General features: G+C 58.8%; 402 protein-coding genes, 4 tRNA genes, 1 other RNA gene and 3 pseudogenes (2 of these 410 cut by a window edge). 202 read left to right on the forward strand and 208 right to left on the reverse strand.

The window, feature by feature from the left end:
• From H8B14_RS05250 to H8B14_RS05280, 7 genes are all read right to left on the reverse strand, one after another.
• Positions 1-203: the start of an AAA family ATPase gene (locus H8B14_RS05250; RefSeq protein WP_187314585.1), read on the reverse strand. 913 nt of this gene lie to the left of the window's left edge; only the first 203 of its 1,116 coding nucleotides appear in the window; its start codon is at positions 201-203; the stop codon falls past the left edge of the window.
• A 98-nt stretch (positions 204-301) separates the two neighbouring features.
• Entirely contained in the window at positions 302-1,597 is a 1,296-nt protein-coding gene (locus H8B14_RS05255) for a nucleoside permease (protein WP_187314586.1), read from the reverse strand.
• A gap of 202 nt (positions 1,598-1,799) precedes the next feature.
• Positions 1,800-2,909 (reverse strand): alkene reductase, encoded by a 1,110-nt coding sequence (locus tag H8B14_RS05260; RefSeq protein ID WP_187314587.1) that lies wholly within the window; start codon positions 2,907-2,909, stop codon positions 1,800-1,802.
• A 167-nt stretch (positions 2,910-3,076) separates the two neighbouring features.
• Positions 3,077-3,685, reverse strand: coding sequence for a superoxide dismutase (locus H8B14_RS05265; protein ID WP_187314588.1), 609 nt, complete (start codon positions 3,683-3,685; stop codon positions 3,077-3,079).
• Between the two features lie 244 nt (positions 3,686-3,929).
• Positions 3,930-4,376, reverse strand: coding sequence for a nucleoside deaminase (locus H8B14_RS05270; RefSeq protein WP_187314589.1), 447 nt, complete (start codon positions 4,374-4,376; stop codon positions 3,930-3,932).
• A gap of 186 nt (positions 4,377-4,562) precedes the next feature.
• Positions 4,563-5,129, reverse strand: coding sequence for a hypothetical protein (locus H8B14_RS05275; RefSeq protein WP_187314590.1), 567 nt, complete (start codon positions 5,127-5,129; stop codon positions 4,563-4,565).
• 190 nt (positions 5,130-5,319) lie between these two features.
• Positions 5,320-5,772, reverse strand: a complete 453-nt coding sequence (locus H8B14_RS05280) for a hypothetical protein (RefSeq protein WP_187314591.1) — start codon at positions 5,770-5,772, stop codon at positions 5,320-5,322.
• A gap of 318 nt (positions 5,773-6,090) precedes the next feature.
• On the opposite strand from H8B14_RS05280, the gene aspS reads away from it, so the two are divergent.
• From aspS to H8B14_RS05300, 4 genes are all read left to right on the forward strand, one after another.
• A complete protein-coding gene (gene aspS / locus H8B14_RS05285) occupies positions 6,091-7,854 on the forward strand; it encodes an aspartate--tRNA ligase (protein ID WP_187314592.1) in 1,764 nt (587 codons plus the stop codon).
• Between the two features lie 3 nt (positions 7,855-7,857).
• Positions 7,858-8,292, forward strand: coding sequence for a hypothetical protein (locus tag H8B14_RS05290; RefSeq protein ID WP_187314593.1), 435 nt, complete (start codon positions 7,858-7,860; stop codon positions 8,290-8,292).
• A gap of 130 nt (positions 8,293-8,422) precedes the next feature.
• Entirely contained in the window at positions 8,423-8,677 is a 255-nt protein-coding gene (locus H8B14_RS05295; protein ID WP_187314594.1) for an autorepressor SdpR family transcription factor, read from the forward strand.
• 30 nt (positions 8,678-8,707) lie between these two features.
• Positions 8,708-9,373 carry an SdpI family protein gene (locus tag H8B14_RS05300; RefSeq protein ID WP_187314595.1) on the forward strand — a complete coding sequence of 222 codons (666 nt, stop codon included), beginning with the start codon at positions 8,708-8,710 and terminating at the stop codon, positions 9,371-9,373.
• A 90-nt stretch (positions 9,374-9,463) separates the two neighbouring features.
• Here H8B14_RS05300 and H8B14_RS05305 read toward each other — a convergent pair whose 3' ends face one another.
• Positions 9,464-13,111 carry an ABC transporter permease/M1 family aminopeptidase gene (locus tag H8B14_RS05305; RefSeq protein ID WP_261989911.1) on the reverse strand — a complete coding sequence of 1,216 codons (3,648 nt, stop codon included), beginning with the start codon at positions 13,109-13,111 and terminating at the stop codon, positions 9,464-9,466.
• 88 nt (positions 13,112-13,199) lie between these two features.
• Positions 13,200-14,102 (reverse strand): ABC transporter ATP-binding protein, encoded by a 903-nt coding sequence (locus H8B14_RS05310; protein WP_187314597.1) that lies wholly within the window; start codon positions 14,100-14,102, stop codon positions 13,200-13,202.
• Between the two features lie 268 nt (positions 14,103-14,370).
• Here H8B14_RS05310 and H8B14_RS05315 point away from each other — a divergent pair, with 268 nt between their 5' ends.
• The 6 genes from H8B14_RS05315 (at position 14,371) to H8B14_RS05340 (ending at position 22,634) form a co-directional block, all read left to right on the forward strand.
• Entirely contained in the window at positions 14,371-15,465 is a 1,095-nt protein-coding gene (locus H8B14_RS05315; protein WP_187314598.1) for a sensor histidine kinase, read from the forward strand.
• Positions 15,466-15,556: 91 nt separating this feature from the next.
• Positions 15,557-16,315 carry a LytR/AlgR family response regulator transcription factor gene (locus H8B14_RS05320; RefSeq protein ID WP_187314599.1) on the forward strand — a complete coding sequence of 253 codons (759 nt, stop codon included), beginning with the start codon at positions 15,557-15,559 and terminating at the stop codon, positions 16,313-16,315.
• Positions 16,316-16,396: 81 nt separating this feature from the next.
• Positions 16,397-19,480, forward strand: a complete 3,084-nt coding sequence (locus tag H8B14_RS05325) for a sensor histidine kinase (RefSeq protein ID WP_187314600.1) — start codon at positions 16,397-16,399, stop codon at positions 19,478-19,480.
• A gap of 81 nt (positions 19,481-19,561) precedes the next feature.
• A complete protein-coding gene (locus H8B14_RS05330) occupies positions 19,562-20,254 on the forward strand; it encodes a response regulator (RefSeq protein WP_261989912.1) in 693 nt (230 codons plus the stop codon).
• A 118-nt stretch (positions 20,255-20,372) separates the two neighbouring features.
• A complete protein-coding gene (locus tag H8B14_RS05335; RefSeq protein ID WP_222840553.1) occupies positions 20,373-21,164 on the forward strand; it encodes a 3'-5' exonuclease in 792 nt (263 codons plus the stop codon).
• A 183-nt stretch (positions 21,165-21,347) separates the two neighbouring features.
• Positions 21,348-22,634, forward strand: a complete 1,287-nt coding sequence (locus tag H8B14_RS05340; RefSeq protein WP_187314601.1) for an OmpA family protein — start codon at positions 21,348-21,350, stop codon at positions 22,632-22,634.
• A gap of 72 nt (positions 22,635-22,706) precedes the next feature.
• Here H8B14_RS05340 and H8B14_RS05345 read toward each other — a convergent pair whose 3' ends face one another.
• The 5 genes from H8B14_RS05345 to nuoK all read right to left on the reverse strand — a co-directional run bounded on the left by H8B14_RS05345 (position 22,707) and on the right by nuoK (position 28,619).
• Complete coding sequence (locus tag H8B14_RS05345; protein ID WP_187314602.1) at positions 22,707-24,116, reverse strand: NADH-quinone oxidoreductase subunit N; 1,410 nt, start codon at positions 24,114-24,116, stop codon at positions 22,707-22,709.
• Positions 24,117-24,224: 108 nt separating this feature from the next.
• A complete protein-coding gene (locus tag H8B14_RS05350; protein ID WP_187314603.1) occupies positions 24,225-25,694 on the reverse strand; it encodes a complex I subunit 4 family protein in 1,470 nt (489 codons plus the stop codon).
• A gap of 67 nt (positions 25,695-25,761) precedes the next feature.
• Positions 25,762-26,166 (reverse strand): hypothetical protein, encoded by a 405-nt coding sequence (locus tag H8B14_RS05355; RefSeq protein ID WP_187314604.1) that lies wholly within the window; start codon positions 26,164-26,166, stop codon positions 25,762-25,764.
• A gap of 14 nt (positions 26,167-26,180) precedes the next feature.
• A complete protein-coding gene (gene nuoL, locus H8B14_RS05360; RefSeq protein WP_187314605.1) occupies positions 26,181-28,127 on the reverse strand; it encodes an NADH-quinone oxidoreductase subunit L in 1,947 nt (648 codons plus the stop codon).
• A gap of 159 nt (positions 28,128-28,286) precedes the next feature.
• On the reverse strand, positions 28,287-28,619 hold the full coding sequence (nuoK, locus tag H8B14_RS05365) for an NADH-quinone oxidoreductase subunit NuoK (protein ID WP_044004096.1): 333 nt from the start codon (positions 28,617-28,619) through the stop codon (positions 28,287-28,289).
• A gap of 245 nt (positions 28,620-28,864) precedes the next feature.
• Here nuoK and H8B14_RS05370 point away from each other — a divergent pair, with 245 nt between their 5' ends.
• From H8B14_RS05370 to H8B14_RS05380, 3 genes are all read left to right on the forward strand, one after another.
• The gene (locus H8B14_RS05370) at positions 28,865-29,326 is read left to right on the forward strand and encodes a MaoC family dehydratase (protein WP_187314606.1); all 462 of its coding nucleotides are present in this window, start codon (positions 28,865-28,867) and stop codon (positions 29,324-29,326) included.
• Positions 29,327-29,515: 189 nt separating this feature from the next.
• Positions 29,516-30,121 (forward strand): RNA polymerase sigma factor, encoded by a 606-nt coding sequence (locus tag H8B14_RS05375; RefSeq protein WP_261989913.1) that lies wholly within the window; start codon positions 29,516-29,518, stop codon positions 30,119-30,121.
• Positions 30,122-30,257: 136 nt separating this feature from the next.
• On the forward strand, positions 30,258-30,623 hold the full coding sequence (locus tag H8B14_RS05380; protein ID WP_187314607.1) for a hypothetical protein: 366 nt from the start codon (positions 30,258-30,260) through the stop codon (positions 30,621-30,623).
• Between the two features lie 70 nt (positions 30,624-30,693).
• Here the strand turns inward: H8B14_RS05380 and H8B14_RS05385 are convergent, their stop codons facing one another.
• The 11 genes from H8B14_RS05385 to H8B14_RS05435 form a co-directional block, all read right to left on the reverse strand.
• On the reverse strand, positions 30,694-31,170 hold the full coding sequence (locus tag H8B14_RS05385) for an STM3941 family protein (protein ID WP_187314608.1): 477 nt from the start codon (positions 31,168-31,170) through the stop codon (positions 30,694-30,696).
• Between the two features lie 112 nt (positions 31,171-31,282).
• The gene (locus H8B14_RS05390) at positions 31,283-31,795 is read right to left on the reverse strand and encodes an NADH-quinone oxidoreductase subunit J family protein (RefSeq protein WP_044000925.1); all 513 of its coding nucleotides are present in this window, start codon (positions 31,793-31,795) and stop codon (positions 31,283-31,285) included.
• A 101-nt stretch (positions 31,796-31,896) separates the two neighbouring features.
• A complete protein-coding gene (locus H8B14_RS05395; RefSeq protein WP_044000926.1) occupies positions 31,897-32,466 on the reverse strand; it encodes a NuoI/complex I 23 kDa subunit family protein in 570 nt (189 codons plus the stop codon).
• A 153-nt stretch (positions 32,467-32,619) separates the two neighbouring features.
• Complete coding sequence (gene nuoH / locus H8B14_RS05400) at positions 32,620-33,699, reverse strand: NADH-quinone oxidoreductase subunit NuoH (protein WP_187314609.1); 1,080 nt, start codon at positions 33,697-33,699, stop codon at positions 32,620-32,622.
• Positions 33,700-33,837: 138 nt separating this feature from the next.
• On the reverse strand, positions 33,838-34,839 hold the full coding sequence (locus H8B14_RS05405; protein ID WP_187314610.1) for a 2Fe-2S iron-sulfur cluster-binding protein: 1,002 nt from the start codon (positions 34,837-34,839) through the stop codon (positions 33,838-33,840).
• Between the two features lie 139 nt (positions 34,840-34,978).
• Positions 34,979-36,319 carry an NADH-quinone oxidoreductase subunit NuoF gene (gene nuoF / locus H8B14_RS05410; protein WP_187314611.1) on the reverse strand — a complete coding sequence of 447 codons (1,341 nt, stop codon included), beginning with the start codon at positions 36,317-36,319 and terminating at the stop codon, positions 34,979-34,981.
• A 20-nt stretch (positions 36,320-36,339) separates the two neighbouring features.
• Entirely contained in the window at positions 36,340-36,909 is a 570-nt protein-coding gene (locus H8B14_RS05415) for an NADH-quinone oxidoreductase subunit NuoE family protein (RefSeq protein ID WP_187314612.1), read from the reverse strand.
• A 22-nt stretch (positions 36,910-36,931) separates the two neighbouring features.
• A complete protein-coding gene (locus tag H8B14_RS05420) occupies positions 36,932-38,200 on the reverse strand; it encodes an NADH-quinone oxidoreductase subunit D (RefSeq protein WP_261989914.1) in 1,269 nt (422 codons plus the stop codon).
• Positions 38,201-38,302: 102 nt separating this feature from the next.
• Positions 38,303-38,866 (reverse strand): NADH-quinone oxidoreductase subunit C, encoded by a 564-nt coding sequence (locus H8B14_RS05425; RefSeq protein ID WP_187314613.1) that lies wholly within the window; start codon positions 38,864-38,866, stop codon positions 38,303-38,305.
• Between the two features lie 98 nt (positions 38,867-38,964).
• Complete coding sequence (locus H8B14_RS05430; RefSeq protein ID WP_222840554.1) at positions 38,965-39,519, reverse strand: NADH-quinone oxidoreductase subunit B; 555 nt, start codon at positions 39,517-39,519, stop codon at positions 38,965-38,967.
• 82 nt (positions 39,520-39,601) lie between these two features.
• Positions 39,602-39,994, reverse strand: a complete 393-nt coding sequence (locus H8B14_RS05435) for an NADH-quinone oxidoreductase subunit A (protein WP_044014256.1) — start codon at positions 39,992-39,994, stop codon at positions 39,602-39,604.
• 271 nt (positions 39,995-40,265) lie between these two features.
• Here H8B14_RS05435 and H8B14_RS05440 point away from each other — a divergent pair, with 271 nt between their 5' ends.
• Complete coding sequence (locus H8B14_RS05440) at positions 40,266-40,706, forward strand: hypothetical protein (protein ID WP_187314614.1); 441 nt, start codon at positions 40,266-40,268, stop codon at positions 40,704-40,706.
• 66 nt (positions 40,707-40,772) lie between these two features.
• On the opposite strand, the gene pruA is transcribed toward H8B14_RS05440, so the two are convergent.
• The 6 genes from pruA to H8B14_RS05470 form a co-directional block, all read right to left on the reverse strand.
• Positions 40,773-42,437 (reverse strand): L-glutamate gamma-semialdehyde dehydrogenase, encoded by a 1,665-nt coding sequence (pruA, locus tag H8B14_RS05445; protein WP_187314615.1) that lies wholly within the window; start codon positions 42,435-42,437, stop codon positions 40,773-40,775.
• Positions 42,438-42,514: 77 nt separating this feature from the next.
• On the reverse strand, positions 42,515-42,964 hold the full coding sequence (locus tag H8B14_RS05450; protein WP_187314616.1) for a DUF3592 domain-containing protein: 450 nt from the start codon (positions 42,962-42,964) through the stop codon (positions 42,515-42,517).
• A 15-nt stretch (positions 42,965-42,979) separates the two neighbouring features.
• Positions 42,980-43,528 carry a hypothetical protein gene (locus H8B14_RS05455; RefSeq protein WP_187314617.1) on the reverse strand — a complete coding sequence of 183 codons (549 nt, stop codon included), beginning with the start codon at positions 43,526-43,528 and terminating at the stop codon, positions 42,980-42,982.
• 103 nt (positions 43,529-43,631) lie between these two features.
• Positions 43,632-44,324, reverse strand: a complete 693-nt coding sequence (locus tag H8B14_RS05460) for a YjjG family noncanonical pyrimidine nucleotidase (RefSeq protein WP_187314618.1) — start codon at positions 44,322-44,324, stop codon at positions 43,632-43,634.
• 92 nt (positions 44,325-44,416) lie between these two features.
• Positions 44,417-44,743 (reverse strand): (2Fe-2S) ferredoxin domain-containing protein, encoded by a 327-nt coding sequence (locus tag H8B14_RS05465; protein WP_187314619.1) that lies wholly within the window; start codon positions 44,741-44,743, stop codon positions 44,417-44,419.
• A 25-nt stretch (positions 44,744-44,768) separates the two neighbouring features.
• A complete protein-coding gene (locus H8B14_RS05470) occupies positions 44,769-45,173 on the reverse strand; it encodes an ArsR/SmtB family transcription factor (RefSeq protein ID WP_187314620.1) in 405 nt (134 codons plus the stop codon).
• Positions 45,174-45,284: 111 nt separating this feature from the next.
• On the opposite strand from H8B14_RS05470, the gene H8B14_RS05475 reads away from it, so the two are divergent.
• A complete protein-coding gene (locus H8B14_RS05475; protein WP_187314621.1) occupies positions 45,285-45,971 on the forward strand; it encodes a carboxypeptidase-like regulatory domain-containing protein in 687 nt (228 codons plus the stop codon).
• Positions 45,972-46,089: 118 nt separating this feature from the next.
• Positions 46,090-47,472, forward strand: a complete 1,383-nt coding sequence (locus tag H8B14_RS05480) for an NAD(P)/FAD-dependent oxidoreductase (RefSeq protein WP_187314622.1) — start codon at positions 46,090-46,092, stop codon at positions 47,470-47,472.
• Positions 47,473-47,576: 104 nt separating this feature from the next.
• On the opposite strand, the gene H8B14_RS05485 is transcribed toward H8B14_RS05480, so the two are convergent.
• From H8B14_RS05485 to H8B14_RS05505, 5 genes are all read right to left on the reverse strand, one after another.
• The gene (locus H8B14_RS05485; RefSeq protein WP_187314623.1) at positions 47,577-48,227 is read right to left on the reverse strand and encodes a beta/alpha barrel domain-containing protein; all 651 of its coding nucleotides are present in this window, start codon (positions 48,225-48,227) and stop codon (positions 47,577-47,579) included.
• A 139-nt stretch (positions 48,228-48,366) separates the two neighbouring features.
• Positions 48,367-48,741, reverse strand: a complete 375-nt coding sequence (locus H8B14_RS05490) for a PH domain-containing protein (RefSeq protein WP_187314624.1) — start codon at positions 48,739-48,741, stop codon at positions 48,367-48,369.
• Positions 48,742-48,808: 67 nt separating this feature from the next.
• Positions 48,809-49,168 (reverse strand): DHCW motif cupin fold protein, encoded by a 360-nt coding sequence (locus tag H8B14_RS05495; RefSeq protein WP_187314625.1) that lies wholly within the window; start codon positions 49,166-49,168, stop codon positions 48,809-48,811.
• 170 nt (positions 49,169-49,338) lie between these two features.
• On the reverse strand, positions 49,339-51,699 hold the full coding sequence (locus tag H8B14_RS05500; RefSeq protein WP_187314626.1) for a M1 family metallopeptidase: 2,361 nt from the start codon (positions 51,697-51,699) through the stop codon (positions 49,339-49,341).
• A gap of 203 nt (positions 51,700-51,902) precedes the next feature.
• The gene (locus tag H8B14_RS05505) at positions 51,903-52,505 is read right to left on the reverse strand and encodes a HupE/UreJ family protein (protein WP_187314627.1); all 603 of its coding nucleotides are present in this window, start codon (positions 52,503-52,505) and stop codon (positions 51,903-51,905) included.
• A 569-nt stretch (positions 52,506-53,074) separates the two neighbouring features.
• Between H8B14_RS05505 and H8B14_RS05510 the strand changes: the two genes are divergently transcribed.
• The 3 genes from H8B14_RS05510 (at position 53,075) to H8B14_RS05520 (ending at position 54,688) form a co-directional block, all read left to right on the forward strand.
• Complete coding sequence (locus H8B14_RS05510) at positions 53,075-53,566, forward strand: hypothetical protein (protein ID WP_187314628.1); 492 nt, start codon at positions 53,075-53,077, stop codon at positions 53,564-53,566.
• A gap of 51 nt (positions 53,567-53,617) precedes the next feature.
• Complete coding sequence (locus H8B14_RS05515; RefSeq protein WP_187314629.1) at positions 53,618-54,172, forward strand: hypothetical protein; 555 nt, start codon at positions 53,618-53,620, stop codon at positions 54,170-54,172.
• A gap of 75 nt (positions 54,173-54,247) precedes the next feature.
• Entirely contained in the window at positions 54,248-54,688 is a 441-nt protein-coding gene (locus tag H8B14_RS05520; protein WP_187314630.1) for a hypothetical protein, read from the forward strand.
• A gap of 64 nt (positions 54,689-54,752) precedes the next feature.
• Here H8B14_RS05520 and clpB read toward each other — a convergent pair whose 3' ends face one another.
• The 4 genes from clpB to H8B14_RS05540 all read right to left on the reverse strand — a co-directional run bounded on the left by clpB (position 54,753) and on the right by H8B14_RS05540 (position 59,251).
• A complete protein-coding gene (gene clpB, locus H8B14_RS05525; RefSeq protein WP_187314631.1) occupies positions 54,753-57,371 on the reverse strand; it encodes an ATP-dependent chaperone ClpB in 2,619 nt (872 codons plus the stop codon).
• Between the two features lie 135 nt (positions 57,372-57,506).
• Positions 57,507-58,097 (reverse strand): hypothetical protein, encoded by a 591-nt coding sequence (locus tag H8B14_RS05530; protein ID WP_187314632.1) that lies wholly within the window; start codon positions 58,095-58,097, stop codon positions 57,507-57,509.
• Positions 58,075-58,239 (reverse strand): hypothetical protein, encoded by a 165-nt coding sequence (locus H8B14_RS05535; protein WP_187314633.1) that lies wholly within the window; start codon positions 58,237-58,239, stop codon positions 58,075-58,077. The genes H8B14_RS05530 and H8B14_RS05535 overlap by 23 nt, the downstream gene beginning before the upstream one ends.
• Positions 58,240-58,489: 250 nt before the next feature.
• Complete coding sequence (locus tag H8B14_RS05540; protein WP_187314634.1) at positions 58,490-59,251, reverse strand: hypothetical protein; 762 nt, start codon at positions 59,249-59,251, stop codon at positions 58,490-58,492.
• Between the two features lie 192 nt (positions 59,252-59,443).
• Here H8B14_RS05540 and H8B14_RS05545 point away from each other — a divergent pair.
• Both H8B14_RS05545 and H8B14_RS05550 read left to right on the forward strand, forming a co-directional pair.
• A pseudogene (locus tag H8B14_RS05545) lies at positions 59,444-60,175 on the forward strand (IS5 family transposase); the annotation flags it as partial.
• 49 nt (positions 60,176-60,224) lie between these two features.
• Positions 60,225-60,979: pseudogene (locus H8B14_RS05550) on the forward strand (IS5 family transposase).
• A gap of 131 nt (positions 60,980-61,110) precedes the next feature.
• Here H8B14_RS05550 and H8B14_RS05555 read toward each other — a convergent pair.
• From H8B14_RS05555 to H8B14_RS05570, 4 genes are all read right to left on the reverse strand, one after another.
• Complete coding sequence (locus H8B14_RS05555; RefSeq protein ID WP_187314636.1) at positions 61,111-61,575, reverse strand: hypothetical protein; 465 nt, start codon at positions 61,573-61,575, stop codon at positions 61,111-61,113.
• Between the two features lie 49 nt (positions 61,576-61,624).
• Positions 61,625-62,200 carry a hypothetical protein gene (locus H8B14_RS05560; RefSeq protein WP_187314637.1) on the reverse strand — a complete coding sequence of 192 codons (576 nt, stop codon included), beginning with the start codon at positions 62,198-62,200 and terminating at the stop codon, positions 61,625-61,627.
• 393 nt (positions 62,201-62,593) lie between these two features.
• Positions 62,594-62,995: an NUDIX hydrolase gene (locus H8B14_RS05565; protein ID WP_187314638.1), complete on the reverse strand. Its 402-nt coding sequence runs from the start codon at positions 62,993-62,995 to the stop codon at positions 62,594-62,596.
• Positions 62,996-63,051: 56 nt separating this feature from the next.
• Positions 63,052-63,999 (reverse strand): 1-phosphofructokinase family hexose kinase, encoded by a 948-nt coding sequence (locus H8B14_RS05570; protein ID WP_187314639.1) that lies wholly within the window; start codon positions 63,997-63,999, stop codon positions 63,052-63,054.
• Positions 64,000-64,272: 273 nt separating this feature from the next.
• On the opposite strand from H8B14_RS05570, the gene H8B14_RS21025 reads away from it, so the two are divergent.
• Together H8B14_RS21025 and H8B14_RS05575 are read left to right on the forward strand one after the other, a co-directional pair.
• Entirely contained in the window at positions 64,273-64,404 is a 132-nt protein-coding gene (locus H8B14_RS21025) for a hypothetical protein (protein ID WP_261989915.1), read from the forward strand.
• Positions 64,405-64,544: 140 nt separating this feature from the next.
• Positions 64,545-65,093: a GreA/GreB family elongation factor gene (locus tag H8B14_RS05575; protein ID WP_187314640.1), complete on the forward strand. Its 549-nt coding sequence runs from the start codon at positions 64,545-64,547 to the stop codon at positions 65,091-65,093.
• A 55-nt stretch (positions 65,094-65,148) separates the two neighbouring features.
• Here the strand turns inward: H8B14_RS05575 and H8B14_RS05580 are convergent, their stop codons facing one another.
• Complete coding sequence (locus H8B14_RS05580; RefSeq protein WP_187314641.1) at positions 65,149-66,081, reverse strand: D-2-hydroxyacid dehydrogenase; 933 nt, start codon at positions 66,079-66,081, stop codon at positions 65,149-65,151.
• A 162-nt stretch (positions 66,082-66,243) separates the two neighbouring features.
• Between H8B14_RS05580 and H8B14_RS05585 the strand changes: the two genes are divergently transcribed.
• Positions 66,244-67,293, forward strand: coding sequence for a methyltransferase domain-containing protein (locus H8B14_RS05585; protein WP_187314642.1), 1,050 nt, complete (start codon positions 66,244-66,246; stop codon positions 67,291-67,293).
• A 105-nt stretch (positions 67,294-67,398) separates the two neighbouring features.
• Here H8B14_RS05585 and H8B14_RS05590 read toward each other — a convergent pair whose 3' ends face one another.
• From H8B14_RS05590 to H8B14_RS05625, 8 genes are all read right to left on the reverse strand, one after another.
• Positions 67,399-67,692 (reverse strand): YMGG-like glycine zipper-containing protein, encoded by a 294-nt coding sequence (locus tag H8B14_RS05590; protein WP_261989916.1) that lies wholly within the window; start codon positions 67,690-67,692, stop codon positions 67,399-67,401.
• Positions 67,693-67,874: 182 nt separating this feature from the next.
• Entirely contained in the window at positions 67,875-70,328 is a 2,454-nt protein-coding gene (locus H8B14_RS05595; RefSeq protein ID WP_187314643.1) for a S9 family peptidase, read from the reverse strand.
• Positions 70,329-70,613: 285 nt separating this feature from the next.
• Positions 70,614-71,324 (reverse strand): pirin family protein, encoded by a 711-nt coding sequence (locus H8B14_RS05600; protein WP_187314644.1) that lies wholly within the window; start codon positions 71,322-71,324, stop codon positions 70,614-70,616.
• A 4-nt stretch (positions 71,325-71,328) separates the two neighbouring features.
• A complete protein-coding gene (locus H8B14_RS05605; protein WP_187314645.1) occupies positions 71,329-71,907 on the reverse strand; it encodes a nitroreductase family protein in 579 nt (192 codons plus the stop codon).
• Between the two features lie 156 nt (positions 71,908-72,063).
• Entirely contained in the window at positions 72,064-72,777 is a 714-nt protein-coding gene (locus tag H8B14_RS05610; protein WP_187314646.1) for a pirin family protein, read from the reverse strand.
• 514 nt (positions 72,778-73,291) lie between these two features.
• Positions 73,292-74,617: a serine hydrolase gene (locus tag H8B14_RS05615; RefSeq protein WP_187314647.1), complete on the reverse strand. Its 1,326-nt coding sequence runs from the start codon at positions 74,615-74,617 to the stop codon at positions 73,292-73,294.
• Positions 74,618-74,683: 66 nt separating this feature from the next.
• Complete coding sequence (locus tag H8B14_RS05620) at positions 74,684-75,181, reverse strand: hypothetical protein (protein ID WP_187314648.1); 498 nt, start codon at positions 75,179-75,181, stop codon at positions 74,684-74,686.
• 182 nt (positions 75,182-75,363) lie between these two features.
• Positions 75,364-75,906 (reverse strand): hypothetical protein, encoded by a 543-nt coding sequence (locus H8B14_RS05625; RefSeq protein ID WP_187314649.1) that lies wholly within the window; start codon positions 75,904-75,906, stop codon positions 75,364-75,366.
• 73 nt (positions 75,907-75,979) lie between these two features.
• On the opposite strand from H8B14_RS05625, the gene H8B14_RS05630 reads away from it, so the two are divergent.
• Positions 75,980-76,852: a glutamate--tRNA ligase family protein gene (locus tag H8B14_RS05630; protein WP_187314650.1), complete on the forward strand. Its 873-nt coding sequence runs from the start codon at positions 75,980-75,982 to the stop codon at positions 76,850-76,852.
• Between the two features lie 132 nt (positions 76,853-76,984).
• On the opposite strand, the gene nfi is transcribed toward H8B14_RS05630, so the two are convergent.
• Together nfi and H8B14_RS05640 are read right to left on the reverse strand one after the other, a co-directional pair.
• Entirely contained in the window at positions 76,985-77,671 is a 687-nt protein-coding gene (gene nfi, locus H8B14_RS05635; protein ID WP_187314651.1) for a deoxyribonuclease V, read from the reverse strand.
• Positions 77,672-77,816: 145 nt separating this feature from the next.
• Positions 77,817-78,989: a glycosyltransferase family 87 protein gene (locus H8B14_RS05640; protein ID WP_187314652.1), complete on the reverse strand. Its 1,173-nt coding sequence runs from the start codon at positions 78,987-78,989 to the stop codon at positions 77,817-77,819.
• Between the two features lie 256 nt (positions 78,990-79,245).
• On the opposite strand from H8B14_RS05640, the gene H8B14_RS05645 reads away from it, so the two are divergent.
• Both H8B14_RS05645 and H8B14_RS05650 read left to right on the forward strand, forming a co-directional pair.
• Positions 79,246-79,815: a hypothetical protein gene (locus H8B14_RS05645; protein WP_187314653.1), complete on the forward strand. Its 570-nt coding sequence runs from the start codon at positions 79,246-79,248 to the stop codon at positions 79,813-79,815.
• Positions 79,808-80,545 carry a DUF1990 domain-containing protein gene (locus tag H8B14_RS05650; RefSeq protein WP_187314654.1) on the forward strand — a complete coding sequence of 246 codons (738 nt, stop codon included), beginning with the start codon at positions 79,808-79,810 and terminating at the stop codon, positions 80,543-80,545. Before H8B14_RS05645 ends, H8B14_RS05650 begins: the two co-directional genes overlap by 8 nt.
• Positions 80,546-80,613: 68 nt before the next feature.
• Here the strand turns inward: H8B14_RS05650 and H8B14_RS05655 are convergent, their stop codons facing one another.
• On the reverse strand, positions 80,614-81,270 hold the full coding sequence (locus tag H8B14_RS05655; protein WP_187314655.1) for a cytochrome b/b6 domain-containing protein: 657 nt from the start codon (positions 81,268-81,270) through the stop codon (positions 80,614-80,616).
• A 228-nt stretch (positions 81,271-81,498) separates the two neighbouring features.
• Here H8B14_RS05655 and H8B14_RS05660 point away from each other — a divergent pair, with 228 nt between their 5' ends.
• Positions 81,499-82,539, forward strand: a complete 1,041-nt coding sequence (locus H8B14_RS05660) for an NAD(P)-dependent alcohol dehydrogenase (protein ID WP_187314656.1) — start codon at positions 81,499-81,501, stop codon at positions 82,537-82,539.
• A gap of 257 nt (positions 82,540-82,796) precedes the next feature.
• Here the strand turns inward: H8B14_RS05660 and H8B14_RS05665 are convergent, their stop codons facing one another.
• From H8B14_RS05665 to H8B14_RS05685, 5 genes are all read right to left on the reverse strand, one after another.
• Entirely contained in the window at positions 82,797-84,335 is a 1,539-nt protein-coding gene (locus H8B14_RS05665) for a serine hydrolase (RefSeq protein ID WP_187314657.1), read from the reverse strand.
• Positions 84,336-84,383: 48 nt separating this feature from the next.
• Positions 84,384-84,872 carry a hypothetical protein gene (locus H8B14_RS05670; RefSeq protein ID WP_187314658.1) on the reverse strand — a complete coding sequence of 163 codons (489 nt, stop codon included), beginning with the start codon at positions 84,870-84,872 and terminating at the stop codon, positions 84,384-84,386.
• A 264-nt stretch (positions 84,873-85,136) separates the two neighbouring features.
• The gene (locus H8B14_RS05675; protein ID WP_187314659.1) at positions 85,137-86,336 is read right to left on the reverse strand and encodes a pyridoxal phosphate-dependent aminotransferase; all 1,200 of its coding nucleotides are present in this window, start codon (positions 86,334-86,336) and stop codon (positions 85,137-85,139) included.
• A 42-nt stretch (positions 86,337-86,378) separates the two neighbouring features.
• On the reverse strand, positions 86,379-86,924 hold the full coding sequence (locus H8B14_RS05680; protein ID WP_187314660.1) for a hypothetical protein: 546 nt from the start codon (positions 86,922-86,924) through the stop codon (positions 86,379-86,381).
• Between the two features lie 59 nt (positions 86,925-86,983).
• A complete protein-coding gene (locus H8B14_RS05685) occupies positions 86,984-87,691 on the reverse strand; it encodes a hypothetical protein (RefSeq protein WP_187314661.1) in 708 nt (235 codons plus the stop codon).
• A 118-nt stretch (positions 87,692-87,809) separates the two neighbouring features.
• Here H8B14_RS05685 and H8B14_RS05690 point away from each other — a divergent pair, with 118 nt between their 5' ends.
• Positions 87,810-88,340 (forward strand): DinB family protein, encoded by a 531-nt coding sequence (locus H8B14_RS05690; protein WP_187314662.1) that lies wholly within the window; start codon positions 87,810-87,812, stop codon positions 88,338-88,340.
• A 62-nt stretch (positions 88,341-88,402) separates the two neighbouring features.
• On the opposite strand, the gene H8B14_RS05695 is transcribed toward H8B14_RS05690, so the two are convergent.
• Positions 88,403-89,263 carry a M12 family metallopeptidase gene (locus tag H8B14_RS05695; protein WP_187314663.1) on the reverse strand — a complete coding sequence of 287 codons (861 nt, stop codon included), beginning with the start codon at positions 89,261-89,263 and terminating at the stop codon, positions 88,403-88,405.
• 229 nt (positions 89,264-89,492) lie between these two features.
• Positions 89,493-89,867 (reverse strand): hypothetical protein, encoded by a 375-nt coding sequence (locus H8B14_RS05700; RefSeq protein ID WP_187314664.1) that lies wholly within the window; start codon positions 89,865-89,867, stop codon positions 89,493-89,495.
• A 174-nt stretch (positions 89,868-90,041) separates the two neighbouring features.
• Between H8B14_RS05700 and H8B14_RS21030 the strand changes: the two genes are divergently transcribed.
• Together H8B14_RS21030 and H8B14_RS05705 are read left to right on the forward strand one after the other, a co-directional pair.
• Entirely contained in the window at positions 90,042-90,173 is a 132-nt protein-coding gene (locus H8B14_RS21030) for a hypothetical protein (protein ID WP_261989917.1), read from the forward strand.
• Between the two features lie 452 nt (positions 90,174-90,625).
• The gene (locus H8B14_RS05705; protein ID WP_187314665.1) at positions 90,626-91,258 is read left to right on the forward strand and encodes a hypothetical protein; all 633 of its coding nucleotides are present in this window, start codon (positions 90,626-90,628) and stop codon (positions 91,256-91,258) included.
• Positions 91,259-91,364: 106 nt separating this feature from the next.
• Here H8B14_RS05705 and icd read toward each other — a convergent pair whose 3' ends face one another.
• The 3 genes from icd to dnaX form a co-directional block, all read right to left on the reverse strand.
• Complete coding sequence (gene icd, locus H8B14_RS05710; RefSeq protein ID WP_261989918.1) at positions 91,365-92,675, reverse strand: NADP-dependent isocitrate dehydrogenase; 1,311 nt, start codon at positions 92,673-92,675, stop codon at positions 91,365-91,367.
• A gap of 127 nt (positions 92,676-92,802) precedes the next feature.
• Positions 92,803-95,841 (reverse strand): M16 family metallopeptidase, encoded by a 3,039-nt coding sequence (locus tag H8B14_RS05715; protein ID WP_315984804.1) that lies wholly within the window; start codon positions 95,839-95,841, stop codon positions 92,803-92,805.
• 366 nt (positions 95,842-96,207) lie between these two features.
• The gene (gene dnaX / locus H8B14_RS05720; protein ID WP_187314667.1) at positions 96,208-98,388 is read right to left on the reverse strand and encodes a DNA polymerase III subunit gamma/tau; all 2,181 of its coding nucleotides are present in this window, start codon (positions 98,386-98,388) and stop codon (positions 96,208-96,210) included.
• Between the two features lie 257 nt (positions 98,389-98,645).
• Here dnaX and ssrA point away from each other — a divergent pair.
• The 3 genes from ssrA (at position 98,646) to H8B14_RS05735 (ending at position 100,385) form a co-directional block, all read left to right on the forward strand.
• Positions 98,646-99,014, forward strand: a transfer-messenger RNA (tmRNA) gene (gene ssrA / locus H8B14_RS05725).
• A gap of 162 nt (positions 99,015-99,176) precedes the next feature.
• Positions 99,177-99,701, forward strand: coding sequence for a hypothetical protein (locus H8B14_RS05730; protein WP_187314668.1), 525 nt, complete (start codon positions 99,177-99,179; stop codon positions 99,699-99,701).
• A gap of 294 nt (positions 99,702-99,995) precedes the next feature.
• Positions 99,996-100,385, forward strand: a complete 390-nt coding sequence (locus H8B14_RS05735) for a hypothetical protein (RefSeq protein ID WP_187314669.1) — start codon at positions 99,996-99,998, stop codon at positions 100,383-100,385.
• A gap of 86 nt (positions 100,386-100,471) precedes the next feature.
• Here H8B14_RS05735 and H8B14_RS05740 read toward each other — a convergent pair whose 3' ends face one another.
• From H8B14_RS05740 to H8B14_RS05765, 6 genes are all read right to left on the reverse strand, one after another.
• Positions 100,472-100,804 carry a hypothetical protein gene (locus H8B14_RS05740; protein ID WP_187314670.1) on the reverse strand — a complete coding sequence of 111 codons (333 nt, stop codon included), beginning with the start codon at positions 100,802-100,804 and terminating at the stop codon, positions 100,472-100,474.
• A gap of 55 nt (positions 100,805-100,859) precedes the next feature.
• Positions 100,860-101,858 carry a UV DNA damage repair endonuclease UvsE gene (gene uvsE, locus H8B14_RS05745; RefSeq protein WP_187314671.1) on the reverse strand — a complete coding sequence of 333 codons (999 nt, stop codon included), beginning with the start codon at positions 101,856-101,858 and terminating at the stop codon, positions 100,860-100,862.
• Positions 101,859-101,961: 103 nt separating this feature from the next.
• Positions 101,962-102,570, reverse strand: coding sequence for a carboxypeptidase-like regulatory domain-containing protein (locus H8B14_RS05750; protein WP_187314672.1), 609 nt, complete (start codon positions 102,568-102,570; stop codon positions 101,962-101,964).
• 287 nt (positions 102,571-102,857) lie between these two features.
• On the reverse strand, positions 102,858-103,520 hold the full coding sequence (locus H8B14_RS05755) for a hypothetical protein (protein WP_187314673.1): 663 nt from the start codon (positions 103,518-103,520) through the stop codon (positions 102,858-102,860).
• Positions 103,521-103,679: 159 nt separating this feature from the next.
• Positions 103,680-104,060, reverse strand: a complete 381-nt coding sequence (locus H8B14_RS05760) for a hypothetical protein (RefSeq protein WP_187314674.1) — start codon at positions 104,058-104,060, stop codon at positions 103,680-103,682.
• Positions 104,061-104,234: 174 nt separating this feature from the next.
• A complete protein-coding gene (locus tag H8B14_RS05765; protein ID WP_187314675.1) occupies positions 104,235-105,491 on the reverse strand; it encodes a metallophosphoesterase in 1,257 nt (418 codons plus the stop codon).
• 114 nt (positions 105,492-105,605) lie between these two features.
• Here H8B14_RS05765 and radC point away from each other — a divergent pair, with 114 nt between their 5' ends.
• From radC to H8B14_RS05800, 7 genes are all read left to right on the forward strand, one after another.
• On the forward strand, positions 105,606-106,361 hold the full coding sequence (radC, locus tag H8B14_RS05770) for a RadC family protein (protein ID WP_261989919.1): 756 nt from the start codon (positions 105,606-105,608) through the stop codon (positions 106,359-106,361).
• A 78-nt stretch (positions 106,362-106,439) separates the two neighbouring features.
• Positions 106,440-107,057, forward strand: a complete 618-nt coding sequence (locus tag H8B14_RS05775; RefSeq protein WP_187314676.1) for a DUF1684 domain-containing protein — start codon at positions 106,440-106,442, stop codon at positions 107,055-107,057.
• 320 nt (positions 107,058-107,377) lie between these two features.
• Positions 107,378-109,813, forward strand: a complete 2,436-nt coding sequence (gene pheT / locus H8B14_RS05780; protein WP_187314677.1) for a phenylalanine--tRNA ligase subunit beta — start codon at positions 107,378-107,380, stop codon at positions 109,811-109,813.
• Between the two features lie 153 nt (positions 109,814-109,966).
• Positions 109,967-110,263 (forward strand): hypothetical protein, encoded by a 297-nt coding sequence (locus tag H8B14_RS05785; RefSeq protein WP_185887557.1) that lies wholly within the window; start codon positions 109,967-109,969, stop codon positions 110,261-110,263.
• A 34-nt stretch (positions 110,264-110,297) separates the two neighbouring features.
• The gene (locus H8B14_RS05790; RefSeq protein WP_044014150.1) at positions 110,298-110,588 is read left to right on the forward strand and encodes a cell division protein ZapA; all 291 of its coding nucleotides are present in this window, start codon (positions 110,298-110,300) and stop codon (positions 110,586-110,588) included.
• 133 nt (positions 110,589-110,721) lie between these two features.
• The gene (gene rny, locus H8B14_RS05795) at positions 110,722-112,419 is read left to right on the forward strand and encodes a ribonuclease Y (RefSeq protein ID WP_187314678.1); all 1,698 of its coding nucleotides are present in this window, start codon (positions 110,722-110,724) and stop codon (positions 112,417-112,419) included.
• 133 nt (positions 112,420-112,552) lie between these two features.
• Positions 112,553-113,314 (forward strand): hypothetical protein, encoded by a 762-nt coding sequence (locus H8B14_RS05800; protein WP_187314679.1) that lies wholly within the window; start codon positions 112,553-112,555, stop codon positions 113,312-113,314.
• Positions 113,315-113,331: 17 nt separating this feature from the next.
• On the opposite strand, the gene H8B14_RS05805 is transcribed toward H8B14_RS05800, so the two are convergent.
• Positions 113,332-113,856 carry a GNAT family N-acetyltransferase gene (locus tag H8B14_RS05805; protein ID WP_187314680.1) on the reverse strand — a complete coding sequence of 175 codons (525 nt, stop codon included), beginning with the start codon at positions 113,854-113,856 and terminating at the stop codon, positions 113,332-113,334.
• Positions 113,857-113,963: 107 nt separating this feature from the next.
• Positions 113,964-115,358 carry a mercuric reductase gene (locus tag H8B14_RS05810; RefSeq protein ID WP_187314681.1) on the reverse strand — a complete coding sequence of 465 codons (1,395 nt, stop codon included), beginning with the start codon at positions 115,356-115,358 and terminating at the stop codon, positions 113,964-113,966.
• A gap of 139 nt (positions 115,359-115,497) precedes the next feature.
• Between H8B14_RS05810 and H8B14_RS05815 the strand changes: the two genes are divergently transcribed.
• The gene (locus H8B14_RS05815) at positions 115,498-116,262 is read left to right on the forward strand and encodes a hypothetical protein (RefSeq protein ID WP_187314682.1); all 765 of its coding nucleotides are present in this window, start codon (positions 115,498-115,500) and stop codon (positions 116,260-116,262) included.
• A 27-nt stretch (positions 116,263-116,289) separates the two neighbouring features.
• Here the strand turns inward: H8B14_RS05815 and H8B14_RS05820 are convergent, their stop codons facing one another.
• On the reverse strand, positions 116,290-117,423 hold the full coding sequence (locus H8B14_RS05820) for a hypothetical protein (protein ID WP_187314683.1): 1,134 nt from the start codon (positions 117,421-117,423) through the stop codon (positions 116,290-116,292).
• A 108-nt stretch (positions 117,424-117,531) separates the two neighbouring features.
• On the reverse strand, positions 117,532-118,413 hold the full coding sequence (sucD, locus tag H8B14_RS05825) for a succinate--CoA ligase subunit alpha (RefSeq protein ID WP_187314684.1): 882 nt from the start codon (positions 118,411-118,413) through the stop codon (positions 117,532-117,534).
• A 301-nt stretch (positions 118,414-118,714) separates the two neighbouring features.
• On the opposite strand from sucD, the pseudogene H8B14_RS05830 reads away from it, so the two are divergent.
• Together H8B14_RS05830 and H8B14_RS05835 are read left to right on the forward strand one after the other, a co-directional pair.
• Positions 118,715-119,689, forward strand: a pseudogene (locus tag H8B14_RS05830) (PLP-dependent cysteine synthase family protein); the annotation flags it as partial.
• Positions 119,690-119,759: 70 nt separating this feature from the next.
• A complete protein-coding gene (locus H8B14_RS05835) occupies positions 119,760-120,170 on the forward strand; it encodes a response regulator (RefSeq protein ID WP_187314686.1) in 411 nt (136 codons plus the stop codon).
• Positions 120,171-120,320: 150 nt separating this feature from the next.
• On the opposite strand, the gene ade is transcribed toward H8B14_RS05835, so the two are convergent.
• A complete protein-coding gene (ade, locus tag H8B14_RS05840) occupies positions 120,321-121,988 on the reverse strand; it encodes an adenine deaminase (protein ID WP_187314687.1) in 1,668 nt (555 codons plus the stop codon).
• A gap of 333 nt (positions 121,989-122,321) precedes the next feature.
• Here ade and H8B14_RS05845 point away from each other — a divergent pair, with 333 nt between their 5' ends.
• From H8B14_RS05845 to H8B14_RS05860, 4 genes are all read left to right on the forward strand, one after another.
• Positions 122,322-122,723: a hypothetical protein gene (locus H8B14_RS05845; RefSeq protein ID WP_187314688.1), complete on the forward strand. Its 402-nt coding sequence runs from the start codon at positions 122,322-122,324 to the stop codon at positions 122,721-122,723.
• Positions 122,724-122,761: 38 nt separating this feature from the next.
• Positions 122,762-123,490, forward strand: coding sequence for a (d)CMP kinase (cmk, locus tag H8B14_RS05850; RefSeq protein ID WP_187314689.1), 729 nt, complete (start codon positions 122,762-122,764; stop codon positions 123,488-123,490).
• 125 nt (positions 123,491-123,615) lie between these two features.
• A complete protein-coding gene (locus tag H8B14_RS05855; protein WP_187314690.1) occupies positions 123,616-124,500 on the forward strand; it encodes a 4-hydroxy-3-methylbut-2-enyl diphosphate reductase in 885 nt (294 codons plus the stop codon).
• Between the two features lie 197 nt (positions 124,501-124,697).
• Positions 124,698-125,252, forward strand: a complete 555-nt coding sequence (locus H8B14_RS05860) for a DUF502 domain-containing protein (RefSeq protein ID WP_187314691.1) — start codon at positions 124,698-124,700, stop codon at positions 125,250-125,252.
• Between the two features lie 2 nt (positions 125,253-125,254).
• Here the strand turns inward: H8B14_RS05860 and H8B14_RS05865 are convergent, their stop codons facing one another.
• The gene (locus H8B14_RS05865) at positions 125,255-125,701 is read right to left on the reverse strand and encodes a DoxX family protein (RefSeq protein WP_187314692.1); all 447 of its coding nucleotides are present in this window, start codon (positions 125,699-125,701) and stop codon (positions 125,255-125,257) included.
• Between the two features lie 361 nt (positions 125,702-126,062).
• On the opposite strand from H8B14_RS05865, the gene H8B14_RS05870 reads away from it, so the two are divergent.
• From H8B14_RS05870 to H8B14_RS05925, 12 genes are all read left to right on the forward strand, one after another.
• Positions 126,063-126,353 (forward strand): 2TM domain-containing protein, encoded by a 291-nt coding sequence (locus tag H8B14_RS05870; RefSeq protein ID WP_187314693.1) that lies wholly within the window; start codon positions 126,063-126,065, stop codon positions 126,351-126,353.
• 292 nt (positions 126,354-126,645) lie between these two features.
• On the forward strand, positions 126,646-127,779 hold the full coding sequence (locus H8B14_RS05875) for a PQQ-dependent sugar dehydrogenase (protein ID WP_187314694.1): 1,134 nt from the start codon (positions 126,646-126,648) through the stop codon (positions 127,777-127,779).
• Between the two features lie 157 nt (positions 127,780-127,936).
• Positions 127,937-128,413 (forward strand): ATP-dependent zinc protease family protein, encoded by a 477-nt coding sequence (locus tag H8B14_RS05880; RefSeq protein ID WP_187314695.1) that lies wholly within the window; start codon positions 127,937-127,939, stop codon positions 128,411-128,413.
• Positions 128,414-128,468: 55 nt separating this feature from the next.
• Positions 128,469-129,413: a 30S ribosomal protein S6--L-glutamate ligase gene (rimK, locus tag H8B14_RS05885; protein ID WP_187314696.1), complete on the forward strand. Its 945-nt coding sequence runs from the start codon at positions 128,469-128,471 to the stop codon at positions 129,411-129,413.
• A gap of 198 nt (positions 129,414-129,611) precedes the next feature.
• A complete protein-coding gene (locus H8B14_RS05890) occupies positions 129,612-130,682 on the forward strand; it encodes a succinylglutamate desuccinylase/aspartoacylase family protein (protein ID WP_187314697.1) in 1,071 nt (356 codons plus the stop codon).
• Positions 130,683-130,875: 193 nt separating this feature from the next.
• Complete coding sequence (locus tag H8B14_RS05895; RefSeq protein ID WP_187314698.1) at positions 130,876-131,526, forward strand: OmpH/Skp family outer membrane protein; 651 nt, start codon at positions 130,876-130,878, stop codon at positions 131,524-131,526.
• A gap of 164 nt (positions 131,527-131,690) precedes the next feature.
• A complete protein-coding gene (locus H8B14_RS05900; protein ID WP_315984805.1) occupies positions 131,691-132,245 on the forward strand; it encodes an RNA polymerase sigma factor in 555 nt (184 codons plus the stop codon).
• Complete coding sequence (locus H8B14_RS05905; protein ID WP_187314699.1) at positions 132,242-132,973, forward strand: hypothetical protein; 732 nt, start codon at positions 132,242-132,244, stop codon at positions 132,971-132,973. Before H8B14_RS05900 ends, H8B14_RS05905 begins: the two co-directional genes overlap by 4 nt.
• The gene (locus H8B14_RS05910) at positions 132,970-133,905 is read left to right on the forward strand and encodes a hypothetical protein (protein WP_187314700.1); all 936 of its coding nucleotides are present in this window, start codon (positions 132,970-132,972) and stop codon (positions 133,903-133,905) included. The genes H8B14_RS05905 and H8B14_RS05910 overlap by 4 nt, the downstream gene beginning before the upstream one ends.
• An 18-nt stretch (positions 133,906-133,923) precedes the next feature.
• Complete coding sequence (locus tag H8B14_RS05915; protein WP_187314701.1) at positions 133,924-134,697, forward strand: hypothetical protein; 774 nt, start codon at positions 133,924-133,926, stop codon at positions 134,695-134,697.
• Positions 134,698-134,736: 39 nt separating this feature from the next.
• The gene (locus tag H8B14_RS05920; RefSeq protein ID WP_187314702.1) at positions 134,737-135,456 is read left to right on the forward strand and encodes an outer membrane beta-barrel protein; all 720 of its coding nucleotides are present in this window, start codon (positions 134,737-134,739) and stop codon (positions 135,454-135,456) included.
• Between the two features lie 98 nt (positions 135,457-135,554).
• Positions 135,555-135,818 (forward strand): hypothetical protein, encoded by a 264-nt coding sequence (locus tag H8B14_RS05925; RefSeq protein ID WP_187314703.1) that lies wholly within the window; start codon positions 135,555-135,557, stop codon positions 135,816-135,818.
• A 116-nt stretch (positions 135,819-135,934) separates the two neighbouring features.
• On the opposite strand, the gene H8B14_RS05930 is transcribed toward H8B14_RS05925, so the two are convergent.
• The 6 genes from H8B14_RS05930 to H8B14_RS05955 all read right to left on the reverse strand — a co-directional run bounded on the left by H8B14_RS05930 (position 135,935) and on the right by H8B14_RS05955 (position 141,636).
• Positions 135,935-136,504 (reverse strand): hypothetical protein, encoded by a 570-nt coding sequence (locus H8B14_RS05930; RefSeq protein ID WP_187314704.1) that lies wholly within the window; start codon positions 136,502-136,504, stop codon positions 135,935-135,937.
• A 145-nt stretch (positions 136,505-136,649) separates the two neighbouring features.
• Positions 136,650-137,315, reverse strand: coding sequence for a Rossmann-fold NAD(P)-binding domain-containing protein (locus tag H8B14_RS05935; protein ID WP_187314705.1), 666 nt, complete (start codon positions 137,313-137,315; stop codon positions 136,650-136,652).
• A 99-nt stretch (positions 137,316-137,414) separates the two neighbouring features.
• A complete protein-coding gene (locus H8B14_RS05940; protein ID WP_187314706.1) occupies positions 137,415-137,924 on the reverse strand; it encodes a hypothetical protein in 510 nt (169 codons plus the stop codon).
• 4 nt (positions 137,925-137,928) lie between these two features.
• Positions 137,929-138,768, reverse strand: a complete 840-nt coding sequence (locus tag H8B14_RS05945; RefSeq protein ID WP_187314707.1) for a CvfB family protein — start codon at positions 138,766-138,768, stop codon at positions 137,929-137,931.
• A gap of 124 nt (positions 138,769-138,892) precedes the next feature.
• Positions 138,893-139,450, reverse strand: a complete 558-nt coding sequence (locus tag H8B14_RS05950) for a DUF6252 family protein (protein ID WP_187314708.1) — start codon at positions 139,448-139,450, stop codon at positions 138,893-138,895.
• Between the two features lie 266 nt (positions 139,451-139,716).
• Positions 139,717-141,636 (reverse strand): BamA/TamA family outer membrane protein, encoded by a 1,920-nt coding sequence (locus H8B14_RS05955; protein ID WP_187314709.1) that lies wholly within the window; start codon positions 141,634-141,636, stop codon positions 139,717-139,719.
• A 231-nt stretch (positions 141,637-141,867) separates the two neighbouring features.
• On the opposite strand from H8B14_RS05955, the gene H8B14_RS05960 reads away from it, so the two are divergent.
• The 5 genes from H8B14_RS05960 (at position 141,868) to H8B14_RS05980 (ending at position 146,073) form a co-directional block, all read left to right on the forward strand.
• Positions 141,868-143,136 carry a putative DNA modification/repair radical SAM protein gene (locus H8B14_RS05960; RefSeq protein WP_187314710.1) on the forward strand — a complete coding sequence of 423 codons (1,269 nt, stop codon included), beginning with the start codon at positions 141,868-141,870 and terminating at the stop codon, positions 143,134-143,136.
• Between the two features lie 83 nt (positions 143,137-143,219).
• On the forward strand, positions 143,220-143,393 hold the full coding sequence (locus H8B14_RS05965) for a hypothetical protein (protein WP_187314711.1): 174 nt from the start codon (positions 143,220-143,222) through the stop codon (positions 143,391-143,393).
• 157 nt (positions 143,394-143,550) lie between these two features.
• Positions 143,551-144,504 carry a TIGR03915 family putative DNA repair protein gene (locus tag H8B14_RS05970; protein WP_187314712.1) on the forward strand — a complete coding sequence of 318 codons (954 nt, stop codon included), beginning with the start codon at positions 143,551-143,553 and terminating at the stop codon, positions 144,502-144,504.
• A 56-nt stretch (positions 144,505-144,560) separates the two neighbouring features.
• Entirely contained in the window at positions 144,561-145,412 is an 852-nt protein-coding gene (gene rfbD, locus H8B14_RS05975; protein ID WP_187314713.1) for a dTDP-4-dehydrorhamnose reductase, read from the forward strand.
• A 199-nt stretch (positions 145,413-145,611) separates the two neighbouring features.
• Complete coding sequence (locus H8B14_RS05980) at positions 145,612-146,073, forward strand: hypothetical protein (protein ID WP_187314714.1); 462 nt, start codon at positions 145,612-145,614, stop codon at positions 146,071-146,073.
• Here the strand turns inward: H8B14_RS05980 and H8B14_RS05985 are convergent.
• Together H8B14_RS05985 and H8B14_RS05990 are read right to left on the reverse strand one after the other, a co-directional pair.
• Positions 146,063-147,271: an MFS transporter gene (locus tag H8B14_RS05985; protein ID WP_261989920.1), complete on the reverse strand. Its 1,209-nt coding sequence runs from the start codon at positions 147,269-147,271 to the stop codon at positions 146,063-146,065. The two genes, H8B14_RS05980 and H8B14_RS05985, sit on opposite strands and share 11 nt — an antisense overlap.
• A 153-nt stretch (positions 147,272-147,424) precedes the next feature.
• On the reverse strand, positions 147,425-148,348 hold the full coding sequence (locus H8B14_RS05990) for an AraC family transcriptional regulator (RefSeq protein ID WP_187314715.1): 924 nt from the start codon (positions 148,346-148,348) through the stop codon (positions 147,425-147,427).
• A 289-nt stretch (positions 148,349-148,637) separates the two neighbouring features.
• Here H8B14_RS05990 and H8B14_RS05995 point away from each other — a divergent pair, with 289 nt between their 5' ends.
• From H8B14_RS05995 to H8B14_RS06005, 3 genes are all read left to right on the forward strand, one after another.
• The gene (locus H8B14_RS05995) at positions 148,638-150,167 is read left to right on the forward strand and encodes an aldehyde dehydrogenase family protein (protein WP_187314716.1); all 1,530 of its coding nucleotides are present in this window, start codon (positions 148,638-148,640) and stop codon (positions 150,165-150,167) included.
• Between the two features lie 184 nt (positions 150,168-150,351).
• Positions 150,352-150,708 (forward strand): hypothetical protein, encoded by a 357-nt coding sequence (locus H8B14_RS06000; RefSeq protein ID WP_187314717.1) that lies wholly within the window; start codon positions 150,352-150,354, stop codon positions 150,706-150,708.
• 54 nt (positions 150,709-150,762) lie between these two features.
• A complete protein-coding gene (locus H8B14_RS06005) occupies positions 150,763-151,173 on the forward strand; it encodes a DUF779 domain-containing protein (protein ID WP_187314718.1) in 411 nt (136 codons plus the stop codon).
• A gap of 257 nt (positions 151,174-151,430) precedes the next feature.
• On the opposite strand, the gene H8B14_RS06010 is transcribed toward H8B14_RS06005, so the two are convergent.
• The 3 genes from H8B14_RS06010 to H8B14_RS06020 all read right to left on the reverse strand — a co-directional run bounded on the left by H8B14_RS06010 (position 151,431) and on the right by H8B14_RS06020 (position 154,754).
• The gene (locus H8B14_RS06010; RefSeq protein WP_187314719.1) at positions 151,431-153,473 is read right to left on the reverse strand and encodes a S9 family peptidase; all 2,043 of its coding nucleotides are present in this window, start codon (positions 153,471-153,473) and stop codon (positions 151,431-151,433) included.
• Positions 153,474-153,641: 168 nt separating this feature from the next.
• The gene (locus H8B14_RS06015) at positions 153,642-154,106 is read right to left on the reverse strand and encodes a DUF4440 domain-containing protein (protein ID WP_187314720.1); all 465 of its coding nucleotides are present in this window, start codon (positions 154,104-154,106) and stop codon (positions 153,642-153,644) included.
• Positions 154,107-154,226: 120 nt separating this feature from the next.
• Positions 154,227-154,754, reverse strand: a complete 528-nt coding sequence (locus tag H8B14_RS06020; RefSeq protein ID WP_187314721.1) for a glycine zipper 2TM domain-containing protein — start codon at positions 154,752-154,754, stop codon at positions 154,227-154,229.
• A gap of 252 nt (positions 154,755-155,006) precedes the next feature.
• Between H8B14_RS06020 and H8B14_RS06025 the strand changes: the two genes are divergently transcribed.
• Positions 155,007-155,249 carry a hypothetical protein gene (locus tag H8B14_RS06025; protein WP_187314722.1) on the forward strand — a complete coding sequence of 81 codons (243 nt, stop codon included), beginning with the start codon at positions 155,007-155,009 and terminating at the stop codon, positions 155,247-155,249.
• A 19-nt stretch (positions 155,250-155,268) separates the two neighbouring features.
• Here H8B14_RS06025 and H8B14_RS06030 read toward each other — a convergent pair whose 3' ends face one another.
• From H8B14_RS06030 to pbpC, 7 genes are all read right to left on the reverse strand, one after another.
• Entirely contained in the window at positions 155,269-156,144 is an 876-nt protein-coding gene (locus H8B14_RS06030) for an alpha/beta hydrolase (RefSeq protein WP_261989921.1), read from the reverse strand.
• Positions 156,145-156,245: 101 nt separating this feature from the next.
• Positions 156,246-159,320 carry a DUF6493 family protein gene (locus tag H8B14_RS06035; RefSeq protein WP_187314724.1) on the reverse strand — a complete coding sequence of 1,025 codons (3,075 nt, stop codon included), beginning with the start codon at positions 159,318-159,320 and terminating at the stop codon, positions 156,246-156,248.
• A gap of 57 nt (positions 159,321-159,377) precedes the next feature.
• Complete coding sequence (locus H8B14_RS06040; RefSeq protein WP_187314725.1) at positions 159,378-160,727, reverse strand: SWIM zinc finger family protein; 1,350 nt, start codon at positions 160,725-160,727, stop codon at positions 159,378-159,380.
• Between the two features lie 375 nt (positions 160,728-161,102).
• The gene (locus H8B14_RS06045; RefSeq protein ID WP_187314726.1) at positions 161,103-164,330 is read right to left on the reverse strand and encodes an efflux RND transporter permease subunit; all 3,228 of its coding nucleotides are present in this window, start codon (positions 164,328-164,330) and stop codon (positions 161,103-161,105) included.
• A gap of 201 nt (positions 164,331-164,531) precedes the next feature.
• Positions 164,532-165,686, reverse strand: coding sequence for an efflux RND transporter periplasmic adaptor subunit (locus H8B14_RS06050; protein WP_187314727.1), 1,155 nt, complete (start codon positions 165,684-165,686; stop codon positions 164,532-164,534).
• A gap of 239 nt (positions 165,687-165,925) precedes the next feature.
• Positions 165,926-167,284, reverse strand: a complete 1,359-nt coding sequence (locus H8B14_RS06055; protein ID WP_187314728.1) for a TolC family protein — start codon at positions 167,282-167,284, stop codon at positions 165,926-165,928.
• 370 nt (positions 167,285-167,654) lie between these two features.
• Positions 167,655-170,063, reverse strand: coding sequence for a penicillin-binding protein 1C (pbpC, locus tag H8B14_RS06060; protein WP_187314729.1), 2,409 nt, complete (start codon positions 170,061-170,063; stop codon positions 167,655-167,657).
• 540 nt (positions 170,064-170,603) lie between these two features.
• Here pbpC and H8B14_RS06065 point away from each other — a divergent pair.
• Both H8B14_RS06065 and H8B14_RS06070 read left to right on the forward strand, forming a co-directional pair.
• Positions 170,604-173,354: a S8/S53 family peptidase gene (locus H8B14_RS06065; protein ID WP_187314730.1), complete on the forward strand. Its 2,751-nt coding sequence runs from the start codon at positions 170,604-170,606 to the stop codon at positions 173,352-173,354.
• Positions 173,355-173,570: 216 nt separating this feature from the next.
• Positions 173,571-174,161, forward strand: a complete 591-nt coding sequence (locus H8B14_RS06070) for a Uma2 family endonuclease (RefSeq protein WP_187314731.1) — start codon at positions 173,571-173,573, stop codon at positions 174,159-174,161.
• An 89-nt stretch (positions 174,162-174,250) separates the two neighbouring features.
• Here the strand turns inward: H8B14_RS06070 and H8B14_RS06075 are convergent, their stop codons facing one another.
• A complete protein-coding gene (locus tag H8B14_RS06075; protein WP_187314732.1) occupies positions 174,251-179,785 on the reverse strand; it encodes an alpha-2-macroglobulin family protein in 5,535 nt (1,844 codons plus the stop codon).
• 275 nt (positions 179,786-180,060) lie between these two features.
• Here H8B14_RS06075 and H8B14_RS06080 point away from each other — a divergent pair, with 275 nt between their 5' ends.
• Entirely contained in the window at positions 180,061-180,375 is a 315-nt protein-coding gene (locus H8B14_RS06080) for a hypothetical protein (protein WP_187314733.1), read from the forward strand.
• 6 nt (positions 180,376-180,381) lie between these two features.
• Here the strand turns inward: H8B14_RS06080 and H8B14_RS06085 are convergent, their stop codons facing one another.
• A complete protein-coding gene (locus H8B14_RS06085) occupies positions 180,382-180,978 on the reverse strand; it encodes a Uma2 family endonuclease (RefSeq protein WP_187314734.1) in 597 nt (198 codons plus the stop codon).
• Between the two features lie 308 nt (positions 180,979-181,286).
• Here H8B14_RS06085 and H8B14_RS06090 point away from each other — a divergent pair, with 308 nt between their 5' ends.
• Positions 181,287-182,195: a LysR substrate-binding domain-containing protein gene (locus tag H8B14_RS06090; RefSeq protein WP_187314735.1), complete on the forward strand. Its 909-nt coding sequence runs from the start codon at positions 181,287-181,289 to the stop codon at positions 182,193-182,195.
• Positions 182,196-182,475: 280 nt separating this feature from the next.
• The gene (locus tag H8B14_RS06095; protein WP_187314736.1) at positions 182,476-183,681 is read left to right on the forward strand and encodes a threonine synthase; all 1,206 of its coding nucleotides are present in this window, start codon (positions 182,476-182,478) and stop codon (positions 183,679-183,681) included.
• Between the two features lie 243 nt (positions 183,682-183,924).
• Here the strand turns inward: H8B14_RS06095 and H8B14_RS06100 are convergent, their stop codons facing one another.
• Genes H8B14_RS06100 through H8B14_RS06115 form a run of 4 tightly spaced genes read right to left on the reverse strand, consistent with a single transcriptional unit; the run spans position 183,925 to position 189,097 of the window.
• Entirely contained in the window at positions 183,925-185,127 is a 1,203-nt protein-coding gene (locus H8B14_RS06100; protein WP_187314737.1) for a tetratricopeptide repeat protein, read from the reverse strand.
• A 27-nt stretch (positions 185,128-185,154) separates the two neighbouring features.
• Positions 185,155-186,411, reverse strand: a complete 1,257-nt coding sequence (locus H8B14_RS06105) for a tetratricopeptide repeat protein (protein WP_187314738.1) — start codon at positions 186,409-186,411, stop codon at positions 185,155-185,157.
• A gap of 32 nt (positions 186,412-186,443) precedes the next feature.
• Positions 186,444-187,712, reverse strand: coding sequence for a tetratricopeptide repeat protein (locus H8B14_RS06110; protein ID WP_187314739.1), 1,269 nt, complete (start codon positions 187,710-187,712; stop codon positions 186,444-186,446).
• Between the two features lie 8 nt (positions 187,713-187,720).
• Positions 187,721-189,097, reverse strand: coding sequence for an ATP-binding protein (locus H8B14_RS06115; protein ID WP_187314740.1), 1,377 nt, complete (start codon positions 189,095-189,097; stop codon positions 187,721-187,723).
• Between the two features lie 655 nt (positions 189,098-189,752).
• Between H8B14_RS06115 and H8B14_RS06120 the strand changes: the two genes are divergently transcribed.
• Positions 189,753-191,132, forward strand: coding sequence for an ammonium transporter (locus H8B14_RS06120; protein ID WP_261989922.1), 1,380 nt, complete (start codon positions 189,753-189,755; stop codon positions 191,130-191,132).
• Between the two features lie 164 nt (positions 191,133-191,296).
• Here the strand turns inward: H8B14_RS06120 and H8B14_RS06125 are convergent, their stop codons facing one another.
• The 7 genes from H8B14_RS06125 to H8B14_RS06155 all read right to left on the reverse strand — a co-directional run bounded on the left by H8B14_RS06125 (position 191,297) and on the right by H8B14_RS06155 (position 196,747).
• On the reverse strand, positions 191,297-192,091 hold the full coding sequence (locus H8B14_RS06125) for a ZIP family metal transporter (protein WP_187314741.1): 795 nt from the start codon (positions 192,089-192,091) through the stop codon (positions 191,297-191,299).
• Positions 192,092-192,123: 32 nt separating this feature from the next.
• Positions 192,124-192,390, reverse strand: coding sequence for a DUF167 domain-containing protein (locus H8B14_RS06130; RefSeq protein ID WP_187314742.1), 267 nt, complete (start codon positions 192,388-192,390; stop codon positions 192,124-192,126).
• A gap of 10 nt (positions 192,391-192,400) precedes the next feature.
• The gene (locus tag H8B14_RS06135) at positions 192,401-192,601 is read right to left on the reverse strand and encodes a DUF5683 domain-containing protein (RefSeq protein WP_044014034.1); all 201 of its coding nucleotides are present in this window, start codon (positions 192,599-192,601) and stop codon (positions 192,401-192,403) included.
• A 101-nt stretch (positions 192,602-192,702) separates the two neighbouring features.
• Positions 192,703-193,434, reverse strand: a complete 732-nt coding sequence (locus tag H8B14_RS06140) for an endonuclease III domain-containing protein (RefSeq protein WP_315984806.1) — start codon at positions 193,432-193,434, stop codon at positions 192,703-192,705.
• A gap of 171 nt (positions 193,435-193,605) precedes the next feature.
• Positions 193,606-194,550: a hypothetical protein gene (locus H8B14_RS20860; RefSeq protein WP_222840556.1), complete on the reverse strand. Its 945-nt coding sequence runs from the start codon at positions 194,548-194,550 to the stop codon at positions 193,606-193,608.
• A gap of 172 nt (positions 194,551-194,722) precedes the next feature.
• The gene (locus tag H8B14_RS06150) at positions 194,723-195,133 is read right to left on the reverse strand and encodes a response regulator (protein ID WP_187314743.1); all 411 of its coding nucleotides are present in this window, start codon (positions 195,131-195,133) and stop codon (positions 194,723-194,725) included.
• A 126-nt stretch (positions 195,134-195,259) separates the two neighbouring features.
• Entirely contained in the window at positions 195,260-196,747 is a 1,488-nt protein-coding gene (locus tag H8B14_RS06155) for a sensor histidine kinase (RefSeq protein ID WP_187314744.1), read from the reverse strand.
• Positions 196,748-196,891: 144 nt separating this feature from the next.
• Here H8B14_RS06155 and H8B14_RS06160 point away from each other — a divergent pair, with 144 nt between their 5' ends.
• Complete coding sequence (locus H8B14_RS06160) at positions 196,892-197,695, forward strand: TrmH family RNA methyltransferase (protein WP_187314745.1); 804 nt, start codon at positions 196,892-196,894, stop codon at positions 197,693-197,695.
• Positions 197,696-197,827: 132 nt separating this feature from the next.
• Here the strand turns inward: H8B14_RS06160 and nagA are convergent, their stop codons facing one another.
• A complete protein-coding gene (gene nagA, locus H8B14_RS06165; RefSeq protein ID WP_187314746.1) occupies positions 197,828-198,949 on the reverse strand; it encodes an N-acetylglucosamine-6-phosphate deacetylase in 1,122 nt (373 codons plus the stop codon).
• A gap of 153 nt (positions 198,950-199,102) precedes the next feature.
• On the opposite strand from nagA, the gene H8B14_RS06170 reads away from it, so the two are divergent.
• Positions 199,103-199,378, forward strand: coding sequence for an acylphosphatase (locus H8B14_RS06170; protein WP_187314747.1), 276 nt, complete (start codon positions 199,103-199,105; stop codon positions 199,376-199,378).
• Between the two features lie 318 nt (positions 199,379-199,696).
• On the opposite strand, the gene H8B14_RS06175 is transcribed toward H8B14_RS06170, so the two are convergent.
• The 3 genes from H8B14_RS06175 to typA all read right to left on the reverse strand — a co-directional run bounded on the left by H8B14_RS06175 (position 199,697) and on the right by typA (position 205,770).
• Positions 199,697-202,777 carry a DUF7948 domain-containing protein gene (locus tag H8B14_RS06175; RefSeq protein WP_187314748.1) on the reverse strand — a complete coding sequence of 1,027 codons (3,081 nt, stop codon included), beginning with the start codon at positions 202,775-202,777 and terminating at the stop codon, positions 199,697-199,699.
• A 309-nt stretch (positions 202,778-203,086) separates the two neighbouring features.
• On the reverse strand, positions 203,087-203,836 hold the full coding sequence (locus H8B14_RS06180; protein WP_187314749.1) for a YqjF family protein: 750 nt from the start codon (positions 203,834-203,836) through the stop codon (positions 203,087-203,089).
• A 125-nt stretch (positions 203,837-203,961) separates the two neighbouring features.
• Entirely contained in the window at positions 203,962-205,770 is a 1,809-nt protein-coding gene (typA, locus tag H8B14_RS06185) for a translational GTPase TypA (protein WP_187314750.1), read from the reverse strand.
• Between the two features lie 252 nt (positions 205,771-206,022).
• On the opposite strand from typA, the gene msrB reads away from it, so the two are divergent.
• The 3 genes from msrB (at position 206,023) to H8B14_RS06200 (ending at position 208,044) form a co-directional block, all read left to right on the forward strand.
• Positions 206,023-206,598, forward strand: coding sequence for a peptide-methionine (R)-S-oxide reductase MsrB (gene msrB, locus H8B14_RS06190; RefSeq protein WP_187314751.1), 576 nt, complete (start codon positions 206,023-206,025; stop codon positions 206,596-206,598).
• Between the two features lie 205 nt (positions 206,599-206,803).
• The gene (locus H8B14_RS06195; protein ID WP_187314752.1) at positions 206,804-207,601 is read left to right on the forward strand and encodes a DUF3050 domain-containing protein; all 798 of its coding nucleotides are present in this window, start codon (positions 206,804-206,806) and stop codon (positions 207,599-207,601) included.
• An 86-nt stretch (positions 207,602-207,687) separates the two neighbouring features.
• Positions 207,688-208,044 (forward strand): hypothetical protein, encoded by a 357-nt coding sequence (locus tag H8B14_RS06200; protein ID WP_187314753.1) that lies wholly within the window; start codon positions 207,688-207,690, stop codon positions 208,042-208,044.
• 85 nt (positions 208,045-208,129) lie between these two features.
• Here H8B14_RS06200 and H8B14_RS06205 read toward each other — a convergent pair whose 3' ends face one another.
• Positions 208,130-208,771, reverse strand: a complete 642-nt coding sequence (locus H8B14_RS06205) for a hypothetical protein (protein ID WP_187314754.1) — start codon at positions 208,769-208,771, stop codon at positions 208,130-208,132.
• A 260-nt stretch (positions 208,772-209,031) separates the two neighbouring features.
• Here H8B14_RS06205 and metG point away from each other — a divergent pair, with 260 nt between their 5' ends.
• Complete coding sequence (gene metG / locus H8B14_RS06210) at positions 209,032-211,080, forward strand: methionine--tRNA ligase (RefSeq protein ID WP_187314755.1); 2,049 nt, start codon at positions 209,032-209,034, stop codon at positions 211,078-211,080.
• 258 nt (positions 211,081-211,338) lie between these two features.
• On the opposite strand, the gene pth is transcribed toward metG, so the two are convergent.
• The 4 genes from pth to H8B14_RS06230 form a co-directional block, all read right to left on the reverse strand.
• A complete protein-coding gene (pth, locus tag H8B14_RS06215; protein ID WP_187314756.1) occupies positions 211,339-211,908 on the reverse strand; it encodes an aminoacyl-tRNA hydrolase in 570 nt (189 codons plus the stop codon).
• A gap of 226 nt (positions 211,909-212,134) precedes the next feature.
• On the reverse strand, positions 212,135-212,707 hold the full coding sequence (locus tag H8B14_RS06220; protein WP_187314757.1) for a 50S ribosomal protein L25/general stress protein Ctc: 573 nt from the start codon (positions 212,705-212,707) through the stop codon (positions 212,135-212,137).
• 149 nt (positions 212,708-212,856) lie between these two features.
• Complete coding sequence (locus tag H8B14_RS06225) at positions 212,857-213,786, reverse strand: ribose-phosphate pyrophosphokinase (RefSeq protein ID WP_187314758.1); 930 nt, start codon at positions 213,784-213,786, stop codon at positions 212,857-212,859.
• A gap of 193 nt (positions 213,787-213,979) precedes the next feature.
• Positions 213,980-214,052, reverse strand: a tRNA-Gln gene (locus tag H8B14_RS06230).
• Between the two features lie 275 nt (positions 214,053-214,327).
• Here H8B14_RS06230 and atpD point away from each other — a divergent pair.
• The 4 genes from atpD (at position 214,328) to H8B14_RS06250 (ending at position 218,530) form a co-directional block, all read left to right on the forward strand.
• The gene (atpD, locus tag H8B14_RS06235; protein ID WP_187314759.1) at positions 214,328-215,833 is read left to right on the forward strand and encodes a F0F1 ATP synthase subunit beta; all 1,506 of its coding nucleotides are present in this window, start codon (positions 214,328-214,330) and stop codon (positions 215,831-215,833) included.
• An 85-nt stretch (positions 215,834-215,918) separates the two neighbouring features.
• The gene (gene atpC, locus H8B14_RS06240; RefSeq protein WP_044013995.1) at positions 215,919-216,158 is read left to right on the forward strand and encodes an ATP synthase F1 subunit epsilon; all 240 of its coding nucleotides are present in this window, start codon (positions 215,919-215,921) and stop codon (positions 216,156-216,158) included.
• A 270-nt stretch (positions 216,159-216,428) separates the two neighbouring features.
• Complete coding sequence (locus H8B14_RS06245) at positions 216,429-217,316, forward strand: hypothetical protein (protein ID WP_187314760.1); 888 nt, start codon at positions 216,429-216,431, stop codon at positions 217,314-217,316.
• Between the two features lie 74 nt (positions 217,317-217,390).
• Complete coding sequence (locus H8B14_RS06250) at positions 217,391-218,530, forward strand: trans-sulfuration enzyme family protein (RefSeq protein ID WP_187314761.1); 1,140 nt, start codon at positions 217,391-217,393, stop codon at positions 218,528-218,530.
• 99 nt (positions 218,531-218,629) lie between these two features.
• Here the strand turns inward: H8B14_RS06250 and H8B14_RS06255 are convergent, their stop codons facing one another.
• The 3 genes from H8B14_RS06255 to H8B14_RS06265 all read right to left on the reverse strand — a co-directional run bounded on the left by H8B14_RS06255 (position 218,630) and on the right by H8B14_RS06265 (position 221,242).
• Complete coding sequence (locus H8B14_RS06255; RefSeq protein ID WP_187314762.1) at positions 218,630-219,787, reverse strand: DegT/DnrJ/EryC1/StrS family aminotransferase; 1,158 nt, start codon at positions 219,785-219,787, stop codon at positions 218,630-218,632.
• Between the two features lie 130 nt (positions 219,788-219,917).
• Entirely contained in the window at positions 219,918-220,580 is a 663-nt protein-coding gene (locus tag H8B14_RS06260) for an acetyltransferase (protein WP_187314763.1), read from the reverse strand.
• A gap of 26 nt (positions 220,581-220,606) precedes the next feature.
• The gene (locus tag H8B14_RS06265; RefSeq protein ID WP_187314764.1) at positions 220,607-221,242 is read right to left on the reverse strand and encodes a sugar transferase; all 636 of its coding nucleotides are present in this window, start codon (positions 221,240-221,242) and stop codon (positions 220,607-220,609) included.
• Positions 221,243-221,390: 148 nt separating this feature from the next.
• Here H8B14_RS06265 and ispE point away from each other — a divergent pair, with 148 nt between their 5' ends.
• Positions 221,391-222,212 carry a 4-(cytidine 5'-diphospho)-2-C-methyl-D-erythritol kinase gene (gene ispE / locus H8B14_RS06270; protein ID WP_187314765.1) on the forward strand — a complete coding sequence of 274 codons (822 nt, stop codon included), beginning with the start codon at positions 221,391-221,393 and terminating at the stop codon, positions 222,210-222,212.
• Positions 222,213-222,345: 133 nt separating this feature from the next.
• On the opposite strand, the gene H8B14_RS06275 is transcribed toward ispE, so the two are convergent.
• The 3 genes from H8B14_RS06275 to tgt all read right to left on the reverse strand — a co-directional run bounded on the left by H8B14_RS06275 (position 222,346) and on the right by tgt (position 225,800).
• The gene (locus H8B14_RS06275; RefSeq protein WP_187314766.1) at positions 222,346-223,284 is read right to left on the reverse strand and encodes a DMT family transporter; all 939 of its coding nucleotides are present in this window, start codon (positions 223,282-223,284) and stop codon (positions 222,346-222,348) included.
• A 218-nt stretch (positions 223,285-223,502) separates the two neighbouring features.
• Entirely contained in the window at positions 223,503-224,579 is a 1,077-nt protein-coding gene (locus H8B14_RS06280) for an LptF/LptG family permease (protein ID WP_187314767.1), read from the reverse strand.
• A gap of 90 nt (positions 224,580-224,669) precedes the next feature.
• A complete protein-coding gene (gene tgt, locus H8B14_RS06285; protein ID WP_187314768.1) occupies positions 224,670-225,800 on the reverse strand; it encodes a tRNA guanosine(34) transglycosylase Tgt in 1,131 nt (376 codons plus the stop codon).
• A gap of 160 nt (positions 225,801-225,960) precedes the next feature.
• On the opposite strand from tgt, the gene H8B14_RS06290 reads away from it, so the two are divergent.
• The 4 genes from H8B14_RS06290 to H8B14_RS06305 all read left to right on the forward strand — a co-directional run bounded on the left by H8B14_RS06290 (position 225,961) and on the right by H8B14_RS06305 (position 229,080).
• Positions 225,961-227,097 (forward strand): glycosyltransferase, encoded by a 1,137-nt coding sequence (locus H8B14_RS06290; protein WP_187314769.1) that lies wholly within the window; start codon positions 225,961-225,963, stop codon positions 227,095-227,097.
• A complete protein-coding gene (locus H8B14_RS06295; RefSeq protein WP_187314770.1) occupies positions 227,088-227,705 on the forward strand; it encodes an RNA polymerase sigma factor in 618 nt (205 codons plus the stop codon). Before H8B14_RS06290 ends, H8B14_RS06295 begins: the two co-directional genes overlap by 10 nt.
• A 144-nt stretch (positions 227,706-227,849) precedes the next feature.
• Positions 227,850-228,488 (forward strand): 16S rRNA (guanine(527)-N(7))-methyltransferase RsmG, encoded by a 639-nt coding sequence (gene rsmG / locus H8B14_RS06300; protein WP_187314771.1) that lies wholly within the window; start codon positions 227,850-227,852, stop codon positions 228,486-228,488.
• A gap of 67 nt (positions 228,489-228,555) precedes the next feature.
• A complete protein-coding gene (locus H8B14_RS06305) occupies positions 228,556-229,080 on the forward strand; it encodes a hypothetical protein (protein ID WP_187314772.1) in 525 nt (174 codons plus the stop codon).
• Between the two features lie 67 nt (positions 229,081-229,147).
• Here H8B14_RS06305 and H8B14_RS06310 read toward each other — a convergent pair whose 3' ends face one another.
• From H8B14_RS06310 to H8B14_RS06325, 4 genes are all read right to left on the reverse strand, one after another.
• Positions 229,148-229,489: a hypothetical protein gene (locus tag H8B14_RS06310; protein ID WP_187314773.1), complete on the reverse strand. Its 342-nt coding sequence runs from the start codon at positions 229,487-229,489 to the stop codon at positions 229,148-229,150.
• A gap of 84 nt (positions 229,490-229,573) precedes the next feature.
• Complete coding sequence (locus H8B14_RS06315; RefSeq protein WP_187314774.1) at positions 229,574-230,221, reverse strand: SMI1/KNR4 family protein; 648 nt, start codon at positions 230,219-230,221, stop codon at positions 229,574-229,576.
• An 87-nt stretch (positions 230,222-230,308) separates the two neighbouring features.
• Positions 230,309-230,797 (reverse strand): hypothetical protein, encoded by a 489-nt coding sequence (locus H8B14_RS06320; protein ID WP_187314775.1) that lies wholly within the window; start codon positions 230,795-230,797, stop codon positions 230,309-230,311.
• Between the two features lie 299 nt (positions 230,798-231,096).
• Positions 231,097-232,080 (reverse strand): YheT family hydrolase, encoded by a 984-nt coding sequence (locus H8B14_RS06325; RefSeq protein WP_187314776.1) that lies wholly within the window; start codon positions 232,078-232,080, stop codon positions 231,097-231,099.
• A gap of 265 nt (positions 232,081-232,345) precedes the next feature.
• Between H8B14_RS06325 and rpsT the strand changes: the two genes are divergently transcribed.
• Both rpsT and H8B14_RS06335 read left to right on the forward strand, forming a co-directional pair.
• On the forward strand, positions 232,346-232,603 hold the full coding sequence (gene rpsT, locus H8B14_RS06330) for a 30S ribosomal protein S20 (protein WP_044013973.1): 258 nt from the start codon (positions 232,346-232,348) through the stop codon (positions 232,601-232,603).
• A gap of 125 nt (positions 232,604-232,728) precedes the next feature.
• Positions 232,729-234,228 carry a T9SS type A sorting domain-containing protein gene (locus H8B14_RS06335; protein WP_187314777.1) on the forward strand — a complete coding sequence of 500 codons (1,500 nt, stop codon included), beginning with the start codon at positions 232,729-232,731 and terminating at the stop codon, positions 234,226-234,228.
• A 130-nt stretch (positions 234,229-234,358) separates the two neighbouring features.
• On the opposite strand, the gene pyk is transcribed toward H8B14_RS06335, so the two are convergent.
• Both pyk and H8B14_RS06345 read right to left on the reverse strand, forming a co-directional pair.
• Positions 234,359-235,798 carry a pyruvate kinase gene (gene pyk / locus H8B14_RS06340; protein ID WP_187314778.1) on the reverse strand — a complete coding sequence of 480 codons (1,440 nt, stop codon included), beginning with the start codon at positions 235,796-235,798 and terminating at the stop codon, positions 234,359-234,361.
• 145 nt (positions 235,799-235,943) lie between these two features.
• Positions 235,944-236,372 carry an IPExxxVDY family protein gene (locus H8B14_RS06345; protein ID WP_187314779.1) on the reverse strand — a complete coding sequence of 143 codons (429 nt, stop codon included), beginning with the start codon at positions 236,370-236,372 and terminating at the stop codon, positions 235,944-235,946.
• Positions 236,373-236,533: 161 nt separating this feature from the next.
• On the opposite strand from H8B14_RS06345, the gene H8B14_RS06350 reads away from it, so the two are divergent.
• The 7 genes from H8B14_RS06350 (at position 236,534) to lgt (ending at position 243,197) form a co-directional block, all read left to right on the forward strand.
• Entirely contained in the window at positions 236,534-236,770 is a 237-nt protein-coding gene (locus tag H8B14_RS06350) for an acyl carrier protein (protein WP_019948606.1), read from the forward strand.
• A gap of 92 nt (positions 236,771-236,862) precedes the next feature.
• Positions 236,863-238,113 (forward strand): beta-ketoacyl-ACP synthase II, encoded by a 1,251-nt coding sequence (fabF, locus tag H8B14_RS06355; RefSeq protein ID WP_187314780.1) that lies wholly within the window; start codon positions 236,863-236,865, stop codon positions 238,111-238,113.
• Between the two features lie 5 nt (positions 238,114-238,118).
• On the forward strand, positions 238,119-238,859 hold the full coding sequence (gene rnc, locus H8B14_RS06360; RefSeq protein WP_187314781.1) for a ribonuclease III: 741 nt from the start codon (positions 238,119-238,121) through the stop codon (positions 238,857-238,859).
• A 141-nt stretch (positions 238,860-239,000) separates the two neighbouring features.
• The gene (nadE, locus tag H8B14_RS06365; protein WP_187314782.1) at positions 239,001-240,935 is read left to right on the forward strand and encodes an NAD(+) synthase; all 1,935 of its coding nucleotides are present in this window, start codon (positions 239,001-239,003) and stop codon (positions 240,933-240,935) included.
• 413 nt (positions 240,936-241,348) lie between these two features.
• Positions 241,349-241,975, forward strand: coding sequence for an RNA polymerase sigma factor (locus tag H8B14_RS06370; RefSeq protein ID WP_187314783.1), 627 nt, complete (start codon positions 241,349-241,351; stop codon positions 241,973-241,975).
• Positions 241,968-242,207: a hypothetical protein gene (locus H8B14_RS06375; protein ID WP_187314784.1), complete on the forward strand. Its 240-nt coding sequence runs from the start codon at positions 241,968-241,970 to the stop codon at positions 242,205-242,207. The genes H8B14_RS06370 and H8B14_RS06375 overlap by 8 nt, the downstream gene beginning before the upstream one ends.
• A 93-nt stretch (positions 242,208-242,300) precedes the next feature.
• Complete coding sequence (gene lgt, locus H8B14_RS06380) at positions 242,301-243,197, forward strand: prolipoprotein diacylglyceryl transferase (RefSeq protein WP_187314785.1); 897 nt, start codon at positions 242,301-242,303, stop codon at positions 243,195-243,197.
• 74 nt (positions 243,198-243,271) lie between these two features.
• Here the strand turns inward: lgt and H8B14_RS06385 are convergent, their stop codons facing one another.
• Both H8B14_RS06385 and yidD read right to left on the reverse strand, forming a co-directional pair.
• Complete coding sequence (locus H8B14_RS06385; protein ID WP_187314786.1) at positions 243,272-244,207, reverse strand: SdiA-regulated/phytase-like domain-containing protein; 936 nt, start codon at positions 244,205-244,207, stop codon at positions 243,272-243,274.
• Positions 244,208-244,362: 155 nt separating this feature from the next.
• The gene (gene yidD, locus H8B14_RS06390; protein WP_187314787.1) at positions 244,363-244,584 is read right to left on the reverse strand and encodes a membrane protein insertion efficiency factor YidD; all 222 of its coding nucleotides are present in this window, start codon (positions 244,582-244,584) and stop codon (positions 244,363-244,365) included.
• Positions 244,585-244,721: 137 nt separating this feature from the next.
• Here yidD and H8B14_RS06395 point away from each other — a divergent pair, with 137 nt between their 5' ends.
• A complete protein-coding gene (locus H8B14_RS06395) occupies positions 244,722-247,028 on the forward strand; it encodes a S46 family peptidase (protein WP_187314788.1) in 2,307 nt (768 codons plus the stop codon).
• Positions 247,029-247,140: 112 nt separating this feature from the next.
• On the opposite strand, the gene H8B14_RS06400 is transcribed toward H8B14_RS06395, so the two are convergent.
• Positions 247,141-247,404: a hypothetical protein gene (locus H8B14_RS06400; protein WP_187314789.1), complete on the reverse strand. Its 264-nt coding sequence runs from the start codon at positions 247,402-247,404 to the stop codon at positions 247,141-247,143.
• Positions 247,405-247,470: 66 nt separating this feature from the next.
• A complete protein-coding gene (locus H8B14_RS06405; protein ID WP_187314790.1) occupies positions 247,471-247,749 on the reverse strand; it encodes a peptidase associated/transthyretin-like domain-containing protein in 279 nt (92 codons plus the stop codon).
• A gap of 309 nt (positions 247,750-248,058) precedes the next feature.
• Here H8B14_RS06405 and H8B14_RS06410 point away from each other — a divergent pair, with 309 nt between their 5' ends.
• From H8B14_RS06410 to H8B14_RS06420, 3 genes are all read left to right on the forward strand, one after another.
• Entirely contained in the window at positions 248,059-250,782 is a 2,724-nt protein-coding gene (locus H8B14_RS06410; RefSeq protein ID WP_187314791.1) for an FG-GAP-like repeat-containing protein, read from the forward strand.
• Positions 250,783-250,961: 179 nt separating this feature from the next.
• Positions 250,962-251,816, forward strand: a complete 855-nt coding sequence (locus H8B14_RS06415) for a PorV/PorQ family protein (protein ID WP_187314792.1) — start codon at positions 250,962-250,964, stop codon at positions 251,814-251,816.
• The gene (locus tag H8B14_RS06420; RefSeq protein WP_187314793.1) at positions 251,813-254,020 is read left to right on the forward strand and encodes a ComEA family DNA-binding protein; all 2,208 of its coding nucleotides are present in this window, start codon (positions 251,813-251,815) and stop codon (positions 254,018-254,020) included. The genes H8B14_RS06415 and H8B14_RS06420 overlap by 4 nt, the downstream gene beginning before the upstream one ends.
• 278 nt (positions 254,021-254,298) lie before the next feature.
• Here the strand turns inward: H8B14_RS06420 and H8B14_RS06425 are convergent, their stop codons facing one another.
• From H8B14_RS06425 to H8B14_RS06450, 6 genes are all read right to left on the reverse strand, one after another.
• On the reverse strand, positions 254,299-257,922 hold the full coding sequence (locus H8B14_RS06425; protein ID WP_187314794.1) for a reprolysin-like metallopeptidase: 3,624 nt from the start codon (positions 257,920-257,922) through the stop codon (positions 254,299-254,301).
• Between the two features lie 272 nt (positions 257,923-258,194).
• On the reverse strand, positions 258,195-260,159 hold the full coding sequence (locus H8B14_RS06430; RefSeq protein ID WP_187314795.1) for a DUF3857 domain-containing transglutaminase family protein: 1,965 nt from the start codon (positions 260,157-260,159) through the stop codon (positions 258,195-258,197).
• On the reverse strand, positions 260,156-262,216 hold the full coding sequence (locus tag H8B14_RS06435) for a DUF3857 domain-containing protein (RefSeq protein ID WP_187314796.1): 2,061 nt from the start codon (positions 262,214-262,216) through the stop codon (positions 260,156-260,158). The genes H8B14_RS06430 and H8B14_RS06435 overlap by 4 nt, the downstream gene beginning before the upstream one ends.
• 297 nt (positions 262,217-262,513) lie before the next feature.
• Positions 262,514-262,702 (reverse strand): hypothetical protein, encoded by a 189-nt coding sequence (locus tag H8B14_RS06440; protein ID WP_187314797.1) that lies wholly within the window; start codon positions 262,700-262,702, stop codon positions 262,514-262,516.
• Positions 262,703-262,764: 62 nt separating this feature from the next.
• A complete protein-coding gene (locus H8B14_RS06445; RefSeq protein ID WP_187314798.1) occupies positions 262,765-264,792 on the reverse strand; it encodes a DUF3857 domain-containing protein in 2,028 nt (675 codons plus the stop codon).
• Between the two features lie 138 nt (positions 264,793-264,930).
• Complete coding sequence (locus H8B14_RS06450; RefSeq protein ID WP_187314799.1) at positions 264,931-266,124, reverse strand: MFS transporter; 1,194 nt, start codon at positions 266,122-266,124, stop codon at positions 264,931-264,933.
• 188 nt (positions 266,125-266,312) lie between these two features.
• Here H8B14_RS06450 and H8B14_RS06455 point away from each other — a divergent pair, with 188 nt between their 5' ends.
• Positions 266,313-268,016 carry a catalase gene (locus H8B14_RS06455; RefSeq protein WP_187314800.1) on the forward strand — a complete coding sequence of 568 codons (1,704 nt, stop codon included), beginning with the start codon at positions 266,313-266,315 and terminating at the stop codon, positions 268,014-268,016.
• Positions 268,017-268,230: 214 nt separating this feature from the next.
• Here H8B14_RS06455 and H8B14_RS06460 read toward each other — a convergent pair whose 3' ends face one another.
• Positions 268,231-269,757: a hypothetical protein gene (locus tag H8B14_RS06460; RefSeq protein WP_187314801.1), complete on the reverse strand. Its 1,527-nt coding sequence runs from the start codon at positions 269,755-269,757 to the stop codon at positions 268,231-268,233.
• Positions 269,758-269,912: 155 nt separating this feature from the next.
• On the opposite strand from H8B14_RS06460, the gene H8B14_RS06465 reads away from it, so the two are divergent.
• The 7 genes from H8B14_RS06465 (at position 269,913) to H8B14_RS06495 (ending at position 275,042) form a co-directional block, all read left to right on the forward strand.
• Positions 269,913-271,793, forward strand: coding sequence for an ABC transporter ATP-binding protein (locus H8B14_RS06465; protein WP_187314802.1), 1,881 nt, complete (start codon positions 269,913-269,915; stop codon positions 271,791-271,793).
• A gap of 150 nt (positions 271,794-271,943) precedes the next feature.
• Positions 271,944-272,210 (forward strand): hypothetical protein, encoded by a 267-nt coding sequence (locus H8B14_RS06470; RefSeq protein WP_187314803.1) that lies wholly within the window; start codon positions 271,944-271,946, stop codon positions 272,208-272,210.
• A 98-nt stretch (positions 272,211-272,308) separates the two neighbouring features.
• The gene (locus H8B14_RS06475) at positions 272,309-272,569 is read left to right on the forward strand and encodes a hypothetical protein (protein WP_187314804.1); all 261 of its coding nucleotides are present in this window, start codon (positions 272,309-272,311) and stop codon (positions 272,567-272,569) included.
• A gap of 44 nt (positions 272,570-272,613) precedes the next feature.
• Positions 272,614-273,063 carry a GNAT family N-acetyltransferase gene (locus H8B14_RS06480; protein ID WP_187314805.1) on the forward strand — a complete coding sequence of 150 codons (450 nt, stop codon included), beginning with the start codon at positions 272,614-272,616 and terminating at the stop codon, positions 273,061-273,063.
• A gap of 92 nt (positions 273,064-273,155) precedes the next feature.
• Positions 273,156-273,734 carry a hypothetical protein gene (locus H8B14_RS06485; protein WP_187314806.1) on the forward strand — a complete coding sequence of 193 codons (579 nt, stop codon included), beginning with the start codon at positions 273,156-273,158 and terminating at the stop codon, positions 273,732-273,734.
• A 10-nt stretch (positions 273,735-273,744) separates the two neighbouring features.
• Positions 273,745-274,338 (forward strand): hypothetical protein, encoded by a 594-nt coding sequence (locus H8B14_RS06490; protein WP_187314807.1) that lies wholly within the window; start codon positions 273,745-273,747, stop codon positions 274,336-274,338.
• 104 nt (positions 274,339-274,442) lie between these two features.
• Positions 274,443-275,042, forward strand: a complete 600-nt coding sequence (locus tag H8B14_RS06495) for a DUF4136 domain-containing protein (protein WP_187314808.1) — start codon at positions 274,443-274,445, stop codon at positions 275,040-275,042.
• 126 nt (positions 275,043-275,168) lie between these two features.
• Here the strand turns inward: H8B14_RS06495 and H8B14_RS06500 are convergent, their stop codons facing one another.
• From H8B14_RS06500 to H8B14_RS06515, 4 genes are all read right to left on the reverse strand, one after another.
• On the reverse strand, positions 275,169-276,170 hold the full coding sequence (locus H8B14_RS06500) for an XdhC family protein (protein WP_315984807.1): 1,002 nt from the start codon (positions 276,168-276,170) through the stop codon (positions 275,169-275,171).
• A 31-nt stretch (positions 276,171-276,201) separates the two neighbouring features.
• Positions 276,202-276,684, reverse strand: coding sequence for a hypothetical protein (locus H8B14_RS06505; RefSeq protein ID WP_187314809.1), 483 nt, complete (start codon positions 276,682-276,684; stop codon positions 276,202-276,204).
• Positions 276,645-278,951, reverse strand: a complete 2,307-nt coding sequence (locus H8B14_RS06510; RefSeq protein ID WP_187314810.1) for a xanthine dehydrogenase molybdopterin binding subunit — start codon at positions 278,949-278,951, stop codon at positions 276,645-276,647. The genes H8B14_RS06505 and H8B14_RS06510 overlap by 40 nt, the downstream gene beginning before the upstream one ends.
• A 142-nt stretch (positions 278,952-279,093) precedes the next feature.
• The gene (locus tag H8B14_RS06515; protein ID WP_187314811.1) at positions 279,094-280,626 is read right to left on the reverse strand and encodes an FAD binding domain-containing protein; all 1,533 of its coding nucleotides are present in this window, start codon (positions 280,624-280,626) and stop codon (positions 279,094-279,096) included.
• A gap of 215 nt (positions 280,627-280,841) precedes the next feature.
• On the opposite strand from H8B14_RS06515, the gene H8B14_RS06520 reads away from it, so the two are divergent.
• Entirely contained in the window at positions 280,842-281,603 is a 762-nt protein-coding gene (locus H8B14_RS06520; RefSeq protein ID WP_187314812.1) for a TerC family protein, read from the forward strand.
• A gap of 74 nt (positions 281,604-281,677) precedes the next feature.
• Here H8B14_RS06520 and H8B14_RS06525 read toward each other — a convergent pair whose 3' ends face one another.
• Positions 281,678-282,595: a hypothetical protein gene (locus tag H8B14_RS06525; protein WP_187314813.1), complete on the reverse strand. Its 918-nt coding sequence runs from the start codon at positions 282,593-282,595 to the stop codon at positions 281,678-281,680.
• Between the two features lie 241 nt (positions 282,596-282,836).
• Between H8B14_RS06525 and H8B14_RS06530 the strand changes: the two genes are divergently transcribed.
• From H8B14_RS06530 to H8B14_RS06540, 3 genes are all read left to right on the forward strand, one after another.
• Complete coding sequence (locus H8B14_RS06530; protein ID WP_187314814.1) at positions 282,837-283,364, forward strand: redoxin domain-containing protein; 528 nt, start codon at positions 282,837-282,839, stop codon at positions 283,362-283,364.
• A gap of 43 nt (positions 283,365-283,407) precedes the next feature.
• A complete protein-coding gene (locus H8B14_RS06535; protein WP_187314815.1) occupies positions 283,408-284,973 on the forward strand; it encodes a T9SS type A sorting domain-containing protein in 1,566 nt (521 codons plus the stop codon).
• 177 nt (positions 284,974-285,150) lie between these two features.
• On the forward strand, positions 285,151-286,212 hold the full coding sequence (locus tag H8B14_RS06540) for a glycosyltransferase family protein (protein WP_187314816.1): 1,062 nt from the start codon (positions 285,151-285,153) through the stop codon (positions 286,210-286,212).
• A gap of 173 nt (positions 286,213-286,385) precedes the next feature.
• Here the strand turns inward: H8B14_RS06540 and H8B14_RS06545 are convergent, their stop codons facing one another.
• Entirely contained in the window at positions 286,386-287,807 is a 1,422-nt protein-coding gene (locus tag H8B14_RS06545; RefSeq protein WP_187314817.1) for an FAD-binding oxidoreductase, read from the reverse strand.
• A 42-nt stretch (positions 287,808-287,849) separates the two neighbouring features.
• Here H8B14_RS06545 and H8B14_RS06550 point away from each other — a divergent pair, with 42 nt between their 5' ends.
• The 4 genes from H8B14_RS06550 (at position 287,850) to H8B14_RS06565 (ending at position 295,805) form a co-directional block, all read left to right on the forward strand.
• A complete protein-coding gene (locus H8B14_RS06550; RefSeq protein ID WP_261989923.1) occupies positions 287,850-288,521 on the forward strand; it encodes a C40 family peptidase in 672 nt (223 codons plus the stop codon).
• A gap of 146 nt (positions 288,522-288,667) precedes the next feature.
• Positions 288,668-291,856 (forward strand): TonB-dependent receptor, encoded by a 3,189-nt coding sequence (locus tag H8B14_RS06555; protein WP_187314818.1) that lies wholly within the window; start codon positions 288,668-288,670, stop codon positions 291,854-291,856.
• 218 nt (positions 291,857-292,074) lie between these two features.
• Positions 292,075-295,575, forward strand: coding sequence for a TonB-dependent receptor (locus H8B14_RS06560; RefSeq protein ID WP_261989924.1), 3,501 nt, complete (start codon positions 292,075-292,077; stop codon positions 295,573-295,575).
• Positions 295,576-295,731: 156 nt separating this feature from the next.
• Positions 295,732-295,805: transfer RNA gene (locus H8B14_RS06565), tRNA-Ala, on the forward strand.
• A gap of 134 nt (positions 295,806-295,939) precedes the next feature.
• Here H8B14_RS06565 and cysK read toward each other — a convergent pair.
• Both cysK and H8B14_RS06575 read right to left on the reverse strand, forming a co-directional pair.
• A complete protein-coding gene (gene cysK / locus H8B14_RS06570) occupies positions 295,940-296,860 on the reverse strand; it encodes a cysteine synthase A (RefSeq protein WP_187314819.1) in 921 nt (306 codons plus the stop codon).
• Positions 296,861-296,938: 78 nt separating this feature from the next.
• Positions 296,939-297,778, reverse strand: coding sequence for a serine O-acetyltransferase (locus tag H8B14_RS06575; RefSeq protein ID WP_187314820.1), 840 nt, complete (start codon positions 297,776-297,778; stop codon positions 296,939-296,941).
• Between the two features lie 193 nt (positions 297,779-297,971).
• Between H8B14_RS06575 and H8B14_RS06580 the strand changes: the two genes are divergently transcribed.
• Positions 297,972-298,310 (forward strand): cupin domain-containing protein, encoded by a 339-nt coding sequence (locus H8B14_RS06580; protein WP_187314821.1) that lies wholly within the window; start codon positions 297,972-297,974, stop codon positions 298,308-298,310.
• 92 nt (positions 298,311-298,402) lie between these two features.
• On the opposite strand, the gene H8B14_RS06585 is transcribed toward H8B14_RS06580, so the two are convergent.
• Both H8B14_RS06585 and H8B14_RS06590 read right to left on the reverse strand, forming a co-directional pair.
• A complete protein-coding gene (locus H8B14_RS06585; RefSeq protein WP_187314822.1) occupies positions 298,403-300,370 on the reverse strand; it encodes a peptidylprolyl isomerase in 1,968 nt (655 codons plus the stop codon).
• A 113-nt stretch (positions 300,371-300,483) separates the two neighbouring features.
• Positions 300,484-300,966, reverse strand: coding sequence for an acyl-CoA-binding protein (locus H8B14_RS06590; RefSeq protein ID WP_187314823.1), 483 nt, complete (start codon positions 300,964-300,966; stop codon positions 300,484-300,486).
• Between the two features lie 126 nt (positions 300,967-301,092).
• Here H8B14_RS06590 and asnB point away from each other — a divergent pair, with 126 nt between their 5' ends.
• From asnB to H8B14_RS06730, 28 genes are all read left to right on the forward strand, one after another.
• Entirely contained in the window at positions 301,093-303,033 is a 1,941-nt protein-coding gene (asnB, locus tag H8B14_RS06595) for an asparagine synthase (glutamine-hydrolyzing) (RefSeq protein WP_187314824.1), read from the forward strand.
• A 23-nt stretch (positions 303,034-303,056) separates the two neighbouring features.
• Positions 303,057-304,400: a UDP-glucose dehydrogenase family protein gene (locus tag H8B14_RS06600; protein ID WP_187314825.1), complete on the forward strand. Its 1,344-nt coding sequence runs from the start codon at positions 303,057-303,059 to the stop codon at positions 304,398-304,400.
• Positions 304,401-304,503: 103 nt separating this feature from the next.
• Positions 304,504-305,490: a UDP-glucuronic acid decarboxylase family protein gene (locus H8B14_RS06605; protein WP_187314826.1), complete on the forward strand. Its 987-nt coding sequence runs from the start codon at positions 304,504-304,506 to the stop codon at positions 305,488-305,490.
• 435 nt (positions 305,491-305,925) lie between these two features.
• Positions 305,926-306,366, forward strand: coding sequence for a sugar 3,4-ketoisomerase (locus H8B14_RS06610; RefSeq protein ID WP_187314827.1), 441 nt, complete (start codon positions 305,926-305,928; stop codon positions 306,364-306,366).
• A complete protein-coding gene (locus H8B14_RS06615; RefSeq protein WP_187314828.1) occupies positions 306,348-307,295 on the forward strand; it encodes a hypothetical protein in 948 nt (315 codons plus the stop codon). The genes H8B14_RS06610 and H8B14_RS06615 overlap by 19 nt, the downstream gene beginning before the upstream one ends.
• An 11-nt stretch (positions 307,296-307,306) precedes the next feature.
• Positions 307,307-308,422: a DegT/DnrJ/EryC1/StrS family aminotransferase gene (locus tag H8B14_RS06620; protein WP_187314829.1), complete on the forward strand. Its 1,116-nt coding sequence runs from the start codon at positions 307,307-307,309 to the stop codon at positions 308,420-308,422.
• A gap of 33 nt (positions 308,423-308,455) precedes the next feature.
• A complete protein-coding gene (locus H8B14_RS06625; RefSeq protein ID WP_187314830.1) occupies positions 308,456-309,388 on the forward strand; it encodes a glycosyltransferase family 2 protein in 933 nt (310 codons plus the stop codon).
• 4 nt (positions 309,389-309,392) lie between these two features.
• The gene (locus tag H8B14_RS06630; protein ID WP_187314831.1) at positions 309,393-310,817 is read left to right on the forward strand and encodes a glycosyltransferase family 39 protein; all 1,425 of its coding nucleotides are present in this window, start codon (positions 309,393-309,395) and stop codon (positions 310,815-310,817) included.
• A 135-nt stretch (positions 310,818-310,952) separates the two neighbouring features.
• Complete coding sequence (gene gmd, locus H8B14_RS06635; RefSeq protein ID WP_187314832.1) at positions 310,953-312,071, forward strand: GDP-mannose 4,6-dehydratase; 1,119 nt, start codon at positions 310,953-310,955, stop codon at positions 312,069-312,071.
• A 105-nt stretch (positions 312,072-312,176) separates the two neighbouring features.
• Positions 312,177-313,115, forward strand: coding sequence for a GDP-L-fucose synthase (gene fcl / locus H8B14_RS06640; protein ID WP_187314833.1), 939 nt, complete (start codon positions 312,177-312,179; stop codon positions 313,113-313,115).
• 519 nt (positions 313,116-313,634) lie between these two features.
• Positions 313,635-315,410: an ABC transporter ATP-binding protein gene (locus H8B14_RS06645; protein WP_187314834.1), complete on the forward strand. Its 1,776-nt coding sequence runs from the start codon at positions 313,635-313,637 to the stop codon at positions 315,408-315,410.
• A gap of 59 nt (positions 315,411-315,469) precedes the next feature.
• On the forward strand, positions 315,470-316,549 hold the full coding sequence (locus tag H8B14_RS06650) for a DegT/DnrJ/EryC1/StrS family aminotransferase (protein ID WP_187314835.1): 1,080 nt from the start codon (positions 315,470-315,472) through the stop codon (positions 316,547-316,549).
• A 92-nt stretch (positions 316,550-316,641) separates the two neighbouring features.
• Entirely contained in the window at positions 316,642-317,280 is a 639-nt protein-coding gene (locus H8B14_RS06655) for a NeuD/PglB/VioB family sugar acetyltransferase (protein ID WP_187314836.1), read from the forward strand.
• Positions 317,281-317,331: 51 nt separating this feature from the next.
• Positions 317,332-318,255 (forward strand): glycosyltransferase, encoded by a 924-nt coding sequence (locus H8B14_RS06660; protein WP_261989925.1) that lies wholly within the window; start codon positions 317,332-317,334, stop codon positions 318,253-318,255.
• Between the two features lie 79 nt (positions 318,256-318,334).
• Positions 318,335-319,387 (forward strand): glycosyltransferase, encoded by a 1,053-nt coding sequence (locus tag H8B14_RS06665; RefSeq protein WP_187314838.1) that lies wholly within the window; start codon positions 318,335-318,337, stop codon positions 319,385-319,387.
• Positions 319,388-319,483: 96 nt separating this feature from the next.
• Positions 319,484-320,512: a glycosyltransferase gene (locus H8B14_RS06670; RefSeq protein WP_187314839.1), complete on the forward strand. Its 1,029-nt coding sequence runs from the start codon at positions 319,484-319,486 to the stop codon at positions 320,510-320,512.
• Positions 320,513-320,574: 62 nt separating this feature from the next.
• Positions 320,575-321,480 (forward strand): glycosyltransferase family 8 protein, encoded by a 906-nt coding sequence (locus H8B14_RS06675; RefSeq protein WP_187314840.1) that lies wholly within the window; start codon positions 320,575-320,577, stop codon positions 321,478-321,480.
• Positions 321,481-321,562: 82 nt separating this feature from the next.
• A complete protein-coding gene (locus H8B14_RS06680; protein ID WP_187314841.1) occupies positions 321,563-322,249 on the forward strand; it encodes a DUF1919 domain-containing protein in 687 nt (228 codons plus the stop codon).
• Positions 322,250-322,365: 116 nt separating this feature from the next.
• Positions 322,366-323,400 carry a glycosyltransferase family 2 protein gene (locus tag H8B14_RS06685; protein ID WP_187314842.1) on the forward strand — a complete coding sequence of 345 codons (1,035 nt, stop codon included), beginning with the start codon at positions 322,366-322,368 and terminating at the stop codon, positions 323,398-323,400.
• A gap of 208 nt (positions 323,401-323,608) precedes the next feature.
• Positions 323,609-324,892, forward strand: a complete 1,284-nt coding sequence (locus H8B14_RS06690; protein ID WP_187314843.1) for a glycosyltransferase family protein — start codon at positions 323,609-323,611, stop codon at positions 324,890-324,892.
• Between the two features lie 221 nt (positions 324,893-325,113).
• Positions 325,114-326,352 (forward strand): glycosyltransferase, encoded by a 1,239-nt coding sequence (locus H8B14_RS06695; RefSeq protein ID WP_187314844.1) that lies wholly within the window; start codon positions 325,114-325,116, stop codon positions 326,350-326,352.
• Between the two features lie 12 nt (positions 326,353-326,364).
• The gene (locus tag H8B14_RS06700; RefSeq protein WP_187314845.1) at positions 326,365-327,582 is read left to right on the forward strand and encodes a glycosyltransferase; all 1,218 of its coding nucleotides are present in this window, start codon (positions 326,365-326,367) and stop codon (positions 327,580-327,582) included.
• Between the two features lie 170 nt (positions 327,583-327,752).
• On the forward strand, positions 327,753-328,535 hold the full coding sequence (locus H8B14_RS06705; RefSeq protein WP_187314846.1) for a 2OG-Fe(II) oxygenase: 783 nt from the start codon (positions 327,753-327,755) through the stop codon (positions 328,533-328,535).
• Positions 328,536-328,688: 153 nt separating this feature from the next.
• Positions 328,689-329,396: a WbqC family protein gene (locus tag H8B14_RS06710; protein WP_222840558.1), complete on the forward strand. Its 708-nt coding sequence runs from the start codon at positions 328,689-328,691 to the stop codon at positions 329,394-329,396.
• Positions 329,393-330,322 carry a glycosyltransferase family 2 protein gene (locus H8B14_RS06715; protein WP_187314847.1) on the forward strand — a complete coding sequence of 310 codons (930 nt, stop codon included), beginning with the start codon at positions 329,393-329,395 and terminating at the stop codon, positions 330,320-330,322. Before H8B14_RS06710 ends, H8B14_RS06715 begins: the two co-directional genes overlap by 4 nt.
• 61 nt (positions 330,323-330,383) lie before the next feature.
• On the forward strand, positions 330,384-331,022 hold the full coding sequence (locus H8B14_RS06720) for an acetyltransferase (RefSeq protein WP_187314848.1): 639 nt from the start codon (positions 330,384-330,386) through the stop codon (positions 331,020-331,022).
• Positions 331,023-331,102: 80 nt separating this feature from the next.
• The gene (gene rffA / locus H8B14_RS06725) at positions 331,103-332,233 is read left to right on the forward strand and encodes a dTDP-4-amino-4,6-dideoxygalactose transaminase (RefSeq protein ID WP_187314849.1); all 1,131 of its coding nucleotides are present in this window, start codon (positions 331,103-331,105) and stop codon (positions 332,231-332,233) included.
• 34 nt (positions 332,234-332,267) lie between these two features.
• Positions 332,268-333,335, forward strand: a complete 1,068-nt coding sequence (locus H8B14_RS06730) for a glycosyltransferase family 4 protein (RefSeq protein WP_187314850.1) — start codon at positions 332,268-332,270, stop codon at positions 333,333-333,335.
• Positions 333,336-333,351: 16 nt separating this feature from the next.
• Here H8B14_RS06730 and H8B14_RS06735 read toward each other — a convergent pair whose 3' ends face one another.
• Together H8B14_RS06735 and H8B14_RS06740 are read right to left on the reverse strand one after the other, a co-directional pair.
• Entirely contained in the window at positions 333,352-334,701 is a 1,350-nt protein-coding gene (locus H8B14_RS06735; RefSeq protein ID WP_187314851.1) for a hypothetical protein, read from the reverse strand.
• Between the two features lie 10 nt (positions 334,702-334,711).
• The gene (locus H8B14_RS06740; RefSeq protein ID WP_315984808.1) at positions 334,712-335,836 is read right to left on the reverse strand and encodes a tetratricopeptide repeat protein; all 1,125 of its coding nucleotides are present in this window, start codon (positions 335,834-335,836) and stop codon (positions 334,712-334,714) included.
• 422 nt (positions 335,837-336,258) lie between these two features.
• Here H8B14_RS06740 and H8B14_RS06745 point away from each other — a divergent pair, with 422 nt between their 5' ends.
• The 8 genes from H8B14_RS06745 (at position 336,259) to dnaJ (ending at position 345,391) form a co-directional block, all read left to right on the forward strand.
• A complete protein-coding gene (locus tag H8B14_RS06745) occupies positions 336,259-336,978 on the forward strand; it encodes a M20/M25/M40 family metallo-hydrolase (RefSeq protein WP_315984809.1) in 720 nt (239 codons plus the stop codon).
• A gap of 82 nt (positions 336,979-337,060) precedes the next feature.
• Positions 337,061-338,242 carry an acyltransferase family protein gene (locus H8B14_RS06750; RefSeq protein ID WP_187314854.1) on the forward strand — a complete coding sequence of 394 codons (1,182 nt, stop codon included), beginning with the start codon at positions 337,061-337,063 and terminating at the stop codon, positions 338,240-338,242.
• Between the two features lie 109 nt (positions 338,243-338,351).
• Positions 338,352-340,586, forward strand: a complete 2,235-nt coding sequence (locus H8B14_RS06755; protein WP_187314855.1) for a sodium-translocating pyrophosphatase — start codon at positions 338,352-338,354, stop codon at positions 340,584-340,586.
• Between the two features lie 210 nt (positions 340,587-340,796).
• Positions 340,797-341,342, forward strand: a complete 546-nt coding sequence (gene hpt / locus H8B14_RS06760) for a hypoxanthine phosphoribosyltransferase (RefSeq protein ID WP_187314856.1) — start codon at positions 340,797-340,799, stop codon at positions 341,340-341,342.
• A 122-nt stretch (positions 341,343-341,464) separates the two neighbouring features.
• Positions 341,465-342,088, forward strand: a complete 624-nt coding sequence (locus H8B14_RS06765; RefSeq protein WP_187314857.1) for an adenylate kinase — start codon at positions 341,465-341,467, stop codon at positions 342,086-342,088.
• Positions 342,089-342,259: 171 nt separating this feature from the next.
• Positions 342,260-343,351, forward strand: a complete 1,092-nt coding sequence (gene obgE / locus H8B14_RS06770) for a GTPase ObgE (protein WP_187314858.1) — start codon at positions 342,260-342,262, stop codon at positions 343,349-343,351.
• Between the two features lie 179 nt (positions 343,352-343,530).
• The gene (locus tag H8B14_RS06775) at positions 343,531-344,112 is read left to right on the forward strand and encodes a nucleotide exchange factor GrpE (protein WP_187314859.1); all 582 of its coding nucleotides are present in this window, start codon (positions 343,531-343,533) and stop codon (positions 344,110-344,112) included.
• A 136-nt stretch (positions 344,113-344,248) separates the two neighbouring features.
• On the forward strand, positions 344,249-345,391 hold the full coding sequence (gene dnaJ, locus H8B14_RS06780) for a molecular chaperone DnaJ (RefSeq protein ID WP_187314860.1): 1,143 nt from the start codon (positions 344,249-344,251) through the stop codon (positions 345,389-345,391).
• 114 nt (positions 345,392-345,505) lie between these two features.
• On the opposite strand, the gene H8B14_RS06785 is transcribed toward dnaJ, so the two are convergent.
• A complete protein-coding gene (locus H8B14_RS06785; protein WP_187314861.1) occupies positions 345,506-345,817 on the reverse strand; it encodes a hypothetical protein in 312 nt (103 codons plus the stop codon).
• 150 nt (positions 345,818-345,967) lie between these two features.
• Here H8B14_RS06785 and H8B14_RS06790 point away from each other — a divergent pair, with 150 nt between their 5' ends.
• From H8B14_RS06790 to H8B14_RS06830, 9 genes are all read left to right on the forward strand, one after another.
• Positions 345,968-346,480: an RNA polymerase sigma factor gene (locus tag H8B14_RS06790; protein WP_187314862.1), complete on the forward strand. Its 513-nt coding sequence runs from the start codon at positions 345,968-345,970 to the stop codon at positions 346,478-346,480.
• Positions 346,480-347,112 carry a hypothetical protein gene (locus tag H8B14_RS06795; RefSeq protein WP_187314863.1) on the forward strand — a complete coding sequence of 211 codons (633 nt, stop codon included), beginning with the start codon at positions 346,480-346,482 and terminating at the stop codon, positions 347,110-347,112. Before H8B14_RS06790 ends, H8B14_RS06795 begins: the two co-directional genes overlap by 1 nt.
• 116 nt (positions 347,113-347,228) lie before the next feature.
• A complete protein-coding gene (locus tag H8B14_RS06800) occupies positions 347,229-348,170 on the forward strand; it encodes an ABC transporter ATP-binding protein (protein WP_187314864.1) in 942 nt (313 codons plus the stop codon).
• Between the two features lie 124 nt (positions 348,171-348,294).
• A complete protein-coding gene (locus tag H8B14_RS06805; RefSeq protein WP_187314865.1) occupies positions 348,295-349,632 on the forward strand; it encodes an ABC transporter permease in 1,338 nt (445 codons plus the stop codon).
• 144 nt (positions 349,633-349,776) lie between these two features.
• The gene (locus H8B14_RS06810; RefSeq protein ID WP_187314866.1) at positions 349,777-350,658 is read left to right on the forward strand and encodes a ChaN family lipoprotein; all 882 of its coding nucleotides are present in this window, start codon (positions 349,777-349,779) and stop codon (positions 350,656-350,658) included.
• Between the two features lie 143 nt (positions 350,659-350,801).
• The gene (locus H8B14_RS06815; protein ID WP_222840560.1) at positions 350,802-351,455 is read left to right on the forward strand and encodes a hypothetical protein; all 654 of its coding nucleotides are present in this window, start codon (positions 350,802-350,804) and stop codon (positions 351,453-351,455) included.
• 13 nt (positions 351,456-351,468) lie between these two features.
• On the forward strand, positions 351,469-351,936 hold the full coding sequence (locus H8B14_RS06820; protein WP_187314867.1) for a GNAT family N-acetyltransferase: 468 nt from the start codon (positions 351,469-351,471) through the stop codon (positions 351,934-351,936).
• Positions 351,926-352,876 (forward strand): MBL fold metallo-hydrolase, encoded by a 951-nt coding sequence (locus H8B14_RS06825; protein ID WP_187314868.1) that lies wholly within the window; start codon positions 351,926-351,928, stop codon positions 352,874-352,876. The genes H8B14_RS06820 and H8B14_RS06825 overlap by 11 nt, the downstream gene beginning before the upstream one ends.
• Positions 352,877-352,951: 75 nt before the next feature.
• The gene (locus H8B14_RS06830) at positions 352,952-353,515 is read left to right on the forward strand and encodes a hypothetical protein (protein WP_187314869.1); all 564 of its coding nucleotides are present in this window, start codon (positions 352,952-352,954) and stop codon (positions 353,513-353,515) included.
• 60 nt (positions 353,516-353,575) lie between these two features.
• Here the strand turns inward: H8B14_RS06830 and H8B14_RS06835 are convergent, their stop codons facing one another.
• The gene (locus tag H8B14_RS06835) at positions 353,576-353,929 is read right to left on the reverse strand and encodes a HesB/IscA family protein (protein ID WP_187314870.1); all 354 of its coding nucleotides are present in this window, start codon (positions 353,927-353,929) and stop codon (positions 353,576-353,578) included.
• A 266-nt stretch (positions 353,930-354,195) separates the two neighbouring features.
• On the opposite strand from H8B14_RS06835, the gene H8B14_RS06840 reads away from it, so the two are divergent.
• The 3 genes from H8B14_RS06840 (at position 354,196) to H8B14_RS06850 (ending at position 355,841) form a co-directional block, all read left to right on the forward strand.
• Positions 354,196-354,732, forward strand: a complete 537-nt coding sequence (locus H8B14_RS06840; RefSeq protein ID WP_187314871.1) for a DUF7935 family protein — start codon at positions 354,196-354,198, stop codon at positions 354,730-354,732.
• Positions 354,733-354,740: 8 nt separating this feature from the next.
• Entirely contained in the window at positions 354,741-355,124 is a 384-nt protein-coding gene (locus H8B14_RS06845; protein WP_187314872.1) for a hypothetical protein, read from the forward strand.
• 186 nt (positions 355,125-355,310) lie between these two features.
• A complete protein-coding gene (locus H8B14_RS06850; RefSeq protein WP_187314873.1) occupies positions 355,311-355,841 on the forward strand; it encodes a 5' nucleotidase, NT5C type in 531 nt (176 codons plus the stop codon).
• Between the two features lie 215 nt (positions 355,842-356,056).
• Here the strand turns inward: H8B14_RS06850 and H8B14_RS06855 are convergent, their stop codons facing one another.
• The 3 genes from H8B14_RS06855 to H8B14_RS06865 all read right to left on the reverse strand — a co-directional run bounded on the left by H8B14_RS06855 (position 356,057) and on the right by H8B14_RS06865 (position 361,361).
• Positions 356,057-356,764 (reverse strand): hypothetical protein, encoded by a 708-nt coding sequence (locus H8B14_RS06855; RefSeq protein ID WP_187314874.1) that lies wholly within the window; start codon positions 356,762-356,764, stop codon positions 356,057-356,059.
• Positions 356,765-357,026: 262 nt separating this feature from the next.
• Positions 357,027-358,169 (reverse strand): N-acetyl-alpha-D-glucosaminyl L-malate synthase BshA, encoded by a 1,143-nt coding sequence (bshA, locus tag H8B14_RS06860; protein ID WP_187314875.1) that lies wholly within the window; start codon positions 358,167-358,169, stop codon positions 357,027-357,029.
• Positions 358,170-358,406: 237 nt separating this feature from the next.
• Positions 358,407-361,361 carry a glycoside hydrolase family 3 N-terminal domain-containing protein gene (locus H8B14_RS06865; RefSeq protein WP_187314876.1) on the reverse strand — a complete coding sequence of 985 codons (2,955 nt, stop codon included), beginning with the start codon at positions 361,359-361,361 and terminating at the stop codon, positions 358,407-358,409.
• A 317-nt stretch (positions 361,362-361,678) separates the two neighbouring features.
• On the opposite strand from H8B14_RS06865, the gene mutL reads away from it, so the two are divergent.
• The 3 genes from mutL (at position 361,679) to H8B14_RS06880 (ending at position 365,660) form a co-directional block, all read left to right on the forward strand.
• Complete coding sequence (gene mutL / locus H8B14_RS06870; protein WP_187314877.1) at positions 361,679-363,706, forward strand: DNA mismatch repair endonuclease MutL; 2,028 nt, start codon at positions 361,679-361,681, stop codon at positions 363,704-363,706.
• 199 nt (positions 363,707-363,905) lie between these two features.
• Positions 363,906-364,703: a rhomboid family intramembrane serine protease gene (locus H8B14_RS06875; RefSeq protein WP_187314878.1), complete on the forward strand. Its 798-nt coding sequence runs from the start codon at positions 363,906-363,908 to the stop codon at positions 364,701-364,703.
• A 63-nt stretch (positions 364,704-364,766) separates the two neighbouring features.
• Positions 364,767-365,660: a rhomboid family intramembrane serine protease gene (locus H8B14_RS06880; RefSeq protein WP_187314879.1), complete on the forward strand. Its 894-nt coding sequence runs from the start codon at positions 364,767-364,769 to the stop codon at positions 365,658-365,660.
• 193 nt (positions 365,661-365,853) lie between these two features.
• On the opposite strand, the gene H8B14_RS06885 is transcribed toward H8B14_RS06880, so the two are convergent.
• From H8B14_RS06885 to tilS, 4 genes are all read right to left on the reverse strand, one after another.
• Positions 365,854-367,104, reverse strand: coding sequence for a pepsin/retropepsin-like aspartic protease family protein (locus H8B14_RS06885; RefSeq protein WP_187314880.1), 1,251 nt, complete (start codon positions 367,102-367,104; stop codon positions 365,854-365,856).
• Between the two features lie 282 nt (positions 367,105-367,386).
• Positions 367,387-368,019, reverse strand: coding sequence for a macro domain-containing protein (locus H8B14_RS06890; protein WP_187314881.1), 633 nt, complete (start codon positions 368,017-368,019; stop codon positions 367,387-367,389).
• Positions 368,020-368,126: 107 nt separating this feature from the next.
• Complete coding sequence (gene mdh / locus H8B14_RS06895; protein WP_073286594.1) at positions 368,127-369,068, reverse strand: malate dehydrogenase; 942 nt, start codon at positions 369,066-369,068, stop codon at positions 368,127-368,129.
• A 163-nt stretch (positions 369,069-369,231) separates the two neighbouring features.
• Positions 369,232-370,563 (reverse strand): tRNA lysidine(34) synthetase TilS, encoded by a 1,332-nt coding sequence (gene tilS / locus H8B14_RS06900; protein ID WP_187314882.1) that lies wholly within the window; start codon positions 370,561-370,563, stop codon positions 369,232-369,234.
• A 107-nt stretch (positions 370,564-370,670) separates the two neighbouring features.
• Between tilS and H8B14_RS06905 the strand changes: the two genes are divergently transcribed.
• From H8B14_RS06905 to H8B14_RS06950, 10 genes are all read left to right on the forward strand, one after another.
• Positions 370,671-371,564, forward strand: a complete 894-nt coding sequence (locus H8B14_RS06905; RefSeq protein WP_187314883.1) for a glycerophosphodiester phosphodiesterase — start codon at positions 370,671-370,673, stop codon at positions 371,562-371,564.
• Positions 371,565-371,865: 301 nt separating this feature from the next.
• Complete coding sequence (locus H8B14_RS06910; RefSeq protein ID WP_187314884.1) at positions 371,866-373,578, forward strand: OstA-like protein; 1,713 nt, start codon at positions 371,866-371,868, stop codon at positions 373,576-373,578.
• Positions 373,579-373,676: 98 nt separating this feature from the next.
• Complete coding sequence (locus H8B14_RS06915; protein WP_187314885.1) at positions 373,677-374,504, forward strand: outer membrane protein assembly factor BamD; 828 nt, start codon at positions 373,677-373,679, stop codon at positions 374,502-374,504.
• 116 nt (positions 374,505-374,620) lie between these two features.
• Positions 374,621-374,974 carry a DNA-directed RNA polymerase subunit omega gene (locus H8B14_RS06920; RefSeq protein ID WP_187314886.1) on the forward strand — a complete coding sequence of 118 codons (354 nt, stop codon included), beginning with the start codon at positions 374,621-374,623 and terminating at the stop codon, positions 374,972-374,974.
• Between the two features lie 163 nt (positions 374,975-375,137).
• The gene (locus tag H8B14_RS06925; protein WP_187314887.1) at positions 375,138-375,686 is read left to right on the forward strand and encodes a flavoprotein; all 549 of its coding nucleotides are present in this window, start codon (positions 375,138-375,140) and stop codon (positions 375,684-375,686) included.
• A gap of 152 nt (positions 375,687-375,838) precedes the next feature.
• Positions 375,839-376,489: a phosphopantothenoylcysteine decarboxylase domain-containing protein gene (locus H8B14_RS06930; RefSeq protein ID WP_187314888.1), complete on the forward strand. Its 651-nt coding sequence runs from the start codon at positions 375,839-375,841 to the stop codon at positions 376,487-376,489.
• Positions 376,479-377,408, forward strand: a complete 930-nt coding sequence (porD, locus tag H8B14_RS06935; RefSeq protein ID WP_187314889.1) for a type IX secretion system protein PorD — start codon at positions 376,479-376,481, stop codon at positions 377,406-377,408. Before H8B14_RS06930 ends, porD begins: the two co-directional genes overlap by 11 nt.
• Before the next feature lie 233 nt (positions 377,409-377,641).
• Entirely contained in the window at positions 377,642-379,315 is a 1,674-nt protein-coding gene (gene recN / locus H8B14_RS06940; protein WP_187314890.1) for a DNA repair protein RecN, read from the forward strand.
• A 236-nt stretch (positions 379,316-379,551) separates the two neighbouring features.
• The gene (locus H8B14_RS06945) at positions 379,552-380,373 is read left to right on the forward strand and encodes an enoyl-ACP reductase FabI (protein ID WP_187314891.1); all 822 of its coding nucleotides are present in this window, start codon (positions 379,552-379,554) and stop codon (positions 380,371-380,373) included.
• A 183-nt stretch (positions 380,374-380,556) separates the two neighbouring features.
• Complete coding sequence (locus H8B14_RS06950) at positions 380,557-381,507, forward strand: pectinesterase family protein (protein ID WP_187314892.1); 951 nt, start codon at positions 380,557-380,559, stop codon at positions 381,505-381,507.
• Positions 381,508-381,656: 149 nt separating this feature from the next.
• On the opposite strand, the gene H8B14_RS06955 is transcribed toward H8B14_RS06950, so the two are convergent.
• The 9 genes from H8B14_RS06955 to H8B14_RS06995 all read right to left on the reverse strand — a co-directional run bounded on the left by H8B14_RS06955 (position 381,657) and on the right by H8B14_RS06995 (position 390,183).
• Entirely contained in the window at positions 381,657-382,865 is a 1,209-nt protein-coding gene (locus H8B14_RS06955) for a porin (RefSeq protein ID WP_187314893.1), read from the reverse strand.
• Between the two features lie 113 nt (positions 382,866-382,978).
• Positions 382,979-383,677: a hypothetical protein gene (locus tag H8B14_RS06960; protein WP_187314894.1), complete on the reverse strand. Its 699-nt coding sequence runs from the start codon at positions 383,675-383,677 to the stop codon at positions 382,979-382,981.
• 230 nt (positions 383,678-383,907) lie between these two features.
• Positions 383,908-384,978 carry an SDR family oxidoreductase gene (locus H8B14_RS06965; RefSeq protein ID WP_187314895.1) on the reverse strand — a complete coding sequence of 357 codons (1,071 nt, stop codon included), beginning with the start codon at positions 384,976-384,978 and terminating at the stop codon, positions 383,908-383,910.
• A 132-nt stretch (positions 384,979-385,110) separates the two neighbouring features.
• The gene (locus H8B14_RS06970; RefSeq protein ID WP_187314896.1) at positions 385,111-385,374 is read right to left on the reverse strand and encodes a barstar family protein; all 264 of its coding nucleotides are present in this window, start codon (positions 385,372-385,374) and stop codon (positions 385,111-385,113) included.
• Positions 385,375-385,430: 56 nt separating this feature from the next.
• Positions 385,431-387,242: an ABC transporter ATP-binding protein gene (locus tag H8B14_RS06975; RefSeq protein ID WP_187314897.1), complete on the reverse strand. Its 1,812-nt coding sequence runs from the start codon at positions 387,240-387,242 to the stop codon at positions 385,431-385,433.
• Positions 387,243-387,323: 81 nt separating this feature from the next.
• A complete protein-coding gene (locus tag H8B14_RS06980) occupies positions 387,324-387,974 on the reverse strand; it encodes a DUF6348 family protein (protein WP_187314898.1) in 651 nt (216 codons plus the stop codon).
• A gap of 24 nt (positions 387,975-387,998) precedes the next feature.
• On the reverse strand, positions 387,999-388,289 hold the full coding sequence (locus tag H8B14_RS06985; RefSeq protein ID WP_187314899.1) for an antibiotic biosynthesis monooxygenase family protein: 291 nt from the start codon (positions 388,287-388,289) through the stop codon (positions 387,999-388,001).
• 29 nt (positions 388,290-388,318) lie between these two features.
• Positions 388,319-389,293 (reverse strand): proline iminopeptidase-family hydrolase, encoded by a 975-nt coding sequence (locus H8B14_RS06990; RefSeq protein WP_187314900.1) that lies wholly within the window; start codon positions 389,291-389,293, stop codon positions 388,319-388,321.
• 92 nt (positions 389,294-389,385) lie between these two features.
• A complete protein-coding gene (locus H8B14_RS06995; protein WP_187314901.1) occupies positions 389,386-390,183 on the reverse strand; it encodes an alpha/beta fold hydrolase in 798 nt (265 codons plus the stop codon).
• A 415-nt stretch (positions 390,184-390,598) separates the two neighbouring features.
• Here H8B14_RS06995 and H8B14_RS07000 point away from each other — a divergent pair, with 415 nt between their 5' ends.
• Positions 390,599-392,176, forward strand: a complete 1,578-nt coding sequence (locus tag H8B14_RS07000; protein ID WP_187314902.1) for a M28 family metallopeptidase — start codon at positions 390,599-390,601, stop codon at positions 392,174-392,176.
• Positions 392,177-392,266: 90 nt separating this feature from the next.
• Here H8B14_RS07000 and H8B14_RS07005 read toward each other — a convergent pair whose 3' ends face one another.
• From H8B14_RS07005 to H8B14_RS07020, 4 genes are all read right to left on the reverse strand, one after another.
• Positions 392,267-393,127: a dienelactone hydrolase family protein gene (locus H8B14_RS07005; RefSeq protein WP_187314903.1), complete on the reverse strand. Its 861-nt coding sequence runs from the start codon at positions 393,125-393,127 to the stop codon at positions 392,267-392,269.
• 71 nt (positions 393,128-393,198) lie between these two features.
• Complete coding sequence (locus H8B14_RS07010; RefSeq protein ID WP_187314904.1) at positions 393,199-394,080, reverse strand: hypothetical protein; 882 nt, start codon at positions 394,078-394,080, stop codon at positions 393,199-393,201.
• Positions 394,081-394,088: 8 nt separating this feature from the next.
• Positions 394,089-394,460 (reverse strand): cupin domain-containing protein, encoded by a 372-nt coding sequence (locus H8B14_RS07015; protein WP_187314905.1) that lies wholly within the window; start codon positions 394,458-394,460, stop codon positions 394,089-394,091.
• An 8-nt stretch (positions 394,461-394,468) separates the two neighbouring features.
• On the reverse strand, positions 394,469-394,708 hold the full coding sequence (locus H8B14_RS07020) for a Kazal-type serine protease inhibitor domain-containing protein (RefSeq protein ID WP_187314906.1): 240 nt from the start codon (positions 394,706-394,708) through the stop codon (positions 394,469-394,471).
• A 267-nt stretch (positions 394,709-394,975) separates the two neighbouring features.
• Here H8B14_RS07020 and H8B14_RS21290 point away from each other — a divergent pair, with 267 nt between their 5' ends.
• Complete coding sequence (locus tag H8B14_RS21290) at positions 394,976-395,410, forward strand: YtxH domain-containing protein (protein WP_187314907.1); 435 nt, start codon at positions 394,976-394,978, stop codon at positions 395,408-395,410.
• 148 nt (positions 395,411-395,558) lie between these two features.
• Complete coding sequence (locus H8B14_RS07030; protein ID WP_187314908.1) at positions 395,559-395,921, forward strand: YtxH domain-containing protein; 363 nt, start codon at positions 395,559-395,561, stop codon at positions 395,919-395,921.
• A 417-nt stretch (positions 395,922-396,338) separates the two neighbouring features.
• Here H8B14_RS07030 and lysS read toward each other — a convergent pair whose 3' ends face one another.
• The 6 genes from lysS to H8B14_RS07060 all read right to left on the reverse strand — a co-directional run bounded on the left by lysS (position 396,339) and on the right by H8B14_RS07060 (position 404,494).
• A complete protein-coding gene (lysS, locus tag H8B14_RS07035; protein ID WP_187314909.1) occupies positions 396,339-397,889 on the reverse strand; it encodes a lysine--tRNA ligase in 1,551 nt (516 codons plus the stop codon).
• A gap of 184 nt (positions 397,890-398,073) precedes the next feature.
• Positions 398,074-399,105, reverse strand: a complete 1,032-nt coding sequence (locus tag H8B14_RS07040; RefSeq protein ID WP_187314910.1) for a hypothetical protein — start codon at positions 399,103-399,105, stop codon at positions 398,074-398,076.
• A 253-nt stretch (positions 399,106-399,358) separates the two neighbouring features.
• Positions 399,359-401,506 (reverse strand): carboxy terminal-processing peptidase, encoded by a 2,148-nt coding sequence (locus H8B14_RS07045; protein ID WP_187314911.1) that lies wholly within the window; start codon positions 401,504-401,506, stop codon positions 399,359-399,361.
• Positions 401,507-401,812: 306 nt separating this feature from the next.
• Positions 401,813-402,526: a hypothetical protein gene (locus tag H8B14_RS07050; RefSeq protein ID WP_315984810.1), complete on the reverse strand. Its 714-nt coding sequence runs from the start codon at positions 402,524-402,526 to the stop codon at positions 401,813-401,815.
• Between the two features lie 282 nt (positions 402,527-402,808).
• Positions 402,809-403,177 carry a hypothetical protein gene (locus H8B14_RS07055; protein WP_187314912.1) on the reverse strand — a complete coding sequence of 123 codons (369 nt, stop codon included), beginning with the start codon at positions 403,175-403,177 and terminating at the stop codon, positions 402,809-402,811.
• A 126-nt stretch (positions 403,178-403,303) separates the two neighbouring features.
• Complete coding sequence (locus H8B14_RS07060) at positions 403,304-404,494, reverse strand: proline dehydrogenase family protein (protein WP_187314913.1); 1,191 nt, start codon at positions 404,492-404,494, stop codon at positions 403,304-403,306.
• 161 nt (positions 404,495-404,655) lie between these two features.
• Between H8B14_RS07060 and H8B14_RS07065 the strand changes: the two genes are divergently transcribed.
• On the forward strand, positions 404,656-405,750 hold the full coding sequence (locus tag H8B14_RS07065; RefSeq protein WP_187314914.1) for a chorismate mutase: 1,095 nt from the start codon (positions 404,656-404,658) through the stop codon (positions 405,748-405,750).
• A gap of 91 nt (positions 405,751-405,841) precedes the next feature.
• On the opposite strand, the gene H8B14_RS07070 is transcribed toward H8B14_RS07065, so the two are convergent.
• From H8B14_RS07070 to H8B14_RS07080, 3 genes are all read right to left on the reverse strand, one after another.
• On the reverse strand, positions 405,842-406,318 hold the full coding sequence (locus H8B14_RS07070) for a hypothetical protein (protein WP_187314915.1): 477 nt from the start codon (positions 406,316-406,318) through the stop codon (positions 405,842-405,844).
• A gap of 10 nt (positions 406,319-406,328) precedes the next feature.
• On the reverse strand, positions 406,329-406,742 hold the full coding sequence (locus tag H8B14_RS07075; RefSeq protein WP_187314916.1) for a hypothetical protein: 414 nt from the start codon (positions 406,740-406,742) through the stop codon (positions 406,329-406,331).
• Between the two features lie 86 nt (positions 406,743-406,828).
• Positions 406,829-407,188, reverse strand: a complete 360-nt coding sequence (locus H8B14_RS07080) for a hypothetical protein (protein WP_187314917.1) — start codon at positions 407,186-407,188, stop codon at positions 406,829-406,831.
• A 207-nt stretch (positions 407,189-407,395) separates the two neighbouring features.
• Between H8B14_RS07080 and aroB the strand changes: the two genes are divergently transcribed.
• Both aroB and H8B14_RS07090 read left to right on the forward strand, forming a co-directional pair.
• Positions 407,396-408,436 carry a 3-dehydroquinate synthase gene (gene aroB, locus H8B14_RS07085; protein ID WP_187314918.1) on the forward strand — a complete coding sequence of 347 codons (1,041 nt, stop codon included), beginning with the start codon at positions 407,396-407,398 and terminating at the stop codon, positions 408,434-408,436.
• 81 nt (positions 408,437-408,517) lie between these two features.
• Entirely contained in the window at positions 408,518-409,861 is a 1,344-nt protein-coding gene (locus H8B14_RS07090) for a 3-phosphoshikimate 1-carboxyvinyltransferase (RefSeq protein ID WP_261989927.1), read from the forward strand.
• A gap of 94 nt (positions 409,862-409,955) precedes the next feature.
• Here the strand turns inward: H8B14_RS07090 and H8B14_RS07095 are convergent, their stop codons facing one another.
• The 7 genes from H8B14_RS07095 to H8B14_RS07125 form a co-directional block, all read right to left on the reverse strand.
• Entirely contained in the window at positions 409,956-410,762 is an 807-nt protein-coding gene (locus tag H8B14_RS07095; RefSeq protein ID WP_187314919.1) for an ABC transporter substrate-binding protein, read from the reverse strand.
• A 14-nt stretch (positions 410,763-410,776) separates the two neighbouring features.
• The gene (locus tag H8B14_RS07100; protein WP_187314920.1) at positions 410,777-411,655 is read right to left on the reverse strand and encodes a glycosyltransferase family protein; all 879 of its coding nucleotides are present in this window, start codon (positions 411,653-411,655) and stop codon (positions 410,777-410,779) included.
• 200 nt (positions 411,656-411,855) lie between these two features.
• Positions 411,856-412,926 (reverse strand): M42 family metallopeptidase, encoded by a 1,071-nt coding sequence (locus H8B14_RS07105; protein ID WP_187314921.1) that lies wholly within the window; start codon positions 412,924-412,926, stop codon positions 411,856-411,858.
• Positions 412,927-412,972: 46 nt separating this feature from the next.
• On the reverse strand, positions 412,973-413,494 hold the full coding sequence (locus tag H8B14_RS07110; RefSeq protein ID WP_187314922.1) for a GNAT family N-acetyltransferase: 522 nt from the start codon (positions 413,492-413,494) through the stop codon (positions 412,973-412,975).
• A gap of 9 nt (positions 413,495-413,503) precedes the next feature.
• Positions 413,504-415,072: an acyl-CoA carboxylase subunit beta gene (locus H8B14_RS07115; RefSeq protein ID WP_187314923.1), complete on the reverse strand. Its 1,569-nt coding sequence runs from the start codon at positions 415,070-415,072 to the stop codon at positions 413,504-413,506.
• A 176-nt stretch (positions 415,073-415,248) separates the two neighbouring features.
• The gene (locus H8B14_RS07120; RefSeq protein ID WP_187314924.1) at positions 415,249-417,870 is read right to left on the reverse strand and encodes an ATP-dependent Clp protease ATP-binding subunit; all 2,622 of its coding nucleotides are present in this window, start codon (positions 417,868-417,870) and stop codon (positions 415,249-415,251) included.
• A 121-nt stretch (positions 417,871-417,991) separates the two neighbouring features.
• Entirely contained in the window at positions 417,992-418,636 is a 645-nt protein-coding gene (locus H8B14_RS07125; RefSeq protein WP_187314925.1) for a WbqC family protein, read from the reverse strand.
• A 291-nt stretch (positions 418,637-418,927) separates the two neighbouring features.
• Here H8B14_RS07125 and H8B14_RS07130 point away from each other — a divergent pair, with 291 nt between their 5' ends.
• Together H8B14_RS07130 and H8B14_RS07135 are read left to right on the forward strand one after the other, a co-directional pair.
• The gene (locus H8B14_RS07130) at positions 418,928-419,803 is read left to right on the forward strand and encodes a hypothetical protein (RefSeq protein WP_187314926.1); all 876 of its coding nucleotides are present in this window, start codon (positions 418,928-418,930) and stop codon (positions 419,801-419,803) included.
• Positions 419,804-419,812: 9 nt separating this feature from the next.
• A complete protein-coding gene (locus H8B14_RS07135) occupies positions 419,813-420,715 on the forward strand; it encodes a lysophospholipid acyltransferase family protein (RefSeq protein ID WP_261989928.1) in 903 nt (300 codons plus the stop codon).
• A 76-nt stretch (positions 420,716-420,791) separates the two neighbouring features.
• Here the strand turns inward: H8B14_RS07135 and H8B14_RS07140 are convergent, their stop codons facing one another.
• Entirely contained in the window at positions 420,792-421,424 is a 633-nt protein-coding gene (locus H8B14_RS07140) for an L-threonylcarbamoyladenylate synthase (protein ID WP_187314927.1), read from the reverse strand.
• 271 nt (positions 421,425-421,695) lie between these two features.
• Positions 421,696-423,516, reverse strand: a complete 1,821-nt coding sequence (locus tag H8B14_RS07145) for a Calx-beta domain-containing protein (RefSeq protein ID WP_187314928.1) — start codon at positions 423,514-423,516, stop codon at positions 421,696-421,698.
• 218 nt (positions 423,517-423,734) lie between these two features.
• Here H8B14_RS07145 and mltG point away from each other — a divergent pair, with 218 nt between their 5' ends.
• The 7 genes from mltG to H8B14_RS07180 all read left to right on the forward strand — a co-directional run bounded on the left by mltG (position 423,735) and on the right by H8B14_RS07180 (position 431,828).
• Positions 423,735-424,805: an endolytic transglycosylase MltG gene (gene mltG / locus H8B14_RS07150; RefSeq protein ID WP_187314929.1), complete on the forward strand. Its 1,071-nt coding sequence runs from the start codon at positions 423,735-423,737 to the stop codon at positions 424,803-424,805.
• A 338-nt stretch (positions 424,806-425,143) separates the two neighbouring features.
• Positions 425,144-425,632: an acyl-CoA thioesterase gene (locus H8B14_RS07155; protein WP_187314930.1), complete on the forward strand. Its 489-nt coding sequence runs from the start codon at positions 425,144-425,146 to the stop codon at positions 425,630-425,632.
• A 144-nt stretch (positions 425,633-425,776) separates the two neighbouring features.
• Complete coding sequence (locus H8B14_RS07160; RefSeq protein ID WP_187314931.1) at positions 425,777-426,769, forward strand: YihY/virulence factor BrkB family protein; 993 nt, start codon at positions 425,777-425,779, stop codon at positions 426,767-426,769.
• A gap of 133 nt (positions 426,770-426,902) precedes the next feature.
• Positions 426,903-426,989 (forward strand) — tRNA-Ser (locus tag H8B14_RS07165).
• A gap of 41 nt (positions 426,990-427,030) precedes the next feature.
• Positions 427,031-427,115: transfer RNA gene (locus H8B14_RS07170), tRNA-Ser, on the forward strand.
• Between the two features lie 882 nt (positions 427,116-427,997).
• Entirely contained in the window at positions 427,998-430,343 is a 2,346-nt protein-coding gene (locus H8B14_RS07175) for a fibronectin type III domain-containing protein (protein ID WP_187314932.1), read from the forward strand.
• 216 nt (positions 430,344-430,559) lie between these two features.
• Entirely contained in the window at positions 430,560-431,828 is a 1,269-nt protein-coding gene (locus H8B14_RS07180; RefSeq protein ID WP_187314933.1) for a zinc dependent phospholipase C family protein, read from the forward strand.
• Positions 431,829-431,927: 99 nt separating this feature from the next.
• Here H8B14_RS07180 and H8B14_RS07185 read toward each other — a convergent pair whose 3' ends face one another.
• The 4 genes from H8B14_RS07185 to H8B14_RS07200 form a co-directional block, all read right to left on the reverse strand.
• A complete protein-coding gene (locus H8B14_RS07185) occupies positions 431,928-432,113 on the reverse strand; it encodes a hypothetical protein (RefSeq protein ID WP_187314934.1) in 186 nt (61 codons plus the stop codon).
• Between the two features lie 182 nt (positions 432,114-432,295).
• A complete protein-coding gene (locus tag H8B14_RS07190; RefSeq protein ID WP_187314935.1) occupies positions 432,296-433,699 on the reverse strand; it encodes a TolC family protein in 1,404 nt (467 codons plus the stop codon).
• A gap of 47 nt (positions 433,700-433,746) precedes the next feature.
• Positions 433,747-436,830: an efflux RND transporter permease subunit gene (locus H8B14_RS07195; protein WP_187314936.1), complete on the reverse strand. Its 3,084-nt coding sequence runs from the start codon at positions 436,828-436,830 to the stop codon at positions 433,747-433,749.
• 88 nt (positions 436,831-436,918) lie between these two features.
• Entirely contained in the window at positions 436,919-438,094 is a 1,176-nt protein-coding gene (locus H8B14_RS07200; protein ID WP_187314937.1) for an efflux RND transporter periplasmic adaptor subunit, read from the reverse strand.
• 265 nt (positions 438,095-438,359) lie between these two features.
• Here H8B14_RS07200 and H8B14_RS07205 point away from each other — a divergent pair, with 265 nt between their 5' ends.
• Positions 438,360-438,713 (forward strand): MGMT family protein, encoded by a 354-nt coding sequence (locus tag H8B14_RS07205; protein ID WP_187314938.1) that lies wholly within the window; start codon positions 438,360-438,362, stop codon positions 438,711-438,713.
• Positions 438,714-438,718: 5 nt separating this feature from the next.
• On the opposite strand, the gene H8B14_RS07210 is transcribed toward H8B14_RS07205, so the two are convergent.
• Positions 438,719-440,110 carry a hypothetical protein gene (locus H8B14_RS07210; protein ID WP_187314939.1) on the reverse strand — a complete coding sequence of 464 codons (1,392 nt, stop codon included), beginning with the start codon at positions 440,108-440,110 and terminating at the stop codon, positions 438,719-438,721.
• A gap of 204 nt (positions 440,111-440,314) precedes the next feature.
• Between H8B14_RS07210 and H8B14_RS07215 the strand changes: the two genes are divergently transcribed.
• Complete coding sequence (locus H8B14_RS07215) at positions 440,315-443,113, forward strand: TonB-dependent receptor (protein WP_187314940.1); 2,799 nt, start codon at positions 440,315-440,317, stop codon at positions 443,111-443,113.
• 203 nt (positions 443,114-443,316) lie between these two features.
• Here H8B14_RS07215 and H8B14_RS07220 read toward each other — a convergent pair whose 3' ends face one another.
• From H8B14_RS07220 to H8B14_RS07255, 8 genes are all read right to left on the reverse strand, one after another.
• Complete coding sequence (locus H8B14_RS07220; RefSeq protein WP_187314941.1) at positions 443,317-443,727, reverse strand: response regulator; 411 nt, start codon at positions 443,725-443,727, stop codon at positions 443,317-443,319.
• Complete coding sequence (locus H8B14_RS07225; RefSeq protein ID WP_187314942.1) at positions 443,724-444,539, reverse strand: sensor histidine kinase; 816 nt, start codon at positions 444,537-444,539, stop codon at positions 443,724-443,726. The genes H8B14_RS07220 and H8B14_RS07225 overlap by 4 nt, the downstream gene beginning before the upstream one ends.
• A gap of 281 nt (positions 444,540-444,820) precedes the next feature.
• Entirely contained in the window at positions 444,821-445,510 is a 690-nt protein-coding gene (locus H8B14_RS07230) for a hypothetical protein (protein WP_187314943.1), read from the reverse strand.
• 73 nt (positions 445,511-445,583) lie between these two features.
• Positions 445,584-446,060, reverse strand: a complete 477-nt coding sequence (locus H8B14_RS07235; protein ID WP_187314944.1) for a hypothetical protein — start codon at positions 446,058-446,060, stop codon at positions 445,584-445,586.
• Between the two features lie 262 nt (positions 446,061-446,322).
• Entirely contained in the window at positions 446,323-446,652 is a 330-nt protein-coding gene (locus H8B14_RS07240) for a hypothetical protein (RefSeq protein WP_187314945.1), read from the reverse strand.
• A gap of 144 nt (positions 446,653-446,796) precedes the next feature.
• Positions 446,797-447,084 carry an exodeoxyribonuclease VII small subunit gene (gene xseB / locus H8B14_RS07245; protein ID WP_187314946.1) on the reverse strand — a complete coding sequence of 96 codons (288 nt, stop codon included), beginning with the start codon at positions 447,082-447,084 and terminating at the stop codon, positions 446,797-446,799.
• Positions 447,085-447,241: 157 nt separating this feature from the next.
• Positions 447,242-448,585, reverse strand: a complete 1,344-nt coding sequence (gene xseA / locus H8B14_RS07250; protein ID WP_187314947.1) for an exodeoxyribonuclease VII large subunit — start codon at positions 448,583-448,585, stop codon at positions 447,242-447,244.
• Positions 448,586-448,641: 56 nt separating this feature from the next.
• Positions 448,642-449,256 carry a DUF3575 domain-containing protein gene (locus H8B14_RS07255; protein ID WP_187314948.1) on the reverse strand — a complete coding sequence of 205 codons (615 nt, stop codon included), beginning with the start codon at positions 449,254-449,256 and terminating at the stop codon, positions 448,642-448,644.
• Positions 449,257-449,420: 164 nt separating this feature from the next.
• Here H8B14_RS07255 and H8B14_RS07260 point away from each other — a divergent pair, with 164 nt between their 5' ends.
• Positions 449,421-450,185 (forward strand): glycosyltransferase, encoded by a 765-nt coding sequence (locus H8B14_RS07260; protein WP_187314949.1) that lies wholly within the window; start codon positions 449,421-449,423, stop codon positions 450,183-450,185.
• Positions 450,186-450,293: 108 nt separating this feature from the next.
• Positions 450,294-450,923, forward strand: a complete 630-nt coding sequence (locus tag H8B14_RS07265) for a lipid-A-disaccharide synthase N-terminal domain-containing protein (protein WP_187314950.1) — start codon at positions 450,294-450,296, stop codon at positions 450,921-450,923.
• A gap of 67 nt (positions 450,924-450,990) precedes the next feature.
• Here H8B14_RS07265 and H8B14_RS07270 read toward each other — a convergent pair whose 3' ends face one another.
• Both H8B14_RS07270 and H8B14_RS07275 read right to left on the reverse strand, forming a co-directional pair.
• The gene (locus tag H8B14_RS07270; RefSeq protein WP_187314951.1) at positions 450,991-452,688 is read right to left on the reverse strand and encodes a glycosyltransferase family 39 protein; all 1,698 of its coding nucleotides are present in this window, start codon (positions 452,686-452,688) and stop codon (positions 450,991-450,993) included.
• A gap of 6 nt (positions 452,689-452,694) precedes the next feature.
• The gene (locus tag H8B14_RS07275) at positions 452,695-453,708 is read right to left on the reverse strand and encodes a GDP-mannose 4,6-dehydratase (RefSeq protein WP_187314952.1); all 1,014 of its coding nucleotides are present in this window, start codon (positions 453,706-453,708) and stop codon (positions 452,695-452,697) included.
• 243 nt (positions 453,709-453,951) lie between these two features.
• On the opposite strand from H8B14_RS07275, the gene H8B14_RS07280 reads away from it, so the two are divergent.
• Both H8B14_RS07280 and H8B14_RS07285 read left to right on the forward strand, forming a co-directional pair.
• On the forward strand, positions 453,952-455,538 hold the full coding sequence (locus tag H8B14_RS07280; protein WP_187314953.1) for an ArnT family glycosyltransferase: 1,587 nt from the start codon (positions 453,952-453,954) through the stop codon (positions 455,536-455,538).
• A 147-nt stretch (positions 455,539-455,685) separates the two neighbouring features.
• A protein-coding gene (locus tag H8B14_RS07285; RefSeq protein WP_187314954.1) for a M13 family metallopeptidase crosses the window boundary here: on the forward strand, positions 455,686-457,021 show its 5' portion. Its footprint extends 776 nt past the window's final position; only the first 1,336 of its 2,112 coding nucleotides appear in the window; it begins with the start codon at positions 455,686-455,688; its stop codon lies beyond the right edge, outside the window.

Genomic DNA, 457,021 nt, shown 5'->3' on the forward strand with positions numbered 1-457,021 from the left:
GCTTGGTCCAGATCGTAGCGGGTAGCCAAGGCTTGCAGCGCTGCGGCGCGGGTATCGGCGCTGGCGAGTTGGAAGATAAGCTTGCGCGGCAACACCCCGAACGTCTGGTGAAACCAGGCTAAGGGCAAAAAGTAGTTTTCATTATCAAATACGTTGGCATAGCTAGGTGCCGGGGCCTGAGCAACGGGTACTTCGGAAGTCATAGAGAACTAAAAATAAGAAAAGAACTGCGCCGCCCGTTCCGCTCGAATGGCGGTGCGAACGACGCAGGAAAGTGTTGTTGCAGACGACAGCGGTAGGCCTACGCTTGTTCCACGCTCAGCAGCGGCTCTACGTGCTCAGCGTCAGCAGAGGCTTCCTGGGGCGTATGCTTATGCTTGAACAGCACCACGAACAGCACGGCAATAACGAGAGCGTAGGCGGCAAAGGCCAGCCATATGCCGTGCCAGTCCTTGGTCTGGTCGACGGGGTTGGTGAAGTACTTCTCGATGACGATACCGCTGACAGAGCTACCCAGCACTGCGCCGAAGCCGTTGGTCATCATCATGAACAAGCCCTGGGCACTGGCCCGGATGCTGGAAGCCGTCTGGGTTTCCACGAACAGGGAGCCGGAGATGTTGAAGAAGTCGAAAGCCATGCCGTACACAATGCAGGACAGCACAATCAGCCAGATGCCGGGCTGGCTGGGCGTGCCGTAGGCCAGCAGGCCGAAGCGCAGCACCCACGCAATCATGCTGAATAGCATCACCTGCTTGATGCCAAAGCGCCGCAAAAAGAACGGAATAGCCAGAATAAACAGCGTTTCAGATACCTGCGAGATGGACATAATAATGGCCGGATACTTCACGGCAAACGTGTCCTGATAGGCCGGCACCTTATCGAAATCGTGCAGAAAGGTGTCGCCGTAGGCGTTGGTGAGCTGCAGCGCGGCACCCAGCAGCAGCGCGAACAGGAAGAAGGTGAGCATCTTGGTGTCGCGCAGCAAGGCAAACGACTTCAGGCCCAGCACATCCACCAAGGAGCGGCTGGGAGTGTCTTTGGCTGTGGGCGGGCAGGCCGGCAGCGTGAACGAGTAGATACCCAGCGCAAACGCGGCGGCGGCCGCCACGTAAAACTGGTTGGCCGATTTCTCGAAGCCCAGCAGACTCACCGTCCACATGGCCACAATGAAGCCGATGGTGCCCCACACCCGGATGGGCGGGTAGTCTTTCACCACATCCAGGCCCTGCCGCTTCAGCACCGAGTACGATACTGCAATGCTGAGGGCCAGCGTGGGCATGTAGAAAATCATGTTCAGCAGAATCACCCAGAAGAAGGTGCCCGGATCTGCTACCAGGGGCACCGTGCACAGCACCGCCCCACCCAGAATATGCAGGATGCCGTAGAGTTTTTCGGCATTTACATACTTATCGGCAATGATGCCCATGATGGAGGGCATGAAGATGGAGGCAATGCCCATCGTGGAGAAGATGGCCCCGAATTGCGCCCCCGACCACTGCTTGGTTTGAAACCAGTACGCCCCGATGGTTATCAGCCACGAACCCCAGATAAAGAATTGTAGAAAGCTCAGAATAATGAGCCGCAACTTGGTACTCATGCCAATAGGATGGGGAAAAGTGGGGGGAACACAATTTTGAACCTAAAGATAGAAAAATCTATCCGGGGAAATAGGGCGTCAGCACCGGGTTATGCCGCAGTTCTACCAGCTACAGCGGCTTGCGGTGCCTACCATGGCAGCAAAAAGCCCTCCGGCCAAACTGACCGGAGGGCTTTAAAAAATACACAAGGGCGGTGGCGAACTAGGCTTGTGCCGGGGCTTCGGCCAGGGCCGGATAGTCGGTGTAGCCTTGGTGGAAGCCCTCGGGGCCAGGGGCGTAGAAGGTGCTTTGGTCACCTTTAGCGAGGGAAGCCTGCTGCTCGAAACGCTCGGCCAGGTCGGGGTTGCTGATGTAGTCGCGGCCGAAGGCTACGAGGTCGGCGCGGCCGCTTTGCAGTTCGGCTTCGGCACGCTCGGCATCATAGCCGCCGCACAGAATCAGGGTGTTGGTGAACTTGGCTCGGAGGCGGTCGATGGTCGCGGCGCACGAGGCGGCCACCTTCGAGTTTTCCTGGTTGATCAGGTGCAGGTACACCAGGTTGCGCTGCTGCAGCTCGGTGGCCAAGTACTCATACAGTGCGTCGATGTCGTCGGCGAGGGCCATGTCGTTGAACGTGCTCCAGGGCGAGAGGCGGATGCCGGTACGCTCGGCCCCGATGGCGGCAACCGTGGCGTCAACTACTTCCAGCACGAAGCGGGCCCGGTTTTCCAGGCTGCCACCGTACTCATCGGTGCGCTGGTTGCTGTGGGGGTTAAGGAACTGCTCGAGCAGGTAGCCGTTGGCAGCGTGCAGCTCCACGCCATCAAAACCGGCCTCAATAGCCAGCTTGGCCGCCTGCGCGAAATCCTGCACCAGTCCTTTTACTTCCTCGGTCGTGAGGGCGCGGGGCGTAGGCTGGGGCTGCATCTGCTGCTGGTCGGTCCACATGTCGCCGGCAGCGGCAATGGCCGAAGGGGCTACCATTTCGGTGCCTTCGGGCATGTTCAGGGGGTGCGATACCCGGCCGGTGTGCATGAACTGCACGAAAATCTTGCCGCCTTTCGCGTGTACGGCATCGGTGGTCAGCTTCCAGCCGGCTACCTGCTCTTGGTTGAACAGGCCGGGAATACGGGCATAGCCCAGGCCGTTGGCCGAGGGTGAGGTGCCTTCGGTGATGATGAGGCCGACGGTGGCACGCTGGGCGTAGTACTCGGCCACTAGCGGGCCGGGCACGTTGCCCAGCGAGCGGGCGCGCGTCATGGGCGCCATGGCGAGGTGGTTCTGGAGCGTAATCGGGCCCAGCTGGGCAGACGAAAGAAGTTTGGAAGCCATAAGGCGAAAAATCAATGTAGGTACATGAACTGCTCCTAAAGCGTAATGCTGCCTAAAAGGTTTTGCTTGAAGCAAAAGAAGTATAGGCTCCGGCCAGTTTTTACGTAAAAAAGCCCCCACCCAGGCGGGTAGAGGCTTTTTCAATGACTGTAAAAGCCGGAGATAAACTAAGCTGCCTCAGCGAAGCGCTTATTTACTTCGTCCCAGTTGATGGCGTTGTAGAAAGCGGCCACGTAGTCGGGGCGGCGGTTTTGGTACTTCAGGTAATAGGCGTGCTCCCACACGTCGAGGCCCAGGATGGGCGTGCCCTGGCAGCCGGCGTCGGGCATCAGCGGGTTGTCCTGGTTGGGCGTCGAGCAGATTTTCACGGAGCCGTCGGACTGCTTGCACAGCCAGGCCCAGCCCGAACCGAAGCGCGTGGTGGCGGCCTTCGTGAATTCTTCCTTGAACTTCTCGTAGCTGCCGAAGGCCTTGTTGATGGCTTCGCCTACGGCGCCGGTTGGCTCACCACCCGCGTTCGGGCCGAGGATCTGCCAGAAAAAGGAGTGGTTCCAGTGGCCACCGCCGTTGTTGCGCACCGCAGCTGGCGCCGAGGCAATGTTCTGCATCAAATCTTCGAGGCTCTTGCCTTCCAGCTCCGTGCCCGCTACCGCGTTGTTTAGGTTGGTAACATAAGCCTGATGGTGCTTGCTATGGTGGATTTCCATGGTCTGCGCATCAATGTGCGGCTCCAGGGCGGCGTAGTCGTAGGGCAGTTTGGGCAGTTCGAAAGCCATAATGCTAGGGTTTTGGGGTGAAAAGGAGAGGAAAAAGCGCTTTGTGGAAAAGAACGTCATGCTGAACGAAGGCGGAGCCGTAGTCGAAGCATCTCTACCGCTTTGTTGCACTAGCATCAATTAGTCAGAGGTAGAGATGCTTCGACTACGGCTCCGCCTTCGTTCAGCATGACGTTCTTTGGTACGCGTACGACACTAAAACCGCCGCAGCCCGCGTAGGGTTACGGCGGCAGCCAAAAGTAGCCTATTTCCGCTTTCGGGCGAAAAACTCGCGCATGACGTTACCGCACTCGTTGGCCAGCACGCCAGATACTACCTCGGCCTTGGGATGCAGCAGCTGGCCGTGGCGGCGGTACCCAAATTTGGGCTCGTCGGCGCCGTATACCACACGCCGCAGCTGGGCCCAGGCCGTGGCGCCGGCGCACATCACGCAGGGCTCCACGGTCACGTAGAGGGTGCAGTCGGTGAGGTACTTGTTGCCGAGGTGGTTGGCGGCGGCCGTCAGGGCCAGCATTTCGGCGTGGGCCGTTACGTCGCGCAGCTTCTCGGTCTGGTTGTAGGCCCGCGCAATAATCTGCCCGTCCAGCACTACCACCGCCCCAATCGGAATTTCCTCTTCCGCAAACGCATAGCGCGCCTGCTTGAGCGCCTCACGCATGTAGTGGTCGTCGGAATAGATGGAAAGGGGCATTCGGTAATTTACTGTCATTGCGAGGAGGCACGACGAAGCAATCCTTCCTTTAAAAGTTGTGAGCGTCAATTAAGCGACAATCCCTCCGGCGTTAGGTTACTAACCTACTGCTGGAGGGCTTGTCTCTAAGGGAAGTGTCTGCCACGAGAGGAAGGATTGCTTCGCTCCGCTCGCAATGACACGTAGTTACTTCATCACAATGCTGTTCATCACGGCGCGGGCAGTGGGCTGCCACTGGGGCTGCTCGTCGGCAGGGGCCACGAAGGTGAACACCGTTAGCTGGTCGCCAGTGATGGTGTACTGCACCATCTGGTAGCGCCGGATAGGGGCCAGGTTGCTGGTGCGGCGGGTGTCGGCCACCGTTGAGACGAACTCCAAAGCCACGAAGTCGCGCTTGTTGATGGTGCGAATATCCTCGGACAGGAATTCCACCTTGGAGTACATGTTCTGGATGCTGGCCTTGTAGATCTTGAGCAGCAGCGCGTAGTCGCGGCTGGTGAAGGTGCTCGGCTTCTGGGCCACGCTGAAATCGACGCGGCCGCTATTATTGCTAAACACCGCCAGCGGCTTGCGCGGCGACGGATATTTCGCGGCAATGCCATCGTCGGGCAGCGCCTGGAAGCCCTCGGGCACGCCCACCGTGAGACTTTTGGTGATGGCTGTTTTTTTGAGCTTGGGCGCAGCAAACGCGGCCAGCAGCAGCACAGCCAGCAGCAGCGGCGCCAGGCGCAGGAAACGAACAGAGGTTTTCATAGGGCAGCAAAGGTACGACGGAACCCCCGCCGACGGCCGGCGGGATACCAAAAGGCTCCGAAGCCACAACGACTCCGGAGCCAGAAAAGAGGTGCAAAACACTTGTCATTCCGACGTAGGAGGAATCTGAGTTAACGTCGTTGAGACGGAGCTGACCTAGATTCCTCCTGCATCGGAATGACAGCGCTTGCTAGCGGCGCTTCTTGGATACCGGCGCCGACGGATACTTGATGCGGACACTCTTCCAGTACACGTAGTTGCCGGTTTTGGCCTCGATGAGGTAGGTGCCGGCCGGAATGCGGCCTAGGTCTACCGGCTCGCCGGTGTTGTTCTGCGGGTCCAGCGCCATGGTGTATACGGGCTGCTTTTTGTAGTTGGTCATCACCAGCGTGCCGGGCTTGGTGAACTGCTGCGTGAAGCTGAGCATGATGCTCTGGCCGCTGGACGCCGGAAATACATCAATGCCCGACAGCGTTTCCACCCGCTTGATGGGGCCAGAAAGCGTGACCGGCTCCACATCCGACTTGGTTTTAACCTCAGTGCCATCGGCAGCCTTGGTTTTAGTTTTTACCTTAGTCTGGGCCTGCGCGGCCGAAAAGGAGAGGAGCGTGGCGGCCAGCGCGAGCAGTACGGGGCGTTTCATTGGAAGCGGAAAAAAGAAGAGTTGGAGCAGATGCAGAACGATTGTGGAGAGGCAGTTTGCATACTCCGTGCCGAACTTACTGCAACGGTACGCAAATGCCACTGCAAGAACTGAAATCAGCTGTTAACCCCAATTCAACCTGCCTTTTGTCACACTGCGGCCCACGAATTTCTCGTCTTCTCCTGATTTTACTGGTTACCTTCGCCTCTATAGTTTAGTGCTTGGTGCTTAGGGCTTGGTGCTTAGGCTGCGTTTAGAGCCCGAGCCCACCCCTGGTAGCCTAAGCACTAAGCACTAAGCACTAAGCACTAAGACAACATGCTCCGGACGCATACCTGCGGCGAACTTCGCCCCGAACACATTGGCCAAACCGTCACGCTCTGCGGCTGGGTGCAGCGCACCCGCGACAAAGGCGGCATTCTGTGGGTGGACTTGCGCGACCGGTACGGCCTCACGCAGCTGGCCCTGGAAGAAGGCGTGGAAACGGCTGAAGTGCGCGAGCAGGCCCGCCAGCTGGGCCGCGAGTTTGTGCTCAGCGTAACTGGCAAAGTGGCCGAGCGCCACTCCAAAAACGACAAAATGCCCACCGGCGGCATCGAAATCCGGGTGGAAAGCATCGAGGTGCTCAACCCCGCCAAGCTGCCGCCCTTCCTGATTGAGGACGACACCGACGGCGGCGACGACTTGCGCATGAAATTCCGCTACCTGGACCTGCGCCGCGCCCCCGTCCGCCAGAACCTGATGCTGCGCCACCGCGTGGCCCAGGCCACCCGCCGCTACCTCGATGGCCAGGAGTTCATTGAAGTAGAGACGCCCGTGCTCATCAAAAGCACGCCCGAAGGGGCCCGCGACTTCGTGGTGCCTTCCCGCATGAACCCCGGCGAGTTCTACGCCCTGCCCCAGAGCCCCCAGACTTTCAAGCAGTTGCTGATGGTGTCGGGCTTCGACCGGTACTTCCAGATTGTGAAGTGCTTCCGCGACGAGGACCTGCGCGCCGACCGCCAGCCTGAATTCACGCAGATTGACTGCGAAATGTCGTTTGTGGAGCAGGAAGACATCCTCAACACCTTCGAGGGGCTGGTGCAGTACCTGTTCCGGGAGGTGAAGAACCTGGAAATCGGGACGCTGCCGCGCATGACCTACCAGGATGCCATGCGCTTCTACGGCAACGATAAGCCCGACACGCGCTTTGAAATGAAGTTCGTGGAATTGAACGACGTAGCCAAGGGCCACGGATTCCCGGTATTTGAAGCCGCCGGCCTGGTGGTGGGCATCTGCGCTACCGGCGCGGCCAGCTACACCCGCAAGCAGCTCGACGAGCTGACCGAGTACGTGAAACGCCCCCAGATTGGCGCCACCGGCCTAATCTACGCCCGCGTGGAGGCTGATGGTAGCGTGAAATCTTCGGTAGATAAGTTCTACGGCCAGGAGCAGCTCCAGCAGTGGAAAGCCGCCTTCAACGCCCAACCCGGCGACCTGCTCCTGATCCTGGCCGGCGAGCCGAACAAAACCCGCAAGGCCCTTTCGGAGCTGCGCCTGGAAATGGGCCAGCGCCTCGGCCTGCGCGACAAGGATACCTTCTCGGCGCTATGGGTGGTGGATTTTCCGCTGCTCGAATACATCGAGGACGAAGGCCGCTACTTCGCCATGCACCACCCCTTTACCTCGCCCAAGCCCGAGGACGTGGCCCTGCTTGACTCGCCCGATACCATCGGGGAGGTGCGCGCCAACGCCTACGACATGGTAATCAACGGCGTGGAAGTGGGCGGCGGCTCCATCCGCATCCACGACCGCGCGGTGCAGGCCCGCATGTTCTCGTTACTCGGTTTCTCCGATGAAGAGGCCAAAGCGCAGTTCGGCTTCCTGCTCGACGCCTTCGAGTATGGCGCGCCCCCGCACGGCGGCATTGCTTTCGGCTTCGACCGACTCTGCAGCCTCTTCGGCGGCGCCGACTCCATCCGCGACTTCATCGCCTTCCCTAAAAACAACTCCGGCCGCGACGTCATGATTGACTCGCCTTCGCAGATTTCGGGGGCGCAGTTGAAGGAACTGAGCATTAAGACGGACGTGGTCGGGAAGTAGCAGATGGAGCCTAAGGAATATCCTTATGTCTTCTTCAATTCTCCTAGTGGCGGATACTTGGGTTTATTCGTTGGCTCAGTCAGCTTTGTGTTTGCTGCATCGGCTGGTATGCAAAGCTCACTCAAGTTAGCTCTCATGGCTGGCTCCGTGTTGGTGGGCGTTATTTCCTGGTCGATAGGCTTGAAGATTCTGATGACCACAAAGGCTCTCTTGAAACTCGGGCCCAACGGTATATGGACTGCCAAACTTGGGTTTCTTCCCTGGAAGCATATTCAGGTTGTGCTTGATTCATTCTCAAGTGGAAAAGCCGGTTCATTCGAGATTTTGATTATCAAAAACCGACAAAGCCAAGTTCGGCTTGAAGTAATCACTCTCGCAGGTTTGAGTGGTCCTACAGAGAAACTGAGTTATCTGTTGCAGCAGTACAAGCGTAGTTAACATACAAGCGCAAAAGCCAAAAGCGGCTCCTGATGCATCAGGAGCCGCTTTTGCTTTATGAAATAATTATCGCCAGCAATGTTGCCAATGTAATAAACAATTAGATATTTGTCTAAATACCTAACAGCACTTGAACGCACTCTTCAAAGCCCTCAACGACCCCACGCGGCGCGCCATTCTGGAGCTGCTGCGCGAGCAGCCGCGCACGGCCGGCGAAATAGCCGACCACTTCCAGTTCTCGAAGCCCACCATCAGCCACCACCTCGACCTGCTCCGCCAGGCCGACCTCGTGACCAGCGACAAGCAGGGACAGTTTGTGACCTACACGCTGAACATGACGGTAATGGACGAACTGCTGGGCTGGCTGCTGCAATTCAAATCCTGACGCATTATCTCGTTTTTAACTGCTATTACCATGAAACGCACTTTCTCTGTCTGGCATCTGCTTACGCTATTAGCGCTGATAGTGCCGCCGCTGTACTTGGCTTATACTTGGGACGCGCTGCCTTCCCAGATTCCTACGCACTTCGACAGCGCCGGCAGCCCCAACGGCTATACCCCTAAAAATCACATCTGGCTGCTGTGCATTGGCTTGCCAGTAGGTACCTATCTGCTGCTGGCACTGCTGCCCCGCTTCGACCCCAAGCGGCGGCTCGACGCTGGCAGCGCCAACTACCAGAAGCTGCTGTTGGCGCTGGTGGGGCTGACGAGTGCGCTCAGTATGTTTAGTCTGTACGCGGCTCTGCACCCGGGCGGGCAGTCGGGCCGGGGCCTAGCCCTGATTATGGGGGTGTTTTTCGCGCTGCTCGGCAATTACCTCACCACCGTGCAGCCCAACTATTTCGTGGGCTTCAAAACGCCGTGGGCGCTGGAGTTTCCGCTTATCTGGGCGCGGGTGCACCGGCTGGGCGGGCGGCTGTTCTTTGCTACCGGGCTGCTGTGCGCGGCGTTGGGGCTGCTGTGGTCGGCGGAAGCGGGCATGAGCGTGCTGCTAGTCGGTTTGCTGGCCTCGGTGGTGGTGATATATAGCTACTCGTACTGGCTCTATAAGCAGGAAACGAGCATGGCGGGCTCGCGCTGAAGCGGCCATTTATCCACAAAAAAAGAGCTGCTCCGTGAGGATGCAGCTCTTTTTTGTGGGCAGGCCTTAGGCAGGGCAGATAGTCTTGAATTACAGCTTCACGTCCTTGGTGTTGTCGTCCAGTCGCCGGTCGATGATCATATTGTACGGGTCTACGGCCACGGATGCGGGCTTTTGCTTCACTACAAAGCGCAGCTTGTTGTCGCCGGGGCGCAGGCGGCGCTTGACCAGCAAAAGCGGCGGCACGGGCTTTTTATCCTTGCCTAACTCGGGGAAGACGGCTACGGGCAGCGCGTCGCGGGTTTGGTCGGCGGGGCGCTGGTTGCCGAGGCTATCGGCGTAGAACTTGGCGCTCTTCACCGTGAAATCCACCTGGTACTGACCATTGGGGAGCTTCCTGCTGGTGGCTTCGGTTACGCGGTTGTCGAACAGGGTGATGCGCTCAAACTGGTCGGTGATGTAGGGTTGCAGGGAGTCGGGCGCGGCGCGGCGCAGATAGCCGATAAACTCGGGCGAGTTGGTGTAGGGCGGCTTCTGGTAGGCGGTAGCGGCCACATATTTTTTGAGGGCATCATTCAGCTTTTGCTCCCCCATGTAGTCCTGCAGCGCATACATCACCACCGAGCCCTTGCGGTAGTGGATGTACTGCTGGTTTTCCACCAGCGCCAGCGGCACCTCTTTTTTCTGCTCGAAGGCGCGGCCCTGCAGGTAGCGGTTCATATCGAACTTCAGGAAGCGCTGCATGGCGCTGGGGCCGTTGTGGTGGCTGAGCACCATCAGGGCCGAGTATTCGGCCAGGGCTTCCGACATGAGCGTGCTGCCCTGCACGGCGGCTCCCACTACCTGGTGTCCCCACCACTGGTGCGCCACCTCGTGGGCCGTCACGTAGTAGGGCATGTTCAGGTCCTGCGGGTCGTTGTCGTCCACGTCGGCCACAAAGCCAATGGCTTCCGAAAACGGAATGGTGTTGGCGAAGCTCTGGGCAAAAGCCGCGTACTGCGGAAACTCCAGGATGCGCAATTGCTGGTGCTGGTAGGGCGAGAAATTCCGGGAGCAATAGGCCAGCGCGTCTTTGGCGCCTTCTGCCATGCGCTTGAGGTTGTACTCGTGGCCCGGCTGGTAGTAGATAATAATCGGGATGGTGCGGCGGCCGGCCGTGTCCACCCACTCGGCTTTGTACTGCTTATAGCGGGCCGACAGGAAGGTGTAGAAGTTTTTCATAGGCCGGTCCATCACGTAGGTGAAGTAGCGGCGGCCGTCTTTCACCCACTCCTTTTTCAGGTAGCCGGGGGCCACGGCGGTTTGGTCGGCCTCGGTGCTGACGGTGGTTTGGAAGCGTATCCAGTCGGCATCGGTGCCGATGTAGGTGTTCTGGCGAGCCTTGAGGTCATCGACCTTGGCCATGCGGGGCTTGGGCTGGAGGCCGTAGTTTTTGCGGTCCTGGTCGCCGCTGATTTCAACTTCTTCGCGGTAGCCCAGGTGGGGCAGGTAGCCGTTGTTCACGAAGGTGCCATTGTACACGATATTGGTATTGGAACCCGCGTTGGGGAAGCCGCGCTCTTGGTAGAATAAGTCCAGATTCAGGGCCAGCGAGTCGCCGGGCGCCAGGGGCTGGGTGAGGTGGTAGATGCGGAAGCCCAGGGTGGTGTCGTTCAGGGCCAGCGTGGCCTGGCCGGGGGCACCCAGCGCCAGGCTCCGTACCCGCGGGTGCTGCTCCACGGGCAAACTTACAATCACCGAATCGAGTGGCTCGGCGTGCTTGTTTACCAGCGTAAACTGGCCGCGAAACCGCACGGCGCGAGTACTCGGGAAAATGTCGGTATCGAGGCTGACGGCCGTGACGCGGGGCTGCGGCACATCTTTGTAGCGGCGGTACTGCTGCTCGTAGGCTAGCTGTTGCTTTTCCTGCGCTTTCGGCGTCAGGTATTCATTTAGCACGTTGGTGTTGTAGAAAATATAAGCGCCGGCGCCCAGGCTGACAAGCAAACCCAGCGCCAGCGTGGCGCTGCTGCCGGTGCTCCAGCGGCGGCGGGCTTCGCGCAGGCGGCCGCTGGTGTCGGTGCCGCGCACCCAGAGCAGCGTGGCAGCCAGCACCATGAGCAGGGCCACGCCCACCCACAGCAGCTTGGTCCACCAGAAAGCAGGCAGGAAGTGGCCGTAGCCGTTCATGGCCGAATAGGGGCCAGGCGTGGTGCCACCCCCGAAATCAAACAGCCGATGACCCAGGCCGATTTGCGGCCGGAACTGGTCGGCCAGGTAGTACACCACGATGATGGCGAAGCCCAGGTACTTGTTGTTCACTACCACCTGCGTTACCATGGCCAGCACGCAGAGCAGCAGCAAATACGGCAGCTGGTAGAAGAATATCGCCTGGATGTACAGCCCGATTTCGTAGTTGAAGTAGCCTTTCGCGGTTTGGATGAGCAGGCCGCACACCATCACCACGGCCATCAGCACCACCTGCACCAGCCATAGCGCCGCCAGCTTGCTCAGAAACGGCACCCAGTTGGGTATCGGCACGGCGTCGGCAATCTGGGCTACGCCAGCCTGCCGCTCGCGCCACACCAACTCGCCACTGTAGAAGATGATGATGGCAAACAGAAACAGAAAGAACGGCCCGTTGGCAATGGTCAGGTATTGGTTGGTTACCGGGAATGTGGGCGTGTCAAACGTTTTGCCGGCCTGAGAGGCCGTGGCCAGCAGCACAATAACGCCGGCTCCGGCAATGGCCGCGAAGTAGCGGCTGCGTACGATGCCCCGAAACTCCAGCTTGGTAAGGCTCCACCACTGGCTCACACTCAGGCTGCCAGAGAAAACCTGCGTCACGCGGGGCAAATGCAGGCCGCCGGTTTGGCTGGGTTGCACCGCATCGGGGGCCACCAGTGCGCCCGCCGCAGCTGCCGACTCACGCCGCACTTTCTTCGATACCTTTTCCGAAGCCAGCGCCGAAAACCGGAACCGCGCGTAGCAAAACGCCAGCAGCGCCAGCCCGAAGCTCAGCCACACTGCGCGGTTGAGCAGCAGGTAGCTGGACAACGGTACCAGCAGCGAGTTTTTCTCGGGCGCGGTAAGGTAGCGGGTGGTGAAGTTCAGGGCCGCGAGGCCGAAGGCGTCCAGCGCCGCCACCAGGTGCTCGTTTTTCAGGTCGCGCAGGTAGGCGTTGGCCACCAGGTAGCCTACCAGCAGCAGCACTGCCCCGATGTAGGTGCTCAGAATGTTGCGCGTTAGGGTGGCCGTGGTGAAGAAAATGGCGCCCGTAAACAGCAGATTGGGCAGTACCATCGTGAGGTAGGGCCACACATAAGTGCCCAGCGGCGTGCTGGCCAGAAACCGGTCCTGCTCCATCCAGGGCATAATGCCCGCCAGCCCGGCCCCGAATCCCAGCCCGCTGAACACGAGCACCGCAATCAGGTAAGACCCCAGAAAGCGCCCGCCCAAATAGCCGATTTTGCTGATGGGCGTGGTGTAGAACAGTGGGTGGGTGCGGTGCTCAAAGTCGCGGTACACCGGGTTGCCCATGAGCGAGGAAGCAATGATGACGCCGAACACGCTCAGCACCGTAATGGTGATGGACACCGAGTACGGCGCGTTGATTTTCACGGCCTGCCCGTCGCCGCCGATGCTCACGTCGGTGCCCGGCCCGAAGCCGCCGCCCGCCGCCGTGACGAGCAGAAACGCCAGTACAAACAGAATAGCGAAGTATATCCAGGTAGCCGGCCGCTTGAGCCGGTATTTCAATTCGAAAAAAAGTATGGGTAGAAACATGGTGCCGATTAGCTATTAGGAGGTAGAAAAGAGCCCTTTGCAGTTCGTTTCAGTGGCTTGGTTAGGCTACAAGGGCCCCATTTTTACCTCGCAACTCATAGCTATTAATCTCCGAGAAGTACACGTCCTCCAAATCCGGGTTCACCGCTTCAAAGCCACTGTCCGGGGCCGTATCAGCCAGCACGTGCACCACCGTTTTTCCGGCAAACAGGCGCGAGCTAATCACCTGGGTGGCGGCCTGCAGCGCCGGCAGCTCAGTCTTTTCCACCAGCTTGCGCCAGATTCTGCCCTGCAGGTTGTTCATCACCGTGAGCGGGTCGCCGGTGAGCAGCACCTCGCCTTTGTTGATGATGGCCATGTGCCGGCACAGGTCGCTCACGTCGCTCACAATGTGCGTGCTGAGGATGACCACCAGGTTTTCGCCAATCTCGCTCAGCAGGTTGTGGAAGCGGTTGCGCTCCTGCGGGTCGAGGCCGGCCGTGGGCTCATCCACGATAATCAGGCGCGGGTTGCCGAGCAATGCCTGCGCAATGCCAAAACGCTGCTTCATGCCGCCCGAATAGCCGCCCACGTGCTTTTTGCGCACCTCATACAGGTTGGTTTGGTGCAGTAGCGCCGCCACCATCTCCTTGCGCTCTTTCCCGTTGCTGATGCCCTTGAGTACCGCAAAATGGTCGAGCAGCTCCTCAGCCGACACGCGCGGATACACGCCAAATTCCTGCGGTAGATAGCCCAGCACGCGGCGTACGGCCTCTTTGTCGCGCAGCACGTCAATGTCATCCAGCCAGATGCTGCCCGTATCGGCGTCCTGCAGCGTGGCAATGGTGCGCATCAAACTGGACTTGCCGGCGCCGTTGGGCCCGAGCAACCCGAACATGCCGGTAGGGATGGTGAGCGTGACGCCCTTCAGCGCCTGCGTGCCGTTGGGGTAGGTTTTGGTGAGGTTGCTGATGGTAAGCGCCATAAGTAGAGGAAATAGGGGGAGGAAGTTTCGGTAAATGAATCGGGAAAAAGCTGCCGGCATTACAGCCAATTGGTAGCCAGATACCAAACCGGCGGCAACGGTTGCCGAATTGCGGCAGCAATTGAGTCAAATATCTGCAGAACGCTATTGTTAGCCTGCTTTTAAATGACAACTACCGGCTAAGAATGACCAACGCCCATTTTTCGCCTGTCAACGCTGTTGGTCATCTTTATGCTGGCTGGCCGGGGTGGGGCCGTAGTTTTGCTGTATGACACTTTCTGGTTTTGCCCGCTCGCGGGTTATGCGGCACGGGCTGATATGGGTGCTGGTGCTGGCCCTGATTGGGTTGCTGGCCATTCTGGAGCCGGTTGGTGCGCCCGAGAAGCTGCGCCGCATGGCCGTGCTGCTGCCTGTAGCAGCTTTGGTGATTTATGCTCATTTCTGGCTGCTAGCCCACTTGCTGGAGCAGCGCCGCTACGGCCATTATGTGGTGGCAGCTAGTGTGCTGGTGCTGAGTGGGGCCTGGCTGCTGGTGCTGCTCAACCAGTTGGCGCACGTGGTACAGACCCGGCCCGGCGGCCACACTACTTTCGCGTATCTGCTGGGGCTGGCCGCAGGCAACCTGGTGCTGGCAACGGTGCTGGCCACACTGCCGCACTATGTGCGCCGCGGCGTGCTGAGCCACTACCAACTGCAGGAACTACACGCCCGGCAGCTGGAAACCGAGCTGAGCTTGCTGAAAGCCCAGGTCAACCAGCACTTCCTGTTCAACACGCTCAACAACCTCTACGGCCTAAGCCTGGCCGCGCCCGATCAGATGCCGGAAGCCCTGCTGCAGCTCGCGGGCCTCATGCGCTACCAGCTCGACAGCTCCCGCCAGCACCTCGTGACGGTAGGTACCGAGGCCGAATACCTGGCCAACTACATCGGGCTGGAAAAGCTGCGGCTGCGGGCCAATTCGCACGTGGAATTTACGGTTGAGCTGCCACACCCCGACCAGCCGGTGGCGCCGCTGCTGCTGTTGCCGCTCGTAGAAAACTGCTTCAAGCACGCCATAGGCCCCAGCGGCGACAACATTATCCGCATCACGCTTCGCCAAACCACCACCGGCCTCACCCTGCGCACCGACAACAGTATTCCGCCGCATTTCCGGCCTACTCCCTCGGGCCTGGGTTTGCCGAACCTGCGGGCGCGCCTGGAGCAGTTCTATCCCGGCCCGCGCCACCAGCTCGCCCTCAATGCTACCGCTACCTACTACACTGCGGAGTTGTGGCTGAGCGCGGAGAGCGTCATGCAGCGTGCAGCCGGCGGCGAAGCGAAGCATCTCGCTAGCGTAGTAAAGCCAAGACCACAGAACGATTGAGTTACCATTGCACGCAAGATGCTTCACTACGCCGCCGGCTGCACGCTGCATGACGTTCCCTTCCAATCGTTTTTACCATCCTGCCTAACCTATGAATCCTGCCGCTACTGCTGGTCCGCTCCGCTGCCTGCTGGTAGATGATGAGCCGCTGGCCCACACGGTGCTACACGCCTACCTCGACCGGCTGCCCGGGCTGGCCACCTGGGCCGGCAGCTGCTACGGCGCGGTAGAAGCCCTGACACTGCTGCGCACCACGCCCGTCGACGTGCTGTTTCTGGACGTGGACATGCCCGAGCTGACCGGCCTGGAGCTGTTGCGCGCCCTGCCGCAGTTGCCGCAGGTGGTGCTGTGCACGGCCCACGCCACCCACGCGCTGGACGCTTTCGAGCTGGGTGTGGTAGATTATTTGCTCAAGCCTATTCGGTTCGAGCGGTTTGTGAAAACCGTGACCCGCCTGCATACACTGCTGGCCGAACGCACTCCAACAACTGCTCCGGCAACCCCGGTATCTGCGCCGGCTGCGGCCTCACCAGCTGCCGACGCGTTGTTTCTGAAAACCGATGCCGGCACCGAGCGGGTACGGTTTGCAGAACTGCTGTATGTGGAAGGCTACGGCAACTTCGTGAAGTGCCACACCTCGGCGGGCCGTGTGCTGCTCACGGCCGAAACCATGAAACAGATGGAAAGCAGCCTGCCCGCCGCTCAGTTTCTGCGCGTGCACAAGTCATATCTGGTGAACATGGCGTGCGTGGAGCGCCTGAGCGGCAACGTGCTGTTAATAGGTGGCCGCGAGGTGCCGGTGGGCAGCACATTCCGCGCCGACGTACTGCGCCGTTTGCAACTGCGCTGAAGTAAGCACGAAAGCCGGAAAAGGAATATCGTCGGTTCGCAGTATTTCGGTACATTCAGCCCATCCGGCTCGTATCTATGTATGAAACGCCCTGCTGACTTCTGGTTTCTGCGCTCCGGGCTGTTGGGCGCGCTTCTGCTGTTCAGCTTTGGCAGCCTGGCGCAGCCCGCCTCACTGCGGTTTCGCTCTTTCACGGCTGCCGACGGCTTGGCTGAAAACAGCGTCTACAGCCTCGTGCAGGACCAGCGTGGCTTTCTGTGGGTGGGCACGCAGGATGGCCTCTGCCGCTACGATGGCGTCGGGTTTCGCACATTTCGGGCCGACGCCCGCCGCCCTACCAGCCTGGCCAGCAACTTCGTGCTTTCGCTGTGCCTCGATCCGCAGGGGCAAGTGTGGGTGGGTACCGGCGGGGGCCTGTCGTGCTACAACCCGCGTACCGAGCAGTTCCGCACCTACCGCGCCGAGCCCGGCGACTCCAGCGGCCTGACCAGCAACTTTATCCGGGTGGTATACTGCAACCGGCAAGGGCGGGTGTGGGTGGGTTCCGAGGACGGCTTGCACCAGATAAGCCCCGCGGCACGCCGCTTTCCGGTGTTCCGGCACGCAGCCGGCCCCGGCAGCAGTGTGCGCCGCAATTCCGTTCGCGCCATCGTTCAAGACCAAGCCGGCCAGTTGTGGGTAGGCACCGGCGAAGGAACCGTCAGCCGCCTCGATACTGTCCGGCGCCTGCTGCTGCCCGACCCACGCCTCCCGGCAGCCGGCGCCATCAGCAGCCTCTGCCCCGACCGCCGGGGCGGGCTGTGGGTAGGCACCGAGTCCGGGGCGTTGTGCTACCTGCCACCGGCCGCCGGTACGATGCGCGTTTTCGCGCCCGGCCTAAGCGCGGGCAGCTTGCCAGCGGGTGGCATCCGGAGCCTGCTAACCGACCAGCAAGGAACTCTGTGGGTAGGCACCAACGAAGGGCTGTGCCGCTACGAGCCTACCACCGGCACCTTTCGCCGGTTAGCGCACGAGCCACTCAACCCATTCAGCTTGCCCGAAAATACCGTGCAGGCGCTGCTGCAGGACCGCGCCGGGCTGCTGTGGGTGGGCACCGAAGGCGGCCTCAGCCAAGCCGACCTGCGCGCCCGCGACTTTCGGCGCGTGCCAGCACCCACCACACCCGCGCCCGTGTGGGCCGTTACGTCGGATGCGGCCGGGCGCCTCTGGGTTGGTACCGAGGACCAGGGGCTGCTGTGCTATGAGCCCACCACCGGCCGCTGCCGCAGCTTCCGCCACAACCCGGCGCAGCCCGGCAGCCTGGCCCAGGATTTTGTGCGCGCTCTGTGCCTTGATGCCGCCGGCCGTCTGTGGGTGGGCACCCAAAGCCAGGGCCTCGACTGCCTGGAGCCGGGCAGCACCACGTTCCGCCACTACCGCCACAATCCCGCCAACCCGGCCAGCCTTTCCGATGACTTTGTGCGCTCTGTGTATCAGGATCCGGCCGGACAGCTGTGGATAGGAACAGAAGGTGGCCTCAACCGCCTTGGCACTCCAACTGGCCGCTTCACCGTGTTCCGCCACAACCCCGCCAACCCCGCCAGCCTGCCCAACAACTTTGTGCGCGTGACGTTGCAGGACCGCCGCGGCCGCCTTTGGGTGGGCACCGGCGGCGGCGGGCTTAGCTGCTTCGACCCCGCCACCGGCCATTTACGCACCTTCCGGGCCGATGGCCGCAACCCGCGCAGCCTAAGCAGCAATTTCGTGCGCTGCCTGCTGCTGGATAAGGCCGGCACGCTCTGGGTGGGCACCGAAGGCGGCGGTTTCTGCCGCCTTGATGATGACGGGCAGGGGAGCTTCACCACCTTCCGCGAAGCCAATGGCCTGCCCAACGACGTGGTGTACGGCATGCAGCATGACCGCCAGGGCTACTTGTGGCTGTCCACAAACAAGGGAATAGCGCGCTTCAGCCCCCGCAACGGGCGGTTTCTCACATTTGATGAGCGCGACGGTCTGCCACAGGATGAGTTCAACGCCGGGGCCAGCCACCGCGGGGCCGATGGGCAGCTATACTTCGGCGGAGCCAACGGACTGGTGGCATTTCTGCCGGCCGCCGTGCGCACCAACCCAGTGCCCCCGGCGGTGGTGCTCACGGCGCTGCGCAAGTTCAACCGACCGGTAGAGCTGCCCGATACATCGATAACGGAGCGGCGCGTGCTGCGCCTGGCTCCACAGGACTACTTTTTCTCGCTGGAATTTGCCGCCCTCAACTTCCGCCAGCCCGATAAAAACCGCTATGCGTATTTGCTGGAAGGCTTCGATCAGGACTGGATAGAGGCCGGCCGCCGCCGCGAAGCCAACTACACCAACCTCGACCCCGGCACCTACACCTTCCGGGTGCGTGCCACCAACAACGCCGGTGTCTGGAGCCCACGTGGGGCCGCGCTGCGCATCATCGTGACGCCGCCCTGGTACCGGACCTGGTGGTTTCGGGTAGGGCTGGGGTGGCTGGTATTTGCGCTGCTGTTGGTGGCGTATCGGCTGCGGGTGGGGCATTTGCTCTCGCTGGAGCGGGTACGCCACAGTATTGCCCGCGACCTGCACGACGACATAGGCTCCACGCTCAGCAGCATTTCCATCCTGAGCCAGATTGCGCGCAACCACCAGCGCCAGCAGCGTCCCGAGCAAGCCGCAGCGCTGCTGGAGCAAATCGGCGAATCGTCACGCCGCATGCTCGATGCCATGGACGACATCGTGTGGGCCATCAATCCGGCCCACGACGGCCTCAATGACGTGACGGCCCGTATGCGCAGTTTTGCCTCGGAGGTGCTGGAGGCGCGGGGCATTGAATTCACGTTCCGGGCCGAGCCCTCAGTGCAGGGCCTCCGGCTGGATATGCGGGCCCGCCGCGAATTCTTTCTGCTTTTCAAAGAAGCCATAAACAACCTGGCCAAATATGCGCAGTGCCAGCACGCGCATATCCGGCTGGCGTATCAGCAGGGCCTGCTGCACCTCACGGTGCAGGACGATGGTGTAGGCTTCGACCCCACCATTCCGGCCCAGGGCAGCGGCAACGGCCTCACCAACATGCGTAGCCGTGCCGCCGCGCTGGCCGGGCACCTTACCATCGACACCGCTCCCGGCAAGGGTACCACGCTTCACCTGAAAGTGCCGCTGAATGATTGATTTTGGGTGAATGGATGATGGAATAAAAAAAACGTCATCACCTATTCACATTATCATGTAGGCGCATCTGGCGGCGGCAATATGTATATTACCTGTACTCTCACTACCAGCCGGCTCCGCGCCATGGAAAACAGCATCCGCGTCCTGATTTATGAAGACAATGCTGACCTGCGCACCAGCCTGGGCCAACTGCTGGCTGGCTCGCCGGGGCTAACACTGGCCGGCGCGCTCAGCAACTGTACCCAGGCCGAAGCCGACATAGAGCGCCTGCGCCCCGACGTGGTTCTGATGGACATTGACATGCCTGGCTGCACCGGCATCGAAGGGCTGCGCCGTATCAAAGCCATAGCGCCGGGCGTGCATGTGGTAATGCTCACTGTGTTCGAAGAAAATGACCGGGTATTTGCCGCTATCTGCGCCGGCGCCGACGGCTATCTGCTCAAGAAAACCCCGCCGTCCCGCCTCATCGACGCCATCAGCGAGGTGCGGGCGGGCGGCGCACCCATGACGCCCGCCATTGCCCGGCAGGTGCTGCAACTGTTCCCGAAAGTGCCCCCGCGCATCACCCCCGACGAGTCGCCGGCCAACCTGAGCGCCCGCGAGCAGGAAATCCTGGGGCTGCTGGTGGAGGGCTACAGCTACAAAATGATTGCCGCCGACCGCAGCATCAGTATCGACACGGTCCGCTCGCACATCAAAAAAATCTATGAAAAGCTGCATGTGCGCTCCATGACGGAAGCCGTCAGCAAAGCATTGCGCCAAGGACTTGCCTGACTTATTGCCGGTGGCGGGATTAGTTGTTGACGCTAGCGCGGCCAGTAGTACAGCTGCGCACTTATAGCGCAAGTCAGTATATTGACTTCCAACTGATTCCACTCCCTGACAACTGGCTATGCGTCTGCTCCGCGACCTGAAGCTCGATGAGGTATTTGTGCTCGACATTGAAACGGTGCCTTGTGTGGGTTGCCATGATGACCTGCACGACATGCTGAAGGAGTTGTGGGAACACAAATGCCACGCCCTGCGCCGCGAGAAAGGCTGGATTTCGCACCACGACCATATTGCGCCGCTGCCCGACACGCTGCATGCTGCCACGCTGTTCGAGCAGGCCGGCATCTACGCCGAGTTTGGGCGGGTGGTGTGTATTTCTGTGGGGCGCTTCCGCTACACGCCCGCCGGCGAGTTGCGCTTCAGCGTGAAATCATTCTATGGCCACGACGAAAAAGAGCTGCTGCGCGAGTTCAGTGATGTTATCAGCCATCGGCCGCATTTCCGCCTGTGCGGGCACAACAGCAAAGAATTCGACTTTCCATACCTGTCGCGGCGCATGCTCATCAATGGGCTGGTGCTGCCACCTCACCTTGATACCGCCGGCAAAAAGCCCTGGGAAATTAGTCACCTCGACACGATGGAACTTTGGCGATTCGGCGACCGGAAATCGTTTACCTCGCTGAGTTTACTGGCCGCTATGTTCGGCATTCCAACGCCCAAAGACGACATCCAGGGCAAAGATGTGGCCCGCGTGTACTACGAGGAAAACGACTTGCCCCGTATTGCCCGCTACTGCCAGAAGGATATCATCACTACGGCTCGCCTGCTACTCCGCTTTCGAGGCGACGAGCCCTTTCCGGATGAGGCTGTGCAGTATGCCGAAGACCTCACCACCGTACTGCGCCGCGTGTAGAAAGACTCCGTCAGGATGTGCATTGTATATAGTTTGCAAAAGCTATTTAAGGCAAACCATGCCCGGAACAGTCAGGTTAGCTATAAGATTGGCTGATAATTGTAAAATTAATTAAATAAATAATTGAAATATTATAATTAATGATTTATCTTTTGAGGAAGATGGACATAGCGTGTTGGAAAAATGGAACATACACTCAACCAGACGGTACTGGACACCTTCACGGACCAGGTAACCGACGACCTGGCTAGCCGCAACCAGGTAGCAGGGGCGGATATCCGAAATGGCCTTAGCCATACGGTGCCGTTTTCACTGTATACGCTGCTTAACCGGGTGGAAGGGCCCTATGGTCCGGAAATGCTGTGGCAGCTTAGCCGGGAGGCCGACAACGCCCATGTAACGGAGCATCTGCCTGCCCTCGACCAAACCGGGTGGCAGAAGCGCGGCGAAGATTTGCTCCATGACCTATTGGGCGATTCTTACCCTGGCATTTTGCAAGAGCAGGCTGCCGCCACCAATCTAACTCCTGGGGTGGCCGCGCAGCTGTTGAGTTGCAGCACGGTAGCGGTGCTGGGCGTGGCCGGCGAGCATGCCCGTGCCCATAGCCTCGACCCCGTGGCATTGGCTTTATGGCTGCGTCAGGAAAAAGACCCGCTTCGGCGCGCGCTGCTTTCCGTGCCCCAACCTGTTGCGTCGGGTAGTTCAGACCGGGCTCCGGCTTTGCTGCCCGACCAGTCGGTACCATCCTCGGCAGCGGCCTGGGCTGCCACCCCCGCCACCCCTGCAGCAGAAGCTCCTGCTGGCCGCTGGCAGTGGGGCTTGCTGCTGCTGCTGGCTGTGCTGCTAGGCTACTTGGTAGGGCACGACCGGCTTCGTGCACCCGCCACGCCGCTTGCCGCTCCGGTGGCCCTCACGGCGGCAACCCAGCCAGCTTCCTCTTCGGAAACCAAACAAACGGGCCGCTACGACGATGCCAGTGGCAACTACATCTATGATACCGGCCAGCCCATTATTCTGCGCCTGGCCGATGGTACAACCCAGAAGGTTGGGGCCAACTCCACTGAAAATCGTCTGTTCACCTTCCTCGCCGACCCCGCCATTCAGGTGGATTCCGTGAACCGCACCAAAGGCTGGATCAACTTCGACCGGGTGTACTTCGAGCCCGGCTCCACTTCGCTCACCGATGAGTCGTATCAGCAGTTGCGCAACGTGGCCAGCATCCTCAAGACGTTTCCAGCAGCCGTGGTGAAGATTGGCGGCTACACAGATAGCACTGGCACTCCACTAAAAAACTTCCAGCTCAGCGAGGAACGCGCCAAAACCGCTATGCTGTCGATTGCCAGCGTAGGTGTGGACCTCAATCGTCTGCAGGCAAAAGGCTACGGCGGCAAATACTTCATCACGCCCAATACCACGCCCGAAGGCCGCGCCCTCAACCGCCGCATCAGTATCCGCGTGATTAAAAAATAGCTAGGTAGTACAAGTAAAAAGAGCGGCCCATGGGCCGCTCTTTTTGCTTTATCCGCAGGTAAGCAAGCTTGCTTACAGCGCGCCAGCTACCAGACCGGGCAAGATGCCCAGCAGCACCGTGAGGGCCGCCAGCAACAGCAGCGCACCTGCCTGGAAGGTAGTTACGGGCACCGCCTCGGTGGTTTTGGCGTCGGTGTCACGCATGTACATGGCAATAATTGGGCGCAGGTAATAGTAGATGCTCACCATCGACATTAGCACGGCAAACACCACGAGGCCGATGTAGCCATTCTCCACGGCCGCCGAAAACACGAAGAACTTGCCGAAGAAGCCGCCCGTGAGCGGAATACCAGCCAGGCTTAGCATAGACACCGTGAGCGAAAACGCGAGCAGCGGGTTGGTTTTGGCCAGCCCGTTCAGGCCGTTATAATCCTCGCGCTGACGGGCATCCGCCACCAGTTTCACCACCCCGAAGGCGGCCACCGTGGCTACCGAGTAGGCCAGCGAATAGAACAGAATACCGTTGGCCGAAGCGCCTTCCAGCTGACCGTTGTAGGCCACCAACGCAATCAGTAGGTAGCCGGCGTGGGAGATGCTGGAGTAGGCCAGCATCCGCTTGATACTGGTCTGGGCCACGGCACCCACGTTGCCGATGAGCAGCGTGAGCACGCACATGGCAGTGAGCGTTGGCAGCCAGATGCCTTGGGCGTTGGCAGCCGGGAAGGCCTGCACCAACAGCTTCAGGAAGGCGGCGAAACCGGCGGTTTTCACCACCGTGCTCATGAAAGCGGCGAAGAACGTGGGTGTGCCTTCGTACACATCGGGCGTCCAGAAGTGGAACGGCGCGGCCGATACCTTGAAGCCAATGCCAATCAGCATCAGTAGCATGCCAATGTAGAGCATGGGCGTGAGCGAGGCATTCACCGGATTCTGCACCGCGAAGCTGATTTGGCTCAGCACGAACGTGCCAGTGGCCCCGTACACCAGTGCCATACCGAAGAGCAGGATGCCGGTGAAGAACGCGCCCATCAGGAAGTACTTGAGGGCGGCTTCGTTGGAGCGCAGGTTGCGCTTATCGGAGCCGGCCAGCACGTACATGGCCACGCTCAGGATTTCAATGCCCAAGAACAGCATCAGCAGGTGGTTGTAGCTCACCAGCATGATGGCGCCCACCAACGAGAACAGCAGCAGCGAGTAGTATTCGGCCAGGTTGGCCTCGCCGTCGAGCACGTATTTCTGGGAGAAGGGCACCAGCACCAGCGCCGTCAGCAGCACGATGCCCGTGAAAGCCACCGAGAAATTGTCGATGGTGAGCATGCCGTTGAAAAACGGTTGCGCGCCCTCGTTCCAGTCAATGAAGTTCACGGTCAGCACCAGCCCTAGGATGAGCATCATCACGGGCAGCAGCAGCCGGTTGGAGCGGCGGAAACCCAGGAACAGGTTGCCGAGGCCCAGAACGGAAAGGAGAATGATGGAATTCATGTTCGTCTCAATGTAGCGCGAACTTTGTAGTTCGCGCAGCTGCCGGATCGGTCGTGCGGCTAATATGCTAACGGCGCGGAGACGCGAACTACAAAGTTCGCGCTACTGCTACCGTTTTACTACTTCGTTCAGAATGTTCAGCACGCTGCCTTCCGACAGGTGCAGGAACGTGTTGGGGAACAGGCCAATCCAGAATACCAGCACGATGAGCGGCACCAGCAGGGCCAGCTCCGAGCCGGTGAGGTCGGTGAATGTTTCGGTGAACGAGGAATCGGGGCCGAGCATCACGCGCTGGAACATGCGCAGCAAGTACACCGCGCCCAGAATGATGGTCACGCCGGCGACGGCACCCATCCAGTGGTTGAACTGGTACACGCCGCCCAGCAGCAGGAACTCACCCACGAACCCGTTGGTGAGGGGCAGGGCCACCGTGCCCAGCAGTAGCACCAGGAAGCATACCGTCAGGACGGGGGCTTTGCGGGTGAGGCCGCCCAGGTCCGCAATGTTGCGGGTGCCGGTGCGGCGCTCAATGGCGTCGGCAATGAAGAACATACCTACCACGTTCACGCCGTGGGCCAGCATCTGAATGGCAGCGCCCTGCAAACCCATCTGGGTCAGCGAGAACACGCCGGCAATCATCAGGCCTACGTGCGAGAGGGAGGAGTAAGCAATCAGGCGCTTCACGTCCTGCTGGCGGATGGCAATGATGGCGCCGTAGATGATGCCGATGATGGCCAGAATCAGGATGAGGTTCTGCCAGTAGTCCACGCCCATCGGCACCACTGGCAGCAGCCAGCGCATGCAGCCGTAGATACCCATTTTCAGCATGATGCCCGAGAGCAGCATGGTAGCCGGGGCCGGGGCCTCGGTGTAGGTATCGGGCTGCCAGGTGTGGAAGGGGAAGATGGGCATCTTCACGGCGAAGGCCGCGAAAATCAGCCAGAATAACCACACCTGCGTTGCGGCAGTCAGGTTCAGGTTGTAGAACGAAGCCAGCGCCGAGTTGTGGGCCGAGAGGCCGTCGGGAGAGGGGCCAGTCTGGAAGTAGAGGTACACGAAGCCGGCCAGCATGAACAGCGAGCCGATGATGGTGTAGAGGAAGAACTTGAACGTGACGCGGGCCCGGTTTACACCGCCCCACACGCCGGCCAGGAAGTAAATCGGAATCAGGGCCACTTCCCACATGAAGTAGAACAGGAAGGCATCCTGAGCGGTGAACACGCCCACCAGCCCGGTTTGCATGAACAGCACCAGCGCGTAGAACACTGACTCGTTCTCGAAGTTGCGGCGGAAGGCGCTCAGCAGAATCACCGGTACCAGCACGGCCGTCAGCAGTACCAGCAGCAGGCTCAGCCCGTCCATGCCCACCGCAAACTGAATGCCGGCCGAGGGAATCCAGTTGAGGTTGTAGGAAAATTGGCCGCTGTTATTGGCGTTGAAGGTAAGAGCGGCATAAGCTGCCAGCGCAAATTCAACTAGGGCCGCGCCCAGCGCCGGAACCCGGGCCGCACGGCCTTTGAAGAAGTGCAGCAGCAGGGCGGCCGCCACGGGCCAGAGTAGAAGAAGGACAGTCAGCATGCTTTACTGTAAGGTGAGCGGCAAAATCAATGAAATTAGGTTGTATATCAGACTAAGTAGGTATAGATTAATTACTAGGCTGTCTATGATATTCTTGCCAATCCATCAAAGCTGTATCATCAGGAAAATACATTTGCTCTTTTACCAAGAGTAAATCATTAATCTCATCATACTTCAAATGATATGTTCTTTTCATAAACGTGTCATCATATTCTGGCTCCGGATTATGGTCACTAGAATCAACTATAGTTAGAAGGCGTTTATCACTGTTGTAATATGTGGGTCGATATGTTGCAGAACTCAGAGTGGGGGAAAAAACTAGAGAATCATTTTTCTTCCATATGTGAATCGGAGCTCTAATTCCTTCTCCCCTCCATTGCCAAACTCCAACAAACTTTTCAGGATCTTTATTTACACAAGAAACTTGCAGAATCATAACCACTAAGAGTGCTTTTAAAGCAAGTGGTTTCATTGGTGTATTGAGCCTTAAAACTTCCCGAAGTTCAGCGCCATGACCAGCACGATGCCCACTACCATCAGGATGAGGTAGGTTTCCACGGAGCCGGTTTGCACGTAGCGCAGGAGTTGGCCTCCGCCCATGGTCAGGCGGCCGAAGCCGTTCACGATGGGGTCGATGATGCCGTTTTCCACGTAGCGGAACAGGCCGCGCGAGAGCCACATGATGGGCCGCACGAACAGGGCGTTGTACAGCTCGTCGATGTAGTACTTGTGGTACACCAGGTTTTCGAGGAAGCCGCGCGACTCGCCATCTGCTACCGGGCGCACGCCGCGGCTCACGTACTGCACGTAGGCCACGGCAATACCCAGCACGCCCGCACCCACCGAGAGGCCGATGAGCATAAGCTCGGTGGCGTGGTCGGCGTGTACGCCGAAGGCGGCCGGGTTTAGCTGCTTGGAGTAGGTAAACAGCGGCGCGAGGTAGTTGGCGAGGTAGGCGTTTTCCTCACCGAGGAAGAAGGGCGCGTTCATGAAACCACCCACGGCGGCCAGAACGGCCAGCACGACAAGCGGCAGCGTCATGGAAGCCGGCGACTCGTGCAGGTGGTGCTTCTGCTCCTCGGTGCCGCGGAACTCGCCGAAGAAGGTGAGGAACAGCAGACGGAACATATAGAAGGCCGTCAGGAAGGCCGTGAACAAACCCACCGCGTACAGCACTTTGCTGTGCTCGAAGGCGTGCAGCAGGATTTCATCCTTGGAGAAGAAGCCCGAAAAGGGCGGGATGCCGGCAATGGCCAGGCAGCCTACCAGGAAGGTGATGAACGTAATGGGCAAGGCTTTGCGCAGGCCGCCCATGCGGCGCATGTCCTGCTCGTTGCTCATGGCGTGAATCACGGAGCCCGCCCCCAGGAACATCAGGGCCTTGAAGAAGGCGTGGGTGAGCACGTGGAACAGGGAAGTGCTGTAACCCATCACGCCCAGCGCCAGGAACATGTAGCCCAGCTGCGAAACGGTGGAGTAGGCCAGCACCTTCTTGATGTCGTTCTGAGCCAGGCCGATGGTGGCGGCAAACAGCGCGGTAGCCGCGCCGATGATGGCAATGACTTCGAGGGTATCGGGGGCCAGCGTGAACAGCACGTTGGCGCGCAGAATCATGTAGATACCGGCCGTTACCATGGTGGCGGCGTGAATCAGGGCCGAAACCGGGGTGGGGCCGGCCATAGCGTCGGGCAGCCAGGTGTAGAGCGGCAACTGGGCCGATTTACCGGTAGCGCCCACGAACAGCAGCAGCGTAATGGCCGTTACCACGCCCGTGCCAATCTGCATAGCGGAGGCTTTCTGGAATACCTCGGCGTACTGTACCGAGTCGAAGGTCAGGTAAATCAGGAAGATGCCCAGCAGGAAGCCCAGGTCACCTACGCGGTTGATGATGAAGGCTTTTTTGGCGGCGTTGTTGTAGGCGGTGTTCTTGTTCCAGAAGCCAATCAGCAGGTAGGAGCACAGCCCCACGCCTTCCCAGCCGATGAACAGAATCACGAAGTTGGCGCCCAGCACCAGCACCAGCATGCTGAACACGAACAAATTCAGAAAGCTGAAAAACTTGCCCACGTTCTCGTCGTGGTGCATGTAGCCGATGCTGTACACGTGAATCAGGAAGCCCACGCCCGTCACGAGCAGCAGCATAATCAGGCTGAGCTGGTCGATCTGGTAGGAGAAGGGAATCTGCATCGAGCCGACCGAAATCCAGTCGAACAGCGTGACGGTGTACTGGTACTGGAAGTTCAGGAACAGGAACACCGAAATGGCGAACGAGCCCAGCACCGCCAGGCTGCTGATGGCGCCGGCCACCGTGCCCGAAAGCTTCCGGTTGAGTAGCCCGTTGATCAGAAAGCCCAAAAACGGCAGCAGCGGGATAAGCACGTACAGAAACGTGGAGTACGGCGCGCCGGCAGCGGGAATTACAGTTTCTTGCATAAGCAGATGGGGGCCTCACCCCCTAGCCCCCTCTCCGGTAGAGAGGGGGGACTAGTTTTTAGTTTTTAGATCCAGACAAGGAAGCATCACCAAGGACTAGTTGCTAGCAGCTAGTTCCCCTTCTCCCCCTGGAGAGGGGGCTAGGGGGTGAGGCACTCGTTAGAACTTCAGGCGGTTGAGCAGATTAACGTCGGTGTTTTGCAGGTTGCGGTAGATCATCACGATGATGGCCAGCCCGACCGCCACTTCGGCAGCGGCCACGGCCATGATGAAGAACACGAATACCTGCCCGTTGGGGTCGGCGCGGTAGGCCGAGAAGGCCGTCAGCAGCACGTTTACGGCATTCAGCATCAGCTCCACGCACATGAAGATGATGATGGCATTGCGCCGCGTGAGGACGCCCAGCACCCCGATGGAAAATAGGGCGGCGGCGAAGAAAACGTAGTACTGAAGAGGAACCGTTTGGATAACCTGCGGTATGTTCTGGTCCATGCGGTAGCGTTGGCGGCGGAACGAAGCCCTATCGGCCGGGGCACGGCGGGGCAATTAGCTGGCAAAGGTATCCTGAAAATTGGAAAACGCCACCCTTTAAATTGGCCTGATTCGGACGTTTTCAAGGCGAAGATTCGCTGGAGAACCCGCTACCAGAACCCCGGCCTTACCTTTTTCGCAGCAGGTGCAGCCGCTCCCGTAGGCAAACCGTACTTTAGCACTTCCGCCACCGCAACCTATTCCGCATGAGTATCACGATTGGCAGCTTAGCCGAGCTGCAACAGTACGAGGGCCAGGACCTCGGCACGACGCCCTGGCACACCATCACCCAGGAGCAAATCAACCAGTTTGCCGCCGCCACCCTGGATTTCCAGTGGATCCACACCGACCCCGAGCGCGCCGCCGCCGAGTCGCCATTCGGCGGCACCATTGCCCACGGCTACCTCACGCTGTCGTTGCTGCCCTACTTCTGGAACCAGCTGGTGCAGGTAGAAAACCTGAAAATGCAGGTGAACTACGAAATCAGTGAGTTCCGCTTCAATCAGGCCGTGCTGGTGAACACGCCGGTGCGCCTGCATGCCAAGCTGCTAGCCGTGAAAGATTTGCGCGGCATTGCCAAAGCCAACATCGGCGTAACGATGGAAATCGAAGGCCAGAAGAAGCCCGCGTACACCGGCGTTATTACGTTCCTATATCACTTCTTGTAGGAGAAAACGATTCAAAACAGAACGTCATGCTGAGCGCAGCCGAAGCATCTCTACCTCTGGCTAAGTCCTGATATGAGGACGAAGCAGTAGAGATGCTTCGGCTGCGCTCAGCATGACGTTCTTGCGTCTCAACAAAATTTCTGCTCCCCGATAAAGTATCTTCCGGCGCTTCCCGTCTGTGTCAGCAGAATGGAACCCCTAGCTCTACCTCTCGACGCTGCACGCATGACGGCCGGCCACCAGGACCTGCAGATACAGGAAGCCGTGCGCACCCAACGGAAGCGGCTGCTGGCGTTTATCCGCCGGCGCATTCCCAACGAGGCCGAGGCCGAAGACGTGTTGCAGGACGTGTTTGCTGAGCTCGTGGAAAGCTACCGGCTGATGAAGCCCGTGGAGCAGGCCGCCGCCTGGCTGTTCCGGGTGGCCCGCAACAAAATCACCGACCTCTACCGCCGTAAAAAGCCCGTTTCGCTGGAAAACGAAATGGCCGCCTTTGCCGCCGACGGCGACGAAAACTCCCTGCTGCTGGCTGACATCCTGCCTGCCACCGACGACGCGCCCGAGAACCGGCTGCTGCGCGAAACTCTCATGGAAGCCCTCAGCGACGCCCTGGCCGAGTTGCCTGCCGCCCAGCGCCAGGTCTTCATCTGGCATGAGCTGGAAGACAAAACCTTCCGCGAAATGGAGGAGGAAACCGGTGTCCCGCTCAAAACCCTGATTTCGCGCAAGCACTACGCCGTGCAGCACCTGCGCAAACGCCTCCGCACTCTCTACACCGAACTGTTTAGGGATTAACCAGAACGTCATGCTGAGCTTGCCGAAGCATCTCGCGTGCTGACGTTGCCATACCATTCAGACATCAGCACGCGAGATGCTCGACTGCGGCTGCGCCTTCGCTCAGCATGACACGTTCTTTTAACGCCCAATTCCAATGAACCGCTCCTTCCGCCTATTACACGGCCTCAAAATACTCCTGCTGATTACGCTATTCCTGGCCGTGGCCGGCTACGTGACCATGCGCCTCTGGAACTGGCTGCTGCCCGACCTGTTCAACCTGCCTCTCATCAGCATCTGGCAGGCGCTGGGGCTGCTGGTGCTTTCGCGCATCCTGTTCGGGGGCTGGGGCGGCCGCGGCCACCGCGCCGGCTGGGCCCGCAAACGCCGCCAATGGAAGCAGCAGATGGAAAACCGCCTGGAATGCCTCACGCCCGAGGAAAAGGAGAAGTTCCGCCAGAAAATGGAAGGCGCCTGCACCGGCCCCGCCTGGATGCGCCGCCGCAGCGCGGAAACGGAATAGGCGGTTCTGGAGAAGTAGTAAGTCAACGGCGGCACCTGAGGAATCAGGTGCCGCTGCTGGTTATTGGGTGTTATCGTGTTAGCAACTGCGTACGGTCGGCGGGGCGCTCTGCCTGCGTCATGGCCAGCAGAAACTGGGTAAAGCGTAACTCGTCGATGCGAATCATGCCCAGCGAAATATTCAGCTCCTGAAACCCCAGCCCTTTGGAAAGCTGCGCCAGCGACTGACGCACCGCGCCCTGCGTGCGGGATGGCTCGAACTCTGCCGACACTACCAGACACAGAATTTTCTGGCCGTGTACGCGCACCAAGTAGGCGTTCTGAATAATGTCCCAGTTGATAAAGCTGTGGTAAGTGGTGCGGTCAAAGATGCCGACTTCGTTGATAATAATTTGAGGGCGGCGGTCCAGCAGCTGATATAGACCACCCGGTATTCCCAGTCCGAAAAAACCAATGCATGACCACGCCACCCATGATGGAGTGCCGGGCTGGCGCAACAGAAAAATACCTAACGCCACAAAGGCACCGCTACCCAACAATAGTTTCATGGCTCGCCAAGGTGATTTGTAGAGCTTGATTTCCATAGTACGAACATAAAAAAGCGCGGCGGCTGATGCATCAGCCGCCGCGCTTGGTTTCCACTGAAGCCAGCGGATAAAACTAGAAATTCCGCTCGCCTACTTCACGCTTGCCGAGCATTACAGCACCCACCATGGCTACCAGGAACAGCACGGAAGCCAGCTCAAAGGGCAGCAGGTAATCGGTGTAGAGCTTCATGCCCAGCTGGTCTACCATGCCGATCTGCGAGTTGAAGGCGGTGCCGGCTGGTACGCCGGTGGGCGTTACGTCTTTCAGGGCCGCCACGAGGATGAGCAGGAGGGAGCCACCGGCTACGGCCGCGGCAATTTTGGCCAGGGCCGGCTTGTGCGGCTCGGTGTCCACGTTCAGGTTCAGGAACATAATCACGAACAGGAACAGCACCATGATGGCACCGGCGTACACGATGATGTTCACGGCCGCCAGAAACTGCGCGTTCAGCAGCAGGTAGTGCCCCGACAGCGAGAAGAACGTCAGAATCAGGAACAGTACGCTGTGCACCGGGTTTTTGGCAAACACCACCCCCAGCGCGCTCAGCAGCGCCACGAAGGTCAGAAAGAGGAAGATTGGAGACATGGAGAAGTGTGTTTTGTCATTCCGAGCAAAGCGAGGAATCTGAGGGTTGTTAAATAGGATAATTCAGAACCCTCGTTTTGCTCGGAATGACACGAGAATCATTACGCCTGCTGCAGCTTGCCGCGCAGCGTGGTAGCCTGATCGGGCGTGAGCTGGATGCCGCGCACGGAACGCTCATCCGGCGAAACGGGCTCCACCAGGCGGTCCTTACCGTAGATGAACTCGTCCCGCTCGTAGCGTGGCGGAGCCATCTTGTCGGGCTGGAGGTAGACGGCGGCTTTGGGGCAGGCTTCCTCGCAGAGGCCGCAGAAGATGCACCGCAGCATGTTGATTTCGTAGCTGATGGCGTACTTCTCCTCGCGGTAGAGGCCTTCCTCGCCTTTCTTTCGCTCGCCGGCTACCATTGTAATGGCTTCGGCGGGGCAGGCTACGGCGCACAGGCCGCAGGCGGTGCACCGCTCCCGGCCCTGCTCGTCGCGCTTGAGCACGTGCAGGCCGCGGAACGTGTTGGAGAAGGGACGTACTTCCTCGGGGTAGCGCACGGTGGCCTTCTTCATGAAGAAGTGGCGCATCGTGATGCTCAGGCCCTGGAAGATGGCCGGCAGGTACGCCCGCTCGGCCAGCGTCATCGGCTTCTTTTCTAGCTTCTTGGCTCGGTTGGTGAGTTGCATATAGTCAGTTACGAAAACTGTCGAGTGTCATGCTGAGCGAAGGCGCAGCCGTAGTCGAAGTATCTCTACCGCAGTAGTAATCAAATTACTTTGGCGACGAAGCGGTAGAGATGCTTCGGCAAGCTCAGCATGACAACGGGTATTGAAAGGTACTTAAATCACGCCGGCCAGAATGAGGCCACCAGTGAGGACGATGTTGAAAACGGCCAGCGGGATGAGGATGGTCCAGCCCAGACGCATCAACTGGTCGTAGCGGAAGCGGGGCAGGGTCCAGCGGATCCACATGAAGAAGAAGATGAAGGCAAAAATCTTCAGGAACAGGCCCACGGTGCCCAGCAGCGTAATCAGGTTCTGGGCCGAAGCCAGCTCCCAGCCCTGGTTGCTCACGAACCAGTCGCGCAGCTCGTACTGGAAGGGGAAGTTGAAGCCGCCGAAGTACAGCACGCTCATCACGGCCGACACCACGAAGATGTTCACGTACTCCGAAAACAGGTACAAACCCAGCTTCATCGACGAATACTCGGTGTGGTAGCCGCCTACCAGCTCGGTTTCGCATTCGGGCAAGTCGAAGGGCGTGCGGTTGGTTTCGGCGAAGGCGCACACCAGGAAGATGATGAAGCCCAGCGGCTGTTTCACGATGTTCCAGACGTGCCACTCACCGGCTACCGACTGTTGCAGTGTGATATCACGCAAACTCAGGGTACCCGAAATCATGAGCACGGCAATCAGGGCCATGCCCATAGCCAGCTCGTAGCTGATGTTCTGCGAAGCGGCGCGGATGGCGCCCAGCAACGAGAACTTGTTGTTGGAAGCCCAGCCGCCAATCATCACGCCGTACACACCCAGCGACACCACGCCGAACACCCACAGCATGCCGATATTCACCTCAATTCCTTGCAGGAAGAACAGGTTGTTGCCGAAGTTCATGATGTTGCCGAACGGAATAACCGCCGACGACATCAGGGCCGTAATCATGGCCAGGCAGGGGCCGAACACGAACAGCGCCTTGTTGGCACCGCCGGGGAAGAATTCTTCCTTCGTGAACATCTTCACGGCATCGGCCAGCGGCTGCGCCAGACCGTAGGGGCCGGCGCGGTCGGGGCCTACGCGGTCCTGCAGGAATGCGGCAATTACGCGTTCCGCGTAGGTGCAATACGTCGCAATCAGCAGCGAAAGCGCGAATACGACGAAGATGACAATGGATTGCCAGCCTAGTGCGGGTAGTTCAATCATATTATTTTGAGCTGTTAGCCTTTAGGACGTCTGTCATGCTTTATCTGTCGTTCGCTTGCTGAAGCATCTCTACCGCAATAGTAACTGATTACTTTGGCGGTAGAGATGCTTCGGCAAGCTCAGCATGACGTGCTGGGGTTAGCTACCGAGTTTCAGCGGTGGGTTCTTCTGCAGGTCGCGCTGGGTGCTTTCGGGCAGGTCGGCTACTACCGATTGGTTGAGAACCGGCAGTTCGTAGTGGTTGGCCGAAATAACCGAAGAACGGTCGATGTGGGCAGGGCCCTCGATGGTCCAGTCGGAAGTTTCCTTTTTCTCGAAGCGGCACTCGTTGCAGATCCACTCCTTCACCTCGCCGTACTGGTCCTTGCGGGCGGTGGTGCGCAGCACGTCGTTGCCTTTGTACCAGAGCACCACGTTGCCGGAGCACTTGGGGCAGTCACGGTGCGCATTAACGGGTTTCGTGAACCACACCCGCGACTTGAAGCGGAACGTCTTGTCGGTGAGGGCGCCTACCGGGCACACGTCGATGACGTTGCCGGAGAAGTCGTTGTCGATGATGTTCTCGATGTAGGTGCCGATTTCGGCGGCGTCGCCGCGGCCCAGTACGCCGTGCACGCGGTTGTCGGTAATCTGGTTGGCCGTGTACACGCAGCGGTAGCACAGGATGCAGCGCGTCATGTGCAGCTGAATCAGCGGGCCAATGTCGATTTTCTCGAAGGTGCGGCGCTCTTCCTGGTAGCGGGTGGTGCTCACGCCGTGCTCGAAGGCGAAGTTCTGCAGATCACACTCACCGGCCTGGTCGCACACGGGGCAATCCAGGGGGTGGTTGATGAGCAGCATCTCCACGATGCCCTTGCGCACGTCCAGCACCTGCGGGTTGGTGGTATTTTCCACCACCATGCCATCCTGCACCGGCGTCACGCACGAGGCCACCAGCTTGGGCATAGGGCGCGGGTCTTTGGCCGAACCGGCCGCCACGCGAACGAGGCAGGCACGGCACTTACCGCCCGAGCCTTTCAGCGGGGTGTAGTAGCACATGGCCGGGGGCACGATGCTGCCGCCAATCTGGCGGGCCGCATTCAGGATGGTGGTTCCGTCCGGAACTTCCACCTCGATGCCGTCGAAAGTAATTTTAGCCATTGGTCAGTTTTGTCATCCTGAGCATGTCGCGAATCAAGCGAGGTCGAAGGACCTTGTCACGTCCGCACTGCTGTAAAAGTAAATCCTGAAGAACGCAGCGGTGATAAGATGCTTCGTTCCTCAGCATGACGTTCTAAAGTTACGCCAGCACGGCACCGGCCCGGTACACCGCGCCGGGTTGGGCGGCTTCCTTGGCGTGGGTCACGTGCCACTCAAACTCGTGGCGGAAGTGGCGCACGGCGGCGGCTACCGGCCAGGCGGCAGCTTCACCGAGCGGGCAGATGGTGTTGCCTTCGATTTGCTTCGCCACGCTTACCAGCAGGTCGATGTCCTCCATGTGGCCGTGGCCGTGCTCGAGGCGGTGCAGCACCTTCTCCATCCAGCCCGTACCCTCGCGGCAGGGCGAGCATTGCCCGCACGACTCGTGGTGGTAGAAGCGGCTGAAGTTCCAAGTGTTGCGCACGATGCAGGTCGTCTCGTCCATGGCAATAAAGCCACCCGAACCCAGCATGGTACCCGTCACGAAGCCCCCGTCGCTGAGCGACTCGTAGGTCATCAGGCGGTTTTCGCCGGCGGCGGTTTTCAGGATGAGTTCCTTGGGCAGAATCGGCACCGACGAACCACCGGCCACGACGGCCTTCAGGTCGCGGCCCTTCCAAATGCCGCCGCAGTACTCATCGGAGTAGATGAATTCCTCGACGGACAGACCCAGCTCAATTTCATAAATGCCGGGCTTGTTGAGGTGGCCGCAGGCCGAAATCAGCTTGGTGCCGGTGCTCCGGCCCACCCCGATTTTGGCGTACTCGTCGCCGCCCTCGTTCACAATCACCGGCACGGCGGCAATGGATTCCACGTTGTTCACCACCGTGGGGCGGGCGTAGAGGCCCTGCACGGCCGGGAATGGCGGCTTGTTGCGCGGGTTGCCGCGCTTGCCTTCCAATGATTCCAGCAGCGCGGTTTCCTCACCGCAGATGTACGCGCCGCCGCCAGGGTGCACGTGCAGATCCAGGTCGTAGCCCGAGCCCAGGATATTCTTGCCCAGGAAACCGGCCGCGTAAGCCTCGGCAATGGCTTTTTCTAGGATGCGCAGCACGTACAACAACTCGCCGCGGATGTAGATGTACGAGGTGTTGGCGCCCAGCGCGTACGAGCTCGTAATCATGCCCTCGATGAGCAGGTGGGGCAGCTTCGACATCAACTGGCGGTCCTTGAAGGTGCCCGGCTCCGATTCGTCGGCGTTGCAGACGAGGTAGCGCGGTACGCCCTCCGGCTTGGCCAGGAAGCTCCACTTCATGCCCGTGGGGAAGCCCGCGCCGCCGCGGCCCCGCAGGCCCGACTTCTTCACTTCTTCCACCACCTCATCGGGCGTCATCGTTTTCAGGGCCTTCTCCACCGAGCGGTAGCCGCCGTGTTTGCGGTACACCTCCAGGGTGTCGATGCCTTCAACGTTAATATGTTCGGTCAGCAGTTTGCGTCCCATAAGTTCAGAGCTGAAAGACGTTAGTTGTTGGCCACTGCGTTCGGGAGGCCGGTTTCTTCCCAGGGCAGGGCGGGGCGGTGCACCTGGTTGCGCAACTCCGTGAGCATGGCGTCCACGGCTTCCGGGGTATCAAGCTGCTCGTAGTATTTCTCGCGGACCTGCACGATGGGGGCGAAGCCGCAGGCGGCCAGGCACTCCACTTCCTTCAGGGTGAACAGGCCATCTTCGGAAGCCGGGCCGCCTACTTTGGCGCCCGTGATGCGCTCCAGGTGGGCCGTCAGTTCGTCGGAGCCGCGCAGCATGCAGGGGCCCGTGCGGCAGATTTCCAGCACGTGCTTGCCGACTGGCTTGAGGTTGAACATGGTGTAGAACGACGACACCTCGTAGACCTCAATCGGGGCCACGCCCAGCACTTCGGCCACCAGATCCTGCACTTCGGGGCTTACCCAGCCGCCAAATTCGGCCTGGGCAATGTGCAGCACCGGCAGCATGGCCGATTTGCGGCGCTCCTCCGGGTATTGCTTGCAGATGCGCGCAATTTCAGCCTTCGCGGCTTCGGAGAATTGCGGCTTGGTAGCAGTCGATTCCATATCAGTTGTATTCAGCAAAAAACTACGCGTCGAGCTCCCCGGCAATTACGTTCATCGACGACAGCGTCACGATGGCGTCGGAGAGGGTCTGGCCCACCACCATTTCGGTATAGGCCTGGTAGTAGATGAAGCAGGGCCGGCGGAAGTGCAGGCGGTAGGGCGTGCGGCCCCCATCGGACACGAGGTAGAAACCCAGCTCGCCGTTGCCGCCTTCCACCGAGTGGTAGACCTCGCCCACGGGAGCATCAATCTCGCCCATCACAATCTTGAAGTGATAGATGAGGGCTTCCATGTTCTGGTACACGGCCTGCTTGGGCGGCAGGTAGAAGTGGGGCGCATCGGCGTGGTAGGGGCCTGCAGGCAGGTTTTCCAGCGCCTGGTTGATGATGCGCAGGCTCTGCCAGATTTCCTCGTTGCGCACCATGAACCGGTCGTATGTGTCACCTTTGGTACCCACCGGAATTTCGAACTCGAAGTCCTGGTAGCTGGAGTAGGGGTTCATCACCCGCACGTCGTAATCGACGCCGGCGGCGCGCAGGTTGGGGCCGGTGAAGCCGTAGTTGAGGGCGCGCTCGGCCGAGATGCCGCCCACGTCCACCACGCGGTCCATGAAGATGCGGTTGCGGTTGAACATCTTCTCGAACTCCGCCATCACGGCCGGGAAGGTCTTCAGCCAGGCGCGCAGCTTGGCAATGGCCACGTCGGAGAAGTCGCGCTCCATTCCGCCCACGCGGCCCATGTTGGTGGTCAGGCGGGCGCCGCTTACTTCCTCGTAAATCTCGTACACCTTCTCCCGCTCATCCATGAGGTAGAGGAAGCCGGTGAAGGCACCCGTATCCACGCCCAGAATGCCGTTGCAGATCAGGTGGTCGGTGATGCGGGCCAGCTCCATTAGGATAACCCGGATGTACTGGGCGCGCTTGGGTACTTCCACGCCCAGCAGTTTCTCCACCGTCATGTGCCAGCCCATGTTGTTGATGGGCGACGAACAGTAGTTCATGCGGTCCGTCAGGGGCGTAATCTGGTAGAAGGGCCGGCGCTCGGCAATCTTCTCGAAGGCGCGGTGGATGTAGCCGATGGTGGGCACACCCGCCACAATCCGCTCGCCGTCCATCTGCAGAATGTTCTGGAAGATGCCGTGGGTAGCGGGGTGCGTGGGGCCCAGGTTCAGCGTGGTGAGCTCCTGGTTGAAGTCGTTGACGGTCGGGGCCAGCGGGTTCAGCCGCGGCTCCTGCTCCCGGGCCGAATCAATGATTTTATGGGTGCCTTCCAGCGTGTCGTTTACTGCCATTCTAGTAATGAGTAGGAAGTATTGAGTAGTGAGTAAGGGCGAAATGATGAAAAGCAGTTCGGAGTACTAAGTACTCAATACTCTCTACTCGGTACTAACAGGTTAGCGGCCAAAGAACAGGTCGGTTTTGTCTTCGCGGGTGCCGTCTTCCAGGGCATACTCCTTGCGCATCGGGTGGTAGTCCATGTCCTCCACGTTGAGGATGCGCATGAGGTTGGGGTGGCCGGGGAAGATGATGCCGTAGAAGTCGAAGGCCTCACGCTCCATCCAGTTGGCGGTAGCGTAGAGGTCGGTCAGGGTCGGGGCAACCGGGTCGGCAATCGGGAAGAAGATCTTCAGGCGCAACCGGATGTTCTGGGTGAGGCTGTGCAAGTGGTACACCATGCCGAGTTCCCGACCGGGCCGGTCGGGGAAGTGCATGCCGCACATCGTGGTCAGGAAGTTGAGCTGCAACTCCTCGTCCTTCTGCAGGCCTTCAATGATGTCGTGAATCCGCTCCCGGGTGGTGGTGGCGGTCAGCAGGCCGTAGGGCTCCTCCACGTCGGTGAAGGCGTCGGCCCCGAACAGGCGGTGCAGCAGAGCCAGCAGCTGCGCGTTTTTCTGTGCGGCCGGGTCCTGTGCGGCAGCCTGTTCCTGAGCCGGGATGGATTCGTTCTGGTCAGCCATTTTTTTGAGCTGTTAGCTATCGGCTGTTAGCTATTAGCTCTTTGTCAGGGCAAGCTCCTCGAAAGAAGCCAACAGCCAACAGCTAATAGCTAGCAGCTCTATTTAATGTTGTACGACGCCAGCAGGGCCTGATATTCAGGCGAGTTGCGGCGGCGGAAGGATTCGTTTTTGGCCAGGTCCTGGATGCGCATCAGGCCGTCGAGCACCTGCTCGGGGCGGGGTGGGCAACCGGGCACGTACACGTCTACCGGGATGATCCGGTCGATGCCCTGGAGCACGGAGTAGGTATCGAAAATACCGCCTGAGGAGGCGCAGGCACCCATGGACAGCACCCAGCGGGGCTCGGCCATCTGCTCGTACACCTGCTTCACGATGGGGGCCATCTTCTTGGCAATTGTGCCCATCACCATCAGCAAATCGGCCTGCCGGGGCGAGAAGGAGGGGCGCTCCGAGCCGAAGCGGGAAATATCGTAGCGGGAGCCCATGGTGGCCATGAACTCGATGCCGCAGCAGGAGGTAGCAAAGGGTAAGGGCCAGAGCGAGTTGGCGCGGGCAATGCCCACCACTTTCTCTAGGGAGGTAGCAAAGAAGCCGGCGCCTTCGAGGCCGTCGGGCGCGTCTACCGTTTTGATTTCAGGAACTCGAGTATCCATGGGAGCAAGTCAGGTTAACAGAAGCAGCTAGGCTTCAGAAAGGCAACATCCGGCCGGGGCCAAAGGTTGCCGCCGCGCCGTCTTAACGGGCTTCGTTCCAGCGCAGAACGCCTTTTTTAATCACGTAAGCGAAGCCGGCCATCAGCAAGGCCAGGAACACCAGCATCTGGTAGAAGCCAGTGGTGCCCAACTGGCGGAAGTTCACGGCCCAGGGGTACATGAAGATAACTTCCACGTCGAAGAGCACGAACAGGATGGCCGTGAGGAAGTATTTCACCGAAATCGGGGTGCGGGCGTTGCCCACCGACTCGATGCCGCACTCGAAGGCTTCATCCTTCACCACGCTCTTGCGGCGCGGGCCCAGCAGGTGAGACGTAATCATGGCGAAGGCCACGAAGGCCACGGCCAGCACAAACTGCACCACGATGGGCAGAAAATCCTGGGGCTGATATTGGGTCGGAACGGCGAGAAGCATAGGCTGCGACAAATAAACGCCGCGTAGAAACGGCATGGGAGGCAAAGGTAGGACCTAGCCGGTTGGGAACAAAGGTGAAATAGGAGGGTAGGGGAAAGGTGTATATTTGGCCTGTCGGCTGCTTCCGCGCCCCGAACTAGTCGCAATGGACTGGTTGTAGCAGAATTGGGCGCGGCGGCAATCCGCTCTACCGGATTGCGAGTACCTATACGGTAAAGCTGTTAGTGGCTATGAACAGCTACTTCGTTGTAATTGTCAGTTGCGTGTTTTTGTGCTGATTACTAGTATTCCTGATTTCTGTCTGCAATACCACAAACCCCTTGACTTGCTGCGTCTGGAGTGGGTTTCCAACGACAACACTGGAACGATGCAAGCCAGCGCGGCGCAACTGCTGCTGCTAGCCCGGCAGCTTGGCGTGCGAGTGCTGCTACTGGACATGAATACTGTGCCCGACATTGCCATTAAAGACGAGATATGGCTGGGTAAGCACTGGATGCCCGGTATCGTGCAGTTACCGCTGCAGCACCTGATTCTCACTATCGATGCGGAGCGCGTGCACAACCAACTGGTGGTAGATGCGCTGCACGACTTGGTCCAGCCCGACATTCGCTTTGCGTCACACTACTTTCCGCACCCCGATGCTGCATTGGAATGGCTGACTGATGGTACGGAGTACCTACCGACTCTGCAGGCCGAATGGCAAAGCCGGTGAATAACGAAAAGGCCGCCCCGGAATTCCGGAGCGGCCTTTTTATTTCTCAGAAAACTGAGCAGCGGCCTACAGGCCTTTGTCACGGTTCAGATCCTCCTTGGGCTCGGAGCCCAGGAAGGGGTAGCGGTAATCCGTGACGGGCACGAAGGTTTCCTTGATGGCGCGCGGCGACACCCAACGCAGCAGGTTCAGCATGGAGCCGGCTTTATCGTTGGTGCCGGAGGCGCGGGCGCCGCCGAAGGGCTGCTGGCCCACCACGGCGCCGGTGGGCTTGTCGTTGATGTAGAAGTTGCCGGCCGCGTGCACCAGCTTCTTCGAGGCGTGGTCGATGGCGTAGCGGTCCTGGCTGAAGATGGCGCCGGTGAGGGCGTAGGGCGAGGTGGTATCCACCAACTCCAGCACTTCTTCGAACTTGTCGGCGTCGTAGATGTGCACCGTCACCACAGGGCCGAACAGCTCCTCGCACATGGTCACGTACTTCGGGTCCTTGGTTACGATGACGGTGGGCTCGATGAAGTAGCCCTTCGACTTGTCGTAGCCGCCGCCGGCCACGATTTCGGCGTTCGGGTCGGCCTTGGCCCCGTCAATGTACTTGGCCAGCTTATCGAAGGATTTCTCGTCGATGACGGCGTTGATGAAGTTCGAGAAGTCCTCCACATCGCCCATCCGGAACGAGGCCAGGTCTTCCTTCACGTAGCCCAGGATTTCGTCGGCGAGGTTCGAGGGCAGGTATACCCGCGAGGCGGCCGAGCACTTCTGGCCCTGGTACTCAAACGCGCCCCGGCTGATGCCCACGGCCACGGCCTTGGCGTGCGCCGAGGGGTGCGCCAGGATGAAGTCCTTGCCGCCGGTTTCGCCCACGATGCGCGGGTAGCTCTTGTAGTCGCTGATGTTCTGGCCAATGGTCTTCCAGATGTTCTGGAACACACCGGTAGAGCCGGTGAAGTGGATGCCGGCAAAGTCGCGGTGCTTGAAGATAACCTCGCCGGCGGTGGGGCCGTCCACGTACACCAGATTGATAACGCCGTCGGGCACGCCGGCTTCCTTGAACAGTTCCATCAGCACCTGGGCCGAGTAGATCTGGGTGTTGGCGGGCTTCCACACCACCACGTTGCCCATCATGGCCACCGAGGCGGGCAGGTTGGCGGCAATGGAGGTGAAGTTGAAGGGCGTGAGGGCAAACACGAAGCCTTCCAGCGGGCGGTGCTCCAGGCGGTTCCACATACCGGGCAGGCTCTCAGGCTGCTGCTGGTAGATCTGCTGCATGAAGTGTACATTGAACCGGAAAAAGTCGATCAGCTCGCAGGCGGCGTCGATTTCGGCCTGGAAGGCGTTCTTGCTCTGGCCCAGCATGGTGGCCGCGTTGATGCGCGCCCGGTAGGGACCGGCCAGCAGGTCGGCGGCCTTCAGGAAGATGGCGGCGCGGTGCTCCCAGGGCATTTCGGCCCACAGCGGGCGGGCGGCCAGGGCCGCGTCGATGGCCTGCGCCACGTGCGAGGCGTCGCCTTCGTGGAACTGGCCCAGCACGTGCTGGTGGTCGTGGGGCGGGGTAATATCCTTCTTGTTGCCGGTGCGGATTTCCTGGCCGCCGATGTGCATCGGAATGTCGCGCTGCTGCTGCTTGAGCTCCTTGAGAGTCTTGAGCAACTCAATGCGCTCCGGCGAGTTGGGCGCGTAGCCCTTCACGGGCTCGTTGATCGGGGTCGGGACGTTGAAAAAGCCGTTGGCCATAATGAAGTGCTGGTTTGGCGTGATGGGTGGTGGGGAAGGGCAAAGGTAGAAGGAATGAGGAAGTCCGATGCAACCACCTATACTGGCAACACTTGTCGGGGCCTGGCTATTTGGGTGGCGGCCCAGAGCAGCGACAAACCCAGAAGCAAAGAGGGCAGGCTTCTCCAACTAAACCAATTTGCGGAAGCCAACAGCACGTTTTGAGGATTGTGGCGGTCATAGGTTACGGCTACCCGGTCACGGAGCTTCGAGGCCAGAAAATCCTCTTGAGCTACCTCAGTTGTAGCCGTTACAGAATCATCATCGGGCAGAGCAAACGCAAGTCGCAAATGATAGATACGGCTCATGCTTTTGCGCGGAATTTCGTCAGACTTCGACAGAATAATTGCTGTAACGCTGGGCCCCTGACTTGCTTTCCAAGCGGTGTAGTTTACCACGAAAAAGGCTGCTGCTAGTGCCAAGCCGACTGGCAGTGTGAGCAGCAAGCCCAGGATCCGACCCAGCTTCTGTTTTAGAGGAAGTGGCATAGAGAACAGTACTGCCTACAACCGCGCCAGCAGTGCCCGCACCTGCCATTCCAGGTCGGCGACGGAGCCGGTGTTGTGGAGGGTGAGGTCGAAGTGGGGGTAGTGGTCGAGGGCGGTTTCGGAGGGGTGGTCGTCGTCGCGGGTACCGTCGCCGCGCTGGTGGAGCGGGTCGCCTTCCACGCGCACCATCAGGCCACCACGGCTGCGGATGAGGTCGGCTTCGTTGGGGAAGCGCACGTCCGGAATCAGGGTGTGCTGGTCGGCCGGCAGCTGGGAGAAGAACGCCTGCACCCAGATATCGGGCTCCCAGAGGCGCAACGCCAGGCCCACCTGCTGTAGCATCTCGCCGCGGGTGCGGCCGAAAGCCGGGAGTAGCTCGGTTTTGCCTTGCTGCGAGAAATAGGGCGTAGTATCCTCCCCGGCCAGAGCGGCGCACACGGCCTTAATAGGCTCACCTACGGAGCGAATGTGCCAGTGCCGTTCGGGCTGTAGCTGTTGCAGCAGGCGCGCAATAGTGTCTTTGCCACTGCCCCGGCGGCCTGAGAAACCGATTAGTTGTGTCATCGGGGCAAAGGTAACCCGTCTGTCATTCCGACGCAGGAGGAATCTGGGTGCAGATGTTGAGACAAGCTCACTCAAATTCCTCCTGCGTCGGAATGATAGACGGTTACAAAATCTCCTTCAACTCGCTCAGGCAGCTGATTTCGTAGGTAATCTGGTTGAAATGGCGGCGCTGGGCGGGATTGAAGTACACTTGGTCGAGGCCGGCGTTATAGGCCCCCAGCACGTCGCACTCCAGGTTGTCGCCAATCATCAGGCTTTCCGGGGCAGTGGCGCCAGTGCGCTCCAAGGCGTGCTCGAAGATGCGGGTATCGGGCTTTAGGTGGCCGCAGCACTCCGACGTCACGATTTCCTCGAAATATTCTGTGAGTCGGGACGCATCAAGTTTGATATACTGGATGTCGCGGAAGCCGTTGGTGATGAGGTGCAGCCGGTAGCCTTTGTCGCGCAGGTAGTCCAAGACTTCGTAGGTGTATGGAAACACCGCTTTTTTCTGCGGCAGAATATCCGTGAACTGCTCTGAAATACCTGCGGGCGAGTCTTCCTCGCGCAACCCCAGCTGCACGAAGGTGCGCGGAAAGCGGGTGGCGCGCAGCTGCTGCTGATTGATTTTACCGCCCTGATATAGCCGCCACAAACCGTGGTTGATATCAGAGTATACCTGAATAAACTTCTCTACCGAAACACCATGCCGGCCCAGATTGTGCTCTTCGAACAGATGGCGCAGGGTTTCGTCGGCGTTGGTTTCGAAGTCCCACAGCGTATGGTCGAGGTCGAAGAAGAGGTGACGGTATTTCACTGGTGATGCGTGAGGAGGTGATGAGGTAAATGCGTAAGGAGAAAATATATAGAACGTCATTCCTCGCAAGCTCGAAATGACGTTCAGGAGCATCAATCAAGCCGCAGCCGTTCAATAACCCGGCCTTCGCCCAGGTGTTCGTGCACGATGTCGGCAGCATCTTTGGGCTTTACGTTGCCGTAGATGGTGCCCTCCGGGTAGACGATAAGGGCGGCGCCGGGGCCTTTCTTGCACTGCTTGCAGAGGTCGAGGCAGTTGCAAGTCTGCACCCGCACTTTGCGCTTCTCGCCGCCGCTGAGCAGCTTTTTCAGGCCCTGCTTCTTGAGTTCAGTCTTCAGGGCTTTAACGACGTCTTTGCCTACGTCATCCTTCTGGGCAATGCAAACAAACAGGCGGGTAACAGCGGGAGCAGATTTCACGGTAGGCAAAAACGAATAGACAACATCACTGGCCGGCCGTATTGGGCGCACCGGTCCAGCGCCGGTTTTGCAGCTTATACGCAGCCAGTTCCCGGTTCGACCAGAGCGTTTGGTAAATCTTCTGGTCGTGCTGCAGCTGGGCGTCGCGCTCCATGTAGCCCAACAGTTGCTGCACGAAGTCCAGGGCCTCGTCCTTGAGGTAATAGAACACCCAGTTATCGAGGCGGCGGAAGCTGACCAGGCCCGCGCTTTTCAGGGCGGCCAGTTGGCGCGACGTTTTCGTTTGGGTGAAGTCGAGCACTTGTTCCAGGTCGGAGATGCACATTTCCTGGTTGCGCCACAGCAGATGCAGGATCCGCACCCGGCTTTCATCCCCGAAAGCTTTGAATAGTTGCTGGCCGAATGCAACGCTGAAGTGTTTGAGGCGCATCTTTAGACGAAGAATGGGAAAAAGTGAACCGGAACCGGCCGGCGTGAATTTACCGCAAACCCGGCAGTGGCCCCCAAAAGTGCCGTATACTTGTAGTCTGTAATACCCTGTATGTCTGTAGTAGTTCGATTTTCTTCCTGGCTGGCCGCTTGCGTGCTGGTAGTGCTGGCCTGCTGGCTGTTGCCCACGGCCGCCCGGGCTCAGGGCCAGCAGCGCGTGGTGCAGTTCACGGGCATTGTGGCCACCGGCGACTCGCTGCTGGGTGTGCCCGGCGCTACTGTGTTTGTACCCAAAGCCGGCCGCGGCACTGCCACCAACGCCTACGGCTACTTCTCGCTGCCCGTGCTGGCTGGCGACAGTATCATCATCCGCAGCCTGGGCTACCGCAACCAGTACGTAGTGATTCCGCCCGACTACCCGCGCCAAAGCTACTCCGTGATTGTGCAGCTGCGCGAAGACGTGACGGTGCTGCCCGAAGTGCGCGTGTTTCCCTATGCCACCGAAAAGGCGTTCAAGGAAGCGTTCCTGGCGTTGCGCCTGCCCAAGGAACGGGGCTCCAGCGCCGCCGAAAACCTCAACCAGGACATTCTGCGCCGCATTTTCAATAACGCACCGGTCACGAGCATGGGCAACTACCGCCAGACCATGCAGATGCAGCAGATGGACCAGCAGCGCCGTATGGGCATGGGCCCCTCACCCTACACCAACAACCCGTTGCTGAACCCATTCAGCTGGCTGCAGCTGATCAAGCAAGTGAAAGACGGCGAATTCAAGAAGAAGGAAGGCGTAGATTATTAAGCTGCGTCGCTGAATGAACGTCCGGTGAAGGACCTTTGGCTGAAGACTATACTTCCCTCATCCAACAATCCGCCCGCATATTCAGTAAAGCAGGTGTTTGACCTTCGAACTACCTGCTATGGATACCAACTTACCGCTCACCTCCCAACCCCGCATTGTCATCATCGGGTGTGGCTTTGCCGGCCTGCGGCTCGCTAAAGACTTAGCCGATGCCCCTGTTCAGGTGGTTATCGTTGACCGCAACAACTACCACAACTTTCAGCCGCTGCTCTACCAGGTAGCCACTGGTGCGCTCGAAGCCGACAGCATTGCCTACCCGATCCGGAAGATTTTTGCGGGCCAGGCCAACCTGTTTTACCGCCTGGCCGATGTGCAGCGCGTAGATTCTGCCGCCAACACCGTCGTTACCAATATCGGCGACATTCGCTACGATCATCTGGTTATTGCCACGGGCTCGGTCACCAACTTTTTCGGCCTGACCAGCATCGAGCAGAATGCCATGCAAATCAAGAGTGTACCCAACGCCCTGAACCTGCGCAGCTACCTGTTCCAGAACTTTGAAAAGGCCATTCTCAGCGAAAACCCCGCCCAACGTCAGGCCCTGATGAATGTGGTGGTGGTTGGTGGCGGCCCTACCGGCGTCGAAATCTGCGGCTCGCTGGCTGAAATGCGCAAAGACGTATTGCCCAAAGACTACCCCGAGCTAGACCTCAAGCAGATGGAAATCTACCTGATAGAGGCCGGGGCGGAAGTGTTGGGCCCGATGAGCAAAGAGTCGCAGGAGCAGTCGAAGCGCTACCTAGAGGAAATGGGCATTCACATCCGGCTCAATACGTCGGCCAAGCGCTTCGAGGAAGGCAAGCTGTATTACTCCGACACCGAGTTTATCCGCACTGAAAACCTGATTTGGGCCGCGGGCGTGAACGGTGCCGCCGTGGAAGGCCTGCCCGAAGCCGCCGTGGCCCGCAATAAGCGCGTGAACGTGGACACCGTGAACCGCGTGGCGGGCTTCCAAAATGTGTATGCCATCGGGGATGTAGCCAACATGGTTACCGATGAAATGCCCCGCGGCTACCCGATGCTGGCGCCAGTAGCCATTCAGCAGGCCGAGCAGCTGGCCGATAATTTCAAACGGCTGCTACGCGGTGAAGCACTCAAGCCGTTTAAGTACACCAACAAAGGCAGCATGGCCATTGTGGGCCGCAACCGGGCCGTTGTGGACCTGCCCGGCAACAAGCATTTCGGCGGCTTTTTCGGCTGGCTCACCTGGCTGTTTGTGCACCTGATGACGCTGGTAGGCTTCCGCAATAAGGTGGTAACGCTGGTAGGCTGGGCCATCAGCTATTTCAGTTCCGACAAGGCCCTGCGCCTGATTATCCGGCCCTACAAGCGCAACGATTTCAAGGAAGACAAGGGCCGTAATACCGCTACCCACAACGCTTCCACTTCCGAATATAATCCGCCTGTGCCAGCGCCTGTTGCACCGGTAGTAGGCGGGTAGAAGCAACCTTCGTCACTGCAAAACGGAGCCTGCTTTCAGGAAAGTAGAATCTACTATCCTGAAAGCAGGCTCCGTTTGGTATAAAGGGCGAGTAGTGAGATAAACTAGGCTTGTGGCTGCAGTACGGCCAGCAGCTCTCTAACCTGGGCCGTCAGGCGTGCGGGTTCGTCAGTGTCCAGCAGGCGCGCATCAAGGCCAACGCAAGTAGCCCCGGCGGCTTTCCACTCTTGCAGGCTCTCTACGGTAGGCTGGATGCCGCCCGTCACCATCAGGGGTACCGTGGGCAGCGGCCCGCGCAGAATGCTGAGGTAAGCAGGCGTGAGGTAGGCCGATGGAAAAAGCTTCACCAGCGTAGCGCCGAGGCGGTGGGCTTCGTACACCTCGTTCAGCGTTTGGGCGCCGGGCAGCCACGCCAAGTCGTGGCTGCGGCAGATGGCGGCCACATCGGGGGTAGTAACAGGCTGGATGATGAAGTCGGCGCCGGCCTCGATGAAACGGCCGGCTTCCTCGGGCGTGAAAATGGTGCCCGCGCCCAGCAGCAGATCCGGGAAATCGGCCTCCACGAAGCGCTGCAGTCGCGCGAAGATATCAGGGGCCTGGGGGCCGCGGTTGGTGAACTCGAACAGCCGCACGCCGGCCGCGTGGCAGGCCGCCAGCACTCGGCGGGCGTAGTCTTCTGATGCATGGTAGAAAACCGGAATCAGCGGGTGCTGCCGGGCCTGCGTGAGCGTGTGAGCGGAGGGGAAGCGGGGCATAAAGGAGCGTTAGAGAATTGTCATCCTGAGCTTGCAAAGGACCTTATTACGGCAGAACGGCGCGTCGGTACGTCAGTCGTTTGCGCGGAATAAGGTCCTTCGCAAGCTCAGGATGATAGTTTGCTCCCCACTCGCCCGCTTAGACGGCAAATTCCCCGAGGGCGCGATACACGTCGAACACGTTTTTGTCGCCGCGGAAGGTTTTGCTGATGGGCTCGGTCTGGCCGCGCACCCAGATTTTCAGCTCGGCGTCGAGGTCGAAGTGGCCGGTGGTTTCCATCGAGAACCGCTCGATGCTGCGGTAGGGGAGGCTCAGGTACTCCCGCTTTTTGCCCGTCACGCCCTGCTTGTCCACCAGAATAAGACGCTTGGTGGTGAACACCATCAGGTCGCGAATGACGGCGTAGGCGTTGCGCACGGTTTCGCCGGGGGAAAGCAGCTGGCTCAGCTCCAGTTGAATGTCCTGTGCATCGGTTTCGGAAGCATTGCCCAGCAGGCCGTCGAGAAGTCCCATGAAAATGGTGTTTGAGGTGAAGAAATAGCAGAAGATAAGATCCAGTCAGTAGCCCAAAGTAATAATATCATTCGCCAGCCGCAGCGGCCAGAAATGTGCCATCTACGATTAGCAGCTTTGCGCCGTGTTCTGTGAAAGAGCGGTGTGAGCTTAACTCATCGGATACTTCATACGAGATGCCCGGACGCATGGGAAACAGGCTGCCGTCGGCCAGCTCTGTGGTCAGCTCGCCTTCCAGTACAAACAGCAAGTGTCCTTTCTGACACCAATGGTCGGCCTTGTAATGTGGCGAATACTCTACCATGCGTACGCGCAAATTGCCTAACTGCAGCGTGCGCCAATACGCCACGCCCGTTTCACCGGGGTGCTTTGTAGCGGCTATATGCTGCCAGTCGGTTACCTGAAATGGAATGGAGGCAGGATGCATAGGGCAGTAACTGGAAAGCAGGTCAAGGTAGGCAAAACAGCAAAGAGCCGAACGTCTCCGCCCGGCTCTTTGCTGTTTTTCTGCTTGCGACTGTCGTTCTGATGAAGGAGGAATCTGGGTAAGGTCGCCCAACGGGTTTCGCTCAGATTCCTCCTTTGTTCAGATGACAGTTAGTTGGTGCCGCCGCCCGTGCTGCTGCCAGCTGGCTTCTGCTCCATCTTCTGCATGGAAGTCTGCTGCTGCATCGGGTTGGGCTGGGTGCGCTGCTGCTGCTCAAACAGCTCGAAGCGAGAAGGAGTTGCTTTCTGAGGCCAGGCGTTGTTGCTCAGGTCGATGTCGGCGGTTTCCAGGTTAGGGTCCAGCACGAAGCTCACTACCGGCTTTTCGGTGATGAATACCTTGGTTACCTCGGCGTTGTTTTTGCGCCAGATTTCGGCCGGAATCGTCATTTTCTCCTGCTTGCCATCCTGGTAGGTCATCTGCACAATTACGGGCATCGTGAGGCCGCCTACGTTTTTCAAACTCACCTCGTAGAAGTTCAGGCCAGCGTTTAGGCGCTGCTGCTGCTCGGGTGTGAGGCCTTTCACCATTTGCTGGTAGCGCTGCTTGTCGGCGTCGGTAGTGGCCAGCGGGTCGTAGGTGTTATAGAAGTCCTTCAGCTCCGGCTTCTCATCCACGAGGGTGCGCTTGATGTCCTGCAGGTTGCGCTGCTGAGACAATGTCTGCGGCGCCTGGTTGATCAGCTCCCGCTTGCGGGCGTTTTCGATTTCGGGATTCTTGGAGTCTACCGAGTACCACTTCACGCCCGTAATAGCTAGGTCGGACGCTTCGGTGGTGTAGAACCAGCCACGCCAGAACCAGTCGAGGTCGGTGCCGGAGGCGTCTTCCATGGTCCGGAAGAAGTCGGCGGGCGTGGGGTGCTTGTAGGCCCAGCGGCGCGCGTATTCCTTGAAAGCGTAGTCGAACAGCTCGCGGCCCAGAATCGTCTCGCGCAGGATGTTGAGGCCGGTAGCGGGCTTGGCGTAGGCGTTCGGCCCAAACTGCAGCACCGACTCCGAGTTGGTCATGATGGGCGTCTGCAGGTTTTTGCCGGTGCGCATGTAGTCCACAATGTTCTTGGGCTCGCCGCGGCGCGACGGGTAGTTCCGCTCCCATTCCTGTTCCGTCAGGTACTGCGTGAACGTGTTCAGGCCCTCGTCCATCCAGCTCCACTGGCGCTCATCGGAGTTGATAATCATCGGGAAGAAGTTGTGGCCCACTTCGTGGATAATCACCGAAATCATCCCGTATTTCCGCTCCGCTGAGTAGGTGCCGTCCTTCTCAGGGCGGCCACCGTTGAAGCACAGCATCGGGTACTCCATGCCGCCCACCGGGCCGTGTACCGAAATAGCCACCGGGTATTCGTAGTCGATGGTGTACTTGGAGTATGTTTTGATGGTGTGCGCCACCACTTCCGTCGAGTACTTGCCCCAGAGCGGGTTGCCCTCTTTGGGGTAGTAGCTCATGCACATCACCGGCTTGCCCTTCTGCATGATGCCCATGGCATCCCAGATGAACTTGCGCGAGCTGGCCCAGGCGAAGTCGCGCACGTCTTTGGCAGCGTAGGTCCAAGTTTTGGTGTTTTTGGCGCGGCCGGTTTCGGCCTTTTCGGCTTCCTGCTGGCTCACGATGAGCACCGGTGTTTTGGCACCTTTCGCTTTTTCGAGGCGCTGGCGCTGGGCGCTGGTCAGCACGTCGTTGGGGTTTTGCAGCACGCCGGTGGCGCCCACCACGTGGTCGGCGGGGGCGGTGATGCTCACGCGGTAGTCGCCGAAGGGCAGGGCAAACTCGCCGTTGCCAAGGAACTGCTTGTGCTGCCAGCCCTGGTTATCGGAGTACACGGCCATGCGCGGGTAGAACTGCGCAATTTCGTAGAGGTAGTTTTTGTCCTCGGGGAAATACTCGTAGCCGCTGCGCTGGTTGATTTTCAGTTGGTCGCTGATGTTGTAGCTCCACGCAATGCTGAACGTAACGGCCTGCTTGGGCCGCAGCGGCGTGGGCAGGTCCACGCGCATCATGGTGTGGTTGATGACATAGGGCAGCGCCTTGCCGCCTTTCATCTTCACCTCCGAAATCTTGAAACCACCCTCAAACTCACTGCGCTGCAGGTACTCCATTGCCTGGAATGGCATCCGGTCCTGAATCTGGCCGACCTGGGTGGCCGTCGTGATGGAGTTTTTGTCGAGGATGTTCTGGTCGAGCTGCACCCACAGGTAAGTCAGTACGTCGGGCGAGAGGTTGGTGTAGGTGATGTCCTCGGAGCCCGTAATGGCCTGCTTCTCATCATCGAGCTTTACCCGGATGTTGTAGTCGGCGCGCTGCTGCCAGTAGTCGGTGCCGGGGGCGCCGGATGCCGTGCGGTAGCTGTTGGGGGTGGGCAGCAGGGTTTCAAGCTGCGCAAATTTGTCGGTGCCCGAGTTGGTGTTTTGGGCCAGTGCCGGTGCGGCCAGCAGCAAGGCGAGGCCCGCCACCGGCAGGAAAGTTTTAAGCATAGTAGTCAAGCGCGGAAAAAAAGCAGAAAGCGAAGAAGGTAAATTTAAGCAAAAGCAATGGCAGATTGGGCAAGGACGCCAGCGGCCGGACAGTGTTGCATAAGGTGAGCTGGCGGGGTGGCGGATTGATGGGGTAGTGGATTGGTGGGTTGGCAAGGTGATGGGTTGGTAATGAATAACCCGCCACTCCACCAATGCACCATTTAGCCCACCAGCAGCACGCCCGCAATGCCCATGGCCGCCCCACTGACCACCAGCAGCCAGTCGCGCCGGCCTACACCAAAGCCGCGCAGCAGCAGCAGCCCCAGCAGCAGAATCAGACTCACAATCAGCAGTTGGCCCAGCTCTACACCCACATTGAAGGCCAGCAACTCCAGCACCGGGCGGCTCTGCTGGCCCAGCAGCTCGCGCAGGTAGCTGGAAAACCCTAGCCCGTGCACCAGCCCAAATACCATGGCCAGCAGGTTGGGCAAAGCCAGCACCACCGGCTCAGGCCGGCTCACTCGCGCCAGGCGGGGCTCGGTGCGGCGGGCGCGCATCAGGTTCACGATGCAGGTTAGCAGGATGGTTATCGGAATCAGTTTTTCAATCAGGGAAGGGCTATAGCCTACTACCTGCAGCGTGGCCAAGCCTAGCGTGAGCGAATGGCCCAGCGTGAAGCTCGTGACCAGGGCCAGCACCCGCCGCCAGTCGGCCAGCACATATGGCGCACACAGTGCCAGCAGGAACACCAGATGGTCGTAGGCCTGCAGGTTGAAAATGTGAAAGAACCCAAGTTGAAGGTAGGTCTGAAACAAGGACGCCATGCCGCAAAGCTACACGAGTAGCTGAATATGGGGAATTTGCAGCAGAAAGCAGTCCTGCCACCGCTGCTACAGCCTGATGGCAACGTAGTGGCGGTGGCAGGCTAGTAAGTGTGGTTGGGAAAATGGAACAAGAAATGAAGCAGGCAGAACAGCTTTGTCGAACACCTCCATCCCCGGCAGCGGGGGAATCCAGAAATGGAGGTGTCAGACGGCGGGGTAGGGAAAACTCAAGTGGTATAAATTATAATGAATTCAATAATACTTTGTAAATATATAAGGCATTATTAAACGGGCAATACGTAGAGGTAGAAATTTTGCTGTCTGGATTCATACGCCAGCAAGGCACGCTAGCAGCCGCACAGGTTTTGGCGGCCGTTGCTTGATGTAAAGGCTATGAGTGGGTAGCTGACGAATGCACTTGCCACGCCGGTTTGCGGGCGGCTCAAGCAGTTGTAAAGCACAGGAGGCCGCAAGCCGAAAGAAGATAATAGTTGTAGAAGAAAATAGGATTTCAGTGCGCCCCGTATGGTATATTGCGGCCTAGATTCTGTTTTATCATCGCTGCGTTTATGTTATTTCGAGTATTGTGCATCAGCGCACTGCTGCTGCCCTGCCTGGCGAAAGCTCAGGCCCCCATCAATCTGCCTTCCGAAACCTTCAAGCAACAGCTACGCAATCAGTACTTGCGCAACGATACCGCTCAAGCCATTATCAACCTATACAGCAAGCGCCAGGCAGGCGGGGCCAGCTGGATGGTGGGCGGCGCGCTGGCCGGGCTGCGGCTGGCTACCAGCGGCGGCCGCGAAATCACCAGTGGCCCGGGCTATACTGTTTCTCAGGAGGCACCGTCGGCCGGCGTAGTACTGCTGGCGTCGCTGCCGTTTTTAGGCTATGGTCTGGGCAAGTTGCTGCACTACAGCAATGGCCACCTTGCCACGCAGCTTACCGCGTACGGAGCCGGGCAGCCGCTACCTCGCAGCCTGCGCTGCAAGCTCAAGCCACGCTTCTTCAGTACGCCCATTATTGAGTATACGCCGGTTCCTGTTACGCCTGCCAAGTAAGCCTCTATGCGTTTTTTTCTCGCCTTACTGATACTATTGCTGGCCGATAGTATGGCAGGGTCTGCCCAGCAGACCTCGGCCGCCACGCCAGCGGCCAGCGCCCCCGTTGCCGCAGTACCGTCTGCTGCCGCTGCCTCAGATTCTGGCGCAGTGCTGCTATTCAACGGCTGGTATCTGCCCCGCTACGCCCCCAAAGCTGCCGAAGCCGATAGCACCGGGGCGCTGCTGAGCTTGTTTCGCAAGCGCCGCTATGCCGGCTGGCTATACACGCTGCCCTTCATGGCAGGTATGACGCTGGCGCTGCCCATTTCCTCTACCGACCGCTACGGCCAGACTTCCGTAGCCGATGAAGCCATTTCGCCGCCGCTGGGCATAGCCTTGCTAGCGGGTACGCTGGTAGGCTTCATCACGCACGCCACCAAATTCAATAAGGCCCATTTGGTGGCTGTAGACAAAGCTTACGCCGCCGGCAAACCCATTCCGGCCAAGTACCGCAGCCAGCTCAATGCCAGCCATTTTCAAGAAGCCGCTTACCTGCGTGAGGCTCTGCGCCAGCAGATGGAGCGGGAGCAGCTGCAGCGGCAGGCAGCTGGCGCTGCCAAATAATGCCTAAACCGACCGAGCGCGCACTTCGCATAGCTTAGAGCAGGTATACGCCCGTTTGTGCGGCGTCAGGCAGGCTTGGCCATCGAAACAAAGAGCAGTGCTGCTAAAGGATTCATTCTTCACTTACCTATTTCCCACATGATTGCACATGTACTTCGTACGGGCGTTTTCACTGGCTTATTAGCACTCAGCGCTTTTTCATCGTTTGCCCAAATCACTCCGGCAGATTCAACCAAGGCCGTACAACGCTTATTTGCCAAACGGCGCACCGGCAGCACCATACTAGCCTTCCCAGGGGGATATTTACTTGGCTATGGCGCCGTAGCTACTGCCCGAGGCATTGACGGAGCACCCATTACGCTGGGGCTCGGTGCAGTGCTGTCGGCCGTTGCTATTGCGAAAAACGCGCGGTTCAGCAAAGCAAAGGAAGAAGCCATCCTGAGTGCTTATCAACAAGGCAAACCTATTCCGAAGAATATCCGGCGACGCCTGAAAAAGAAAGATCTTAAGGCCTAGCCTCATCACACAAAAAGCCCCGCCGGTATAACGCCAGCGGGGCTTTTCACTTACTCCAAACATGTTACCCCACGGCGGGCATCTCCACATTGTTGAAGCGGATGCCGCCGTCTTCCAGCACGGCTTCCACCACGGCGTCCTTGCTCACGCGGCCCGAAAGAATGTCTTTCGACAGCTCGTTGAGCACCAGGCGTTGCATTACGCGCTTGAGCGGCCGGGCCCCGAAGGTGGGGTCGAAGCCCTGCTCGCCCAGGTGGTCGAGCACCTCGTCGGTGGCTTCCAGGCGGATGCCGGCTTCTTCCAGGCGCTGCTGAATTTGGCGGAACTGGATGTCCACGATTTTGCGGATTTCCTTGCGCTTAAGGGGCTGGAACATCACGATTTCGTCGATGCGGTTCAGGAACTCGGGGCGCATGTGCTGCTTGAGGCGCTCTACCACTTCCTCGCGGGTGCGGTCCACCACTTCGTCGTGGTTGTACTCGTTCAGCTCCTTGAAATTCTGCTGAATGATGTCGGCCCCGGTGTTCGAGGTCATGATGATGATGGTGTTCTTGAAGTTCGCCACCCGGCCTTTGTTGTCGGTGAGGCGGCCGTCGTCGAGCACCTGCAGCAGGATGTTGAACACGTCGGGGTGAGCCTTCTCGATTTCGTCGAGCAGCACCACCGAGTAGGGCTTGCGGCGCACGGCCTCGGTCAGCTGCCCGCCTTCGTCGTAGCCCACGTAGCCGGGAGGTGCCCCAATCAGGCGCGACACGGCGTGGCGCTCCTGAAACTCGCTCATGTCGATGCGCACCATGGCGTTTTCATCGTTGAACAGGTACTCGGCCAGGGCCTTGGCCAGCTCGGTTTTACCCACGCCGGTAGTGCCGAGGAATATGAACGAGCCGATGGGCCGCTTGGGGTCCTGCAACCCGGCCCGGGAGCGGCGCACGGCATCCGAAATGGCCATGATGGCCTCCGATTGGCCGGCCACGCGCTTGCCCAGTTCGGCTTCCAGGTTCAGCAGCTTCTCGCGGTCCGACTGCAGCATCTTGCTCACCGGAATGCCGGTCCACTTGGCCACCACGTCGGCAATGTCCTCCTGGGTCACCACTTCCTGCAGCATCGAGCCGCCTTCCTTGCCTTTGTCGGCTTCGGCCTGGGCTTGCAGCTCCTTTAGCTTGGCTTCGGCTTCCTGAATCTTGCCGTAGCGCAGCTCGGCCACGCGGCCATAGTCGCCCTGGCGCTCGGCCTGGTCGGCTTCCAGCTTGTAGCGCTCAATGTTCTCCTTCTCGGTCTGGATGCTGGTGAGGGCCGATTTCTCGTTTTCCCACTGCGCTTTCAGGTCGTCGCGGCGGGCCGAGAGGTCGGCAATGTCCTTGTTGAGCACGGCTTCCCGGTCGTGGTTTTCCTCGCGGCGGATGGCCTCGCGCTCAATTTCCAGCTGCATGATGCGGCGCTGCACCTCGTCGAGCTCCACGGGCATGGAGTTCAGCTCAATGCGCAGCTTGGCGGCGGCCTCGTCCATCAGGTCAATGGCCTTGTCGGGCAGAAACCGGTCGGTGATGTAGCGGCTGCTCAGCTCCACGGCGGCAATAACGGCGTCGTCGGTAATCCGCACGCCGTGGTGCAGCTCGTACTTCTCCTTGATGCCGCGCATGATGCTGATGGCGTCCTCCACGGTGGGCTCGTCCACCATCACGGCCTGGAAGCGGCGCTCCAGAGCCTTGTCCTTCTCAATGTACTTCTGGTACTCCTTGAGCGTGGTGGCCCCGATGGCGTGCAGCTCGCCGCGGGCCAGCGCTGGCTTGAGTAGGTTGGCCGCGTCCATGGCGCCCTCGCCGCCCGCGCCGGCCCCGATGAGGGTGTGCATCTCGTCAATGAACAGGATAATCTGCCCATCCGAGTCGGTCACTTCCTTGATGACGGCCTTGAGGCGCTCCTCAAACTCGCCTTTGTACTTAGCCCCGGCAATGAGCAGGCCCATGTCGAGGCTCATAATCACCTTGTCGCGCAGGTTTTCGGGCACGTCGCCGGCCACGATGCGCTGGGCCAGGCCCTCCACAATGGCGGTTTTGCCCACGCCCGGCTCGCCCAGCAGCACGGGATTGTTCTTGGTGCGCCGGCTCAGAATCTGGAGCACCCGGCGGATTTCCTCGTCGCGGCCAATTACCGGGTCCATCTTGCCGGTGCGCACCTGCTCATTGAGGTTGCGGGCGTAGCGATTGAGGCTCTGGTACTGATCCTCGGCCGACTGCGACGTGACCTTGCGGCCCCCGCGCAGCTCCAGAATGGCCGCTTTCAGGTCTTTCTCGTTGAAGCCGGCATCCTTCATCAGAGTAGCCACGGCGTCCTTGCCGCTGAGCAGCCCCAGCAGCAGGTGCTCCACCGACACGTACTCGTCCTGGAACTCCTTGAGGTAGCCGGTGGCGCGCTGCAGAGCGGCGGCGGTTTCGTTGGCGAGGTAGGGCGAGCCCCCGCTCACCTTGGGGTAGGCGGCCACCAGGGCGTCGAGGCGGGGCGTGAGGATGTTGAGGTTGGCCCCCAGCTTCTTGGCTACAAACGACAGCACGTTCTCGTCGCTCTGGAACAGACCTTTCAGCAGGTGGCCGGTTTCAATGGCCTGCTGCTGGTTGGCGCCGGCAATTTCGGTGGCCTTCTGCACGGCCTCCTGCGCCTTGATGGTATAGTTATTAAAGTTCATGGTTTGCTTTCGTCGTAGGGTGAGACTTCGCAGTGGAAGGTTCTACGAGGGGACTAGCAAACGGGGTGCGAGGATGGTTTTGCTGACTTTTTGGCTGAAATTTGAATTATGCGATGATTCTATTGTGTCAAAATTTCAGGATAGGCTGTTGTTATCCGGTTGATTTGGCTTGGCGGCCTCCATTGCTTCCGGCACGATGTACAGCTCCTGAAACATCTGCTCCACTTTGCCCAGTAGGTTGGGCTCCTGATTGGCACAGTTCTCCAGGAAATAGGCGCTAATGGCGGGCAGAACGTGGTGATTGAAATCTGCAGAATCAATAAAGGTGGCAACCGACTGAAAATACACCCGAAACCGTTTGGTTAACGCACGGCCCTCACCCGCCAGCGCTTCGCCAATAAAGCCAGCCGAAGCTAGCGGGTCGCGGCGGCAGATGTCGGCAAATACTCGCAAGCAAGTGCTCAGAATGCGAAAAGCGTCGCCGTCGTTTACCAGCAGCTTAAAGCGGTTGGGGGAGCCTTTGAGCGCCAGCGGATAGAATTTCAGTACGTAGACGTGGTGCTGATACTGCTCGGCCTCTACCGCATACCGCCGGTTCTTACGGGTGCGAAACGTGTAGTAATGCGTACAAACCAAAGGGCCGCCCTGCTGGGTCGGCCCTTTGCGATACGTAAACGGGTAGCCTTCTCCCGGCTGCCGTATTTCAGAGAAGGTAGGCGTAGGCATTGCGGCGAATCTTCTTCAGTTCTTCTGGCGAGAGGGTATCAAACTTGAACTGCTTAGCATATTCGCGGGCCTGGACCAGCCGCTGCTCTTTGGTGAGCTTGGTTGGTTCTGTTGGCGTTGGCTTGTTATCGGTGGCTCCCATGATGCAGTAAGGTTAAGTAGCTGTACTACTGCGAAGATATGACAAAAGGTTCAGCAGGTGGATTACTCAGGTAACCTTCTGCACGGCCTCCTGCGCCTTGATGGTATAATTAGTAAAGTTCATGGCTTGCTTTCGTCGTGGGGTGAGAATTTGCAGTGGAAGGTTCTACGAGGGAACTAGCAAACGGGGTGAGAGAGGGTTTTTGCTGACTTTGTGGCTTGGATAAATGATTCGATAGGATAATTATTAGTCAGAATGGCGTATTTGGGAAAAAATGATGGTACTCAAGTCGGACATAAAGGGTTGCTGTCACCGGCTGAGCTTCCAGAGTAGCAACTTGCCAGCGACGACTACGCAGGATACGACGGACTTCGGTATAGTAGCGGTGGATGGTGGGTAGAGGTGCAAACTGAAGCATTGGTCCAGTGCCTGTAGCGCACCGTTGCAGGCGTAGGTTGCTGAATTGCCCCCGGCTGTCTATATCAAAGCTGATAGCTACCTGCAACTCACGATTCTTCCTGAAGTCAGATTTATAGGAAAAATGCTGAATAAAAAGATCCTCTGCCTTTACTACGCCGGCCGGATGAGCATTACGAAATCCCTTACCGAGGCTGTTGAGACTATCGGCGCGCAGGGCTACACGCCGAACAACGCCCCGGCCAAACCTGGACTCAATGGCCGCAGTCATGCACTCGTTGTAGCAGGCAGTTTCGTGGGGAACAAAATCTCCTCCATTGGCAAAAATTGCAGTAATGCCGTACTGCCGCGCCAGAATTTCCTGGAAAGTAGAATTGTTGTCAATGGTACTGGATAGGATAGAATAATCCAGATGCAGCCTTCCGAGCGCTATTTCACGTTGCGCATTGGCTATGTATTCAGCACAAAGGCTCGCGTCGAGCGAGTCGCTAGTTACGCGCTGAATGCGACGGAATATTTCGTTATTATAAGACTGAGCTAAAGCAGGAATGAAAGGAGTTAGAAATAGCGAAAGGGAGAGTAGTAGATGCCTCATTAACTTAGGAAAGAAAATCTGTTAAAATAGTAGCGCGCAGCTACATTCGAAAGAAGAACTTGTTGGGAGTATATCTATTACCTCACCCAATTCGGATATGCGGAGCCACGAGCCGCAGCGTGTCGCTGAGGGCGTTCTTACTAGAGTGTGTGGACAGCAAGGGGCGTAGTTTTGCCTCATGCGTCGACATGAATTAACGGAACGCGAATGGAAGTTGGTGGAGCCGCACACGCTCGGTCGCCTGGGCACGGGGCGCGACAACCGCTTGTTCGTCAATGCCGTGCTCTACCGGGTGCGTACCGGCGTGGCCTGGCGCGACTTGCCCGAGCGGTTTGGGCCGTGGAACACAGTAGCCCGGCGCTTCCGCCGCTGGGCGCGGGCCGGCGTATGGGAAAGGCTGTTTCAGGCCGTGCAAGAGCCGGATTGCGCCTGGGTGCTGGTCGACTCGACTACGGCGAAGGCGCACAAAGCCGCGGCCGGGCAAAAAAAAGCACGCCCGCAGCCGAAGCCTTAGGCCGCTCGCGCGGCGGTTTTGGCACGAAGGTGCACGCAGTGGTCGACGCGTTGGGCAACTGCCTGCGCCTGGCGTTGACGCCGGGCGAGGCGGCCGACAGCCCGCAACTGCCGGGCCTGCTGGCGGCCTTGCCCGAGCCCCCCGGCGCGGTGGTGGCCGACAAAGCCTACGACACCAACCACGTGCTCGACACGCTGGCCCAGCACGAGGCCGAGGCGGTCATCCCCCCCAAAGCCAGCCGGCTCGACCAGCGCCGCTACGACGAAAACCTCTACGCCGACCGCAACAAAGTCGAGCGGTTTTTCGGCCGCCTTAAAGAAGCCCGCGGCTTTGCCACACGCTACGAGAAAACCGCCACCTCCTTTTTAGCCGTGGCCCATCTGCTCGCCGCACTCGATTGGATGCGCTAACTGTCCACACAGCCTAGGATGTGTTAACAGTAGGGGTTATATTTTAGGTATGCACTATTTGTTGACGGATGCGCAGTGGGCGCGGATTGCGCCGCTGCTGCCGGACCGGGAAGGCACGAAGGGCGGCCGCGGGCAGGACAACCGCCGCTTTGTGGAAGCGGTGCTCTGGCTGTTGCGCAACGGCTGCCGTTGGCGGGCCTTGCCGGCGGCGTGGGGCAACTGGCACACGACGTACACGCGCTTCCAGCGCTGGACCGCTTCCGGAGTGTGGGCCCGGGTGCTGGCCGCGGTGCAAGAAGACGATGCGCTGCACACGTTGCTGGTGGACTCGACCACGGTGCGGGCCCACCAGCACGCGAGCGGGGTGCGCAAAAAAACGGGCCGCAAGCCCGCGGGCGCAGCCGCGGCGGCTTGACGACCAAACTGCATGCCGTGACCGATGCCTGCGGCCGGCCCGTGCGCCTCAGCCTTACCGCCGGTCAGCGCCACGACGCCCCGCAGGCCTTGCTGCTGCTCGACGGATTCGCCCCAGCTTACCTCATTGCCGACCGCGGCTATGATTCCGACCCGCTCGTGGCCGGCTTGGCTGCCCGCGGCATCTGCGCCGTGATTCCGCCCCGGCGCAAGCGCCGCCACCCGCGCGCTTACGACCCCGCCCGCTACGCCCGGCGCCACCCCATCGAGCGGCTCTTCAGCCGCCTCAAGCAGTTTCGCCGCGTGGCCACCCGCTATGACAAATTGGACACGCATTTTTTGGCCTTTATTCACCTGGCCGCAACTGTCCTCTGGTTGCGTGACTGTTAACACTTCCTAGTAGTTTACAATATGGTGCCCAACGGTGGTTTTGCTGGCGCTTTACAACCGAAAAAGCATACGGAAACGCCCCACAGCCATCCAAGCTGCGGGGCGCTTATATAATCTATGGTGTAAATTTTCTACCCCACCTGCCGGCCCAAACCCACCCCAGCCCCCGCCGCCCGCCGGAATAGCAGCCCCGCTGCAACCCATAGCCCGGCAAAGACCGTGTTCAGTACAATCACCCACAGCACGCCCAGGTTCAGCTCGGGCTGCTTAATAAGCAGCGCCACGAACGGCACAGCAAACTGGGTGAAGGCCGCCGCCAGCATGGCTTTCATCATGCCCAGCGGCCGAAGCCGGGCCACCACGGCTCCGATGAAGCCCACGGCCAGCACCGCACCGTAGAGCAGGTTAACGGAGTTGTCTTCGCTGCCGATAAAGCCCACGGCCAGGTTGCCCCATACCAGCAGCAGGGAAGCGGCTGCCGCTACTCCGACGGCCAGCTTATACGCGCCGCTGCGGCCCCGGCTGGCTACCAGCAGAAACAGCAGCCCCACGCCCAGTAGCAGCAGGCCGGCAAGTACGAAAGGTGCAATGCTCATGCGGGTATTCGGTAGGGTGGAGGAGGTGACAAGTAGAAACTCCATCTGCTTAGGCCAGCCGCTGGGCCAAGGGGGCACTGGAGCCACCGGCGCGGCGGAACAGCAAACCCGAAACGGCCCACAGAGCGGCAAAAACCCCGTTGGCAACCAGTACATTCAGTTGATAGGCTGCAGGCTCCGCCGCTGCGCCCGTCGGTTTCCACACAAACAGGGCAATACCGGTAACCGCCACGTAGGTAAGGGCGGCGGCAAACATGGCGTTTGATGTGCCCAGGGGCCGGAAACGGGCCGCAATGGCTCCGCCAAGAGCTACCAGCAGCACCGCCCCGTAGAGCAGGTTGGTCGGATGGTCTTCGCTGCCCACCAGGCCTACGGCCGCGTTGGCCCACACTAGCAGCAGCCCGGCCACCACGCCTATACCGGCCGCCAGCCGGTAAGTGCCATTGTTGCCCATGCGGGCAATGAGCACGAACGTGGAGCCCGCCCCAAACAGCACCACGGCCCCAAACACAAAGTCGGAGAAAGTCCAGTTTACTTCGGCGGTGTACTGCATGGCCACCAGCGGAATCAATAGCAGCAGTCCGGTAACCAGCGCAACGAGCAGGAGGCTTTTTAGAAGTGTCATAATGCGGAACTGAAGGATTCAGAGAAACAGAAGAATGACTGTGGCAGAAAGAAAACGCAAACCGCTGCCTGGCAATTTGGGTCCGGGTGGCGGATAGTTGCCGGATAATCAGGCGCTAGCGGGAATAGTGCAAAGGATATAAAAGAACTTTGTATTTCAAAGTGTATGCCCAATATTTAATTTTGCTCTGCCAAAGAAATACCGGTGAACGGCTGATATAATGAATTATGGGAGCCTCTGCGGCTTGCTATGCTATGGGCATAGTTGTAAGCAACCGCTGTCAGCTGACGGCATTACGCGTCTCGCCAAGTGTAAGCCACGCTGGAACGGCGTTGAAAAAGTCCGGCATATATAGTCCGCGAAGGGCAGATGACTTATAGCTAGGGAGGGGGTTTACTCGGCCAGCTCGCCGTTCTTGTGTAGCCAGTCGAAGATCAACTGGTCCACGGCCGAAACCTGCGGGCGGTGGCGGTAGGTGAGCCAGACCACTTCCTCGATTTCAGCGGCGGGCTGCAGCTGGCCGGTGTAGGTGGCGGCGTAGAGCGTCATCTGCACCAGCACCTCGGGGGCGTGACCGTGGGCTGGGGCAGTAAATACGCCGCGCAACTGCAGGCTGGCCGGGTCCAGCAGTACCGTCAGCTCCTCCCGGATTTCGCGCAGCAGCGTGTCGGCATCGGTTTCGCCCGGCTCGCGCTTGCCGCCGGGCAGGTAGTATCGGTCTTTGCCTTGGCTGCGGGTGCTGAGTACGCGGCCGTCGTGCAGGTGCAGCCAGGCAATTTTGTCGATCAGGGGCATAAGGTGGCAAAGCAGCTGGCGTTGCTGATGACGCCCACATAGAGGATACGGTGAAATTAGGTGCTCTGTGCCAAGGGTTGCAACAGCCACTTGTAGAGCCGGTCTACATCGGGCTTGCGGAACAGCTCAGTGCCGGGATTCATGGTAGCTGCCGACCCGCAGGCCACGCCCAATCGGGCAGTTTCGCGCAGCGAAAGGCCGGTTGACAGCCCGTAGACCAGCCCCGCCACCATGCTGTCGCCGGCCCCTACAGTGCTGCGGCGCTTCACGGAAGGGGCAGGCACGTGGTCTACAGCCTCTTTCGTGACCACGCAGGCACCCTGCGGCCCCAGCGACACCACGACAATTTCTACCTTGCCTTCGCGCACCAGCTTTTGGGCTGCTTCAGCTACTGCCTCGTCGTCGAGCTCGTCTACGCCTGCCATTTTGCTTAGCTCACCCACATTCGGCTTGATGAGGAATACTCCTTCCTGAATAACCTGCTGCAGGGCAGGGCCCGAGGTATCCAGAATCACTTTTGTGCCCCTCGCCTTGGCATCCCGCACAATCTGCACGACAAAGTCTGGCTCCACACCGGGCGGCAAACTCCCGCTTACCACCAGATAGTCGGGCGTTTCGGGCAGGTTCTGCAGCGCCGCCCGCAGCTGCTGCTGCTCTTCGGGAGCTAGGGGCGTACCGGGCATGCCAAAGCGGTATTGCTGGCTGGTGAGGGCATCTACCACAATGAAATTCTCGCGGGTGCGGCTACCTGTTTCCACCGCTTGTTGCAACACGTGCTCGGCGGTCAGCAATTCCTGCAGCATGTGTCCGGTAGGTCCGCCCGCCGGAAATACGGCCACCGAATCGGCCCCCAGCCGCCGCAGCGCCCGGCTTACATTAATGCCGCCGCCGCCGGGCTCAAACTTAGGCGCCGCGCAGCGCAGCTTCTGGTCGGGCACGATGTGGTCGGCGGTGGTGCTTTTATCAACAGTTGGGTTCAGCGTGAGAGTGACGATACCAGCCATGAGCATAGAATGGGGTGCCAGCAACAGCACCAGGAAAAGAAAAGCAGCAACAAAGCGCCAGTAAGGTAGCAAGTGAAACAGCAGCTACAGCCCCGCAGGCACTACCAGTTGCAGCAGAACACAGTTGTACCGGTTGGCGCACCTGGAGGTTGTTGGGCACGGTGGTAGCGGAAGCCGCAAAGCAGCCGTAAAAATAAGGAATGGCCTGGCCTGTATATATAGTGGATATTTTGTATATTCTCATTGCCAGTACATTAACGCTGGTTTTGTGCGATGTTACTCAAGCAACGAGGTTTTGCTGCCCGCCTGAATCATCTGCCGTGGTGGGCCTACATTATGCTGATTCCGGCCTTCTATCTGTTTGGTTGGCTGCTACATCTGCTGGGCGTCATCCCAGGGCAGTAATGCTGCAAGCCAACTTCGGGAAGTGGTGGTGCTCTGCTTTCCGCAGGCATGGCTGATTTCCTGTGAGCACCGGGAGGCAGTTGCCTGTAGTGGTGTAGCATGTGGCTTAACCTGCAACGCTGGCTTGCGTTAGCGGAGCTATGAGCCGTGCATTCACCAAGGAAGACGATTCGCTGGAAGCCCCCATTGTGCCGCCACGGGCACCATTGCCGCCTGGCTCGGCCAACTACGTAACGCCCCGGGGGCTGGCGCTGCTCCGGGACGAACTCGCAGCACTGGAAGCTGCCCGCACCCGGGCCGAGGCCAACCGGGAGAATGAAGCTGACCGTACGCGCCTGCTCACGTTCTACAATGCTCAGCTTACGGCGCTCAACGCCCGCCTCGGCAGTGCCCGCCTGATAAACCCTCAAACCCAGCCACCGCTGGAAGTGCGGTTTGGAGCCACCGTTACGTTGCGTACCCGCAGTGGCCGGCAGCCTGGCGCAGAGCGGCGCTTCACCATTGTGGGCGTAGATGAGGCCGACGTAGCAGCCGGCCGGCTGGCATTTGTGGCGCCTATTGCCCGGGCAGTGCAGGGTGCCAAGCTCGGGCAGGTGCTAACGCTCCGGTTGGGGCCGCAGGAAGAAACCGTGGAAGTAACAGCCATTTCCTACGACAACGACGCATTAACAGAATCTGGCAGCCATTAGCAGTTCGCCTGTAGACTTGTGCCAAGAGCTGCATAGGTGTCGGGGCTTTTTGCTGTTAGTAGCCGCGTGCCAGCTGCACCAGGTTTTCCGGGGGGTGCTGCTGGTGCAGGCGCCGCAGGTTGTGTAGCAGGATTTCCACTTTGCCTTCGTCTTCGCGGGGCTGGCCGCCGCCGCTGTGCTGCGTGAGCAGCACATTCGGCAGGCGCCACAGCGGGTGGTCGGCGGGCAGAGGCTCCTGCGCGGTTACATCAAGCACCGCCCCGGCCAGGCGTCCGGTCTGCAGCGCCGCCAGGAGGGCGGCCTCATCGGTGGTGTTGCCACGCCCGATGCTGGCATACACGGCATGCGGCGGCAATGCCTGCACCATTTCAGCCGAGAAAAACTGGTCGGCGCTGCCGGGTAGGCAGTTGATTACGAGGTCGGTGGCGGGTAGCGCAGCCAGCAGGTCTTCGCGTGAGTGCAGCTGGGCCCGGGCGTCGGTGCGGGCCAGAAACCGGACGTGGCAGCGGAAGCCCGCCAGCTGCTCAGCCACAGCCTGGCCAATGGCGCCATTGCCCAGAATCACCACCTGCTTGTTGCGCAGTAAGCCCACCCGGCTGCGAATGGGCGCACCCACCCATTGCTGGCGACTCTGCAGCACGGCCAGCTCTGGAATAGCGCGGTACCAGCCCAGAATGCCCGCCACAATAGTCTCGGCACAGGGCCACGCGAAATAGTCGCCGACATTGGCCACCGGAAATGTCACCTGCAGATCCTGATACCGGTCGATACCGGCCGAATCAATCTGCCAGAACTGCAGCGCCGGCAAACCGGCTGCAAACCACTCCATCGGTGGATTGCCCAGCAGCAAGTCGGCGCGCTGAAACTGGGCTTGCTGCTGGGTCTCGGGCAGGTCTTGCCGGAACGTGGGTTGGACGCCCGCGGGTAGCTGCTGAAGCAGTAGCTGCCGGGCGGAATCGGTGAGCGTAGAATAAACAAAGAGCTGCATACCCTGCTTTTTCTCGTAATCGGCGCTTTGGGTTGCAGCTGTGTGCTAAAATGCCCGCATTGTGCCGCAAGCAGTTCGCAGGCAAAGGTGTCCGCAAACTAAAAATCCTCCTAGCTTCGTAGGTCGTTCGTATACTAACACATTCCTCAGTTCATATTTCGCATGGAAGAGCTCACCCACCATCAGGTGCAGGACTATTATGGCCAGCAGCTGCGCACGCAAAACGACCTGCAAACCAACGCCTGCTGCACCGACGATATTCCCGATGAGCACAAGCGCATTCTGGCCCAGCTGGAGTCGGAAGTGCTGGAGAAGTACTACGGCTGCGGCGTGGCCGTGCCGCCGCTGGTAGAAGGCTGCACCGTACTCGACCTGGGCAGCGGCAGTGGCCGCGACGTATATCTGCTTTCCAAGCTGGTAGGCCAGGATGGCCACGTAATTGGGGTGGATATGACCGAGGAGCAGCTGGACGTAGCGCGCCGCCACATCGACACGCACACTACGCGCTTCGGCTACTCGCGCCCCAACGTGGAGTTCCGCCACGGCTACATCGAAGACCTGCACTCAGCCGGTTTGCCCGACAACAGCGTGGACGTGGTGGTGAGCAACTGCGTGCTGAACCTGAGCACTGACAAGGAAGCCACGTACCGCGAGATTTTCCGGGTGCTGAAGCCCGGCGGCGAGATGCACATTGCTGACGTATTCTCTGACCGCCGCGTGCCCGAAGCCCTGCGCCAGGACCCCGTGCTGTACGGCGAATGCCTGAGCGGCGCGCTTTACATCGACGATTTCCGGCGCCTATTGCAGCAGCTGGGCGTTGATGATTACCGCCTCACCACCAGCCGCCGCCTCACCATTGGTAATCCCGAAATCGAAGCCAAGGTGGGCAACATCAGCTTCTACTCACTCACGGTGCGGGCCTTCAAGCTGGCCCTAGAAGACCGGTGCGAAGACTACGGCCAGGTAGCCACTTATCTGGGCACCATCCCCGGCCACCCGCACGCCTTCATCCTCGATGACCACCACCGCTTTGAAACCGGCCGCCCGATGCTGGTATGCGGCAACACCGCCGACATGGTGGGCCAGACTCGTTACGGTGCCCATTTTCGCGTACTCGGCAGCAAAGACCAGCACTTCGGCCTGTTCCCATGCGGCCCTACGCCCGCCGCTTCCGCTGGCTCCGATTCCGTGGCCGCTGCTTGCGGCTGCTAGTGGAGTAGGCCACCATCTTATCCCTAAATAGCAGATCTGCTTCACTAAAAAAGCCCCGCACCAATCGGTGCGGGGCCTTTTTAACTGACGTCGAATGTCAGGCCACTAGTCTTTTCTGGAGTACTGCTGGTAGCGAACGGGGTCTTTTTTCTTGTCCTTCTTGCGGCCAATAATGGCTCCGCCCACAGCACCGGCGGCACCCCCAATCAGGGCGCCTTTGCCCCGGTCGCCTTTGCCGGCAATGACTGCCCCGGCCGCGGCACCCGTACCGCCTCCAATAATGGCGCCTTTGCCTTTCCGGCTCATGCGGGACTGGGCGGCAGCGTCAGAAGCAGAAACAGTGCTGCTCAGCATCAGTACGGCCGACAGCATGGCTGCATATATTTTGATGGTCTTCATGTCAGAGGAATTTAGCAGTTGAGGAACTGATATATGCCCCTGAAACGGCGGGTGGAATAATTGGGTTGTAGGGAGGCCATAATATTGCACATCAGCAGCATGGCTTCCACAAGTCGGCAAAAAAACGTCCCAGGCCGGGCAGCCTGGGACGTTGGGAAAAGAGCTGATGAAGCAGGCTAATTCTAGTTGCCAGGAGCCTGCGCGCGGGCCGGTACCGGCGCCGAGCCTACGGTGGCCGGCGTTTTCACGTATTTGTTCAGCCAGGAATTCATTTCCCACAGCATGTGCATCACCGACTCGCGGGCGGCGTAGCCGTGGCTTTCTGAAGGCAGCACCACGTAGCGCACGGTGGCGCCGTGGCCTTTCAGGGCATTGTAGAACCGCTCACTCTGGATGGGGAACGTGCCAGAGTTGTTGTCGGCCTCGCCATGAATCAGCAGAATGGGCGTTTTGATTTTGTTGGCATAGTTGAACGGCGACATGGCGTTGTAGACCTCTGGGGCCTGCCAGTACGTGCGCTCCTCGCCCTGGAAGCCGAACGGCGTGAGCGTGCGGTTGTAGGCGCCGCTGCGTGCAATACCGGCCCGAAACAGGTTGGAATGAGCCAGCAGGTTGGCCGTCATGAATGCGCCATAGCTGTGGCCCATCACGGCCACACGCTTGGGGTCCACCACGCCCAGGCGCTGGCCTTCGTCGATGGCTGCTTTGGCCGAGGCCACAAGCTGCTCGGTATAGGTATCGTTGGGCTCCTTGGTGCCTTCACCCACAATCGGGATGCTGGTGCCTTGCAGCACGGCGTAGCCCTGCGTCACCCAGTAAACTGGGGAGCCCCACGAAAGGCGCGTGAACGTGTAGGGCGAGCCTTTCACCTGGCTGGCGTCTTTCTTGTCTTTAAACTCCACCGGGTAGGCCTCCAGCAGCGTGGGCAGCGGGCCGTCTTCCTTCTTGTAGGTGGGCGGTAGGTAAAGGTTAGCCGTCAGGTCGACGCCGTCGGCGCGCTTGTACTTGAGCACCTGCTTTTTCAGGCCGCCGAGGCTGGCGTAGGGATTCGTGAATTTGGTGAGCGGCGTGAGCCGGTTGCTGCGGGCGTCGCGCAGGAAATAGTTGGGCGCTTCCGTCACCGACTCGCGGCGCGTAACGAGCTGGCGCTTGCTTTCATCGAGGATGGCAATGGGCTGCTCGTAGAACGGCGCTTCCGAACGCCACCAGCGAAGCACTTTCTTGGTACGCACGTTCATTTCGTCCACAAACGGCCGGTCGCCTTCCGGCGAGGCGCCGTTGCTGAGCAGGTAGATGGTGCTGCTGCTGGGGTCGGTGGCCAGCACCTGGCGGCCCAGCGCGTTGCGCTTCAGGTAGGGCGTGCCCGGGTCGGTGTAAGTGTCCTGCGATGAGCGGTCGAAGAGGACTGTAAGGGAGGTTTTGGTGGCCAGATCCAGCGTCCAGGTGGTTTCGTGGCGGTCGGCCCAGCGGTAGCCCTGCACCAGCGCCAGCTTGTCGGTGCCCCAGTAGATACCGGCGTAGCGCATCGGCAGTGCCGCCAGCTCCAGCGGCGTACCCTCAAACGGAGCTGCCAGGGCGAATACTTTGTCGCGGATAGGGGCTGCGGTTTTGGGGTCGCCGCCATCCTGGGCTTCCACCCAGAACACAGTGGCCGGGGCATCTTCGCGCCAGCCGTGGGCGCGCGGACCGGTTGGGGCAGCGTCGAAGCTGGTAGGCACGTTATCGGCCAGCGGCAGGTCCTCCAGGGCCTTCACCACCGGACCGTCGATGCTCAGAATATCCACCCGCACCGGGAAGCTGCTCACGGGCAGGGTGTAGGAAAACGGCCGGTGGCGCGTCTTCACCAGCACGTAGCGGCCGTTTGGCGACGGCGACGCCTGCTGAATGATGCCCGGCTCGCCCAGCGGCTGCATGCGCCCATCGGTGGTCACGCGCACTGCCTGCGACAACGCGAAATATTGAAATTGACGCTCGTCGGCTGGGTTTTTCAGCAGGTCCTGGTAGGTGCGGGCGGCGGCGGTGCGGCCGCTGTTTTCTTGGATGGTGGGGCCGGTGGGAGCCACTGTAGAAGAAGGCGCTTCACCCCGGCCGCCTACAATGGCGCGGGCAATAACAGCTTTGCTATCTGACACCCACTCGTAGCTGGAGCCAAATACACCGTTCAGAAAGATATTGGGTACCAGGCGGGCCGAGGCTGACGCCACGTCGGCCAGCCAGAGCTCAATGTGGTTGTTGGTGGTGTGCGTAAACGCAATTTTGGTGTTGTCCGGCGACCAGGTCACTTCGCTGATGCGGGCAGTGGCCGGCAAGCCCTGAATCAGGAGCTCCTTGCCATCGGGCAGGCGCTTGAGGCGCAGCATGGTAGCGTACGTCACGCGGCTGGGCCCGTTGGTACGCGGGTTGATGCGCAGGCCCGCCAGCCGCAGCTCTGGTTGCGAGAGGTCGGCAATGGTAGGCATGTCCTGCACATCAAGCTGCAGCATCCACTGGCCATCGGGCGAAATGCTGACGCGTGGCGTGGGCGGCGTGTCGGCCAGCGTGGCAATGGCTTTGGGTGGCAGCTGATAGGGCAGATCCTGAGCCTGAGCGGTCAGGCTGGCCAACGCCAGGGCAACAGAGAGGAAAGTGTGTTTCATATAATTAAACGCAGACCAGAGGATTCTGTGGTTCATTGGCAAAAGTCGTTATTAAATCCCGGCTCAATAGCATAGGCACGTCATAATCTGTTAGTTGTGGGAGTAAGTCTGAGGATTTAAGCTCAGAAATGGGCGCTACGCTCCCTGCAGGTACATCAGAGGCGTGGCACCCTCGCTGCAAGTCTGCTGATAGACAAGGCAATAGCCGCCAAATGCTACCGGCCCGGCAACACTGTGGTTGCCGGGCCGGTAGCGGTGGTGGCGGCCGAAGCCAGCACGAAGTGCCTAATGATTGATAGGCGCTTCGATGACAATAAACTTGCTTTCCGCCTTGCACTGAATGCGCACGTCGGCAGTTTCCCACAGCCCAATACTTTCCCGCACAGCTACGGTCTGGCCGTTCACAGTCAGCTGGCCTTCGAGCAGAAAGATAAAAACGCCTTTGTTGAGCGGGTTTAATGCATAGTCCACCGTCTGGCCGGCCTCGAAGAAGCCCAGCGAGAGTTTCGCGTTCTGGTTGATCCAGCAATGCGCAGTGCCTTCCTCGTTGCTGACTATGGTGGTGAGGCGGTTACGGCGCTTCTCGGCCGGAAAATGGCGGCGCTGGTAGCGGGGTGTCACGTTCTGCAGCTTGGGCTCAATCCAGATTTGCAGGAAGTTCACCTCATCGTCGCCGATGTTGTGCTCCTCGTGGCGCAGGCCCGTGCCGGCGCTCATAATCTGCACCCAGTCGGTGGCAACCTCCTCAGAGTAGCCCAGCGAGTCTTTGTGGTTCATGCGCCCGGCCAGCATCACCGAAATGATTTCCATGTTGGCGTGGGCGTGCAACCCAAAGCCGCCGCCGGGCTGCACAAAGTCGTCGTTGAAAACGCGCAGCAGCCCGAAGCCGCTGCGGGCCGGGTTGGCATAGGGCCCGAAGCTGAGGGAGAAATTGCTTTGCAGCCAGCCGATGTCTTTCAGGCCGCGGTCGGCGGCGGGAATCAGAATGTGTGGCATAAGACTAGGAAGGAAGCTGGCCGTGGAAAGCAATTTCGCTGACGGGCTTGCGCTGGCGGGGCGCTTTCTCGCGGCTCAGAAACGGTTCTTCCAGTTGGTCGGCCTCACCGAGGTAGCCCAGCGCCAGCATGGCCACCGGCTGCAGCGACTCCGGAATCTGGAAGGCTTCGCGGGCTTTAGCAGCATCAAAACCACCCATGAAGTGGCCGTGCAGCCCCAGCGCCGTGGCTTCCAGCATCAGGTTGCCGTTGGCCATACCCAGGTCGTGAAGGGCAGCGCCATTGGCATTGCCGTTGTCGTAGTGCGTCTTTACCAAGGACAGGACCAGCACGGGCGCGTTTTTGGCCCAGGGCTGGTTGCCGGGCACCAGGCAGTCGACCAGCTTCTGAAACGACTCCGTATCGGATTTATGGGCGTAGATGTAGCGCCAGGGCTGCTCGTTCATGGCGCTGGCAGCCCAGGCAGCAGCCTCAAACACCTGGTTCAGGGCTTCAGGTGCTACGGGCTGGCTGGCAAAGGAACGCGGGCTCCAGCGCTGGCGGATGAGCTCATGGACGGGGTAAGTGGTAGCGGCAGTTTTCATGGATCACGGATTAAAACGGATTTTAGCGGATTGCACGGATTTTGTGAGCGGTACAGAAGAGACCAAAACCACAGATGGGGTAGATGAAAAGGACTACACAGATGTCAATGATGACTGTAAATTTGTGCAATCCTTTTTATCTGCCCCATCAGCGGTTTACAGGCTCATGGGTACGTCCATCAGCAGCAGGCGGGTGTTGCTGTCGGCCTGTACCGTGAAGGAAGCGGTGTCCCAGATGCCGAAACCGTCGCGGGCATGCAGGGCCTGGCCGTTGATGGTGGCGTCGCCTTCCAGCACAAATATGTACACGCCGTTGCCGGGGCGCTTCACCTGGTAGTCGGCGCTGAAACCGGCATCGAAGTCGGCCAGATGGAACCAAGCATCCTGATGAATCCAGACGCCGGCGTCGTCGGGGTTGGGCGACAGAACCTGCTGGAACTGGTTGTGGCGGTCTTCGGCCCGGAAGCTTTGCTGGTCGTAGCGGGGCTGCACGCCGCGCTTGTTCGGGAACACCCAGATCTGCAAAAACTTCACTTCCTCGGTACGGCTGTGGTTTTTCTCGCTGTGCGCAATGCCCGTGCCGGCACTCATCACCTGCACGTCGCCGCTCTGGATGATGCCGTGGTTGCCGGCATTGTCTTTGTGCTCCAGCGTGCCGGCCAGCGGAATGCTGATGATTTCCATGTTGTCGTGCGGGTGGGCACCGAAGCCCATGCCGGCCGCCACAGTGTCATCGTTGAGCACGCGCAGCACGCCAAAATGCATCCGCTCAGGGTTCTGGTAGCCAGCGAAGCTGAAGGTGTGGTAGGAGTTGAGCCAGCCGTGGCTGGCGTGGCCGCGGGAGGTAGCGGCGTGCAGGAGCGTTTGCATAATCGAGGAGGTGAAAAAAGTCTGAAGGAAGCCGCAGATTGCGGTTGGTGATGCAATATATGTACATACATCAATTGCCTACTAAAAGTTTACCGCATTTCCGATATTCTGCTGGAAAGGCAGGTTGGTGTACCAAGGTCAGACGGCTCTTTCAGCCGTCGGTCTGGTCGTTGCGTGAGACTATAGTGCTGAGGCAGCACCGGCCTAGTGGTTCGCCTCACCCCTCGGCCTTCTCTCCAAAAAGCAGAGCAGGGGCCAGACTACGCAGCTTTGCGCACGAACCTGCTGGTAACTGTAACTATGAGTCGCAGAGTAGCCGCGTAGCGGCGACAGGTTCTACTGATGAACCTGTCGCCACTACGCGGCTTTTTGGTAGCTGCCATACTTTTCTGCTACACATCTGCCGCCGCTACGCGGCTTTCAGGAAAGTTGGTCTGGGTAGGTCTGGCAACCGCAACGCAGAAACCATTCCGTAGCTCAGAGTCTACACACTGGGCTATGAGGCAGCTCTTTTCTACTGCTTCTGCAGCTTGCGCGAGGCCAGCACGCGGCCCTGGCTGTCCAGCCACTGAACCAGGTACAGCCCCGGCGCTACGCCGGCCACCGATACTTTCGTTTCGGTGGCGGCAGCGGGAGCAGGCCATTGCCGCGCTACTTGCCCGTGGATGTCCAGCAGGCGCACTGTGCGGCTACCAGCCATACACCCCAGCGTGAGCGTGGCAGCGGCCGGGTTGGGGTAGAGCGGCAGCGAAACAGCCGTGCCGGAACTGACGGCCAGCGGCCGGCACTGCATGGTGGCCATTAAGTAGCGCCACAGCTCGGTATCAAACGACGACACTGCCAGCCGCGAGTCGCCAGCCGACTTGCCCTGGCGCACCACCACCAGCCCCAGGCTGGGCACCACGTAGATTTTCTGGTCGTTTTTGCCCAGCGCCGCTAGCAGGTCGGCGGGAGCCGTGGGGATGAGTGGGCCGTTGAAAACAGCTTGCAGGCCCGGCAGCATATAGGAGGGCTGCCCATTCAGCCACCAGAGGTAGCCATAGCTGCGGTTGAAGCCCTGCGAAGGCGTCGTCATGCGGCGGAAATAAGAGGTGTCGCGCAGGATGGCGGTGCCGTTCCAGGTGCCGCGGGCCAGCGTGAGCAACCCGAAACGGGCCATGTCGCGGGCCCGGCTGTAGTACACATCGTTCACCCACAGCCCGCTCATGCCGATGCGGCCGGCCAGCTTCTGGTTGGTGTACTGGTTGATGGTGAGGCCGCTGGCCTGGGCCAACACGTCCTGCAGCAAGCGGTAGGGGCCGGTGTGGTAGGCCCAGCGCGTGCCGGCGTCGGCGCGGTAGAGCAGGCAGCTGGCGGCCGTGCTTTCGTTGTTGCAGGGCGCGGGCGGCATGTCGTTGAGGCCGGTGGTCATCATGAGCTGGTGGCGCACTGTGATGAGCGCCTGCTTGGTGCCCGGCGCCGACGTCCAGTTGCGGCCGAGGTAGCGGGAGGTGCTGTCGGAGAGTTGCAGTAAACCATCTTGCTGCGCGATGCCCACCAGCGCGGCCGTGAGCGACTTGCCCGCCGACGCCCAGTACCAGACAGAATCCTGGGTGAAGGTGCCATAGTAGCGCTCCACCACCAGCCGCCCGTCCTTCAAGACCACAAACGACTTGGTGCCTTTGCGGCCCAGAAACGCCACCAGCGAATCGAGCTGCGGTTGGCACCAGCCCAGGCTCTGGGGCGTGGTGCCGGCCCAGGTGCCGCTGGCGGGCGGAAAGTAGAGAGGCGTTTGCTGCGCCCGGCCCGGCAGCACTGGCAGCAGCAACAAAATCAGCAGGAAGCGTAGCACGTGTTTCATGGGGCAACTACAAGTATAGCGGTTGCCAGATGGATAGTGAAACAGCGGCCGGGTTTAATGTGAAGCTTAGCGGCGCAGCACCAGCCCTTGGGTGTCGGGTGGGTCGGCAGTTACTGGCACAGAGTTGAGCTGGAAGCGGCGGCGCGTGAGTTGGGAGCAGGCGCAACATCCTTTGCCTTCCTCGAAAGCCAGCTCGATATTCGTGACATCGTACTGGCGCTGCGCCGCCGGAACCAGCACCCGGTAGCTGTATTGGTTGAAGCGCAAGCTGTTACCGGGCCGGGGCAAAAACACTTCGTTCAGGGAAACCCCGAAGCTAGTTGAATACAAGTATGGGGAATTTTGCTGCAGCCATACCGTATCAAGTGGCTGCTGATAGTTGTTCAGTGTGTAACGCACCACGTAGGCTGAACGCACTTCCGACCACCGGAATCCACCATTCAGGCTGTCTGCATCGAAACGCAAACTTAATCCTTCAGCCAAACATGTGTCGCAATTCTTGGTGCCGCAGCAGCCAGCCAGCGCGGTGCTTAGCAAACCGGCAGTTAGGAGGCGAAGTAGCATGGGCAATCGGGTATAAAATCGGTTATGATTAGTGTAAACCGCGCTACCAGGAGCCGCCTGCCGGTCCGACGGCTTTTTCAGCCGTCCGACCGGTTGCCGTGTGCTGACGTTGTTTTTGCGGCGTCGTTGAGGTGGCGCTTACTTCGACCGGTCGGACGGCTGAAAAAGCCGTCGGACCGGCGCTACCGACTCAGCACCGTGCCTGAGTAGGAGGTGCCGTCGGCGGTAATGGGGCGGCTGTTGAGGAAGTAGCGGCGGCGGGTGTTGTAGGAGCAGGGGCAGCAGCCGGTGCCATCCTCGGTGCTGATTTCCAGGTTGCTGATGTCGAACTGGCGGCTGGCCAGTGGCACCACCACGCGGTAGCTGGAGCCCAGAAACTGCGCCGCCGTGCTGATTTTGCCGGCAAACAGCAGGTTGAGAGCAATGTCGCGGTTGGTGAAGCCGAAGCCCTGGTACAGGCCCTGAAACTGCTGCCGGATGGTGTCGCGGGGCTGGGTGAAATCGGGGTTGGCGTAGCGCACCACGTAAGCCGAGGCCACTTCGGCCTTGCGGAAGCCGTTTTGCAGCGTGTCGGCATCGAGGCGAAACAGCACCAGCTCGTCGGCAAATGGGTCGCAGGCGTCGCAGTCGACGGTGCCGCAGCCGCAACCGGCCAGGGCGGCGCTTAGCAGGCCGGCGGCCAGCAAACGAAAGGAAAGCGTGCGGAAGGGTAGGATTGACAGCATAGAATAGGAAGAGTGAGATGAATGCCGCACAGTTGCATAGAGCACCGTAATTTGCCGGCTCCGCAATATACTTATGCTGCCTTCAGAACCGATAGTGTCGCGGCTGGCGCCCACGCCCAGCGGCTTCCTGCACCTCGGCAATGCCGTCAACTTCACTCTCACCTGGCTGCTCACGCGCCAGACGGGCGGCACGCTGCACCTGCGCATCGACGACCTGGACCGCGCCCGGTTCCGCCCAACCTACCTTGATAACATCTTCCGCACCCTCGACTGGCTGGGTGTCGATTACGACGCCGGCCCCAGCGGCCCTGCCGACTTCGAGCAGCACTACTCGCAACGCCACCACCTGCCCGCCTACGAGGCCGTGCTGCAGCAGCTGGCGCAGGTGCCCGGCCTGTTGCAGGCCAGCACCCGCTCGCGCACTGGCGCTACGCCCGCCACCACCGTGCCGCTGCATACGCCCGAAGCCGCCTGGCGCGCCCAGGTACCGCCCACTACCGAAATCAGCTTTCCAGATGCAGCCCAAGGGCTAACGACGGTGCCGCTGGGCGCGCTGATGCCCGACTTTGTGGTGCGCAAGAAAGATGGCGCCGCCGCCTACCAGGTGGCTTCGGTGGTGGATGATCTGCGACTGGGTACCAACTTGCTAGTGCGCGGCCTCGACTTGCAGGCCAGCACCGCCGCCCAGCTCTGGCTGGCCCGGCAACTGCCCGAAACCGCGCCGTTCAACGCCACCCGCATCCGGTTTCATCACCACAACCTGCTGCTCGCGCCCGATGGCCAGAAACTGTCGAAATCCACGCAGGCCAGCGGCTACGGTGGGATTATAGCCGAAGCCACCGGCCCGCAAGTAGTGTATGAGGCCGTGGCGCAACTGCTGGGGTTGCCGCCCGGCCCGGTTGGTTCGTTGCCGGAACTGGCCGACAGGTGGCGGGAGGCTGGCTGAACGAGGAACTATCCGGCCGTCATGCCGAGGCGCAGCCGAAGCATCTCGCGTGCTGACGAAGGATTAGCAATTCAACATCAGCACGCGAGATGCTTCGACAAGCTCAGCATGACGTCCTGTTACTAACAGCCCCTACCGCAACTCCTTCTTGAACTCCTCGGCCCAATGGTCCGCCAAACGGGTGGGCTCGGGGAGTTTATAACCGCGCAGGCAGGCCAGCGTGAGGCGGGTGGCGGTGGCTTGGTCGCAGCGGTGGCCGGGACTCACGAACAGCGGTAGCACCTTGTCTTTGCTGCGGATAACTTCGCCCAGCAGCTCGCCGCCCCGGTCGGTAAGCGGGCTGATGCTGCCGCGGGTGGGGGCGGGCTCCTGGAACGTGCCGGTCAGCTTCTGCTTGGCCACTCCGAAGGTGGGCATATCGAGCAATACGCCGATATGGGCCGCAATGCCCATGCGGCGCGGGTGCGCAATGCCGTGGCCGTCGACCATGATGATGTCGGGCTTCTGGCGGAGCTTTTCGTAGGCCAGCAGCACGTTGGGCGCTTCCCGAAACGATAGCAGCCCCGGAATGTAGGGCAGCGTCACGGCACTGGTGTGATACACTTTCTCTACCAGCTCCAGCGACGGAAAGCGCAGCAGCACAAACACCGACAGGATGGTATCGGGCGTGGGAAACGACGAGTCGCAGCCGGCAATGAAGGTGGGCTCGCGCGGCAGCGGCTCCTGGCGCACTTTGGCGCGCATGGTTTCCTGCAGCTGCGTCAGCTCCCTGACGATAAGCGGATCGGCGGGCGGGCCGGGCGGGCGGTAGTAGGCCATTTTTGGGTGATGAGGTGATGAAGTGATAGAGTGATAAGGTGGACAGGAACCAGCCTTAGCAAACAACCTATACTACGGCTGTGCGGTACCTAAAGACGTCTTGACGCCCTTCTCCCGGTCCTCATCACTTGTTTCCCTCATCACCTCATTCCCCCATCACCTTCTCACCAGCTACTCTCTCCAGCCGTTCACGCCAGCGCGGAAATAGCAGCAGCTGGCCCTGAATGACCGCCCAGGCCAGAATCATGGGCAGCACTTTCAGCTTGTAGGGGTCAAAAACATGGTTGCGCACCGACGACGGAAACAGGTCGGTGGCTGACAGGGTGGTGATCACCGCCACCAGCACAAACAGCGGCAGCGCCAGCGGCGTGCTGCGGCGGTAGTAGATCCACCAGAGCACAAAGCCCGCCACTGCAATAACGAACGTCGGCGACTCTGCCATCTGGTTGAACACCACCACGAAAATCAGGATGGAAGCCACGTAGAGGCGGCGGTAGTCGGGGTGGCGCCAGCAGCGCCAGTGCACCAGCGGCAGCAGCAGCAGCAGCAGCCCGGCCGCCTGCACCGGGCCTTTGGGCACGTTCAGGTTGAACCAGGCATCGACTAGCCCCATTAACGAGAGCTGCACCGCCGTGGCCGAGGCCCGCACGATATCGAACCAGCCCTGGTAAATCATCAGAAAATCAGCCCACGACGTGACCAGCAGCGGCGAAAACGCCAGCGCCAGCCCAAACACCACCGACCACAGCACGCCTCGCACCAGCTGCGTGGGGTAGAACAGAAACAGCAGCCCAATGCCGATGCCGTAGATCTTGATGAACAGCGCCAGCATCAGACACAGCGCCGCCCAAGCCGTTTTCTGGTTTTCCAGGTTGATGTATACCCACAGCATCAGGCCCACCAGCAGGCAGTTAGCTTGGCTGTTGTGGAAGGCCGTCATGGAATCTATCAGCAGCAGCAGCAGAAACAGCATGCCACGGTGCACGTCGGGGAACAGGCGCCGGCCAGCCGTGTAGAGCACGGCGCCATTGAGCAGGTTCCAGCCCAGCAGCCCCAGCCAGTCGGGCAGCACTGCAAACACGCCCATAAACAGCGCAAACGTGGGGCTGTACTTGTAGGTGTCGTAGTAGTACTGCGGGTATTCGAGGTAGAGGTTTTTGCCCTCCAGTAGGTTGAAAAACGGCTTCGCGAAGATGTAGTAGTTGTTGATGCTGCCCTTAAGATAGTGCTGGGCCGTGACGATGACGATGAGCACCGTGTAGACCACAGCCACAAAACGAGGATTCAGCATCACGCGGGAGTAGCGGGCAGGCAGCATAGGCGGAAAGGAATAGGAGCGGCAAAAGTACACCGATTCGCGCCGCGCTTTTGCTGGGAGCGGCACTTAGCTGACTTTGCGGCCAGGCGAACGGCCGTAGCATGAACTGTGCAATTCGCGTCTCCACGCCGTTGCGACGGATGTCCTTCCGGGCCGCGAACTACACAGTTCGCGCTACAGCCCACTATTCAACTCAATTCCAACCTGGCTTGCGCCTCCCGCGTTAGGAAAGCAGACAGTTTTACCTGTAGCTGCTATGTCCAAATCCGAACAACCTGCCCACACCGGCAGCGGCGCTTTTTTTGAGCGCCGCTACTGGGTAGACGTGCAGCATGCCCGCCAGCCAGCTGCCGAGCTGCTCGACCATATCAAATGCAACCTGCCCGATTTCTCTCCCGATCTGCTGGCCAATTTCGAGAAATCCAAGGGCACTGCGCACTGCCTGAGCACCGGCGACGAGTTCCGCATTAAGATTCTGGGGCCCTGGAACGGCGACGTGCGCGTCACCGATATCGGCGACGACTTTTTTGAGCTGGCCACGCTGGAAAGCCACCCCGAAGCCGGGCGTATCCAATTTTCGCTGTGCCCGCACGCCACGTTGCCCGACACGCTGCGCTTTGAAATTCATTCGAAAGCCCGCTCCCGCGACGGGCTGGTGGCTTTCACCTACGACACGCTGGGCATGGGCAAAAAGGTGCAGCAGCAAACCTGGGAAACCTTCTGCCAGCGTGTGGCCGAGTTCAGCGGCGGCTTGCTGCTGGGCCCGGTGCAGGTAGAAACCATCCGCCAGGACGAGTCGGGCACTGAAGTCACGCAGGATGCCTAAGGCCGCCCCCCTCTACGAACTGCAAAAGGCGCGGCTGGAATCGTACGCCGATGCCGGCTACAACTTCGACCACGCCCGCCTAGCCGACTATACGTCCGACACCGGCTGGCACGTCGACGACTACGAAACTGAGCTGCCGATGGAAGCACCCGGCCCGGCCGAGGCGCACGGCGCGTGGGCTGCCGCCCGCGAGGTACTGCGCAACTACACGTTTCCGCCGCCCGGCCTCATCACCGGCATCTTCGTGCCCGACCAGCCGCTGGAGCAGCGCGTGATGGTGTTGCGCGGGCAGTTCCTGTTCTTCACGTTCTGGTTTGGGGTGCGCATCGGCGGCGTCACGGATGAAACCCGCACCCTGCCCGACGGCACCCAGGAGCAGGTGTGGGGCTACAACTACCGCACCCTGGAAGGCCATTTCGAGCGGGGCCAGATTGATTTCATGGTGCACAAGGAACTGGCCACCGGCCGGGTGCGCTTCCACATCCACGCCGTATCTCAGACGGGCCGCATCCGTAATCCGTTTTATTGGATCGGCTTCAAGTTGTTCGGCCGGATGCTGCAGGTGCGCTTCTCGCAGCAGTCGGTGCGGCGGCTGAAAGAGCAGGTAGAGGAAATGCTGCGCAAAGGCTGGACCTCACCGGATGCCTCCGAGGCGCCGCCCATTCAGGCCGCCGCCGGCCACAGCAGCGCGCAGGAGCAGGTGGACGAGGTATCTAGTGGTAAAGACTAAACGCTAGTTCCCCTCCTTCCCAAGGAGGGGAACTAGCGTTTAGCTCTAATCAATCTATTGACTGATTTCTACGCTTCCTCTACCGGCTCGCCGCCATGAATCATGTCCGACGTAATGCCGGGCTCGTCGGTCACTTCGGAGCGGAACACGCCCACGATATGCGCCACTACAAAGGCCAGCACCACATACATTGAGACTTCGTGGATTTCCTTCATCGTATGCTCGATGCTGCGGAAGTTGTCTTCGAACACCAGGATGATGCCCGTAACGACCATCACGGCCAGCACCACATAGAAGGCGCGGTAGCTGTAGCGCACCCACACGGCCTTGGCCGAGCCCGGCTCGCCAGCCGCAACGCGGCTTTTCAGGCGGGCCAGCTTAGCGGCCGTGCGCTGTCCGCCGCGCTGCCGGAAGCTCACCAACACCCGCAAGGCCAGCAGCACCGAAATAGCAATGCCAATCCAGATATGCCAGTCCCAGATGCGGTGCGCCACGATGCGCGTGAGGCCGCGCAGCTCCTCGGGAGCCATAGTCACGCCTTTTTCAGCCAGCACCTTGCTGAACTCCGGCGCCAGCGTCTTCACTTTCACAATTACAAATAGAAACAGAATAGTCATCAGCTGCGCCAGTACCAAGCCGGAGTTGGCCCAGTGCCAGATGCGTAAGCCCAGGGAGTTACGTTTCACACCCGTAGCAGCGGGAGCAGAAGTGGTGGAAGAAGTCATTGTGCGGAATAGGAAGAGAACGGGAAGAGCAATGGTACCCGTAATGTATACGCTTATGCCCGCAACCTCATCAATTGAGCGGTTTTTCAAGACAGATTCACGCTTCACTGTCGCCGCAGGCTAGCCGGCTACGTACACTGTCTGCTGAAATCCAGGCTAAACCTTTCGGGCTACACAGAGTTATAGCTTCTCGCACTTTTCTGCTCACCACTCCTTACCTACCAAACCATGACTGCAGCCAAAGGCTACGCCGCTCACACGGTTAGTGCTCCCCTTGCTCCCTTTGATTTCGAGCGCCGCGACGTCGGCCCGCACGATGTGCGCATTGAGATTCTGTTTTGTGGCGTGTGCCACTCCGACGTGCACCAGGTGCGCGACGAGTGGGGCGGCTCGATTTTTCCGATGGTACCCGGCCACGAAATCGTGGGCCGCGTGACCGAAGTGGGCGCCCACGTAAAAGGCTTCAAGGCCGGCGACCTAGCCGGTGTAGGCTGCATGGTGGACTCCTGCCAGCATTGCGCTGAGTGCAACGATGGCCTGGAGCAGTACTGCGACAACGGCTTCGTAGGCACTTACAACGCCAAAGGCAAGGACGGCCAGCCTACCTACGGCGGCTACTCCAACAGCATCGTGGTGACGGAGAAATTCGTGCTGCACGTATCGGAGAAGCTGGACCTGGCCCGCGTGGCCCCGCTGCTGTGCGCCGGCATCACTACCTGGTCGCCGCTGCGCCAGTGGAACGCGAAGGCTGGCGACCGGGTAGCCGTAATGGGCCTCGGTGGCCTCGGCCACATGGCCGTGAAGTTCGCCGCCGCTATGGGCTGCGAAGTAACCGTGCTCAGTACCTCGCCTTCCAAGGAAGAAGATGCCAAAGCCCTCGGCGCCCACAAATTCGTGGTAACCAAGGACCCCGCTGCTATGAAGGGCATCAGCAACTACTTCGACCTGATCATCAACACCGTGTCGGCCCCGATGGACCTGACGCCCTACGTGGCCAGCCTGCGCCTCGATGGCACGATGGTATTGCTGGGCGTACCGCCGGAAGCGCCGCAGCTGCACGCCTTCAACCTCATTGCCAAGCGCCGCCGCATTGCCGGCTCGCTGATTGGTGGCATTCAGGAAACCCAGGAAATGCTGGACTTCTGCGCCGAGCACAACGTCATGAGCGACGTGGAAATCATCCGCATGGACTACATCAACGAAGCCTACGAGCGGATGATGAAGTCCGACGTGAAGTACCGCTTCGTTATCGACCTGGCCACGATTTAAGCAGGTGGCAGGCAGGGCATAGCATAAGCTGGAAACCCCGCCTCCTAAAAGTAAACCCGTCTGTTGCCCTTCGTTTAGGGCGGCAGACGGGTTTTTTACGTCAAAGGGGATGTCCGCACAGTGTAGAGACGCGACACTTCGCGTCTCGGCGTTGAACAAGTTGAACGACTAGGACCAAAGCCGCACCTTTACAAACAACATCAGCAACGCCCAGACGCGAAGTGTCGCGTCTCTACAATCGTCGAAGAAGTAGTGAATTACTGCTTACTGAACACGTATGGGTCGTATTCCACATAGTCGTTCACGCGCAACTCCACGGTTTGCACCTTGCCATCGGCTACCATAAACTTGGCGGGCATCACCCCAAACACCAGGTCGGAGTAGGTGGCCCGGAATTCCTGGCCGTCCATGTAGTCGAGGGTGGCGGTGAGGCCGGGGTGGTTGGGGAGCGTAACGAGCAGCTGCTTGCCTTTCTGGCTGATCTGGATGAGGCCAAACAGCGAGTTTTCGTACTCGCCCACGTAGGCGCTCAGCGGCAGCGGAGATTTGCTTTTCTTGCTCACGCGGGCAGCCAGGGCCACCGTGGGGTCGGGGGCGGTGCTTTTGCTGGCTTGGCGGCGGGCCAGGGCCTGGGCGCTGCGGTCCACGTAGGGCATGCCCAGGTAGCTGTCGAGCAGCTGGTAGCGCAGGGCCTCAAAGAAGCTTTGGTTGTCGTTGTTGGTAAGCACGGCAATGCCCAGGCCGGCTTCGGGCACAAAGCACACGTTGCTGACTTCGCCCGAGGCGCCGCCAGTGTGCCAGAACACCTGCCGGCCGTTGTAGTCGGCGGCTTCCACGCCCAGCCCGTACGTGACGAAGTGCATGGGGTACACGGCCGATTTGCGGCTGCTGATGATGGTGTTGGCGTCACGGGTTTTGCGCAGCGCGGCCCAGGGCAGCACCTGCCGGCCCTCGTAGCGGCCACTGTCCAGCTGGAAGCGCAGCCACTTGCCCAGGTCCGTGACGTTGGACACCATGCTGGCGCAGGGGGCCATGTTGTCCCAGTTATCAAACGGCACCCGCGCCAGCGGCCCGAAGGTGTTGGAGTAGGCGTAGGCAATGTTGGGCTGCTGCCCAAACCCGGCCGACGACACGAAGGTGCTGGTCATGCCCAGCGGCTGCAGCAGGTTCTGCTGCACGTAGGTTTCCCAGCTGGTGCCGCCGGTGGCGGCCGGTATCACCTCGCCCGCCGCCACAAAGGCCGAGTTGGAGTAGCCGTAGTCTTTGCGAAACTGGCGGGTAGGCTGCATCAGGCGCATGCGGCGCACGATTTCGGCCCGCTCCAGGTTGGACTTGAAGAAAGTGAAGTCGCCCTGAAACGTCTTAAAGCCCAGGTGGTGGCTCATCAGGTCGCGCACCGTTACCAAGCGCGAGGCCGTGGAATCGTAGAGCCGGAAATCGGGCAGGTACTTGGTCACCCGCTCATCCAGCCCGATTTTACCTTCGCCATCGAGCTTGGCCAGAGCCGTGCCGGTGAACAGCTTGGTGTTGGAGGCAATCATGAACAGCGTGTTGGCATCCACGGGCTCGGGCTTGCCTACCTGCCGCACACCGTAGCCCTTCTGCACAACGGTCTTGCCATCTTTCACCACCACTACGGCCAGCCCCGGCACGTTCCATTTCTGCATGCCGCGCCGGATGTAGCTGTCGAGGCTATCCGTGACGAAGCGGTTAGGCGTGGTGGTTTGGGCCTGGGCAGCGGCACTGACGGCCAGCCCAGCGGCCAGTAGGTAAGGTCGGAGAGAAGTAATAGTCATCGAAGGAGAGTGGAAGGCAGGATTGGGCCTGCAATATGCGGAATGCTTTTACTCCTTTTCCACCGGGTACTGAAACTCGCCTTCCAGCGTGAAGCGGCGGCCGCCGCGGCCGGCCTCGCACACCTGGCAGCGGTAAGTGCCGCGCAGCCAGTGCCGCGCGGCATCCACGCCCGTAACCACCACGGTGCCGGTGTTCTGCCCGCACGATTTCGAGTAGGCCGCCACCTTGCCGAAGCGGTACGACGCGTCGCGGTTGCGGCCGCTCAGAATCTCCTGAAAACTGTAGCTGCCCGCCTGAATAGGAAACCGGTCGATGATGATGGTGAGGCCTTCGCCATCGGGGTCGTCGGCGCGCACCACGTTCAGGCGCAGGGCGCGGTCTTCGCTCAGGTAGAAGCGGGAGCTGATTGTGTCGGCCTTCACGGCTTCGCCGTTGATGCGCAGCGTGAGCTGCCGGGCCGTTGCGGGGCTGGGCTGCGGTTTTTTCGGAGCCAGACCGAGCAGCGGCAGAAGCAGGAGAGGAAGCAGGCGGTTCATGGGTGAGGAAAGGCAAGAATCGGCCCAGAAGGTAAGCAGAACATTGCGTTCTGCTGCTCGGCTATCATTCCACCAGAACGTCATTTCGAATAGCACGTCATTCCACCAGCACATCATTCCATCAGAACGTCATTCCGAGCCGAGCCGAGGAATCTCGCGTGCTGATGTTGCGACGGTAATCCTGACGTCAGCACGCGAGATTCCTCGGCTCCGCTCGGAATGACGTTCTGCTCGGAATGATGTTTCTTATTCGCACTCGCCAGCTTACTCTAGTGTGCGGCCGGGGTACTGCGTCAGGGCGGCCGCCAGGCAGTCCATGGCCTGACCGATGATTTCCTGATTGACGACGTAAGCCAGGCGCACCTGCTGGCGGCCGAGGCCGGGCGTGGCGTAGAAGCCCGCGGCCGGCGAAATCATCAGCGTCTGGCCGTGGTGGCTGAAGCTTTCCAACAGCCACTGGGCAAACCGGTCGGCATCATCTACGGGCAGGTGGGCAATGACGTAGAAGGCGCCGCTGGGCGTAGGTACCCGTACGCCGGGCATCTCACGCATGCGGCGCAGCATCAGGTCGCGGCGGGCCAGGTACTCGGCTTTGGTGTGGTCAAAGTAGGTGTCGGGCAGGTCGGCGGCGGCTTCGGCCAGCAGCTGGCCCAGGCCGGGCGGGCTCACCCGCAGCTGAGCCAGCTTGAAGAATACGTCGCGCAAAGCGCGGTTCTTCGTGACGATGGCCCCGATGCGGGCTCCGCAGGCGCTGTAGCGCTTGGAGATGGTGTCGAGCAGCACGATATGGTCGTCGGCACCTTGCAGGTGTAGCGCGCTGGTGTACTCGGCGTCGTAGCAGAATTCGCGGTAGGCTTCGTCGGAGAGCAGGTAAAGGTTGTGGCGCAAGCACAGCTCTTTCAGCTGCTCCATTTCCTGGCGGCTGTACACGTAGCCGGTGGGGTTGTTGGGGCTGCAGATCAGGATGGCTTTGGTGCGGGGCGTGATTTTGCGCTCAAACTCCGCAATGGGCGGCAAGGCAAAATTGTCTTCCAGGCGTGCCGTAACGGTCACTACGTGGGTGCCCGTGGCCACCGCAAACGCCGAGTAGGGCCCGTAGAATGGCTCCGGCACAATGAACTCGTCGCCGGGGTCGAGGCAGCCCAGCAGCGCAAACGAAATGGCTTCGCTGCCGCCAGTGGTTACCAGCACGTCGTCGGCCACCACCGGCAAGCCCAGGCGCTGGTAGTAGTCGGCCAGCTTGTGGCGGTAGCTGAGGTAGCCGGCCGTGGGGCTGTATTCCAGCACCCCAATGCTGGCCTGCTGTACCGCCGCCAGCATGGCCGGAGGCGTTTCGATGTCGGGCTGGCCGATGTTGAGCGGATGCACCACGAGGCCGCGCTGGCGGGCGGCCTCGGCATAGGGCGTAAGTTTGCGGTACGGAGATGCGGGCAGAGCCACGCCGCGCTGAGAAAGCTGAAGCATGGGTTTAAAGGTAAGCCACGCCCAACAGAAACTGCTATAAAATCAGGCGCCGCCGCCGTACACCTCGCGCCAGAGCTGGTGGTACATCTGCTGAAACCGGTCGGCGGAAGCCCGCGGAAACGGGTAGCCCTGCGGCCCCACAAATACAAAAGGCGTGCGCAGCTCCGGCCGGGCGGCGTCGCGGACGCGGGCAAATTCCTCCAGCCAGATGTCGTAGTGCTCTATCAGCGCGTCGGCGTCGGGCAGCAGCTCCAGGGGCATCAGGTAGCCTTTCTCAATCAGCAGGTTGCGGATGGCCTCGTTGCCTTCTTTCAGAATGCGGGCCTCCAGGTAGAGGTTGCCGGCGGCGTAGCGGCGGAAGGCCCGCTCGGTGCGGTTGAGCTGCATGTGCAGCGGTGCCAGCAGCTCAGCCAGCGCCTTTTCCTTCCAGCTGTAGCGCGCCCGAAACGCCGTGCTCAGCTGCTCATACTGCGTGCGCACGTCGTTGCTGACTTGCTCGGTGTAGCGTTTCAGCAGCAGCCCCAGCAGCAGGGCCACCACCGCGTCGCTGACCAGGGCGGCCAGCAAGGTTTGCGCGAAAGTGCTCATGGGCAGGTAGAAGATGGGAAGCCGGCACCACAAAGCAATGGCCGCAGGCTGGAAACTGACTACGCCACCAGCTCACGGGCCGGGTCACGCACAACCAGCGTCAGCGTCGTTTGCACGTTGTTGTTGCCCTTCACAATGGCGGTCTTGCCCAGGTTGTCGAAGTCGCCGTTGATGTCAGTGAAGCTAACGACCTGCGTAAACAGCGGCTTGTCTTCCACGTTCTGGAGCAGGCCGCCCACTACGCCCGCTAGCTGCAGAATCACTTCGGCGGTGCGCGCCGGGGCATTGGCAATGGCACCCACCACCTCGCCCACCAAGCTGCGGTAGTCTTCAGAGGTGCGGGCCTGCGTGAGCACGGCGGCCGTATCGCGCAACCCTTTCTTGCTCTTCAGCACCGACAGCAGCACATGCACCTGCGAGGGCGCCGTCCCGGCTGATTCTGCTGGCTGCTTCCAGAAATAGGCCGTTTTATCCACGGGCAGATCTTCGCCATCGTCAATGCGGGCAAACCCCGAGAGCGTAAGCGTCCGGGGCTCGGCTGTCAGGTCGTCAAACACCACGAGCAGCAAATACACGTCGGCAAAGCCCGGAAAAGGCCACACTTTTGGCGTGCGGTTGTCCTGAATAAACACCCGCGAAAGGCGTACCTCCAGGCCCGTGACGGTGCCGGATGTGCCGATAGCGCGCGTCTGGCGGCGCACGCGGGCATTGGTAACGGGCAAAGACACCGTGTCAATTACCGCATCGGAAAGCAGGTCGAGGGCCATACAGATAAGCAAAAAGTGGACACTACTGGCAGCTACTGGAAGATATATATTTTATAGAATATATGTTCGGGCAGGCTAGTGCGCCAACCTGTAGGCCCACCCGGCAGTTACACGCAGTATGAACCCATCTGCGTCTTTTCCGGAACACTGGCTGCGCGGGCCAATCCCCGGCATTTCCCCATTGCTCCAGCCAATAGCCCACGCTCTGCTACAGGCCCACGATGAAGTGGCCGAAGCTCTCTATGACTTCCCCGACCACCTGCTGGCGGCGCGGCCGGCGGGTGTGGCGTCGGTAGGGTTTCATCTGCGCCATCTGGCCGGGGTGCTCAGCCGCATGCAAACCTACGCCCGTCATCAGCCCCTCAGCGAAGCACAGTTTCGCTACCTCGCCGCCGAGAAAGACGGCGCCACACCACCCGAAACCACCGCCACGCTGGTGCAGCAGTTTGGGGAGGCCGTAGAGCAGATGCTGGCTACGCTACGCACCACGCCTGAAGCCACGCTGCCGGAGTTCCGGCCGGTGGGGCGGCAGGCGTTGCCCAGCACTGTGATGGGGCTGCTGGTGCACGCCGCCGAGCACACCACGCGCCACACCGGCCAGCTTCTCGTGACGGCCCGCGTGGTGCAGGCCACCGAAGCAGGCTGCTAACAAAAAAGGGCTCCATTGCGGAGCCCTTTTTTGTTAGCAGCAGTGTTTGCCGACTATAAGCGCTAATACATAGCGTCGATGCCGGTTTTGTCGCCGGCCGAGAGGCCAGTGCGCTGAATGTTGAAGGTGGAGCCGTCTTTGCGGGTGATGGTGGGCTGGCCGTTCGAGGAAAACGAGAACGAGCCGTACATCATGATGGAGCCGAAGTCGAGCACGCCATAGTCGGTGCCGCCGTAGCCCAGGCCCGTGTACTTGGTGAAGTTGCCTTCGTAGCCCGCCTGAATGTTCTGGGTGAGGATGTTCACGTAATTGTCCCGGTCGGTGCGGGTTTGCTCGTGGAACAGGCCCAGTGCGTGCCCAATTTCGTGAATGGTATTGCCCGTGGTGCAGCCGGAAGCCAGGTTGATGTATTGGCGGCTGCCGACCATGCCAATGTTAGACGAGCAGCCCGAGCCTACCCGAAACGTCACGTAGTTGGTTTGGGTGGTGCGGCGCACAAATCGAACCGGCGAGTTGGCCTGCCAATGCGCAATGGCATCCGTCACGCGGGCCTGGTTGGGCAGGGCAGCATCAATGGTGTAGTACACCACACCCGACGGCCAGCGGCCAGTGGTGCGGCCGGCGCTGCCGGGACGGCCGGGGTCCTGGCTCTGGCTGGCTTCTACCTGCTCCTGCGTCAGCAGAATGTCGCCTTCGTATACTTTCTCGCCATTTATTTCCTGGTAGCTGATGGGCTGGCCGCCCCATTCGCCTGCCTTGGCGGCACCGGTCTGGCCGGGGTAGGCCTCCTCAGCTTTAGCATCCTGCGCCTGCTCGATTTGGGCGGGCTGAGCGGCGCCGTCCTGATCTTTGTTGCAACCCACTAGCAAAATAGTGCTAAGTGATAGTGCTGCGGTTGAGTGGAAAAAGGGGGATTTACGCATACTGATAGGGTTTTGGTTGCAGATGGCTTAGTAACGTGCAGCGGAAAAGAAATATTCCTCTGGCAACTGAAAAAAATATTGATCTAGATATAGTGCAATAATATAGTAGCCTGCAAGAAGTCTTCCGCAGCCTTGTAGCACACAAAACAGCGCCCCCGCCGCCGAACCTGCCACCTGTGCGGCAAATTCTAGCGGTGGGGGCGCCGGATGAAGTGGCCCGAAGCGGGACTTACATCTTGGTTTTCGTCTTGCTGGCCTTCATTTTGCGCTTTTCGGCGCGCTTGGTGGCGGGGTCTGGGGCGCCGTAGTTGCCTTCGCGCGTGCCTTGGCCTATCTGGGTTTCGATGGTAGCGCCCTGGGGCTGGGTGGTAGCGGGAGCGGGGCGCTCCGGCGCGGTAGAGCCCGCCGGAGCCGGGGCGCCGTAGTTGCCCTCACGGGTGCCGGTGCCGAGTTGGGTTTCAATGGTGGCGCCCTGGCGCACACCCGACGGCGACGTAGTGGTGGCGGGGGTATTGGTGGTAGTAGGGGCCGGCGTGGTCTGGGCTTGGGCAGCGGTAGCTACGCCAGCCACCAGCAGGGCCGAAAGAAACAGGGAAGATTTCATGATCTGGAAAGTCAGGGGGTGGATGATGAGGGCTGTACGAGCGGGCCGGGGCGGCGGTTATCGTGGCGCTAATTGGCGGCGCGGTAGCAGAGGAGCCGCAAGCCCACTCCCGATAGTGTCTGCAGCCACTGATGCCGGTATTCCGTATCCTTGGGGCTGTGGCTACAAAAGATTATGGCAATTCAGGGCCGCCCACGCCGGAAGGGGCCGCGGTGGCGCAATACCAAGCTCTATCAGCAACTGCTGCAGCTCCTGGATTCCCTGGCAGCCCGCGTGCGCCGCGAGCGGAAAGCCGCGCAGCTTTAAGTAACATATTATGATAATGAAACAGGGCACCCAATGGGTGACCTGTTTTTGTGTTAGGGTGGAGAGAAGAGTCGGTCGGTCGGCTACCGCCGTCGGACCGGAACGCACTGCTTCATAACCGTGCCTTTGTCTTTGAAATATTCGCACGGTTGTTACGCCGTCAACGCGTCTTCTGAAAAGACGAAGCCCCGGCAGGTACGAACTGACAGGGCTTCAAACCCGCGCCAGTTTGGGTGGTGCGGATAAGTCTGCTATTTGTGTATATTATTGCTTGATTTGCAGATTGTTATATATGATATAGTTGGTTTGGGAAGTCAGGATGTATGCTAAAATGGTAGTGTCGGTAGAAAGCTAGCGCATACATTGTGCATACGGTTCACTCACGGTTTACAGTAAAATGAGACATGAAAACGAACAGTAGATTTCTGAGCCTCATGTTGATGGCTTTCAATATGCTTGCTATTCAAAGCTGTGAAACAGAAGAGAATATGCCAGATATACCCTATTATAAATTCACGGCTGCTAATGAGGAGTGGTTGAAATTGAAGAAAGGTGAAAACTGGATATTTGAAACTGCTTCCGGCAAGCAACAAAAATATATTGTATATGACATTGTGGAGAAAATTAAAGAAGAATATCGACCAGGTAATTTTGGGGGAATAATTAACGGTCCTTCTACTGCAACATATTACTATGACGAGGTGAAAATAGAGGTAAAGAGGCTTGATTCGATAGGTGAAAACTCGCTCGTATTCAGGCGTGATTTACCAACCGGAGCAGATAAAAGGAATCCGCCGCGAGTAGACGGGCAATTTAAGTTTGGAGGAACTTGGTGGAACTATAGGGGCCAGTCCGTAAATGATGGAATTTATGGAAATATAAATATTGATTCATATCGGTTAGACTCACAATACAGGACTACGCTGCAAGTAAAGGGTATAGACTATACCAATGTAATCTTACTATCCGCAAACAGTGCTCCTACTTACAGGGGAGGTTATATTGAAGATATTTATTACGCGCAACAAGCAGGAATTATCCGTATGGTAAGTAGATCAGGAGAAATATGGGACAGGGTACCATAAAATAAAAATAGCTAATCCTAAAAAAAGCACCGGTTGAAAAACCGGTGCTTTTTTTAGGATTAGCTATTAAAAACGTGAAAACGATATTGAGGCTAGTGCCAAACTACTACATCCGGGCAATAACCTCGTCGCCGAACTCGGAGGTTTTCAGGAGCGTGGCGCCTTCCATCAGGCGTTCGAAGTCGTAGGTGACGCGCTTGGCGGCAATGGCGCCTTCGAGGCCTTTGTAGATGAGGGTGGCGGCTTCGTTCCAGCCCAGGTGCTCCAGCAGCATGGCGCCGCTCAGAATCACGGAGCCGGGGTTCACCTTGTCCTGGTTGGCGTACTTGGGCGCCGTGCCGTGGGTGGCCTCGAAGATGGCGTGGCCGGTGAGGTAGTTGATGTTGGCGCCCGGCGCAATGCCGATACCGCCCACGATGGCGGCCAGCGCGTCGGAGATGTAGTCGCCGTTCAGGTTCAGAGTGGCTACCACCGAGTAGTCGGCGGGGCGGAGCAGAATCTGCTGCAGGAAAGCATCGGCAATGCTGTCCTTGATCAGGATTTTGCCGCCGTCGAGGGCTGCTTTCTGCTGGGCGTCGGCCACTTCCTGGCCCTGCTTGGCCAGCACCTTATCGTACTGAGCCCAAGTGTACACCTTGTCGCCGAATTCCTTTTCGGCCAGCTCGTAGCCCCAGGTTTTGAAGGCGCCCTCCGTGAACTTCATGATGTTGCCTTTGTGCACGATGGTCACGGAAGGCTTTTTGTGCTCGATGGCGTAGAGGATGGCGGCGCGCACGAGGCGCTCGGTGCCTTCCTTGCTCACGGGCTTGATGCCGAACGAGGACGTTTCGGGGAAGCGAATTTTCTTCACGCCCATCTCATCCTGCAGGAATTCCAGCATTTTCTGGGCCTGCGGCGTACCGTTCATGTACTCGATGCCGGCGTAGATGTCCTCGGTGTTTTCGCGGAAGATGACCATGTCGGTCAGCTCGGGGTGCTTCACGGGCGAAGGCACACCATCGAACCAGCGCACGGGGCGCACGCAGGCATACAGGTCCAGCTCCTGGCGCAGGGCCACGTTCAGGCTCCGGATGCCGCCACCCACGGGCGTAGTCAGGGGGCCTTTGATGCCCACCAGGTACTCGCGGAAGGCATCCAGGGTATCGTTGGGCAGCCAGTTACCGGATTGCTTGAATGATTTCTCCCCCGCCATCACCTCTTTCCACACCAACTTCTTCGACCCGCCGTAGGCTTTCTCCACCGCGGCATCGAACACGCGGACGGAAGCCGCCCAAATATCCGGACCCGTCCCGTCGCCCTCGATGAAAGGAATGGTTGGCTGGTCGGGCACATTGAGCTTGCCGTTTTTGATGGTGATTTTCTGTTCTGCCATTGTTGAAGGTACTTTGGACTGTAGGTTTTTAGTTGTGTGGCTCAAGCCGCTTCGTCTGTCATCCTGAGCGGAGCGAAGGACCTTATCACGGCTGAATTACTGCCGAACGAATCGTTCAGGCGTGATAAGGTCCTTCGCTCCGCTCAGGATGACGGGCGGGATATGCGGCGTTCTAATACCCGAAAATCTCTTTCAGGGTAAGTTGCTGGACCTGGCCGTACTTGGCCAGTTCCTTGAAATTGAGGCGGTCTTTGGAGCCTATCACCAGAATGGTCTGGTTCTGGCCTTTCACGCGGGCCTGCTGGAACTTCTGGAGATCCGCAAAGCTCATGTTGGGCGTCTGCTCATACACGTCGCGGCGCAGGTCGTAGTCGAGGCCGAGGCGGCGGGCACGCTCGTAGCTGAGCAGGATGTCGGCCTTGGTGATGCGCTCAGTGGCGATGCTGTTGCGGATGGCGTTCTTGGCGATTTGCAGGTTGGCTTCGGCCACGGGCATGTCGTTGAGCAAGGTGTTCATACCGGCCATGGCCTCGGGCAGCTTGTCGCTCTGCGTGCCAATGGAACTCATGTTGTAGGCGCTGCGGCCCAGCTTGTCAGGGTTGACGTAACGCGACAAAGCCGAGTAAGCCAGCGCCTTGCTCTCACGCAGCTCCTGAAACACGATGCTGCCCATGCTGCCCCCGAAGTACTCGTTGTAGAGGCTGGTGGTCGGCACCAGGGCTTTGTCGTAGATAGTGCCTTTGGTCAGGAACAGGATTTCGGCCTGCACCATATTGTAGTCCACCCAGTACACCTTGCGCTGGTTCATGGCCTGCTCCGCGAAGTCCTTAGCCGCCGGGGTAGGAGTGAGCTGGGCGGGGCCGCGGTGGTAGTTTTCAAGAGCATCTACTAGCCCGGGCACCATCACGCGAGACTGAGGCGTCTTGGTGTCTTGCATAGGAGTCACCTCCTTATGCCACGTTTCCAGCATACGCGGACCATAGTACAACACGCGGTGCTGGTAGGTCGGGATGGTTTTGATGGTGGCGGTGAGCTGCTCGGGTTTCAGGGCCTTCAGCTCTTTCTCGCTCAGCTGCGTGGTGAAAGGGTTTTTGGGGCCGTACTTGGCGAAGTTCACCATAGCCTGGCTCAGAATCACCTGCTTGTTCAGCTTGGCATCCTGGCGCGACTTCAGCACGCCGGCCACCATGTTCTTGAGGGCCGCGGCATCGGGCTTGGGCGCGGCCAGCAGGCTTTCAAACAGCTGCAAAGCCGGCTCGAAGTTGCTGTCGAGGCCGGAGAGGCTGACGGTGGTGCGGTCCTGCCCGCTCTGCACCGCGAAGGAGCAGCCCAGCTTGTAGAACTCCTGCTGCAGCTGCGCGGCCGTGTATTTGTCGGTGCCCAGGTATTGCAGGTAGTCGGTGGCGAGGCCCAGCTTGGGGTCGTTGTTGGTGCCCAGATCGAGCACGTAGAACAGGTTAAAGAGGTTGTTTTCGGTGTTGTGAGTGTAGTACACCGGCACGCCCGAAGCCAGCTTCACTTCCTGAATGTCCTTCTTGTAATCCACGAACACCGGCTGCAGTTCGGGGCTGCTCAGGCCGGTCACCTGCTTGTAGAAGTCGGAGGCCACTTCGCGGTTCACGGGCACCGGCGTAATGGCCGGCTTCACCACTTTCACGGCGTTGGCGTCTTTGCCGGTGCGCTTGTAGATGGCCGCGTAGCCGGGGCTGTAGTACTGGTTGGCCACGCGCATCACCTCTTCCTTGGTGATGGTACCGAAGTCGTTGATCTGCTTCAGGTAGTCCTTCCAGTCCTCGCGGGCCACGAAAGCGGCCACGAAGGCACCGGCGCGGGCCTCGTTGTTTTCGTAGCTCTTGGTGCGCTGTAGCTGCTCGTTGTTGATGATGGCCGGAATCAGCCAGTCGGGGAAGTCGCCCTTCTTCACCTTGTCGAGCTGGGCGAGCAGCAGGTCGCGCACCTCTTCCAGCTTTTGGCTTTGGCGGGGCGTAGCGTAGAGAATGTGCGAGGAGTAGTCGTTGTTGATGTCGGTGAACGAGGCCGCCTGCAACACTTTCTGCTGCTGATTCAGGTTCAGGTCAATCAAACCGGCCTGGCCGTTGCTGAGCAGCTTGTCCACCATGCGCAGCACCAGCGCCTCGCGGGTGGTGGTGCCGGGAAAGCGGAAGCCGAGCATCACGTTTTCGGCGTCGGGGCCCACAATCTGCGTCACGAGGGGCGCGGTGATGGGGGCTTCCTGGGCGGGCGTGAAGGCCGGTACCGGCTTGCTCTGCAGCCGGCCGAAGTACTGGTCGATGACGCGGATGGTCTGGTCGTAGTCCAGGTCGCCGCTCAGGCAGAGCGCCACGTTGTTGGGCACGTAGTACTTGTCGAAATACCGCTTAATCTCCGTGATAGACGGGTTCTGCAGGTGCTCGATGGTGCCGATGGTGGTCTGGGTGCCGTACTCGTGCTTCTGGTAGAGGCTGCGGTTCAGGGCCTCGTATTCTTTGCTGAAGTCGTTGTCGAGGCCGCGGTTTTTTTCCTCGTACACGGCCTCCAGCTCGGTGTGGAACAGGCGCGGCACCATCTCGCCCAGCCGCTCGCTCTGGATGGCAGCCCACTTTTCCAGCTGGTTGCTCGGAATGTCTTCCTGGTACACCGTCTGCTCCACGGACGTATAGGCGTTGGAGCCCTTGGCCCCGATGGCGCCCATCACCTTGTCGTATTCGTTGGCCACAGCGTACTTGGCCGCCACGCTGGAAATCGAGTCGATTTGGTGGTAAGTGCGCTTGCGGGCGGCGGGGTCGTTGCGCTGGCCGCGGTACTGCTCGTAGAGGGCCTCAATCTTGGCCAGCTCAGCTTTTTCAGCGGTCCAGTTCTGGGTGCCCAGCTTAGAGGTTCCCTTGAACACCATGTGCTCCAGGTAGTGCGCGAGGCCGGTGGCTGTGGCTGGGTCGTTCTTGGAGCCGGCGCGCACGGCCAGGTAGGTCTGGATGCGCGGCGCGTCGTCGTAGTCGGAGAGGTAGACGGTCAGGCCGTTATCCAGCGTGTAGATGCGGGCCTTGAGCGGGTCGCCTTCTACGGTCTGGTACTTATAGTCTTTCTGCTTGGGCGTTTCGGGGCTGGTGCCTGGGGCGGTAGCTGCTGCCGTAGCGGCGGGCTTGCTGGTCTGGCATTGGGTAAGACCGAGCGTGGCCAAGGCCGGAATCAGGAGCAGAAGCGGTTTTTTCACAGGAAGGCCAGCGCGGAAAGCAGAGCGGGGAGGAAATTAAGGAACCAAAGATAGGCGGACCCCCCGGGAATAAAAAGCTTCATCACAGCCCTTCCGGGGCGAAGTGCGAAAAATTGCTTATGAGGATCACGGATTTCAGCGGATTAGACGGATTGCTCGGATTTTGTAGGCGGCATGGGGGCTGACGGTTGTGGTGCCACGACTCTTTTCAGCCGTGGTAACACTATCATCGAACGGCGCGGTCATGAATCGTTGAACGATAATGGTACCATGAGGCTCTACAGGCAATCCGTGGCACCACCTCGCGCAGCCCCTATGCCGCCTACAAAATCCGAGCAATCCGTCTAATCCGCTGAAATCCGTGATTTAGTCCACGTCGAGGCCCAGCTTCTGCTTCATCTCGCCCAGCATCGGGTACTTCTCCATCAGGTAAACCATCTTGTCGGAGGAGGTGTAGAGCTTGCGGCCGGTTTCTACGCGCTCCACAATTTCCACCGTCACGTTCAGGCGTGGGTAGCCGGTGCGGCGGCGCAGCTCACCCAAAAACTCGGCCCGCAGCTCGTTGAACAGGTCTTCCTGCACGGGGTTATCTACGCGCAGCAGAATCATGTGCTGCTCGTTGGCCTGCACCGGGCGGTTGAGCAAGCTGTAGTGCATCATGCTGATGGGCTTGCGCTCCTCGGTCAGCTCTTTCCACACGCGCTGCAGCACCTCGTCATTGATGGCGGGCAGGCCGGTGGTGGGGCCGCTGGGCTCGGCCTCGGTGGCCGCTTTGCCGGCGGCGGCTTTCTGCTCCAGCTGGGCCTTCATGGCGCTCAAGCTGCCCAGGCCGGGCAGCTTGGTGCCGAGGCCCAGTGGCTTGCCGGCCGGCGGCATCCCGGGGCGGGGTGGCGGCATGGGCGCAGCCGTCACGGCCATTTGGCCCGGCTCGTGGCCGGCAATGCTGGGTGCCCCGATTTCCACATGCGGCACCGTGTCGCGCAGCTGCCGGGTGGCGGGCACCTGGGTGGCTGCTTCGTCCTCGATGCTGGGCGTGTCATGCAGCTCTTCCACACCGCTGTCCACCGGCACAATAGGCTCGGGGTCGGCGGGGGCGTGGACGATTGGTTGTTCGTTGTTCGTTGTTCGTTGTTCGGTGCTGCCGCCAGCCGGGGTAACGGCGTACTGGGCTGGGGTTTCAGCAGTGCCGTCGGCCACTAGGCGGCCGTTGGCGGCGGGTGCGGCTGGGGCCAACGGCGGGGGCGGGGTGGCCAAAGCCGGAGCTACGGCTGCATCAGGGCTTTTTTTTTTCGCCTCACCGTTGCTGGCTGGTACGGCCACGCCGCCCTGCAGGTCGCGGGCAAACTGCACTGCGCCGTTGAGGTAGGCCAGCTTCATCAGCGTCAGCTCCACATGCAGGCGCTGGTTTTTGGCTTGCTTGAACTCCCGGTCGCAGACACTCACCAGGTTAAGGGCCGAGAGCAGAAAAGCCAGCGGCGCGGCTTGGGCCTGCTGCACATAGCGCGCCCGAATGTTGTCGGATACCTCCAGCAGCTGCACCGTCACCGGGTCTTTGCACACCAACAGCCCGCGCAGGTGCTCAGCGGCGCCCACCACAAAGTTGTGCAGGTCGAAGCCCTGCTGCATCACCTCATCCAGCAAGAGCAGCGTGGCCGACAGGTTTTCGGTGAGCAGTGCGTCAATCAGCCTGAAATAGTACTCGTAGTCCAGAATGTGCAGGTTCTGCACCACGTCCTGATAGCGCAGGTTGTGGCCCGAAAAGGTCACCATCTGGTCGAACATGCTCAGGGCGTCGCGCAGGCCGCCGTCGGCCTTCTGGGCCAGCAGGTGCAGCGCGTCGTCTTCGGCCTGAATCTGCTCCTGGGTGGCCACGTAGCGCAAGTGGTTGCGCATGTCGTCCACCTTGATGCGGTTGAAGTCAAATATCTGGCACCGCGACAGAATAGTGGGGATAATCTTGTGCCGCTCGGTGGTGGCCAGAATGAAGATGGCGTAGCTCGGTGGCTCCTCCAGCGTTTTGAGGAAGGCGTTGAAGGCCGCATTCGAGAGCATGTGCACTTCGTCGATGATGTACACCTTGAAGCGGCCCTGCTGCGGGGCGTAGCGCACCTGCTCCACCAGACTGCGAATGTCCTCCACCGAGTTGTTGGAGGCTGCATCCAGCTCGTGCACGTTGAACGAGGCATTTTCCTGAAACGCCCGGCACGAGGAGCACTTCCCGCAGGCTTCCAGCTCAAAAGGCGTGTTGTCGGGGTCTGCGGCACTGAGCAGCGCGTCGGGCACGATGTCGGGCTGGGCCTGGATCAGCTCGGAAACCGGGCGGCTTTTGCGCACGTGCTCTTCTACAAACTCGCAGTTGATGGTTTTGGCCAGAATCCGGGCGCAGGTGGTTTTGCCTACGCCCCGGGGGCCGCAGAACAGAAACGCCTGGGCCAGATGCTGGCTGGCAATGGCGTTCTGCAGGGTGGTGGTAACGTGCTGCTGCCCCACCACGCTGCGAAACGTGGCCGGGCGGTACTTGCGGGCCGAAACAACGAAATTTTCCATACGAGCTAGGGGCAAAGATACCCCGAAAAGCCGGGCTTTGGAAGGCCATCTGCCAGCCCTTACACCCAAAACGCTGGCCTGTTTGGGATGCCAGGTGGAGCGTACAACCTGAGTCGGCCAAGGTTTGGCAACCCCGGATTCAGTGCGGTACCTGTTGCCGCAAACGGGAACATTTCCGGCCGTTAGCAACGTTTACCGGCTGATGTGCGTACATTCGCACCCCGCTACTTCGGTGGCGGGTTCGTTCTTTGCAAACTGGGGCCGACCGGAATTGACAGCTTGTGCATGTCGCGAGTAAGCGTGTCGGGAGTTGGATGAATCTCCCGCAAAAAAGCCGTCCAAAACACAACTGGCGAGTATAGCTACGCCATGGCTGCTTAGTTTAGAACTAAGTAATGTCATCGTCCCGCACCCGTATTCCTTCTCACGGGTGAGTTCGGGGCGTCGTAAGAGTTAGGATAGTGCAGGTGGCGCTGTGACGCCTGCGCGAAACTCAAACAGATAAGGGGAAATCAAGGGCCTGATGTGCGCCTGGTTTCCCTCGAAAATTCAAGCATAGATACACACGTAGAAAGCTCGACGCCTTCCTTGTCTGGACCAGGGTTCGAATCCCTGCGGCTCCACTGAATAGCCCTTTCCGATACCGGGAAGGGCTATTTTCGTTTAGGGCCCTCTGTTTTGCCAACAGATTATGCTTTTCCGCCCAGACACCGATGCAACCTAAAAGTTGCGTCAAATGTGAGAGAATAGCCCGATATACTCCGGGCTTTTGTTATCTTGCTGAGGCTATGAAACATGGGCTAACCTACTTGCTTCTACTGTTCTGCTCCCTTGCTGCTGAGGCCGCCCGCCCGCCGATGGTGGCTGAGCAGCATGCAACCGGGTTTCGCATAGCCAAACTCCCTGCCGGCCTGCATGCTATGTGGCTGGGCATGCCCCGCCAGCAGTTTCGCAATCTGGTACCCGAGCAACGCTTGGGCGCGCCGTCAGCCATCAGCTATTTCAGCCGCTCCGACGAAACCCTGACGCTCAACGGTTACCGCATCACTGGCATCAGCTATGGTTTCTACAAAGACCAGCTGTGCTGTATTGAAGTGCGGGTGCTGGGAGAAGCGAACTGCCGGGGTATACAGGCCTTGCTGGCTAAAGTATACGGCCCTGGTGCTACGGCCTCCGGGCAGTACTGGCAAAACCCGCAGCTCCGCCTGCAGTATTCTGAAATGCCCAAAGGCTACGCTACGTTGCTGCTAGCTAGCCCATCGTTGCTGGCGCAGTTTCAGGCCGAGCAGCAGCCTCGCAATCAGGCAGTATAAGACGCTGCTCAAATTGTTGGCATTCGAAATTGATACCCAAAAAAAGCCTGGCTTCGTAGCCAGGCTTTTCTGTTTAGTGGCACTGCTACGAGCCTCGCCTACAGAGTGCTAGGCCTGACTTTTTTCAGTTTATAACGTCGTATTTTTATATATAATGTACTGAATGTCAGAATTATGAACAAGGAATAAGTGCGTTAAATCGAGTCAGGGCAGCCGGCTGGCCGTATGAGGATGCAGAGGCTACCGCACATTAGCCGGTGCCCGACTATCTCACTCGTTTCGTCTTTCCCGATTATGAAAAAGTCCTTGCTTTTCGCCGCACTTCTGTTTTCCACTGCTGTAGCCGCTTCGGCCCAAGTGTCGCCTTCGGTACCGCAGCGCGGCGGTACCATGAACCAGACCACCGTTTCGCCGGCCTCGCCGTCGAACCCCGGCACCCTCGACCAGCGTACGCCCACCACCACCAGCCCCACCCAAATGGGGACAGGCACTACCGTTCCTGGCCAGATGGGCACCGGTACCATCGTAACAGACCGGCCGGTTATGCAGCAGCCTGCCACCATGCAGGACCGGACCATCAACCAGCGAACTACCACGGTGCCAAACCCCGCCGCCACGCGCCGCCAACGCACCAACACGCGCCGCACCAATACTAGCACTACTACAGTGCCGCCGCAGCGTTAGTGGCTGTGTTGCACAAACAATAATAAGAGGCCACTCCTAGTCAGGAGTGGCCTCTTATTATTGCTACATCTACTACCGAGGTCAGGCTAAGCCTCCAGCTTGCCGCCTGCTTGCAGCAGCAAGTCGCCTAGGTCACGCAAACCAGCTTGCGTATCCGCAGAAGCGTTGGCAGCGGCTTGGTTGGTTTGAGCGCCCAGCATACTGAGCGAGCGGCCAATAGCTGCCGCATTAAGTGAGCCGCTGCTAAGCAAAGACTGCAGATTGCCAATCTCACGGCCGATATCCTGCAGGGCAGGTTCACCGCTTTGCAGCAACTGTTGCTGCCAGGTTTCAGTGTTGTCGATGGCGGCGCTGATGGGGATGCCCGTGAGGCCGTTTTTAAGCGAATGAATGGTGGCGTTAAGCAAGTCGTTGGCCATGGAAGTTGGTGTAGGCTGTACTATTGAAATCAGAGAAAATGCCGTAGCTAGCTGCCTAGCCGGCTGGCTTGACAGCTGCCGGCTTGCGAGGTTTACGGGATTTGGCAGCCACTGGCTGCCCTGCTTCCTGAAAAGTAGGCGAGACATAGCCCTCAGGGGCGGCCGGCACCATTGATAAGTCACGCAGAATGCCGCAAGCCTGATGCGCGCTGGCTTCCTTGTCCTTTATTTCCAGCATAATATCCACATCCAGGCTCTGGAGCTGCTGCAGAAACTCGCGGAACAAGTCTTCCTCTATGGAGCTAACGTGCTTGCCTTTCCGCTCCCCCCGCGACTGAGAGCTATAATCCATCATCATCACACCGTCGCGGGTGGGGTGCCAGGTGGCGGCGGCCAGGCGTAGGGCCTCAGCCATCGGCTCGCCGTGGTTGAGGCACTCGTGGTGGAAATTATCGAACAGGATAGGCAAGCCAGTGGCTGCGTGCAGCTGCAGGCAGTCCTGGAGGCTGAAGAGTCGGTCGTCGTTTTCCACTACCACCCGGATCTGCACTTCTGGCGGCAATGTCTGCCACACGGCAATAAAGCGCGCAATGGCGGCTTCCCGGTCGCCGTAGAGGCCACCCAGATGAATTTGCAGCTTGGCGGTGCTGTCGAGGCCCATCAAATCCAGCATCGAGCCCTGATATACCAGTTCGGCAATGCTGCGCTGCACAATATCCGGATTGGGCGAGTTGAGCACTACAAACTGGTCGGGATGCAGCGAAATCCGCATCCCATGGGTTTTTATGTAGTCGCCAATGGCACGAAATTCGGCGGCGAAGTGCGTTTGCCAGGGGAAGGTATTGACGGCGTGTGAGGCGAACGGGACAATGTCGGAGCCGATGCGGAAGAACAGCAGGCCATGGGCCACATTGTACTCTAGGATGCGCCGCAAACAGGCCAGATTAGAGGCCACCGTTTCTATCAGGCGCTCATCTGAGTAAGATGCCAGCCGGAACGTGGACGCCGATGTGCAGTCCAACGAGTTATTCATGCAAGGATACCCGATTTTCATCTTCGGGCTTACGGGAGGGCCGGTTGGCAGGTTGGTGCAGCCGAAAAGAACGTCATGCAGAGAGGAGCGGAGCGTGACGTTCTTAGTGTGCTCTAGCTGCTACTTACCTTACCTCGTACCCGCGGTTGTCTTTGAAGTTTTTGTTGTACTTCAGGCGGGCTTTGCGGGCCTGTTCGGCGGCTTCCTGGGCCCGGATTTCCTCCATCTTGCGCCGCTCCTGGCCGGCGCGCGAAAACTGCTCGTAGATCAGGCTCACCGGGCTGGCCAGGGTAGGAGCTACGGCCCGCGGCGCGATAGTGTCAACCGGAAACAGCGGCCGCGGAGCTGGTGGACGCTTTACGGCGCTGGCAGGAGCAGTGCTGGGGCGCTTGATGTTGCGCAAGGCCCTGTTGATGGCGGCGCGGTCGGGGCGCCCTTCCGTGACGCGCACTTCGCCCAGCAGCACACTGTCGCGCATCATCATCACCTGCATCACCAGCTGCGAAAGTCCTGTGCCGCCCAGTGGCACTCGGCGCGTGCGGAAGCCCAGGGCCCGAAATACCAGCGTGTCGCGGTTGCTGACGTCCAGCCGGAAGTCACCTTCTTGGTCGGTTACGGTGCCGCGGCCCGTGCCTTGCACAATGATGGCCGCACCCGGAATGATGCGTCCTGTGCCGGCCTCCAGCACCGAGCCCGATACCCGCACCTGTGCGGCCGCAGTGCCTGGCAACAACAGTAAAACCACCCCGATACAACCCGCCAATAACTTGCCGTAAGACCTCAGCGGCAACCAAAACTGCAGTAAGCTGCGCAAGTACTCAATCAAAACGCTCATCAACCGGAAATAAGGTCAGCCACCGGCAAGGTAGCCAACAACAGAGCCAAAAAAAGCCTGAACCGTTGCAGGTACAGGCTTATTCGGCGGTTAGCAAGTCAGAATCGACAAAATAAAGGTCCGCACCAACAAGCAGTGCGGACCTTTATCTAGTTATTAGAGGCAGTTAGAACCGCCCGATAATGCTACTCAACTTTGGTTTTGCCGCCGTCTTCGTCTTTGGCTTTCATTGTGCCGTCGTCGCCATCAACTTTCATTTTGTTGCCTTCAGCGTCTTTTACTTTCACGTCGCCGTCGGCCGAAACCTTCACCTTGCTGCCATCAGCACCTTTGGTTTTGCCTTCCTCCATGCTCATCGAGCTGTTTGAAGCCGATGCATCGGTGGTACTCATTTCCGGCGTGCTAGTGCTCATGGCGTCATCCATGTACAGGTCGTCGCGGTATTCCATGCGGCTGGTTTCGTAGGCCGAATACTGGGTTGGGTCCGTGAAAACCGACTTCATTTCCGTGTCAGCATCCGAGTAGGCGGTGCGCATAGCGGCGGCCATGCCCGTGGTGTCGGTGGCATACTGCGTCTGCAATTCGCCGAGGCGCTTACCACGGTTGATATACACGGTGCGTACCTTCTCGCGGGTGGCATCGTCGAACTTCATCTTGGCCGCCATGGCAGTTGCAATCCGGTCGGCACGCTGCTGAATGGCGTCGTCAGAGTACGCAGTGGTGGTGGTCGTGGTGGTCGTGGTCGTCATGCCATCGGTGGTGGTGGCAGTGTCGGTGGTTTTGTTGTCGGAGCAGGAAGCCATAGTGAAGGCAGCAGCAGCCGAGAGGAGAAACAGGGTCTTTTTCATGACGGAGAGGATTGTAGAAAAGGGAGAGAGTGGGGTAGGAAAAATCCAATGGCGCGTATACGGCTCTGCTTAAGATTCAGTTGCCATTGGGAAAACTCAAACTATGCAGGGCCTCACTGCTGCTGTGCAGCGCTTACCTGCACACTCCTCCCTGCTTACTTATCTCACTGTAGATTGAGGCGCCGGAACAGGCGCTGCTGCTGGTAAGGCTTCTGTATCTACCCTGGGAACAGGTGACGCAGGCAGCTTACCCACCGGCGACAGCGCCTGCAGCTCCTGGTCTGTAGCTTGCTGTATGCTGCGGGTTGCGGGCAGCGTGGTGGCATCGGGCCGGGGCCGGGCCGGAGGCACAAAAGTAGCCGGCCGTGGCGTCCGGATGCGGGCAACTACGTTGGTGTCCGTACTAACTGCAGCAGGCAGCGGCCTGCCAAGCTGCCCCACCTGGCTACGGTAGATGATGGGTGGCGTTTCGGTGGGAGGATAGCGGGTGGTGTCAATGGGCAGAGAGCTGCCAAGAGACGCCGCGGAACCCGGCTCCATATTGCCATAGCAACCAGCCAAACTGCTTGTGGTTGCCAGCCACAACAAGCTCCAACGCAGACGCATCATAGATGAAACACAGAAAGCTTGCCTACTGACGAGTTTCTACGTCAGTCTGATTTGCCGGTTGCCGGCTACCTGCCAAGCCGAAAAGACGGCAGTAAGCGGTTTGCATTAGGCACGCCGCAACTCAAATACGGTGATTTCCGGCAGGAATCCCACGCGCCCCGGATAGCCGATGTAGCCCAGTCCGGTATTCACGTACAGATACTGCTTGCCCTGCTGATAAAGCCCGGCCCACTGCTTGTACACGTACTGCACGGGGCTCCACTTAAAGAACGGCAGGTTCACGCCGAACTGCATACCGTGGGTGTGGCCCGAAAGAGTCAGGTCCACATCCGGAAACTCGGGCCGCACCTGCGCATCCCAGTGCGAAGGGTCGTGGGAAAGCAGAATCTTGAACGGCGCGCCGGGGTCGGCGGCAGCGTGAGCCTTGGCCAGGTCGCCGTACTTAGGAAAGCGCATGGCCGCTCCCCAGTTCTGAATGCCCAGGACAGCAATCTTCTCGCCGTTGCGCTCGATGTGATGGGCCTCATCCAGCAGCAGCTTCCAGCCGATTTTGGCGTGATTCTGCTTGAGGCGGTCGAGGTTAGCCGTTTTGGCCGCGGCGCCACCTTTATCAGACCAGTCCACGTAGTCGGCGTAGTCGTGGTTGCCGAGGATGGACAGCTTCTGCAGCTTGCTCTGGATCTGGGCCAGCGTGTCGATGTGGTCTTCTACTTCGGTGGCAATGTTGTTGACCAAATCACCGGTCATCACCACTAGGTCGGCGTTTTGCTGGTTGATGAGGGCCACTGCCCGCTGCAGCGGCTCGGTGGAGGCGAAGCTGCCCGTGTGCAAATCGGAAATCTGCAGCAGCCTGAACCCATCGAACGAGGCCGGCAGGTTAGCAAAGCGCAGCGTTACGCGTTTCACGCGGTAGTCGGTGGCCCCTTTCAGCACTCCCCAGATCAAGCTCACGAATGGCACCGCCGCCACTACCAGCGCCGCTTTGCTGATAAATTCGCTACGGGAAATAGCCGTGCCGGGAGTGTTGGTTGGCTGGCCGGAAAAGCGTTGCATCACCCAGCGCACACTGCGCACCAAGTCTTCGGGAAACAGAAACAGCAGCACCACCAGCTTGGCTACCAGCATAGCCAGCAGCACGCTGGTCAGGTACGCTTTGTAGGGCGCGTGGCCCTGCCCGCGGGTGGCCATGGCCCAGATGGCAATGCCCCAGAGCAGCACCGTAATGAGCCAGTAACAGAAGTCGGCGGTTTTGCGCGCAACAGGAGAAGCGCCGTGCAGTGCCGTGCGGATTGCCTGGAAGCCATACCACTCGGCCACCAGAAACAGCACCAGAAACAGAATACCAGAGAGGGAACGGAACATATCGGGGGTACAAACTCGGCCGGCCGCAATTGGTTTACCGGGCCGGCGTATGAAAGCAAACGAAGAAGCGGGGTTTTTACTTTATTTTCCGGCTTCCTACAACCTCAGTGCCGTATGCAAGCCGTTGACAATCTGTCTGAAAATAATCCGGCGAATAACGCCGCCGTTAAACCCTACGAAACCCCGACTTCTTTCGGCATCAAGAGTTGGGCCGAGGAAGACCGGCCCCGCGAAAAGCTGATGCAGAAGGGCCGGGCAGCGCTTTCCGACGCCGAGCTGCTGGCCATCCTGCTGGGCTCGGGCACCGCCAAGCTCTCGGCGGTGGATGTAGCCAAGCTGGTGCTCAATGCCGCCAACAACGATTTGAATGCGTTGGCGCGCTTCTCCTTGAAGGAGCTGATGCGCCAAAAAGGCATTGGCGAAGCCAAAGCCATAACCATTGTGGCGGCGTTGGAACTGGGCCGCCGCCGCAAAGAAGCCGACGCCCCGGCCCGCACCACCATCACCTGCTCCCGCGACATCTACCGCGTGGTGCAGCCCCACCTGCAGGATTTGCCGCACGAAGAGTTCTGGGTGGTGCTGCTGAACCGGGCCAACGTGGTGATGCGCACCGTCAGCATCAGCCGCGGCGGCGTGGCCGGCACCGTCGCCGATCCGAAGCTGATTTTCAAGGAAGCGCTGGAGCAGCTGGCCAGCAGCGTGATTCTGGTGCACAACCATCCCAGCGGCAACCGCAACCCCAGTGCCGCCGATATTGCCCTCACCCGCAAGCTCAAGGACGCCGGCCAGTTTCTGGACCTGCCTATTCTGGACCACCTCATTTACACCGACGCCGGCTACTTCAGCTTCGCCGACGAAGGCATGCTTTAGCGCCGAAAACACTGCCAGCATGGGGTATCTATATTTCCTGCCTAGACGAAACACTCCGCAGCCAGTACCTTTGCCGCTATGCGTATCAATCCCAAACTGCTCATTGGCCTCGGCGTGCTGCTCGTAATCGGCTATTTCCTGCAGGACCTCGTTTTCAACGACGACCAGTATGCTGCCCGTCTGCGCAAGACCCGCACCGAGAAAGACAACAACTTCCGGCTTGTGAAAGGCTCGCCGCTCAGCGAGGAGCAGCGCAACACCTTCGACAGCCTGAACTACTACGCCCCCGACCCGACTTACCGCTTTGAGGCGCAGCTGGAAACCCTGCCGCAGCGCGACACCGTGGAAATGCCCCTCACCAACGGTAAAACCGATAAATACCTGCGCTGGGGCCGCGCCAGCTTCATTCTCAACAAGCAGGAATACAAGCTGACGCTGTTTTTGAAGGCTGATGGGAAGGATTCCACCTTGTTTGTCCCGTTCACTGACCGCACCAACGGCCGTGGCAGCTACGGCGGTGGCCGCTACCTCGACGCCACCCGCCCCGGCCCCGGCGACACTGAAATCGTGCTCGACTTCAACGCCGCCTACAACCCATTCTGCGCCTACAACGACGGTTTCGCCTGCCCCGTGCCGCCCCAGGATAACCGCCTGGCCGTGGAAATTCCAGCCGGCGAGAAGGCCTATAAGGAGTAGTGCAGCACGGAGTGGCACTCCGTGCTGGCGCACCGCGCCAAGCCGGCCTTGGGTTCATCTGGCGCAGTACCGGTGTGCCGCGTTGCGGCAAAACGGAGTGCCACTCCGTTCTACATACCTGCCCGCGCCCGTGCATTTCCCCCGCTAACCCAAATCCGTACCTTTGCTGAACTGATGCGTCTGCAACGGCGCCAACGCTCCAGGGCTGAAGCCTAGGGCTAGTCAGTGGCCGGCGTTAAAGAGCTGCATAGCTCTGGGCTTCAGCCCTGGAAACTCCGGGCCGCCTGCGCTGTCAGCGAATATCTACTTATTGACCCCACATGAAAATATCCTACGACTGGCTTCGCACCCTGATTCCGACCGAAAAACCCGCCGAGGAAATCGGCCATCTCCTAACGGGGTCCGGGCTGGAAGTGGAAGGTATTGAGGAGCTGGAAAGCATTCCGGGCGGTTTGCGCGGCGTGGTGCTGGGCACCGTCCTCACCTGCGAAAAGCACCCCGACGCCGACAAGCTCAGCCTCACCACCGTGGACGTGGGCGACGGCCAGCCGCGCCAGATCGTGTGCGGCGCCGCCAACGTGCGCGCCGGCCTCAAAGTAGTGGTAGCCTTGGATGGCGCCACGCTCTACCCGGCCCAGGGCGAGCCATTCAAGATCAAGAAAAGCAAAATCCGCGGCGCGGCATCCGAAGGCATGATCTGTGCCGAAGATGAAATTGGGCTGGGTACCTCGCACGCCGGTATTATGGAGCTGGACACCGACCTGCCCAACGGTACGCCCGCCGCCAACTACTTCGGTTTGGGCTCCGACTCGGTGTTCGAAATCGGCCTGACCCCCAACCGCGCCGACGCCGCCTCGCACTACGGCGTGGCCCGCGAGCTGCGCGCCCTGCTGCGCCAGCCTTGCCACCTGCCTGATATCAGCGAGTTCAAAGCCCCCGCCGCGGCCACGCAGAACATCCAGGTGACTATAGAGGACCCCGAAGCCAGCCCGCGCTACGCCGGTTTGCTGCTGGAAGGTGTGCAGGTGGGCCCGTCGCCGGAGTGGCTGCAGCGCCGTTTGCGCAGCATTGGCCTCTCGCCCATCAACAACGTGGTGGACGTCACCAATTTCGTGCTCCACGAGCTGGGCCAGCCCCTGCACGCCTTCGACGCCGACCAGATTACCGGCGGCCACATCCGCGTGAAGCGCGCTGAAGCCGGCGAGAAATTCATTACGCTGGATGGCACCGAACGTACGCTGCGGGCCGAAGACTTGGTTATTGCTGATGCCAACGGCGCGCCTATGGCGCTGGCCGGCGTGTTCGGCGGCAAAACCTCGGGCGTGAGCGACGCCACCACCCGCGTGTTCCTGGAAAGCGCCTACTTCCAGCCGGCCGCCGTGCGCAAAACCGGCCAGGTGCACCAGCTCAAAACCGACGCCTCGTTCCGCTTCGAGCGCGGCACTGACCCCAACATGGTGCTGATTGCCTTAAAACGGGCGGCGCTACTGCTGCAGGAAGTGGCCGGCGCTACCATCGTGGCGCCCATCGTGGACGAATACCCGGCGCACATCGGGCACCACTTGGTGCGCCTGCGGCTGCCCCGGGTGGAGAAGCTAGTCGGTCAGTTCATCGCGCCAGAGCGCATCCGCCAGATCCTCACCGACCTCGACATCCTCATCAGCGAGGAGCTAACCAATGAAGCCGGCCACACGGAGTGGATTCTGAGCGTGCCGCCGCACAAGGTAGACGTGACCCGCGAGGCTGACATCATCGAGGAAATCCTGCGCATCTACGGCTACAACCACGTGGCGCTGCGCCCGCACAACTCGGCCACCTACCTGGCTAGCTTCCCCAACCCCGACCCCGAAATCATCCGCCAGAACACGGCGCGGCTGCTGAGCGGCCAAGGCTTCTCCGAAATCATCACCAACTCCATCACCAACTCGCTGTACTTCGAGAAGGAAGGTGAAACCGATGAGACGCTGGTGCGCCTGCTCAACTTTAACAGCGCCGACCTGAACGTGCTGCGCCCCAGCCTGCTGCCCAGCGGCCTGGAAGTGGTGCGCCACAACGTCAACCGCCGCCAGCGCGACCTGAAGCTCTACGAGTTCGGCAAAACATACCACCTCAAGCTCAACGGCAGCTACGATGAGCGCAACAAGCTGGTGCTCTACCTGACTGGCAACACCGCGGCCGAAACCTGGCAGCAGAAATCCGAGAAAAGCAGCTTCCACCAACTGGCCGGGGCCGTGCAGCAGGTGCTGGCAGCGCTGGGCTTCCCGGCGCCTACCTCGCAGCCGGTGCAGCACCCGCAGCTGGCCGGCGGCCTCACACTGCTGGCCCAAAACCAGCCCGTCGCGCAGCTTGGCGCCGTGTCGGGCGTGTGGCTGAAGAAGCTCGACGTGAGCCAGCCGGTATGGTATGCCGAGCTGGACTGGGACTGGCTGATGCGCAAGTACAAGAACAGCCTCGTGGCCCGCGAACTGCCCAAGTTCCCGGAAGTGCGCCGCGACCTGAGCGTGGTGGTGGACAAAACCGTCACCTTCGACCAGCTCCAGCAGATTGCCCGCCGCACCGAAAAGAAGCTGTTGCAGCAGGTAAACGTGTTCGATGTGTATGAAGGCCCTAACCTGGGCGAAGGCAAGAAAAGCTACTCGGTCAGCTTCCTGCTCCAGGACAGCACCCAAACCCTCACCGATCAGGCCATCGACTCCGTGATGAACCGCCTCATCCAGCAGTTCGAGCAGCAGGCCGGGGCCCTGATTCGGAAGTAAATCAGTTGTCGGTTGTCAGTTGTTGGTTGTTAGTCGCTAGTTTGCACAGAAGTAATGTCCTTTGCTCGGGGGATATCAGCTTCTGCTTTATTGAAAATAATAAACCGATTTGCGGCTGACAACTGACAACGACCAACTGACAACCCCAAAAAAATGGCCTCCTCTCAGCAGCTTGCTCAACTAGACCGCTTGGAGCGGCAGGTGAACACCTTAGTGACTGCCTATCAGCAGTTGCGCGAGGAGCTGGCCGATGCCCAGACTACTGTTCAGCAGCTCCGGGCCGACGTGCGCGACCGGGAGCGGCAGCTCAAGGATTTCCACAATCAGGAGAATATCACTAAACTTGTCAATACCATAGCCGGTGAACCGGCCAATGTCAACGAGCTGAAACTGCGCCTCAACGAATACATCCGCGAAATAGATAAGTGCCTTGCCTATTTGAGGGAGTAACCATCACCACCGAACCCCACCCACGACTGCTCCCATGAGCGAACTATCCATTAAAATCCGCATTGCCGAACGGGACTACCCGATGCGCGTCGAGCCTCAGGATGAGGAGCGGCTCCGTATGGCCGGCCGCCTGCTAGGCGAGCGGATCAAGGAATTTCGCGAGCAATACGGCATTCAGGATAAGCAGGATTTGCTGGCCATGATTGCCTTGTCCACGATGGCTGACCGCCTGAAAGTCAGTAAGGAAAAAGATGGTACCGACACGGTTCTGACCGAGCGCCTTGCACGCCTCGATGAGCTGCTGTCGGGAGTGGTGCTCGTCTGAAGATCCAGACGCCCGCACCGGCGTAGAATATCAGCTTGAAACCCCGGCGGCGCAAACGGCGCAACGGGGTTGTTTGGCATGTGGCCTGTTTGCTGAGGTATGGCTTTCCCTTCCTCTTCCAACCTCATAGCTCATGTCCACTACTCTCTATATTGCTTTAGCCGCCGTGCTGGCCCTTGTGGTCGGCATCGTGGTGGGGCGCCTGCTGGCTGGCAAAACCAACCAGGACCACGAAGCCGAAGCCAAAACCCGCGCCCAGCAGCTGCTGGCCGAAGCCGAGCAGCAAGCCACCCGCACCCGCGACGAGCGGATTCAACAGTCGAAAGACAAGTTCCGCACCCTCAAGCAGGAGTGGGAGCAAGAGAGCCGCCGCCAGAAGCAGGCTCTCGACCAGGAGCTAACCGAGCGCCGCGCCACCGTAGTGGAGCAGGAGCAGGCTATCAAGAAGCTCACCGATACCACCCAGCGCCAGCTAGAGCAGATTCAGCGCAAGGAAACCGAGCTGGATGCTACCCGTGAGCGAATCGAAACACAGGCTCAGGCCCAGCGTGAAAAGCTGGAAACGCAGGAGGAAAAGCGCAAGGCCATCCTCGAAACCCAACTCGCCAAGCTGGAGCAGCGCGAGCAGGAAGTGGAAGCCGAGCTGGAGCAGCGTACCCAGGAGCTCAACGAAAAACAGCAGCATGTGCTGCAGCAACTGGAAACCATTTCGGGCCTGACGGCTGCTGAGGCCCGCGAGCAGCTGGTAGAGTCGCTCAAGAACGAAGCCCAGATTCAGGCCAGCTCTTACATCAAAGACGTGGTAGCCCAGGCCAAGCTTTCGGCCACCAAAGACGCCAAAAAAGTGGTGCTGGAAACCATTCAGCGCACCGCCGCCGAGCATGCCATCGAGAACTGCGTGTCGGTGTTCAACATCGAAAGTGACGACGTTAAGGGCAAGATCATTGGCCGTGAGGGCCGCAACATCCGGGCCCTAGAAGCCGCTACCGGCGTCGAAATTATCGTAGATGACACGCCCGAAGCCATCATCATCTCGGGCTTCGACCCGGTACGCCGCGAGGTGGCCCGCCTGAGCTTGCACCTGCTCGTGAAAGACGGCCGCATTCACCCGGCCCGCATCGAGGAGATTGTGGCCAAGACGCGCAAGAACATCGACGAGGAAATCGTGGAAATCGGCGAGAAAACCATCATCGACCTCGGCATCCATGGCCTGCACCCCGAGCTGATCAAGATGGTGGGCCGCATGCGTTTCCGCAGCAGCTACGGCCAGAACCTGCTGCAGCATTCGCGCGAAGTAGCCAACCTCTGCGCCACCATGGCCGCCGAAATGGGCCTCGACGTGAAGAAAGCCAAGCGCGCTGGCCTCCTGCACGACATTGGTAAAGTAAGCACCGAGGAGCCCGAGCTGCCCCACGCCATCTTGGGCATGGAGATGGCCAAGAAGTACAAAGAGCACCCCGACGTGGTAAACGCCATCGGCGCCCACCACGACGAAATCGAAATGACGGCCATGATTTCGCCGCTCGTGCAGGCCTGCGACGCCATTTCGGGCTCCCGCCCCGGTGCCCGCCGCGAGATGATGGAAAGCTACATCAAGCGTCTCAAGCAGCTGGAAGAAACCGCCAACAGCTTCAAAGGCGTCAACCAATGCTTTGCCATTCAGGCCGGCCGTGAGCTGCGTGTGATGGTGGACGCTGAGAACGTAACTGACGAGCGCGCCTCAGAGCTGAGCTACGAAATTTCCCAGAAGATTGAAAAGGAAATGCAGTACCCCGGCCAGATCAAAATCACGGTAATCCGTGAGATGCGCGCTGTGGCTTACGCCAAGTAGCACCGTGGCGTAGACGGCAGCCTGTGCCGCCAGCCAAACACCAAAAAAGCCTCCGCCACGAAAGTTGCGGAGGCTTTTTTATGCGCTGTCAATCCGCGTATCTTACCCGTGAATCCTATGTATGTGCTACTATATGAAAGGTTTATTGCTGCTTGCCGGAATCTGGTGCCTGACCGGCTGCGCTGTGTACATGCCCATGCAGAACGCGGCGCCTGATATTCGGGCACAGCATGAGTCGGAGGTGCGGATTAGCACGTTTCTGAGCCGCTGGGAAATGTCGGGGGCGTATTCGCCGTTGAAGCACGTGCTGGTGCGCGGCGCATTCGGGAGCCGTTCCGACGAGGACGACAGCACCTTCTGGCGCGGCCGGCAATATGAGTTGGCGGCCGGCACCTACTGGGCCCCGCGCCACTGGACGCTGGGCGTGCTAGGCGGTTTTGGCCAGATTCGCAACCAAACCCGCTACCGCAACGATGGGCAGATTATCTTTCTCGGGGAGCCAGTGCAGCACGAGTTTGATGTGCGCTGCAACAAGCTGTTCGGCGAAGCCTATGCAGTGTACGAAGTCAGCAACCGATTTTCGCTGGGTGTTTCCTGCCGCAGCACCCGGCTACAGTTCACGCGGCTCACCGATGTCGGCCAGCCTATCGACCTGCACCAACTCACGCGCGCCGAGCCGATGCTGCTGATGCGCTTCGGGCTCGGCGACCCATACCAGGGCCAGCGGCCGGTGCAGCTTCAGTTGTCGTTGGGCAGTTCGGCCACTATGGGCTACGATGAGCGCCAGCCAGACCTCGATTATTCGCGCCGCCAGCTACGAGAGTCGCGCTCTTATTTGGCGCTGGGCGTCGGGTTTCTGCCGCACCGCGTAGCGTCGTTGTTTCGGCAGCCGTAAGGTAGTATGGCAGTGGCTTAGCGAGAAACCCGCGCTTCCAGCCACGCCGTGAGTACGCCCTCGTGCTCAAACTCGCCAGTGTGCTGAAACCCAGCTTTGGTCAGTACGGCGCGGGAGGCCAAGTTCTGCATGTCGGCTATGGCATAGAGCACCGGTAGCTGCAACACGTTGAAGCCGTACGCCACCGAGGCGCGGGCCGCCTCAGTGGCGTAGCCGTGGCCCCAATGTCGGCGAAGGAGCCGGTACCCGACTTCGTAGAAATCGACGTGGCCGTTAAGTGGCTCGCGGATGAGTTTGAGCCCGGCCCAACCCAGAAAGTCGCCGGTTTCCTTGAGCTCCACGGCCCAGCGGCCAATGCCATTTTCCTGATATTGGCGCTGCACGAAGGCGATGGTTTCCTGACTTTGCGCCAACGTCTGCACAGGTCGGTTGCCGAGGTAGCGGTGTACTTCCGGGTCTGAGTCTAGCGCGAACATGCCGGGCGCATCGGTGGCTTGCAGCTCGCGCAGTAGCAGGCGGGGCGTTTCGACGAAGGTGGTCATGCGGCGTATATGCTTGCAGGCGGCGCGGACTTCAGTCCGCAGCCCGTGAAAATTGTGCAATACTACCGATTAGCAAGGGCTGCGGACTGAAGTCCGCGCTACATCTGCTACTTCGGCTTGTCCAGCTTGGCAAACACGTTGTTCATGCCTTCGGCCCAGCAGGGGTGGGCCAGCACCATGTCCTGCAGCTGCTGGTACTTTAGCTTGCCGGCCATCATCAGCTGAAACATGCTCATGATTTCGCCGCCCTCGGCACACAGCACAGTAGCGCCCAGCAGCCGGTCGTCGGGCCCGACCAGTACCTTCCAGAAGCCGGCGGTACGGCCGGTTTCGCGGGCGCGGCCTATCGTGCTGACGGGCATAGTAGCCACGCGGTAGGCTATGCCTTCCTCCTTGGCCTGCTCCTCATTCAGTCCGATGCGGCCCAGCTGGGGTTCCGTGAACACGCAATAGGGAAGGGGACGCTGCTTGGCCGAGCGCCATTTGCGGTGCAGCATGCCGTCGCGCACCACGCGGTAGTCGTCGTAACTGATGTGGGTGAATTGAGGGCCGCCGTGCACGTCGCCGAGGGCGTACACGCCGCGCACGTTGGTTTCCAGCCGCTCATTCACCTGGATGTAGCCTTTCTCGTCAAGCTGGATTCCGGCCGTTTCTAGCCCTAGCGTGTCGGTGTTGGGTGTGCGGCCGGTAGCTACCAGCAGGTGGGAGCCGCGTAGGCGTCGCTCGCCGGTGGGCGTGTGCGCCGTGAGGGTGTAGGTGCCGTCGTGGAGGCTGACTTTGCGCACCTTGGCGCCCAGCACTACGTCTACGCCTTCCTGGGTCAGAATCTTGGTCAGGGCCTGGCACACGTCGTCGTCTTCGCGCTCCAGCAGCTGCGTGGCCGATTCTACGATGGTGACCTGGCTGCCCAGGCGGCGGTAGAGCTGGCTGAACTCCAGCCCGATGTAGCCGCCACCCAGAATCACGAGGTGTTCGGGTAGCTCTTTCAGGTCGAGCAGCTGGGTGGTGGTGAGGTAGGGCAAGCCGTCCAGCCCTTCAATTTCGGGAATGGCGGCCCGCGTACCGGTATTTATGAATACCTTCTTGGCCTTCAGCTCCTGGATTTTACCGTTTTCCAGCTCCACCTGCACCGTGCGCGGGCCACTGAAGGCGGCGTGACCGTGCAGCACCGTAATGCCGGGCGTTTCCTTGGTTAGGTTGCTGCGTACGCCTTCGCGCATTTCCTTGATGATGGCGTCTTTGCGGGCAATAACGGCGGCAATATCCACGGCCGGTTCCTGGCTACCCAGGCCGTACTCGTCGGCGGTGCGCAACTGGTGGGCACGCTCGGCGGAAGCCAGCAGGGCCTTCACCGGCGAGCAGCCGTAGTTGATGCAGGAGCCGCCCAGCTTGTTTTCCTCTATCAGCACCACTTTCTGACCGGCTTTAGCCAGGGCTGTGGCCAGTGGATTACCGGCTTGGCCGGAGCCAATTATCAATGCATCGTAGGAAGTATTGGGCATAAAGCGCGAAGTTTGGAGAAGGGGCAGGCCCGGAAAAGAGAGAATGGCTTAAGCTCTACGCAACAGTTCAGCTAGCGGCCACACAACGAAACTCTATTCCGGGCGTTTTGTCACCGGTTTTTCACTGCCTTCGGTTTTTATGCCTGCTTTATTTCGCGTGTTTCTGTTTTTGCTGCTGCCCATGCTGGCTGGCTGCTCGTCGCTCTACTTCCCACCGCCGCCGCAAGTGCCATTGCTCACCCAGAAGGGCGAATGGAGCGCCGGCATTCATACCAATTTCAGCCAGAACACCGCCGTGCAGGGTGCCTATGCCGTCACCGACCATTTGGGCGTCATGGCCTCGGCTTCCTTTCTGCACGCCGATAAAAAGCAAAGCTTTTTCGGCTCCAAAAATAATCGCCAGACCGAAGACCACGACTTCGTGGAAGGCGGCCTAGGCTATTTCACCCGGTTGCGCCAGGACCGCCGCGTACTGGAAATCTACGGCGGTGTGGGCATCGGGGCCACCAAATACACCGAGTACAGCCGCGAAACCAATCTGCCCACCGAAACCCGTGAAGGCACGCTCCACAAGTACTTTCTGCAGGCCAATTACACGTCCAAGGAAAAGAAAAGCTTCCACGTCCTCGGTCGCGACTGGCCCTTCAATTACGGCACGGCCATGCGCGCCAGCTACGTGCAAATCACCGACTTTCGCCTCAACGGCGTGGCCCGTGCCCCCGAGTACAACATCTTCTTCGAGCCCATCACCTACACCCGCATCGAGGTGCTGGGCCCGCTGCAGCTGCAGCTCATCAGCGGCAGCAACTTCGGCCTCATCCCCCGTAAATACGTGAAGGCCGCCAACTCTGTGTTTCAGCTCGGTATCGTGGTGAATGTGGGCGGGCAGAGTGGCGGGAAGTAGGCTGGCCGCAGATGACCAAATGGCTGGCTAGCGGTTCTCAAAAAAGGAACTCAGGGGTCGTTTGAACAAGCCGCTCGTAGTACTCAGATACACAGTGTCGCCGAGTTGCGCCAAGTCCGTGAAGTCGGTCCGGTTTAAGCCGTCATTCTTCAGTTCGCGCACGCGCGGGGTGTTGCCCTGCCAGCGCAGTGTGTACAGACTGTTGTTCTCAATCCCGTGCGTGATGCCCACAATACTGTCACCAACTGCGTGAAAGGTGCTAAAAGTAAAGTAGTTCGGAACGCCATTGCGTAGCTGCCAGGTTTCTCCGTCATCGGAAGAGATAAATACTCCGTTCTGGCCGGAGTTGTTGATGGCATACATCAAGCCTTTGTACTTGTGATAGGAAACTATAGCGGCATCTGAAGAAGCCATAACCTGCTTTACCTGGCCGCTTTCGCTGATTTTGTACAGACCTTGTGTAATGACGTTTACCAGAAAATAATCGTCAATAGCCGTGATGGTGTAGGGATGCGCCTGCAGCAAGGGAACAGCAAGGACGCGTGAGGTAACTGTCACGGGGCCTTTAGGCACACCCGATTCCAGCGTCAGCCGGCTCAGCACAAGGTGCAGTGCCCGGTCGGCGGGGGCTACCGAGTAGCCTACCAGAGAAACGTTGTTGCGGGTGATAGCACCGAATCCAAAGTATGGGGGGCTTGACTGATTGATGACAAATTCAGCTGCCGTCGGATCGAGACGTCGTAGATTGATATCAGCAGGAAAGTTGTCGGGGGGAGAATAGGTCGTAGGAAATGCCCGTAGAATCGTGTTGTCGTTGCCAACCGGCTTCAGATAAAACTGCGCATTCATGGGAATCTGGCTGCGCAGATCATATGGCAGAGGTTGGAATATCTGCGTAACCGCCCCATAGTAGCCTGGCTGGTTTGGTCCGACAGCGCCCGGCAGCGGCGTAAGTCGGCCCAGATAGCCCAGCTGCTGCAAATACAGCGAGGACGCGTCCTGGGTCATTTGTACGATAATCTTCTGGCTGCCGAAAAGCTGCTTCACCTCCGCCCAACTGTACATCTTATCCTGCACAACGATTTTCTCGACTTCCTTGGTGCAGGCAACGGTCGTCAGCAAACTGATGGCTGACAGGGCTTTTTCAATGTTAATGCGCATGCTAGAAATAGGGCTTATAATTTTTCCAAATAAAGGAAATGTACATATAAAAAAAGAGCCCTGACTTGCGCCGGGGCTCTTTTCATAAAAGCAACTGTCAGTAACCGACTACTTGCCGCCCAGTACGCGCAGCATGGTGTCGCCGATTTCGGCGGGCGAATCCACCACGTGGATGCCGCACTCGCGCATAATGGCCATTTTGGCAGCGGCCGTGTCGTCGGCGCCGCCAACGATGGCACCGGCGTGGCCCATGCGGCGGCCGGGAGGTGCCGTTTGGCCGGCAATGAAGCCGACTACAGGCTTCTTGTTGCCGGTTTCCTTGATCCAGCGAGCAGCTTCGGCTTCCATGCCGCCGCCGATTTCACCGATCATCACGATGCCTTCAGTTTCGGGGTCGTTCATCAGCAGCTCTACAGCTTCTTTCGTCGTCGTGCCGATGATGGGGTCGCCGCCGATACCGATGGCCGTGGTCTGGCCTAGGCCGGCCTTAGTGAGCTGGTCTACGGCTTCGTACGTCAGGGTGCCCGACTTGGAAACGATGCCGATTTTGCCTTTCGTGAAGATAAAGCCGGGCATGATGCCCACTTTGCACTCGCCGGCGGTCATTACGCCAGGGCAATTCGGCCCGATCATGCGCAGCCCTTCGCGGCCTTTCAGATATTCCTTCACCGCAATCATGTCCTTGGTCGGGATGCCTTCGGTGATGGTGACAATCACTTTAATGCCCGCGTCGGCCGCTTCCATAATGGCGTCGGCGGCGAAAGCCGGGGGCACGAAGATGATGCTGGTGTCGGCGCCGGCCTGCTCTACGGCTTCGGCCACGGTGTTGAACACGGGACGGTCGAGGTGCTGGGTGCCGCCTTTGCCGGGCGTTACGCCGCCTACAACGTTGGTGCCGTACTCAATCATCTGCTGCGCGTGGAACGAGCCTTCAGAGCCGGTAAAGCCCTGCACAATCACTTTAGAATCCTTGTTTACCAGAACACTCATTCGTAGAGGGAGTTAGAGAAGCTATTCGGTTGAGGGTGGGATATTGGGTGGCCCATAGGGCAACCGGTGTGCAAAAGTAGCCTTTTTTAAGGCCGGGGCAAGCTCCTTATTGTTCCGGGCGAGGCGAGGAATCCGGGTGAAAAGCCAGCGTGCACCAAACCGCCTGGCACAGCCAAACAACCTTATAGATCAGGCAGATTCCTCGCTTCGCCCGCAGTAGCAGGCAAACGCCCCGGCCGAAATCCGTACCTTTGCTTTCCGCTCTCCCCAAAATTCCCCCTCTCACCTCTCACGCTTACCCATGTACCTGAATAACATTGTTGAGGCCATCGGCAACACACCGCTGGTGAAACTCAACCGCCTCGCCGACGGCATCAAAGGCACTGTCCTGGCCAAGGTGGAATACTTTAACCCCGGCAACTCGGTGAAAGACCGCATGGCCGTTCGGATGGTGGAAGACGCCGAAAAGGCCGGTTTGCTGAAGCCCGGCGGCACCATTATCGAGGGCACCAGCGGCAACACCGGCATGGGCCTGGCTTTGGCCGCTATTGCCAAAGGCTACAGCTGCATCTTCGTGATGAGCGACAAGCAAAGCAAGGAAAAGCAGGACATTCTGCGGGCTGTGGGCGCGCAGGTAGTGGTGTGCCCCGTAGATGTGGCCCCCGAAGACCCGCGTTCCTACTACTCGGTGGCCAAGCGTCTGAGCGAGGAAACACCTAACTCGTTTTACCCCAACCAGTACGACAACCTGTCGAACACGGCGGCGCACTACGAAGGCACCGGCCCGGAGCTGTGGAAGCAGACGGAAGGCACCATCACACACTTGGCCTGCGGCGTGGGCACGGGCGGCACCATCTGTGGCACGGCCAAGTACCTGAAGGAGCAGAACCCCGCCATTGTGGCCGTAGGCCTCGATACGTACGGCTCGGTGTTCAAGAAATACAAGGAAACGGGGGTTTTCGACGAAAACGAAATCTATCCGTACAAAACCGAAGGTATCGGCGAAGATATTCTGCCCAAGAATGTCGACTTCGACCTGATTGACCTGTTCATTAAAGTAACCGACCAGGATGCCGCCGTGATGACGCGCCGCCTGGCCAAGGAAGAAGGACTGTTTGTGGGCTGGAGCTGCGGCTCAGCTGTGCACGGCGCCTTGGAATATGCCCGCGAGCATCTGCAGGAAGGCGACACGATGGTTATCATCCTGCCCGACCATGGCACGCGCTACCTGGGCAAAATTTACAATGATGAGTGGATGCAGGCCCAGGGCTGGCTGTAGGCCGTACTACCTATAGCTGTCAAGGGCCGTGCTGCCTGTTTGCTACCAACCTTTTAGAGCCCCGGCCATGCCAAATAAGCTGCGTAGTGTGGTGTTGATTGACGACAACGAAACCACTATTTTCCTGAACAACCGCCTGCTCAACCGCCTGGAGGTAGCCGATAATATTCTGACGTTTGCCCGTGCGGAACAAGCATTTCAGGCATTGTGGGGGCAGGAAACAACTGGAGCACCTGCCCACGACACTCCCGATCTGGTATTCGTGGACCTAAAAATGCCGGGTATGGATGGCTTTGAATTTCTGCAGCGCTTCAATGAGCTGCCAGAATCAGTGCGCCAGCGCACAGTACTGACGGTGCTGACTACCTCTATGCACGCCGCCGATACAGCCCGTGTAGCGCAGTATCCCAACATCGAGTACCTCTCAAAGCCTCTGACAGAGGAAAAGATGGAGAAGTTATTGAACAAGCGGTTCTAACCTCGCCTCCCAGCCCCCATTCCAAATGAGAGGAGGAACTGGCTCCAAAAATTCAGCCTTGAAAAAAGCCCACCGGACGCTTCGGTGGGCTTTTTAGTTTTTACTAAATCTAGTTCCCCCGCTCTTCTGGAGAGGGGGGAGGGAGTGAGGTCACACCACGGCTTCCACAAAACGGAAAGCCTCGCCGTCGAACAGGCCTTTGTCGCTGAGCTTGAGGCTGGGAATAACGAGCAGCGCCATAAAGGAAAGCGTCATGAACGGCGCGCCCAGCGGGGAGCCCAGCTGCCGCGACAGGGCGTCGATGGCGGCGTAGTCGGCGGCCACGCGGTAGCCGTCCTGGCTGGACATGAGGCCGGCTACGGGCAGCGGCAATAGCAGCTCCTCGCCGTCGGCACCTACGGCGGCCAGGCCGCCTTTGGCTTCCATCACCAGGTTAACAGCCCGGGCAAGGCTCTCGTCGTCGCAGCCCACGGCCGTGATGTTGTGCGAGTCGTGGCCGACGCTGCTGGCCAATGCGCCGCGCTTCAGCCCGAAACCCTGGATGAAAGCCACGGCCGGCGGCGCGGCGTGGTAACGGTTCACTACGGTTAGCTTAAGGATGTCCTGCGCCACGTCGGGCATTACCAAGCCGTTTTCCACGCGGGCCGGCACATCGTGGCGGGCTGTGATAAGCTGGCCGTCGAAGCACTCGATAACGCGGATTTCAGGGCTGGTATCTGGCTGTCCCGGGCTCGGAGCAGGCAGCTGGAACTCGGTGGCCGAAACGAGGCGGGCGTGGAAGTTGTTGACTTCGCGGCCGGGCACCGAGGCAATGCGCGTCTGGCCGTTTTCGGCCACTAGCTCGCCGTTCAGATACGTCTGGCGCACGCGGAAGTCGGTCAGGTTGTCTACCACGATGAAGTCGGCGGGGTCGCCTGCGCGCAGCAAGCCCACGGGCAGCCGATAGTGCTCCACGGGGTTGCGGCAAGCCACGCGTAGCACTTTCAGTACGTCCTGGCCCAGGGCCACTGCCCGCTGCACCAGCTGGTTGATGTGGCCCAGTACCAGCGTATCAGGGTGCTTGTCGTCGGAGCAGAACATCAGGTGCTCGTGGTGCTTGGGCAGCAGCTCAATCAGGGCGTCGAAGTTGCGGGCCGCTGAGCCCTCCCGAATCAGAATCTTCATGCCCACGGCTAGCTTGTCGAGCGCCTCTGCGGCCGTAAAGCACTCGTGGTCGGTGCTGATGCCGGCCGAGGCGTAGTGGGCAGCGTCGGCACCGCGCAGGCCGGGCGCATGGCCATCCACGGGGCGGCCGTAGCGTTGGGCCAGCTGGATTTTTTCCATCACACCGGCGTCGCGGCTGAGCACGCCGGGCCAGTTCATCATTTCGGCCAGATAGCCGATTTCAGGGTTTTGGAACAGCTGCTCGATGTCCTGGGCCGTGATTTCGGCACCGGCCGTTTCAAAGGGCGTGGCCGGCACGCAGGAGGGCGCGCCAAAGCAGAACTTGAACGGCACCTGCCGGCCGCTTTCCAACATGAACTCCACGCCCGCCACGCCCAGCACGTTCCCGATTTCGTGTGGGTCGGAGACGGTGGCTACGGTGCCGTGCACCACGGCCAGCCGGGCAAACTCGGCCGGTATCAGCAGGGAGCTTTCAACGTGCACATGCGCATCCACGAAGCCGGGCAGGGCGTAGGGCAGGGTCGGGTCAGGCGCGGCGCCGTCGATGGGGCTGATGGACTGAATGTGGCCATCGGATACGTGCACTACGGCCGGGGCTATGGTGTTGGCAAACAAGTCGATGACGTTGGCCGTGAGCTGAAAACTAGCGGACATGGGGCAGGAGCGAAACGTGGGGAAAGTTGAGGTTAAGCCAAGGCGAACGGGTAAAGAACCGTATATTTGCCCAAAATCTGCGCCCGTGAGAAAGATTGTGACTTTGCTGATGGCCACCCTTGTGCTGGGTTCGGGCCTTGCTGCCACGGGCTGCGCGAACCGCACCCCACAGCAAAAGAAAACGGCCTCCATGAAGCGCAAGGCCAAATTCGGCAAGCTGCCCTGTCCGTGCGAAAGTCACTAATCTGCTGCTGCATGAGCCTCCGACTTTCAGCTAAGCTGGCAGCACGTATCTGTGTGGCATTCTCTCCTGTCAACGGCTAAATGACACGTATGCCTGAACCCACGCCAAATCCGCTTGCTTCCCTTACCGCTGCTGCTGAGGCCGTGCGCCAGCAGCTGCAGGTGAATGCCTACGATGCCTCCGCCGTGCAGCGCCTTGCCGAGTTTATTGAGGCGCAGCGCCCCAGTCTGACGCCCGCCACCCGCGAAGGCGTGGTAATGGCGCTGGGCTGCTTTCTGGGACAGTGCCTGGTGGAAACGTTTGGCGGCACCTGGGCCCAGGGCCCCGATGGCACCACGGGCGTTGGCATCAAACAACACAGCTTTTTCAACCCTTTTTACCGCATTTCGCAGCAACTGGACAAGGGCGCGCCCGAGTCGGTGGCCGCGTTTTTTGCGGGTGTACCCGAACGGCTGGCTGCGGCCCCGCGTCGTAAAACCTGGATTTCGTGAGTTCACCCAGCAGCCAACCCGGGCCGAGAGAATCAGCCATGAGAAAAATCGTCATTGCCATCGACGGCTACTCTTCGTGCGGCAAAAGCACGACGGCCAAAGCCGTGGCCGCCGAGCTGGGCTATGCTTACATCGACACCGGCGCCATGTACCGGGCCGTGACGCTCTACCTGCTGGAGCACGATATTGCCTTCGACGACCTGCCCGGCGTGGAACGGGCCCTGCACGAGCTGCACATCACCTTCAAGCGCAACCGCAAAACCGGCCGCAACGAGCTGTGCCTTGATGGAACTATTCGCGAGGACGAAATCCGGCAGATGCGCATCTCCAACCTCGTGAGTGAGGTGTCGGGCATTCCGGCGGTGCGCCATGCTATGGTAGCCCAGCAACAGCGCATGGCCCGCAAGCGCGGCGTAGTGATGGATGGCCGCGACATTGGCACCACCGTATTTCCGGATGCCGAAGTGAAGGTATTTATGACCGCCGAGGTGCTGACCCGCGCCGAGCGCCGCCAGGAAGAGCTGGCCGTGAAAGGAGAGCAGGTGGCAGTAGAGGAAATTGTGGAAAACCTGCGCAAGCGCGACCACCTCGACTCCACCCGCACCGAAAGCCCTCTGCGCCGTGCCCCCGACGCCGTATTGCTCGACACCACCCACATGATGATCGACGAGCAGGTGGATTTCGTGCTGGAGCGGGTGTCGGCTACGCTGTTTGCCCTAGCCGCTGGCGCCGGCCCCGAACGGAATGGCAATGAAGTGGTTGTATAAGTTTAGGGCTTGGTAGATAGGGCCTGGGGCTTAGGCATCGGAATTGCAGAGCCACGGCTTCGCTGATTGTCTGATGTCTGCCTCTACGCCTACTTCCTAAGCCCCAAGCCCTAATCCCTGATCAGATGAACGTCACGATAGATAAGAATTCCGGCTATTGCTTTGGCGTTGAATTCGCCATTCAGATGGCGGAGGATGAGCTAGCCCACGACGAAACCCTGTATTGCCTGGGCGACATCGTGCACAACCGCATGGAAGTGGAACGCCTGCACGGCAAAGGCCTGCGCATCATCGACCGGGAGCAGCTGGAGCAGCTGCACAACTGCAAGGTGCTGATTCGGGCGCACGGCGAGCCGCCGGAAACCTACCAGCTGGCGCTGCGCAACAACATCGAGCTGATTGACGCCTCGTGCCCGGTGGTGCTGAAGCTGCAGAACCGCGTGAAGCACGCCTTCGACGCCAGCCAGCGCCAGAACGGCCAGATCGTCATCTATGGCCAGCCCGGCCACGCCGAAGTGGCCGGCCTCACCGGCCAGACCGGCAACCGCGCCATCATTGTTATGACCGAAGCCGACCTCGACCAAGTGGACTTCTCGCGGCCTGTCACGCTCTTCAGCCAGACCACCAAAAGCACCGCCGGCTTCTACCACATGAAAGCCCTGATGGAGCAGCGCATTCAGGCAGCCGGCGGCTCGCTGGAGTCGTTTGATGCCAACGACAGCATCTGTCGGCAGGTGAGCAACCGCGAGCCGGCGCTGGCCAAGTTTGCGGTACTGCACGACGTTATCATCTTTGTGAGTGGCCGCAAAAGCTCTAATGGCAAGGCCCTGTTTTCGGTGGTCAATAAAACCAACCCGCGCAGCTACTTTGTCGAGAACGAGCAGGAAATACTCGACGAGTGGTTTCACGACGCTGAATCGGTAGGCATCTGCGGCGCCACCAGCACGCCCATGTGGCTGATGGAGCGGGTGAAAGACCGGATTGAAGAAATGGCGGCGCAGGTAGCCTAATGGCGCACCAGGCTATAAGCCGCAAGCTGCAAGCACGAACCATTCACGTGTTTGCAGCTTGCGGCTTATAGCTTTTTAGAGCGTGTCTGGGAATTTGCGAAGAACGTCCTGCTGAGCTTGTCGAAGCAGGACGTTCTTCGCAAATTCCCAAACACGCTCTTAATAACTCAGGAAGCTGCCTATGCTACCTTCGTGGCATGCGCAAACTGATCAACTACTTCCTCAACGGCTTCCTCATTGTAGCGCCTCTCGGCCTGACGATCTACATTCTGTACTCGTTGTTTCGCTGGCTCAACAACCTGTTCGAGGATCTGAGCTTTGATGTGCCGGGGCTGGGGCTGGTGGTGGCCGTGCTGTTGATAACGGCCGTGGGCTTCGTGGCGAAGTCGTTTATGGTGCGGCCGTTTCTGGTGATTGCCGAACGGATTCTGCATCGTACGCCGCTGGTCAGCATCATCTATTCCAGCCTCAAAGACCTGTTCGACGCCTTCGTCGGCGACAACCAGAAGTTCAACTGTCCCGTACTGGTGCGCCTCAATGCCCAAGACAACGTGTTCAAGATGGGCTTCATCACCCAGGACGACCTGGCCGCGCTGCACCGCCCCGACCTAGTGGCCGTGTACTTTCCGCACTCCTACAACTTCTCCGGTGAGCTGGTGCTCGTGCCCATGGCCAGCGTCACGCATCTGGAGCTGCCCAGCTCCGACGCCATGAAGTTCATTGTGTCGGGCGGCGTGTCGCGGCTGGGGTAGGCCTATTGGGCCTGGCGCAATACTTTGTTGTCAATTGAATACCGGCCCGGCCCCACTATCATAAACAGCAGGCACAGCATCAGCACCAGCGTGGAAACCCACAGTTCGGTGTTGGCTAGCTTGAAGCCGTTCTGCGAGTTCACCAGCAGCACCGCGCCCAGCAGAATCGGGAGCTGGCACATCAGGGCGAAGCGCGTAAGGGTGCCGGTGGCAATCATCAGGCCTCCCACAATGTGGAAAAAGCTCACGAACAGCGACGTTTTTTTCAGAACATCCCAAGGCTGCTGCTGGCTGAGCAGGTAGTACACATCGGTACTGTGGTCCAGAAACGACAGGCCCTTAATCAGCAGGAATACACCCAGCAGCAGGCGCAGCACATCCAGCCAGATGGGGTTGCCGGCGCTGGTGCGGGGTGGGCGGGTGGCAGGAAGGTGGGGGGTGAGTTCCATGGCGGCGTGTGGGTAGGAAGTGGAGCAGAGCAGGCCCATGGCTGAGCGCGGGCGTGTTCCTAATATACAAAATTTCGCCCACCGAAACGCCGTTTATTCCCTAGCCGGCAGGTAGTCGGAGTGCCTGCTGATAGAGTTGCTCACTTTCCTGATCGAACATCACTTCCTGCGGCAGTGCATGCTGCGCCAGAATCTGCCGCACCTCCCGCGTAGCACTGAATGTATAAAGAGTGCGTCTACAGCTCAAGGCTGATTTTCGACGTTTCAGCGGCAACCTGAGCTACTTGGGTAATATTCGATTTGCTATATTAATGGCGTGGCGTACGTTTGATCATCATCCAGCCAAAAAAACGCTTTTCCCATGGAAACTACCGACCGTGACCCCCAACTGTGGCGCATGGCAAAAGACCGCGCCAAATTCAAGTCGCACCTGTTCACCTACGTAGCCGTGAATGCGCTGCTCTGGATTATCTGGGCCCTAACCGACCGCCACGACCATGGCGGAATTCCGTGGCCGGTATGGGCTACTGCATTCTGGGGCTTCGGCGTGCTCATGAACGGCCTGGGCGTGTACGGCGGCTTCGGCAAGTCCAGGCTCTCGGAGCGCGAATACGAAAAGCTGGTGCGCCAGCAGCGCGAAGGCAACCGGTAATTGGTACTGAGTAGTAGGTATTGAGTAGGAAGTAGCGAGTAATGTCCCTTGCTGATTACTTGTACGCAATACCTGGCTGCTGTTAGGCAGTGTCTTTGTTGAAGCGCCGCTGAGAAGCAGCGCGAACTTTGCAGCTCGCGTCTGCACGCCAGGAAAGCCGCCTGAACGGCGCGGAGACGCGAACTGCAAAGTTCGCGCTGCTTCTTGTTGCGTAGCGTCAGTGCCTGCTACTCAGCACCCAATACGTACTGCCAAGCAACCTTCGCGGCGGCCCGGGAGTTGTAGGCAGTATATGACAACGCGCCACTTCCTTCCTGTCCTGCTGCTCGCTCCGCTAATGCTGGCGGCTTCTGCGCCCGGCCGCCTGGCTGCGCCTGCTGCGGCTGACGCTAACCTGAGCAAGATTAAGCTTCCGGCCGGCTTCACCATCAGCTATTTTGCCCAAAATGTGAAAAGTGCCCGGGAACTGGCTGTGGGCCCCGATGGCACCGTGTACGTAGGCACCAAGGACGACAAAGTATACGCCCTGCCCGACCGCAACAAGGACGGCCGCGCCGATGAGGTAGTGACCATAGCAACTGGCCTGAACGCGCCCAACGGCGTGGCCGTGCGCAACGGCGCCCTCTACGTGGCCGAAATCAACCGGATTCTGCGCTACGACAATATTGCAGGCACGCTCCGGCAAAAGCCCAAGCCCGCCGTGGTGTATGGCCAGCTGCCCAACAAAGACTGGCACGGCTACCGCTACATTGCCTTCGGGCCCGATGGCAAGCTGTACGTGCCGGTAGGGGCCCCCTGCAACTCCTGCCTACCCGAAGAGCCCATCTACGGTACTATCAACCGCCTCAACGCAGACGGTACCGGCCTGGAAGTGTTTGCCCAGGGCGTGCGCAACACGGTTGGCTTCGACTGGAGTCCGCAGGATAAAGCCCTCTGGTTTACGGATAACGGCCGCGACATGCTCGGCGACAACCTGCCGCCCGACGAGCTGAACCGCGCCGCCAGCCCCGGCCTGCACTTTGGCTTCCCTTACTTCTTCGCCGGCGACGTGCCCGATCCGCAGCTCAGCAAAGGCCGCTCTGCTGAGACCTACCAGAAACCGGCCCGCAAGCTGGGGCCGCACGTAGCGGCGTTGGGTATGAAGTTCTACACCGGCAAGCAGTTTCCGGCACAGTACCGCAACCAGATCCTGATTCCGGAGCACGGCTCCTGGAACCGCACCAGCAAGCTCGGCTACCGCATCACCATGGTGAAGCTGGACGCCAGCGGCAAGCAGGCCACTGGCTACGAAACCTTTGCCGAAGGCTGGCTGCAGGGCCAGAAAGCCTGGGGCCGCCCTGTATGCCTGCTGGTGCTGCCCGACGGCTCCTTGCTCGTCAGCGACGACCAGAACGACGCCGTGTACCGTATCAGCTATAAAGGTTAAAGGAACGTCATTCCGAGTGAGGGCGAAGCCGCAGCCGAGGAATCTCGCTAGTGTGGTAATCACTACTACAACATCAGCACGCGAGATTCCCAGGCTGCGGCTTCGCCCTCACTCGGAATGACGTTCTTCTATTAACTGCCATTATCTTGCTCGCACAATGAAAAAACTGCGTATTCCGAAGCGGGTGGTAGGCCGACGAGAACTAGTGGATTTTCCGCAGTTCCAGCTGTGGGGCGTGGAAGCCAAAGTGGATACCGGCGCTTACACCAGCGCCATTCATTGCTCTAACATCCATCTGGCTACCCGGCCCGACGGCCGCCAGTGCCTGCACGTGCAATTGCTGGACCCGTCGCACCCGAATTTTGATGGTACGCCCATGGAATTCACTGACTTTAGTTTGCGCGATATTAAAAGCTCCAATGGCGACGTGCAGGAACGCTACGTTATCCGGGCAGTTATGCGGATATTTGGCGAGGATTTCGACACCGAATTCTCGTTGTCTGACCGGTCCGATATGAAGTATCCTGTGCTGTTGGGCCGCTTGCTACTACGCCACGGCCGCTTTGTGGTCGATGTAACCCGCCGCAACGTATCCTACCGCGCCCAGCAGGCCGCGCATTCGTCGCCGTCCTGAGCTGTCAGGAACCTTCCGGAAACTTCTGCTCCAATCCACCCTATTTTTTTGACTGATGAAACTGGCGATTCTGTCGCGTGAGCCGAAGCTATATTCTACCACTCGCCTTGTGGAAGCTGCCGTAGCGCGCGGCCACGAAGCTGTGGTGCTCGACCATCTGCACTGCAATCTGGTACTTGAAAAGGGTAAGCCCGGCATCATATACCACGGCCAGAAGCTGGAAGGCTTCGATGCCATTATTCCGCGAATTGGAGCTTCTGTCACGTTTTATGGCTGCGCCGTGGTACGGCAGTTCGAGATGATGAAGGTGCGTACGGCCGTAGAAAGCCAAGCAATTGTACGCAGCCGCGACAAGCTCCGGTCCATGCAGATTCTGGCCCGCGCCGGCGTGGGCATGCCCAAAACCGCCTTCACCAACTACTCCGACGAAGTGCCGGCCATGATTGAGCAGGTGGGCGGCGCGCCGGTTATTATCAAGCTGCTGGAAGGCACGCAGGGCCTGGGCGTGGTGCTGGCTGAGTCGGCCAAGGCCGCGCAGTCTGTTATCGAGGCCTTCCACAACCTCAAGGCCCGCATCATTGTGCAGGAGTTCATTGCCGAAAGCAAGGGCGCCGACCTGCGGGCTTTTGTGGTGAACGGTGAAGTGGTGGGCGCCATGAAGCGCCAAGGCAAAGACGGCGAGTTCCGCTCCAACCTGCACCGGGGCGGCTCGGGCACGCTCGTGAAGCTGAGCCGCGCCGAAAAAGCCGCCGCTTTGCTGGCCGCCAAGTCGCTGGGCTTGGGCATTGCGGGCGTAGATATGCTGCAAAGCAAACGTGGCCCGCTGGTGCTGGAAGTGAATTCGTCGCCGGGGCTGGAGGGCATCGAGAAAGCCACCGGCCTCGATATTGCCGGCAAAATCATTGAGTACACGGCCGATATAGCGCAAAAGAAAAAGGCCAAGTCCGCGCCCCGAGTTGCCGTAGCTGTTCCCGATAGCCAATCGGACATGCCGCAATAATGCATTGGAAACAGTGCTGCGCCTGATTTTGCAGAGCGCTGTAAGTAGGCGCCTGTTCTTGGTTTGAGATAGAATAAGCGGGCAGTTGCTTATCTTCCTTCGCCTTAGCTGCTGGCACTTCCGTAGGAACAGGGCTACCGCCTAAAAAAGGCATCTGGCGCGAATAGTGCGTCTGTTATTTCTGTTTTCGCCCTGCCCTTGACCCCTGCCCCCAACTCAGCCGCTATCTGCCTCAATGGCCTCACCATCCTGCCCGGCGAGCGGGTGCTGACGCGGCTGGTGGTTTCGCGGTTGCCGTCGGGCACGGTCATCGACATTCCGGTGTACGTGTTTCGGTCCTTGGTGCCTGGCCCCACGGTGCTGCTGCTGGCTGGTATGCACGGCGACGAGGTAAACGGTATTGAAACCATCCGGCGCCTGATCCGGCGCGACTTACTGCGGCCACTGCGCGGTACTATCATCGCCGTACCCATTCTCAACATTTATGGGTTTCTGAATTTTTCACGCGAGGTGCCCGATGGCAAGGACGTAAACCGCAGCTTCCCTGGCAACCCGCGAGGCTCGCTGGCCAGCCGCGTGGCACACCGCTTCATGCGCGAAATTATGCCGCTTATTGACTACGGCATCGATTTCCATACGGGCGGTGCGGCCCGCTCCAATATGCCCCAGATTCGGTGCCTGCTCAACGAAGACCCCGAAACCGATGCCTTGGCCGCTGCCTTCGCGGCGCCTTTCACGCTGCACTCGGCGCTGCGGGCGGGCTCGCTGCGCGAAACGGCCATGCAGCTCGGCAAGCGCATCATCGTGTACGAAACCGGCGAGTCGCTACGCCTCGACGAGTCGGGCATTGATCTGGCCATTGCGGGCACGTTTCGGGTGCTGCACTATCTGGGCATGGTGGCCGATGCGTCCAGGCCCGAGCATCCGGCCATCGTGTGTTTGCGGCACACCTGGCTGCGTGCCAAGTTTGCCGGGCTGTTCCGGAGCCACGTCCGCAACGGCGACTACATCGAGAAAGGGCAGATTTACGGTTCCGTAGCTGACCCGTATGGCGAGCACGCCGTGCGTCTGGAAGCGCCCGTGGCCGGCTACATCATCGGCCTCAACCATATGCCCGTTGTGAATCAGGGCGATGCGCTGGTGCACGTCGGCCGCTTGGATGCTGCGCCCAGCCGCATTGATCTGGCCCCGCCCTTCGAGGAAAAGCCCATGCGGCCCCTGGAGCAGGACCCCGAAGACCACGACGAAGACGAGCCGGAAGCGCCGTAGCATCTCCAAGCTCCGCCACGGTGCCGGTGCCATCAGCCAACATTTGTGCGGTATGAGGCGGCAGGTCGGGCTGCTGCTGTGCGGCGTTGTGGGGTGTGCGGCGGCAATAGTATCGGCAGGCCTTTTTTCGTTTCTTTGGCAGGCCGTTCGCCCGCATTGGGTTACTACGGCGCTTTTCTCTCTTGTTTCCCGAATGAAAAACTCGCTTCAACTGGCTATCAATGCCGTGCTGGTCATTGCCGTGGCCGTGCTGTTCTACTTGCATTTCTCCAACAAGCCGGCGGCCGTAGCTACCCGCAAAGCCCCGGTAGTCGTCACCACCACCGACTCGACGGGTGCCACCACCGAAACCACCGTGGCGGCCGATGAGCCCGCCGCCCTGGCTGCCGCCGACACCAACAAAGTGGCTTTCGTGGAATCGGGCAAGCTGCTGGACGGCTACAAGGGCATGCAGGACGCCCGCAAGGCCTTCGAGGCCAAAGCCAGACGCTGGGAAGCCCAGAACCAGAGCATGGTGCAGAGCTTTCAGGCCGCCGTGCAGCAGTACCAGAAGCAGGGTGAAAGCATGAGCCCCGAGCAGCGTGCCGCTACCGAGCAGAAGCTGGGCGCCCAGCAGCAACAGGTGGGCCAAAACCAGCAGAAGCTGCAGCAGCAAGCTCAGGAAGAAGAAGCCAAAATGACGCAGGCTGTGCTGGAGCGCGTAAACAAGCAGATCGAAAAATACGGCAAGGCTAACGGCTACCGTCTGATTTTGAGCGGCTCGCTGGCTTACGGCCGCAAAGACCTCGACATCACGCAGCCGGTGCTCAAATACCTCAACCAGGAGTACGCAGCCAAGAAATAACGCCGGTTTTTCCGGCTGCCGATTACGCACACAAGCGCCTGCCTTTCCGTGGAAGGGCAGGCGCTTGTGCGTTTACTAGCCTCGCTACAAAATTCTTTCACTGCCCAACCAACCATTGCAAGGGGCGCGGGCCCTTTCTGCCAACTCCACCTTCCGCAACGACAGTGACTGCGCTGCCTCTCTCTCCCGAACTTTCCGACGAATCGTTGCTGCTGGCCGGCTGCCTGGCCCAGGACCGCACGGCCCAGCACCAGCTCTACCAGCGCTACAAGTCGGCTATGTTTTCGTGCGCCATGCGGATTCTTGGCAACAACAGGGACCTGGCCCAGGACGCACTGCAGGAAGGCTTCGTGGATGTGTTCCGGCACCTGAGTGGCTTCCGGCAGCAGTCGACGCTGGGCGCCTGGATAAAGGCCATTGTGGTGCGCCGGGCGCTGCGGGTGCTGCGCCAAGAGCAGCGCATGGAAATTTACGACGACCAGCGCCACCCCGAACCCACCGTAGGCTGGCACGACAGCCTGACCGGCGAGGCTTTGGACAAGGCCATTAGTGAGCTGCCGGCCGGCTACCGGGCCGTGTTCTGCCTGATTGAGGTGGAAGGCTATCTGCACCGCGAAGTGGCCGAACTGCTGAGCATCACGGAAGGCACCAGCAAGTCGCAGCTCTACCACGCCAAGAAGCTGCTGCAAGTGAAACTACACCATTTATACCACGCATGAGCCAGACCCCCGAAACCCCCGAAAACGGGCGGCAGCATCTGCGGCGGGCCCTGCAACAGTTGCCCACCCACGAGCCCACCCCCGCCACCTGGTCCCGAATTCAAGCGCAGCTCACGACCGACGATACCGTAGCTCGGGCCGTGCCCTACCTGCCCACCCACGAACCCGACGACGACCTCTGGGACAGTATTGCTAGCCGCCTTGATGAGCCTGCCGACGCCAAAGCCCCCAGTCCCGAGCTGTTACCTGTCCTGGAAGTGTCGCCGGTACGCCGCCTCTGGCCAACTGCTTCGTGGCAGCTGGCAGCCGGTATAGCGGCCGCCATATTGGTGCTGGTTGGGGTGTGGTGGCAGCAGCCTGAGCGGCGCCTGGCCGCCGATGTTGCCCGGGCGCCAGCCGCCACCGCGCCGCGCGAAACCATTGCCTACAGTGAGGAAGTGGTGCCCGCCCCCGCGGCCAGTCCCGCCGCACCGGCCGCCTTCGATCCGCTGGGCGAGCAGGGCGTCAGCTTCATCGATGCCCATTGCACGTCCTTGCCCACGGTGTGCCAGTCCGACGAGTTCCGGCAGCTACGTTCGCAGCTCACGGAGCTGGAAACCGAGGAACAGGGGCTGCGGCGCGACGTCCGCCGTTTTGGGGCCACGCCCGAGCTGCTGCAGCACCAGGTTCAGATTACCACGCTCAAAGCCACCGTCACGCGGGAGCTTGTTCAACTTTTAATCTCATGAAGTACTCCCCCGAAAAGCTGCGGCCCCTGCTGGCCCTTGGCGGAAGCCTGCTTCTGCTGTTGCTGAGTGCGGTAGCTGCGCCGGCCCAAACCAAAGTGCAGGTCGTTACGCGCACCCTCGAGCAAACCCTGCCGTGCCCCGCCGGCGTGCTGGTGCGGGTGCGGGCCGAAAAAGCCACGCTGCGGGTGCAGGGCTGGGACAAGCCCACCGTGCGGGTGGTGCTGCGCCTGATTGCGCGGCACCCGGAGCGCGAAACTGCCGAGAAAGAACTGCCCGTAGCGCGCTGCCTGATTGAAAAAAGCGGCAGTGTGATTGACCTAGTCAACTATTTCGCACTGGCCCCGGGCGCCGCGGCTGTGCGCAGCGACCTGCGCGCCGAGTACACGGTGCAGATGCCGGCCGGCAACCCGCTGCAGGTGGTGAATGCCTACGGCCAGACCTACTTCACGGGCCTCGCGGGCAAGCAGACGCTGGAGCAGGATTTCGGCCAGATTACGCTGGAAGACCTGCGCGGGACCTTCTCGGCCACCGTCCGCTACGCCGACTTAAATGCTGCTAATATCAACCTAGCATTTGTGTGTGAGGCCGATAAATCGGCGCTGCGGCTCACCGGGGCCAGTGGCAGCTACACCATTCGCAACCGCTATGGCAGCGTGCTGCTGCAGCCTGGCTCCAATCTGCAGAGCGTGTTCATTGATGCCCAGCGCACCGAAGTGAAGCTGGAGGCGCTGCAGCCGGATATGTTCAGCTACAACCTGAGCACGGCGCACAGCACGCTGGCAGTGCCGGCTGCCTACACTGGTGCCGTGCGCAAAACAACCGGCCAGCAGTCGTTGCGCCTGACCGCGCCCGGCCGCGCGCCACTTATTCGGGTGCTTACTTCCTACGCGCCCATCACGCTCCAGATTCAGCCACTACTTATCAAACGCTAACCTTTTTATTCCTGCCCTATGCTCCCGACTTCTATCCTCCGTTTTTTGCGTGGCCCGCTGCTGGTGCTGGCCCTGCTGCCAGCCGCTGCCCTGGCCCAGACTGCTCCAGACTCCTCACGGGTCAGCTACGGCGAGGAAACAGTTGCCACACCACTGCCGGTATCTCAGCTCACTGAAAGCAGCCGCCTAAGCCAGCAGTACAGCAAGCTCACCCGGCTACAGATTGAGGAAACGCAACTCTGGAAGCTGGGCCTGAACAATATTGGCGCTGTCTACCAAGGCATTGCCAACGGCCCCGATTCGCTGCTGAGCTCCCGTCTGGGTGTGCATTTAGCCTACGAGCGGAAGCTGACGCCGGTGTGGTCGGTGCTGGGCGAGGTGAGCCCGGATTTCCTGCGCTACCGCGACGCGGAAACGCGCCAGCTTCGCAACGGCTTTGCACTGCGCACCCAAGTGGCCGGCCGCTACTACTACAACCTGAACAAGCGGATCCGGAAGGGTAAAAGCGCCAGTAATTTCTCGGCCAATTACCTCTCGCTGGCCCTGAGCAGCGGCTTCGGGCGGAATTCCCGCGAAACGCATTACACCACTTTCGCCCGCGACGGGCAGACTGTGCGGCTGAGCCTGGCCGCCGTGTACGGGCTGCAGCGCCGCCTGGGCCGCTACGGCTTCGTCGATTTTAGTTTGGCCGTTCCCGTGGCCCTCACGCCCAATCCGGGCCACCAGGATGCGGGTATGCTGGCCATCGACATTTTTGCCAAACTGCGCATCGGCCTAGCCCTGGGGCGTTAAGCTGTCTGTGTACTTATCCTCCTTTTGTCTTTTCCGGTTATGAAATCTATCTATCAATTCCTGGGCTTGTGCCTGAGCGTACTCCCACTCGCGGGCCAAACCCAGCACCTCGAAACTGTAGGTGTAGGCGCCAGCTTCAACATCAGCCAGACCTGGGCCGAGCCCAGCCAGATTCAGCTGGGCAAATACACGTTCCAAACCGACGACGACAACTCCCGCCTTGATGATACCGGCAACCGCTACAGCGTGTTTGCTCGCGTGGGGCTGGGGGAGAAGGGCTGGTTTGTGCAGCCGGAAGTGGCCTACACCTCGGTGCTCGGCAACCAGTCGAGTATCACTTACTATCAGCTGCCCAACTCGCCTTACCCCATCATTGTGTATCTGTATCCGCGGCTGCAGCGGCTGGAGGTAGCGGCACTGGCAGGGGTGCACCTGGGGCGCCGGCTGTACCTGCTGGCCGGGCCCGTGCTGGCCCGCTACCGCCAACCCAGCCGAAGCAGCACAGGCACCACCGAAATCGAAGCGCTACAGTCCGCCATCTATGGCAGCAGCCGGCGCACCCAGGTGCTGGGGCAGGTGGGCGTTGGCGTGCAGCTCGGCCGCTTCGACCTGAATGCCCGATACGAACGTGGCCTCACGCCCTATTCGCGCGAGTTCTCCTTTCAGAACCAGACTTACGCCTATCGGCAGCGCTCTGGCCAGGTGTTGTTCACGGCTGGCTTCCTGCTCCACGACCGGCACCGCCCCTGGCGCAAGTAGTCTGAGAGCTTATTGCCAGGGCTCAGGGAATTAAACCGGAAAACCTCTTTGTTGTCTATGGAAGTGCCCGGCCAGCTAACGGCCGGAACTGCATTTCTATGAACAAGCTGCTGAGACTTTCTCTCTTACCAGTGCTGCTACTGGCTGGCACCCTGCTCACGGGCTGCGTGTCGTCGGCTCCTGCGGTGGTAGTGTTGGGGCCGCCCCGGCCTTATTACAATTCCTATTATTGGTCTGCTCCGCGCACCTACTACCGGCCGGTGCTGGCGCGGCCGGCGCCTGTGCGGCCCCGCGCCATAGTAGTGCCGCCTGCCTCGCGCCACTACCATGCCCGGCCGCAGCGGGGGCACGTGCGCTACTAGCAGCAAAATAGTTGACATAAAAAAGCCCGCTCAGTAAACGAGCGGGCTTTTTTGCAGCTGATATAAGTCAGGCAGCCACCGGCAAAATCCCGGTGGCGGGTGCATGAGCATCCAGGCTAAAACGTGAAACGGAGGCTAACGGCCGCGTCGTTGTAGAGGCCGGTGTAACCATCAAACACCTCGAAGTAGGGCTTGTAGTCTACGCCTACCACGAAGGGCAGGTCGGCCATTTTATATTCCAGACCCAGGATCAAATCGGCACCGAAAACCACGTAGTTCCGGTCGTCTTCGTATACTACGTTGTAGGCTTTATACTTGCCTTTGTTGTAGTAATACAGCCGCTCGTAGTAATAGTAGCGGCCCCGGTAGGAGCCGGCATGGGCGCCGGCGCCATAGTAGAACTGCAGACCTTTGAGGTCGGCTACGGGCAGGTGCTTTTCCAGTAGCACCGTGAGGCGCGCGCCTTTCGCCCGGTACTCGGTGGTGAGCAGGGCTTCCAGCGCCACGTTGTTTTTGCCGCTGATGAAGTGCTTGAACGTGCCGCCCGATGAATAGCCGCCGGCCCGCAAGCCCAGCCCATTCTTGTAGCCGCTGCCGCCGCCGCTACCCTTCTTGCTTTGCGCTTCCGCCAGGTTCAGAACCCCGGCCAAAAGCACCAGCAACACACTAAAAGACAAACGCTTCATACGCTAAAAATGAAAATGTACTGAGGTGATGTTCCGGCAAAAGTACAAATCATTTTCCACGCAGCCTGCTAAGAATATATACTGCTGAGACACCTTAGGCTGCCGGCTACAATGGTACCGGGATAATGGACTGGCAGAACGGCTATCAACTCAGGCGCCCCTGGGTTTGTATCTTGTCCGACGGATGCACATGAATGCCGATAGTATCCTGGGTGGCGGCGCGAAGCATGGCCCGGGCCACAGTAGCGGCTTCCACGGCCCGGTAGCGCCGTAGCGGCCCCAGCAGCACTGGCCGCAGTGCGCGCAGAAGCGCGGCCCCCACTCGCTCGCCAAGGCGCTGCTCGCTTCGCTCACCCAGCAGCAGCGAAGGCCGGAACAGATGCACGGCCCGAAACGGCGTCTGGCGCACTGCTTCCTCCATTTCGCCCTTCACCCGGTTGTAGTAGATGCGCGACTTTTCGTCGGCGCCCATGGCCGACACCACCAGCAGCTGCACGGCAAAATTGCCGGCCGTAAGCGCCGCCAGCTTCACCACATACAGGTAATCGACGGTATAGAAGGCTTTTTTGGAGCCGGCCTGGCGCATAGTGGTGCCCAGGCAGCAGTATACATCATCGGCAATCAGGGCGAAGCGGTGCTCCTCGAGGTGGTCGAAGTCGAGGATGCGCTGCTCCAGCTTGGGGTGCACGATGGGCAGCGGCCGCCGGCCTACGGCCACCACTTTGGCGTAGCGGTCGGAGGCCAGCAGCAGGGGCAGCAGCTGGCTGCCAATCAGGCCGCTGGCCCCGGCAATGAGGGCAGTTTTCTGCATGAGAGAAGGGAAACAACACCAGCCAGCCTGTTATTGCGGCCGCGCAGCTAGTAAGACGGCCGCCAGCCGCCAGGGGTTGTCTGGGCCAGTCGTTACAGCTTATTCAGCAGAATCAACCGGGCAAAATATATCCAGATGAGCATTGGCAGGGTTATCTGTCGAAAACAAGACGGTATATTGTTTCCCGATATAATCCTTTATAGGAAGTCTCGGGTACAGGCCGGCCAAGTTTGCAAAGCCGTGGTAGATATACCGACCGTAGCGAAAAGAATAGTGGCCTACCAGTGTGCTGTTTTTGCCTCCTGATCTGCCAACGTTGTGAATAGTGCCTGGGGCAGTAGCGGCATGGTTCAGGATGTCCTGAGTTGCCTGGTACTGTTGCCAGTCGGAATAAAGGAATACGCCCGTAAGACCTAGTATTGCTACAGCACACCAAGCCAGATTATTACGTGTGCCGCGGCTCCGGTAAGCGTTCCAAATCATAGCAATGCTGCACAGCAACGCAACCGCACCACCTATCAGCGCGAAGGCAAAGGCAGCTTGACTGTACAGGATCTTATACGTAGTCGGACAGGCCCCGGGCAGGTCCTGAATCTGCCAGTTTTCCACTTGTCTATTTTTCGGGCAGCAACTGGGTGCTTTCGGGCTGGAGCTGCACCTGGCCACGCTTGTAGAGCGTGCCGAGGGCCTTTTTGAATACTTTTTTGCTCATGCCCAGGCGGCGGTAGATGTCGTCGGGCTCACTTTTGTCGCCGAGCGGGAGCAGGCCTTCGGGGGCTTTGCGCAGGGCTTCCAGCAGGGTGTCGGCGGCGGCCAGGGCTTCGTCGTGGCCAAGGCGCTGGAGGCTCAAATCCAGCTTGCCATCGGGGCGGATGGCGCGCACGTAGCCGGTGTGCACGTCGCCGAGGCGCAGGGGCTTAAACACTTCGTTGTGGTAAAGCAAACCCTGATGAGTGCCATCCACGATTACCTTGAAACCCATATCAGTTTCGGCGGCCACAAACAGCTCGGCCGTGTCGCCGACTTTACCGGCATAGGGCTGGTCGCTGAGAAACCATTCCCATTTGGCCGAGGCCACAATCCGGTCGGTGGTTTCATCGAGGTACACGAACACGGTTTCGCGCTGGCCGACGCGCAGGTCGTGGCGCTGGTTGCGGTAGGGCAGGAACAAATCCTTCTCCAGACCCCATTCCAGGAATGCGCCGTTGGGCGTCACGTCGCGCACCGTCAGGGCCGCAAACTGGCCCACCGTGGCCAGCGGCTCCAGCGTGGTGGCAATCAGCCGGTCCTCGGAGTCACGGTAGACGAACACGCGCAGCACATCACCGATTTCGGTGCCTTCGGGCACGTATTTGCGCGGGATGAGCAGGTCGCCGTCGTCGGAAGAAAGGTAGAGGCCGAAGTCGACGGCGCGGGCCACTTCCAGGTCGTTGTAATCACCGAGCGCGAGCATGGGCAGAGAAATTGGCGTTTGAAGATAAAGGCTGCGCCGAGCCACCGGCAACCGCAAAGCTACGCAAACCAACCGCGGGCACGAAAAAGCCCTTACTGCATGGGGTAAAACAGCAATGCAGGAGTTACTGCTTACGGTCGAAGCGGCCGTTGGTAATTGTGACTGTCTTGGTGCGGTCGAACGTGCTGGCCGCAGTAAACTCGAACGTACCGGAGCCAATGCCAGTGCGCAGATCTGCGTTGGTCAGGTCCACACGACCTATATGCTGTGCATCAGTCACATATACTTCCCCACCACTACCCGATATACTATAAGTTGCATGGCTTAAAATGACATTTGGGGCACCCTGTGGATAGTATTGGGTGGTGCGGTTAAGCAGATACGTATTGGGGATATCTTTTTGCAGGTAAAGCGTAACCGTCACATTCTGGCCGTCGCGCTGTCCATATATTCTCACGTAATAGGCGCTATCGAAGGCAAAACCACCGCCTATTGGCGGAATGGCATTCGGGCCAAGAATGCCACCGCTAGGCCAGCCTTTAGCTACGAAGGCTTTGCCATCGATGAGGCAGCCGCCTGTGTTCTGGCCCGTACGTGTGGCCTCCGGCAGCGCATCTACTTCCTCTTTCTTGCAGGCAGTAAGCAAAATCCCAATAAAGAGCATGAGTAACGATGGCTTCATAGCGGAGTAGAAAAGGATTCAACAGTAATGCTTTGCCTTCCCAGTATCTTAAGTTGCTGGCAAGGCAGCAGCAAACTCAATACATCAGGGAGGCACGGTAAGGTTACCTAGTTTCCAGTGCGTCTGGTGCTGGCCCCGCGAAAAGAATGTCCGGCAATCGGACTTTTGAAATTTGGGAATTTCGCCGCGTTAAGCCCTGGATTTCCGGCATAACTGCTACTCAGCGCCAATCGGCTAGCACCCGGCCCGGACTTTACGACTGTGGCTTACTCGTAGCGCACCACGCCGGGCTGGCCGAAGCTGAAGTCGCTGAAGTCGTAGTAGGAGCGGGAGCTTTCGTAGATGCTGAAGCCGTTGGGCGTGGCCAGCCCGCGCGGGTAGAAACCCAGCAGCAGCTGAAACGTGCGGATCGGCAGGTACTCGTTGCGGAAGCGCAAACCCGCCCCGAAGCCGGTGTAGGGCTTGTCGTGGAAGGGCAGCGTGCGGCCCGGGGTGCGCGTGTTCAGCCAGGCGGCATCGGCAAATACTAGCATAGCCAGTCGGAAGCCCAGAAACGAGACGGGCGTAAACACGGTGGTTTCGTAGTTGAGCACCACCCGGCTGGTGCCGCGCAGGTCGGTGGCCGGTGAGAAGCCCCGCAGGCCCCGGTCGCCGTTGATGGCCAGCAGCTGCTCGCCGGGGCGGCGGTTGAGGCCGATGGCGTTGCGGCTCCATAAGAAGTGCCGCCACTGGAAGTTGCCGCGGTGGTAGAGCCGCGTGAAGTACAGCAGCTCGGTGCTCACGAGGCCCTGCTGCCAGTCGTTGGACGGGCGCCGCACAAACGAGCCAAACTCCCCGCTCATGTACAGATAGCCGCCGCGCGGGCTGTAGCTGGCTGTGGAGGCGCGCAGGCCGTAGTAGTGGCGGTTTTGCTGGCGGTTCATTTCGTAGCCCACCGTGGCGCTCAGCAGCGTGCCGGCCGGAATATCCTCGGTGCGCCCGAAGCCGAACAGGTATTTGTCTTTGTAGTAGCGCCGGACGCTGTAGCCTACCGTGCCCAGCACGGCGCTGGCGTCGAGGTAGTCGGGGGTGGGGCGGGCCGAAAAGCTGGAGCGCTGCAGGCGGGCCGCCACAATCAGGCGGGCGGGGTTTTCGTAGCCCAAATCGTAGGAAGGCAGAGGCAAAGAGCGGCCTACCCACACATCCTGGGTGGTGTAGCGGCGGGGCGTATAGGTGGGCAACTGGCCTTCGGGCGGCTGCTGAGGCGTGCCATCGGGGCGCGGCAGCACTATGCCCTGGTCGTAGGCGTACACCGACAGAGCCCCGGCGTACTTGGTGTTGATGGAGTAGAAACCCCGGCTGATGGTGAAGCCGCCGTACTTGTTTTCAAACTCGTTGTGGTAGCGCGCCTCCCCGGTCACGAAATGGCGGAACGGCACCTGGTAGCTGCCTTCGTAGCTCCAGGGCTGCGGCGAGCGGCTGCCGTACTGGTAGGAGTTGCGGAACTGGTGGCCCAGCCCCAGAAAGTTCAGGTCGCGCAATCCGATAACGCCGGCGCCCACGTCGCGCACCTCCCACGAGCCGTTGAGGCTGAACACGTCTTTGGTCACGATTTCCACGTCCACGCTGTCGGCGGAGCTGGTGCGCTCGTTCACGAACACCCGCGCATCGAGCAGCTCAGGCGTCTGGCGCAGCAAACGTTCCGATTCGGCCAGATCCTGTGGCTCCAGTTCCTCGCCCACCCGAAACAGCAGCACCTGCCGCACCCGCGTGCGGGAAGTTTTGATGTGCAGCAGGTTGCCGGTTTTTTCCAGCACGTTGCGCGGCACCCGCGTCGAGTCGGCGATGTTGTAGCCGAAGGCCGTGAGCGTGCGGATGTTGATCTGCCGCACGATTTTGTAGTTGTGCTGGTCGTATTGCCGGTCCAGCAGCGCGGCGTCGAGGCCGGCTTGGTCTTCGCGGCGAGGCGTGAAGTTGAACAGCGCCGACGCGGCCTTGCCGGCAATGGTTTTGCGGCGGGTATAGGCCTTGAGGCTATTGAGCAGCCGTTCCTGGTCGAAGCGGCGACGCAGCGAGTCGGGACGGGTGCCGTTGGCGCGGCGGGCAGTGTCTACGGGCGCAACAGCGTTGTTCTGGGCCACAGCGGTGCCGGCTAAGCCTACGAAGCCCAGTACCACCAACATCCAGAAAAGCAACCGCTTGCTCATAGCTACTAAGTAAGGCGCAAAACCACCTTTCCGCAAGGTACGGAGCCCGCAAAGTAGTTGTGTTGCCGGCCCTGCGCCGGACGTGGCGCAGGCAGTTGTTCTTAACGGCAAAGCACGGCATAGCTCGGCTGTAAATACTTCATATTACCGGAACATTTCCAATGAATTTAGTCTTTTGTATAGTGCGTATGTGCGCGCAAGATTCTATTTTTAAGCCTCGAAACTGCCCAGATGAACGAACAGCGCATTCAGGAAAAGCTAAGCATATTGGCAGACGCCGCGAAGTATGATGTATCGTGCTCCAGCAGCGGCGGCAAGCGCAAAAACGTGGACAAAGGCCTAGGCAATGCCGAAGGCATGGGCATCTGCCACAGCTACACCGAAGACGGCCGCTGCGTGAGCTTGCTGAAGATTCTGCTCACCAACCACTGCATCTTCGACTGTGCCTACTGCGTGTCGAGAAAGAGCAACAACGTGAAGCGCGCTGCCTTCACTGTGGACGAAGTCGTGGACCTGACCATGAACTTCTACCGCCGCAACTACATCGAGGGTCTGTTCCTGAGCAGCGGCATCTTCTCCTCGCCCGACTACACCATGGAGCGCCTCGTGCGCATCATCAAAAAGCTGCGCACCGAGCACAAATTCAACGGCTACATCCACGTGAAAGCCATTCCGGGCGCCTCGGAAGAGCTGATACAGGAAGCCGGTCTGTATGCCGACCGCCTGAGCGTGAACATCGAGCTGCCTTCTGAAATGGCCTTGCAGAACCTAGCGCCCGAGAAAAACTACGCCGAGATTCTGACCCCGATGGCTCAGATTCGGGACGGCATCACCCAGAACAAAGAGGAAAAGGCGCTTTTCAAGAAAGTACCGCAGTTTGCTACGGCCGGCCAAAGCACGCAGCTCATCGTGGGCGCTTCTGAGGAAAACGACCTGCAGATCATCAACCTGAGTGATTCGCTCTATAAAGGCTACGGCCTGAAGCGCGTGTACTACTCCGGCTACATTCCCGTCACCGACGACGCCCGCCTGCCGCAGGTAACGCAGCCGCCCCTCATCCGGGAGCACCGCCTCTACCAGAGTGACTGGCTGATGCGCTTCTACGGCTTCCAGGCCGACGAAATCCTGGACCCGGCGCACCCGTTCCTCGACTTGGAAGTGGACCCCAAGCTGGCCTGGGCGCTGCGTAACCGCCACGTATTTCCGGTGGATATCAATACTGCCGACTTCGAGATGATTCTGCGCATTCCCGGTGTGGGCGCGCGCTCGGCCAAGCGCATTGTGGCCGCCCGCCGCTTCGGACCACTCAGCCTCGACCACCTGCACAAGTTTGGCGTGGTGCTCAAGCGCGCCAAGTTCTTCCTCACCTGCCGCGGCCAGGCCCTTTCCACCCGCGACTACGACGAGCAGACCATCCGCCGCCAGATTCTGTTTGGGGCCGGCTCGGTTCGCTCGGCCCTCGTCACCCAACAACTCGATTTGTTCGCCCAAGCCTCCTAAATGAGTTGTCGGTTGCTAGTTGCTGGTTGTCAGTCAACCTACTTACTGACAACTAGCAACCGACAACTAAAACCCTAAATCCCATGACCATCTCTCATCGCGCCGCCGACGCGCCGGCCGCTGCCACCGCCCATTCCGTAAAAGTGGCCCGCATTGCCTGCTGCTGCAAGCTCTCCGACCTGCTGCCGCTGGTGCAGCAGCTGCACCAACGCACGGCTCGCCCGGTAGATAAGTCCCGGCAGTCGGAGGCCGCGTAGGGCAGTAGAGCGGAGTGGCACTCCGTTCTGCCGCACACTGGTCAGCTCCACGGAGGCAGCTTTATGCATATAGGGCCTGTTCCTGGCTTGGCGCTACGTGCCAGAACGGAGTGCCACTCCGATTAAACTCTACCAACTCTTTTCCAGATTTCCGTTGATGAGCCGTTCCCTTGCGCCTGTTCCTCACGCCAACCGCACGGCTGCCGCTGCTACCGGCGCTAAGGCGTCTCGCCCCGGTGCGCCCCAGCTTAGCAATCCGCCACTGAATTATGCGTATGATGGCTCGTTTGAGGGCTTGCTGACTGTAATCTTTCAGGTTTATGACCGCAAGGCGGCGCCTAATTCCATTCAGCCGGTGGGGGCGGTGCAGGGTGGCCTGTTCGTGCTGCCCGTAGAAGTTGACACCGACGAAACGGCTGCCGCCCGCGTCTGGGACGGCCTGCTGCGCTACATGGATAAAGATGCGCGCACCCGGCTATTTCACGTGTTTCTGAGTGAGCAGCCCGACCGGGAAATGCTGGTCTTCCGCTACGCCGACCTGGCCATGCGCGCCGGCCGCGACATCTCCGAAAATTATTCCGACGACAACGTGCGCCGCGTGCAGCGCCTGGCCCAGCAGATGTACCGCGAAAAGCACCGCATGGAGGCTTTCGTGCGCTTCGAGAAAACCCAGGATGGCCTGTTTCACGCCACCATTGACCCCGATTTCGACGTGCTGCCGCTTATCGCGCCGCACTTTACCAAGCGCTACGCCGACCAGCGCTGGCTGATATTCGATAAGCGCCGCCGCTACGGCCTCTACTACGACCTCACCCGCACCGACGTGGTGGAATTTGAAAGCGCCGCGCCGCAGCGCACTACCAGCGTATCGGCCACAGTGCTGGATGAGCGGGAGCCGCTGTTCAAGCTGCTCTGGCAGTCGTACTTCGACCATGTGAACATCCCGGAGCGCAAGAATATGAAGCTGCACCGCCGCCACATGCCGCTACGCTACTGGCGCTACCTCAGCGAAAAGCAGCCGCGCGAGCAGCCTTTCCGGCCCATCCAGAACAAGCGCCCGGTGCAGCCCGGCGGCCCGGCGCTGGGTGCGGCCCCTGCAGAAAGCGAATAGGAGGGCGGCCGGAAACACGTAATTTGCGGCCTCATTCTGCTCCTCGTCGTTATTATATGTCTAGTACTCTCGTCTTCGGTGGCGCCGGCCAACTCGGCCAATGCCTGCAGCACGTTGCCCAGGAACGCAATCTGTCCGGCCTCGTTTTCCTGCCAGAGGAGCAGGCCAACATCCTTAACACCGAAACGCTGCAAGCTGTTTTCGCGGAGCACCGGCCCGCCTACGTCATCAATTGTGCTGCGTACACAGCCGTAGACAAGGCCGAAGACGAAGTAGACTTAGCCCGCAAAGTAAACCGTGACGGTGCCGAGAACCTGGCTCGCCTCTGTGGCGAGTTCGGCACCACGCTGCTGCACATCAGCACCGATTTCGTGTTTGCCGGCACCGGCAACCAACCCCTCCAGGAAACCGACGAAACCGCGCCCATCAGCGTATACGGCCTCACCAAGCTGGAAGGCGAGCAGGTGATTCCGCAGCACACCGAGCGGTATTTCATCCTGCGCACCAGCTGGCTTTACTCCGAGTACGCCAACAACTTTGTGAAAACCATGCTCCGCTTCGGCAAGGAGCGGGATGAAATGCGCGTCATTTGGGACCAGCTGGGCACGCCTACTTACGCTATTGATCTGGCCGGCGTGCTGTTGCACATCATTGAAACCGGCAGCACCGCCTATGGCCTCTACCACTACAGCAACGAGGGTGTCACGTCGTGGTACGACTTTGCGGTGGCCATCTTCGAGCTGGGCGGTCTGCCTACCCGCACCGTGCCCATCCGCACCGCCGAGTATCCCACCAAAGCCACCCGCCCCGCCTTCTCCGTGATGGACAAAACCAAAGTGAAAACCGCGCTGGGCGTGACCATTCCGCATTGGCGCGGGAGTCTGCAGGTGTGTATGGGGCGGCTGTAGCGGCATAACTCTTGGAAGTGTAGCGGGTATGCCAGAGGTATATAATGGCCGCAGGATTATCTGGGAAAGCAAGGCCAAACAACTCCGGGTTATCGGCGTCTGCTTTCTGTTCGTGGCCGCTGCAATCTGGACGAAAGGAACCTACACTTCCTTCGGCTTCTGGTTTTGCATAGCCTTTTTTGGCGGGGGTGGGGGGTTCATGCTCTATCAACTACTCTCCCCCAGCAATCTGTTTGTGGCCCCGAGCAGCAAGTTGGGGCGTGAGATTCGCGAGGCACTTGATGCAGAAGCAATGGAGCAGATTCAGTTCTTTGAGGGCGGCTTTTCGCTGCTGGAAAACCCGGATATGCTGCCGCAGGAGTATAACTGGCAAGAACTGGAGGCTGCCTTTGGCTACAAAACAGACTGCTACACCACTGACGAAATCTACCTCGACCTATTCTGGACGGATGCGGCGTGCCTGACGCTTTCCGAATCGACGCCGCATTGGCTCATCATTCTGGCTGAGCTGCACAAGCATGTGCCCACGGTGCCCGCGAGCTGGTACGCCGACATTATGGTTCCGGTATTCGAAACCACGCTTAAGCTGTTGTTTGATAAGCAGGGCCGAAGTCAGACGGAAGCAGAACGGGCGTATTACGGCGAATCCGCTAAGCCGTAGCGCCCCGCCCGTAAAACCGATTCGCCAAGTACGCCACCGCGCCGAATGTCAATCCCACGCTGCACACACCGGGCCACTGGAAATGGTCCCAGGCGAGGCCGCCCAGGAAGGAGCCAGCGGAGGCGCCGATGAAGCAGCCGGTCATGTAGACGGTGTTGAGGCGGCTGCGGGCTTCGGGTAGCAGCATGAAGATGCGGGTCTGGTTGGAAATGTGCGTCATCTGCTGGCCCACATCCAGGATGACGACGGCCACCACCAGCCCCACCAGATAGGTCCCGCCGAATCCCAGCAGCAGATACGCTCCCAGAAACAGGAGAATTCCGAGGTTGAGTGCATAGTCTGGCCCCTTGGTGTCGGCTGATTTGCCGGCAAAGGATGCTGCCAGCGCGCCGCTGGCCCCGATGAGGCCGAACAGGCCGGCAACGTCGCTGTGGTAGTGGTAAACGTCGCTTTCCAGAAAGAACACCAGCGCCGTCCAGAAGGCGCTGAAGCCGCCGAACATGCAGGCGCCCACCAGTGCCGAGCGGCGCAGTACCGGCAGCGTGCCAGCCAGCGTGCCCAAAGAGCGGAGCAAACTGCCATAGCTGCCCTGAAACGTGGGTTGGTTGCGCGGCAGCATGCGGGCCAGAATGCCCGTGAGCAGCACCATAATGGCCGCGCCCGTCCAGAACATAGTGCGCCACCCGAAGTGCAGGCCTACATAGCCGCTAATGGTGCGCGACACCAGAATCCCGATCAGTAAACCACTCATCACCCGGCCTACCACCCGGCCCCGGTCGGCGTCGGAAGCCAGGGAGGCAGCCATCGGAATCAGTAGCTGCGGCACAGCCGAAAACAGCCCGATCAGCAAGCTGGCAGCTACCAGCGTGCCGAAGGTAGGCGCATACGCCGCGGCGGCCAGGCACACGGCCGCGCACAGCAGCAACCCCAGTATCAGCTGTTTCCGTTCGCGCTTGTCGCCGAGCGGCACCACAAACAGCAGCCCCAGCGTGTAGCCCACCTGCGTGACAGTAGCCACCAGACTCACCTGGCTTTCGCGCAACCCAAACGTGCGCCCGATTTCGGCCAGCAGCGGTTGGTTATAATAGATATTGGCGACCACCAGGCCGCAGGTAACGGCCATCAGCCAGACCAGGCCCGGGGCCAGCGGCGTAGGAGCCGGCGCAATTACGGCGCCCGCCTGCACAGATTCTCTCATGAAAAGCAAAGCGCCACGGCAGGCAGCCGTGGCGTAGATGAATGCAGAGAACTGCGAAACAGGGCAGAAGGTTGTGGTATAAGTGGTGCTAAAGCTAGCGCCCCTCCTTTCCAAGGAGGGGCGCTAGCTTTAGTTATAATTAAGTGATGACACCTATGCCGCGCACTGACGCTTATACACGCCGGGCGTGATGCCCTCGTACTGTTTGAACAGCTTCTGGAAGTAGGCTGTGTTGTTGAAGCCAGCCCGAAAGCATACGTCGGCGACCGAGGAAAGCGGGTTGCGCAGCAGGCGCTTGGCTTCGGAAAGGCGCTCCTGAATGATAAACTCCACGGGCGTGAGGCCCAGCTCGCGCTTGAATACGCGGAAAAACGTGGCCTTGCTCATACAGGCCAGCTCCGAGAGCTTTTCCACCGTAATCTGCTCGGTGAGGTGCTGCTTGATGTACTGCACCACCGCCGCAAAGCGGTGCGAGGTGGCGTGCTGCTGGTAGTTGTGGAACAGCAGCTGCCGGGCCTGGGTCTGCATCAGGCGTACCAGCATCTCCTGGATTGTGAAGTTGGCCAGCACGTCCTTCACTCGGCCGGTGTCACGGGACAGCTGCACGAGGCGCTCCAGGGTGCCGGTCAGCTCAGGCGTATTGTGAAAATGGGCGTGTTCGGTGGTATCGAGCTGCCAGGGCAGGTGGGCTTCGGCGCGAGGCTGCTCCTCGTTCAGCAAATCCACCGTCTGGCGGATGGTTTCGATGGGAATAGCCACGGCCAGGCACTGCGTAGGGTTGTGTTCGTCAGCCTCTGGAAAGTCAATCACCATCGTTTCATTCTCGCCCACAATCACCGATTCGCCGGGCAGGTACTCGAAGGCCGGCCGGCCCGCCAGGTGCATTACCTTTTTGCCCTGCAGCATGGTGGTCAGCACCACGTGGCCCATGCTCAGCGGCACCTGATGCGCGGTGCGGTGCGTCTCAAACACGTTGAGCTCGAAGGCCTCCAGCGAGTACACCGTCCGGTTTTCCACCAGCGTGGTGAGCTGCTCGGGCTGGCGCAGCGCAATGGGGGCAGGCAGGTGGTTCAGCATAGCAACGAGTAGGTAGAACGAACGATGAACAGGCCTGAAGCTGCTAAAAGCCACCATCCAGACAAACCAGCAACAGCTAAAGCTAATGACAGTTTGGAAAGAAAGCAATGGTGCTGAAGCCCGACCGGTAGCAGACTAACCCGACTGCCTGGCATAGAGTTGCATAAGTGGTGAGTGAGTACTTACAAGGTTGCGATAATAGGTGGTTTTTCTGCGAGAATACTGCAATGGTTCCAGTGTGCGGAGAAGCTAGCTTGGCTTATCAATTTACCTCACCAAACTCTCGCCAATGGAAACCCTGGAAAGAACCACCACACTTGTTGAGCGCCCCAAATTCAAGTCGCACTACGACAACTTTATTGGCGGTAAGTGGGTCGCGCCGGTAAAGGGCCAGTACTTCGATAATCCTTCCCCAATTGATGGCAAGGCCTTCTGCAAAGTAGCCCGCAGTACCAAAGAAGATATTGAGCTGGCCCTGGATGCGGCGCACGAGGCGTTCAAAACCTGGGGTAAGGCATCGGCCACCACGCGCAGCAACGTGCTGCTCAAGATTGCCGACATCATGGAAGCCAATCTGGCCCACCTGGCCGCCGTCGAGACTGTAGAAAACGGCAAGGCCATCCGCGAAACCATGGCCGCCGACCTGCCGCTGGCCATCGACCATTTCCGCTATTTTGCCGGCGTCATCCGGGCCGAGGAAGGCTCGGCCACGGAACTGAATGAAACCACGCTGTCCTTGGTGATTCAGGAGCCGCTGGGTGTGGTAGGGCAGATTATTCCCTGGAACTTCCCGCTGCTGATGGCCACCTGGAAGCTTGCCCCGGCGCTGGCCGCCGGCTGCTGCGTGGTAGTAAAACCCGCCGAGCAGACGCCTGCTTCCATTATGGTGCTGATGGAGTTGATTCAGGATGTGGTACCCGCCGGCGTTATCAACGTCGTGAACGGCTTTGGGCTGGAAGCCGGCAAGCCGCTGGCCAGCAACAAGCGTGTGCAGAAGGTGGCCTTCACCGGCGAAACCACCACCGGCCGCCTGATTCTGCAGTACGCCGCCGAAAACATCATCCCTGTAACCATGGAGCTGGGCGGCAAGTCGCCGAATATCTTCTGCAAATCGGTGATGGATGCCGACGACGATTTCCTGGATAAGTGCCTGGAGGGAGCCGCTATGTTTGCCCTGAACCAAGGCGAAATCTGCACCTGCCCGTCGCGCCTGCTTGTTCACGAGGACATCTACGACGAGTTTATGCCGCGTTTGATTGAGCGCGTGAAAGCCATCAAGCTCGGCCACCCGCTCGACCCCGAAACCATGATGGGCGCGCAGGCCAGCAACGACCAGTACGAGAAAATCCTGAGCTACCTGGAAATTGGCAAGGCCGAAGGTGCGGAGGTGCTGACCGGTGGCGAGGCCCACACCAGCCACGAGTACGACGAGCTGACTGACGGCTATTACATCCAGCCGACCATCTTCCGCGGCCACAATAAAATGCGGATTTTCCAGGAGGAAATCTTCGGCCCGGTGCTGTCCGTGACAACGTTCAAAGACAACGACGAGGCTATTGAACTGGCCAACGACACGCTCTACGGCCTCGGCGCCGGCCTCTGGAGCCGCGACGCACACGAGCTGTACACAATGCCGCGCGCCATTCAGGCTGGCCGCGTATGGGTGAACTGCTACCACGACTACCCCGCCGGCGCGCCGTTCGGTGGCTACAAGGCCTCGGGCTTCGGCCGCGAAAACCACAAGATGATGCTGGCCCACTATCGGCAGACCAAAAACATGCTGATTTCCTACAGCCAGCAGAAACTGGGCTTCTTTTAAGCCGATTCACCTTGCGTAAATGAGATGGTGAGTTGCTGTTAAGCAAGCCTGGCCAAGGCTGGCAAATCAGCAGCTCACCATTTGCGTAGATGGTTAGCAGTGGCGGTTGCAACGCTTTGCGGCACGTTTGTGTCTTCCTGTTAGTACCCCTCAGAACTATACGCGCCGCCAACCTATGTTACTTATGAAGGCACCCTTGTTTGCTCTGCTACTTTCGGTGGCTGCGGCCCCGGCTGCCTCGGCCCAGAAACTGCCGGTGCCGGGCCAGAAGAACCCGGACTGGACTCTGCTGAAAACAGAAGGTCTTTACCAAGATGAGGTGGTTGAGTCCACGCAGCCGATGCCGGTGCCCATGCCCAACATTGATGCCCGTGGCGGCGTGAAGGACAGCAGCGGCCAGTGGGTTATCTACTACGATCCGCTCCATAACGTGCGCTACAACATGACCGACCTAAAAAAAGGGCGGTTGCGGGCCCAGGATTTGCGCACCGGCACGGTGTACACGTACGCGCCTAGAAAGCCATCTGGTTCCACTCGTTGAAGCCGTCATTTCTCGTCTTGCCCCGGCTGCTTTGCAACTGATTCTGTCCGCCTTATGTCTGCTTCCGAACCTACTCCCCGCGTCCTCGTTACGCCCGCTGCCGAAGCCACTATTGATTTATTGCGCGACGAAAACGGCCCGCTGATGTTCCATCAAAGCGGCGGTTGCTGCGACGGTTCCTCGCCAATGTGCTTTGCCAAGGGCGAGTTCCGAATTGGCGGCAACGACGTGTGGCTGGGCCAGATCCACGGCTGCGACTTTTTCATGAGCACCAGCCAGTTCGAATACTGGCAGCACACCCAGCTTACAGTAGATGTTACAAAAGGCCGCGGAGCCAGCTTCTCATTGGAAATTCCGCTCGGCGTCCGGTTCCTGATTCGCTCCCGGCTGTTCACTGAAGATGAGTCGAGGAATATGGCGCCGGTGCTGCAAGGCGAGGAATACCTGGAAAGCCAGCAGGCGTAGTTGCATAGTATAACATTAGCATCGTCAGAACCGCATCTGTCCTGCTGAGCTTGCCGAAGCATCTCTACCGCCTCGTTGTGATAGTAAATTAAGTGCCCTCAGGAGAGGTGCCTCGGCAAGCTCAGCAGGACGTTCTGTTTCCAAGTGACGTCAGCACGCGAGTTTCCTCGGCAAGCTCGGAATGACGTCCTAGAAACAATAAGGCAAACAGGCTCCTGCCACTGCGGCAGGAGCCTGTTTGCCTTATTGTTTCTGGCCTACTTCACTGCTGCTTTGCTGGCCAGCGTTACTGTTTTGGGGTCCACGGTGATTTCCTGGAGGCGTTTGGCTACGGCTGGCGGCATGCTTTCCTGATAGCGGCCCTTCAGGTGCTCGGCCAGGAATTTTTCGGCCGCCGCCAGCATGGCCAGGTTGTTCACGGGGCGGGCAAAGCCGTGGCCTTCATCGGGGGCGAGCAGGTACTGCACAGGGTAGTTCCGGTCGCGCAGGGCCACTACAATCTGGTCGGCTTCGGCTTTGTTGACGCGTGGGTCGTTGGCGCCCTGCACCACCATGAGCGGGGTTTTAATTTTGTCGGCCAAAGTCAGCGGCGACATACGGGCCAGCTCGGCGCGGCCGGCCTCGGTGCCGGGGTCGGCCATGCGGGCGTACATCTGCTTGCGGCCGGCTTCCCAATAGGGCGGAATGGCACCCAGCAGCGTACTCAGGTTGGAAGGCGCTACAATGGCCACACCCGCGGCGTACAGATCAGGCGTAAACGTGACGCCGGCCAGCGTAGCATAGCCACCATACGAGCCGCCCATAATACCTACTCGTTTCGGGTCGGCAATGCCTTGGGTAATCAGGTATTTCACGCCCCAGGTGAGGTCGTCCTGCATTTTGCGGCCCCACTCGCCGTTGCCGGCTTCCAGAAATTTTTTGCCGAAACCCGTGCTGGCCCGGAAGTTAGGCGAAAGCACTGCGTAGCCACGGTTGGCCAGAAACTGATGGTAAGCGTTGAAACCGTACACGTCGCGGGCCCAGGGGCCACCGTGAGGGAAAATAACAACCGGCAGGTTCTTGGCTGCCATGCCCTTGGGCAACGTCAGGTAAGCCGAGATTTCCAGCCCATCCGATGACTTGTAGCGCACCACTTTCATATCGGCCAGGTCAGCTGATTTGAGTTGGGGGCGGGTTTCGTATTGCTTGGTGAGCTGCTTGGTTTGGCGGTCATAGAGATACACCACGGCCGGCTGGGTGGCCGAGCTGGCCGAGAGCAGCCACAGCCGCTCATCGGTGGTGTTCGAGGTGGGCCGTACATCAAGGCTCGGCAGCTGGGCGCTGGCTTTCTGGAAGTCGGCCTCAAACGCCTTGTCTTTCCACACACGGCGCATCCGGTCGTCCTCGAAGCTCACAAATACCGGCTCGTGGGTTTTCTCCGACAGCACCAGCCCGCCTACATCCACACGTTTCTGTGGGTCGGCCTGGTATACTTCCTCTTTTCCGGTAGCAGGGTCCAGCAGCACAATTTCGGCCAGGTTGCGGCCCTGGCCCTGGTTGGTGGCAACGTACACGCGGCGGTTGTCTTTGGCAAAGCCTACCACGCTGCTTTGCTCGTCAATAGAGGTTTTGTAGAATGGCGTCATCTTCTCACCTTCCACGCGCAGCCACTCGGTGCTGCCGTCGGGGTTGGAGCGGGAAGCCAGTCGGAGCTGGTCGTTCCAGTCAAACACCCAGGCCCCGAGCCGGTCAGTATTCTGGCGCACCAGGGTTTTTTCACCGGTGGTCAGGTTGAGCTTGTAGAGGTCATGCCAGGCTTTGTCCCGGTCATTGAGGCCGATGTAGAGCGTGTTGGGGTCGGAGAGGGGCGCATTGATGATCTGCACCCGCACGCCTTTCAGGCCGGTCAGGTCGCGGGCGGCGGGCACGGGCTGGCCGGCGGCGGGCGCCTCGGCCGGGTTCACGGCGTAGATGTTGAAGTTCTCGTCGCCGCCTTTGTCTTGGCTGTATAGCAGGTATTTGCCGTCGCGGCTCCAGAAGTAGGCACGCACCGGCCGGGCCTGATCATTGGTCATTACACGGGCCTTATCGAAAGGCTCCTTCAGCCCTTTCACCCACAGGTTACGGGTGCCATTGTAGGGCTTGATAAACGACAGGAATCTGCCATCCGGGGAAAGCTGAGCACCGGAAATTTCGGGGTCGCCGAATAGCAGGTCCCGGTCAATCAGAGCTGGCTGGGAGTTGGCCTTGGTGGTTTGGGCCGTGGCGGGTGGGGCAGCCAGGGCCAGCAACAAGCTAACGCATAAGAGCAAACGTTTCATAGAGCGAGTAGAGAAATGTGAATACCGTATAAACGTAATAAAAAATATTAAATTAATTATATAAGATGTAGCATTTGTTAGATTGATAAGTCAACAAATCCAACGGCGTTACATACAAAAGCCCGCTAGGCAGCTATGCATAGCGGGCTTTTGCAAAAAAGAGCGTTCCTAGTTGGCCACCTTCACGGGCAGGCCTTCGAGCTGCACATAGCTGAGCTTCCAGGCGTTTTTGGCGTTCTTTTTCCAAAGCAGAATAAAGTTGCCTTCGCCCTCGCCGCGGGGCTGGCCGGGCGTTTCAGGCAAAACTTCCGTGGAAAACGTACCAGCTTCGTACGCCATGGCCGCATCGGAGCCAGTGGAAGTGGCATAGAGCTTAAGGTCAGAAATTGTGCCCATGGTAGCGCGCACCCACTTATCGGCTACTTCCGACTTGCCGTTGAAACGCGTGGACCCTTGTGCGTACTGAATGTCGTCGGCCAGCAACGAGTCAATTTGCAATGTGTTCTTCGCGTTCCAGGCACCAATAAACTGCTGATTGAGCGTCTGCACGTTCACGGCGGCGGTTTCAGAAGCTGTTTTAGAGCAGGAGGCTAATAGAGCGCCCCCGAGCAGAAGGCCAAAGAAGGGTTTCATGAGAACAGGTTTTGGTAAGAAAACGGAGAGAACAGAGCGGAGATGCAAAGAATGCAGGACGAAGTAACAGAAAACCCAGGTACAATGACCTGGGTTTTCGTTGCAGCAGCCGCAGAAGGACTACCAACTCTTGCGACGTACTTCCGAAGAAGGATAAGCCGCGTTACGGTCGCCGTACGACTCGTTAGGCAAGTAGCCGGTGCTAGACGCAAAAGCCGAAGGGCTCGAAGCAGCAGGTGCCAAACTGTTCATCATGGAAGGCGTGCCAGCTGCAGCGGCAGTAGCTGCCATAGCGTTGTTGTTGGCGTTAGCCCGAGCAACGGCATTGCCCTTGGCTACACCGGCACGGTAAGCTGCAACACGGCGTGCTTCGGCCCGGCGGGCGGCAGCTACGCGGGCAGCTTCAGCACGGCGCTTGTTGTCGGCGTTGCGGCCAATGGTGTAACCGATGGCGCCACCGGCTGCACCGCCTACTGCGCCACCTACTACGCGGTTACGCTTGTTGATAAGAGCACCGGCAGCAGCGCCACCCAAGCCACCAATCACCGCGCCTTTAGCGCTGGAACTGATTTTGCGGTCTTGAGCAAAACCGCTGAGGATGGTGGTGAAGAACATCACAAATGCGAGAAGCAAACTGGCCTTTTTCATGACAGGTAGGTTTAAAGTTCGAAGGGCTTGTGACCCGGTTTCGAGAAGAGAATTACAAGCACCATGCCAATACGAACAGAGCCTGCCCCAGGTTCAGGTTACCGGTAGACGGCACTCAACCGGCCTACTACTATTGAGAAGGGCATAAATGCGGGTTCAGCTGACAAGGAAGCAGGTTTTTGCGTAGTAACAGCCATGAAAGAAAAATTACTCTTTCGAGTAGCAAAAAGTTTTTCGCTGCCCGGCCTTGGGATGTTACTTTTACCGGAAACTGCTCCGGAAGCCCTGTTTGGGCTGGCCCTGCACACACACCTGCAACTGGGCTTGCGCTATGCTGGTGGCCACACCGCGGCGTTGGTGGCCAGCGTAGAGGAAATAGCCCGTGCCGGCTCCCTGGAAGTTCGCGCTTTGCTGCTGGCTGAGCCGGGAATAGAACCAGTTCCGGCTGGCACTGAGGTATGGTGGGATGGTACCGAATCCGCCGACGCATGGTAGCGCCGAGAGTTGCCGAGAACTACGGCGTAAGCCAGCCGTTGGCGTCAAGCCAATTCTGCAGCCGTTCAATCCAGTTGTCCTTGGTGGTTTTGTTGTGAAGGCCGAAGCCATGGCCGCCTTTTGGGTAGAGGTGCATTTCCGCGGGTACATTGTGGCGCAGGCAGGCCTCGTAAAAGCGCAGGCTGTTCTGTACGCGCACCGTTTTATCGTCGGCGGCGTGCACCAGGAAGGTGGGCGGTGTTTGAGCAGTTACCTGCTGCTCGTTGGAATACAGCCGAATCTGGTCGGGGGTAGGCGTGGGGCCAAGCAAGCTGCGCCGTGAGCCGGCGTGGGCCAGGCTATCCGCGAAACTGATAACCGGATACAGCAGCATCAGAAAGTCGGGCCGTACCGAAGTGGCATCAGTAACCGCACCTACCGGCTGGGCGAAGTGCGTGCCGGCCGTGGAAGCCAAGTGCCCACCAGCAGAAAAGCCCATCATGCCGACGCGGGCTGGGTTGATGCCGAACTCGGCGGCCCGCTGGCGTACCAGCCGGATGGCCTGTTGCGCGTCCTGCAGCGGCGCAATGGTTTTGTCGGGCTGCGACTGGTCGTTGGGCAGGCGGTATTTGAGCACGAAGGCGGTGATGCCCATTTCGGTGAGCTGCTTGGCTACATCCGAGCCTTCGTTATCCATAGACAGCCGCACGTAGCCGCCGCCGGGGCAGATGATGACGGCCGTACCGTTGGCTTTGTCCTTGGCTGGCCGAAACACCTGCAGCGTCGGCTGCACCACATCAGAAACCCGGATGCCGCCATTGTCCAGCCTGATGGTTTTCTCTTGCAGGTCGCTGGGCGTGGAATTCGGAATGGTATTGGTGTAGATGGAAAACGGGGCGCCTTGCGCGTGCAGCATCAGCGGAAAACAACCCATAGCAACCGTAAGCCAAAACGCTTTCATGCGGCAAAAAATACGTGAAACCAGACCGATGCAGATACGCGCCGTCAACGCATAAGTTAGGCGCTCAGCAGAGTAGCCGTGGCTTTTTTCAGGGTGCCGGAATTGCTCCAGGCGCATAGCTTCTGCTGCACCTCTTCCGGTACTGCCTGCCGGCTGCGGCCCTGCACGTCGGCGTAGGCCTCGATTAGCTTGCGGGTGTTGCGCAGGGGAGCGGCCGGCAGCAGTGGCAACAGGCTATCCAGCAACTGGTGCACAGCATCATCTACCAGCGCACTAATGGCGCGAGCCTGGGTTAGGCCATCGGTGAGGCGCTGCATGGGCACGAACTCTGAGGCCAACAGCTGGCCCAGTACGCTTCCCAGCGCCACCGGCACCAGTCGGCCAGCCCCGATGGCGGCCAGCAGCACTTCCAGGGCTAGTGCCCGGCAGCCCGGCGCGGCGTGGGTCAGGCCCAGTGCCAGCAGCAGCGTGGCGGCCTCCGTGTACGTGGGGCCCGGCTGCAGCAGGCTGTGCAGCAGCACCCGCACGGCGTCCTGCGACGACGTGTCTTTGCCCGCGGTGCGGCAGCCGATGCGGATCAGGTGCCAGTACAGCGGATCGGGGTGGTTGGGCAGCAGCGTGAGCAGAAAGGGCAGGTCGGCGGCCGTAGCCCACAACGAATAGTGGTTGCGGGCCGCCACGCTGGCGTGCAGCGAATACAGCAGCAGGTTGGAGGGCAGTGGCTGCCTGGGCTCCGCTGTGTCCAGCACCAACTCCTGCCAGTGCTCCGTGACTTCAGGCTTGGCCTTGTTCCAGAGCTGTTTGTAGGTGTGCGAGTTCTGCTCAATCTTCCAGGTAGGCCGCCAGGGAGTGCCGAGGCCGGGATGCTGAGCGTAGGGCTGCAGGGCCGGCAGTGTGGCGTGGGGCTGACGAGTGCGGGCCGCCACGGCCCACAGCCAAGGTAGCTCGGTAGTACAGTTCGGACTACTGGCCGGTGGAATAGTGCTGCGCAGAAACGGGATGAGCTGGGCCAGACGACCGGAAAACCGGCGCTGCGGCGGCTTCGGTACGGTAGCCGGCAACGCTACCTCCGCTGCGGGAGGACCCAGAAACGAAGTCAGCAGCTGGCACAGGTCGGAGTTTTGGAATAGGGGCAGCAGGCGGCGGGCCGCGGCTACGTCGGCGGGGGCGGCTACGGCGGTGCGGGCCAGTGCTAGACACAGGTCGGCGGAATTGGGCTCCTGGCCGGCAGCCTCATAGTCCAGCAGCTTTTGCACCAGCGCGGAGGGTGCCACCCAGTGCGGCGCGTGGGTGGGGGTGCTGAGCAGCGGCAAGGGCGCGGCAAAAGCCCACAGCGCTTCTTCCACGGCGGCCAGGCGCTGCTGCTCCACGCGCAGTAACGGGTCGGGGTGGTGGTACTGGGCGGAGCTCAAGGACACCTGCGGCACTTTCAGGTGCGGAAACCCCAGGTACCAGCTCATAAGCAGGGCCAGCAGCAGCTCCTGCTGCCCGTTGTGGTTGCCGAAGGAAAACGAAAGCAGCGCCGCCCGCGTCTCGTCCTCCGACTTGCCCTGCAGCACCCAGGGCAGCGCCTGCACCAGATAGGGGTGCAGCTGCCGGGCATAGTCGGCTGGAAACTGGCCGCGCAGGCGCAGCAGGCCATCCAGCCAGCGCTCCACGTCGGCCGGTTGGCGCTGCTGCACCACCTGTCCGGTCAGGAACAGCAAGTCGTGCCAGTCGCGCACCGGCGCAATAGCCGTGGCCGCTGAAATATCGGGTACGAAGCCGTTTTGCGGCACGTAGGAAACAGCCGCGCTGGAAGACGAATCATCGTCTTCCAGCGGCAGGTAGGGGGAGAGCAGGAGGCGGGCAGCTGGGGCCAGCAGGTCGGCGTAGAGGCAGAGGCCAGCTATGGTGTCGGCGGCTTCGGTGGCCGTGAGCAGGGGTTTGACGGCACTGAGCAGCGTTTTCAGCAGCTTGGCGGCGCGCTCCTGAATGGCTGCATCGGCGTGGGCGAGGGCCGTGGAAGCCAGCGCCGCCAGGGCAGGAGCCACCGCGGCGTCGCGCTTCAGCAGCTTTTCCAGCCCAGCGAACAGGGCGCGGATACCGGTTTTTATATCCTGGCGGGTGAGCAGACTTTCGGCGTAAAGCAGCGGCGGAGTAGGCGCGAAGTCAGGATGGGCCCAGAGGTCCTTGAGCTGGTTGAGCGCGAAGTTGACAACCAGCGGCAGCGGGTGGGCCAGCAGGTCTACCAAGTCGGTCTGGTGAGCCAGCCGCTCCGCCAGCGTTGGGTTCAGGCCCAGAAACAGGTTTTTAAACCATGTCAGGAGCGGGCGGCGGAAGTCGCGGCGCAGCGCCAGCAGACAGCGGCTGAGCAGGTCGGCGCGCTGCAGGTGGCCGGTGCGCTCCAGCTCCAGCAGCACGTCCAGCCAGGTTACAATCTGGCGCGGGTGCCGCGTTTCCCAGTGCTGCCAGGCGTATTGGCTGAGCGCGTTTAGCTGGTCTTTCGGGGTCATGGGCGGCTGCACGTGGCCCTGATGGCCGTCGGCGGCGGTGTCGTAGTCGAACAGCAGCGGCAGGTCGCGGGCCAGCAGCACAGGGTCGGCGGCCATGCGGGCCGCCGTGGCGGCGGTAGCGTTGGCCGGCACCAGCGTGAGGCGGCTTAGCTCTGTGCCCAGCTCCGAAACCAGCCCTGGCAGCGCGTGCGCAAACAGGCGGGGCTGGTGGGTTAGCAACTGCCGGCTTTCCAGCTCCCGCAGCAGCGCGTACGACGGCCGGTCCCAGCTGTTGCGGTCGGCCCGCAGGGCGTAAAAGTCGGCCAGCCAATCGGGGCGGGTGTGCTCCAATACGGCCCAGAAATGGGGCATGTCCTGCGCCTGCAGCTCCCAGATGCGGAAGCTGGCACTCAGGGCCTCCTTGCGGGAGTAGGTGCGCAGGCCGGCCAGCAAGAGCATCAGCAGCTGCTCCGGCGTGCTGGTCCGGCCCCAGCTGCCGCCGCCCAGGTCGCGAAACTGCTCCAGCTCCCGCTGCAGCTGCCGGGTTTTCTTCCGGACTGCCACTACTTCATTTTTGGGCAGCTGTAGCAGAAAAGGCACCAACTGCGCCGGTTTCTGGCGGCGAATAATGTGCTCGAAAGTTTCGATGGTGGTCATAGCCGGAGAAAGAATAACGGAGGGTAGAAAATGGATAAAGGCTGAATTCAATGGCCGCTAGCTCTGCACGAAGCGCAGCTGGGCGGCCAGTACGTGCTTGCAGGGGCCGCGCTGGCCCTGATGGCCACTGTACCAGGGGCAGGTGCAGCGGGCCGGCTCGGGGCCGCCCACCAGCACCGTGTACCACACGCCGGTACCGCGCACCCGGGCCTCTGTGCGGCCCTCGGGGCCGATGCTTACCAGCTGCACGTCGTCGGCGGCTGAGAGCAGGGCACGGGCGTTTTTCAGGCGTGGGTTTAGGCTGAGGATGCGCTGGGTTTTGAAGGGCAGGCGGCGGTAGAAATACTGGTTTTCGAGCAGGTCGAAGCCCAGCAGGCCCATGGCCGAGAGGCTGGCACAAAGGCGGTCCACGGTGTCGGGGGCGAGGCCGTGCTTCAGGGCAAACAGGGTGGGGTTGAAGGTTTCGTTGCCCCGAAACAGAGCGTTGGCCCCGGCCACCCACTCGGCGGACAGCTCCTCGGCCAGGGTTTCCAGCTGGTTGCCCTCACCCGAAAACCCGCGCCACGCATCCGCCGACAACGCCAGCACAAACTGCTGCCCGCCGCCCAACTCCAGCACGAAGGCGGCCGCCTGCCCGCTGGGCGTGGCGTACACGCGTAGGGCCTCGCACAGCGGCAGCAGACCTTCCAGAAGCCGCAGCCGGTGCACGCCGCCCACCCGCACCGCGCCGGGGCTGGCCACGGCCGCAAAGCTGGGCCGGGGGCCGCGCAGTACCAGAAAAAAATCGGTGCGGGCGGTGCCAGCGGGCAGGCTCTGCACCAGCTGCACGGCCTGCAGGCGGGTGAGACGCAGCTTTTCCTCCATCTGGGCCAGGTAGCCCTGCACGGTGGTCAGGCCCTTGATCCAGCGTTCCGGCAGCGCCACTTTGCGCTCGGTCACGCGCCCTGCGGCCCGCTCCAGCACCACTTCCTGCTCGCCCACCGACAGCAGCACCGGCTCGGTGCGCGAAATGCGGGCCAGCGCATTTACCATGGGCTCGTTGAAATCGACGTTGGTGGTGCCGCTGCACAGAAACTCGCCGTCCAGCGCCTCGGGGCCCAAATCGAGGCGGGCGTACACACCATTGCACGAGGAAAACGCCTCAAATCGCAGCCGCCCGGCCCCGGCCGTCACAATTGGGTCGCGCAGCACGGCGCTCTGGGGCACGAAGCGGGCGGCCACCACTTTGGCCAGGGTGCTCAGGCCCCGCGCCGCCAGCCAGGAGTCGCGCAAACGGCCGCGGAAAAAGCAGGCCGTACCGGCTGCATCAGCAGCGTTTTCCGCAAAGGCCGACAACAGCAGCGCCTGGCCCTCGGGTCCCGTTTCCAGCGCCGACGGCCGGGCGTAGGCATAAGCAAAATCAGTCATAGCAATGGCAGTTGATTACGATGCCAAGTAAGCGAATGATTTTGGCAAATGCTAATTATATTAGTAGAAAATTAGTGATGTATTAGAGGCGTATGGCTAAATAATTTAGTTGGATGTTATGTGCGGTGAAGCAGGTTTTAATGCCTGTAGAGACGCATATTTGCGTCTTGTCGTTGCTGAGGTCGTTTATATGGATGGTTAGTAGTCATCCAATAACAAGACGCTTCTATATGTGTCGGATTTGCTAAATATGATGGGGTTGCATGGTGCCGGGTCGTTCAACGACGAGACGCGAGTACGCGTCTCTACACCGGGCACGAAAAAGCCCCGGCAGCGGGGACTGTCGGGGCTTTTTCGGTTTACAGATAATCTAGATTACGCCGGTTGTGGGGCGGCCGAATGGTCGCCTTCGCCGGGGCCGGCTTCTTTGGGGCCGCCGTGCTCTTCGTCGGGTTTGTAGTTGGCTTCCAGCTCGGCCAGCTTCTCCTTGCCGTAGGCGAAGCGGGTGATGAGCACGTAGAGCACCGGCACGATGAAGATGGCCAGCAGCGTGGCCGAAATCATGCCGCCGAGTACCGTCCAGCCGATGGTCTGGCGGCTCTGGGCGCCGGCACCGGAGGCGAATACCAGCGGCAGCACGCCCAGAATAAAGGCAAGGGAGGTCATGATGATGGGGCGCAGGCGCAGGCGCACGGCTTCCAGCGTGGCATCTACCAGCGGCATGCCTTTATCCACCCGCTCCTTGGCAAACTCGATAATCAGAATGGCGTTCTTGGCCGACAAACCGATCAGCGTAATCAGGCCAATCTGGGCGTAGACATTGTTGGTGAGCTTGGGCAGGAAAATCAGGGCCAGGATGGCCCCGAACGCGCCCAGCGGCACGGCCAGCAGCACCGAAAACGGCACCGACCAGCTTTCATACAAGGCCGCCAGGAACAGGAATACAAACGTGAGCGACAGGGCGAAGATGTACACCGTCTGCCCGCCGGCCAGCTGCTCCTCGCGGGTCAGGCCCGAAAACTCGAAGCCGTAGCCGGCCGGCAACGACTGGGCCGCCGTTTCCTGCAGGGCCTTGATGGCGTCGCCGGAGGAGTAGCCGGGGGCGGCGTTGCCGTTGATTTCGGCCGAGCGGAACAGGTTGTAGTGCGAGATGAGCGGGGCCGACTCGTTGCGCTTGTAGCTGGTGAGCGTGCTCAGGGGCACCATGCCGCCGCTGCTGTTGCGCACGTAGTACTGGCCCAGGTTGCTGATGTCGCCGCGGTACATGCTGTCGGCCTGGGTGACTACGCGGAAGTTGCGGCCGTACACCGTGAAGTCGTTCACGTAGGCCGAGCCCAGGTAGGTGCGCAGCGCGGTACCGATGTCGGAGATGGACACGCCCAGCTTTTTGGCTTTTTCGCGGTCAATGGTCAGCTCGTAGCCGGGGGTGTTGGCGGTGAAGAACGAGAAGGCCCCGGTGATTTCGGGCCGCTTGCGCAGCGCGCCGAGGAAGTTTTGCAGTTGCGCATCGAAGTTCTTGATGTCGCCGCCCGCCTCGCGCTCCTGAAGCACGAACGAGAAGCCGCCGGTGTTGCCCAGGCCCGGAATAGCCGGGGGCGAAATCACCACCACGTTGGCTTCCTTGAAGCGGCTCATCCGCTTCTGGATGGTGGCAATCAGGCCCTGCAATTGCAGCTCCTTGTCCTCGCGCTCTTCCCAGGGCTGCAGCTGGCAAAACACAGTGCCGCTGTTCGATTTCGAGGAGAAGTTGACGGCGTTCAGGCCGCCCAGGCCGGCGTAGTGCCGAATGCCCTTCACTTCGCTCAACTCCTTCATAATGCCCTTGAGCGTGCTCACGGTGCGCTCGGTAGAGGATGCTTCGGGCAGGTTGAAGGTGATGATGATGCGGCCTTCGTCCTCGGTGGGGATGAAGCCGCCGGGCTTCTTGGCGAACAGCAAACCGGTGCCCGCAATGATGCAGACCAGAATGACCACCACGAAGCGGCTGTGCTTGATGCCGCGCTGCACGCCCCGGCCGTATTTACCGGTCACCTTATCGAACCAGGTATTGAACTTGTAGAAGAGCTTGTCGAGGCCTTTCGAGTTTTCGTCGCGCTTGTGGGGCTTGAGCAGCAGCACGCACAGGGCCGGCGTGAGCGAGAGGGCCACGAAAGCCGAGATAATCACGGAAATGGCAATGGTGATGGCGAACTGCTGGTACAAGCGGCCCGTGATGCCCGGAATGAAGCCCACCGGCACGAACACCGCCGCCAGAATCAGGGCAATGGCAATAACCGGGGCCGAAATTTCGCGCATGGCGGCCAGCGTGGCATCCAGGGGGCTCATGCCCCGCTCGTTCATGTTGTGCTCCACGGCCTCCACCACCACGATGGCGTCATCCACCACAATGCCAATGGCCAGCACGAAGCCGAACATGGTGAGCGTGTTGATGGTGAAGCCCAGCGGGATAAACATAATGAACGTGCCGATGATGGACACCGGAATGGCCAGCACCGGAATAAGCGTGGAGCGCCAGCTCTGCAGGAACAGGAACACCACGATAATCACCAGCACCAGGGCTTCCACCAGCGTGTGCAGCACTTCCTCGATGGACACTTTCACTACTGAGGCGGCTTCAAATGGCACCACGTAGTCGAGGTCGGCGGGGAACTGCTTTTTGAGCTGGTCCATGGTCGCCACCACGTTTTCGTAGGTTTCGAGGGCGTTGGCGCCGGGGGCCTGGTACACGAGCAGGTAGGCCGAGCGTTTGCCGTCCACGAAGGAGTTGTTGGCGTAGTTGAACTTGCCCAGCTCCAGCCGCGCCACGTCCTTGAGGTACACCACCGAGCCGTCGTCGGGGCGGGTTTTCACGATGACGTTGCCGAATTCCTCGGTGTTGGTCAGGCGGCCTTTCACGAACACGTTGTACTCAAACGTCTGGCCCGTCTGGGCCGGGGGCGCGCCGATGGAGCCGGCGGCAATCTGGGCGTTCTGCTCCTGAATAGCGGCCGTGACTTCCTGGGCCGTGACGCCGAGTTGGCTGAGCTTGTCCGGCTTGAGCCACACGCGCATCGAGAAGTCGTCGGCGCGGCTCACGATGTCGCCCACGCCCTTGGTGCGCAGCAACGCGTCCTTCACGAACACGTTGGCGTAGTTGTCGAGGAAGGTGGTGTTGTGGGTGCCTTTGGGGGCGTACATGGCCACCAGCATCAGAATGCTGGGGTTCCGCTTACGCACTACCAGGCCCAGGCGCTGCACTTCCTGCGGCAGGGTGGGCTGGGCAATGCCCACGCGGTTCTGCACGTCGAGGGCGGCAATGTTGATGTCGGTGCCGACTTCGAAGTTCACCGTCATGCTCATCTGCCCGTTGCTGGTGCTGTTGCTTTGCAGGTAGGTCATGCCGGGTGTGCCGTTCACCTGCACTTCCACGGGCGTGGCCACGGTCTGCTCCACGGTCTGGGCGTCGGCGCCGGTGTAGGTGCCGCTCACCGATACGGTGGGCGGCGTAATCTCCGGATACTGCCCCACGGGCAAATTCAGGATGGCCAGCACGCCCACCAGCACAATCACCAGGGAGGTGACAATGGCCGTGACGGGACGCCGGATAAAGGTTTCTGCAATCATAGCGGTGAATCTTGGGGCGAGTGCGCCGAATGGACGAGAGCTAGAAACTAGCTCCCCTCCTTGGAAAGGAGGGGCTGGGGGTGGTAGACACCGCCAGAACGAAGGATAGAACTAGAAGCTAGTTTTTAAAGGCTGTTCAACGATTGTCAACCACCCCCAGCCCCTCCTTTCCAAGGAGGGGAGCTAGTTTCTAGTGTGTGCTTACTTGGCGGCGGCGGCAGGAGCGGCGGTACCGGCCGTAGCGGGGGCGCCGGTGGTAATCTGGCCGCCGTCGCGGAGGCGGTTGAGGCCTTCGGTGACTACTTTGTCGCCTTCCTTGATACCGTTCATGATGACGATTTGGTCGCGGAGGCGGGGGCCGAGCTGCACTTTGCGCTGCACGGCCTTGCTGCTGTCGCCGGCGATGAACACGAAGTTCTCGCCCATCTGCTCCACCACGGCCTTAAACGGCACCACCAGCCGGCGGCCCGACTGCCGGTTGAGCACGTTGAGCACAGTGCTCATGCCGTCTTTCAGCTCGCGCTTGGGGTTGGCAAACTGCACCCGAATCTGCACGGTGGCCGTCTGCTGGTTTACGCCCCGGTCGATGGCCAGCATCTTGCCGGGCTGGGCGTAGCGCGTGCCGTCGGGTAGCACGAGGCGGAAAGTGGAATCCTGGCGGCCGCCACCCTGGCGCTGCAAATCGGCAAAGCGGCTCAGGTCGGTGTCCGGAATCACGAAGTCCACGCCCATTGGGTCCTCGGCGCTGATGGTGTTGAGCAGGGTGGTGCCGGGGCTCACCTGCGCCCCCAGCCGCACCTGCGAAATGCCGATGCGGCCCGTAAACGGCGCGTTAATCACCGAGTAATCGAGGTCGGTGCGGGCCAGGGCCACGTTGGCCTGGGCCTCGGCCACTTGGGCCTGGGCGGTGGAGTAGCTGGTGGCGGCGTTGTCGACGATCTGCTTGGCAATGGCGTCCTGCTGGGCCAGCCGCTGGTAGCGGTTCAGGTTCACCTGGGCGTTCTGCACCACGGCCTGGGCGCTGCGCAGGCCGGCCAGGGCCTGCTGGTAGGCGGCCTGGTACTTGCGGCGGTCAATCTCATAGAGCGGCTTGCCCTTCTGCACCAGGTCGCCATCCTTGAAGTAGATCTGAGTGATGAATCCGGCCACCTGGCTGCGCAGCTCCACGTTGTTGAGGGCTACCACGGTGGCCGGGTACTCGTCGTAATACACGGCGTCGGTGGTGCGGGCAGCAACCAGCGTCACGGGCGTAGCCGGCGGCGGCCCGGCGGCTTTTTCATCTTCTTTCTGGCCGCAGCTGGCCAACGCCAACAGGCTGGCGGCAAAGGTGAGGGGGCGGAGGAGGGTATGGTTCATATCGGAAAGCAGGAGCGGCAGAAGGAGGGTGATTGAGGCGGCGGGTGGCGCGGGCGGCGCGGGTTGAAACCCTGGGCTATGGAGGGGGCGTCTGGATGTTTCAGAGCGTCATGCTGAGCGAAGCGGAGCGTAGTCGAAGCATCTCTACTTCTGACTAATCAAGAGCCTTACAATGAAGCGGTAGAGATGCTTCGACTACGCTCCGCTTCGCTCAGCATGACGGGGTGAAAAACGGATAATTAATACTCCGTCGGCAGCTCGCCGAGGGCGTGGAGTAGATCCACTTTGCTGCTCAGGAGCTGGAACAGGGCGGTGTAGTAGTTGAGTTGGGAGGTGCGCAGGGTGGTCTGGGCCACAATCAGGTCGATGTAGGCCCGGATGCCTTCCCGGTACTGCAGGTTGATGACGTTGTACACTTCCCTGGAGGCTTCCAGATTGCGCTTGCCCAGCATGTACTGGGTGTAGTAGCCCTTGTAGTTGGCCAGCGCGGTGGCGTACTCGGTGTTAATCTGGTTGCGGGTGTTGCTCACGTCCTCGTCGAGGCGAGTGTTGAGCAGGCGGGCGCGGCGCACGTTCTGCAACCGCCGGAAGCCGGTGAAAATGGGCAGGCCGAGCTGCAAACCGGCGTAGGAGTTCGGGAAACGGGTGCGGTACAACTCGCTGGCTGAGTTGTTCTGAAATACCGAGTTGTAGTTGGCAAACGCCGACAGCGAGGGTAAAAACCCGAAGCGGTAGTAGTCCACCGTCAGGTCCTGCAAGGACCGTTGCGTCTGTAGCTGCTGAATTTCGATACGGTTGCTAATATTCAGGGCCACGGCTGTGTCCATGGTGGCATCCAGTTCCAGCTTTAGCGTGTCGTATTGCAGGGCCAACGGACGTTCCGGCGGCAGGCCCATCAGCTGCTTGAGGTAAGCCAGCCGCGCCTTAATGGCTTCCTGCGACTGTTTGCGGCCGGCCAGGGAGTTGTTGAGCGAAATTTCGGCCTGTAGGTACTCCGTTTTGTCGGCAATACCGGTTTCGTAGCGGGCGCGGGCGTCGCGGTAGTTGCGCTGGAGGCGGGCAATGTCTTGGCTGAACACCTCCAGCTGGCGCTGGGCCAGCAGCACGTCGTAGAAGCCCTTGCTCACGTCCGAAACCGTGGCAATCCGCACGTTCGTCGTATTCTGCGTGGCCGCCTGATTGTTGAACCGCTTGCTGCGGGCGGCAAGCAGCACGTCGTTATTATAGATGGTCTGCGTGCCGCTCAGACCCACAGTAGTCACGTTGCGCACCCCAATCTGGCGGGGCGTGAGCGTACCGGTAGCGGGGTCGGGGAAGATGGTGAAGGGCAGCTGGAAATAGTGCTGCGCCGTGCCTTGCAAGCCCACCTGCGGTAGCCAGCCGGCCAGAGCAATCTGGTTTTCCGCGCGGGTAATTTCCTGATCTACGCGGGCCTGCCGCAGCAGGGGCTGGTTTACTAAAGCCACGTTCAGGCACTGCGCAAGAGTGAGTTCCTGATTAGGTGGCAGGGAAGGGGTGGCCGTCTGAGCCACGCCAACGCTGGGAGCAAGCCATAGAAAGCCTAGCAGAAGCCGGAGCGTCTGATGTACGTATTTCATAGGAAAGGGAAAGCAGTTACTCCGATACGTAACTGGACAGTTCAGGGCTGGGTGACCCAATAAGAGCGGACAGAGCGGCTGCCTCGATGGACGCATGTAACCAAGGGAGGCTGCACGAAGAGCGGCGGCCGAAGTCGGCGGGCGGGCCAAAGCACGCGGGCCGGGCTTCGGGTAGTGGCAGGACGGAAGCTGGTTAAACTAGCCGGCCGCCGAAATGTTTTACGGAGTTTACCACTGGATGCCTGCGGTGTGGCTCAGCTTATGGCCTATACGGACGTCCGCGCAGTAGCGCGAACTGTGTAGTTCGCGCCCCGGAACGACAACGGTTTGAACGGCGCGGGGACGCGAACTACACAGTTCGCGCTACTGCTTACTCCAGTTCCGTCACCGTTACCAGCACGTCGGTGTTGCGGCCGTGGTCGTCGGCACAGGAGATTTTCAGGGGGCCGGGCCGGGGCCGGAAAAATACCCGTTCGGTGGCTTTGGCGGAGCGCAGAAACTGGTCGTTGACGTACCAGTGCACCTGCCGCACCTCGCTGTCGGTGGTGCAGCTGAGCAGGAGCTGTTGCTGCTCGCGGGCGTTGAGCACGTACTCGGTGTTGGCGGTGGGCGAGGTGATGGTGGGCGCCTGCTCCGGGCCGCCGCGCACCAGTTGGCACTGCGGGTTGTGGGGCGGCAGGCGGCGGTACGGCAGCCCCTGCGCTTCCTTGTAGGCCGCCACCTCAGGCAGCAGATTCGGGTACAACTCGCGCCGGTAGCCAGCCGCCGGCGCGCAGGCCCGGCAGTAGGTGAAGCTGCCCTCCGCTGACACCAGCACCTCGCGCTGATGCTGGCAGCGCTGCCCATTGCTCACGCCGGGCAGAAAGTAGTCGATGAGCTGATTAGGGCAGTTTTCGCCCGGCACCAAGCCGCTTTCGGCGCACACCAGCCGGAAGTCCAGCGCGGCCGGGGGCGCAAACCAGTCGTTGGGCGAGTTGTAGGCCAGCGTGTTGAACAGGTCGAAGAGCAAAGGCGTGGCCACGTCGGCCCCCGTCAGGGCCGGGCTGCCCTGGCCGCTGAAGTTGCCCAGCCACACGCCAATCGTAAACTCCTTGTTATAACCGATGCTCCAGGCGTCGCGGCGGCCGTAGCTGGTGCCGGTTTTCCAAGCCACTTTGGGCAGCCGCATACTGCTGGCGGCTCCTAACGGCAAATCGGGGCGGGTCAGCTGGCTGAGGATGTCGGTGGTGAGGAAGGCAGCCGCGGGGGAAATGAGCGGGACGCCGGCCTGCCAGGTCGCCTCACCCCCCCGGCCCCCCTCTCCGAAAAAGGAGAGGGAGGAGCCTGCCGACTTTTTAGCGCTAGAGTTAGAGCCCCTCTCCTTTTCGGAGAGGGGTTGGGGTGAGGCGACTAGGGCTAGTCCCCGGTACTGCCCCCCATTCGCCAGCGTCACGTACAGGCCCGTCAATTCCTCCAGGCTGGCGCCGCAGCCACCCAGAATACTGCTGAGGCCCAGCTGGCTGCGGTTACGCTTCACGTTCTGGAAACCGGCCTGCTGGAGCTTTTCGGTGAAGGCGGGCACGCCGAGCTGGTTGAGCAAGCGCACGGCTGGGATGTTGAGCGAATAAGCCAGCGCCCGCTCCAGCGTCACCTCGCCGTGGCAGCGCTTGTCGAAGTTCTCGGGCCGGTAGCCCTGGAAGTTGGTGGGCACGTCGGGGAGCAGCTGCTTGGGCGTGACGAGGCCCCGGTCCAGGGCCAGGGCGTACAGAAACGGCTTGAGCGTGCTGCCCGGCGAGCGAACCGCCACCACGCCGTCGTTCTGCCCCTGGCTGGCGAAGTCGCGAAAATCGGCCGAGCCCACGTAGGCTTCCACCTGCCGGGTACGGTTATTCACCACCAGCACGGCCGCCTGCGAAATGCCCAGCTCGTGGAGGCGGCGCACATAGCCCCGCGTCAGGTCTTCGGCCTTGCTTTGCTTGGCGCGCTGCAAACTGCTGCGGATAATGGCCTGCCGCGGAAACTGCCGCACCAGCCGCCGCGCCAGGTGCGGGGCCAGGGTGGGCGCGGGGTGGCGCTGCACGTCCAGCGGCTCCAGCAGCGCATCGGCCACGTCCTGAGCCGGGAACAGCCCTGCCGCCCCGAAACGCCGCAGCCAGCGGTTGCGCTCCTGCAGCACGGCGGCGTTGTTCTTGCCCAGCACCAGCCCGCGCGGGCGGTTCGGAATGATGGCCAGCGTCACGGTTTGGGCCAGCGAAAGGTAGTCGGGCGTTTGCTGGAAATACAGCAGCGCCGCCGACTTCACGCCTTCCACGTTGCCGCCGTAGGGCACCAGGTTCAGGTAGAGCTGCAGGATTTCGTCTTTGCTGTAGTGCGCTTCCAGCTGCGTGGCCCGGGCCATTTCCAGCAGCTTGTTCGGGAAAGTACGCTCCTTGGGTTCCAGCAGCCGCGCCACCTGCATCGTAATCGTGCTGGCCCCGGTGGTGCGGCCCGTGCCCAGCGCATTGCGCCCGGCGGCCTGCACCAGCGCCAGCGGGTTCACCCCGTAGTGCCACCGAAACCACCGGTCTTCCTTCTCGATGATGGCCTTGCGCAGCACCGGCGTGATTTCGCGCAGCTCGGTTTTCATCCGCCACTTCTGGGTGGGGTTGAGGTAAGCGTGCAGCACCGAACCGTCCTGTGCCAGTACGATGGGCGAGTACAGCGGCGCGGGCGGCAGTGGAAACAGCCAATCCAGCCCCAGCAGCGCCGCCACCAGCAGGCCTAGTGTTCCTCCCACCCGAAAAGCAGCGCGCCGTTTCATCCGTCAAATATACTGGCTGCCTGCCTGCACGTGTCAGGCCCGCGCCCAGCTTCAGGCCGCTGCGGCGGAGGGCCTGAAGCTGGGCGTGGGCCTGTATCGGTTGCGTGAAGCGTGGCTGGAATGCCCGTGGCAGTGCCGGCCGGTTTTGCCGTTGAGCTTGCCCTCGGCTTGCTGGCACCAGCGTCCAAATCGGGTGGAGCTGCCGGGCAAATAGTCGGATTATTTGGTTGTAAAAGACTGAATTGCTGGAAATGGGATACGTGTAAAAACGGATGATATGCGGGATTTATAACAGTAAACAAGCCTGATGCAGTAAGTATTTGTAACAAAAGGAACCTTTTTATGAAAATATTTTACTGGCCCTGAATCCGAAACTAATGGGTTGACCGTAGCTATTCCGCGACCGGCAGCAGCCCTCCTCCGGTACCGGCTTGCGGGTAGCCCACGCACAAGGCGCGGCGCCTGGCAAGCCAGCCCCAGAGGACAACGCTCAAGGCCCAACATCCACCATCAATCCACCTTCCTATTCCAAAACACTACATGAAAAGTAAACTTTTCGCAACCCTTGTGTTGGTAGGCTTTAAGGCCAGCGTTTCCTTCGGCCAGGCAACTGTTGATCCGGCGCTGCGTGCGGCGTTGGCGTCCAGCCCCACGGCGCAGGTGATTGTTACGTTTAAGGGCAGCAGCGCCCCGGGCCTCACGCAGCTGGGCTTGCTGCAGCGGCTGGGCATCACGCAGGGCGTTACCATGCGGGCTTTGCCGGTAGCAGGCGTTGTGGCCACGGCCGCCCAGGTGAATGCCCTGGCTCAGAACCCGGAGGTTCGCTCGCTCTACATCAACAAAAAGCTCGACTACTACAACTTCGAAGACACTCACCTGACGGGCGTGAAGCGCCTGCGCACCGACCAGCAGATGACGGCCCGCAACGGCGGGTTGCCGGTATCGGGCAAGGGTGTGGGCGTACTCATCAACGACAGCGGCGTGGATGGCACCCACGAGGACATCAAGTTTGGCTCGCACCTGGTGCAGAACACGCTGGGCTCCACCAACCTGAATTCCCTGAGCGCCCTGCTGCCCGTAACCTGGGTGGAAGGCGTGCCCAACACGGATACCAACTCCGGCCACGGCACGCACTGTGCCGGCACGGTGGGCGGCAACGGCGCCCGCTCGGGCGGTAAATACGAGGGCGTAGCTCCTGGCGCCTCGCTGCTGGGCTACGGCTCGGGTGGCGCGCTGCTGGTACTCGATGCCATCGGCGGATTCGACTACGCCCTTACGCACCAGTTTCAGTACAACATCCGCGTCATCAGCAACTCGTTTGGCAGCAGCGGCGACTTCGAGCCCAATGACCCGCTGAACGTGGCTACCAAAAAGTGCTACGACCGTGGCATGGTGGTGGTGTTTGCGGCCGGCAACGAAGGCCCCGGCGCCGACACGCACAACCCCTACGCCATTGCGCCCTGGACCATTTCGGTGGGCGCCGGCGACCGGCACGGCCTGCTGGCCGACTTCTCCTCGCGCGGGGTGCGTGGCGAGCAGGGCACGTTTGTGATGGACGGCGAAACCTGGACCTTCAAGAACGAGCCCGTAATTGTGGCGCCCGGCGTAGATGTGGTGTCCACCCGTGCTATTGCCCCGGTGTCGTCTCTGGGAGCCCAGCAGGATGCCGAAGTGCTGCAGCCCGGCGAGGTGCCATTTTACACGCACAGCAGCGGCACGTCTATGGCTACGCCGCACGTGGCGGGCGTGGTGGCGCTGCTGCTGGAAGCCAAGCCTTCGCTGAGCCCGGCGCAGGTGAAAGAGGTACTGCAGAAAACGGCCACCAACATGCCCGGGCGCGACTCCTGGGAGGTAGGTGCCGGCTACGTGAATGCCTACGCCGCCGTGGATCAGGCTTTCCGGTCCTCGCTTTTCGGGGCCACAGTGAATTCGCTGCGCCGCTTCAACAGCAGCGTAAACGCGCAAACCACCAACGTGCCGTTTACCATCAACTTCAACCCGGTTGTCACGACGGCCAACAGCATGAGCTTCCCGGTGAGTGCCGGCACCAACAGCCTGGAGGTGAAGATTTCGTCGCGGGGTATCCTGGGTGAAACCGGCAACCTCACCAACCTGGTGCTGCTCGACCCCAACGGCGTGCGCTACAGCTCCGGCACGCCCGTCACGTTTACGCTTTCCACTGACCGCAGCGTGGCCGTGGCCTCGCCTGTGGCCGGCACCTGGAAGGTGCAGGTGGAAGGAGTGCGTGGCGTGGCTGCCCCCGAAACCGTGAGCGGCACCATCTCCCTGCTCACGGCCGCCGGCACCACCAACCTCAACGACATTGTGGGGCATCCGGCTGAGGCAGCCATCAAGATGGCCGTTACCAACCGCCTTGTGGATGGCTTGAGCAACGGCTACCGCCCCGATGCGCCCCTGACGCGCCTGCAACTGGCCGACTACTTGCTGATGGGCCAGGGCATCCGGCAGCTGCTGCCCTTCAGCGGCGCCCGTTCCTTCTCTGATGTGTCCTCAGCTGCGGAAATCCTGATTACGGAATCGGTGGCTGCCCGTGGCGCTGCCCAGCGCGACCGACTGCACCAGAACAGCGGCGTGATGCTGCCCACGGCTACCGGCACGTTCTCGCCCAATGGCCAGGTAAACCGCGCTTCGCTGGCGTATTCGCTGGTGCAGAGCCTTGGCTTCCAGCAGCAGGCCCTGGCCCGCAACAGCCAGCCCCTCACGGTACAGGTAAATGGCCAGAGCATTCCTGTTGATGATGAGGCCAGCATTCCGGCCGGCCTGAAAGGTTACGTGAGCATTGCCCTGAACCTGAACCTGATCAACGCCTACTACACGCTCAAGCAGGGGCCCTACGACCTGCAGCCCACGCTGCACGCCACTTTCAAGCCTAGCCAGAACGTGACCCGGGCTGATTTTGCCGTCATCGTGAGCCGCACCTTCCCGCAGTACGATGCCCTGACCCAGCCTACCGCCGCCCGCTCTTCGGCCGGCACCACCACGGCCACGGCGCTGAGCACGGCCGCCGCTGCGCAGAGTGTGGAGGCTGCTGCCTACCCTAACCCCTTCACCGGCGCTACCACCATCAGCTACTACCTCAACCAGGCCGGCCCGGTGAGCGTGGAAGTGTATAACACGCTGGGCCGCAAAGTGCAGACGCTGGTAGCCGGCGCGGAAGCCGCTGGTGCCCATCAGGTGCAGTTTGATGGCAGCAAGCTGGCGCGCGGTACGTATCTGTTCAAAGTGAAAACCGGCGAAACGGTTTCCACCAAGCGCATGGTGCTGCAGTAGGTCAATGTGTTGATAATCTTGCCACAAATACAAAAGTCAGCTCCAATGGGGCTGACTTTTGTGTTTGTGGCAAGGTTGTATCCTGCTGACGATACGCCGCAAAACAGATCTAAAACGCCGTTTTTTTCTCAAGTGCAGAGGGGCATTGCTGACCGGGGCGCTGGCGTTTCAGTGGCGGGTGCGCCGTATATTCGTAGAGTCCTCACTGCCGTTGCTATGCCCGTAATCACCGATATTTCCCAGCTCGACCTCACCAAAACCTACGCCGACTACCTGACATGGCGGCTGGAAGGGGTAGTGGAGCTGATCAAAGGCAAGGTGCGCCGGATGGGCCCCGCGCCCCGCGTGCGGCATCAGAAGATTTCCTTCAACATCAGCGGGGCTATTTGGAATGCCCTGCGCGGTAAAACCTGCCAGGGCTTTGCTGCGCCGTTTGATGTGCGGCTGCTGAAAGCGTCGCCCAACGGCGACGCGCAGATTACCACCGTGGTGCAGCCCGACCTCTGCATGGTGTGCGACCCGGCTAAGCTCGACGAGTTTGGCTACGTGGGCGCGCCCGATTGGATCGTCGAAATTCTGAGCCCCGGTAACACCGCCCACGACAGCAAAACCAAGTTCGACCTCTATGAGGAAAACGGCGTGCTGGAATACTGGATGGTGGACCCCGGCCAGAAAAACGTCATCGTCTGTAGCCTGCAAAACGACCGGTACGAGCTGCAAGGCGAGTTTTATCAGCCCGGCCCTGTTCCGGTAGCCACCCTGCCCGGCGTGGAGTTGGAGTGGGCGGAGGTGTTTGAGGGGATATAGCCGCAGTAGCGCGAACTGTGTAGTTCGCGCCCCAGAACGACAACGGTTTGAACGGCGCGGGGACGCGAACTACACAGTTCGCGCTACTGCTACCGCACCCGCACCACACCATAACCGGCATACGAGTGGTACTCGGCGTTGTACATGGCGTCGGCGCTGACGGGACCGAGCTTGAAGGTGCCTTTGGAAACGACGCGGCAGAGATAGTAGAACGACTTGGGTTGCGTGGTGACGGTGGTGAAGAGGTTTATTCGGTCGTCGCGCACGTCGAGGTAGTCGGGTTGGGCGGCGTCGGTGGCCCAGGTGATGTCGCGCACGGCCCCGATGCGCGGGTTTTCGATTTCCAGGCCAGCTGGCAGCAGGTCGGTAATGGCTACGTTCTTGACTTCACCCGCACTTTCCGCCGACTGGATGGTGATTTTGACCACCACCAAATCGTTCTGGCGGAAGCTGGTGCCTACGGGCTGGCCGTTGCGGTTCAGGAACTGGCGGCGCACCTGCAGGTAAGCGTCTTCCTCGCGGATTTGGCCGGTGGGCGAGATGCCCTCGGTTTCCCAGAAGTAGTAGAGGCTGCCTCGGCCGCTGGTGCGCAGGGCCAGCTTGCGGTTGGCCACGTTGCTTACCGTGAGGTCCTTGCCCGAGAAGTTGCCGATGGCCTTGCCGTCGGCCAGCAGACTGGCCGTGACGGTGCTGCCGGCGTTCTTTTTGGCCAGCTTGCCCAGGGCCAGCAGCGCAAAAGCGCGTTCCTGGGTGCTGAGCCAGCCGGCCTGCTTCACCTGGCGGCTGAGCTGACGGGCCAGCACGTTTACCTGGGCGTTGGCGGGGTCGGCGGCGAGCAGGGCGTTGAGCACCAGCGCCTCGTCGCGGATGGGGGAGGAAAAGGAGTCGCCGAGCTGGCGGCCGGCTATGGACTGCACCCCGAAACGGGTGGGCAGGGACTCCCGGTAGCTGCGCTGGTTGCCGCTCAGGGCGAAGGCGCAGGCCAGCACCCAGCGCGAATCTTCGGGCAGCAGCTTGCGGTTGGCTTTGTAGTAGTTCAGGCCCACGGCATCGGGGTGGCCAGCCAGGGCCAGCACGTAGAGCGAGTAGGCAATTTCCTTCTTGGCCAGCGTCACGGGCTGAATCACGCCGCCGGTCTGGATGATGTTGTAGGTATCGGTTTCGCGCTTGCGGACGCGGGCCTGCAGGTAGCGGAGCACCCGGTCGAGCACGTTCTTGTTCACGTCGAAGCCGGCTTGTTGGGCTTCCAGCAGGAAATGGGCGGCGTAGGCGGTGGCCCACCAGTTGTCGTAGTCGCCGCCGGGCCAGTAGCTGAGGCTGCCGTTGTACATCTGCTGGGCTTCCACCTTGCGGATGGCTTCCTGCACGTGGTAGTTAGGGTTGAACAGGCCGGCTTTGCCCGTTTTGCCGTTCTTCTGGCCCAGGGTGGCGGCCAGGTCGCCGTAGTAGAGCTGCGGGAAGGCGGCCGACACGGTTTGCTCCAGGCAGCCGTAGGGGTATTGCAGCAGGTAGCGCAAATCCTTGGCAAACTCCGTCATGGGCGAGCGGCTCACCACCAGCTGGCTTCGCAGGGAGGAAGGCAGGAAGTCGGTGCGCAGGTTTAGCTGCTGGGCCGCGCCGCCCGCCACCACGCCCGCACCCGTGCGCTTCTGCAGCGGCGAAGCGGGACGAATGGGTAGTTCGATGGTTTCGGTGAAGATTTCCTTTGGATTTCTCGTGCGTACACCATTAATCAGCGTCCGCACTTCAACAGATATTTTACCTGCTCCAATCTTGTTTAAGGCAACAGCGGTACCAACTATTCTATGCTCCTGATTAGGTTGTAGTACGATGCTCGTTCGTAAATCACCTTTGATTGGCCCTGCACTATTGACATGTTCCAGCATGTCTCCGTAGTCAAAAGTTGGAACCGAAACTTCCATTTTTTGTCCCGTTGTATTCGTCAGCGTTACGGGCACGTCAATCGTGTCGCCGGGGCTGAGGAAGCGGGGGAGGGCCGTTGAAATAACTACCGGGTCAGCCACGCGCATGGTGTGTTCGGCTGAGCCGAATGCTTCTCCCTTGTAGGCCACGGCCATGATGCGGATGGCGCCGCTGAACTGCGGGATTTGCAGCTTGTAGCGCACCTTGCCGCTGGCGTCGGCGGTGAGCACGCCGCTCCATTTGGCGAGCAGGCGCACGCGGCGGTTGGGCACGGGCGTGGTGCGGCGCGAGAGGTCGTAGCCGTCGCCACCGGTGCTGCTGCTGCCCAGCTCGGGCAACAGGAAGGGGTACACGTCGTAGGCCTGCACTTCCAGGGCGCGCTTCTGGTAGAAGTAGCCGTAGGGGTCGGGCGTGCGGTAGTCCTTCATCTGCAGAATGCCCTCGTCCACCATGGCCAGCGTCACCTGCGCGCCGGGGGCGGTGGTCACTTCGATGGTCTGGGCGGTCTGGGAGCGGCTTTGGGCGGGGGCTTTGATGGCGACTTGCAGGCGCGCGCCGGGCTTCTCCACCGTGAGCGGCACGAAGCCCCGGGCCACCGTCAGCGGCAGGCGGTTGTCCTTGATGTCGCGGATGGCGGTGGCCGTCACGTAGATGTTGGGCACGTGGTTGCCGCGGATGGGCACGTCTACCTTGGCCGATTTTTCGTCGGTGGTCACGTAGAAGTGGTCGAGCACCCGGTCTCGCTCCACGGTCACGAGTACGCGGCCGGGGAAGGGCGTTTTCAGCAGCAGGTGGGCCACGTCGCCGGGCTCGTACTTGGGCTTGTCGGCTTCAATGGTCACCTCGCCCTCGTTGTTTACCTCGAAGGAGTTGCTCTGGGTGTCGCCGTAGCCGTAGGCGTACACGCGCCGGGCCACGTAGGTCACGGCCCCGGTGCCTGATACCCGCACTTCATACTCGCCGGAGTAGGTGGGCGTGAAGTTCAGGCCGGCATCCTGGCCCGCGCCTTTCACCGACACCACGCGGTTCAGCACCACTTCCTCCCGCTTCTGCGAGTTGTACACGTAGCGGCCGCCCTGGCGCTCAATCACCGTCTCCCAGAGCAAGCGCACCACTTGCACCCGGGCCTGGGCCGTGGTGGGCTGGCCGGCCGGCGTGAGAGCCGCCAGCTGCACGGCCAGCGGCTGGCCGGTGCTCACCAAATCATCGGCACTCCGGATGCCGAACAGTACCGGCTGGGTCTGCACCTCGAAGGTGGCGAGGCGGTTTACGGGGCGGCCGGTTTCGTCGAACACCGTGGTGAAGGCCGCGCCTTCCAGGATGCCGAGGCCGGTGTAATCGGGCACTTCGTAGGTGGCGGTGCCGCGGCCGGCGGCGTCGGTGGTGCCTTCGCGGGTGGTTTTCTCGAAACGGTCGGAAATAGGCGTTGATTCCAGGTTGCCATAGCTGCCGCGCCGCTTGTCGCCGCTGTTGATGGCGAAGGTGTACTGCTCGTAGCCTTGGGGGTTGAAGGCCTTTTCCTTCAGCGAAAACTCGACTTCAAACTTGCGGTCAGCGGCCGGGGGGCCAAACAGATTCTGGGCCGTAATCAGGGCCGAAACCGACTGGCTGGGCTTCACCACTGCGCGGTCGGCCTTCACCGTCACCTTCATGCGGTCCGGAATAAATTCCTCCACCGAGAGCTGGCGCGAAGTCAGCAGCACGTCGTTGCCGGTGAGGACTTCCAGGGTGTAGAGGCCGGTCATCACGGCCGGGGGCAGGATAAAGCGGGCCTCGAAGGAGCCGGCCGCGTTCAGCGTTTTCTGCAGACTGGCGTATTCCTTGCCGGTGGGCAGCAGCAGCCGGATTTTCACTGGCAGCCCCTTGGGCGGGGCCTGCCAGGCGTCGGTGCGCAATACCGTGTTGGTCTGGATGGTGTCGCCGGGGCGGTACAGGTCCCGGTCGCCGTAGAGGAAGGCCTGGTAGCGGGCGGCGTTGGTTTGCAGGCCGCCCACCTCGAAGCGGGAGGTTTCCACGCGGCTGCGGCTCAGGTCGAGGAAGGTGAAGTCGTTGCCCTGCTGGGCCATCACCATGCCCAGCTTGAAACGGCCGTTGGCGGCGGTGCTGTCAAAGCGGGCCACACCGTTGCCGTTGGAAATGCCGGTGCCCATCACCTGGTTGTTGGTGCTGATATAGCGCAGCTCCACGCCGGCAAGCGGCTTGGCGTTGCGGATGGAGTTGGCAAACACCAACGTGCTGCCGGCCTTGCCCTGCTTTATAATCAGGCCAATATCCGACACGGCCACCAGCTTGCTCACCTGCAGCCACTGCCGCTCGGTGTCCTGCACGCGTATCACGTACAGGCCCTTCAGCCCGCCGGAAAATTCCAGGTCCTTCAGATTCAGGTTCAGCAGCCGCAGCCCCTGCGCCTTCGGCAGCCCCGACACGGTGTAGGTGCGCTCGGTGAGCACGTTGCCGAGGTTCTCTACGTCGTAGTACTGGAAGGAGCGGTCCACGTATTCGCCGCCGTCGCCTTCCTCCTCGCTGCCTTCCTCGCCGTCGTACTCGGGGTAGCCATATTGGGTGCCGCCGCGCAGCAGCTGCTGAATGTTGTTGGCGTACACCTTGGCAATGGTCACCTTCACCTGGTTTACCTCGTTGATGCGCAAGCCCAGGTTGCGGGAGCCCAGCGCATCGAGGTACATGGCCTTCTCGGCGCTGCCGAAGCTAATGGTGGGTCGCTCGTCGGAGAAGCTCACCGACTGCGTTACGCCCTCCCCGAGCATCCCGCCCAGCGCCCCGCGCAGGCCTTGGTTCACGCCAATCTGGTAGGTGCGGCCCACCTCGAAGCCGCCTTTCAGCCGCACGCCGTTTTCCGTTTCCTCCACCTCGTAGGTTACCTGCGGCGACACGGTGAGGTAGCTCTGCAAATCGGCGGCCGTGATGGGTTGGTTGGTGGTGATGAGCACCATCGGGTCGGCGTTTTTCAGGGAGCCTTCGATGGTAGTTACCTGCAGGGCCTCGGGGTCGGGCACCGTTACCTGGGTTTCGTAGTCGGCGGTGCTGGGCTGGTCGCTGCCCACGGCGTGCAGGCCCTGGGCCAGCGCCACCGTGAGCGGCGTGCCGGGGCGCACCTGCTGGTTGAGGCGTACGCGCACCACTTCGCCAGGCTCGCCGCTCACCTCAAAGGCCACGGGCTGGCCGTCCTGGGTCACGCGCAGCAGCGGCTTCACGTCGGCGGGCTTCACGGCATAGTTGAAAGGTAGTTCCACGCGCATCTCGGCGGTGCCGGCGGCCCGGCTTGAGCGTCCCCAGAACGCCTGCGGCTCCTGCAGCTCCAGGTAGGGCGTGTGGAATTTCTGACGGTTCTCGGGCAGCTCGGCGTTGCGCTTACCTTCGGGCAGGGCCGAGCTTTGCAGCGTGGCCGTGAAGTTGGTGCTGGGCTTAAACGGCGTGCTGGGCGAGAAAATCAGCTCCCGGTCCGACGTCCACTTGAACTTGCCACGCACGGCCGGCTCGAAGCTCACTACCTGCACCGTATCCCAGCGGTCCTGTAGCTCAGGCGTCACCACGGCATCGGCAAACTGAAACACGAGGTTCTGGTACGGGTCAATTTCCTCGCCGTTGGGGTCCTGGCCGGCATCGGAACCGGACTTGGAGCAGGCGCACAGCACCGCCAGCAACACCAGCAGCGGCAGGCGGGAAAAGGAGCGAAACAGCATGGATAGGGAGGAGTTAGGAAAGACGCCGGAAGGTATAGAAAAACGGCGTTTCTGCTAGGTTTTGTATAGGTTTGGGATGGGAATAGTTATTGTCTGAATTTATGCTTCTTCGTAAGAACAAGTCTGTGTCATTTGCCCTTGCTGTGCTTACTGTGACAAGCTGTAATCAGCCTGACGTAGACAATCGGGACGCTATTCTGACAGGTAATGGAAAGGGTAAATATTGGGACCGTGCGTGCTCTAATAACGGCCTCAATAGATACAACCTAGACATCATGTCTGGCCGTTCTTACTATGATAAGCGTAGGGGTATTCCTTATTCAACCCTGTTATTCGCAGCCAAGAATAAGCTGAGATATTATATGAATCTTGACTCCACCACCATCATTGATATGAACACTGTTGCTGGTGATGTACAGTATAATCCTGCCACATATAAGCTCATGGATAATAAGATAAGCCTCATCGGAGACACCAGCGAAATTCTTCTTTTAAATGAAGAAGTAATGGTCCTTAAGTCAAGAAGAGGCTACATAAGAATGTATGTGCCTAGTAGATGGCAGACTAAAGTAGAATCGAAGGCTTATTGACTATAGCTACACCCCCTCAAACACCTCCGCCCACTCAATACCAAACCCCGGCAGCGTGTGCACCGGAATGAGGCCGGGCGTGTAGAAGTCGCCGTGGGGCTGGTAGCGGCCCTCGTGCAGCACGAATACGGAAACCGTCTTTTCGCCCGGGAATACAATCCAGTATTCCGGCACGCCGTTTTCTTCGTAGAGGTCGAACTTGCTTTTGGTATCGTGGCTGGCGTTGCCGGGGCTCACGATTTCGATAATCCAGTCGGGTGCGCCGATACAGCCTTTTTCGTCCAGCTTGGTAGGGTCGCACACCACGCAGATATCGGGCTGCACGACGGTGGAAATCTGCGTGTCGCCGTTGGGTGTGGCTTTGGTCAGACGCACATCGAAGGGCGCGTGAAATACCTCGCAGGATTGGTGGGCCAAGTGCGCGTAAATCATGCCCATAAAGCGACTCGAAAGCCGCTGGTGAATCACCCGGGGCGCGGGGCTCATCTGGCGCACTTTGCCCCGGATCAACTCCACTACTTCTTCCAGCCGCCACGTCAGGTAATCGGCGTAGGTGTAGGTTTTGGTGAGGTCGAGCTGGGAAAGGCTAGTGATGGGCGGCATGGCGGCAGCGGGCTGGTAGGAAAGTAAAGATACGCGAAGCCGCGGGTGGTAGCGGTGCGTTTGGGCAGCCCTGTAATCCGGGTAGTAAATTAGGGTACTAGGTCTAGTTCCCCTCCTTGGACAAGGAGGGGTTAGGGGTGGTTGACCTCGCGCCAGAACGTCAGCAAGAAGCTAATTCTAAAACCGCCTAACGGTTATCAACCACCCCTAACCCCTCCTTTCCAAGGAGGGGAACTAGTTTCTAGCTATAGTAACCTGCGTCGGTCATTCTCCGCCCAAAAATCAGCCGGGCGCGTACCTTCACGGCTATGCTTTCCCACGCCCACGAAGTCTTTCTGGAAGTTGCCCGGCAGCTGAGCTTCACCAAGGCAGGGCAGACGCTGTTTCTGAGCCAGTCGGCGGTGAGCAAGCGGGTGCGGGCGCTGGAGGAGCACTACAAAACGGGGCTATTCGAGCGGCTCGGCAACTCCGTGGCACTTACGGCCGCCGGCGAGCTGCTGTACCGCAAACTGCTGCTGGCCCGGCAGCTGCAGCACGAGCTGGAGCAGGAATTTACCGAGCTCAGCCCCGAGTTTCAGCCGCGCCAGCAGATGGTAGTAGGGGCCAGCACCACTATTTCGCTGTACGTGATTCCGCCGGTGCTTTCGGCCTACCTGGGCCGCTACCCGCACACCCAGCTGACGCTGAAAAACCGCAACTCCGAAAACATCCTCAAGGCGCTGCTGGAGCACGAAATCGACCTGGGCATCATCGAGGGCATTCACAAAGTCAGCAACGTTACTTACACGCCGCTGCTCACCGATGAAGTGGTGGCCGTGTGCTCGGCGCGCAACCCCCTGCACCGCCGCGAGCTGGAGGCCCAGGACCTGCGTCGCACACCCGTGGCGTTGCGCGAAACCGGCTCGGGCACGCTGGCCGTGCTGGAAGAGGCGTTGCTGGCCCACGGTATCCGCCTCACCGATTTGCCGGTGAAAGTGCGCCTGGGTGGCACCGAGGCCCTCAAGAACTTCGTGCGGGTGGATACCTGCCTGGCCTTTCTGCCCCGGCAGTCGGTGATGAAGGAGCTGACCGCCGGCGAGCTGGTGGAAGTGCCCGTGCGCGACCTGAACCTGGTGCGCCACTTCGATTTCGTGCAGCGCAAAGGCACCGAAAACAACCTGCCCTACAAAACCTTCGTGCAGTTCGCGCGCCGGTATTATGGGAGCGGGCAGCGGTAACAGCGGCAGTACAATCAGAACGTCATTCCGAGCCTGCGAGGAATCTCGCGCGCTGACGTTGTTTACGCCAAACGGTGTAGAGACGCGACACTTCGCGTCTCGTCGTTGAACGACCGGAAACACGCCATTCGACCAACCTCAGCAACGACGAGACGCGAAGTGTCGCATCTCTACACCGTCTAACCTCACACATTTGTTATTCCAAACCGGAATAGGCTATTCCAAGAAGACGTTTGCCGATGGCATGAGCAGGCCGGAGTTTTGCGTTGAACTCCCTGCTATGACCACTATCGAAACCGCCACAATTTCCCGCCTTCACACGCTGCACTGTGCCGCCTGTGCTGCTCCGCACGCTGCCTTCACGCTCCAGCGCGTATCCGACTGTTGCGCCCAGCCCCTGCTGGCCCGCTACGACCTTACCGAGCAGTTGCGCCCCGCCGACGTTATTAACCCCGCCGACAACTCGATGTGGCGCTACCGGGCGCTGCTGCCGCTGCTCGACGAAGCCAACCTCGTGACACTGGGCGAAGGCTGGACGCCACTGCTGCCGCTGCCCCGCCTGGCCGCTCGCTACGGCCTGCGCAGCTTGCTGCTCAAGGATGAAGGCCAGAACCCCACCGGCTCATTCAAAGCCCGCGGCCTGAGCATGGCTGTGTCCAAAGCCAAAGAGCTGGGCGTAACCGGCTGCATCATCCCGACAGCCGGCAACGCGGGCGTGGCCCTGGCCGCCTACTGTGCCCGCGCCGGCCTGCGCTGCGTGGTGGTGATGCCCCGCCACACGCCCACGGCCTTCAAGGAGGAATGCTACTGGTACGGGGCCGAGGTGCACCTGGTAGATGGTCTCATCAACGACTGCGCCGCCCGCGTGCGGGAGCTGAACGCCGCTGGCGAGCTGCTCGACGTATCGACACTGAAAGAGCCCTACCGCCTGGAAGGCAAGAAAACCATGGGCTATGAGCTGGCCGAACAGCTGAACTGGACGCTGCCCGACGTGCTGCTGTACCCGGCCGGCGGCGGCACCGGCCTTATCGGCATCTGGAAGGCGCTGCGCGAAATGCAGGAGCTGGGCTGGCTGCCCCGCAACGCCCGGCTGCCCCGCATGATAGCCGTGCAGGCTGCCAGCTGCTGCCCACTGGTAGAAACGCGCGCCGGCCGTCAGGCAAACTGTCACGCCTACGTGGGCCAGCCCTCCATTGCCAACGGCCTGGCCGTGCCCAGGCCGTTGGGCGAAGCCCTGATGCTGAACGTGCTGGATGAGTCCAACGGCCTGGCTCTGGCCATCACCGACGAGCAGATGCTGGCCGGTATGCGTGAGCTAAGCCATATGGAAGGTCTGTTCGTAGCCCCCGAAGGCGGGGCGCTTTGGAGCGCGGCCCTGCACCTGCTGCACACCGGCCAGATCCAGCCCGAGGAGCAAATCCTGCTGCTCAATACCGGTTCGGCGCAGAAGTACCTGGACAACGTGCTGGGCCGGGCAAACGGGTAGCAGTGAGAACGGTGTAGAGACGCACTAGTTGAAGTCTCGTCGTTGCTGATGTTAGGCTGTCCGAATGGTTGTAGAGACGCGACACTTCGCGTCTCATCGTCCGCGCCGTTAGGCTCGCTCGAACAGCTCAACGTCAGCAACGACGAGACTCCAACTAGTGCGTCTCTACAGCCGGGAAACGAAGCGGTAGAGATGCTTCAACAAGCTCAGCATGACGGTCTTTTTTTTCAACGGTTGCAGCGTCTAGCTCCGCAAACCTCTCACCCACACGTACGCCAGTGTGCCGCCCATGAACGTCAGGAACAGCGGCCCCTCACCTGGCAGGGCCAGCGCATCGAAACTGATGGCCAGCGCGCCCACGGCTGCCAGCCCCCAGCCAAACCACTTCGACTGTTGCCGTCGTTTCGGGTGCCACTCCCGTTGCGTACCTACCAGCGGGAAGAGCAGCCCCAGCGCCACTAGGCCAGCCGTCGTAAGCGAACTGATTTTAGCGTAGTAGCCTGCTCCCAGCAGCGCCAGGCCGCTCACCAGCAGCGCCAGAAACTGGTTGGAGTACCGGGTATCTTCCTCGCTGAGGGCAAAGCGGCCGTAGCGGTTGAAGCGCAGCAGCGAGTTGAACAGGGGCTCGGCAAACCAGCTCATGTACACCAGCACCAGGTACAGCGGCAGCAGCCCCGGCACCACCCGTGAGAGTAGAAACAGCCCAATAAACAAACCCTGCCGCATACCGGGACTCAGCGTCTGGGTCCAGACCATGAAGCGGTAGAAGCCATTGTAGAGCCAGAAGCGGGCTTTCAGGGCCGAAACCAGGCCTTCGCGGGCGTAGTCGGAGGTGGGGTTGAGGCGCAGGGCTTCGCGAAAGTGGCCGGCGGCTTCCTTGGCGCGGCCGCGCTCCAGCGCTACCCAGCCCAGGTCGGCGTGGGTGCCGGCGTCGGTGGGGCTGTGGCGCAGGGCTTCGTCGAGGTCGGCGGCGGCTTCGTTGCGGCGGCCGAGGCGGGCCAGGCAGCGGGCCCGCAAACCCAGGCAGTCGACGTGGGTCGGGTCGGCCTGGAGGCCTGCTTCGGCAGCGCGCAGTGCGGCGTGCAGTTGGCCCTGCTGAAACCGCAGCTGGCCTAGCACATGCTGGTAGTCGGCATCCTCAGGATCAAGGGCCAAGGCTTCTTCAATTGCCTGCAGAGCCGCCGGCAGCTCGTGCTGGCGCTGCAGGGTGGCACTCAGCACGTAGAAGGCAAAGCTGTTTTCGGGGTCGAGGTGAATGGCCTGCTGGGCTTCCGCCTGAGCCTCGGGCAACCGGGCCAGCTCCATCAACGCCAGAGCCAGCAAACAGTGCAGAAAGCTGTTATCGGGGTCGTCGCGCAGCTGACGGCGGGCTTCCTGCTCGGCCTCCTGGGGGCGCTTATGCTGCAGCAGTAACTGTACGCGGCTGATATTCTGGATGGAGTTCATATCAATTCTTGATGCTCAAAAGAGCCATTATTCGAGATAGGAGAAAGCCAGCAGATACAGCCATGTGCTCAGGCTGAACCAGAGCATGAACGCCCGGTTGTCGAGGCCATACTCCAGCTGAAATGCCGTCAGCCCTGCTGACAGCAACAGCAAAATAGTGCCATATAGGTAGCCAGCGTGACGGCCTTGTACGGTACTAAGCGTTTGCCTGGCCAGCGCTACCGCCGCAAAGCTACCTGCCACCAATACCCAAGCTATGACAGTTGTAGCAGGCAGTAGCAAGGCGGCGAGTGTTATGTAGAACGCCACAATGGCCCCGGCTTCCACTGCCAGCATCTGGCGCAGCGGGGGCGGCAGCACGTGGCGGGTGGCAGGCCGCAGCAGCTGCCAGCTCAGGTACAACGTTTTGAAGCTGGCAACCAACAGAGCAGGCAAGAGAAACAGCAGGAGTGCCCCGGCTACTACTGGTGGTGCATATTGTCGCAATGTTGCCGCTGCCACATCTTCTAGCGCAGCGTAAAACATCACCAGAAACATGAGCACAAACGGGAAAATTAAGAAAAAACCTGCCCGCTTGTCTTTGATAAACCAAGGTTTGGGCATCTTGGGCTGTGGCGCAAGGCCCGCCCGTGACACCGCCGTCGATACCACTCCTGCCCGGGCTTCTTGCGAGTTTGGATCGAGGGCCAACGCCTGCAGAAAATGGTCTTCGGCCCGCTGAAAGTGAGCGTGCTCCAGGTAGCTGAACCCCAGATTGATGTGGGTAGGAGCAAACAGAGGCGCTTCGCGCAGTGCCTGCTGGTACTCCGGCTGCCAGTCGGCTCCCCCTTCGAGCCTGGACAGGGCCCGCCCCCGGAGATTGAGGCATTGCACGTGCTGCGGATGCAAGTGCAGACCCTGGTCGGCGGCAGCCAAGGCGGCTTCCACCCGGCCTTCGGCAAAGGCTACGGAGCCCTGCAGGAGATGGTAGCCGGGCACGGTGGGCTGCAGCTGCAGGGCCGTGGCAATATGCAGGGCGGCTTGCGGCAGCTGCCCGCTCTGCAGGCAGGCGAGGCTGAGCACGTAAAAGGCAAAGTCGTTCTGCGCGTCCAACGCCACGGCCCGCTCGGCGGGCGGGCGGCTTTCGGCCGGTTTGTGCTGGCGAATCAGGCTTAGCCCCAGCAACGCCTGCAGTTGGCTGGATTCCGGAAAACAGGCCAATTGCCGCCGGGCTTCTGTTTCGGCCGGATCGGGGCGCAGTTGGCGCAGCAAGACCTGAATCCGGCGCAGCTGAGGGTTATCCATTGAATACATGATAGAGAAAGCAAAAGGGGCAGCTACTGCGCCGCTGCCCGGGCCCGGCGGAAAGCCAGAACCCCAACCCAGCTGGTCAGCCCCAGAACCCCCAGCGGCCCATAGGGCCAGGTGGCCGGCCAGCTCACACACGCAATACCAACGGCCAGCGTGAGCCCAGCGGCCAACACCCGCAGCAGGGGCGACTTTGCGGGCAAAGGCTGCTCAGAAGCTTGCTTGAAGGCCGCCCAGATGGCCATAGCCACCGTAGTAAGTCCGCCCGTGAGGCCTGGGCCCAGGCTGCTTTCCGGGACGCCCAGCCACACCAACAACCAGAAAACGGCCGTGAGCCAAGCCAGCAGCAGCAGCGTAAAAGCCACCACCGGCCCGTACCGCCAGAACGTTTGCTGAACGTACGGAAGGGTCTGGTCGGGGCGGTTGCGCAGGTGCCGCACCTGCGGGTGCAGGCGCCAGTACACGGCCTCAAACCCCATGAACAGCAGAATCGGGATGCACAGCAAACTAAGCGGAATCAGAATCAGCAGAAAGTAACCCCACGCCTTTAGCTTGCCTTGCTTGGTTCCTTCTGAAATGAACGTCAGGTAGTTGTCCAGCCATACGGCTGCCCGACCAATCCAGAGTTGGCGGCGAATTGCCTGACTGGCACCTTGGAGGGCCGTGGCATCGGTGGGGGCTAGGCGCAGTACTTCCTGATAATGCACCTGAGCAGCTGCGTACTGCTGCTGGCGCATTGCCTCGCGGCCCAGCAGCTGGTGCGCCTTGGGCAGGTTAGGATGCGCCGCTACCAGCTGCTGCAGCACCGGCGCCAGCTCCGGCCAGCGCTGCAACTCGTGCAGCGCATCAGCAAGGGCTATCAGGCAACCAGCGTGGGCCGGATTCTGGGCGAGGCCCCGCGCGGCCGCCAGCTGGGCCGCAGCTGGCTGGGTTTGGTGTAGATACAGCTGCGCCTGGGCTGCCAGGTATTTGGGGTTGAGGGGCTGCAGGCGGAGAGCTTCCTGTAGCGCCTTGGCCCGGGCGGGCCCTTGCCCGGCCTGGTCTTCTACCAGAAACAGCACGTAAAATGCCTCACTGGCGGCCGGGTTCAGGGCCAACGCCTGCTGTGCCGTTTCGCGTGCCCTTTCCAGCTGATTTTGTTGGTATAAGGCAAAGCTGAGCAGGATGTGCGCAAATACATCCTGCGGATTGCGCGCCAGCTGCTGCCGAACCAGCTGCTCGGCTTGCTCGGGCCGGTGTATGTCCAGCAGATTCTGTACTGCGCTTTGCCACCGTGCTGCCGGTGTATCGGGCTTCATGGCAATACTTATTTCTTGATGCCCAGATAGGTCAGGATATCGTCGTAGGTGCCACCTTCGTTGGAGTACAGCGCATAGTTTTTGGCGGTGGCAAACCACTCCTTGGTGCTGGGGCGCACCTGCTTGGCGGCGGCCAGCAAGTGGCTCTGCTGCACTGGCCGCACCTGGCCGGCTTTCATCGACTCACGCAAACACGCTTCCACGGCCGTGTCCACTACAGCCTGCAGGTCGGCGCCGGAGAGGCCGGCCGTTTGCGCAGCTAAGGCGGGTAGGCGCAGGTCGGCGGCTACGGGTTTGCCGCGCAGTAACACCTCCAGAATAGCCACGCGGGCGGGCTCATCGGGGGGCGTCACCAGCACAATTCGGTCGAAGCGGCCGGGGCGGCGGAAGGCGGGGTCAAGCTGCCAGGGCGCGTTGGTGGCGGCCAGAATCAGCACGCCGTCGTTGGAGCTGCGGGCCCCGTCCAGCTCCTCCAGAAACTGGTTGATGAGGGTGCGGCCGGCGCTCTGGCGTAGGTCGTGGCGGTTAGCGGCTAGGGCATCTACCTCATCAAAAAACAGCACGCAAGGTGCCTGCACGCGGGCCAGCTCAAACAGCTCGTGCAGCTTTTTCTCGCTCTGGCCCATCCACATGTCCAGAATGTCGCTGATGCCCACGTGGATGAACGAGGCCTGCACCTCGCCGGCCGTGGCGCGGGCCAGGTAGGTTTTGCCGCAGCCGGGCGGGCCATACAGCAGCAGCCCGCCGCCCGCGGCCTTGCCGTAGGCTTTGTACAGGTCGGGGTGCAGCAGAGGCTGAATCATCTTCATCCCAATTTCCTCTTTCACCGCCTCCATGCCGCCCACGTCCTGAAACGTAATCTTCGGCTTTTCCAGACCTGCAAATAAAGCCCGCTCATCCAGGCCTTGGTCTGATATGTGGGTGGCGTTGTAGTCGGCAGGGGCGCCACCACCAGCGGGCTGGGCTGCCGGGCGCAACCCTAGCTGTTCATCCAGAGCCGTGTCGCGGAGGGTGCTGTCCAGCTGCAGGGCCTGCTGGTAGGCGGCGCGGGCCTCGTCGGGTGGGCCGCCGGCGCGGGCCAGTACGCGGGCATGTAGCAAGTGGGCGCGGGCGTGGTTGGGGTGGGCGCGCAGCACTTCTTCCAGCACCACCAGCGCCGCCGAAGTCTTTTGCAGCGCCGCATAGGTTTCAGCCAAACCCAGCTGCAACTCCTCGTCGTCGGGGGCCTGGCGCAGCCCCAGGCGGTAATGGTCTTCAGCCTCAGCAAAGCGGCCCATTTGGCGCAGCAGGCCGGCTACGTGGCGGCGCAGCGGCACGTTTTCGGGCGAAAACTGCAGGGCATCGAGTAAAGGTTGTAAATCGGAAGGATTAGGTAGGGCTGCCATAAAGTACACATAGAAAGGAGTCTGCAAGCTACAGGTTTGCTGCCAATCGGCTTGCCGGAATACGCCTCACAGGCACTGGTTTCTTGCTCTTGCGGATGGGCTGTTGGTTGGCCGTGGGCTTCGAGGGCAAAGTGTCTGTAGTACTCCTTCCACTTGCTGCGCCTGCTGCTTCCCGGGTTTCTGCGTCATGCTCTGCCTGCTCTGTCGGCTGGTTTTCTGGTCCTCGATAAGATGTCCGGTGCCCCAGCTGCAGCTTACCGGCTTTAGGGCTACAACGTGTAGCCGCTCTCTGCTGTCATTCTGTTTCCATGCGCACATAGTGCCGCTACCTTCAACGCTCAGTGCCACACGCAACGGCTGCTCAGCATTTGCTACCTCTGGCGGTGATATGGTGAGGTATCTGGAAATGCAAAGATGCCTACCTCACGTATCAAACATCCTCCAATTTTCACTGCTGCATAAAATTTGCAGGCAAGCAGGCTTATGCAATAAATAGTATGCTGAATAAGTGAAGAGCTGTATTTTTAAGGGGTATTAGGTTGAATAATGAGTAAATAATCGAAACATGGGGTAAAAAACTAGGGGTAATCTTTGATAGATATGTGCTCGTGCTTAAATTGCCTTACAAAATTACACCCCACTGACTTTTGCACCTATGATTGCAACCTCAAAAAAGCTTACCAGTCTGAGCATGTTTTCGCTGGTTACGCTAATCGGGTTGGCGGCCATTGCAGCCTTCACGGAGGTGGCCCATCCAGCGGCGGTGGCGGGCGCACTTAATGGAGCCGATGTGGCCTGGATGCTCACGGCTACGGCCTTTGTGCTTATCATGACGCCAGGGCTGTCGTTTTTCTACGGTGGCATGGTGCGGCCCAAAAACGTCATCAGCACCATGCTGCAAAGCTTTGTGGCTATGGGCGTGATTACGCTGGTATTCTATTTTGTCGGATTCTCGCTGGCCTACGGCGACTCCTGGCACGGCCTGATTGGTAATCCGCTGACGTTCATCATGCTGCGCAATGTGGGCACGGCACCCAATCCGGCGTTTGCGGCTACCATTCCGTTCGTGCTCTACTTTGCCTTTCAGCTGAAATTTGCCGTCATCACGCCAGCCCTTATCACCGGCTCGTTTGCCGAGCGGGTACGCTTCAAGGGCTATCTGGCGTTTATGGTGCTGTTTTGCCTGGTTATCTATTGCCCGCTGGCCCACTGGACCTGGCACCCTGAAGGCTTCCTGCGCCAGTGGGGCGTGCTTGATTTTGCGGGCGGCACGGTGGTGCACATTTCAGCGGGTATTGCGGCCCTGGCCGGCGCCATGGTGCTGGGCCGCCGCAGTACGCACGTTCGCAAAGCGGCTTTCTCTACTCCAAATGTGCCTTATGTGCTGCTGGGTACGGGCCTGCTCTGGTTTGGGTGGTTTGGCTTCAATGCTGGCTCCTCGTTGGGCGCCAACGACGTAGCGGCGCTGGCTTTCGTGAACACCACGCTGGCTTCCGGCGCTGCCCTCACGGCCTGGCTGCTGGTAGAAACCGTGCATGGCGGCAAGCCTACCGCGCTGGGTGCCTGCATTGGGGCCGTGGTAGGGCTGGTGGCCATTACGCCCGCGGCTGGCTTTGTGCAGTATGGGCACAGCATTTTTATTGGGGTGCTGGCCTCACTGATCAGCTACGGCGCCGTGCACTGGAAAAACAACCGCACCACCATCGACGACACGTTGGATGTATTTCCGTGCCACGGCCTGGGGGGCATCGTCGGGATGCTGCTAACCGGCGTGTTTGCCGACAAAGTAGGCCTGGTGCATGGTTCTGCTACCGTGTTTGGCTACCACGTGCTGGGCTTGCTGATTGTGGTAACGTATTCGTTTGTCGGCTCCTGGCTGCTGCTCAAGCTCACAGACCACTTCTTTGGGCTGCGTGTAAAGCTGCAGGACGAAGAACTGGGCCTCGACCTTAGCCAGCACGAAGAATCAACCTACCATATCGACGAAGAATTTGAACGCAGCTACCGTCGTGAGCCGGCTGAGCAAAGCGTATAAGTATCACCCGGTAGCCAGGCTCCCGGCTCCGGAAAGCGGGGATACAAAACGCCGGGTGAGTTGAGGAGTGGGGAGAAAAAGCCGTCAGGGGGGAATCTGGCGGCTTTTTCGTGTGTAGGGTAGCAGGCCGCCATGCTTCGGCTACACCTCTGCATGGCGGCCTGCTACTCCATTTTACTTAGGAAAAACGATACCAGAAACCCCAGCACCGTAATGAAGCCCGTGAAATTATGGGCGACTTCAAATGCTTCCGGAATCATGGTGTCGGCAATCATGGCCAGTACAGCCCCGGCCGATACGGCCATGGTGGCGGCTACCACCTCATCGGAAAACTGGCTGAACACGGTGTAGCCAACCAGCGACGCCACGCCCGAAACCAAAGCAATACCGGCCCACAGCAGCAGCACATAGCGCGCCGGCCGGCCAGCCTTGCGCATACCGGAGGCGCTGGAAAGCCCCTCGGGCAGGTTGGACAGAAAAATAGCGACTACCGCCACCACGCTCACTGCGCCACCCGCTAACATACTCAGCCCAATAACAATGCTCTCGGGAATACCGTCGAGCAAAGCCCCAATGGCCAGGGCCATACTATTGTCGTCGCCGGTTTCTGTGCTTTCCGTCTGGCCCTGCTGCACGGCGGCCCGCTCTTGCTGCTGATACTGGCCGGAGCGTTTGCGGTGCTTGGCACCGTGGCGGGCCAGCAGCCAGTTAGCAAGTGTGAAAGCGCCTGCGCCTGCAACAAACCCAAGGGCCGTAGCCTGAAAGCCGCCTTTGTGGTAGGCTTCTTCCATCAGCTCCAACGAAAGAGTAGCAATCAGGACGCCACTGCCAAACGCCATAATGGCGGCAATCAGCCGCTGTGGCACCTGCACAAAGTAGCCCACTGCTGCACCCAGCAGCAGTGCCGACCCTGACACAAGCCCCCAAAAACCGGCTTGCGCCCACATCGGAAAAGTCATAAGTACGGGCTATGTTTAGTGATGAACCGAATCTAAAAAGCAGAATAGCAAGCCAATGTAGCCTGCATATTCTCATCGGTAAGACCCGCCAAATCTACCTTTTTGAAAGCAGCTGTATGGCCGCTAAGCAGCGTCAGCTGTGACTTGGGCAGCCCAAATACCTCGGCCAGGTAAGCCAGCAGACAGGCATTGGCCTTGCCGTCTTGCGCCGGGGCATGCAGGCGTACGGTAACAGTACCATCTGCCGCCAGGTGCAACGCATTGTGGCGGGCATTGGGCTTGGCCCTGAGGTGCAGCACCGCCACGCTGCTACGCGGGGTCGTTGTAGGCGTCGTAGACGTTCCAGGCCCAGATGACAAACGGTACCACTATGGTCCAGACCAGGAAAAAGCTCAACGCCCCCCCAACTGCCCAAATCAGAAAGGCTTTCAGAATCTGGCCTTTGATGAGCTGTCCCAAGCCCGGAATGAAGAAGGAAAGCAGAGCCGGTACGCCGTAAGTAGGTTTCATAGGAGAGAGATGATGAGGTAACCGTGGATGAAAGGAATGGCAATGGGGCAGCAAATACAAGAATATGCCGGACAAGAAATCAGACAGCACAACTTACCAGCTCACTGCTTCAGTCGTGCCTGCCCGAACGGACATTGGTCGAGAATGACGCAACGGCTGCAGGCGGGCGTGTGAAAGTAGCAGCACTTCTGCCCATGAAACATCAGCGCCTCGTGGTGGTCGTAGACGAGCTGCGCATCCCAATCGGGTGGGAGCAAGGCTTCCAGCAGCTTATGCGCCGCCGCTTCGCCTACTTTGGGGCCAATGAGGCCGAGGCGCTGCGCCACGCGGTGATGGTGGCTGTCAACGGGCATAGCGGCAATGCGCAACGTGCTGAAAAGCAACACGGCGGCACTGGTTTTGGGGCCTACACCCGGAATAGCTTCCAGCCAGGCGCGGGCGTCTGCTACGGGGAGAGTGGCCAGAAATTCCAGGTGGCAGGGGCCACCGTCGCAGCGGGTACTCACTTCGCGCAGCACCGCCTGGATGCGCGGCGCTTTCTGCTCGGGCCAGGTGCAGGCTGCAATGGCCTGCTGCACTTCTTCGGTAGGCGCATCGCGCACCGCCTCCCAAGTAGGAAAACGGGCCCGCAACTCCTGATAGGCCCGGTGTGAGTCTTGGTTGCGGGTGCGGTGCGAAAGCAAGGCACTCACCAACTCACTTAGCGGATCCTTGGTACTGAAAAATGGGAATGGCGCGCCGTATTCTGCGCAAAGCCGCTCGTGTACCAGCAAAGCTTTCTGGCGGCGCGCTTCTGTATCGGCATCAACTGCCGAGAATAGGTCAGGTTTCACATAGGTGCCTACGCGCAGCTGGCGGTTGGTGTTTTTCAGTTGTTCCTGAAACGGGTAGCCAGCTGATATTTACTTGGCGCCTGGCACGCAAGAACAAGCGCAGCAACCAGCCAACCTTCCTGCATCAGGCTACCGGCAGATGCCAGCCGGCCGCAGCAAGGCGCAGGAGGCCTACGGCACCCGATTGTAGAGGCTGATGGCCTGCCGGACGTTGTTCTGGGTTTTGCCGCCCAGCACCAACGGCACAATGAGCAAAGGCAAACTGGCATATACCAGCGGTGAAATAGAAGGGCCATTGCTGTTGGGATTCAGCGACTGCACCAGTCCGGCCACCATCAGGCCGCCGGCCGCCACGTAGCTGAGTGTGGTGTAGGTCTGGTACTGGCGGGCCTGCAGCAACAGGCTGGTAGCGGCTTGGTTGTCGGCGGTGGCTAGGGCCAGAGTGCGCACGTTCAGGTTTTCTATCGGGCCGTTGTCTTTGCTGAAGTACTCGGTTTTTGTGGTGCGATACATCGGTCCGCCAAAGCCGTAGGGGTAGCCCCCAAAGCCGCCATACCGCCCGTAGCCCCCTAAGCCCCCAAAACCCCCCATTCCGTTGCCGGCATACTGTGTGCTGGTGATGGAGTACAAGCTGATGCGGCCGACTTTGTCGCGCCGCAGCGTAGACTCGCGGGAGGAGCGGCCGGGCAGGGTGGTGCGCACATAAAAACCCGTTTCGTCTTCGTAGTAGCGCACTTGGTCTAGCTCGAAGCGCTGCTGCCCGTCCATGAGCAGGTAGGGACGGCCTAGCAGTGGTTGTTTAAGCAGCACATCAAAGCCTTTGTATACCTGCCCGGTTTTCAGGCCAACGCTGTAGCGGGTAGTAGCCGCCGGAGGCAACGGCGCTTGCTGCGGGGCCACATTGCTGGGCGCGGCGGGCGGTGCAGCCAGCTGGCGTGGTGCCGCCTGCCGCGTGGTATCGGGAGTGGCACTGGGAGTGGCAGCAGCCGGGCGGGGCGGTGCCGGCTGCGCCGAAGGCAGCGTGTTAAGCTCGCGTGGAGCCTGCTGGGCCCATACCATGGCAGGAGCAACTACTCCCAGCCCCAAGGACAGCAATAAGGCAGAACGGAATAACATAGAGGAAAGGAGCAGAAGTGACGAAGTAGAAGAGCCGGAAATTGCGCTGCCGGTTGCAACCCGCAAAAAACCATCTTGCCTGAATGCCGCAAAACAAATGCCCAATTCCGGGCAAAACTCCCCGCACCTCAACTAGCGCTGCGTACCACCACGCTACTGGCAGTCCGCCGCGCTATTTAAGCAGTTTCTCCAGCAAACTCATACTATCTACCATGTCGGGTGTCGATTCGAAATCGATGGGCTTGAGAATGTAGCCGCTCACGCCCAGGTTTTGCGCATTGAGGCGGTCTACGTCCATGGCCGAGGTAGTAGTAATGAACACCGGAATATCTGCCAGCTCAGGATTACGGCGGATTTCAGTCAGAAATTCATGGCCGTTCATCTTGGGCATGTTCAAATCCAGCAGAATCACCTCCGGCAGCGGCCGAATGGGTTCCGTGCCGTTGAGCCCCAGCAACAGATCCAGCGCCTCCAAGCCATTGAAGGCGGTGTAAAGCTGATGCTGCACGCTGAATTTTTCGAAGGATTTCTTAACGGTCATGGTATCAAAGAAATCGTCTTCGACAAGTAGGACGGAGCGCATAATGGGGAGATGATGAAATGGAGAATGATCGGCCAAGAGGCAGCAAGTGGTAGGCGCAGGCAAGTGCTGAAGATAGGGCAGCGAGCAACCTACTGCGCATGGCCCTGTTACTGCTTGCTCTATCACCTATTTCGGCCAGGTGAATACGAAGGTAGCACCCTGGCCGATGGCCGATTCGACGTGAATGCTGCCTTTTTTCTCATCAATGATTTTCTTAACGATACTTAAGCCAATACCGGTGCTTTCGGCGGTGTGCCGGTCACGCAGCGTCTGGAAAATCAGGAAAATCTTCTCGTGATACTCGGGGGCAATACCGGGGCCATCGTCCTGCACCCGAAACTCGTAGCACTTGCCTACGTCGCGGCAGGTGATGGTGATGGTGCCCGTTTCTTGGTTGTGGTATTTCACGGCGTTGCTCATCAGGTTCGTGAATACCTGCTGCAAGCTTAGCCGGTCAGTCTGCAGAACGGGTAGCGAACTGGCCAAATGTACCCGAAAGTTGTCGGGGACTACCATTTCCGTGGTTTCACGCACGAGCTGGGCTACGTCTACTTCCTCAACGCGCTGCTCGGTGCGGCCCGCACGGGCGTAGGCCAGCAAGCCATTGATCAGGTCCTCGAGGCGGCTGAGGCGGCCTTTCATCATGCCCAGGTACTCGCGCATCTGGTTGCTTAGCTCGCCCTGCAGTTCGTCTTCAATCCACTTCACCACTGTTGTCACGCCGCGCAAAGGTGCCTTCAGGTCGTGCGAGGCCACGTACGCAAACTGGTCCAGCTCCTGGTTGCGGTTGCGGAGCGCAGTGAAGTTTTCGTCGAGCGTTTGGGTCATGTGGTTGAGCGACGTTGCCAGCTTGCCCAGGCTGTCGCGCTCCGGACCTTGGCTGATCTTCACGCTGAAGTCGCCCTGTACAACCTGGTTGGCCAGGTTTTCAATGATTTCGATTCGGTGGGCAGTGTCTTCGTTTACGGTGGTTAGCTCCCGCTGCAGACGCTGGTTGGCTTGCAGCTCCTGCGAGATTTTCCGGAACAGCCACAGCACAATCAGAACGGCTATTACGGCCGAGATAATAATGGCCAGTGGGCTGGTGTTCTCATAAAAATCCTGATTCTGACGCCGTTGGTCCAGCAGAGCGGTTTCGGTATCACTGATATCGAGAAGAATACGCCGAAGATTGGCCAAAGTAGATTGGTCGGCCAGCACCAGGTCACGGGCAGCGTAGGGCGTCGGAGCCACGGTTCGCCATTTAGTTAGCAGGGCTTTCTCCGTGGCCATCAGCTGCCGCAAAGTATCGAGGCGGCTTTGCTGCAACGGGTTGTCACGCGTGAGCAGCTGCAGCGAATCGAAGTCGCGCAAGGCCCCGTCGAGGCTGCCCTGCACCTCATCCAGCCGCGAGGTATCGGCCAGCAACAGATAATTACGCACATCCAGCTGGGCGTCGCGCATGTTCATGCGCAGGTCGGAGGTGTGCTGCATCACCTGATAGGTGTGCTCCACCTGGCGGGTATAATAGCTCAGTTGCAGAATGCTGCGGTAGGCCAGTAGGGATGTAAGCACCAGCACCACCAGCGCCACCATGAAGCCGAGCAGAATTTTAGTATTGAGTTGTAGCCGCATAAGCGAGAAAAAAGGGCAAAACCGAAAGTGAGCACGCTTACGCGCCTGCAAGAATAACGGTTGAGGTTATGAAAAGCCCCGGTTGTCTTGGCGCAGGCCCCGTATCTTTGGGCGGCTGGCCAATCGGCTGCGCCCGTTTTTGCCATGCCCGACCTCATTTCCAGCCCTCAGAATCCGCGCATCAAGAATCTGCTGCGTCTGCAGCAAAAATCGTCGGAGCGGCGCGAGCAGGGCCTCACCATCATCGAAGGACTGCGTGAGCTGACTATTGCGCGGGCGGCGGGCGTAGTCGTGCCCACCTTGTTTGTGTGCCCGGAACTGGCCGGCCCGGCCCGGCTGGCCGAGCTGCATACGCTGTGCACCGGCACCAACACGGAGTGGATTGACGTGTCGAAGACAGTGTTTGAGAAAGTAGCGTACCGCGAAGGTTCTGACGGCGTATTGGCCTTAGCGCAGCCGCCGCGCCATACTTTGGCCGGCCTCACGCTGCCTGCTACGCCGCTGCTGCTGGTGCTGGAAGCCGTAGAGAAGCCTGGCAACCTGGGGGCCATCCTGCGCACTGCCGATGCTGCCCGCGCCGACGCCGTTATTATCTGCGACCCGCGCACCGACCTGTATAATCCCAACGCCATCCGCAGCAGCATCGGCTGCATCTTTACGGTGCCCACCGTGGCCACCACCCGGCAGGAGCTGCTCGGCTGGTGCCAGCAGCACGGCATCCGCACCTACGCTGCTGCCCTCACCAACCACGCCCGGCCTTATACGCAGTGCGACTTCCGGGGCCCCACAGCTTTCGTGATGGGCACCGAAGCCGATGGCCTCACGCCGGAGCTCATGCAGGCCTGCTCCGAAACCATCATCATTCCGATGGGCGGCTACATCGACTCGCTGAACGTGAGTACCGCCACGGCCATCCTCACGTTTGAGGCTGTTCGCCAGCGCGGATAGGCTGCGCTAAGAAGCTGCAAGCCAGCTATTCACCGATGCGCTTAGTGGAGCCGCCATTGCCAACCGGCCGCGGCCACTACAAGGCCCATGCCAGCCAGCATGGTGCCAGTCATGGCCTGCAGCGAAACACTGCTAGGCGTGCCAGACCAGCTCGCCACCGCGCGCCGTTGCTATGGCGTTCAGCTTCTCATCAAACAGCCAGAAATCGGCCTTGTAACCGGTGGCCAGCCGCCCAAGCTGCCCGTCAAGGCCCAGCACGCGGGCGGGGTAGAGAGAAGCCATGCGCAAAGCTTCTGCCAGCGGAATGCCAGCGTGTTCCACGCAGTTGTGCACGGCCTGGGGCAATATAAGGGCCGAGCCTGCCAGTGTGCCTTGCGCATCCACGAAGTGGTTGGTCTGGCGCCGGAACTGGTAGGCGCCCTGCTCGCTCCCAGTCACGGCGTCCGTAATCAGAAACAGCCGTTCCCGCATAATCTTGTGGCTGATGCGCACGGACGCAAAGTCGCAGTGTACACCATCGGCAATGATGCTGGCGCAAGTTGAATCTGCATCGTACACGGCGCCTACCAGCCCTGGCTCCCGCCCCTGCAGCCCCGACATGGCATTAAACAAGTGTGTCGCCGCCTTAAATCCGCTATTGAAACCGGCCATTGCCTGCGTGTAAGTGGCATTGGAGTGCCCCGCCGACAGCACCACGCCCGCCTCGCGTAGCCGTGGTGCTACGGCCGGTGGCGTGCACTCGGGCGCCAGTGTCATCATGCGCAGCACTCCGTCGGCCAGCGCCAGTAGTTCCTCTATTTCGGCCACAGTGGGCACTTTGATGAATTCTGCCTGATGCGCGCCTTTTTTGGCGGGGTTGATATAGGGTCCTTCCAGATGAAGACCCAGCAAACCCGGCAGTTGCCGAAATTCCCGGCCAACCTTAAGGGCAGCCTGCACCATAGGCCAGGCGTTGGTAGGCATTGTGGCCAGCACACCTGTTGTGCCATGCCGAAAGGCGTGCGTTGTCAGGGCTTCCAGGGCAGCGTAGTCGGGCTGCACGGAAAACAGCCGGCCGTTGGCACCATACACCTGCAGATCGAGCAGGCCGGGGGCCAAGCGCAAGCCGCGCCCGTCCACGGCCGGCACATCACCGGGGGCCTGCTCGTCGGGCACTATGCCGCCAATGCGTCCGTCAGCCGCCACAAGCAGCGTATGATTGGTTAGCACTTCGGTGCCGGTGTACAGGGTGCAGTTGTGCAGGCGGTAGCGCATAAGCAGTCAGTTGGAGTCAGTCAGAAGTCCGCAAGATCGGGCACGCGCTTCGAACCGGCCGGCATCACGCAGGCGTTCCGCGCCGTATTAAAGCTGGCAGCTGGCCTGTCCAGGCGCAAATCAATGGGTGCCCTTTGCTCAAAAACCGTTTCTATGGCTAGTCAACACCGCGTTATTCTTGTTTATGGCCGCGTGCAGGGCGTATTTTTTCGACAGTCGGCGCAGGAGCAGGCCCGGCAGCTGGGTGTCGGCGGCTACACTCGCAACAACCCCGACGGCAGCGTCACCATTGAAGCCGAAGGCCCGGTGGAGGCGCTGGATGCCCTACAGGCCTGGTGCCACCATGGGCCGCCCGCAGCGCAGGTGCACACAGTGCAGGCCACGGCCGGGCCGCTGGTTGGGTACTCTGGCTTTGAAGTGCGCCGGTAAGGGCGTGGTTGGGGCCGATAATAGTACGCTGGCTCTGGCTTTTCTTGGCGCTGGTGCATTCCGCCACCCCAACCAGGCTGCCGGCGCACCCATACCGAGGGACATGACCAAAACATTCCTGCCCCGGCAGCAGGCAATATGGAGGGCCACTGGTAAGGCTTTCTCGATGCTCTAAACGCACGGAATTGGATGCTTTATCTCTTGGCATCCACCACTAGGCACTACCAGCTAAAAAATGGCCTCTGACAGGCTACATATGTAGTCTGTCAGAGGCCAGGAGTTGCATTTTTAGCGTATTGCTATCTGCTGAATAACGAATCAGCGGCTCACTTCCAGCCAGCCTTTGAACGTCAGGCCACATTCGGGGCGAGTGGCAAGGTAGTAGTACAGGCCCGTTGGCTGCTCCTCGCCCTGCCACGAGTCGTCGTAGCGGGAAGCATGGTATACTTCCCTGCCCCAACGGTTGAAAATGCGTATCTCCGCTCCACGCAGCTGGCCCAGCAGCCGGAAGGTTTCGTTTTTGCCGTCTCCGTTGGGCGTGATGATATTGGCTGGCTGCCGCAGGGCTATGGCCCGGACTTCGAAGCGTTGCACGGCGTCGCATTTGCCGGCCACGGCCACCGTGACGGAATAGCTGCCTGGCTGCTGCACAGCAATACTTCGGCTGGTAGCTCCCGTCGACCACAGGTAGTTGCCCGGCGTGTAGGCTTCCAGCACCAGCGGCTGAGCACAATCCAGTGAGTCGCTGCGGTACTGCACGGGTATGGGGGCCGTTGCCTCTATTATTACGGAAGTCGTATCCCGGCTGATGCCACAGGTAGAGCGCTGCTCCACTTCCAGCCGCGCCCGGTAGCGGCCGGGCTGCGTGTAGCGGTGCTGGGGGGTGAAGGTGGTATCGATAGGCGAGCCGTCGCCGAAGTTCCAGCGGTAACGGTTGGTACTAGCAGCCGAAACGCTGCTGGTGTTGCCAAACTGAACGAGCAGAGGCGCGCAGTTCGGGGCCACGGCCGGCACAGCTGCCCGCACCGGTGGCGGCCCCGTAACCACCACCAGCACAGAAGTCGTATCCCGGCTGATGCCACAGGTAGAGCGCTGCTCTACTTCCAGCCGCGCCCGGTAGCGGCCGGGCTGTGTGTAGCGGTGCTGGGGGGCAAAGGTGGTGTCAATGGGCGAGCCGTCGCCGAAGGTCCAGCGGTAACGGTTGCCACCACTGCTGGTGTTGATGAACTGTGCCAGCAGAGGCGCGCACCCCGGATTGACAGGCCGTATTGCCGCCTGCGGCGGAGCGGCAGCCCCGGAAAACGAGAATTTGAAGACTGCCCCGGCATTGCCGGTTACGTTGCGGACACTAACGTAGGAACCGGGCGTGGTTGGGAACTGGGTGGAGGTCGTACACTCCACATGGTAAAGGTCGCCGTTGCGGGTTATCTGGTTGGATGCCGCGAAGTGCAGGTGAGTCTGGAAACCCTGAGGCCCCCCGAAGTAGCTGCCGTATACCAATGCCTGCCCATTGCCTGAAAGTGCGCCCAGATACAGACTGCGCGGAGCCCGTTGCAGCGCATCCGCCGACAGCGGACAGTTGCTGGCCGTCGTGTAGGCACTGAACAGCAGCCGGCCGCAGCCATCTACTCCAAAGCCAGTGACAATGTTGGAATCCAGAAAGCCGGAGCTACTGCCCATCCCAAGCTGAGTGGCAAAAGCGGTGGCACCCAATGTGGGATTAAGGCAATGGATAAACAGCCTGCTGGTGGCATTGGTCGACTGAAACACGCCGGGCGTAGTGGGGTAGCTGCCTGCAGTAGCTCCGGCCACCAGAATCCGGCCGCTGGCATCTACGTCCAGAAACCGGGCGGCATCCTGCTGCGTGGTACCCAGGAATGTGCCATTGCGCAGCGTAGCTCCGGTGCTACTTAGGCTGACCACAAAGCCATCGGTGCCGCCAAGCAGTGTGCGGTTGAGGCCACTGGCGCCCAGCGGCAAGTTGCTGCTGCTTGTGGAGCCGCACGCGTAAACTGAGCCATCGGCAGTCAGCAGCAGGTCGTGCACCTGGTCCAGACCCGAGCCGCCCAGGTAAGTCGACCAGCGTAACTGATTGAGGCCGGAATCGAAGCGGGTGATGCAGCCGTCGATACCTGACGACTTAGTGTTCTGCACGCCATTGAGGGTGGGAAAATCCGAAGAACTTGTGGTGCCGCCCACCAGCACGTCGCCGCCCGGGGCCACTACTATGCTGGCCGCAATGCTGGAAAGCGAACCTCCCTCGCTGCTAAAGCCGCCCAGGTAGGTGGAGCCCAGCAGTTGGCTGCCGGCCGTGTTTAGTCGGCTGATGACGTAGTCCTGCGACCCTCCAAGCGTGCGGTCGAAGCCACCCGTTGGCCGGAGGGGGTAGTCAAAAGAAGAGGAAAGGGAAAGAAGAAAGGGCTCCTGCGCGTCGTTGAACGCAATGTCGAGGGGGTATTCACTGCTGTTGCCGCCCAGATAGGTGGCGTAAAGCAAGCCGCTGCCCGCTGCGTTGAGCTTCATCAAACCGATGTTGCCGCCGCGCATTGTTGTTTGGTAGGCGCCCAGCGTCACTGGAAATGGCGTTGTCAGAACATAGCCCGCCACATACGTCTGGCCCTGGGCGTCGGCGGCCGCCACATTCGCCGACATGCCGCCCGAGTTGCTGGTATAGGTGCTGAATACAAGCGAAGGGTCGATGGTGAGCGGCCAACGCGGGTTGCGCCGGTCTACCACGAAACCTACCTCATGCCCGCGCAAAACAAACCGGCATTTCACTGGGTGGCGCTGGCCTTGTGCATCCGTCTGCCAGGCTATCGGGGGCTGTTCCGTAATAACTCCCATTGAAGTATGCAGCCGTAGGGCGTCATCCACTAGCTCCAACTGTTCGAGGCCTTCATAGCGCAGCCGGATGCGCGCGGGGTCGGTACCGGCGGCCAGCTCGTAATCGTACTTAAGCTGGCCGGCTGCCGTGTGCCAGACCATATCCACACCCGGATACAGCTGCGAATAGCGTACCGCTTGGAATAACGGGACTTTGGAGGCCCATTTGGCGGGGTCGTTACCCACGAAATAGTTGTGGTAAGCCGCCAGCTGCTGCTCCCCCGCTACTGGGCTGCTAGAGCGGGCTCCTACCAGCTGGGCCCGGAAAGCGTGTCCACGCACTGGTTGCGAAGCGGCAGCATCGGTGTGCTGTTCGTGGTCTGGCGCCACCAGGTTGTAAGAAAAGCCCGTAGGCTCCAGGAAAAGCCGGCCGCCGGGAACATCGGCCGCAAACTGTACCTGGGTTGGCCATTGGCCCTTATTCGCAACAAAGTCAAATAAGCTTTTCGGGACTTCAGCTGCCCACACACCCGGCACCAGGCAGAAAGCCATCAATAGGGATAGTAGTTTTTTCATGCGTAGTTATTAGTTCTGACACTAGTTGTAATGAAACCAGAAGGCATAGGCCCACAATCCGGTAAAGATAGAAGCGGGCCCATATACTTAGTGCCTCCCTGCCATAGGATATTGAAAATAAAAGCCGCTCAATAAGGTGGGTTGCAAGCCGTAGCAACCAGGATTGCAATTCGGCTGCTGAGCGTCACTGGTGCCGGCACGCGCCGCAGTGTGTAGCCGTGTAACGGCATGCTTGCTCTCATCTTGCCACCGCTGTTCTGGTTTCACAAACGTGGTGGTTTATCGGACACTAGGCCAGCGTCTGGCCGCTTACACGCGGCGCAGTTCCTGCACCTGCACATCCAGCGGATCGGTGGCGTAGAGCAATGGCGGCCCCAGCGGTGTAGGCAGGCCGTGGCTTTCCACCAGCGTCGAGTCCCATTCGTGCAGCGTCGCCGCTCGTAGGGTCCAGGGCTCATGAAACAGGCGCCCGCGCCACAAGCTGCTGCCCTGTACATCCTGCATTAGATTGGGGCCGGCAGTGTACAGGCAGTAGCGTTCCGTAAGAAAGTATGCCAGTGTGCCCAACTCAGCTTGTGGAAGTACTGCACCGGGCTTCCAGGTAGCCGCGAAAGTAGCAGGAGCGGCACCCCGGTGGGTGCGTTCCGCCACCGCCCGCAGCATGCCCGCTTTTTCCGTCAGGCTGATACGCGCGTGCAGGTATGGTAGGTGAAACAGCGTGCGGGCCGCCCACACCCCCAGCGGCTGTGTGGCATCCAGCGAGAGAAACCACACGCCCGGCACGCCATCGAGCGTGGCGTAGGTGCGCACGTTCAGCTCGTGCAGGGCGCTCAGGCCCGGCACGGCCGGCAGCCCCAGCGGCCGGATATCACTCATCGTGAACGGCACCACGCCCAGCCAAGCCTGCCCCGCAAAGGTGTCTACTTCCAGCCGGGCCGGCAGGTAGGGGCGGAGCAGCTCGGGCGGCACGGGCCAGTGCGCAAACAGCAGGTTGCTCCAGCGCTGCCGCATCAGGTGCAGGCGGCGGGCAGTAGGGGAAGTAACCAGAAAATCAGGCATGAGCAGTTGCGTACAAGACGAATGACACTATAACAATCGGCCTGCCCAGAACGCTTACCAGGGCTAACAAAAAGGGGGACACAGCCCCTAGCCGCGTCCCCCTTCTGTTTTCCTTCACGTAAAGCTTAGTCTACTTTCTTAGCCGAACGCAGACGCTCGTTTTCGTCGAGCAGAATCTTACGCATCCGCACCGATTTCGGGGTTACTTCTAGGTATTCATCTTTCTGGATGTACTCCATGGCTTCTTCCAGCGAGAACTGGCGCTTGGGCACAATCTTTACGTTGTCGTCGGTACCCGACGCACGCATGTTCGTAAGCTTCTTGCCTTTCTGGATGTTGATGGTCAGGTCGTTGGGGCGGGTGTGCTCACCGATAACCTGGCCGGCGTACACTTCCTCACCGGGCTCCACGAAAAACTCACCACGGTCCTGCATCTTGTCGATGGTGTACGCGGTGCCGGCACCCGTATCCATCGAAATCAGCGAGCCGGAAATACGACCCGGAATAACACCTTTATAGGGCTCGTAGGCCGAGAAGCGGTGGTTCATGATGGCCTCACCAGCGGTGGCGGTCAGCACGTTGTTGCGCAGGCCAATCAGGCCGCGGGCCGGGATGTTGAACTCCAGGTGCTGCAGGTCGCCCTTCGGCTCCATAATGGTCAGCTCGCCTTTGCGCATCGTTACCAGCTCGATAACCTTGCCGGCAGTTTCCTCGGGTACATCTACTACCAAGTGCTCAATCGGCTCCAGACGGTTGCCGTTGTCGTCCTCGCGGAACAGTACCTGCGGCTGGCCTACCTGCAGCTCAAACCCTTCACGACGCATCGTCTCGATGAGTACCGACAAGTGAAGAATACCGCGGCCGTACACCAGGAACGTGTCTTCCTTATCGGTTTCCTTTACGCGCAAAGCCAGGTTTTTCTCGGTTTCCTTGAACAGACGGTCGCGCAGGTGACGCGAAGTCACGAACTTACCTTCCTTACCAAAAAAAGGCGAGTTGTTGATGGTGAACAACATGTTCATCGTCGGCTCGTCGATGCTGATGGTCTTCAGGCCCTCCGGATTCTCGGCGTCGGCGATGGTGTCGCCAATGTCGAAGCCTTCGATGCCGGTTACAGCGCAGATTTCGCCTGAGCTAACTTCCGAAACTTTGGTGCGACCCAAGCCTTCGAAAATCTGCAGCTCTTTGATTTTTACTTTCTTGATGGTGCCATCACGCTTCACCAAGCTCATGTTGGCGCCTTCGCGCAACGTGCCGCGGTGTACCCGGCCAATGGCGATACGGCCCACAAACGACGAGTAGTCGAGCGAGGTAACCTGCATCTGAGGCGTGCCGTCCAGGGTAGGAGCGGGCGGAATGGAAGCTACTACCGCGTCGAGCAGCGGAATGATGTTGTCAGTCTTTTCTTTCCAGTCGGTGCTCATCCAGCCCTGCTTCGACGAGCCGTACAGGGTCACGAAGTCCAGCTGGTCTTCATTGGCGCCGAGGTTGAACATAAGATCAAACACCTGCTCGTGCACCTCATCGGGACGGCAGTTTTCCTTGTCTACCTTGTTCACCACCACAATTGGCTTCAAGCCCAAGTCAATGGCTTTGCCCAGTACAAAACGAGTCTGGGGCATGGCGCCTTCGAAGGCATCAACGAGCAGCAACACGCCGTCGGCCATTTTCAGCACCCGCTCTACCTCGCCGCCGAAGTCGGCGTGACCAGGGGTGTCAATGATGTTGATTTTAACGTCTTTGTATCGGACCGATACGTTTTTAGAGACGATAGTAATGCCTCGCTCACGCTCCAGGTCGTTGTTATCGAGGATCAGGTCGTCGAACTGCTGGTGCTCATCGAACAACTTCGAGGCATGAATGATCTTGTCCACGAGCGTGGTCTTGCCGTGGTCAACGTGGGCAATAATGGCGATGTTCCGGATGTTCTGCATACAAAGGGGTTTCCGGGCGCAAAGGTACGGAATGTTTGTTGCAAATAAATTTCAGTAATCAATTGTTAATGAGTGGCGAAGAAACGGACAACACTAAAAAAGTTAATTGCCTGTGCTATTGAGACTCTATGGCCGCCTTTGCGGAAGAGTATATCAGGTTAAGACCGAACCGTGGCCTGGTTGCGTATGTTGAGCTTACAGACGGCTGCGTGCAGCCAACTTGGTTTTTTACTCCTGTTTTCCGGCTTTTTTATGCGCTTCCCCTGCCTGATTGTATTGCTTTCCGTGCTGACATTGAACACGGCCTGCTCCCAGAAAAAGACCACCCGCGACGCCAAAATGGATGCCGCCGATTCCCCTCGCTCCACCACGGCCCCTTCGGCGGCAGCTAAAGTGTATCCTAAGCCCCAGGTGGTGACAGGCAAGCCCGACGAATTTCCGGTGCGTAAAACTGATGCGGAGTGGCGCAAGCAGCTCACTAGAGAACAGTACTACATCTTGCGCGAGCAGGGTACTGAGCGGCCCTTCAATAACCCGTACCACGACAACCACGAAAAGGGCTACTACTATTGCGCCGCCGACCACAATCTGCTGTTTTCGTCGGAAACCAAGTTTGAGAGCGGTACGGGCTGGCCCAGCTTCTGGGCCCCTGCCACTGCAAGCAGCCTGAAGGTAACAGCCGACAACACCATGGGCATGAGCCGCGACGAATTGGTTTGCGCCAAGTGTGGCGGCCACCTCGGCCACGTTTTCAACGACGGCCCAAAGCCCACCGGCCTTCGCTACTGCATGGATTCCTACGGTATGGTGTTTGAAAAGGCGAAATAGAAGAAGTTGTCAGTTGAGGAGTGTAGTCTCTGATAACTGATAACCAGCATCCAGCACCTGACAACTATTTTTGCGTTTCGGCCCGCTGGCAAGCCAAGCCGGTAGGCCACTTCGTTTGTTGTACTCCGGAAGCCATAGCTGGTCTGCTTGTTTTTTGCCCCCAGCATCCGTGCAATCCAGTCAATCCTCATAACCTGCGATTCTCATGTCCACTCCACTTCATTCTGATGCCATTGCTGGCTTGCAAGAAGCTTTAGCTCCGTCCCGGCAGCAATTGGTTGCCCACAGCGTGTATCAGTCACTGCATTCTCTCGAAGATCTGCGCGTGTTCATGCAGCACCACGTGTTTGCTGTCTGGGATTTTATGTCGCTGCTGAAGGCACTGCAACGTGAGCTGACCTGTGTGGAGGTGCCGTGGGTGCCCCGTGGCAACCCGGCCACACGCCGCCTCATCAATGATATTGTGCTGGAAGAGGAAACCGACGTTGACCCCGAAGGCCGGCCTGCCAGCCACTTTGAGCTGTATCTGCGCTCCATGCGGGAGTGCGGCGCCGACACCGCCCCGATTGAGCGTCTGCTGGCCGCATTGGCCCAAGGCGCCACCGTAGCTGAGGCCCTGCAAGCCGCCAACGCGCCGGCCTCGGTGCGCGAGTTCGTGCTGGATACCTTCCGTATCATTGACTCGGGCCAGCCGCACGCCGTGGCTGCCGCCTTCACATTTGGCCGCGAAGACGTCATTCCCGATATGTTCCGCCATTTGGTGCACGACCTGCGCCAGCGTTTCCCCGGCCAGCTCGACACGTTCACCTATTATCTTGACCGACACATTCAACTCGACGAGGAAGTGCATACGCCTTTGGCCCAGCAAATGGTACGCGACCTATGTGGCGTTGACGCCCGTCGCTGGCAGCAGGCCGAGGAAACCGCTAAGCGCTGCATGCAGGCCCGCGTAGGCCTCTGGGACGGAATACAGAAGGCGCTGGAGCCACAGCTCGTAGGATAGGCCCTACATCAGCCAACCCAACGGCAGGATAGGTCGTTGTAAGAAAAGCAGCGCCAGCCTCGGCGTTGGTGGCTTTTCTTCTTCCAATGAAAACGACTCGTATTTATTCGGTGTCTGGTATGCTGCTAATCGGCGCAGCTGGTTTGCTAAGCTCCTGCTTTACGTCGCAGGAGACGTCCAATGAGGTGGCACGGCCCACGGCTGTTCCAGCTGAAATCAGGACAGATGCTGACCGTCAGGCGGCATACAATAGCGGCGGCGGCTATGGCGGTTCCGTCCCGGACGCTACTCCGGGCCGTGTGCAGCTAGGGGAGCAGGCCAGTGGTATTAATTCTCGCAAGCGCCCGGAAAGTCTCAACACCAACGAGGCCAACACTACTTCTCAGGAAACCCGCCTCCGCCGCCTCAATGGTGCGCCAGTAGATACAGTGCGCCGGCCCTAGCTTGCCGGCTTCCAAAGCAGAAAGATGCCCCAGCGCTTCATGTAGAAGCACTGGGGCATCTTTCTGCTTTGAGAGCTAATGGGTGTTAGGATTCAGTGCTAGCGGAATCGGCTGTAGCATCCGTTGGAGCTGCCGGAGTAGGCTTGGGTGCTGCCTTGGAACGGGAGCGGGATGCTGCCGGGCGCGCCGCCACAGGGGCTGGTTTAGCGGCAGACGAAGCAACCGGCTTTACAGTAGAAGCTTTGGTGGCCGCCTGTGGGCGAGTGGCTGGTTTAGCTGCCGTACGCGCGGTTGGGCGGTTGGCTGGCTTGGCTGCAACTGCTGGCGTTGGGTCCGACTCAGTGGAGATACTGTCAGAGGCGGCGGCGGTGCCATTTTCGTGGTGACGCACTATGGTGTGCAGTGCCTGCTCGAAAAGGTGTTCCATATCCGCATCGAGGCGTTGCGTAGCATCTTTCACCACTTCCTGCAGCTTGGCCTTGGTTTCCTTGCGGATACGCTTTACTACCTCACTGATGCGGCCATCCAGTTCCTTCTGTAGCTGCTTGGCTGCTGATTTCAACGCTTTTTTCTGCGTTGACTTCTTGTTGGCACGGGTATCAGCAAGGTTGCTGGAAGCATCTTTGGCTACCTTAGCTGCTTTACGCTGCGCCTTTTCAGCCGAGTCTTTTTCTTTGGCGGCTTTCTTCACCTTCTTAGGAGTTTTCTCCTGATCAGAATTTTTCATGGCTTGGGACATTAGGGTAGGGAGTGCTGACTTCTGATACGCAATACTCAGCAGTAAGTGGCATAAATATAGGAGGATTTATAGGCTCGGATGCTAAGGGTAGATGCAACTGTAAGCCTTGAAACCTTCTTCAGCCATGATATCTGCTGTGCTCTGCGCATCCGGCAGCTGGGGCGTTCTTCTTTTTACTTGTTCCTTTGCACTCCCGTTGGCTTTCCGGTCTCGGTTTTCTTTTGATTTAGCTGCTTTCTGCCCTCGATATGGCCTCTTCTCTTCCCAAGCGCTACACCGTCACGGCCGCGCTGCCCTACGCCAACGGCCCCGTGCACATCGGCCACCTGGCCGGCGTGTACCTACCTGCCGACATCTACGTGCGCTACCTGCGCGCCCAACAGCGCGACGTGAAATTCATCTGCGGCTCCGATGAGCACGGCGTGCCCATAACTATTCGGGCCCAGAAGGAGGGCGTCACCCCCCAGCAGGTGGTTGATAAGTACCACGCCATCATCCGCGACTCGTTCCAGGATTTCGGCGTGTCGTTCGATATCTATTCGCGCACATCCTCTAAAACGCACGCCGAGGTAGCCAGCGGCTTTTTCAAGAAGCTCTACGAGGAAGGCAAATTCATCGAGCAGACTTCTGAGCAGTACTACGATGAGAAGGCCGACCAGTTTCTGGCCGACCGCTACATCGTGGGAACCTGCCCCAACTGCGGCAACGAAAACGCCTACGGCGACCAGTGCGAGAAGTGCGGCACCTCCCTCAGCCCCACCGAACTGATTAACCCCCGCTCCATGCTCTCGGGCAACCAGCCCGTGCTGCGCGAAACCAAGCACTGGTATTTGCCGCTCGACCAATACGAGCCCTGGCTGCGCGAATGGATTGTGGAAGGTCACAAGCAGGACTGGAAAGCCAACGTGTACGGCCAGTGCAAATCCTGGATTGACCAGGGCCTGCACCCCCGCGCCGTGACTCGCGACCTGGACTGGGGCGTGCCCGTGCCGGTAGCCGGGGCCGAGGGTAAGGTGCTGTACGTGTGGTTTGATGCGCCCATCGGCTACATTTCGGCCACTAAAGACCTGCTGCCCGACACCTGGGAAACCTACTGGAAAGACCCCGAAACTAAGCTGGTACACTTCATCGGCAAGGACAACATCGTGTTCCACTGCATCATCTTCCCCACGATGCTCAAGGTCCACGGCAACTACATCCTGCCCGATAACGTGCCCGCCAACGAGTTCCTGAATCTGGAAGGCGACAAAATCAGCACCAGCCGCAACTGGGCCGTGTGGCTGCACGAGTACCTGCAGGATTTCCCCGGCCAGGCCGACGTGCTGCGCTACGTGCTCTGCGCCAACGCCCCCGAAACCAAGGACAACGACTTCACCTGGAAAGACTTTCAGGCCCGCAACAACAACGAGCTGGTAGCCAACCTCGGCAACTTCGTGAACCGGGCCGTGGTGCTCACCCATAAGTTCTTCGCGGGCAAAGTACCCGCCGCCGTGGGCTTCACCACTGAGGACGAGGACGTGCTGCGCCAGCTGCAGGAGTTCCCGGCCCGCATCGGGGAGCTGATTGACAATTACCGCTTCCGCGACGCCCTGAACGAGCTGATGAACCTCTCGCGCCTCGGCAACAAGTACCTGGCCGATCAGGAGCCCTGGAAGCTCATCAAAACCGACGAGGCCCGCACTGGCACCGTGCTACACGTATCGTTGCAGCTGGCTGCCGCGCTGGTCACGCTGCTGGAGCCCTTCCTGCCCGAAGCCGCCGCCCGCCTGGGTGGCATGCTCAACACCGAGAAAGGCACCTGGCCCCAGGCCGGCCGCCCCGACGCGCTGCCCGCTGGCCACCAGTTGGCCGAAGCCGCCCTGCTGTTCACCAAAATAGAGGACGCCACCGTGGAAGCCCAAGTGCAGAAGCTGCTCGACACCAAGAAAGCCAACGAGCTGGCCGCCGCCGTAGCCGCTCCCGCCAAAGAGGATGTGAGCTTCGAGCAGTTCCAGCAGATGGATCTGCGCATCGGCACCATCGTGGCCGCCGAGAAGGTCGCCAAAACCAAAAAGCTGCTCAAGCTCAGCGTAGACCTCGGTTTCGAGGAGCCCCGCACCATCGTCTCGGGCATTGCCGAGCACTTCCTGCCTGAGGCTCTCATCGGCCAGCAAGTGCAAGTGCTGCTCAACCTCGCCCCCCGCGAAATCAAAGGCATCCAAAGCCAGGGCATGCTCCTGATGGCCGAAAACGCCGACGGCGTACTCAGCCTCATGCAGCCCAGCAGCCCCGTGCGTCCTGGTTCCGGCGTGGCGTAAGCTGTAGCTTGTGCCAGACAGAATTTGTTATGGAATTGCTATTAGACTTGTTGCTTTCCTACCCGGGCGCCGGTATTCGGTGGCTTTGGCACAGAGGCAAAATACCCTACAGTAAGCTGCTGGAAGATGATTTTGAATACAACAGCTTGCCTGTATTTTTGCTAATCGGATTTCTGCTGGTTGTTGGAAGCATCATCTTGTGACAAACAAAAAGCCTTTGCTGAGTTATCAGCAAAGGCTTTTTGTTTGAATGCCAAGTTACTTCACATTCACCACGTTCATAGCCCGTTCCACGCCCATAGCCCCAAAGGCCAGCACGGCTTCGGCGGCTTTTTCCAGGCGGCCTTCTAGATCGATGTTTTCATCAGCGGAAAAGGGGCTGAGCACGTAATCCACTTGGCGGCCTTTTGAGAAGCTGGAGTCGATGCCGAAGCGCAGGCGGGCGTATTCGTCGGAGCCCAGGGTTTCCTGGATGTGCTTAAGGCCGTTCTGGCCGCCGGCTGAGCCCTTGGCTTTCAGGCGCAGCTTGCCGAAGGGCAGGGCCAGGTCGTCGGTTACGACCAGCATCTGCTCTTTCGTCAGCTTGAGCGTGCTCAGCCAGTGGGCCGCCGCTTTGCCGCTCAGGTTCATGTAGGTGGTGGGTTTCACCAGCACGTAAGTGTGGCCTTTGTGCTTGATTTCAGTGGTGAAGGCGTGGCGGCCCAGCTGCCAGGGCCCGGCGTCGTGCTTGCGGGCCAAATAGTCGCCCACCATAAAGCCCACGTTGTGCCGCGTATCGGCATATTCCGGCCCGATGTTGCCCAGGCACAGCACAAGAAACTTGCTCACTGATTTTGCGGATTTTTAAACAGATTTCACAGATTCTGTAGACGACTACAGCGTGGATTGTCGCCCACACTCATCGACGGTGCAAAGATGCACCGTCCGGTATCAACCAACATTCATTTTCATAAAACATAAAAGCCGCCCTGCAACAGGGCGGCTTTCATTAACCAAGTACGAATCGTCCACAAAATCCGTGAAATCTGCGGAAAATCCGTGTAATCAGTGGTCCTTATTTGTCGGCCGACATCTGGCCTTTCAGGGCACGTGGGATGGCTACGGTCGCAATCGGGGCCTGCTCGTTGGTCAGGATGGTGTAGTTGTTTGGCACAACTTTGCTCACCTTGATTGACTTGCCGAGGCCCAGCTCTGAAATGTCCACTTCTACGTATTCAGGCAGGTTTTCGGGAGTTGCACGCACTTTGATCTTGCGCAGCTTGCTCACCAGTTTACCACCAGCCAGCACACCTGGCGAAACGCCTACGTACTTCACAGGAACTTCCATCTTCACTTCTTTGCCTTCCTTCAGCTCCAGGAAGTCAACGTGCAGCAGCATTTCGTTCACGGGGTGGAACTGCGCATCCTGCACGATGGCGCTGTAGTGCGTGCCTTCCACGTTCAGGTCCACGATGTGAACTTCGGGCGTGTACAGCAATTCGCGGAAAAGGATAGCGGGAGCGGAGAAGTGCACCTGCTCTGCACCACCGTACAGTACGCATGGTACATAAGACTCCAGGCGGATAGCCTTGGCGTCCTTCTTACCGAGATTCGCTCTTTTAAACCCTACAATCTCGAGGCTTTTCATAAAAGTGTGCTTTTGAGGAAAAAAACGTCTACCCAAAGCAGGCAAACGGGCCGCAAAGATAAGCGGATAGTTTGGGAAAATAGGGCAAATGATATAAAAAGAACGTCATTCAGAGCGGAGCGGGGAATGACGTTCTAATTGGCTACTGCTTACACGAACAACGAGCTAATCGACTCGTGCGACACTACATTGTGAATGGCCTGCGCAAACAGCTGCGCCAGCGAAATAACTTTGATTTTGGGATTCTGCTGCTTCAGTGGAATCGTGTCGGTGATGACCAGCTCTTCCAGCGCCGAGTTCAGAATCCGCTCGTGCGCTGGGCCCGACAGTACGCCGTGTGTAATCACGGCCCGCACCGATTTGGCGCCGCGCTCCATCAGCAGCTCGGCGGCTTTGCAGATGGTGCCAGCTGTATCCACGATGTCATCGACGAGCACTACGTTCATGCCGGTTACGTCGCCAATCACCTGCATCGAGGCAATTTCGTTAGCCCGCAAACGCATTTTGTCGCAGACTACGATTTCGGCCCCAAACTTCTTGGCGAAGCCGCGGGTGCGCACCACGCCGCCCACGTCGGGCGAGGCGAAGATGAGGTTCTCGAGGTTGAGCGACTTGATATACGGTGCCGTGACGGTAGCCCCATCCAGATGATCAACGGGAATATCGAAGAAGCCCTGAATCTGGCCGGCGTGCAGGTCGCAGGTCATCAGGCGGTCGGTGCCCACGCTCTGCACGAAGTCGGCCACTACTTTGGCGCCGATGCTCACGCGCGGCTTGTCTTTACGGTCCTGGCGGGCGTAGCCGTAGTAGGGCATCACGACCGTAACCGAAGCAGCGGAGGCACGCTTGGCGGCGTCCACCATCAGCATAAGCTCCATCAGGTTTTCGGCCGGCGGGTTGGTGCTCTGGATCAGGAATACAGCGCAACCCCGGATACTCTCATTGAAGCTGGGGCCCAGCTCTGTGTCGGCGAAACGCTGGATGCTTAGGTCGCCGAGGGGCTGGCCGAAGGCTTCGGCGATTTTCAAACCCAGTTCGTGGGAGGCGTTGCCCGCGAATATTTTTACCTGCTGTGGCATGGAGTACTGGAAAAGAGGGGAAGGTTAGAAAACGCCTGTCATTCCGAGCGGAGCGAGGAATCTGAGGGAAAGTTGTTCAACAATGCTGACTCAGATTCCTCGTTGCACTCGGAATGACAGAAACTGAAAAAGCGAAAGGCGCCGACTCTTCCGATTGAGGAAGAATCAGCGCCTTTCGCGTTGTAGTAGTCGGTTGTCCGACCAGGGCTCGAACCTGGACTTTCTTGAATCAAAATCAAGCGTGTTGCCAGTTACACCATCGGACAATTTCCCTCGGTTTCCGTTGCCGGTGTGCCGTTTGGGTCTGCAAATGTAGTACGGCTTTTTTTCAAGACAAACTTTCGTCGAATTTTTTTTCAGAAAATTTGGCCCTGTCAGCCTGAAAAGGGCCTTTTACTCGATCTGAGTGCCTGATTTTCAGGCTGCGAGACGCGCAAAATAGCAATCAAAACTTTCCTGAAAGTCTGTCTTTGGCAAAGCGGGGATTAAGCCGTAGTTTTGCGGCCTGAAAAGTTGCATCCCACTCCATACATAAAACGTAATGGCGAATAACGGCAAAATCACCCAGGTTATCGGTCCCGTTGTGGACGTGAGCTTCGCGGGTGAAGGCTCTAAGCTCCCCAACATCCTCGACGCCCTCGAAGTCATCAAAGACAACGGCCAAGTCGTAATCCTGGAGTGCCAGCAGCACTTGGGTGAAGACCGTGTGCGCACCATCGCCATGGACTCGACGGAAGGCCTGACCCGCGGCGCCGTAGTGCGTGACCTGGGCGCGCCTATTTCCATGCCTACCGGCGACAGCATCAAGGGTCGTCTGTTCAACGTAATCGGGTATGCCATCGACGGCATTCCGCAGCCCACGAGCACCACGCGCCTGCCAATTCACCGTCAGGCCCCTCGCTTCGAAGACCTCGCTACTTCTTCGGAAGTGTTCTTCACTGGCATCAAAGTAATCGACTTGCTGGCTCCTTATGTAAAGGGTGGCAAAATCGGTTTGTTTGGTGGTGCCGGCGTAGGCAAAACCGTACTGATTCAGGAACTGATCAACAACGTGGCCAAGGCCTACTCGGGTCTGTCGGTGTTTGCCGGTGTGGGTGAGCGTACCCGCGAAGGCAATGACCTGTTGCGCGAATTCATCGAAGCCAACATCATTCGCTACGGCGAGGAGTTCAAGCACTCGATGGAAGAAGGTGGCTGGGATTTGAGCAAGGTAGACATGGCCGAGATGGAGAAGTCGCAGGCGACGCTGGTGTTCGGCCAGATGAACGAGCCTCCCGGAGCCCGTGCCCGTGTAGCCTTGTCGGGTCTGACGATTGCCGAAAGCTTCCGCGACGGCGACGGCACCGGTGCCGGCCGCGACATCCTGTTCTTCATCGATAACATCTTCCGCTTCACGCAGGCAGGCTCCGAAGTATCGGCTCTGCTGGGCCGGATGCCTTCGGCCGTAGGGTACCAGCCCACGCTGGCCACTGAAATGGGCGCCATGCAGGAGCGGATTACCTCCACCAAGCGCGGTTCCATCACGTCGGTACAGGCCGTATATGTGCCTGCCGATGACTTGACTGACCCGGCTCCGGCCAACACCTTTGCTCACTTGGATGCCACCACGGTACTGAGCCGCAAAATCGCCGAGCTGGGCATCTACCCAGCCGTTGACCCGCTGGACTCCACCTCGCGCATTCTATCGGCCGCCGTACTCGGCGATGAGCATTACAACACCGCCCAGCGTGTGAAAGAGATTCTGCAGCGCTACAAAGAACTGCAGGACATCATCGCCATCCTGGGTATGGACGAACTCTCCGAAGAAGACAAGCAGGTAGTAAACCGCGCCCGCCGCGTGCAGCGCTTCCTGTCGCAGCCCTTCTTCGTGGCCGAGCAGTTCACGGGCCTCAAAGGCGTACTCGTTGACATCAAGGACACCATCCGCGGCTTCAACGAAATCATCGACGGCAAGCACGACCACCTGCCGGAAGCTGCTTTCAACTTGGTAGGCAACATTGAAGATGCCGTAGCCAAGGGTGAGAAGCTGATGGCAGAAGCTAAATAATGTGCTGATTTTAGGATGTGCTGATGTGCTGGCTCTGGTCGCGCATCAGCACATCAGCACAGCAATCAATTAGCACATCAAGCACATGCATTTAGAAATCATCACCCCCGACCGTAAGGTTTTTGAAGGCGAGGTTACGTCGGCGCAGTTTCCGGGCACCGATGGCCTGTTCGAGGTTCTCAACAACCACGCCCCGCTGATTTCGGCTTTGAAGGCCGGCAACGTGGTACTGAACGGCGGCGCTACCACTTTCCGCATCGACGGTGGAGTGGTGGAGGTGCTGCGCAACAACGTAATCGTGCTGGCAGAAGGCGCTTCGGCGTAAAGCTGCCAAAACCAGTTTCAGCAAAGCCCCGCACCTGTTATTAGGTGTGGGGCTTTTTGTGTCTGGGCGAGTTGGTGGTTGAGGCAGGAAATGAATGGTCGGACATAAGCAGAGTAGTTGGATTTTCTTTAACTGCCTGAGCAACCTGTTTTTTTGACGTTTGCCTCACTGCTCCCTACTTATTTCTTACTACTTAATCGGATTGACTGACTGAGAAATTTGATATGGCTCGTAGCTTGCGCCACTCATTTTTCTGCTTTGCCAGCTGCTATGCGTGTTATTATGCCTCTGATGGGTCTGCTGCTGCTGACGGCGGCCACGGGCTTTGCCCAAACCTTTCCTATCGATTACCGCCGAGCAGTGCAGGCCCGGGATACCGCCAAGCAGCGGCGGGTGCTGGCCGCCTGGCAGCTGAAAGAGCCCAACAACCCCGACCGATACGTGGCGCAGTTCAATTACCTGCTGCGCAAGTCCTACCGCGTAGTGGTGAGCACGGCCCCAGCCGCTGGCCGGGGTGTAGCGGTGCAAAAGCAGGATGGTAGCGCCGCCGGCTCCCTCAATGAAGGCTACGAGCCGCGCCTGCTGGAAGCCGCCCGCAACACGCTGCGCGAAGGCATACAAGTGGCCCCGGACCGGCTGGATATGCGGTTCGGGCTGGCTAAAACGTATGAAATGACGCATGAGCCGGTGCCGGAAGTGCAGGTGCTGACGGAAGCGCTGGCCGCGCGCAAAGCCAGCGGCAAGCCGTGGCGCTGGCAGGAAGGCAAGCCCCTGCCGGGGCCGGAGGCTGTTTTTTTGCCTGAAAATCTGGAAGAGTATATGCTGCCTTACTGGCAGGCCGATACGCCCGAAGACGCCGAAGTAGCGCGGCAGCTGGCGGAGCTCGTCAGCGAGTACTACCCGGAAAGCTCCCTTGGGCCTTTCAACTTAGCCATGTACCACAGCTTGCATGGGCAGGAGGGCCAAGCCTACGCACTCTACCAGCGGGCCAATGCCAGCAAGCCCAACGACTGGCAGACGCTGGCTAACCTCACCCGCCTGGCCATCAACCTGAACCACAAAACCGAAGCCCAGCAGTATCTGGCGGCGCTGCAGAAGCTGCCGGCGGGGCGGCCAGCCGCCGCTCAGCTAGGCAAAGAAGTGCGGCTGATGAAATAGTGCCCGGCTGCAACCAGCGCCGTACTTTGCCGTTGTTTTGCCCCGCGCCCGATTTTTCGCCCACTTTCCCACCCATGCACATTCACCCCAAAATCACCCCGATTTACCAGACCTCCGTCTTCAAGTTTGAAGACCTCAACGAGCTGGAGCTGTATTTCGGGGAGCCTGGCAGCCGCTACCTGTACTCGCGCAACGGCAACCCCAACACCGACGAGCTGGCTGAAATGGTGACACACCTGGAAGGTGGGGCCGGCGCAGTGGCCACTGGTTCGGGCATGGCGGCCATCTTTGCGGCCCTGATGACCTACTGCACAGCCGGCGACCATGTGCTGTGTGCGGCCGACATCTACGGTGGCTCGGCAGCGCTGCTCAACCAGGAGCTGGACCGGCTGGGCATTACCGTCAGCTATGTGCCGTTCGGCGACCTGGCTACTAACCTGGCCGCCCACACGCAACCCCGCACCCGGCTGTTGCTTTGCGAAACCATCAGCAACCCGCTGCTGCGCGTGGTAGATTTGCGTGCCGCTGCTGAGGCCGCTCACGCGTTGGGTCTGAAGCTGGTGGTGGACAACACGTTTGCGTCGTCGGTGCTCACGCAGCCCTTCGGATACGGCGCCGACCTGGTGATGCATAGCGTAACCAAGTACCTGGCGGGCCATTCCGACGTGACGGCTGGCGTGGTAGTGGCGCGCACATACGAAGATGCTGCCCGCCTCAAGCAAATCGGGACGCTGTTTGGGCTCACGCTGAGCCCGATGGAAAGCTGGTTGGCAGTGCGCGGTATCAAGACGCTGCGGTTGCGCATGGAAGCGCATTGTCGCAACGCACAGGCCGTGGCCGAACTGCTGGCGCAGCATCCGGCGGTGCAGGAAGTGTTTTATCCGGGTTTGCCGCAGCATCCGCAGCAGAATTTGGCGCGGGAGCAAGGTGCCGGCCGGTTTGGAGGCATGGTTTCGTTCCGGCTGCTAGACGACACCACCGACGCCGTAAACCGCTTCATACAGGCCAGCCAGCGGTTCCCATTTGCCCCGTCACTGGCAGGCGTTGATTCGTCGCTGTCTTACCCGGCAGGCACCTCGCATAGGGCCTTGGCGGAGGAGCAACGGCAGGAGTTGGGTATCACGGCCGGACTTGTGCGCCTGAGCGTGGGCATTGAACCAGTGGAGGAACTACTGGCCGATCTGCACCAGGCACTGGAAGCCACGATAATTTAATACTGCCTGTTGTGCGTTTGTACTAGGTGCTTGGCGTTTTGTGCTGAGTGTACCGGATATTGAACTTTATATACCGGCAATGCGGGCTTTGTGCTGATTTCAAGAATGGTGGTGGCAGGCGAAGGCGTCGCGGATGGTTTCCGCAACCCGCTGCAGGTCAGCTTCGGTAAGAGCCGAACCAGAGGGGAGGCACAAACCCTGAGTAAATAAATCGGCACAAACCTCACCACCAAACATGGGCACGCCAGCAAAGAGCGGCTGCAGATGCAGCGGCTTCCAGAGCGGCCGGCTCTCGATGTTGCGCGCCTCCAGATGCTGCCGCAGCAGCTCCGGCGTAACGGTGGTTTGAGCTGGGTCGAGCAGCACGCACGTCAGCCAGCGGTTGGAGCGGCCTTTGGCGGGTTCCGTGGGACCAAACGAAAAGCCCGGCAGGCCCGGCAGCAGCTTCTGATACCGTCCGAAAACCTCACGGCGCTTTTTCACCCGGTCTTCGAGAAGTTCCATCTGGCCCCGCCCGATGCCAGCCAATAGGTTGCTGAGACGGTAATTGTAGCCCAGTTCGGAATGCTGGTAGTGCGGGGCATTGTCTTTGGCCTGCGTGGCCCAGAACCGGGCTTTTCGGTCCCACTCGACGCTGTTGGTTACTAACGCACCGCCGCCGCTGGTAGTCAGGATTTTGTTGCCGTTGAACGAGAAAACGCCTACTGCGCCAAATGTGCCCAGCGGTTGGCCGTCGTAGCGGGCGCCCAGTGCTTCGGCGGCATCTTCCAGCACCGGCACCTCAAACTCGGCGGCCACGGCCATTATTTCGCGCAGCTGACACGGCATGCCATACAGGTGCACAACAATCAGGGCCTTGGGGCGGCGGCCCTGCTGAATACCTGCTTCAATGGCCCCACGCAGCCGCTGCGGGCAAAGGTTCCAGGTGGTGGTTTCGCTGTCAATGAAAACCGGCGTGGCGCCGAGGTAGGTAATGGGGTTGGCGGTGGCCACGAACGTAAACGACGGGCATAGGACTGTGTCGCCGGGGCCGACGCCCAGAAGCTTCAAGCCAAGGTGAATGGCAGCTGTGCCGGAGGTGAGAGCCACGCAGTGCTTCATGCCCGTAAACTCGCAGATGTCGCGCTCAAAGCCATCCAGATTCGGACCGGCCGGGGCCACCCAGTTGTCTTCGATGGCCTTATGCAGATAGTTCAGCTCGTGGCGGCCGAGGTGGGGCGGGGAAAGGTATATTCGGTCGTAATCTTGGCTGCGCATTGTAGAACTAAGGCGTAAGCTTCCGCTTGCGTTGTGACGGGTGAATCGGGATTCAGAGCAGTCCGGCTGAAATGGTTGATAGGTTGTCTTGCCGGCTGAATACCGTGTAGCAGGCACAGGGCCCAACTACCTAAATCTGATGCTGCTTAATGATTTGGGCTGGTACGCCCACTGCAGTGCAATGCGCCGGCAGGTCGCGCACGGCTACGGCCCCGGCGCCCAAAACGGTACCGGTGCCCACTCGTACATGGTTAATAACGGTGGCGTTGGTGCCTAAGTACGTATTGGCTTCCAGATGAGCACCCCCCCCGATATTGGCGTGCGGCATCAATGAGCAGAAGTCTTCCAGTACGGCATCGTGGCCGATAGTGCAGCCCAGATTAAGCAATACGTGGCAGCCCAGCGTGATGTCGCAGGTGAGAATACAGCCCTGACTGACAATGCAACCCGCCCCGATCTGCAAACGCTGGTAGGGAGCATGCGCCACACCCGGGTGAATGAGCGCTGGGAAGCTAAGGTGAGACGACGTCAGGCGGGCCACTATGGCAGTGCGGTGGTGGCTGTTTCCTACGGCTACTGCTACTTGCAAAGGTTGGGTTGCGGCATTGAGGTCGGCAGCAGTACCCAGGTAGGGCAGCCCGTGCAGGGTTGTGCTGGCGGGGCGTACGTCATCGTAAAACCCCAGCACATTCCAGGCAGGAGCTACAGCATTTATCTGGTGCACCAGCATCAGTACTTCACGCCCCAGCCCGCCTGCCCCGAAAATAACGAGCGGCACCAAGGAAGAATCCATATCAGCTTGCGTAGGTTGTGGCATCGTCAGGATCTGGTAGAAGAAGAGCCCCGAAAGGCTTCGGTGGTAGCCTGGCCGGCGGCCGTAATGCCGTGGGCACTCAGCACGCGCCCCGCCGTGCGCAGCAAAATCCGCAGGTCGAGGCACGGGTTGTAGTGGTCGACGTACCAGACATCGTACTCGAATTTCTGCTCCCAGCTGATGGCATTGCGGCCGTTCACCTGGGCCCAGCCCGTAATGCCGGGTTTCACTTCGTGGCGGCGGGCTTGTGTGGCAGAATAGAGGGGCAGATACTGGGAGAGCAGCGGCCGCGGGCCAATCAGGCTAAGGTCGCCGCGCACTACGTTCCACAGCTGCGGCAACTCGTCCAGCGACGTGGCGCGCACCCAGGCGCCCAGGCGTGGCAGCCGCGTGGCATCGGGTAGTAGCTGGCCTTGGTCGTCATGGGCGGAAGTCATGGTCTGGAGTTTATAGAGCGTGAACAACTGGCCACGCAGCCCTGGCCGTTGCTGCCGGAAGAGCCACGGGCCGCCGTTCTGTATGGCCAGCGCCAGCACCACGGGCAGCAGCAGCGGCAGGGCCAGCACCAGCAGTGGCAGCGCCACTGCTACGTCTAGTGTGCGCTTGCCCCAGCGGTGGTACCAGGTAGCAGTGGAAGACATACGCGGCAGGCAATTGGGACGGTTTGTGAAACGAAAACGATTTAGTGGACTGCTGCCAAAAAAAACGCAGCGTGGCGGGCCGGAGTCAAACTAGTACGGAGTACGTCTAAGGTGGTAGCATCAGCAAAGCTACCACTACATTTGCGCCATGCTCGTTTTTCCGAACGCCAAACTCAACCTGGGCCTATACATCACCGGCCAGCGGCCCGACGGCTTCCGCAACCTCGAATCGGTGTTTGTGCCGCTGCCGTGGACGGACGCGCTGGAAGTGCTGCCCGCCCCGGCCGGTACTGATACCACGCTCACGCTAACGGGTATTCCCATTCCTGGTGAGCCGGCTACCAACCTTTGCTTGCGGGCTTACAAGCTGCTGAAAACTGATTTTGATTTGCCGGCTGTGCAGCTGCACCTGCACAAAGTGGTGCCCATCGGGGCCGGTTTGGGCGGCGGGTCGGCAGATGCCGCGTTTGCGTTGCACGCGCTCAACGAGCAGTTCGCGCTAAACCTGACAGTTGATACACTCGAAGAATACGCCCGCCAATTAGGCTCGGACTGCGCCTTTTTTATTCGCAACAAGCCGGTTTTTGCTTATGAAAAAGGCGACGTATTCAAAGCAATTTCGCTGGACCTGACCGGCACTGCCTGCGTGGTCGTGTATCCTGGCCTCCACATTAGCACCGCCGAAGCGTACGGCCGCGTGCAGCCCCGCACCCCGCGCCACGATCTGCGCCTGGCCCTCCGTGAGCCGCTGGAAACTTGGCGCCACACCGTCAGCAACGACTTCGAGGAAGCCCTGACGCCCTACTACCCGGTGCTCGGCGACATCAAGCAGCAGCTCTACGCCGCCGGGGCCGCCTACGCCAGCCTCTCCGGCTCCGGCTCGGCCGTGTACGGCTTGTTTCCGGGCCTGGAGATGCCGCCGCCTATAGAGCTGCCTGCCACGTATCAGGTCTGGCGCGGGCGGTTGTAGAGGCAAGATTACAGAACTGTCATCCTGAGCTTGCGAAGGACCTTATCCCGTTCGGACTACCATTGAATAGATACCGTTCTGCTGTGATAAGGTCCTTCGCAAGCTCAGGATGACAATGCCAGCATTTTGCGCGCTACTTGCCCACCAGCACTTCGGCGGCCTCGGTTTGGCGCTGGCGGCGTTTCATCCACTGGTCGAGGACGGGGTGAATAAGCACGCTAAGCAGGATAACCACAGTGCCCAAGTAGAAGCCGGTAGACAGCTTTTCCTGGCCGAAGCCGGGGATGCGCAGCGTGTACATAAGTACGGCCAGCAGGATGCCGTACACCGGCTCCAGGTTGATGGTCAGGTTCACCACAAAGGCCGAAATGCGCTTCATCAGCTCCACTGAGGTGGAAAAGGCGTACACTGTGCACACACCAGCCAGCAGCAGCAGCCACAGCCAGTCGTAGCCCTGTAAGCCTAGTTGCAGGCCCTGGCCGCCGGTGAAGTACTGGCTGTAGATGGGCATGAACAGTACGATGCTCAGGCAGGCGCCGCTCATTTCGTAGAGTGTGAGTTGAAACGGTGTGTGGCGCTTCACGAGCTGCGAATTGAGCACGCTGAATAGCGCCGACAGTCCCGCCGACAGAATGGCCACCAGCAGCCCCGCCATCTGGTCCAACTCGGCCTGCGACACCAGGTACAAGCCCACCATCGTCAGCAAGCCCAGCCCCACTTCATACAGCCGCACGCGGCGCCACAGCACCAGCGGCTCCAGCAGTGAGGTCCAGAGGGCCAGCGTGGCCAGCCCGGCCAAACACACACTCACCGAAGACAGGCGGGCGGCCAAAAAAAACGTAATCCAGTGCGCTGCCACCAGTGCCCCGATGCCCAGCATCTTCAGCGCCTCGCGGCCGGCCACGCGCCACGGCTGCCGCCGCGCCACCAGCAGCACCGCCAGCCCCGTGGCCGCCAGCAGCGTGCGCCAGAACACCAGCTCCACCGGCGGCACCGATATCAGCTTGCCCAGAATGGCCGTGAAGCCCCAGAGCAGGACGATGAAATGCAGGCGGAGGTAGTCTTTTAGCATAGTAGGGTCTTGGGGGCTTGGTTTTTTGGTTCTGTCATCCAGAGCAGCGCGAAGGATCTTATGAGATAAGAACGAGGCGTTGTGAAATGGCTGGCGCGGAAGTACGCGGAGGCAGGAGACGGTTCGCGTAGCTGTTCTGTTGTCATCAGGTCCTTCGGCTACTGCCTCAGGATGACAGCACATCAACCAAGCCCCCAAGTCCCTAAGACCCCAAGCCCCTACCGCGGCACCACGCGGTAGAGCACCAGCCCGATGCCGGTGAAAACGATGCTCGGAATCCAGGCGGCCAGCAGCGGCGACACTTCCCCGACCTGCGCAAAGTTGCGGCTCAGAATCACGAAGATGATGAACACAAAGGCCAGCACGAAGCCCAGCGCAATCTGCCCGCCCACGCCCGCACGGCTTTTGCGCGCACTCATAATCACGCCGATGATAGTGAGAATGAACATGGCGTAGGGATATGCGTACCGCTCATATTTGTCACTCAGGTATACCTGCGTGTCATCGGAGCCCCGTTCTATCTTCTGCTGAATGTAGCGGTTCAGCTCGGGCAGCGTCATGGTTTCGCTCAGGCGGTAGGTGCTGGCGAAGTCCTTGGGGTAGAGGTTGAGCGTAGTGTCGCGGGCAGGCAGCGAAAGCAGCGTTTCCCGCTGCCCCCGGAACGTGCGCACCAGCTGCGGCGAGAGGCGCCAGGCCCGCTTGGTAGAGTCCCAGGTGATGGCCTCGGCCGTCATGCGCCGCTTTAGCAGGGTACCCTCAATGGTTTCGAGCGCAAACTTGTAGCCGATGTTGTTGACGTTGTCGTAGCTTTCCATGAAGGCGTAGCTGTTCGGCCCGATCTTCATGTGCACGTCGCGCCCCTTGAAGCGGTAGGGGTTCTTAATGTACTTACGCTCGAATTCCACCCGCGTCTTGTTGGCGTACGGAATGATCCAGCCGGTAAGAGCAATGGTGCTGACGCCCAGCACGAGGCTGCCCATCAGATAAGGCACCAGCAGCCGCTTGAAGCTCACGCCCGACGCCAGAATGGCCACGATTTCGGTGCGCGCCGCCAGCTGCGCCGTCACGAACACCACCGCAATAAACACGGTGATAGGGGAGAGCAGGTTGGCATAGTACGGAAACAGGTTCACGTAATACTCCGTGATGATCTGCCCCGCACCCAAGTTGTGCTGGATGAAGTCGTCGTTCTTCTCCGTGAAGTCAATCACGCAAATCACCATCACCAGCACTACCACCGTGAAGAAGAAGGCCGTGAGGAATTTCCGGAGAATGTACTTGTCGAGGATGCGCATTCAGTTGTCAGTTATTAGTTGTCAGTTGTTAGTTTCTGATTATCAGTTTACTATCAGCCTGACAACTGACAACCAATAACTAACAACTCTTTACAGCCGCGTCATCACCTGCTTCACCATCTTCTCCTTCCACTCGCGGAAAGTGCCGGCCAGGATTTGCTCCCGGGCCTGCTTCACCAGCCACAGATAGAAGCTCAGGTTGTGAATGGAAGCCAGCTGCGGCCCCAGCATTTCCTTGCTCTGAAACAGGTGCCGCAGGTAGCTGCGCGAGTAAAACGTGCTGACGTGGCCGCCAAGTTCGGCGTCAATCGGCTCGAAGTCCAGCTCCCACTTTTTGTTGGTAACATTCATGATGCCCTGCGTGGTAAACAGCATGCCGTTGCGGGCGTTGCGGGTCGGCATCACGCAGTCGAACATGTCTACGCCCAACGCAATGTTTTCCAGAATATTGGCTGGCGTGCCCACGCCCATCAGGTAGCGCGGCTTGTCTTTGGGCAGGATGTCGCAGACGATTTCCGTCATTTCATACATCATGTCGGCCGGCTCACCCACGCTCAGGCCGCCAATAGCGTTGCCCTCGCGCCCCTGCTCGGCAATGAATTCCGCGGAGCGCACGCGCAAATCCTTGAATGTAGAGCCCTGCACAATCGGGAACAGCGTCTGCTGGTAGCCGTAGTGGCCCTCGGTGCTGTCGAAGCGCTGGATGCAGCGCTTCAGCCAGCGGTGCGTCATGTCGAGGGAGCGGGCGGCGTAGTCGTACTCGCAAGGCCAAGGCGTGCACTCGTCAAAGGCCATAATGATGTCGGCCCCGATGGTGCGCTGGATGTCCATCACGCCTTCGGGCGAGAAAAGATGCTGCGAGCCATCAATGTGAGAACGGAACTTCACGCCTTCCTCCTTGATCTTGCGGGTGCCGCTGAGCGAGTACACCTGGTAGCCGCCCGAGTCGGTGAGAATGGGCCGGTCCCAGCCGTTGAACTTGTGCAGGCCGCCGGCCTGGCGGAGCACCTCCAGACTGGGGCGCAGGTAGAGGTGGTAAGTGTTGCCGAGGATGATCTGGGCCTGCACCTCGTCCTTCAGGTCGCGCTGCTGCACAGCCTTCACCGTGCCGGCCGTGCCGACGGGCATAAAAATGGGCGTCTCGATGGCGCCGTGTGCCGTGTGCACCACCCCGGCGCGGGCTTTGGTGTGCGGGTCTTGCGTTACTAAGTCGAAGGTCATTCTGGGAGGAGTCAGTTGTCAGTTGCTGGTTGTCGGTTGTCAGGTAGAGCATCTTCTTATCTGAAAGAACGAACTGGCAACTGACAACCAGCAACTGACAACTGATATGCCCACAAAGGTACTCTACCCACCCCGAATGCCTACTTTTGCAGGCTAATTCATGCTGTCCGCTTTGCTATCGAGTTTTTCTCCGGCCATCTGGCTGCTGCTGGCCTGCGTGCTGGTGCAGCTCTACTATGCCGCCTACTACTTCTGGCCCTTCGCCACCCGCCCGCCCGAGCCCACGCCCACCGAGGCCGGAGCCGAGCCGGTATCGGTGCTGGTGTGCGCGCACAACGAGCTGGAAAACCTGCGCCGCCTGCTGCCATTGCTGCTCAAGCAGGACTATCCCGCCGGCCTGGAAATCGTGCTCATCGACGACCGTTCCGACGACGACACCTACCTCTACGCCCAGCAGCTCAGTCAGTACTACCCCAATTTCCGGCTCGTCACCATTGGCCGCACGCCCGAAGGCTTGTCACCCAAAAAGTACGCTCTTACGCTGGGCATCAAGGCGGCCCGCTACCCGCACTTGCTCTTCACCGATGCCGACTGCATTCCGCTTACCAACCAGTGGGTGCAGCACTTAGCCGCTGGTTTTCGGCAGCCCGCCGATATGGTGCTGGGCTATTCGGCCTATGCCGCCGAGCCCGGCTTTCTCAATCAGCTGGTGCGGTTTGAAACCCTGCTGACCGCCGCGCAGTACCTGTCTTTTGCGTGGCGCGGCAAGCCCTATATGGGCGTGGGACGCAACCTGGCCTACACCCGTGGCGTCTTTACCGCAACCAAAGGCTTTGCTTCCCACATCCGCAGCCTGTCCGGCGACGACGACCTGCTGGTGCAGGATGCCGTGGCGCAGGGCGCGCGCGTGGCCGTGGTAGCCGAGCCGGTGGCCCATACGCTTAGTGAGCCGGCGCATACCTGGGGCGGCTGGTGGCGCCAGAAACGGCGGCATTTGTCGGCCGGCCGGAGCTACCGTTTTGCCGATCAATTTCGTCTTGGAAACTTTATAGGAAGTAATCTGCTTTTCTATGGGGTCAGCATAGGGTTGCTGTTTTCCCAGGCCGATTGGATACCTTTGGCCGGCCTATGGCTGGTGCGTACCGGGCTGGTCTGTGCCACCTACCAACGTTTGAGCCGGCGCCTCGACGACCCACTGCCCGTGGGGCTGTTGCCGGTATTGGATGTTGTCTACTTTTTTTATTATCTCGCTTTAGGAATGTCGCTGTTCCTCTACCGAAACCTCCGATGGAAGTAAATAATCAGGAAAAACAATTCTCTGCCAAGGCCAAGCATGACTTTAAGCTGATTCGGGCTGCCGTGGAAAATGGCGACGAAAAGGCGTATGCTGAGCTGATGCAGATCTACAAAAAGCCGGTGTACCACGTGGTGCTGAAGATGGTGCGCAACCCCGACGACGCCGACGACCTTACCATCGAAGCATTTGCCAAGGCCTTCCGCAACCTGCATAAGTTCAACCCCGAATTTGCCTTCAGCACCTGGCTGTTCCGCATTGCCACCAACAACTGCATCGACTTTATTCGCAAGAATAAAATCAAAACGATGTCCATCGACTCGGCCATCAAGATTGACAACGGCGACGAAATCACCATCGACTTCCGCGACCAGAACCTGAACCCGCAGGAGACGACCATCAAAAACCAGAAAATTGAAATCATGCAGCACGTGGTGTCGCGGCTGCCCGACAAGTACCAGCGCCTCGTGACGCTGCGCTACTTTGATGAGCTGAGCTACGAGGAAATTGCGCAGGAGCTGAAAGCGCCCCTCGGCACCGTGAAAGCCCAGCTGCACCGCGCCCGGGAGCTGCTCTTCGACATGGTGAAAAACAAAAAGGAAATCATCTAGAAAGGAGCTGAACAGACTTAGAACGTCATTCAGAGTGAAGCGAAGAATCTCGCGTGCTGACATTGGGCTACTGGCACAATAGCAGCACGCGAGATTCTTCGCTTTACTCTGAATGACGTTCCTTCATCTTCTATCCAACCCCCTATGCACATCCTGCACCACTACTTTCCGCACCTCACCGACCACCAGCGCCAGCTGTTCAGCCAGCTTGATACCGAGTTTCGCGGCTGGAACGAGCGGCTCAATCTGGTAGCACGCACCGACGTGGATAACCTGGCCGAGCGGCATTTTCTGCACTCGCTGGGCATTGCCAAGGTGGTGGAGTTTGCGGCGGGCTCGTCGGTGCTGGATGTAGGCACGGGCGGCGGCCTGCCCGGCTTGCCGCTGGCTATCCTGTTTCCGGAAGTGAAGTTTCATCTGGTCGACAGCATCGGCAAAAAAATCCATGCCGTGCAGGAAATGGCCCGCGCCCTCAACCTGACCAACGTCACGGCCGAGCAAACCCGCGCCGAGCAGCTACGCCCCAAATACGACTATGTGGTGAGCCGCGCCGTAGCCCGCCTGGCCACCTTCCACACCTGGATTGCGCACCGCTATAAGCCTCAGCACGAAGCTGCCCCCAACAGCGGCCTCTACTACCTCAAAGGCGGCGACCTGACCGAGGAAATCGAGGAATCGGGCCTCAAAGCAACGATGTATAACCTGAGTGACTTTTACACCGAAGAATTCTTCGAAACCAAGAAGGTGGTAGTGGTGCCTAGTAATTCGGCTGGGCGTGGGTAAGGAGAGTTATGGCGTTTCACAAAGGACCCTTTTCGTGAACTTAGTTTTTTAATCGGAGGGCTACAAGATGCTAGAGGAACTAGACGTGAGCATTCGCCGGGGGCACACCAACAAGGTGAAGAAGATACTCCATGCCCTCGTTGCACAAGGCGACGCGCAGCACGCGGCCCACTTACGACCGCTGCTGACGAGTGAGGTTCCCGATGGCATCATGCTGCGCAACTTGGCCCGGGCATTCTTCCGCCTGAATCGCACCAGTTTGAGCGATTGCTCCACCCTGTTCTTGCTGCAGGATATTGCCAATATCAACGTACAAGATGCCCTCTTGGAGGTGGTCGGGTACGACCGCATGGTACCCCCTGTCGAGATGCAGAAACGCATCATCCTGCAGTTCTTTCACTTCGGCGATTTTCTGGACCATCGGCATACGACTGACCCGCGCTACGGCTTGGCAGCGGCCTGTGCGCAGTGGGAGGAAAGCATCGTGCACCGTTTTCTCCTGCACTGCCTTCGCGTCGACGATGCGGGCTTGCGGTATGTGGCCGAGAATTCCTTGAACCGGAAGTACGTGAAACTCCGGTCCCATTGCTAGAAAGGCAAGTAAAACCAGTTCTGTAAAACACAGCGCCCCGTATTTAGTCGTTCAAGCCACCACCGTTTTACTGCCCCTTTTTTAATCCGCTTCCGTGAATCTTAGTCGATTCGGGATATTCTGCTGTCGGCAGCGTGAGGAGGTAGTTTGGGGTTATCAGAAAGCGGCTCGGGAGTCCCTGCACTGGGCCTTCCTGATAGGTAATGCGGAGCGTATCGCCTTGGATGGTATAGCGCCCATCATGGTAGCCTGCCCCCATTTCCACTTCACACTCCCCATTGGTGAAGAGGTTAACGGTATACGAGCCAACCACCAAGTCTTCGAAGGCATAATACCGTAGCGTCCGCGTCTTGCTTTCGCAACCGTTAAGCAGCAGGGTCGCTGACAGGATTAGCATAAAAACTCTCATTCGCTAAAGGTAGAATGCTCCTTAATCTGAACAGAGCGCGTTTAAGGCATCACAGTTTTGCTGAACTGGGATGCTAAGCAACGCTCATCGGGTCTCCTCTTCGCTGGTCCAATAGTTGGGTTTTCGTTCTCGGGCTGGGAACTCCTCCTCGTCATTCACATGGGTGCATCGGGCGAAGGCGTCTTTTACTAACCAGCTTTGAAGCGTATCCGTCCAGAGCGTGCCGTAAACATCGAGTTGCGGATTGCGGCGCGTGGGGAGGACCGGCGTCAAAAAATACACCGGATTCGTTTTTCGGTCGATAACGAGAAAATAAAAGTCGTTGATTGGAAAGATAAAAGGGATACCCTTTCCTCTCATCTGGTCAAGGCTCAAGCCCTTGATGGCCAAAAGTTCGGCGATGCGCTGCTGGATGTCGGGCAGGTGCTCGGGGTAAGAAAAATAGATGGGCGCAAAGTGATAGGGGGTGCCGCATTCTCCGTACACGTTGACCCCCGGCAGGGTCGTTCCATTCATAACCCGGTAAAAGGCCTGCAATTCTTCCGGGAAATCGAATCCCACGGCCGCTTGAAACGCCGCGAGTTCGGACTCGGTTAACCCCGGACGCCAGCGCGTTCCTGGTTGGTGCTGCAGTCCGTAGGCCTCGACGTCCAACTGTAGTTCGGCAAAATGCCGCTCGCTGTGGTCTTTGAACCAATGCATGAATTCACTGGGAACGGCGGGATACTGCATATCAGCTTACCAAGAAAGATTATCTTTCAAGAGTACGCTCCTTTCAGTGAACAGAGTACGTTTTGCTATTCGGACCGTTTTGCTGAACTAAGCCATTGTCTTGATTTTGGCCTCTTCTAAGGCTTGTTTATACAGTTGACCGAACAATAATGCCCGTTGCTCAACTTCGCTACTATCAGCAAGCCGCGTCTTAAAGGCAAGCAGCTCAGGTAAAGACAGCTGGAGGTGTCGACGTAAATTTGCCAGTGTCAGCTCCGCCGACAGAATGTCCTGCGTGAGTTGTGCTGTCTGCCGGCGCATCGCCTCTCGCTTTGGCAACTCGGAGAAATCCTGCCAGGAAACAGTGCTGACCAACCGGGTGCTTTTCGAGACCAGAAAACCAGGTGCTCCCCCAATAGCTAGCGGTTCTTCTGCCAATCGACCAAAGCGATGCTCAAACGTGCGGTCAAAATACCAGGCTTCATCATATTCCGTCGGCTCAGCGACAATCCACTGATAATCTGTGGGCAAAGGAGACTCCTGATTCTGTTGGCTTACAAACCCGTGTGCTATGGCAATTGCTTCTTCCTTAGTCACGTTGATAGCTAGTTGGTTTCTTAAAAATACCCTGTTTTTCGTGAACGGTAGAAATCAGCCTGACACCAGGTGTTAGTAGGCCCTTACAGCGTGGGGTGAGTTCAAGAAACCCGTCTGCGAATCAAAGTTTACGAAATGCACTAAGGGGATGAGTTTCGTAAACGCTCAAAATGGAGCTTGGTCCCTCCGTCAAAGCACCGCGTCTATGGCACTCGTGTAGTTAAGCCAAAACCGCACTTTTTCCGAGGTGTCAGGTGTAACAAGCATTGCAAGAAAAGAATGGTCACAACCCCGCGGCCCTATGCTGGCACCGCCGCTGTCAGAAACTCCACGGCGCGGCGCTCGGAGTAGTATTCGCCATCCGGTGTGCCTTCGCCGAAACCGACGTGGCCGCCGTCGGAGGGCGTTTCCAGGAACACGAACTCGCTGTGGGCCGCCGCGTCGCGGGGGAAGCAGGTGGGCGGCAGAAACGGGTCGTTTTCGGCATTGACGAGCAGCGTCGGGATGCGGATGCCGCTCAGGTAGCGGCCGGAGCTGGCGTGCTCATAGTAGTCCTCCGCCGACTTGAAGCCGTGCATTGGAGCCGTAAACCGGTCGTCGAATTGCGGAAAGTCCTGCAGCTGGTCGAGGTCGGTGAGGTCGATCTGGTCGGGTAGCAGGGCCGCTTTCTGGCGCATCTTCTCGCGTAGCGTCTTCAGAAATCGGTTGAGGTACACCCGGTTTTCGAGGCGGGCAATGTGGTAAGAACTGGCCCGCAGGTCGGTCGGAACGGAGAAAACGGCGGCGCGCTCCACCTGCGTTGGCACCCGGTCGGGGTTTTCGCCCAGGTATTTGAGCGTCACGTTGCCGCCAGCCGAAAACCCGGTCAGGAAGATGCGCTGGTAGCGGTTGGTGGCCAATGCATGCCGCACCACAAAGTCGAGGTCGTCGGTGTCGCCGAGGTGGTAGGAGCGGAGCAGGCGGTTCATTTCGCCACTGCAGCTGCGGTAGTTCCAGGCCAGGGCATCGAAGCCGGCCTGGTTGAGGGCCCGCACCATGCCGCGCACGTAGGGCCGGGAGGCGTCGCCCTCCAGCCCATGCGACACGATGCAGAGCGTATCGGCCGCCGCGTGTGGTTCGCGCGACCAGTCGAGGTCTAGGAAGTCGCCATCCGCGGTTTCCACCCGCTCGCGCTGGTAGTGCACGTTGGGAACCTCCCGCCACAGACTGGGCACAATGGTTTGCAGGTGGCCGTTGAACAGATAAAAGGGCGGTTGATAGCGGGAGTCGGCGACGAGTGGCATGAGCGAGGGCGGCTAGCGGAGGTGCGGTGTGGTAGGTAGGGTGCCCGGCAGATTTGTATAGAATTTAGTGCTTCTGGCGCGATTGTCAACCTTTCAGCGCAAATAAAGTTCGGCATGCCTACTTCTCCGATGGGCGCGGTCAGCTAGATTATTCGGTAGCTGCATGGCAAATTCCGGCTTAGTAGTTTGCACTTTCCATCCAAAGCCCTACCTTTGCCCACCCAATCCGAATTGAAACCGAGCAGAACGTTCATTTCTCCTACACATGGCAAATCATAAGTCAGCCCTCAAGCGCATCCGTTCCAACGAAGCTAAGCGCGTGCTGAACCGTTACCAGGCAAAATCTACCCGCACAGCTGTTAAAAAGCTGCGCGCCACCACCGATGCTTCGGCCGCTCAGGAGCTGCTGAAGAAAGTATCGTCGATGCTGGACCGTCTGGCCAAAAAGAACATCATCCACAAGAACAAAGCCGCCAACAACAAGTCGAAGCTGGCTAAGTTCGTGAAGTCGCTGGCCGCCTAAGCAGCACCAGTAACTTTCTGCTCTTTTGATAGAGAAGGCCCCGTGCGCAAGCGCGGGGCCTTCTTGTGTTTCAGGCATATGGTTTATTTGCTATCTTTTGGCAGTCATATCCTTTTTGATTCTATATGAAACAACTGTACTGCTTATTGCTGCTACTGAGCAGCCTCACTACTCTGCCTGCCGCCGCCCAGAACTGGCGCCCTTTCCGGCCCAATGGTGACGTACACGCCTTTCGCGGCGCCTCCGCTGACACCATCCTGACGCTACGCCTCGACTCGGCCGGCGTGCGCGGCACCGACTCGGTGTACTACTTCAACCGCATCATGCGGCGTGCGGGCAGCTTTGCCTGGCAGAAAGCTCGCAACAACCAGTTCGGCCAGCAGCTGCGCTACACGCCCGCCACGCGCACCTACGTGCTGTTCTGGGATGGTGGTCCCACGCCTCAGTTTACGCTGGACTTGGCGTTGGTACTGAAGCCCTTTGCACGCGTGGGCGAAACCTGGACCAGCATGTGTACTGATGTTGGCTACCGTACCACGCTGGTGTCGCGCGGTACCATGCTGCTGGATGGCGTAACGGATTCGGTGGCAACGTTTGAGTTGGGCAACACACCGAACGTGAGGCAGGTAGTGCTCAGCAAAAATTACGGCCTTGTTTCCGCACCTGCCGATTTAGGATTTTGCTTCGGCCGCCTACGGCTGCTGACCTTGGCGCGTCGTCCTGCACCTGCTGGCCTCAGCTACTACAACCCGCTCACACTGCTGGATCTGCAGCCAGGCGACGAGCTGGGGTACCAATACACGCAGTTTACCTTCAATCCAATCGGGTGTGGCAGCGGCAGTGTGCTGCGTCGCGTGCTGACACGCCAGCTCACGGCCGACAGCCTGACGTACATCTGCCAGGAGCAAAGTCGAACGGTATATAGTGGCGCACCTGGCTGCTCGCAGAGTGGTACTACCGTTTCGCCCGTTTTGAGAGTGCGCCTGTCCGCCTCGCTGCACACCGGGCAGTGGCGCGGCGCCAGCATCGACCGGCTAAGCCCGTTGCGTGCTCCGTTGCTGTCCTACGCCTACCAGCAGCTGCCTTTTAACACGGTGCTTATGGGCTATCCGGTGGTCAGCAACCGGCCGGGAGGCGACTGTGGCGGGCCCGCAGTGTTGCAGACGGAGGTGCTCTACAACCGTGCCGGTATTGGCTACATGCCGGGGTTGGATGCCTTAAATCAGCAAACCATGAGTGCGCCGGGAGTGGGCTTTGTGTGTAACCTGGAATACCGGCTCGCCTACACCCGTCGCAACATCAACGGCACCACCCAGACTTGCGGTGCCCGCACCAACTTCGCCACCCTGCTGCCTGTAAATGCAGGACGTGCAGCAGCTACGTTCCAGCTCTATCCTAACCCAGCGGGCAGCAACGCTACACTCACGCTGGCTGGCCCGGCTCGTGTTGTTACCACCGTGCGTCTGCTCGACGCGCTGGGACGCACTGTGAGCACCCAGCAACTGCCAGCCGGCCAATCCGGTATGTTGCTACCGCTGCAGGCACTGGCGCCCGGGGTGTACGTGGTAGAGGTGCAGGCGGCCGGCGATTTGCCGCAGCAGCTGCGCCTGCAGCTGGAGCGGTAGCAGCAGATTGAACTGGTGCCGAGTAGTTAGCTGCGCAGTATTTCCTCCAACGAAAAAGCCCGCCGGAAGCTATCCCGGCGAGCTTTTTACTGATTGGTCTGGCACAACCTGGGGGTATGCCACGGCAGCTTTAAGCCACGCTGACCTTCACCATATTGGTTTTGCCCTTCTCATTAATGGGCATAGAGGCAGTGTTGATGAATACATCACCTTTGTTGAGGTTGCCGGTAGCGGTCAGAGCGTACTTGATGTCCGAAACGGAGCTGTCGGTGCTCACCATCCGGTCGTAGTAGAAGCCGCGCACGCCCCATATCAGGCTCAGTGTTGTGAGCAAAGAGCGGTTGTCGGTGAAGATGAAGATGTTGGCCTTGGGGCGGTATTTGGCAATCTGGAACGCCGTATAGCCCCGGTGCGTCATGCCGGTAATGGCCTTGGCGCCAGTGTTCTTGGCCAGGTGGCAGGCCGCCGACAGCACGCTGTCCACCATAAACGTGGGCGACTCAGGCGAGATGGGGTGCCAGCGGTGATACAGCGACTCGCGGCGGGTTTCCACGCTTAAAATCGTGCCCACCATCGAGCGGATAACCTCGGCCGGATACGCGCCCACTGCCGTTTCCGCCGACAGCATTACAGCATCGGCGCCGTCGAGCACGGCATTGGCCACGTCGCTGGTTTCGGCGCGCGTGGGGCGCGGGGCCGTAATCATGCTCTCCATCATTTGCGTGGCCACAATCACCGGCTTGCCTGCCTTATTGCACTTCTCCACAATGAGTTTCTGGGCCATCGGCACCTCTTCCATCTTCACCTCCACGCCCAGGTCGCCGCGTGCAACCATCACGGCATCGGTAATGGCAATGATTTCGTCGAGGTTTTTGAGGCCCTCCGGCGTTTCAATCTTGGCAATCACGCGGGCCGATTTGCCGCTCTCAGCAATCAGGCCCTTGATGAAGCGGATGTCTTCGGCGCGGCGCGCAAAGCTCAACGCCACCCAATCCACATCATTTTCCAGGCCGAATTTCAGATCCTCAATGTCCTTGTCGGTCATGCTTGGGGCCGATACTTCGGAGTCGGGCAGGTTGATGCCTTTGCGGGGCTTCACGAGGCCGCCGTAGATCACCTCAACATCCACTTCCTTGTCACGGTCGGTGGCCAGCACGCGCAGCTCGATTTTGCCATCGTCAATCAGGATCATGTCGCCGGGCTTCACGTCGCGCGCCAAGCCCAGGTAGATGGTGCTTAGGCGCGTAGCTGTGCTGGTTTCCTTTTCGCCGCACACCAGCTTGATTTTGTCGCCGGCCTTGATTTCCACGGCGCCGCCTTCCACTTCGCCGAGGCGAATTTTGGGACCCTGCAAGTCCTGGAGCAAGCCCACATTGGTGCGCATGTCCTTGTTGAGGCGGCGCACCGTGTTGATAACCGACAGGTGGTCTTCGTGGCTGCCGTGCGAGAAGTTGAGGCGGAATACGTCCACGCCTTCGCGCATGAGCATGCCTAGTTTCTCGTAGGTATTGGAGGCCGGGCCAACCGTGGCTACAATTTTAGTTTTATTGAAATGGGGCAGAGGTTCCATAGAAGGATTGTTGGGGGCTTAGGTTCTTGGGAGCTTGGAATCCGGCCACATCGGGTTGTCGCTACAGGCTGTACCGTGTAACAGGAGTCCGGTTTTGAAAGGCAGAATCAGCGCAATCTGCGGAGAAATCTGTGTTATCTGCGGTTCAAAAGAGCAGATTTTCTTTAAACTTCAACGAATTCGGGTCGAACTGGCAGGCGTACTGCACCACCGGCAAGGTCGTGAGCTGCGCCAGCAACGCTTCGGCGGCCAACTGGCCGCTGCCATTATTCACCTGAATCAGGTAATCGTATTCTTTAACATCGGGCGCCAGAAAGGGCTTTTTCAGCACCGAGGGGTCGATGGAGCGGTTGCGCAGCAGGCGTAGCGTGAGGTGCTCGGTGGCGTGCAGGTAGTTGCTGATGACCAGCCGGCCCTGGTGGAGCAGGTCGTAAATCAGGTCCTGCTGCTTTACCAGGCGCAGGCGCAACGCCTGGTTGAGCTGCCACGCCAGCGTGTGCTCCCGGCTCGACGAGACTACCCCGAACAGGTCGAAGTCGCACTCATATTCTACGTCCAGCGTGAGGGTTTTCATAGACAGGTGCCGAAGCGGTGGTGCGCAAAAGTACACATCCCATTATCCGAAACGAACCACCCTGGTCAGAATCTTGTGCCCGGAAGAATCGAAGGAGAGGTTTGAAAATGTTAGGGAAGATGATGTTATTTGTGGCGAGTTTTCTCTAAACCCCCACGGAAATGTCTGAAATTGCAGAAAAAGTAAAAGCCATCATCATCGACAAATTGGGCGTTGAAGCGTCGGAAGTAACGCCGGAGGCTTCTTTCACCAACGACCTGGGTGCCGACTCGCTCGACACAGTGGAGCTGATCATGGAATTTGAAAAAGAATTCAACGTCTCTATCCCAGACGACCAGGCCGAAAACATCGGCACCGTGGGTCAGGCTATCAGCTACCTCGAAGAGCACGCTAAGTAATATAGCAGCACGTACTACGGTTTTTTGTGCATTCCGGCCGGCTGCCGCCGGCCGTTTTGCTTTTCCCCTTTTTCGTAATCTCTGCCCCGCCTATGGCTTTTCGGAGAGTTGTCGTTACTGGCCTGGGCGCCATCACGCCGCTGGGTAGCACTGTTCCCGCTTATTGGGAAGGGTTGCGCCAAGGCATCAGCGGTGCCGCGCCCATCACCCGCTTCGACGCCAGCAAGTTCAAGACCCGCTTCGCCTGCGAAGTGAAGAACTACAACCCGGATGACTACTTTCCCACCAAGGAAGGTCGGAAAATGGACCTGTTCACGCAATTTGCCGTCATTGCCAGCGACGAGGCTATCAAAGATGCCGGCTTGCTGGAAGGCGTCAACAAAGATCGGGTGGGTGTTATCTGGGGCTCGGGTATTGGGGGGCTGAAAACCTTCCAGGACGAGTGCTTCAACTTCGCCAAAGGCGACGGTACACCCCGCTACAATCCGTTTTTTATTCCGAAAATGATTGCCGACAGCTCGTCGGGCAACATTTCCATCAAAAACGGTTTCCGTGGCCCTAACTTCGTGACAACGTCGGCCTGCGCCTCGTCGTCGGATGCCATTGTGGCGGCCTACAACTACATCCGCCTCGGTATGGCTGATGTGGTGGTGACGGGTGGTTCGGAAGCGGCTATTACGGAGGCCGGTGTGGGGGGCTTCAATGCCCTCAAGGCCATGAGCGAGCGGAACGACGATGCCGAAACCGGTTCGCGCCCCTACGACAAGGACCGGGACGGTTTCGTGCTGGGTGAAGGTGCCGGTGCCCTGATTCTGGAGGCCTACGAGCACGCCCAGGCCCGCGGCGCCAAGATCTACGCCGAAATCATCGGCGGCGGCTTGTCGTCGGATGCCTACCACATCACGGCGCCCGACCCAACCGGGGAAGGCGTGGTGCTGGTGATGCAGAACGCGCTGCGTGATGCCGGTATTCAGCCCGAAGAGGTGGACTACATCAACACCCACGGCACCAGCACGCCACTCGGCGACGGCGCCGAGGTGAAGGCCATCCAGAAGGTATTTGGGGAGCATGCCTACAAGCTGAACATCAGCTCTACCAAGAGCATGACCGGCCACTTGCTGGGCGGTGCGGGTGGAATTGAGGCGGTAGCCAGCATTCTGGCTATTCAGCACGGTATTGTGCCGCCTACCATCAACCACTTCACCGACGACCCCGAGCTGGACCCCAAGCTGAACTTCACGTTCAATGAGGCCCAGCCGCGCGAGGTGAAGATTGCCATGAGCAACACTTTTGGCTTTGGGGGGCACAACACGTCGGTGGTGTTCCGCAAGTTTCAGGAGTAGCAGCCATGAGTGGCTTACCCTTGTTCGGGTTTTTTCGGCGGATGCTGGGCCACGATAAGGCCTTCCGCCAGGCAATTGCAACGGTAACCGGCCGCACGCCTCAAAACGTGCGGCTTTACCATTTGGCCTTTACCCACTCGTCGGTGGTGAAGCAGCAGGCAACACCAGCCGGGCGCCACCAAAGCAACGAGCGGCTGGAGTTCCTCGGCGACGCTGTGCTGGGCACGGTGGTGGCTGAATACTTGTTCCGGAAGTTTCCGTACGAGCAGGAAGGCTTCCTGACCGAGATGCGCAGCCGCATTGTGAACCGGGAAAGCCTGAATGGGCTGGCCCTGAAAATCGGTTTGGATAAGCTGGTGCAGCTGGACCCCGGCCAGGGCCGCGCAGCCCGTTCGCGCTCCGTGAACGGCAACGCCCTGGAGGCGCTGGTAGGAGCCGTGTACCTCGACCAAGGCTATAAAGCGGCCCGTAAATTCGTGCTCAGCCGCCTTGTGAAGCCCTACGTGGACGTGAAGTCCCTTACCGAAACGACAGCCAACTTCAAGAGCAAGCTGATTGAGTGGGCCCAGCGCAACGGCAAAGCCATCCGCTACGACCTCAACGGTGAGGCCCGCCCCGGCGGCGTCATGGAATTCACGGCCTCTGTGGTGCTGGATGACGAAGTGGTGGCTACCGGGATGGGCCTAAGCAAAAAACAAGCTGAGCAATTGGCCGCCGAGCGCGCCTTAGCGACGCTCGGCGTATAAGCATACTGCGCCCACTGCGCAAAACACTGCGCCCTCTGCGGGCTACCATCGTAACAACGACGTAGCCCGCAGAGGGCGCAGTGTTTTGGCAACCCAAGACCAGGAAATGGAGTTGCTTTGCAGAAACCTACTGACAACTCCATGCGAATAGCCGGCGCCGCCCTTAACCAGATACCATTTGACTGGACCCACAATCTGCGCACCATCCGCGAGGCCATCACCCAGGCCAAAGCGGCCGGCGTGGAGCTGCTGTGCCTGCCGGAGTTGTGCCTGACCGGCTACGGATGCGAGGACCTGTTTCTGAGTGAGTGGCTGCCGGAGTCGGCGCTGGCCCACTTGCAGCAGATCCGGCCCTGGACGGACGGTATCTGCGTGGTGGTGGGGTTGCCGGTCCGGCTCAACCACCGCACTTATAACACGGCTGCTGTGCTGCGCGATGGGCAGATTCTGGGCTTCGCGGCCAAGCAGTTTCTGGCCAACGACGGCGTGCACTACGAGCCTCGGTTCTTTGCGCCGTGGCCGGCCGGCGAAACCACCACCGTGCAGTGGGAAGGGGAGGAGTGGACGCTGGGTGACCTGACGTTCGAGCATCAGGGCGTGAGGTTTGGGTTTGAAATCTGTGAGGATGCGTGGCGGCCCAACGACGTGCGACCCGCCTGCCGCCTGATGGGCCGCGTGGATTTGATTGTGAATCCGTCGGCTAGCCACTTCGCCATGAGCAAAACCGACGTGCGCTACCACCTCGTGACGGAGGCCTCGCGCACGTTCAACTGCACCTACCTCTACGCCAACCTGCTCGGCAATGAAGCCGGCCGCATCACCTACGACGGCGAGATTCTGGTGGCCCGCCATGGCCATCTGCTGTTGCGCAATCAGCTGATGAGCTTCAAGGAAGTGGACATGGAGTACGTGGACGTGGATTTCGGTGAAGCGCTGAAACCAGCCGCCGAAATAGAGCCACTGCCCGCGCCCGATGAGTACCGCGAGCTGAACCAGGCCCTGAGCCTGGCTTTGTTTGACTACCTGCGCAAGGCCCGCAGCCGGGGCTTCGTGCTAAGCCTCAGCGGCGGCGCCGACTCTTGCCTGTGCGCCGTGGCCGTAGCTGAAATGGTGCGCCTGGGCACGGCCGAGCTGGGCACCGCCGAGTTCATGCGCCGCGCCGGCTGCTTCACTGCTGAGGAAATAGCGCAATTGGCTGGCCCCGTAACAGTCGTATCTGACCAGAATGCGCCGGGCCCTAACGATGCCTCGGTGTCAGCGCCAAGCAACCAGCAGCAAGCAGCAAACCGCGAAATCGTGGGGCGTTTGCTCACCTGTGCCTATCAGGGTACCGTCAATTCCTCTGACGACACGTTCAACTCGGCTAAAGAGCTGGCTGACTCCATCGGGGCTGTGTTTCATAACTGGGAAATCGATGCGGAAGTGGGCGGCTACGTGGGTAAAATCGAGCACGCACTGGGCCGGCCATTGAGCTGGCAAACCGATGATTTGGCCTTGCAGAATATTCAGGCGCGGGTGCGGGCTCCGGCCATCTGGCTGCTGGCTAACGTGCAAAACTGCTTGCTCATCACCACCTCCAACCGCTCGGAAGCCAGCGTGGGCTACTGCACCATGGATGGCGACACGGCCGGCTCTATCTCACCTATTGCGGGCGTGGATAAGGACTTTGTGAAAAAGTGGCTGCGCTGGGCCGAAACCGAGCTGAACTATCCGGCGTTGCGCCACGTGAACAGCCTGCAGCCTACCGCCGAGCTACGCCCCCTCGAAGACAAGCAGACCGACGAGCGGGATTTGATGCCCTACGTGCTGCTCAACCGCATTGAGCGGCTGGCGTTCTATGACCGGCTGGCGCCCGAGCAAGTGCTGGCCACGCTCCGCCACGAAGACCCCGCCGCCGACCCCGAGCAGCTGAAAACCTACGTGAAGCGCTTTTATAGCCTCTGGAGCCGCAACCAGTGGAAGCGCGAGCGGTACGCCCCCAGCTTCCACCTCGACGACTACAACGTAGACCCGCGCTCCTGGCTGCGCTTCCCTATCCTGAGCGGCGGCTACACCGAGGAGCTGAACGCGCTGTAGGTGCCGGGGAGAATGTAGCCGGTTTTTAACCAGAGAATCAGATGTTGATTTCTGGTAAGCCAACTCAAATTGCAGTATAGCTGCATAGAGGCGGCAGGCTTGTAGAACCAGTGATACATGATACAAAAGCCGCGTAACGGCGACAGAGCGGGTAAAATCACCTGCCGAACCTGTCGCCGCTACGCGGCTTGTTTATTCTTGGCTTACAGCAATGATACCTACCTGCCGCCGCTATGCAGATACTTGTAATTTGAGTGTGTAAGCCACTGTGAAATAGTTTTTTGTAAGAAAGATGAGAAGTGTGCGCAAGTTTTTCGCGCTAACTTGGCCTAAGCAGTTGTAGTCTCAGTAGTCCCGGGTAATGTCGGGCGCTGAGCAGGTGCCTTTTCCACTCTTCCGTTCCCGCTTCCCTGGTGTATACCCTTCCGCTGCCTGCTGTTCACGGCGTTCTGGCTCCTGCGCAAAGCGTTGCTGCCGCCGCCGATGCCGAACTGGTAGCACAGTTGCAACAGGGCAGCGAGGCAGCGTTCCGGACGCTGGTGGAGCGCTACCAAAACCGCATCTACCGCACGGTGCTGGCGCTGCTGCCGTCGCCGGAAGAGGCCGAGGACGTGGCGCAGGAGGTGTTTGTGGAAGTTTACCAGACTATCGGCCGGTTTCGGGGCGAGGCGGCGCTGAGCACCTGGCTGTACCGGCTGGCTACTTCGCGGGCCCTCAAGCACCGGCAGCGGGCCCACGCCCGCAAGCGCTTCGCCTACTTTACCAGCCTGCTGGGCTTCGACAACCAGGTGCTGCACGAGCCGCCCGACCACGCGCACCCCCAGGCCCAGCTGGAAGGCCAGCAGCAACTGGCGCTGCTGCTGGCGCACATTGCCCGCCTGCCCGGTCAGCAGCAGGTGGCCTTCACGCTGCGCCACGAGCAGGAGCTGAGCTACGAGGAAATAGCGGCGGTGCTCGACACCACCGTGCCGGCCGTGGAATCCCTGCTGTTTCGGGCCCGCAAAACCCTTCGCACCCATCTTTCTCTGCGCCATGACTGATCCTGCCCCCCGGCCCACAGCCGACGACGAATGGGACAACCTGCTGCGCCAGTGGCGCAATCAGACACAAGCCCAACCCCGGCTGTTCTTTTACAGCCGGGTGCGTGCTCGGCTAGTGGCCGAAGCCGCCGCAGAACGCCAACTGCTGCCTAGCTGGCTGCGCTGGCCCAGTTACGCCGTTATGCTGGGCCTGTTGCTGCTGCTGAGCGGCGACGGCGCCCTGCTGCGCTAACCGCCGCCGGCCCACGAGTTGCCGCCAGAGTAGCTGGCAAAGCGGCAAGTGGAATGTCTGAGTACCTTTGAGCCTCTTCTATATTTTGTAACCATGTTTTCTTTTCTCTCTTACATCACCTGGACTGCTGATCCGATTCTGGCGCACATTGGGCCGCTGACGCTGCGCTGGTACGGGCTGCTGTTTATGTCGGGCTTCGTGCTGGGCACGTTTGTGCTGTCGCACATCTACAAGTCGGAGCGGGTGTCGCCGCGCTGGGTGGATGTCATCACCATCTATATGCTGGTGGGCACCATTCTGGGGGCGCGGCTGGGGCACGTGTTGTTCTACGACCCGGCGTATTACCTCACCAAGGAGCATTTTCTGGAGATATTCAAGATCTGGGAGGGCGGCCTGGCCAGCCACGGCGCAACGTTGGGCATCCTGCTGGCTACCTACCTGTTTGCCCGCAACAACAAGTTCGACTACCTCTGGGTGCTCGACCGGATTGTGATTGTGGTGGCGCTGGGCGGCTGTATGATTCGCTTGGGCAACCTGATGAACTCGGAAATCATTGGCCGCGTCACGGACGTGCCGTGGGCGTTCAAGTTCGCGCGCTACAACGAAATCCACGGTGGCAACAGCAACATTCCGTTTGAGCTGCGCCACCCCACCCAGATTTACGAGGCGCTGTTTTGCATTGTGCTGTTGGTGCTGCTCTACTTTATGTGGAACCGCACCAAGGAGCGTACGCCGCGCGGGCAGTTGTTCGGCCTATTTGTAGTGCTGCTGTTCTCGTTCCGGGTGCTGGTGGAGTTCCTCAAGGAAAACCAGGAAGCTTTCGAAGACAAGCTGCCGCTGAACATGGGCCAGCTGCTGAGTTTGCCCCTGATTCTGGTGGGAATCTGGGTGCTGCTGCGGGCCGGCAAAGACCCCAAGAACCCCTACGGCTACGCCCCGCGCGACTTGGAAGCCGGCGAGCCCGCCGACACGAAAGTCGTAAAAGTGTAAGCTTCATCAGCCATAAAAAAGCCCCTCCGCTAAGTTAGCGGAGGGGCTTTTTTTCATGGCTGAAAAACCAATAATTACAGCTTGTAGCGGTACAGGGCGCCCTGTTCGGTGCTGATGAGCAGCGTGCTATTGTCCAGAAAAATTATGCCTTCGGTCTGGCCGGCGCCTTTCAGCGACACGGATTTGGGGGTGGCTTTCAGGGCGCTGCTCAGGTCCGAGCCTTCCAGCAGATACAGCTCCTCGCGGCCCAGCAGCGCCAGGTGGCGGCCATCGGGGCTGAGGTCGGCGCCGGTTACTTCGCCGGCAATGCTGAGCTTGGCCAGCAGCTCAGCCACGTGCGAGCCGGGCTGATCCGACACGCTGTACACTTTGCTGGTGGTTTGGTTGGCGCGGTCTTTCGTGAACAGGTACACCTTACCGGCATGCCAGAGCGAGGCTTCGCAGTCGAAGTTGCGCTCATCTTTGGCGGGCGGGAATGCCTTCTGGTCGGGGTAGCGGAAGCTGATTTTACCTATGCTGTTGGGGCTTTGCGGGTCGACACGGTAAATGGCCAGGTCGCGGCGGGTATTGTTGTTGTTGCCGGCATCCGTCACGAACACGGTGCCTTTGCCGTCATCGGCGAGGCTTTCCCAGTCGATGTTGGTGACAGGCAGCTCCCGTTCGCCCAGCTTCTCGCCCTTCTCATTGATGAGGTAAAGCGTGGGCGAGGTACCGGCGTCGCCGTGGGTGTAGAAGGTGCCCGGCCGGCCGCCGTGGGCCAGGCCGGAGCTTTCCGGAATGCCGCCCTGCAGCTCACCTACGGGCTGTAGAGTACCTAGCGGCGCACTGGCATCGTTGCCCTTTTTATCCTTCTTGCCCTTTTTACCTTTCTTGCCCGACTTCTGTTCCTCCGAGCCATTTTCGGAGGTAGCCGAGGTGGTCAGGTCGTTGGCAGTGTCGCTCTGGGCCTGCGAGCAGGCAGTAGTGAGCAGGGTGGCCAGGCCGAGGGTAAGCAGGAATATTCTGGGCATTGGATAGCAGACGGAGATGAAAAAAAGGCTGCCTGGCTTCAGAAGCCCCGGCAGCACAAACACGCTGTATACGGGAAAAGTGGTGGATTGGTGGGTGGTAAGAGCAACAACAACAAATCCGCCATTCCGCCACTTCATCATCCCGGCTCACGGACTCACGGTACCGGGTCGTAGCCGTGGCCGCCCCAGGGGTGGCAGCGGGCGATGCGGCGCAGCGCCAGCCGGCCCCCGCGCCAGGGCCCGTGCTTTTCAATGGCCTGCACGGCGTAGGCCGAGCAGGTGGGGGTGTAGCGGCAGCTGGCCGGCGTAAGCGGCGAAATCAGGTGGCGGTACACCCAAAGCAAACCCAGCAGCAGCTGGCGAAAAACGGCAGACATAGCGCAAAGAACCGCAAACGGCGCAGAATAAATCCGGGGTTGAACGAGCGGCACGTTGCAGCGCCTTTTCGTAAGTTTGAAGGCCGATGCGCACGCACGGCACCCTGTTCCTTTCCTTCCCCATTCCCCACAGTTTTATGCGCACCAATCATTGGGCCAAGGCCCTGCTGCTGACGCTGCTGCTGCCCTTCACGGCCCGCGCCGACGAAGGCATGTGGCTGCCGCTCTTCGTGAAGCGGCTCAACCAGGCCGACATGCAGAAAAAAGGCCTCAAGCTCACGGCCGAGGAAATTTACGACGTCAACAACGCCAGCCTCAAGGATGCCGTGGTGCAGCTCGGCGGCTTCTGCACCGGCGAGTTCGTGAGCAGCCAGGGCCTCTTGCTCACCAACCACCACTGCGGCTACGACGCCATCCAGACTCACAGCACGCCCCAGAACAACATCCTGCAGAATGGCTTCTTTGCGGCTACCAAGGCTGAGGAAAAGACTAATCCGGGTTTGTTCGTGGATATTCTGGTGCGCATGGAAGACGTGAGCGGCAAGGTGCTGGAAGGCCTCACGGCCGCCACGCCCGAGCAGGAGCGCATGGCCACCATCCAGAAGCGCCAGAAGGAAATGGCCGACGCCGCCAAGGAAAACGGCCAGTACGTGGCCTACGTGCGCGACATGTTCGGCGGCAACGAGTACTACCTGTTCGTGTACCAGCGCTTCGGTGACGTGCGCCTGGTGGGCGCTCCGCCGGAAGCCGTGGGCAAGTTTGGCGGCGACACCGACAACTGGATGTGGCCCCGCCACACCGGCGACTTCTCGATGTTCCGCGTGTACGCGTCCAAAGACAACAAGCCCACCGCCGGCCCCAGCGCCGACAACGTGCCCTACGTGCCCAAGAAGCACCTGCCCGTGAGCTTGCAGGGTGTGAGCGAAGGCGACTTCGCCATGGTGTTCGGCTTCCCCGGCCGCACGCAGCGTTTCCTGCCCGCCGCCGGCCTGCAAATGACCCTCGACCAAAGCAACCCCGCCCGCATCAAGCTGCGCGACACGCGCCTCAAGCTGTGGAAAGAAGACATGGACGCCAACCCCACGCTGCGTCTGCAGTACGCCTCCAAGTACGCCAGCATTGCCAACTACTGGAAGTATTTCATCGGCCAGAATGAGGGCATGAACCGCCTGAAAACCGTGGATGCCAAGAAAGCCGAAGAAGCGGCGCTGGCCCAGTGGATTGCGCAGGACCCCGCCCGCCAGCAGCAGTACGGCGAGGCGCTCAACAGCATCAACCAGGCGTACACCGGCCTGCGGGAATACAACCTGAGCGCCAACTACGTGAACGAAGCCGCTTTCGGCACCGAAATCGTGACGCTGGCCTCGCGCATGATGCCGCTCTACATGACCCTGAAAGCCACGCCCACCGACAAAGCCGCCATCAGCAAAGCCACTGCTGACCTGCAGGAGCCTGTGGCCGAGTATTTCAAGGACTACAGCGCCAGCACCGACAAGAAAGTGTTTGCGGCCCTGATGGACCTGTACCGCAAGGACGTGCCCGCCGCCCAGCTGCCCGACGTGTTCCAGACCGTGCAGAAGCAGTACGGCAACTCGATGCAGAAGTATGCCGACTATGTGTTTGCCAACTCCTTCCTGACCTCGGAGGCTAAAGTGAAAGCCTTCCTGGCCGCGCCTACGCTGGCCAAGCTGGAAGCCGACCCCGGTTTCAAGACCTTCAACTCGGTGTACACCAACTACACTCAGAACATTCTGCCTAAAATGCAGGCTCTGCAAAGCGGCCTAACCCGCGCCAACCGCCTGTATGTGGCCGCATTGCGCGAGAAGAACAGCCAGAAGGTGTATTCGCCCGATGCCAACTCCACCATTCGGCTGAGCTATGGCAGTGTGCGCCCCTACAAAGGCCGCGACGCCGTGCGCTACGACTACAAAACCACGGCCCAGGGCATTGTGGAGAAGGAAGATGCTACCAACCCCGAGTTTGTGGTGCCCCCGAAACAGCTGGAACTGCTCAAGCAGAAAGACTACGGCCGCTTCGCCGACAAAGACGGCAACCTGCCCGTAGCCTTCATCACCGACAACGACATCACGGGCGGCAACTCCGGTTCGCCGGTGATTAACGGTCGCGGCGAGCTGATCGGGCTGGCCTTCGACGGCAACTGGGAAGCCATGACCGGCGACCTGGCTTACGACCCCGAGCTGAAGCGCTGCATCAACGCCGACATCCGCTACGTGCTCTGGTGCATCGAGAAGCTCGGCAATGCCAAGCACATCGTCGATGAAATGACCATCGTCAACAATGGCCCCAACCCCGGCGTGGGCGCCGCCACCGCCTCGGTGAACGGTATGAGCGACGTGGAAAAGATGAAAGTGAAAACCGACGACGGCCAGAAAACCAAAGTCAAAAAGAAGAAAGGCAAGGAAACCACTGCCGCCGGCATGTAGTCCCACGGTAGTCGGAATGAAACCCAAAAATGCCCCGGTGCCGTGTTGGCGCCGGGGCGTTTTTGCGTCTGGTGCGAAGCCGGAATATGGCCCAGTAGATTAGCATGCACGGTTAAAAAGGAATGCGTACGGTGACGGTGTCCAGGGCGGGCACGTTCACGTTCTGGCTGGTGAGAGTCCGCACTCCATCTACGTTGATATACCAACGGACTCTATAGTTCTGACCTCCATCTATGGGCCGTACGAAAGTAGTGTCACGCGGATAGGGCAGTTCGGCCACTAGCGTGTGGGAGCCACCAATACTAATCCACACGCGGCTGCGAGGCGGCTCGTCTACCAGCACGAAGCGCAGCCAGGCGGGGGAGTAGACGGGCATACGCAGGCCCTGGTTTTTGCGGCCCTGGCGCACGGCGGGGGCCTCGCCGTAGGCCGTGTAGTGGCCCTATGCGGAGTGGGCCATCAGGATAACATGGCCGCCGGGCGCCTCAGCGGCAAACGAGAACCGGCCCTGCGCGTCGCAAGCGTGCGGGGCGCCCACAGCGCGATAAGCGCCTGCTCCGGTGTTGGGCGTCACGTGCAGTTGCACCGTGGCGTTAGGCACGGGCTGGCCGTTTATCCGGTCCACCACCTGCCCTTCGATGGTGGTGGTATCCGGCTCTTTGTCGCAGCTGGTGCTCAGTGCTAGCAGGCCGATGGCGAGTAGGAGGGGGCGGGCGTTCATGGTAGCGGCCCAGGCAGGGCGGTTAGCGTAGGGAATAGAAAAACTAAAAAATCGACAGGTACTTAACTGAAGCAGAGGTAGTATTAAATTATGAAAATGCAATGCTGCTACAGACTGAGTTGCCTGCAAAAGAGCCAATAGGCTTCGTGTAAGTGCTGGCAAAACGCCCCAATGTCGTGTTAGCGCCGGGGCGTTTTTGCGTCAGATTATGAAGGGGGAGAAGCAAATTGGCAGGTTTCGGCGAAACAAATGCAACGTAAATTTTCTACTTATGCATAGAAATATTTCCAGCTATATCCATCGTCGCACATGAAACAATTGCTACTCGTCGCGTGCCGTTGCGGCCTTCTCAGTGCGGCTTGGCTACTACCTGCCTTTAGCGCACTGGCCCAGGTACCCATCATTGCTTCCGTAGCGCCGGCCAGCGGGGCAGCGGGCACTTCCGTGACTATCAGCGGCAGTGGCTTTGCGCCGGTGGCCGCGCAGAATGCGGTGCTGTTCGGCGCGGCGCGGGCCACCGTCACAGCGGCTTCAGCCACGCAGCTAACAGTGCAGGTGCCGGTGGGCGCGGCGTCGGTGGCGCCTATTGTGGTGAGCAATCTAAACAGCCAGCGGCTGGGCTCGTCGCTAAGCTCGACTACGCCGTTTTTTACCGTGCGTTTTGCGGGGCCGCCGCTCAACGCGTCGTCGTACCAGACCATTCGCTATCCGCTGGGCACTTCCAGACTCGGCGGAGGAACGCTGGCCACGGCCGATTTCAACGCCGACAACTTTGCCGACTTTGCCCTGACGGCCGACGGGCTGCTGCAGCTGGTACTCAGCGACGGCCAGGGTAACTACCAGCCCCGACTCACGTTGCCGGCCGGCGTTTTTCCGACTATGGTAGTTGCCGAAGACGTAGACGCCAACGGTACGCCCGACCTGCTGGTGGCAACCCAAACCGAATGGCAGCTGCTGCGTAACCTGGGCAACGGCAACGGGTTTGCATCAGCGGTGGCGCTGAATCTGGGCGGCGCGCTTCCGCTATCCAATTTTGCTGTTGGAGCCAGCCCGATTCAGGTACAAGACGTAACCGGCGATGGCCGGCCCGACCTGCTGGTGCTAGCTGCTCCGCCAGGTATGGGCCAGTTTCCTTTTGATCGGCAATTGCTGTTACTGGCAGGTACCGCCGTCGGCTTCGACCCACCTGCCGCGCTGCTTACGGCCCGCCTGGAAGGCCTCGGGGTGGCCGACTTCAACCAGGATGGCCGGCTGGACATAGTGCTGGCCGAAGGAGCGTCTGGCGGCTCCGGGGTGCCGGTGCGGCTGCAGGTGCTGTTGCGCAACGCCGCCAACACCGGCTTCGAGGCCCCCGAAGCCACGCTGCTACCCAACGGCTCCAATTTCTTGGGGCTGGTGGTGGCCGATGCCAACGCCGACAGTCGCGCCGACGCGGTAACATTAACTACTAACCCCAGTGGTGGCACAGAGCTGCGTGTGGCCGTACGTACGGCTACGGGCTTTACACTGCAATCAGGTTTGGCTGCGGGGGCCGGGCCACTGGCCTCAACCTCTTTGCAACTCGTTGCCGATGCCGACGGCGACGGCCTCGCCGACCTGCTAACTGCACAGACAGGCAGCTTCGGCGTGCTACGGGGGCAAACAGGCGGCTCGTTTGCCGCGCCGCTGCTCTACGCGCCTGTTGCATCCAACTTAGTGGCCGGCGACTTCAACAATGACGGCCGCACGGACATATCCAGTTATTTTTTCAACAGCGGTGAGCTACTCATTTACCGCTACACCGGCGCCAGCCCCAACCAGAACAACCCGCCCACGCTCAACGCCCTGCCCGACCTCACGCTGGACGAGGATGCGCCGCAGCAGACCGTGGCGCTAAATGGCATCAGCAACGGCGGCGACGCCGGGCAGGCCGTTACGCTCACGGCTGTCAGCTCCGACCCCAGTCTGGTGCCCAACCCCACCATCAGCTACTTCAGCCCCACCAGTACCGGCACGCTGCGCCTGCAGCCTGCGCCCAATGCGTTTGGCACATGCACCATCACCGTCACGGCTTCGGATGGACAAGCCCAGAACGGCACGCTCACCCGCACGTTCCGCGTAACGGTGAACCCCGTGAACGATGCGCCTACGCTGGACCCAATTCCGGATATAGTGACGCAGCAGCCAGTAACTGTAGCCCTATCGGGCATTACGGCCGGGCCGGCCAATGAAACCGAACCGGTGAGCATCTCGGCGCTGGTAGTGCTGGCAAGCGGTGGCTCCATCGGCAATGGCAACATCAGCTACACCAGTCCCAGCCGGACCGGGCAATTTTTCTTTCCCATCAGCTCTACTCCGCCTGCGCCAGGCCTGTACGCCACCGTCACGCTCACCGTCAACGACGGGCAAGCCAGCAACAGCACGTTCAGCCGCACATTCCGCATCTTCTACCAGCCTGGCGGTTCCCAAGCCAATGCCCCCACCCTCGACCCCATTGCCGACGCTACGGCCAGCCGCGCCCTGGCTACCCAAGTGCCCGTGCCGCTAGCTGGTATCACTGACGGTGACCCTAACCAGGTGCTGCCCCTGACCGTGACAGCCACCAGCTCCGACCCAAGCCTGGTGACACCAGCAATGGTGAGCTACACCAGCCCCGCCACCACCGGCAGCCTCCCTTACACCATCAGCAGCACGCGCGGCGGCACAGCTACCATCAGCGTTACGGTCAGCAACGGGCAGAGCCAAAACGGCAGCATCACGCGTAGCTTCCGCATCACGGTGCCGCAAGTCCTGAGCACGATATCCGGGGTGGCGGCCACCACCCTGGATGTGTATCCCAATCCGACGTCCGGGGGAGGTTTCTGGCTGAAGAGCCCGGCCGCTGGCCCGGCCGACGTGACGGTGCTGGACCTCTCGGGCCGGGTGGTGTGGCAGGGCCGGCTGGCTTCGTTGCAGCAGCCACAACGGATACCGCTGGCTGTGGCGGCGGGCCTATACGTTGTGCGGGTTCGGACGGCGGCGGCTACGCTGGCGCGCCGGTTAGTAGTTGAGTGAAGAGCAGGTTGGAATAACCCCCAAAACGCTCCGGTGCCGTGTTGGCGCCGGGGCGTTTTTACGTCTGGCAGAGCTGAATTTCTCACATGAAATAAATAGTGGCTATGCGCTATGAATAGTTGTGGAGTTGCCGCCTTTCCGGTAATTTTCATCACTTGTAAAAGATGGAAAAGCACTTTATGGCAAAACGCTACCCGATTCTGAGTGTCTTATTGCTAACCGGATTCATCAGCCACGCGCAGGGCAGCGGCCCCGGCGTACGCGGGGCCCGCGCTGCCGCTCTCGGCAATGCCTCCGTCACGCTCAGTGACGTGTGGGCCGTGGGCAACAACGCCGCCGGCCTCGGCCAGCTTAGCGCCCCAGCGGCCGCCGTGTATGCCGAAAACCGCTACCTGCTTAGTTCGCTCAACACTGTGGCGCTGGCTGTGGCCGCGCCGCTGGGCAAGGTGGAAAACGGGCTGGCCCGCCGCGGTGTGGTGGGCCTGGAGGTGCAGCGCTTCGGCGGCAGGCTCTACAACGAGCAGCGCATTGGGGCCGGCTACGGCTACCGGGGCGGCCTCGTCAGTATTGGGGCGCGGGTGGATATGCTGCAGCTCAGCATCGAGGGGTTGGGTAGCCGGCGGGCAGTGGCCGTATCGTTGGGCGGGCAGGCCGAGCTGGTGCCCAAGCGGCTGGTGTTCGGCGCCTACCTCTACAACCTCAACCAGGCCAAGCTGGCCGAATACCAGCAGGAGCGGGTGCCTACGGTGCTCAAGGCCGGCCTCTCGTACCGCCCTACGGCCAAGGTGATGCTCAATATTGAAACCGAAAAGGAAGTGGAGCAGTCGGCGGACTTCAAGGTCGGCATGGAGTACCGCGTAATTGAGGCGCTAGAGCTACGGGCCGGCCTGCGCACCCTCACTGAGGAAACCACCGGCGGCCTGGGCTTTCGGGCCGGCGCGCTGCAGATTGACTATGCCGCCGCCTGGCACGCCGCGCTGGGCCTCAGCCAGCACCTAAGCATTGGGTTGAGCCTCAACGCCAAGCAGCCATGAGAGTACCCAAGCAAATACGTACCGCGAAAGTCCGTTTCGCGACGAGCAGCGTGAGTTCCGGCGCGTTGGCGCGGTATCATATACTCGCTCCGCTCGTCGCGAAACAAACTTTCGCGGTACTGGCCGTTCTGCTGGCAGCCGGTACGGCGCAGGCCCAGGAATACGTGCGCCCCACGCCCGACCTCGACCGGCTGACGCAGGAGTTGTTTGCCGAAATTCAGAGTGACCAGGTGCCCTCTGAGGACCTCTACGAAACGCTGCTGCAGTACTACCAGACGCCGCTCAGCCTCAATACTGCCACGCGCGAAGATTTGCGCGGCCTGCTGCTGCTCTCCGAAAACCAGATCAGCCAGCTACTCACGTACCGCCAGCAGCGCGGGCCGCTGCTGAGCCTCTATGAGCTGCAGGCCGTGCCCGGCTTCGATCTGCGTACCATCTACCGGGCCGCGCCCTTCGTGACGGTGCAGACCGCCGGCGGCACCAACGGCCTGCGCGGCCCACTGTGGCAGCGCGTGTTCAAGGAAGACAACAACGCCCTGTTTCTGCGCTACGAGCGGGTGCTGCAAACCCGCACCGGCTACACCACCGCACCGCTCGACAGCCTCGGCCGCGGCCCCACACGCTACCTCGGCTCGCCCGACAAGCTGCTGCTGCGCTACCGCGTCAGCCACGCCAAGGATTTTAGTTTGGGCATTACGGCCGAAAAGGACGCCGGCGAGCAGCTTGCCTGGAACCCCAAGGGCCGCCAGTACGGCGCTGATTTTCTGTCGGCGCACTTTGTGGTGCAGGAACGGGGCAAGCTGAAAACCCTGGCCGTCGGCGACTACCAGTTGCAGTTCGGGCAGGGGCTGCTGCTGTCGTCGGGGCTGCAGGTGGGCAAGGGGGCCGAAACCATCACCACGCTACGGCGCAGCTCTATTGGCGTGCGGCCGTACTCTTCGATTCTGGAAAGCACGTTTTTCCGGGGTGCGGCCGCTACCGTGGAAGTGACGCCCACGGTGCGGGCCACGGCCTTCGTGTCGAGGAAGCGGGTGGATGCCAACGTGCAGCTGGCGGCCGATTCGTTGGCGGAATTTGACGAATTCTCATCGGGGTTTCTGCTGACAGGTTTCCACCGCACGGCCTCGGAGCTGGCCAACCGCCAGACCCTGCGCGAAACCGTGGCCGGCGGCAACCTCGGCTACACCAGCCGCAGCGGCCACCTCGCCGCCGGCCTCACCGCCGTTGATACCCATTTCGACAAAGCCATTCAGCGCCGCCCCGAGCTCTACAATCAGTACGAGTTTCGCGGTACGCACAACCTGGCGTTGGGCGCGCACTACACCTACGTGCGCGGCAACGTGCTGGTATTCGGCGAAACGGCCCGCAGCAGCAGCGGCGGCTGGGGCACCGTGAACGGTCTGCTGGCCAGCCTCGCGCCCACCGTAGACGTGTCGGCGCTGGTGCGGCACTACACCCGCAACTTCCACACGCTCTACGGCAACGCGCTCAGCGAAAATACCCGCAACATCAACGAAAGCGGGTTGTATATGGGGGTGAAGCTGCGGCCGGTGGCCCGCTGGGAAGTGTCGGCGTACTACGACCAGTTCTGGTTTCCATGGTTGAAATACGACGTGGGCGCCCCTTCTCGCGGCCACGACTGGCTGACGCGCATCACGTACGCGCCCACCAAAACCAGCTTGCTATATGCCCAGCTGCGCACCCGCCAAAAAGCCTACGACACCTCCACCGACCAGCCCAATCCGCAGCCCGAGCCCACCACCCGCCACAGCGTGTTGCTCTACTACGATGCCAACCCCACGGCTACATTTGGGCTGCGCACCCGGGTGCAGGGCAGCCGCTACCGCGAAACCGATGCCAGCCCCTGGCAGCGCGGCTACGTGTTGGCCCAAGATGCCTCCGTATCAGTGGGCCGCCGCCTGCGCCTCACCGCCCGCTACGCTCTCTTCGACACCGACAGCTACGACACCCGCCAGTACGTGTTCGAGCAGGATGTGCTCTATGCGTTTTCGGTGCCGGCCCTCTCGGGGCAGGGCACGCGCATCTACGGCATTGCTGAAATCAGCTGTACCCGCCAGCTCACGCTCTGGCTGCGCCTGGCCGAAACCCACTACCGCCACCAGACCACCGTTGGTACTGGCCTGGAAGGAATCCAGGGCCCCCGCCGCACCGAGTTCAAAGCTCAGGCGCGGTACCGGTTCTGAGGATATGTAGGTTAAGCATCCAGAGCGTCATTCAGAACGTCATGCTGAGCTTGCCGAAACATCTCTCTCGCTTCGATGGATTGCTATGCCAAACGCCAGCACGCGAGCTTCCTCGCGCTGCCCGGAATGACGTTCCAACGAAGCGGGAGAGATGCTTCGGCAAGCTCAGCATGACACTTACAGGAGCTTCGGGTAGCTCATACTCATCCGTATCAAGGCATAAAAAAGGCGGCCCCGATTCGGGAGCCGCCTTTTCTACTATTCATACTTGTAGTAGTCTACTGTTTCAGCAGGCGCACCACGGCGGTGCCTTCCGGCATGTCGAGGTGGAGCTGGTAGACGCCGGTGCTGAGCTTGCTCAGGTCGAGGGCGTGCTTGAGCGGGGCGCCACCCTTGTTGAGGGACACGCTGCTCACGGTACGGCCTATGGCGTCCGTCACGCGCAACGTAACGAGGCCGCGCTGAGCGTTATCCACATTTACCTGGAACTGGCCGGTGCTCGGGTTCGGGAATACCTCCACGCCGCGCAGCATAGCCGCATTCTGGCTGGAAAGCGTTGTGATGCTCACGCAGCTTTCGTTGGTGTAGATGGAGCTGCCGGTAGGGTTGGTGGCCCGGATACGGTAGCAATACGTGCCGTTGGCTCCCGCAATCTGGTCGGCGAAGAACGTGGTATTGGCCGGTACGGTAGTCAGCAGCGCAAATGTATTGTTGTTGACACCTGTGCGCTCAATCTGAAAGCTGGTTTCGTTGTTGGAATTGTCGGCCCACACCAGATTCACGTTTGCCCGGTTGTTGGTCACGCCGTTGAGCAGCGTCAGCAGCGTAGAAGGTGCGGCTGGCAGTTCGGCCAGCGTGCATAGCTCCAGGCTCCAGCCGTTCAGCTGGCCGCCGTTGTTGGCGTTGTTATCCGAAATGGTCAGTGTCCAGTTGCCGTTGGCCGGGTCGTTGAGCAGCGGAGCCAGCGAGTTGGCCGGCCGCACCGTAGCACCGCTGGCCAGCGGGCAGCTAACGGCCGTAGCGGCGGCATCATCCAGGTTCAGGTTCAGGTCGGCGGTGCCGGGGCATACGTTGGCCAGCAGCACTACGGTCCGGCCGGCGGGGTTGGTCAGCGAGATGGTCAGCTCACCCACGTTGGGGTGCGTGATGGCCAGGTTGCGGATGCGGATATCACCGACCCGCTCGGCATTCTGCACGTTGATGGTGGACGTAACCGTAGGCGTGGTACCAAACGGAATGCTCACCGGCACCTGCGTGGCAGCAGTCGGAGCACACGTCACGGTGCCTACCAGGAACGAAGCACCGGCCGAGTAAGGAGCCGTGCTGCAGGGGCTGATGCCCCGTACGCGCCAGAAGTAGGTAGTGCCTGGCGTCAGGGGCAGCGTAGCCACCGTAAAGCTGGTAGCCGTGATGTTGGACTGCGTGAGCAGTACGTTGCTGAAAGCAGCGTCGGTGGCTACCTGCACCTCGTAGGACGTGGCATTCGGAACCGGATTCCAACTCAAACGAGGGCGAGGGCCTACGCGCTGGGCGCTTACCGGGCTAACCGGCACCGCTGCAGCAGTAGCGCTTGGCAGCACCGTGAACGTGAACTGCTGCGCCTGCGTGAGGCTGCCGCTAACGCCGGTCAGCGAAATTGTGTAGTTGCCACCAGCGGTACCGGCTGCTACGTTAACGGTGGCTTGCACCGTAGTGCCGGCAGCTGGGGTAGTGTTATCAAACGAAACCGTGACGCCGGTCGGCAGGTTGGTAGCCGAGAGGGCCACGGCACCGCTAAACGACTGAATCTGGCCGATGGCAAGCGGGAGCGAGAAGCCAGCGCCGGGGCAGACAGCCGGAATCTGGGCGGCCGTTGGAGCCAGGAAGAAGGTCGGCTGGCCGGAGTTGGTGATGGTGAAATTCTGGTTGGACAGGTCAAAGAAGACGTTGCCGGCGGCCTTCACTTTGAGGCGGGCCGTGGTGCTGGCCGCTACCGAGGTAGGCACCGTCACAACGGTGTAGCCATCGTTTGGTGTGTTGGCCTGCAGCACCGTCGGGAACGTGCGGCCACCATCGGTGGAAAGCAGCACGTCTACGTTGGCGGCGTTGATGGGGGCAGCCGTGGTGTTGGCTACATCCCAGGCAACCTGCTGCGGGGCACCCGCCTGCCACGAAGCGGCAGAAGTGTTTGGCAGCGTCATCAGGAACGGACCTGCCGTACCGATTACGGCCACGTTCATCGAGTCATAGTCGACACCGCCGCCACCTACGCGGTTGTCGCGGCCTACCAGCCGGAAAACAAGCTTGCGGGCATACGAAGGCAGAATTTCACCCCGCACCTGCACGTTGGTCAGCAGGGCGCCCAGCGCGCCGCTGGGCGTAAGCGTGGCCGGAAAAGTGCGGGTAGGCGAAGCTACAGGCGAGAAAGCGCGGAAAATAGGGGCGTTGCCGCTCGGTGCGTTAGGCGCGCCGCCGGGGCCCAGGTTGAATTGTTCCCAACTGTAGGTCAGCGCGTCGCCGTTGGCGTCGGTGGCCGAGCCTGTCAGCTCAAACGGGGTGCTCACAGGAATGGCGTAGTTGGCACCGGCATTCACCACAGGGGCGTTGTTGCCGGTAGCGGTATTCACGCCACAGTTGCCGCCGTTGGTCATGTGCGCCACCAGCTCATCAAAGCTGTAGGAATGGAAATACGGGTCGGAAAAACCTTGGGTGTTGTCGTTGCCGCAGATGCCGGCGTAGGCCATGATGGTGGTGCCGGATCCAGGCTCGTAGGCTGCGTTAGCCGAGCGGTTACCGCCCGCGCACGAGCCAATTGTGCCATTGAAGGTGTGGTTGCCGCCAAACTGGTGGCCGATTTCGTGGGCGACATAATCGATGTCGAAGGCGTCGCCGAAGGGAGCAGGCCGGCCGGTCATGCCGCGGGCCTTGCCGCTGGTGGCGCACAGGCTGCGCAGCTGGGCCACGCCGCCGTCGCCGGTAGCGAAGATGTGGCCGATGTCGTAGTTGGCCTGGCCAATGCGGGCCGTTACTACGGCCTGGTTTTCGGTCAGCAGCGTGGTCGACGAGTTGTTGGTGAATGGGTCAGTGGCGCCATCCAGGAAAACCAGGGTGTCATTCTTGGGCACCAGCACCAAACGAGCCGCTACTTCCTTTTCATATACACCGCTCACGCGGTTCACTGAGGCCACAATCTTTGATAAGGTGAGGGCAACAGTAGGGGCATCGGGTGCGCAAACAGCTACTGCATATTCGCCGGTGCAGGACACGGCCAGGCGGTAGGTGCGCAGTGTGGCGCCGTTCGGAATGGCTGCGGGCAGCGGGGGCGTCAGCACCGAGCCTGCCGAGCCAATAGCGCCGGGCGTGAGGCACTCGAAACGCACATTGTCCTTGTTCATGGCCGTGCGGTCGAACACCAGGTGGGCACTGCTGCCCGCCGATACCGGATCAATAAATGTGGTCCGGGTGCCGCTCATAATCATGGCGTGGAAGCCGGCCGGCGAGACATCGAGGCGGGCCGTAGCCGACGGATCGTCAATGCCCTGAGCTTCGTAGGTGCGGATCTGTGGATATCTGGCGGCCAGCTCGGGCTGCATCACGGGCACCTGCACAATGCGAAAACGCTGCGAAGTGCCATCCGGCAGCGGCAACGATACGACCGTGGTGGAGTTGCGGGCGCCGGCACCAGCTTCCCGGGGCGCATTGGCCAGCGCGTCGCGCATGGCGGGTAGCTGCACCGTAATGGGCCGGTACTGGCGCAGTGCCTGGGTGGCCGTGCGGGCTGCCGCGGGCTGGGTTTCGGTGGCATCAGCCCACAGTACGCGCTGGGCCGCTGCCATGCGTGGCAGCCCCGTGGCCGCCAGCAGCAAGCCGCCCACCAGGGCCGGCCGCCACGCACGCCTCGACAAAGTAAAGATTGGCAACATAGACGAAGGGTTAAGAAAAGGGACGTCAACAAGAATTTGTTGCCCTAAGGTACTGGTTTTGCTGTAGGGGCAATGCGTTGAGCCGCTGATTTTCCCCGAAAGCTACCCTAGTCAATTGCGTAGCTGCAACGCTTGGTTGTTGGACTGTAACTAGCACACAGTTAAGAGAATGGTGTATGGAGCTGTGCGCCGTCTGGATGGGCTATATAACGCCGAAGGCCCGCCGGAAACAGTTCCGGCGGGCCTTCGGTATGAGGACGGACTGTTAAAGGTCAGGCGTCGGTTTTTACCAGTACTATCTGCGCTTTATCGGCTTGGCTGATGCGGCGGCGGAAGTCTTGGTAAGCCGGATATTGCTCGCGGGTGAAGCGGGTCTGAGGCATCAGCAGGCGCCGCACATAAAGCAGCGTGCCGTCGGGCAGGGCCTGCACTTGGCTGGAGTAGGTGCCAAACGCCGTAGCGAGCTGCACCTGCGCCGGCAGGCTTTCCGGCTTGAAACCGGCTGGCACATGAATTCGGATGGTATCGGCGTAGCTGAATGCGTTGTCGAGCCACACGGGGGTGCGCCGCTCACCTACCGTGGCTGGAAGCGCCCTCCAGCGGCTCAGCAGGTTGGGCGTCAGAAAGGCTCTTTTTCCCGACACGGAGGCCCATCCTGGCAGCACGAGGCTCAGGTTTTCGGTGAGGACAGGCACTGACTGGCGGTGGTCGGGCTGGTAGCTGAGCTTGCTGATGCTGAAGTTGGCCAGCGGCAGGTGTTCCGACAAGATCTTCTTCTGATCGGCCAAGTTCTGCGAGCCAGCCAGGCGTGCGTAGTTGTCCTGCTCCAGGCCCGACAGCCGGGTCCGGATGCTGGCCGTAGCGCTGCCCTGCGCATCCATATACACGTCGGCGAGCCGGTCGCGGCGGTTGTCGGCGGCCAGGTACTGCGGCGTACGGACCAAGCGGCCTCCCTGCGGCGTCAGGAGCAGGGCATGGCGGTTGCCGACAAAGCTGCTCATATAACCGAACATAGCGGTCTGGTTGGTGCATTCCAGCCACACAGTGTCAGCCTTAGCGGCTTTGCTGAGTGGCACACACAGCACCACATGGTTGAACTGCTGGCTGGGAAACTCGGTACGGATGTCTTCCTCGCCGGCCCGGACCAGGGCTGCATACGCTGTGATGCCAGCTGCTTTCAGCAGTGCCTGGCAGTAATTGGTTAGGGCTTTGCAGTCGCCATAGCCGTTGGCCGCCACGCTGCTGGCCGGAAACGTCTGCCAGCCGCCAATCCCCAGCTGAACCGAGATATAGCGGGTGTTTTCCTGCAGCCATTCATATACCTTCCGGATGCGGGCCCGCTCGTCGGTTTCGCCTTGCACCAGTGCCTGCACTTTGGCCTGCAGGGCAGGCGGCAGCTCGTCGCGGCCGGCATTGAGCTGGTGCGTCCAGAGTCCCAGCGTCTGCCACGAGCTGAGTGTGCCCAGGTGGCCCTGCACCTCAAACTGCATGGGGGCTGTGAATACGGCCGGCGCCATTTCGCTCACGGGCGGTCCGTCGGCCTCGGCTTCTACGGCTGCCAAGCCATGCACCTGCCACTCATAGGCCTGGCCGGCCTCAGTTGTTGGGGTTTTTACGGCCACCGTGCCTGCAGGCAACGCCCGTTCTTGGTAGCGCAAAACCAGGCCAGCCGGCATCAGCACCCGGAACGTGGCATGCTCCACTGCCAGTTGACCGGTAGGCTGAGGCATCCAGGTAGGATAAAACAGCGTGTTGGTGGAGTTAATTTCGTACTCAAACTCCACTGTATAGGGGTACACCGGCTGGCGCAGGTCGGCAACTCGGCCACGGCCATCATTGGCCAAACTGAAACCATCGGACAGAGAAATGTCCTGGATTTCCGAGGCTTTGAGCGTGCGCAATACGCGGCCATCGGCAGCATACGAGGTGCCGCGCAGATAGGTGACCGTGTTGAGCTGGTCGTAGCCAACCAGCGTGCGGGCGTAGTCGGCTCCGGCTTCGTCGAAAATGGTCACGGCGCGGCGTACCGTTTCCACAGTACGGCCGGCTGATTTCACCACCAGCGTTTCGTCGGAGCGGCGCACTACGGCGTGGGCGTTTTCGCGCAGCGCGGCCGCAATGTCCGCTACGGGGTAGCTGGCGGGCGGGCCAGCCAGCGCCACCAGGCCACTGAGGCAGGCCATGAGTAGAACACCCAGCCGGGCCGCCGGCCGCAGAAAGTTTACGGGATACTTCACGATTTCTTCTTGAGAACAAACTGTTCTGCCTGCTTGGCCACTACCAGCCGGTAGAACTCGCGCAGGCCTTCGTATTCCGCGGCCGAGTACACCGCGCGGTTCAGGTTCAAGCGGCTCATAATCTGCACGGTACCATCAGCAGCAGGCTGCGCCTGGTATAGAAAGCGGCCCCCGTTGTCGGGCAGGCTCACGGCCGTTGGCTTGGGCATCTCCTCCAGTTCGTAGCCCGCGGGCAGCGTCAGGGTCACAAGCAGGGTTTCATCTACGGGGCAGCCAAAATCCACCGGAAACTGGCGCGACTCCTGCACAAACGGGTTCTTGCTGTTGCCGAAGTGTTGCAGGGGCCGCACATACAGCAGGCCCGCCGGAGTGTCGCCGCCCGCTGCTGTCAGTTCGTAGTCGAGGCTTAGTGCATCGGCTAGCTCGTCGCGCTTGCCGAATTTGAATTTCTCTACGCTCCAGCCTTCACGGCCAGTCAGCATGTCTTCCACAAACTTCTTCTCGCCTTTTTCGCGCAGCCGGTCGCGCTGGGCCGAGCCGGCATAACCGCCGTGCTCGGAGTGTACCTGGCCGGTATACCCGCCTTTTTCGTCCAGCACCAGCTTGATCTGCTGATACTCAGTGAGGCGCTGCGTAGGCGACAAACTCACCCAGCGCGACTCCGCGGCATTAGGCATAATCAGGCGGCCCTGGCCATTGAGGCAGCGCGTGGGCAGCATGCCGCAGGGCAGCAGTTCTTCGGTGGCATCTACCAGCATTTCCTTGCCTTCGGGCAGCGGCACGTGGGCCACTACGTAGTTGAAGCGCGAAAGCATGGGCATGAAATCGGCATTTACGGCTCCATGGCTGCGGGTGCTCACCAGCACGGGGTTGGCCTGAAAGCCGGCTTCGCGCAGCGCCGCAATCAATAGCAGGTTTACATCGGCCGCATTGCCGCGGTGCTGGTCGTAGGCTTTGCGCACCGAGCTGGAGCTGTAGAGCTGGTCGTGGCCGTCGTATTTCACGGCTTTGCGCACCAGGGCATGTATGGCCGCTACGCGGGCCGCCGGAGATTTCTCTTGCGCCAGCAGTGGCGTGAGTTGTTCTTTCAGGAAACCTGCTCGGCGAAGCTGCATGCCAAATCCCTCGGCCTGCAGCAGTTCATCGTTGATGCTCTGCCAGGTGCTGGTCATGGGCCGGTAGCCCTGGCCGGGCCACTGCAGTCCGGCTAATTCGAAGTCGATGCGTGACACATAGTCGCGCGCGGAGGTCATGTACGGCTCGTCGCGGAAAGCCGTGGCGTTTTGCACAGCCCAGCGGTGGTTGACTACCTGGGCCGTTACTGTTTCGGAACCGCCCGGGGTACGTCCGCCATTCAGGCCCGACTCAATGGATGAACTCCAGCGCACTGTATACTGACCTACTCCCGACGGATGCTCGCTCACGGCCAACGGCAGATAACCCTGCATCAGGGTTTTATAGTCGAAGTATTCCGGTATCTGCGCCCGGTACTCGCTCCAGCGCACCGGAATGGATTGCTGAAACTGCCAGTCCTGAAAATTGAACAGGAAATCCGACACGACCGTGTACGTGTACTCAATCACGGCGCCCTCGCGCACGTTGGGCAGCGTAAACTTGCGGGTGATGGTGTTAGGGCCGGACTCCTCGCGGAACATGGCACTGGTTTCCAGCTTTTCCTTCACAATCTCCCCGTTCACAAGGTTGTAAGTGAAGCCCTTCAGGTTGCTGAGCTTTTCCTCGCTTTTGTTTTTGTGATACAGCGGCACTTCCACAGTGGCCCAGTCATAGCCGGACTTCTTCAGGATTTTGATGCGCGTAACCCGCTCAAACACGGTCTGAAACCCTTCGCCGGCAGCAGCCACTTCGAAGCGCGAGCGGCCGAAGTCGCAGAGCACCACCGCCTCGGCGGCGCTGTCTGCTACAAAGTTTTTGGAGTCAAAATCCTTGAGGTCGGGTTTGCCAAACTTGATGGGGTCGGCCTGGCCCAGGGCAGGCGCCGTGGCGGCGCTACCCAGCACTGCCAGCAGCAAAAGCCGGCGGAGTAAAGGTGTTAGCATGGAGAGCTATATAATGAAGAAGTAAACGCAATGAGCACACACAACTGCTTCTGGCCGGCGGCATGAAAAAGCAGGTAAAAAGGATAGAAATAGGCGGCAGAGAGGAGCGGGCAGAATAACGGAATTCTAAAGCTCCGCATTTTTGGAATAGCCGCCAATAATCCGAGAAAGAAATAATACAGAAGAGCTATTCTTGCCTCACTACCAGCATGGCTGTCAGTCAGTTTGGGAGTGGCGCAGGCTGGCCAGGTAATTGGCCGCCGAGTTCTGGCGGGCGCCGTTGTGCTTCCGGGCCGGCTACCCAGCATACGCCAGCTTCAGACTGCCCTCGATGGTGCCATGCATAGTGAGGCGCAGCTTGACGGTCCGGAACTCCAGATGGCGCGCCGCCGGCCTTGTAGTGAGCCAGCGGCCGGCCGTTAGCTTGGGCTCGGTGGCATCCAGCCGCAGGTCTATTGAGGTGTAAAAGTGTTGTTTACGGTACACCTAGACAGCATCAACAGGAAAACTCCCGAGCTACTGCGTAACCAGGTGGCGCGCGTGGCCAGCTATTGTTTCTGCACTACCACCGGTTCTGCCATCTTCGCCAGTGCCTGGGCATAGAGGCTGCGCAAAGCGGCGTATTCAGCGGGCAGGTAGCGGGTTTTTCCCAGCAGCAGACGGCTCGAAATAACCAACGTTTGGGGTGTTGGACGCGTGATACCATAGATAAATCGCCCACCATTGCCAGGTAAGCTCAGGTTTACGCTGGCTGGCAGCGTGGTAGCGGCGTAGCCGGATGGTAGCGTTAGGGTTACCTGGTATTCGAGGCGGCGAGTGGTGGGCAGGTCCACAGGGTAGCGCCGGTCTTCGGTCTGAAAAGGTGAGGCACCAGAAGCCAGATGCTGCAGCGGCCGCACGTAGAGCAGTTGCGAGGGGGCCTCAGCTCCTGGGAGCTGGGCCGCCAGCACCAGCATCAGCGGCTGGTCGGGCGTAGTAGCCGACTCTTCCTGGCGCTTTACCGTCCAGTCGGGATGCTCCTTCTGCCATTGCGTAAGCAAAGCCGGACCCGCTGAGCGGGCCGGCGCCGCAGCGTAGCCGGCATATTCGTGCCGGATGGTGCCGGCCAGCGCCCCAGCCGCATCCAGCTGCAGCGTGGCCTGCGTGAACTGCAGGTGGGGCTGATTCGCTACCAAAGGCAGCCAGCGACCGGCCGGGCCCAGCAAGCGGCCTTGCCCGTTCAGGCATTGCTCGGGCAGCATAGCAGCAGGCAGGGAAGCATCGGTGGCATCGAGCAGCAGCTCCGTGCCATCGGGCAGCTGGCCGACATAGGCCACCACATAGTTGAACTGCGTCAGCACTGGCAGGTCGGTCTGAATCTGGCCATTGTCGCGGGTGCTCAGCAGCAAAGGCTGGGCATCTAATCCGGCGTCGCGCAGGGTCCGGATCAGCAACAGATTTACTTCTAGGGCACTGCCCCGGCGTAGCTCACACACTTTTTTCGCCGACTGACTTGCGTAAAGTCGGTTTTCGCCGTTGCACACTACGGTTTGCTGCACCAAAGCGCGTACAGCAGCAGCACGGGCCGCCGGGGCCGGATGGCTGGTGCGCAGGGCGTTGGCCGCTTCTGTAAGAGGCGTGCGCCCAGACAGGAAACCACCAAAATCAGCATCTTTCAGCAGCTCCTTCTCGATTTCGGGCCACGTCCCGGCCTGAAAGGTAGGGGCGCGGTCAGGGCCGAACTGAATACGTTCCAGCTCGAAATCCACCCGGCTCATGTAATCTTCGGGGGTAGTCAGGTAGGGCTCTTCGCGGAAGGCGGGCACGTCTTTTAGCACCCACCGCCGGTGTACGGCCTGGGTACTGACGCTGAGGCTCTGCCCCTGATTAAGTGAATTGCCGTGGCTGTCCTGCGGCGTTTGGTTGTAGGCAGTGGTGTAGGGCTGCGTGGTGCTTTCATTAAGCGTAAATGGCCAGTATGTATGGCTGACTTCCTTGTAGCGGAAAAACGAAGGCAGGATGACGCGGTACTCGCTCCAGCGCACCGGCACAGACTGCTGAAACCGCCAGCCCTGCAGGTTGTACAGAAAGCCGGAGCGCACTGTGTAGGTGAATTCGAGGATGGAGCCTTCGCGCACATCAGGTAGTGTGAAGGCATACTCATCCACGAAATCGGTGAGCTTGCGGCTGAACACGGCCTCGGTCCGCAGCAGCGTCTTGAGCAGCTTGCCACTGCCTGTTTCCAGGTTGTAGGTGATGCCCTTAAGTTGCATAAGCTTCTCCTTGGTTCCGTCGCGGTGATACAGCGGCACCCGCACAGTGGCCCAGTCGTAGCCGGCTTTGCGGTTGATGCGGATGCGCGTAGTACGCTCAAAAAGCAGCTCAAACCCATCGGTAGCGCCTACAATCCGGGATTGGCCGAAGTCGCACAGAACCTCCGCTACCGCAGAATCGGGAGCTACTGCCATGGCGAAGTCGTCTTTGGTAACCGTTCCGAACTTAATCGGCGGCGGTAATACTTTTTGGGCGGCCACGGGGCCGGCTAGCAGCAGGCCCAGGCAGAACAGCGCCACATGGCGCACCAGATTAAATGGCATGGAAGGAGATAATAAAAGAAAATAAAGTCACTGATAAGCCACGCAATCAATAGCTTCAGTTTTGTACTCTCCAAATATAGCAGGCCAATCTGCCGCCACCAAGAAAAACGCAGGCTGCCCGGAATACTACTGGTTTGCCTACGCGGCCACCGGCTGCTTGCTGCGCACACCTACCAGCAAATACAGCAGCGCCCCCAGCACCAGCGCCAGACTCATCCCATGCACGTAAGGCAGGCGCGAAAGCTGGTTGCTGAACAGCCAGCCGCCCAGCAGCGCGCCCAGCCCGATGCCGGCTTCCAGGGCAATGTACATGGTGGCCACCGCCCGCCCGCGCCGCTCAGGGTGGCTCAGGTCGATGGTCCAGGCATAGAGCGTAGGCGAGTTGAGGCCGGTAGCAAAGCCAAACAGCACCGCTGCACCCAGAAACAGCGGCACCGAGTGCTCCACCAGCGTCATCATGCCCAGCGACACAACCAGCAGCGCCGTAGACCAGCGCAACACCGGCACCCGGCCATACTTATCGGAGGCACGGCCAGCCACTAGGCGCACTACCAGGGAGGCCAGCGTGTAGCAGGTATAGAATAAGCCTTTGCTGTGCTCGGCGAGGCCCAAGGCTTCGCTCTGGTCAGGTACCACCGTCAGGATGGCCCCAAACGGGAACAAGCACAGCAGCGTCACGACGGCTGGGGCCATCACCTGCGGCTCCAGAATTTCGCCCCAGTTCAGGCGCAGCAGGCTCCAGCTGAACTTCTGGCGCTGGGCCTGGGGCAGGGTTTCAGTCATGGTGCCCTGCACCGCCAAGCTCAGCAGCGCCAAGCCCGACGAGCAATAGAACAGCGTGTTGAGCGAGGTGGCAGCCGTGATGAGCGGGCCCAGTGCCGGGCCGGCCGCCATGCCCAACGAACCCGCTACGCCCAACAGCCCCATAGCCTCGCCGCGACGTTCCAGCGGAATGATGTCGGCAATGAAGGCGGCGGTGCCGGTGGGCTTGAAGCCGGTGCTGAAGCCGTGCAGCAGCCGCAACCCCAGAAACCCCGCCACGGTGGTAGTCCACGGATAAAAGAAGCCGCAGATAAAGCACACCAGCGAGCCGAACACCATTACCGGAATGCGGCCCACAGTATCGGCCAGCTTGCCACTGAAGGGGCGTGAAATGCCGGCCGTAAGCGTAAACAGCGCAATAATGAACCCTTTGTAGTCGCCGCCACCCAGCCGCGTGAGGTACGCGGGCAGCTCGGGCAGCAGCATATTAAAGCTCATGAAAAAGAAGAACGACGACAGGCACATCAGCCAGAAGCCGGCGCTGTAAGTACGGGGATTGGTAGCGGGCATGGGCAGCAAAGGTACGGTTTGGCGGCGGGTGCGCTGGCCGGAACCACAGCCTATTCCGATTGATGTGAGCCCGCACGACAAAATTTTATAGGGTCTCTATTACAGGCTAGTGGAGAATTATTCTCCACTGGAAGGAACTTCCACGCCGAGCCAGTGTATATTGCAGGGTACAATTTTCCTTGTCAACTATGCATTCCAACCAGCCAGAACATCAGCAGAATGGGGCTAATGACGCCCAGTCGGGCACAGGTACGGCCGTAACCGGTGCCGGCACCTCCCACGACCCACGCACCGCCGCCGGCGAAAACGCCCAGACCCTGACCACCCGCCAGGGCCACCCCGTCACGGACAACCAGAACTCGCGCACCGTGGGCAACCGTGGCCCCGTGACACTGGAAAACTACCAGCTGCTCGAGAAAATCAGCCACTTCGACCGGGAGCGTATTCCGGAGCGGGTGGTGCACGCCCGCGGCGCCGGCGCTCACGGCGTATTCACTGCCTACGGCACTGTTGGCGACCAGGCCATCGAGAAATACACCCGCGCCAAGCTGTTCAATACCAAAGGCAAGGAAACGCCGGTGTTTGTGCGCTTTTCCTCAGTAATCCACGGCGGCCATTCGCCCGAAACCCTGCGCGACCCACGTGGCTTCGCCGTGAAGTTCTACACCGAAGATGGCAACTGGGACTTGGTAGGCAACAACCTGAAAGTGTTCTTTATCCGCGACGCCCTCAAGTTTCCGGACATGGTACACTCGCTGAAGCCCGACCCGGTAACCAACCGCCAGGATGGTGGCCGCATCTTCGACTTCATGAGCAACACACCCGAGTCGGTGCACATGCTCACGTTCCTGTTTTCGCCTTGGGGCATTCCGGCCAACTACCGCCAGATGGAAGGCTCGGGCGTGAACACCTATAAGTGGGTGAACAAAGACGGCGAGGCCCAGCTAATCAAGTACCACTGGGTGCCGAAGCAGGGTGTGAAAAACCTCACCCAGCCCGAGGCAGATGCCATTCAGGCCACCAACTTCAACCACGCCACCCAGGATCTGTACGACGCCATTGAGGCCGGCAACTTCCCCGAGTGGGAGTTCTGTGTACAGATGATGCCCGACGGTGAGCACCCCGAGCTGGACTTCGACCCACTGGACGACACCAAAATCTGGCCGGAAGACCAGTTTCCACTGCTGCCCGTGGGCAAGATGGTGCTCAACCGCAACCCCGAAAACTACTTCGCTGAAGTAGAGCAGGTGGCTTTCGGTACCGGTGTGCTGGTAGATGGCCTCGACTTCTCCGACGACAAAATGCTGCAGGGCCGGACATTCTCGTACTCCGACACGCAGCGTTACCGCGTAGGTACCAACTACCTGCAGCTGCCCATCAATGCGCCCAAAAAGCACGTGGCCACCAACCAGCGCGACGGCCAGATGACGTTCCATGTGGATACGGCCCCCAACCAGAACCCGCACGTCAACTACGAGCCGTCGTCGCTGAATGGCCTTACTGAGTCGCCGAAGGCTGGCAAAGACCACGAGCCAGTATACAACGCGCCGCTGATCCGCCAGAAAATCAGCCGCTCCGGCGACGTGGATTTCCAGCAGGCCGGTGCCCGCTGGCGCCAGCACGATGAGCGGGAAAAAACCGACCTCATCAACAACCTGACCGATGCGTTGAGCGCCGCTACCACCGAAATCCAGAACCGGATGGTGGAGCTGTTTACGAAGTGCGACGCCGACTACGGCCAGCGCCTGCGCCAGAGCCTCGACGCCGCCGCCAAGAACCCCAGCCCGGCTACCAGCCGCTACATGGGCCGCCGCGTAGCTAACGGCCACAATGGTTCCGCCCAAAACGGCGTAGCTGTTGCTCAGTCAGAACTGGCCGAGCAGGAAAAGTAAGCCCAGGGCTTTAGCCCGGTGAATGGCCAACGGCCCCGTCTCCTCAGAGGCGGGGCCGTTGTGCGTTTGGGTGGCAGCTCAATCTGTAAAAAGAACGGCACATGCCTGTGGCACAGACTTTAGCCCGTAGCTCGTCAGTGCCAAGTAAGCTGCAGTATATCAGCAGGCTACAGCCGAAAAGCCGGAGTAGTGAATTGAAAGTGTGCCACTCCTTTTAAATGTCATCTGACGGAGCAGCCAGCGTATCCATCACCTCGTCGGCTGCGGGTGTCACCACAGAATCGGCGGCGAGCTGCGCCAGCTCTTCAGCCACGATGATGGAATCGGCAGTGGCGGCTTCGGCCGGCGTAAGGCGGATGGTGTCGGGCTGAATGTCGAACAGGGTAGGAGCGGCGGCTTCTGTGTTATCGTCGGGGTTGTCGTCGGGGCGGCGGATATCCGGCGACGTACTAGCGGGTTTGCGAAGTAAGCTTGGCAGTTGCGTCGCGCCCCAGATACCAACACCGGCCAACAGTGTTACGGCGCCAGCCAGCAACACACGCGGCCACTGCAAACGCCAGGAAGCGCCGGTTGCGGGAGGGCGCGGGGCCGCCGGCCGCCGGACTGCCGGGGTACGGGCCGGAACCGGTGCACTGGCAGCAGGCATTGAAGCAGCTGTTGGGGCCGCGGATGGCATTGGTGCAGTAGTCGGGCGGTCCTGCAACTGCTGCAGTTGCTGGCTTAGCTCCCGAATCCGTGCGTCTAGCGCGCGGTTGCGGGCTTCCGACTCGGCGCGAGCCACGCGGATGGCTTCTTCCAGAGCCGCTTTCTCGCGGGCTTCGGTGGCCAGCTGGGCTTGCAGGCGGGACGTTTCGGGGGCGGCGGCGGAAGCATCAGTAAGTTGCTGGCGGAGTTGAGCAATGGTTTGGTCGCGGGCCGCTTCGCGGATTTGCAGGTCCTGCGTTTGCGCACTCACTTCGGCCCGAATCTGCACGCGGATTTGCTCTAATCGGGCTTTCTCCTGCTGACTATCGGCTAAGGCATTGGGCACCGCCAACGGCGCAGCGGCGCTGTAGGGTGGGTCGGCGGATACGTCTTCGGCGCCCAGCCAACGCCAAAGCTGCCGGGCTTTGCGGGTCAGCAGGTCGTCGGTATCGTCGGCTTCCTGCATACGTTCTTCCGGCAAGTCGTCGGGCTGCAGCAGAGCCGTGGCCCAGGCATCGAGCGTGTCAGTTGGCAACCACTGCGACTTGTCTGCTGGCATCTGCTGAAACTCGCGGAGCACCAGCGCCGGCTGATGCACTAGCCGAAACCGGTTGGTGGTGGGCAGCATCTGCAGCTGTTTCTGCAGTCCATTTTCGAGGTGCAAGACGTTTTGGAAAACGGCCATGGCCCCAATGGTTTCAAGCGCAATGGCCGGTAGCAGCGGCTGCTCGGCCAGCCATGCCGCCAGCGCTGGGCGTTGCCGCTGTAGCCGCTGGTAAGGGTTGTCGGAGCCTGAAAAGTTAGGCAGCTGCTGGCCGTCGAGCAGCCACGGACCGTGCGCGAAGTTGGCGGCGCTTAGGTGCTGGCCGCCGGGCAGCAGCTGCAGCACGGCTACGCCCCGGGGCATCAGTAGCACAGCATCCAGCAGCTCACCGTCTAACGCTAAGTTCAGCAGCAGCACGCCTCCGTCGAGAGCAGACAAGCTTTCCTGCAGGGCTTCGGCGCGAGCTTCGGCCGCCGGACTGGCGTAGGGTTCAAACAGAAGGCTGTGCAGCATGGCAGCAGAAGAAACGGCGGATATCCAGGTAAAAGTACGGGCCAGCCATCCGAAGCGGCTAGGATGTAATTTACGTACCCGAAATAGTCCGCTGAATAGCTGCCAAAACGGCGGCTCCCTGCACTGCGGCCCGAAGTGTGCCGTACAGCCGTCATATGGCTCGTTCTGATTCTTTCTTTTCCACGATTTCCGCTAAAAAGCCCCGCCCCGACGGCAAGCCGGCGCTCACAGTGCGGGAGCGGTTTTCGGCACTAAAAAATCTTCCCGCCTTCCTGCGCCTGATCTGGCAGACCAGTCCGGCGCTGGCCCTCGGCAATATGGCGCTACGCCTGTTGCGGGCAGCCCTGCCGGTGGCTATGCTGTATGTGGCTCAGCTGATTCTCGACGCTGTGGTGCAGCTTAGTGGGCAGCCCGTGGAGGCGCGCCAGCTCACGCCGGTGCTGTCGTTGGTGGCGCTGGAATTTGGCCTCGCCATCTTCTCCGACGCGCTGGGCCGCGGTGTGGCCCTGCTCGACTCGCTGCTCGGCGACCTGTTTTCCAACCAGTCGTCGGTGCGCATCATGCAGCACGCCGCCGAGCTCGACCTCGACCAGTTCGAGGACAGCGCTTTCTATGATAAGCTGGAGCGGGCACGCCGCCAGACTCTGTCGCGCACCGTGCTGATGTCGCAGGTGCTCAGCCAGGCCCAGGACGCCATTACGATGGGCTTTCTGGCCGTGGGCCTTGCGGCGTTCAACCCGTGGCTGCTGCTGCTGCTGTTGGTGGCGGTGGTGCCGGCTTTCCTAGGCGAAAGCCACTTCAATGAGCGCAGCTACTCGCTGGTGCATGGCTGGACGCCCGAGCGGCGCGAGCTGGACTACCTGCGCCAGACCGGTGCCTCCGACGAAACGGCCAAAGAGGTGAAGATTTTCGGGCTCTCAGGCTTCCTGATTGACCGGTTTCGCACGCTCTCCGATGACTTCTACCAGAAAAATAAGGACCTCGTGATTCGACGGGCTGGCTGGGGCGCGTTTTTCGCGGCGGTGGGTGCGGCCGGCTACTATGCTGCCTACGTGTACATCATCAGCGAAACGGTGCGCGGGCGCGTCAGCATCGGGCAGCTCACGTTTCTGGCGGGCTCGTTTGCCCGCATGCGCGGCCTGCTGGAAGGCATTCTGAGCCGGTTCAGCGCCGTGGCGGAAGGCGCGCTGTATCTGCAGGATTTCTTTGATTTCTTTCGGCTGCAGCCCCGCATTATCCGCGCCGACGATGCGCGCTCGGTGCGGCCATTTCCGCGGCCTATTCAGCACGGATTTACCTTTGAAAACGTCGGCTTTAAATATCGTAATGCTGAAAAATGGGCGCTGCGCAACCTGAACTTTCAGCTGCAGGCCGGCGAAAAGCTGGCGCTGGTAGGCGAAAACGGCGCCGGCAAAACTACACTCGTCAAGCTGCTGGCGCGCCTCTACGACCCCACCGAAGGCCGTATCCTGCTCGATGGCCACGACCTGCGCGAGTATGACCCGGCCGAGCTGCGCCAGGAAATCGGAGTGATTTTCCAGGATTTCGTGCGCTTTCAGCTGCCGGCCGGCCAGAACCTGGCCGTGGGCCGCATCGAGGAGAAAGGCAACCAGCCGCGCATCGAGCAGGCCGCCCAGCAAAGCCTCGCCGACTCCGTCATTGCCAAGCTGCCCGGCGGCTACGAGCAGATGATTGGCCGCCGCTTCAATGGCGGCGTGGATTTGAGCGGCGGCGAGTGGCAAAAGATTGCGCTGGGCCGCGCCTACATGCGCGACGCCCAGCTGCTTATTCTCGACGAGCCCACCGCTGCCCTCGACGCCCGCGCCGAATACGAGGTGTTCCAGCGCTTCAAGGAGCTGACCCAGGGCAAAACCGCCGTACTCATCAGCCACCGCTTCAGCACTGTGCGCATGGCCGACCGGATTCTGGTCATTGAGAACGGGCAGTTTCAGGAGATTGGCAGTCATGAGGAGCTGCTAACCCGCAACGGCCGCTACGCCGAGCTGTTCCGGCTGCAGGCGGCGGGGTATCAGTAGATGATTGGCGAAGTCAGGAAACGGAGGTATGTTGCAGCAGGCTTGCCAACAGGGAGTTGCATGCCGCGAATACGAGCATATGAGTTGTCGTTGGGCGGGGGCTGACTGCCTCAACTGACTATCTTTCTCACTACCAAGCAGTAAAACGATATGTCGGCTCAGCAGGATTACGCGAAGCTCACCCTCGAAGAGTTGTTGAGTGAGGAGAAAAAGATCAAACGAAATGAAGCCTTTGCCGCTGGATTTATAGGGTTTCTGGTGGGGATTATGGTGTATGGGATTGTGAGAAATGGGTTTGGCTTTTTGTATATCGCCATTCCCCTGGCCATGATAGTTCTGATCTACCGGAATTCACAGAGTCAGAAACAAGCCCTTCAACAGATCCGAGCGGAAATCAGCCTCCGCAACCGGGGCTAGTGGACTGTGCCTGTAGTGCAGGACAGGCGGCAACCCGTAGTATCATACTTGTGCGACTTGGCAAAATCCCTGCTCGCCTAACTTTCACTGAAACCCCAATGACTAAAAACAGCATCAGCGAAGACCTCACACAGCTCACGTTGGAGGAGCTTCGTGCCAGAAAAAATAAGCTGAAAGGCACCATCATCGGGCTCGGGTTGGTGATGGGAGTGGCCGTAGCTATTATTCTGTATGTAGTAGTAAAAAAAGGTAATTACGGCCTGCTGGTGGTCGGCCTCACCTCGTTTATCACCCTGATGCCAAGTGTTATAGCGCTGAACAACATCAACGATGAAATAAGGGCACGCAACGCTGCATAGAAGCTGCATGCCTGAGCTATTGCAACAGTGCTGCCTGGGGTTCTATGAAGATTACGTATTTATTCCACCCGCATTGCTCTGTTGAAACGCAAGCCGCAATTGCCGCACTACTAGCCACCGCCCTCGAAGCCCCAGCTGCCGAGCTACTCGCCGACCTGCACTACCAGCAGCAGCACCAGTTGGTGCAAGCGTGGCTGGCATACGTGGATGGCCAGCTGGTAGGCTGCAAGCTGGGCTACGAACGGAAGCCGGGCCACTACTACAGCTGGCTGGGCGGCGTACACCCCAGTTTCCGAGGCCAGGGCATTGCCGCCGAGCTGATGCGCCGCCAGCACGCCTGGAGCCAAGCGCAGGGCTACCGCGCCGTGCGCACTCACACCTACAACCGCTGGCGGGCCATGCTCCTGCTGAACCTGCACCACGGCTTCGACATCATCGGCACGGTGCAGGGCCCGCACGGGCTGACGATTGTGCTGGAAAAGGAGCTGAACTGATTTTTCTCTGCTTTTGCGGATTATTCTGCAACCTGCTGCCTGTAGCTTGTCTCCTGTTAATCAGTATCCGCTACCACTATCTATTCTCCACCATGCGAAAAAAATTACTTCTGCTCGGGGCGCTTACCCTGGTGCTGCCCGCCTGCAACCTGCTGTGCGGCGACTGTTGCGACCTGCGCCCACCCGGCAACTACGATATAACGGGCACCCTGCTAGTGGCCCTAGGTACCAGCACCGGCCGTACTGCCACAGTTTTGGCAGCCAATGCGCCGGTCAGGGCCATGGAGCTGCGGCTGCAGCTGGGCCTCGACACGCGGATGGTGGCGGCCCACAGGCCGGTAGGGGTCAGTGGTGTGGCCTATGCCTGCTCACCCCTGGAGCCGGGTTTCACCGAGCAGCTCGATTCGCTGGCCATCACCAGCCGGTTTGATTTCGATGCCCTGCACCCCGCTGGCACCTCCCTCAACGACGTGCTGACCACCTTCGACTGGTCGGAAAGCCTAAACGACTACCTGCGGGTGCAGGCGGGCCGCCCAGAGGTGGCCTTACCGCTGCTCACACTGCGTGCGGTGCCGGCGCAGGCCGGGCCTCAGCAGTTCCGGGTGTTCTACCGCCTCACCAACGGCGAAGAATACACGGCCGAAACCCTACCTGTCACCATTCAGCTTTAAGCCCGCCGCCATGCGCCTCAGGAATGCTTTGGTGGCCGCAACTGCGCTGCCGGCAGTTCTGGCCGGGGCCGCGCTACTGCCCGCCTGTGCTGATGCCGACGACGCCTGCCGCTATGACGCGGTACCGCGTTTCTACCGCACCCAAGCTGTGGAACTATCTGCGAGCAGCCAGCGCACTGGCCAGCCACTGACCTCCAACGAGCCGGTAGCCGCCGCTGATTTGCTGCTGGCCGTGCAGTTCCAGAAAGCTTACTACGGCAACCAGCCCGCCCGGCACTGGCAGCTGCTGCCCGCAGCCCACGCCTGCCCACCCGCACCCGCACCCGGCTACCTGGGCACGCCACAGGTGCTCGACTCGATGGTGGTGCGCAGCCGCTATGCCTACGACGCGCAGCATCCGGCCGGGGCCTCCCTCAACGACCTGCTGCTGGAAACTGACACTGGCCAGCCGCTGCCGGCCCGTGCCAGCCGCAGTGCCGAGCCGCGGCTGCAGTTGCGGGTGCCACCTGCCGTAGCCGGTCCTCAGCAGTTTGTGGTGCGCTACCGTTTCGCTGATGGCACCATGTATAGTGCGCAAACGCCTGTACTGCAGCTGAACCGTTAGCACAAGGCCAAAATTTTGTACGCTCTCTTCCTTCTGAGTATCAAGTCGTAAGCCGGCAGGAGTTTCGTAACTTGAAAATAGTGTCACCCATTTCAACGTTACGCATGAAACCAACTTTTACGCTACTGGCAATGAGCCTGGCTATGGCACTATCCGGCTGCTTTGCCGCCCGCCAGGCCCGTATCGACTCCGATTACAGCTATACCGGCAACTTCCGCCGCTACCGAACCTACGAATTTGTGACCGGCGACGGCCTGTCCGCCGATTCCAGCCGGCTCGGTGAGGCCGTCCGCGACGCCATTCGTACGCGCCTGAAAGTGCAGGGCTACAAATCCAACAAGCGCCGCCCCGATTTGCTGGTAAACTTCCGGGTATTCGAAGGCGACATGAAGTTTCGAGGCTACATGCAGGAGGATATCAGCCGTTGGGTGAAGGAAGAAAAGGTGGAAGACGAGGAAACGCCCGCTGATAACCGCCAGGGCTACCAGCCCCAACGCATTCTGCTGGCCGAAGGCACCCTGCTCATCACCCTGATTGACAACCGCACCAACCGGGCAGTATGGAACGGCTACGCCTCCGGCGTAACCGTGCCCAACGGCCCCCAGGGTGAACTGGTGCTCCGCCGCTCCGTGCGCTCCATCTTCGACCAATACCGCGTCTTCACCGAAGGCTACCTCGAAGGCAGCCAGATGTCGGAGAACTAAGGTCAAAAACGACAGTAATAAGAACGTCATTCCGAGCGGAGCGAGGAATCTCGCTAGTATGGTATAATCACTACACTAGCGAGATTCCTCGCTCCGCTCGGAATGACGTTCTTACTTTGTCACCTGTCACCTGTCACCTGTCACCTCATCTCCATTCCGCACCCGAATCAGCTCGGCGGCTATGCTGATGGCAATTTCCTCGGGTGTGCGGCTGTGGATAGGTAGGCCAATGGGGGCGCGGATTCTGCCGAGCGCCGCTTCGTCGAGGCCGGCGGCGCGCAACTCCTGCAGCAGATGGCCGATTTTGGCGGTGCTGCCCATAAGGCCTAGGTAGCGCACCTGGTGGTGTAGCAGCTGGCGTACGGCCACGGCGTCAGTGCGGTAGCCGACGGTCATAATCACCACGTACTGGTGCAGGCCTTCCGGCACTTCGCGGGCCAACTGCTCATAGGACACTGTGCGGCGGTGATGAGCGTAGTGGTTGCGCTGCTGCGTGGGCAGGTCGGGCCGGTCGTCGAGCACCGTCAGGCCGAAATCCAGCATGCTCATCACCCGCGAGAGTGCCAGCGCCACGTGCCCGCCGCCCACAATCGTAAGCTGGTCGCGGTAGCCGAGCCGCTCCACGTAGTACCAGTCGGGGCCGGGGCGATACTGCGTGTCGGCTGGGGCTGGCAGCAGGCGCAGCCCGTGGCCGGCCGATACCTCCCAGGCGGCACTGCCGGCCTGACGTAAGCAGTTCAGGCAGGCTTCGGTGGTGGCTAGGTCCTGTGGGCGCAGGGGCAGCAGCAGAATCTCCTGCTCGCCCGAGCAGATCATGCCCGAGCGGTCGGTGGGGGAGTGGGCGCGGTGTATTTGGCGGCGGATTTCGGGGGCGTAGTGGCCGGTTTGCAGACGGCTCCGCATCAGCTCCACCAGTTTGTGCTCCATGATGCCGCCACCGATGGAGCCCACCGTTTCAGTGGCTGTTAAACTCAGCTTGAAGCCCTGCCGACCTGGGCTGGAACCTTCGCTGCGCACCACGCACAGCAGCGCCACCGGCACACCCGCCCGCAGGCTGGCCGCGGCGTGTTCCCACACGGGCAGGTCGCGTGGGGTGGCAGGGTGCGCTGTAAGTTCTGGGTAAGCCACTGGAAAAAAAGCAAGTGAAAAAGCTGAGTAGCTACTGCAGCCAGGCAGCACTTAAGGCGTAGTACACCGCCATCAGCCCCGAAAATAGGGCGCTGGCCACAAAGCGCCAGCGCGCTGGCACGTGGTTCTGGATGAGGTAGTTGGCCGTAAACGAAACCGGAATATTGAGCAGAAACGACCGGCCCGCTACCGCCAGCAGCCCCCAAGACACCTCCTGCCACAGCCCCGAGAATAGCTTGATAAATAGCAGGTGGCGCGCAATCCAGAGCGGGTTGAAGTAGAGCAGCGACAGGGCAGCCCGTATCAGTCGGCGGCTTAGGTTGGGGGCAGGTGGCACGCGCCGGTCTATCCAGCGGAAGTAGGCCGGCACTTCCAGCGAGTAGAGCGTGCCGCCCACCAGCGCCATGCCGCCCAGCCGGCCCCAGGAAAACTGGTGCAGCAGCAGCGCCGCGACCGTGTCGCCGGCCGCGTAGATTACGAGGCCACGGAAATGGTTGCGGAGCTGGATTTCCAAGCCGGAACAGAATCGGAGTCAGGATAAAGAGAAAGCAGCACCTTTTCCGGCGTCATCGGGGCGGAAAACGGCAACGCCGTGTGACCTTGGAATGCCCGTACCGCGTCGCGCAGGGCGAAGTAGGTGCCGATGCCGTACATGAGCGGCGGCTCGCCCACAGCTTTAGAGCGCAGGATGGCCTTGGGGTGGCCCGGCGTGTCGAGGAAATGCACGTCGAGCACCTTGGGGGCAGCGTAGATGTCCGGGATTTTATAGCTGTTGAGCGAGTTGCTGAGCAGGCGGCCTTCTTCGTTGTAGGCCACTTCCTCCATTGTCATCCAGCCGATGCCCTGCACCGCGCCGCCCTCAATCTGGCCCCGGTCGATGACTTTGTTGAAGCTCTGGCCGAAATCGTGGGCTATTTGCAGGGCGTCCACGGTGTAGGTGCCACGCAGGCAGTCCACCGTCACCGTGGTGATGGCCGTGCCGTACACGTGGTAGGCGAAGGGGTGGCCCTGATTTACGGTGGCGTCGAAATGCAGGCTGGGGGTGGCGTAATGGGCGTTTTCGGTGAGGGCCACGCGCTTCCAGAAGGCCGACGACACCAGCTTTTCCCAGTTGGTGTCGGCAGGCACGCCGGCGGCCAGCACCTGCTCGTCGTGGATTTCGAGGCCCTCATAGTTGAGCGTATACTCGGTGCTGGCGTGCTGCAAAAGCCGCTCACGCAGGGCCGCGCAGGCCATTTCGGTGGCTTTGCCGTTGAGGTCGGCGGTGGCGCTGGCGGCGCTGGGAGACGTGTTGGCGACGCGGGTAGTATTGGTGGTTTCGATTTTGATGCGTGAAATCGAAATTCCCAGTGTGCGGGCCGCCACCTGCGCAATCTTGGTGTTCACGCCCTGGCCCATCTCCACCGCACCCGTGCTGATGCCCACCGAGCCGTCGGAGTAGATGTGTACCAGCGCGCGGGTCTGGTTCATGGGCGTTTTAGTGAAGCTGATGCCGAAGCAAATGGGCATTACCGCAACCCCCTTTTTCCTCAGTCTGTTGGCTTGGTTGAACTGCGCGACTTCGGCCCGAATTCCGGCCAAATCAAACTCCGCCGCGGCCGTGTCCCAGGCCTGCTCGGCGTGGCACATTTCGGCTGCCTGCCGATACGAGAACAGGTCGCCCTCACGCAGCAAATTCCGCCGCTGAATCTCGAAAGTCGGCACACCCAATTCCTCGGCTGCTTTAGCAATAGCCGACTCGATGACGAACATGCCCTGCGGCCCGCCAAAGCCCCGGAAAGCCGTATTCGGCGGCAGGTTGGTGCGGCACGAAAAGGCCGTGGCCGTTACGTTGGGGACGAAATAGGCGTTGGTGGCGTGAAAGAGCGTGCGCTCCATCACGGCCGGCGAGAGGTCGGCCGCCGCGCCGGCATTCTGGAAGAACGTGACTTCGTAGGCCTGAATTTTCAGGTCGGCATCCAAGCCGATTTTGAAATCGGACGAGTAGGGGTGGCGCTTGCCGGTCATACGCATGTCGGCCATGCGGTCGAGCACCAGCTTTACCGGCTTTTTAGTGATGAACGCGCCCAGCGCGGCCAGCGCGCCCCAGGGCGTGGCCTGGTCTTCCTTGCCACCAAAACCGCCGCCGAGGCGCGTCACGTCTACTTCCACCTGGTGCATGCCCAGGCCCAGCACGTGGGCCGTGTGGCGCTGCACAGCCGTGGGGCCCTGCGTGGACGAAATCATCCGCACGCCGCCCATCTCCGTGGGGAAGGCATACGCGCCCTGCGTTTCGATATACAAATGCTCTTGTCCGCCGCTCTCGGCCACGCCCTCAAATACGTGCGTGCACGCCGCCCACGCCGCTTGAGAATCGCCGATTTTGAAGGTGCGCGGCGGCACAATCAGCTCGCCCTGCGCTGCGGCCACACGCGGGTCGGTGATAGTGGGCAGCGGGTCGATTTCGACCTGGATGAGCTTAAGTGCGGCGTGGGCCTGCGCCTCGGTGCGGGCCAGCACCAGCGCCACCGGCTGCCCCCGGAAATGGACGTGTCCCTCGGCCAGCAGCGGCTCATCGGCCACGATGCCGCCAATCTGGTTTTCGCCGGGAATGTCCTGGGCCGTGAGCACGCGGGCCACGCCGGGCGCAGCCAGCGCGGCGCTGAAATCGAGGCTGCGGAGCACGCCGTGGGCCAGGGGGCTTTCAAACACAGCTGCGTACAGTGTGCCTTGCTGCACGGGCACATCGTCGAGGTACTGCGATTCGCCGCGGACGTGGCGGTTGGGGTCGAGGTGATTCATGGATTCGGTTCTTGAGCATCGTTCCAAACAGAACGTCATGCAGAGCGCAGCGAAGCATCTCGCCAACTCGACTAATCTAATCGATAAAGCGGCATTGATTGCTGTGGCACGCGAGATGCTTCGCTGCGCTCTGCATGACGCATTAAATCAGCTCGTCCACCGCTAATTCCGGCGCGAACTGTAAGAAATGCGCCCACAGCAGCTGGCGCAGCAAAAGCCGCTTATAGTCCACAGTGCCGCGCACGTCGGAAATCGGGCTGATTTCCTCCTGCATCACGGCGTTGGCAGCATGCACGGTTTCGGCCGTAAGCTCACGACCCACCAGAAACTGGCTGGTGCGGGCCAGCAATAGTGGTACCGGGCCCACGCCACCCGCCGAAACGCGGGCCGCCTGGATAACGCCGTTCTCAACCCGCAGCCAGGCGGCGGAATTCACGCTGGCAATGTCGAGGTGGGTGCGTTTGGATACTTTCTCGAAGTGGAAAAAGTCGCCGGCCAGCGGGGTAGGGAAGCTGATTTCGATAACCTGCTCGTCGGCGGTTTTCGCCAGCTTTTTGTAACCGAGGTAGAGGTTGGGTAGGGTCAACTCGCGGGTGCTGCCGGCCGCGTCGAGCAACGTGACGGATGCGCCCAGGGCCAGGAACATGATGGTAAGGTCACCAATCGGCGAGCCGTTGATGAAGTTGCCGGCCACTGTGCCCATGTTGCGGATGGGCGTGCTGCTCACTAGTTTCAGATACTGCGGTAGGTTGGACAGTACGGTGCGCATCAGTTCAGACTCTAGCAGCTGGCTGGCCGTGGTGGCGCCGCCGAGTACTATGCGGCCGGCACCGTCTTGGTGAATACCGCGCCTGCTTGGCTGGTCGAATACCAGTTGAACGGACTGCTCGCGCAACTGTTCGAGGCGCTGCACCAGCAGATCGGTGCCACCGCCGAGGATAGGGGGCGGCAGCGCGGCGCTGTGTTGGTCGTTTTGGCCTTGAGTATGGCCGTTCGGGGAGGTTGAAACGGCGCTGCCGCCGTTGGTGTGCCTTGTAGATAAGGCTGCTGGTGCCGCTGCTGAAGATTCGGTTACCTGATTTGCATTGGGGCGAAGCTGCGCGAGCTGAGTTGGAATGTCAGCGAAATAGGCGGGCACAAACTGCTTCTCAGTAAGCCAGGCCAACGTGTTTTCCGTCGTGCGCTGCTCCAGCTCACTGGTAAGGCGGGCGGCGGCGCGCTCCAACGACTTGTAGCCGGTGCAGCGGCAGATATTGCCGTCGATGGCCGCAATCGTGTTTTTCTGGGTGACTGGTGTGCTGCTGAGGCTGTGGCCGGTCAAGGACATTACGAAGCCTACCGTGCAGAAGCCGCACTGCGAGCCGCCTTCCTCCACAATGGCCTGCTGCACGGGCGTAAGCTGCGCGCCGGCTGCGTTGATGCCTTCCACCGTCACGATGTGCTTGCCGGCGGCGTTGCCCAGCGGCGTGAGGCAGCTGGTCATGCTCTGATAATTCACGGTCTTTCCATCAGCCGCCAGCTCGCCCACCAGCACGGTACAGGCGCCGCAGTCACCCTCGCGGCAGCCGATTTTGGTGCCCTTCAACTGCTCATGGTAGCGGATGAAATCGAGCAGGGCGCTGCCGGCCGGCTCGGCGGTGCTGATGCGCTGGTCGTTGAGGTAAAAGTCAAGCATGGACAGGGAATTTTCTGGAGCGGGACGGACAAGATACATAGGTTTGGTCGTTTTTTCGGCCACCGTGCGAAGGTGCCGCTGTCCAGCGCATACCGAATTATCAGGCCTGGAAGCCGATTAGCCTACCTTCTGCCTAGCGACGCACCAATAACAGGCTGCCGGATGGCTCCACCGAAACCCGGCTTTGGCTGAAGTCGTTATCTTGCCCAACCGGCATGAACATACACCTACAGCAAATCCTCGACAATCCCCTGGCCGCGCTGGCTGTGGTGAGCAATCTGGTCATCATCGAAAGCCTGCTTTCCGTGGACAACGCGGCCGTGCTGGCCACGATGGTCGGCGACCTGCCCAAAGAGCAGCGGCAGAAGGCCCTGCGCTACGGCATCATCGGGGCCTACGTGTTTCGGGGCTTGTGCATCCTGTTCGCCTCGTTCCTGATTGAGTTCTGGTACCTCAAGCCCCTGGGCGGCCTCTACCTGCTGTACCTGGCCTACGACCATTTCCGGGGCCACGCCGCTTCCGCTGACGAGGATGGTGTAGACAAGCGCAAGAGCCTCGTGTACCGCTACACGCTGGGGCTGCTCGGGCCGTTCTGGGCTACGGTGGCGCTGATTGAGTTGATGGACCTGGCCTTTTCCATCGACAACGTGTTTGCCGTGGTGGCCTTCACCGACAACCTGATTCTGATTTGCCTGGGCGTGTTTATCGGTATTCTGGCCATGCGGCTGGTGGCGCAGGCGTTTGTGCTGCTGATGGCCAAGTACCCGTTTCTGGAAACGGCCGCCTTTGTGGTAATTGGGCTGCTGGGGCTGAAGCTGCTGCTGTCGTTGGTGGAGCACTTTCAGCCGGATTCCGTCTTCAGCCATTTCCTGGGCAGCGAGGCGGCCGACGCCGGCCTGACCGCGCTGACGGTGGCCATTTTTGGGGTGCCACTGCTGGCTTCTTGGTTGAAAGCCAAGCGCCGCGCGCCACAATAACCGACCAGTATGTACACAGAGCGGCCCGGTAGCTTCTCAGTTACCGGGCCGCTTTATTTCTATGGTGGCTGCCGCTACCGGCGGCTGTTAGGTACGCGGAACTGCACGCCTACGCTGGGCACAAACGTAAAGCCGCTGAGCTTTCCGGTGGCATTGTTGAGCAGGCGGTAGGTGCCATAATTCTGGTAATAGATGCCCATTGACGGCAGGAAGTACAAGTAGCGGTAGCCGACTTTGGCGCTGGCAAACGCCCCGAACGAGTTGTAGCTCACGCGCTGCTCGGGCAGGCTGGGCACCTTGCCGCCGGGAGTGTATACTTTCTGGTTTTCGAAGCCGTAGCGCAGAAACGAGCGGGAATACACCAGGCCGTAGGAAAACGCCCCTATTTCCTCTTCCGGCCCAAACGAGTGGCTGATAACCAGCGGCACAATCAGGTCTTTGCGCGAGGCACTGAAGCCCAGGGCATCGGATATATTGCTCAGATACGGGATGCTCGGGAGCTTGGCGCGCTGGGTGGCAAATTGCAGGCCCACGCTGCCATATGTGGCCCCGGCCGCGCCCTGTGGGCGCTCCGGCGTGCCCGTCGGACCCATAAACTGGAACATGGCATCGAAGACGTGCGAGCCGAAGGCGTACTTGTAGCCCACATCCACCCGGTCGTAGACGCCGTAGCGCAGGTACAGATCGGGGGAGGCGCGCAGCGGGTCGAGAGTATAGGCCAAGGCCGCCAACTGCAGGTTGTCGATGGTTTTGGAGTAGCCAACAGTGTCTTTGTTGCCTGCCGCTTCTGCTGCCGACTTCAGCGTGGAGCCCGTCTTGCTCAAGGTTTCGGTGGCAACATTAAACGACACGTTGCCGCCGCCCCGGAACTCACCGCGCGGCGTGACCTTACCGGTGCTGACGATGTTGCGCGGGGCCGAGCAAGCCCCGGCCAGCAGCGACGTAGCGGCCGCCACGGCCAGTGCCGGACGAGAAAAAGTAGAGCGTTTCATACGCAGGCAGCAGAGAGAGCAGAAAAGATAGAACCGGCGGCGCACCGGCCAAAACCGGGCCGAAAGTAAGGATACGCGGCGTGCCCTGCCTGTCCTTCTCCCAAATAAGCTGCATGCCACCCGCTGCAGGCCGGAACGAAAACGCGCGCCGGGTGGTATCTTTCCTGATGGAAGCGCTACAGACTGAACCTTTCCGTGGCTTGAGCATCAGGTAGTTGTTGCCGCTTTTTGCTTGCTACTTATGTCCCGACTCCTACACCTGCTTTTCCTGTTGCTGCTGCCGCCATTGGTGCGGGCCGGCGGTCCGGTGTTGCCGGTGGCCACGGTCTACGTGTTTCTGGCCGATACCTGCCCCATCAGCCAGAACGCCACGCCCACGCTCCGCGCCCTGCACGCCGCCTACGCGCCGCGCGGCGTACGGTTTGTGGGCGTGTTTCCAGCTTTGCAGATGCATCCGGCCGATGTGGTGCTGTTTCAGAAGCAGTATCCGCTGCCGTTTCCGGTGCGCCTCGATGCCGGCCAGCAGCTTACGCGCCGCCTGCAGGTGCGCATCACCCCCGAGGTGGTGGTGCTGGCCCCCGACGAAACCACCGTGCTCTACCAAGGTCGCATTGATGATGCCTACGCCCGCCTGGGCCAGCGCCGTACCGTGGTGCAGCATCACGAATTGCGCGACGCTTTGGCCGCTATTGTGGCGCGGCAGCCGGTGCCAGTGCCGCGCACTGAGGCTGTGGGCTGCTTTGTGGCCACGGTCTTGGGTAGCCGCTAAGTTCACTCTGATATATTCCGACTGGTTGAAAATCCTGCTTTCTATGAAACACCTGATACGCTTTGTTTTGCTGCTTACTGTGGCCCCGGCGCTGGCGCAACAGCCGCAGCTCACGTTCAGCGAGCATATTGCGCCCATCATCTACCAGCACTGCACCTCCTGCCACCGCACCGGCGAGGTGGCGCCGTTTCCGCTAGCCAGCTACCAAGACGTAGTCAGCCACGCACCCACCATCAAGTTCGTGACGGGCATCCGGTATATGCCGCCCTGGAAGGCCGACCCCAACTACACGCACTTCCTCGACGAAAACACGCTCACAGACTCGGAAATCCAGAAAATAAGGGACTGGGTGGATGGCGGTATGGTGCGCGGCAACCCTGCCCTAGAGCCGGCGCTACCCACGTTTCCGGCTGGCTCGCAGTTGGGCACGCCCGATTTGGTAGTGCCAATGGCGCAGAAGTTCACGCACCAGGGCAATCTGCAGGATTTGTACCGGGTGTTCGTGCTGCCCACCCGCCTGCCAACCGACCGAGATATTGCGGCCGTGGAATTCCGGGCCGGCAACAAGCGCATCACCCACCACGCCATTATTGGCATAGATACCACGCAGCGGGCTCAGGCCTTGGATGCCCAGGATCCCGGCTACGGCTACACGCGCTTCGGAGGCTTCGGCTTTTCGGCCACCGAGGAAAACTGGGCCGGCTGGGTGCCCGGCGCTACAGCCCGCTATTTCCCTAATGGGTTGGGCAAAAAGCTGGCCCGCAATGCCAGCATTCTGGTGCAGGTGCACTACGGCCCCACGGCCCTCACCCAAACCGATTCGTCGGTGGTGAACCTGTTTTTCAGTCGCCAGCCGGTGCAGCGCTACGTTCAGACCCTGCCGCTGACGCCACTCAATCTCACCAACGGGCCGTTTGTCATTCCGGCGGGCCAGGTGAAAACCTTTCACGCCGAGTTTCGGGTGCCGCTGGATGTGAGCTTGGTGAGCGTGCTGCCCCACGCGCATTTGCTGGGCAAGAAGTGGCGCATCTGGGCCGTGAAGCCTTCCGGTGATACTATCCGCATCCTGAAAATCAACGACTGGGACTTCAACTGGCAGGGTGCCTACCGGTTCCCGCGCCTGCTCAAAATCCCGGCCGGCTCGCGCCTTATGGCCGACGCCACCTACGACAACACCGCCAGCAACCCCCGCAACCCGTTTTCGCCGCCCCAAACCGTGCAGTGGGGCGAGCAAACCACCGCCGAAATGCTGGTCGCCTACTTCGACGTAGTGCCCTACCGCCCCGGCGACGAGAACATCGTGCTCAGCAACCAATCGGCAAAGGAGCTGTTGCGGCGGCCCGAGGCCCGGCTGTATCCGGTGTACCCGAATCCGGTGGCGGCCGGCGTGGTTACCATTGGCTTCAGCTTACCTGATGCCGCGGCAGTTTCGGTGCTGCTGACCGACGCGCAGGGCCGCGTGGTGCGCCAGCCAGCCCAAAGCCGGCGCTACAGTGGCGGCACGCATACTTTGGAGCTGCCCACTACCGGCCTGGCAGCGGGCTTGTACTTAGTGAAGCTGCAAACCCCCGATTTCACCCAAACCCAAAAGCTGGTGCTGCTCAGGTAACTTGTTGTTGCAGGCTCACGATGTTTCTGACGCAAAAAGCGCTGCCAACCGGTAGCGCTTTTTGCTTGCAAGTTGATTAGGGGGCGCTGGCGGGCTGATTTATTGGGGAACTGCGTGCCGTTGGTGCGGCTTCAGGTTTTAATTCCGCATTTTTAGCGCTCAATTCCCGACTACCTGATGAACATACTATACGGAGTGCCCGGCGAGGGTATGGGCCACGCCACGCGCAGCAAGGTGGTCATTGCGCATTTGCTGGCGCAGGGGCACGAAGTGAGTGTGGTGAGCAGCAGCCGGGCCTACCAACTGCTGGCGCGCACGTTTCCGGGCCGGGTGCACGAAATCCGGGGCTTCCATCTGGCCTACAGAGATGTGGTAGTGAGTAAAGCCCGCACAGCGGCCCTCACGCTCCGCAACGCGCCCGACAACCTGCTCACCAACTTCCGGCGCTACCGCAACCTGCCCTGTGCCGACCGGTTCGACTGCGTTATTTCCGACTTCGAGTCGTTCAGCTACCTATTTGCCCGCTGGAAAAACCTGCCCGTCATCAGCATCGACAACATGCAGATTATTAGTCGGGCGCGGCTGGATGTGGTGGTGCCACCCACGGAGCGCGGCAACTTCGACGTAGCCCGTGGCATTGTGCGGGCCAAGCTGCCGCGCAGCCACCATTACTTTGTCAGCACGTTCTTTCCGCTACCGGTGGTGCGGCCCGCCACCACACTGGTACCGCCCATTATCCGGCCCGAGATTCTGGCGGCGCACCCCACGGCCGGCTCACACGTGCTGGTGTATCAGTCGGCTACCACGCAGCAGGGACTGGTGCCGCTGCTGCAGGCGCTGCCGGGGCAGGAGTTTCGGGTGTATGGCTTCAACAAAGAGGAAACCCACGGCAACGTGCAGCTGAAAGCCTTCAGCGAGCAGGGTTTCATCGAGGATTTAGCGTCGGCGCGGGCTGTTATTACCAACGGCGGCTTCTCACTGATCAGCGAGGCCGTGTACCTGCACAAGCCCATTTGTGCTGTACCCATTCCGGCCCAGTTCGAGCAGTTTCTCAACGCTGCCCAAGTGCAGAAGCTAGGCTACGGCCGCCATTTCACTGAACTGTCAGCCGACAACCTAAAAGCGTTTCTCTACGACCTATCCGGCTTCGAGGCGGCCCTGAGTGCGTACCAGCAGGATGGCAATGAGGAGTTGTTCCGGCAGTTAGATACAGCGTTGAACGCACTACCAAAGCAGTAATGCGAAGTCTTGCGTCGCGACTCAGTTCTGCCAGTCGGTTGGTGGTCGGCACAGCTGAGTCGCGACGTAAGACTTCGCGTTACACTATCGTTCAACAACGCACCAAGTAGGAGCTTGGCATTACAATCGTCCACAAAATCCGATTAATCCGGCTAATCCGACGAAATCCGTGATTAGAAGATCTTGCCGGGGTTCAGGATGCCGTGGGGGTCAAAAACCCGCTTGATACCGCGCATCAGCTCCAGATTGGTGTCAGGCAGCGCAATACCGATGTAGCCTTTTTGCACCAGCCCGATGCCATGCTCGCCGGAAATGGTACCGCCCAGCTTCACGCACAGCTCGAAGATTTCGGTGATGGGCTGGCGCAAACCCACATTCCACATCTCGTCGTCCAGGTTGCCGCGGATGATGTTGACGTGCAGGTTGCCGTCGCCGGCGTGGCCGTAGCAGACGCTCTTGAAGCCGTAGCGCTGCCCTATTTCCTTGACGCCGCTCAGCAGCGTGGGCAGTTCGGCGCGGGGCACCACCGTGTCCTCTTCCTTATACACCGAATTGTAGCGCACCGAATTGCCGATGTTGCGCCGGATGCGCCAGAGCTCGTCTTTCTGGGTTGCGTTGTCGGCCAGAAGAATTTCGTCTACATCATAGTGCTCCAGCACGCCATATACCTGCTCGGCTTCCTTGTACAGCTCATCCAGGTCCTGGCCGTCCAGCTCAATGAGCAGGTGCGCCGCAATATCCTCGGGCAGCGTGAGCGGAATCTTCAGATACTCCGACGACCAGGCAATGGCTTCCCGCTCCATAAATTCCATGCCCGACGGGATGATGCCGGCCCGGAACACGGCCGACACGGCTTCGGCGGCCTGCGTCACCTGCCGGAAAGGCACCAGCATCAGAATGTTGTGCTTGGGGTAGGGCAGGAGTCGGAATACCACTTTCGTGATGATGCCCAACGTGCCTTCCGAGCCCACCATCAGCTGGGTGAGGTTGTAGCCGGTGGAGTTCTTGAGCGTGTTGGCGGCGGTCCAGATGATGTCGCCGGTGGGCAGCACCACCTGCAGGTTCAGCACGTAGTCGCGGGTGGTGCCATATTTCACGGCTTTGGGTCCGCCGCTGCTGTGGGCCAGGTTGCCGCCCAGAAAGCAGCTGCCCTTGCTGGCCGGATCGGGCGGGTAGAACAAGCCTACGGCCTGTACAGCCTGCTGAAACGCCTCATTCACCACACCCGGCTCTACCGTCGCCTGCAGGTTGCGCTCGTCAATCTGCAGAATCTTATTGAGCCGCTCGGTGCTCAGCACCACGCCATGGTGGATGGGCAGAGCGCCACCGCTCAGGCCCGTGCCCGCCCCGCGGGGAGTCACCGGAATACGGTGCTGGTGGCAGAGGCGCACAATCTCGCTTATTTCTTCGGCGTTAGCGGGGCGCAGCACCACGTCGGGAGCAAAGTGTAGGTCCTCGGTATGGTCGCGGCCATAGTCGGCGTAGGTGTCGGCTGTGGCGGTAGCTTCGGCGCGCTGGGCCGTGAGGACATGCTGCGGGCCCACAATGGCTTCGAAGGCCACAAGCAGCTCGGGAGTGAGGGAGTTGAAATCCATATATAGAAACGCCAAATGGCTGTTTTACCTATCTTTGACCCGATGCGGGACCCTAGAACGAAGGTACAGTATACGACGCATAGGCGCCTTTGGTGGCCGCTGCTACTGGTGGCGCTGATAGGCTGGCTGGCTGGCTGCAGCGCCCCCAAGAAGGTCAACTACCGCAACGGTCGCTACCACTCAGCGCGCGACATGGCCCGGATGAAAGCCGAAGAGCGGCGCCGCCGCGGCAGCCGCCCGGTTACCAAATCCAAGTCCAAAGCCACTACGGCCTCCGGCAAAGCCAAAATCGTGACCAAGCACCGCAGTACGCCGGCCAACGCCAGCCGCGCCATCGTTACGGTTATTGAAACGGCCCGCTCTTTCCAGGGAACTCCTTATAAGTATGGTGGCACTTCGCGCCTGGGCATGGACTGCTCGGGCCTGCTCTACAATTCTTTTGCCGCCATCGACGTAGCTATTCCTCGCTCTAGCAATGAGCAGGCCATCTGGGGCACCCCCGTAAAGCCGCAGGACCTGAAGGCAGGGGATTTGGTATTTTTCGGGGCCTCGCCGGGCAGCTCCACCATCACACATGTGGGCTTGGTAACAGAAGCTACGCCAGAAGGCGTGCAGTTCATTCACGCATCCAGTTCGGCGGGAGTAGTGGAAAACAGCCTGGAAAGTGACTATTACTTAAGCCGCTACATCAAAGCGGTGCGGCCAGTATTGTAGAAATTCCCTTCTACCTTTGTCCACAAGTATGAACTTTTCTCCCGGTTGCGAATCATAAAGATTCAGTAATGGATTTTGGCAGTTATAGCTGTACTTTTGCGCCGGATTTAAGAAGCTCCCCTCTTTTCTCACCAATACCCCCTTTTATGAAACACCAACGTTTACTCCATCTCCTGGTGCTGTTGCTGACGCTGCTGTCAGCACACACTGGTTGGAGCCAGGGTGCCACAACCTCCGCCATGAACGGGGTTATTACCGATAAGGATGGATCGGGCCTGCCGGGTGCTACGGTAATTGCCATTCATACACCCACCAATACGCAGTATGTGGCGCCTACAAATTCCGAAGGCCGTTACAACATTCAAAACATGCGCGTTGGTGGTCCATATTCGGTCCGCATTACGTTTGTGGGTTATAAGGATGCCAACCGGGAGGGTATCTTCCTGACGCTGGGCCAAAACCTGCGTCTGGACACCAACCTGAGCGAGGCTACCACTGAGTTGGCCGGCGTAACCGTTACGGGCCAGCAAAGCCAGGTAATCAATGCAGGCCGTACGGGTGCTGAAACCACTATTTCACGTGAGCAGATTCAGCGTCTGCCAACCTTGAACCGTAGCCTGCAGGATTTCGTGCGTGTTTCGCCACAGTCGAACGGCGGCGGTAGCAGCTCTATCGGAGGTTCCAACAACCGCTATAATAACATCACTATCGATGGCGCCGTGAACAACGACGTATTCGGTCTGGCTGGTTCAGGTACGCCCGGTGGCCAGTCGGGCACGCAGCCAATTTCGCTGGATGCTATCCAGGAAATTCAGGTGGTGGTTGCTCCGTACGACGTGACGCTGGGTAACTTCACGGGTGGTGGCGTAAACGCTGTAACGCGTTCCGGCTCCAACGACCTGTCGGCTTCGATCTATGGTTTCGGCCGCAACCAGGATATCGTAGGCAAAAGTATTTCGGAGCCCCGCACTAAAGCAGCTGAGTTCTACAACTACCAGACGGGTGCCCGCGTAGGTGGCGCCATCGTGCGTGACAAGGTGTTCTTCTTTGCCAACGCTGAAATCAGCCGTCGCAACGAGCCTTTGGGCTTCGTACCCGGTGCTACTGATTCGCGCCTCGACCTGAATGTTATTAATACCATTGCTACCACTGCTGCTGAGCGCTACCGTTACGACGTAGGTGCCTTCGGCGACATCACACGCCGCACTGAGAGCACCAAAATCTTCGGTCGTCTGGACTTCAACCTCTCCGATGATCATCAGCTCACGCTGCGCCACAACTTCATCGATGCTTTCGACGACAACATCGGTCGTACGTCGACATCGCTGCGTTTTGGCAGCAATACCTACAAGTTCAACAACAGCACGAACAGCACCGTAGCCGAACTTAACAGCCGCTTTGGTGCCGTGTCGAACAAGCTGTTGCTAAGCTATTCGCGTATTCGCGACACTCGCGACGTTCCTGGCTCCCTGTTCCCAACGATTGAAATCAATGAAGCTGGCAACCGCTACACCTTTGGTACGGAGCGCAGCTCGGGCTTCAACCAGCTCGATCAGGACATTGTGGAACTGACCGACAACGTAACGCGCGCTATCGGTAAGCACACCTTCACATTGGGCACGCACAACGAGTTCTTCAAGTTCCGCAACCTGTTTATCAACAACGGTGTGGGTTACTACCAGTTCAACTCGTTGGCTGACTTCACGGCCGCTACGCCTCGCGTAAACCGTTTGCAAGCTGCCTATGCCACCAATAATAACGGCGAAGCTACGTTTAGCGCTATGCAGTTTGGTGTGTATCTGCAGGACCAGTACTCGCCAGTTGAAAACCTGCGTCTGACGCTGGGTGCTCGTCTGGACGTGCCGTTCTTCTTCGACAAGCCCGGCTTCAACCAAGGCGTTACCGACCAGTTCGGTGCTAACATCCGGACCGATAATGTGCCGAATGGCCAACTACTGTTTGCTCCGCGTGCCGGTTTCAACTGGGACGTAAATAACGACGCCCAAATTCAGGTGCGTGGTGGTACTGGTATCTTCACCGGCCGTGTACCATTCGTATGGATTTCCAACAGCTTCACCAACAGCGGCCTGATTCAGGGCGCAGTAGATGCTCGTCCTACGGGCACGGGTGCCAACACGGTGTATCCGCCCGTCGTAACCGATCCAACGCAGATTCCTACAGTCTTCACCACGGCTCCTTACTCGCCGGTGCGTACTTCGGAAATCAACGTACTGGAGAAGGATTTCAAACTGCCCCAGGTATGGCGTACCAACCTGGCCGTTGACTTCCGCCTCCCCGGCGACGTCGTAGCCACGCTGGAGGGTATCTACTCGAAGACCCTCAACGACATCTACTACCGCAACATCAACCTAGTAGAGCCTACCGGCCGTCTGATTGGTCCCGACCAGCGCCCAACGTATCCGGCTGCTCGTCAGCGGAACACCAACTACACCAACGTTCTGCTGCTCGACAACACCAACAAAGGCTACCGCTACAACGGTACTGTGCAGTTGCAGAAGAACTTCACCAACGGTCTGAACACGTCGGCGGCTTACACCTACGGTATGTCGAAAGAGGTGAACAGCGGCTCCAGCAGCACGGCTCTTTCCAACTGGCAGTTCAACCAGGTGCAGTTTGATCCAAACAACCCCGAGGTTGGTTTCTCACGCAACGACCAGCGTCACCGCGTATTGCTGACCGGCGGTTACACCTTCAAGTATGCCGGCGATAAACTAGCTACTAACATTTCAGCTATCTACGAAGGCCTGGCTGGTGCTCCGATTGCTTACGTATACGGCCAGGGTGGCCGCGACCTGAACAACGATGGTGCTTTTGGCAACGACCTGATTTACATCCCGCGCGACGCGAATGACCCAAATGAAATTTCCATCGTGACCAGTGGCGCTTCTGATACGCGTACTGTTGCTCAGATCCGGGAGCAACTGGAGGCTTTCATCCAAAACGACCCCTATCTGCGCAATAACCGCGGCCAAATTGCGGAGCGCTTTGCTGCTCGTACGCCTTGGACGCACCAGGTAGATATCCGCATCGCACAGGATTTCAACTTCATAGCCGGTGATAAGAAGAACACCTTGCAAGTAAGCTTTGATATCCAGAACGTAGGTAACCTTCTGAACAAAGAGTGGGGCCGCCAGTACACTGTGGCTAACAACGCCATTGAGCTGCTACGTCCGGAAACAACCGGTGCCAACAACGTCCGTCCTAACTTCTCGTTCCCCGCTACATTCGCCGCCAACGGCAACCGCGGTTACGACTTCGCTCCCTTTGCTTCGCGTTGGCAGGGCCAGTTGGGCGTACGCTACATCTTCAACTAAGCCTCTAACTTAAGGTATCGATAAACCGGCCGGAGATTTTCTTCGGCCGGTTTTTTTGTGCCCTAATAGAAGATGCAGAGCAAATGTGACTGTGCGAAAAAACAGCGAGCCTACTGGATGTATGTTTTATTCTATATTTATTTTTAATAACATTTTAATAATGCTAAAGCTCAGCCGCCTGACGGTATTTTTGCCAAGTTTTTCACCAATCGTTTTTTATGAAACGCACCTTTTACTGCAGTTTCCTACTGCTGCTGCTACTGCTGATGGCAGCGCCGACAGCTTGGAGCCAGGGCACCACTTCGTCCGCCATGAATGGCGTCATTACCGACAAAGATGGCGGCGGCCTGCCGGGCGCCACCGTAATTGCGGTGCATACGCCTACTAACACGCAGTATGTAGCACCCACCAACTCTGAAGGCCGCTACAATATCCAGAATATGCGCGTAGGAGGTCCCTACACATTGCGCATCACGTTTGTGGGTTATAAGGATGCCAGCCGCGAAGGCATTTTCCTGACGTTGGGCCAGAACCTGCGCCTCGATATCAACCTGAGCGAAGCCACTACCGAACTGGCTGGCGTGACCGTTACAGGCCGCGAGAATCCGGTAATTAATGCCGGCCGCACCGGCGCTGCTACCACCGTACAGCGCGAGCAAATCGAGCGGCTACCTACTATTAGCCGCTCTTTCGACGACTTCACGCGCCTCACGCCCCAGGCTAACGGCCAGAGCTTCGGTGGCCGCAACGGTGGCTACAACAACATCACCATCGACGGCGCCATCTTCAATAACTCCTTTGGTTTGTCGCCGACGGTAGGTGGCCAGGCCAACGCCCAGCCGATTTCGCTTGATGCCATCGACCAGATTCAGGTGAGCATTGCCCCCTACGATGTGCGTCAGGGTTCCTTCACCGGGGCTGGTATCAACGCCGTAACTCGTAGCGGTACCAACAAATTCAGTGGTTCACTCTACGGCTTCTACCGTAACCAAGACTACGTAGGCAGCAAGGTGGGCGACTTTGAGCGAGACTTCCCCAACTTCAACCTGAAGAACTTCGGCTTCCGTGTAGGCGGTCCAATCATCAAGGATAAGCTGTTCTTTTTCGTGAATGCCGAACAGGAAGACCGTATCGACCCGCCAACAGGTAACTTCATCGCCAACCGCGACGGGGCACCTGCGCCTGGCGCCAACTCCACCACGTCGGCCGCTTCAGTGCGTGATTTGGACATCCTGAAAAATTTCCTGCAAACCAATTACGGCTACGATGCCGGCGCCTACGAAAACTACGACTTGCGCTCTTTCAGCCGTAAGGCCACGGCCAAGCTCGACTGGAACATCAGTGACCAGCACCGCTTCAGCATCAAGTACAACTACCTAAAGTCGTACCGTGATGTGCCGCCAAGTGGTTCGGGCGCCATCGGGCCCGCTAACATTGGCCGCTCACAGTCACAGTTCGGCTTGCCGTTCTCGTCGTCGTACTACGTTATCAACAACAACCTGAACTCGATAATTGCTGAACTAAACAGCACATTCAGTACCCGGTACGCCAACAACCTAACTGCCGGCTACTCAGCCTTCCGCGACTTCCGTGAAAGCCTGGGCGGTGGCAATTTCTCGTTGGTAGACATCGGTACGGCTACTACTCGTACGGCCGCTGGAGGTGGGGTTACGGCCGCCAACAACTACACATCGTTTGGCTACGAGCCTTTCACGGCCAACAACGTGCTTAACTCTGATGTGTACCAGATCGGCGACAACTTCACGGCCTTCCTGGGCAAGCACAACGTGACGGTTGGTACCTACAACGAATTTTACAAGTTCACTAACGGCTTCTCGCCGAATTATTACGGCGCCTATACCTTCAACGGAATCGACGATTTTTACGCGGCGGCCCGCACCGCCTCGGCGCCGCTGGGCTACACCCGCAACGCCAATGGTGTGCCGATTGCCAACACGACCGGGACGCTAGCTTTCCCGCAACGCTACAACCTATCATACTCGGCTTTGCCTGACGGCTCGTTTCCATTCGCTGTTACAAAGGCAGCACAGCTGGGCTTGTATATACAGGACGAGTGGAGCCCATTCGACAACCTGAAGGTTACGGCTGGTATCCGCGGCGACTTGCCCATCATTTACTCGGAAATTGCTCGCAACGAAAACGCGGCTAACCTGACCTTTCGCAACGGCGTGAAGCTGGAGACCGACAAACTGCCGGATAGAAAAGTGCTACTGTCGCCGCGCATCGGCTTCAACTGGGATGTGAAAAACGATCAGAAAACCCAGGTTCGTGGTGGTACCGGCGTTTTCACCGGTCGGATTCCGTTTGTGTGGCTGTCCAACCAGGCCGGTAACAACGGTGTGCAGTTCGGCTCATTCTCGCGCACAGGCGCCCAGGTATCAGCAGCCGGCAATTATTTCGACCCCAATGTGGATGCTTACCGCCCCAGCGGCGCAGCGGCTAACACCCAGTACAACCTAGCTGTTACGGCCCGCGACTTCAAGTTTCCGCAGGTGTGGCGATCCAACCTTGCTGTCGACCAGGAACTGCCCGGTGGCATCATTGGAACGCTGGAGGCACTTTACACGCGTGACCTTAATGCCGTATACTTCGAAAACGTGAACCTGCCGAACGCCGTAGGCCGCGCTAATGGCCCCGACAACCGGCCCATTTTCTACACGTTTGGTACACCTAACGCCAGCGGCCTTTATACAGGTAGTGGCCTGATTCAAAACAATCGTATCTATAACGGCCAGGGCGGCGTGTCGCCTACCAACCCCATCATCACGGATGCCATCCTGATGAAAAATACCAATAAAGGCTACTCTTATTCTGTTACTGGCCAATTGCAGAAGTCGTTTAGCAACGGCTTGTATGCCAGCGCTGCCTACACCTACACCGATTCACGTTCTGTAAACGATGGCGGCAGCATCGCCCAAACCAACTGGCGCGACCGGCCGGTATCCGGCGACCCGAATGATAACGTGCTAAGCTACTCCAACTTTCTGCAGCAGCACCGTGTCATTGGCTCGCTTTCGTATCGCCGCGAGTACCTAGAGCATTTGGGTACTACCATTTCGGTGTTTTTTGAAGCTGCACCAGCTGGTCGTTTCTCCTACACCTACGCCGGCGACATGAACGGCGACGGCTCGGGCGGTGCCGGCAACGACCTGATGTACATTCCGCGCAACCAGAGTGAAATTGCATTGCGTGACATTACCATTCCAGCCTCGCAGGGTGGTGGCACTTACACTGCTGCGCAGCAATGGACTGACCTCAACAACTACATTGAGCAAGATAAATACCTAAGTGGGCGTCGCGGCGAATACGCCGAGCGCAACGGTGCCGTGCGTCCGTGGCAGAACCGATTGGATGTACGCCTGCTGCAGGATATCTTCACCAACCTGGGTGAGAACAAGAATACGCTGCAGCTGAGCGTCGACGTGTTTAACTTCGGCAATCTGCTCAACCGCAACTGGGGTACCTTCCAGACAGCTAACGTTTCCAATCCGTTGTCCTTCGCCGGCTACGACCAGCAGGGCCGCCCTAATTTTACCTTTCCCTACCTCACCAACCCGAGCATTACTACACCAGCTTCGGGAACTACTCCAGCGGTTGTGGCGCCCGGTGTACCACTCACTCAAACATTCCGCAACGAAACTGGTGGTCTTGGCTCACGCTGGCAGGCACAAGTAGGTGTGCGTTATATCTTCAACTAAACCAACTGATTATACACTGAAAAATGGGCTGGCACTAGTGCCAGCCCATTTTTATTTACAGGAAAAGCGTTTTTTTTCGAGCAGTAACTTGCACATTCCAAATCGTGCCGTACTTTTGTCACACCAAACGCAACCGGCGGCTGGTACTTATCAAACGGGGGATTAGCTCAGCTGGCTAGAGCGCTTGCATGGCATGCAAGAGGTCATCGGTTCGACTCCGATATTCTCCACTCCCGTTTCAAAAAAGCCTGACCTAATGGTCAGGCTTTTTGTTTTTCCGGCCTTTCGTAAGCACTGTGTCTGATACTAAAAAAAGACAGCCGCTCCCATGAGGAAGCGGCTGTCTTTTTTAGAGTTCGTCTGGCTATACAAACAGACCTTCAACCGACAGGTACCGCTCGCCGGTATCGTAGCAGAACGTGAGTACGCGGCTACCCTGCGGCATTTCGTCGAGCTTCTTGGCTATAGCCGCCAGTGAAGCGCCCGATGATACTCCCACCAGGATACCTTCTTCGCGGGCTGCACGGCGGGCCATGTCGAAGGCTTCCTGCTGCGAAATCTGGATGGTACCGTCGAGGATATCGGTATGCAGATTGTCGGGGATGAAGCCCGCACCGATACCCTGAATAGGGTGGGGGCCGGGTGCACCACCGCTGATAACAGGCGAGGCCTCGGGCTCCACGGCAAAGGTTTTCATGTTTGGAAATAGCGGCTTCAGCACTTCCGTGACGGCCGTGATGTGACCACCAGTGCCGACGCCTGTGATATGAAAGTCGAAGCCTTCGGGGGCATCCTGCAGAATCTCCTGGGCGGTTGTTTCGGCGTGTACGCGGATGTTGGCCGGGTTGCTGAACTGCATGGGCATCCAGGCGCCGGGCGTGTCACGCACCAGCTCATGGGCCTTCTCGATGGCGCCCTTCATACCTTTCTCGCGCGGCGTCAGCTCCAGGTTAGCACCGTAGGCAGCCATCAGGCGGCGGCGCTCAATCGACATCGATTCGGGCATCACCAGCGTGATTTTATAGCCCTTCACGGCCGCTACCATAGCCAGGCCCACGCCAGTGTTGCCGGAAGTAGGTTCCACAATTATCGAATCGGGTGTGAGCAGACCATCCTGCTCGGCCTGCTCGATCATGCTCAGAGCAATTCGGTCTTTGATGCTGCCGCCAGGATTGGCGCGCTCCAGCTTCACCCATACTTCCACGTCGGGGCGGTGGGCAAACAGCTTATTGAGGCGCAGCAGCGGCGTGCGCCCGATGGTATCAAGAATGGTGTTGGCTTTCATTGGTAAGAGGGTTGAATGGCAGAGTGGTGAATTGCGTGATGGTCGTCATGATGGCCAATAAATAAGCAATTCAACCACTCAAATTGAAAACATGAGGTCGGCGGTGGGGTCTTCGGTGCGCGTGACGTGCAGCTGCGCCCGGTGGTATACGCGGGAGTGTGACGGAACACTTTCCGTAAGCCAGACATTGCCGCCAATGATGCTGTGGCTGCCCACGACAGTGCTGCCGCCTAAAATAGTGGCACCGGCATAAATAACTGCATGGTCTTCGATGGTAGGATGACGCTTGATGCCCTGCAGCGCCTTCGTGACGCTGAGCGCACCCAGTGTCACGCCCTGGAAAATCTTGACGTACGCCCCAATAACGGCCGTTTCGCCGATAACGATGCCGGTGCCGTGGTCGATGCAAAACGAAGAGCCGATGCGGGCGCCCGGATGGATGTCGATGCCGGTGTGCTGATGCGCGTACTCGCTGATCAGGCGCGGCACCCGCGGTACCTGCAACAGATACAGCGCGTGCGCCATGCGGTGCAGCGCAATAGCGTAGAACCCAGGGTACGTCGTAATGACTTCATCGAGACCCTGAGCAGCGGGGTCGGCAGCTAAAATGGCGGCGGCGTCGCGTAGCAGCAGGTCGCGCAGGGCAGGTAGGCGGGCCATGCAGGCCGCTGCTATAGCGGCCGGCGGTTCGGGCAAGGCTACATGGGCGAGCAGAGCGGCCAGATCGTGCTGGTGTTGCGTGAGCGTAGCTGCAACGGCATCGGGGTGGCGTAGCGGCTGGCTGGCTCGCTCTGGAAACAGGACCTGCAGCAACTGATCGGTGAGTAGGCAGAATGCACCAGCAGGTAGTGCTGCTGCTGCCTGCTGGTGCGCGCGGGCCAGCGTCCGAACAAAAGGAGAGTCAGAGGAAAATGACATAGGCAGATGAGCTGGCAAGCTAGTACACTGGAGCGCCGCCGCCGCAAGGTAGCGTAACCAGGCTCTGCCCGGAAGGTTTCCAGTATAGTTCATCATAGGCCGCAACCAGCAACCGGCTGTGCTCGTTTGCAAAAGGACTCAGTCAGTTGGCTGGCCCTGAATAGTTACTTCTCATTTTTCTGCTTTTAAAAGTATGGCTGATACTTCCATTACCAAAGTCGACTCTGCCCACTCGCCAAAAGGTCCTGACGGCGAAAAATACCTGGCTTCCGGCACCCAAGTGTCGATGCGCCTCTGGGAAAATGAAGAGCCTGGCGAAGCTAAAGACCCATCTACGCGTCCATACGAGACGGTAGGCTATGTGCTGAAAGGCCGCGCCGAGCTGCATCTGGAAGGTCAGGTGGTGATACTGGAGCCCGGCAATTCCTGGGTGGTAGGCAACGGCGCTTCGCACACCTACAAAATCCTAGAAACCTTTTCGGCCATTGAAGCCACTGCTCCTCCCGCCCAGGTGCACGGCCGCGACAAATAAGCGGTTAGTATACTCACAGCAAAGCCCTCAAATTACCCGTAGCAACTAGCGGCGGGCAATTTGAGGGCTTTGCTGTGAGTATGCTAATTTAATCAGCGCACTACTTCTACTTTCACGATTTTGTCGCCGATAGCCAGTTTCGGAACCACATCAAGGCCCTGTATCACCTGCGCGAAAATCGTGTAGCGACCATCAAGATGCGGGGTGGGGCCGTGGGTGATAAACCACTGGCAGCTTTCGGTGTCTTTACCGGCTGAAGCCAGGCCCACAGCACCCTCCCCATACTGCAGGTCACCGAACTCAGAACGCAGGTTGTAGTCGGTACTGCCGGAACCGTCGCCACGGGGGCAGCCGCCCTGCGCTACAAAATTGGGTACCACCCGGTGAAACGTCTTGGCGTCATAAAATCCTTGCTCTACTAGCTGTACGAAGCTGGCCACTGACCCCGGCGCATCTTCCACCTTCAGCTGCAGCGTAATGTCGCCTTGGCTGGTGCGCACCAGTACGCGCTGCCGGACCGGAATGCGCTGCACCACCTCCCAATCGATAGGATGAGCAGCTGCTTTAGCTACCGGCACAGGCGTAGCCGGGCGGTTCAGCAAGTAGTCGATGGTTTGCTGCAACGACTGCCAGGCTTCCAGGTCGCGGGGCAATACCAGCTTGTCGCGGGCTTCTACCACAAAGCCGGCATCGGGCAGCAGGCGCCGCAGGTTCAACTGTGGGTCGCGCAGCGCTTCGGCAGCCGTACCCATGATGGTGACGTCGCCGCCCCGAAGTGCCCGGCGTAGCGTAAGGGCAAAAGCCGCTTGTTGAGCTTCGGGGAAAGACGACAGCCGCCGGATGGCAACGAGTGCCTCCATTCCATAGGACCCCACCACCAGCAGCTGGCCGGCAGCAAACGTTGCCTGTTCCACAAACTCGTAAGCGGCTGGGTCTTCGGATAATGCTTTTAGCAGAAACCCTTTCTCATACGGGTTCGTGGCTGTTGCAAACCGCTGCTGAATAGCCGTACGAATGGCTCCTTGCTCGGGGCCGCCCAATTTCAGGGCTACAGCCAGCAGTGTAGCCCGCACCCGCCAATCTGTGATTTTGGCAGCTTTCTCCAAGAACTGGCGGCCTGGTTCTCCGCTGGCATGAGCCAAGAAAAACTCAGCTGCCGTAACAGCTACTTGGCTGTTGGCATGTGTGAGGGCGTCCCAGGCGGTTTCCTTCACCGGAGCATACATCGTGGCATTCATAGCCCGCAATGCGCTTACCCGTACCCGGTAATCAACATCCTGCCGCACCAGCCCGATCAGCGTAGGCGCAATGGTGGGACTTTTGACTTTGCCCAAGGCACTGGCTGCCGCTGCCCGCACGACCGGGTCTGGGTCGGCTACGGCAGCCGTGAGGGGGGCTTGGTAAGGTGTTAGGTCGAGGCGGGGCGTGCGGGCCAGCGCAAAGGCCGCGCCCTGCCGGGCTGCCAGCGGCTGCCGTGGCTGCAGCAGTGCCACTGCCCGCGCCACGGCCGCTTCTGAGGTCAGCCCCCGCAAGCCTGCCCGCATCAAGCCCCAGGCCTGGCCAGCGGAGAAACTGGTATCGGAGGTGGCAACGTTGCGCCATAGTAGCCGCAATGAATTGCGCGTCACGCAACGCCCAAGTGCTTCAAACAAGTAGCGCCGCTGCACTGCGCTGCCTGCATTCAGGATCTGTGCTGCCAATGGTTCTGCAGCGGTGCTGTCAGCCGTCTGGCCCAGCGCATAGGCTGCTGCCCGTCGGGTTGCTGCGTCCGGATCCTGCAAAAGTGGCAGCAGGGCAGTAGTGGCCTGCTTATCCTGTACTGAAGCCAACGCTAAAGCAGCTGCTTTCCGGTAGTGGGCCTCGGCATTGGCAAGATAGGGTAGCAGTGCGGCAGTGTTGCGCTCGTCCTGAGCAGTGGCTATCTGGCGAAATGTAGCATCAGCAAATCGGTTGGGCAATGATGTAGTGGTTTGGCGGGGTATGGCAGGCGCGCAGGCGCTGAGCAAGTATGCGGCAACAACTAGGCGCAGGCCGGCACGCGAGGAGAGAAGGTGGATCATGGCTGCCCGAAAATAGCCAAAATCCTAGCCTATGCTTATACAGCACACTCCTAAAAAAGCAGTGCCCGTGCTGCGAGTTGCAACACGGGCACCAGTAAAGCAAGACGGATGGCTTACTGCAGATCCTTTAGCTGCTCTTCGCTGCCATAGGGAGTACCACCCAGCAGGTCGCCGCGCAGGCCTCCCTGCGAAACGCCCGCCTGCTGCTGCGACTCAGCCGCTGGGCTGCCATTCACCTGAGAGCCGGTAGCTGGCTGGCCATTGCCGGTAATAACGGTTGTTTTTTCGCCAACCGGCCCAGCTATTTCCTCCACCTTCTGGATATACTGGCGGCGCGCATCTTCTTCACTCACCCCTTTAAACTTACTCCACGAGTCCCATTGTGCCTGCGACATACCGGCCGGGCCGCTTGGATTGGCCGGCGAGTCGTCGCCTACCACGTCTTTCTCAGTATCATGGTCGCCTTCGGTGGCTTGCTTATAAAGGCCGTAGAGCTCCGTCATGTGAGCAGCCGCTTTATCACCGGGTAGGGTATCTACGCGGGATACAGCAGCTTCAAATTGCTTTTGCAGGGTCATATTTTCTTGCAGATTCATAAGGCACAGAAAGCTGAGGGTGAAAACTAGAAGGTGTACTAAGCTGGCATGGGTTTGGTTGCGAGACTTGACCATTGGATTTTTCAATCAACACTTCTGCTGAACCTTCGTACTTTTGTCCGCTCTATGTGTGGAATTACCGGACTATTTGCTTTCACTGACACGGGCCGCAGCGCGCTGGCCGCCCTGCCGGCCTCAACCGACGCCATTGTCAGCCGTGGCCCTGACTCTCAGGGACACTTTGTATACGACCGTTGCGGCCTCGGCTTTCGGCGTTTGGCTATCCTCGACCTCTCGGCCGATGGTAATCAGCCCATGACCGACGAGTCGGGCCGGTATACTATTGTCTTCAACGGCGAGATTTTCAACTTCCGGGAACTGCGTCAGCGCCTGGTTAAGAAAGGCTACCACTTCCATTCCCAGACTGATACCGAGGTGATTCTGCGCCTGTATATCACGGAGGGTCGTACTTTTCTTAAGAAGCTCAATGGCTTCTTCGGCTTGGCTATCTACGACAAAGAGGAAGACTCGCTGTTCATTGCCCGCGACCGGATGGGCGAGAAGCCCGTGCTCATCTACCGCGACGAAGACAAGCTGTTTTTTGCTTCGGAGATGAAGTCGTTGCTGGCGCTGGGGATTCCGCGCAAAATGGACTACGTGGCATTGAGCCAGTATTTGCAGCTCAACTACATTCCCGGTCCGGCCACCATTTTCAAGGGCGTAAAGAAGCTGCTGCCGGGCCACTACCTGTTCATTAAGGGCAAGAAGGTAGTGCGTAAGCGCTGGTACAAGATTCCGTACGACGCTAAGCGCGTCGAAAAAAACAAGACCACCTACGAGCAGCAGAAAACCAAGCTGGTTGAGTTGATGGATGATGCCACGGCGCGCCGCCTTGTGGCCGACGTACCGGTAGGCGCCTTCCTAAGTGGCGGTATCGATTCGAGCGTTGTCGTGGCGCTGGCCTCGCGCCACACCGACCACCTGAATACCTTCAGTATCGGCTACCGCGACGAGCCGTTCTTCGACGAAACCAAATATGCCAAGCTGGTAGCCGAGAAGTATAAAACCAACCACACGGTTTTCTCGCTTACCAATCAAGACCTCTACGACCACATTTTCGATGTCCTCGACTACATCGACGAGCCGTTTGCCGATTCTTCGGCGCTGGCCGTATACATTCTGAGCAAGCGTACCCGCGAAAAGGCCACGGTTGCTCTTAGTGGCGACGGCGCCGATGAGCTGTTTGCGGGCTACAACAAGCACATGGGCGAGTTTCAGGTACGGCAGGGTGGCTTTAAAGCCGAAGCCGTAACCGGCCTCAACCTGCTCTGGGATATTCTGCCCAAGTCGCGCAATACCTTTTTCGGCAACCGGATTCGGCAGTTTCAGCGCTTCTCGCGCGGGATGCTCAGCGGCCCCAAAGACCGGTACTGGGACTGGGCTTCTTTCACGTCTGAAAAAGACTCGCGTAATCTGCTTAGTGCCGCTTCCCGCCGCAAAGTCGGCAAGAAGCTGGCCGAGAAGCGCCGCAAGGATATACTCGAGAACATTCATGCCGACGGTGACCTGAACGAGGTGCTTCTGACGGATACCACGCTGGTGCTGCCCTACGACATGCTGGCCAAGGTGGACATGATGAGCATGGCCAACTCCTTGGAAGTGCGCCCGCCTTTCCTCGACCCCAACGTGGTGCGCTTTGCTTTCTCCCTACCCGTCGAAAGTAAAATCGACGCGAAAATGAAGAAGCGCATCGTGCAGGATGCTTTCCGCCCATTGTTGCCCGAAGAGCTTTACAAACGCCCTAAACACGGTTTCGAGGTGCCGTTGCTTAAGTGGTTCCGCGGCGAGCTACGCCCTCTTATCGAAGACGACCTGCTGTCGGATGACTTCATCGAGGCACAGGGCGTGTTCGATGTAGACGCCATCCGGGCCCTGAAGACGCAACTGTTTTCCCGTAGCCCCGGCGACGTGCACGCCCGCATTTGGGCCCTCATTGTGTTCCAGCACTGGTATAAGCGCTACATGATGACCCCGGTAGCACAAGCTGCCAAAACCGTTTCTCAATAAGACATTCCACTTCTTTGCATAACATGAAAATAGCAGTAGTAGGCACCGGCTACGTCGGACTGGTTACAGGCACTTGCTTTGCCGAGGTAGGCATTGAGGTAACTTGTATTGATATCGATCAGAAAAAAATCGATAACCTGAAGCAAGGCATCCTCCCTATCTACGAGCCAGGGCTCGAGGAAATGGTAAGCCGCAATGTGGCCGCTGGCCGCTTGAACTTCACTACCAGCTTGGCCGAGGGTATTAAAGACGCTGATGTAGCCTTTATTGCTGTAGGTACCCCTCCCGGTGAAGACGGCTCCGCTGACCTGAAGTACGTGCTGGCTGTAGCTCGTGGTATCGGGGAGCATATGAACGATTACGGCGTAATCGTGACTAAAAGCACAGTGCCTGTAGGCACCGCGGCCAAAGTCCGGACTGAGCTGGAGCAGGCCTTGGCCAAGCGAGGCGCGTCCATCGAATTCGACGTGGCATCCAATCCGGAGTTCCTGAAAGAAGGTGCTGCCATCGACGACTTCCTGAAGCCCGACCGTATCGTGGTAGGGGTGTCGTCGGAGCGGGCCGAAGAGGTGATGAGCAAGCTGTACAAGCCGTTCCTGCTCAATGGCCACCCGATTATCTTCATGGACATTCCGTCGGCGGAAATGACGAAGTATGCGGCCAACTCCATGCTGGCCACTAAGATTTCGTTTATGAACGACATTGCCAACCTGTGCGAAATCATGGGTGCCGATGTGAATATGGTACGCAAGGGCATTGGCTCAGACGCTCGTATCGGTACGAAATTCATCTATCCCGGTATCGGCTACGGTGGCTCATGCTTCCCTAAAGACGTGAAAGCCCTGATCAAGACGGCATCTGAGAATGGCTACCAGATGCAGGTGTTGCAGGCGGTGGAAAGCGTGAATGATGCGCAGAAAGAAGTGCTCTTCGATAAAGTGAAGAAGCACTTTGGCGGTGACCTGGCTGGGAAAAAGATTGGCATCTGGGGCCTGTCGTTTAAGCCCAAAACCGATGACATGCGGGAAGCTCCTTCCTTGGTAATTATCGAGAAGCTGCTGGCGGAAGGCTGCACTGTGTCAGCCTACGACCCGGTAGCTATGTCCGAAGCCAAACACTCGCTCGGCGACACCATTACGTATGCCAAAGACCAGTTTGAAGCTTTGGTTGATGCCGACGCTTTGTTGGTTGTAACGGAGTGGCCGGAATTCCGCTCACCTAGCTTTGAGGTAGTAGGTAAGCTGCTCAAACAGAAGGTGATTTTTGACGGCCGCAACATCTACGACCCTAAAGAAATGCAGGAAGCCGGCTTTGCCTACCATTGCATTGGTATCCGCACGGCTCATCATGAGCCAGTAGCGTCTTAGTTGTCAGGTACTCAGTACTGGTTGTCGGCTTAGCTAGCAGCTGGTACTGAATGGTGCTCCTTACAGCCTCACAACTGACAACCAACAACTAACAACTACCAGCATGTCTGATAAAAAGCGCGTACTTATTACCGGCGGCGCCGGCTTCCTGGGCTCTCACCTATGTGAGCGTTTTCTAGCCGAAGGATACCATGTCATTGCCATGGACAACCTCATCACTGGTGACCTAGGCAACATTGAGCATTTATTCGGCCGCGAAGATTTCGAGTTCCATCATGCTGATGTGTCGAAATTCGTGTTTGTGCCGGGTAAGCTGGACTACATCCTGCACTTTGCCTCACCAGCTTCGCCGATCGACTATCTGAAAATTCCAATTCAGACCCTGAAAGTTGGTTCGCTGGGTACACATAATCTGCTGGGACTAGCCCGCGTGAAAAACGCACGGATGCTGATTGCCAGTACTTCAGAAGTGTATGGCGACCCGGAAGTACACCCACAGGTGGAAGAGTACTTTGGCAACGTAAACCCTGTTGGGCCGCGTGGCTGCTACGACGAAGCCAAGCGTTTTCAGGAGGCCATCACCATGGCGTATCACAATCACCACGGTCTGGAAACCCGCATCGTTCGTATCTTCAATACCTACGGCCCACGGATGCGTCTCAATGACGGCCGCGTGTTGCCAGCTTTCCTGAGCCAGGCATTGCGTGGTGAAAACCTTACCGTATTCGGCGACGGCTCGCAGACTCGTTCTTTCTGCTACGTTGATGATTTAGTAGAGGGTATTTACCGCCTGTTGCTGAGCGACTACGCGCTACCCGTAAACATTGGCAACCCCGACGAAATTACCATTAAGGAGTTTGGGGAGGAAATTGCCAAGCTGATGAATGTGGAGTTCAAGCCAACCTATCAGGAACTTCCGCAGAACGACCCGATGAAGCGTAAGCCAGATATCTCGAAAGCTCGCGAAATCCTAGGTTGGGAGCCCAAAGTAAACCGTGCCGAAGGCTTGCGCCGCACATTAGAGTACTTCAAGGAGCATATCAACGAGGTAACGGCCGGAGCAGTAAATAACACGCCGCGTACTTTCTAGAAACCCTCCGCAGCAGTCTGTTCGTGATACTGATGTACTGCTGAATAACAGACAGGCGCTCGAAAAGGTATCCGGACAACAGCTGGAATATCTGAGGGGCCCTGGTATAAACGTCTCCGGTTTTTTATATAGTTAATTCTGTATAAAAGCCGGAGACGTTTCTATGTACATTGCTGAATAAATTGAGAAACTGCTCTGTGCTCTGCGCAGGTGTTGTTCCAGCGCTTTGCAGGTCTTGCCGTTACCGGTCATCTGCTCGGGTTTGGCGTCCGGCGCTCTGAATTTTAGGCGCATTGTAGCAACTAGGTGGCTGACTGTGCCTGTAAAGTTGTTTAGTGCTGGTAGCCCCGTTCTGAAGTGCTGCGTGCCAACTATTGCAGGGGTAATTACCTGCTTTGCTTACCTACTCATTATTGCCTGAGACGCTTACGCTTCATGGAAAAAAAGCCGGATTTGCAGTTCATTAATGCCACGCCGCGCATTTTGTCGCTGCCCAGATTGGGTGCTCCGGATATTGGCTATATCACGGTTCTGGAGAAAGGAGGCCACCTGCCATTTGCTATTGCCCGCACGTTCTGGACCTATTACACACCGGAAAGCATTGTACGTGGCCGGCACGCGCACTACAGCACCGAGCAGGTATTAGTGGCACTGGCCGGGAGAATCATCGTAACAACCGAACAGGCAGATGGCACCCTGGAAACTTTCCGGTTAGAAAGCCCGGATACTGGACTGTATATACCGCCTAATGTGTGGCACACTATGCAGTACTCCCATACTGCGGTGCAAATGGTACTGGCATCAACGGTCTACGATGAAAGCGACTATATCCGCGAATTTGAGAGGTTTAAGGCGGTATGGGGCATTTCGGAGTAGCGGAGAAGCTGGTTGCTGAACGGCGCGCTGTATTGGAGCGGTTGTCGCCCTACCACTTTCTGCAGGAAGTAGGGGCGCACGACCAGTTGGGAGTTGGCCGGGCTGCTAGGTTTGGCAACCAGGTACACGAACAGCTATTTACCAGTGGGAAAGCACAGTTTTTATACGAACTGCTGCCATGGGATTCCCAGTTTTTTGATACCCCTACTTACCGGCTCTTCTCTGTGCTGTTTGAGCAGGATGAGCAGCTTGCTGACCTGACCAATGCTGTACGGGATTTTCAGCTGAAACTTGCGTCTGTGGCGCCCAGCACGTATTGCTTTGTGGAAGTGCCGGCCGAGGATATTCGGCTGTTGCAGGCCCTCACGCAGGCTGGCTGGCGCTGGAACGAAACACGGCTGCATTATTATCACCAGACCCACCTTGCTGGCTTTGCTGCGCCACGCCACGCCGTACGGCTGGCTCTTCCAGCTGAAGCAGTCCATCTAGGGCAGATAGCCGCCGCCGCACGCAACAATTACGACCGGTTTCATGCCGACCCGTGGTTTGGAGCAGATAGGGCCGATGCTTTTCTGGCCCGCTATGCTGCTGCGGCCACTGAAGGATATTGCGACGCCGTTCTGGTGCCAGACCTGCCTGGGCTGCCCGTTGATTCTTTCATGGCTATCAGTGACTTGCAAACGGATGCGGCCTTGCTGGGCGTGAAGCTGTCGAGGGTGGTGCTGACGGCTGTGGGGCCTGACAACCGCGGCTGGCACCTGCGCCTGCTCAGCGAAACGCTACACCGGGCCCGGGAAAGGGGCGCAGCTGCCGTATTGATGACCACCCAGGCGACCAATAGAGCGGTGATTCGCAACGCAGAAAAGTTGAACTTTGCGCTGGGCGCTACCACGCACGTGCTGTCGTGCCCGTCGCCTATACACGCTTGATTGTGCTTAGTATGCCCCCAACTATAATTCCTTTTCTGGCCTTTGGTCCTCAGCACGACCCTATCCGGGAGCAAGTATTGGCGGCAGTAGCGGCTGTATACGACTCGCACTGGTACGTGCTGGGTGAGGCTGTTCGGCAGTTTGAGGCCGAGTACGCTCAGTATAATGGCACTGCTGAATGCGTGGGGGTTGGCAATGGGTTGGATGCCTTGTATCTGAGCTTAAAAGCACTGGGAGTAGGGGAAGGCGACGAAGTTCTCGTGCCCAGCAACACCTATATTGCTACGTGGCTGGCCGTATCCATGACTGGCGCCAAGCCCGTACCGGTAGAGCCGGACCCAGCTACCTATAACCTAAACCCCGAACGGCTGGCGGCCGCCCTTACAGCGCGCACCCGCGCCATCATGCCCGTGCATCTGTATGGGCAAGCCTGCGCCATGGGGCCAATACTCGCTTTTGCGCACCAGCACCAGTTGTGGGTGGTAGAAGACAATGCTCAGGCTCATGGTGCTACCTGGCAGAATAAACTCACAGGAAGCTTTGGTAACCTGAATGCCACAAGCTTCTATCCCGGTAAAAATTTAGGCGCGCTCGGTGACGCCGGCGCTGTTACCACTGATTCGGCCGAGCTGGCTGAGCAGATCCGGCTGTTGCGCAACTACGGCTCGCGGCAGAAGTACCATAACGAGGCAGCTGGAATCAACTCCCGGCTAGATGAGCTGCAGGCTGCCGTGCTGCGGGTAAAGCTTCCGTTCCTGACCACCTGGACCCGCCAACGGCAGCAAATAGCTGCCTGGTACGACACGCATCTGGCCGGCGTGCCGGAGCTGGTGCTTCCTGCCACAGCAGCCGGCGCTACGCACGTGTATCATCTGTATGTAGTGCGTACTCCGCGCCGCGACGCGCTACAGCAGCACCTCACTGCTCACGGAATCGGAACCCTTATTCACTACCCGGTGCCTCCGCATCAGCAGCCCGCCTATCAGGCCCTGGGCTATAGCGCCGGTGATTTTCCGATAGCCGAAGAACTGGCTGCCACCAGCCTTAGCTTGCCGCTCTGGCCAGGCCTTGCGGAGTGGCAGGTAGCGCAGATAAGTCAGCGTATCCGCAGTTTTTTGTCTGCCTGATTTTACCGGATTAATTGCCCTGTTTTTGTCTCTATGCCTGTCCTGAGCATCATCATTCCCTGCTACTTCAACGAAGCCAATATTCCGCTTACTATGGCGGAGCTATTGGCCAATGAGGCTACGCTGCCAACTGATCTGCAGGTGGAATATGTGCTGGTAGATGATGGCTCGCAGGACGGGACATTGCGGGAACTGCTGGCCGTACGGGCTTTGCACCCAGAGCGGGTGCGGGTGGTAGAATTGGCTGGAAATGTAGGTTCCTACAACGCCATTGTGGCGGGTATGGCGTACGCCAGCGGCGACTGTACGGCCATCATCACGGCTGATTTGCAAGACCCTCCTGAACTGCTGGCCCAAATGGTTGCTTACTGGCAACAGGGGTTTCGCCTAGTTATCGGCAACCGCCAGGACCGCGAGGAAACTGGCCCGCAGAAATGGTTGGCCACCTTGTTTCATGGTATGATGAAGCGTTTTGCGCTGCCCAATATCCCATCCGGTGGCTTTGATTTTGTGCTTTTCGATCGGCAGGTACGGGAGCAGGTGCTGCAGATGCAGGAGCGCAACAGCAACGTGTTTTACCTGATGACTTGGTTGGGTCATGCCTACGTCAACATCCCGTACGTACGCCGCAAGCGCCAGGTGGGCCGTTCGCGCTGGACACTACAGAAGAAGGTGAAGCTATTTATTGATTCCTTTTTGGCTTTCTCCTTTTTACCTGTTCGCATCATTTCTATTACGGGCTTGGTGCTAGGAATGAGTGCACTGCTTTATGGTATCTATCTTGTTTTCCTACGGCTGACCAATCCATCGGAGCCGCCTGGCTGGACCACGCTGATGGTAGTGCTCCTGCTGGTGTCGGCCTTTCAAATGACAGCGCTGGGCGTTATCGGCGAATATGTCTGGCGGGGCCTCGATGCAGCTCGCAACCGGCCGCTTTATGTGGTGAAGAATGTGTATGCAGAGTAGCCACATGCAGTCCAAAGCCCAGGAGCAAAGGCGGCTGGCCGCCATTGTGTTATTAGGCTTTGTGCTACGTGTAGCATTCGTGCTTAAAGGGGCTACTATCTACTATGGTGCAGGGCAGGAGCACTACAATGGCGACACACATTCTTTCATTCAGAGTTTTCTGAATCTGTGGCATACTGGGCACTACACAATAGACCCATTGCTGCCAGAAGCCTCCTTCGGGCGGCTACCAGGCTATCCATTTTTTTATGGGTTGCACTACATCATATTTGGCCCTGCGCTGGCTATTAAGGCGTCGGTTACAAGCCAAGTGCTGCTGGATACAAGCGTTATTGTATTGTTATATAAGGCCAGTCGGCGCTGGGCCAGTAAGGGGCCGGCCCAGATAGTTGCCTTGTTATATGCCACCTATCCATTTGCTATTCTTTGGGTGACAGTAATAGGCAGCGAAACACTGAGTGTTTTCTGTGCAGTGCTTTGGTTTAACCTGATAACCAAAACCAGAAACGATAAGAAGCACTATTGCTTAATTGGAGCTCTTATAGCGCTGGCATTTTATGTTCGGGAATACCTCGGCATCCTGCTACCAATAAGTGTGCTTTTGGTAGTGATAAGAGGCCTCGGCAGTGGAGCGGCCATGTGGCAGCGAAGCGCTTGTATGATACTTGGGTTCGGCGCATTGTATATGTGGTGGCCAGCCCGCAACTATTTAAACCACAATGAAATTGTGCTGCTGAAGCCAGCATCAGCTGGCTACATCAACCTGCGAGAGGATATGCAGGCTTATCTGGATTGGCTGGCATGCTGGACCAACGACAATTCCAGCTGGATGGAGTCGATGCTACATAACCAGCCATACCGCTATCCAGCCAGCATATTTAGCAGTCCCGCCGAAGAGCGCCGAGCCTATGAGCTCACAACTTTGGCTGCCAACTGCGGAAGTAGCTTTCAGGTCCGACGACTGAGCAGTGCAGGCAGTCAGTTGCCCTTACCTTATTCTGCTCCCTGTAACGCCCGGATAGCACAGGGCTTCGATTCCTTACGCAGAAGCTTTATTGCGCATAATCCAGTGGCCTACTATACCAAAGTGCCATTCGCCAATCTGCGCAAAGCATTCTTTAAGAGCGCGACTATAAACCAGGGAGACTCCTACAGGCCATATATTCATCGGATTCTGTTCTTTTATCGTTCATGCCTGTTGCTCTTTACAGTAGCTTCTCTGATTATCTATCGAAACAGAGAGTATCTGTGGCCAATAATAGGGTATGCTGCCTTTGTTTACTGCTATATGAGCTTAGTGTTCAGAAGTTTAGAGATGCGCTACTTACTGCAGGCTGACGTATTGATGCTCGTGCCAGCAGCGCTTTTAATAAGCCAAGTGCTAAAGCAGGCGCTGGATAGTGAGGTGCTGGGCAAAGCACATAAGTGAGACAATTGAGTCATCATGTTTAAATAACATGATTATTTTATTTAAAAATATGCATTTTATAAGATTATCATTATCTTCAGTGCCGGCGTCAGCATGCAAATGAGCAGATGATGCCTGCATCTAATCTTCCTAACTATGAACAAGCGCGCACTCATCACCGGCATCACAGGTCAGGATGGCACCTATCTGGCAGAGCTGCTGCTCAGCAAAGGATACGAGGTCCATGGTATCAAACGTCGTTCGTCACTGATTAACACCGAGCGAATTGACCATCTCTATCAGGATCCGCACGAAGACCATGTCCGCTTTACATTGCACTACGGCGATTTAACTGATTCTACCAACATAATCCGGATTGTACAGGAAGTACAGCCCGACGAGATTTACAATCTGGGCGCTATGTCGCACGTTAAAGTATCCTTTGATACCCCTGAGTACACTGCCGATGTGGATGGTGTAGGCACCTTGCGCTTATTGGAGGCAGTACGCATTCTGGGGCTCACGCACAAAACCCGGTTTTATCAGGCAAGTACCTCTGAACTCTACGGATTGGTGCAGGAAGTGCCACAACGTGAAATCACACCCTTCTATCCTCGCTCACCATATGCTGTAGCCAAGCTGTATGCTTATTGGATTACAGTGAACTACCGGGAAGCCTATGATATGTATGCCTGCAACGGCATTCTGTTTAACCACGAAAGTCCCTTGCGAGGCGAAACATTCGTGACACGTAAAATTACGCGTGCTGCAGCCCGTATAGCGTTGGGCCTGCAGGACGAGTTGTACCTCGGCAACCTAGATGCCAAGCGCGACTGGGGCCACGCCAAAGACTATGTGGAAGCTATGTGGCGTATGCTTCAGCAGGACATGCCTGAAGATTATGTTATTGCTACCGGCGTCACAACCACGGTACGCGAATTTGTGCGGTTGGCTTTTGCGGAAGTAGGAATAATATTGGCTTTTGAAGGTGAAGGAAGCGCTGAAAAAGGAATCGTAATAGCCTGCCATACTCCAGAGTACCAACTGCCCATCGGCTCTGTTATCGTGCAGATTGATAAGCGGTACTTCCGGCCTACTGAAGTGGAGCTGCTGATTGGAGACCCAACCAAGGCCAAGGCAAATCTGCAATGGGAACCCCAATACGACCTGCCTATGCTGGTTGGGGAAATGATGCAGGCAGATCTGGCATTGTTCCGCCGTGACGCCTACCTGCAAGCCGGTGGCCATCCAATACATGGAGCCTTTGTGGAGTAAATCGACTCTCAAACCACAGTAGCTAATTGTTTTTGCTGCAACCGGATGTGCACAGAAGCCCATTGGGTTGCATAAAGCGGCTACGCTGTATCCGCAACTGATTGTATGGAACTGAACGCCAAAATATATGTGGCCGGTCATCAGGGGATGGTGGGCTCTGCACTGGTGCGCCGCTTGAACCAAGCGGGCTATTACAATCTGGTTGTGCGCACCTCCCGGGAATTAGACCTGCGCAATCAAGCAGCTGTTGAAGACTTTTTTGCACAGCAAAAGCCAGAGTATGTACTGCTGGCAGCCGCGAAAGTAGGAGGCATTGTGGCTAACAATACCTACCGTGCCGATTTTCTGTACGACAACCTGATGATCCAGAGTAATGTCATCAACCAGAGCCACGTACACGCTGTAAAGAAACTACTGTTTTTAGGCTCTTCCTGCATTTATCCTAAGTTGGCTCCACAGCCGCTTAAAGAAGAATACTTGCTTACAGGACCCCTAGAGCACACCAATGAGCCATATGCTATTGCCAAAATAGCGGGGCTCAAGCTCTGTGAGACGTACCGGGCCCAATACGGCCGTCATTTTATTTCAGTGATGCCTACCAACCTTTATGGTCCTGGTGACAATTACGATCTGCAAAACTCTCATGTGTTGCCGGCGTTGTTGCGCAAGTTTCATGAAGCCCGGGAACAAGGACTGCCAGAAGTAGAAATTTGGGGTACCGGCACCCCACGACGAGAATTCCTGCATGTTGATGACCTAGCGGATGCCTGCTTGCACCTGCTGCTTCACTACGATGGGGCACAACCCATAAACGTCGGCACCGGTGAGGATCTTACCATACGGGAGCTAGCCACGCTGGTAAAGGAAATAACCGGATACACAGGTGCTATCCGTTTTGATAGCGCAAAACCTGACGGTACGCCGCGCAAGCTACTGGACGTAAGTAAATTAACGGCGCTAGGTTGGTGCTCGTCTATTCGCTTGCGGGAGGGAATTGAGAATATATACGCAGAGACATTTGTGAACATCCTCAAGGCATTATAGTCCCCAATGACAGCGTATCATTCTTCTGCACGCCGGCAACATCGCCTATTATTCCTCTAGTAGGGTGCGCTGGTGCTATCTGGCCGACAAAGCGTACGACAACACACAGGCCGAAACCGCTGAAGCACGCTCAAAACCGAGCTACTGCCTGGCCGCTCCGCCTATGCCTCGCTGGAAAAAGTTCGGCTCTGGGCTGCTCATTGCCTTAGCACCTACTTCAGCCCCAACCGTCGCTATTCAGCCTTGGGCTACGGCTCGTCTGGTCATTCAAACAGGACCTCATGATGAGCCCACCTTGGCCTGTCGCCTGTTTGGGTTAACCCATCCCAGGTTTATGTAAGTAGCTAAGGATTGCGATAGTAAGCCCTGTTGAACGGGGCTTCTTCGCCTTGTAAGCAATGGCTAGAGAGTGTATCTGCTACAAAACGCTTAACTTTGCCCCATCCTGAAATTTGAGAACTGCTGACTCTGAGAGAATTTAGCATCCTGCTTTTCAGTTTTCAAGTAGGTCCTCTCCTTATGAACACCGGAATAATCAGCTATTCACTTAATAGCATACGCTATTATCTGACTTCAACTCAAAAGTACAAAGCCCTCTGGATGTTTGGCTTGGTCTTAGTTTCATCCTTTCTGGATGTCTTTGGCCTAGCCGCTTTGGTTCCGGTAATGATGGTCGCCGCTGAACCTGGGGGAGTACAGAAAAGCAAATATTTTTTTCCTGTCTACCAAGCGTTAGGGTTTCAGTCTGAGAAAGGCTTCTTGCTTTCCCTCATGGCAGTGATATTCTTATTCTTTATATTCAAGAATTTGTTCACGACGTGGGTGAACTATTTGCAAACACGGTTCACAGCAGATATTGGTCTGAAAATTATTGCGAGCCAATTAACAAAGTATCTAAGCTTATCATTCTGGAAATTCAATGACTCTGGTTCAGCTAGCCTGATGAACTCAGCTTTGCATGTGCCTGGAGTATATGTAAGTGGAATTCTAAGGCCCTTGTTTGTTTTCTTCTCAGAAGCAGCTGTAATACTAGTCATAGTAATCAGTATTGTCATCTATAAGCCACTGCTGTTAGCTGTCTTGGGGGTCGTATTAGTTCCTACTACTTGGCTAATGTATTGGCTGCTAAGGTCCCGAACCCAAGAAATAGGCAATAGAATAAATGTATTACGCCCAATTTCTTTCAGCCTTGTCAGTGATTTATTTATTGGATTTATAGAGCTGAAATTAGCTAATAAGCAGCAGGATTTTCGTCGTAAACTGTTAGAGAATCAGGAGGAGTTGCAGAAGTTAGATGCAGAAGGCTATCTGTATGGGTTGCTACCGGTAAAAATGATTGAAATGGTGGCTATCCTAGGGGTATTGACCATTTTCGTGTATGCACTTTTCTTTTCTGACAATACAACCGACTTGATTGCTTTGGTAGGATTATTCGCTGCCGCTGCTTATCGATTGATGCCATCTGTAAACCGAATGCTGCAATCACTATTTCAGTTAAAGCAAGCACAGTATACTATCCAGATTATTAATTCTGATCAAAATTCTGAGCATTTTGTTCCTGAACATCCTAATCAGGAAACAATTTCTTTCAACAATTCCATCTCGTTTAAAAATGTATATTATCGTTTCCCGGGAGCAGAAAACGATACAATCAAGAATGTTTCTTTAGACATCAAAAAAGGCGAAAAAATCGGATTTATTGGCAGCTCAGGCTCTGGTAAAACCACGCTTATGAATGTGCTGCTTAGGTTCTATTTAGAGCAGAAAGGCCATATCTTAGTTGATGGTAAGCCGCTTACATCCCAAAATATATTGTCTTGGTATAATATTATTGGCTACGTAAAGCAGGATACCTTCTTGATGGAAGCGTCTATTCAAGACAATATTACGTTAGGTGATCTGCAAATAGATGCGAATAGACTGCAATACGCCATTGAACAGGCTTCTCTAACTGAATTTATTAAAGGCCTTCCTGAAGGCGTAAATACACATATCGGGGAAAGGGGCTCTAAATTATCAGGAGGGCAACGTCAGCGTATTGGCATTGCAAGAGCTCTATATAAGCGCACAGAAGTATTGGTGTTAGATGAGGCAACTAGCGCCTTGGATAATGACACTGAGCGTGAAGTAAATGAAGCTATTAATAAATTGTCTCACACAGATATTACCATTCTTATAATAGCCCACCGTATTACTACACTTCGTGAATGTGACAGAATTTACGAATTGAACCAAGGAGAAATAGTTGCCACTCATCAGTATCAAGATTTAGTGCGCCAGATTGTACAACAATAGACAGGTTGTCTGAGCTAAATCAAGATCAAAGCATTAACTGAAAACCTGCTTCCACATTTATGAGCATTAACGTCACCAAATCGTACTTGCCTCCACTAGAGGAATATGTAGGCTATTTAGCTGGTATCTGGGAACGGGCCCATCTGACGAATGCCGGACCATTGGTAGTGGAACTGGAACGGTCGTTGAAGGAATACTTAGGTGTAAAACACCTCTTCTTCGTTAACAATGGTACAATCGCGCTGCAAATAGCGCTCAAGGCCATGGACCTGAAGGGTGAGATCTTGACGACGCCATTCTCATATGTTGCTACTACATCTAGCATTGTATGGGAGGGCAGTACCCCTGTATTCGTGGATATTGATCCACAGACGTTGTGTATTGATGCCACTTTATTGGAAGCCGCTATTACGCCACAAACTGTAGCTATTATGGCTACACACGTGTATGGCAATCCGTGTGCAGTGGAGGAAATAGAGGTAATTGCCAAGCGTCATAATCTGCGTGTCATATATGACGCGGCGCATGCATTCGGCGTGACATACAAGGATACTTCGGTATTAAATTACGGTGATATTTCCACGTTGAGCTTTCATGCTACTAAGCTGTTCCATACAGTAGAAGGGGGAGCTATAATTACCGCCGACGACGAATTAGCACATCGTATCAGCTACATGCGCAATTTCGGACACAATGGCCCGGAGGCATTCTGGGGTGTAGGCGTGAACGGTAAAAGCTCGGAGTTTCATGCAGCTATGGGTTTATGCGTGCTGCCAAAGGTGGACGACTTAATTCGGCGCCGTCGTGAATTGAGCGAACGGTATGATGCGCATCTGGCTGGTACCGCCGTTCGTCGGCCCCTGATTCAAGAGCATACAAGTCGGTACAACTATTCTTATTACCCCACAGTAATGCCGTCTGAGCCTGTGTTGCTGCGCGTGCGCGATGCGCTGAATGCAGCTAACATTTTGCCCCGGCGTTATTTTTACCCCTCATTGAACACGCTAGAGTATACAGGCCATCAGTCTGCTCCTGTATCAGAGGAAATCTCGACGCGCGCCCTATGTCTGCCGCTTTACTACGAGCTGACGAATGAGGAAGTAGACACCATCTGTTCCATCATCAGGGCAGTTCTGTAAGCAAGCGGTGCTACCACTCTAGTTTGGCAATATTGTGCTGATGCTACATAAGCATCTTCCCACGCATCTTTCCAACTTTAAAGAATGATCATATGCTGGTAGTAGGTGCTAGGGGGCACGCTATAGAAGTGCTGGAATGCCTGCAGCAGACTTCCGATGGGCAATTGTTCTTCTTTGACGATGTAACTCCTGACCTAGAACCGCAGCTTTTTGGCAGATACCCAGTGCTACGCAGCTTGGATGAAGTAAGCAAGCTGTTTGAGCGAGACCCAACTTTTGTGCTAGGTCTGGGGGGAGGCAGATTGCGTAAGATTTTGGCGCAGAAAATCACTGCTTTAGGTGGGGTGCTCACTTCTGTAATTGCGGCTACTGCCCAAATTGGCCGCTATGATGTGAAGTTGGGCGCTGGCCTGAATGTGATGCATCATGCCCTAATCTCGAATGCTACCCAAATAGGAGAAGGTACGCTGGTGAATGCAAATGCCGCGGTTCATCATAATGCCATAGTTGGGAAATACTGCGAAATATCCCCCGGGGCCCGCGTTCTTGGGGGCTGTTTATTGCATGATTTGGTGCTGGTAGGAGCAAATGCTACAATATTGCCACGGCTAGTGATAGGCGAAGGAGCCAGTATTGGGGCAGGAGCAGTGGTTATTCAGGATGTTCCGGCCGGAGCCACCGTGGTGGGTGTGCCAGGTAAGGTAGTGCGGCAGCGTGTGCACACCGAGTAGCCATAGTTAACTTTCTGGCTTGGTTTTTTTGACACGTCTTGCCTTTTGCACATGTTGAGCGTTTGCTGTATCACCTACAATCACGAAAAGTTTTTGGCTCAAGCCATTGAATCGGTTCTGATGCAGGAAACCGACTTCCCGGTAGAGTTGGTCATTGGGGAGGACTGTTCCACAGACGCTACCCGGCAAATTGCGCTAGACTACCAGAAGCGCTATCCAGACCGTATTCGGCTGCTGCTGCCGGAAACCAATTTGGGGGTTATGGGTAACTTTCTGGGGACATTGGAGGCGTGTACCGGTACGTACATTGCTTTGCTGGAGGGCGACGATTATTGGACCGACCCGCATAAGCTGCAACGGCAGGTCGACATTCTGAAGCGCCATTCGAACTGTACTACCTGCATTCACGATGCAGAAGAGTTCATGGACAACAATTCCATTCCACCCCGGCTATTCAGCGAAAAGTTCTCTGGCGTTTTGCCGGCTACTGAACACGAATTTACGCAGGGTGATATTGCACTGCACGGCTGGTTCATTCCGACCGCCTCCATGGTATTCCGGCGGACTGCCCTGTTTCCTATTCCTGCTTGGGTGAAGGATGCTTTTAGCGGCGACTATTCTTTGCACCTACTGCTTACCCGAACCGGAAATATATACTACCTGCCGGACGTAATGTCACGCTATCGGCTTCATGCTGGCGGCATCATGTCGGCCACACAAAACGACCGAATTATTGCCCGCAACAAGAAGCAGATATTTGAAACCGGCTATTATAAGCAAATGGTTGATGCCCGATATCATGCCCGATTCAATGAGTTTTTAGAAGGCTTGCATTTCGACCAAAGCAAAAAGCTCAAAGACAAGGGACATATACTAAGCAGCTACTATAACTATTATAAAGCCATATCGGTGGTGAGCCCTAAGCGTACCATCAGCTATTTAAAGCAGCTAGTGTATCAGTGGTATAAAAAGTAAAAGGCAAGCCGTTTGAAAAGCACCGCTGGCTGTTGTTTCGACGGAATTTGCCAGCTCCCATCCCGACTGCAATTCGTACATGGAAACAGCACAACAGAACCGTGGTATAACAGTACTGATCTGTACATACAACAGCGCGTCTCGTATCAAAGAAACCGTGCAGGCCTTGGCTCAACAGAAATTCAATGCAACTGAATTTTCTGTTGAGGTACTGCTGGTGGATAATGCCTCAACAGATGGAACGTCGCAGGTGGCGCAGGCCGAATTTGAGGCACTGCAGTTTCCGTTCCCCTACAAGTTATTATACGAAGGCAAAAGCGGCAAAAGCAATGCATTGGAGTTAGGGTTTGCCACTGCCCGCTATGAATACGTGTGCATCGTAGATGACGATAACTGGCTTGAAGAAAACTACCTCGCCTTGGCTTGGGAACTGATGGAGGCTGACAAGCAGATTGGCGCGCTCGGTGGAATAGGGCGCCCGGTATGCGAAGTAACGCCTCCGGCCTGGTTTCCTGAGTTTGCCGTTATCTACGCGGCCGATAAACAAGCTGATAAGCAAGGGGATATTACGCAGCATCCAAGCTATGTATACGGTGCTGGCTGTGTGGTGCGCAAAGAAGCGTGGCAAAAGATCCATCAAGCTGGCTTCAAGTCGATGCTGATGGGCCGGCACGGCGATAAGCTTACATCAGGGGAAGACAACGAAATGTGTTATGCGTTTGTGCTGGCCGGCTACAAAATATGGTACGACGAGCGCCTGCGGTTTCAGCATTTTATTCCGGCCAAGCGCTTGACCTGGAACTATGTTGAGCGGATTTTCGCAGGTAATGCCGAGTCGGAAGCTGCCCTACGACCGTATCTTGACTATATACGAGCTAGGCAAAATGGCACCTCAGGTCGTAAGCCGCTAATTTGGTTAAGGAATGCTAAGTTCACCCTGCAGTATGCGGCGGTAGCACTAAATAAAATGCTGAAAGACAAGGAGCGCTTCCGGGAAGGGGAAGCCTCAGCCATTCGGGCTAACTTTTATTGGCAGCAATCCAAAGCCTTGGTGAAAAAAGAATTGAGTGGCGACAAAAGCTACAAGCTGGTAGAGGCGTTTATTGCCCGTCTGCATCAGCTGGAAAAATAGAATTACTGGCACTGATAGGCAGCAGGCTGCCCTTCAATACTTCATGCATTCTGTGTTCTTAAGGCAGAATGAATCTTCAATTCTGATTTCTGCAAAGTGAACGGAGTAACTTTTCTTATCTGTACGCACAACGGGGCCACTCGCTTAGCGGATACACTACGGCACATAGCAGCCCAGCAGGTAACTAATGGCATTGCATGGGAGGTATTGATAGTTAGCAATGCCTCGTCCGACAACACGATTGAAGTGGCTCTCAACTTACGGGAGACATTGCATATTCAAGTTCCTTTCCGTGTATTGGAAGAACCGGTTGCTGGTAAGGAAAATGCGTTGATTCGAGGATTCAACGAGGCAGCGTATGAATACATTGTCATCATTGACGATGACAACTGGATAGCGCCTAATTATCTGGAATTAGTTAACGAGATAATGAGCGCCCACCCGGAAATAGGAGTGTTGGGCGCACATGCGGAAGGCATGTTTGAAATAACACCCCCTGCATGGTTTGAGCAATTTCAGGCAGTGTATGCCGTAGGGCCTCAGAATGGTGGCCAGAATGGGCCGCTACCAGCACACGAAGGCTATCTATATGGTGCGGGGTCGGTGGTGCGCAAGTCGGCTTGGCAAAAGCTGCTAGAGCATGGATTCCGCTTCACCACTTCCACAAAGCGCGGTAAGATAATCGTAAGCGGTGAAGATGTGGAGCTTGGCGACGCGCTCCAGCTAGCTGGCTATAAGCTATGGTACGACGACCGGCTACGCTTCAAACACTTCATGTTTAAAGAGCGCCTCACGTGGAATTACTTGATGCGTATAGGCCAGGGTACGGCTTCTTCTCAACTGACAAGTATCGTCTATTACTTTATTTTTCGTTACCCTGGCCTGACAGAAAGCAAATTTCGGTTTCTCTACAACAAGCGTTTGGTGTGGCTGGCGGCCCAGATGGCCAAGCAGCCGGGCAACCTGCTGAATGCGGCGTTCCGGCGCGGGCAGGAGGGCCTAGTCAGTAATTTTGAGACACTACGGCTGTTTTACAATTTTCAGACTTCGTTGAAACAGCGCGAGGAAGCGGTAAAAGTGTTTCGGCAAATCAGCGAGCTGCGCCGGCGGCTGATTGGCAACTAGACCGGTCCCGCTACCCAATACGACCACCACAACGAATATCGATGAGCACTTCTGGTAACACTATGCACATTGCAATAGCTTTCGATGAAAACTATCTGACGCCCGTGTATGCGTTGCTTACCTCCATCTTCGATAACAATAAAAACGAAGCAATCCTGATTCATGCTATTGCGACAGGGCTTGCTGCTAACGAGCAGCAGGAACTGCAAGAGTACGCAAAGGTGAACGGTAGCGCAATCCAGTATTACGATATTGAGGAGAGCTTCGGGCGCGATTTTGTGCTGCCACCAACACTCTGGTGGACGGCCTCAATTTATTATCGGTTGTTATTTCCATTGGTAATGGCGCCCGATATCACCCGGTTTATTTATCTGGATACTGACATCATCGTGCTAGGTAAATTGCGCAGCCTGTATACTATTGACATGCAGAATCTGCCTGTTGCGGCTGTGCGCGACTTTGTGGATGCACGGCCAGAACTGGGTATTTTCAGCGCCGGTAATTATTTCAATTCGGGTGTTCTCCTGATTGACCGTACCGAATGGTTAGCCCGCGACGTTACCAATAAGGCTATCGAGTTTATTCGGAACAATGCCGACATTCTGGTTTACCCCGACCAGGATGCGCTGAACGCCACGCTAGTGGACAGTTGGTGCAAGCTCGATAGCCGCTTCAACCGGATGTTTCCGGAAATTCCCAAAGACCAACCCCGCAAAAAGCTGAAGAGCATCTTAGATGATACAGTCATTCTGCATTATACCACCCAGCACAAGCCGTGGTCGATGTTAGGAGAAAACAGACTTCGCAACTTGTATTTTCGTTATCTTAAAAAGGTGCCAGCCAAGTACCGCCGCCGCTACGACGACTTTAGCTGGAACCGCCATAAAATACGGCGGATGTTTGAAATAAGGCTTAACGAGTTATTTGTCGACTATCCTGCATTGATATTTCAGTGGCGCAAAACGTAGTATTAGGAGCCGATTATGTAAGTCTATAGTATAACGTTTAGTATATACAATTAGGTGTTTCAACGCTTAAAAAGTAGTTTCAATGTCACTGTTAGCTGAAGTTACCAATCGGATTGCGGATAAAAGACGCCTTGAGGCCAGAAGCCGCCAGTGCCGTCTAATAACTAATAGAGACTTCACTATTTTCTCGAACGACTGTTGGGGCGCGGAGTTGTACAAATACCTGGATCTGCCTTTTAACACGCCTTTTGTTGGGCTGTTTTTAATGGCGCCCTGCTACTTGGAGTTTCTGCGCAACCCCAGATTCTATGTAAGCCAGGGTACTATATTTCAACACAAGTCTCGTTATAGCATTATCAATCAGCTCCGTGAAGAGAATCCTTACCCACTGGCGACGCTAGGCAGCAAGGTGGAAATCAGCTTTCTGCACTATTCTTCTGAGGAAGAAGCCCGAGAAAAGTGGTGTCGGCGGGTGGCACGTATTAATTGGAATAATCTGCTGGTGAAATTCGATGGCAGCAAGGATGGCGCTACTCCGGCATTGGTACACGAGTTCGAGCAGATGCCCTATCGGCGCTTATTGCTGGTAAAAGAGCCGGTGCCCGGTAGTACTACAGCAGTGGTAGTACCCAACTACACCAACAACGGGTCACATATGTTCTTGAACTCGCTACCGAATTATGATTTTATTAATTGGGTGAACACCGGCAGTCCACATTTCACTGCTCTCAATTGGTTCATGCACAAACTGCTGGGTAGTGGTAGGTAAAAATCTGATTTTCAGATGAATAATATCGTGTTGCGGCTTCTTGAATCTGGTGCAGCCGATGGCGACTTGTAGGGCAATAGAGGTAATTGCGCCGTACGCCGTACCTTTGTCCTATTATGCCTGTCACAAAGTCTCCCCTTGTTTCTGTAATTATCCCTGTGTACAATGCCGGGGAATACTTGCGGCCCGCCATTGATAGCATCCTACAACAAACGTTTCAGGATTTTGAGCTAATCATTGTGGATGATTGCTCCCGCGACGAAAGTTTGGCAGTGGCACGGAGCTACGAAGCCGACCCACGCGTGACAGTGCTGGCCAACGCGCAAAACAAAGGCCGCTCTTTCTCCGACAATTACGGCGCCGAATACGCCCGCGGCAAGTACATCGCTAAGATGGATGCCGACGATATTGCCCTGCCACACCGGCTGCAAACTCAGGTTGATTTCCTAGAACAAAACCCTGCGGTGGGCCTCACGAGCAGCTTTATGAAGTGCTTTGGGGAATCGAAAATCGTATATGAATACCCGGTTTCTGCTGATGCCGTTCGTAGCTTTATGCTATTCAACATGCCAGTGGCCAATCCTACGGCCCTTTTTCGTCGCTCCCTACTCCAGGAGTATGGCCTGAGTTATGACGACACGATTAAGGACACGTTTGGTGAGGACTACGAATTCATTACACGGCTGGCGCAGGTAACGGACATTGTAAACCAGCCGGAAATACTGCTGCACTATCGCACATTTCCCCAAACACTGAAGGCCGACGTGCACGCCCGCCGCAATGCTAAGTCCAATCAGATTAGGGAGCAGCAACTGCGTGCATTTGGTATTCCGTTTACAGAACGGGAACTGCATGTGCACAATACTATTTCCTACATTCCCTTTACGCTTGGCGATATCTCGCTGGCGGAAGTACATGCGTGGCTCTGGAAAATGCATACGTTCAACCAAGCGCGTCAGTATGTGGCCTCGGAAGCTATGCTGCGCTGCCTAGCTGAGCGCTGGTTTCTGACCTGCTACCTGAGTTCCGATAAAAAAGTTAATTCATTACGTGAATTCCGTCGCCAGCTACTTGCTCAGCACTATAATGTGCCAGTGAAGCTGCGTGCAAAATTCCTGCTCAGAAGCTACCTGCTTCGCCGCCTTGGCTGATAAGCTCTGTCTCTTATCCTGGCTGATACCCAATCGCAAAATATGCCCGAGCTTGCCTAAACACTGTATCCTATTTCGCGCTCAAGAATGCCGCAGCAGACGGATTCGGAAAGTGGGAGATTAGGTTGGCTAATGAGTGGATTTTCAGAAATGCAATAATCTGATTATCAAGAAAATTTTCACAAGATGAAAAAGTATTAAAAACACTATGTCCCATAAGGAACAGCAGAAAGTAGACACAGGAGTAATAGCAAAGGCAAAAAATGTCCGGTCTATGGTTGTGTACATCTACAATAGTTTTGATGATCCGCTCTTCAAAGGAATTCTATTGCCTTTCATGGAGCATGCAGCTTCCGAACAGCCGGATCTACACTTTCACCTTATTACATACGAGCAGCATGATTGGCCACTCACCGAGGCACAACGCGCAGAAATTCGCACAGTATTAAGCAGGTATAATATAGAGTGGTATCCGTTAGTTTGGCATTCCGGTAATTTCAAAATCGTAAAAAAGGCGTATGATTTACTAATTGGTTTCTTTTTAGTGCTGAAGTTGCGCTTATTCGGTAAAATCGGCAGTATTGGCGGCCTAGGCACCATTTCAGGCTCGTTTGCTTTCATTATAGCCAAATTATTAGGGCTTAAATTCTTTGGTTTCTGGCATGAACCTCACAGCGAGTTTATGCGGGATTTCAATATTTGGCCAATTAACAGTGTAGCATACCGTGGGCTGAACTACATGGAAAAGATTTCAGGCCGCTATGCGGATGTACTTACCACAGGCACCGACCACATGATCAATCGATTGAAGGCTTCTGGTAGCCAGGCAGCACTCTTTAAGCTGCCAAGTTGCGTCAACGAAAATCGGTTTCGGTTTAATCAAGCAGGTCGGGATAGAGTAAGGAATTTGTTGCCAGTAAACGATAACACACCAGTAATACTATACTTGGGTAAGTTTGGCGGTATATATTATGATCAGGAAATAGGTGTATTGTTTTCAGAATTGCATAAGCTCAACAGTAATTTATTTTTCTTCATTGTTTCTCCTGATGCAGTAGATCATATAACAGAGGTAATGACACAGGCGGGGGTACCGCAGACGCATTATAGCATAAAAAGAAGCCCATACAGCGAAGTGCAGGATTATATTTCGGCGGCTGATTTTGGCATAGTAGCTATTCCCGCATTATCCGCTCAGAAATACCGCTCACCCATCAAAGTTGGTGAATACCTATGCTGTGGCTTGCCTTATCTGGTATGCCGTGGCGTATCGGAGGATGATACAGTAGCTGAACAGTACAACGTAGGAGTGACGGTAGCCGATTTTTCGGAGTCTGAAATTCGCAAAGCATACCCTGCTATAGAGCAGTTTCTGACAGAAGATAGAGTGCCGCTGCGTAACAGATGCCGTGAAGCAGGCATTCAGTACCGAGGAATTAGTAATTACTTGCCGGTAGCTGAACAAATTTTCTCGCGTGTCTCTGCTACATAGTTGAGGGAAGATGCCTAGGAAAGTTAGTATACTGGTGTATCCCTGCACCATATTATATATAACCTGTCACTAATTGCTGTGCTTTAGTCTGTATTTTAGTTTAAGACATACATCGTAGCTAGTTAGCTATATATTCTACAGCACACTTTTTGAATTCTAGCTGATTGTCACTGCGAATGGCCGTGGCTTAGTGACTTCAACTACCCATAAACTCAGTAACAGTGTCTACACGCAAAAACATCTTATTGCTCATACCTCACCTTACCTATGGGGGGGCAGAGAGGGTTTTTCATGATCATGGGCAGCAGTTAGCGCGTCATCATAATGTGGTGGAGTGTATATTCGATAGCGATACGGTTGTGGCATTTCCCACTACCAATAAATTGGTGGCGTTGAATGTCCCGGCTGGGGTCGGGATTTTAGGCAAAATAAAACGTTTTCTGAATCGTGTTCGGCGTGTTAAGCAACTCAAGCTGGAATACAGCATTGATATCTGTATCAGTCACCTGGAAGGAGCAGACTACTTGAACTTGCTTAGTAAAGGATCAGAAAAGGTTCTACTATGCGTCCATAATTCCAAACGCCATGACCCCAATATTCAAGGGCTGATAGGTTGGCTGCGGCGGCGAATATTCATGCCGGTTTCATATCGTTTTGCAGACTGTGTCGTGCCCGTGAGCCGCGACTTACGTCAGGAGTTGATCGACTACTTCAATCTGCCGGCACGGCAAGTACACACTATTAATAACTTCTTTGACGTAGAGGGAATTCAGCAAAGTAGTAGAGAAGAACTACTGCCTGCCGAGCAAGAATTATTCGCTGGTCAATCCATTCTAATTACTGCGGGACGATTGGCGCGCGAAAAAAATCAATCGGCTTTGTTAGAAGTGCTTCACATAATGCATACACGAGGGCATAATACAGTCAAACTGGTTCTGCTCGGTGATGGGCCGCTACGTTCGGAGCTGCTGAGCCGTTGTCAGCAATTAGGCTTGCGCACATGGGCAGCATGGACAGAAGAGGAAATGACAACGGATTATGATGTATATTTCTTTGGCTTTCAAAGTAATCCGTTTCGCTACATTTTCCGTGCAACGGTGGCTCTGTTGTCTTCTGAAACTGAGGGCTTTCCGATGGCACTGTGTGAAGCTATGGCCTGCAGAACGCCTGTTGTCTCCACTGATTGTCCTACCGGGCCACGCGAGATTTTAGCACCGCAAACCCCAGTCAACTCCTATGCCGAGTCGCCGGAATGGACGGAATATGGATTGTTGCTTCCTCTATTGGGAGTTGGCACGCAACTGGCGCAGAGCGCACCTATATGGGCTGATACTCTGGTTAGTCTGCTAGCTGATAAGCATAAGCGCAGTTATTATGCCACGCAGGCATATAACCGTGTTCAGGATTTTGCTCCTGAGCCTATCATGAAACAGTGGGAGTCCTTGTTGCAAAAACCATAAATTCTGTATGGCATGCGCTCAGTTGTTGTATATGTATATAATAGCTGCGATGACCCCTTATTTAAGGGCAACCTGTTATTGTTGCTTATGCATGCAGGCGAAAAACAGCCTGATTTACGGCTGCACCTGATAACGTATGAGCAGGTAGAATACGGGCTGACTCCTGTCCAGCAGGCTCAACGGCATGAACATTTTGCGCGTTTCAATATAGTCTGGTATCCACTTCAATGGCATTCCGGCCGCTTTAAACTGTTGAAGAAAGCGTACGACCTATTGGCAGGAGCTTTAATAGTACTGCGCCTTAAGTTGAAGTTTGGAGTCCGCTCCATCGTATCATTAGGGACGGTTTCCGGCAGCTTTGCTTTCCTGCTGGCAAAACTCTTTACTCTCAAATATTACGTTTATCAATACGAGCCGCATAGCGAATTTATGCGCGACTGCAACATCTGGCCCGAAACAAGTTTGGCCTTCCGTGGGCTTCACTACATGGAGCGAGTATCCGGAATGAAGGCTGATATTCTTTCAACCGGTACGACGCATATGATTAATCGAATGAAGCAATGGGGCACACTAGCTGAAATGTACAAACTGCCGAGCTGTGTTGATGAAGCCAAACTACATTTCCGTCCAGAAGGCCGGGCTAGAATCCGAGCTAAGCATGCCATTGCAGCAGATAAACCTGTAATTCTTTATTTGGGCAAGTTCGGCGGCATCTATTATAACCATGAAATTGCTGTGTTATTTCGAGCTTTTCAGACGCTCAACTCTGATTTGTTTTTCCTCATCGTGTCGCCCGATGCGCCGGACCGTATTGATGCACTGATGCAGGCCGAAGGTTTGCTGAAGGGCAGCTACACTGTTACGCGCAGCCCGTATGAGCAGGTGCAGGATTATATATCAGCCGCTGACTTTGGTATAGTGGCTGTCCCACCATTACCGTCTCAAAAATTTCGCTCGCCGATTAAGGTAGGGGAGTACTTGTGTTGTGGCCTGCCATACCTAGTGTGCGCTGGTGTATCAGAGGATGATGTTGTGGCCAAACAATTTGGAGTGGGAGTGGTAGTAAAAGATTTCTCAGAGGCAGAAGCAGTTCGTGTATATCCACAGGTGGACAAATTTCTAAACCGAGAGAAAACGCAGTTGCGTCATCAGTGCCGCGAAGCAGGTATTGCCTACCGGGGGCTGAGTCAGTACCTCGATACCGCCACCCAGATTTTTGCACAGCTCTAACCTGCCGTTTCGATACAGTACAGTTGCGAGGTGTACCTAATGCTCCCCTGTTTTCGTAATATGCCAAGGCATACGTATTCGGCTATTCTCCTGCTTTTGTAGGATGCGCCGTAAAGCCAGCATTGCCTCTTCCCAAGGCAGCATAGTTTTCAAATCTAAAACCTCTTCAGATGAACCAGGAACTAATTGATTTCGAAAAGCTACAAGCCCATGCAAATGAGTTGAAACAGCAGTGGAACGACCCTAACAAACCATTTCATTACTTGGTGTACGATGGGTTTTTCCGTCCTGAGGCGGCAGAGCAGATTTTGAAAGCCTATCCGGATGTAACAACCGGTAACTGGGATGGTACCACTTATATTAACCAAAAGAACAAATTTGCGCTAACTAAATTTGGTGCGGAGTATCCACTATTGCAGCAGGTATTCGACGAGTTCAATGGTGATAAGTTTCTTCATATTGTAGAAAATATCACCGGTATAGCTGAGTTGATAGGAGATGATGAGCTATTTGGTGGCGGGCTTCATCAGTCCGTGACAGGTGCTTTTCTTGATGTACACGTCGATTTCAATTATCATCAAACCACTAAGTATCATCGGCGTATGAACGCCATTGTGTACATGAATAAAGATTGGAAGGACGAGTATAATGGCCATCTAGAATTGTGGGATATGAAAAAGAAGAAGCAATTAGAAAATGTTTCTCCTGTTTTCAATCGTTGCGTTATTTTTGAAACAAACGAAGTTTCTTTTCATGGTCATCCTAAGCCACTCGCAGCTCCAGGTGGTATAACGCGCAAATCATTAGCAGTGTATTACTATACGAAGACACGCCCAGCTAATGAAATTGCTGGGGAGCATAATACAGTGTATGTGAACACTGAAGGTGCTGGTGGCATGTTTAAGAACCTGAAGTCAGGGCTGAAAGCTGCAGTTGAAAGGATAAGAAAATAAATTAAAAAAAATCTGTTCGATTTTCGGTAGAATAAAAAACAGTTACTGCCTCTATCTGCATGGTCAGTCAATTAATGCATGACTGGGTGTGTAGATAGAAGCAGTAATTATTTTTTGCTTTATGCAGATTGAAATGTAATACTTGTTTTAGCAATGATAAAAAAAGTAGGCATTTTGCAGTCCAATTATATTCCCTGGAAAGGCTACTTTGACTTGATTAACCGTGCTGATGATTTTATTTTCTATGATGAAGTGCAGTACACTAAAAACGATTGGCGCAACCGAAACCGTATTAAAACTACGCAGGGCGTTCAATGGCTGACAATACCGGTTAGGCAGGAACGGCTTGACCAGAAAATCAGTGAAACCCGCATTTTCGAGGTGGGCTGGGGCACGCGGCACTGGCGTACGTTAGCTCAGGCGTATGCTCATTCTGCATATTTCAGCTCTTACCGCTCAGAATTAGAGGAACTCTATCGGAACCCCGGGACTGGCTTGCTCAGCGAGGTCAACCAGCGCTTAATCCGAGTTATCAATCAGTGGTTGGGAATTAAAACGCGGCTGCATTCAGTGGCAGATTTTGCGGTCTGGGGTGACCGGACGGCACGACTGGTGCAATTGGTGCAGGCAGTGGGCGGTACAGAATATGTTTCGGGTCCGGCAGCGGCGGCGTACCTTGAGCCAGCGCAATTTGCGCAAGCCAACATCAAGCTCTCTTGGATGAGCTACGAAGGCTATCCGGAGTACCGGCAGCTTCATGGGCCGTTTGAACACCATGTGAGTGTGCTCGACCTGCTGTTTAACGAAGGGCCGGACGCCACCCGGTATATGCTGTCTTTTCCTGATCGTCTGCTTACATGAAGCCTGAATACTCTGTAGTGGTACCTGTTTACCAGGGGCAGGAAACGGTGAGGCCGCTGGCACACCGGCTGATGCAGTTTTTTACGGAAGCCGGATATTTATTTGAACTGATTTTCGTGCATGACCATGGCCCGGACCAATCGTGGCAGGTGATTGAGGATCTGCGGCGGGAAATGGGCCCGGCGTTAGTGCGGGCCATCCGGTTGTCGCGCAACTTTGGGCAGCATAACGCGCTGCTCTGCGGATTTCAGTATGCCCAAGGTCGCTACATTATCACCCTCGACGAAGACCTGCAACACAACCCGGCTGATATTGCGCACTTAATTGCCCGTCAGCAGGAAGAAGACTTCGATGTGGTGTATGGCTGCTATGCGGCCCGCCAACATGCTGGCTGGCGCAATTTGGCGTCGGGGCTACTCCGCAAGTTGCTGCAGTACAGCCTTCCGGAACTGCACCCTGATTATTCGCCATTCCGGTTGCTGAAAGCCAGTGTGGCGCGACACTGCCTGCAGATGCGCAACTCCTATTCCTTTCTTGACGGCTACCTTACTTGGGTAACTGCCCATGTAGGGAGCGTGCCCGTGGCGCACCAGCCAAGAGCTGCCGGCCAGAGTGCCTACACTACGCGCAAGCTGCTACGCCATTCCCTCAACATCTTCCTGACCTTCTCTGATGCGCCAGTGCGCCTGCTCAGCTATGCGTCAGTGCTCATCTTCCTCGCCACAACCCTGTATTCTGGCTATATCCTGTTGCGTAAGCTCATCTATAATGACTTATTGCCGGGTTTCGCCTCACTGATTATAACCATCGGGTTTGGGGTAGGAATATTGCTGCTGGGCATGGGGATTTTGGGGGAGTATATCTACCGGATCAACCTCAAAACTACTAGGCGGCCTATATTTATAGAAGCCGAAGTACTTGACTGAGCATGCCAAGCGGGTGTTTTTCCATAATTCATCTCTTGCCTCCGCCCATACCTATTTGTCAATGTCGGATTCATCGAAGCGGACAGCTATTGTTGGGGCAGGCGCCCTCGGCCAGCAGTTGGCACAGCACCTCCGGCAGTGCGGGCAGGCTGTAGCTGGCTTTTTCGATGATGAACTACTAGGCCATTCCACTCCGGAAGGAATCGTGCTGGGGCCTGTAGCTGCTGCCAGCGCCGCATTTGCCGCAGGACAATATGAGGAACTGTTACTAGGAGTGGGCTACCGGCATCTGGCTGCCCGTGGTCGGCTGTTCGAGGAGCTATGTGCCCAAGGCCTTCCATTTGGTCGGTTCGTGCATCCAAGCGCCTACATCGATGCCAGTGTGACCCTCGGCAATGGCGTATGCATCTGGCCGGGTTGTCTTCTGGATCTAAACGTACATCTAGCCGACAATGTGCTGCTGTATCCGGGCTGCATTGTGGCGCACGACACTCGTATCGGGGCGCACAGTCTACTGGCACCAGGTGTGCGGCTGGCGGGCCGCATTCGGGTAGGGGAGCGGTGTTTTCTGGGCGTGGGTTCCACTGTGCTCGACTCGCTGGAACTGGCCGATGATGTCCGGACAGGTGGGGGAACTGTCGTGATAAATTCGCTGCTTGAGCCTGGTACGTATGTGGGGGTGCCTGCCCGAATGCTCTAGCTGGGCCAGCAAGCAACACAAACCGGGCACTCCGGCGGCATCCTGCTAGCTTTGCGCTTCTGCGCTAACCTGCTGCCCGCATGCTCCCTTTCAATAAACCATATTTTGTCGGTACCGAAACTCGCTACATTGAAGAGGCAGTGCGCTCCGGCAAAATATCCGGCGACGGAATGTTCACGCGGCGCTGCGAAGCCTGGTTCGAGCAGCATCTTGGTTCGGCCAGAGCGCTACTCACCACCTCCTGCACCGATGCGCTGGAGCTGGCTGCGCTGCTGCTTGATATCCAGCCCGATGATGAGGTGCTATTGCCGAGTTTCACGTTTTCTTCCACTGCCAATGCCTTTCTGTTGCGGGGAGCCCGGCTGATTTTCGTCGATTGCAGCCCTGATTCTCCAAACCTGGATGCGGCCACTCTTGAAGCCCTGATAACGCCCCGCACCCGCGTGATTGTGCCTGTTCACTATGCGGGTATAGCCTGCGACATGCGTACGGTACTGGCCGTTGCTGCCCGGCATCAGCTGGCTGTAGTAGAGGATGCAGCACAGGCTGTGAGCAGCACATTTAATGGGAAGCCATTAGGTGGTCTGGGGAGCCTTGCTGCCTTTTCCTTTCACGAAACCAAAAACATTACCGCGGGTGGCGAAGGTGGCCTGCTGGTCATCAACGACCCGCAACTGGTTGCACGGGCAGAGATTCTGCGTGAAAAGGGCACCAACCGGGCTGCGTTTTTTCGGGCAGAAGTAGACAAGTACACTTGGGTGGATATCGGGTCTTCGTTCCTGCCGGCCGATATCAACGCAGCCTTTCTGTGGGCGCAGATAGAAGCGCTTTCCTTTATCCAGGCGCAACGCTGTGCTATCTGGTACCGTTATCAGGCTGCCCTACAGCCATTAGCGGCGTTGGGGGTTGAGCTGCCCTCTATTCCTGCTTATGCCGTCACGAATGGGCACCTGTATTATCTGGTGTGCCGTTCGGCAGACGAGCGCACGGCGTTGCTGGTGCACCTGAAAGCACGATCCATTGCCGCTATCTTTCATTATCAGCCTTTGCACCGCAGCCCTTACTACACCGCCCGCCACGACGGCCGTCCGTTACCGCAAGCTGACCGTTACGCGGATTGTTTGGTTCGGCTACCTTTGTATGTAGAACTGGCCGAAGCAGAGCAGGGGCGCATTGTGCGTGAGGTGCTCGCCTTTTATCAAATCCGATAGGTGCCAAGTTCTTTCCAGGCTTGTTTTTTTGTGTATGCGCATCCTCTTCATCGTTCCGTATCCGCCGGGCCGGGCACCGTCTCAGCGTTTTCGGTTCGAACAATATCTGCCACTTCTGTCGCAGGCCGGCCACACGTATCGGTTGGCACCATTTATTTCGGAAGCCACCTGGAGTATTCTCTACAAGCCCGGCCATGCGTTGGCCAAGGCCGCGGGTATTGTTGGCGGTTTTCTGCGGCGTACTGGACTGTTGTTTTCAGTGCCTGCCTACGACTATGTGTTTATTCACCGCGAAGCATCACCTATTGGGCCTCCTGTGTTTGAGTGGCTGATTGCGAAGGTGCTGGGCAAGAAAATTATCTACGACTTCGATGACGCCATCTGGATACCAAATACTTCGGAGGCGAATAAGATAGTTGCAGGTGTAAAGTGGCACCATAAAGTGGGTAGTATCTGCCGCTGGGCTTATAAAATAAGCTGCGGCAATGCATATCTGCGCGACTTTGCCCGGCAGTTCAATGCTAATGCGGTAGTCAATCCCACCACAATCGACACCGTTAATCTGCACAACCGTGTGCGCGACCAGAAGGCTCCTGGCCGATTGGTAATCGGCTGGACGGGTACGCACTCCACGCTTAAATACCTGGAGCAGGTAGTGCCGGTGATAGCAGAGCTGGAAAAGCAATACGACTTCGAGTTTCGCGTAATTTCCAATCAGCCACCAACGCTGCCGCTCCGCTCACTCAACTTTCAGCCGTGGCGCAAAGACACCGAAATTGCCGATCTGGCCGGTTTGCATATCGGGCTGATGCCGCTGGAAGATGACCCGTGGGCCAAAGGCAAATGCGCGTTCAAAGCGCTGCAGTATATGGCTTTAGGTATACCAGCACTGGTGTCACCGGTAGGCATGAACACCGAAGTAGTGCAGTCCGGGGTCAACGGATACGTGTGCACGACACCTGCCGACTGGCGCCAGGCATTGGAAACGTTGCTCCGTGACCCAGAACTGCGCATCCAGTTAGGCGAAGCAGCACGCTCCACCATTGTAAGGCGCTATTCAGTGGTGGCTAACGAACAAAATTTCCTAAACCTGTTTTCCTGATTTATTGAAAGCAGGTTTAAGAGGCAGCAAGACGCCGTACACCGGGGCGGCCTTTGCGCTGGCTGCCTGCACTGACGTCTTGTAAAATATACAAAGCGCCTACATAGAAAGGTATCAGTGGAATTTTGTACCGAACCAGTGTGCCGAAATTGTTGGAGATGATTCCGACAGAGGCACCAAATACCAGTGAAAATACAAAGCTGAGTACGAGTATGGGGGTGCTGGCAATACTTCCAAAAAAGCGGGCTATTCCTACCCGAAAGAGGATGCGTAATGTGAAGAACAGGAAGAAAGCAGATTCTAAAGCTGATAAGAGCATAACAGGATTGCGCGCCTCCCACAGGAATGGGCGAAATAGAGATACAATAATGGCCTGTGGCGCCAATTTTACCATGCTGCCGATAGAGCCGTCCTGTTCACCTAGTGTATAAGCAGAGCCTTCCTGCTCCACTGAAACGCGGTACAGATAATCCGCAGTTATTTTGCTTTTCTCTCCAATTTTGTCAATGTCGTAGCTGTCATTGCCCTCTGTCAGGTTACTCATAGCAAACACGGCTACGATAGCACCAATGCCTAATAGGAATGGCTTTGCAATCATCCTAATAGCTGTGTTTTTAATTTTCTGACTATTCTCGTTGAATACCCAGATTAGCGCCGGAGGCAAAAAGGACAATAGGATATATACTTTCGTAGCATAGAGCATATATGCTGCAAGGAAGCCAATAATAAATGACTTTGGAAGCCGTTTCTTCTGAATAGCTCCTTGGTAAAAAGCATAAAAAAGCCAGCCTAATGCTCCCAAACACAAGGAGTCCTTCATCAGGCCAGAGCCCCAAAAGAAAACGGAAGGAATAAAGAAGACAGCAATAGCTAGCTGCTTGTACACTTGAGGCCTGATTTTCGCGAAAGTCATGAACATGGCCCACATTCCGCCGAAGCTAATGCATGCGAAGAACATCCCGACAACTGTGTAGGTATTGAAACAAAGCAAGCCTAATACAGCTGCAATCCGAGCCACCACTAGCTCCGTGGAGCCAGGCATCCACCAATACATGCGGGAGGTGTATTTCGTTAGTTCAGGCAAACGCTCTCCGTCACTGGTTAGCAGTTTCAGCCCCACCGAAAAGGAGTCGCCAAAGGCCTCGTACATCAGGCTGGAGTGCTTGAAGTAGTTGAACGTGTCGCCGCCACCGTAATAAAACTGGAAGATCAGACCGAAAGCAATAGCACCGATGAGCTTCAGGGATAGTGCCGGAATGAAATATTTACGGGTATAGACATTCGTTACCTGCCCGCGTATGGCAAATGCCGCTGCGAAAATAAGACCCAAGTACAGGGGCGTTAAAAACAGGTCTCTTAGTTCCATGCGTGGCGTGCTACTTCTTGTACTTCTTCAAAAAGGCCTTGGACTCCCGGTATTGGTCGGACTTTTTATCGGCTATGTTTTGCACAACGGTATAGTAGCGGCGCGCAGTTCCTAAGTCTTTTTCCTTCTCGGCAATACGGGCTAAATTATAATTGGCATGTAGATAGAAACCGCCATTCGCCTCGTCGGTGCTTTCAGCAAACACAATGCAACGCTGGTAATAGTCTTTGGCTTTGGCAAAGTCTCTGTAGCGGTTCTGCATCAGCCACCCCAGAAAGTAGGTAGCGTAGCGGCCACTTATGCCCTCATATCCGGGCAAGCCCTGGTTTAGCTTGCTGAGAATCTCCAGACTTACTCGCTCGCTCTCGCGAAACTCCCCCATATTGAAGGCCAGCAAAGCGTAAAAGCGCTGAAAATAGCCGTTGTCAGGATAGGTGGAGGCTAAATTACGAGCAATCGGCATGGCCGCTGCAGGGTTGTTTTCCTCGTTGTTGAGGATGCGCATCAGGAACACTTTTGCTTCCGGACCCACATAAAAACCATTATCGGCCACGCTTTGTAACTGCTGCAGCCCCAACTGCTTGCTGCCTTTAGGGAAGAGCAGGAGCACTGGTTTTAGTAAGGGATAGTTGTCTGGTATCCAGACGGAATAGTAATTGAAAAGCGCCTGCCCGAATAGAAACTCGGGACTTAGCCCATTGGCTTCCTTGCTTAGTTCCAGATATTTCAGTGCCCGTTTGGCACTAACAGTAGCGCGCGGCCAGTTGCTGCGCTCGGCGTTCAGCCGGCCATCAAAACCGTAGGCAGCCGCCAGAAAAAAACAGGCTTCGTAATTTTTCTTGTCTGCATCATAAAGTGTCTCTGCTTTCGTGATGGATGAATCCATATAAGCGAAGAAGAGCTTGTCGTACTGCTTAGTCTTGATATTGGTAGGGACTATTTTCCACCATTGGCTGAGGCCCAGCAGGAAGTAGGGCATGGGGTGCTCCGGGTAGCGACGACGTAACGAGCGGAACTGCTTTTCGGCCCGGTCGTATTTGCAGTTGTAGAGGTTCTGAACGGCGCCTTCCAATTCCGTCTGAATATCCTTGTCGAGCAGCAGCCAGCCTTTGGTATCAACGGCGTTGGGCAGCACATCTACATTCTCAGTCTGAATGTTGCGAACAGGGGTGCGGGTAGTGTCCGGCCGCTGGGCGCTGACTGCTATAGGCAGTAGTAGAAGCAACAGGATAAATCGGAGGCGAAGAATCATAGAATCGGCGGCTTGCGGGTGCGGCCAAGCATGAAGCCTGAGGCGCACCGCCCATCGGAAACACTAAAGTATGGCTTTTATCCTAATTTTGGACAAATAACAGGTCGATCATGGAGCTATTACGCACCCTCTGCCAGATTCCGGCGCCTGCTGGAAACGAGGCAGCCCTTACTGAATTTCTACTGCAACACATTCGTGCGGTTAGCTCTGGGTGGCAAGTACAGCCCACAGTGCTGGCCGGAGAAGAGTGGCAAAATTGTATAATTCTCATTTTTGGCAAGCCGCGTACGGCCGTTTTCGCTCATTTGGACAGCATCGGCTTTACCGTACGCTATGGCCGCCAACTGGTTCGAATTGGTGGACCAGTGCTGGATGAAGGCATCAAGCTGGTAGGACGGGATTCGCAGGGGGAAATTGTGTGTACACTGGGTAGTGATGAGGAAACCGGGCAGCCTACGTATGAGTTCACCCGCGACATCGACCGAGGCACGGAACTCACCTACTACTGCGATTTTCGCGAAACCGATACCACCGTCCAAAGCTGCTACCTCGACAACCGCCTGGGTGTCTGGAATGCGCTTCGGCTATGCGAAACGCTGGAAAATGGCATTGTTGCGTTTAGTTGCTGGGAAGAGCATGGCGGCGGCTCTGTGGCCTATTTGGCCAAGTATATCTATGAAACCTACGGCGTGCGGCAGGCACTGATTTCGGATATTACCTGGGTGACAGAAGGCGTGCATGCCGGCCAAGGAGTAGCAATTTCCCTGCGCGACTCGCTTATTCCGCGCCGCAGCTACGTAGAACGTATCCGGCGCATTGCGGAGGCAGCCGGCATTGCGCACCAGCTCGAGGTGGAAGGCAGCGGCGGCTCCGATGCCAAAGAGCTGCAGCATGGCGCTTATCCGTGGGACTGGTGCTTTATTGGAGCGCCCGAAGACAATGTGCACTCGCCCGACGAAATTGTAGACAAGCGTGATATTGCCAGTATGCTAGCCTTGTATAAAATATTAATGATAGAACTGTAAAGATTGCAAAATCATCTAAATTGGCTGTCGTGCTGATTCCTAAGGTAATCTGATCTTTGCTCTTTGACTCAATTTCTTTCAAGTGCTTACTTCCACTTCCTCCGCAGTTTCCACTTCAGTAAAAGGTCTAACCTACCAAGAATTAGATATCCTTCATTGCTTGCGAGGTTTTTGCGCATTCTATGTAGTTATTTATCACGCTAAATACCTTCTGTGGTCGGGTGGCAGACAATTCTTAACTGCTTATCCTCGGGAAACCTGGAGTGTACTTGATTATGCCTATTTCGGTATTGATATGCTCAGCTCTGCCGGCTTTGAAATGGTAGTGTTTTTCTTTGTGCTGTCCGGTTTCTTTATCCGGTATGCTCAGCGAAAACGGCACAGACCAGCTGTGGCATTTTATATCAACAGGGTAGTTCGGATTTATCCGCCATACTTGTTTTCTGTTCTGATCAGCATTTACGCTCTTGCCTGCATAGTCAACTATGTGCCTCTGGTGTTGAATGTATCGGACAACAGAGAACTCAATCAGGAAATAGCGAAGGCGTGGCAAGAACTACAAGATTTTAGATTTCATAATATAGCTAACGTATTGGGTTTTTCGCGCTTAGATCATACGTACGTGGGTTCAAACGGCGTTTATTGGTCTTTATTGCCGGAGGCGCTATTCTATCTAAGTATTCCATTAGCATTTCGATATATTAAAGCCTATTATATTCTTTCAACACTTGCTTTTGCGACTGGTGCGGTGCTCAATGTTCTGCATGTAGAAATGACACCGTTCTCTAACTTTTTAGTGACGCACAATTTCTATTTTGCGGTGGGAGTAGGGCTTTACGACGCGGTAGTTGACACGAAATGGGTAGCTATATTTCAACGTGCTAATGGGTGGTTGCTGTCTGTAGCCGTCATAGTTTTGTTTACGATTATTTTATTTCTTGCCATTCTCAAGCTGAAACTACTTTCAGGTATTATTGCCGTTATTCTGGCTATTGTTGCTATTTCCTCTTTGCTGGCAGGCCGTGTAAAAAGAGAAAACCCACTGGTCCGATTGATGCACTCCATTGGGATTTTTAGCTTCTCACTCTATTTATTCCACTACCCATTGCTTTTGCTGTGCTATGGCTTACTGGTGTACATCACGGGCCAACAGTTTTCCTATCTGCGCTACTATTGGTTAGCCGTTCCGGTCGTGACGGTTGGGAGCTACCTGCTTTACTGGGTCACGGAACGCGTATCGGTCAATTACTTCCGTAAAGTGTAAAAGCTGGGGGCACTGCGTGCTGGGCCTAGGTTGGATTTGCCTGTAAAAATTCTATTTTACAAGCATAAAGCTCATTTCCAACCAAAAACCCACTCTTTACCACCGCTCTATGACGACTGTTCTCTACGCAGTGCCCGCGCTAGGTGTCCTGGCTTTGCTGTATACCTGGGTCCGCTCAGGCTGGGTAAATCGGCAAGATGCCGGTGACGAGCGAATGCGCACCATTGCTGGCTACATTGCCGACGGCGCCATTGCCTTTCTGAAAGCTGAATACCGTGTAATGGCCATTTTTGGCCTGATTGCCTCTGCCTTCCTGTTTTACCTAGGCAGCACCGGCGAAAAGTCCAGTCCGGTGATAGTCATTGCCTTCCTGATTGGCGCTGTTTTCTCGGCGCTGGCCGGCTTCATCGGGATGAAGATTGCCACCAAAGCCAACGTGCGCACAGCGCAGGCGGCGCGTACCAGCCTCAGCAACGCCTTAAATGTGTCGTTTTCGGGCGGCTCAGTAATGGGCATGGGCGTAGCCGGCCTGGCGGTACTGGGGCTGGGCTCGTTGTTTATCGTGTTCTACCAGCTGTTTGTAGTAAGCAGGGGCGGCGGGGCCAACGGCATCGAGATGGAAACAGCGCTGGAAGTGCTGACCGGCTTCTCCCTGGGCGCCGAAAGCATTGCGCTGTTTGCCCGCGTGGGCGGCGGCATCTATACCAAAGCTGCCGACGTGGGCGCCGACCTCGTGGGAAAAGTAGAAGCCGGTATCCCCGAGGACGACCCCCGCAACCCGGCCACCATTGCCGACAACGTGGGCGACAACGTGGGCGACGTGGCCGGCATGGGCGCCGACCTGTTTGGCTCTTACGTAGCCACCATCTTGGCCACTATGGTGCTGGGCCGCGAGGTAGTTGCCACCGGCGACCAGTTTCAGGGGCTCTCCCCGATTCTGCTGCCGATGGTGATTGCTGGTATGGGTATCATCGCCTCACTCATCGGGATTCTGTGTGTGCGGGTGAAGGAAGGCGGCAATGTGCAGGCTGCTCTCAACCTTGGCAACTACGTGTCCGTCATCGTGTCGGGCATTGCCTCCTACTTTATCATTCGCTGGATGCTGCCTGCCGAGTCGCTCGTGATTCGGGGCGTTACGTTCAGCGCCATGGAAGTATTTTATGCGGTGGTAGTAGGCTTGGTTGTGGGCACACTGATGAGCATCATCACTGAGTATTATACGGCCATGGGCAAGCGGCCTGTACTAAGCATTGTGCGCCAAAGCTCCACGGGCCACGCCACCACCGTTATTGGCGGCTTGGCTGTAGGCATGGAAAGCACGGTACTCCCGATACTTGTGCTGGCAGCAGGCATTGTACTCAGCTACGAATGTGCGGGCCTCTACGGCGTGGCCATTGCCGCTGCCGGCATGATGGCCACCACCGCTATGCAGCTGGCCATCGATGCCTTCGGACCCATTGCCGACAACGCCGGCGGAATTGCCGAAATGAGTGAGCTGCCTAAGGAAGTGCGCGAACGAACCGACATTCTGGACGCCGTGGGCAACACCACCGCCGCTACCGGTAAAGGATTTGCCATTGCCTCAGCCGCGCTAACTTCGCTGGCTCTGTTTGCTGCCTTCATGGGCACGGCCAACATCAGCTCTATTGACATCAGCAATGCCCGTGTGCTGGCCGGGCTGTTTGTGGGCGCCATGATTCCGTTCATTTTCTCGGCGCTGGCTATTTCGGCAGTGGGGCGCGCGGCTATGGCCATGGTGCAGGAGGTGCGCCGGCAGTTCCGCGAGATTCCCGGCATTATGGAGGGCACTGGCCGGCCCGAATATGAGAAATGCGTGGCCATCAGTACCCAGGCTGCCATCCGCGAAATGATGCTGCCCGGCGCTATTGCCTTGGTCGTGCCTATTGTTGTGGGCTTCGCTTTTGGGCCTGAGGTGCTGGGCGGCACGCTGGCCGGCGTCACGGTGAGTGGCGTGCTGATGGCCATGTTCCAAAGCAACGCCGGCGGCGCCTGGGACAACGCCAAAAAGAGCTTCGAGAAAGGCGTGATGATTGACGGCGTGATGCAATACAAAGGCTCCGACGCCCACAAAGCCTCCGTTACCGGCGACACGGTCGGCGACCCATTCAAAGACACCTCCGGCCCCAGCATGAACATTCTCATCAAGCTGATGAGCATCGTAAGCTTGGTTATTGCCCCGCACATTGCCGCTCCTGACCAGGGCGTTGCACCTGTCCGCCCATTGCCCCGGCCCGAGCTGGTAGTGCAACCCAAAGTACGCTTCGCCGACGTGACTGACCGTACCGCCGAGGCCGTATTCGTGCTGCTGCGCAAGCAACTATGAGAGTGTTTTTCGGAGGGCGTTTGAGGTTTTCCGTCTCCGGCAGGAAGCCGAACGATTATTCTGCAGCCACTCTAAATCACCGGCAGCTGGTAGAAAACGAATAATCAGCCGCCCATAACGCTTCAGCTTAAGCCGCCCTCTTTCATCAGGAGGGCGGCTTTTTTCTACTACATTTGCCTGCCCGCTCACCCACGGCCCAACCCCAAACGGATGAATCCGGACCATATTTCGCTGCACGATAAGCAGTTTGAACCCTACCTGCCGGCGCAGGAGCTGGCCGCCAGCATTCAGCAGCTGGCCACTCAACTCAACCACGACTACGCCGGCAAAACGCCGCTGCTCGTGGCGGTGCTCAATGGCTCGTTTATGTTTGCCGCCGACCTGATGAAGGCGCTGGCTATTGAGTGCGAGATTTCCTTTATCCGGGTGGCCTCGTACCAGGGCACCAGCAGCACTGGCAGCGTGCAGGAAGTGTTGGGCTTGACCGAAGACATCCGCGGCCGCCACGTCATCATCGTCGAGGACATCGTGGACACGGGCCACACCATGCGCCGCCTGCTCGATACGCTGGGGGCCCGCGAGCCGGCTTCGCTGGAAGTTGCCACGCTGTTTCTCAAGCCCGAATGCCTGCAGCATGAGCTGCCGATTCGCTATGTAGGCCTCAGTATTCCCAACGACTTCATTGTGGGGTATGGCTTGGACTTCGATGGGCTGGGCCGTAATTATCCTGATGTATACAAGGCAGTTGGTAGCTGAATCAACTAACGGAACCAGCTAAAATCCGCTGGCGCTCGTAGAGGCTTTCCTATTCGTTGCTTATATTTCCAGAACCCCGCCCACTTTTCTTTTCCTCCGCGTAACACTTCGCTACCCAACTCATGCTGAATCTCGTGCTCTTCGGCCCGCCCGGCGCCGGTAAAGGAACGCAAAGCCAGAAGCTGATTGCCCGCTATAATCTGGTGCACCTCTCCACCGGCGACTTGCTGCGGGCCCAGATAGCCCAGGGCACTGAACTAGGCCTGCGGGCCAAAAAACTCATGGATGAAGGCCTGCTCGTGCCCGATGAAGTAGTCATTGGCATGATCGACAGCGCTTTGCAAGGCAACAAGCAAGCCGCTGGCTTTATCTTCGATGGCTTCCCACGCACTGTGCCCCAGGCCGAAAGCCTCGACCGACTGCTGGCCGAGCACGAAACCAAGGTATCGTGCATGGTGGCGCTGGAAGTAGCCGAGGAAGAGCTGGTAACGCGCCTGCTGGAGCGTGGCAAAACCTCCGGCCGCCCTGATGACCAGGACGAAACCAAAATCCGCAAGCGTGTAACGGTATATAATACCGAAACTGCCCAGGTGGCCGGCTACTACGCCTCGCAGCAGAAATTTCACGCCCTCAACGGCATTGGCGCCATCGAAGACATCTTCGGGCAAATCTGCGGCATCATTGAAAAGCACCAGCCTGCCACGTCCGAAAGCAGCCAGCAGGCTACCGACGAAGTAAAAGCGTAACTTTGCGCCTGCTACCCGCTTGGGGTAGTGGCAGAACCATCTGTCATCCTGTGTATTTCGCCCCTGCGGCGGAATGTGCAGGATGACAGCTGTTTTACAGACATTCTGGAATTGAGAAGTAAGAATGAAACCAATTCTTAATTTTTAATTCTCAATTTTTAATTGAAGAAAGTGGCTTCCAATAATTTCATCGACTACGTCAAAATCAACTGTCGCTCGGGTAAAGGCGGAGCGGGCTCGCACCACTTTTTCCGCGCTAAAGGCCTGCCCAATGGCGGCCCCGATGGTGGCGACGGCGGCCGCGGCGGCCACATCATCTTGGAAGGCAGTTCCCAGCTCTGGACCCTGCTGCACTTGCAGTACCGCAAGCACCTGATTGCGAAGCCCGGCGAAGGCGGCGGCGAAAACCTGCGCAGTGGGGCTCAGGGCGAGGATATCATCATCCAAGTGCCGCTCGGCACGGTAGCCCGCGACGCTGAAACCGGCGAGAAGAAACTGGAAATCACGGAGGACGGCCAGCGCCTGATTCTGACGCCCGGCGGCCGCGGCGGCTGGGGCAACGACCACTTCAAGTCGGCCACCAACCAGGCCCCGGCCTACGCCCAGCCCGGCGAGCCCGGCATTGATGAGTGGGTGATTCTGGAGCTGAAGCTGCTGGCCGACGTAGGCCTGGTGGGCTTCCCGAACGCCGGCAAAAGCACGCTGCTCTCCGTGGTATCGGCGGCTAAGCCCAAGATTGCCGATTACGCCTTCACCACCCTCACGCCCAACCTGGGCGTAGTGGCCTACCGCGACTACAAGTCGTTTGTGATGGCCGATATTCCGGGTATCATTGAGGGCGCAGCTGAGGGCAAAGGCCTGGGCACGCGCTTCCTGCGCCACATCGAGCGCAACTCCATTCTGCTGTTCATGATCAGCTGCGACTCGCCGGACATCAACGCCGAGTACGAGGTGCTGCTCAGCGAGTTGGAGCAGTTCAACCCCGAACTGCTGGAAAAGCAGCGCCTGCTGGCCATCACCAAGTCGGACATGCTGGACGAAGAGCTGGAGGCCGAAATCCGGGCCACGCTGCCCACCGACCTACCGACGGTCTTCATTTCCAGTTTGGCCAACAAGAACATTCAGCAGCTGAAGGACCTGATCTGGGAGGCGCTGCAGCAAAACCGTGCTGCCACGGCAACCACCACGGCCCAGCGTCAGAGCCAGGACGAGGACGCCGAGGAGCTGGAGACTGACGAGCAAACAGAGGCGGAGCAGGAGTAGACGTCAGAGCCCAGGCTGCCAGTTCGGGCCGCACTCCGCCGGATGTGACTGAACTAACTGCCTGGGCGGGCGGGTTTCTGTGCCACAATGACAGCCGCTTAGGCTTTGGCAAACTCCTTGCGACCCGCTATCCGCCTATGTCTTCCCGATTCAACCCATTCCGACGATTTCAAGCGAAAATGGCTGACGATAAAACCAACCAACCCGACGATACCCAATTCGACCAGAGCAGCGCTGACCACACGGCCGGTGAGCTGACCCAGGAGCCCAATGCCCCCGAAATAGGGGAGATAGAGGACACGAATACGGCTGCTACCGGTTCCAAAACCGAAGCTGAGCTGGCTGATCTGAAAGACAAATACCTGCGCCTGGCCGCTGAGTTTGAGAACTACAAGCGCCGCACCACCAAGGAGCGCGCCGACCTGTTCAAGACCGCCAACCAGGAGCTAATGACGGCCTTGCTGCCCGTGCTCGACGATTTTGACCGGGCCCGCCACCACACCAAGGACACCGACGACGCCAACGCCGTGCGCGAAAGCATCGACATCATCCACAACAAGCTGCAGAAAACCCTCAACCAGAAGGGCCTGACGCCGATGGAAACCAAAGGCGGCGCTTTCGACCCCGATCTGCACGAGGCCATTACCCAGATTCCGGCCCCATCAGACGAATTGAAAGGTAAGATAGTGGATGAAGTGGAGCGTGGCTACTACCTCGGCGACAAGGTAATCCGGCACGCCAAAGTGGTGCTGGGGCAGTAAACCCAGAGAAGGTCGTCATGCAGAGGCGCAGCCGAAGCATCTCGCATGGCACCGTTGACATAGTAACTCCCCAAACGTCAGCACGCGAGATGCTTCGGCTGCGCCTCTGCATGACAGACGAAGTATATTACCAAAGATGGCAGCGAAGCGAGATTATTACGAGGTGCTGGGCGTAGCCAAAAATGCGGCCGCGGATGAGATTAAGAAGGCCTACCGCAAGGTTGCCATCAAATATCACCCTGATAAAAACCCCGACGACCCAACGGCCGAAGACAAGTTCAAGGAAGCCGCTGAGGCCTACGAAGTGCTGTCGGATGCTAATAAAAAGGCCCGCTACGACCAGTATGGCCACCAGGGCATGGGTGGCAACGGCGGTGGCCCAAACATGGAGGATATCTTCTCCCAGTTTGGCGACATCTTCGGCGGTGGCGGCGGCTTCGAGGGCTTCTTCGGGGGTGGCGGCCGCGGCCAGGGCGGGCGGCGCGTGCGCAAAGGCTCCAACCTGCGCATCAAGCTGAAGCTGGACCTTGAAGAGGTAGCCAACGGCGTTGAGAAGAAAATCAAGGTGAAGCGCTACGTAGCCTGCAACACCTGCTCGGGCACGGGCGCCAAAAACGGCACCGACCTCAAAACCTGCGGCACCTGCAACGGCCAGGGCCAGGTGAAGCGCGTGGTGAATACCATGCTCGGCCAGATGGTGAGTGCCTCTACCTGCCCCACCTGCGAAGGCGAAGGCAAAGTAGTGACCAGCAAGTGCGACGTATGCCACGGCGACGGCCGCCAGTTGCACGAGGAAGTTATTCCAATCAACATTCCGGCGGGTGTGGCCGAAGGCATGCAGCTGAGCATGAACGGCAAAGGCAACTACCCCGAGCGGGGCGGCGTGCCCGGCGACCTGCTCATTCAGATTGAGGAAGAGGCGCACGAGTCGTTGAAGCGCGACGGCAACAACATCATGTTCGAGCAGTATATCTCGTTCGTGGATGCCGCGCTGGGGGCTAGCATTGAGGTGCCGACTATTGAGGGTAAAGTGAAAATCAAGGTCGACCCGGGCACGCAGCCCGGCAAGATCCTGCGCCTGCGCGGCAAAGGCATCAAGGACATCAACGGCTACGGCCGCGGCGACCAGCTGATCCACCTCAGCGTCTGGACGCCCAAGAATGTGACCGGAGAAGAGCGGGAACTACTGGAAAAGCTGCGCAACGCTCAGAATTTCACGCCGAATCCCGGCAAAAACGAGAAGGGCTTCTTCGAGAAAGTGAAGGAGTACTTTCAATAACCACGGATTTTTCCGGATTAGACGAATTGCACGGATTTCGTGGACGATTGAACGCCTGCTTCCTTTTGGGGAGGCAGGCGTTTTTTATGGCTGCTGCTCCCAGGCGTCCGAGCATTAACGGGTGGTATGCTGGTCAACTGCCGGCTGCAACTTGGCCTTGAGGTCGCGCCCTATCAGAAACCCAAACAGTACAATGGCTACCAGCACTAGGCCCATCGACAGGTATTTGCGGGTTGGTGAAATGGCCACGGTGGCGGCGGAATACGCGCCATCGGCGCCGGCGGGGCGGTAGTGCAGGTCGGAGAGAAACAGGCCGCCACCCAGGGCTAGCCAGGCGCCGGCCTGTAGCAAGTCGTGGGAAAGCAGCAGGCTGACCAAGCCTGTCAGGACGAAAAGTACGCCGGTGAGCACATTCAGCTTTTTCATGGCAAAGCAGTGAAGTGGTGGTTTGGCGGATTAATCGCGCGAACTGCTGGCGCATTACAGCTACCTGCGGGCTGACCGGAAAATTATTTCGCTAGTGGCCTGTAATGACCCGCCAGGACTGCCGATATAGTAGCTGAAACCGCCGCCCGCATGAGCCCCGCTGCACCCTCCACTGCCTTTGTTGCCGTCGTGAACGAGTACCAGCCGCTGCTGCGGCGCGTGTGCCGCCTCTACTGTGCCGACGCCGACGACCGGCAGGATTTGTTTCAGGAAATACTGCTGCAGCTATGGCGCGCCTGGCCTAGCTATGTGCCGCAGGCTGGCGCCAAGCTCAGCACCTGGCTCTACCGCATTGCCCTGAATGTGGCCATCAGCAACCTGCGCCAGCGCACCCGCCGCCCCGAGCCTTTACGCCTGGATGGGGATGCGCTGCAGCTGGCACAGGAAACCGAGCCTCCCAACTATGAGCCTGAAGAAACTGCCGCCCTCTACCGGGCCATAAACCGGCTTTCTGATGTAGACAAGGCCTTTGTGCTGCTGTATCTGGAGGAGCGCACCTACGAGGAAATGGCCGACATCCTCGGCATTACCCAGAACAACGTACGCGTGAAAATGCACCGCGTGCAAGACAAGATCCGCCAACAACTTACCCGCCCCGTCTGATGGAACTCGATGATCTTCGCCGTAGCTGGCGGCAGCCGGCCGCTACTGATTCAGCCCATAACTTGCTGGATGCTAGTGCGCTGGCCCGTCTGCTTGCCCGTGGCTCTAGCAATCCGGTAGGCAAGATGCGCCGCAATGTGTGGCTGGAAATCGGCTTTGTGCTCTTCTGCTTGATTTGGTGCTTGGTAGCTACATTCACCTCGCACGACCCTTTCTACCTGGCTATGGCCTCCTGGCTGGCTATTATGTGTGTGCTTAGCGGCTTCTACTTTCGGCGTAAGCTGGCCTTGCTAAACAGCCTTGATGACGCTAGCGGCGCTATGCGTGACACAATAACGCGCCAACTGATCAGCCTGCGTGGGTTGGTGCAGATCTACTTTCAGGCTACCATGTGGTCGTTGCCGGTGTCGCTGGGAATTGGGTTGGTGTTTCTCGGCGGACGCATCATACAGAAGCTGAACGGCCAGAAAATGTGGGTGGGCCTAGGAATTTTGCTGGCAGTGTATCTGCTGGCAGGTGTGCTGACTTTTCTCTGGACGCGCAACTTCACCCGCTGGTACTTGCAGCGCCTATACGGCCAGCACCTCGACCGTCTGGAAGCCAGCCTACGCGAGCTGGAAGCAACTGAATAGCGCCGTTCGGAAGCCTTTTCTGCTGGTTCAGGCCGCGGAAATCACCGGTTGAGCAAACCAGATGCAGATTGTGTATTTGATTCGTGTAATATTACGGCACCACAAACCTTTCTTCCATGCCTCCTATTCTGCAAGCAATTGATGTGCGCAAAACCTACGCCGCGCACACTGCTCTCAACGGCGTGAGCCTCGACATTCCGGAGCGCAGCATTTTCGGGCTGCTCGGGCCCAACGGCGCCGGCAAAACGTCGCTCATCCGCATCATCACCCAGATTACGGCCGCCGACTCCGGTGAAATCCGCATCCGGGGCCAGAAGCTCAACCCCGCGCATATTGGTCAGGTTGGCTACTTGCCCGAGGAGCGCGGCCTCTACAAAAAGATGAAGGTGGGCGAGCAGCTGCTGTACTTAGCCCGCCTTAAGGGCCTGAGCCGTGCCGACGCCACCCAGCGCATCAAAAGCTGGCTGGACCGCCTGGAGCTTAAGCCCTGGGTTGAGAAGAATGTGGAAGACCTCAGCAAAGGCATGCAGCAGAAGGTGCAGTTCATTGCCACGGTGTTGCACGAGCCCGAAATCATCATTCTGGATGAGCCGTTTTCGGGCTTCGACCCCATCAACGCCAACCTCATCAAAGACGAGATTCTGGCGTTGCGCGAGAAAGGTGCTACCATCATTTTCAGTACCCACCGTATGGAATCGGTGGAAGAGCTCTGCGACAGTATTGCCCTCATCAACCGCAGCCGCAAAGTGTTGGATGGTACTGTGCGCGACATCAAGAACACGTTTCGCACTCAAACCTACGAGGTGGAAGGCCGCGGCCGGCTGCTCGTCACGCACCCCGATTTTGAGGTAATAAAGCATCAGGACCGCGAAAACGGCCACTTCTACGACGTGATAAAGCTACACGCCGGTACCACGCCCAACGATTTGCTACGCTACCTCATCGGGACGGTGGAAGTGCACGCCTTCCGCGAGATGGTTCCGAGCATCAACGACATCTTCATCCAGCGAGTGCGCGAAACCATGCCCGAAACGCTGATGGAGGAGCCTGTACTGTAGCAGAACGTCATTCCGGGCAGCGCCAGGAATCTCGCTGGGGTAGCAACCAATACTTTCACAACGTCAGCACGCGAGATACTTCGGCTTCGCCTCTGCCTGATGTGCTTTCGATACCTGATTTCCCATGGACAAAATATTCCTCGTTTTTCAGCGCGAATACCTCACGCGGGTGCGCAAGAAGAGTTTCATTATCATGTCGCTGATTGGGCCGCTGCTGACGGTAGCGCTGTTTGCAGTGCCCATATTCATTGCCAAGATGTCGGACAGCGGCAAGACGGTAGTGGTGGCCGATGCCGGCAACCTGTTTGCCAGCCAGCTGCCCGAGGCGAAGGACGACATCCGGTTTGTGCGCACCAGCCCCGACCTGACCCAGGCCAAAGCGGAATTCAAAAAAAGCAAGCACGATGCTCTGCTCTACATTCCGAAGCAGGATATGGCCAATCCAGGCGGCTTCCAGGTGTTTTCGCGCAAGGGTCTGGGCGTGTCGCTGGAGCGCGACATTGAACGCGCCGTGTCGCTGCAGATCGAAAACCAGCGCCTCACGGCTTCCGGCATCGACCGGGCTACTCTTGACAAGCTCAAGGCCGACGTAGACTTGGAAACTGTGAGTTTGAGCGACGATGGTGAGAAAAGCTCCAGCACCGGCGTCAGCACTGGCGTGGCCTACGCCTGCGGCTTCCTGATTTACATGTTCATCTTCATCTACGGTGTGCAGATTATGCGCGGCGTGATGGAAGAGAAAACCAGCCGGATTGTGGAGGTAGTTATTTCGTCGGTGAAGCCCTTCCAGCTGATGATGGGCAAAGTGCTAGGCATTGCGGCCGTGGGCTTCACGCAGCTGGCGCTGTGGGTGCTGCTTTCTATTGGCATCAGCTCGGTAATGGCGCGCTCCGTGAGCCCCGAAAAGATGGTAGAAGCGCGCGTGAACCGCACTACGGCCATCGTCAGCAAGGACACGCCGCAGGACAAAGCTGCCAAGCAGGAAAACAACGTGGCCGCTAAGATGATTACCGCCCTGCGCAACGCCGACCTAAATGTGCCGCTGATTGTGGGCTGCTTTCTGTTCTATTTCCTTGGGGGCTACCTGTTCTATGGGGCGCTGTTCGGCGCTATCGGCTCGGCTGTAGACAACGACACCGATACCCAGCAGTTTATGCTGCCCGTGACGATGCCGCTGGTGCTCACCTTTGTGGTGTCGCAGGCGATTCTCACCACCAATCCCAACGGGTCGGTGGCCGTCTGGATGTCGATGATACCGTTCACCTCGCCCATTGCCATGATGATGCGCCTGCCGTTTGGCGGGGTGCCCGCCTGGCAACTGGCCACGTCTATGGTACTGCTGATTCTGGGCTTCATCTTCACCACCTGGCTGGCTGGTCGCATCTACCGGGTCGGGATTCTGATGTATGGCAAAAAAGTGAACTACCGCGAGCTGTCGAAGTGGATGTTCTACAAAGGCTAACCGGAGCGCCCACATAACTTTACGCTTGCCTCTCGGCCATTTCTAACTGAACACAACAAGCCCCAGTAGCTGTTTAACTCGCAGCTGCCGGGGCTTTCCGGTTACTTTTGCGCCGCTGGTTTTCCAGCCTACTTATTGCTGCTTATGACCTCGAAATTGCTGCTGCCCTTACTAGTGGTGCTGCTAGCCGCCACTTCCCTAGCTGCCCAAGACCGGCCCGCCTACCGCTTGTTCACAACTGCCGGCAAGCCCGCCAGCTACGACAAGATGCTGAAGGAACTGGCCGCCGCCGACGTGGTATTCTTTGGCGAGCAGCACAACGACCCCATGGCGCACTGGCTGGCGCTGCAGCTCACCAAAGACTTGCTACGCCTGCGCCAGGGCCAGCTGGTGCTGGGGTTGGAGATGTTTGAGCGCGACGTGCAGCCACTGGTAGACCAGTACACCACCGGCGAGCTGGATGATAAAGCCTTCGAAGCTGACAGCCGCCCCTGGCCCAACTACGCCACCGACTACAAGCCGCTGCTGCAACTGGCACGCCAGCAGAAATTTCGGGTGGTGGGCACCAACGTGCCGCGCCGCTATGCCTCGCAGGTAGCCAAAGGCAGCCTTGCGGCGCTGGATGCTTTGCCGGCCACGGAAAAAGCCTGGCTGGCGCCCTTACCTCTGACTGTGGACTACGAATTGCCCGGCTATAGGAATATGGCCAAGATGTTCGGTGGCGATGCAGCCCACGCGGCCGGCGTGCAGAACATCATCCAAGCCCAGGCCCTCAAGGATGCGACCATGGCCCACTTCCTACAGCAGGCCCGTCCCGCCGACCACCTGCTGCTGCACGTCAACGGCGCCTATCATTCCGACAACCACGACGGTATTCTAGCTTATCTGCGCCAGCAGAACCCGCAGCTGAAGGTGCTTACCATCAGCACCGTGTCGCAGGCCAGCCTCGACAAGCTGGAAAAAGAGCATCAGCAGAAAGCCGACTTCCTGCTGGTGGTACCCGAGGACATGACCAAAACGTATTAACTGCTGACAGATAAAAGGACGTCCGTAGCAAAGTGAAATAAAAGAACGTCATTCCGAGCTTGCGAGGAATCTCGCGTGCTGGCATCTGATTGCTATTGCAACGTCAGCACGCGAGATGCTTCGGCAAGCTCAGCATGACGGTTATGCCCCCAACCCGCCCCATGATTTCCACCTCCGACCTTTCCCAACTTCCCGAAGCGGCTACGCTGCAGCAGATCTGCCAGTCACTAGCCGCGCTGGACGCCATAAACTCGCCCGACCCGGAGTTTCGCTACTACACCTACAATCCTGCCTGGGACGAAAACGAGGCGCTGTTTGAGATGAGCGACGGTGAAGGTGACCAGATGCTGGTGTTGTTCCGGCCCGAAGGCTGCTGCATCAACGGCTTCCTGCAGGAATACGACCACCCTGAGAAGGGCCAGGTGACGCGCGGCCTGCCCGAAGTGTTCGACGAGTTTGTATTCGGCGAACCGGCGGCTTCTATTGGCACCACGTTCTGCGTGTGGTACACGCCCGCTCACGGCTGGCAGACCGGCGTTGTGGAGCAGGAAGATGACGGCTCGGAAGAATTGCTCTACATCTTCGACAACGACCCCGAAACCTACGCCGACTGGGCCAACGAGTACTACCTCGACGAAACCGAGCGGGAACCTATCGAAACCACAGACGTGGCCCGCATCTACCGCCACGAGCCCCTCACGCAAGCCACCGCCCAAGCCTTGAACTCCGACCTTACCGATTGGCCCCAGCTGGCCGCCGACCTGGAGGCCATCGGCTACCCGCACGAACTACACTAGCCACCCGCTGCTGATGGTTTTCCGACAAGCCCACCTCTCTGATATTCCCGGCATGTCGGTAGTGCGCCTGGCCGTAACGGAAAACGTGCTCCGCGACCCTGCCTGCATCACCGCCGCCGACTACACCGACTACCTCGTGCAGCGCGGCCGGGGCTGGGTGGCTGCAGACGAGCGGTCCGGCCAGATTGTGGGCTTTGCCATTGTCGATTTGCAGGATTCCAGCGTCTGGGCCCTGTTTGTGCACCCTGGCTTCAATCAGCAGGGGATTGGTAAAGAGCTGCATCGGCTGCTGCTGGACTGGTACTTCACGCATACCGCCGCACCTATTTCACTCAGCACCAGCCCCGGCACCCGCGCCGAAACCTTCTACCGGCGCCAGGGCTGGCAGGATACCGGCCGCACCAGCAGCGGCGAAGTGCGGTTTGAATTGAGCCAAAAAGCCTGGCAGCAGCGTGTAGCCTCCGACGGTCATGTGCGTTAAAGGTTGGCTGCTTGCGCTGGCTGGCCTGTTTTGGCAACTGTCGGCTTTTGCTCAACCAGCCTTTACGGTGGTACCATTGGGCGTAAAGGGCGGGCTCAGCGAAGGCAACCTGTCGGCGTATATGGTGGCGGCCGCCGGCTCTTCTGACTACGTGTGCTTGGACGCGGGCAGCCTCTATACCGGCGTGGAAAAAGCCGTGGCGCAGAAAACATTGCCGGGGCCGGTCACCGAAACCATCCGCACCCGCATCAAGGGCTACCTGATTTCCCACGCCCACCTCGACCACGTGGCGGGCCTGCTGCTCAACGCCCCGGATGACGTGCCCAAGCCCATTTATGCGCTGCCGGCCAGTTTGGCCACTATCCAGAACGATTATTTCAACTGGCGTGCCTGGCCTAATTTCGGCCCCGGTGGTACGCCGCCGGCGCTGGGCAAATACCAGCTGCGGCCTCTAGCCATCGGGCAGGAAGTGCCACTCAGCAATACCGAGCTTCACGTCACGGCCTATGCGCTCAGCCACGGCCGGCCGTTCCAGAGTGCGGCGTTTCTGGTGCGCAGCGGCCGCCACTACCTGCTCTACCTCGGCGACACCGGCGCCGACGCCGTGGAGCAAACCCAGAACCTACGGACGCTGTGGCAGGCCGTGGCGCCGTTATTGCGGGCCGGCCTGCTAAAGGGAATCTTCATGGAAGCGTCGTATCCTGATGCGCAGCCGGAAAAGCAGCTGTTCGGCCACCTGACGCCGCGGCTTTTCTGGCAGGAGCTGGCGGTGCTGGCGCAGCTGGCCGGGCCAACTGCTTTACAAGGCCTGCCGGTCGTCGTGACCCACCTCAAGCCCACCGCTGGCTATGAAGCTATCATCCGCCGGGAGTTGGTGGCCGGCAACACGCTTGGGGTGCGGCTGATTTTTCCGGTGCAAGGACAGCAAGTAGTTTTTTGAGAAACTATAATGTTATTTGACTTCAAATAATGTCTAGTCAAAGCAAAAATATCAATCTACTTTAAGGTAAAGAAAATGAAGAAGGTGTTTGCGTTTTTTGCAATTTGGATTGCAATTATAACAATTGGCTCCATAAGCTATTTGCTGTTTTATTTGATAATGAATCCTAATCCCACTATTCCATTGCTGCTAGGTGCGATAGGATATGTTGTTACTAAATTTTACGAAAATTATAAAGACAGACAGACGCGGCTTTATGATAAAAGAAAAGAAATTTATCAGGCTTTAGTCAAGCCTTACGTTGCTGTATTGACTAACATGTTGACGGATAAGCAAACAAACAAGAGTGAAGAATTTGTGCTAACTCCTGATCAAATAAAGGATTCTGTTGAAGCAGCTTCTAATGCTGTGATGTTTGGTTCTGATGATGTTATAAAATCTTACGGACGATACAGAAATATATCGGCTAATGGGTTGGCTGATACAAATTATAATCTATTAGCACTTGCACAGCTCCTGAAAACTATTAGAAAAGATACATATACTAGCGTGGATGAAGTTGATAGCTTAAAGCTATTTATAAATATCACTGCTCATGAAGAAATTATTTTGAGGGAGAGTTTCAAGAATATTAAATAGGAAAGCCCTCAGCTACAAAGCTGAGGGCTTTCCTATTAATCAAAAAAGGATTTAGTATGGCTACGACGAAAACGACGAGCCGCAGCCGCAGGTGCTCTTGGCCTGGGGGTTGCTGAAGATGAAGCCGCGGGCGTTGAGGCCGTCCTGGAAATCAACTTCCATACCCAACACATACATGGCATGCTTCTTATCCATGATCAGTGTTACGCCGTCGAGGTCGAAGGTTTCGTCTTGGTCTTTAGGCTTATCGAAGCCGAGCAGATAGCTCATGCCCGAGCAGCCCCCGCCCTGTACGCCCACGCGCAAACCGTATTCGGCGGGCACGTTTTTCTCGTTCAGAATATTCCGAACCTCTTCCAGCGCGCGCGGCGTGAGGCTGATGGGAGCAAGTTTCGTGGAGACGGCCGTTGCCATAGTGCGTTCGTTTTTAGAAAAGTAAGGCGACAAAGATACGAAGCCGGTGGGGGAGTAGCGTTACTACTCGCGCGGCTTTGTTGCGACTACAACAGCAGCGGCCGGCCGCTGGTTCAGCAGAGCCGCTTGCGGGAGCTGCCGGGCCGTTGGCCGGAAAGTAGCCGGGGGTTGTAGCGCGGCATCTGCGCCGTGTAGTTACCTTCGCAGCCCACACTTGTTTACTGGTTTTTACTCGCCGCTGCCGTTTGCACGGCGGCCCTTGCCGCATGGATACTACTGCCTACCTGTTCGATTTGCTTAAAACGCTGCTGCCGGCCGTGCTGGTCGCCGGCTCCATTTTCTACCTCATCCGGCAGCACCTCGACCGGGACCAGCAGCGCCGCCTGCTGGAGCTGCGTCTGGAAAACAACAAGGCCACGCTGCCGCTGCGCCTGCAGGCCTTCGAGCGCATGACGCTGCTGCTGGAGCGCATCACGCCCAGCAACCTGCTGGTGCGCCTGAGTAGCGCCGGCCAGACGGCTCCAGAGTATCATCGGCTGCTGCTGCAGGAAATCCGGGCCGAGTATGAGCACAACCTCAGCCAGCAGCTCTACATGAGTCCCGACACCTGGGGCGAAGTAAAAGCCGCCAAAGAGCACGTCCTGACGGCCATCAACAAGGCCTACCACACGCTGCCCCAGCCCCAGCAGGCCCGCGGCACCGAGCTGGCCAAGCGCATCCTCGAAAGCCTGATCAGCGACGAAGTGGACCCTACGGAGCGCGCCCTGCTGGCCGTCAAGCGCGAAGCTTTCGGCCTGTTTTAGGTGGCGGCATGACGAAGGCTGGGCTCAGAATAGCTGCCGTGGCCGTGGCGCTGCTAAGTAGCCACCTGGGCGCGGCCGAAGCCATGAAGAATCACACGTCCATGGGAGAAATCCTGTGGGCCATCGTGGTGCTGCTAGCCGGCGTGCCGCTTGGCATTGCGTTTCTGATGTATTGGTTGGTGGTCCTGCTCAAAGACCGACGCCCCAGCGTGGCCGCTACCTCGTTAGTTGCCCTGAGCAGCTGGTGGCTGGGTTTGTTTGTACTTGGGTCGCGGGAGAGTCCGGCCGATTCGGTAAACTCCGCCACGTGGCAGGTGGTACTGGTGGTGGCTTTGCTGACGGCCGTATGCGCCTGGGCAAGTGTTCCATCGGCAGACGAAGACCCTGAGTAACTGCTGTTACGCAGTAGGTAGTAGCGCGAACTTTGTAGTTCGCGTCGCCGCGCCATGTGGAATCGTCGGACTGGCGCGGGGACGCGAACTACAAAGTTCGCGCTACTTCTCAACGGCGCTTTAATAAAGATACTGCGTAATAACAGTAAATAAACCGAGCCCAGTGGCTCGCAGTATTCCCAAAATATGACGAAAACCCGTATTGCCGTGGATATGGACGAGGTAATTGCCGATTCCATTGCCCGGTTTCAGGAGTGGTACGCCCACGAGTTCGAGCAAGAAATGACGCTGGCGCAACTGCGCGGCAAAAACTTCCACGAAGCCGTGGCGCCCGAGCACCAGCAAGCCCTGCGCGACTACCCCAACCGCCCCGGCTTCTTCAAAGACCTGCCTCTCATGGCCGATAGCCAGCGCGTACTGCGCGAGTTGGCCCAGCGCCACGAGCTATTTATTGCCTCGGCAGCTATGGAGTTTCCCAACTCGTTTCTGGATAAGTACGAGTGGCTGCAGCAGCACTTTAGCTTCATTCCGTGGCGCAACGTGGTGTTCTGCGGCGACAAAAGCATCCTCAATGCCGACTTTCTCATCGACGATAACGCCTTCAACTTCGACAATTTCCGGGGTGAAGGTATCCTGTTCGATGCGCCGCACAACGCCCTGGAAACCCGCTACCGCCGCGTGCACAGCTGGCAGGAAATCGGCGACATATTTTTGTAGTATTTCAGCGAAAAGCAAAAGGCCCGGCTTACTGCACTTGCTCTTACCCAAATCTTCCGGAAAGCGAAGAGTTTACGAAACTCATCGCAAATCTGAGTTTCGTGAACTTTGAAAGGTGAATGAGTTTCTTGAACTTAATCTGGTCCGAACGACCATTTCGCTGTGCCAATGAATGTACATGGACAGCCGCTTAGTAAAATACGAGTATAACCTGATTAGGTACTCGTTTCTTTGGCGCGAAGGTGGGCTTGCAAGGTCAGGTTGAGTAAGCCCCCGACGACCAAAATAGCCCCGGCGACAAACGGAAAACCGGCCCCTACTAAGTCCGCTAGGTCGGCGGACCACAGAAAGGGGTAACAAAACAGCATCGCCGCGATGCCCACGGCCATTACCCCGTAGCTGCCCAGCCAACTCAAGCGCAGGTGCAGGTTGGGCTGGTGGATGAGTTTCACTTCTTGATACCGACTGAACAGATAGCTTTGAAGCTGCTGGAGTGATTGGTGCTGACATGCCTCAATGGTCAGGGTAGCAAGCGGCACACAGCGTTGTCCGGCGCGATAATCTTGCCGAAACAAGCGCCAGTGCTGGGGCAAGAGTAGCAGCCCAAACAAAAAAATCAGGAAGCTGGGCAACGTCCAGTTGCCATTGCCCAGCATAAAGGCTTGCATCCGAATTTCGCCCACCGGCTCCAACTCGTACGCCAGCACCACGTGCTTTAAGTCGTGGCTTTCAAAGCCGGGCACCAATGTCAAGTCCCGGGCCAGCAAGCACGCGGCCAACTCGCGGCCAACTGTGCCTTCGGGTAGTTGGCTCAACGCGGCCACCTGGCGATGGTAGCGCGCCATGTCGTGGCACTGCTCCAAACACCATACTGAAAAGAAAAAAGCGTGGCGGATGAGCTGCTCGGGAATGGAGTACTTCATAAGGAACCAAGTTCTCGTTTGGGCACAATCTAGCACTATTCCAACCTTGCGGCACTAACGTGCTACCTGTTCAAATAAACGGTCATTTACGTTAGCATGAGCAGTATGTGCGGCCTAACGGGCTGTAATTTCTGTTGTTTGAGAGGCTACTAACAATACTAAAACAAGTGTTCCGGCCATAAGCCGGAACACTTTATAAAATTTGGGTAAGGCCCGGCGCAATACGCCGGGCCTTTGCTTTTTACTTAAATACAAAATCCAATCAGGCCGTAGCGGCCAGTACGGCATCAATGGCACGCTGGTAGCAGGCCTCGTAGTGGGGCACGATGTTGCCAACGGCAAAAGTTTCAGCGTGGGCTCGAGCGGCGGCTTTGAAGCGGGGCAGGTTGTCGTCCTGGAGTACAAACAGCGCATTTTTTACCATGTCGGCCACGTCGCCGACGTTGCTGGTCATGCCCGTAATGCCGTGTTCGTTCAGCTCGGGAATGCCGCCGGCGTTGGTGCTGATAACGGGTACTTCGCAGGCCATGGCTTCCAGCGCCGCCAGTCCAAAGCTCTCCTTCTCGGAAGGCATCAAAAACAGATCCGATACGCTGAGCACTTCCTCCACAGCTTCCAGCTTACCTAGGAAACGCACGTCGTTGCTGCTGAGGCCCAGGTCGCGGCAAAGCTTTTCAATGCGCGGCCGGTCGGGCCCGTCACCGACGAGCAGCAGCTTGGCCGGTACCGTTTTGCGCACCCCGTCGAAGATGTGCACCACGTCCTCGACGCGCTTCACCGAGCGGAAGTTGGAGGTATGGATAAGCAGCTTTTCGCCATCGGGCGCAATGGCGGCCTTGAAGTGGCCTTTGTCCTGCTTTTTGAAGCGGTCCAGGTTGATGAAGTTCGGAATCACCTCAATGTCCTTCTCGATGGCGAAGTACTCGTAGGTTTCCTTGCGCAGATCGGCCGAAACCGCCGTTACACCATCCGATTGGTTGATGCTGAACGTCACGACAGGCTCGTAGCTGGCATCCTTGCCCACCAGCGTAATATCGGTGCCGTGCAGCGTGGTGATGACCGGCACGCGGATGCCTTTGGTAATCAGGATCTGCTTGGCCATGTAGGCTGCCGAGGCGTGCGGAATGGCGTAGTGTACGTGCAGCACATCCAACTTCTCGTTCTGCACAATGTCCACCATTTTCGAGGCCAGCGCCAGCTCATAGGGCGGAAACTGGAACAGCGGATACGGCGGAATGTAGACCTCGTGGTAGAACAGGTTCTCGTTGAAGAAATCGAGGCGAACCGGCTGGCTGTAGGTGATGAAATGGACGCGGTGGCCGCGCTGGGCCAAGGCTTTGCCCAACTCGGTGGCCACCACGCCGGAGCCGCCAAAGGTGGGATAACAGACGATGCCGATATTCATGATCAGAGCGTAAGCTTGGGCTGGCGCCGTCGCGCGCAGGGGTGGAGCGGCGGGGCAAGCGGGGTAGGGGAGAGCAGCCGGGAAAGCTGGGAAGAGAAAAACGAAACCAAAGGTCAGCAAACATGGCTAACGCCGGCTTGCGGGCGCAAGGACAAAAAAATCGGCGGCAAGCTGCTCCTTCAGGAACGCCTTGCCGCCGATTGCGGGGTCAAAGAAACAGAAAAGCCGGACAACAGGTCATGTCTTTTGCAGCGACTTATAGATGACGTCGTGAATGCGGGTGCGGATGTTGTACTGGCGCAGCTTGTTGTTGCCGGCGTCGGGGTACACCCGGTTGGAAAGAAAGATGTAGAGGATTTTGTTTTCGGGGTCCATCCAGACGCAGGTGCCGGTGAAGCCCGTATGACCAAACGTGCTGGCCGGTGAGAGGTTACTGGTGGGGCCTTCGGGCTTGCTCGGGTCGCCGTGGTCCCAGCCCAGGCCGTGACGGTTGCCGGCCACGGTGCTGCGCGCAAACTCCGTCACGACGGGGCTCTGGAAGTAGCGCATACCGCCGTAGCGGCCATTCTGCAGGTTCATCTGCATCAGGATGGCCAGGTCGTTGGCGTTGGCAAACAAGCCAGCGTGGCCGCCTACGCCGCCAATCATAGCCGCCGTCTGGTCATGCACGGTGCCTTGCAGCTGAGTGCGCCGGAAGTAAGTATCGTTTTCGGTGGGCGCGATGCACGACTGCGGAAACTTCTGCAGCGGGTTGTAAGTCATGGTGCCTAATCCCAGCGGCTTGTAGAAGCTCTTGTCGAGGAAGTTCTCAATGGGCTCCTGCAGCAGCTTTTCGGCCACCCGCTTCAGAATGATAAAGCTCAGGTCGGAGTATTCCACCGGATACTTGCCCTTCACCCTGGGCAGCAGGCCAGAGCGCTGCACCCACGTCCAGACCGAATCTTCCGCCGTCTGCACGCTGTACAGGTTGGGCGTCACCTCGTTGGTGAAGCCGGTCGTGCTGGTGCTGGCGTAAAAAGTGGGCTTGGGGCCGGTTTTGGTGATGGTTTTTTCCCAGGTCGGGATGCCGGCCTTCAGGCCCGCCTGGTGCAGCAGCACCTCACGAACGGTCATGTCGCGCTTGTTGGTGCCTTTCAGCTCGGGCAGATACGCGGCCACTTTGTCATCGAGGTTCAGCTTGCCCTGGTCTTTCAGGTACATAATGGTCTGAAGCGTGCCGGCTACTTTCGTTACTGAAGCCAAGTCGTAGAGCGTGCTGTTGTTGACGGGCTGTTTCTTGTCGTAGGTGCAGTAGCCGTAGCTTTTGTCGAACACCACGGCCCCGTTCTTAGCCACCAGCACCTGGCAGCCCGGCGCCGCCGCATACGCCACCGATTCCAGCGCAATGTTATCAATCTGAGTGAGCACCTTGGAGTCCAGGCCCTCGCTTTCCGGCGTGGCGTAACGCAGGCGCTTGAAATCCGGCGTAGGCAGGCCGGTGCCCGCGGGCAACTCGGGCGTCACCGTGACCGGCAGGCGGCCCACCGCGGGCAGCGCGCCAAACAGCACCTGCGGCACCACCAGCTGCGAGGCGTAGTTGTCTTCGTAGCCGCACACCAGCGTGCGGGCGCCGTCCAGGTACTTCAGCGAGTAGGCATTGCCCATGGCCACCACTACCGTTTTCAGGCGCGGATTGGCTTGCAGCTCCTTCAGGAATTTCAGCGCCCCGTCGCCCAGCCCATAGTTGTGGGTGGGCGTATTGTTCATATTGTGCAGCGTCACGACTACCGTGTTGTAGGGGGCAAGGCGCGGCAAAATCCGGGCAAACGTGGAGTCGGGCGCGTAGCGGTTGGCTACGGCATACACCGGGCCGCTCTGGTACTTGCCCATGATTTCGCCCAGCGTGCTGCCCGCCCCGGCCCCGATGGTGACGGTGGCGATGCGCAGCGTGTCGAGGCGGTGCAGCGGCAGCAGGTCATCCTGGTTTTTCACCACGGTGGTGGCGTGCTCGTAAATTTCCTGCGCCACCGTCCGGCTCTGGGGCCGGTTGAGGTTGGTCATCAGGTTAGGCACGTCGATGGGCTGCTGGTTGTTGAGGCCGGCCCAGAACTTGGCGCGCAGAATCTTGCGCACCCGCTGGTCGATGTCGGCCTGCACCAGCTTGCCGGCAGCCAGATCGTCCTTGATTTTCTGAATGGCTACTGGCACGTCCTCGGAAAACAGCAGCACGTCGTTGCCGGCCAGCAGCGCCAGCGCGTCCAGCTCGCCGGGCTTGTAGAGGTTGGCCACGCTCTTCATGTTGAGCGCATCCGTGAATACCAGCCCTTTGTAGGCCATTTTCTCTTTCAGCAGCCCCGTCACGAGGTTGCGCGAAATGGTAGCCGACACTGAGCGCACGGTATCAAACAGCGGCATGTAGAGATGGCCGACCATCACGCCCATCACGCCCGCCTCAAACGACTGCTGAAACGGGTACAGATCCATGTTGGTCAGGTGGGCCAGGTCGGAGTTGATAACCGGCAGCGCCACGTGCGAATCCACGTCGGTGTCGCCGTGGCCGGGGAAATGCTTTACTACGGCCATAATGCCGTGGTCCTGCAACCCCCGGATGTAGGCCACGCTTCGCTTAGCCACCTGCTCCTTGTTCTCACCGAACGAGCGGTTGCCGATAACCGGATTGTCGGGGTTGGAGTTGATATCGACGACGGGCGAAAAGCTGACGTGCACGCCCAGCGTCTTCATTTTGAGCGCAATTTCGCGGCCCATCTGGTACACGTACTGCTCGTCGTCCATGGCGCCCAGCGTCATCTGCTTGGCGAAGTGCATGCTAGAGTCGAGGCGCATATCCAAGCCCCACTCGGCATCAAGAGCAATGAGCAGCGGCACCTTGGCGGCGGCCTGGTAGCGGTTGGTGAGGTTGGCCTGCCGGCGCGGGCCGCCCTGCAGAAACATCAGCCCCCCGATGCCATAATTCTTTACCAGAAACTCGGTGTACTGCGCGTGCTTTTTGTCTTTGTTGGAGTAGGCCGCCACCATAAACAGCTGCCCCAGCCGCTGGTCGGGCGTGAGGGAGTTGAACACGCTGTCCACCCAGTTCTGCTCGGCCACGGAGCGGGGCTTGGCCGCGTCTTCGTAGGGCACCGCGGAGGTGATGAGTAGACCCGTGGCAGCGAGTAGCAGCAGTAAGAGTCTAATCCGAAATTCCTTGAGCATAGGCTCCCGTGAGGTGTCTGGCTGTAAGTGGTCTGGTTGAACGCAAGAGGATTTCGCCCTACTTTTGTTCCATTCAGGCGTCTTCCACAGCAGGTTTCGGCGGGCCCGGCCACCGTATTGGTGGGCCCCAGGCATCCGGTCCTCTGCTCTGTCCAACGTGCCAACCCGGGAGTCCGGCCGGCACAACGCACACGAATGTTGGCCACAAACTTACGGAGAAAATCCCGGCCGTGGTTGGCAATTCATCGAGCAAGTCCAATTGCTCAGCGGGTTAACGCCCGGATTTCTTTGTTTCGTATCTTCTTTATCCTTCCCGAATGGCCGACATAATTCAGCTGCTTCCCGAGTATCTGGCCAACCAGATTGCCGCCGGCGAAGTGGTGCAGCGGCCGGCTTCGGCCGTGAAAGAGCTGCTCGAAAACGCCGTCGATGCCGGGGCCACGCAGGTGCAACTCATCATCAAAGACGCCGGCAAGCAGCTGGTGCAGGTGGTGGATAATGGCTCGGGCATGAGCGCCACCGACGCGCGCATGAGCCTAGAGCGGCACGCCACCTCCAAAATCCGCACCACCGACGACCTGTTCCGCATCCGCACGCTTGGCTTCCGCGGCGAGGCGCTGGCCTCCATTGCGGCCGTGGCCCAGGTAGAGCTGCGCACCAAGCAGCGCGACCAGGACACCGGCACGCTGCTGCTCATCGAAGGCTCCCAGATCAGCAGCCAGCAGCCCACAGCCTGCCCCGACGGCACCAGCATCAGCGTCAAGAACCTGTTCTTTAACGTGCCGGCGCGCCGCAACTTTCTGAAGAGCAACGCCGTGGAAATGCGGCACATCCTCGACGAGTTTCAGCACATTGCCCTGGCCAACCCACAGATTGGGTTTACGCTGTTCCAGAACGACCTGGAGGTGTTCAACCTGCCGGCCGGCAAGCTCAGCCAGCGCATCGTGAGCTTGCTCGGCAACGGCTATAAGGAGCAGCTGGCCGCTTGTGAGGAGGTGACGCCGTTTCTGAGCGTGAAAGGGTTCATCGGCAAGCCGGAATCGGCCAAGAAAAGCCGCGGCGACCAGTTCTTCTTTGTCAACAACCGCTTCATCCGCTCGGCCTACCTCAACCACGCCGTGCTGACCGCCTACCAAGGCCTGCTGCCCAAAGACGCGCACCCGTTCTACGTGCTGTTTCTGGACCTCGACCCCAAGGCCATTGACATCAACGTGCACCCTACCAAGACGGAAATCAAGTTCGAGGATGAGAAAACCGTGTACGCCATTGTGCGCGCCGCCGTCAAGCAAAGCCTGGGGCTGCACAATATGGCGCCGTCTTTGGACTTTGAAGGCGACGTGAACTTTGCGCCCATCCGGCCGCTGCGCACACCGGCAGGGGAGCTGCCCAAAGGCAACTTCGACCCCGACGACTTCCGGCCCGACGCGCTGGCGTCGGCAGCGTCGCAGGCAGCTACGCCGGCCCGCGACGCCCGCTCCGGCAGCAGCCCGCGCCCCGATACCGGCTACGAGCGGCAGATTCCGCCGCGCCCCACCGAGCAGGCCAAGCGCGACCTGGAGGAGTTCTATAAGAGCCTAAGCAAAGTGAGCGTGCCCGATGTGGAGCGCGAAGCCACGGCCAAAGGTGTGCCCGTGCCTAGCGCGGCGGCTCTCACAGCCGCGGCCACTGTTCCACCGCTAGTGTCGCCGCCGGTGTCGCCGCCGCTGGTGGTGGCGGCCACCTCGGCGGCGGTGCCGGTTGCGCCCGAGCTGCCGTTGCGCGAGGTGCCGGCCAGCACCGGCAACAAGGTGTTACAGGTGCACGGCCAGTACTTGCTGGTGGCGGTGAAGTCGGGGCTGATGCTGCTGGACCAGGCCGCCGCGCGCGAGCGAATCCTGTACGAGCAGTACGCCCACACGCTGGAGCGCGAAACCGGCGCTTCCCAGACGCTGCTGTTCCCGCGCACGGTCACGTTTACGCCCCAGGACTTTGCCATTCTGCGCGAGGTGGAAGACGCCCTGCGCGGCCTGGGCTTCCGGTTCACCGATTTCGGCAAGCACACCATTGCCGTGGAGGGCATTCCGGCCGATGTGCCGGCCCGCGACGAAAAAGAGCTGCTGGAAGGCCTCATCGAGCAGTTCCGGACCCACGCTGGCCCCGTGAAGCTGGACCGCCGCGAGCAGATGGCCCGCGCCCTGGCCCGCCGCGTGGCTACGGCTGCCGCCGGCGCCCGCCTCTCCGATACCGAAATGAACACGCTGGTGGATAAGCTGTTTGCCTGCCAGGTGCCCGGCTACACCCCCGACGGCCGCCGCACCCTCGTCATGCTGGAACTCAGTCAGATACAGGACTTCTTCCGCCGCTGATTTGAAGGCTGTAAAGGCGCGTATTCGCGTCTCGTCGTTACTGATGTTGAATGAATGGAACTACGTCGGTTGAACAACGTCAGCAACAAATAGACGCGAAGTTTGGCGTCTCTACATCGCTCATCCGGCCAAACCGCCCCGTCTAGCGTAAGGGAAGAAAAATCAGCGCAATCCAAATAATCTGCAAAATCTGCGATTCATGTTCCGACTTACTCCCACCGTTCGTACGCTGCTTATTATCAACGTGCTGGTGTTTTTTCTGCAAAATCAGTTTGGAAAGCAAGTTGACGTTCTAGGTGCGCTCTACCCATTAGGCTCAGTGTACTTTCAGCCCTGGCAGTTCCTGACCTATATGTTTTTGCACGGCAGCCTCGGTCACCTGTTTTCCAACATGCTGGGGCTGGTGTTCATCGGGGCCTCGCTGGAAGATGTGTGGGGCCCGAAACGGTTTCTGACGTATTGGCTGATCTGCGGCGTGGGCGCTGGTATCCTGTACCAGGGCGTGCGCGCCTACGAACTGCACCAGATGGACACTGACCGGATTGCGTTTCAGGAAGCGCCATCCGGCGTCGCCCTCTCCAACTACTTTCACAACTATCTGCCTGAGGCCGGCGATTCCTACTCGGTGGTAGCGGCCCAGATGCAGCGCACCCCCAACGACCAAAGCCTGATTGCCTCCGCTACGGAAACCATCCAAGCCATCTACGACCGGGCCATCAACAGCCCAGAAGCCGGCATGCTGGGGGCGTCGGGGGCTCTGTTTGGAGTGCTGTTTGCGTTCGGCTTCCTGTTTCCGCAACAGTCGCTCATCATCTTCCCAATTCCCATTCCTATCAAAGCGTGGCTGTTCGTGACGCTGTATACTGCCTACGAACTCTACCAGGGCATTCATCCGGTGCCCGGCGACAATGTGGCGCACTTCGCGCATTTGGGCGGAATGTTGATTGGGTTCATCGTGTTGAAAATCTGGCAGCGCAACGGCACACACTACGGCTGAGTAGCCGCCTGCCTGCCAACTTGTAGCTTCGCGTAGCCTGCCGTCCTCTTTGCTTTCCCACCCATGAGTTTCCTCGATGACATCCGCGCCACCCTCACTCGGCGCGACAATGCCCTGAGCCAGCTGCTGCTGATCAATGTGCTGGTGTTTGTAGTGCTGCTGCTGATTCGCGTCACGCTGTTTCTGGTGACGGCGGGCCGCCTCGATATCAGCTTGGTGCTGGAGTGGCTGGCGGTACCTTCGGGGCCGCTCACGCTGCTCACCCGCCCCTGGACCTTGCTCACCTACTGCTTTGTCCACACCGACTTCTTCCACATCCTATTCAATCTGCTGAACCTGTATTGGTTTGGCTCCTTGGTACGCGAGTACCTCGGCGACCGAAAGCTGGTGAGCTTATATATTCTGGGAGCTCTGGCCGGCGCGGTGCTGTATCTGCTGGCTTACAACTTCATTCCAGTGTTTGCCGGCCGGCCGGCCATGCTCTACGGCGCTTCGGCGGGCGTCACGGCCATCATTTTGGGAGCCGCCACGCTGCTGCCCGACTACACGTTCAGCATTATTTTCCTGGGCCCGGTGCGCATCAAGTACATCGCGGCCGTGGTGGTGCTGGTGAGCATTGCGGGCATTGATGGCGGCAATCCGGGCGGCGAAATTGCTCACCTGGGCGGCGCGCTGCTGGGCTTCCTGTTCATCAAGCAGCTGCAGCGCGGCCGCGACCTGGGCCGCCCCGTGCAGGCCATCGGCGACTGGGTGGGCAGCCTGCTCTCGGGCCCACGCCTGCGCGTGACGCACCGCGGCAGTAGTGCCGCCGCTCCGACCGCTGGCCCGCGCAAAGGCAGCCTGCCCAAGCCCGAGCAGGAAGACCTCGACGCCATTCTAGACAAAATCTCCCGCTCCGGCTACGAAAGCCTCTCCAAAGACGAAAAGCAGCGCCTGTTCAAAGCCAGCCAGAAATAGCCACTTGTCATTGCGAGCGGAGCGAAGCAATCCTTACTCCCCATGCGCTAAGCCTAAATTAAGCAGAAAGCCCTCCGGCATTAGTGTACTACATTAATGCCGGAGGGTTTTGTCATGGAGGAGGGTGTCTACTATGAGAGGAAGGATTGCTTCGTCCTGCGTCCTCGCAATGACAGTAACCGTGCCTATAGCCTTACCAATTATAAAACCGCACCTGCTTATTCACAAAGTCGATGGTGGTGCGGTACTGGCTCAGGAACGGGTAGCCCACGAGCCCCTGAATTGGCGTTTGGTCGGGCTTGCTGTTGATGTGGGAAATGTCGGTGAACACCGTGGGCTGGTTGCGGAAGGGCAGCTTGCTGCCCACTTTCAATTCCGGTACCTGCCCGCTCACCACGGTGCGCGACAGGTTGTCGGCGCCCTGCAGCGTGACGTTTTCTGGCTTACGCAGCGTTTTCTGGAAAGTGGGAGCGTACTGCTGGTCGAATAGGTTGTATTGGGCGCCGGAGTCCATGGCCAGCTGCCAGGTCTGGCCGGCGGCGGTGGCTTCCAGTATGGGCAAGTGGCCGCGCATAGTGAAGGGCACGCTCAGCAGCGGTGCCGGGCCGGTGGCGGCGGGGTCGGGCTTGCGGAGCTGCACCTGCGCGGCGCGGTAGTCGAGCGTGAGGGCATACTGGTCGAGCAGGTTGTAGCCGATCAGGCCCAGCAGCTTCATGCCCTTCAGCCGCTGCTCCAGACTCGACAAGTCCAGCGTAGGTACTTCCCGGTTCTGGAACCGGATGCCGGCCCAATCAAAGCTTTGCGTGGTGTGGTAGGAGTAGCTGCCCATGCTGCCGTTCACGCCGCGCATGCCGCCGGCCGTGGCGGTGGTTTCGCCGGGGGTGGCAGCAAACTCGCGCTGGTTGAGCATCAGGGCCGGCGCACCCGAATCGAGTAGGAAATTGCCGCGGCGGCCGTCTACTTCGGCCTCCACCACTATCAGGCCGTTGAGCAGTTGCATCGGCACGGTCACGGTGGGCGGCGTGGTTAGCTCTAAGGTGGAGGCGGCTGTGGCAATCTTCTTCATGCTGGCTTTGGCCAGGTTCAGCTCCAGAAACTTGGCGTCGGGAGTTACCAGAAAGTCGTATTCCTTTTCCGCGCCCTGGCGGGTGAAGGCGCACACATAGCGGGTGTTGCTACCCTCGGGCGTTTGCCTTACCAGCCGCACGTTTTCCACGGGCCCGAAGCCGGGAATGAGCTGCGCCAGCAACTGCGTGGTGTAAGCGGCCGGCAAGGCGCCCACCCGGGTTTCGCTGTTCAGAAACGGCTGCAGCGGCGCCACCGACTTCGTGTTGATAGCCGCCACCAGCTGGTCGAGAGGGCGGATGCCGGTGGGTGTTTGTTGGGCCAGGCTAGCCGTGGCGGCGGTCAGCAGCAGCCACATGCTCAGGCAGAAAGCTTTCATCGGTATCTGTATAGAATGAGAGAAAAGCGCTAATAACTGTATCAGAAGTAACAGACTGGAACTGCAACAATTGGGTTGCCTGCATAGGGCCACCACTTGGCTGAAAGGTTGTATGGTTGTTGCCGAATTGATGCAGAGTAGCGCAAACTTTGCAGTTCGCGCCGCCGCGCCGCTCAGAAGGTTCCACTTGCTGCAGTTGCGCGAACTACAAAGTTCGCGCTGCTGCCAAACGCAAAACCAGCCGCCCTGCTTGCGCAGAACGGCCAGTGTGGGTTGCCGGGCTCAGGGAATGTCGTATTTGATATCAGACTCGTTGTGAGTGTAGAAGTAGGCATAATTGCCGCACATTTCTTCCCAATCGGCCACGGTAGCGTGTTTCTGATGCAGCACATCTTCCCAGGCAATCCGCATCTGGCGGGCGCACACCAGCGGCCGCACCTGCCCCACGCCGGTGCCCAGGCCCGGTACCGCCACGGTGCGTATCACGTCCTTTACCGGGCGGCCATCGGGCAGGCGGCCGTGGGCCAACAGGAGTAGCAGCGCCCGCATGCAGTGGTACACGTTGGGGCCCCGCGTGATGGTCATGGGCGTGCGCATGGTGGGGGCCGCAATCAGGTAGGGAAACTGTGCGTGACCGGTGGGCAGAATTTCGGCCTGGCCCACCAGCAGTTCCCCGTAATATTTCTCGCGAATGACGTGTTGCAAGTCCTTTTCCAGGTGCCAGCCCAGGGTTTTGGAAATGGCGAAGTCGATGCCGCCGTTCATGTAGCCGAAGCTGTTGGCCGGGCTCACCAGCGCATCGGCGGGAACGTCAAAAATGGAGCCGTGGCGGATGCTCACCTGGGGAACATCGGCAAAAACATGCTGCCAAGCGTCGGTGATTTCGGAGTTGGTGTCCGTGAAGTAGAAGTGCATAAAAGGGTTTACGGCAGTAAAGTACGCATTTCGGCTTCCCTTGGTCACAAAAAACCGGCCGCCCTGCTTGCGCAGAACGGCCGGTTTCTGTTGGCGGCTGGAAAAGCTTAGGCCGAAGCCTTGCTCATGTTGTCCAGCGCGTCCATCACTTCTTTCACGTGGCCGCGCGAGGTTTCCAGCAGGGCCTTCTCCTCGTCGTTGAGTTGCAGCTCGATTACTTTCTCAATGCCGTTTTTGCCCAGGATAACCGGAGCGCCCAGGTACACGCCGTCGATGCCGTACTCGCCTTCCAGCTTGATGCACACCGGGAACACGCGACGCTGGTCGCGCACGATGGCTTCTACCATCTGAGCGGCGGCCGCGCCGGGCGCATACCAGGCCGAAGTACCCATCAGCTTCACCAGTTCGCCGCCGCCGTTGGTGGTGCGGGCCACAATGGCGTCCAACTCTTCCTTGCCAATCAGCTCCGTTACGGGGATGCCGCCCACGGTGGTGTAGCGGGGCAGGGGCACCATGGTGTCGCCGTGGCCGCCCATGAGCACGGCCTGAATGTCTTTGGGGCTCACGTTGAGGGCTTCAGCCAGGAAGGCGCGGTAACGGGCCGTGTCCAGGATGCCGGCCATGCCGAACACCTTGGTACGGTCGAGGCCGGAAGTGAGGTGAGCCTGGTAGGTCATCACGTCGAGCGGGTTCGAAACGATGATGATAATGGCGTTGGGCGAGTATTTCACCACCTGCTCGGTCACCGACTTCACGATACCGGCGTTGGTCGAAATCAGGTCGTCGCGGGTCATGCCGGGCTTGCGGGGCAGGCCGGAGGTGATTACCACCACGTCGGAGTCTGCCGTGCGGCTGTAGTCGCTGGTCACGCCTACCGTGCGCGAGTCGTAGCCGATGATGGGGGCTTTCTGCCAGATGTCGAGGGCTTTGCCTTCGGCGAAGCCTTCCTTAATGTCAACCAGTACGATTTCGTTGGCAATTTCGCGGGTGGCCAATACGTCGGCGCAGGTTGCGCCCACATTGCCAGCCCCAACTACGGTAACTTTCATCGGGTGAGGAATTGGGTGAGGGTTACGTTATGCGCGTAAAGATAGTGCTTGGGGCTTAGTGCTTAGTGCTTAGGTGGTGGTTTGAGGTAAATTCAACTGCTTAATGCATATGTATTAGGCTATTACAGACGGAGGGAGTCATCAAGTACCAACTTCCTAAGCACTACATCCGCTTCACCACCAGCACCCGCTCGGTGTCGTCGTTCACGCGGAACCGCTCGTCGGGGCGGAAACCGATGACCCAGGCAATTTTGCCGTCGCCGGAGCAGAGCACCTGCACGTTGTCTTTGAGGTTGAGCGGTACTTTCTGGTCGATGAGGAAGTCGCTGAGCTTCTTTTTGCCTTTCATGCCGATAGGCATAAACCAGTCGCCTTCCTGCCAGGGCCGCACGATGAGCGGGAACTTCAGCGCGTCGGCATCCAGCGCGGCCACGGCTTTGCCGCGCGGCACCTCAAAGTTTTCGGTTGCTTCCTGCAACTCCAGGCGCAGGTGCAGCCCGTCGATCTTGAGCACTTCCTGGCCGGCCTGAATCTGGTGCGTGCCGAATTTGGTGAGGTTACGGCGCGTGATGACCAGCTGCTCGCGGTCTTTCACCAGTCGGTGCGTCGGCGACTCGAAGCGGCGGCCGGGTTCGGCCGGGAAGGCCGCCACAATGTCCTTCACCACCGGGAAGCTGAACCCGAACGGCCGCAGCAGCTCGTGCAGCACCAGCGTGGTAGCGGCCGTTTTTTGCAGCAGCCGAATGTCGAGGTAGGTGGCGTCGGTTTCGGTGCGCTGGGCTTCGGCGGCGGTGTCCTGCACGTAGCGGCGCACGATTTCCTCGGCCCCGCCCACCCGCTCGGCCGTGAACTGCAGCGTCTGGTCGAGGTTGGGGTTGATGTCGCGCAGCACCGGCAGCACCTCTTGGCGCAGGCGGTTGCGCTGGTACACGGGGCTGTCGTTGGAGGCGTCTTCGCGCCACATCAGCTGGTTTTCCACCAGATACTCGAACAGCTCCGGCTTACCGATGCCTAGCAGCGGGCGCACGATATGGCCGTTTTTGGGCGGAATGCCGTGCAAACCCGCCAGCCCGGTGCCGTGCGTGAGGTTGAGTAGCATGGTTTCGGCGGCGTCGCGCTGGTGGTGGGCGGTGGCGACGTAGGCGTAGCCCTGCGTCTGGCGGATTCGTTCAAACCACTCGTAGCGCAGCGCCCGGGCCGCCATCTGCGTCGAAATGCCTTCCTGCTCGGCAAAAGCCTTGGTTTGGAAGAACTCCACGAAATAGGGCACCTCGTACTTCTTGGCCAGCTTGCGCACAAACTGCTCGTCGGCGTCGGCCTCGTCGCCGCGCAGCCCGAAGTGGCAGTGCGCCACCGCAAACTGCGCCCCCAGCTGGTGCAGCACTTCGGCCAGCGCAACCGAGTCCTGCCCACCGCTCACGGCCACCAGCAGTGTATCGGTTTCGAGGTTGAAAAGCGCGTGTTCGATGATGTAGCGGCGGACCTGGTCGAGCATGGGGGAGGGGAAGCAAGGAGTAAGCGAGCAGTAAAAGTACGGCCTGAACGGCTGTTTGCCGGCAGGTGGGCTATATTGGGCCGGCGAGTTTTTTCGCCTGATCGTCTATGCCTACTTTTTTCATTGCCCGTCTGCGACCTCTGCTGGGCCAGGCCGGCCTGGGGCTGGCCCTGCTGCTGCCCGCCGCCTGCACCACCGCCCCCACGCTGCCCGCCGACTACCGGCCGCTGGTTATCGGGCACGCCGGCTCCGCGTTCCTGACGCCCATCAGCCCCTTCAACCCGCTGCCGCCCAACAGCGCCGCCAGCCAGCAGCAAGCCCTGGACCGCGGCGCCGACGGCCTGGAAATGGATTTGCAGCTCAGCCAGGACAGCGTGATTATGCTCTACCACGACGCCAAACTGGAAACGCTGACGTCCGGACAAGGGTGCATCAGTGAGAAGTCGGCGGCGGAATTGCAGCAGCTGCCCTACCGTGCCGGCTGGCCTTACGACTGGTTCCAAGACGAAAAGCTGCAGACGCTGGAAAGCCTGCTGCGCCGCACCCAGGGCCAGCACCCCTACCTGCACTTCGACCTGCACCACGCCGACGCCTGCCACCCCGACGATGCCTACGCCCGCGCCCCAATGCTGGCCCGCGCCCTGGCGCGCTTGCTCAAGCGCTACCCCTGGCCTGCGGAGCGTCTGCTCATCCTGACCACCCATCAGCCTACGCTGGCTCTCATGCGCCGCGAGCTGCCGGGCATACCGCTGGGCCTGGAAATAACCGACGATTTTGCGGGCGGCCTGCAAACCGCCAAAGCGCTGCAGGTGCAGGCCATTGTGCTCAGCAAGGACCTCGTGAGCCTGGAAAATACCCAGCAGGCCCACGCCGCCGGCTTGCAGGTAGTCACGTTCGGGGGGCGCTCGGCCGGCACCGTCAAGCGTCTGCTCGGCACCCTGCCCGACGCCATCGAAACCGATAACGTGCCCGCCATGCGCGGCATGATTTCCGGGCAGTAAGGGCCAATTCTGTATAAAAGCCCGTCATTCCGAGGAATCTCGCGTGCTGACTCTGTTGGGAACAGAACGTCATGCTGAGCTTGCCGAAGCATCTCTACCGCTTCGTTGCAATGCTATTAAAACGAAGCGGTAGAGATGCTTCGGCAAGCTCAGCATGACGGGCTATCAGGCTAGATATCAGGTCTTGTCAAACGCCTGCACCTATCTATTATGACTCGTTTGAATTCTTATCTGAGCAGTTGCACCACACGAAGTGCGGGCTGATGGCGTTAGGGGGCAGGTTCCGTACCTTTGCGCTGAAATGACCTTTCCCAAGCATCTTTTTCTGTTGTGGCTGGCGCTGCTGCCCGCTCTGGCTATGGCGCAGCAGCGGCCGGGCGCCCGGCCGGCTGCCGCGGCCACGCCCCCCAAAGGCTCCCGCATCGAGCTGCTGCCGGGCACCCAGCGGCTGGTAGGCGGCACCTTCAACGGCGTGGAAATCCGCAAGCTGCTCGGCAACGTGAGCTTCCGGCAGGGCACTACGCTGCTCTACTGCGACTCGGCTTATCAGTACCTCGACCGCAACGCGCTGGAGGCTTTCAGCAACGTGCGCATCATCCAGAACGACACCATCACCATCACTGGCGACCGGGGCACCTACGACGGCGACACCCGCAAAGCCCGCATCACCGGCAACGTGACCATGCGCGACCCGCGCATGACCCTCACCACCCAGGTGCTCGACTACGACCTGAACCGCAACCTGGCCTATTACAGCACCGGCGGCCACCTCGTCGACCCCGAAAACACGCTCGACAGCCGCTTTGGCTACTACAACACCGCCAGCAAGGTGTTCAGCTTCAAGCGCGACGTAAAGCTGGTGACCAAAGACAACGTCATCGACACCGACACGCTGCAGTATAACACGGTGTCGAAGATTGCCACCTTTCTGGGGCCCACCCGCATCAAAGGGCGGCAGGGTACGCTCTACGCCGAAAACGGCACTTACAACACCATCACGCGGGTTTCCAACTTCCAGAAGAACGCCAAAATCGAGACGCCCAACTACCTTCTGGGCGGCGACCGGCTGGTGTACGACGAAACCCGGCAGTATGGCGTAGCCACTGGCCACGTATCGATGACCAGCAAAAAGGATAACCTCGTGATTCGGGGCGATGTGGGGCGCTACTGGCGAGGCCTGGGCCGCACCAAGGTGTACGGCGCCCCGGTGATGCGCAACATCTCCGGCAAAGACACGCTCTACCTCGCCGCCGATACGCTCATCAGCCAGGAAGGCCGCCCGCCGCTGAACGCCGCCGGCGTGCTGTACGCCTTCCCCCGGGCCAAAATCTTCCGCCCCGATCTGCAGGGCCGCGCCGACTCACTCACCTACGACCGGCAGGATTCCATCATCTACCTCAACAAAAACCCGATTCTCTGGAACGAGAAAAACCAGCTCACCGCCGACAGCATGCAAATCCGGCAGCGCAACGGTAAGCTGGACCAAATGCGCCTGTACGCCAACTCGTTCATCATCGGGCAGGACACGCTGCTGAACTACAACCAGGTGAAGGGCCGCAACATGGTAGCGTACTTCCAGGCTAACTCAATAAAAAAAGTGGATGTGCTTGGCAACGCCGAGAGCCTCTACTATGCTCTTGATGGCGACACCGCCGTGAGCGGCATGAACAAAGCCGTGTCCTCGACCATGGCCTTGCGCTTTGCCGAGGGCAAGCTGCAAACCATCAGCTTCCTCACCAACCCCGACGCCAGCTTTATTCCGCCCCACGAACTCAAGCCCGAAGATGAAAAGCTGAAAGACTTCCGCTGGCGCCCCACGGAACGCCCGACCCGCCGCGTGGTGTTGGGCAAGCACTTCGCCGTGCCCGTGAAAACCAAGGCCAAGCCAAAAGCCAAAAAGCCCGCTAAAGCCAGCACCAAACCCAAAGCCACCAAGGCGCCGGTCCGAAAGACTGCTCCGGCCAAGGCCCCGCCGAAAGCGCCCGCCAAGCCTGCCACACCCGTTCGGAGGTAGCCTGCCAGCGCCGTACGCGGCTGTGGTAGTGGCGGCAGGCACATCAAACCATAAACCCTTCAGCCATTCAGGCAGAATCCGTTACCTTTGCGCCCCTTATGCACTATTTCCGCCCGACCCTTTTTGTTCTGCTGCTAAGCACCCTGCTGCTTGGCGCGTGCACCGGCTACCAGAAGCTGCTCAAGAGCGGCGACGTGAACAAGAAGTACGAAGCGGCCATCCAGTACTACGAGAAGGGCGACTATTTCAAGGCCGGCACCCTGCTCGAAGACCTGCTGCCGCTGCTCAAAGGCCGTCCGGAAGCGGAAAAGGCACAATTCTACTTCGCCAACACCAATTTCCGGCAGCGCAATTACACGCTCGGCGCCTACTACTTCAAGAGCTTCGCCGATACTTATCCGAACTCGCAGTACGCCGAGGAAGCCACGTTCCTGCAGGCTAAGTCGCTGTTTCGCGACTCGCCGGAATGGGAGCTAGACCAAACCAATACCTACTCGGCGTTGGAGGCCATCCAGGAGTTCATCAACCGCTACCCCACCAGCACGTTCCGGCCCGAAGCCGAGAGCATGTCGCAGGAGCTGCAGAAAAAGCTGGAGTTGAAAGCCTACCAGGGCGCCAAACTCTACTACAACCTGCGTTACTACCAGTCGGCCGTAGTGGCACTGGGCGGCTTCCAGCAGCAGTTTCCGGCTTCGGCTTATAATGAGGAAGCCGAGTTCCTGAAAGTAAGCGCGCAATATGATCTGGCCCGCGAAAGTGTGGAAGAGAAGCAGCGCGAACGGTACCTGGAAGTGCAGGCATTCTACCAGCACTTCATCGATACCTACCCGCAAAGCCGCCGCCTGAAGGACGCCGAGAAGATGTTCATTGATGCCCAGGCGCAGGCCGCCAAGCTCAAGCCCGCCGAGCCTGCGGCCGCCAAATAGATGTGCTGATTTGTGATGTTTTGAGGTGCTGGCTGCACACTGCCAGGACAAACTCACTCATCAAGAAAATCAGCGCTTCAGCACATCAACACTTCAAAAATTAGCACATTAGCATCATGAAAGCACCCAACAACGTTTCCGCCTCCATCGTGACCCGCAACATGTCGGAATTTGCCAATGAAACCGGCAACGTGTACGAGTCGATTGCCATCATCTCGAAGCGCGCCAACCAGATTTCGGTGAAGCTGAAAGAGGAGCTGAACGGCAAGCTGGCCGAGTTTGCTACTACGGTTGACAACCTGGAGGAAGTGTTCGAAAACCGCGAGCAAATCGAAATTAGCAAGCACTACGAGCGTCTGCCGAAGCCGACCAACCTGGCCATCGAAGAGTTTCTGGAAGGCAAAGTGCACTACCGCACACCGTCGGAGTTCGACGAAAACGGCAACCTGCGCGCCGTAGAAGGCCAGTAGGCTTTCAGTCAGACAAAAAGAACGTCATGCAGAGCGGAGCGAAGTATCTCGCCAGCGTAGTAGCCTCTTTTACTACACTAGCGCGGTATTTCGCTCCGCTCTGCATGACGTTCTTTTTTGTCGGGCAGCACCAGAATTATCCGATAAATCCGACAACTCCGTGATGCAGGGACACAAGATCTTACTGGGCGTGTGCGGCAGCATTGCCGCCTATAAAGCGGCGCCGCTGGTGCGGCTGCTGATGAAGGCCGGTGCCGAGGTACAGGTGATTCTGACGCCCTCGGCCGCTGCCTTCGTGACGCCGCTCACGCTGGGCACGCTCTCCAAAAATCCGGTGCTGCAGGGCTTCCTGAAAGACGAGCGGGCCGGCGAGTGGCATAATCACGTGCACTTGGGCTTGTGGGCCGATGCGCTGCTGGTAGCGCCGGCCTCGGCCAATACGCTGGCCCACTTCGCCCACGGCCTCTGCGACTCGCTGTTGGATGCCGTGTACCTGTCGGCGCGCTGCCCGGTGCTGCTGGCCCCTGCCATGGACCTCGATATGTATGCTCACCCCGCCACCACCGCTAACCTGGCCACGTTGCGCCGCTACGGCAACCTCGTGCTCGACTCGCCGGCCGGCGAGTTAGCCAGTGGCTTGATCGGCCCCGGCCGCATGCTGGAGCCGGAAGATATTGTGGCGGAGCTGGAGCGGTTTTTTAACGGTCAATAATAGGTCGGGTCATGCTGAGCTTGCCGAAGCATCTCTACCGCTTCGTTGGGCTAGCATTAATTAGTTAGAGGTAGAGATGCTTCTACTGCGGCTGCGCACACTGGCTTGATGCGCCACATGCTCAGCATGACGTTCATTTTCAATTGAAATAAATGCGTGTTCTTCTCACTGCCGGGCCTACTTACGAACCGCTGGATCCGGTTCGCTTCATTGGCAACCACAGCACCGGCAAGATGGGCTATGCGCTGGCCGAAGCCTTTGCCGCCATCGGCGCCGACGTCACGCTGATCAGCGGCCCTACCAATCTGCCCAACCCCACGCACCCGCACATCAGCACGCAGCGCGTAGAAACCGCCGACCAGATGTATGCCGCCGCCGCTGTCGTAGCGCCCGCCGCCGATGTGTGGGTGTTTGCGGCCGCCGTAGCTGACTACAAGCCGGCCCAGGTGGCGGTTGAAAAGATTAAAAAGGCCGGCGACACACTCACGCTGGAGCTGGTGAAGAACGTGGACATTGCGGCCACGCTGGGGAAAAGCAAGCGGCCCGAACAATTTTCGGTGGGTTTTGCGTTGGAGACCAACAACGAGGAAGCCCACGCGCTGGACAAGCTGCGCCGCAAAAACTTCGACCTCGTGGTGCTGAACTCCCTGCGGGATGCCGGGGCCGGTTTTCGCCACGATACCAACAAAGTGACGCTGCTCGACGCGCGCGGGGAATCCCGTATATTTGAAGTAAAGCCCAAGGCCGAAGTGGCCCGGGATATTGTTGCTGCCGTTCTTGCCCGCCTGCCTCGTGAAGCATAATCTGTCGCTGTCTGCTCTGCTGCTTGCCTTCGTTTCGCTGCTGGCCTTCCCGGCTCAAGCTCAGGAAATCCAGGCCGAAGTACGCGTCACCACCGAAAACGTGACCATCTCCGACCGCCAGCTGGTGCAGCAGATGCAGAACGATATGCAGTCGTTTCTGAACACCCGTTCCTTCACCAGCCAAACCTACCGGCCCGAGGAACGCATCCGGATGCGCATTTTCGTGGGCATCACTGAAATTCCGCAGAATGGCCAATACAAAGCCACGGCCCGCATTGTGTCGTCGCGGCCGGTGTATGGCACTGGCTACGAAACCAACCTGCTCAGCTTCGCCGATCGGAACTTCGTCTTCAACTACTCGCCCCAGAACCCGATTGATTTCTCGGAAAACAACTTCGTGGGCAATCTGTCGTCGCTGCTGACCTTCTACGCCTACCTCACCATTGGCATCGACCAGGACAGCTTTGCGCGCCTCGGCGGCTCGCCCTACTACGACCGGGCCCGCATTGTGGTGCAGAATGCCTCCTCGCAGACCATCACCAACGAGCAGGACGACGCCTGGAAGGACGGGCAGTCGCGCAACCGCTACTGGCTGCTCAACAACCTGCAGGACCCGCAGCTGGAAGCTATCCGCACGGGTATCTACGCCTACTACCGGCAGGGGCTCGACGTGTTCATTGAGAAGCCAGAAGAAGCCCGCACCAGCATCTATGGCGCGCTGGAAGGTGTGCACAATGCCGCTATCCGCCGCCCCGGCACGCTGCTGGCCCGCGCCTTTTTCGACACCAAAGCCGACGAAATTGCCAACATCTTCCGCAGCTCTTCGGATGCCCAGCAGAAGCAGCGCCTCACTACGCTGCTCACGGAAGTGGACCCCACCAACTCGGCCAAGTACCAAGCCATGCTGCGCCAACCGTAGATCATGTCATACCGAGTGCAGCGAGGAATCTGGGCTAAAATTGTCGGAACGGTTTTAACCCAGATTCCTCGCTGCACTCGGAATGACAAGATTCTTCCTGCAAATTTTATTGGCAATTAACTAAGTGAACTAGTAGCTTTGCTAAAGCTACTAGACCCGACTGGTTTGTACTGGTCCGTAGCGCATGTTTTTTGGCAGCTACGGCCGGGAGTCCGGCCTTCACTTGGTTTATTATGCTCATTGACCTTCGCATCCGCAACTACGCCCTGATTGAGCAGCTGCAACTGCAGCCCTCAGCACTGCTCAACATCATTACTGGCGAAACCGGAGCCGGCAAGTCCATTATGCTGGGCGCTATCGGCCTGCTACTGGGCAACCGCGCCGACTCGCGCATGCTTTTCGACACCGATAAGAAGTGTGTGATTGAAGGGCAGTTTGATATCAGCAGCTACCAGCTGCAGGATATTTTTGAGGCCGAAGACCTCGACTATGATGCACAGTGCATTCTGCGGCGTGAAATCAGTCCCGCCGGGAAGAGCCGGGCCTTCGTGAACGATACGCCCGTGACGCTGGAAACCCTGCGCCACATCGGGGCCAACCTCATGGATATCCACTCCCAGCACGATACGCTGCTGCTCGGCGATGCGGTGTTTCAGCTGAATCTGCTGGATTTATATGCCGGGCTGGTGCCCACGCGCGGCCAGTACAGCAACGCCTACCGCCAGTACCGCAAGCTGGAAGCCGACCTAAAAACCCTGCAGGACCAGGTAGCGCAGGCCAATAAGGAGCTGGACTACCACAGCTTCCTGCTGACGGAACTGGAAGATGCCCGCCTCGACAACGAGCGCCAGGACGAGCTGGAGCAGGAAGTGAAGGAGCTGGAGCACGCCGAGGAAATCAAATATAAGCTCACGCACGCCCTGCAAAGCCTCACCGAAAGCGAGTACTGCGCCACCAGCGGCATGAAGGAAGCCGCCACGCTGCTGGGCCAGATTGCCAACTACTCCGAGCAGGCCCGCGAGCTAAAGCTGCGCCTCGACAGCTGCCTGATTGAGCTGCACGACATCGCCGCCGAAATAGAAGCCGCCGAACGCCGTACCGAAGGCGACCCGGCCCGCATTGACGAACTGCAGGGCCGCCTGAACGTGCTCTACAGCCTCCAGCGCAAGCACCAGGTGCGCGACGTGGTGGCGCTGCTGGCCGTGCGCTCCGACCTGCGCGACAAAGTTAGCTCCGTGCTCAACCTCGACCGCCAGATCACGCGCCTGCGCCGCGACGCCGATGCTGCGCTTGCCACCGTGCAGAAGCAGGCTACGCGCCTCTCGGAAGCCCGGCGCAAGGTGTTCCCCAAGTTTGAAAAAGAGCTGGCCGCGTTGCTCACCGATCTGGGCATGCCCAATTCGCGCATTGTGGTGCAGCATCAGGAGGGCCCACCTGCTACCAGCGGCATCGACGTAGTGAGCATTCTGTTTACGGCCAACAAAGGTGCTCAACCTCAAACGCTGAGCAAGGCCGCTTCGGGTGGTGAGTTTTCGCGCCTGATGCTGTGCATCAAGTACATGCTGGCCGACAAAACCGCTTTGCCAACAATCGTATTCGACGAAATCGACACCGGCATCAGTGGAGAAATTGCGGTGAAAGTGGGGCGCATGATGCAGCAGATGGCCAAAAAGCACCAGCTTATTGCCATCAGCCACCTGCCGCAGATGGCCGCCGCCGGCGACACGCATTACTTCGTGTATAAAGAAGACCGTGCCGACCGCACCGTGAGCTGCATCCGGCCACTAAACCTGGAGGAGCGCATTCAGGAAATTGCCCAGATGATTTCCGGCGCCAAGCCCAGCCTGCACGCCACCCAAAGTGCCCGCGAGCTGCTGGCGTTGCGCGGCGTGGAAATGGCAGGGTAGAGGAAGAATAGAAAATCCAGAAAGTCATTCCGAGCGCAGCGGAGCGTAGTCGGGGAATCTCGCTGGTGTGGTAAAATCAACGCTACCACACCGTCAGCACGCGAGATTCCTCGACTACGCTCCGCTGCGCTCGGAATGACGTTCTTTTTAGGCTGCCGTTCTATCGGCTCTGCGTGGCGTTCTGTATTTTTTTGCCTCTTTTGTATTTCCAACCACTACACCTCTGAACTTCCTATATGGCTAGTAACCTGCTCGCGGGCAAAGTCGGTATCATTTCCGGCGCGCTGAACGAAGAATCCATTGCCTGGAAAGTAGCCCTGAAGGCCCACGCCGAAGGGGCCCGCTTTGTGCTCACCAACGCCCCGCTGGCCATGCGCATGGGCGAAATCAACAAGCTCTCCGAGCAGTGCAACGCGCCCATCATCCCGGCCGATGCTACCTCGATGGAAGACCTGGAAAAGCTGTTTTCGGGCGCGCAGGAGCAGTTGGGCGGCAAGCTTGATTTCGTGCTGCACAGCATTGGCATGAGCGCCAACATCCGCAAGGGCAAGCACTACGGCGAGCTGAACTACGAGTGGTATCAGAAAACGCTGGACGTGTCGGCGCTGTCGCTGCACCGGATGCTGGCTGTGGCGGAGAAGCAGGACGCCTTCAACGAATGGGGCTCGGTGGTGGCGCTGAGCTACATTGCCGCCCAGCGTGCTTTCCTCGACTACACCGACATGTCGCAGGCCAAGGCTATGCTCGAAAGCATTGCCCGCAGCTACGGCCAGCGCCTTGGCAAGCTCAAGAAAGTGCGCGTAAACACCGTGAGCCAGTCGCCGACCAAAACCACAGCCGGCACCGGCATCAGCGGTTTCGATGCGTTTTACGAGTACGCCAATCGCCTCTCGCCGCTGGGCAATGCCCCGGCCGAAGCCTGCGCCGACTACTGCATCTCGCTGTTCTCGGACCTGACCCGCTATGTGACCATGCAGAACCTCATGCACGACGGCGGTTTCAGCACCACTGGTATTTCGGAGGAAATTGTGGAACTGATTACCAGCGCCAAGCAGTAGTCTGTTCTAGTTTCTCAGTGAATGACAACGCCCGGCCAGTTTGGTCGGGCGTTGTTGCGTTTAGGAAAGTGTAGGATGAAAACGTTCCCGACAACGTGTGCGTGGAAAAGGCAGGCAGTGCGTGTCGTTAAATCAGCGGGTTCCGCGTATCATGCCACTGAATTTTATTGTTTACCCTGCTTTATGAAGTGCGCTGTTTGGTTTTTGCTGCTGGGCTGGCTCTCATTGGGCCAGGCATGGGCCTACGATTTTGTGGTGGCGCAGGATGGCAGCGGGCAGTTCCGGACGGTGCAGGAGGCGTTCAATGCCGTGCCTGATTTCCGGAAGAAAGTCACGACCATCCTCATCAAGAAGGGCGTGTACAAAGAGAAGCTGCTGCTGGCCGGCTCCAAGCAATTTGTGAAGCTGGTAGGCGAAGACCGGGAGCAAACCATTCTCACCTACGACGACTACAACCAGAAAAAGAACATCTTCGGGGAAGACAAAGGCACGTCAGGCTCGGCCAGCTGCTACATCTACGGCTCCGACTTCACGGCCGAAAACCTCACGTTCCAGAATTCCTCGGGGCCGGTGGGGCAGGCGGTGGCGGTGTGGGTGGCCGGCGACAAAGCCCGGTTCCGGAACTGCCGGTTTCTGGGTTTCCAGGATACGCTGTACACCTACGGCTACGGCAGCCGCCAATATTACCAGGACTGCTACATCGAAGGCACCGTGGATTTCATCTTCGGCAGCAGCACGGCGTGGTTTGAGCAGTGCACCATCTTCTGCAAAACGGGTGGTTTCGTCACAGCCGCTTCCACGCCCGACAGCACCCGCTACGGCTACGTGTTCAACCAATGCCGCATAACCGGCGACGCCCCAGCTAATAGCTTCTACCTGGGCCGGCCCTGGCGGCCCTACGCCAAAACCGTATTTCTGCGCTGCGAGCTGGGCCCACAGATCAAGCCCGAAGGCTGGGACCATTGGGACAAGGAAAGCAACAAGCAAACCGCCCGCTACGCCGAGTTTCAGAGCCGTGGCCCGGGCGCTGCTCCCACTAGGCGCGTCAGTTGGGCCCGGCAGCTTTCCGAGGCTGAAGCCCGGCAGTACACCCGCCAGAATGTGCTGCGCAACTGGGACCCCACGGCCGACTGAATTTCAACTGTAATGCTTATAACGGCTACGCTGAGCTTGCCGAAGCATCTCTATCGTGTTGTCTGGATTGCTATTGTACCGAAGCGGTAGAGATGCTTCGGCAAGCTCAGCATGACGGTCTTTATCTCAGCTAGGAAAAGCAAACGGCGCTAAAAATTCAGCTGGGCCTGCAGGCGTAGCAGACCGCCACGCTGGCGGTTATCGGACTTCTGGAAATCCTCGAAGCGTCGGTTGGAAAGCGTGTACATCGTTACCAGCTCGAAGCTCGTGAACGGCTGCCACTCTACGCCCAGCTCGGCCTCGCGGACGGTGTAGCTGCGGGCGTCCCGCTCGTGCTTTTTGCCGCCATCGTAGTATTGGGCGCGCAGGAAGGGGTAGAGCTGGTGCTCTTTGTAGCGCAGGCGGTAGTTGAGCAGCACGTAGCCGCCGTGCAGGCGTTGGGTCTCGATGCTGTCGGTATGCGGGTTGAACTCGGGGCCGCGGCCTACATTGTATTCAGCTTGGAGGCCGAAAGGCTGGGGGTAGAGCACGAAGGTAGCGGCCACGCGCTGGTCGGGGTAGCGCAGGTCGGGGCGGTGCTTCACGCCGCTGGAAAGCTGGTCGCGGTTCACTACGTACTCGCCGGAATATGCCTGCAGCGCCGGCTCAATAATTTGCCCGCCAACTTCCAGCGGATATGTGACGCGGGCCACCATGTGGCGCTGGTTGTTGAGCTCGGGGCGGTTGGCGGTCTGGCCGTTGAAGGCGCCGATGCCCACCACGCCATAGTCGCCGGAGCCTTTCAGGCCATCTTTCACGAGGCGGCTGAACCGCTGGCGCACGGCGCTGGGGGCCCAGTACAGGAACGCGCCCAAATCCCGCTCATTGGAAAAGGCGCTGTTGATACCGTCGCTGCGGTCCAGCGCCAAGCGGTTCTGGCTGGACTGCATATTCTCAAACCCATACGGAATTTTGCTCTGGCCCATCCGTACCCGAAACTGGCTGGTTTTGTCGAGGCCTACATCCAGGTAGGCGTCGCGCAGCAGCCCGGCATTCAGCGAAGAGCTACCGCTAAGCGTGCTGGCGAAATCGGGCTGGATGTAGAAGTAGACCCGTTCGTGCAGCTGCCCGAAAAAGATAAGCCGGACGCGCCGCAAGGAAAACCCGCCGTTGCGGCCCCACGACCGGTCGCACTGCTCGCAGGAAAGGTCGGGGTTGGTTTCCAGCAGGCGGTTGTAGCGCGCCTGCACGTAGCCCCGAACGGAAACGGCTTGGTACCACTTTTTGCCCGGCGCCGGCTCTGAGGAAACCGAATCGGCGGCCTGACCGTGGGCGTGGCCAGCGGCCAGCAGCAGAAGGAGAGTTAGTAGTTTCTTCATGAAATGATAATGCGGCCGCAAAGTAACGCCTACCTGCAGTACACACAGTTCGGCCCCCGCCAATCTGAGTTGCCGGGGGCCGAATAGAGCTTGTGCTGGGTGGTTATCAGTAATTACTCTGCTGCTTCGGCCACTGCGTCCGCCTGGGTGGTGGCTTCGTAGGTATCGGCGTATTTGAAATCATCGAGCCAGTAGGCGGAGCTGACCACGTCGAAAACCACGGATTTGTCGGTTTTCTTTGAGGGCGTAAGCTGCCAGATGATGCTGGGTGCCTCGGGGAAGCTAGTGCCGTCTAGCTGCTCGTGAAAGAGGCGCTTAAGCAGCGTGTTGTCGGGCATGCCCTGGGCCAGCAGGCGCAACAACGGGGCCTCAGGCTGCTGGTCGAATACGCTGAGGTCGTCGGCATCCTCGGCGGTGAGCTGCACCTGAAACTGCACAGCTTCGGCCCGCGGAAACTTGCCGTTGTAGGCGGTGTAAAGCAGTTGGGTGGCCTTGAAAAAGCCTTCGTGCTGCCCCAGTTCGGGATTTTCTTCCCAGAGCTTTTCGGTGAGCATCTGATGGGCCAGATTCTCAATCTGGCCGGTGGTGAGCTGGTCTTCGAACAGATGCTCCAGCACCAACTGGGCCGCCTCGGCGGGCTCCAGGTCGGTGAGGGCCATGTGGGCCATGTCGGTCAGCTCGTTGGCAGCTATTTCGTCGGGGTTGTCGTAGCCGGTTTTAGTAAGAAGGACTTTATAGTCGGCGGGCTGCCAGGAGTTAGGTAGCTGGGTGATAGTATCGAAGGTGAGGCGTTCTACGGTGAACTTCTGCATACAAAAGGCTGAATGGAATGCGCGGCCACTAGTGCGCCGCTGTTCTGCGCGTATACGCTGGCCCTGTGGTAAAGGCTCGGATAAAAACACCAAACCGGCCCTAGCGGCGCCTGGCAGCGTCATTGGGGCCGGTTTGGGGAAAGTAGCGCGAACTTTGTAGTTCGCGTCTCCGCGCCATATAGAATCGTTGGACTGGCGCAAGGGCGCGAACTACAAAGTTCGCGCTACGGCTACGGAATCAGCCGGTCGGTGCGGAGCCGCTCAAACAGGTCAAAGAAGGAGTCTTCGGTGGACTGATAGGCCAGGAAGCCGCGCTTGCGGCTGTTGGTCATGTCGGTCATCACTTCGATAGGGCGGCCCAGGTCGAGGTCGGTGTGCCAGGGCGAAGCGAGACGGTCGAGGGCCGGCTCCTGAAGCTGGTGCCGCTCGGCAATCTGGCGCCACACGGCGGCATCCTGGCTGAGCTCAACTTCCAGTGGGTGAATGGTGCCGTCGAAGCCCACGGCTTCCACGCCAAACCACGCGGCCAGGCGCGGCCACAGCCAGCTCCAGCGGAATACGTCGCCGTTCACAATGTTGAAGGCCTGATCTTGGGCGGCTTCAGCCGTGGCGGCCCAGCGCAGTTGCTGGGCGATGATGCGGGCGTCCGTCACGTCGGAAAGGCCGTTCCACTGGGCTGCCGAGCCGGGCCAGCGGAAGGGGCGGCCGGTTTCCTTGCAGATGCTGGCGTACACGGCCAGCGTGGTGCCCAGGTTCATGAGGTTGCCCACGGCCTTGCCGATGATGGTGTGCGGGCGGTGGATGCTCCAGGTAAACCCGTCGCGGGTGGCGGCAGCGTACACCTCGTCTTCCTGAGCGTAGTAAAAGTTGTCGAGTGGCAGGCGGGGCTGCTCCTCGCGCAAAGGCGTGGGCGGCGGGGTGCCCCCGCTCACGTAGGCCTCAAACGGTCCCAGATAGTGCTTCAGGCCTGTTACCAGCGCCACATGCTGCACCGACTTCTTGGGCGACAGGGCATCGAGCAGGTTGCGCACCATCAGGCTATTCACGTGGATGTTCTCGGCCTCGGTGTCCTGGCGCATCCAGCTGGTGATGAACACGTGGGTGGGCGCAATGTCGGCCAGCGCGGCTTGCAGACTGGCCGGGTCCAGCAAATCGGCAGCAACGGGGTGCAAGCCGGGTACATCGTCGGGGCGGGGCGTGCGGGCCAGGCCGTAGGTGGGCCAGTTGTGGGTTAGTAGCTCGCGGGCCAGGTTGCTGCCGATGATGCCACTGGCACCTACTACAAGGGCTATATTCTTCATGAAGTTTGGGATTCGGAAAATGAGGTGGCCGAGTTACGTACGGCGCAAGGTGCTACAACAGCCGAATTCCGGATTTGTCTTGTCAGATGCCTCGCGGTAGCATCTACTACTGAGTCTATGTGCCTAAGGCGCCTAGGCTAACTCGATATATTTAGGCGCCATTTCCTCAGCATAATCCCGAATGACCTGCCGCAGAATCTCCATGTCGCGGGGGCAGCAGCGGGCAAATTCCTCCCAGTTCGTGAGCGTGAGTACAGGCGGCATTTCCACAATGGCCACCACCGAATCCCAGAAAGCGTCCCAGCTCGGGCCGTACCATTCTTCAAAGCCCAGCTGCTCCTTGAATAACTGGTGCAGCGCCGCTTTGCTGGTAATGCCGGTGAGGTCGAGGGTCATGGGTGAACTAGAATGCACAGTAGCGCGAACTACAAAGTTCGCGCTACTGTGCGCTGCTAGCTTGCCGTGTCGCCTACCTCGTCTTCCTCGTCTACCATCACGCGGGCCAGCTTCTCGATGTTGAGGCTGCGGGCGGAGGCGTCGAAGATTTCGCGGTAGGTGCCGCGCCGGTCGTAGAGCTGCTCGTGGGTGCCGCTTTCCACCAGGCGGCCCTGCTTCATCACGCAGATGCAGTCTGAATCCACAATCTGGGCGAGGCTGTGGGAGATGATGACCACTGTGCGGCCTTCTTTGATGGCCTCCAGGCTGTTCTTGATTTGCTCGGTGGCAATGGCGTCGAGGGAGGCGGTGGGCTCGTCGAGGAAGATGATGGGCGGGTTTTTGAGGAAAAGCCGCGCAATGGCGATGCGCTGCTGCTGGCCGCCAGAAAGCTGCTGGGCGTCGCTCTGGTAGCCGTGGGGCAGCTCCAGAATCTGCGCGTGCAGGTAGGCCTGGCGGGCGGCGGCCTGAATCTGGGGCAGCGTGGCGTCCATCACGCCGTAGCGGATGTTTTCCTCGATGGTGCCCTTGAAAATGTGGTTTTTCTGCAGCACCAGCCCGATTTGCTGGCGCAGGGCGTGGGTGTCGTAGTCGGCCAGGGGCTGGCCGTCGAGCAGCATCTTGCCGGAGTCCGGCTCGTAGAACTTGCAGAGCAGGTTGATGATGGTGCTCTTGCCGGCCCCGCTCAAACCCACCAGCGCGGTGGTTTTGCCGGCCTCAATGGTCAGGCATACGTCGTGCAGGGCCTGGGTGCCGCTGGGGTAGGTGAAGTTGACGTTGCAAATCTCGAAGGTGCCGCGCAGGTGGTCGGGCTTGAGCGCGCCGGTGGGCTCCACGGTGTCCTCGGCATCCAGAATATCGAAGAAGCCCTCGGAGTAGGTGAGGGCGTCGTTCATCTCGTCGTAGATACGGTGTAGCTGCCGGATGGGCGCCGACACGTTGTTGAACAGCAGGATATGAAACATGATGGCCCCGATGCTGATCTGCCGGTCGAGTACCAGATAGGCCGTCAGGATGATGATGAGTACCACTCCAATCTGCTCAGTGAAGGTTTTGAGGCCGTCGTAGAGGAAGTTGGTTTTGCGAGTCTCAAGCTGGGCTTCTTGCAGGTTCTGCTGTACTAGCGCCTGTTTCTGCTCCTCATAGTTTTCGCGCACGAAGCTTTTGATGACCACCGCCGAGTCAATCAGGTTCACGAGGCCCTGGCTTTTAGCCTCGCGCAGGCCACGCAACGCCCGCCGGGTGCCGTTGAGCTTATCGGCTTGGCGGTAGCTGAGCCAGAAGTACACCGGCAGCACCGCCACGGCCACCAGCCCCACGTACAGGTTGGCCGTGAACATGATGACCAGCGCCACAATGGAGTTGGCAAACAGCGGCAGAATATCAATGAAGAAGTTCTGCACCAGTTTCATGAGGCTCTCCACGCCTCGGTCGATGCGGGTCTGAAGCTTGCCGGTTTGGTTGCCGCTGTCGGAGTAGAAGCCGAGCTGGTAGCTGAGCACCTTGCGCACGGCATCCTGGGCCAGCGTGCTGCTCACGTTGATGCGAATTTTCTCGCCGTAGAACTTCTGCCCGAACTGGATGCCGGTGTTGATGATTTCCTTGCCCAGCAGCAGCCCGGTTACCAGCAGCAGCAGCTCAAACCCCTCGGCCAACCCCTGGTTACGGTCGAGCATGCCCTGCACGGTATCCACGGTGTAGCGCAGTACAAACGGGTTCACCTGCGCCGCCAGCGAGCCGACCAGCGTGAGCAGCAGCGTGGCAATCACCAGCCGCCGATACGGCAGTACGTAGGGGTAGAGGCGCTTAATAATTTCCCAAAGGCTCATGCGGCGGCGGCTAAGTAAGGAGTTGCCGGTTAGACGAGCGGGGCGGGGGTGGGGTTATGGGAAACAGTGTTGCCCAAACCACTAAGTTATTTTCTGTAGGATGAGAAACAGTCGGATGCTGTAGAATTCAGGTGTTAGATGCCAATTGAGGGTAGCCAATTCCTGCTGTGCTTCGGATAGCACTTCGTTGTCAGCTAGGAACTCAAGGTGCGAAACCTCATTGTCTATACAAGACATAAAGAAGCGGACCCAGTGGTATTCTTCTGTCAAAGGCAGTGTCTGAATAATTTGCTCAATACGCGTAAATAATTCATCAGGAAGCTGCACAGACATGCCGCTGGTTGATTTGATACCATAATTGCCTACGTACATCCTCCATTCCTGTGTCCCGATATGCCACCGTTCAACATTAATCTGCTCATCAGCTTCAACATGCTGAAGAGCTGCAATGAAGACATGTAGGCTATTATGAGCAAAATTCCGAAGATTATTATGTGTTGCTGCTTCGGCAGTTTCTCCAACGTCGCCGAAGCATTCCAGAATGGTGCGGTTCCCGACAGTAAGCTTGACGTCCAGCCGAGAAGAAACGCCATTCGGGTACTGTTGCTGCGTGACTCGACTTTGGAGAAGTGCCGGTTGCTTTGTCATCAGGAACGCTTTTCTTTCCAAAGGAATGACCTGCACACCGTGTTGAATGAAGAAATCCTGTATGTATGAATTGACGTCAGACATGAATACAACTGTTTTTACTTAATCTTATTCCATCACCGCATAGTGGTTCATCTCCTGAATACTCGTGTAAAACGGCTTCACTAGCTGGAAAAACGTCCCGAACTCCGGGCTTTTGCGAAAGCCGTTCAGGTGTTGTTCCACGGAAATCCACTCGATGCGCCAGATAAACAGTTCCGCATCTTCCTCGCAGTGCGCCAGCTGGTAACTAAGGCAATCGGGGGCGGTGGCCAGCAGTTGGTTGGCCAGTCGGATGGCTTCGAGGAAAGCCAGCTGCTGCCCGGCGGCAATGCGGTAGCGGATGTATTCGACGGTCATGGCGGCAGGCAGTAGGAGGAATATGGAAGTTACCCTTTCCGCCCCGGTTTCTTCAGAAACGAAAGCAGCGCCGGGAAGTAGTGCTGCGGGTCGTCCCACATGGCGAAATGTGCACCAATGGGGCAGATGTACACCTGGCTATTGGGCATCTGCTGGTGCATGGTATCGTAGGCCGAAGGTGGGATGAAATCGTGCTGCGCACCCAGCAGTAGCGTGGGCGTACGAATGGCAGCCAGGCGGTCCGTGAAGTCCCAGGTGGCCATCGAGCGAAATATGGGTAATCGGTCGGTGCGGTTGATGTGGGCGAGGTTGCGCTTGTAAGGCTCAGGCTCCTGGGGCAGGCGCATCATGTGGCGGCGGAAAAATTCGTCCTGCACTTCCTTGGTAAGTAGCGGATACATTTTGGCGTCGCCCAGCAGGCTGTCGGGGGCGGGGGCGCGGCGGTTTTTGGCCGCAGCCTGGTCCCGGATAATGTCAGCATAGAGTTCGAAGCGGTACTTGTTGTAAATAGGCGCGCTGTAGCCCATGTCCGAAATAATGAGGCCCTTGAGGCGCCGGGGGTAGCGGTGCGCATATTCCAGCGCCAGCAGGCCGCCCCAGGAATGGCCCAGCAGGAAGAACTTGTCTAGCCCCAGGCCCTGCCGCACCTGCTCCACTTCCTCCACAAAGCGGTTGATGCGCCAGATGGCGGTATCCTTGGGCTGGTCGGAGTGGTAAGAGCCGAGTTGGTCGTAGAAGTAGATTTCCACACCTTCCTGGGTCAGGTATTCCGGGAAGTTCTCGAAGTACTCGTGGCTGTTGGCAGGACCGCCATGCAGCAACAGCAGCTTGGTCTTGCCCTTGCCGATCCTTTGGGTCCAGACCTTATACTTGCCGTCGACGGTGATCAGACGCACGCCGGGAGCCTGCATTTTGGCGGTGTAGCTGCTGTCTTTGGCTTGGGCGCGCAGCGCGAGAGGGGTTAGCAGCAGGAAGGCGGCTAGCAGCAGGCGGTGGAAATACAAAACGATATCAGATGAAACAAGTAGACGGATATTCGGCCGCAAATGGCCGCAGTGGCCTCAAGATGCGGAAAAATCCGGAGCTGCCTACGCCCTCAGGCAGCCATGAATGACTGCAGCACATCCAGCGTTTCGGTGGGCGCACTCACGTGCGGGCAATGCCCACTGACGGGCAGCGTCACGAGCGTGGCCTGCGGGATGGAAGCCAGCAGGAAAGCGCCCACTTCCGGCGGTGCCACCAGATCATGGGCGCACTGCACCAGCAGGCAGGGCGTAAGTACCCGCTGCAGGTCGTGCCGGTTGTCGGAAGTGAACGTGACGCGCGCAAATTGCTTGGCAATCAATGGGTCGTTTTGGCACAGGCGGTGCGCCATCTCCATCACCAGTGGTGGCTGCTCAGGCGTGCCCATAATGAAGTGCGCAAACGAGTCGGCCCAGCCTACGTAATCCGTTTCCATGTACGCCAGCATAGAGTCGATATCGGCCTGCTCGAAGCCGCCGTAGTAGCCGGGGTGATTGGTGTAGCACGGCGAAGGGCACAGCAGCAGCAACTGCCGAAACAGCCCTGGCGCTTCGATAGCCGCCAGCATGGCAATCATGGCTCCTACCGAATGCCCCACCAGCGTGATCTGGCGGAGCTGCAGCTGCCGGCAGATACCAAGCAGGTCTTGTGTGTAGCCGGCCAGCGAACTGTATTTTTCCGGATCATACGCCTGGCAGTCAGACTGGCCAGCGCCCATGTGGTCGAAGCGCACCACGCAAGACTGCCTGGCTAATGCAGGAGTTACATAGTCCCAGATGCTTTGGTCGCAGCCAAAGCCATTGACAAGCACCAGTGTGCGTGGCCCACTTCCCAGGACGCGTACATTGCTGCGTTTTAGAATGTCGGCCATGGTACCTTGCTACAGTTTCTGTGAACTACTGATTTCACTACCGAACATTTAAAATAATAATTATAATTTATATTAAATATATTATAGTCAAATTGGGAAGTGGCGTCTGCCCTCTAAGGGGTTGTGAAAACACTGGCTATGAATGGCTTAAGCGTGCTGCCAGCCCGAAAACTGTGGGTTTGGGCGCCGTGCCGCCTACCTGCGTCCGCTGAAAAGGCAAGCCACGAAAGGCGTTGAATTTCAAATTGGGAAGGTCATCAGGCCCGGATACGGTGACATCAGCAAACGCAAATACAGTAGAGCTTATCAACTAACAGCATGGCTGCATCGGAAGTGGTGCTGTGGCCACGCAACGCTCACCACTTTAGCGGTACTTTAGCTTTCCAAGCATTTATCCTCTCCAACCAACCCCGATATGACAACACTGCGCTACCTGGTTCTGGCCGGCTCGCTGACCATTATGGCTCCCGCATTGGCCCAGCAAGGCACCAAAGCCGACCCGGCCATGCTGGCCAAAATCAAAGACGAAGGCCTGAACCGGTCCAAGGTGATGGAAACCGCCTTTTACCTCACCGACGTTTGCGGCCCGCGGCTGGCCGGCTCCGAGGGCCTCAGCCGCGCCAATGCCTGGACCAAGAAGCAGCTCACCGACTGGGGCCTCACCAATGCCGAAGTGGAGCCCTGGGGCACGTTCGGCCGCGGCTGGGACATCGAGAAGTCGTACATAGCCATGACGGCCCCTTACTACCACACACTCATTGGGGCGCCCAAGGCCTGGACGCCCAGCACCAACGGCACTCTCAAAAAGCAGGTGGTGGTGGTGAAAGCTGCCACGGAAGCCGACCTGGCCAAGTACCAGGGCCAGCTGCGCGACAAAATCGTGCTCTTTGAAGTGCCTAATCCGCCCAAGCCTTCTTTCGAGCCCGATGCGCGCCGCCATTCCGAGGACGAGTTGAAAAAGATGGCCGACTTTAAACCCATAGCGGCTGCCGCAACCGCCACGCCTGCGCCCGCCGATGCCGAGCGCATGGCGGCCCGGCGTGCGCAGTTTGCGTTGCGCACCAAGCTAGCCGACATGGTGCAAGCCGAAGGCGCGGCCGCTATCCTAAGCTCCCGCGGCGGCTCCGACGGTACGTTCTTCACCTCCAACGGCGCGCCCTACGCCGCCGATGCCAAGCCGGTGCTGCCCGAGCTGGAAATGGCTCCCGAAGATCAGCTGCGCCTTATTCGCCTCGCTGAGGCTGGCATTCCAGTGGAAATTGAGCTGGAAACCCGCACCCGCTTCCAAACCCAGGACCTGAAGGGCTACAATGTGGTAGCGGAAATTCCGGGCACCGATAAAAAGCTGAAAAGCGAAGTGGTGATGCTGGGCGGCCACCTCGACTCCTGGCACGCCGCCACCGGTGCCACCGACAACGCCGCCGGCTGCGCCATCATGATGGAGGCCGTGCGCATTCTGAAAGCCAGCGGCGTGCAGCCGCGCCGCACCATCCGGATTGCGCTGTGGGGCGAGGAGGAGCAGGGCCTGTTTGGCTCGCGCAACTACGTGAAAAACCACTTTGCCGACCCCGCCACCATGAAGCTGCTGCCTGCCCACTCAACGCTGGCCGCCTACTTCAACCTCGACAACGGGGCCGGCAAAATCCGGGGTATATACGCGCAGGGCAACGAAGCTGTGGTGCCCGTTTTCCAGGAGTGGCTGAAGCCGTTTGCTGACCTGGGCGCTACCACCGTAACGCTGCGCAACACCGGTGGCACCGACCACCTGTCGTTCGACGCCGTGGGCCTGCCCGGCTTCCAGTTCATCCAGGACCCGCTCGACTACGGCACCCGCACCCACCATACCAACATGGACACCTACGAGCGGCTACCCGCTGAGGACCTCAAGCAGGCGTCGGTGCTGGTAGCGTCGTTCGTGTACCAGGCCGCCATGCGCGACCAGAAGCTGCCCCGCAAGCCGCTGCCCGCCGCCAAGCCCGAAAACAAGAGCTAAGCCTACCACCGGCAGCGTACGGAGCGCAGGCCGCAAACAGCAGCGCCCCACCGAAACTGGTTCGGTGGGGCGCTGTGGCTTTTCAGGAGCTTAGCTCAGCTTCTCTTTGAACAGCTTGAGCGTCCGGTCCCAGGCCAGCTTGGCGGCTTCGGCGTTGTAGCGGGCCGGCGACGAATCGTTGTTGAAAGCGTGATTGACGCCAGGGTATACGTATTGGTCGAATTTTATGCCTGCAGCCTGAAGCGCTGCAGCATAGGCGTCTTTGCCGGCATTCACCCGCTCATCAAGCTCGGCGTAGTGCAGCAGCAAATGCGCCTTGATGCTTAGCACATCCGACACGGGCGGCTGGGTGCCGTAGTAGGCTACGGCGGCGTTTAAGGTAGGGTCGGCAATGGCTAGCTTGTTGGCCATGGCACCGCCCCAGCAGAAGCCCACGCAGCCGGTGCGGCCGTTGCTTTCAGGGTGGCGGCGCAGGTAGGCCAGCCCCGCCAGGTAGTTCTGCAGGTTCTGCTTGGGGTCGAGCTTGCCGATGAGCGCGCGGCCTTCGTCCTCGTTGGTGGGCGTGCCCCCAAAGACCGACAGCGCATCCACGCCCAGCGCCAGGTAGCCAGCCTCGGCCACGCGGCGTGTCACATCCTTGATATGGGGCGTCAGGCCCCGGTTTTCGTGAATTACTACCACGGCCCCGCGCTTCTTCTTGGACTTCGGATGCGCCAGCAGGCCCTTCATGGTCACGCCTTCCGCTCCGGGCCAGGTTACTTCTTCCAGCAGCAGCTCGTCGTTCTTCTGCGGGCCGGTGGCGGCCTGCGCGTAGCCGGGCTCCAGGGCTGCCAACGCCGCCGCGGCCAAGGCCGTGCCGCCGGTGAGCTTCAGCAGACGCTCCATAAACTCCTTGCGGCTAAGCGGAGCGTGGGTGTACTCGTCGAACAGGTTGATAATGCGCTGGTCCATAGGGCGAAGGAGTGGGTGGAAATACGAAAGTAAGATAAGCAGGAAGCTGCAACAGCTGTAAGGGCCCGCGCTCAGGCAGCGTCGTCGCCGGCGTACACAGTTTCGCGGGGCGGAAACAACCGGTCAACCAGATGCACCAAGCGCCAGCGGGTGTTTTTCAGCATCTTCTTCACCGGCACAGCCCGGAAGTTGAAATCTGCCAGGGCGGCCACTTCCTGCTCCACGGTGCGTCCTTTCAGGCTGGACTCCAGCAGGAATGTGCCGATGGCCTCGTTCCACTCATCTTTATTGCTCCAGTAGTGCCCGATGTAGGGCCGTGCCGCCCGCAGCTCAAATTGCTCTTGTAGCGCCACCGACAGTGCAAACTGCTCTATCAGGCGCGGCGTCACGCCTTGGCGGCTCAAATCGTCGCAGATGGCCAAGGCTAGCGCAATGGCCGCAGGAGCACCCGCCGCCGGAATGCCCACCACGCCCGCATTCCACATTGTGTGGCGCTCATGGAGCTGGATGCCGCCGAAAGTCTGGCCGCCGGTTTGCCGCCACATCAGCTTCTCGGTTTTGCTGCCTAGTGCTGACAAGGCGCCCTCCGGCTCGTGCATAAAGGCTGCTCCTGCCACCAGAGCCTGCTGCAAGGCGGCAAAGGAGCCGTGCAGGAAGGTGTCGGTGTCGAGGTACAGTATAGCCTGCCCGGGGTTGCGCTGCGCCACGTACTCCAGGGCCTTAATCTTAATGCGCCAAAAGAAATCGAACTCACCTTTCCACTCGCGCAGCGTGGCCGCCTCAATGGGCAGCACCGTTACGTGGCCGGCGAGGTGGCGGTAGAAGTCGGGCGCATCCGTCACGACCGTAATGCCGCTCAGCCCGGCCCGATGGCGCAGGAAAGACAGAATGGAGAACTGCGCCTGAAAATGATTCCGAACGGCGTCTCCAAATACCAGATAAAGCAGGTTCATTGGCAGCGTTAGGCTTCCTCGCGGTGTACGGTGGCAGGTGAGAAAGCCGGAACGCACACCGACCAGTACTCGCACTCAGTCTCAAACGGATTGGAATAGCGCACCCGCGCGCCGGCCCTGATCAGCAACGATTCGCCGGCGCCCAGCTCCACTACGTCGCCATCAATCTCGAACCGCTTGCGGCCCCGCACTACTATTGTCACCTCGTCGAACTCGGGGCGCTGGTGCGGCTCGCTCCATTGCGGCGGCGCTACCATGTGCGCCACGCTGTACTGGCTGGTGCCGGTGCTGGCCTGCCCAATGTGCTCCTCAATGAGCTTGCCGTCGGTAGTGGGCACGATGAATGGATTTTGCTGGCGGAAATAGCGTTTTTCGGACATGGCAATGGTTAGCGGGGAGTGGAGGGAGAAGTGGGGCAGGCGCCGGGTACAAAGCTGGCCAGGCCGGCGTTGGTGGCCATGCAGGCGTTGGAATACGTCTGGCCGTTGCAGCCGCACACCGGATCATACTGCATGGTGCATATAGCGTCTTTCCGGATTTTGGCCGGGTCGATGCAAGTAGCGGTTGGCGGAGTGGCACGCTGGCAGGCACCAGCCAATAGCAGAAGCAGCAAATGATACGTTTTCATATGAACAGCGGATGGAGGCGAATGGTCAGACGAAAGTAGAGCTTCGGTTGCATATGCAGGGCCGCAAACCTGAATAAGCCATTACACTAAGCGCCACATATAGTCGTTGCGCCATTTTTTTATAGTTGGGTTATAACCCCGGCTGCCGTGCGCCGTATTAGGCTTCAGAATGCCACAAACCCGGACCTCGTCCTGGGTTTTGGCGGGAATAATCCCTGCCAGGCTACCCAACCGAATTTCATTCATCACCATTCTCTCCCTACTACCATGTCGTATCACGAAGAAGACAACTCTGGCAAAATTCTCCTCGCTGCTTTGGCTGGTGCCGGTGCTGGCATCATTGCCGGCTTGCTGATGGCTCCCGATAAAGGCAAAGCAACCCGCGACAAGCTGGGCAATGCCGCCACCAAATACAGCGGCCAGTTCGGCGAGCAGCTGTCGAAATACGGCGAAGAGTTGGACGCCAAGTTTAAAGGCTACGTTGAGAAGCTGGAAGACCTGGGCCTGACCGGCGCTGGCAGCAGCCTGAAGCTGAAAGGCGACTGGAATGCCTCCAAGGGCAAGCTGAAACAGCAGTATGCACAGCTGACCGACGAAGATCTGGAATATTCCGAAGGCAAAGGCGACGAACTGGTAGGTCGTCTGCAGAACAAGCTCGGCAAAGCCAAAAACGAAGTAGTAAAAATGCTGAACGACTTGTAAGTCAAGCTGCATTACATAAAAAAAGCCCTTGGTTTCTTTGGAAGCCAGGGGCTCTTTTTTAGTTAACCAACGTGCTGTTCTATGCGTTATAAAGTACCTGGCCAGCAGCCTGCTGGTTGCCATTTCTCATTCTAACTCTGTGCGCGCTATGCAAGACACGAAAGGCAAAGTAATCTTTTCGCTGCTGGCTGGTGCCACGGCAGGCATTGTGACGGGCCTGCTGCTGGCGCCCGAAACCGGCGACGAAACCCGTAGCGGACTCAAGAAATCAGCTTCCAAATTTGGTGAGGACCTCAGCAGACTGTTGAAAGATGGCCTGAGCCGTTTCGGTGCTGCAACCCCAACTTCTCAGCAGACCTCCGACCGATCCGCTGCCGACCAATTGCTTAACTCCCTGAACACTTCCGCTAGCGTCAGCCCTCATCCTGAGCCTGCGGAAGAAGCCGACTCTGACTATGATGGTATCGGCAGCGACACGCGCCACTCCGCCAGCTATGGCCGCCCGAAATAAAATTCAATAAAAAAACGACCCAGCTGTAACCTGTTTTCCAGCTTGTCGTTTAAGAATATACAACCGGCTTGAAAGAAGATCAGAGAAGTTATTGAAGTAAAATTGCCGACAGCTGAGCTTCTGCCAAGAAGTTATTTCCTGGCAGTAAAATCAGGTTTGTTCATCGCAAGCTTCTTCACTACACCCTGGTCTAAAAGGTAAGTTGGTTGTATACAAAGGAAAGCCTCCCACGCATTATTCGTGGGAGGCTTTCTGATTTTAAGCGCTGACTCCGAGGAGTGAAGTAGAGTATACGGATGCCGGACATAATGCAGTGGCTGGCACCGAATGAAACCAGCGGATCTATCCAAAATCGAAACGAGGCTGACCATATGGCCAGCCTCGTTTCGGTTTTACTTCTTTGCAAAAGCAGAGTGATTACGCGTGCGGAGCGTTTTCTGACTTCGTATTCTCCGGCTTCATCTGTGGAAAGAACAGCACGTCCTGGATGGAGTTGGAATTGGTCATAATCATGCTCAGGCGGTCGATGCCGATGCCCAGGCCGGCCGTGGGCGGCATGCCATACTCCAAAGCACGCAGGAAGTCCTCATCCAGCACCATGGCTTCCGTATCCCCGCGCTTGCCCAGTTCCAGTTGCTCCTCGAAGCGGGCGCGCTGGTCTATGGGGTCGTTGAGCTCGGAGAAGGCATTGCAGATTTCTTTGCCGTTGCAGATAGCCTCAAACCGCTCCACCAGGCCCGGCTTGCTGCGGTGCTTCTTGGCCAGCGGCGACATTTCCACCGGGTAATCTGTGATGAACGTGGGCTGTATCAGCTTGGGCTCTACATGCTCACCAAAGATTTCGTCGATGATTTTGGCTTTGCCCATGCTTGGGTCGAGGCCTACTTTCAGGTCCTTGGCGGCAGCCCGCAGCTCGTCCTCGCTTTTGCCCTCAATGTTGAAGCCCGTAAAGTGCTCGATGGACTCGGCCATGGTGTAGCGCTTCCAGGGGCGCTGGAAGTTGATAAGGTTCTCGCCCACCTGCACCTCGGTTTTGCCGTGCAGCGCCAGCGCCACCTTCTCCACCATTTCTTCCACCAGATCCATCATCCAGTAGTAGTCTTTGTAGGCCACATACAGCTCCATCTGGGTGAACTCGGGGTTGTGAAACCGGCTCATGCCTTCGTTGCGGAAGTCCTTGCTGAACTCATACACGCCATCGAACCCGCCTACAATCAGGCGCTTCAGGTACAGCTCATTGGCGATGCGCAGATACAGCGTCATGTCCAGCGTGTTGTGGAAGGTCTTGAACGGGCGGGCCGCCGCGCCACCGTACAGCGGCTGCAGGATCGGGGTTTCCACCTCCAAGTAGCCTTTGTCGTTGAGGTAGTTGCGCATGGCCTGCACTAGCTGTGTGCGTTTGATGAAGGCCTCCCGCACATGCGGGTTCACCACCAGATCCACGTAGCGCTGGCGGTAGCGGGTTTCCGGGTCGGTCAGGCCATCGTACACCACTTCCTCGCCCGTGGCCTCGTCTTTGCGCGTTTTCACTACCGGCAGCGGCCGCAAGCTCTTGCTCAGCAGCTGAAAGCCAGTGACGTGAATAGAGGTTTCGCCCACCTGCGTTTTAAACACGCGGCCTGTTACGCCCACGAAGTCGCCCAAATCCACGAGCTTTTTGAACACCGAGTTATACAGTGTCTTGTCCTCGTCGGGGCAGATTTCGTCGCGGTTGATGTAGAGTTGAATCCGGCCCGAGGCATCCATGAGCTCGGCAAACGACGCCTTGCCCATCACCCGCACCGACATCATCCGGCCGGCTAAGCTTACTTCCTGGAAATTGTTGAGCTCGGGATGATAGTTATCCTGGATTTCCTGCGCGTAGAAATTCACGTCGAACAGCTCGGAAGGATACGGATTGATACCGAGGGTGCGAAGCTCGTCCAGCTTCTGGCGGCGTATAATTTCCTGTTCGCTGAGGTGCTGCATGGGGAAGGGCGTAAAAACTGAACCTTGAAGGGCCGGAAAAGTCAAGCTGCAAAAGTAAGGCGGCCTGTTCGCCTAACCTAACAGGTGGCAGCCACCATTCGGTTTTCATCGGCAAGCAAAAAGCGCCGCCCCAAAGGAGCGGCGCTTACGTGTATATGGAGTGAGAGCTAAAATAAAGCGCTGGTTAGGCGGCAATACCCATCTGGGGCAGCGGCATTTCGCCGGTGATGGCAGGCTGCACGCGGGTGCGCAGGCGGTCCTCCACAAAGCTGTGCTGCAAATGCGTGGGAAGCTCAGCCACCACCTGCTGGTAACGCTCCAGGCCCATAGCTTTGGCCACGTACGTCTCGTGGATGCCGTTGAGGTAGCTCACGATGTTGAGCAGCGACTGATGGAACAGCTTGAAGTCAATCTCGGCCTCAATGAAGCGCTCAATCTCGCGGCTGGTCTGCGAGATACGCAGGCGGCCCAGCAGATCGAAGATGGTGGTGTAGCCAAGGCGCCACGTAATCTGCTGCCAGTGCGAGGCAGTCCACTTATCAAGTGGCTTACCGGTTTTCTGACTGCGGATGGCAGTATTCGGGTTGGCCTGAATCTGCTGGCGGGTAGCCGTGGCCTTCAGCTTGCGCGTGGTGCGCAGAAACTGACCGATCTGCGCCTGTGCATCAATCTCCTTACCGGCAATGTGCAGGCCAGCTTTGTAGCCCGCCAGCGGTAGCCGGTGAATGCTGAAGTCGCCGTAGGCCCCGGCCGCGTAAAACGACACCGGCCGCGGATAGGCATTGCGCACCACCAAACGACCAACCTCGCGCCGGATCAGCGACGGATTGTTGCCACGCACGCCAGCCGTGTGCAGAAACGCCTGCAGCCCGGCCATAATGGTGTGATAGGCTTGTGGGAAAGTCCAGTGCAGCGCATTGCGCAGGTAGTCGTCATCACCCAACTCGGCGGTGGAGCGCAGCGCATACTCGGTGCTCCAGCAGGAATGCAGCAGCTTGGTAATGGCCGTCAGGTCAGTGTCCGCCAACTCGGCTTGATGAGCCCGGAAGAAGGGGAGGTGCTGCAAACCGCCGGTGGCGTCGTCGGCTTCCTGAATGTGGTAGTTGATAGCAAAGAAGTAGTTGAGAAACACCTGAGCCGGAATCGACTTCCGCCAGGTTTCATCAGCCAGCTTCTGCTGCTCGTCCGTAACGAGCGGAATGATCGGGGTTTCCATGTTCATTGTCATATCAGTTCAACGAAATGACAACTTGGATAGTTCGCTGTTTGCTAAAAATATTGGGCAAATATATACGTATTTTATAGATTGATTGTCAGTAAGTTATGATGGTATTGGCTTTGAAATATTCCTGCTGCTTTTTATGTCGATTTACTAATGATAGTTCAAAGCGTATTGGCCTGAAAAAAAGTGAAAAAAAAGCCTCCGCAACTAGGTTGCGGAGGCTTTCAGTACTCGCGAATGTTCTGGCTTACATCTGGTCTTTAACTACCGATACAGCTTCGCGGAGCGTGATATCCTTGTTAAGGGTCTTAGTAAAGCGCGAAGCGCGGTTCACTTCTACCGTGTCGGTGCCCAGCGCTTTCAGATCAATAGAAAGCGGAGCAATGGCCAGTGGCTGAGCTGACTTCTGCACGGCGTCGTACTTATCTGATTCAGCCTTGTTCTGCTCCTGCTCGGCGCGGTAGGCCGCCAACTTCAATGATACCTTGGTTTCATCTTTACGCTTGCGCATGCGCTGAGCCAGTTCGTTCACGAGGCGGAAGCTGGGGCTGGCGGCTACGCGGGCCTGGCTGGCCGTGCGCAGCTTGTCGAAGGCCGGCGCCTGCGGCCACGAGCGGTAGCGGGCCGGACTGATTTCATCCCACTTCAGGGCATACTCCTGCTCTTTCTCCCCCTGGTCGAGGTAGCTGTACGCGTCGGGCAGGATGATATCTGGCACTACGCCCTTGAACTGCGTGGAGCCGCCGTTGATGCGGTAGAACTTCTGGGTGGTAAGCTTCAGCGAGCCGAAAGGCTTGATGCTGTTGAATTCAGCTGGCAGGGCATCATCCAAGTCGAAGATACGCTGCACGGTGCCTTTACCGTAGGTGCTGGCGGCACCCATCACCACGCCACGCTTGTAGTCCTGGATAGCAGCCGCCAGAATCTCGGAGGCCGAGGCGCTGTATTTGTTTACGAGCACTACCAGCGGACCGCTATACTGTACACGCGGGTCACGGTCGTTGAGGACGCTGGCAGCACCCTGGCTGCCTTTCACTTGCACGACCGGGCCGCTATCAATGAACAGGCCGGCCATTTCCACTGCGTCCTGCAATGAGCCGCCGCCGTTGAAGCGCAGGTCGAGCACTACACCTTCCACTTTTTCCTGCTTGAGTTTCTCCAGCTCCTTCTTCACGTCCTCAGCCGAGCTACGGCCACCGTTGTCGTTGAAGTCGGCGTAGAACGTGGGCAGCTTGATGTAACCGATTTTCTTGCCGGCCTCATTGATAGTGGCCGACTGCGCGTAGGTTTCCTTGATAACCACCACGTCGCGAATGATGGACACGATGCGGGTATTGTTATCGGGCTTGCGCACCGTCAGGCGTACTTCTGTACCTTTCTTGCCTTTGATGAGTGAAACGGCTTTGTCTAGGCGCATGCCTTCCACAGATACCGGCTCTTCGGCACCCTGCGCTACACGCAGAATGATGTCACCGGTTTTTAGGTCACCCTGGCGGTAGGAGGCGCTGCCCGGAATGATATCCGTGATTTTGATCAGCCCATCCTTTTCCTGCAGCGAAGCTCCGATACCTTCGAAACGGCCGGTCATGGCTACATCGAAGCTTTCCTTGTCACGCGGCGCGAAATACTCGGTATGCGGGTCGTAAGTATTGGCGATGGTGTTGGCGTACATGGCCAACCGGTCGTTGGCATCGTTCTGCAGCAAATCCTTGAACTGGTCTTCGAAGTATTTCAGCACCCGCTTGCGGGCCTCCACTTCCATTTCGGCTGGGGTACGGGTAGGCTCGGTGGTCGTGGCAGCCGAAGGCGTAACCGTAGTTGAAGCTAGCGGCTTGTCCTTTTTCTTGGCCTGCGTATCCATCATCTCCGAAATGCGCACCAGCGTCTGGTACTTCAGAAACTTACGCCACTCCTCCCGCTGAGCTGCTTTATCGGCCGCATAAGACATCTTGTCGGGCTCGGTTTCAAACGATTCGTCGGTAGTGAAATCGAATGGTTTGGACAGAATATCACGGTACAGCACCTGCACGTCCTTCACACGCTGGTCAAGCACGACGTTGGTCTGATCCATGAACTCATGGGTGCCACGCTTCACTTCGTCGTCGATGGTGTTCTGGTATTTACGCAGCTGCGCCACATCGGAAGCCAACAGAAATTTCTTGTTGGAGTCAACGCGCTTCAAGTACAGATCAAACACGCGCTTAGAGAACGTATCGTCGAGCTTCTCAGGCTGGTAATGCTGATAGGTGAGACCCTGTAGCATAGCCTGTACCAGAATAGCGTCTTTCTGAGGCGTACGCGCATCGCCGCGATTGTACAGCTTATAGGATGCCAGCACGAATACTGCCAGCACCACTGCGGCGTACAAGCCTATCTTGATTCGGGGAGAAGACATGAAGAATCAGGTGAAATGGAGGAAAATCAAATGTACACAAAAGCCACCCTGTGAGGTACGGCACAGCCAAGGAGCTGGTTCTGTAAGAAAACCCAACCAGCTTCAGTTAAGTGCCCTATAGCTGGACACTACTGCTAAGCCAGAGGCACTGAATTGCCGGAAGAGGTTGCATCCTTTCTCTGTAACTACTTGCTTAAAAATCGGGCCAGAGTGCCAACATGCAAGTATAACGGAAGCCCATAGGGTATAAACAAAAAAGACTCCCTCCGGATAGGAGAGAGTCTTTTTCAAAGATACAAGGTATGCCTAGTAGCGGCGTACTTTGTCGCCGTTGTGGCGGCGGAACTCCTCTTCAAAATACTGAGCGTCCTCGGCATTACGGGGTTTCACGCCCATTACGATACCGCCATTTTTCACGTCGTTTTCGTATTCTACAGCATGCTCCTCTGGGATGCCCGAGCCTACCAGTGCACCTACCAAGCCGCCCGTCAGGCCACCGGCACCAGCGCCAGCCAGTGCAGCGGCAATTGGGCCAGCAATGATCAGGCCCAAGCCTGGCAGAGCTACCGACGTACCGATGGCAGCAATTGCGCCAATTACGGCACCAGCAGTGCCACCAATAGCCGAACCTACACCAGCACCTTCCATGGCCTTATCGCCCAGGTCAGTATCAGCAGTATTGTCACCGAAATGCGTCTTACGCGTTTCATCCGACATCAGCAGATTCACATCGTCTTTGCTGTAGCCACGCGACGAAAGTGAAGAATAAGCACGCTCGGCACTGTCACGGTCACGGAACATACCCGTGGTGTAGCTGCTGCCGGAACCATACGTTGTGTTGTCGCCGGTTACGGCGCGGGCAGCGTCACCAGCAGCGTTCTGCACGGCATCTACGCCGGAACCAACTACTGCACCTGCAGTGCCAGCAATGGCAGCACCTTTCTGCGTGGCGCTATGGTCATGATGTGGGTTGCTGTCTGAGCTGCTGAGACCGGAATTGCCGGTAGAAGAATTGCCCATATTACCACTCGAGGTAGAGTTGGCGCCAGTGCCATAGCCAGTGCCAGCGTTGCCGGTACCATAGTTTGCGCCTGAACCAGTACCTGAGTTAGCGGGGTTGTTTGAATCGTTGGTGTTCATGTGTGGGAGAGTTAATGTGGAAAAGAATAGAGAAGAACCCAGCGCCAGGTGGATGGTAATGAGCGCTGAATCTGTGGTACTAAACGCGGCCGGTTCTGCGCAGGTTACACAAAATTCGGGCGTAGCAGTATTGCACTTACACTATTCTGCTGCCAGTCAACTCTATCCGTACTTCTCGAAATTCTGCTGGTCCTGCCAAAAATCCCGGCATTCCTGGCGCATATTTTTCAGGAAATCTTCTTGTTGTTTCAGGGTGCGCCATTCTCCCATCCCCAGTCGCTCGCAAAGCTTATAGAAATTGTCTCCCTGGCCTTTTGAGCCTTGTACTTTCACCAAGCAGCTCAACACGGGGCGCCCGGCAGCATGCTCCTGCTCGGAGATTTCCGCCAGCAACTCATTGAGGCGGCTTTTCTCGTGAGAGATGTCCAGGTTGAGCCCTAGTTCTGCCTCCTGAACCAGATTCAGGTAGCTAATGGTGCCTACCTGATGACGGGAAAAGCGAATTAAGTGGTTGCGAATTCGGCCGAACATGGCGTGTAATAAGAGAATGAGAGAGAGCGGAAAGTAGAAAAAAAGTTCGCGGCTTCGCAATATGCGAAGCCGCGAATAGATAATGATAGATATGCCTGAAATTGTGCCGGCTGGGCAGCATGCAAGCTAGCGGCCTTGCCGACGCCGTAATTCCTTCTGAATAAGTAGAAACTCGCGGCTGCTCTGGCCGGAAATGGCCGTATTCTCATCAGCGCGGCGTAGCAAATAAGGCATTACAGCGTCAACCGGGCCGTAGGGTACATACTTAGCGGTGTTGTAGCTGGCATGGGCCAGATTGTAGCTGAGATTGTCGCTCATGCCATAGAGCTGCGCAAACCAGATGCGTGGGTCGTTGGGAGCAAGATTATGTTGTTGCATAAGCTCCGTCAGCAGGCGGGAGCTGGCTTCGTTGTGGGTGCCGGCACAAATACTGATTCGATCCACGTGCTCCACGCAGTAGCGCAAGGCATCATCGTAGAGTTGGTCGGTGGCAGCTTTGGTGGGGTTGATAGGATTTGTATAACCGCGTTGGTTGGCTACACGGGCCTCTTTTTCCATGTAGGCGCCTCGCACCAGCTTGCCGCCCAGGTAGTAGCCATCGTGCCGGGCATCGTCGTGGGCTTGCTTGATGGCGTCAAGCCGATCCTGACGGTACAGTTGATACGTATTCCACACGATGGCCGACTCGCGGTTGTATTTGCGCATCATCTCATACGCCAGCTTGTCGATGGTATCCTGAAACCAGCTTTCCTCGGCATCCACAAACACCCGCACGCCATACTGGTGGGCCCGATGGCAAATGGCGTCCACCCGGGCGTGGGCCCGGTCGTAGCTGGCCTGCTCGGCCGCCGTGAGGGTTTTACCAGCCTGTACTTTCTCCAGCAGCGCACTATCAGCCAGGCCAGTGACCTTAAATACTGAAAACGGGATGTGCGTGGAACGGTGCGCCATGTCCAGCGTGGCGAGAATCTCGTCGCGGGTGTGGTCGAAGCTTTTGTCGCTGCCTTCTCCTTCCACCGAGTAATCGAGGATGGTGCCGATGTGGTAGCGGCCTAGCTCTGCAATAACCGGAATGCACTCCTGAATGGTCTCGCCTCCGCAGAACTGGCTGAAAATAGAGTGTTTAATCAGGAACTTGGTGCCGGGCAAACTCCACTTCAAGGCGGCTTTCATCATACCGCCGCCGGTTTTCACCAGCGTGTTGTTGTTCATGGCCGCAAACAGCGCATACATCTTGCGCAGCTCAGCGTCAGACTTGGAGGCGAAGGCTACGGCTGTGTCGTCGAAGGAAATAGGCGGAGCTTGAGTTAAGGGCATCGGGTGGTAGCTTTGGGCAGGTGGATGGGTAACGCAAATATAGCCGTTAAACCCAGGCTGGACGGGCTGGGTTATGCTGGTAGCCGGTAGCTGACCAACATAGCTTAGCTGGCATTCATTCCGGGCGCCTCCTAGCCCGATTTATACTTTAGCTGCTTTTCATGAACACTCTTCCCGCTGCTGCCTTTTTCACGAGCCGTCTGGCCGCCAAAGGTCAGCCACTGCTTATTGCCGGGCCTTGCTCCGCCGAAACCGAGGAGCAGGTAATGACCACAGCACGAGGCTTGCAGGCGCTGGGCAGCATCGACCTGTTTCGGGCCGGTATCTGGAAGCCGCGCACCCGGCCCGGTTCTTTCGAGGGTATGGGCCGCGAAGCATTGCCGTGGTTGCAGCGCGTGAAGGCCGAAACCGGGCTGCCCACCACCATTGAGGTAGCCACCCCACGCCACGTGGAAGAGGCATTGGCACATGGCATTGATGTGCTCTGGATTGGTGCGCGCACTACTGTCAACCCGTTTGCAGTGCAGGAGCTGGCCGATGCGCTGGCAGGCACCGCCGTACCCGTGATGGTGAAGAATCCGGTGAACCCTGACGTAGCACTGTGGGCCGGCGCCCTGGAACGCTTGGAGCGGGCCGGCATCACCGATCTGGCGGCCATTCACCGCGGCTTCAGCACGTTTGCGCCCTCGCGCTACCGCAATGCGCCTACCTGGATGCTGCCTATCGAGCTGAAAACCCGTTTTCCGCACATTCCGCTCATCTGTGACCCCAGCCACATTGGGGGGCGCCGCGACCTGCTACTGCCCATCGCCCAAAAAGCCCTCGACCTCGACTATGATGGCCTGATGATTGAGTCGCACCCCGACCCCGACCAGGCCCTGTCTGACGCCGAGCAGCAGGTGACGCCGCAGCGCCTAGGCGAGATTCTGGCAGAACTGAAATACCGCTATCGGTCTTCTGACAATGCCGATTACCTCAACAAGGCCGAGGAGCTGCGTCAGAAAATGGACGTTGCTGACCGGGAGATTGTAGAGGCCCTGGCCCGGCGCATGGCACTGGTAGGGGAGCTAGCCGAATACAAAAAGGAAAACAACGTGAAGATTCTGCAGCTTGACCGCTGGCAGGAGATTTTCAACTCGCGGCCGGAATGGGCGAAAAAAGCCGGGGTGAACGAGAAATTCGTTGCCGAGCTCTATAAGCTGATTCATATAGAAAGCATCCGGCGCCAGACCGAGATACTGCAGCGCCCGGAGTAGCCAGCAACGTGCTCCACGAAGAAGCCCGCCTGTTCCGTGGTATCGGAACAGGCGGGCTTCTTCGTGGAGCACGTTGCTGGCAGAAAGCAGTTCAGTCCGCTTGCCAGAGGTAGGTTTCCGTGTAGCCACCGTCGAGGCAGGCGTTTTCTCCTTCGAGCTTAAGATGCGTGCCGGAGGCGTCCGTTTTTATGCTGTAAGCTTTAAGATGGTCGTTGGCTAGCTCAGCCGTGAACGTAACCAGATCCATAGTTTGCTGAGGGGCGCCACATTTTGGCAACGGGCCTCTGGATATCTGATAGGGCACTTCCGAAAACGGCTGGCTGTCATGACGAATGTGTAGCTGACCACTTGTGCCAAACACCAGCTGGCGGGAATAGCCAACCGTAGCCGGGGACACAATCGGGCCTTCTATAGCGCTATGTTGCCATTCCCAATGCCCTGGCTTCTGCGCCAGCGTATCGAAATTGGCAGGTACTTGGTCGATATCGTCGCGGCAGCAAAGCGCAGCCATATTGGTGGTGCATACTACCAGGGCTAAAGTAAACAAGGAAAAGCGGCGCTGATACATAGCAGAAGAATTATTGAGCGGAAGAAACGTAGGATTCGCTGCAGCCATCGTACACATCATGCGTTAGTGTCAGCGTTTGGGTCTGGGCATTCACTTCCACCATGTACTCCCGCCTCTGCGCCGTAAAGAGGATAAAATCGGCTTCCTGCTGCTTCAGCCTTGATGTACGGCGGCTCAGTGTATAGGGGGTGCTGTATCGTAGAACCCCGTTTTCCAGCATTTTCGCTTGTCCATCGGCATCAATCAGCAGTTGCCGCGTCTTGCCAGTGGTAGTAGGCGAGCTGGCACCGCTCCAACCGCAGAAGCTGCTCTGCCATTGCCAGGAGCCTACCACGGGCGCCTGATCCGGGGTAACGTCGTCTTTGGCACAGCCACAGATCAATGTGCCAACCAGCAGGAGGCTGGCGCGGAATAGCGTTTTCATTGGATAAGGAAATAAAGGCAGAAAGATGTTTCTGCAGGGAAGAGCAGAATGCCACCTAAGAGGTTGCAAACCAGCTTGCAAAAAGGCTATAATGCCGGGGCGCCGGCAGATGAAATAGAATGGCTGGCGGGCAGACGCACGTAGCTGTGCCGTGTAATCTGGCCTGTCATTTCCTGCAGGTATAGCACATTGCCTGAAACCGTGTAATACTGGCTGCCGGCATATCCCCGGTACTGAATGATATGCCGGCCCGGCCGCTGCTGGCGGACTGAAAATGCGGCTGCGCCCTGCAGCCCACCATCCTGATAAAACATAGCCCGGCCCCGGCGGTCAAATTCCACTACCACTTCGTGGCCGGTAGTGGCTGGAGTAACAATGCTGGTTGAATTAGTAGACGTTTGCTGCCATTCCCAGCGGCCTACCAGCTGCTGCTCCATAGGAGGCATAGTGTCGCGGCTACAGGCAACGGATAACAGGCTGACAGCCAACAGAGGGGCCAAAAGCCGTGGCCGGGTAAAGAAGTACATAATGGAATAGTTAGTAAGTTTCGACTATAGGAGCAGAATAAAGTTAGTATCGTTGCACTATGCTAATCATTTTCTGCATTTTATGCAACGAGTCCCGATATTAAGTTTTCTTAAAGCCAGTTTAAATTGAACGAAATCCTGCAGATTGGAGCAAATGCCCTGCCAGAATTAGCGGAAATGCTGCGTCGGCCGGCTATAAGCCAGGTTTTTGTGCTCACTGATGCCAACACCGGCCGCTTGTGTTACCCCTTGCTGCTGCCGTATCTGCCTGAGCAGCAGACGGTATTGGAGCTGCCGGCCGGTGAGGAAGCTAAAACTCTGGCTTCGTGCGAAACCGTGTGGAGTACACTCACTGAAAACCGCGCCGACCGGTTTGCTGTGCTGCTGAACCTGGGGGGCGGCGTCATCACCGATTTGGGAGGATTCTGCGCGGCGCTTTATAAGCGCGGTATCCAGTTTATACAAGTACCCACGACTCTGTTGGCGCAGGTAGACGCCAGCGTAGGCGGCAAAACCGGCGTCGATTTCCTGGGTTTCAAAAACCAGTTGGGTGTGTTTCAGGAGCCGGCCGGTGTCTTCATTGAGCCCCGTTTTCTGCAGACCCTCGACCCGCGCCAGCTGAAATCAGGCTACGCCGAAATTGTGAAACACAGCCTGATTGCGGATGCAACAGCCTTCGAGGAGCAGCGGCGCACCGGTATATTCGTGGAAGACTGGACGGCTACTATTGAAGCTTCAGTAGCGCTCAAGCGCCGCATCGTGGCCCAAGACCCTCTGGAAGCTGGCCCCCGCAAGCTGCTCAATTTCGGCCACACTGTAGGCCATTCTCTGGAAAGCTATTTGCTGACGCAGCCAGGCCGCGAAATACTGCACGGCGAGGCGGTAGCGGCCGGTATGGTCTGCGAGGCGTGGCTGAGCGTGCAGCGCGGCCTGCTGACTGCCACTGAGCTGGACCAGATAGAAACTTTTCTGTTTTCAGTGTTTGAAAAGGTGCAGTTCGTAAGCTTGGAAACGGAAGCCATTGCTGAGTATGCCTTGCAGGACAAGAAAAATTCGGGCGCTACCATCAACTGCACGCTCCTGGAAGGCATCGGGCGAGGTGTGTACGACCAGCCAATTACGCTGCACGAAGTGGCCGAATCGTTGCGCTACTACCACCGGCTGTAGGGGGCAGAGAGAGGGTAGGGCAGGTGAAACACAGGCGTCTTGCCGGTTGATGAAGCCGCAGTCCGTAATCCGGGACTAAATTTGTGCCGGCCTGCCACCTGCGGGCCTCTGCGGCCGTGGCCATTCAGTTTTTCACAACGCTCCGGGCACCAGCCCGAAAGCACAGCTAGTCTCATCATCGACTCTTCCCTCACTCTCACCCGGGCCAGCCAGCCGCTACGGGGCACGGCGCACCTGCCGGCCTCTAAAAGCGAAAGCAACCGCGCCCTGATTCTGCAGGCACTGGCAGATGGCGGCACGCTTTCCAATCTTTCCGACGCCAACGACACTCAGCTGATGCAGCGTCTGCTGCTCAACCCCGAGGCTACCGAGTTCAATGCCGAAGACGCCGGTACCGTGATGCGCTTCCTGACCGGTTACCTGGCCGCTACAGGCCGCCACACGCATCTGACGGGCACAGCCCGCATGCTGGAGCGCCCAATCGCTGTGCTGGTAGATGCCCTGCGGCAGTTAGGCGCCACCATTGAGTATACCGGCCAAGAAGGCTACCCGCCGCTGCAACTGAGCGGTTGGAAAACACCTGCGCTGGCTTCCGATGCCCAGGACCTTACCGAACTGTCGGTGCGTGGCGATATCAGCAGCCAGTATATCTCGGCGCTGCTGATGGTGGGGCCTACGCTGCCGCACGGCCTGCGGGTGCGCCTCACCGGCAAAGTCGGCTCGCGGCCTTACATCCGCATGACGCTGGCGCTGATGCAGCATTTTGGGGCCGATTGCCGCGACCTGGGCACGGTGGTGGAAGCCCGCCCCGGCCGCTACCAGCCCACCGACTACTGCATCGAGTCGGACTGGTCGGCGGCAAGCTACTGGTACGCTATGGTGGCGCTGGCGCCGGCGGGTTCCTGGCTGACGCTGCCCGGCCTGCGCCGCTACTCCTGGCAGGGCGACCAGGCCATTGTGAGCATCATGGAGAAGCTGGGTGTAGCTACTGAGTATGTGCAGGACGGCGTGCGCCTCACTCAAACCGGCACGCTCACTCCTTTCGCCCAGGACTTCACTGACTGCCCCGACCTAGCCCAAACCGTGGCTGTAGTGGCGGCCGCGCTACATGTATCGGTGCTGATGAGCGGGCTGGAAAGTTTGCGCATCAAGGAAACCGACCGAATTTTTGCGCTGCAAACAGAGCTGGCCAACTTCGGCGCTTACCTCACAGAAGAAACCGAAGGCCACTTCCGCGTCAGCACCGATGGGTTCCGGGTGAATGGCCAGACCGTAGCCACCTACCATGACCACCGTATGGCTATGGCCTTTGCGCCATTGGCCTTGCTCGGGCCTCTTACCATTGAGGCTCCGCAGGTGGTGCGCAAGTCGTACCCGCAGTTCTGGAAAGAGCTGGAAAAGGCCGGGTTTGAAGTGACTAATTAAGCTGCTGCCTCCCAATTAAGAAGCCCGGACTGCTCAACTGGTAGCAGCCCGGGCTTTTTGCGTCAAATAGCTAACATGTATCTGAGCTAATGCACTACGCAGACGTCTGCAGCTTCTGAAAATAGGCCGCTGATTCCAGCAGCCGGCTACCATACCAGCTGAACAGCTCCCCATGGACAATACGAATTTCTGCCTGCGGGCAAAGCGCCCGGAATTCGGTAATATGCTTCTCTCCGAAAGGGTAGGGCTCTGAGGACAGCAGAATCTGCCGGGGTGCGGCCGCTAGCAGCTGCTCCGGCGTAATTTCGGGGTAGCGGGCTAAGTGCCTGAACACGTTGCGAAACCCAGCCCGCTCCAGCATCTCGTCGATGAAGGTGTTGGCGGCCGCAACCATGTAAGGCTTGCGCCAGATAAAATAAGCCGCGGGCACCAGCTCTGCTGGTTTCGGCAGCTGCTGGAAAGACGCGGCAATCTGCGCGGCCATTGTCTCAGCTGCTTCCTTACGGCCGCAAATGAAGCCCACGCGCCGAACCATGTCCAGCGCTTCCGCCAGACTGTTAATATCGCTCAGCCAAACCGGAAACTGCGCTGCAAGCAGCTCGATACCTTCCTGATAATTCTCTTCCTTGTTACCTAGTATGAGGTCGGGCTTCAGCTCGGCAATCTTTTCGAAATCGAAGTTTTTGGTGCCCCCAATGATGGTGGCTGTCTGCCGGGCCTCCGCCGGATGCACGCAAAACTTCGTGACGCCAACCACCTGCCTGCCCAGTCCCAGCGCAAACAGCAGCTCGGTCTGCGACGGTACCAACGACACAATTCGGCGCGGCGGAAACGGTACGGCTACCTGCCGGTCCATCTGGTCCGTGACAGTGAGCGGCGGAAAAAGAGGCGGCAGATTCATAAGAAAAGCACTCCTTACAGCAGCCGGAAATTGCGGAATTCGAAGAACCGCTTGCCGGTCAGCTTTTCCACCCAATACATCAGCCGGTACCGGGGCTTGTTGAAGCGCTTCTTGCTGACATCAATCTGCACCTGCCAGTTCTGGGCCGCTACGCGCGGCTGCATCACGGCCGGATGGGTGCCTTTGAACACCTCCAGCGAGTCGTAATCATCGAAATTGAACACGTCGGCGGCGGCCAGCGGGTGCTCGTCGGGGCTTTTGTCGCCGTCCCAGAAGCGGCCCAGATTTTTCATCTTGGTGAGCATCTGCTTCGGATTTTTCACCCAGCCGTAGTGGTACACAAAGGCGTTGGCGGGCTTCACCCGGAGCTTTTCGCCGTTGGCGCGCCGGAAGCCCTGCGCGTCCTTGTAGGAGCGGATGTCGGCATCGTTGCGGATGATGCGCACCTCACGGGCGTACCAGCGGCGGCTGTCACCCACGTAGTCGAAGGTGCCATAGAAATGGGCGTAGTTGAACAGCAAGCCTTCCACCCGTTTATTAGGTAAGTGCTGCTCAGCGGCGGCCCGGATGGCGGCGTGGTATTGCTCGTGCACTACTTCATCGGCCTGGATGTAGAAGGCCCAGTCGGCGTCGGAGCGGATCTGGCGGAAGGCTTTGTCGGTTTCCACGGCCAGCACCGTGCCGTTGGTTTTCAGGGCCGGGTCCCACACCGAATGCACAATGCGGATTTTAGGGGAATCGATGCTGCGAATCAGCCCCTCGGTATCGTCGTCGCAGTTGCCAATGCTGACTACCATTTCATCTACTACCGGCAGAATCGAGCGGATGGCTTCCACTACCGGATAATCGTTGATGACAGCGTTGCGAATGATAGTAAAGCCGGAGATAATCACGGATTTTTTCGGATTAAACGGAATGATAGGATTTCGTAGACGGTGCGGTTCTGCTGGTTGCTAATGGAGCAGTGGAACAACCACTGCGCAACCGGTAAAAGTGGCCGTTGCAAAGGGCAGCAACGATACGTGAAGCAAGAGCTTCGCGCTACAATCGTCCACAGAATCCGACTGATCCGCTTAATCCGAAAAATCCGTGATTAGTTGAAGTAGCGGAAGTCGTGGCCGTCCTCGATGCGCAGCAGCGTTTCGTAGATCAGACGCGTCACGCTGTCCACGTCGTCCTGATGCACGGTCTCGACGGTGGTGTGCATGTACTTGAGTGGCAGCGAAATCAAGGCTGAGGCCACGCCGGAGCCGGAGTAGGCAAAGGCATCGGTATCGGTGCCAGTGGCGCGGGTAGCGGCGGCCCGCTGGAACGGAATTTCCGCCTTCTGGGCAGTTTCAATGATCAGGTCGCGCAGGTTGTTCTGCACGGCCGGGCCGTAGGTGATTACCGGGCCCTTGCCGCAGAAAATGTCGCCGCTGGTTTTCTTCTCATACATCGGCGACTGAGTGTCATGGGTCACGTCCGTAATGATGGCCACGTCGGGCTTGATGCGGTGGGCCACCATTTCGGCCCCGCGCAGCCCAATTTCCTCCTGCACGGCATTCACGATGTACAGGCCGAAAGGTAGCTTCTTGTCGTTTTCCTTGAGCATGCGCGCCACTTCGGCAATCATGAAGCCACCCACGCGGTTATCAAGGGCGCGGCCCACGTAAAACTTGTCGTTCATTACCATGAACTCATCCTCGAACGTGACGACCGAGCCGACGTGGATGCCCATCTGCTCCACTTCCTCTTTGCTGGAAGCGCCGCAGTCCAGAAACACCGTTTCGATGGTTGGAGCCTTGTCCTGCTCTACTTTGCGCACATGGATGGCGGGCCAGCCAAACACGGCCTTCACAATGCCTTTGGCCGTGTGAATGTTCACGCGCTTACTGGGGGCCACCAGCGGGTCGGAGCCGCCGTTGCGGCGCAAATACAAAAAGCCCGACTCAGTGATGAAGTTGACGAAGTAGCTGATTTCGTCAGCGTGGGCCTCAATCACCACTTTGTACTCGGCTTCGGGGTTGATAACGCCGACCACCGTGCCGTAAGTGTCTACGAAATACTCGTCGATGTAGGGCCGGATGTAGTCCAGCCAGATTTTCTGGCCTTCCTTCTCGAAGCCGGTGGGAGAGGGGTTGTTGAGGTATTTCTGGAGGAAGTCGAAGCTTTCTGGACGCATGGGATGAAGAATCAGAAGATAAAATACAAACGCAGAGCCTGATGGTTTAATTGGCCGCTGCCGACTCCGGCGCGTGCCACGCCATCGGAATGTCGGCTTCCAGGCCTTGCGCACCGGCAACCCGGCCTTCAAAATGGCCTTCCTGGCGGAAACCCAGCTTTTCGTACAGCGCAATGGCGCGGGCGTTGCTTTCCCGCACCAGCAGCTCCACCCGGCGCACCTGCGGATATTTTGCCTGCACGCAAGCCAGCAATTCCTCAAACAGCCGCTGCCCCAGCCCTCGGCCTTGTGCTGAGGCATCAATGGCCACGGTCAGGTCGCCGAGGACGTGAGCGAAAATCTGCAGGCCGGCGCTGTAAACGTGGATTTCGGCTACCAGGCTGCCGTCACGCTCTGCTACCAATGCCACCCCTTTTGTAAGGCTTTTGCTTAGGAACTGCTGCACATACTCGTCAGTAATTTCCTCAGGCCGCCGAGCCAGCCCGCCGCTTTCCGCCGAAACGCGCTGGTAGAGCTGCCGAATAGCCGGAGCATCCGCAAGGGTAGATGGCCGAATGGAAACAGGCATAGAATCAGCTTACAGCGGAATGTTGCCGTGCTTTTTGCGGGGCAGCGTGTCCACCTTGTTTTCCAGCATCTTGAAGGCCCGAATCAGTTTCTGGCGCGTCTGCGAGGGCAGAATCACCTCGTCCACGAAGCCGCGGTGGGCGGCGCGGTACGGCGTGGCGAACTTCTGCTGGTACTCATCCACCTTCTCCTGCAGCTTGGCGGCGGGGTCCTCGGCCTGGGCAATTTCGCGCTTGAAGATGATTTCGGCCGCACCCTTGGCGCCCATTACGGCAATTTCGGCGGTGGGCCAGGCGTAGTTCATGTCGGCTCCGATGTGCTTGCTGTTCATTACGTCGTATGCGCCGCCGTAGGCTTTGCGCGTGATGACCGTGATGCGCGGCACAGTGGCTTCGCAGAAAGCGTAAAGCAGCTTGGCGCCGTTGGTGATGATGCCGCGCCACTCCTGGTCGGTGCCGGGCAGGAAGCCGGGCACGTCCTCCAGCACCAGCAGCGGGATATTGAACGAGTCGCAGAACCGCACGAAGCGGGCGGCTTTGGTGCTGGCATTGATGTCGAGTACGCCAGCCAGTACCGCCGGCTGGTTGCCTACAATTCCGATGCTACGGCCACCCAAGCGGGCAAAACCTACCACGATATTCTCGGCAAAATTCTGGTGTACTTCCAGGAAGGAGCCAGCGTCGATGATGCCGTCAATCACCTCCCGCATATCGTAAGGCTGGTTGGGGTTTTCGGGGATGATGGTGTCCAGCGCGGCGCGGGTTTCGTCCTGGCCGGCTTCGTAAGGCACCATCGGAGCCGTTTCCTCACAGTTCTGGGGCATGTAGCTCAGCAGCTGCTTGAGGTGGTTGATGCAGGCCACCTCGTTGGCGCAGCTGAAGTGCGTGACGCCGCTCTTGGCCGAGTGGGTGCTGGCGCCGCCCAACTCCTCGCTGGTTACGTTTTCGTGGGTTACGGTTTTCACTACGTTCGGGCCGGTCACGAACATGTAGCTCGTATCCTCCACCATCAAAATGAAGTCGGTGATGGCCGGTGAATATACCGCACCGCCCGCGCACGGCCCCATGATGGCCGACAGCTGCGGCACCACGCCCGAAGCCAGCGTGTTTTTGTAGAAGATATCGGCGTATCCACCGAGGCTCACCACGCCTTCCTGAATCCGGGCTCCGCCGGAGTCGTTGAGGCCAAGCACGGGTGCACCGTTTTTCATGGCCAGGTCCATGATCTTTACGATTTTCTCGGCGTGGGTTTCGCTCAAGGAGCCGCCAAACACCGTGAAATCCTGCGAAAAGGCGTACACCAGCCGACCATTTACGGTACCGTAGCCCGTAATGACGCCGTCGCCGAGGTAGTATTCCTTGTCCAGACCGAAGTCCTTGGAGCGGTGCATCACAAACTTGCCGATTTCCTCGAACGAGCCTTCATCAAATAGCAGATCAATCCGCTCCCGGGCAGTAAGCTTGCCTTTCTTATGCTGGGCGTCGATGCGGGCCTGGCCGCCGCCAAGCAGGGCTTCCTCATTTTTGCGGGCAAGAATTTCGAATTTGCTTAGTTGGGCTTCAGCGTGCGGATCGGACATGCGGGAGTGGGAAGTCTGGTGGGCTACGTAAGGACAGTGGGCCAAAGGTAACGCACCGGTAAAGAAAAGTTGCACCAGAATTTGGCGGCTTCTCTCCTCCTAGGTAGATGCACGGCACAAACAAAAACAGCCGGCTCCCTTACAGGAACCGGCCGTTTCTTACGTAGCCCTAACGATTACTCGCCTTTCTTCTTGTTGTCTTTCGGCTCGTCGTCCGTAGGCTCGGGCGCTTCCTCGGGCCGCTCGTCGCTGGCGAGGTTCATCGACTCGCCACTCTTGCTTACCGCAAAAACCAGCTCCTCGGCACCGGCCGTATAGTCGGCCGTAATGACGTCGCCTTGGGCAATTTCTGCCTTCAGGATTTCCTCGGCAATCGGGTCTTCGATATACTTCTGGATGGCGCGGTTCAGCGGACGGGCACCGTATTTTGGGTCGTAGCCTTTTTCGGCCACGAAGTCCTTAGCGGCTTCCGTTAATTCCACTTTGTAGCCCAGCGTCTGGATACGGCTCAGCAGCTTGCTGAGGCTGATATCGATGATCTTGTGGATGTCCTTCTTCTCCAGCGAGTTGAAGACAATCACATCGTCCAAACGGTTGAGGAACTCGGGCGAGAAGGTTTTGCGCAGGGCGTTGGTGATGGTGCCCTTCGTCAGCTCGTCCATGTTCTCCTGGCGGGCTTTGGTGCCGAAGCCGATACCGGCACCGAAGTCCTGCAAATCACGCGCCCCGATGTTCGAGGTCATGATGATGATGGTGTTGCGGAAGTCCACCTTGCGGCCCAGGCCGTCGGTCAGAATACCATCGTCCAGCACCTGCAGCAGCAGGTTGTACACGTCGGGGTGAGCCTTCTCGATTTCGTCGAGCAGAATCACCGAGTACGGCTTGCGGCGGATTTTCTCCGTCAGCTGGCCGCCCTCTTCGTAGCCCACGTAGCCGGGAGGCGCGCCCACCAGGCGCGATACGCTGAACTTCTCCATGTACTCCGACATGTCGATTCGCACCAGCGAATCTTCCTTGTCGAAGAGGTAAGTAGCCAGCACTTTAGCCAGCTCCGTCTTGCCCACACCTGTTGGGCCCAGGAACACGAATGAACCGATGGGCTTCTTGGGGTCTTTCAAACCCACGCGGGTGCGCTGGATGGCTTTTACCAACTGCTTGATGGCCTTGTCCTGCCCGATAACCTTGCCCTGCAGCTCTTCGCCCATTTTCAGGAGCTTGGAGCTTTCGTTTTGCGCCACGCGCGAAACGGGGATGCCGGTCATCATGGCAATTACTTCGGCCACATTCTCCTCCTTCACGGTGTAGCGCTTCTTCTTGGTCTCCTCTTCCCAGTCCTTTTTGGCTGATTCGAGCTGATCAATAAGCTTCTTCTCCGTGTCGCGCAGCTTGGCAGCTTCTTCGTACTTCTGGCTTTTCACCACGCGGTTTTTCTCCACCTTGATGTTCTCAATCTGCTCTTCGAGCTTGAGAATATCTTCGGGCACCACGATGTTGTTGATATGCACGCGGGCACCGGCCTCGTCAAGAATGTCGATAGCCTTGTCGGGCAGGAACCGGTCGGACATATAGCGGTCCGACAGCTTCACGCAGGCCTCAATGGCCTTGTCGGTGTACACCACATGGTGGTGGTCCTGGTATTTGTCCTTGATGTTGTGCAGGATTTCAATCGTCTCCTCGGGCGTGGTGGGGTCCACCATGACCATCTGGAAACGACGGGCCAGCGCGCCGTCCTTCTCGATGTACTGACGATACTCATCGAGAGTAGTAGCACCGATGCATTGGATTTCGCCGCGGGCCAGGGCCGGCTTGAACATGTTGGAGGCATCCAGTGAGCCGGAGGCTCCACCAGCACCCACAATCGTGTGCAGCTCGTCGATGAACAGGATAACGTCGGGCGACTTCTCCAGCTCGTTCATCACGGCCTTCATGCGCTCCTCAAACTGGCCGCGGTATTTGGTGCCCGCCACCAGCGACGCCAGATCCAGCGTAACCACCCGCTTACCGAACAGCACGCGCGATACCTTTTTCTGGATGATGCGCAGGGCGAGGCCTTCGGCAATAGCCGTTTTACCAACGCCGGGCTCACCAATCAGAATCGGGTTGTTCTTTTTGCGGCGACTCAAGATTTGGGCTACACGCTCAATCTCTTTCTCGCGGCCCACAATGGGGTCGAGCTTGTCGTCTTCGGCCAGCTTGGTCAGGTCGCGGCCGAAGTTGTCGAGCACCGGCGTGCGCGACTTCTCGGTGCCTTTCTTGGGCGTGGCGCCTGCCCCGGCACCGCCGCGGCCTGCCCCACCCCCGAAGAGGCGGTCGTTGTCGTCGTCGTCGGCTTCGGGGCCGTTGGTGGGGTTGTTCGCCGTGTTACCGTGGTAATCCAGCGAATCGCGGACAGATTCGTAGTTCACGTTGAATTTGCTGAGGATTTGAGACGAAATATTGTCTTCATCGCGCAAAATCGAGAGCAGCAAATGCTCCGTACCGATAATCTCGCTCTTGAAGATTTTGGCTTCGAGGTAGGTGATTTTGAGAACTTTCTCGGTTTGCTTCGTCAGCGGGATAGAGCCGGTAATGCTCGTACCCTGCGTGGCCGTGTTACGGGTGGCTTGCTCGAGGGCATATTTCAGCTCGTCTACCGACACACCCAATTTCTTGAGCAGTCCAATAGCCGTGCCTTCCCCTTCGCGGATCATTCCCAGCAACAGATGTTCGGTGCCGATATAGTCGTGCCCGAGCCGGATGGCCTCTTCCCGGCTCAGGGAGATGACCTCCTTGACTCGATTTGAGAATTTAGCTTCCATGCAGATAAGGTAGTGAAGAAAAATGGTACCCTGCAACCGGATTCGAAGCCTTGGTGCAGGTTGGGCCGATATAATCTGAAACAGATTGGCTCGGGCGAAGGTTCGGGGGCGACAGTAGGCACTACGCGAGAAAACTGCCGGCGGCCGGTCCCTGCATAAATAGCAGGTCTAAGATGCTGAGCCCCGGTACAAAATCTTTACCAAACGTTTGCGGGTAGGGCCGGCCCGACGTCCTGTCAGGTTCCGAGCTGGCAGATGCTTTCGGTGTCAGGTGGTCGCGCAGGTCCAGCAGATCAGATGGGAGAGAAGATGACGGGTGAGTGGAAGCAGGGGGTAGGTACTGGTTGGTGACGTGAACGGGCAGCCGCAGCCGCAAACAACGCAGGTAGAAACGCAGCAACTGCAGGTTCAGATCAAACAAGAGCAGCGGCTTTTGCAGATAGATATCGTGCAAGTAATCGGCGTAATACTCGAAGTACGGCGAGCTGCTGTATGCGGTTTGGAGCGTGCGCCAATGTCGATGAATCCAGTTCTGGCGATAATCAATTTCCAAGGCCGTAATGGCTACCTTCTCGCTGCGGTTGCCATCCACTACGGGCACCGTCAGGGGCTGAATTCCCTGGGCCGTAAGTATCAGGCAGCGGTTGCGGTAGGTTTGTTTGCGGTAGTGCTCCTGGCCTTCCAGCCAGAGCGCATCAGCTCCCGGCAGCTGGCTGAAAAAGGCTATTGGGGGATGATAAGGCAACTCGGATAATACAGCAGGCATGAGCAGGTAACAGGAAATGAGAACGACAATGCAAGTGCCAACATAGCACGATACGGGCGGATAATGCCGCTACAGGCACACAGAGGTCCTGCAGCTGTCATACGGCTAGTGTCCTGGAGGCGGCGTACTGCGTTGCAGGTAAGCACCCGTGAAAGTCCAGAAAAAGGATACCGCAAACCCAAAATGGAAAGCAATACAGCCGAGTTTCAGGGGTTACACGGAAACCGGCAACGGCGCCGGACGCGTTGTGCCGTACACAGACTACACTTCTCCTTCATTTGCCAATCTGACATGATGCGTTATTTTTCTCTGCTATTCTTTGTGCTGGTTTCCGCGCTTGGCAAGGCGGCCCCGCTGCCCATGCTCCAGCTCGATGTAGCACGCTTCCGCAACGAAGACGTGGCGGTGAAGGGTACAGTGGTGGAAGTGTATGCCACCATATCGGGCAAAAGCCTGCGCTATATGCGGCGGGCGCCCAAAATGTACCAGGCAGCCGCGGTATTAACGCTGGAAATAATCCGGCCCGACGGGCAGGCGGCCTACCAGGAAACCATTACGCTCAAGCCTCCGGTGCTCAGCGACACAACGGCTGTTATCAAGAACCCGATGAGCTTTCAGAAGCGCCTTGTGCTGCCCGATGGCACGTATACGCTGCGGGGCCTCGTGCGCGACCAGTACCAAAAAGCACAGCAAAGTCTGGTGGAGCAGCCGCTGGTACTGGCCTCGGCAGGTACAAAATCTATTCTCAGTGACGTGGTGCTGCTAGCCCGCGCCCCGGCCCGCGGCGCCGACGCCAGCAATTTCAGCCGCTCCGGCTACAGCCTCACACGGGCCCCTGGCGGCTTCTATGCCCGTGGCGCCGACCGGCTCTGGCTGTATGCGGAGCTTTATAACGTAGCGGCCGACCAGCCGCTGGTGCTTCGTTACCGCCTGCGCAAAGCGGCCGCCAAAACCGATGCGCTGGCCGTAACCGGGGCCGTGCGGGGCCAGGCCGGGCGCCCGGCCCCGGTGCTGGGCGAGCTGGATTTGCGCAAGCTGCCTACCGGCGACTATACACTTACGGTGGAAGTACGCAATGCTAAAAATCAGCTGGTTGCCTCGCAAACTGCCCCCGTGCGGCGGGAGGCCGATGACTACGCGCCGGCTGGTGCGGGCCCGGCCCGTTAACTTTGGGGCATGCCTGACTTGTTGCCCAAGCCCTATCCCTGGTACTACCGCCCCCTGAACTGGCTGCTGCGCGGCCTTGCTCACCTACCGATGCCCGTGCTGTATGTGCTGGCCGACGGCATCTATCTGCTGCTGGCCTACGTGGTGCGCTACCGGCGCAATGTGGTGCTCACCAATCTGCGCAACTCCTTTCCAGAGAAGCCGGAAGCAGAAATCCAGCGCGTAGCCAAGAACTTCTACCGGCATTTTGCGGAGGTGATGGTGGAAACGCTGAAGCTGGTGGTGATGCCCGCCGCCGAGCTGAAGAAGCGAGTTTGGTTCAGCAACCCCGAGGTGATGGAGCGCCATTTTGCGCAGGGCCGCACCGTGCTGGGTTTGTCGTCGCACTCGGCCAACTGGGAATGGGTGCTGACTTCCGGGGCCGTGTGGCTGTCAGCCCATGCCGATGGCGTGTACAAGCCGCTGAGTAATCCGTTTTTCGAACGGTTTATGTATCAGCTGCGCACCCGCACGGGAGCAGGGCTGATTCCGATGCGGGATACGCTCCGCAACATGCTGCAGCGCCGGGGCGAAGTGCGGGTAGTGAGCTTGCTGTCTGACCAGGCCGCTGGCCCCGAGGACCGGCCCTACTGGACCGAGTTTATGCACCAGGATTCCGGCTTCTACACCAGCGCCGACCGGCTGGCGGCCCGTTTTCATTGCCCGGTGGTGTACGTGAGCATCCGTCGGCTACGGCGCGGCTACTACCAGATTGTGCTTACAGAGCTCTACGATGGTGACGCGCCATTGCCTGCCAATGATTTTCCCATAACGGAAGCCTTTGTGCGCCAACTGGAGCATGACATCCGGGAGTTTCCGGCCGATTACCTCTGGACGCACCGCCGCTGGAAGCATAAGAGAGTAATTGAGTAGCGGAGTATCTGTTCTGGCATCAGCATTAGCTGCGCTGTCAGAACAGATACTCCGCTACTCAATTACTCCGCTACTCCTACAGATACTGCTCGATGTCGCCGGCACCCTGGCGGACCAGCTCAAAGTCGTCGTTGGTGCAGTCGATGATGGTGCTGGGTACATTGTTGCCGAAGCCGCCGTCGATAACCAAGTCAACCAGTGAGCGGTACTTCTCGAAAATCAGGTCGGGGTCGGTTACGTACTCGTCGAGTGTGTTTTCATCTTCCCGCACCGAGGTACTCATGATGGGGTTGCCCAACTCGCGCACCAGTTGAATGATAATCTGGTTATCGGGCACGCGGATACCAACGGTTTTGCGCTGGCGGCCAGCCTGGCGCGGTACTTTAGAGCTGGCCTCGAAGATAAACGTGAACGGCCCGGGCAGTGCGCGTTTAATAACCTTGTAAGTAGGTGTGGTGATGCCGTGGGCGTAGTCGCTGATGTGCGACAAATCGGCGCAGATAAAGCTCAGCATGGCCTTCTCAGGATTTAACCCTTTGATACGGCATAACTTGTCAACTGCCTTCGCATTATGAATGTCGCACCCAATGCCATACACCGTGTCCGTCGGATAAATGATAATGCCTCCCCGGCGCAGCACATCTACTACTTGCTGGATACGGTTCTGGGGTGGGTTTTCGGGGTGAATGCGGAGCAGCGTAGCGGCCATAGCAAGACGAAAGGTGAAGTGAGAAAACTGTCGGCACGACTGGGGTGGCGCCGAAGCGGGGCAAGGTAGCCCTTGTGACAGACAACTGCCAACCTGTTCGTGGTTTTTGCACGGCAGGTTACAAATAGTGCTAACTACGTCGCCGGTGGGCCTTTTGCCACGGCCGGAACACACCGCACCTAATCATCAGGCCGGGCGCAAGTTGCGGGTACAAAAAAGGCTCCGGCACAATGCCGGAGCCTTTTTGCATTGGCTTCTCAGCCACTGATGCTTATTGCTTCACAAAACGACGGGTAGCAGCGCCTTCCTTCGTGGTGAGACGTACGCCATACACGCCAGCAGGCAGCGCAGCTACGTTCAGCGTCGTCAGGTCGGTGGCGGCCGTTGAGTGGCTTACTACCTGGCCGAGCGAGTTCAGGATTTCCACCTGCGCACCGCGGGCCCCAGCAACACGGAGGGTGAGCTGGCTGATAGCTGGGTTGGGGTACAAAGCCAACGTCTTGGCAAAGGCCGGCTCGGCCGCAGACTGCACAAATGCCAGATCTGAGTAGCGCCGGGGTACAATCTGGTAGCCTGTGGTATAGGGCGACGTATTATCAAACTGTCCGCCGATGCCCGTGAGCAGGAACGGCGTAGTTGGCGCTGGCTTACCAGCAAAGTCTGAGTTGGCCGGAATGCGCATCTGGTACATCACGCCAGCGGAAGTCATTACGTCTACGTTATACGCTGTAGCAGCACCCGTCCATTGGCTAGGCGTTGTTAGCGTAACAGGGGTAGCAATGGCAATTAGCTCCGACTCTTCATTTTCAGTCAGGGCGGCCACTACGGCGCGGGGCAGGTAGGTGCGGCGGGCACGGCCCAGGGGCGTAATGCCAGTCATCGTAATCTGGCTCAGGCCATTGAACTGGCCCAGTGTGCCGGTAACCAGCACCGAGTCACCTTCAGCTAACACAGTGGTACCAATGGCCGCCGACGCAAACAGGCCAATACCGCCGGTGTTGTCAATCAGGGTGAACTGATAGCCGGCCGTGCGCTGGTTTACGCCATACACAGTGCCGCGGGCCGATACTACCTGCGTGTTTTGGGTGGGTACACCGTTAGCATCGTTTACGGTTAGGGCCGCCACCGTCGAAACGGTCGGGCCGGTAGGGGTGTCGTTGTCGGTGATAGTGATGGTGTAGCTGTCAGCTGATGCGGTAGCTGCGCCAGCAGGCAAAGCGTTCTGCAGCCGCACGATAACCGTTTCGCTGGACTCGGCTACGGCGTCGTCCACGATGGTGAGCGTGGCGTTCTGGGGGGCGGTGCTGTTGGCCGGGAACGTGAGCGTCTGGGTGGTGTAAGTGTAGTCGGATGGTGAAGTGGCAGTGCCAGCCGGTGTGGCCAGTACCACCTGTACCGTTACTGCCTGCGTGCTGGCGGTGCTCAGGCGCACCGGAATCTGCACAACGCCTACGTTTTCAGCCACAGTGACAGCTGCCGCGCCAAACTCGATGGTGGGAGTGGTGGTGCCGCCGGTGGCGCTAACCAAGCCATACGTGCGCACGTTATCGATGCGCCACGAGCCGGCTATAGCCTCTGAATTGTAACCATAAATCCGGAACTCCACCGCTCCGGTACGGGCCGCAAAGCTGGCGGGCAGCGCAACTTTCTTGTTGATGCGTGTATTGGTGTCGTCGGGCACGTTCACCGTAATCAGGTCAGTAGCGAAGTTATCGACGCTGGAACGCACCGACCAGTCGCGGATGCCCGTACCGGAACGGCGCTCATCCAGCACCAAGCTGTCGAGGCGTACCTGAAAACCCGTGGCGGGCTGCACCGTGAAAGCGAAGTAATCAGTAGCGTCTAAGGCAGCCAGCGACCAGCCAGTGGCCGAAATAGAACCAGCACCGGCAGAAGGAGTGACGCCAGCCCCGCGCGACATGGGGCTGAACGAGGCATTGATGGGCTGCGCATCAGCCGGAAGCGTGGCTTCGTCGCCGGTGGCATTGGTGAAGCTATACGTGGCTAGCTGGGCCTGGGCAGTGGTGCCGAAAAGGCCCAACGCGGCCAGAAGGGCCAGCCGCTGCCACCGGGAAGAGTAGGAGTGTTGCATGGGAGAAAGGAAGGTAAAGAAGGATGTAAACAGGTGTATTGCAGGTAAGGACGCAAACCCAGGGCAAAGGTTGGCTTCAGAGCAGCGCAAACGTGCTTAAGCTTCGGCACTAGCGGATTCCGCGTACTTTTGAATTGTAAAACTACTCTAAACGGCTTCTCTCGCCAATCCGCACCCCGGAACTTCATACTTCGGTAATCTGACCACCTTCCTTCCCGATGGCCAAACCCCGCATCGACTACAAAGCCAACGCCCTGAAACGGCGCAACCGGTTCGCCTATATCACCGGCATTTCGGGCCTGATTCTGATTACGTTTTCGTATTACTTCTACCAGGTTTTCTTCACGCCGAACGTGGAAACCAAGATGCCTACCTACGTGCTGGTGCGTCGCGGCCAAACTGCTAAGTCGGTGCTGGACTCCGTGGAAGCCACCGGCGCCATCGTGGATAAGCTCAGTCTGCGCTTTGTGGCCAAGGTGATGAAATATGAGAAGCTGGTGAAGCCCGGCCGCTACGAGCTCAAAAACGGCTACACCAACCGCGAGCTGATCAACGCGCTACGCACCGGCCGCCAGTCGCCGCTCAAGCTCACATTTCAGAACATCCGGCTGCGCGAAGACTTGGCCCAGAAGCTCAACACTGCCATCGATGCGCGCCCCGGCCAGTTCGACAGCCTGCTCAGCAGCTCCAGCTACACCAAAAGCCTGGGCTTCGACACCACGAGCATCATGACCATGTTCATCCCGAACACCTACGAGCTGTACTGGAACTCTACGCCCGACAACCTCATGCAGCGCATGAAAAAGGAGTACGAGAAGTTCTGGACGCCCGCCCGCGACGCCAAGCGCAAAGCCCTGAACCTGAGCCGCGCCGAGGTAAGTACGCTGGCCAGCATCGTGGAGGCCGAGCAGCAGCAGCACGCCGATGAACGCCCGCGCGTGGCCGGCGTGTACCTCAACCGCCTCAAGCGCGGCATGAAGCTCCAGGCCGACCCGACGGTGGTGTACGCCAACAATGACTTCACCATCAAGCGGGTGCTCAATGTGCACCTCACCAAAGATTCGCCCTATAACACCTACAAATACGCCGGCCTGCCGCCGGGTCCTATCAACCTGCCCAGCATTGCCAGCATTGATGCCGTGCTGAACCCCGAAAGCCACGCCTACCTCTACTTCTGCGCCAAGGAAGACTTCAGCGGCTACCACGCCTTTGCCCGCAACGAGCAGGAGCACCTCGTAAACGCCCGCCGCTACCAGGCCGCCCTCACGCGAAGCGGCATTATGAAGTAGTCAGATGGTAATCGTTAACAGGTTGAGCAGAAAGGCGTTTTTGCAGACATTTCAGGCGCCTATGCAAGATGTAACGGAAACAGCAGCGCCTGTGCTGGATATATGGCCTTATGTAGAAGCCATATCAAAAGTTGATTTGAAAAGCTGCGAAGTGCAATTTGATTTGGTCGAATACGTGTACAGAGACGCTGGTAATCGGTTTGATCAAGTACTCGTGCCGACAAATACCAAGGATGTATTCCTAGTAATAGTTATAGACCTGAAGGCTGTCAAAGTATACGGCCATCATCTATTGAACTTGCCAAAACTTTACAACGTCGCTTAGCTCAAATACAAAGATGTACTCTTCCGACACCCAGATCCGCGTGCGGTACGCTGAAACCGACCAGATGGGCTACGTGTACCACGGTAACTACGCGGCCTACTTCGAGGTGTGCCGTACCGAGGCCTTCCGGCAACTCGGTATCAGCTACAAAGACTTGGAGGCCGAAGGCGTAGGCATGCCGGTAGGGGAGATACGCACCCGTTTCCGCCGGCCCGCCCGCTACGACGACCTGCTCACGGTGTGCCTGCTGCTCAAGCAGCCCGCTGAAGGCTCGCGCGTGCTGTTCGAGTACGAAATCTATAACGAGGCGCAGGAGCTGCTCACCGAAGGCCACACCCTGATGGTGTTTGTGAACATGAGCACCGGCCGGCCCGTGCCCATCCCGCTGCACATCCAGCAGAAGCTGTCCGGCTACTTCACCGACGACGAAGCCGGCAGCCCGCTTACGCCGCCCAAAGCCCCAGTGGACGCGCCGGCGCCAGCCGCGTTTCTGAAGAAGTAAGTGAAAATCAAATGAACGTCATGCTGAGCATAGCGGAGCGAAGTCGAAGCATCTCTACCGCTTCGTTGCGATGGTAAGAAGTAGTAATCAGTAGAGATGCTTCGACTTCGTTCAGCATGACGGCCCTTTAATTATCTTCCATCCATGCGCCTGCCCACCCGCCGCTACCACTTGCCCGATGTACGCCGCCGCCGGTCGTACCGCCAGGCCATAGTGTTTCTGAAGCGGCTGCGCTTTGCCGGCGGCCGGGCCTCGGTGTATGATGTAGTGGACCGGCTGATGCAGGAAATCCGGCTGGACGGCATTGCCAAGCGGGCGTCGTACATGGCGTTCAACTTCACCATTGCCATCTTCCCCACCATCATCTTCCTGTTCACACTTATTCCTTACGTCCCGATTCCGAACCTGAATCTGGACATCCTACAGTTCCTCTCCGACCTGATTCCACGGGAGATGTACCTGGCCATTTCAGGCACCATCGAGGACATTGTGAACATTCCGCACGGTGGCTTGCTGTCATTTGGTTTTGCCACGGCCTTAGTGCTCAGCTCCAACGGCATCATGGCCCTGCTCGACGCGTTTGAGAAAAAGTATCCGTCGTTCAAGAAGCGCACCTACGTGCGTAAGCGCGTCATTGCTACGCTGCTGACGGTGGTGCTGTCGTCGGTGCTGCTGGTGTCAGTGGTGGGTATCTTCTTCGGTACCTACATTATTGACGCGCTGGTGTTCCACGAAATCGTGCCCGAGCAATACACAGCCGAAATGATTACGGTCATCAAATACGGGTCGGTGGTGGGGCTGTTTCTGCTCACTACCTGCCTGGTGTACTACTACGTGCCACCCGTGCACGACAAGTGGCCGTTTCTGTCGGCCGGGGCCGTGGTGGCTACGCTGCTTATTTTCCTGGTGTCATTTCTGTTCATTCTCTACATCAAGATATTCGATTCCTACAACCACTTTTATGGGTCGGTGGGTACGCTCGTCGGGTTTATGGTGTGGCTGGATTTCGTGTGCATGACCCTGATTCTGGGTTTTGAAATCAATGTCAGCATCGATGCCGTGACCGGACGGTTGCGCAACGGCCCGGCCGGTCTGCGCCTGATGAACCGCCTGCGCAAACAGGAGGCAAAAAATTAGCGCCTGATAATCAGCGGAGAACCTAGCCGCAAGTGGGAGCGGAGGTGGTTTTTAGAAAAATAAATCAGCAAAAGTTGTGATGGGCGGGCGACGCTGCTACTTTTGTCGTCCCAAACCACTCAGTTTGGACCCCAGAGAGGTGGCAGAGTGGTCGAATGCGACGGATTCGAAATCCGTTATACCTGCAAGGGTATCGGGGGTTCGAATCCCCCCCTCTCTACATTACCCAGTGAATACAGTACGTTAGCTTACACCAAATACAGAGGAGTGGCAGAGTGGTCGATTGCGGCGGTCTTGAAAACCGTTGAGGGTTAAACCTCCGGGGGTTCGAATCCCTCCTCCTCTGCAAATTGAAAGTGCGAAACCCCCTTGGCTGCTGCCAAGGGGGTTTTTATTTTGCGCCCGGCGCACAGTCAGCCACCGGATTACCGGATATAAGCTTTATAAGAAAAGTCAGTCTGCCATCCTGCTACCAGCCGTAGCGCCAAACCTGATACAGCACGAAGCCTGCCAGCCCTACCAGTAGCAGCAAGGCCAATAGGGTTTCCCGTCGTAGTCGGGGACCCGAGGAAGGATGTCGTTTTCGTTGACGACGGGCGTGTCGGGTGGTAGTGTCCTTTGCCATGGCGGGCGGGTAAGTGGTTGAGGCTCAACAGCAACTACGTACTACCGTCTGCTGATAGATTTAGCTTGCGGGCAGCTACCACGAGGGCTCTGGCTGCAGCTAGGCCCGCGAAGAGCGTGTATCAGCACAACGCTGGTGTTTTCCGAGGAGTGGTGGAAGTAGTGGTTGCGTTGCGGATACTGCTGGCGACTATATGAGGGCAGATGTTCCAGGACTACTCACAGCCGAGTGGCTAGCATATAGCTGGCAATCAGAGCAGCAGCTGGCAGCCGGCTTGGTAGTAAAATGGATGTATTGATTTGGATTGCTGCTATCTGCTAGTATATTTCCTTCGCTCTACATGCTGCAATTGCCAGACAAACAGAGTCATAAATTCAGTCCGGCTTATTTTTCTCTCACTTTTCAGGTTAATCCATGCAGAAACTTCTACCCATTATTCGCCGTGCACGCCGTGGCTGGCGCCAACTCGCCGTAGCAGCTGGTAGTCTGGTGCTGTCTGCTTTAAGTCCGAGCCAGGCATGCGCTCAAGTGGATGCCTATCAGTTTGCGGCTACTGCAGGCACTTATGCCCCTTTGCCAGGCACAGCGTCCGTTGCTACTGCAGTGCAAAACGATGATGCTATTTCCACTGCGCTGCCTATTGGCTTCTCGTTTTCCTTCGACGGAATCCCATATACCAATGTGTACGCTAGTTCTAACGGCTTTTTGTCGTTTAATAGCAGCGCTACCAGCAACCTGTCCAACAACCTGACAACCGGCGGTGGCGCCGGCCAGCTGCCGCTACTGGCCCCGCTATGGGACGATTTAGGTGGGGAACTGGCCAGCAGTGCCGCCCGCTACCAAACCACGGGCTCTGCGCCCAATCGGGTATTCACGTTTGAATGGCTGAATTGGTCGTGGAATTACAACGCCACGACGGCAGTAATATCGTTTCAGGTAAAGCTCTACGAGACGTCCAACCGGATAGAGTTTGTGTATCGTCCTGAGGGCGGGGCAGTGAATTCGGCTTCTGCGTCCATTGGTATTGCCGGCACGGGCACGCCTGTGCCGTTCCTATCGGTGGCTAGTACCAGTGCTTCTCCAACGGTTAGCTCGGCTACTGAAACCAACACCATCAGCGCGCTGCCAGCAGCCGGCCAGATCTATGCATTTAGTCCTCCGCTGGCTACTGGCTGCCCTACGCCCCGCAACCTTGCCGTAACCAGTACTACGGCTACTTCGGCGGTGGTTACCTGGAGCGTCATTGGCGGCGGTGGTACGTTTTCCATCAACTACGGCCCCACCGGCTTCATCCCCGGCACGGGCGGGCAAACAATAACCAGCACCGGCACCTCCGTGACTATTCCGGGTCTGGCGGCTAGTACAAATTACCAGTTCTACGTTACGCAGCTTTGCTCGGGCAGCACTTCCAGCCGCTCCAACGTAGGCACCTTCCGCACGGATTGCGTAACGCCGACCTATGCTACGCTGCCATTTAGCGAGACATTCGAGAACACCTGGCTTAGCCGTTGCGCCACGCGCGACGTGCCCGGCAACAACTGGCGCAACACGCCACTGACGGGCAACAACTCCTGGCGGCGTGAGGATGACGGAGCAGCTGGCAACTGGGGCTCGCCTACCAGCTACGCCTACACGCCCACTGGCAGCCAGAGCAGCGCCCACTCGGCCCGCTTCCACAGCGGCAGCGCCAGCGCTGGCCTGATCGGCACTATGGACCTGTACGTGAATCTGAGCGGCGCCGGAGCTCGGGAACTGTCGTTCGACTACATCAATACCACGGGTTCTGACTCGCTGACGGTGCAGATTTCTACGAACGGCGGCGCCACCTTTGGGCCGCTGCTGCTGCGCCTGGGAAGCGCCGCCGGCGGCTTCCGCGCCCAGACATTGGCCTTGGCCAGCACGTCGGCTACTACTGTGATTCGCTTCCGCGCCCGTGCTGACTTCGGCTCGACGGATATTGGCCTCGACAACGTCACGATTTCTTCCTGCCCACGTGTCAGCAATGTGGCCGTGAGCAATATTACGGGCAATACGGCCACGGTTACTTTCACGCCGGTAGCGGGCTCGGGAGGCTACACGGTGGTGGCTACGCCAACTACCGGTCCGGCAGTCACGGCTACGGGCAGCAACTCACCGATCCAACTTACGGGGCTGCAGGGGCTGATGCAATACACAGTGGGCGTGACGAGCAACTGCGGCGCAGGCCAGTCGTCGGCTCCCGTAACAGCCACTTTCACTACGCTGCTGCCGCCTATTTCCAACGACGAGCCGTGCACAGCTACGGCGCTGCCAGCCAATGGCACCGCCCTAACGACTTCCAACCTGGGGGCTACGGCCTCAACGGCCAACGGCTACGCCAATCCGGGTTGCTCGCCTGCCGCCAACCCTAAAGACGTGTGGTTTTCATTCGTGGCTCCCAGCAACGGACCCCGCACGCTGGTCGTGACGGGGGCTGCCGCTGGCCAGGTACGTTTGTTTTCAGCCACATCCTGCAACGGTCCGTTCACGCAGCTGGCCTGCCGAGCCAGTACCGGCTCTGGCACGGCCGCCGGCCCGCTGCCAGTGCCTTCGCTCACGATTGGTGCTACGTACTACGTTTCGGTGTCGGGCTACGGCTCCAGCGATACACAAGGCACCTTCACTATTGCGCTAACTTCTACACTAAGCACAGGGCTTGGCCAGCTGCCCGGCGGCGAGGTGAGTGTATTCCCAACACCACACCAGAATGGCCCGCTTACGCTGCGCCTGCGCGGTGTGGAAGCCAGTGTATCGGTAGTGCACGTGGCGCTGCACAACGCGCTGGGCCAGCAAGTGATGCAGCAGCAGTTGGCTGCCCGGGGTGGAATGCTGGAGCAGCAGCTGCCTGTGCAGGAGCTGGCTAAAGGCTTCTACACGCTGCGAATACAGGTGGGAGCACACACCCTAACGCGCAAAGTAGTACTGGAATAGCTGGCCTTTTCGTAAGGTAGATTTGCCGTGCACTGTCAGGTAAAGAGGGCCAAACCCGCGTTTGGCCCTCTTTTCTTGTTTTTGTACTGTGGCGGTTCACTATTGCGCGGGTGCGGGCAAGCACCACAGTACAACCCCGGCCTGAGTGGCGCGTAGATGCAATGCTTTCCGATGCAGGGTGCTGTGCCCGGCCTTCGCTCAGCGTTTCTGCTTCCTATGCTAAAATGGCTACTCGGGATTCTGGTGCTTCTGGCGCTGTCTCCCTCTTCCGCATCCGCCTACTCGGTGCTTACGCATCAAGCCAACATCGATTCTACCTGGTCGCGCTGCCTGATGCCGATGCTGCAGAAGCGCTACCCGGGGGCCACTGAAGAGCAGCTCATCGAGGCCAAAAGCTACGCCTACGGCGGCTCTATCATTCAGGATATGGGCTTTTACCCATTCGGCTCAAAGCTGTTCACGAACATGACGCATTATGTGCGCAGCGGCGATTTTGTGCGCAACCTGCTGGACGAGGCACACGGCCGCAACGAATACGCCTTTGCCCTGGGTGCCCTGTCGCACTACACGGCCGATGTTATCGGCCATCCGGAAGGCACCAACAAAGCCATGGCCTCCGTTTACCCCGACCTGCGCCGCAAATTCGGCACGGAAATCAGCTATGAGGAAGCCCCAGTGCAGCATACGCAGCTGGAATTTGCCTTTGATGTGGTGCAGCTGGCCGCCGGCCGCTACCGCACCGCCGACTACCAGCGCTACATCGGGTTTCAGGTAAGCAAGCCAGTGCTGGAGCGAGCCTTCCTCAAAACGTATGGCTTGGAACTGGGCAAAGTAATCTTCAATGTAGATCTGGCCGTCAGCTCGTTTCGGTTTGCGGTGCGCAGCCTGATTCCGATTGCCAGCCGGGCGGCGTGGCAGTCGCAGAAAAAGGAAATCCGCCGCCTCAGCCCCCAAGCCCGCCGCCGCGAGTACATCTACGACCAGAGTGAGCAGGAGTACCGGGCGCAATATGGCACCGACTATCAGAAGCCCGGCACGGGTGCCCGCCTGTTGTCATACTTCGTGCGGGTGCTCCCCAAGGTTGGCCCGCTAGAGCCGTTTGCTTTCAAGCTGCCAACTCCGGAAGCCCAGACATTATTTCGGGCGAGCTTCCGCAACGTCATGGTAAATTACTGCCGCCACGTAGAGGCCGAGCCGACTGATACGCTTACAGCGTCTAGGCAGGTGCTGCCCAACACAGACTTTGATACGGGCCGCCCCACAGCAATAGGCGAGTACGAGCTAACCGACGAAGCTTACGGCGAATGGGTGCGCAAGCTGGCCGACAGTAAGTTTGAGGGCCTGACGGCTCCGGTGAAGCAGAATATCCTTGCATTTTTTGGCCCGGCTTCCAAAGAGCCAGTCAATACGGAAGAGAAGGAAACGGATACCCGCGCCAAAACTATAGAAGCCTTGGTGCAGCTGAAAGCCACAACCCCGAAGTAGCGCACCATGCAAACCACTGCACCCATAACGCAGTGCGGGCGCAACGCCAAGCCACTAATGGCCTGGCGTTGCGCCCGCACTGCGTTACACTCACTCTGCTTAGTACTGGCGGTAAACCTTGTAGGTGCGGTATACCGGGCGGTGGATTTTGCCGGGCTTCTGCTTGACGGTAGTGCGCAGAATCGGTAACCGAAAAAACGGCTGGGCTGCGACTGTGAATGCCGAGCAAACGCTCAGCACAACAAAAACCAGAATCAGCGAAAGGCGGCAGAGAAGGGCGAACATAGTGCAATAGGTGTGTGGGAGCGAGCTTCCTATCAAGCAGCCCTTGTGGACGTTCCAGCGAGGAAGTACACAAACCTACAGTATCTGTCAGCCCCAAAACGTTGGTTTCGCCGGGCCGGGGTGGTTTGCCCGTCAAACCATGCATTTACCCGACAAAGCCCAGTGACAATCCTAGTGCGTCGTTAGCTGCCTTCCTGCACCAGACCACTGCTTAGGCGGCGCAGTACAATCTCAGCCTGCTTGGCCTGATATCGGATATCAAGCAGCCGTACTTCGGCATCTAGCTGGGTGCGCTGGGCTTCGCGCAGCGCCAGCGGCACTAGTAAGCCCAGGCGGTAGCGCTCCAGGGCAATAGCCACATTCTCGCGGGCCAGCAGGATGTTGGCTTCCTCCAGCTCCAGCAGCTGCAAACGGTTCTGATACTGGGCGTAAGCCTGCTCGGCTTCGGCTTCCAGCTGCAGCTGCGTCTGGCCCAGCAGCAAGTTGCTGCGTTCCTCGCCGATGCGGGCATTCTGCTCTAAACGGTTGCGGTTGAATCCGTCGAAGATGGGAATAGTGGCCACTACGCCGTAATTGAGGCCATAAGTACGGCCCGTGTTGGTTACAAGCTGAGTACCGAAAAAGGCGGCTCCGTTGATATTGCGGTTGTAGCCATAGCCAGTGGTAAGGCCGATCTGTGGGAAGCGCGAGGCGCGCACCAGCTTTCGGTCGTAGGTGGCAATTTCGGTGTTGAGGCGGGCCTGCTGCAGCCGCGGGTTGCTTTGCTGAATGGCCTGCGCTACGCCTTCGCGGCTTAGGTTGGTAGCCACCACAATAGAGTCGGCGGGGCGAAAGTTGAGGCGTGGGGCGCGGCCCAGCAGGTTGTTGAGGTTGATTTTAGCGGTCTGCAGTGCTTCCTGCTGCTGAATCAGCAACGAGCGGTCAGCATTGTAATCGACGCGGGCTGTCAGCACTTCCACTTTAGCGCTTACGCCTACATCCACCCGGGCCTGTGTCAGGTCGATGCGGGCCTGCCCGATTTTCAGGGCTTCTTCGCTGGCTTTAATTTTTCCGGACTCACGCACCACCACATAATATGCGTCGGTGATGTTGGCTACCGTTTCCTCTACCGTGGCGCGGGTAAGCTGGCGCTGGCTTTGCTCCAAGGATTTCAGCCGATCATAGGCGATGAACATGCCCAGGCCATCAAAAATGGTCCAAGTAGCAGCCACGTTGGCGTTGAGTAGGTTGGACTGCGCGCCGTTGGCAATACTGGCCTCAGGCCGCGCCGACGACTCCTGCCGCACGTTGTTGCGGTTGAAGTTGCGGGTCAGGTTGCCGTTCACTACCGGCAGCTGGCCGGCGTTGCCGCGGGTTACGTTGTTTTCAGAAATGCGCTCATCCTGCCGCGAAACCCGAATGTCGTAGTTGTTTTCCAGACCCAGCCGAATGGCCTCGGCCAGCGTGAGCGGCGGCGCATCGGCCACAGTTTCCGGCTTTTCTGTCTGCGGCTTGCTGGCTGGCTGCTTGGAAGGCAAAACCGGCTGTTGCGCCAGCACCGGCAGGGGCAGAGCCAGCAGAAAAGTGAAAAGGAAGGAGCGGGACATGAAGTGCATCAACTGGAAAGAAAATCGGAAGCAGGCAATGGCTGCAATCAGGCCGTAACGGCCTTCTTTTTGGCGGCCTCCTGCTTCTGGCTGTGCTTTTTGGCCGTAGCGAAATACGAGTACATAACGGGCACTACGTACAGCGTGAGGCCGGTGGCGAAGAACAGGCCGCCCACCACGCCAATACCCATGGCCCGGCGGCTCAGGGCGCCGGCACCCGTGGCAATGGCAATTGGCAGAATACCCAGAATGGCGCACAGGCTGGTCATCAGAATGGGGCGGAAACGGGCCGTGGCGCCTTCAATCAGGCCGGTCATATAGTCTTTGCCATTCTCCACCTGCTGGTTGGCAAACTCCACAATGAGGATGCCGTTTTTGGTCACGAGACCCACCAGCATGATGATGCCGATCTGCGAAAACAGGTTCAGCGTCTGGTTGAAGTACCACAAGCTCAGCAAGGCGCCGGACAGCGCCAGTGGCACTGTCACCATAATGATGACCGGGTCGCGGAAGCTTTCAAACTGCGCGGCCAGTACCAGATAAATCAGCACCAACGCCAGCCCAAAGGCAAACACCAGCGACGATGAGCTTTCCTGAAAGTCGCGCGAGGCGCCCGACAGCTCGGTGGTGAACGTGTCGTCGAGGTTCTTTTCGGCCAGGCCCTGCATAACGGCAATACCTTCGCCGAGGGTCTTGCCTGGGGCCAGAGAGGCTGAGAAGGTGGCCGAGTTGTAGCGGTTGAAGCGGTAAAGCTGGGGCGGTGTGCTGCTTTCCGTGAGGCGAATCACGTTGTCGAGCTGCACTAGCTGGCCTTCATTGTTTTTCACTGACAGCAGGCGTACATCCAGCGGCTGGTTGCGGTCTTCGCGCGCTACCTGCCCGATAATCTGGTACTGCTTGCCTTCCCGGATGAAGTAGCCGAAACGCTGTCCGCTCAGGCCCGACTGCAGCGTCTGGCTGATGCTCTGCACCGATACGCCCAGGCTCTGCGCCTTTTCACGGTCAATGTTCACGCGCAGCTCGGGCTTGTTGAACTTCAGGTTGACATCCACAAACTGAAACGTGGGGTCCTGGCGGGCAGCATCCAGGAACTTGGGCACCGCCGCGCGCAGCTTTTCAAAGTCCTGAGTCTGGATAACGAACTGCACGGGCAAGCCGCCACCTCCACCGCCAATACTCTGGTCCTGCGACACCGAGGTGCGGGCGGCCGTCAGCTTTTTCACGCCGGAGCTTAGGCCGGCCGCAATCTGGTCCTGAGTGCGGGGGCGCTCTTCGGCCTCCAGCAGCAGTACCCGCGCAATGCCGGAGTTGGAGCCACCTCCGAAGCCTGGGGAAGTCACGGCAAATACGCTGCTCAGGTTGGAGCCAGCCGAGTCCATGGCCATCTTGGTAAGCTGGTTCATGTAGGCATCCATGTACTCAAACGAGGCGCCTTCCGGACCAGTAGCATTGATGTTGACGCGGCTCCGGTCTTCCACCGGTGCCAACTCCGACGGAATGACTTTCATGAAAAACCAGATGCCCACGCCCGTGCCCACTACCACCAGCCAGGCTAGCCAGCGGTTGCGCAGGAATGTTTGCAGGCTGCTCTGATACCCTCCAATCATCTTCTCGAAGAAAGGCTCGGTTTTGCGGTAAAACCAGTTGTGCTTTTCCTGGCGCTTCAGCAGCACCGAGCACATCATGGGCGTGAGCGTGAGCGACACAAACGCTGAAATCAGCACCGAACCGGCTACCACAATGCCGAACTCCCGGAACAGACGCCCGGTAATACCGGTCAGGAATACCACCGGCAGAAATACCGCCGCCAGCACCACCGTGGTGCTGACAACGGCCATCAGAATTTCCTCGGAACCTTTAATGGCGGCCGTTTTGGGATCTTCGCCTTCCTCGATGCGCGAGTAGATATTTTCCAGCACCACAATGGCGTCGTCTACCACCAGGCCAATAGCAAGCACCACGGCCAGCAGCGTCAGCACGTTGATGGAGAAATCGAGCAGGTACATCACGAAGAAAATACCCACCAACGACACCGGAATGGCCACCACCGGAATCAGCGTAGAGCGCCAGTCGCGCAGAAACAGGAAGATGATAATTACCACCAGCACAAAGGCCTCGATGATGGTGTGCTCCACTTCCTCAATGGATTTGCGGATAAACACTGAGTTGTCGAAGCCGGGCTTGAGCACCAGGTCTTTGGGCAGGTCCTTGCCATACAGCGCAATCCGCTCATTAAACTCGTCGGCAATGTCAATCTGGTTGGAGCCCGGCTGCGGAATGACGGCCAGTCCCACCATCGGCACGCCGTTTACCTTGAAAATCGTCTGGTCGTTTTCGGGGTACAATTCGGCGTAGCCGATGTCGGACAACCGCACCAGGGAAGAAGCGTCTTTGCGGATAATCAGGTTGTTGAAGTCGGCCACCGACGTCAGGCGTCCCATGGTGCGCAGCGTGAGCTGGGTGTTCTGGCCCTGCACCGAGCCGCTGGGCAGCTCCACGTTTTCGCGGGTGAGGGCGGCCTGCACGTCCACGGGGCTCACGCCCAGCGCCGACAGCTTCACGGGGTCCATCCACAGGCGCATGGAGTACTTCCGCTCGCCGTACACGCGCACCTCCGATACGCCCGGAATCGTCTGCAGACGCTCTTTCAGAGTGTTGTTGGCGTAGTCGGTCAGTTCCAGCAGGGTGCGCTTGCTGGAGCTGAGGTAGGTCATGACAATGGGCTGGGAGTCGGCGTTGGCCTTGCTCACGATGGGCGGGTCGATGTCGCGCGGGAGGCGACCCTGCGCACCCGAAACCTTGTCGCGCACATCGTTGGCAGCAGTTTCCAGGTCGGCATCGAGGTCAAACTCCACGGTAATCTGGGTGCGGCCGTCGCGGGAGTTGGAGGTTAGATTCTTGATGCCCGCAATGCCGTTCAGGGCCTCTTCGAGCGGCTCGGTCACCTGGCCCTGCATCACGTCGGCAGAGGCCCCAGTATAGCTGGCCGAAACGGTAATGATGGGCGGGTCCACGCTGGGGTATTCCCGGATGCTGAGGTAGCGAAACCCAATCACGCCGAAAATCACGATGACGAGGCTCATCACAATGGCGAGGACCGGGCGGTTTATACTGGTGCTGGATAAGCTCATGGCGTTGTTTCTCGCAGTGTTTCGCGGTATTGGCGCAGTGTTTCGCAGTGCTCTGGTGTCAGCACACGGCGAGATGCTGCGAGAAAAATTACTTGGTGGCCTTCACCGCGTCGCCGGGCTTCACCTGCAGAATGCCGGTACGAATCACGGAGTCGCCCACGGCCAGGCCGTCGGTGATTTGAATAACCTTATCAGAGCGGATACCAATCTTGACTTTCTTCGGCACCATCTTGCCGGCCTGTACGGTGTACACACTGTAGCCGCTGGCCTCCGGAATAACAGCCTCTGTAGGCACTTGCAGGGCGTCGGTAGATTCGCCGAGCTGCAGGTTCACTTTCACGAAAGCGCCGGGGCGCAGCTCGTTATTCTGGTTAGCGTAGCGGGCACGCACCGGCTGAGTGCGGCTCACGGGGTCAATCTGTGGGTCGATGGCGTAGACTTTGGCGTCGTACTTTTTGTTGGTGCCCTCGTCGGTGATGCTGACCACGTCGCCGACGCGTACCTTGGTGGCAAAGCGGCCCGGCACGGCAAAGTCAATTTTCACGGGGCGCACCCGGGAAAGAGTTGTTATTTCGGAGCCGGGGCTAACGTAAGTGCCCACGGTAGCCGTCGTGAGGCCCAGTACGCCACTGAAGGGCGCCCGCACGTAGGCCCGGTCCAGCGAGGCCTGCAGCGCCTTCAGGTCTGACTGCGCCGTGAGCAACTGGTTGTTGGACTGCTCGTATTCCTGGGCGCTGATGTATTCCTTATCCAGCAGCGTGCGTTGGCGGCGCTCCTGGTCGCGGAACAGCTTGATGTTGTATTGCTGCTTGCGGATGGCGGCCTGCGCTTCGTCGGCGTTGATGCTGAACAGCAGCTGGCCTTTGCTCACCGGCTGGCCTTCCCGGATGTTGAGGCTGGTAATCTTACCCGACAGCTCACTTTTGATAACCACCGATTCATCGGCCAGAATTGAGCCGGTGGCCGCCACCTCGTCGGAGAGGTTGGTGGGCTTCACCACATATACCTGTACCGGGAGGGCGCCACCGCCGCCGCCGGCCCCTTTGCCGCCCTTACCGCCACTCGGGGCCCCTTTGCCACCGCCGGCCGCTCCCTTGCCGCCCCCGCCTTTGGCATCGGCATTAGGAGAGGGGAAGTAGGTTATCTTGATGAAAGCCAACGCGGCAATCAGCACCGCGGCAATCAGCAACCAGCGCAGCCCGTGGCTTTTACCGGTAGTTTCTTCGGCCGCCAGTTCTTCTTGTTCGTGTTCCTGAGTTTGCATAGTTGAGTGTCGGAGATTCTGCCGTTTGCCGCCTATATCTCGTGTGGGCAGGGCAACGGATGACAACGCGAATCAGTTGGCTGAGGTTTACTTCTTCAGGCAACCGGTCTGCGCGGCCATGCGCTTAAGACACCAGAATAGGCCTTGGGTTGCGCCCCACTGGAAATAGTGTCTCGGAAGATTTGCGGATTGATCTGGGCCGGATACCGTATTCGGGTAGCAATGGCGCTATCTTGCCTGGCTTGTTTTCACTTGTTTTCTGCCCATGATTCCGCGCAATCCCACGGAAGCTCACCGTAATTTTTTCCAGGAAGTGCATGAAGTGGTGCGTCTCGTGCCGGCGGGCCGCGTAACCACATACGGCGCTATAGCGCACTACCTGGGCGCACGGCATGGGGCCCGCATGGTGGGCTGGGCCATGATGGCTGCCCACACCGCTGAAGCCTATGTGCCGGCTCACCGCGTCATCAACCGCAACGGCCAGCTCACCGGGCGCCTGCACTTCGCCACGCCCACAGCCATGCAGGAAGCCCTGGAGGCCGAGGGCGTGCGGGTGATAGAGGACGAAGTGCAGGACTTTAAGCGCCTGTTCTGGGACCCGAGCCTGGAGTTGGAATAGCCGCGTTAGTTGGCGGGCTTCTTCTCGCGGGCCTTGATGTGCTTGAGTTGAAACAGGCCTTCTTTGGCGGCCACCGCCTGCACGGTTGGCGCAACGGTGGCGCTGCCCGGGGCGCAGGCCAAGAAGGTCGTAGTCCCGAACAGAGGCATAAACGTGTGGCACTTTTCCTGCTCGCCCTGCATGCAAATCACCATGTCGCGGCGCTTGTCGCGCCAGCTGAAAGCCAGGTATTGGCCCGGCCCCAGTTGGCCCGCCTCTTTGCCGTCCACCAGCACCCGCAGGGGCGCGGCAGGTCCGGCGTCGGCGCGGCGGTACAGGTAGATGGCAGCGGTGTCGGCCGCGGGCGTAAACCCGCCAATACTGGCATGTTGCAGGCTGGTAACCACGCGGCCTGAGGCGAGGCGTAGCTCGTATAGTTGTGGCTGATTGGTGCCGCTGGACGCCAGCGCGGCTCCCATCAGGCCGCCCACCATTGCGCCGGCCAGTACGTTGCCGCCATCGGGCTGCCGGTGCCCCGTGAAGCTGTAGTACTTGTCGGCGGCCTGCAGGGGAAGGTAGCGGCCCTGGAAGAAAATGTAGGCATTCTGGCCGTCGCTCAGGCCCCAGGCCCCCCGTACCAGGCGGCGGGGCTGGTCGTCGCTGAGGTGCAGGTACCAAGCTTCTGCTACTTCCTCGGTACCAGCCCACTGCGCGCCCTTGCGGGTTTTGCGCTGCAGCTCAAACGGGCCGGCCGTGAGCGTGGGCGCGTTCTGGCGGAACTCCTCGAACGACCGGTAGATGCCGCGCTGCAGCGGCTGGGTCTGCACCGGGAAGCGCGGCACCGCGCCCTCTTCGCCGGCCAGCACCTGCGCCCACGTCAGGGTAGGGGCGGAGGTGGGCGGCGCGGCCGCCGCCAGCCGTTGCAGGCCCTGCTGCAGGGCGCGCCGGATGTTGTCGGGGTGCTTGCTGGTCACATCCAGGCCCTTGCCCTCCGCCAGTTCCGACACGCTGAGCAGCAACCGGTAGGTGTCGGGGCCGGTGGCTTCCAGAAAGTCCATTTCCACCTCCGCACTGCCCGTTTCCGACATGGCCGTAATGGTTTCGTGTACGGCCAAGGCATAGATGCGCACTACCAGCGGCCGGGTAGCCGGGCCGGCCGGCAGCGCCTGCCGGAGCATGGGCGTCAGCTCGGTTTCCAGGCTGCCACCCAACGTAGCAGGCACTAAGCGGTTTTCGAGGCCGCGGTGCACACTGCCGATACTGGACCGGTCAGGCCGCGCGTCTACCAGCTTATCGAAGTGGAAGGCCGAGCCGGCGGCCGGCAGTACCTGCTGGGCGAGGCTTATTTCCAGCTTGGTGCTTTGGGAATAGCCAGCCAGTGGCAATACTAACAGGAGAGGTAGGTAAAGAAGCTTCACGAGTGATGAGTGAAAAGCGGGGTAAAGTACAGGCCGGAAAAAGCCGACGATAAATGCCTTCAAATATAGCGGCCGCCGAGTGGCTGACAAGTGCGAAACTGCTTGGCGCAGCAACTTCCCGCAAACCACTGCCTGGCGTTTTCCGGCTCCCCTTCAATCCCTTACCTTTGCTGAGCGTAAATCCCGCGCTTCCTGCTTTCTGGTATGAAACAACCCTTACTGTCTTTATTGTTTGCGTCTCTGGCTGTCGTTTCGGCGGAGGCGCAAAGCACGTTTTCTATTCGGGGCCGGGTGCTCGATAAGCTTACCGGGGAGGGCCTGCCCGGGGCCACGGTCCAGATCAGTGGCAACGGCGTGAACACTGGTGCCGGCACCGAAGTCAACGGCTCTTACACAGTGCCCAACCTCAAGCCTGGTACCTACTCGGTAAAGGCTTCCTTCATTGGCTATAAGATTAGCGAACAGAAAGTCACGATTGGCAGCCAGAACGCCGTGGCTACCTTCTCGCTAAGCTCCGACAACGCCACGCTCAGCGAAGTGCAGGTAGTGGGCTCGCTCGGTATTGCCGTAGAGCGCTCTACGCCGGTGGCCTTCTCGGCCGTGAACGAGGTGAAGCTGCGCGAAACGCTGTCCAACCGCGACTTGCCGCTGATTCTCAACGAAACGCCTGGCGTGTACGCCACGCAAGGCGGTGGCGGTACCGGCGACTCGCGCATCAACATCCGCGGCTTCGACCAGCGCAACGTGGCAGTGATGGTGAACGGCGTGCCCGTGAATGACATGGAAACTGGTCAGGTGTTCTGGTCGAACTGGGATTTGGGCGACGTAACCAAGAGCCTGCAGGTGCAGCGCGGTTTGTCGGCCTCGCGCATTGCGGTGCCTTCGGTGGGCGGCACCATCAACGTGCTGACGCGCGGCTTCGATGACAAACGCAGCATGCTGGGCCGCCTCGAAACCGGCTCCAACAACTACCGCAAAGCCTCGCTGATGCTGAGCAGCGGCACGCTCAAAGGCGACTGGGCCTTCACGTTCTACGGCTCGCGCCGTACCTCCGACGGCTGGGTGACCAACGCCTTCGACGATGCCTGGACCTACTTCGGCAACATCAGCAAAAAGCTGGGCAGCCACCGCCTGTCGCTCACGGGCCTGGGCTCGCCGCAAAGCCACGGCACCCGCTCGTTTCAGTCGCAGGTGGGTTTATACTCGGAGGCTAAAGCGCTGGAACTGGGCGCAACGCCCGTAGCCAACGGCAACAAAGGTTTCAAGTATAACCCGTTCTGGGGCACGCTGCAGCGCTACGAGCGCAACCCCGTAACGCGCCAAATCAGCAATGTGCAGGATACAGAGGTGCTCAACGAGCGCAGCAATTTCTACCACAAGCCCCAGATCAACCTCAACGACTTCTGGCAGGTGAATGACCGGCTGTTCGTGTCGACGGTGGTGTATGCCTCCTACGGGCGCGGCGGCGGCGTAAGCGGCCTGACCAGCGGTAATTCCAGCACTATTAGTACCAGCTCTGCCACCGGCCAGACCGATTTTCAGGGCATCTTCAACCGCAACGCCCGCAACTACGACCTGGTTTCGGTGACCCGCAACCCCGCCACAGGCCGCAATGACACGGTTTTTGGGGAGGGCCGGCGCGCCACTCAGTTCTTGGTGAATAACGTGAACAGCCACCGCTGGTACGGTTTCGTAACCGGCGCCGATTACACGCTCAACGACAAGCTCACGCTGTCGGCCGGCGTGGACGGGCGCACCTACTATGGCCTGCACTACCGCGAAATCCGCGACTTGCTAGGCGGCACCTATGCCCTGAACATTGCCAACCGCAACGAGGCCCCGACTACTCGCCTGGGTATCGGCGACAAAATCAGCTACAACTACGACGGCAAAACCCAGTGGCTGGGTGGCTACGCCCAGTTGGAATACAAAACGCCGGTGCTGTCGGCGGTAGTTAGCGGCACGGTGTCGCGCATCGGCTACAAGCGCTTCGACTACTTCCAGCCCAAAGTGGTAAACGTAGACGGTGCCAACCGGCCCGTAGGCTTCGGCCAGACCTATACCGGCTCCGACGGCCAAGTATACACCAATGCCGACGGCAGCACCGTGGAAACCAACTGGGCCCGCTACACCGGCTACAGCGTGAAAGCCGGCGCCAATTACAACCTCACGGAGTTCAACAACCTGTTTCTGAACGTCGGCTACAATAGCAAGGTGCCGTTCTTCAACCAAGTATACACCACGCAGGGCTTGCTCTACCCCAACGTGCGCCCCGAGGGCATCACGAGCATTGAGCTGGGTTACAGCATCAACTACCCCAGCATGAAGGCCACGCTGAACACGTACTACACGCTGTGGGCCAACAAAGCCACCAACTCGGTGAGCACGGCTACTGGTGAACCGGTGTACAGCTCGGTGCGCAACGTAGATGCCCGCCACATGGGCGTAGAGCTGAGCGTGGCGCAGGAAATCAGCCGCCGCCTGCAGCTCAACGCCGCCATTGCCCTCGGCGACTGGCGCTGGATCGGGGAAGGCCTGCTCAACCAAACCGACGAAGGCGGCAACCCAATTCCCGGCAGCCAGCTCGACCAGCGCGTGTACCTCGACAACACCCACGTGGGCGACGCCGCCCAGAACCAGTTTCAGCTGGGCTTGCGCTACGAGCCTATTCGCGGCTTGTATATTCGGCCGTCGTTTCTGCTGTTCACCAAGTACTACGCCGCTTTCAATCCCGAGAATATCGTGAATCCGGCCACCCGCACCGACTCCTACCGCCTGCCCACCAGCCGCAACCTCGACCTGCACTTCGGCTACGACATCAAGCCGCTGTTTAACGACCGGGTGAAGCTGGGCCTGAAAGCCTCGGTGCTCAACGTGCTGGACGAATATTACTTCACCGACGTATCGAACCGCAACAACTCCAACGTCATCGACCCCAACCTGATTCAGGCCTTCTTCAACCGGGGCCGCACATTCACGGTGGGCTTGTCGGCTACGCTGTAGAGTAGCTGAGTAACTGAGTAATCTGTTCGCAACCAAAAGCGCCGGCCTCTCATGAGGTCGGCGCTTTTGTATTTCAGTGGTTTTTACGTTGCGCTTAAGTGTTCCAGGCCTACCAACGCAAAAGCGCCGGCTTCCAGATGGGGGCCGGCGCTTTGCTGAATGGATAGGACCAAGTTACTCAGCTACTCCATTACTCAGTTGCTCTACCACGTAGCCAGGGCCGGGCGCGACTCGTTGTTGTTATAGGCGGCCAGAATGGCGCCACGTACTTCTTCCGGGCTGGCGTTTTTGAGCAGGTAGCCGTGGGCACCTTCGGCTTTGAGGCTTTCAATCAGCTCGGGCTCGTCGTGCATGGAGATGATGATGACCCGGATGCGGGCATACTGAGCGCGCAACAGCCGCACCGTCTGCAGGCCATCGAGGTTAGGCATCTGCAGGTCCATCAGAATAACGTCGGGTAGGTTGCCCTGGTCGAGGCGCTGGAGCAGTTCCTCACCGTCGCCGGCTTCGAAGAGTACTTCCATTCCGGGAAAGCCACTGATGAGAGCCCGCAAGCCCTTTCGAAAAAGAATATGATCGTCGGTTACAGCAAGGCGGATAGTGGGAGGTGTCATAGAACGGCAGAAAGTGTAGAGGGCTGATTGGTAGAAATATACGGAATGGGGCAGGATATCCAAACGCGGCTTCCGCTCCCGGTTTCCGACTCGTAGCGAAGGGTGCCCTGTAGCACGGCTACCCGGCTGCGCAGGTTGGTGAGGCCGTGCCCGGTGCGGGCGCCGGGCAGCGGCGCTGCTTCCACCAGCGCCGGGTCGAAGCCGATGCCGTTGTCGGAGTACTGCAGGGAAAGTGTGTCGGGACCAAAGTCGACGACAATGTGAATGGTTTCGGCGTGGGCGTGGCGCAGGCCGTTGCCCAGCAATTCCTGCACCACGCGGTATATAATCAATTCGTACTTGGGGTCGAGGCGGCGGGGCTGGCCGCGCTGCTCCAGTGTGAGGTGCGTGGCGCCATCAGCCGGAACGGTGCGGGCCAGCGCATCCAGTGCAAAGGGCAGCCCAAACTTCTGCAGTGCGGCCGGCAGCAGGTTGCGCGAAATGCGCCGTACTTCCGTAATGGCCTGGTCGAGCAGCGTGGTGGCTTCCTGCGTGTAATGGGGCTGCCCCAGGGTGCTTAGGTGCAGCTTTACAATGGCTAAGGTGGTGCCCACGCCGTCGTGCAGGTCGGCGGCAATGCGGCGGCGCTCTTCTTCCTGCGCCAGCAAAGCAGCTTCCAGTGCCTGCTGCTGCCCCATTTCGCGGGCCAGCCGCAACTGCTCCTGCTGCCGGAGCAGCCGCCGCTGGTAGCGCAGCACAAACGCCACGATGCCCAGCGCCAGCAACAGCAGCACCGGAGTAGCCAGCAGCACCGGAATCAGCCAGTTATTCATGCGTGCAAAAGAAACGAGGGCCGGGCGGCGCAGATAGGTAGCAGGGCAGGCAGCAAGAAGACAAAAGCGAGGAAGATAGAAAGTAAAGCTACTGGATTTTGCCCCGGTAATCCCAACACGGCAAACTGCCCCTTCGTGCTTTGCTTATGCCAGCTGACCGGAAAAGTACGGTGCTCCATCTGAAATCACCACAGTCCAGCTACAATTTCAAGTAGGCTGCTGGCGGCTATCTGCGGCTGGTGTGCTGGCAAGGAGAGCCGCCGGGAACGGGCGGCGGCGGCTTAGCCGAGGGCGCGGCCAGGACGGCTCGCCAGCCAGAAGGCCCGCGTCAGGAGTAGGTGTAGCCCCAGATTAACGACGCTCAGCCCTGCATACGCCAGGCGAAGCTCGGGACCCGGAATCAGGTGGCTCGTCAGAAACAGCGTTATAGTACCCGAATAGAACAGTAGGAACCCTACACTGACTACAAACATGGCATCCTGCCAGAGGCTGGTGGAGCGCAGTTCCAGCAAGATCTGTTCGAAATACAGCAGTACCAGCCCGATAATCAGAATGTGCTTGAGCAGGGTAGTATAGGTGTCATTGAAAATAAGAGTTTGCGTGATGGCCTGCCACAGGTGGCTGAGCACGAAGAAGTCAAACAGCGCCAGCCCCGTAAATACTGTTCCAATCAGGGGAAAGTAGCGCTGCCAGGGCCACCGTAGCGTGTGGTAATAGGCCGCCCCGATAAACCAGAATTCCAGAATGCTAATCAGCTCATTTACTCCATTATTGTTATGCCAAGCCAATCTGGCGTATTCGCTGAAACCCATCAGCACCAGCCACATCAGGCAGCAATTAACCAGGATGCGCAGGTTGCGCGGCAAGCTTCGCCGCCACAGCAGCCCCACCACCACCGGTAGCAGAATGGACGCCTGACAGACGAGGTACAGCACCCGCAGCCAGTACATGATGTCGCTCAGGTCTGGCATAGTAAGCGTAGCAGGAAGTACAAACGATCCGTAAGAGGCCAGCCTTACTAGCTTAAACGGCGGCGGAGCGGCTCTACGGCCGCGGCAAAGCCGGTTGTTGAGCCGTGGACGCCGTTAGCGGCTCCACGGCCAGCTGCGGCTGCCGTCCCGCCAGCCAGAAGGCCCATGCAATAAGCCCGTGCATCACTATGTTGAGCACAGAGTTAACGGCGAAGGCTACGTAGCCTTGGAAAAGAGCATTCTGGTTGAAAAAGTAGTCTCGCATCACTAAAGACATGACCGTGCCGGCGTAGTACAGCAACAGAGCCACGCTGATGACAAACATGGGGTCGCGCTCCAGCCGGACATTGCGCAATTCCCGTAGCACCTGCTCGAAATACAGCATAGTCAGCACTACAACGAGGGCGCTTTTAAGCACAATCGTATAGGTAATTGCCTGCATCAGGCCGTGCAGGACAAAAGTATCGAGCAACGCAAACGCCGTGTACAGAATGCCCAGCAGCAGAAAATAGCGGCGAAAACGGAACCGCAACACTCGGTGGTAAGCCACTCCGATAAACCAAATTTCCAGAATGGCTACTGCGTCCCATACGGCATGATTGTATCCCCAGACTTTGCCGCAAAAAGTGCCGAAAGACATCATTATCAGCCACATTATGCAGCAATAAAAAATGATTCGGGACGCAGGCGCCAGCTGCTGCCGCCGCTGAAAGCCGGTCACTATCGGCACTAGGATTGACGCTTGGCCAAAATACATTAGCCCATACAGCAGTTGTGTAAGCGTAGCAGAGTCCGGCGGCAACATGGCAGTATTAGTGCTGTAATGGGCTATCTACATGAACGGGAGGGGTGCCTAGCCCATCGTCGAATATCTTATTGCCGTCGTCTACCAAGTCGGTGGAGGAGTTGGCACTGACCAGTACCATCGTGTCTGCGCTGCCGTTATTGGCCAGGTAGATGCGGATTCCTTTGGTGTTGGGCTGGGCCATGAGTTCCGTAAAGACGCTGCTGGAAAAGTACACGGAACGCAACTTGTTTGGGTTATCGTGCTGATAGGTGGCAGTCCAGGCTTCTGCCTGGGCAAGAGTGATAGTAGTACCGATGAGTTCCTCGTCGGAATCGGAGCGGAGCGAAGGGTTCATGCGCAACAGGTAAACGGTGTGTAGAGTAGCAGAGCGGAATGGAACAAAAACAGTATGGATTTGAGCCATTCAAATATAGGTGAAAGCCCATTGTATGCAAGCCGCTCATTTTTTCTTTACCGGTAGCCGGCCACTGCGCCGCCGCTAGAACAGCAGGCCGCCGCTGGCGTCGCGCGGGGTTTTGGGCACGCGCCTAGCGGCGGGAGCGGGGGCTGGTGCCTCCGGTTCCGGCAGCTCCTCGTCCTGGTCGAGGTTCTCAAAAACCCGGTCGATGGCGTCTTCAGCGGTGCGCAGCTTCTGCTTGCAGAGGCGGATGAGCGTGGCCGAGCGCTGCACGCGGGCCGTCAACTCGTCTACGTCCACGGTATCGGTTTCCAGGGCCCGCAGAATGGTTTCCAGTTCGGCTATGGCGTCGCGGTAGGTTGTTTCCATTTGAGTGATGGGGTAATGGGGTTATAAAGAACGTCATGCAGAGGCGCCGCCAAAGCACCTCGCCAGTATGCTGATGAATGGTACCACAACGTCAGCACGCGAGATGCTTCGCTCCGCTCTGCATGACGTTCTATTTTGTGACTCCTTTCCGGTCGCCTCATCTCTTCCCCGCCATTTCCAGTAGCCGGATTTCGGCGCGGTGCAGCAGGCGCTCGGCGGCCAGCTGCAGTTGAAAGCGCCGGGCCAGCAGCTGCTCGCGGCGGCGGCGGTGCAGGTAGCGGAAGCGCCGGGCCAGCAAATTGCCCAGGCGGCGCAAGTGGCGGTGCTGGCCTTCGGCGGCGGCGTGGGCGGCTCGCTGCACTGCCTGGCGCTGCTGGCCGAGTTGCAGCTCCTGCTGCCGCAGGCGCTGCCGGGCCAGCGGTGCCGTGGCGCGCACCCGCTGGCGTAGCGCCGAATGATGGTCGTGCAGGCAGCTTTGCGCCGATTGGTGCGTACGTCGGCCCAGCCTGTCCAAGTGGGCGGCGGCGGCGTACAGGCTCTGCTGCGCCAGCTCCTGTACCCGGCCCCCGTATCCGTCAAACACGGCATCGAGGCGGGCCAGCCTATCCGAGAGGAAGGCGGCCACGGCAGTCGGCGTTTTCAGGGCCAGATGCGCGGCCATGTCCACCACGGCTTCATCCCGCTCGTGCCCAATGCCGGTGAGGATGGGTAGCGGAAATGCGCCAATAGCCGCCGCCAGCCCGTAGTCGTCGAAGGCCAGCAAATCGGTTTTGGAGCCTCCGCCCCGGATGATAACCACCGCATCGAACCGGTGGCGGTGGGGCCGGATGGTGTCCAGTGCTGCCCGGATGCTGGCCGGCGAGTCGTCGCCCTGCATGGCCGCCGGAAACAAGGTCAGCGAAAACGCATACGCCGACTCCTCCAGCTGGCGCACGAAGTCCTGGAAGCCCGCCGCCGTCGGCGACGAAATAATGGCCAGCCGCTGCGGGGCCAGCGGCAGCGGCAACGCCCGCTGCCGTTCCAGCAAGCCCTTTTCTTCGAGCTTGCGAATGGTTTCGAGTCGCTGCCGGGCCAGCTCGCCCACCGTGTAGGTGGGGTCGAGGTTAAGCACATCGAGGCTCAGTCCGTACTGCTCATGAAACTTGATCTGCACCCGCAGCATAATTTTCAGGCCGGGGCGCAGCTCCTGGCCGGTGTGCTCGGCGAAGGCCGGGGCCAGCTGCTGGTAGCGCTGGCTCCAGATGGTGGCGCGGGCCTGAGCCTTAAGCTGGGCGCCGCGGCCGGTCTGGTGCTGGTCGGTGAGGGTGAGGTAGCAGTGGGCGCCGGCAAAGCGCGGCAGCGTGAGGTCGGCAATTTCGGCCACAACCCAGTAGGAATCGGCAAACCGCTCGGTCAGGGTCTGCTTCACGCGCAGCAGCAACTCGGCCAGTGGCAACGCCACAGGCGGTGCAGAGGTGGGCGGCAAGCCTGGGTCGGAACGGCGGTTGTAGAGCGGTGGCATGGCAGGTAAAGGTAGGGCCTGCGCGCCGCCCATGCCAGCGCATTCTAGCGCAAACGTCAGGGGCGGGGCAATGGCTGGAACCGGTAGCCCACCTGCAAGCCCGCACCGGCTTGCACTTGCACGCTCTGCGTGCCACCCACCGGAGATGGTGGACGCCACACGCTGACTCCCAGAAAGCTGTCCAGTATCAGGCGGCGGCCCAGGGCACATTGCCGGCCCGCCAGCACTTGCACCTGTATAGAGGCACGGTGGAAGCTGGCGTTGTTCTGCGGGTATTTCAGGTAGTTGGTGTTGCTGTTGTGCTGGGTGGCTTGCAGATTGGCACCCGCAAACCAACCCGTCAGGGGCTTAGGATGGCGGCGGCGGAAGTAGTGGCGCAGCTGTGTCCCCACCGCGTAGTACCGATCACGCCTCATGTAATCATCCTGGACGTAGCCGCCTCCATTGTCGATAAGGGCGAAGCTTTCGTACGAGGAGCCGTAATAGCCTACGCTGCCCAACACCGACCACTGTGCCGACAGCTGCCGCTCGTAGCCTAGCGTGAAAACTCCGGGAATAAGGCCATGTGTACCCAACTTAATAAGCCGGGGAACCGGTGCGGTAGTAATAGTGGTATCGGGTGCGGGCGGCAGTGTGGCGGCACCCAAGGCTAGCGCATAGAAAGCGGACATACAGATGTAGAAATAGCCAGCAGAAATAACAGAGCTAATCCTATACGAACTTCAGCAGCGAATATTGTGGCTGCTACAGACTGGGGCGCCCGCAACTTCAGGCCGGATCTGCCAGTATGGGTTGCGTATCTTTGCCGCTGATTTTTTGGTCTGCTCCCGTATTTATGCCCCAACCGCCCGCCTCTGCCACCTACCTGACCCAGCAAACCCTCACTGTGCTTGTGCCGGTGTATGACGAAGAAGAGAGTTTGCCGCAGTTTGTGGTGGAGATGGACAAGTTCCTGGCCCAGACGCCGGTGCCAACTACTGTGCTCTTCGTCAACGACGGCTCCAAAGACAACTCGTTGGCGCTGCTGCGCGACATCACGCGCCGGAACCCGGCTTACCACTTCATCAGCCTGAGCGAAAACCGGGGTTTGAGCACGGCCATCAAGGCGGGCGTCGACCACTGCCGCACCACGCTGGTCGGCTATATTGATTCCGATATTCAGACCACGCCGCTGGACTTCCTGCAGTTCTTCGAGTTTCTGCCCGAGTACGATATGGTGAACGGCATCCGGGCCAAGCGCCAGGATACGGTGGTGAAAAAGCTGTCCTCGAAAATTGCCAACACCGTGCGCCGCACGCTTATCAACGACGGCATCGAGGACACAGGCTGCCCGCTGAAAATCATTAAGATTGAGTACGCCCGGCGGCTGCCGCTGTTCCACGGCATGCACCGCTTCCTGGGGGCGCTGGTGCAGCTGCAGGGCGGCCGCGTGAAGCAGCTGCCGGTGCGGCACTTTCCGCGCTTCGCTGGCACCGCCAAGTACAACCTCTGGAACCGCGCCTGGAAGCCGCTGGTCGACACATTTGGCTTCCGCTGGATTCGGAGCCGCTGGAAAAACTATGAGATAGGGGAGAATAGTCAATTAGATATTAAGAATTAAGAATTCCGTGGCTGCGCGTAGAGCATAGGAATAGTGTGGGCAGGCAGGTAGGCTACATAAGGCTTCAGCCAATTTTTAATTCTTGATTCTCAATTTTTAATTCAAAAGATGGAGCGACTTGCGCTGGGTATTGGCCTCACCTCGCAGCTGCTGTTCAGTAGCCGTATTGTGCTGCAGTGGGTACAGAGCGAGCGGGCCAAGCGGGTGCTGGTACCCACGCTGTTCTGGCAGATCAGCCTGATTTCGTCGTTTCTGATGATCATCTACGGCATGCTGCGCCACGACCCCGTGATTCTGGCGGCGCAGCTGGTCAGCTACGCCATCTACATTCGCAACCTGCAGCTGCTGGGCGAGTGGCGTAAGCTTAGCGCGCCGTTTCGGGTGGGCGCCTACGTGTTTCCGGTGGCTATGCTGGCGTGGTTTGGCGTCGGCAACCAGCACTTTAGCTTGCGGGCCATGCTAAGCCACGGCATTCCGGCTGGGGTGCTGCTGCTGGGCGCGGTGGGGCAGGCGGTATTCCTGCTCCGGTTTGTGTACCAATGGCTGTATTCCGAGCGCAAAGGCGAGTCGGTGCTGCCGCTGGGCTTTTGGGTGGTGAGCTTTGTGGGCTCGGTGCTGATTCTGACTTATGCCATCCTGCGCCGTCCCGTGGATATAGTGTTGATTGTGGGCAACATCTTTGGAACCGTGGTGTACGCCCGCAACATCGTGCTGCTGCGCCGGGAGTTACAGGGGTAGTTGGTTTTATAGGTATTAGTTGCTGGTTGTTAGTTGATACCAATATTGACAACTGACAACCAGCAACTCATTTGGGCTCTACGATAGTGACACGCCAGAAGCCGCCCTTGCGGTTGCGGTCTAGGAAGAAGCTGTCGGCGACATGCAGCCGTACCTGGTTGCGCCAGGCGGCGGGCAGCTGCCGGGCCACTTTGGCGCCGGTTAGCACAGCTACCGGGCGGGTAGGGCGCAACAGTACCGAGTCGGCGGAACGCGGCCAGGCTGGTGCCGCCCGGCCGGCGCGCCATATTTCCTTGATGTGCAACTCTTCCAGCGTGTACCAGGGCAGGTGCGCCAGTGCCGGATTGCGCTGCAGCACATCGGAGCGGCGCAGCCCGGGTTCGGCTTTGCGCTCCGACCATACGGCGTGCGCCGGCAATAGCAACGATACCAGCACGGCCATGGCCGTAAGTGCCACGCCCACCACAAAAGTGGGCTGCACCACTTGGCGCAACGCCCGGCCCAGCACCCCGGCCAGCCCCCAGAATAGCACCACAGCGCATCCAAAGGGCAGTGAGCCAATGCCAAAGCCCGGCAGATTGGCTACGGCCATAGCTACTGGCACCGTGGCGAACAGCAGCGTCAGCAGACCTGCCCAGATGCGCAGCAACCTAGCTTCCGGCTGTAGCGTGGGTTGCTGGCGCAGAAGTGTCTCGAAATGGCGCAGCAGCCCGGCTACCAGCATGGCCAAGGGCGGCATCAGGGGCAGCATGTAACGTTCCTTTTTTTCGGGCACTAAGCTCAGCAGCAGCAGCGAGAGCAGCAACCACGCCAGCACAGTGCCATAGGGGACATAGCGGCTGGCGCGCGGCCGTGCAAACGGCACGGCCAGCACTGCCACCGCCACGGGCGCCCAAATGCCCGCAAACACCGGAAAGTTCAGGTAATTCCAGAACGGGCGGGAATGGCGGTCCACCCACGAGGTGGCTTCCAGCCGGGCTATGGCCAGCGCCGCCGGTGCTACCGTATCTTGAATGGTAAGGTACGCCGGCCAGGACAGACCTACTACCAGCCCCAGTACTGCCAGCAGCAGCAGCCCACGCTTGCGGGCCAGTGTAAGCGGGCCTCGCGCCGGGTTCAGGCGTGGCACCCCAAAGCTCACCAGAAACGGCAGCAGCATAGCATAGGGCGTTACAGGACCTTTGCTCAGGATGGCACCGCCCAGCAGCAGCCCACTAAGCGCAAACCACCAGCCGCTGCCTTTGACCGCATTCCAGGCCCGGGCCAGCGCCCAGAGGGTGCCTACCAGCAGACTGTTGGCAAAAATGTCCCAATGGCCTTCGCGCCCGACCGTAATCATGAGCAAACTGCTGGCCAGCACCAGTGCCCCCAGCCAGGCCGTGCGGCCCGGTGCCTCACTTTCGCCGGGCAAGTGGCGGGTCAGCTCCCGCATCAGGCCCCAGAAGAAAAATACCAGCAGTGTGGACATAACAGCTGCCGGCAGGCGCAGCAGCGCGGGGTTGGCCGGCTGGCCCGTAAGCTTGATGACACCGGCCACGGCCCAGGTTGGCAAGGGCGGTTTGGCCAGGCGTAACGCGCCGTTCATCGTCGGGATAATCCAGGATCCGCCGGCCGCCATTTCGCGGGCTGCTACAAAATTACGGGCTTCCATCAGGTTCACCTCGGCATTGCCTAAGTGCACAAAAAAGGAAAACACGCACACCAGCGCCACCAGTGCCACCCGTAACCGCGTGCTTTCAAATGCAGCAAAAGAACCGGTAAGCATGCGGGCCTAGGAACGAGAGGTGAGGGGCACCGAAGCCAGATCAGCGGGCGCTGCCTGCGTGTCCAGCCAGCCAATGAACTGGCGCAGCCCTTCGGCCAGCGTGGTGCGCGGCTGGTAGCCCAGCAGGCGCCGGGCCTTTTCGCTGTCGGCGTAGGTGATGTCTACGTCACCGGCCTGAGTGGCCTGGAACTCTAGCACCGGTTTCACCCCCATTGCTTGGCCGATGGCCGCCACCAGTTCCAGCAGGGGCACAGGCTGGCTGTTGCCCAGGTTCACGGTTTCATAAGTCTCTGGGTGGGTCAGCAGGTACTCCAGTCCCCGCACGATACCGTCAACGGTGTCGGCCACGAATGTGTAGTCGCGGGCCATGCTGCCATCGCCGTATACCGGAATGGGCTGGCCGGCCCGCAACAGGCGCGCAAACTTGTGGATGGCCAGGTCGGGGCGCTGCCGCGGGCCATACACGGTGAAAAAGCGTGCGTTGAGCACACTCATTTTGTACAGATGGTGGTACGTAAACGTAAGCTCCTCGCCGGCCAGTTTGCTGGCAGCATAAGGCGAAATGCAACGGGCCAGCAGCGGCTCATCCTCGCGAAATGGCGTACGTGGCGTGTTGCCATACACCGACGACGACGACGCAAAAAGCAGCGTTTTAACGTCTTGCTGCCGCATCCATTCCAGTAGGTGCGTGGTGCCGAGTACGTTGTTTTCCATGTAGGCCGCCGGCTCGCGCAACGACGGCCCTACACCGGCTTTAGCCGCCAGATGAATTACGGCATTGTACGTAATACCGGCCGGCAAAGCAGCTGCCAGTGCTGCCGGGCCTTGCCGCAGGTCGGCCTGGCAAAAGGTGAAATTCAGGTACTGCTGCAGCTTACCCAGGTTATCTTCTTTGATGGTCTGGCTGTAAAAAGGGTCGAAATTATCAAGGCCAACCACCTGATAGCCATCAATTAGTAGCCGTTCACAAAGATGAGAGCCAATAAATCCGGCCGAACCGGTCACTAATACAGTACGCATGCAGCAGCAATAGAATGAGTCCGCCAAAGGTCGGGAAGTTCGGCAACTAACAGACAGAACAGGTATTGATGCAGTAGTGAGCTGTTTCTGTACGCTGCCAGTGCCTTTGGCGATGAATAGACGTGAGGATGCGCAGTTTGTTTTAATTTTATTTTAATGAATCAATCTGCGTCTTCTTCTGCCGGCATTTCCGCCAGCTCTCGGTATTGGCTTTGGGGGTTTGTATTGCTCCTGGCTGTTAGTATGTTATGCGGCCTGAATGCCTGGGGGCCGCTGGAAAGCAGTGAGGCGCGATACGCCGAAATCGGACGCGAGATGTTGGCCAGCCACGACTGGCTGCACCCGCGGCTGCTGGGTATCGAGCACTTTCATAAGCCACCGCTCACGTATTGGCTGACGGCCGTTGGGCTGGCTATAGCTGGCCCGACGGCGCTGGGCGTGCGGCTGCTGCCGGTGCTGGCCGTGCTGGCGCAGGTGCTGCTGGTGTACGGCCTGGGCAAGCTGCTTTTTGGCGGCAACCAGACCCGGGCCCGCACGGCAGCCATCATCTACGGCACGCTGCCGGTAGTGCTGGTGTCAGCCTTCAACGTCACGACGGATGTGTACCTGGCCACGCTGGAGCTGGGTGCCGCTTACGGCATCCTGCGCCACTACCACAGCGGCCGCTGGTGGGGGCTGTATCTGTTCTGGCTGGCGCTGGGGCTGGCGTTTCTTACCAAGGGCCCGGTTGGATTTGTGCTACCTCTGATGGCGGTGGTGGCGCACTACTTCCGGCGCGGCCAGGCGCGGCGGCCTTTCACTTGGCACCATGCGCTGGGTATCGGGCTGTCTGGGCTGGTGGGCCTGACGTGGTATTTGCTGCTGCTACGGGAAAATCCGGCGTTCCTGCGCTACTTCGTGGTGGGGCACACCATCGACCGGTTTGCCAGCGCCGAGGCTTTCGACCGGGCCAAGCCATGGTGGTTTTATCTGGTGCTGGCCCCCGCTACCAGCTTGCCGTGGGCGGTGGTGCTGGTAGTCCAGGCTATCCGAACGGGTTGGGCTGGCTTACCGCAGCTGTGGCGCAATGTGCTGGTGTTCTGGGTGCTGGTGCCGCTGGTTTTTTTCTCGTTGTCGCAGTCCAAGCTGCTGCTCTATGTGTTGCCCATGTTTCCGGGGGTAGCGCTGCTCACGGCCTACTACCTGCACGAGCTATCTGAAAAAGCTGCCCACCGCTGGTACCGCGGCTTGCTGGTGCTGTGGGCGCTGCTGCTGCTGGCACTGGCCGTGTTGCCGGCCGTGGCCGGGCCCCTGCAGCTGGCTCTGGCGCCCACGGCCACTCTGCTGCCAGCGCTGGGGTTGGCCATTTTGGCGCTGAGCGTATGGCGTAGCCGCCAACTGTCTTCGGTGCTGCGGCTGCTGCCCGCTGCAACCATCTTTACCGCCACGCTGGTGCTGGCAGCGAAGCCTGTTTTACAACAGAATGAAGTGAAATTTCGCGGAACACGGCCAGTGGCCGCACTGCTGCAAGCGCACGGGCTGGCCAATCGGCCGGTGCTTGTATACAATGAGCTGCTGCCTTCGCTGGCTTTTGCGCAGGGCCGTATTCCGGTTTCGCTGTATGCCGGCAATTCTCATTTGCAGCGAGAGACGCAGTTTGAGCGGGACACGCGCTGGCGCCAAACCAACATAAGCGTCTTCAATTTGCCGCCTGCTCGCCTCGATTCGCTGCTGCGTCTGCAGCCGGTGCTGTTGGTGCGGGGTGAAGCAGCTGTAAACGAAAACTGGCTGGGCCAGCGCTTCTCTCATCACCTGGATCTGCCGCCCTGGCGCGTGTACTACAACTGGTAACGATAGGTGTAACTCCGCAAAACGGGGTGGTGTCTGTTTGAGCCTATAGCAGGGGCGGCAGTTGTTTGGTCTGCAAAATTGCCGCGCTATTGCCTGTTTCCGCGTACTTTGGCTTTCCCAATCAGACTTTCCACCAACTCAATTCCCATGAAAAACCGCAATACGCTGACGCTGGCTGCCCTGGCTGCTACCGGACTGGCCCTGTCGGGTTGTGCATCCGGTACGGCACCCACGGCTGCCACTACTGCGCCGGTTGCTGTGCCTTCCACTCCCACGGAAGCCCCTGTAGTGCCTGGTATTGGCCTCAATGTGGCCAACCGCGACCTGTCGGTGTCGCCCTGCGACAACTTTTTTCAGTACGCTTCGGGCTCGTGGCTGAAAAACAACCCGATTCCGGCTGCTGAAACGCGCTGGGGCTCTTTCAATGAGCTGGCCGATAAGAATAACGCGGTAATGCGTCAGATTCTGGACGAAGCCGCTGCCAACACCTCGGCCGCTAAAGGCACCAATGCCCAGAAAGTAGGCGACTACTATGCTTCGGCCATGGACTCGATGGCCATTGAGGCCGCCGGCCTGAAGTTCCTCAAGCCCGAGCTGGACCGTATCAACGGCATCAAAGACCTGAAGGGTTTGCAGAGCGCCGTAGTACGGTCCCAGAAAATCCAGACCGGCGCTTTCTTCAACGGCTACGTCGGCCAAGACGATAAAATCAGCACTCAGTACGCCGTAAACCTGTATCAGGGTGGCCTGAGCTTGCCCGATCGGGACTACTACCTCAAAGACGACGCCCGCTCGAAAGGTATCCGCTCGGCTTACATGACCTACCTGGTCAACACGTTCAAGATGCTGGGCGACAACGACGCCGCAGCTGCTAAAAACGCGGCCACGGTGCTGCGCCTGGAAACGCGCATGGCCAAGGCCAGCAAGAGCCGCGTGGACCTGCGCGACCCCTACGCCAACTACAACAAGATGACGGTGGCAGCTGCCAACAAGCAGTTTCCGAACCTGAACCTGCCCGTCGTGCTCCAGCAAATGGGTCTGGGCGCGGCCAAAGAAGTAATTGTGGGCCAGCCCACTTTTTTCAAGGAAGTAAGCACCATGATGAAGGCCGAGCCATTGGCCGACCTCAAAACCTACATGCGCTGGCACCTGGTAACGTCGGTTTCGTCGGCGCTGCCCAAGGCCTATGCCGATGAGAGTTTCAAGTTCACGCAGGTATTGAGCGGGGCCAAAAAGCAGCAGCCGCGCTGGAAGCGCATGTTGCGCTCCACCGACGGCGCCCTGGGCGAAGCGTTCGGCCAGCTCTACGTGGACAAGGCCTTCACGCCCGAAGCCAAGCAGAAGGCCCTGGCCATGGTCGACAACATCAAGGCTGCCCTTGCCGAGCATATTCAGCAGCTGGAATGGATGAGCCCCGCCACCAAGGTGGAAGCTATGAAGAAGCTGAATGCCTTCACCGTGAAAATCGGCTACCCCGACCAGT

It is taken from the genome of Hymenobacter puniceus (assembly GCF_014333525.1).
GTDB lineage: Bacteria > Bacteroidota > Bacteroidia > Cytophagales > Hymenobacteraceae > Hymenobacter.

What these genes read in the sequence shown, in the direction of transcription:
- H8B14_RS06515 (WP_187314811.1), bottom strand. Translation starts at nt 280,626, where the DNA reads ATGCTTGACTTTTACCTCAACGACCAGCGCATCAGCACCGCCGAGCCG.
- H8B14_RS06835 (WP_187314870.1), bottom strand. Translation starts at nt 353,929, where the DNA reads ATGGCAACGGCCGTCTCCACGAAACTTGCTCCCATCAGCCTCACGCCG.
- lysS (WP_187314909.1), bottom strand. Translation starts at nt 397,889, where the DNA reads ATGCAGCACCTCAGCGAACAGGAAATTATACGCCGCCAGAAGCTGGAC.
- H8B14_RS05740 (WP_187314670.1), bottom strand. Translation starts at nt 100,804, where the DNA reads ATGGCCAACGACTTGCTTAACGCCACCATTCATTCGCTTAAAAACGGC.
- rfbD (WP_187314713.1), top strand. Translation starts at nt 144,561, where the DNA reads ATGTCTAGTACTCTCGTCTTCGGTGGCGCCGGCCAACTCGGCCAATGC.
- H8B14_RS06610 (WP_187314827.1), top strand. Translation starts at nt 305,926, where the DNA reads ATGGAAAAAAAGCCGGATTTGCAGTTCATTAATGCCACGCCGCGCATT.
- H8B14_RS06135 (WP_044014034.1), bottom strand. Translation starts at nt 192,601, where the DNA reads ATGAAACCTACTTACGGCGTACCGGCTCTGCTTTCCTTCTTCATTCCG.
- H8B14_RS06115 (WP_187314740.1), bottom strand. Translation starts at nt 189,097, where the DNA reads ATGGCAGCCCTACCTAATCCTTCCGATTTACAACCTTTACTCGATGCC.
- pheT (WP_187314677.1), top strand. Translation starts at nt 107,378, where the DNA reads ATGAAAATATCCTACGACTGGCTTCGCACCCTGATTCCGACCGAAAAA.
- xseA (WP_187314947.1), bottom strand. Translation starts at nt 448,585, where the DNA reads ATGCCACCGCTCTACAACCGCCGTTCCGACCCAGGCTTGCCGCCCACC.
- H8B14_RS07110 (WP_187314922.1), bottom strand. Translation starts at nt 413,494, where the DNA reads ATGCCTGTTTCCATTCGGCCATCTACCCTTGCGGATGCTCCGGCTATT.
- H8B14_RS07140 (WP_187314927.1), bottom strand. Translation starts at nt 421,424, where the DNA reads ATGGCCGCTACGCTGCTCCGCATTCACCCCGAAAACCCACCCCAGAAC.
- H8B14_RS05755 (WP_187314673.1), bottom strand. Translation starts at nt 103,520, where the DNA reads ATGAAAAAGACCCTGTTTCTCCTCTCGGCTGCTGCTGCCTTCACTATG.
- H8B14_RS05855 (WP_187314690.1), top strand. Translation starts at nt 123,616, where the DNA reads ATGAACGTCACGATAGATAAGAATTCCGGCTATTGCTTTGGCGTTGAA.
- H8B14_RS05870 (WP_187314693.1), top strand. Translation starts at nt 126,063, where the DNA reads ATGGAAACTACCGACCGTGACCCCCAACTGTGGCGCATGGCAAAAGAC.
- H8B14_RS06775 (WP_187314859.1), top strand. Translation starts at nt 343,531, where the DNA reads ATGGCTGACGATAAAACCAACCAACCCGACGATACCCAATTCGACCAG.
- dnaX (WP_187314667.1), bottom strand. Translation starts at nt 98,388, where the DNA reads ATGGAAAATTTCGTTGTTTCGGCCCGCAAGTACCGCCCGGCCACGTTT.
- H8B14_RS05790 (WP_044014150.1), top strand. Translation starts at nt 110,298, where the DNA reads ATGAGCGAACTATCCATTAAAATCCGCATTGCCGAACGGGACTACCCG.
- H8B14_RS05395 (WP_044000926.1), bottom strand. Translation starts at nt 32,466, where the DNA reads ATGCAACTCACCAACCGAGCCAAGAAGCTAGAAAAGAAGCCGATGACG.
- H8B14_RS05415 (WP_187314612.1), bottom strand. Translation starts at nt 36,909, where the DNA reads ATGGAATCGACTGCTACCAAGCCGCAATTCTCCGAAGCCGCGAAGGCT.
- H8B14_RS06035 (WP_187314724.1), bottom strand. Translation starts at nt 159,320, where the DNA reads ATGACCACCATCGAAACTTTCGAGCACATTATTCGCCGCCAGAAACCG.
- H8B14_RS06930 (WP_187314888.1), top strand. Translation starts at nt 375,839, where the DNA reads ATGCGTGTTCTTCTCACTGCCGGGCCTACTTACGAACCGCTGGATCCG.
- H8B14_RS06470 (WP_187314803.1), top strand. Translation starts at nt 271,944, where the DNA reads ATGTCGGCTCAGCAGGATTACGCGAAGCTCACCCTCGAAGAGTTGTTG.
- tgt (WP_187314768.1), bottom strand. Translation starts at nt 225,800, where the DNA reads ATGACCTTCGACTTAGTAACGCAAGACCCGCACACCAAAGCCCGCGCC.
- H8B14_RS06560 (WP_261989924.1), top strand. Translation starts at nt 292,075, where the DNA reads ATGAAACGCACCTTTTACTGCAGTTTCCTACTGCTGCTGCTACTGCTG.
- rny (WP_187314678.1), top strand. Translation starts at nt 110,722, where the DNA reads ATGTCCACTACTCTCTATATTGCTTTAGCCGCCGTGCTGGCCCTTGTG.
- H8B14_RS05490 (WP_187314624.1), bottom strand. Translation starts at nt 48,741, where the DNA reads ATGGGACTTCTCGACGGCCTGCTGGGCAATGCTTCCGAAACCGATGCA.
- H8B14_RS05495 (WP_187314625.1), bottom strand. Translation starts at nt 49,168, where the DNA reads ATGCATCCTGCCTCCATTCCATTTCAGGTAACCGACTGGCAGCATATA.
- mutL (WP_187314877.1), top strand. Translation starts at nt 361,679, where the DNA reads ATGGCCGACATAATTCAGCTGCTTCCCGAGTATCTGGCCAACCAGATT.
- H8B14_RS05660 (WP_187314656.1), top strand. Translation starts at nt 81,499, where the DNA reads ATGACTGCAGCCAAAGGCTACGCCGCTCACACGGTTAGTGCTCCCCTT.
- H8B14_RS06820 (WP_187314867.1), top strand. Translation starts at nt 351,469, where the DNA reads ATGGTTTTCCGACAAGCCCACCTCTCTGATATTCCCGGCATGTCGGTA.
- H8B14_RS05920 (WP_187314702.1), top strand. Translation starts at nt 134,737, where the DNA reads ATGAAATCTATCTATCAATTCCTGGGCTTGTGCCTGAGCGTACTCCCA.
- H8B14_RS06400 (WP_187314789.1), bottom strand. Translation starts at nt 247,404, where the DNA reads ATGCCCGTCTACTCCCCCGCCTGGCTGCGCTTCGTGCTGGTAGACGAG.
- metG (WP_187314755.1), top strand. Translation starts at nt 209,032, where the DNA reads ATGGCCTCTTCTCTTCCCAAGCGCTACACCGTCACGGCCGCGCTGCCC.
- H8B14_RS06845 (WP_187314872.1), top strand. Translation starts at nt 354,741, where the DNA reads ATGACGAAGGCTGGGCTCAGAATAGCTGCCGTGGCCGTGGCGCTGCTA.
- H8B14_RS05805 (WP_187314680.1), bottom strand. Translation starts at nt 113,856, where the DNA reads ATGACCACCTTCGTCGAAACGCCCCGCCTGCTACTGCGCGAGCTGCAA.
- H8B14_RS06825 (WP_187314868.1), top strand. Translation starts at nt 351,926, where the DNA reads ATGTGCGTTAAAGGTTGGCTGCTTGCGCTGGCTGGCCTGTTTTGGCAA.
- H8B14_RS07050 (WP_315984810.1), bottom strand. Translation starts at nt 402,526, where the DNA reads ATGGGCAATTCTTCTACCGGCAATTCCGGTCTCAGCAGCTCAGACAGC.
- fabF (WP_187314780.1), top strand. Translation starts at nt 236,863, where the DNA reads ATGGCTTTTCGGAGAGTTGTCGTTACTGGCCTGGGCGCCATCACGCCG.
- H8B14_RS06710 (WP_222840558.1), top strand. Translation starts at nt 328,689, where the DNA reads ATGATAAAAAAAGTAGGCATTTTGCAGTCCAATTATATTCCCTGGAAA.
- H8B14_RS07115 (WP_187314923.1), bottom strand. Translation starts at nt 415,072, where the DNA reads ATGTCCGATCCGCACGCTGAAGCCCAACTAAGCAAATTCGAAATTCTT.
- H8B14_RS06225 (WP_187314758.1), bottom strand. Translation starts at nt 213,786, where the DNA reads ATGCCACAGCAGGTAAAAATATTCGCGGGCAACGCCTCCCACGAACTG.
- H8B14_RS05665 (WP_187314657.1), bottom strand. Translation starts at nt 84,335, where the DNA reads ATGACTATTACTTCTCTCCGACCTTACCTACTGGCCGCTGGGCTGGCC.
- H8B14_RS05355 (WP_187314604.1), bottom strand. Translation starts at nt 26,166, where the DNA reads ATGAAACCACTTGCTTTAAAAGCACTCTTAGTGGTTATGATTCTGCAA.
- H8B14_RS05420 (WP_261989914.1), bottom strand. Translation starts at nt 38,200, where the DNA reads ATGGCAGTAAACGACACGCTGGAAGGCACCCATAAAATCATTGATTCG.
- pruA (WP_187314615.1), bottom strand. Translation starts at nt 42,437, where the DNA reads ATGGCCAACGGCTTTTTCAACGTCCCGACCCCGATCAACGAGCCCGTG.
- H8B14_RS07190 (WP_187314935.1), bottom strand. Translation starts at nt 433,699, where the DNA reads ATGTCCCGCTCCTTCCTTTTCACTTTTCTGCTGGCTCTGCCCCTGCCG.
- H8B14_RS06175 (WP_187314748.1), bottom strand. Translation starts at nt 202,777, where the DNA reads ATGAAAAAACTACTATCCCTATTGATGGCTTTCTGCCTGGTGCCGGGT.
- H8B14_RS06520 (WP_187314812.1), top strand. Translation starts at nt 280,842, where the DNA reads ATGAACATACACCTACAGCAAATCCTCGACAATCCCCTGGCCGCGCTG.
- H8B14_RS21030 (WP_261989917.1), top strand. Translation starts at nt 90,042, where the DNA reads ATGGCAATTCAGGGCCGCCCACGCCGGAAGGGGCCGCGGTGGCGCAAT.
- H8B14_RS06290 (WP_187314769.1), top strand. Translation starts at nt 225,961, where the DNA reads ATGCTGTCCGCTTTGCTATCGAGTTTTTCTCCGGCCATCTGGCTGCTG.
- H8B14_RS07260 (WP_187314949.1), top strand. Translation starts at nt 449,421, where the DNA reads ATGCCCCAACCGCCCGCCTCTGCCACCTACCTGACCCAGCAAACCCTC.
- H8B14_RS05390 (WP_044000925.1), bottom strand. Translation starts at nt 31,795, where the DNA reads ATGTCTCCAATCTTCCTCTTTCTGACCTTCGTGGCGCTGCTGAGCGCG.
- H8B14_RS05375 (WP_261989913.1), top strand. Translation starts at nt 29,516, where the DNA reads ATGGAACCCCTAGCTCTACCTCTCGACGCTGCACGCATGACGGCCGGC.
- H8B14_RS05650 (WP_187314654.1), top strand. Translation starts at nt 79,808, where the DNA reads ATGCCTAAGGCCGCCCCCCTCTACGAACTGCAAAAGGCGCGGCTGGAA.
- H8B14_RS06050 (WP_187314727.1), bottom strand. Translation starts at nt 165,686, where the DNA reads ATGAACCATACCCTCCTCCGCCCCCTCACCTTTGCCGCCAGCCTGTTG.
- nuoF (WP_187314611.1), bottom strand. Translation starts at nt 36,319, where the DNA reads ATGGGACGCAAACTGCTGACCGAACATATTAACGTTGAAGGCATCGAC.
- H8B14_RS05810 (WP_187314681.1), bottom strand. Translation starts at nt 115,358, where the DNA reads ATGCCCAATACTTCCTACGATGCATTGATAATTGGCTCCGGCCAAGCC.
- H8B14_RS05260 (WP_187314587.1), bottom strand. Translation starts at nt 2,909, where the DNA reads ATGGCTTCCAAACTTCTTTCGTCTGCCCAGCTGGGCCCGATTACGCTC.
- H8B14_RS06455 (WP_187314800.1), top strand. Translation starts at nt 266,313, where the DNA reads ATGCATTCCAACCAGCCAGAACATCAGCAGAATGGGGCTAATGACGCC.
- H8B14_RS05995 (WP_187314716.1), top strand. Translation starts at nt 148,638, where the DNA reads ATGGAAACCCTGGAAAGAACCACCACACTTGTTGAGCGCCCCAAATTC.
- H8B14_RS06840 (WP_187314871.1), top strand. Translation starts at nt 354,196, where the DNA reads ATGGATACTACTGCCTACCTGTTCGATTTGCTTAAAACGCTGCTGCCG.
- H8B14_RS05905 (WP_187314699.1), top strand. Translation starts at nt 132,242, where the DNA reads ATGAGCCAGACCCCCGAAACCCCCGAAAACGGGCGGCAGCATCTGCGG.
- H8B14_RS06730 (WP_187314850.1), top strand. Translation starts at nt 332,268, where the DNA reads ATGCGCATCCTCTTCATCGTTCCGTATCCGCCGGGCCGGGCACCGTCT.
- H8B14_RS07000 (WP_187314902.1), top strand. Translation starts at nt 390,599, where the DNA reads ATGACAACACTGCGCTACCTGGTTCTGGCCGGCTCGCTGACCATTATG.
- mltG (WP_187314929.1), top strand. Translation starts at nt 423,735, where the DNA reads ATGGCCAAACCCCGCATCGACTACAAAGCCAACGCCCTGAAACGGCGC.
- nuoL (WP_187314605.1), bottom strand. Translation starts at nt 28,127, where the DNA reads ATGCAAGAAACTGTAATTCCCGCTGCCGGCGCGCCGTACTCCACGTTT.
- H8B14_RS07275 (WP_187314952.1), bottom strand. Translation starts at nt 453,708, where the DNA reads ATGCGTACTGTATTAGTGACCGGTTCGGCCGGATTTATTGGCTCTCAT.
- hpt (WP_187314856.1), top strand. Translation starts at nt 340,797, where the DNA reads ATGAATCCGGACCATATTTCGCTGCACGATAAGCAGTTTGAACCCTAC.
- H8B14_RS06155 (WP_187314744.1), bottom strand. Translation starts at nt 196,747, where the DNA reads ATGCGGCTACAACTCAATACTAAAATTCTGCTCGGCTTCATGGTGGCG.
- ade (WP_187314687.1), bottom strand. Translation starts at nt 121,988, where the DNA reads ATGTCCGCTAGTTTTCAGCTCACGGCCAACGTCATCGACTTGTTTGCC.
- H8B14_RS05345 (WP_187314602.1), bottom strand. Translation starts at nt 24,116, where the DNA reads ATGAATTCCATCATTCTCCTTTCCGTTCTGGGCCTCGGCAACCTGTTC.
- H8B14_RS05470 (WP_187314620.1), bottom strand. Translation starts at nt 45,173, where the DNA reads ATGCGCCTCAAACACTTCAGCGTTGCATTCGGCCAGCAACTATTCAAA.
- H8B14_RS07160 (WP_187314931.1), top strand. Translation starts at nt 425,777, where the DNA reads ATGCGCCTGCCCACCCGCCGCTACCACTTGCCCGATGTACGCCGCCGC.
- H8B14_RS05255 (WP_187314586.1), bottom strand. Translation starts at nt 1,597, where the DNA reads ATGAGTACCAAGTTGCGGCTCATTATTCTGAGCTTTCTACAATTCTTT.
- H8B14_RS05765 (WP_187314675.1), bottom strand. Translation starts at nt 105,491, where the DNA reads ATGTTCCGTTCCCTCTCTGGTATTCTGTTTCTGGTGCTGTTTCTGGTG.
- H8B14_RS05610 (WP_187314646.1), bottom strand. Translation starts at nt 72,777, where the DNA reads ATGCAAACGCTCCTGCACGCCGCTACCTCCCGCGGCCACGCCAGCCAC.
- H8B14_RS05455 (WP_187314617.1), bottom strand. Translation starts at nt 43,528, where the DNA reads ATGACACAACTAATCGGTTTCTCAGGCCGCCGGGGCAGTGGCAAAGAC.
- H8B14_RS06280 (WP_187314767.1), bottom strand. Translation starts at nt 224,579, where the DNA reads ATGCGCATCCTCGACAAGTACATTCTCCGGAAATTCCTCACGGCCTTC.
- H8B14_RS05480 (WP_187314622.1), top strand. Translation starts at nt 46,090, where the DNA reads ATGGATACCAACTTACCGCTCACCTCCCAACCCCGCATTGTCATCATC.
- H8B14_RS06055 (WP_187314728.1), bottom strand. Translation starts at nt 167,284, where the DNA reads ATGAAATACGTACATCAGACGCTCCGGCTTCTGCTAGGCTTTCTATGG.
- H8B14_RS06850 (WP_187314873.1), top strand. Translation starts at nt 355,311, where the DNA reads ATGACGAAAACCCGTATTGCCGTGGATATGGACGAGGTAATTGCCGAT.
- H8B14_RS06150 (WP_187314743.1), bottom strand. Translation starts at nt 195,133, where the DNA reads ATGCGCTCCGTCCTACTTGTCGAAGACGATTTCTTTGATACCATGACC.
- H8B14_RS05575 (WP_187314640.1), top strand. Translation starts at nt 64,545, where the DNA reads ATGAGCCGTGCATTCACCAAGGAAGACGATTCGCTGGAAGCCCCCATT.
- H8B14_RS06530 (WP_187314814.1), top strand. Translation starts at nt 282,837, where the DNA reads ATGTCCCGACTCCTACACCTGCTTTTCCTGTTGCTGCTGCCGCCATTG.
- H8B14_RS06495 (WP_187314808.1), top strand. Translation starts at nt 274,443, where the DNA reads ATGAAACCAACTTTTACGCTACTGGCAATGAGCCTGGCTATGGCACTA.
- H8B14_RS05330 (WP_261989912.1), top strand. Translation starts at nt 19,562, where the DNA reads ATGTATATTACCTGTACTCTCACTACCAGCCGGCTCCGCGCCATGGAA.
- nuoK (WP_044004096.1), bottom strand. Translation starts at nt 28,619, where the DNA reads ATGGACCAGAACATACCGCAGGTTATCCAAACGGTTCCTCTTCAGTAC.
- H8B14_RS06690 (WP_187314843.1), top strand. Translation starts at nt 323,609, where the DNA reads ATGTCCCATAAGGAACAGCAGAAAGTAGACACAGGAGTAATAGCAAAG.
- H8B14_RS05670 (WP_187314658.1), bottom strand. Translation starts at nt 84,872, where the DNA reads ATGAACCGCCTGCTTCCTCTCCTGCTTCTGCCGCTGCTCGGTCTGGCT.
- H8B14_RS05335 (WP_222840553.1), top strand. Translation starts at nt 20,373, where the DNA reads ATGCGTCTGCTCCGCGACCTGAAGCTCGATGAGGTATTTGTGCTCGAC.
- H8B14_RS07015 (WP_187314905.1), bottom strand. Translation starts at nt 394,460, where the DNA reads ATGTCCGAAAAACGCTATTTCCGCCAGCAAAATCCATTCATCGTGCCC.
- H8B14_RS05980 (WP_187314714.1), top strand. Translation starts at nt 145,612, where the DNA reads ATGCTCTATCAACTACTCTCCCCCAGCAATCTGTTTGTGGCCCCGAGC.
- H8B14_RS06015 (WP_187314720.1), bottom strand. Translation starts at nt 154,106, where the DNA reads ATGAAACCCTTCTTTGGCCTTCTGCTCGGGGGCGCTCTATTAGCCTCC.
- H8B14_RS07220 (WP_187314941.1), bottom strand. Translation starts at nt 443,727, where the DNA reads ATGACACCTCCCACTATCCGCCTTGCTGTAACCGACGATCATATTCTT.
- H8B14_RS05680 (WP_187314660.1), bottom strand. Translation starts at nt 86,924, where the DNA reads ATGAGCACTTTCGCGCAAACCTTGCTGGCCGCCCTGGTCAGCGACGCG.
- H8B14_RS06315 (WP_187314774.1), bottom strand. Translation starts at nt 230,221, where the DNA reads ATGCAGTATCCCGCCGTTCCCAGTGAATTCATGCATTGGTTCAAAGAC.
- H8B14_RS06065 (WP_187314730.1), top strand. Translation starts at nt 170,604, where the DNA reads ATGAAAAGTAAACTTTTCGCAACCCTTGTGTTGGTAGGCTTTAAGGCC.
- nfi (WP_187314651.1), bottom strand. Translation starts at nt 77,671, where the DNA reads ATGGCCTACTACCGCCCGCCCGGCCCGCCCGCCGATCCGCTTATCGTC.
- rnc (WP_187314781.1), top strand. Translation starts at nt 238,119, where the DNA reads ATGAGTGGCTTACCCTTGTTCGGGTTTTTTCGGCGGATGCTGGGCCAC.
- H8B14_RS07045 (WP_187314911.1), bottom strand. Translation starts at nt 401,506, where the DNA reads ATGTCTTCTCCCCGAATCAAGATAGGCTTGTACGCCGCAGTGGTGCTG.
- H8B14_RS05585 (WP_187314642.1), top strand. Translation starts at nt 66,244, where the DNA reads ATGGAAGAGCTCACCCACCATCAGGTGCAGGACTATTATGGCCAGCAG.
- H8B14_RS06195 (WP_187314752.1), top strand. Translation starts at nt 206,804, where the DNA reads ATGTCCACTCCACTTCATTCTGATGCCATTGCTGGCTTGCAAGAAGCT.
- H8B14_RS05270 (WP_187314589.1), bottom strand. Translation starts at nt 4,376, where the DNA reads ATGCCCCTTTCCATCTATTCCGACGACCACTACATGCGTGAGGCGCTC.
- H8B14_RS06755 (WP_187314855.1), top strand. Translation starts at nt 338,352, where the DNA reads ATGACGACTGTTCTCTACGCAGTGCCCGCGCTAGGTGTCCTGGCTTTG.
- H8B14_RS05935 (WP_187314705.1), bottom strand. Translation starts at nt 137,315, where the DNA reads ATGCAGAAAACTGCCCTCATTGCCGGGGCCAGCGGCCTGATTGGCAGC.
- H8B14_RS07225 (WP_187314942.1), bottom strand. Translation starts at nt 444,539, where the DNA reads ATGAATAACTGGCTGATTCCGGTGCTGCTGGCTACTCCGGTGCTGCTG.
- H8B14_RS06965 (WP_187314895.1), bottom strand. Translation starts at nt 384,978, where the DNA reads ATGAAGAATATAGCCCTTGTAGTAGGTGCCAGTGGCATCATCGGCAGC.
- H8B14_RS06075 (WP_187314732.1), bottom strand. Translation starts at nt 179,785, where the DNA reads ATGCTGTTTCGCTCCTTTTCCCGCCTGCCGCTGCTGGTGTTGCTGGCG.
- H8B14_RS05405 (WP_187314610.1), bottom strand. Translation starts at nt 34,839, where the DNA reads ATGGCTAAAATTACTTTCGACGGCATCGAGGTGGAAGTTCCGGACGGA.
- msrB (WP_187314751.1), top strand. Translation starts at nt 206,023, where the DNA reads ATGCGCTTCCCCTGCCTGATTGTATTGCTTTCCGTGCTGACATTGAAC.
- H8B14_RS05685 (WP_187314661.1), bottom strand. Translation starts at nt 87,691, where the DNA reads ATGGCCCTCGACCTGCTTTCCGATGCGGTAATTGACACGGTGTCTTTG.
- H8B14_RS05775 (WP_187314676.1), top strand. Translation starts at nt 106,440, where the DNA reads ATGCGTATCAATCCCAAACTGCTCATTGGCCTCGGCGTGCTGCTCGTA.
- H8B14_RS06425 (WP_187314794.1), bottom strand. Translation starts at nt 257,922, where the DNA reads ATGTTGCCAATCTTTACTTTGTCGAGGCGTGCGTGGCGGCCGGCCCTG.
- H8B14_RS05865 (WP_187314692.1), bottom strand. Translation starts at nt 125,701, where the DNA reads ATGGAACTCACCCCCCACCTTCCTGCCACCCGCCCACCCCGCACCAGC.
- H8B14_RS06885 (WP_187314880.1), bottom strand. Translation starts at nt 367,104, where the DNA reads ATGAAAGCTTTCTGCCTGAGCATGTGGCTGCTGCTGACCGCCGCCACG.
- H8B14_RS06260 (WP_187314763.1), bottom strand. Translation starts at nt 220,580, where the DNA reads ATGGATTCTTCCTTGGTGCCGCTCGTTATTTTCGGGGCAGGCGGGCTG.
- H8B14_RS06545 (WP_187314817.1), bottom strand. Translation starts at nt 287,807, where the DNA reads ATGGATTTCAACTCCCTCACTCCCGAGCTGCTTGTGGCCTTCGAAGCC.
- H8B14_RS06265 (WP_187314764.1), bottom strand. Translation starts at nt 221,242, where the DNA reads ATGTCTTCCACTGCTACCTGGTACCACCGCTGGGGCAAGCGCACACTA.
- H8B14_RS06160 (WP_187314745.1), top strand. Translation starts at nt 196,892, where the DNA reads ATGCCCGACCTCATTTCCAGCCCTCAGAATCCGCGCATCAAGAATCTG.
- H8B14_RS07010 (WP_187314904.1), bottom strand. Translation starts at nt 394,080, where the DNA reads ATGAACCTGCTTTATCTGGTATTTGGAGACGCCGTTCGGAATCATTTT.
- H8B14_RS06855 (WP_187314874.1), bottom strand. Translation starts at nt 356,764, where the DNA reads ATGAAGTACTCCATTCCCGAGCAGCTCATCCGCCACGCTTTTTTCTTT.
- H8B14_RS06605 (WP_187314826.1), top strand. Translation starts at nt 304,504, where the DNA reads ATGTCTGATAAAAAGCGCGTACTTATTACCGGCGGCGCCGGCTTCCTG.
- H8B14_RS05290 (WP_187314593.1), top strand. Translation starts at nt 7,858, where the DNA reads ATGGAGCCTAAGGAATATCCTTATGTCTTCTTCAATTCTCCTAGTGGC.
- H8B14_RS06110 (WP_187314739.1), bottom strand. Translation starts at nt 187,712, where the DNA reads ATGAAGCCCGATACACCGGCAGCACGGTGGCAAAGCGCAGTACAGAAT.
- H8B14_RS07120 (WP_187314924.1), bottom strand. Translation starts at nt 417,870, where the DNA reads ATGGAAGCTAAATTCTCAAATCGAGTCAAGGAGGTCATCTCCCTGAGC.
- H8B14_RS06100 (WP_187314737.1), bottom strand. Translation starts at nt 185,127, where the DNA reads ATGAACTCCATCCAGAATATCAGCCGCGTACAGTTACTGCTGCAGCAT.
- H8B14_RS07070 (WP_187314915.1), bottom strand. Translation starts at nt 406,318, where the DNA reads ATGTATCAGCGCCGCTTTTCCTTGTTTACTTTAGCCCTGGTAGTATGC.
- H8B14_RS06030 (WP_261989921.1), bottom strand. Translation starts at nt 156,144, where the DNA reads ATGCTGCACGCGCAAGGCGCCCCGTTTTCCATCTACACCAATACCATT.
- H8B14_RS06800 (WP_187314864.1), top strand. Translation starts at nt 347,229, where the DNA reads ATGCCTCCTATTCTGCAAGCAATTGATGTGCGCAAAACCTACGCCGCG.
- H8B14_RS06305 (WP_187314772.1), top strand. Translation starts at nt 228,556, where the DNA reads ATGCTAGAGGAACTAGACGTGAGCATTCGCCGGGGGCACACCAACAAG.
- atpC (WP_044013995.1), top strand. Translation starts at nt 215,919, where the DNA reads ATGCATTTAGAAATCATCACCCCCGACCGTAAGGTTTTTGAAGGCGAG.
- H8B14_RS05895 (WP_187314698.1), top strand. Translation starts at nt 130,876, where the DNA reads ATGAAAAACTCGCTTCAACTGGCTATCAATGCCGTGCTGGTCATTGCC.
- H8B14_RS07040 (WP_187314910.1), bottom strand. Translation starts at nt 399,105, where the DNA reads ATGGAAACCCCGATCATTCCGCTCGTTACGGACGAGCAGCAGAAGCTG.
- H8B14_RS05630 (WP_187314650.1), top strand. Translation starts at nt 75,980, where the DNA reads ATGCTGCCTTCAGAACCGATAGTGTCGCGGCTGGCGCCCACGCCCAGC.
- H8B14_RS05915 (WP_187314701.1), top strand. Translation starts at nt 133,924, where the DNA reads ATGCTCCCGACTTCTATCCTCCGTTTTTTGCGTGGCCCGCTGCTGGTG.
- H8B14_RS06765 (WP_187314857.1), top strand. Translation starts at nt 341,465, where the DNA reads ATGCTGAATCTCGTGCTCTTCGGCCCGCCCGGCGCCGGTAAAGGAACG.
- H8B14_RS21290 (WP_187314907.1), top strand. Translation starts at nt 394,976, where the DNA reads ATGTCGTATCACGAAGAAGACAACTCTGGCAAAATTCTCCTCGCTGCT.
- H8B14_RS06655 (WP_187314836.1), top strand. Translation starts at nt 316,642, where the DNA reads ATGCTGGTAGTAGGTGCTAGGGGGCACGCTATAGAAGTGCTGGAATGC.
- H8B14_RS06070 (WP_187314731.1), top strand. Translation starts at nt 173,571, where the DNA reads ATGCCCGTAATCACCGATATTTCCCAGCTCGACCTCACCAAAACCTAC.
- H8B14_RS06810 (WP_187314866.1), top strand. Translation starts at nt 349,777, where the DNA reads ATGACCTCGAAATTGCTGCTGCCCTTACTAGTGGTGCTGCTAGCCGCC.
- radC (WP_261989919.1), top strand. Translation starts at nt 105,606, where the DNA reads ATGCAAGCCGTTGACAATCTGTCTGAAAATAATCCGGCGAATAACGCC.
- H8B14_RS05320 (WP_187314599.1), top strand. Translation starts at nt 15,557, where the DNA reads ATGAATCCTGCCGCTACTGCTGGTCCGCTCCGCTGCCTGCTGGTAGAT.
- H8B14_RS06395 (WP_187314788.1), top strand. Translation starts at nt 244,722, where the DNA reads ATGCGCACCAATCATTGGGCCAAGGCCCTGCTGCTGACGCTGCTGCTG.
- H8B14_RS06685 (WP_187314842.1), top strand. Translation starts at nt 322,366, where the DNA reads ATGCCTGTCACAAAGTCTCCCCTTGTTTCTGTAATTATCCCTGTGTAC.
- H8B14_RS06830 (WP_187314869.1), top strand. Translation starts at nt 352,952, where the DNA reads ATGAAGAAGGTGTTTGCGTTTTTTGCAATTTGGATTGCAATTATAACA.
- H8B14_RS05500 (WP_187314626.1), bottom strand. Translation starts at nt 51,699, where the DNA reads ATGCTTAAAACTTTCCTGCCGGTGGCGGGCCTCGCCTTGCTGCTGGCC.
- pbpC (WP_187314729.1), bottom strand. Translation starts at nt 170,063, where the DNA reads ATGAAACGGCGCGCTGCTTTTCGGGTGGGAGGAACACTAGGCCTGCTG.
- rpsT (WP_044013973.1), top strand. Translation starts at nt 232,346, where the DNA reads ATGGCAAATCATAAGTCAGCCCTCAAGCGCATCCGTTCCAACGAAGCT.
- H8B14_RS05675 (WP_187314659.1), bottom strand. Translation starts at nt 86,336, where the DNA reads ATGCTTCAGCTTTCTCAGCGCGGCGTGGCTCTGCCCGCATCTCCGTAC.
- H8B14_RS06700 (WP_187314845.1), top strand. Translation starts at nt 326,365, where the DNA reads ATGCGCTCAGTTGTTGTATATGTATATAATAGCTGCGATGACCCCTTA.
- uvsE (WP_187314671.1), bottom strand. Translation starts at nt 101,858, where the DNA reads ATGAAAATCGGGTATCCTTGCATGAATAACTCGTTGGACTGCACATCG.
- H8B14_RS06245 (WP_187314760.1), top strand. Translation starts at nt 216,429, where the DNA reads ATGCGTGTTATTATGCCTCTGATGGGTCTGCTGCTGCTGACGGCGGCC.
- H8B14_RS06475 (WP_187314804.1), top strand. Translation starts at nt 272,309, where the DNA reads ATGACTAAAAACAGCATCAGCGAAGACCTCACACAGCTCACGTTGGAG.
- H8B14_RS06715 (WP_187314847.1), top strand. Translation starts at nt 329,393, where the DNA reads ATGAAGCCTGAATACTCTGTAGTGGTACCTGTTTACCAGGGGCAGGAA.
- H8B14_RS05815 (WP_187314682.1), top strand. Translation starts at nt 115,498, where the DNA reads ATGCCTGCTTTATTTCGCGTGTTTCTGTTTTTGCTGCTGCCCATGCTG.
- typA (WP_187314750.1), bottom strand. Translation starts at nt 205,770, where the DNA reads ATGCAGAACATCCGGAACATCGCCATTATTGCCCACGTTGACCACGGC.
- H8B14_RS05560 (WP_187314637.1), bottom strand. Translation starts at nt 62,200, where the DNA reads ATGACACTTCTAAAAAGCCTCCTGCTCGTTGCGCTGGTTACCGGACTG.
- H8B14_RS07105 (WP_187314921.1), bottom strand. Translation starts at nt 412,926, where the DNA reads ATGCGTCCAGAAAGCTTCGACTTCCTCCAGAAATACCTCAACAACCCC.
- H8B14_RS05880 (WP_187314695.1), top strand. Translation starts at nt 127,937, where the DNA reads ATGAAAAAACTGCGTATTCCGAAGCGGGTGGTAGGCCGACGAGAACTA.
- H8B14_RS05510 (WP_187314628.1), top strand. Translation starts at nt 53,075, where the DNA reads ATGTTATTTCGAGTATTGTGCATCAGCGCACTGCTGCTGCCCTGCCTG.
- H8B14_RS06000 (WP_187314717.1), top strand. Translation starts at nt 150,352, where the DNA reads ATGAAGGCACCCTTGTTTGCTCTGCTACTTTCGGTGGCTGCGGCCCCG.
- H8B14_RS06955 (WP_187314893.1), bottom strand. Translation starts at nt 382,865, where the DNA reads ATGAAGAAACTACTAACTCTCCTTCTGCTGCTGGCCGCTGGCCACGCC.
- H8B14_RS05835 (WP_187314686.1), top strand. Translation starts at nt 119,760, where the DNA reads ATGCCAAATAAGCTGCGTAGTGTGGTGTTGATTGACGACAACGAAACC.
- H8B14_RS05430 (WP_222840554.1), bottom strand. Translation starts at nt 39,519, where the DNA reads ATGGATACTCGAGTTCCTGAAATCAAAACGGTAGACGCGCCCGACGGC.
- gmd (WP_187314832.1), top strand. Translation starts at nt 310,953, where the DNA reads ATGAACAAGCGCGCACTCATCACCGGCATCACAGGTCAGGATGGCACC.
- H8B14_RS06815 (WP_222840560.1), top strand. Translation starts at nt 350,802, where the DNA reads ATGCCCCCAACCCGCCCCATGATTTCCACCTCCGACCTTTCCCAACTT.
- H8B14_RS05515 (WP_187314629.1), top strand. Translation starts at nt 53,618, where the DNA reads ATGGCAGGGTCTGCCCAGCAGACCTCGGCCGCCACGCCAGCGGCCAGC.
- H8B14_RS07145 (WP_187314928.1), bottom strand. Translation starts at nt 423,516, where the DNA reads ATGCAACACTCCTACTCTTCCCGGTGGCAGCGGCTGGCCCTTCTGGCC.
- pyk (WP_187314778.1), bottom strand. Translation starts at nt 235,798, where the DNA reads ATGGAACCTCTGCCCCATTTCAATAAAACTAAAATTGTAGCCACGGTT.
- H8B14_RS05265 (WP_187314588.1), bottom strand. Translation starts at nt 3,685, where the DNA reads ATGGCTTTCGAACTGCCCAAACTGCCCTACGACTACGCCGCCCTGGAG.
- aspS (WP_187314592.1), top strand. Translation starts at nt 6,091, where the DNA reads ATGCTCCGGACGCATACCTGCGGCGAACTTCGCCCCGAACACATTGGC.
- H8B14_RS05385 (WP_187314608.1), bottom strand. Translation starts at nt 31,170, where the DNA reads ATGAAACTATTGTTGGGTAGCGGTGCCTTTGTGGCGTTAGGTATTTTT.
- H8B14_RS06090 (WP_187314735.1), top strand. Translation starts at nt 181,287, where the DNA reads ATGCTTTCCCACGCCCACGAAGTCTTTCTGGAAGTTGCCCGGCAGCTG.
- H8B14_RS06615 (WP_187314828.1), top strand. Translation starts at nt 306,348, where the DNA reads ATGGGGCATTTCGGAGTAGCGGAGAAGCTGGTTGCTGAACGGCGCGCT.
- H8B14_RS05950 (WP_187314708.1), bottom strand. Translation starts at nt 139,450, where the DNA reads ATGAAGCCATCGTTACTCATGCTCTTTATTGGGATTTTGCTTACTGCC.
- H8B14_RS05450 (WP_187314616.1), bottom strand. Translation starts at nt 42,964, where the DNA reads ATGCCACTTCCTCTAAAACAGAAGCTGGGTCGGATCCTGGGCTTGCTG.
- H8B14_RS07180 (WP_187314933.1), top strand. Translation starts at nt 430,560, where the DNA reads ATGCTAAAATGGCTACTCGGGATTCTGGTGCTTCTGGCGCTGTCTCCC.
- H8B14_RS06960 (WP_187314894.1), bottom strand. Translation starts at nt 383,677, where the DNA reads ATGCAGAAGTTCACCGTAGAACGCCTCACCTTCGATACTATCACCCAG.
- H8B14_RS06010 (WP_187314719.1), bottom strand. Translation starts at nt 153,473, where the DNA reads ATGAAACGTTTGCTCTTATGCGTTAGCTTGTTGCTGGCCCTGGCTGCC.
- H8B14_RS07255 (WP_187314948.1), bottom strand. Translation starts at nt 449,256, where the DNA reads ATGTCCGCTTTCTATGCGCTAGCCTTGGGTGCCGCCACACTGCCGCCC.
- H8B14_RS05590 (WP_261989916.1), bottom strand. Translation starts at nt 67,692, where the DNA reads ATGAAGACCATCAAAATATATGCAGCCATGCTGTCGGCCGTACTGATG.
- H8B14_RS05875 (WP_187314694.1), top strand. Translation starts at nt 126,646, where the DNA reads ATGACAACGCGCCACTTCCTTCCTGTCCTGCTGCTCGCTCCGCTAATG.
- recN (WP_187314890.1), top strand. Translation starts at nt 377,642, where the DNA reads ATGCTCATTGACCTTCGCATCCGCAACTACGCCCTGATTGAGCAGCTG.
- H8B14_RS06915 (WP_187314885.1), top strand. Translation starts at nt 373,677, where the DNA reads ATGCACTATTTCCGCCCGACCCTTTTTGTTCTGCTGCTAAGCACCCTG.
- H8B14_RS05730 (WP_187314668.1), top strand. Translation starts at nt 99,177, where the DNA reads ATGAAACATGGGCTAACCTACTTGCTTCTACTGTTCTGCTCCCTTGCT.
- H8B14_RS05580 (WP_187314641.1), bottom strand. Translation starts at nt 66,081, where the DNA reads ATGCAGCTCTTTGTTTATTCTACGCTCACCGATTCCGCCCGGCAGCTA.
- H8B14_RS05695 (WP_187314663.1), bottom strand. Translation starts at nt 89,263, where the DNA reads ATGCGTAAATCCCCCTTTTTCCACTCAACCGCAGCACTATCACTTAGC.
- H8B14_RS05700 (WP_187314664.1), bottom strand. Translation starts at nt 89,867, where the DNA reads ATGAAATCTTCCCTGTTTCTTTCGGCCCTGCTGGTGGCTGGCGTAGCT.
- H8B14_RS05985 (WP_261989920.1), bottom strand. Translation starts at nt 147,271, where the DNA reads ATGAGAGAATCTGTGCAGGCGGGCGCCGTAATTGCGCCGGCTCCTACG.
- asnB (WP_187314824.1), top strand. Translation starts at nt 301,093, where the DNA reads ATGTGTGGAATTACCGGACTATTTGCTTTCACTGACACGGGCCGCAGC.
- H8B14_RS06180 (WP_187314749.1), bottom strand. Translation starts at nt 203,836, where the DNA reads ATGCCTGATTTTCTGGTTACTTCCCCTACTGCCCGCCGCCTGCACCTG.
- H8B14_RS05910 (WP_187314700.1), top strand. Translation starts at nt 132,970, where the DNA reads ATGAAGTACTCCCCCGAAAAGCTGCGGCCCCTGCTGGCCCTTGGCGGA.
- H8B14_RS06795 (WP_187314863.1), top strand. Translation starts at nt 346,480, where the DNA reads ATGGAACTCGATGATCTTCGCCGTAGCTGGCGGCAGCCGGCCGCTACT.
- H8B14_RS05640 (WP_187314652.1), bottom strand. Translation starts at nt 78,989, where the DNA reads ATGCTGCCTGCCCGCTACTCCCGCGTGATGCTGAATCCTCGTTTTGTG.
- H8B14_RS06675 (WP_187314840.1), top strand. Translation starts at nt 320,575, where the DNA reads ATGCACATTGCAATAGCTTTCGATGAAAACTATCTGACGCCCGTGTAT.
- H8B14_RS06045 (WP_187314726.1), bottom strand. Translation starts at nt 164,330, where the DNA reads ATGATTGCAGAAACCTTTATCCGGCGTCCCGTCACGGCCATTGTCACC.
- ispE (WP_187314765.1), top strand. Translation starts at nt 221,391, where the DNA reads ATGCTCGTTTTTCCGAACGCCAAACTCAACCTGGGCCTATACATCACC.
- H8B14_RS05300 (WP_187314595.1), top strand. Translation starts at nt 8,708, where the DNA reads ATGAAACGCACTTTCTCTGTCTGGCATCTGCTTACGCTATTAGCGCTG.
- H8B14_RS06580 (WP_187314821.1), top strand. Translation starts at nt 297,972, where the DNA reads ATGGCTGATACTTCCATTACCAAAGTCGACTCTGCCCACTCGCCAAAA.
- H8B14_RS06665 (WP_187314838.1), top strand. Translation starts at nt 318,335, where the DNA reads ATGGAAACAGCACAACAGAACCGTGGTATAACAGTACTGATCTGTACA.
- H8B14_RS05945 (WP_187314707.1), bottom strand. Translation starts at nt 138,768, where the DNA reads ATGCTCGCGCTCGGTGATTACAACGACCTGGAAGTGGCCCGCGCCGTC.
- H8B14_RS05690 (WP_187314662.1), top strand. Translation starts at nt 87,810, where the DNA reads ATGAACCCATCTGCGTCTTTTCCGGAACACTGGCTGCGCGGGCCAATC.
- H8B14_RS07065 (WP_187314914.1), top strand. Translation starts at nt 404,656, where the DNA reads ATGAACACTCTTCCCGCTGCTGCCTTTTTCACGAGCCGTCTGGCCGCC.
- H8B14_RS07215 (WP_187314940.1), top strand. Translation starts at nt 440,315, where the DNA reads ATGAAACAACCCTTACTGTCTTTATTGTTTGCGTCTCTGGCTGTCGTT.
- H8B14_RS06040 (WP_187314725.1), bottom strand. Translation starts at nt 160,727, where the DNA reads ATGACTGATTTTGCTTATGCCTACGCCCGGCCGTCGGCGCTGGAAACG.
- H8B14_RS06535 (WP_187314815.1), top strand. Translation starts at nt 283,408, where the DNA reads ATGAAACACCTGATACGCTTTGTTTTGCTGCTTACTGTGGCCCCGGCG.
- H8B14_RS06630 (WP_187314831.1), top strand. Translation starts at nt 309,393, where the DNA reads ATGCAGTCCAAAGCCCAGGAGCAAAGGCGGCTGGCCGCCATTGTGTTA.
- H8B14_RS07200 (WP_187314937.1), bottom strand. Translation starts at nt 438,094, where the DNA reads ATGCAAACTCAGGAACACGAACAAGAAGAACTGGCGGCCGAAGAAACT.
- H8B14_RS06680 (WP_187314841.1), top strand. Translation starts at nt 321,563, where the DNA reads ATGTCACTGTTAGCTGAAGTTACCAATCGGATTGCGGATAAAAGACGC.
- H8B14_RS05860 (WP_187314691.1), top strand. Translation starts at nt 124,698, where the DNA reads ATGCGCAAACTGATCAACTACTTCCTCAACGGCTTCCTCATTGTAGCG.
- H8B14_RS05785 (WP_185887557.1), top strand. Translation starts at nt 109,967, where the DNA reads ATGGCCTCCTCTCAGCAGCTTGCTCAACTAGACCGCTTGGAGCGGCAG.
- H8B14_RS06910 (WP_187314884.1), top strand. Translation starts at nt 371,866, where the DNA reads ATGACCTTTCCCAAGCATCTTTTTCTGTTGTGGCTGGCGCTGCTGCCC.
- H8B14_RS06385 (WP_187314786.1), bottom strand. Translation starts at nt 244,207, where the DNA reads ATGCCCAGAATATTCCTGCTTACCCTCGGCCTGGCCACCCTGCTCACT.
- H8B14_RS06445 (WP_187314798.1), bottom strand. Translation starts at nt 264,792, where the DNA reads ATGCCATTTAATCTGGTGCGCCATGTGGCGCTGTTCTGCCTGGGCCTG.
- nagA (WP_187314746.1), bottom strand. Translation starts at nt 198,949, where the DNA reads ATGCGCTACCGCCTGCACAACTGCACCCTGTACACCGGCACCGAAGTG.
- H8B14_RS06170 (WP_187314747.1), top strand. Translation starts at nt 199,103, where the DNA reads ATGGCTAGTCAACACCGCGTTATTCTTGTTTATGGCCGCGTGCAGGGC.
- rsmG (WP_187314771.1), top strand. Translation starts at nt 227,850, where the DNA reads ATGCACATCCTGCACCACTACTTTCCGCACCTCACCGACCACCAGCGC.
- H8B14_RS05380 (WP_187314607.1), top strand. Translation starts at nt 30,258, where the DNA reads ATGAACCGCTCCTTCCGCCTATTACACGGCCTCAAAATACTCCTGCTG.
- H8B14_RS06460 (WP_187314801.1), bottom strand. Translation starts at nt 269,757, where the DNA reads ATGCTGCACAGCCTTCTGTTTGAACCCTACGCCAGTCCGGCGGCCGAA.
- H8B14_RS06420 (WP_187314793.1), top strand. Translation starts at nt 251,813, where the DNA reads ATGAGAGTACCCAAGCAAATACGTACCGCGAAAGTCCGTTTCGCGACG.
- H8B14_RS07195 (WP_187314936.1), bottom strand. Translation starts at nt 436,830, where the DNA reads ATGAGCTTATCCAGCACCAGTATAAACCGCCCGGTCCTCGCCATTGTG.
- H8B14_RS06945 (WP_187314891.1), top strand. Translation starts at nt 379,552, where the DNA reads ATGGCTAGTAACCTGCTCGCGGGCAAAGTCGGTATCATTTCCGGCGCG.
- H8B14_RS07005 (WP_187314903.1), bottom strand. Translation starts at nt 393,127, where the DNA reads ATGGACCAGCGCATTATCAACCTGTTCGACGAGTACACCCACGCTCCG.
- H8B14_RS05315 (WP_187314598.1), top strand. Translation starts at nt 14,371, where the DNA reads ATGACACTTTCTGGTTTTGCCCGCTCGCGGGTTATGCGGCACGGGCTG.
- H8B14_RS06920 (WP_187314886.1), top strand. Translation starts at nt 374,621, where the DNA reads ATGAAAGCACCCAACAACGTTTCCGCCTCCATCGTGACCCGCAACATG.
- H8B14_RS06925 (WP_187314887.1), top strand. Translation starts at nt 375,138, where the DNA reads ATGCAGGGACACAAGATCTTACTGGGCGTGTGCGGCAGCATTGCCGCC.
- H8B14_RS07130 (WP_187314926.1), top strand. Translation starts at nt 418,928, where the DNA reads ATGATGCGTTATTTTTCTCTGCTATTCTTTGTGCTGGTTTCCGCGCTT.
- H8B14_RS07095 (WP_187314919.1), bottom strand. Translation starts at nt 410,762, where the DNA reads ATGAATCTGCCGCCTCTTTTTCCGCCGCTCACTGTCACGGACCAGATG.
- H8B14_RS05925 (WP_187314703.1), top strand. Translation starts at nt 135,555, where the DNA reads ATGAACAAGCTGCTGAGACTTTCTCTCTTACCAGTGCTGCTACTGGCT.
- H8B14_RS06410 (WP_187314791.1), top strand. Translation starts at nt 248,059, where the DNA reads ATGAAACAATTGCTACTCGTCGCGTGCCGTTGCGGCCTTCTCAGTGCG.
- H8B14_RS05505 (WP_187314627.1), bottom strand. Translation starts at nt 52,505, where the DNA reads ATGGCGTCCTTGTTTCAGACCTACCTTCAACTTGGGTTCTTTCACATT.
- H8B14_RS07265 (WP_187314950.1), top strand. Translation starts at nt 450,294, where the DNA reads ATGGAGCGACTTGCGCTGGGTATTGGCCTCACCTCGCAGCTGCTGTTC.
- H8B14_RS05530 (WP_187314632.1), bottom strand. Translation starts at nt 58,097, where the DNA reads ATGCCTACGCCTACCTTCTCTGAAATACGGCAGCCGGGAGAAGGCTAC.
- H8B14_RS06540 (WP_187314816.1), top strand. Translation starts at nt 285,151, where the DNA reads ATGAACATACTATACGGAGTGCCCGGCGAGGGTATGGGCCACGCCACG.
- tilS (WP_187314882.1), bottom strand. Translation starts at nt 370,563, where the DNA reads ATGCTCGACCAGGTCCGCCGCTACATCATCGAACACGCGCTTTTCAAC.
- H8B14_RS06865 (WP_187314876.1), bottom strand. Translation starts at nt 361,361, where the DNA reads ATGCTCAAGGAATTTCGGATTAGACTCTTACTGCTGCTACTCGCTGCC.
- H8B14_RS05970 (WP_187314712.1), top strand. Translation starts at nt 143,551, where the DNA reads ATGAGCCGTTCCCTTGCGCCTGTTCCTCACGCCAACCGCACGGCTGCC.
- fcl (WP_187314833.1), top strand. Translation starts at nt 312,177, where the DNA reads ATGGAACTGAACGCCAAAATATATGTGGCCGGTCATCAGGGGATGGTG.
- H8B14_RS05340 (WP_187314601.1), top strand. Translation starts at nt 21,348, where the DNA reads ATGGAACATACACTCAACCAGACGGTACTGGACACCTTCACGGACCAG.
- H8B14_RS06995 (WP_187314901.1), bottom strand. Translation starts at nt 390,183, where the DNA reads ATGGCCGACATTCTAAAACGCAGCAATGTACGCGTCCTGGGAAGTGGG.
- H8B14_RS06310 (WP_187314773.1), bottom strand. Translation starts at nt 229,489, where the DNA reads ATGAGAGTTTTTATGCTAATCCTGTCAGCGACCCTGCTGCTTAACGGT.
- H8B14_RS05280 (WP_187314591.1), bottom strand. Translation starts at nt 5,772, where the DNA reads ATGAAACGCCCCGTACTGCTCGCGCTGGCCGCCACGCTCCTCTCCTTT.
- H8B14_RS06205 (WP_187314754.1), bottom strand. Translation starts at nt 208,771, where the DNA reads ATGAAAAATTCTGATCAGGAGAAAACTCCTAAGAAGGTGAAGAAAGCC.
- H8B14_RS06880 (WP_187314879.1), top strand. Translation starts at nt 364,767, where the DNA reads ATGAGTTTCCTCGATGACATCCGCGCCACCCTCACTCGGCGCGACAAT.
- H8B14_RS06575 (WP_187314820.1), bottom strand. Translation starts at nt 297,778, where the DNA reads ATGTCATTTTCCTCTGACTCTCCTTTTGTTCGGACGCTGGCCCGCGCG.
- H8B14_RS06525 (WP_187314813.1), bottom strand. Translation starts at nt 282,595, where the DNA reads ATGAAACGCTCTACTTTTTCTCGTCCGGCACTGGCCGTGGCGGCCGCT.
- H8B14_RS05485 (WP_187314623.1), bottom strand. Translation starts at nt 48,227, where the DNA reads ATGCCCCGCTTCCCCTCCGCTCACACGCTCACGCAGGCCCGGCAGCAC.
- H8B14_RS05435 (WP_044014256.1), bottom strand. Translation starts at nt 39,994, where the DNA reads ATGCTTCTCGCCGTTCCGACCCAATATCAGCCCCAGGATTTTCTGCCC.
- H8B14_RS07125 (WP_187314925.1), bottom strand. Translation starts at nt 418,636, where the DNA reads ATGCCTGCTGTATTATCCGAGTTGCCTTATCATCCCCCAATAGCCTTT.
- H8B14_RS05845 (WP_187314688.1), top strand. Translation starts at nt 122,322, where the DNA reads ATGCCTGAACCCACGCCAAATCCGCTTGCTTCCCTTACCGCTGCTGCT.
- clpB (WP_187314631.1), bottom strand. Translation starts at nt 57,371, where the DNA reads ATGAACTTTAATAACTATACCATCAAGGCGCAGGAGGCCGTGCAGAAG.
- H8B14_RS05820 (WP_187314683.1), bottom strand. Translation starts at nt 117,423, where the DNA reads ATGCGCATTAACATTGAAAAAGCCCTGTCAGCCATCAGTTTGCTGACG.
- H8B14_RS06555 (WP_187314818.1), top strand. Translation starts at nt 288,668, where the DNA reads ATGAAACACCAACGTTTACTCCATCTCCTGGTGCTGTTGCTGACGCTG.
- mdh (WP_073286594.1), bottom strand. Translation starts at nt 369,068, where the DNA reads ATGAAAGTTACCGTAGTTGGGGCTGGCAATGTGGGCGCAACCTGCGCC.
- H8B14_RS05425 (WP_187314613.1), bottom strand. Translation starts at nt 38,866, where the DNA reads ATGGCTGACCAGAACGAATCCATCCCGGCTCAGGAACAGGCTGCCGCA.
- H8B14_RS06785 (WP_187314861.1), bottom strand. Translation starts at nt 345,817, where the DNA reads ATGAAAAAGCTGAATGTGCTCACCGGCGTACTTTTCGTCCTGACAGGC.
- nuoH (WP_187314609.1), bottom strand. Translation starts at nt 33,699, where the DNA reads ATGATTGAACTACCCGCACTAGGCTGGCAATCCATTGTCATCTTCGTC.
- H8B14_RS06020 (WP_187314721.1), bottom strand. Translation starts at nt 154,754, where the DNA reads ATGAAAAAGGCCAGTTTGCTTCTCGCATTTGTGATGTTCTTCACCACC.
- H8B14_RS05370 (WP_187314606.1), top strand. Translation starts at nt 28,865, where the DNA reads ATGAGTATCACGATTGGCAGCTTAGCCGAGCTGCAACAGTACGAGGGC.
- H8B14_RS05535 (WP_187314633.1), bottom strand. Translation starts at nt 58,239, where the DNA reads ATGGGAGCCACCGATAACAAGCCAACGCCAACAGAACCAACCAAGCTC.
- H8B14_RS05565 (WP_187314638.1), bottom strand. Translation starts at nt 62,995, where the DNA reads ATGCCCCTGATCGACAAAATTGCCTGGCTGCACCTGCACGACGGCCGC.
- H8B14_RS06585 (WP_187314822.1), bottom strand. Translation starts at nt 300,370, where the DNA reads ATGATCCACCTTCTCTCCTCGCGTGCCGGCCTGCGCCTAGTTGTTGCC.
- H8B14_RS06125 (WP_187314741.1), bottom strand. Translation starts at nt 192,091, where the DNA reads ATGACTTTTCCGATGTGGGCGCAAGCCGGTTTTTGGGGGCTTGTGTCA.
- H8B14_RS06200 (WP_187314753.1), top strand. Translation starts at nt 207,688, where the DNA reads ATGAAAACGACTCGTATTTATTCGGTGTCTGGTATGCTGCTAATCGGC.
- H8B14_RS07230 (WP_187314943.1), bottom strand. Translation starts at nt 445,510, where the DNA reads ATGCCAGACCTGAGCGACATCATGTACTGGCTGCGGGTGCTGTACCTC.
- H8B14_RS05275 (WP_187314590.1), bottom strand. Translation starts at nt 5,129, where the DNA reads ATGAAAACCTCTGTTCGTTTCCTGCGCCTGGCGCCGCTGCTGCTGGCT.
- H8B14_RS05475 (WP_187314621.1), top strand. Translation starts at nt 45,285, where the DNA reads ATGTCTGTAGTAGTTCGATTTTCTTCCTGGCTGGCCGCTTGCGTGCTG.
- H8B14_RS06450 (WP_187314799.1), bottom strand. Translation starts at nt 266,124, where the DNA reads ATGCCCGCTACCAATCCCCGTACTTACAGCGCCGGCTTCTGGCTGATG.
- xseB (WP_187314946.1), bottom strand. Translation starts at nt 447,084, where the DNA reads ATGGAAACAACCTACCGCGACGCCATAGCCGAACTGGAAACCATTCTG.
- H8B14_RS06085 (WP_187314734.1), bottom strand. Translation starts at nt 180,978, where the DNA reads ATGCCGCCCATCACTAGCCTTTCCCAGCTCGACCTCACCAAAACCTAC.
- H8B14_RS06510 (WP_187314810.1), bottom strand. Translation starts at nt 278,951, where the DNA reads ATGAATCACCTCGACCCCAACCGCCACGTCCGCGGCGAATCGCAGTAC.
- H8B14_RS05955 (WP_187314709.1), bottom strand. Translation starts at nt 141,636, where the DNA reads ATGAGCAAGCGGTTGCTTTTCTGGATGTTGGTGGTACTGGGCTTCGTA.
- H8B14_RS05310 (WP_187314597.1), bottom strand. Translation starts at nt 14,102, where the DNA reads ATGGCGCTTACCATCAGCAACCTCACCAAAACCTACCCCAACGGCACG.
- H8B14_RS06025 (WP_187314722.1), top strand. Translation starts at nt 155,007, where the DNA reads ATGTTACTTTTACCGGAAACTGCTCCGGAAGCCCTGTTTGGGCTGGCC.
- H8B14_RS05555 (WP_187314636.1), bottom strand. Translation starts at nt 61,575, where the DNA reads ATGAGCATTGCACCTTTCGTACTTGCCGGCCTGCTGCTACTGGGCGTG.
- H8B14_RS05990 (WP_187314715.1), bottom strand. Translation starts at nt 148,348, where the DNA reads ATGCTGAACCACCTGCCTGCCCCCATTGCGCTGCGCCAGCCCGAGCAG.
- rffA (WP_187314849.1), top strand. Translation starts at nt 331,103, where the DNA reads ATGCTCCCTTTCAATAAACCATATTTTGTCGGTACCGAAACTCGCTAC.
- H8B14_RS05350 (WP_187314603.1), bottom strand. Translation starts at nt 25,694, where the DNA reads ATGCTGACTGTCCTTCTTCTACTCTGGCCCGTGGCGGCCGCCCTGCTG.
- H8B14_RS05705 (WP_187314665.1), top strand. Translation starts at nt 90,626, where the DNA reads ATGCTTGCTATTCAAAGCTGTGAAACAGAAGAGAATATGCCAGATATA.
- H8B14_RS06250 (WP_187314761.1), top strand. Translation starts at nt 217,391, where the DNA reads ATGCACATTCACCCCAAAATCACCCCGATTTACCAGACCTCCGTCTTC.
- H8B14_RS05605 (WP_187314645.1), bottom strand. Translation starts at nt 71,907, where the DNA reads ATGAAAACTGCCGCTACCACTTACCCCGTCCATGAGCTCATCCGCCAG.
- H8B14_RS06295 (WP_187314770.1), top strand. Translation starts at nt 227,088, where the DNA reads ATGGAAGTAAATAATCAGGAAAAACAATTCTCTGCCAAGGCCAAGCAT.
- H8B14_RS05930 (WP_187314704.1), bottom strand. Translation starts at nt 136,504, where the DNA reads ATGAAGCGTTTGTCTTTTAGTGTGTTGCTGGTGCTTTTGGCCGGGGTT.
- H8B14_RS07055 (WP_187314912.1), bottom strand. Translation starts at nt 403,177, where the DNA reads ATGTTCGGCCGAATTCGCAACCACTTAATTCGCTTTTCCCGTCATCAG.
- H8B14_RS06905 (WP_187314883.1), top strand. Translation starts at nt 370,671, where the DNA reads ATGCCTACTTTTTTCATTGCCCGTCTGCGACCTCTGCTGGGCCAGGCC.
- H8B14_RS05760 (WP_187314674.1), bottom strand. Translation starts at nt 104,060, where the DNA reads ATGGAGCCGGGTTCCGCGGCGTCTCTTGGCAGCTCTCTGCCCATTGAC.
- H8B14_RS06120 (WP_261989922.1), top strand. Translation starts at nt 189,753, where the DNA reads ATGATTGCAACCTCAAAAAAGCTTACCAGTCTGAGCATGTTTTCGCTG.
- H8B14_RS05800 (WP_187314679.1), top strand. Translation starts at nt 112,553, where the DNA reads ATGAAAGGTTTATTGCTGCTTGCCGGAATCTGGTGCCTGACCGGCTGC.
- H8B14_RS06720 (WP_187314848.1), top strand. Translation starts at nt 330,384, where the DNA reads ATGTCGGATTCATCGAAGCGGACAGCTATTGTTGGGGCAGGCGCCCTC.
- H8B14_RS06550 (WP_261989923.1), top strand. Translation starts at nt 287,850, where the DNA reads ATGCGGGACCCTAGAACGAAGGTACAGTATACGACGCATAGGCGCCTT.
- H8B14_RS07155 (WP_187314930.1), top strand. Translation starts at nt 425,144, where the DNA reads ATGTACTCTTCCGACACCCAGATCCGCGTGCGGTACGCTGAAACCGAC.
- yidD (WP_187314787.1), bottom strand. Translation starts at nt 244,584, where the DNA reads ATGTCTGCCGTTTTTCGCCAGCTGCTGCTGGGTTTGCTTTGGGTGTAC.
- H8B14_RS07080 (WP_187314917.1), bottom strand. Translation starts at nt 407,188, where the DNA reads ATGCCTCCTATGGAGCAGCAGCTGGTAGGCCGCTGGGAATGGCAGCAA.
- H8B14_RS07270 (WP_187314951.1), bottom strand. Translation starts at nt 452,688, where the DNA reads ATGCTTACCGGTTCTTTTGCTGCATTTGAAAGCACGCGGTTACGGGTG.
- H8B14_RS05540 (WP_187314634.1), bottom strand. Translation starts at nt 59,251, where the DNA reads ATGAGGCATCTACTACTCTCCCTTTCGCTATTTCTAACTCCTTTCATT.
- H8B14_RS07185 (WP_187314934.1), bottom strand. Translation starts at nt 432,113, where the DNA reads ATGTTCGCCCTTCTCTGCCGCCTTTCGCTGATTCTGGTTTTTGTTGTG.
- atpD (WP_187314759.1), top strand. Translation starts at nt 214,328, where the DNA reads ATGGCGAATAACGGCAAAATCACCCAGGTTATCGGTCCCGTTGTGGAC.
- H8B14_RS06975 (WP_187314897.1), bottom strand. Translation starts at nt 387,242, where the DNA reads ATGAGCCTTTGGGAAATTATTAAGCGCCTCTACCCCTACGTACTGCCG.
- H8B14_RS06735 (WP_187314851.1), bottom strand. Translation starts at nt 334,701, where the DNA reads ATGGAACTAAGAGACCTGTTTTTAACGCCCCTGTACTTGGGTCTTATT.
- H8B14_RS05570 (WP_187314639.1), bottom strand. Translation starts at nt 63,999, where the DNA reads ATGGCTGGTATCGTCACTCTCACGCTGAACCCAACTGTTGATAAAAGC.
- H8B14_RS06875 (WP_187314878.1), top strand. Translation starts at nt 363,906, where the DNA reads ATGTTCCGACTTACTCCCACCGTTCGTACGCTGCTTATTATCAACGTG.
- H8B14_RS07280 (WP_187314953.1), top strand. Translation starts at nt 453,952, where the DNA reads ATGTTATGCGGCCTGAATGCCTGGGGGCCGCTGGAAAGCAGTGAGGCG.
- H8B14_RS05655 (WP_187314655.1), bottom strand. Translation starts at nt 81,270, where the DNA reads ATGACTTCTTCCACCACTTCTGCTCCCGCTGCTACGGGTGTGAAACGT.
- H8B14_RS07075 (WP_187314916.1), bottom strand. Translation starts at nt 406,742, where the DNA reads ATGAAAACGCTATTCCGCGCCAGCCTCCTGCTGGTTGGCACATTGATC.
- H8B14_RS06415 (WP_187314792.1), top strand. Translation starts at nt 250,962, where the DNA reads ATGGCAAAACGCTACCCGATTCTGAGTGTCTTATTGCTAACCGGATTC.
- H8B14_RS06890 (WP_187314881.1), bottom strand. Translation starts at nt 368,019, where the DNA reads ATGCACTTCTACTTCACGGACACCAACTCCGAAATCACCGACGCTTGG.
- dnaJ (WP_187314860.1), top strand. Translation starts at nt 344,249, where the DNA reads ATGGCAGCGAAGCGAGATTATTACGAGGTGCTGGGCGTAGCCAAAAAT.
- H8B14_RS07020 (WP_187314906.1), bottom strand. Translation starts at nt 394,708, where the DNA reads ATGAAAACGTATCATTTGCTGCTTCTGCTATTGGCTGGTGCCTGCCAG.
- H8B14_RS06080 (WP_187314733.1), top strand. Translation starts at nt 180,061, where the DNA reads ATGTCTGGCCGTTCTTACTATGATAAGCGTAGGGGTATTCCTTATTCA.
- sucD (WP_187314684.1), bottom strand. Translation starts at nt 118,413, where the DNA reads ATGAGTGTTCTGGTAAACAAGGATTCTAAAGTGATTGTGCAGGGCTTT.
- H8B14_RS06950 (WP_187314892.1), top strand. Translation starts at nt 380,557, where the DNA reads ATGAAGTGCGCTGTTTGGTTTTTGCTGCTGGGCTGGCTCTCATTGGGC.
- H8B14_RS06980 (WP_187314898.1), bottom strand. Translation starts at nt 387,974, where the DNA reads ATGTCTGACGTCAATTCATACATACAGGATTTCTTCATTCAACACGGT.
- H8B14_RS05965 (WP_187314711.1), top strand. Translation starts at nt 143,220, where the DNA reads ATGACCATCTCTCATCGCGCCGCCGACGCGCCGGCCGCTGCCACCGCC.
- H8B14_RS05645 (WP_187314653.1), top strand. Translation starts at nt 79,246, where the DNA reads ATGTCCAAATCCGAACAACCTGCCCACACCGGCAGCGGCGCTTTTTTT.
- H8B14_RS07030 (WP_187314908.1), top strand. Translation starts at nt 395,559, where the DNA reads ATGCAAGACACGAAAGGCAAAGTAATCTTTTCGCTGCTGGCTGGTGCC.
- H8B14_RS06790 (WP_187314862.1), top strand. Translation starts at nt 345,968, where the DNA reads ATGAGCCCCGCTGCACCCTCCACTGCCTTTGTTGCCGTCGTGAACGAG.
- H8B14_RS06480 (WP_187314805.1), top strand. Translation starts at nt 272,614, where the DNA reads ATGAAGATTACGTATTTATTCCACCCGCATTGCTCTGTTGAAACGCAA.
- H8B14_RS06220 (WP_187314757.1), bottom strand. Translation starts at nt 212,707, where the DNA reads ATGAAAAGCCTCGAGATTGTAGGGTTTAAAAGAGCGAATCTCGGTAAG.
- H8B14_RS06490 (WP_187314807.1), top strand. Translation starts at nt 273,745, where the DNA reads ATGCGCCTCAGGAATGCTTTGGTGGCCGCAACTGCGCTGCCGGCAGTT.
- bshA (WP_187314875.1), bottom strand. Translation starts at nt 358,169, where the DNA reads ATGAATATCGGCATCGTCTGTTATCCCACCTTTGGCGGCTCCGGCGTG.
- H8B14_RS06345 (WP_187314779.1), bottom strand. Translation starts at nt 236,372, where the DNA reads ATGAAAACCCTCACGCTGGACGTAGAATATGAGTGCGACTTCGACCTG.
- H8B14_RS21025 (WP_261989915.1), top strand. Translation starts at nt 64,273, where the DNA reads ATGTTACTCAAGCAACGAGGTTTTGCTGCCCGCCTGAATCATCTGCCG.
- H8B14_RS07205 (WP_187314938.1), top strand. Translation starts at nt 438,360, where the DNA reads ATGATTCCGCGCAATCCCACGGAAGCTCACCGTAATTTTTTCCAGGAA.
- H8B14_RS06600 (WP_187314825.1), top strand. Translation starts at nt 303,057, where the DNA reads ATGAAAATAGCAGTAGTAGGCACCGGCTACGTCGGACTGGTTACAGGC.
- H8B14_RS06485 (WP_187314806.1), top strand. Translation starts at nt 273,156, where the DNA reads ATGCGAAAAAAATTACTTCTGCTCGGGGCGCTTACCCTGGTGCTGCCC.
- H8B14_RS06275 (WP_187314766.1), bottom strand. Translation starts at nt 223,284, where the DNA reads ATGCTAAAAGACTACCTCCGCCTGCATTTCATCGTCCTGCTCTGGGGC.
- cysK (WP_187314819.1), bottom strand. Translation starts at nt 296,860, where the DNA reads ATGAAAGCCAACACCATTCTTGATACCATCGGGCGCACGCCGCTGCTG.
- H8B14_RS06660 (WP_261989925.1), top strand. Translation starts at nt 317,332, where the DNA reads ATGTTGAGCGTTTGCTGTATCACCTACAATCACGAAAAGTTTTTGGCT.
- H8B14_RS05620 (WP_187314648.1), bottom strand. Translation starts at nt 75,181, where the DNA reads ATGCTACTTCGCCTCCTAACTGCCGGTTTGCTAAGCACCGCGCTGGCT.
- H8B14_RS06645 (WP_187314834.1), top strand. Translation starts at nt 313,635, where the DNA reads ATGAACACCGGAATAATCAGCTATTCACTTAATAGCATACGCTATTAT.
- H8B14_RS06375 (WP_187314784.1), top strand. Translation starts at nt 241,968, where the DNA reads ATGACTGATCCTGCCCCCCGGCCCACAGCCGACGACGAATGGGACAAC.
- H8B14_RS05595 (WP_187314643.1), bottom strand. Translation starts at nt 70,328, where the DNA reads ATGAAACACACTTTCCTCTCTGTTGCCCTGGCGTTGGCCAGCCTGACC.
- rimK (WP_187314696.1), top strand. Translation starts at nt 128,469, where the DNA reads ATGAAACTGGCGATTCTGTCGCGTGAGCCGAAGCTATATTCTACCACT.
- H8B14_RS06005 (WP_187314718.1), top strand. Translation starts at nt 150,763, where the DNA reads ATGTCTGCTTCCGAACCTACTCCCCGCGTCCTCGTTACGCCCGCTGCC.
- H8B14_RS06650 (WP_187314835.1), top strand. Translation starts at nt 315,470, where the DNA reads ATGAGCATTAACGTCACCAAATCGTACTTGCCTCCACTAGAGGAATAT.
- H8B14_RS07240 (WP_187314945.1), bottom strand. Translation starts at nt 446,652, where the DNA reads ATGAACCCTTCGCTCCGCTCCGATTCCGACGAGGAACTCATCGGTACT.
- H8B14_RS06705 (WP_187314846.1), top strand. Translation starts at nt 327,753, where the DNA reads ATGAACCAGGAACTAATTGATTTCGAAAAGCTACAAGCCCATGCAAAT.
- H8B14_RS06095 (WP_187314736.1), top strand. Translation starts at nt 182,476, where the DNA reads ATGACCACTATCGAAACCGCCACAATTTCCCGCCTTCACACGCTGCAC.
- lgt (WP_187314785.1), top strand. Translation starts at nt 242,301, where the DNA reads ATGTTTTCTTTTCTCTCTTACATCACCTGGACTGCTGATCCGATTCTG.
- H8B14_RS06805 (WP_187314865.1), top strand. Translation starts at nt 348,295, where the DNA reads ATGGACAAAATATTCCTCGTTTTTCAGCGCGAATACCTCACGCGGGTG.
- H8B14_RS05735 (WP_187314669.1), top strand. Translation starts at nt 99,996, where the DNA reads ATGAAAAAGTCCTTGCTTTTCGCCGCACTTCTGTTTTCCACTGCTGTA.
- nadE (WP_187314782.1), top strand. Translation starts at nt 239,001, where the DNA reads ATGCGAATAGCCGGCGCCGCCCTTAACCAGATACCATTTGACTGGACC.
- H8B14_RS06325 (WP_187314776.1), bottom strand. Translation starts at nt 232,080, where the DNA reads ATGCCACTCGTCGCCGACTCCCGCTATCAACCGCCCTTTTATCTGTTC.
- H8B14_RS06335 (WP_187314777.1), top strand. Translation starts at nt 232,729, where the DNA reads ATGAAACAACTGTACTGCTTATTGCTGCTACTGAGCAGCCTCACTACT.
- H8B14_RS06970 (WP_187314896.1), bottom strand. Translation starts at nt 385,374, where the DNA reads ATGACCCTCGACCTCACCGGCATTACCAGCAAAGCGGCGCTGCACCAG.
- H8B14_RS07060 (WP_187314913.1), bottom strand. Translation starts at nt 404,494, where the DNA reads ATGCCCTTAACTCAAGCTCCGCCTATTTCCTTCGACGACACAGCCGTA.
- H8B14_RS06105 (WP_187314738.1), bottom strand. Translation starts at nt 186,411, where the DNA reads ATGGATAACCCTCAGCTGCGCCGGATTCAGGTCTTGCTGCGCCAACTG.
- H8B14_RS06985 (WP_187314899.1), bottom strand. Translation starts at nt 388,289, where the DNA reads ATGACCGTCGAATACATCCGCTACCGCATTGCCGCCGGGCAGCAGCTG.
- H8B14_RS06350 (WP_019948606.1), top strand. Translation starts at nt 236,534, where the DNA reads ATGTCTGAAATTGCAGAAAAAGTAAAAGCCATCATCATCGACAAATTG.
- H8B14_RS05625 (WP_187314649.1), bottom strand. Translation starts at nt 75,906, where the DNA reads ATGCTGTCAATCCTACCCTTCCGCACGCTTTCCTTTCGTTTGCTGGCC.
- H8B14_RS05600 (WP_187314644.1), bottom strand. Translation starts at nt 71,324, where the DNA reads ATGCCACACATTCTGATTCCCGCCGCCGACCGCGGCCTGAAAGACATC.
- H8B14_RS06405 (WP_187314790.1), bottom strand. Translation starts at nt 247,749, where the DNA reads ATGAACGCCCGCCCCCTCCTACTCGCCATCGGCCTGCTAGCACTGAGC.
- H8B14_RS06625 (WP_187314830.1), top strand. Translation starts at nt 308,456, where the DNA reads ATGCCTGTCCTGAGCATCATCATTCCCTGCTACTTCAACGAAGCCAAT.
- H8B14_RS06590 (WP_187314823.1), bottom strand. Translation starts at nt 300,966, where the DNA reads ATGAATCTGCAAGAAAATATGACCCTGCAAAAGCAATTTGAAGCTGCT.
- H8B14_RS06435 (WP_187314796.1), bottom strand. Translation starts at nt 262,216, where the DNA reads ATGCTAACACCTTTACTCCGCCGGCTTTTGCTGCTGGCAGTGCTGGGT.
- H8B14_RS05615 (WP_187314647.1), bottom strand. Translation starts at nt 74,617, where the DNA reads ATGAAACACGTGCTACGCTTCCTGCTGATTTTGTTGCTGCTGCCAGTG.
- H8B14_RS07135 (WP_261989928.1), top strand. Translation starts at nt 419,813, where the DNA reads ATGCCTGACTTGTTGCCCAAGCCCTATCCCTGGTACTACCGCCCCCTG.
- H8B14_RS20860 (WP_222840556.1), bottom strand. Translation starts at nt 194,550, where the DNA reads ATGTTATTCCGTTCTGCCTTATTGCTGTCCTTGGGGCTGGGAGTAGTT.
- H8B14_RS05960 (WP_187314710.1), top strand. Translation starts at nt 141,868, where the DNA reads ATGAACGAACAGCGCATTCAGGAAAAGCTAAGCATATTGGCAGACGCC.
- cmk (WP_187314689.1), top strand. Translation starts at nt 122,762, where the DNA reads ATGAGAAAAATCGTCATTGCCATCGACGGCTACTCTTCGTGCGGCAAA.
- H8B14_RS06620 (WP_187314829.1), top strand. Translation starts at nt 307,307, where the DNA reads ATGCCCCCAACTATAATTCCTTTTCTGGCCTTTGGTCCTCAGCACGAC.
- H8B14_RS06465 (WP_187314802.1), top strand. Translation starts at nt 269,913, where the DNA reads ATGGCTCGTTCTGATTCTTTCTTTTCCACGATTTCCGCTAAAAAGCCC.
- H8B14_RS06255 (WP_187314762.1), bottom strand. Translation starts at nt 219,787, where the DNA reads ATGCGCAGCCAAGATTACGACCGAATATACCTTTCCCCGCCCCACCTC.
- H8B14_RS05325 (WP_187314600.1), top strand. Translation starts at nt 16,397, where the DNA reads ATGAAACGCCCTGCTGACTTCTGGTTTCTGCGCTCCGGGCTGTTGGGC.